The organism is Shouchella tritolerans, assembly GCF_025770735.1.
GTDB lineage: Bacteria > Bacillota > Bacilli > Bacillales > Bacillaceae_D > Shouchella > Shouchella tritolerans.
On the sequence record NZ_JAODPB010000001.1, the window covers coordinates 576,348 to 1,037,720 of the forward strand.

At 43.8% G+C, this 461,373-nt stretch carries 427 protein-coding genes, 1 tRNA gene, 5 pseudogenes, 4 CRISPR repeat arrays and 1 riboswitch (2 of these 438 running past the window's edge); of the genes and pseudogenes, 311 read left to right on the top strand and 122 right to left on the bottom strand.

Annotated features, from left to right (window positions below):
• The 4 genes and pseudogenes from N6H06_RS02735 to N6H06_RS02755 form a co-directional block, all read left to right on the top strand.
• Nucleotides 1–870, top strand: the 3' portion of a protein-coding gene (locus N6H06_RS02735; protein WP_263705569.1) for an ABC transporter substrate-binding protein. 396 nt of this gene lie to the left of the window's left edge; the window shows 870 of its 1,266 coding nt (coding positions 397–1,266); the start codon falls outside the window, past its left edge; it ends in the stop codon at nucleotides 868–870.
• Between the two features lie 19 nt (nucleotides 871–889).
• Complete coding sequence (locus N6H06_RS02740; protein ID WP_263705570.1) at nucleotides 890–1,819, top strand: carbohydrate ABC transporter permease; 930 nt, start codon at nucleotides 890–892, stop codon at nucleotides 1,817–1,819.
• A complete protein-coding gene (locus N6H06_RS02745; RefSeq protein ID WP_062745458.1) occupies nucleotides 1,809–2,642 on the top strand; it encodes a carbohydrate ABC transporter permease in 834 nt (277 codons plus the stop codon). The genes N6H06_RS02740 and N6H06_RS02745 overlap by 11 nt, the downstream gene beginning before the upstream one ends.
• A 26-nt stretch (nucleotides 2,643–2,668) precedes the next feature.
• Nucleotides 2,669–4,031, top strand: a pseudogene (locus N6H06_RS02755) (FAD-dependent oxidoreductase).
• A gap of 414 nt (nucleotides 4,032–4,445) precedes the next feature.
• Nucleotides 4,446–5,137: direct repeats of the CRISPR family, unit length 32 nt; unit sequence GTCGCACTCTATGTGAGTGCGTGGATTGAAAT.
• 282 nt (nucleotides 5,138–5,419) lie between these two features.
• Here the strand turns inward: N6H06_RS02755 and N6H06_RS02760 are convergent.
• Together N6H06_RS02760 and N6H06_RS02765 are read right to left on the bottom strand one after the other, a co-directional pair.
• Nucleotides 5,420–6,745 carry a 6-phospho-alpha-glucosidase gene (locus N6H06_RS02760; protein ID WP_263705573.1) on the bottom strand — a complete coding sequence of 442 codons (1,326 nt, stop codon included), beginning with the start codon at nucleotides 6,743–6,745 and terminating at the stop codon, nucleotides 5,420–5,422.
• A 26-nt stretch (nucleotides 6,746–6,771) separates the two neighbouring features.
• Entirely contained in the window at nucleotides 6,772–8,355 is a 1,584-nt protein-coding gene (locus tag N6H06_RS02765) for an alpha-glucoside-specific PTS transporter subunit IIBC (protein ID WP_062745462.1), read from the bottom strand.
• Between the two features lie 145 nt (nucleotides 8,356–8,500).
• Between N6H06_RS02765 and N6H06_RS02770 the strand changes: the two genes are divergently transcribed.
• From N6H06_RS02770 to N6H06_RS02795, 6 genes are all read left to right on the top strand, one after another.
• Nucleotides 8,501–9,259 (top strand): MurR/RpiR family transcriptional regulator, encoded by a 759-nt coding sequence (locus tag N6H06_RS02770; RefSeq protein WP_062745464.1) that lies wholly within the window; start codon nucleotides 8,501–8,503, stop codon nucleotides 9,257–9,259.
• Nucleotides 9,260–9,515: 256 nt separating this feature from the next.
• Entirely contained in the window at nucleotides 9,516–9,989 is a 474-nt protein-coding gene (locus N6H06_RS02775) for a YfjD family protein (RefSeq protein ID WP_263705574.1), read from the top strand.
• Between the two features lie 68 nt (nucleotides 9,990–10,057).
• Nucleotides 10,058–10,579 (top strand): SMI1/KNR4 family protein, encoded by a 522-nt coding sequence (locus N6H06_RS02780; protein WP_263705575.1) that lies wholly within the window; start codon nucleotides 10,058–10,060, stop codon nucleotides 10,577–10,579.
• 35 nt (nucleotides 10,580–10,614) lie between these two features.
• Nucleotides 10,615–10,788 (top strand): hypothetical protein, encoded by a 174-nt coding sequence (locus tag N6H06_RS02785; RefSeq protein WP_263705576.1) that lies wholly within the window; start codon nucleotides 10,615–10,617, stop codon nucleotides 10,786–10,788.
• 42 nt (nucleotides 10,789–10,830) lie between these two features.
• Complete coding sequence (locus N6H06_RS02790) at nucleotides 10,831–11,364, top strand: HXXEE domain-containing protein (protein WP_263705577.1); 534 nt, start codon at nucleotides 10,831–10,833, stop codon at nucleotides 11,362–11,364.
• Between the two features lie 247 nt (nucleotides 11,365–11,611).
• A CRISPR array of direct repeats spans nucleotides 11,612–11,975; the repeat unit is 32 nt; unit sequence GTCGCACTCTTTGTGAGTGCGTGGATTGAAAT.
• A gap of 311 nt (nucleotides 11,976–12,286) precedes the next feature.
• The gene (locus N6H06_RS02795; protein WP_263705578.1) at nucleotides 12,287–12,760 is read left to right on the top strand and encodes a GNAT family N-acetyltransferase; all 474 of its coding nucleotides are present in this window, start codon (nucleotides 12,287–12,289) and stop codon (nucleotides 12,758–12,760) included.
• Nucleotides 12,761–12,935: 175 nt separating this feature from the next.
• Here N6H06_RS02795 and N6H06_RS02800 read toward each other — a convergent pair whose 3' ends face one another.
• On the bottom strand, nucleotides 12,936–13,877 hold the full coding sequence (locus N6H06_RS02800; protein ID WP_263705579.1) for a 1-phosphofructokinase family hexose kinase: 942 nt from the start codon (nucleotides 13,875–13,877) through the stop codon (nucleotides 12,936–12,938).
• A gap of 182 nt (nucleotides 13,878–14,059) precedes the next feature.
• On the opposite strand from N6H06_RS02800, the gene N6H06_RS02805 reads away from it, so the two are divergent.
• The 7 genes from N6H06_RS02805 (at nucleotide 14,060) to N6H06_RS02835 (ending at nucleotide 20,164) form a co-directional block, all read left to right on the top strand.
• The gene (locus N6H06_RS02805) at nucleotides 14,060–14,848 is read left to right on the top strand and encodes a DeoR/GlpR family DNA-binding transcription regulator (protein ID WP_263705580.1); all 789 of its coding nucleotides are present in this window, start codon (nucleotides 14,060–14,062) and stop codon (nucleotides 14,846–14,848) included.
• On the top strand, nucleotides 14,841–15,320 hold the full coding sequence (locus N6H06_RS02810; protein WP_263705581.1) for a PTS sugar transporter subunit IIA: 480 nt from the start codon (nucleotides 14,841–14,843) through the stop codon (nucleotides 15,318–15,320). Before N6H06_RS02805 ends, N6H06_RS02810 begins: the two co-directional genes overlap by 8 nt.
• 2 nt (nucleotides 15,321–15,322) lie before the next feature.
• Entirely contained in the window at nucleotides 15,323–15,598 is a 276-nt protein-coding gene (gene gatB, locus N6H06_RS02815) for a PTS galactitol transporter subunit IIB (protein ID WP_062745477.1), read from the top strand.
• 25 nt (nucleotides 15,599–15,623) lie between these two features.
• The gene (locus N6H06_RS02820; protein ID WP_062745479.1) at nucleotides 15,624–16,970 is read left to right on the top strand and encodes a PTS galactitol transporter subunit IIC; all 1,347 of its coding nucleotides are present in this window, start codon (nucleotides 15,624–15,626) and stop codon (nucleotides 16,968–16,970) included.
• Nucleotides 16,971–16,990: 20 nt separating this feature from the next.
• Complete coding sequence (locus N6H06_RS02825) at nucleotides 16,991–18,049, top strand: galactitol-1-phosphate 5-dehydrogenase (protein WP_263705582.1); 1,059 nt, start codon at nucleotides 16,991–16,993, stop codon at nucleotides 18,047–18,049.
• A complete protein-coding gene (locus N6H06_RS02830) occupies nucleotides 18,050–18,919 on the top strand; it encodes a class II fructose-bisphosphate aldolase (protein ID WP_062745483.1) in 870 nt (289 codons plus the stop codon).
• An 888-nt stretch (nucleotides 18,920–19,807) separates the two neighbouring features.
• The gene (locus N6H06_RS02835; RefSeq protein ID WP_213028945.1) at nucleotides 19,808–20,164 is read left to right on the top strand and encodes an MmcQ/YjbR family DNA-binding protein; all 357 of its coding nucleotides are present in this window, start codon (nucleotides 19,808–19,810) and stop codon (nucleotides 20,162–20,164) included.
• Nucleotides 20,165–20,273: 109 nt separating this feature from the next.
• On the opposite strand, the gene folE2 is transcribed toward N6H06_RS02835, so the two are convergent.
• Nucleotides 20,274–21,182 carry a GTP cyclohydrolase FolE2 gene (folE2, locus tag N6H06_RS02840; RefSeq protein WP_263705583.1) on the bottom strand — a complete coding sequence of 303 codons (909 nt, stop codon included), beginning with the start codon at nucleotides 21,180–21,182 and terminating at the stop codon, nucleotides 20,274–20,276.
• 319 nt (nucleotides 21,183–21,501) lie between these two features.
• On the opposite strand from folE2, the gene N6H06_RS02845 reads away from it, so the two are divergent.
• From N6H06_RS02845 to N6H06_RS02910, 14 genes are all read left to right on the top strand, one after another.
• Nucleotides 21,502–21,978, top strand: a complete 477-nt coding sequence (locus N6H06_RS02845; protein WP_263705584.1) for a DUF2975 domain-containing protein — start codon at nucleotides 21,502–21,504, stop codon at nucleotides 21,976–21,978.
• A gap of 10 nt (nucleotides 21,979–21,988) precedes the next feature.
• Nucleotides 21,989–22,213, top strand: coding sequence for a helix-turn-helix domain-containing protein (locus N6H06_RS02850; RefSeq protein ID WP_062745492.1), 225 nt, complete (start codon nucleotides 21,989–21,991; stop codon nucleotides 22,211–22,213).
• A 45-nt stretch (nucleotides 22,214–22,258) separates the two neighbouring features.
• The gene (locus tag N6H06_RS02855) at nucleotides 22,259–23,050 is read left to right on the top strand and encodes a DUF817 domain-containing protein (RefSeq protein WP_062745495.1); all 792 of its coding nucleotides are present in this window, start codon (nucleotides 22,259–22,261) and stop codon (nucleotides 23,048–23,050) included.
• A gap of 358 nt (nucleotides 23,051–23,408) precedes the next feature.
• A CRISPR array of direct repeats spans nucleotides 23,409–24,048; the repeat unit is 32 nt; unit sequence GTCGCACTCTTTGTGAGTGCGTGGATTGAAAT.
• A gap of 240 nt (nucleotides 24,049–24,288) precedes the next feature.
• A complete protein-coding gene (locus N6H06_RS02860; protein WP_263705585.1) occupies nucleotides 24,289–24,873 on the top strand; it encodes a TetR/AcrR family transcriptional regulator in 585 nt (194 codons plus the stop codon).
• Between the two features lie 22 nt (nucleotides 24,874–24,895).
• Entirely contained in the window at nucleotides 24,896–25,636 is a 741-nt protein-coding gene (locus N6H06_RS02865) for an SDR family oxidoreductase (RefSeq protein ID WP_263705586.1), read from the top strand.
• Nucleotides 25,637–25,787: 151 nt separating this feature from the next.
• On the top strand, nucleotides 25,788–27,383 hold the full coding sequence (locus tag N6H06_RS02870) for a helix-turn-helix domain-containing protein (protein WP_263705587.1): 1,596 nt from the start codon (nucleotides 25,788–25,790) through the stop codon (nucleotides 27,381–27,383).
• Between the two features lie 110 nt (nucleotides 27,384–27,493).
• Entirely contained in the window at nucleotides 27,494–28,474 is a 981-nt protein-coding gene (locus N6H06_RS02875; protein ID WP_263705588.1) for an ABC transporter substrate-binding protein, read from the top strand.
• A 15-nt stretch (nucleotides 28,475–28,489) separates the two neighbouring features.
• A complete protein-coding gene (locus N6H06_RS02880; protein WP_263705589.1) occupies nucleotides 28,490–29,491 on the top strand; it encodes a FecCD family ABC transporter permease in 1,002 nt (333 codons plus the stop codon).
• Nucleotides 29,488–30,519, top strand: coding sequence for a FecCD family ABC transporter permease (locus N6H06_RS02885; protein WP_263705590.1), 1,032 nt, complete (start codon nucleotides 29,488–29,490; stop codon nucleotides 30,517–30,519). The genes N6H06_RS02880 and N6H06_RS02885 overlap by 4 nt, the downstream gene beginning before the upstream one ends.
• Nucleotides 30,520–30,567: 48 nt before the next feature.
• Complete coding sequence (locus tag N6H06_RS02890) at nucleotides 30,568–31,287, top strand: (2Fe-2S)-binding protein (RefSeq protein WP_263705591.1); 720 nt, start codon at nucleotides 30,568–30,570, stop codon at nucleotides 31,285–31,287.
• 452 nt (nucleotides 31,288–31,739) lie between these two features.
• Nucleotides 31,740–32,693, top strand: a complete 954-nt coding sequence (locus tag N6H06_RS02895) for a trypsin-like serine peptidase (RefSeq protein ID WP_263705592.1) — start codon at nucleotides 31,740–31,742, stop codon at nucleotides 32,691–32,693.
• A 66-nt stretch (nucleotides 32,694–32,759) separates the two neighbouring features.
• On the top strand, nucleotides 32,760–32,909 hold the full coding sequence (locus N6H06_RS02900; protein WP_263705593.1) for a hypothetical protein: 150 nt from the start codon (nucleotides 32,760–32,762) through the stop codon (nucleotides 32,907–32,909).
• A 550-nt stretch (nucleotides 32,910–33,459) separates the two neighbouring features.
• Nucleotides 33,460–35,163, top strand: coding sequence for a sensor histidine kinase (locus tag N6H06_RS02905; RefSeq protein ID WP_263705594.1), 1,704 nt, complete (start codon nucleotides 33,460–33,462; stop codon nucleotides 35,161–35,163).
• Nucleotides 35,151–35,885: a response regulator transcription factor gene (locus tag N6H06_RS02910; RefSeq protein WP_263705595.1), complete on the top strand. Its 735-nt coding sequence runs from the start codon at nucleotides 35,151–35,153 to the stop codon at nucleotides 35,883–35,885. The genes N6H06_RS02905 and N6H06_RS02910 overlap by 13 nt, the downstream gene beginning before the upstream one ends.
• Before the next feature lie 193 nt (nucleotides 35,886–36,078).
• Here the strand turns inward: N6H06_RS02910 and N6H06_RS02915 are convergent, their stop codons facing one another.
• On the bottom strand, nucleotides 36,079–36,312 hold the full coding sequence (locus N6H06_RS02915) for a hypothetical protein (protein WP_263705596.1): 234 nt from the start codon (nucleotides 36,310–36,312) through the stop codon (nucleotides 36,079–36,081).
• Nucleotides 36,313–36,513: 201 nt separating this feature from the next.
• Here N6H06_RS02915 and N6H06_RS02920 point away from each other — a divergent pair, with 201 nt between their 5' ends.
• The 4 genes from N6H06_RS02920 to N6H06_RS02935 are packed head-to-tail and all read left to right on the top strand — an operon-like array spanning nucleotide 36,514 to nucleotide 42,286.
• Nucleotides 36,514–37,794 carry an ABC transporter substrate-binding protein gene (locus tag N6H06_RS02920; protein ID WP_263705597.1) on the top strand — a complete coding sequence of 427 codons (1,281 nt, stop codon included), beginning with the start codon at nucleotides 36,514–36,516 and terminating at the stop codon, nucleotides 37,792–37,794.
• 55 nt (nucleotides 37,795–37,849) lie between these two features.
• On the top strand, nucleotides 37,850–38,734 hold the full coding sequence (locus N6H06_RS02925; RefSeq protein ID WP_212954420.1) for a carbohydrate ABC transporter permease: 885 nt from the start codon (nucleotides 37,850–37,852) through the stop codon (nucleotides 38,732–38,734).
• A 15-nt stretch (nucleotides 38,735–38,749) separates the two neighbouring features.
• Nucleotides 38,750–39,628: a carbohydrate ABC transporter permease gene (locus N6H06_RS02930; protein WP_212954419.1), complete on the top strand. Its 879-nt coding sequence runs from the start codon at nucleotides 38,750–38,752 to the stop codon at nucleotides 39,626–39,628.
• Between the two features lie 15 nt (nucleotides 39,629–39,643).
• Nucleotides 39,644–42,286 (top strand): alpha-L-rhamnosidase, encoded by a 2,643-nt coding sequence (locus N6H06_RS02935; protein ID WP_263705598.1) that lies wholly within the window; start codon nucleotides 39,644–39,646, stop codon nucleotides 42,284–42,286.
• A 331-nt stretch (nucleotides 42,287–42,617) separates the two neighbouring features.
• Nucleotides 42,618–43,112: direct repeats of the CRISPR family, unit length 33 nt; unit sequence TGTCGCACTCTTAGTGAGTGCGTGGATTGAAAT.
• Nucleotides 43,113–43,221: 109 nt separating this feature from the next.
• Here the strand turns inward: N6H06_RS02935 and N6H06_RS02940 are convergent.
• Together N6H06_RS02940 and N6H06_RS02945 are read right to left on the bottom strand one after the other, a co-directional pair.
• Nucleotides 43,222–43,929 carry a GntR family transcriptional regulator gene (locus tag N6H06_RS02940; RefSeq protein WP_263705599.1) on the bottom strand — a complete coding sequence of 236 codons (708 nt, stop codon included), beginning with the start codon at nucleotides 43,927–43,929 and terminating at the stop codon, nucleotides 43,222–43,224.
• Nucleotides 43,930–44,011: 82 nt separating this feature from the next.
• The gene (locus tag N6H06_RS02945) at nucleotides 44,012–45,211 is read right to left on the bottom strand and encodes an enolase C-terminal domain-like protein (protein ID WP_263705600.1); all 1,200 of its coding nucleotides are present in this window, start codon (nucleotides 45,209–45,211) and stop codon (nucleotides 44,012–44,014) included.
• A gap of 295 nt (nucleotides 45,212–45,506) precedes the next feature.
• Here N6H06_RS02945 and N6H06_RS02950 point away from each other — a divergent pair, with 295 nt between their 5' ends.
• Complete coding sequence (locus tag N6H06_RS02950) at nucleotides 45,507–46,865, top strand: PTS transporter subunit EIIC (protein ID WP_212954416.1); 1,359 nt, start codon at nucleotides 45,507–45,509, stop codon at nucleotides 46,863–46,865.
• A gap of 227 nt (nucleotides 46,866–47,092) precedes the next feature.
• Nucleotides 47,093–47,590 carry a hypothetical protein gene (locus N6H06_RS02955; protein WP_062745502.1) on the top strand — a complete coding sequence of 166 codons (498 nt, stop codon included), beginning with the start codon at nucleotides 47,093–47,095 and terminating at the stop codon, nucleotides 47,588–47,590.
• A 148-nt stretch (nucleotides 47,591–47,738) separates the two neighbouring features.
• Here N6H06_RS02955 and N6H06_RS02960 read toward each other — a convergent pair whose 3' ends face one another.
• The gene (locus tag N6H06_RS02960; RefSeq protein ID WP_263705601.1) at nucleotides 47,739–50,702 is read right to left on the bottom strand and encodes a hybrid sensor histidine kinase/response regulator; all 2,964 of its coding nucleotides are present in this window, start codon (nucleotides 50,700–50,702) and stop codon (nucleotides 47,739–47,741) included.
• An 87-nt stretch (nucleotides 50,703–50,789) separates the two neighbouring features.
• Entirely contained in the window at nucleotides 50,790–51,908 is a 1,119-nt protein-coding gene (locus N6H06_RS02965) for a response regulator (protein ID WP_062745503.1), read from the bottom strand.
• Between the two features lie 202 nt (nucleotides 51,909–52,110).
• Between N6H06_RS02965 and N6H06_RS02970 the strand changes: the two genes are divergently transcribed.
• Both N6H06_RS02970 and N6H06_RS02975 read left to right on the top strand, forming a co-directional pair.
• A complete protein-coding gene (locus tag N6H06_RS02970; protein WP_263705602.1) occupies nucleotides 52,111–58,875 on the top strand; it encodes a SpaA isopeptide-forming pilin-related protein in 6,765 nt (2,254 codons plus the stop codon).
• Nucleotides 58,876–58,891: 16 nt separating this feature from the next.
• The gene (locus N6H06_RS02975; protein WP_062745507.1) at nucleotides 58,892–59,506 is read left to right on the top strand and encodes a class D sortase; all 615 of its coding nucleotides are present in this window, start codon (nucleotides 58,892–58,894) and stop codon (nucleotides 59,504–59,506) included.
• Between the two features lie 53 nt (nucleotides 59,507–59,559).
• Here the strand turns inward: N6H06_RS02975 and N6H06_RS02980 are convergent, their stop codons facing one another.
• Nucleotides 59,560–59,691, bottom strand: coding sequence for a hypothetical protein (locus N6H06_RS02980; protein WP_263705603.1), 132 nt, complete (start codon nucleotides 59,689–59,691; stop codon nucleotides 59,560–59,562).
• 125 nt (nucleotides 59,692–59,816) lie between these two features.
• Complete coding sequence (locus tag N6H06_RS02985) at nucleotides 59,817–60,155, bottom strand: helix-turn-helix domain-containing protein (RefSeq protein WP_062745509.1); 339 nt, start codon at nucleotides 60,153–60,155, stop codon at nucleotides 59,817–59,819.
• A 289-nt stretch (nucleotides 60,156–60,444) separates the two neighbouring features.
• Between N6H06_RS02985 and N6H06_RS02990 the strand changes: the two genes are divergently transcribed.
• From N6H06_RS02990 to N6H06_RS03020, 7 genes are all read left to right on the top strand, one after another.
• The gene (locus N6H06_RS02990; RefSeq protein WP_062745510.1) at nucleotides 60,445–60,699 is read left to right on the top strand and encodes a hypothetical protein; all 255 of its coding nucleotides are present in this window, start codon (nucleotides 60,445–60,447) and stop codon (nucleotides 60,697–60,699) included.
• A 185-nt stretch (nucleotides 60,700–60,884) separates the two neighbouring features.
• Nucleotides 60,885–62,444, top strand: coding sequence for an ABC transporter substrate-binding protein (locus N6H06_RS02995; protein WP_062745512.1), 1,560 nt, complete (start codon nucleotides 60,885–60,887; stop codon nucleotides 62,442–62,444).
• A 45-nt stretch (nucleotides 62,445–62,489) separates the two neighbouring features.
• A complete protein-coding gene (locus tag N6H06_RS03000) occupies nucleotides 62,490–63,407 on the top strand; it encodes an ABC transporter permease (RefSeq protein WP_263705604.1) in 918 nt (305 codons plus the stop codon).
• A 16-nt stretch (nucleotides 63,408–63,423) separates the two neighbouring features.
• A complete protein-coding gene (locus N6H06_RS03005) occupies nucleotides 63,424–64,335 on the top strand; it encodes an ABC transporter permease (RefSeq protein WP_062745515.1) in 912 nt (303 codons plus the stop codon).
• Between the two features lie 12 nt (nucleotides 64,336–64,347).
• Nucleotides 64,348–65,337 (top strand): ABC transporter ATP-binding protein, encoded by a 990-nt coding sequence (locus tag N6H06_RS03010; RefSeq protein ID WP_062745517.1) that lies wholly within the window; start codon nucleotides 64,348–64,350, stop codon nucleotides 65,335–65,337.
• Entirely contained in the window at nucleotides 65,334–66,371 is a 1,038-nt protein-coding gene (locus N6H06_RS03015) for an ABC transporter ATP-binding protein (protein WP_062745519.1), read from the top strand. The genes N6H06_RS03010 and N6H06_RS03015 overlap by 4 nt, the downstream gene beginning before the upstream one ends.
• Nucleotides 66,331–67,464 (top strand): M20 family metallopeptidase, encoded by a 1,134-nt coding sequence (locus tag N6H06_RS03020; RefSeq protein WP_062745521.1) that lies wholly within the window; start codon nucleotides 66,331–66,333, stop codon nucleotides 67,462–67,464. The genes N6H06_RS03015 and N6H06_RS03020 overlap by 41 nt, the downstream gene beginning before the upstream one ends.
• A gap of 204 nt (nucleotides 67,465–67,668) precedes the next feature.
• On the opposite strand, the gene N6H06_RS03025 is transcribed toward N6H06_RS03020, so the two are convergent.
• Genes N6H06_RS03025 through N6H06_RS03035 form a run of 3 tightly spaced genes read right to left on the bottom strand, consistent with a single transcriptional unit; the run spans nucleotide 67,669 to nucleotide 70,622 of the window.
• A complete protein-coding gene (locus tag N6H06_RS03025; protein WP_062745523.1) occupies nucleotides 67,669–67,899 on the bottom strand; it encodes a hypothetical protein in 231 nt (76 codons plus the stop codon).
• A gap of 40 nt (nucleotides 67,900–67,939) precedes the next feature.
• The gene (locus tag N6H06_RS03030) at nucleotides 67,940–69,724 is read right to left on the bottom strand and encodes an ABC transporter ATP-binding protein (RefSeq protein WP_062745524.1); all 1,785 of its coding nucleotides are present in this window, start codon (nucleotides 69,722–69,724) and stop codon (nucleotides 67,940–67,942) included.
• Complete coding sequence (locus tag N6H06_RS03035; RefSeq protein WP_062745526.1) at nucleotides 69,708–70,622, bottom strand: helix-turn-helix domain-containing protein; 915 nt, start codon at nucleotides 70,620–70,622, stop codon at nucleotides 69,708–69,710. Before N6H06_RS03035 ends, N6H06_RS03030 begins: the two co-directional genes overlap by 17 nt.
• Before the next feature lie 343 nt (nucleotides 70,623–70,965).
• Between N6H06_RS03035 and N6H06_RS03040 the strand changes: the two genes are divergently transcribed.
• The 9 genes from N6H06_RS03040 to N6H06_RS03080 all read left to right on the top strand — a co-directional run bounded on the left by N6H06_RS03040 (nucleotide 70,966) and on the right by N6H06_RS03080 (nucleotide 80,860).
• Nucleotides 70,966–71,100 (top strand): gallidermin/nisin family lantibiotic, encoded by a 135-nt coding sequence (locus N6H06_RS03040; RefSeq protein ID WP_062746560.1) that lies wholly within the window; start codon nucleotides 70,966–70,968, stop codon nucleotides 71,098–71,100.
• Between the two features lie 129 nt (nucleotides 71,101–71,229).
• Entirely contained in the window at nucleotides 71,230–74,379 is a 3,150-nt protein-coding gene (locus N6H06_RS03045) for a lantibiotic dehydratase (RefSeq protein ID WP_263705605.1), read from the top strand.
• An 11-nt stretch (nucleotides 74,380–74,390) separates the two neighbouring features.
• The gene (locus N6H06_RS03050; RefSeq protein WP_062745530.1) at nucleotides 74,391–75,728 is read left to right on the top strand and encodes a lanthionine synthetase C family protein; all 1,338 of its coding nucleotides are present in this window, start codon (nucleotides 74,391–74,393) and stop codon (nucleotides 75,726–75,728) included.
• Between the two features lie 10 nt (nucleotides 75,729–75,738).
• Nucleotides 75,739–76,311, top strand: coding sequence for a flavoprotein (locus N6H06_RS03055; RefSeq protein WP_062745532.1), 573 nt, complete (start codon nucleotides 75,739–75,741; stop codon nucleotides 76,309–76,311).
• Nucleotides 76,312–76,422: 111 nt separating this feature from the next.
• A complete protein-coding gene (locus N6H06_RS03060) occupies nucleotides 76,423–77,145 on the top strand; it encodes an ABC transporter ATP-binding protein (RefSeq protein ID WP_062745533.1) in 723 nt (240 codons plus the stop codon).
• Nucleotides 77,145–77,969: an ABC transporter permease gene (locus tag N6H06_RS03065; RefSeq protein WP_263705606.1), complete on the top strand. Its 825-nt coding sequence runs from the start codon at nucleotides 77,145–77,147 to the stop codon at nucleotides 77,967–77,969. The genes N6H06_RS03060 and N6H06_RS03065 overlap by 1 nt, the downstream gene beginning before the upstream one ends.
• 12 nt (nucleotides 77,970–77,981) lie before the next feature.
• On the top strand, nucleotides 77,982–78,749 hold the full coding sequence (locus N6H06_RS03070) for an ABC transporter permease (protein ID WP_062745536.1): 768 nt from the start codon (nucleotides 77,982–77,984) through the stop codon (nucleotides 78,747–78,749).
• 19 nt (nucleotides 78,750–78,768) lie between these two features.
• Nucleotides 78,769–79,443, top strand: coding sequence for a response regulator transcription factor (locus N6H06_RS03075; protein WP_263705607.1), 675 nt, complete (start codon nucleotides 78,769–78,771; stop codon nucleotides 79,441–79,443).
• Nucleotides 79,436–80,860: a sensor histidine kinase gene (locus N6H06_RS03080; protein ID WP_263705608.1), complete on the top strand. Its 1,425-nt coding sequence runs from the start codon at nucleotides 79,436–79,438 to the stop codon at nucleotides 80,858–80,860. Before N6H06_RS03075 ends, N6H06_RS03080 begins: the two co-directional genes overlap by 8 nt.
• 33 nt (nucleotides 80,861–80,893) lie before the next feature.
• Here the strand turns inward: N6H06_RS03080 and N6H06_RS03085 are convergent, their stop codons facing one another.
• A complete protein-coding gene (locus N6H06_RS03085) occupies nucleotides 80,894–81,724 on the bottom strand; it encodes a ComEA family DNA-binding protein (protein ID WP_212954405.1) in 831 nt (276 codons plus the stop codon).
• A 675-nt stretch (nucleotides 81,725–82,399) separates the two neighbouring features.
• Here N6H06_RS03085 and N6H06_RS03090 point away from each other — a divergent pair.
• From N6H06_RS03090 to N6H06_RS03100, 3 genes are all read left to right on the top strand, one after another.
• Nucleotides 82,400–83,239 carry a GIY-YIG nuclease family protein gene (locus N6H06_RS03090; protein WP_263705609.1) on the top strand — a complete coding sequence of 280 codons (840 nt, stop codon included), beginning with the start codon at nucleotides 82,400–82,402 and terminating at the stop codon, nucleotides 83,237–83,239.
• A gap of 163 nt (nucleotides 83,240–83,402) precedes the next feature.
• Nucleotides 83,403–84,590: an SIR2 family protein gene (locus tag N6H06_RS03095; RefSeq protein ID WP_263705610.1), complete on the top strand. Its 1,188-nt coding sequence runs from the start codon at nucleotides 83,403–83,405 to the stop codon at nucleotides 84,588–84,590.
• Entirely contained in the window at nucleotides 84,580–86,385 is a 1,806-nt protein-coding gene (locus N6H06_RS03100; protein WP_212954402.1) for an ATP-binding protein, read from the top strand. Before N6H06_RS03095 ends, N6H06_RS03100 begins: the two co-directional genes overlap by 11 nt.
• A gap of 148 nt (nucleotides 86,386–86,533) precedes the next feature.
• Here N6H06_RS03100 and N6H06_RS03105 read toward each other — a convergent pair whose 3' ends face one another.
• Entirely contained in the window at nucleotides 86,534–87,556 is a 1,023-nt protein-coding gene (locus tag N6H06_RS03105) for a ParA family protein (RefSeq protein WP_212954401.1), read from the bottom strand.
• A 191-nt stretch (nucleotides 87,557–87,747) separates the two neighbouring features.
• On the opposite strand from N6H06_RS03105, the gene N6H06_RS03110 reads away from it, so the two are divergent.
• The 10 genes from N6H06_RS03110 (at nucleotide 87,748) to rbsB (ending at nucleotide 97,304) form a co-directional block, all read left to right on the top strand.
• Nucleotides 87,748–88,455: an inositol monophosphatase family protein gene (locus N6H06_RS03110; protein WP_212954400.1), complete on the top strand. Its 708-nt coding sequence runs from the start codon at nucleotides 87,748–87,750 to the stop codon at nucleotides 88,453–88,455.
• Between the two features lie 102 nt (nucleotides 88,456–88,557).
• The gene (locus N6H06_RS03115; protein WP_263705869.1) at nucleotides 88,558–89,280 is read left to right on the top strand and encodes a Fic family protein; all 723 of its coding nucleotides are present in this window, start codon (nucleotides 88,558–88,560) and stop codon (nucleotides 89,278–89,280) included.
• Between the two features lie 152 nt (nucleotides 89,281–89,432).
• The gene (locus N6H06_RS03120) at nucleotides 89,433–89,726 is read left to right on the top strand and encodes a hypothetical protein (protein WP_263705611.1); all 294 of its coding nucleotides are present in this window, start codon (nucleotides 89,433–89,435) and stop codon (nucleotides 89,724–89,726) included.
• Between the two features lie 345 nt (nucleotides 89,727–90,071).
• Complete coding sequence (locus N6H06_RS03125) at nucleotides 90,072–91,025, top strand: nucleoside hydrolase (protein ID WP_263705612.1); 954 nt, start codon at nucleotides 90,072–90,074, stop codon at nucleotides 91,023–91,025.
• 463 nt (nucleotides 91,026–91,488) lie between these two features.
• Nucleotides 91,489–92,472 carry a LacI family DNA-binding transcriptional regulator gene (locus tag N6H06_RS03130; protein ID WP_062745551.1) on the top strand — a complete coding sequence of 328 codons (984 nt, stop codon included), beginning with the start codon at nucleotides 91,489–91,491 and terminating at the stop codon, nucleotides 92,470–92,472.
• Complete coding sequence (rbsK, locus tag N6H06_RS03135) at nucleotides 92,472–93,353, top strand: ribokinase (RefSeq protein ID WP_062745552.1); 882 nt, start codon at nucleotides 92,472–92,474, stop codon at nucleotides 93,351–93,353. Before N6H06_RS03130 ends, rbsK begins: the two co-directional genes overlap by 1 nt.
• 50 nt (nucleotides 93,354–93,403) lie before the next feature.
• Complete coding sequence (rbsD, locus tag N6H06_RS03140; protein WP_094425284.1) at nucleotides 93,404–93,793, top strand: D-ribose pyranase; 390 nt, start codon at nucleotides 93,404–93,406, stop codon at nucleotides 93,791–93,793.
• 15 nt (nucleotides 93,794–93,808) lie between these two features.
• Nucleotides 93,809–95,308 (top strand): sugar ABC transporter ATP-binding protein, encoded by a 1,500-nt coding sequence (locus N6H06_RS03145; RefSeq protein WP_263705613.1) that lies wholly within the window; start codon nucleotides 93,809–93,811, stop codon nucleotides 95,306–95,308.
• Nucleotides 95,274–96,239, top strand: a complete 966-nt coding sequence (locus N6H06_RS03150; RefSeq protein WP_404830324.1) for an ABC transporter permease subunit — start codon at nucleotides 95,274–95,276, stop codon at nucleotides 96,237–96,239. The genes N6H06_RS03145 and N6H06_RS03150 overlap by 35 nt, the downstream gene beginning before the upstream one ends.
• Nucleotides 96,240–96,365: 126 nt before the next feature.
• A complete protein-coding gene (gene rbsB, locus N6H06_RS03155) occupies nucleotides 96,366–97,304 on the top strand; it encodes a ribose ABC transporter substrate-binding protein RbsB (protein ID WP_263705615.1) in 939 nt (312 codons plus the stop codon).
• Between the two features lie 298 nt (nucleotides 97,305–97,602).
• On the opposite strand, the gene N6H06_RS03160 is transcribed toward rbsB, so the two are convergent.
• The 3 genes from N6H06_RS03160 to N6H06_RS03170 all read right to left on the bottom strand — a co-directional run bounded on the left by N6H06_RS03160 (nucleotide 97,603) and on the right by N6H06_RS03170 (nucleotide 99,432).
• The gene (locus N6H06_RS03160; protein WP_263705616.1) at nucleotides 97,603–98,058 is read right to left on the bottom strand and encodes a hypothetical protein; all 456 of its coding nucleotides are present in this window, start codon (nucleotides 98,056–98,058) and stop codon (nucleotides 97,603–97,605) included.
• 15 nt (nucleotides 98,059–98,073) lie between these two features.
• Nucleotides 98,074–98,634, bottom strand: coding sequence for a YolA family protein (locus tag N6H06_RS03165; protein ID WP_263705617.1), 561 nt, complete (start codon nucleotides 98,632–98,634; stop codon nucleotides 98,074–98,076).
• A 399-nt stretch (nucleotides 98,635–99,033) separates the two neighbouring features.
• Complete coding sequence (locus N6H06_RS03170) at nucleotides 99,034–99,432, bottom strand: GyrI-like domain-containing protein (RefSeq protein ID WP_263705618.1); 399 nt, start codon at nucleotides 99,430–99,432, stop codon at nucleotides 99,034–99,036.
• 400 nt (nucleotides 99,433–99,832) lie between these two features.
• Between N6H06_RS03170 and N6H06_RS03175 the strand changes: the two genes are divergently transcribed.
• Together N6H06_RS03175 and N6H06_RS03180 are read left to right on the top strand one after the other, a co-directional pair.
• Complete coding sequence (locus tag N6H06_RS03175; RefSeq protein ID WP_263705619.1) at nucleotides 99,833–100,666, top strand: SDR family NAD(P)-dependent oxidoreductase; 834 nt, start codon at nucleotides 99,833–99,835, stop codon at nucleotides 100,664–100,666.
• A 51-nt stretch (nucleotides 100,667–100,717) separates the two neighbouring features.
• Nucleotides 100,718–101,116, top strand: coding sequence for a MerR family transcriptional regulator (locus tag N6H06_RS03180; protein ID WP_263705620.1), 399 nt, complete (start codon nucleotides 100,718–100,720; stop codon nucleotides 101,114–101,116).
• Nucleotides 101,117–101,421: 305 nt separating this feature from the next.
• Here N6H06_RS03180 and N6H06_RS03185 read toward each other — a convergent pair whose 3' ends face one another.
• Both N6H06_RS03185 and N6H06_RS03190 read right to left on the bottom strand, forming a co-directional pair.
• Complete coding sequence (locus tag N6H06_RS03185) at nucleotides 101,422–102,375, bottom strand: aminoglycoside phosphotransferase family protein (RefSeq protein WP_263705621.1); 954 nt, start codon at nucleotides 102,373–102,375, stop codon at nucleotides 101,422–101,424.
• A gap of 85 nt (nucleotides 102,376–102,460) precedes the next feature.
• Nucleotides 102,461–102,958 (bottom strand): L,D-transpeptidase family protein, encoded by a 498-nt coding sequence (locus N6H06_RS03190; protein WP_263705622.1) that lies wholly within the window; start codon nucleotides 102,956–102,958, stop codon nucleotides 102,461–102,463.
• A 163-nt stretch (nucleotides 102,959–103,121) separates the two neighbouring features.
• Between N6H06_RS03190 and N6H06_RS03195 the strand changes: the two genes are divergently transcribed.
• The 4 genes from N6H06_RS03195 to N6H06_RS03210 all read left to right on the top strand — a co-directional run bounded on the left by N6H06_RS03195 (nucleotide 103,122) and on the right by N6H06_RS03210 (nucleotide 108,558).
• Entirely contained in the window at nucleotides 103,122–104,318 is a 1,197-nt protein-coding gene (locus tag N6H06_RS03195) for an erythromycin esterase family protein (RefSeq protein ID WP_263705623.1), read from the top strand.
• Nucleotides 104,319–104,583: 265 nt separating this feature from the next.
• Nucleotides 104,584–106,338, top strand: coding sequence for a methyl-accepting chemotaxis protein (locus N6H06_RS03200; RefSeq protein ID WP_062745571.1), 1,755 nt, complete (start codon nucleotides 104,584–104,586; stop codon nucleotides 106,336–106,338).
• Nucleotides 106,335–107,081 carry an SDR family NAD(P)-dependent oxidoreductase gene (locus tag N6H06_RS03205; protein WP_062745573.1) on the top strand — a complete coding sequence of 249 codons (747 nt, stop codon included), beginning with the start codon at nucleotides 106,335–106,337 and terminating at the stop codon, nucleotides 107,079–107,081. The genes N6H06_RS03200 and N6H06_RS03205 overlap by 4 nt, the downstream gene beginning before the upstream one ends.
• 16 nt (nucleotides 107,082–107,097) lie before the next feature.
• Nucleotides 107,098–108,558: a sodium:solute symporter family protein gene (locus N6H06_RS03210; protein ID WP_263705624.1), complete on the top strand. Its 1,461-nt coding sequence runs from the start codon at nucleotides 107,098–107,100 to the stop codon at nucleotides 108,556–108,558.
• Nucleotides 108,559–108,650: 92 nt separating this feature from the next.
• On the opposite strand, the gene N6H06_RS03215 is transcribed toward N6H06_RS03210, so the two are convergent.
• Complete coding sequence (locus N6H06_RS03215; RefSeq protein ID WP_062745577.1) at nucleotides 108,651–109,640, bottom strand: dimethylarginine dimethylaminohydrolase family protein; 990 nt, start codon at nucleotides 109,638–109,640, stop codon at nucleotides 108,651–108,653.
• A 167-nt stretch (nucleotides 109,641–109,807) separates the two neighbouring features.
• Here N6H06_RS03215 and N6H06_RS03220 point away from each other — a divergent pair, with 167 nt between their 5' ends.
• The 3 genes from N6H06_RS03220 to N6H06_RS03230 all read left to right on the top strand — a co-directional run bounded on the left by N6H06_RS03220 (nucleotide 109,808) and on the right by N6H06_RS03230 (nucleotide 112,504).
• A complete protein-coding gene (locus tag N6H06_RS03220) occupies nucleotides 109,808–110,698 on the top strand; it encodes a helix-turn-helix transcriptional regulator (protein WP_263705870.1) in 891 nt (296 codons plus the stop codon).
• A 292-nt stretch (nucleotides 110,699–110,990) separates the two neighbouring features.
• Nucleotides 110,991–111,848, top strand: a complete 858-nt coding sequence (locus N6H06_RS03225) for an ABC transporter ATP-binding protein (protein ID WP_263705625.1) — start codon at nucleotides 110,991–110,993, stop codon at nucleotides 111,846–111,848.
• Nucleotides 111,845–112,504 (top strand): ABC-2 transporter permease, encoded by a 660-nt coding sequence (locus N6H06_RS03230; RefSeq protein ID WP_212954388.1) that lies wholly within the window; start codon nucleotides 111,845–111,847, stop codon nucleotides 112,502–112,504. The genes N6H06_RS03225 and N6H06_RS03230 overlap by 4 nt, the downstream gene beginning before the upstream one ends.
• A gap of 46 nt (nucleotides 112,505–112,550) precedes the next feature.
• On the opposite strand, the gene glf is transcribed toward N6H06_RS03230, so the two are convergent.
• A complete protein-coding gene (gene glf / locus N6H06_RS03235) occupies nucleotides 112,551–113,657 on the bottom strand; it encodes a UDP-galactopyranose mutase (protein ID WP_062745582.1) in 1,107 nt (368 codons plus the stop codon).
• A 191-nt stretch (nucleotides 113,658–113,848) separates the two neighbouring features.
• On the opposite strand from glf, the gene N6H06_RS03240 reads away from it, so the two are divergent.
• From N6H06_RS03240 to N6H06_RS03310, 15 genes are all read left to right on the top strand, one after another.
• Nucleotides 113,849–114,730 carry a LysR family transcriptional regulator gene (locus tag N6H06_RS03240; protein ID WP_062745584.1) on the top strand — a complete coding sequence of 294 codons (882 nt, stop codon included), beginning with the start codon at nucleotides 113,849–113,851 and terminating at the stop codon, nucleotides 114,728–114,730.
• Nucleotides 114,731–114,942: 212 nt separating this feature from the next.
• Nucleotides 114,943–117,855, top strand: coding sequence for a beta-glucosidase (locus tag N6H06_RS03245; RefSeq protein ID WP_263705626.1), 2,913 nt, complete (start codon nucleotides 114,943–114,945; stop codon nucleotides 117,853–117,855).
• A gap of 98 nt (nucleotides 117,856–117,953) precedes the next feature.
• On the top strand, nucleotides 117,954–120,386 hold the full coding sequence (locus N6H06_RS03250) for a beta-glucosidase (protein ID WP_263705627.1): 2,433 nt from the start codon (nucleotides 117,954–117,956) through the stop codon (nucleotides 120,384–120,386).
• A gap of 228 nt (nucleotides 120,387–120,614) precedes the next feature.
• Nucleotides 120,615–121,253, top strand: a complete 639-nt coding sequence (locus N6H06_RS03255) for a hypothetical protein (protein ID WP_238583284.1) — start codon at nucleotides 120,615–120,617, stop codon at nucleotides 121,251–121,253.
• Nucleotides 121,254–121,266: 13 nt separating this feature from the next.
• Nucleotides 121,267–122,283, top strand: coding sequence for a glycosyltransferase family 2 protein (locus tag N6H06_RS03260; RefSeq protein ID WP_062745588.1), 1,017 nt, complete (start codon nucleotides 121,267–121,269; stop codon nucleotides 122,281–122,283).
• A gap of 208 nt (nucleotides 122,284–122,491) precedes the next feature.
• Nucleotides 122,492–124,930, top strand: coding sequence for a beta-glucosidase family protein (locus N6H06_RS03265; RefSeq protein WP_263705628.1), 2,439 nt, complete (start codon nucleotides 122,492–122,494; stop codon nucleotides 124,928–124,930).
• 388 nt (nucleotides 124,931–125,318) lie between these two features.
• Nucleotides 125,319–126,128: a TrmB family transcriptional regulator gene (locus tag N6H06_RS03270; protein ID WP_212954384.1), complete on the top strand. Its 810-nt coding sequence runs from the start codon at nucleotides 125,319–125,321 to the stop codon at nucleotides 126,126–126,128.
• A 79-nt stretch (nucleotides 126,129–126,207) separates the two neighbouring features.
• Nucleotides 126,208–127,074 carry a DMT family transporter gene (locus N6H06_RS03275; protein ID WP_263705629.1) on the top strand — a complete coding sequence of 289 codons (867 nt, stop codon included), beginning with the start codon at nucleotides 126,208–126,210 and terminating at the stop codon, nucleotides 127,072–127,074.
• A gap of 232 nt (nucleotides 127,075–127,306) precedes the next feature.
• Entirely contained in the window at nucleotides 127,307–128,299 is a 993-nt protein-coding gene (locus tag N6H06_RS03280) for a LacI family DNA-binding transcriptional regulator (RefSeq protein WP_263705630.1), read from the top strand.
• Nucleotides 128,300–128,517: 218 nt separating this feature from the next.
• Complete coding sequence (locus N6H06_RS03285) at nucleotides 128,518–129,777, top strand: extracellular solute-binding protein (RefSeq protein WP_263705631.1); 1,260 nt, start codon at nucleotides 128,518–128,520, stop codon at nucleotides 129,775–129,777.
• Between the two features lie 97 nt (nucleotides 129,778–129,874).
• Nucleotides 129,875–131,113, top strand: coding sequence for a carbohydrate ABC transporter permease (locus N6H06_RS03290; protein ID WP_263705871.1), 1,239 nt, complete (start codon nucleotides 129,875–129,877; stop codon nucleotides 131,111–131,113).
• On the top strand, nucleotides 131,113–131,955 hold the full coding sequence (locus N6H06_RS03295) for a sugar ABC transporter permease (RefSeq protein ID WP_263705872.1): 843 nt from the start codon (nucleotides 131,113–131,115) through the stop codon (nucleotides 131,953–131,955). The genes N6H06_RS03290 and N6H06_RS03295 overlap by 1 nt, the downstream gene beginning before the upstream one ends.
• Nucleotides 131,956–131,975: 20 nt before the next feature.
• Entirely contained in the window at nucleotides 131,976–133,178 is a 1,203-nt protein-coding gene (locus N6H06_RS03300) for a glycoside hydrolase family 53 protein (protein ID WP_212954382.1), read from the top strand.
• Nucleotides 133,179–133,200: 22 nt separating this feature from the next.
• Nucleotides 133,201–135,249 (top strand): beta-galactosidase, encoded by a 2,049-nt coding sequence (locus N6H06_RS03305; protein ID WP_062745599.1) that lies wholly within the window; start codon nucleotides 133,201–133,203, stop codon nucleotides 135,247–135,249.
• 301 nt (nucleotides 135,250–135,550) lie between these two features.
• The gene (locus tag N6H06_RS03310) at nucleotides 135,551–136,078 is read left to right on the top strand and encodes a DinB family protein (RefSeq protein WP_062745601.1); all 528 of its coding nucleotides are present in this window, start codon (nucleotides 135,551–135,553) and stop codon (nucleotides 136,076–136,078) included.
• A 41-nt stretch (nucleotides 136,079–136,119) separates the two neighbouring features.
• On the opposite strand, the gene N6H06_RS03315 is transcribed toward N6H06_RS03310, so the two are convergent.
• Together N6H06_RS03315 and N6H06_RS03320 are read right to left on the bottom strand one after the other, a co-directional pair.
• Entirely contained in the window at nucleotides 136,120–137,202 is a 1,083-nt protein-coding gene (locus tag N6H06_RS03315) for a M20 family metallopeptidase (RefSeq protein WP_212954380.1), read from the bottom strand.
• 38 nt (nucleotides 137,203–137,240) lie between these two features.
• Nucleotides 137,241–138,290 (bottom strand): ATP-grasp domain-containing protein, encoded by a 1,050-nt coding sequence (locus N6H06_RS03320; RefSeq protein WP_263705632.1) that lies wholly within the window; start codon nucleotides 138,288–138,290, stop codon nucleotides 137,241–137,243.
• Between the two features lie 296 nt (nucleotides 138,291–138,586).
• On the opposite strand from N6H06_RS03320, the gene N6H06_RS03325 reads away from it, so the two are divergent.
• The 3 genes from N6H06_RS03325 (at nucleotide 138,587) to erm (ending at nucleotide 140,685) form a co-directional block, all read left to right on the top strand.
• Nucleotides 138,587–139,015 (top strand): MerR family transcriptional regulator, encoded by a 429-nt coding sequence (locus N6H06_RS03325; protein ID WP_212954379.1) that lies wholly within the window; start codon nucleotides 138,587–138,589, stop codon nucleotides 139,013–139,015.
• Nucleotides 139,012–139,362 (top strand): DUF4260 domain-containing protein, encoded by a 351-nt coding sequence (locus tag N6H06_RS03330; protein WP_212954378.1) that lies wholly within the window; start codon nucleotides 139,012–139,014, stop codon nucleotides 139,360–139,362. Before N6H06_RS03325 ends, N6H06_RS03330 begins: the two co-directional genes overlap by 4 nt.
• A 477-nt stretch (nucleotides 139,363–139,839) precedes the next feature.
• Nucleotides 139,840–140,685, top strand: coding sequence for a 23S ribosomal RNA methyltransferase Erm (gene erm / locus N6H06_RS03335; protein WP_212954377.1), 846 nt, complete (start codon nucleotides 139,840–139,842; stop codon nucleotides 140,683–140,685).
• A gap of 140 nt (nucleotides 140,686–140,825) precedes the next feature.
• On the opposite strand, the gene gsiB is transcribed toward erm, so the two are convergent.
• Nucleotides 140,826–141,227, bottom strand: coding sequence for a glucose starvation-inducible protein GsiB (gsiB, locus tag N6H06_RS03340; RefSeq protein ID WP_062745611.1), 402 nt, complete (start codon nucleotides 141,225–141,227; stop codon nucleotides 140,826–140,828).
• Nucleotides 141,228–141,607: 380 nt separating this feature from the next.
• Between gsiB and N6H06_RS03345 the strand changes: the two genes are divergently transcribed.
• Entirely contained in the window at nucleotides 141,608–142,159 is a 552-nt protein-coding gene (locus N6H06_RS03345; protein ID WP_062745613.1) for a DJ-1/PfpI family protein, read from the top strand.
• A 71-nt stretch (nucleotides 142,160–142,230) separates the two neighbouring features.
• Here N6H06_RS03345 and N6H06_RS03350 read toward each other — a convergent pair whose 3' ends face one another.
• The 6 genes from N6H06_RS03350 to N6H06_RS03375 form a co-directional block, all read right to left on the bottom strand.
• Nucleotides 142,231–143,085 (bottom strand): class II fructose-bisphosphate aldolase, encoded by an 855-nt coding sequence (locus N6H06_RS03350; protein ID WP_263705633.1) that lies wholly within the window; start codon nucleotides 143,083–143,085, stop codon nucleotides 142,231–142,233.
• Nucleotides 143,086–143,103: 18 nt separating this feature from the next.
• Nucleotides 143,104–144,369, bottom strand: a complete 1,266-nt coding sequence (locus N6H06_RS03355) for a PTS sugar transporter subunit IIC (protein WP_062745616.1) — start codon at nucleotides 144,367–144,369, stop codon at nucleotides 143,104–143,106.
• Nucleotides 144,370–144,408: 39 nt separating this feature from the next.
• Nucleotides 144,409–144,708: a PTS sugar transporter subunit IIB gene (locus N6H06_RS03360; protein ID WP_062745618.1), complete on the bottom strand. Its 300-nt coding sequence runs from the start codon at nucleotides 144,706–144,708 to the stop codon at nucleotides 144,409–144,411.
• Nucleotides 144,709–144,710: 2 nt separating this feature from the next.
• Nucleotides 144,711–145,715: a 6-phosphofructokinase gene (locus N6H06_RS03365; RefSeq protein WP_263705634.1), complete on the bottom strand. Its 1,005-nt coding sequence runs from the start codon at nucleotides 145,713–145,715 to the stop codon at nucleotides 144,711–144,713.
• A complete protein-coding gene (locus tag N6H06_RS03370) occupies nucleotides 145,699–147,819 on the bottom strand; it encodes a BglG family transcription antiterminator (RefSeq protein WP_263705635.1) in 2,121 nt (706 codons plus the stop codon). Before N6H06_RS03370 ends, N6H06_RS03365 begins: the two co-directional genes overlap by 17 nt.
• A gap of 307 nt (nucleotides 147,820–148,126) precedes the next feature.
• The gene (locus tag N6H06_RS03375) at nucleotides 148,127–148,480 is read right to left on the bottom strand and encodes a VOC family protein (RefSeq protein WP_212954374.1); all 354 of its coding nucleotides are present in this window, start codon (nucleotides 148,478–148,480) and stop codon (nucleotides 148,127–148,129) included.
• Between the two features lie 200 nt (nucleotides 148,481–148,680).
• On the opposite strand from N6H06_RS03375, the gene N6H06_RS03380 reads away from it, so the two are divergent.
• The 4 genes from N6H06_RS03380 (at nucleotide 148,681) to N6H06_RS03395 (ending at nucleotide 153,165) form a co-directional block, all read left to right on the top strand.
• Entirely contained in the window at nucleotides 148,681–150,117 is a 1,437-nt protein-coding gene (locus tag N6H06_RS03380) for an alpha/beta hydrolase (RefSeq protein ID WP_263705636.1), read from the top strand.
• 90 nt (nucleotides 150,118–150,207) lie between these two features.
• Entirely contained in the window at nucleotides 150,208–150,330 is a 123-nt protein-coding gene (locus N6H06_RS03385) for a hypothetical protein (protein WP_263705637.1), read from the top strand.
• A 166-nt stretch (nucleotides 150,331–150,496) separates the two neighbouring features.
• Nucleotides 150,497–151,252: an ABC transporter ATP-binding protein gene (locus N6H06_RS03390; RefSeq protein ID WP_263705638.1), complete on the top strand. Its 756-nt coding sequence runs from the start codon at nucleotides 150,497–150,499 to the stop codon at nucleotides 151,250–151,252.
• A complete protein-coding gene (locus N6H06_RS03395) occupies nucleotides 151,249–153,165 on the top strand; it encodes an ABC transporter permease (protein ID WP_263705639.1) in 1,917 nt (638 codons plus the stop codon). Before N6H06_RS03390 ends, N6H06_RS03395 begins: the two co-directional genes overlap by 4 nt.
• A 176-nt stretch (nucleotides 153,166–153,341) precedes the next feature.
• On the opposite strand, the gene N6H06_RS03400 is transcribed toward N6H06_RS03395, so the two are convergent.
• From N6H06_RS03400 to N6H06_RS03410, 3 genes are read right to left on the bottom strand one after another with little or no spacing between them, the layout of a single operon-like run.
• Entirely contained in the window at nucleotides 153,342–154,463 is a 1,122-nt protein-coding gene (locus N6H06_RS03400) for a Ger(x)C family spore germination protein (RefSeq protein WP_212954371.1), read from the bottom strand.
• Entirely contained in the window at nucleotides 154,460–155,548 is a 1,089-nt protein-coding gene (locus N6H06_RS03405; RefSeq protein WP_263705640.1) for a GerAB/ArcD/ProY family transporter, read from the bottom strand. Before N6H06_RS03405 ends, N6H06_RS03400 begins: the two co-directional genes overlap by 4 nt.
• 5 nt (nucleotides 155,549–155,553) lie before the next feature.
• A complete protein-coding gene (locus N6H06_RS03410; RefSeq protein WP_062745633.1) occupies nucleotides 155,554–156,987 on the bottom strand; it encodes a spore germination protein in 1,434 nt (477 codons plus the stop codon).
• Between the two features lie 363 nt (nucleotides 156,988–157,350).
• Between N6H06_RS03410 and N6H06_RS03415 the strand changes: the two genes are divergently transcribed.
• The 8 genes from N6H06_RS03415 to N6H06_RS03445 all read left to right on the top strand — a co-directional run bounded on the left by N6H06_RS03415 (nucleotide 157,351) and on the right by N6H06_RS03445 (nucleotide 165,736).
• Nucleotides 157,351–158,478, top strand: coding sequence for a DUF6612 family protein (locus tag N6H06_RS03415; RefSeq protein WP_062745635.1), 1,128 nt, complete (start codon nucleotides 157,351–157,353; stop codon nucleotides 158,476–158,478).
• Nucleotides 158,479–158,653: 175 nt separating this feature from the next.
• Entirely contained in the window at nucleotides 158,654–159,589 is a 936-nt protein-coding gene (gene thpD, locus N6H06_RS03420; protein ID WP_263705641.1) for an ectoine hydroxylase, read from the top strand.
• Between the two features lie 255 nt (nucleotides 159,590–159,844).
• Complete coding sequence (locus N6H06_RS23150) at nucleotides 159,845–160,306, top strand: IclR family transcriptional regulator domain-containing protein (protein ID WP_404830331.1); 462 nt, start codon at nucleotides 159,845–159,847, stop codon at nucleotides 160,304–160,306.
• Nucleotides 160,236–161,768, top strand: a complete 1,533-nt coding sequence (locus N6H06_RS03425) for an ABC transporter substrate-binding protein (protein ID WP_263705642.1) — start codon at nucleotides 160,236–160,238, stop codon at nucleotides 161,766–161,768. Before N6H06_RS23150 ends, N6H06_RS03425 begins: the two co-directional genes overlap by 71 nt.
• A 100-nt stretch (nucleotides 161,769–161,868) precedes the next feature.
• Nucleotides 161,869–162,849 (top strand): ABC transporter substrate-binding protein, encoded by a 981-nt coding sequence (locus tag N6H06_RS03430; RefSeq protein WP_212954366.1) that lies wholly within the window; start codon nucleotides 161,869–161,871, stop codon nucleotides 162,847–162,849.
• A gap of 64 nt (nucleotides 162,850–162,913) precedes the next feature.
• On the top strand, nucleotides 162,914–163,864 hold the full coding sequence (locus tag N6H06_RS03435; protein WP_263705873.1) for a FecCD family ABC transporter permease: 951 nt from the start codon (nucleotides 162,914–162,916) through the stop codon (nucleotides 163,862–163,864).
• Entirely contained in the window at nucleotides 163,854–164,879 is a 1,026-nt protein-coding gene (locus N6H06_RS03440) for a FecCD family ABC transporter permease (RefSeq protein WP_062745645.1), read from the top strand. Before N6H06_RS03435 ends, N6H06_RS03440 begins: the two co-directional genes overlap by 11 nt.
• Before the next feature lie 29 nt (nucleotides 164,880–164,908).
• The gene (locus N6H06_RS03445) at nucleotides 164,909–165,736 is read left to right on the top strand and encodes an alpha/beta hydrolase (RefSeq protein WP_062745646.1); all 828 of its coding nucleotides are present in this window, start codon (nucleotides 164,909–164,911) and stop codon (nucleotides 165,734–165,736) included.
• 298 nt (nucleotides 165,737–166,034) lie between these two features.
• Here the strand turns inward: N6H06_RS03445 and N6H06_RS03450 are convergent, their stop codons facing one another.
• Both N6H06_RS03450 and N6H06_RS03455 read right to left on the bottom strand, forming a co-directional pair.
• Nucleotides 166,035–166,907, bottom strand: a complete 873-nt coding sequence (locus tag N6H06_RS03450; RefSeq protein ID WP_263705643.1) for an alpha/beta fold hydrolase — start codon at nucleotides 166,905–166,907, stop codon at nucleotides 166,035–166,037.
• A gap of 404 nt (nucleotides 166,908–167,311) precedes the next feature.
• Nucleotides 167,312–168,628 carry a Zn-dependent hydrolase gene (locus N6H06_RS03455; RefSeq protein ID WP_238583285.1) on the bottom strand — a complete coding sequence of 439 codons (1,317 nt, stop codon included), beginning with the start codon at nucleotides 168,626–168,628 and terminating at the stop codon, nucleotides 167,312–167,314.
• Nucleotides 168,629–168,738: 110 nt separating this feature from the next.
• Here N6H06_RS03455 and N6H06_RS03460 point away from each other — a divergent pair, with 110 nt between their 5' ends.
• Together N6H06_RS03460 and blaOXA are read left to right on the top strand one after the other, a co-directional pair.
• Complete coding sequence (locus N6H06_RS03460; RefSeq protein WP_263705644.1) at nucleotides 168,739–169,425, top strand: FHA domain-containing protein; 687 nt, start codon at nucleotides 168,739–168,741, stop codon at nucleotides 169,423–169,425.
• 118 nt (nucleotides 169,426–169,543) lie between these two features.
• On the top strand, nucleotides 169,544–170,353 hold the full coding sequence (gene blaOXA, locus N6H06_RS03465; RefSeq protein ID WP_263705645.1) for a class D beta-lactamase: 810 nt from the start codon (nucleotides 169,544–169,546) through the stop codon (nucleotides 170,351–170,353).
• 115 nt (nucleotides 170,354–170,468) lie between these two features.
• On the opposite strand, the gene N6H06_RS03470 is transcribed toward blaOXA, so the two are convergent.
• Nucleotides 170,469–171,299 carry a nucleotidyltransferase domain-containing protein gene (locus tag N6H06_RS03470; RefSeq protein ID WP_062745653.1) on the bottom strand — a complete coding sequence of 277 codons (831 nt, stop codon included), beginning with the start codon at nucleotides 171,297–171,299 and terminating at the stop codon, nucleotides 170,469–170,471.
• A 154-nt stretch (nucleotides 171,300–171,453) separates the two neighbouring features.
• Here N6H06_RS03470 and N6H06_RS03475 point away from each other — a divergent pair, with 154 nt between their 5' ends.
• Nucleotides 171,454–172,788 carry a globin-coupled sensor protein gene (locus N6H06_RS03475; RefSeq protein ID WP_263705646.1) on the top strand — a complete coding sequence of 445 codons (1,335 nt, stop codon included), beginning with the start codon at nucleotides 171,454–171,456 and terminating at the stop codon, nucleotides 172,786–172,788.
• Nucleotides 172,789–172,949: 161 nt separating this feature from the next.
• On the opposite strand, the gene N6H06_RS03480 is transcribed toward N6H06_RS03475, so the two are convergent.
• Together N6H06_RS03480 and N6H06_RS03485 are read right to left on the bottom strand one after the other, a co-directional pair.
• Complete coding sequence (locus tag N6H06_RS03480; RefSeq protein WP_212954361.1) at nucleotides 172,950–173,978, bottom strand: LacI family DNA-binding transcriptional regulator; 1,029 nt, start codon at nucleotides 173,976–173,978, stop codon at nucleotides 172,950–172,952.
• A 233-nt stretch (nucleotides 173,979–174,211) separates the two neighbouring features.
• Entirely contained in the window at nucleotides 174,212–175,045 is an 834-nt protein-coding gene (locus N6H06_RS03485; protein WP_404830325.1) for an aldo/keto reductase, read from the bottom strand.
• 175 nt (nucleotides 175,046–175,220) lie between these two features.
• On the opposite strand from N6H06_RS03485, the gene N6H06_RS03490 reads away from it, so the two are divergent.
• From N6H06_RS03490 to N6H06_RS03535, 10 genes are all read left to right on the top strand, one after another.
• Nucleotides 175,221–176,198 carry an iron-hydroxamate ABC transporter substrate-binding protein gene (locus N6H06_RS03490; RefSeq protein WP_263705647.1) on the top strand — a complete coding sequence of 326 codons (978 nt, stop codon included), beginning with the start codon at nucleotides 175,221–175,223 and terminating at the stop codon, nucleotides 176,196–176,198.
• A 139-nt stretch (nucleotides 176,199–176,337) separates the two neighbouring features.
• Nucleotides 176,338–177,123, top strand: a complete 786-nt coding sequence (locus N6H06_RS03495; protein ID WP_062745662.1) for a helix-turn-helix transcriptional regulator — start codon at nucleotides 176,338–176,340, stop codon at nucleotides 177,121–177,123.
• Nucleotides 177,124–177,183: 60 nt separating this feature from the next.
• Nucleotides 177,184–177,546, top strand: a complete 363-nt coding sequence (locus N6H06_RS03500; protein WP_062745664.1) for a nuclear transport factor 2 family protein — start codon at nucleotides 177,184–177,186, stop codon at nucleotides 177,544–177,546.
• A gap of 328 nt (nucleotides 177,547–177,874) precedes the next feature.
• A complete protein-coding gene (locus tag N6H06_RS03505) occupies nucleotides 177,875–178,891 on the top strand; it encodes a LacI family DNA-binding transcriptional regulator (RefSeq protein ID WP_062745666.1) in 1,017 nt (338 codons plus the stop codon).
• Between the two features lie 93 nt (nucleotides 178,892–178,984).
• Nucleotides 178,985–179,965, top strand: coding sequence for a Gfo/Idh/MocA family protein (locus N6H06_RS03510; protein ID WP_263705648.1), 981 nt, complete (start codon nucleotides 178,985–178,987; stop codon nucleotides 179,963–179,965).
• Between the two features lie 37 nt (nucleotides 179,966–180,002).
• A complete protein-coding gene (locus N6H06_RS03515; RefSeq protein WP_263705649.1) occupies nucleotides 180,003–181,226 on the top strand; it encodes an ABC transporter substrate-binding protein in 1,224 nt (407 codons plus the stop codon).
• A 20-nt stretch (nucleotides 181,227–181,246) separates the two neighbouring features.
• Nucleotides 181,247–182,182, top strand: a complete 936-nt coding sequence (locus tag N6H06_RS03520) for a carbohydrate ABC transporter permease (protein ID WP_263705650.1) — start codon at nucleotides 181,247–181,249, stop codon at nucleotides 182,180–182,182.
• Nucleotides 182,179–183,012 carry a carbohydrate ABC transporter permease gene (locus N6H06_RS03525; protein WP_062745672.1) on the top strand — a complete coding sequence of 278 codons (834 nt, stop codon included), beginning with the start codon at nucleotides 182,179–182,181 and terminating at the stop codon, nucleotides 183,010–183,012. Before N6H06_RS03520 ends, N6H06_RS03525 begins: the two co-directional genes overlap by 4 nt.
• A 19-nt stretch (nucleotides 183,013–183,031) precedes the next feature.
• Nucleotides 183,032–183,994: a sugar phosphate isomerase/epimerase family protein gene (locus N6H06_RS03530; protein ID WP_062745673.1), complete on the top strand. Its 963-nt coding sequence runs from the start codon at nucleotides 183,032–183,034 to the stop codon at nucleotides 183,992–183,994.
• Between the two features lie 147 nt (nucleotides 183,995–184,141).
• Nucleotides 184,142–185,065 carry an AEC family transporter gene (locus tag N6H06_RS03535; RefSeq protein WP_062745675.1) on the top strand — a complete coding sequence of 308 codons (924 nt, stop codon included), beginning with the start codon at nucleotides 184,142–184,144 and terminating at the stop codon, nucleotides 185,063–185,065.
• A gap of 33 nt (nucleotides 185,066–185,098) precedes the next feature.
• On the opposite strand, the gene N6H06_RS03540 is transcribed toward N6H06_RS03535, so the two are convergent.
• Complete coding sequence (locus tag N6H06_RS03540; protein ID WP_263705651.1) at nucleotides 185,099–185,353, bottom strand: hypothetical protein; 255 nt, start codon at nucleotides 185,351–185,353, stop codon at nucleotides 185,099–185,101.
• Nucleotides 185,354–185,441: 88 nt separating this feature from the next.
• Complete coding sequence (locus tag N6H06_RS03545; RefSeq protein WP_212954353.1) at nucleotides 185,442–186,062, bottom strand: helix-turn-helix transcriptional regulator; 621 nt, start codon at nucleotides 186,060–186,062, stop codon at nucleotides 185,442–185,444.
• 205 nt (nucleotides 186,063–186,267) lie between these two features.
• Between N6H06_RS03545 and N6H06_RS03550 the strand changes: the two genes are divergently transcribed.
• From N6H06_RS03550 to N6H06_RS03565, 4 genes are all read left to right on the top strand, one after another.
• Nucleotides 186,268–186,633, top strand: a complete 366-nt coding sequence (locus N6H06_RS03550) for a VOC family protein (protein WP_153020490.1) — start codon at nucleotides 186,268–186,270, stop codon at nucleotides 186,631–186,633.
• A gap of 73 nt (nucleotides 186,634–186,706) precedes the next feature.
• Nucleotides 186,707–186,883 carry a hypothetical protein gene (locus N6H06_RS03555; protein ID WP_193754449.1) on the top strand — a complete coding sequence of 59 codons (177 nt, stop codon included), beginning with the start codon at nucleotides 186,707–186,709 and terminating at the stop codon, nucleotides 186,881–186,883.
• Nucleotides 186,884–187,131: 248 nt separating this feature from the next.
• Entirely contained in the window at nucleotides 187,132–187,641 is a 510-nt protein-coding gene (locus tag N6H06_RS03560) for a DoxX family protein (protein ID WP_094425444.1), read from the top strand.
• A gap of 213 nt (nucleotides 187,642–187,854) precedes the next feature.
• A complete protein-coding gene (locus N6H06_RS03565) occupies nucleotides 187,855–189,321 on the top strand; it encodes a UDP-N-acetylmuramoyl-L-alanyl-D-glutamate--2,6-diaminopimelate ligase (RefSeq protein ID WP_263705652.1) in 1,467 nt (488 codons plus the stop codon).
• Between the two features lie 20 nt (nucleotides 189,322–189,341).
• On the opposite strand, the gene N6H06_RS03570 is transcribed toward N6H06_RS03565, so the two are convergent.
• A complete protein-coding gene (locus N6H06_RS03570) occupies nucleotides 189,342–190,184 on the bottom strand; it encodes an STAS domain-containing protein (RefSeq protein ID WP_062745684.1) in 843 nt (280 codons plus the stop codon).
• Nucleotides 190,185–190,406: 222 nt separating this feature from the next.
• On the opposite strand from N6H06_RS03570, the gene N6H06_RS03575 reads away from it, so the two are divergent.
• The 4 genes from N6H06_RS03575 to N6H06_RS03590 all read left to right on the top strand — a co-directional run bounded on the left by N6H06_RS03575 (nucleotide 190,407) and on the right by N6H06_RS03590 (nucleotide 192,828).
• The gene (locus N6H06_RS03575; protein WP_062745686.1) at nucleotides 190,407–190,997 is read left to right on the top strand and encodes a TetR/AcrR family transcriptional regulator; all 591 of its coding nucleotides are present in this window, start codon (nucleotides 190,407–190,409) and stop codon (nucleotides 190,995–190,997) included.
• Between the two features lie 73 nt (nucleotides 190,998–191,070).
• On the top strand, nucleotides 191,071–191,742 hold the full coding sequence (locus N6H06_RS03580; protein WP_062745687.1) for a YqeB family protein: 672 nt from the start codon (nucleotides 191,071–191,073) through the stop codon (nucleotides 191,740–191,742).
• A 199-nt stretch (nucleotides 191,743–191,941) separates the two neighbouring features.
• Nucleotides 191,942–192,253, top strand: a complete 312-nt coding sequence (locus tag N6H06_RS03585; RefSeq protein WP_274520427.1) for a PadR family transcriptional regulator — start codon at nucleotides 191,942–191,944, stop codon at nucleotides 192,251–192,253.
• Nucleotides 192,250–192,828 (top strand): hypothetical protein, encoded by a 579-nt coding sequence (locus tag N6H06_RS03590; RefSeq protein WP_062745688.1) that lies wholly within the window; start codon nucleotides 192,250–192,252, stop codon nucleotides 192,826–192,828. The genes N6H06_RS03585 and N6H06_RS03590 overlap by 4 nt, the downstream gene beginning before the upstream one ends.
• Nucleotides 192,829–192,957: 129 nt before the next feature.
• On the opposite strand, the gene N6H06_RS03595 is transcribed toward N6H06_RS03590, so the two are convergent.
• Nucleotides 192,958–193,356 (bottom strand): VOC family protein, encoded by a 399-nt coding sequence (locus N6H06_RS03595; protein WP_263705653.1) that lies wholly within the window; start codon nucleotides 193,354–193,356, stop codon nucleotides 192,958–192,960.
• A gap of 639 nt (nucleotides 193,357–193,995) precedes the next feature.
• On the opposite strand from N6H06_RS03595, the gene N6H06_RS03600 reads away from it, so the two are divergent.
• Nucleotides 193,996–194,880 carry a VanW family protein gene (locus N6H06_RS03600; protein WP_062745692.1) on the top strand — a complete coding sequence of 295 codons (885 nt, stop codon included), beginning with the start codon at nucleotides 193,996–193,998 and terminating at the stop codon, nucleotides 194,878–194,880.
• 1,296 nt (nucleotides 194,881–196,176) lie between these two features.
• On the opposite strand, the gene N6H06_RS03605 is transcribed toward N6H06_RS03600, so the two are convergent.
• Nucleotides 196,177–196,815, bottom strand: a complete 639-nt coding sequence (locus tag N6H06_RS03605) for an SOS response-associated peptidase (protein ID WP_263705654.1) — start codon at nucleotides 196,813–196,815, stop codon at nucleotides 196,177–196,179.
• Nucleotides 196,816–197,003: 188 nt separating this feature from the next.
• Here N6H06_RS03605 and N6H06_RS03610 point away from each other — a divergent pair, with 188 nt between their 5' ends.
• From N6H06_RS03610 to N6H06_RS03620, 3 genes are all read left to right on the top strand, one after another.
• Nucleotides 197,004–197,969: a S8 family peptidase gene (locus N6H06_RS03610; protein WP_212954349.1), complete on the top strand. Its 966-nt coding sequence runs from the start codon at nucleotides 197,004–197,006 to the stop codon at nucleotides 197,967–197,969.
• A gap of 151 nt (nucleotides 197,970–198,120) precedes the next feature.
• The gene (locus tag N6H06_RS03615; RefSeq protein ID WP_062746582.1) at nucleotides 198,121–199,089 is read left to right on the top strand and encodes a DMT family transporter; all 969 of its coding nucleotides are present in this window, start codon (nucleotides 198,121–198,123) and stop codon (nucleotides 199,087–199,089) included.
• A 593-nt stretch (nucleotides 199,090–199,682) separates the two neighbouring features.
• Nucleotides 199,683–201,164, top strand: a complete 1,482-nt coding sequence (locus tag N6H06_RS03620; protein WP_263705655.1) for an SA1320 family protein — start codon at nucleotides 199,683–199,685, stop codon at nucleotides 201,162–201,164.
• 210 nt (nucleotides 201,165–201,374) lie between these two features.
• Here the strand turns inward: N6H06_RS03620 and N6H06_RS03625 are convergent, their stop codons facing one another.
• Nucleotides 201,375–202,532: a dicarboxylate/amino acid:cation symporter gene (locus N6H06_RS03625; RefSeq protein ID WP_062745701.1), complete on the bottom strand. Its 1,158-nt coding sequence runs from the start codon at nucleotides 202,530–202,532 to the stop codon at nucleotides 201,375–201,377.
• A 180-nt stretch (nucleotides 202,533–202,712) separates the two neighbouring features.
• On the opposite strand from N6H06_RS03625, the gene N6H06_RS03630 reads away from it, so the two are divergent.
• Both N6H06_RS03630 and N6H06_RS03635 read left to right on the top strand, forming a co-directional pair.
• Nucleotides 202,713–204,404 (top strand): M3 family oligoendopeptidase, encoded by a 1,692-nt coding sequence (locus N6H06_RS03630; protein ID WP_263705656.1) that lies wholly within the window; start codon nucleotides 202,713–202,715, stop codon nucleotides 204,402–204,404.
• 456 nt (nucleotides 204,405–204,860) lie between these two features.
• Nucleotides 204,861–206,960 carry an ATP-dependent Clp protease ATP-binding subunit gene (locus N6H06_RS03635; RefSeq protein ID WP_062745706.1) on the top strand — a complete coding sequence of 700 codons (2,100 nt, stop codon included), beginning with the start codon at nucleotides 204,861–204,863 and terminating at the stop codon, nucleotides 206,958–206,960.
• Nucleotides 206,961–207,152: 192 nt separating this feature from the next.
• Here N6H06_RS03635 and N6H06_RS03640 read toward each other — a convergent pair whose 3' ends face one another.
• Complete coding sequence (locus N6H06_RS03640; protein ID WP_082808203.1) at nucleotides 207,153–207,776, bottom strand: N-acetylmuramoyl-L-alanine amidase family protein; 624 nt, start codon at nucleotides 207,774–207,776, stop codon at nucleotides 207,153–207,155.
• Between the two features lie 429 nt (nucleotides 207,777–208,205).
• Here N6H06_RS03640 and N6H06_RS03645 point away from each other — a divergent pair, with 429 nt between their 5' ends.
• Both N6H06_RS03645 and N6H06_RS03650 read left to right on the top strand, forming a co-directional pair.
• Nucleotides 208,206–208,502, top strand: a complete 297-nt coding sequence (locus N6H06_RS03645; protein WP_062745708.1) for a hypothetical protein — start codon at nucleotides 208,206–208,208, stop codon at nucleotides 208,500–208,502.
• Nucleotides 208,503–209,257: 755 nt separating this feature from the next.
• Entirely contained in the window at nucleotides 209,258–210,796 is a 1,539-nt protein-coding gene (locus N6H06_RS03650; RefSeq protein WP_062745709.1) for a helix-turn-helix domain-containing protein, read from the top strand.
• A 126-nt stretch (nucleotides 210,797–210,922) separates the two neighbouring features.
• Here the strand turns inward: N6H06_RS03650 and sda are convergent, their stop codons facing one another.
• The 3 genes from sda to N6H06_RS03665 form a co-directional block, all read right to left on the bottom strand.
• Entirely contained in the window at nucleotides 210,923–211,066 is a 144-nt protein-coding gene (gene sda / locus N6H06_RS03655; protein WP_082808205.1) for a sporulation histidine kinase inhibitor Sda, read from the bottom strand.
• Nucleotides 211,067–211,169: 103 nt separating this feature from the next.
• A complete protein-coding gene (locus N6H06_RS03660; protein ID WP_153020491.1) occupies nucleotides 211,170–211,595 on the bottom strand; it encodes a hypothetical protein in 426 nt (141 codons plus the stop codon).
• Between the two features lie 2 nt (nucleotides 211,596–211,597).
• A complete protein-coding gene (locus tag N6H06_RS03665; protein ID WP_062745712.1) occupies nucleotides 211,598–211,948 on the bottom strand; it encodes a YolD-like family protein in 351 nt (116 codons plus the stop codon).
• Nucleotides 211,949–212,208: 260 nt separating this feature from the next.
• Here N6H06_RS03665 and N6H06_RS03670 point away from each other — a divergent pair, with 260 nt between their 5' ends.
• The 8 genes from N6H06_RS03670 (at nucleotide 212,209) to N6H06_RS03705 (ending at nucleotide 220,905) form a co-directional block, all read left to right on the top strand.
• Complete coding sequence (locus N6H06_RS03670; protein ID WP_263705657.1) at nucleotides 212,209–213,441, top strand: DUF418 domain-containing protein; 1,233 nt, start codon at nucleotides 212,209–212,211, stop codon at nucleotides 213,439–213,441.
• Nucleotides 213,442–213,720: 279 nt separating this feature from the next.
• A complete protein-coding gene (locus N6H06_RS03675) occupies nucleotides 213,721–214,926 on the top strand; it encodes an ROK family transcriptional regulator (RefSeq protein WP_212954346.1) in 1,206 nt (401 codons plus the stop codon).
• Nucleotides 214,927–214,938: 12 nt separating this feature from the next.
• Nucleotides 214,939–216,195, top strand: coding sequence for an ABC transporter substrate-binding protein (locus tag N6H06_RS03680; protein WP_263705658.1), 1,257 nt, complete (start codon nucleotides 214,939–214,941; stop codon nucleotides 216,193–216,195).
• A gap of 12 nt (nucleotides 216,196–216,207) precedes the next feature.
• Nucleotides 216,208–217,152, top strand: coding sequence for a carbohydrate ABC transporter permease (locus N6H06_RS03685; protein WP_062745718.1), 945 nt, complete (start codon nucleotides 216,208–216,210; stop codon nucleotides 217,150–217,152).
• Between the two features lie 72 nt (nucleotides 217,153–217,224).
• Complete coding sequence (locus N6H06_RS03690) at nucleotides 217,225–217,986, top strand: carbohydrate ABC transporter permease (RefSeq protein WP_238583302.1); 762 nt, start codon at nucleotides 217,225–217,227, stop codon at nucleotides 217,984–217,986.
• A 44-nt stretch (nucleotides 217,987–218,030) separates the two neighbouring features.
• Nucleotides 218,031–219,047 (top strand): Gfo/Idh/MocA family protein, encoded by a 1,017-nt coding sequence (locus N6H06_RS03695; protein WP_263705659.1) that lies wholly within the window; start codon nucleotides 218,031–218,033, stop codon nucleotides 219,045–219,047.
• A gap of 21 nt (nucleotides 219,048–219,068) precedes the next feature.
• The gene (locus N6H06_RS03700; RefSeq protein ID WP_062745722.1) at nucleotides 219,069–220,073 is read left to right on the top strand and encodes a Gfo/Idh/MocA family protein; all 1,005 of its coding nucleotides are present in this window, start codon (nucleotides 219,069–219,071) and stop codon (nucleotides 220,071–220,073) included.
• Nucleotides 220,057–220,905, top strand: coding sequence for a sugar phosphate isomerase/epimerase family protein (locus N6H06_RS03705; RefSeq protein WP_062745723.1), 849 nt, complete (start codon nucleotides 220,057–220,059; stop codon nucleotides 220,903–220,905). The genes N6H06_RS03700 and N6H06_RS03705 overlap by 17 nt, the downstream gene beginning before the upstream one ends.
• A gap of 140 nt (nucleotides 220,906–221,045) precedes the next feature.
• Here the strand turns inward: N6H06_RS03705 and N6H06_RS03710 are convergent, their stop codons facing one another.
• Nucleotides 221,046–221,957, bottom strand: coding sequence for an alpha/beta fold hydrolase (locus N6H06_RS03710; RefSeq protein ID WP_062745724.1), 912 nt, complete (start codon nucleotides 221,955–221,957; stop codon nucleotides 221,046–221,048).
• A gap of 154 nt (nucleotides 221,958–222,111) precedes the next feature.
• On the opposite strand from N6H06_RS03710, the gene N6H06_RS03715 reads away from it, so the two are divergent.
• The gene (locus N6H06_RS03715) at nucleotides 222,112–222,954 is read left to right on the top strand and encodes a LysR family transcriptional regulator (protein ID WP_062745725.1); all 843 of its coding nucleotides are present in this window, start codon (nucleotides 222,112–222,114) and stop codon (nucleotides 222,952–222,954) included.
• 329 nt (nucleotides 222,955–223,283) lie between these two features.
• Here N6H06_RS03715 and N6H06_RS03720 read toward each other — a convergent pair whose 3' ends face one another.
• Nucleotides 223,284–224,060 (bottom strand): 3-hydroxybutyrate dehydrogenase, encoded by a 777-nt coding sequence (locus tag N6H06_RS03720; protein WP_212954341.1) that lies wholly within the window; start codon nucleotides 224,058–224,060, stop codon nucleotides 223,284–223,286.
• Nucleotides 224,061–224,407: 347 nt separating this feature from the next.
• Between N6H06_RS03720 and N6H06_RS03725 the strand changes: the two genes are divergently transcribed.
• Nucleotides 224,408–225,640: an MDR family MFS transporter gene (locus N6H06_RS03725; protein WP_263705661.1), complete on the top strand. Its 1,233-nt coding sequence runs from the start codon at nucleotides 224,408–224,410 to the stop codon at nucleotides 225,638–225,640.
• Between the two features lie 108 nt (nucleotides 225,641–225,748).
• Here N6H06_RS03725 and N6H06_RS03730 read toward each other — a convergent pair whose 3' ends face one another.
• Entirely contained in the window at nucleotides 225,749–227,215 is a 1,467-nt protein-coding gene (locus tag N6H06_RS03730) for an MDR family MFS transporter (RefSeq protein WP_062745729.1), read from the bottom strand.
• 171 nt (nucleotides 227,216–227,386) lie between these two features.
• Here N6H06_RS03730 and N6H06_RS03735 point away from each other — a divergent pair, with 171 nt between their 5' ends.
• Nucleotides 227,387–228,010 carry a TetR/AcrR family transcriptional regulator gene (locus N6H06_RS03735; protein WP_212954339.1) on the top strand — a complete coding sequence of 208 codons (624 nt, stop codon included), beginning with the start codon at nucleotides 227,387–227,389 and terminating at the stop codon, nucleotides 228,008–228,010.
• Nucleotides 228,011–228,048: 38 nt separating this feature from the next.
• Here the strand turns inward: N6H06_RS03735 and N6H06_RS03740 are convergent, their stop codons facing one another.
• Nucleotides 228,049–228,834 (bottom strand): class I SAM-dependent methyltransferase, encoded by a 786-nt coding sequence (locus N6H06_RS03740; RefSeq protein ID WP_062745733.1) that lies wholly within the window; start codon nucleotides 228,832–228,834, stop codon nucleotides 228,049–228,051.
• Between the two features lie 126 nt (nucleotides 228,835–228,960).
• Here N6H06_RS03740 and N6H06_RS03745 point away from each other — a divergent pair, with 126 nt between their 5' ends.
• On the top strand, nucleotides 228,961–230,094 hold the full coding sequence (locus tag N6H06_RS03745) for a zinc-dependent alcohol dehydrogenase (protein ID WP_062745734.1): 1,134 nt from the start codon (nucleotides 228,961–228,963) through the stop codon (nucleotides 230,092–230,094).
• A gap of 108 nt (nucleotides 230,095–230,202) precedes the next feature.
• Here the strand turns inward: N6H06_RS03745 and N6H06_RS03750 are convergent, their stop codons facing one another.
• The 7 genes from N6H06_RS03750 to N6H06_RS03780 form a co-directional block, all read right to left on the bottom strand.
• Nucleotides 230,203–231,429: an MDR family MFS transporter gene (locus N6H06_RS03750; protein WP_062745736.1), complete on the bottom strand. Its 1,227-nt coding sequence runs from the start codon at nucleotides 231,427–231,429 to the stop codon at nucleotides 230,203–230,205.
• Nucleotides 231,430–231,493: 64 nt separating this feature from the next.
• The gene (locus N6H06_RS03755; RefSeq protein WP_212954338.1) at nucleotides 231,494–232,741 is read right to left on the bottom strand and encodes a hypothetical protein; all 1,248 of its coding nucleotides are present in this window, start codon (nucleotides 232,739–232,741) and stop codon (nucleotides 231,494–231,496) included.
• Nucleotides 232,711–233,154 (bottom strand): hypothetical protein, encoded by a 444-nt coding sequence (locus N6H06_RS03760; protein ID WP_212954337.1) that lies wholly within the window; start codon nucleotides 233,152–233,154, stop codon nucleotides 232,711–232,713. The genes N6H06_RS03755 and N6H06_RS03760 overlap by 31 nt, the downstream gene beginning before the upstream one ends.
• Nucleotides 233,141–234,418: an ATP-grasp domain-containing protein gene (locus N6H06_RS03765; protein WP_263705662.1), complete on the bottom strand. Its 1,278-nt coding sequence runs from the start codon at nucleotides 234,416–234,418 to the stop codon at nucleotides 233,141–233,143. The genes N6H06_RS03760 and N6H06_RS03765 overlap by 14 nt, the downstream gene beginning before the upstream one ends.
• Nucleotides 234,419–234,434: 16 nt before the next feature.
• The gene (locus tag N6H06_RS03770) at nucleotides 234,435–235,391 is read right to left on the bottom strand and encodes an LD-carboxypeptidase (RefSeq protein ID WP_212954335.1); all 957 of its coding nucleotides are present in this window, start codon (nucleotides 235,389–235,391) and stop codon (nucleotides 234,435–234,437) included.
• A gap of 15 nt (nucleotides 235,392–235,406) precedes the next feature.
• Nucleotides 235,407–236,363: an asparagine synthetase A gene (locus tag N6H06_RS03775; RefSeq protein ID WP_404830326.1), complete on the bottom strand. Its 957-nt coding sequence runs from the start codon at nucleotides 236,361–236,363 to the stop codon at nucleotides 235,407–235,409.
• Between the two features lie 19 nt (nucleotides 236,364–236,382).
• Nucleotides 236,383–237,267, bottom strand: a complete 885-nt coding sequence (locus N6H06_RS03780) for a class I SAM-dependent methyltransferase (RefSeq protein ID WP_062745744.1) — start codon at nucleotides 237,265–237,267, stop codon at nucleotides 236,383–236,385.
• 654 nt (nucleotides 237,268–237,921) lie between these two features.
• On the opposite strand from N6H06_RS03780, the gene N6H06_RS03785 reads away from it, so the two are divergent.
• The 11 genes from N6H06_RS03785 (at nucleotide 237,922) to N6H06_RS03835 (ending at nucleotide 248,843) form a co-directional block, all read left to right on the top strand.
• Nucleotides 237,922–238,872: an ABC transporter substrate-binding protein gene (locus N6H06_RS03785; RefSeq protein ID WP_263705664.1), complete on the top strand. Its 951-nt coding sequence runs from the start codon at nucleotides 237,922–237,924 to the stop codon at nucleotides 238,870–238,872.
• Nucleotides 238,869–239,876, top strand: coding sequence for a FecCD family ABC transporter permease (locus N6H06_RS03790; protein ID WP_062745747.1), 1,008 nt, complete (start codon nucleotides 238,869–238,871; stop codon nucleotides 239,874–239,876). The genes N6H06_RS03785 and N6H06_RS03790 overlap by 4 nt, the downstream gene beginning before the upstream one ends.
• A gap of 82 nt (nucleotides 239,877–239,958) precedes the next feature.
• Nucleotides 239,959–240,282, top strand: coding sequence for a heme oxygenase (gene isdG / locus N6H06_RS03795; RefSeq protein ID WP_011248264.1), 324 nt, complete (start codon nucleotides 239,959–239,961; stop codon nucleotides 240,280–240,282).
• Between the two features lie 48 nt (nucleotides 240,283–240,330).
• Complete coding sequence (gene isdC, locus N6H06_RS03800) at nucleotides 240,331–241,023, top strand: heme uptake protein IsdC (protein WP_263705665.1); 693 nt, start codon at nucleotides 240,331–240,333, stop codon at nucleotides 241,021–241,023.
• A gap of 16 nt (nucleotides 241,024–241,039) precedes the next feature.
• A complete protein-coding gene (locus N6H06_RS03805; protein WP_263705666.1) occupies nucleotides 241,040–243,556 on the top strand; it encodes an NEAT domain-containing protein in 2,517 nt (838 codons plus the stop codon).
• Between the two features lie 54 nt (nucleotides 243,557–243,610).
• Nucleotides 243,611–244,519, top strand: a complete 909-nt coding sequence (gene isdE / locus N6H06_RS03810; RefSeq protein WP_062745752.1) for a heme ABC transporter substrate-binding protein IsdE — start codon at nucleotides 243,611–243,613, stop codon at nucleotides 244,517–244,519.
• A complete protein-coding gene (locus N6H06_RS03815) occupies nucleotides 244,520–245,503 on the top strand; it encodes a FecCD family ABC transporter permease (RefSeq protein WP_062745754.1) in 984 nt (327 codons plus the stop codon).
• Entirely contained in the window at nucleotides 245,490–246,260 is a 771-nt protein-coding gene (locus tag N6H06_RS03820) for an ABC transporter ATP-binding protein (RefSeq protein WP_212954330.1), read from the top strand. The genes N6H06_RS03815 and N6H06_RS03820 overlap by 14 nt, the downstream gene beginning before the upstream one ends.
• Nucleotides 246,261–246,275: 15 nt before the next feature.
• A complete protein-coding gene (gene srtB / locus N6H06_RS03825; RefSeq protein WP_062745757.1) occupies nucleotides 246,276–247,043 on the top strand; it encodes a class B sortase in 768 nt (255 codons plus the stop codon).
• Nucleotides 247,044–247,266: 223 nt separating this feature from the next.
• Nucleotides 247,267–247,467, top strand: a complete 201-nt coding sequence (locus N6H06_RS03830) for a hypothetical protein (protein WP_263705667.1) — start codon at nucleotides 247,267–247,269, stop codon at nucleotides 247,465–247,467.
• 68 nt (nucleotides 247,468–247,535) lie between these two features.
• Nucleotides 247,536–248,843, top strand: a complete 1,308-nt coding sequence (locus N6H06_RS03835) for a hemolysin family protein (protein WP_062745760.1) — start codon at nucleotides 247,536–247,538, stop codon at nucleotides 248,841–248,843.
• 228 nt (nucleotides 248,844–249,071) lie between these two features.
• Here the strand turns inward: N6H06_RS03835 and N6H06_RS03840 are convergent, their stop codons facing one another.
• From N6H06_RS03840 to N6H06_RS03865, 6 genes and pseudogenes are all read right to left on the bottom strand, one after another.
• A complete protein-coding gene (locus N6H06_RS03840; RefSeq protein WP_263705668.1) occupies nucleotides 249,072–249,929 on the bottom strand; it encodes a glycine betaine ABC transporter substrate-binding protein in 858 nt (285 codons plus the stop codon).
• A gap of 64 nt (nucleotides 249,930–249,993) precedes the next feature.
• Nucleotides 249,994–251,391, bottom strand: coding sequence for a DUF2254 domain-containing protein (locus tag N6H06_RS03845; RefSeq protein WP_263705669.1), 1,398 nt, complete (start codon nucleotides 251,389–251,391; stop codon nucleotides 249,994–249,996).
• A 168-nt stretch (nucleotides 251,392–251,559) separates the two neighbouring features.
• Entirely contained in the window at nucleotides 251,560–252,465 is a 906-nt protein-coding gene (locus N6H06_RS03850) for a manganese catalase family protein (RefSeq protein ID WP_062745763.1), read from the bottom strand.
• A gap of 297 nt (nucleotides 252,466–252,762) precedes the next feature.
• A complete protein-coding gene (locus N6H06_RS03855) occupies nucleotides 252,763–253,620 on the bottom strand; it encodes an MBL fold metallo-hydrolase (RefSeq protein WP_062745765.1) in 858 nt (285 codons plus the stop codon).
• 184 nt (nucleotides 253,621–253,804) lie between these two features.
• Nucleotides 253,805–254,945: pseudogene (locus N6H06_RS03860) on the bottom strand (alcohol dehydrogenase catalytic domain-containing protein).
• 127 nt (nucleotides 254,946–255,072) lie between these two features.
• Nucleotides 255,073–255,222: a lmo0937 family membrane protein gene (locus N6H06_RS03865; protein WP_153020492.1), complete on the bottom strand. Its 150-nt coding sequence runs from the start codon at nucleotides 255,220–255,222 to the stop codon at nucleotides 255,073–255,075.
• Nucleotides 255,223–255,323: 101 nt separating this feature from the next.
• Between N6H06_RS03865 and N6H06_RS03870 the strand changes: the two genes are divergently transcribed.
• The 4 genes from N6H06_RS03870 to N6H06_RS03885 all read left to right on the top strand — a co-directional run bounded on the left by N6H06_RS03870 (nucleotide 255,324) and on the right by N6H06_RS03885 (nucleotide 258,294).
• Entirely contained in the window at nucleotides 255,324–256,163 is an 840-nt protein-coding gene (locus N6H06_RS03870) for a uroporphyrinogen-III synthase (RefSeq protein ID WP_263705670.1), read from the top strand.
• A gap of 175 nt (nucleotides 256,164–256,338) precedes the next feature.
• Nucleotides 256,339–256,707 carry a GntR family transcriptional regulator gene (locus N6H06_RS03875; RefSeq protein ID WP_011248248.1) on the top strand — a complete coding sequence of 123 codons (369 nt, stop codon included), beginning with the start codon at nucleotides 256,339–256,341 and terminating at the stop codon, nucleotides 256,705–256,707.
• Complete coding sequence (locus tag N6H06_RS03880) at nucleotides 256,700–257,578, top strand: ATP-binding cassette domain-containing protein (protein WP_213028939.1); 879 nt, start codon at nucleotides 256,700–256,702, stop codon at nucleotides 257,576–257,578. The genes N6H06_RS03875 and N6H06_RS03880 overlap by 8 nt, the downstream gene beginning before the upstream one ends.
• The gene (locus N6H06_RS03885; protein WP_263705672.1) at nucleotides 257,575–258,294 is read left to right on the top strand and encodes a hypothetical protein; all 720 of its coding nucleotides are present in this window, start codon (nucleotides 257,575–257,577) and stop codon (nucleotides 258,292–258,294) included. Before N6H06_RS03880 ends, N6H06_RS03885 begins: the two co-directional genes overlap by 4 nt.
• A 158-nt stretch (nucleotides 258,295–258,452) precedes the next feature.
• Here N6H06_RS03885 and N6H06_RS03890 read toward each other — a convergent pair whose 3' ends face one another.
• Nucleotides 258,453–259,325, bottom strand: coding sequence for a TetR/AcrR family transcriptional regulator (locus tag N6H06_RS03890; RefSeq protein ID WP_263705673.1), 873 nt, complete (start codon nucleotides 259,323–259,325; stop codon nucleotides 258,453–258,455).
• Nucleotides 259,326–259,552: 227 nt separating this feature from the next.
• On the opposite strand from N6H06_RS03890, the gene N6H06_RS03895 reads away from it, so the two are divergent.
• The 14 genes from N6H06_RS03895 to N6H06_RS03960 all read left to right on the top strand — a co-directional run bounded on the left by N6H06_RS03895 (nucleotide 259,553) and on the right by N6H06_RS03960 (nucleotide 272,470).
• On the top strand, nucleotides 259,553–259,714 hold the full coding sequence (locus N6H06_RS03895) for a hypothetical protein (RefSeq protein ID WP_193754451.1): 162 nt from the start codon (nucleotides 259,553–259,555) through the stop codon (nucleotides 259,712–259,714).
• Nucleotides 259,715–259,755: 41 nt separating this feature from the next.
• Nucleotides 259,756–262,977, top strand: a complete 3,222-nt coding sequence (locus tag N6H06_RS03900) for an efflux RND transporter permease subunit (RefSeq protein ID WP_263705674.1) — start codon at nucleotides 259,756–259,758, stop codon at nucleotides 262,975–262,977.
• Nucleotides 262,978–263,113: 136 nt separating this feature from the next.
• Nucleotides 263,114–263,317 (top strand): alpha/beta-type small acid-soluble spore protein, encoded by a 204-nt coding sequence (locus N6H06_RS03905; RefSeq protein ID WP_062745776.1) that lies wholly within the window; start codon nucleotides 263,114–263,116, stop codon nucleotides 263,315–263,317.
• A gap of 208 nt (nucleotides 263,318–263,525) precedes the next feature.
• Nucleotides 263,526–263,729 (top strand): alpha/beta-type small acid-soluble spore protein, encoded by a 204-nt coding sequence (locus N6H06_RS03910; protein WP_011248242.1) that lies wholly within the window; start codon nucleotides 263,526–263,528, stop codon nucleotides 263,727–263,729.
• A gap of 125 nt (nucleotides 263,730–263,854) precedes the next feature.
• The gene (locus N6H06_RS03915; RefSeq protein WP_062745777.1) at nucleotides 263,855–264,532 is read left to right on the top strand and encodes a DUF421 domain-containing protein; all 678 of its coding nucleotides are present in this window, start codon (nucleotides 263,855–263,857) and stop codon (nucleotides 264,530–264,532) included.
• A gap of 267 nt (nucleotides 264,533–264,799) precedes the next feature.
• Entirely contained in the window at nucleotides 264,800–265,399 is a 600-nt protein-coding gene (locus tag N6H06_RS03920) for an SCO family protein (protein ID WP_062745779.1), read from the top strand.
• 172 nt (nucleotides 265,400–265,571) lie between these two features.
• On the top strand, nucleotides 265,572–266,471 hold the full coding sequence (locus N6H06_RS03925) for a LysR family transcriptional regulator (RefSeq protein WP_062745781.1): 900 nt from the start codon (nucleotides 265,572–265,574) through the stop codon (nucleotides 266,469–266,471).
• Between the two features lie 100 nt (nucleotides 266,472–266,571).
• Entirely contained in the window at nucleotides 266,572–267,117 is a 546-nt protein-coding gene (gene ssuE, locus N6H06_RS03930; protein WP_062745782.1) for an NADPH-dependent FMN reductase, read from the top strand.
• 22 nt (nucleotides 267,118–267,139) lie between these two features.
• Entirely contained in the window at nucleotides 267,140–268,447 is a 1,308-nt protein-coding gene (locus tag N6H06_RS03935; protein WP_062745784.1) for an LLM class flavin-dependent oxidoreductase, read from the top strand.
• 14 nt (nucleotides 268,448–268,461) lie between these two features.
• On the top strand, nucleotides 268,462–268,812 hold the full coding sequence (locus N6H06_RS03940; protein WP_094425551.1) for a hypothetical protein: 351 nt from the start codon (nucleotides 268,462–268,464) through the stop codon (nucleotides 268,810–268,812).
• A gap of 25 nt (nucleotides 268,813–268,837) precedes the next feature.
• Nucleotides 268,838–269,608, top strand: a complete 771-nt coding sequence (locus N6H06_RS03945; RefSeq protein ID WP_263705676.1) for an ABC transporter ATP-binding protein — start codon at nucleotides 268,838–268,840, stop codon at nucleotides 269,606–269,608.
• A gap of 14 nt (nucleotides 269,609–269,622) precedes the next feature.
• Nucleotides 269,623–270,729 (top strand): LLM class flavin-dependent oxidoreductase, encoded by a 1,107-nt coding sequence (locus tag N6H06_RS03950; protein WP_082808207.1) that lies wholly within the window; start codon nucleotides 269,623–269,625, stop codon nucleotides 270,727–270,729.
• A gap of 11 nt (nucleotides 270,730–270,740) precedes the next feature.
• Nucleotides 270,741–271,703 (top strand): aliphatic sulfonate ABC transporter substrate-binding protein, encoded by a 963-nt coding sequence (locus N6H06_RS03955; RefSeq protein WP_249413862.1) that lies wholly within the window; start codon nucleotides 270,741–270,743, stop codon nucleotides 271,701–271,703.
• Complete coding sequence (locus N6H06_RS03960; protein ID WP_263705677.1) at nucleotides 271,700–272,470, top strand: ABC transporter permease subunit; 771 nt, start codon at nucleotides 271,700–271,702, stop codon at nucleotides 272,468–272,470. Before N6H06_RS03955 ends, N6H06_RS03960 begins: the two co-directional genes overlap by 4 nt.
• Nucleotides 272,471–272,591: 121 nt before the next feature.
• Here the strand turns inward: N6H06_RS03960 and gdhA are convergent, their stop codons facing one another.
• Nucleotides 272,592–273,974: an NADP-specific glutamate dehydrogenase gene (gene gdhA / locus N6H06_RS03965; protein ID WP_094425557.1), complete on the bottom strand. Its 1,383-nt coding sequence runs from the start codon at nucleotides 273,972–273,974 to the stop codon at nucleotides 272,592–272,594.
• A gap of 198 nt (nucleotides 273,975–274,172) precedes the next feature.
• Here gdhA and N6H06_RS03970 point away from each other — a divergent pair, with 198 nt between their 5' ends.
• From N6H06_RS03970 to folD, 4 genes are all read left to right on the top strand, one after another.
• Nucleotides 274,173–275,078 (top strand): LysR family transcriptional regulator, encoded by a 906-nt coding sequence (locus N6H06_RS03970; protein ID WP_062745793.1) that lies wholly within the window; start codon nucleotides 274,173–274,175, stop codon nucleotides 275,076–275,078.
• 152 nt (nucleotides 275,079–275,230) lie between these two features.
• Nucleotides 275,231–275,536 carry an ArsR/SmtB family transcription factor gene (locus N6H06_RS03975; protein WP_062745795.1) on the top strand — a complete coding sequence of 102 codons (306 nt, stop codon included), beginning with the start codon at nucleotides 275,231–275,233 and terminating at the stop codon, nucleotides 275,534–275,536.
• 11 nt (nucleotides 275,537–275,547) lie between these two features.
• Nucleotides 275,548–276,471: a cation diffusion facilitator family transporter gene (locus N6H06_RS03980; protein ID WP_062745797.1), complete on the top strand. Its 924-nt coding sequence runs from the start codon at nucleotides 275,548–275,550 to the stop codon at nucleotides 276,469–276,471.
• A 109-nt stretch (nucleotides 276,472–276,580) separates the two neighbouring features.
• A riboswitch (ZMP/ZTP riboswitch) is annotated at nucleotides 276,581–276,658 on the top strand.
• A 49-nt stretch (nucleotides 276,659–276,707) separates the two neighbouring features.
• Entirely contained in the window at nucleotides 276,708–277,547 is an 840-nt protein-coding gene (gene folD, locus N6H06_RS03985; protein WP_062745798.1) for a bifunctional methylenetetrahydrofolate dehydrogenase/methenyltetrahydrofolate cyclohydrolase FolD, read from the top strand.
• 182 nt (nucleotides 277,548–277,729) lie between these two features.
• Here the strand turns inward: folD and N6H06_RS03990 are convergent, their stop codons facing one another.
• Together N6H06_RS03990 and N6H06_RS03995 are read right to left on the bottom strand one after the other, a co-directional pair.
• Complete coding sequence (locus N6H06_RS03990) at nucleotides 277,730–278,350, bottom strand: superoxide dismutase family protein (protein ID WP_062745800.1); 621 nt, start codon at nucleotides 278,348–278,350, stop codon at nucleotides 277,730–277,732.
• 87 nt (nucleotides 278,351–278,437) lie between these two features.
• Complete coding sequence (locus N6H06_RS03995; protein ID WP_212954319.1) at nucleotides 278,438–279,403, bottom strand: helix-turn-helix transcriptional regulator; 966 nt, start codon at nucleotides 279,401–279,403, stop codon at nucleotides 278,438–278,440.
• A 94-nt stretch (nucleotides 279,404–279,497) separates the two neighbouring features.
• Between N6H06_RS03995 and N6H06_RS04000 the strand changes: the two genes are divergently transcribed.
• Nucleotides 279,498–280,409, top strand: a complete 912-nt coding sequence (locus N6H06_RS04000) for an SDR family oxidoreductase (protein WP_062745803.1) — start codon at nucleotides 279,498–279,500, stop codon at nucleotides 280,407–280,409.
• Between the two features lie 197 nt (nucleotides 280,410–280,606).
• Here the strand turns inward: N6H06_RS04000 and glpK are convergent, their stop codons facing one another.
• Both glpK and N6H06_RS04010 read right to left on the bottom strand, forming a co-directional pair.
• Nucleotides 280,607–282,103 (bottom strand): glycerol kinase GlpK, encoded by a 1,497-nt coding sequence (glpK, locus tag N6H06_RS04005; RefSeq protein WP_062745805.1) that lies wholly within the window; start codon nucleotides 282,101–282,103, stop codon nucleotides 280,607–280,609.
• Between the two features lie 18 nt (nucleotides 282,104–282,121).
• Entirely contained in the window at nucleotides 282,122–282,844 is a 723-nt protein-coding gene (locus N6H06_RS04010) for an MIP/aquaporin family protein (protein ID WP_263705678.1), read from the bottom strand.
• Between the two features lie 569 nt (nucleotides 282,845–283,413).
• On the opposite strand from N6H06_RS04010, the gene N6H06_RS04015 reads away from it, so the two are divergent.
• The 5 genes from N6H06_RS04015 to N6H06_RS04035 all read left to right on the top strand — a co-directional run bounded on the left by N6H06_RS04015 (nucleotide 283,414) and on the right by N6H06_RS04035 (nucleotide 290,280).
• A complete protein-coding gene (locus N6H06_RS04015) occupies nucleotides 283,414–284,682 on the top strand; it encodes an ABC transporter substrate-binding protein (RefSeq protein WP_212954318.1) in 1,269 nt (422 codons plus the stop codon).
• Between the two features lie 16 nt (nucleotides 284,683–284,698).
• Complete coding sequence (locus N6H06_RS04020) at nucleotides 284,699–285,640, top strand: carbohydrate ABC transporter permease (protein ID WP_062745810.1); 942 nt, start codon at nucleotides 284,699–284,701, stop codon at nucleotides 285,638–285,640.
• Complete coding sequence (locus N6H06_RS04025) at nucleotides 285,619–286,467, top strand: carbohydrate ABC transporter permease (RefSeq protein WP_263705680.1); 849 nt, start codon at nucleotides 285,619–285,621, stop codon at nucleotides 286,465–286,467. Before N6H06_RS04020 ends, N6H06_RS04025 begins: the two co-directional genes overlap by 22 nt.
• A 6-nt stretch (nucleotides 286,468–286,473) precedes the next feature.
• The gene (locus tag N6H06_RS04030) at nucleotides 286,474–287,505 is read left to right on the top strand and encodes a LacI family DNA-binding transcriptional regulator (protein WP_212954315.1); all 1,032 of its coding nucleotides are present in this window, start codon (nucleotides 286,474–286,476) and stop codon (nucleotides 287,503–287,505) included.
• 114 nt (nucleotides 287,506–287,619) lie between these two features.
• A complete protein-coding gene (locus N6H06_RS04035; RefSeq protein WP_263705681.1) occupies nucleotides 287,620–290,280 on the top strand; it encodes a glycosyl hydrolase in 2,661 nt (886 codons plus the stop codon).
• A 116-nt stretch (nucleotides 290,281–290,396) separates the two neighbouring features.
• On the opposite strand, the gene N6H06_RS04040 is transcribed toward N6H06_RS04035, so the two are convergent.
• Nucleotides 290,397–291,005 (bottom strand): cupin domain-containing protein, encoded by a 609-nt coding sequence (locus tag N6H06_RS04040; RefSeq protein WP_062745816.1) that lies wholly within the window; start codon nucleotides 291,003–291,005, stop codon nucleotides 290,397–290,399.
• A 354-nt stretch (nucleotides 291,006–291,359) separates the two neighbouring features.
• Here N6H06_RS04040 and N6H06_RS04045 point away from each other — a divergent pair, with 354 nt between their 5' ends.
• The 6 genes from N6H06_RS04045 to N6H06_RS04070 all read left to right on the top strand — a co-directional run bounded on the left by N6H06_RS04045 (nucleotide 291,360) and on the right by N6H06_RS04070 (nucleotide 295,427).
• Nucleotides 291,360–291,563 carry a hypothetical protein gene (locus tag N6H06_RS04045; RefSeq protein WP_193754452.1) on the top strand — a complete coding sequence of 68 codons (204 nt, stop codon included), beginning with the start codon at nucleotides 291,360–291,362 and terminating at the stop codon, nucleotides 291,561–291,563.
• 380 nt (nucleotides 291,564–291,943) lie between these two features.
• The gene (locus tag N6H06_RS04050; RefSeq protein ID WP_062745819.1) at nucleotides 291,944–292,240 is read left to right on the top strand and encodes a lmo0954 family membrane protein; all 297 of its coding nucleotides are present in this window, start codon (nucleotides 291,944–291,946) and stop codon (nucleotides 292,238–292,240) included.
• A gap of 27 nt (nucleotides 292,241–292,267) precedes the next feature.
• Entirely contained in the window at nucleotides 292,268–292,867 is a 600-nt protein-coding gene (locus tag N6H06_RS04055) for a hypothetical protein (protein ID WP_263705682.1), read from the top strand.
• Nucleotides 292,868–293,039: 172 nt separating this feature from the next.
• Nucleotides 293,040–293,759, top strand: a complete 720-nt coding sequence (liaF, locus tag N6H06_RS04060; protein WP_212954312.1) for a cell wall-active antibiotics response protein LiaF — start codon at nucleotides 293,040–293,042, stop codon at nucleotides 293,757–293,759.
• Entirely contained in the window at nucleotides 293,756–294,820 is a 1,065-nt protein-coding gene (locus N6H06_RS04065) for a sensor histidine kinase (protein ID WP_212954311.1), read from the top strand. Before liaF ends, N6H06_RS04065 begins: the two co-directional genes overlap by 4 nt.
• A complete protein-coding gene (locus N6H06_RS04070) occupies nucleotides 294,798–295,427 on the top strand; it encodes a response regulator (RefSeq protein ID WP_062745827.1) in 630 nt (209 codons plus the stop codon). Before N6H06_RS04065 ends, N6H06_RS04070 begins: the two co-directional genes overlap by 23 nt.
• A gap of 137 nt (nucleotides 295,428–295,564) precedes the next feature.
• Here N6H06_RS04070 and modB read toward each other — a convergent pair whose 3' ends face one another.
• Together modB and modA are read right to left on the bottom strand one after the other, a co-directional pair.
• On the bottom strand, nucleotides 295,565–296,230 hold the full coding sequence (gene modB, locus N6H06_RS04075) for a molybdate ABC transporter permease subunit (RefSeq protein WP_263705683.1): 666 nt from the start codon (nucleotides 296,228–296,230) through the stop codon (nucleotides 295,565–295,567).
• Nucleotides 296,230–296,994, bottom strand: a complete 765-nt coding sequence (gene modA / locus N6H06_RS04080; protein WP_263705684.1) for a molybdate ABC transporter substrate-binding protein — start codon at nucleotides 296,992–296,994, stop codon at nucleotides 296,230–296,232. The genes modB and modA overlap by 1 nt, the downstream gene beginning before the upstream one ends.
• 307 nt (nucleotides 296,995–297,301) lie before the next feature.
• Here modA and N6H06_RS04085 point away from each other — a divergent pair, with 307 nt between their 5' ends.
• From N6H06_RS04085 to N6H06_RS04120, 8 genes are all read left to right on the top strand, one after another.
• A complete protein-coding gene (locus tag N6H06_RS04085; protein WP_249413861.1) occupies nucleotides 297,302–298,414 on the top strand; it encodes a GntR family transcriptional regulator in 1,113 nt (370 codons plus the stop codon).
• Between the two features lie 212 nt (nucleotides 298,415–298,626).
• Nucleotides 298,627–299,853 (top strand): extracellular solute-binding protein, encoded by a 1,227-nt coding sequence (locus N6H06_RS04090; protein WP_212954308.1) that lies wholly within the window; start codon nucleotides 298,627–298,629, stop codon nucleotides 299,851–299,853.
• A 55-nt stretch (nucleotides 299,854–299,908) separates the two neighbouring features.
• Nucleotides 299,909–300,787 carry a carbohydrate ABC transporter permease gene (locus tag N6H06_RS04095; RefSeq protein ID WP_062745836.1) on the top strand — a complete coding sequence of 293 codons (879 nt, stop codon included), beginning with the start codon at nucleotides 299,909–299,911 and terminating at the stop codon, nucleotides 300,785–300,787.
• Between the two features lie 46 nt (nucleotides 300,788–300,833).
• A complete protein-coding gene (locus N6H06_RS04100) occupies nucleotides 300,834–301,679 on the top strand; it encodes a carbohydrate ABC transporter permease (RefSeq protein ID WP_263705685.1) in 846 nt (281 codons plus the stop codon).
• Nucleotides 301,680–301,750: 71 nt separating this feature from the next.
• On the top strand, nucleotides 301,751–302,176 hold the full coding sequence (locus N6H06_RS04105) for a hypothetical protein (RefSeq protein ID WP_263705686.1): 426 nt from the start codon (nucleotides 301,751–301,753) through the stop codon (nucleotides 302,174–302,176).
• 185 nt (nucleotides 302,177–302,361) lie between these two features.
• Nucleotides 302,362–303,858, top strand: a complete 1,497-nt coding sequence (locus N6H06_RS04110) for an alpha-N-arabinofuranosidase (protein WP_062746591.1) — start codon at nucleotides 302,362–302,364, stop codon at nucleotides 303,856–303,858.
• Nucleotides 303,859–303,942: 84 nt separating this feature from the next.
• A complete protein-coding gene (locus N6H06_RS04115; RefSeq protein ID WP_263705688.1) occupies nucleotides 303,943–304,203 on the top strand; it encodes a zeta toxin family protein in 261 nt (86 codons plus the stop codon).
• A gap of 90 nt (nucleotides 304,204–304,293) precedes the next feature.
• Nucleotides 304,294–305,787 carry a glycoside hydrolase family 43 protein gene (locus tag N6H06_RS04120; protein ID WP_062745843.1) on the top strand — a complete coding sequence of 498 codons (1,494 nt, stop codon included), beginning with the start codon at nucleotides 304,294–304,296 and terminating at the stop codon, nucleotides 305,785–305,787.
• Nucleotides 305,788–305,879: 92 nt separating this feature from the next.
• Here N6H06_RS04120 and N6H06_RS04125 read toward each other — a convergent pair whose 3' ends face one another.
• Nucleotides 305,880–308,540 carry a cation-transporting P-type ATPase gene (locus tag N6H06_RS04125; RefSeq protein WP_263705689.1) on the bottom strand — a complete coding sequence of 887 codons (2,661 nt, stop codon included), beginning with the start codon at nucleotides 308,538–308,540 and terminating at the stop codon, nucleotides 305,880–305,882.
• Nucleotides 308,541–308,714: 174 nt separating this feature from the next.
• On the opposite strand from N6H06_RS04125, the gene N6H06_RS04130 reads away from it, so the two are divergent.
• The 4 genes from N6H06_RS04130 to N6H06_RS04145 all read left to right on the top strand — a co-directional run bounded on the left by N6H06_RS04130 (nucleotide 308,715) and on the right by N6H06_RS04145 (nucleotide 312,139).
• Nucleotides 308,715–309,500: a GNAT family N-acetyltransferase gene (locus N6H06_RS04130; RefSeq protein ID WP_263705690.1), complete on the top strand. Its 786-nt coding sequence runs from the start codon at nucleotides 308,715–308,717 to the stop codon at nucleotides 309,498–309,500.
• A gap of 322 nt (nucleotides 309,501–309,822) precedes the next feature.
• Nucleotides 309,823–310,626 carry an ABC transporter permease gene (locus N6H06_RS04135; RefSeq protein ID WP_263705691.1) on the top strand — a complete coding sequence of 268 codons (804 nt, stop codon included), beginning with the start codon at nucleotides 309,823–309,825 and terminating at the stop codon, nucleotides 310,624–310,626.
• Nucleotides 310,627–310,642: 16 nt separating this feature from the next.
• On the top strand, nucleotides 310,643–311,698 hold the full coding sequence (gene tagH / locus N6H06_RS04140; RefSeq protein WP_263705692.1) for a teichoic acids export ABC transporter ATP-binding subunit TagH: 1,056 nt from the start codon (nucleotides 310,643–310,645) through the stop codon (nucleotides 311,696–311,698).
• Nucleotides 311,699–311,815: 117 nt separating this feature from the next.
• Nucleotides 311,816–312,139 (top strand): MazG-like family protein, encoded by a 324-nt coding sequence (locus N6H06_RS04145; protein WP_263705694.1) that lies wholly within the window; start codon nucleotides 311,816–311,818, stop codon nucleotides 312,137–312,139.
• 50 nt (nucleotides 312,140–312,189) lie between these two features.
• On the opposite strand, the gene N6H06_RS04150 is transcribed toward N6H06_RS04145, so the two are convergent.
• Nucleotides 312,190–312,474: a hypothetical protein gene (locus tag N6H06_RS04150; protein WP_062745853.1), complete on the bottom strand. Its 285-nt coding sequence runs from the start codon at nucleotides 312,472–312,474 to the stop codon at nucleotides 312,190–312,192.
• A 143-nt stretch (nucleotides 312,475–312,617) separates the two neighbouring features.
• Here N6H06_RS04150 and N6H06_RS04155 point away from each other — a divergent pair, with 143 nt between their 5' ends.
• A complete protein-coding gene (locus tag N6H06_RS04155) occupies nucleotides 312,618–313,685 on the top strand; it encodes a M20/M25/M40 family metallo-hydrolase (RefSeq protein WP_062745855.1) in 1,068 nt (355 codons plus the stop codon).
• A gap of 41 nt (nucleotides 313,686–313,726) precedes the next feature.
• Here the strand turns inward: N6H06_RS04155 and N6H06_RS04160 are convergent, their stop codons facing one another.
• The 3 genes from N6H06_RS04160 to N6H06_RS04170 are packed head-to-tail and all read right to left on the bottom strand — an operon-like array spanning nucleotide 313,727 to nucleotide 315,251.
• Nucleotides 313,727–314,500 carry a hypothetical protein gene (locus N6H06_RS04160; protein ID WP_263705695.1) on the bottom strand — a complete coding sequence of 258 codons (774 nt, stop codon included), beginning with the start codon at nucleotides 314,498–314,500 and terminating at the stop codon, nucleotides 313,727–313,729.
• Nucleotides 314,497–314,925 (bottom strand): permease prefix domain 1-containing protein, encoded by a 429-nt coding sequence (locus N6H06_RS04165; RefSeq protein ID WP_062745858.1) that lies wholly within the window; start codon nucleotides 314,923–314,925, stop codon nucleotides 314,497–314,499. Before N6H06_RS04165 ends, N6H06_RS04160 begins: the two co-directional genes overlap by 4 nt.
• Nucleotides 314,926–314,927: 2 nt before the next feature.
• On the bottom strand, nucleotides 314,928–315,251 hold the full coding sequence (locus tag N6H06_RS04170; protein WP_062745859.1) for a PadR family transcriptional regulator: 324 nt from the start codon (nucleotides 315,249–315,251) through the stop codon (nucleotides 314,928–314,930).
• Nucleotides 315,252–315,480: 229 nt separating this feature from the next.
• On the opposite strand from N6H06_RS04170, the gene N6H06_RS04175 reads away from it, so the two are divergent.
• The 8 genes from N6H06_RS04175 to hxlA are packed head-to-tail and all read left to right on the top strand — an operon-like array spanning nucleotide 315,481 to nucleotide 322,163.
• Nucleotides 315,481–316,485 carry a LacI family DNA-binding transcriptional regulator gene (locus N6H06_RS04175; RefSeq protein WP_062745861.1) on the top strand — a complete coding sequence of 335 codons (1,005 nt, stop codon included), beginning with the start codon at nucleotides 315,481–315,483 and terminating at the stop codon, nucleotides 316,483–316,485.
• A 19-nt stretch (nucleotides 316,486–316,504) separates the two neighbouring features.
• On the top strand, nucleotides 316,505–317,509 hold the full coding sequence (locus tag N6H06_RS04180) for a TRAP transporter substrate-binding protein (protein WP_062745863.1): 1,005 nt from the start codon (nucleotides 316,505–316,507) through the stop codon (nucleotides 317,507–317,509).
• Between the two features lie 16 nt (nucleotides 317,510–317,525).
• On the top strand, nucleotides 317,526–318,020 hold the full coding sequence (locus N6H06_RS04185) for a TRAP transporter small permease (RefSeq protein ID WP_062745865.1): 495 nt from the start codon (nucleotides 317,526–317,528) through the stop codon (nucleotides 318,018–318,020).
• Complete coding sequence (locus N6H06_RS04190; RefSeq protein ID WP_062745867.1) at nucleotides 318,017–319,294, top strand: TRAP transporter large permease; 1,278 nt, start codon at nucleotides 318,017–318,019, stop codon at nucleotides 319,292–319,294. Before N6H06_RS04185 ends, N6H06_RS04190 begins: the two co-directional genes overlap by 4 nt.
• Nucleotides 319,295–319,312: 18 nt before the next feature.
• Nucleotides 319,313–319,864: a 6-phospho-3-hexuloisomerase gene (hxlB, locus tag N6H06_RS04195; RefSeq protein WP_062745868.1), complete on the top strand. Its 552-nt coding sequence runs from the start codon at nucleotides 319,313–319,315 to the stop codon at nucleotides 319,862–319,864.
• A 16-nt stretch (nucleotides 319,865–319,880) separates the two neighbouring features.
• A complete protein-coding gene (gene rpiA, locus N6H06_RS04200; protein WP_263705696.1) occupies nucleotides 319,881–320,567 on the top strand; it encodes a ribose-5-phosphate isomerase RpiA in 687 nt (228 codons plus the stop codon).
• Nucleotides 320,560–321,510, top strand: coding sequence for a sugar kinase (locus N6H06_RS04205; RefSeq protein ID WP_062745871.1), 951 nt, complete (start codon nucleotides 320,560–320,562; stop codon nucleotides 321,508–321,510). The genes rpiA and N6H06_RS04205 overlap by 8 nt, the downstream gene beginning before the upstream one ends.
• A gap of 23 nt (nucleotides 321,511–321,533) precedes the next feature.
• Nucleotides 321,534–322,163, top strand: coding sequence for a 3-hexulose-6-phosphate synthase (gene hxlA, locus N6H06_RS04210; RefSeq protein WP_212954297.1), 630 nt, complete (start codon nucleotides 321,534–321,536; stop codon nucleotides 322,161–322,163).
• A 31-nt stretch (nucleotides 322,164–322,194) separates the two neighbouring features.
• Here the strand turns inward: hxlA and N6H06_RS04215 are convergent, their stop codons facing one another.
• On the bottom strand, nucleotides 322,195–323,235 hold the full coding sequence (locus tag N6H06_RS04215) for a hypothetical protein (protein ID WP_263705697.1): 1,041 nt from the start codon (nucleotides 323,233–323,235) through the stop codon (nucleotides 322,195–322,197).
• 392 nt (nucleotides 323,236–323,627) lie between these two features.
• Between N6H06_RS04215 and N6H06_RS04220 the strand changes: the two genes are divergently transcribed.
• The 8 genes from N6H06_RS04220 to N6H06_RS04255 all read left to right on the top strand — a co-directional run bounded on the left by N6H06_RS04220 (nucleotide 323,628) and on the right by N6H06_RS04255 (nucleotide 332,216).
• On the top strand, nucleotides 323,628–325,541 hold the full coding sequence (locus N6H06_RS04220) for a heavy metal translocating P-type ATPase (RefSeq protein ID WP_263705698.1): 1,914 nt from the start codon (nucleotides 323,628–323,630) through the stop codon (nucleotides 325,539–325,541).
• Nucleotides 325,542–325,718: 177 nt separating this feature from the next.
• Entirely contained in the window at nucleotides 325,719–327,812 is a 2,094-nt protein-coding gene (locus N6H06_RS04225) for a BglG family transcription antiterminator (RefSeq protein ID WP_263705699.1), read from the top strand.
• A gap of 12 nt (nucleotides 327,813–327,824) precedes the next feature.
• Nucleotides 327,825–328,316, top strand: a complete 492-nt coding sequence (locus N6H06_RS04230) for a PTS sugar transporter subunit IIA (RefSeq protein WP_263705700.1) — start codon at nucleotides 327,825–327,827, stop codon at nucleotides 328,314–328,316.
• Complete coding sequence (locus N6H06_RS04235) at nucleotides 328,316–328,600, top strand: PTS sugar transporter subunit IIB (RefSeq protein ID WP_062745879.1); 285 nt, start codon at nucleotides 328,316–328,318, stop codon at nucleotides 328,598–328,600. The genes N6H06_RS04230 and N6H06_RS04235 overlap by 1 nt, the downstream gene beginning before the upstream one ends.
• 34 nt (nucleotides 328,601–328,634) lie before the next feature.
• Nucleotides 328,635–329,894 carry a galactitol-specific PTS transporter subunit IIC gene (locus tag N6H06_RS04240; protein WP_062745881.1) on the top strand — a complete coding sequence of 420 codons (1,260 nt, stop codon included), beginning with the start codon at nucleotides 328,635–328,637 and terminating at the stop codon, nucleotides 329,892–329,894.
• Between the two features lie 26 nt (nucleotides 329,895–329,920).
• Nucleotides 329,921–330,949: a zinc-binding dehydrogenase gene (locus N6H06_RS04245; RefSeq protein WP_212954294.1), complete on the top strand. Its 1,029-nt coding sequence runs from the start codon at nucleotides 329,921–329,923 to the stop codon at nucleotides 330,947–330,949.
• A gap of 25 nt (nucleotides 330,950–330,974) precedes the next feature.
• Nucleotides 330,975–331,127: a hypothetical protein gene (locus N6H06_RS04250; RefSeq protein WP_193754453.1), complete on the top strand. Its 153-nt coding sequence runs from the start codon at nucleotides 330,975–330,977 to the stop codon at nucleotides 331,125–331,127.
• Between the two features lie 21 nt (nucleotides 331,128–331,148).
• Nucleotides 331,149–332,216, top strand: coding sequence for a galactitol-1-phosphate 5-dehydrogenase (locus tag N6H06_RS04255; RefSeq protein WP_263705701.1), 1,068 nt, complete (start codon nucleotides 331,149–331,151; stop codon nucleotides 332,214–332,216).
• 574 nt (nucleotides 332,217–332,790) lie between these two features.
• On the opposite strand, the gene N6H06_RS04260 is transcribed toward N6H06_RS04255, so the two are convergent.
• Both N6H06_RS04260 and N6H06_RS04265 read right to left on the bottom strand, forming a co-directional pair.
• Nucleotides 332,791–333,762, bottom strand: a complete 972-nt coding sequence (locus tag N6H06_RS04260; RefSeq protein WP_263705702.1) for a formylglycine-generating enzyme family protein — start codon at nucleotides 333,760–333,762, stop codon at nucleotides 332,791–332,793.
• Nucleotides 333,763–333,821: 59 nt separating this feature from the next.
• Nucleotides 333,822–334,868, bottom strand: coding sequence for a LacI family DNA-binding transcriptional regulator (locus N6H06_RS04265; RefSeq protein ID WP_212954291.1), 1,047 nt, complete (start codon nucleotides 334,866–334,868; stop codon nucleotides 333,822–333,824).
• Nucleotides 334,869–335,225: 357 nt separating this feature from the next.
• Here N6H06_RS04265 and N6H06_RS04270 point away from each other — a divergent pair, with 357 nt between their 5' ends.
• The 6 genes and pseudogenes from N6H06_RS04270 to N6H06_RS04295 all read left to right on the top strand — a co-directional run bounded on the left by N6H06_RS04270 (nucleotide 335,226) and on the right by N6H06_RS04295 (nucleotide 343,565).
• Complete coding sequence (locus tag N6H06_RS04270) at nucleotides 335,226–337,004, top strand: sulfatase (RefSeq protein ID WP_263705703.1); 1,779 nt, start codon at nucleotides 335,226–335,228, stop codon at nucleotides 337,002–337,004.
• A gap of 36 nt (nucleotides 337,005–337,040) precedes the next feature.
• The gene (locus N6H06_RS04275; RefSeq protein WP_212954290.1) at nucleotides 337,041–338,432 is read left to right on the top strand and encodes an MFS transporter; all 1,392 of its coding nucleotides are present in this window, start codon (nucleotides 337,041–337,043) and stop codon (nucleotides 338,430–338,432) included.
• 245 nt (nucleotides 338,433–338,677) lie between these two features.
• Nucleotides 338,678–340,171, top strand: a complete 1,494-nt coding sequence (locus N6H06_RS04280) for a sulfatase-like hydrolase/transferase (RefSeq protein WP_082808212.1) — start codon at nucleotides 338,678–338,680, stop codon at nucleotides 340,169–340,171.
• A 392-nt stretch (nucleotides 340,172–340,563) separates the two neighbouring features.
• Complete coding sequence (gene abc-f, locus N6H06_RS04285; RefSeq protein WP_263705704.1) at nucleotides 340,564–342,186, top strand: ribosomal protection-like ABC-F family protein; 1,623 nt, start codon at nucleotides 340,564–340,566, stop codon at nucleotides 342,184–342,186.
• A gap of 258 nt (nucleotides 342,187–342,444) precedes the next feature.
• Nucleotides 342,445–343,045 (top strand): annotated as a pseudogene (locus N6H06_RS04290) (class I SAM-dependent methyltransferase).
• A gap of 205 nt (nucleotides 343,046–343,250) precedes the next feature.
• Nucleotides 343,251–343,565, top strand: coding sequence for a hypothetical protein (locus tag N6H06_RS04295; protein WP_062745896.1), 315 nt, complete (start codon nucleotides 343,251–343,253; stop codon nucleotides 343,563–343,565).
• Between the two features lie 141 nt (nucleotides 343,566–343,706).
• On the opposite strand, the gene N6H06_RS04300 is transcribed toward N6H06_RS04295, so the two are convergent.
• From N6H06_RS04300 to N6H06_RS04330, 7 genes are all read right to left on the bottom strand, one after another.
• Nucleotides 343,707–344,273: a YdhK family protein gene (locus N6H06_RS04300; RefSeq protein ID WP_263705705.1), complete on the bottom strand. Its 567-nt coding sequence runs from the start codon at nucleotides 344,271–344,273 to the stop codon at nucleotides 343,707–343,709.
• A 188-nt stretch (nucleotides 344,274–344,461) separates the two neighbouring features.
• The gene (locus N6H06_RS04305; RefSeq protein WP_062745899.1) at nucleotides 344,462–345,382 is read right to left on the bottom strand and encodes a S66 peptidase family protein; all 921 of its coding nucleotides are present in this window, start codon (nucleotides 345,380–345,382) and stop codon (nucleotides 344,462–344,464) included.
• Between the two features lie 241 nt (nucleotides 345,383–345,623).
• Nucleotides 345,624–347,084 carry an N-acetylglucosamine-specific PTS transporter subunit IIBC gene (nagE, locus tag N6H06_RS04310; RefSeq protein ID WP_212954287.1) on the bottom strand — a complete coding sequence of 487 codons (1,461 nt, stop codon included), beginning with the start codon at nucleotides 347,082–347,084 and terminating at the stop codon, nucleotides 345,624–345,626.
• Between the two features lie 237 nt (nucleotides 347,085–347,321).
• The gene (locus N6H06_RS04315) at nucleotides 347,322–348,155 is read right to left on the bottom strand and encodes a PRD domain-containing protein (RefSeq protein WP_263705706.1); all 834 of its coding nucleotides are present in this window, start codon (nucleotides 348,153–348,155) and stop codon (nucleotides 347,322–347,324) included.
• Nucleotides 348,156–348,362: 207 nt separating this feature from the next.
• Nucleotides 348,363–349,007 carry a hypothetical protein gene (locus N6H06_RS04320; protein WP_062745904.1) on the bottom strand — a complete coding sequence of 215 codons (645 nt, stop codon included), beginning with the start codon at nucleotides 349,005–349,007 and terminating at the stop codon, nucleotides 348,363–348,365.
• Between the two features lie 4 nt (nucleotides 349,008–349,011).
• Nucleotides 349,012–349,617 (bottom strand): response regulator transcription factor, encoded by a 606-nt coding sequence (locus N6H06_RS04325; protein ID WP_263705707.1) that lies wholly within the window; start codon nucleotides 349,615–349,617, stop codon nucleotides 349,012–349,014.
• Nucleotides 349,614–350,735, bottom strand: coding sequence for a sensor histidine kinase (locus N6H06_RS04330; RefSeq protein ID WP_062745908.1), 1,122 nt, complete (start codon nucleotides 350,733–350,735; stop codon nucleotides 349,614–349,616). The genes N6H06_RS04325 and N6H06_RS04330 overlap by 4 nt, the downstream gene beginning before the upstream one ends.
• A gap of 317 nt (nucleotides 350,736–351,052) precedes the next feature.
• Here N6H06_RS04330 and N6H06_RS04335 point away from each other — a divergent pair, with 317 nt between their 5' ends.
• From N6H06_RS04335 to N6H06_RS04365, 7 genes are all read left to right on the top strand, one after another.
• Nucleotides 351,053–352,315 (top strand): MFS transporter, encoded by a 1,263-nt coding sequence (locus N6H06_RS04335; protein ID WP_263705708.1) that lies wholly within the window; start codon nucleotides 351,053–351,055, stop codon nucleotides 352,313–352,315.
• A 263-nt stretch (nucleotides 352,316–352,578) separates the two neighbouring features.
• Nucleotides 352,579–354,060: a response regulator transcription factor gene (locus N6H06_RS04340; RefSeq protein ID WP_062745912.1), complete on the top strand. Its 1,482-nt coding sequence runs from the start codon at nucleotides 352,579–352,581 to the stop codon at nucleotides 354,058–354,060.
• A 152-nt stretch (nucleotides 354,061–354,212) separates the two neighbouring features.
• Complete coding sequence (gene hutU, locus N6H06_RS04345) at nucleotides 354,213–355,892, top strand: urocanate hydratase (RefSeq protein WP_212954283.1); 1,680 nt, start codon at nucleotides 354,213–354,215, stop codon at nucleotides 355,890–355,892.
• Nucleotides 355,885–357,228, top strand: coding sequence for an imidazolonepropionase (gene hutI, locus N6H06_RS04350; protein ID WP_263705709.1), 1,344 nt, complete (start codon nucleotides 355,885–355,887; stop codon nucleotides 357,226–357,228). Before hutU ends, hutI begins: the two co-directional genes overlap by 8 nt.
• Nucleotides 357,146–358,423, top strand: a complete 1,278-nt coding sequence (locus N6H06_RS04355) for a Zn-dependent hydrolase (RefSeq protein ID WP_263705710.1) — start codon at nucleotides 357,146–357,148, stop codon at nucleotides 358,421–358,423. Before hutI ends, N6H06_RS04355 begins: the two co-directional genes overlap by 83 nt.
• Nucleotides 358,420–359,751, top strand: a complete 1,332-nt coding sequence (locus N6H06_RS04360) for an amidohydrolase family protein (protein WP_263705711.1) — start codon at nucleotides 358,420–358,422, stop codon at nucleotides 359,749–359,751. Before N6H06_RS04355 ends, N6H06_RS04360 begins: the two co-directional genes overlap by 4 nt.
• 9 nt (nucleotides 359,752–359,760) lie before the next feature.
• Nucleotides 359,761–361,101: a YjiH family protein gene (locus N6H06_RS04365; RefSeq protein ID WP_263705712.1), complete on the top strand. Its 1,341-nt coding sequence runs from the start codon at nucleotides 359,761–359,763 to the stop codon at nucleotides 361,099–361,101.
• Between the two features lie 73 nt (nucleotides 361,102–361,174).
• Here N6H06_RS04365 and N6H06_RS04370 read toward each other — a convergent pair whose 3' ends face one another.
• Both N6H06_RS04370 and N6H06_RS04375 read right to left on the bottom strand, forming a co-directional pair.
• Complete coding sequence (locus tag N6H06_RS04370; protein WP_238583288.1) at nucleotides 361,175–362,140, bottom strand: alpha/beta hydrolase; 966 nt, start codon at nucleotides 362,138–362,140, stop codon at nucleotides 361,175–361,177.
• Between the two features lie 412 nt (nucleotides 362,141–362,552).
• Nucleotides 362,553–362,626 (bottom strand) — tRNA-Arg (locus N6H06_RS04375).
• 250 nt (nucleotides 362,627–362,876) lie between these two features.
• Here N6H06_RS04375 and N6H06_RS04380 point away from each other — a divergent pair.
• From N6H06_RS04380 to N6H06_RS04430, 12 genes and pseudogenes are all read left to right on the top strand, one after another.
• Nucleotides 362,877–363,401 carry a nucleotidyltransferase family protein gene (locus tag N6H06_RS04380; RefSeq protein ID WP_212954278.1) on the top strand — a complete coding sequence of 175 codons (525 nt, stop codon included), beginning with the start codon at nucleotides 362,877–362,879 and terminating at the stop codon, nucleotides 363,399–363,401.
• A gap of 168 nt (nucleotides 363,402–363,569) precedes the next feature.
• Complete coding sequence (locus tag N6H06_RS23155; RefSeq protein ID WP_404830332.1) at nucleotides 363,570–363,632, top strand: hypothetical protein; 63 nt, start codon at nucleotides 363,570–363,572, stop codon at nucleotides 363,630–363,632.
• A gap of 5 nt (nucleotides 363,633–363,637) precedes the next feature.
• Nucleotides 363,638–363,917: pseudogene (locus tag N6H06_RS23160) on the top strand (zinc ribbon domain-containing protein); the annotation flags it as partial.
• Nucleotides 363,918–364,169: 252 nt separating this feature from the next.
• On the top strand, nucleotides 364,170–365,147 hold the full coding sequence (locus N6H06_RS04390; RefSeq protein WP_263705874.1) for an HD domain-containing protein: 978 nt from the start codon (nucleotides 364,170–364,172) through the stop codon (nucleotides 365,145–365,147).
• Nucleotides 365,148–365,206: 59 nt separating this feature from the next.
• Nucleotides 365,207–365,539 carry an HIT domain-containing protein gene (locus N6H06_RS04395; RefSeq protein WP_062745923.1) on the top strand — a complete coding sequence of 111 codons (333 nt, stop codon included), beginning with the start codon at nucleotides 365,207–365,209 and terminating at the stop codon, nucleotides 365,537–365,539.
• 42 nt (nucleotides 365,540–365,581) lie between these two features.
• Nucleotides 365,582–366,442: a serine/threonine-protein kinase gene (locus tag N6H06_RS04400; RefSeq protein WP_263705714.1), complete on the top strand. Its 861-nt coding sequence runs from the start codon at nucleotides 365,582–365,584 to the stop codon at nucleotides 366,440–366,442.
• 119 nt (nucleotides 366,443–366,561) lie between these two features.
• Nucleotides 366,562–367,068 (top strand): stage II sporulation protein P, encoded by a 507-nt coding sequence (locus N6H06_RS04405; RefSeq protein WP_263705715.1) that lies wholly within the window; start codon nucleotides 366,562–366,564, stop codon nucleotides 367,066–367,068.
• Between the two features lie 13 nt (nucleotides 367,069–367,081).
• The gene (locus tag N6H06_RS04410; RefSeq protein ID WP_263705716.1) at nucleotides 367,082–367,888 is read left to right on the top strand and encodes a GNAT family N-acetyltransferase; all 807 of its coding nucleotides are present in this window, start codon (nucleotides 367,082–367,084) and stop codon (nucleotides 367,886–367,888) included.
• 146 nt (nucleotides 367,889–368,034) lie between these two features.
• The gene (locus N6H06_RS04415) at nucleotides 368,035–368,628 is read left to right on the top strand and encodes a TetR/AcrR family transcriptional regulator (protein WP_212954272.1); all 594 of its coding nucleotides are present in this window, start codon (nucleotides 368,035–368,037) and stop codon (nucleotides 368,626–368,628) included.
• Between the two features lie 18 nt (nucleotides 368,629–368,646).
• A complete protein-coding gene (locus tag N6H06_RS04420; protein ID WP_263705717.1) occupies nucleotides 368,647–369,936 on the top strand; it encodes a cytosine permease in 1,290 nt (429 codons plus the stop codon).
• 22 nt (nucleotides 369,937–369,958) lie between these two features.
• Nucleotides 369,959–371,050 (top strand): DUF917 domain-containing protein, encoded by a 1,092-nt coding sequence (locus N6H06_RS04425; protein ID WP_062745934.1) that lies wholly within the window; start codon nucleotides 369,959–369,961, stop codon nucleotides 371,048–371,050.
• A complete protein-coding gene (locus tag N6H06_RS04430) occupies nucleotides 371,047–372,600 on the top strand; it encodes a hydantoinase/oxoprolinase family protein (RefSeq protein WP_263705718.1) in 1,554 nt (517 codons plus the stop codon). The genes N6H06_RS04425 and N6H06_RS04430 overlap by 4 nt, the downstream gene beginning before the upstream one ends.
• A gap of 95 nt (nucleotides 372,601–372,695) precedes the next feature.
• Here N6H06_RS04430 and N6H06_RS04435 read toward each other — a convergent pair whose 3' ends face one another.
• Nucleotides 372,696–372,899 carry a hypothetical protein gene (locus N6H06_RS04435; protein WP_062745938.1) on the bottom strand — a complete coding sequence of 68 codons (204 nt, stop codon included), beginning with the start codon at nucleotides 372,897–372,899 and terminating at the stop codon, nucleotides 372,696–372,698.
• Between the two features lie 113 nt (nucleotides 372,900–373,012).
• Between N6H06_RS04435 and N6H06_RS04440 the strand changes: the two genes are divergently transcribed.
• On the top strand, nucleotides 373,013–373,663 hold the full coding sequence (locus N6H06_RS04440) for an HD domain-containing protein (RefSeq protein ID WP_062745940.1): 651 nt from the start codon (nucleotides 373,013–373,015) through the stop codon (nucleotides 373,661–373,663).
• 227 nt (nucleotides 373,664–373,890) lie between these two features.
• Nucleotides 373,891–375,168 (top strand): histidine--tRNA ligase, encoded by a 1,278-nt coding sequence (locus N6H06_RS04445; RefSeq protein WP_263705719.1) that lies wholly within the window; start codon nucleotides 373,891–373,893, stop codon nucleotides 375,166–375,168.
• Between the two features lie 120 nt (nucleotides 375,169–375,288).
• On the opposite strand, the gene N6H06_RS04450 is transcribed toward N6H06_RS04445, so the two are convergent.
• The 3 genes from N6H06_RS04450 to N6H06_RS04460 form a co-directional block, all read right to left on the bottom strand.
• Nucleotides 375,289–375,789 (bottom strand): hypothetical protein, encoded by a 501-nt coding sequence (locus tag N6H06_RS04450; protein WP_263705720.1) that lies wholly within the window; start codon nucleotides 375,787–375,789, stop codon nucleotides 375,289–375,291.
• A gap of 119 nt (nucleotides 375,790–375,908) precedes the next feature.
• On the bottom strand, nucleotides 375,909–376,157 hold the full coding sequence (locus tag N6H06_RS04455) for a GlsB/YeaQ/YmgE family stress response membrane protein (protein ID WP_062745944.1): 249 nt from the start codon (nucleotides 376,155–376,157) through the stop codon (nucleotides 375,909–375,911).
• A 318-nt stretch (nucleotides 376,158–376,475) separates the two neighbouring features.
• Complete coding sequence (locus N6H06_RS04460) at nucleotides 376,476–376,622, bottom strand: hypothetical protein (RefSeq protein ID WP_263705721.1); 147 nt, start codon at nucleotides 376,620–376,622, stop codon at nucleotides 376,476–376,478.
• A gap of 227 nt (nucleotides 376,623–376,849) precedes the next feature.
• Between N6H06_RS04460 and N6H06_RS04465 the strand changes: the two genes are divergently transcribed.
• Nucleotides 376,850–377,359: a GNAT family N-acetyltransferase gene (locus tag N6H06_RS04465; protein ID WP_062745946.1), complete on the top strand. Its 510-nt coding sequence runs from the start codon at nucleotides 376,850–376,852 to the stop codon at nucleotides 377,357–377,359.
• A 69-nt stretch (nucleotides 377,360–377,428) separates the two neighbouring features.
• Here N6H06_RS04465 and N6H06_RS04470 read toward each other — a convergent pair whose 3' ends face one another.
• A complete protein-coding gene (locus N6H06_RS04470) occupies nucleotides 377,429–378,010 on the bottom strand; it encodes a helix-turn-helix domain-containing protein (protein ID WP_082808215.1) in 582 nt (193 codons plus the stop codon).
• A gap of 94 nt (nucleotides 378,011–378,104) precedes the next feature.
• On the opposite strand from N6H06_RS04470, the gene N6H06_RS04475 reads away from it, so the two are divergent.
• Nucleotides 378,105–378,797 carry an AzlC family ABC transporter permease gene (locus N6H06_RS04475; RefSeq protein WP_263705722.1) on the top strand — a complete coding sequence of 231 codons (693 nt, stop codon included), beginning with the start codon at nucleotides 378,105–378,107 and terminating at the stop codon, nucleotides 378,795–378,797.
• A complete protein-coding gene (locus tag N6H06_RS04480) occupies nucleotides 378,787–379,110 on the top strand; it encodes an AzlD domain-containing protein (protein ID WP_062745951.1) in 324 nt (107 codons plus the stop codon). The genes N6H06_RS04475 and N6H06_RS04480 overlap by 11 nt, the downstream gene beginning before the upstream one ends.
• A gap of 9 nt (nucleotides 379,111–379,119) precedes the next feature.
• On the opposite strand, the gene N6H06_RS04485 is transcribed toward N6H06_RS04480, so the two are convergent.
• Nucleotides 379,120–379,245, bottom strand: coding sequence for a hypothetical protein (locus tag N6H06_RS04485; protein WP_263705723.1), 126 nt, complete (start codon nucleotides 379,243–379,245; stop codon nucleotides 379,120–379,122).
• 43 nt (nucleotides 379,246–379,288) lie between these two features.
• On the opposite strand from N6H06_RS04485, the gene N6H06_RS04490 reads away from it, so the two are divergent.
• The 5 genes from N6H06_RS04490 to htpX all read left to right on the top strand — a co-directional run bounded on the left by N6H06_RS04490 (nucleotide 379,289) and on the right by htpX (nucleotide 384,173).
• A complete protein-coding gene (locus tag N6H06_RS04490; protein ID WP_263705724.1) occupies nucleotides 379,289–380,584 on the top strand; it encodes an ABC transporter substrate-binding protein in 1,296 nt (431 codons plus the stop codon).
• Nucleotides 380,577–381,482, top strand: coding sequence for a carbohydrate ABC transporter permease (locus tag N6H06_RS04495; RefSeq protein ID WP_062745955.1), 906 nt, complete (start codon nucleotides 380,577–380,579; stop codon nucleotides 381,480–381,482). Before N6H06_RS04490 ends, N6H06_RS04495 begins: the two co-directional genes overlap by 8 nt.
• Nucleotides 381,479–382,297 carry a carbohydrate ABC transporter permease gene (locus N6H06_RS04500; protein WP_062745957.1) on the top strand — a complete coding sequence of 273 codons (819 nt, stop codon included), beginning with the start codon at nucleotides 381,479–381,481 and terminating at the stop codon, nucleotides 382,295–382,297. Before N6H06_RS04495 ends, N6H06_RS04500 begins: the two co-directional genes overlap by 4 nt.
• A 202-nt stretch (nucleotides 382,298–382,499) precedes the next feature.
• Nucleotides 382,500–383,144: a pentapeptide repeat-containing protein gene (locus tag N6H06_RS04505; protein WP_263705725.1), complete on the top strand. Its 645-nt coding sequence runs from the start codon at nucleotides 382,500–382,502 to the stop codon at nucleotides 383,142–383,144.
• Between the two features lie 120 nt (nucleotides 383,145–383,264).
• Entirely contained in the window at nucleotides 383,265–384,173 is a 909-nt protein-coding gene (gene htpX / locus N6H06_RS04510) for a protease HtpX (protein WP_212954263.1), read from the top strand.
• Between the two features lie 77 nt (nucleotides 384,174–384,250).
• Here htpX and N6H06_RS04515 read toward each other — a convergent pair whose 3' ends face one another.
• A complete protein-coding gene (locus tag N6H06_RS04515) occupies nucleotides 384,251–385,045 on the bottom strand; it encodes a TSUP family transporter (protein WP_263705726.1) in 795 nt (264 codons plus the stop codon).
• Nucleotides 385,046–385,237: 192 nt separating this feature from the next.
• On the opposite strand from N6H06_RS04515, the gene N6H06_RS04520 reads away from it, so the two are divergent.
• The 7 genes from N6H06_RS04520 to N6H06_RS04550 all read left to right on the top strand — a co-directional run bounded on the left by N6H06_RS04520 (nucleotide 385,238) and on the right by N6H06_RS04550 (nucleotide 392,759).
• Entirely contained in the window at nucleotides 385,238–385,960 is a 723-nt protein-coding gene (locus N6H06_RS04520; RefSeq protein ID WP_062745962.1) for a GntR family transcriptional regulator, read from the top strand.
• A gap of 464 nt (nucleotides 385,961–386,424) precedes the next feature.
• Entirely contained in the window at nucleotides 386,425–388,002 is a 1,578-nt protein-coding gene (locus N6H06_RS04525; RefSeq protein ID WP_062745964.1) for a PTS transporter subunit EIIC, read from the top strand.
• A 66-nt stretch (nucleotides 388,003–388,068) separates the two neighbouring features.
• Nucleotides 388,069–389,448 carry a sulfatase family protein gene (locus N6H06_RS04530; RefSeq protein ID WP_263705727.1) on the top strand — a complete coding sequence of 460 codons (1,380 nt, stop codon included), beginning with the start codon at nucleotides 388,069–388,071 and terminating at the stop codon, nucleotides 389,446–389,448.
• Nucleotide 389,449: 1 nt separating this feature from the next.
• Nucleotides 389,450–389,923 carry a PTS sugar transporter subunit IIA gene (locus N6H06_RS04535; protein ID WP_263705728.1) on the top strand — a complete coding sequence of 158 codons (474 nt, stop codon included), beginning with the start codon at nucleotides 389,450–389,452 and terminating at the stop codon, nucleotides 389,921–389,923.
• Nucleotides 389,924–390,031: 108 nt separating this feature from the next.
• Nucleotides 390,032–390,769 carry an N-acetylmannosamine-6-phosphate 2-epimerase gene (locus N6H06_RS04540; RefSeq protein WP_263705729.1) on the top strand — a complete coding sequence of 246 codons (738 nt, stop codon included), beginning with the start codon at nucleotides 390,032–390,034 and terminating at the stop codon, nucleotides 390,767–390,769.
• Between the two features lie 34 nt (nucleotides 390,770–390,803).
• Nucleotides 390,804–391,760, top strand: a complete 957-nt coding sequence (locus N6H06_RS04545; protein WP_318527495.1) for a formylglycine-generating enzyme family protein — start codon at nucleotides 390,804–390,806, stop codon at nucleotides 391,758–391,760.
• Nucleotides 391,761–391,868: 108 nt separating this feature from the next.
• Nucleotides 391,869–392,759: a LysR family transcriptional regulator gene (locus N6H06_RS04550; protein WP_318527496.1), complete on the top strand. Its 891-nt coding sequence runs from the start codon at nucleotides 391,869–391,871 to the stop codon at nucleotides 392,757–392,759.
• 269 nt (nucleotides 392,760–393,028) lie between these two features.
• On the opposite strand, the gene N6H06_RS04555 is transcribed toward N6H06_RS04550, so the two are convergent.
• Nucleotides 393,029–393,883 (bottom strand): N-acetylmuramoyl-L-alanine amidase, encoded by an 855-nt coding sequence (locus tag N6H06_RS04555; RefSeq protein ID WP_062745972.1) that lies wholly within the window; start codon nucleotides 393,881–393,883, stop codon nucleotides 393,029–393,031.
• 174 nt (nucleotides 393,884–394,057) lie between these two features.
• Between N6H06_RS04555 and N6H06_RS04560 the strand changes: the two genes are divergently transcribed.
• A complete protein-coding gene (locus N6H06_RS04560; protein WP_263705730.1) occupies nucleotides 394,058–394,453 on the top strand; it encodes a VOC family protein in 396 nt (131 codons plus the stop codon).
• 77 nt (nucleotides 394,454–394,530) lie between these two features.
• On the opposite strand, the gene N6H06_RS04565 is transcribed toward N6H06_RS04560, so the two are convergent.
• The 3 genes from N6H06_RS04565 to N6H06_RS04575 are packed head-to-tail and all read right to left on the bottom strand — an operon-like array spanning nucleotide 394,531 to nucleotide 398,522.
• Entirely contained in the window at nucleotides 394,531–396,369 is a 1,839-nt protein-coding gene (locus N6H06_RS04565) for an LTA synthase family protein (RefSeq protein WP_263705731.1), read from the bottom strand.
• Complete coding sequence (locus N6H06_RS04570) at nucleotides 396,362–397,975, bottom strand: aminotransferase class V-fold PLP-dependent enzyme (RefSeq protein WP_212954255.1); 1,614 nt, start codon at nucleotides 397,973–397,975, stop codon at nucleotides 396,362–396,364. Before N6H06_RS04570 ends, N6H06_RS04565 begins: the two co-directional genes overlap by 8 nt.
• Nucleotide 397,976: 1 nt before the next feature.
• The gene (locus tag N6H06_RS04575; RefSeq protein WP_062745978.1) at nucleotides 397,977–398,522 is read right to left on the bottom strand and encodes a glycerol-3-phosphate acyltransferase; all 546 of its coding nucleotides are present in this window, start codon (nucleotides 398,520–398,522) and stop codon (nucleotides 397,977–397,979) included.
• 366 nt (nucleotides 398,523–398,888) lie between these two features.
• On the opposite strand from N6H06_RS04575, the gene N6H06_RS04580 reads away from it, so the two are divergent.
• Both N6H06_RS04580 and N6H06_RS04585 read left to right on the top strand, forming a co-directional pair.
• On the top strand, nucleotides 398,889–399,905 hold the full coding sequence (locus N6H06_RS04580) for a serine hydrolase domain-containing protein (RefSeq protein ID WP_212954254.1): 1,017 nt from the start codon (nucleotides 398,889–398,891) through the stop codon (nucleotides 399,903–399,905).
• Nucleotides 399,906–400,085: 180 nt separating this feature from the next.
• Entirely contained in the window at nucleotides 400,086–400,976 is an 891-nt protein-coding gene (locus N6H06_RS04585) for a PhzF family phenazine biosynthesis isomerase (protein ID WP_263705733.1), read from the top strand.
• 147 nt (nucleotides 400,977–401,123) lie between these two features.
• Here the strand turns inward: N6H06_RS04585 and N6H06_RS04590 are convergent, their stop codons facing one another.
• The 3 genes from N6H06_RS04590 to N6H06_RS04600 are packed head-to-tail and all read right to left on the bottom strand — an operon-like array spanning nucleotide 401,124 to nucleotide 403,542.
• On the bottom strand, nucleotides 401,124–401,501 hold the full coding sequence (locus N6H06_RS04590; RefSeq protein ID WP_263705734.1) for a thiol-disulfide oxidoreductase DCC family protein: 378 nt from the start codon (nucleotides 401,499–401,501) through the stop codon (nucleotides 401,124–401,126).
• A 51-nt stretch (nucleotides 401,502–401,552) separates the two neighbouring features.
• Nucleotides 401,553–402,560, bottom strand: coding sequence for a Gfo/Idh/MocA family protein (locus tag N6H06_RS04595; RefSeq protein ID WP_263705735.1), 1,008 nt, complete (start codon nucleotides 402,558–402,560; stop codon nucleotides 401,553–401,555).
• Between the two features lie 55 nt (nucleotides 402,561–402,615).
• Nucleotides 402,616–403,542, bottom strand: a complete 927-nt coding sequence (locus N6H06_RS04600; protein ID WP_263705736.1) for an AraC family transcriptional regulator — start codon at nucleotides 403,540–403,542, stop codon at nucleotides 402,616–402,618.
• Between the two features lie 122 nt (nucleotides 403,543–403,664).
• Here N6H06_RS04600 and N6H06_RS04605 point away from each other — a divergent pair, with 122 nt between their 5' ends.
• The 6 genes from N6H06_RS04605 to N6H06_RS04630 all read left to right on the top strand — a co-directional run bounded on the left by N6H06_RS04605 (nucleotide 403,665) and on the right by N6H06_RS04630 (nucleotide 409,498).
• Entirely contained in the window at nucleotides 403,665–404,411 is a 747-nt protein-coding gene (locus tag N6H06_RS04605; protein WP_263705737.1) for a sugar phosphate isomerase/epimerase family protein, read from the top strand.
• A gap of 14 nt (nucleotides 404,412–404,425) precedes the next feature.
• Nucleotides 404,426–405,538 (top strand): Gfo/Idh/MocA family protein, encoded by a 1,113-nt coding sequence (locus N6H06_RS04610; RefSeq protein ID WP_094425767.1) that lies wholly within the window; start codon nucleotides 404,426–404,428, stop codon nucleotides 405,536–405,538.
• 14 nt (nucleotides 405,539–405,552) lie between these two features.
• Complete coding sequence (locus N6H06_RS04615) at nucleotides 405,553–406,857, top strand: ABC transporter substrate-binding protein (protein WP_263705738.1); 1,305 nt, start codon at nucleotides 405,553–405,555, stop codon at nucleotides 406,855–406,857.
• Between the two features lie 11 nt (nucleotides 406,858–406,868).
• Complete coding sequence (locus N6H06_RS04620) at nucleotides 406,869–407,795, top strand: carbohydrate ABC transporter permease (protein WP_095335843.1); 927 nt, start codon at nucleotides 406,869–406,871, stop codon at nucleotides 407,793–407,795.
• Between the two features lie 10 nt (nucleotides 407,796–407,805).
• Nucleotides 407,806–408,642 carry a carbohydrate ABC transporter permease gene (locus tag N6H06_RS04625; protein ID WP_095239253.1) on the top strand — a complete coding sequence of 279 codons (837 nt, stop codon included), beginning with the start codon at nucleotides 407,806–407,808 and terminating at the stop codon, nucleotides 408,640–408,642.
• Between the two features lie 97 nt (nucleotides 408,643–408,739).
• Entirely contained in the window at nucleotides 408,740–409,498 is a 759-nt protein-coding gene (locus tag N6H06_RS04630) for a sugar phosphate isomerase/epimerase family protein (protein WP_212954250.1), read from the top strand.
• 200 nt (nucleotides 409,499–409,698) lie between these two features.
• Here N6H06_RS04630 and N6H06_RS04635 read toward each other — a convergent pair whose 3' ends face one another.
• From N6H06_RS04635 to N6H06_RS04650, 4 genes are all read right to left on the bottom strand, one after another.
• Nucleotides 409,699–410,550, bottom strand: a complete 852-nt coding sequence (locus N6H06_RS04635; protein ID WP_212954249.1) for an AraC family transcriptional regulator — start codon at nucleotides 410,548–410,550, stop codon at nucleotides 409,699–409,701.
• Entirely contained in the window at nucleotides 410,547–411,638 is a 1,092-nt protein-coding gene (locus tag N6H06_RS04640) for a Gfo/Idh/MocA family protein (RefSeq protein ID WP_062746003.1), read from the bottom strand. Before N6H06_RS04640 ends, N6H06_RS04635 begins: the two co-directional genes overlap by 4 nt.
• Before the next feature lie 11 nt (nucleotides 411,639–411,649).
• Nucleotides 411,650–412,810 (bottom strand): Gfo/Idh/MocA family protein, encoded by a 1,161-nt coding sequence (locus N6H06_RS04645; RefSeq protein ID WP_212954247.1) that lies wholly within the window; start codon nucleotides 412,808–412,810, stop codon nucleotides 411,650–411,652.
• Between the two features lie 90 nt (nucleotides 412,811–412,900).
• Nucleotides 412,901–413,782, bottom strand: coding sequence for an AraC family transcriptional regulator (locus N6H06_RS04650; RefSeq protein ID WP_263705740.1), 882 nt, complete (start codon nucleotides 413,780–413,782; stop codon nucleotides 412,901–412,903).
• Nucleotides 413,783–413,886: 104 nt separating this feature from the next.
• On the opposite strand from N6H06_RS04650, the gene N6H06_RS04655 reads away from it, so the two are divergent.
• The 4 genes from N6H06_RS04655 to N6H06_RS04670 are packed head-to-tail and all read left to right on the top strand — an operon-like array spanning nucleotide 413,887 to nucleotide 418,131.
• Nucleotides 413,887–414,996, top strand: a complete 1,110-nt coding sequence (locus N6H06_RS04655; RefSeq protein ID WP_082808219.1) for a glycoside hydrolase family 88 protein — start codon at nucleotides 413,887–413,889, stop codon at nucleotides 414,994–414,996.
• 26 nt (nucleotides 414,997–415,022) lie between these two features.
• Nucleotides 415,023–415,934, top strand: coding sequence for a carbohydrate ABC transporter permease (locus N6H06_RS04660; RefSeq protein ID WP_062746009.1), 912 nt, complete (start codon nucleotides 415,023–415,025; stop codon nucleotides 415,932–415,934).
• Between the two features lie 6 nt (nucleotides 415,935–415,940).
• Nucleotides 415,941–416,792 (top strand): carbohydrate ABC transporter permease, encoded by an 852-nt coding sequence (locus tag N6H06_RS04665; RefSeq protein WP_062746011.1) that lies wholly within the window; start codon nucleotides 415,941–415,943, stop codon nucleotides 416,790–416,792.
• A 13-nt stretch (nucleotides 416,793–416,805) separates the two neighbouring features.
• On the top strand, nucleotides 416,806–418,131 hold the full coding sequence (locus N6H06_RS04670; RefSeq protein ID WP_263705742.1) for an ABC transporter substrate-binding protein: 1,326 nt from the start codon (nucleotides 416,806–416,808) through the stop codon (nucleotides 418,129–418,131).
• 240 nt (nucleotides 418,132–418,371) lie between these two features.
• On the opposite strand, the gene N6H06_RS04675 is transcribed toward N6H06_RS04670, so the two are convergent.
• Complete coding sequence (locus N6H06_RS04675; RefSeq protein ID WP_263705743.1) at nucleotides 418,372–418,956, bottom strand: VOC family protein; 585 nt, start codon at nucleotides 418,954–418,956, stop codon at nucleotides 418,372–418,374.
• Nucleotides 418,957–419,491: 535 nt separating this feature from the next.
• Nucleotides 419,492–419,581 (bottom strand): annotated as a pseudogene (locus N6H06_RS23165) (hypothetical protein); the annotation flags it as partial.
• Nucleotides 419,582–420,363: 782 nt separating this feature from the next.
• Between N6H06_RS23165 and loaP the strand changes: the two are divergent.
• The 12 genes from loaP to N6H06_RS04735 all read left to right on the top strand — a co-directional run bounded on the left by loaP (nucleotide 420,364) and on the right by N6H06_RS04735 (nucleotide 432,470).
• On the top strand, nucleotides 420,364–420,921 hold the full coding sequence (gene loaP / locus N6H06_RS04680) for an antiterminator LoaP (RefSeq protein ID WP_238583289.1): 558 nt from the start codon (nucleotides 420,364–420,366) through the stop codon (nucleotides 420,919–420,921).
• A 278-nt stretch (nucleotides 420,922–421,199) separates the two neighbouring features.
• On the top strand, nucleotides 421,200–422,333 hold the full coding sequence (locus N6H06_RS04685; protein WP_263705744.1) for a hypothetical protein: 1,134 nt from the start codon (nucleotides 421,200–421,202) through the stop codon (nucleotides 422,331–422,333).
• Nucleotide 422,334: 1 nt separating this feature from the next.
• Entirely contained in the window at nucleotides 422,335–423,276 is a 942-nt protein-coding gene (locus N6H06_RS04690) for a hypothetical protein (RefSeq protein ID WP_062746021.1), read from the top strand.
• Nucleotides 423,277–423,290: 14 nt separating this feature from the next.
• Complete coding sequence (locus tag N6H06_RS04695; protein WP_062746023.1) at nucleotides 423,291–424,502, top strand: MFS transporter; 1,212 nt, start codon at nucleotides 423,291–423,293, stop codon at nucleotides 424,500–424,502.
• Nucleotides 424,489–424,659 (top strand): hypothetical protein, encoded by a 171-nt coding sequence (locus N6H06_RS04700; protein WP_193754457.1) that lies wholly within the window; start codon nucleotides 424,489–424,491, stop codon nucleotides 424,657–424,659. Before N6H06_RS04695 ends, N6H06_RS04700 begins: the two co-directional genes overlap by 14 nt.
• A gap of 57 nt (nucleotides 424,660–424,716) precedes the next feature.
• Complete coding sequence (locus tag N6H06_RS04705; RefSeq protein WP_062746025.1) at nucleotides 424,717–425,865, top strand: radical SAM/SPASM domain-containing protein; 1,149 nt, start codon at nucleotides 424,717–424,719, stop codon at nucleotides 425,863–425,865.
• A complete protein-coding gene (locus N6H06_RS04710) occupies nucleotides 425,858–426,172 on the top strand; it encodes a hypothetical protein (RefSeq protein WP_062746027.1) in 315 nt (104 codons plus the stop codon). Before N6H06_RS04705 ends, N6H06_RS04710 begins: the two co-directional genes overlap by 8 nt.
• A 3-nt stretch (nucleotides 426,173–426,175) precedes the next feature.
• Nucleotides 426,176–427,648, top strand: coding sequence for a B12-binding domain-containing radical SAM protein (locus N6H06_RS04715; RefSeq protein WP_263705746.1), 1,473 nt, complete (start codon nucleotides 426,176–426,178; stop codon nucleotides 427,646–427,648).
• Nucleotides 427,649–427,671: 23 nt separating this feature from the next.
• Nucleotides 427,672–429,789, top strand: a complete 2,118-nt coding sequence (locus N6H06_RS04720) for a carbamoyltransferase C-terminal domain-containing protein (RefSeq protein ID WP_062746029.1) — start codon at nucleotides 427,672–427,674, stop codon at nucleotides 429,787–429,789.
• Nucleotides 429,767–430,735, top strand: coding sequence for a cytochrome P450 (locus N6H06_RS04725; protein WP_062746031.1), 969 nt, complete (start codon nucleotides 429,767–429,769; stop codon nucleotides 430,733–430,735). Before N6H06_RS04720 ends, N6H06_RS04725 begins: the two co-directional genes overlap by 23 nt.
• Nucleotides 430,728–431,780 (top strand): cytochrome P450, encoded by a 1,053-nt coding sequence (locus N6H06_RS04730; protein WP_062746033.1) that lies wholly within the window; start codon nucleotides 430,728–430,730, stop codon nucleotides 431,778–431,780. The genes N6H06_RS04725 and N6H06_RS04730 overlap by 8 nt, the downstream gene beginning before the upstream one ends.
• A 222-nt stretch (nucleotides 431,781–432,002) precedes the next feature.
• Nucleotides 432,003–432,470: an NUDIX hydrolase gene (locus N6H06_RS04735; RefSeq protein ID WP_263705876.1), complete on the top strand. Its 468-nt coding sequence runs from the start codon at nucleotides 432,003–432,005 to the stop codon at nucleotides 432,468–432,470.
• A gap of 172 nt (nucleotides 432,471–432,642) precedes the next feature.
• Here the strand turns inward: N6H06_RS04735 and N6H06_RS04740 are convergent, their stop codons facing one another.
• Both N6H06_RS04740 and N6H06_RS04745 read right to left on the bottom strand, forming a co-directional pair.
• Nucleotides 432,643–433,449, bottom strand: coding sequence for a right-handed parallel beta-helix repeat-containing protein (locus tag N6H06_RS04740; protein ID WP_263705747.1), 807 nt, complete (start codon nucleotides 433,447–433,449; stop codon nucleotides 432,643–432,645).
• On the bottom strand, nucleotides 433,382–434,014 hold the full coding sequence (locus N6H06_RS04745) for a DUF1565 domain-containing protein (RefSeq protein WP_263705748.1): 633 nt from the start codon (nucleotides 434,012–434,014) through the stop codon (nucleotides 433,382–433,384). Before N6H06_RS04745 ends, N6H06_RS04740 begins: the two co-directional genes overlap by 68 nt.
• Before the next feature lie 489 nt (nucleotides 434,015–434,503).
• Here N6H06_RS04745 and N6H06_RS04750 point away from each other — a divergent pair, with 489 nt between their 5' ends.
• The 3 genes from N6H06_RS04750 to N6H06_RS04760 all read left to right on the top strand — a co-directional run bounded on the left by N6H06_RS04750 (nucleotide 434,504) and on the right by N6H06_RS04760 (nucleotide 436,620).
• Nucleotides 434,504–435,418 (top strand): EamA family transporter, encoded by a 915-nt coding sequence (locus N6H06_RS04750; RefSeq protein WP_263705749.1) that lies wholly within the window; start codon nucleotides 434,504–434,506, stop codon nucleotides 435,416–435,418.
• Between the two features lie 198 nt (nucleotides 435,419–435,616).
• Entirely contained in the window at nucleotides 435,617–436,204 is a 588-nt protein-coding gene (locus N6H06_RS04755; protein WP_263705750.1) for a TetR/AcrR family transcriptional regulator, read from the top strand.
• A gap of 41 nt (nucleotides 436,205–436,245) precedes the next feature.
• The gene (locus N6H06_RS04760; protein ID WP_062746041.1) at nucleotides 436,246–436,620 is read left to right on the top strand and encodes a DUF5367 domain-containing protein; all 375 of its coding nucleotides are present in this window, start codon (nucleotides 436,246–436,248) and stop codon (nucleotides 436,618–436,620) included.
• A gap of 173 nt (nucleotides 436,621–436,793) precedes the next feature.
• On the opposite strand, the gene N6H06_RS04765 is transcribed toward N6H06_RS04760, so the two are convergent.
• Nucleotides 436,794–437,702: a LysR family transcriptional regulator gene (locus tag N6H06_RS04765; protein ID WP_263705751.1), complete on the bottom strand. Its 909-nt coding sequence runs from the start codon at nucleotides 437,700–437,702 to the stop codon at nucleotides 436,794–436,796.
• Between the two features lie 137 nt (nucleotides 437,703–437,839).
• Between N6H06_RS04765 and N6H06_RS04770 the strand changes: the two genes are divergently transcribed.
• Genes N6H06_RS04770 through N6H06_RS04790 form a run of 5 tightly spaced genes read left to right on the top strand, consistent with a single transcriptional unit; the run spans nucleotide 437,840 to nucleotide 443,407 of the window.
• On the top strand, nucleotides 437,840–438,814 hold the full coding sequence (locus N6H06_RS04770; RefSeq protein ID WP_263705752.1) for an ABC transporter ATP-binding protein: 975 nt from the start codon (nucleotides 437,840–437,842) through the stop codon (nucleotides 438,812–438,814).
• Nucleotides 438,814–439,842, top strand: coding sequence for an ABC transporter substrate-binding protein (locus N6H06_RS04775; RefSeq protein ID WP_062746609.1), 1,029 nt, complete (start codon nucleotides 438,814–438,816; stop codon nucleotides 439,840–439,842). Before N6H06_RS04770 ends, N6H06_RS04775 begins: the two co-directional genes overlap by 1 nt.
• A gap of 13 nt (nucleotides 439,843–439,855) precedes the next feature.
• Complete coding sequence (locus N6H06_RS04780) at nucleotides 439,856–441,514, top strand: ABC transporter permease (RefSeq protein WP_263705754.1); 1,659 nt, start codon at nucleotides 439,856–439,858, stop codon at nucleotides 441,512–441,514.
• On the top strand, nucleotides 441,507–442,610 hold the full coding sequence (locus N6H06_RS04785; protein ID WP_263705755.1) for an MBL fold metallo-hydrolase: 1,104 nt from the start codon (nucleotides 441,507–441,509) through the stop codon (nucleotides 442,608–442,610). The genes N6H06_RS04780 and N6H06_RS04785 overlap by 8 nt, the downstream gene beginning before the upstream one ends.
• A 2-nt stretch (nucleotides 442,611–442,612) precedes the next feature.
• Nucleotides 442,613–443,407, top strand: coding sequence for a CYTH domain-containing protein (locus N6H06_RS04790; protein ID WP_263705756.1), 795 nt, complete (start codon nucleotides 442,613–442,615; stop codon nucleotides 443,405–443,407).
• Between the two features lie 80 nt (nucleotides 443,408–443,487).
• On the opposite strand, the gene N6H06_RS04795 is transcribed toward N6H06_RS04790, so the two are convergent.
• Nucleotides 443,488–443,988, bottom strand: coding sequence for a DUF7878 domain-containing protein (locus N6H06_RS04795; protein ID WP_263705757.1), 501 nt, complete (start codon nucleotides 443,986–443,988; stop codon nucleotides 443,488–443,490).
• 476 nt (nucleotides 443,989–444,464) lie between these two features.
• On the opposite strand from N6H06_RS04795, the gene N6H06_RS04800 reads away from it, so the two are divergent.
• From N6H06_RS04800 to manA, 4 genes are all read left to right on the top strand, one after another.
• Nucleotides 444,465–446,033: an acyl-CoA synthetase gene (locus N6H06_RS04800; RefSeq protein WP_263705758.1), complete on the top strand. Its 1,569-nt coding sequence runs from the start codon at nucleotides 444,465–444,467 to the stop codon at nucleotides 446,031–446,033.
• Nucleotides 446,034–446,197: 164 nt separating this feature from the next.
• On the top strand, nucleotides 446,198–446,362 hold the full coding sequence (locus N6H06_RS04805; RefSeq protein ID WP_212954231.1) for a hypothetical protein: 165 nt from the start codon (nucleotides 446,198–446,200) through the stop codon (nucleotides 446,360–446,362).
• Between the two features lie 26 nt (nucleotides 446,363–446,388).
• Nucleotides 446,389–446,670 (top strand): hypothetical protein, encoded by a 282-nt coding sequence (locus tag N6H06_RS04810; RefSeq protein WP_263705759.1) that lies wholly within the window; start codon nucleotides 446,389–446,391, stop codon nucleotides 446,668–446,670.
• A 185-nt stretch (nucleotides 446,671–446,855) separates the two neighbouring features.
• Nucleotides 446,856–447,818, top strand: coding sequence for a mannose-6-phosphate isomerase, class I (manA, locus tag N6H06_RS04815; protein ID WP_263705760.1), 963 nt, complete (start codon nucleotides 446,856–446,858; stop codon nucleotides 447,816–447,818).
• A 269-nt stretch (nucleotides 447,819–448,087) separates the two neighbouring features.
• On the opposite strand, the gene N6H06_RS04820 is transcribed toward manA, so the two are convergent.
• Nucleotides 448,088–448,915 (bottom strand): undecaprenyl-diphosphate phosphatase, encoded by an 828-nt coding sequence (locus N6H06_RS04820; RefSeq protein ID WP_095253767.1) that lies wholly within the window; start codon nucleotides 448,913–448,915, stop codon nucleotides 448,088–448,090.
• Between the two features lie 124 nt (nucleotides 448,916–449,039).
• Complete coding sequence (locus N6H06_RS04825) at nucleotides 449,040–450,317, bottom strand: MFS transporter (protein ID WP_062746063.1); 1,278 nt, start codon at nucleotides 450,315–450,317, stop codon at nucleotides 449,040–449,042.
• A gap of 225 nt (nucleotides 450,318–450,542) precedes the next feature.
• Here N6H06_RS04825 and N6H06_RS04830 point away from each other — a divergent pair, with 225 nt between their 5' ends.
• From N6H06_RS04830 to N6H06_RS04855, 6 genes are all read left to right on the top strand, one after another.
• Nucleotides 450,543–451,658 (top strand): CdaR family transcriptional regulator, encoded by a 1,116-nt coding sequence (locus tag N6H06_RS04830; protein ID WP_212954228.1) that lies wholly within the window; start codon nucleotides 450,543–450,545, stop codon nucleotides 451,656–451,658.
• 74 nt (nucleotides 451,659–451,732) lie between these two features.
• Entirely contained in the window at nucleotides 451,733–453,145 is a 1,413-nt protein-coding gene (gene glcD, locus N6H06_RS04835; RefSeq protein ID WP_062746065.1) for a glycolate oxidase subunit GlcD, read from the top strand.
• On the top strand, nucleotides 453,142–454,473 hold the full coding sequence (locus N6H06_RS04840) for a (Fe-S)-binding protein (protein WP_238583292.1): 1,332 nt from the start codon (nucleotides 453,142–453,144) through the stop codon (nucleotides 454,471–454,473). The genes glcD and N6H06_RS04840 overlap by 4 nt, the downstream gene beginning before the upstream one ends.
• Before the next feature lie 159 nt (nucleotides 454,474–454,632).
• Entirely contained in the window at nucleotides 454,633–455,475 is an 843-nt protein-coding gene (locus tag N6H06_RS04845; protein ID WP_062746067.1) for an ABC transporter ATP-binding protein, read from the top strand.
• Complete coding sequence (locus N6H06_RS04850) at nucleotides 455,408–456,193, top strand: ABC transporter permease (RefSeq protein WP_062746068.1); 786 nt, start codon at nucleotides 455,408–455,410, stop codon at nucleotides 456,191–456,193. The genes N6H06_RS04845 and N6H06_RS04850 overlap by 68 nt, the downstream gene beginning before the upstream one ends.
• Before the next feature lie 34 nt (nucleotides 456,194–456,227).
• Nucleotides 456,228–457,193, top strand: coding sequence for an ABC transporter substrate-binding protein (locus N6H06_RS04855; RefSeq protein ID WP_263705764.1), 966 nt, complete (start codon nucleotides 456,228–456,230; stop codon nucleotides 457,191–457,193).
• Between the two features lie 323 nt (nucleotides 457,194–457,516).
• Here N6H06_RS04855 and N6H06_RS04860 read toward each other — a convergent pair whose 3' ends face one another.
• Entirely contained in the window at nucleotides 457,517–458,038 is a 522-nt protein-coding gene (locus tag N6H06_RS04860) for a GNAT family N-acetyltransferase (protein ID WP_062746612.1), read from the bottom strand.
• A 23-nt stretch (nucleotides 458,039–458,061) separates the two neighbouring features.
• Entirely contained in the window at nucleotides 458,062–458,514 is a 453-nt protein-coding gene (locus N6H06_RS04865; RefSeq protein WP_062746072.1) for a MarR family winged helix-turn-helix transcriptional regulator, read from the bottom strand.
• Nucleotides 458,515–458,866: 352 nt separating this feature from the next.
• Here N6H06_RS04865 and N6H06_RS04870 point away from each other — a divergent pair, with 352 nt between their 5' ends.
• The gene (locus N6H06_RS04870; RefSeq protein ID WP_062746074.1) at nucleotides 458,867–459,430 is read left to right on the top strand and encodes a VanZ family protein; all 564 of its coding nucleotides are present in this window, start codon (nucleotides 458,867–458,869) and stop codon (nucleotides 459,428–459,430) included.
• Between the two features lie 150 nt (nucleotides 459,431–459,580).
• Here the strand turns inward: N6H06_RS04870 and N6H06_RS04875 are convergent, their stop codons facing one another.
• The gene (locus N6H06_RS04875; protein ID WP_062746076.1) at nucleotides 459,581–460,285 is read right to left on the bottom strand and encodes a hypothetical protein; all 705 of its coding nucleotides are present in this window, start codon (nucleotides 460,283–460,285) and stop codon (nucleotides 459,581–459,583) included.
• Nucleotides 460,286–460,436: 151 nt separating this feature from the next.
• On the opposite strand from N6H06_RS04875, the gene N6H06_RS04880 reads away from it, so the two are divergent.
• Together N6H06_RS04880 and N6H06_RS04885 are read left to right on the top strand one after the other, a co-directional pair.
• Nucleotides 460,437–460,688 carry an HPr family phosphocarrier protein gene (locus N6H06_RS04880; protein ID WP_062746078.1) on the top strand — a complete coding sequence of 84 codons (252 nt, stop codon included), beginning with the start codon at nucleotides 460,437–460,439 and terminating at the stop codon, nucleotides 460,686–460,688.
• Nucleotides 460,689–460,984: 296 nt separating this feature from the next.
• Nucleotides 460,985–461,373, top strand: the 5' end (the start) of a protein-coding gene (locus N6H06_RS04885; RefSeq protein ID WP_095238391.1) for an NAD(P)H-dependent oxidoreductase. The gene runs 868 nt beyond the window's last position; the window shows 389 of its 1,257 coding nt (coding positions 1–389); the start codon lies at nucleotides 460,985–460,987; its stop codon lies off the right edge, out of view.

Consider the following 461,373-nt stretch of genomic DNA (forward strand, 5'->3'; position numbering starts at 1 on the left):
GAAGTGGGAGAAGCTCTTTACGGTGTGCCGTTCTCAAGCCCACCTCATATTATTTTCTACAATAAAACCTTATTTGAAAAAAATGGACTAGAAACGCCACAAGAATTAGAAAGCCGAGGCGAGTGGACATGGGAAGCTTTTGAAGAAGCCGCAGCTGTAATCGCTGAGGAGGAAGGCGTATATGGGGCGAATTTCTTTAGAGCTTGGGAAACATGGGAGAATCTTTTAGCACATACGCGAGCAGAAGGGGGCGACCTCTTTAACGAAGACACGACTGAGTTTACTTGGAATAGCGATGCTGGGATCTCGACGTTGGAAATGCTTGACCGCATGATGTTCGAGGACCGCTCACATCCTCGTGCAGGGGACCAAGTCGCATTTGAAGCTGGGAACGTCGGTATGTTTTTTGATGTCTACAGTTATGTTTCAACGGCTCGGGGGATCGAAGATTTTGAATGGGATATCGCCCCTGTTCCTCTTGGCTCACAAGGAAGATCGCCTATTCTCGGGCAAGCAGGCTATGTCATGTTTGAAGGGACGGAGCATCCTGAAGAAGCACTCGATCTGATTCGCTACTTTGCGAGCGAAACAGGGATGGAAGCGACCTCGACGTACTTCGCGCCACCACGGGCGTCGGTACTTGAATCAGATGCTTTTATTGAACAACCAGACAATCCGCCGAGAGCGAGCATGGAGTCGACGATTTTAAACTTAAGCGAAGAATCACGTGTGTTACCGATTCATCCAGAATGGCAAAACATCGACAACCACATCCTCCAAGGCTTTGACCATTTATTCGGCCAAACGTCAGAACCAGCTGACATTCTTGAGCAAATGGAAGCAAGCATCAATCCATTGGTGCAAGAATGAGCTACGGGGTGGATAAGAAATGAATGCAGATGTTCAGGCAGAATGGAGACAAAAAAAGAAAAGACCTCGAAAACCGATGTTTAAACGAGATGAGCTAGCTGGTTGGCTCTTTATAAGCCCGACGTTAATCGGATTTACGATCTTTATGTTTGTTCCCATTGGCTTTGCTTTCTATATGAGCTTCACCGACTGGCCCTTACTCGGCCAGTCGGAATTTATCGGAACGGCCAATTATCAAGCGATCGTGCAAGACCCTGAATTTCAACAAGTGATGAAAAATACGATTTTATTTACCGCAGGCTTAGTTCCCTTCAATATCATTCTCGCTCTAGGGCTAGCCTTGCTTTTACGACATCCATTACCAGGAATGGGCCTATTCCGCACGATTGTTTTTGTGCCAGTGGTCACAACGCTTGTCGTCTGGGCGATTGTCTGGCGCTATATGTTTGCGACTGACTTTGGTTTCATTAACTCGATTCTTGCATGGTTTGGCATTGAGCCACAAGCGTGGTTGTATAACAAAAATTTAGCGATGCCTGTTGTTATTTTAACTAGTGTCTTAAAAAACGTCGGGCTAAACATGGTGCTGTTTTTAGCCGCCTTGCAAATGGTCCCGAAAAACTTATACGAAGCTGCGCGAATTGATGGTGCTGGAAGCTGGCGCCAATTCAAAAACATCACGCTCCCAATCATTTCGCCTACCGTCTTTTTAGCGACGATTATTACGATTATTGGAGCGATGAAGATCTTTGCGCAAATCTTTGTTATGACAAAAGGTGGTCCAGAGAGCAGTACAAAAGTCATTGTCTATTATATTTGGGAAAAAGCATTTCGGTTGTTTGATATGGGCTACGCCTCTGCGGCAGCGTTTATTTTATTCTTTGTCATTTGTGTATTTACATTGATTCAGTGGTGGCTTCGAAAAAGGTGGGTCTACAATGAAGATTAACTCGGTTTCTACAGTCGTTCGTTATGGTTTATTAACCATCATTTCAGCGATTATGCTGTTGCCGTTTATTTGGATGGTCACGACGTCTTTAAAAGACCCTAACCAAATTTTCGCGTTGCCACCAACCTTTATCCCAAACCCAATTCAGTGGGATAGCTATCTCAATGTTCTTAGTAGCACCCACTTTCTTAGGCAAATGTTTAACAGTATTTACATTGGGGCCGCGGTGACAATCGGAACGGTATTGCTCGCTTCGCTTGCGGGGTATGCCTTCGCCCGGATTCCATTTAAAGGGCGAAATGTCATCTTCCTTGCTTTTCTAAGTGTGATGATGATCCCCGGCGAAGTAACGATCATCCCGCTCTTTCTTTTTATGAGGGAACTCGGCTGGATTGATACCCATTTGCCCTTAATTATCATCCCCATTTTTGGCGCAGGCGGAGCGTTTGGCATCTTTGTGATGAGGCAGTTTTTTAAACAAGTCCCAGCTGAACTTGAAGATGCCGCCCGAATTGACGGCTGCTCTCGTTTCCGCATCTTTGTTCAAATTATGCTGCCTCTATCAAAGCCGGCACTTGCGACGGTGACGATCTTTACCTTTTTAACGAATTGGAATGAGTTTCTCGAACCTTTAATTTTTATCAATTCAAGAGAATTAATGACCTTGCCGCTGGCTCTGTCTCTCTTTACCGACGAGGCTGGAACCGATTGGAGTTCATTGATGAGCGCGTCTGTCCTAGCAACACTGCCAGTTCTAACAGTCTTCTTCTTTGCCCAGAAGCAGTTTATTGAGAGCCTAGCAATGTCTGGATCAAAGGAATAAAACGTATGAGTCGGAGGAATAAACAGATGAGACAAGTAACGGAAGTAGAAAAACAAGTACGTGTACGCGCGGAAGCCGATGTGGTCGTTTGTGGAGGGGGACCAGCAGGGATTGGCGCTGCCTTAAGCGCGGCCCGAAACGGCGCCAAAACGATTCTCCTCGAAGCGCACGGCTTTCTCGGAGGGATGGGGACAGCTGGAATGGTGACTTCTTTTGCCTACGGTTATCATGATAAGGAGCGCTTTATTACCGGAGGCATCTTTCAAGAGATTCGTCAAAAGCTCTATGCGAGAGGCGGGCTGATCATGACCGATCGCAAAGGCTGGGAGCCGTTTAATGCCGAACAATACAAGATTCTCGCGTTTGAATTATTGGCAGAAGCAGGTGTCGAGCTCCTTTGCCATACAACGGTTCGATACGATCACAAAAGCAGGCACGATTGAAGCGATCATTATTGAAAGCAAAGCAGGCAGAGAAGCTTTGCTTGCGACGCACGTCATTGATGCGACGGGAGATGGAGATGTCGCTGAACGAGCCGGTGCGCTCTGCAAAATCGGCAGAGACAAAGACGGAGGCACGCAGCCTTCCTCGCTCATGTATGTACTTGGCAATGTCGATACAGCAGCACTTGGCGAAAAGCTCGACCAAGAAGGGCGACGTGGCTACTGGAAAACAGAAGACGGGTATAGGTACGTAAACGCAACCGGTTTCGCAGATGAAATCGAACAGGCGAAGCGCGACGGTTTCTTAACAAAAGTGAACCGAGACCATGTCGCTGCCATCTTCACGGTGCCATGGATGGACAATGTCGTAGGCATTAACTTTGGACGCATTCAAGGCAAAAACGCCCTCGACCCACAAGACTTAACGAATGCGGAAATCATCGGGCGAGAACAAGTGCTAGATGGAATCGCTTTTCTGAAAGAATACGTGCCAGGGTTCAAGCGAGCAGAGCTCCTTCAAACAGCCACGCAAGTCGGGATTCGGGAAACAAGACGTGTCATCGGCGACTACGTCATCACACAAGAAGACATTGTCGAATTAAAGCAATTCGACGACTGCATTGCTCAATCCTGTTACATGATTGACATTCACTCGCCAGACTCGTCAACGACGGAAATTTACAAACTGCCAAAAGGCACCCATTATGACATCCCGTACCGCTCCCTCCTGCCACAAGGGCTAAACAACTTGCTCGTCGCTGGCCGCTGTATCTCAGCGACGCACGAAGCATTAGGCTCCTTCCGCGTCCAAGCCATTTGCCTTGCAATCGGAGAAGCCGCCGGAGCTGCCGCTGCCATCGCCACAAAAGAAAAGTGCCTCCCGCGAGAAATTGATGTGAAGCACTTGCAAGACACGTTGGTGAATCAAGGGGCGATATTGAGCTGACATTTTCGAATAAAGAGGACGAGCATTTAGTTAGAGAAGACCTGGAATACCTTTAAAAATAAAACGAACAAGAAACTCCAAACATCGGGTTTTGGAGTTTCTTGCTTATTAGAAGGATATTTGGGAGCAATTGTTTAATATGATCAACCTAAAGAAATTTGTCATTGAACATTAACGGCGTCGAAGTAAAAGTTGCAGGAAAAGATTTATTCAGACAAACGGCTTAAATCAGACGGTGCGAACCCCAAGCGCACATAAAATCACTAGCTCACCCGCACCAAAAAAGAGTGAGAATGTGAGTAAATGTGTATGAAAATGTGAAAATGTTGTTCGTGTTCCATGATATGATGAAGGAAAAGAGCGACTTTCCCTATTGTCTGTGGTTTTATTTCCAACAAATAGGGGAATTTCGCTGTCGCACTCTATGTGAGTGCGTGGATTGAAATTTTATCTTCGTACCGGATTGTAACCTCTTCAGGTTGTCGCACTCTATGTGAGTGCGTGGATTGAAATACTATCTTAAAGAGTGGATAAATAACTCCGCTTCGTCGCACTCTATGTGAGTGCGTGGATTGAAATCCATAAGTAGACACTCCCGAATCCCCAACAGTTAGTGTCGCACTCTATGTGAGTGCGTGGATTGAAATCTGTTAAAAAAGGAGAAAAGGGTATTAAAATATTGTCGCACTCTATGTGAGTGCGTGGATTGAAATAAGTGACGTTTTGCAGCATTTTCAATTGCCTTAGTCGCACTCTATGTGAGTGCGTGGATTGAAATCCTAATACCTGTTAACTGGGATAGTTCTTTTTGGTCGCACTCTATGTGAGTGCGTGGATTGAAATCGTAACTCTAACACAAACTCGTCTATTGTAAATGGTCGCACTCTATGTGAGTGCGTGGATTGAAATTATAATCTTACGCATAAGTGTGTACATGGTGTACAGTCGCACTCTATGTGAGTGCGTGGATTGAAATTGTGCTGGAGCCGCCTGTTGTCCTTGGTTTTGGGTCGCACTCTATGTGAGTGCGTGGATTGAAATGACATACCAATCGGCCCTGTTATAAGCGAAAACGTCGCACTCTATGTGAGTGCGTGGATTGAAATGGCAAAAGTAACTTGCATACTCAAAAGCGCTCAGTAGCACTCTATGTGAGTGCGAAATCGGTATCAGTTTACTTGCGTTTGCGACTAGATAAGGCGTCGTACTCTATGTGAGTGCGTGGATTGAAATTTGCATCCGGCGCACTTCTTATAAGTGCGCCAATTAAAATCCACATGAACTGACTTTCGCTTACGACAGCAACTAATATGTAAAAAAAGTCCGGTAAACCAAATAAGCAATATGAGCGCACCTACGCCCATATTGCTTATTTTCGTCTTTGTTGCCTATTTTAACGCTGGCCAGAATGCTTGATTCGCCTCGATTAAGTCGTCTAGTATATCTTTTGCTACTTTTGCACTTGGCACGGTTTTCGATAATGTGATGGCTTGCCATAGTTTTTGGTAGGACCCTTCTTCAAACGCTTCTACTACTAATTTTTCGACGCCAACCTGTTGCTCCATTAGGCTCTTTTGGAATCTAGGGATTTCTCCGACAACCAGTTTTTCTGGGCCATTGCTGCCGACGATGCAAGGGATTTCTACCATTGCTGTTGGGTCGACGTTCGGGATGGCGCCGTTGTTTTCGACAATCATTAACATCCGTTCTTTTGTGTTAAAGGCAATGGCTTTTGCTAAATCAACGATGTAGGAAGCGTGCTCGTCAATGACTAGCTTTGTTTCTTTTGCCGTGCCTTTGTCGATAATAGCTTGACATTCACCGAAAACAAATTTTTCGCGACCCTCCATGACTTCGTTGGCCCGTGTATATTCTTTATTTGAATGCCCCACTTCGTAGTCTGGGTATAGATAATATTTTAGATACGTATTTGGCACTGTTTTTGGATCGAGTGCTTGTACATCTCTTGCTTTTTTTAGTGTGCTATTCCAGCTTTCTTGCTGTTCGAGTTCGGATGTTCCGTCTGTCGCATAACCATGCTGGCTCACATGTTTTATCACGTCAGGCATTAAGCTGTTTCCTTTTTTATCTCGAATATCTGTCCACCAGCCAAAGTGATTCAAGCCATAATAGTCGACTTCCATTTCTTTGCGTGAGGCTAGTCCTAAGTTTTTGGCGATTAGTTCTTCAATGCCAATTGGCATATCACAAATGTTTAACACTTTAGAATGGGGTCTTAGTTTACGTGTTGCCTCTGCGACTATTGCTGCTGGGTTTGAGTAGTTCAGCATCCAGGCTTCGGGTGAATATTTTTCCATATAATCGATTAGTTCCAATACGCCTGGAATCGAACGCATCCCATAAGCGATACCGCCAGGTCCGCATGTTTCCTGTCCGACAACGCCATGTTTCAATGGAATTTTCTCATCTAGTTCCCGCATGGCGTATTTGCCGACACGGATATGGGCCATGACAAAATCGATATTCGTAAATGCTTCTTCTGGATTTGTGCTTGCTAGTAAACGTACTTCTGGGGCACGTTCTTTTAATAAAATGGCGCACGCATCGGCAATCGTCTTTTGTCTATCTCCATCATTATCATAGAGTTTAATCGTATCAATCGGAAACTCATCTAAATAGTCGAGCAGCATCAAAATAATCCCTGGTGTAAATGTGCTTCCGCCTCCAGCGATGGTAATGTTAAATGTTTTCATAGTAAATCTCTCCCTCTCCTCTATATTTAAAGTTTTGCTTCAAAGGAATCTCTCACTTGCGGTACACTCAAGCCAACAATAATTTGTATGCTTTGGCCGCTTTTAGCCAACCCATGAGCCATTTTATTGTTTGTGAAGTAATCGCTGTCTTTGACCAAACTAGGATCAATCACTGTAACACGCAGACGCGTTGCACAGTTTGTCACATCTTTGATGTTATCTTTGCCGCCAAGGCCTTCTAAGTAATAGACCGCCTTCTCTTCATACTCAGACTCGTAAGTTGCGGCAGCTTGTTTTTCAGAATTGCTCCCTTTTTTAGCCTTCTGATAATCTTGTTTGGTGTATAGCCTAGCCTCCTCTTCCTTTTTTCGCCCTGGTAATGGAATGTCAAATTTAACAATCATCCATCTGAATAGGACAAAGTACAGTGCTGCAAATATAAACCCAATAATGGCTTGGACGATATAAATGCCTCCGTGGTTGGAAGCGAGCGGGATCCAGTTTAACGCGGCTATTTCAATTAACCCGCCGCCCATCATGCCGACGACACCAAACATGTTCATCAGCGTCACCATAGTCGCGCCAAGAAGGGCATGGATCACAAATAAATAGGGCGCGATAAATAGGAATGTAAATTCAAGCGGTTCTGTAATTCCCGCAAATATCGCTGTTAATGTTGCAGGCAATACGAGGGCAAGCACTTTTTTCCGGTTTTCTTTCGGTGTGGAAAAATACATGGCGAGTGCGATCCCTAAACAGCCGAACATTTTAATATTTCCATGCAGTAAAAACCCATATGGATAAAGATCTTTTAACGCTGCAGTTGAAGTAGCAAAGTCATTTAAATGGGCAATCCAATATGGTTTTAACCCTTCATTTACAGCAGTCGGACCAAATTCAAAAGGTGTGTAAATAAAATGATGCAGCCCCGTCGGGATTAAAACCCTTTCCAAGAAATGAAACAGCCAGACGCCAATATAGCCAGCTTGTGAGATGAACCCTTGGAGGGAACCAATTCCTTGCTGAACATACGGCCATACAAAAGCAACGAGAAAAGCGAAAGGAATCATCACAAAAAAGCCAATGATCACAACAAAGACGAGACCCTGGAAAATGCCAAGCATTTCAGGGAGCTTTTGATCATAAAAACGATTATGGATCCAAATCACAATGGCAGATATGACAATCGCGCCAATGATATTTGTATCCAATGTAGGGATACCGGCAATTTCTTTAACACCTGTTATGTTCTCGACCCCTTGTGATAGGTCGACACCGAAAGTGGACGGCCAAAGTGTCAAAATCGCATTGATATAATTATTGAAAACAAGATAAACCATCAATGCCGCAAGTGTGGCCCGTGCTTGCGCTTTCTTTGCCAGTGAAATGGGCAAGCCGATAACAAACGCCAGCTCCATATGATTAAAAATGGTCCAGCCTCCACTTTCAATCAGTGACCAAACCTTGTACCACATCGTCCCTTCTGCAGCGATGTCCCCCATAATCGCCGGATTCTTAAATAAAGTTGCCAGGCCGACAACAATGCCAAAAAATGCGAATAAGAGAACAGGGACAATCATCGCGCTGCCAAACCGCTTGATTGCGTTCATAAGCAAAACTCCTTTGTGTGATCTACAATTTAACTGTAAAGGCAGCGCTTTCAAAACCCAATAGGTTTGACGCATTTAGAAATCAAGTTGTACCATTAGATTATATTTTCACAGAAGGAAAATATTTTCATAGAAGGTGAGCGATATGATTCTGGACAAGTTAGTAAATAAGCATTTTGAATCACTTAGCGAGAATGACTTGCATATCATTAAGACGATTTATGACCATATTGATGAGATGAAGACGATGAAAATTCAGGATCTCGCTGCTTATGCCCACACTTCTATCTCTTCCATCCACCGTCTCACGAAAAAAATTGGTTTAGACGGCTACAGCGACTTAAAATCTTATATTAAATTGAACAATTTTACGGAAGGTACGAGCCAAGATTTAATGGCACTGCTTGATCAGGATATCCACCAGACGAGGAAATACATGGAGCAACTAGACTTTTGTCAATTAAATCAACTGATTGACCGCGCCCCATATATTTATATTTATGGCACGGGAGCTGCGCAGTTGGATTTGGCGAATGATGTTCAGCGGCAGTTATGGGCACTGCACAAGAAATCTCAAGTCATACGAAGTGAACGGGATTTTACAAATGGACTCGGAAAAATGGGCGAAGATGATCTTTTGTTTATTATTTCTTTATCCGGCGAATCGGAAAACCTCGATGAAATTATTCACGCGATTAAAACAAGAAAGATTAAATGTGTCAGCCTGACCACATTAAGAAATAATTTACTCGCCCAAAATGCGATGTTTAATATCTATGTAAACAGTACTCCTTTTTATTTGTATAACAAAGTCGACAACTCTAGCTTTTTGCCGTTTTACATTGTTGTTGATATTATTGTGAGGAAATTCAGTGAGTGGAAAATGGAACAGTGGGAGAAATAATAAGGGTGAGTCGGCTATGTCTTGAAACTTGTCGGCTGCATAAAGCAGTGGCTGAAATGATAGAAACATTATAGACTAGTCTAGCGCTTATTCGCCCTCCTTGTTTTCTTCTTCTTTTTTAGGGCAATCTTCTTCCTCTACACTATACTAAACGTCTCGATCCTTTTTTGTTTGTCTTAAAAGGCAAATAAATCACCTAATCTTGTATAATGTAGTCACCATCAATATGAAACCATATTAGAAAGGCACTTGATAAATGAAAGCAATTTCTTATCGAAAATCCGTGGCATGGGGCAAAGCGCTAGGCAGTTTAGTGTTTGTGCTAGTTTGTCTGTTTCTGCTGTACGGGGCTTTTTTTATGGATACTACATGGATTCGTAAATTTTTTTGTATTACATCCGCTATCATAGGGATTCCGTTTTTTGGTGGATATTTAGTGGTTTGCTTGCCACGGGCATTGACATCAAACACGCCGTTACTCACTTATGACCAACAGGCTATTTCAGACGGCAAACAAACAGTAGCGTGGGCAGACATTGCAAACATCAGCTACAGCGGCCCTTCTATTCAAAAATGGCTGTTTCCGCAGTTTCCTAAACTGATTTTCCACTTGAAGAACAGAGAGACTTGGACTGTAAGCACTTATTATTTGCTAACAGACTCCGACATTCAGTTAGTCCTGAAACTTTTGCGCGGGCTGATTAGCCGCAACGGTAAGGAAGTAACGTAGTTCCAGTAGATTTATATTGTTATAAGGCTAAGGCAGTCTACAATTAACAGAAAGGAAGGCGTACAATCATGAAAGCGAGCATCGAAAACCTCCTTCGTCTATTGGGAGACCAGCACGAGCCGCATCACGGGATTCCAGAGAGTGAGATCGAGGCGAAGGAACGAGAGCTTGGTTTTTCCTTGCCGCTGGTGCTACGGAATTACTACAAAGCGTTGGGACGGTCTCCACACATCACCCAAGGGTGCAACAATCAATACGAGCCGCTACCGCTGGAAAAGCTGTTTATTCCTAATAGCACTTTTTTCACGACAGACAAAGCATTTTTGATTTTCTACCAAGTGGAAGAATCTGTGATCTACTGTGGGATCCGATTGGTCGATTTGGAGAAGGAAGACCCGCCAGTTTATCTATGCGCTTGGAGCTTCGCTGACTGGCAGTTAGAGAATCAGTCACTAAGCCGTTTTCTCGTTGGCAAAGCGCTAGTTCAACTGGGCGTTGAAGATCGGCTGCCGTATTGGGCGATTTTTGATGAGAGCATGTGGGACTTGTCCGACTATCGCGACTGGCGTCTGACCGAGAAGATGAGATAGAAGAAGGTTCCGAGCTCAATACGTGGAAAATCTTTGTGAAAGATGATGTGCTGATCGTGTTTGAACTTTCTGGTGCGGAAGAAGAAGGGGAAGCCCCGTTGGCGGTATACCTTGCTTCTTTTAAGCGAACGAATTTGGAGGGTCTGTTGAACGAGCTGGAAAAGGCAGCGAACTTGCCCCCGTTTCGGACCAATTTGTTTGAACATTAATGGCGTGGGGACACATGTTCTCATAAGAAAGGGGTCGTTCCTGTGATCGAAGCATTGAATCAATCGGTCTCGATTCCATCACTCATTTGGTTATTTTTGGCGTTTTTTATGATTCATGATTTTGAGGAAATTATTTTTGTCGAAGGATGGGCAAAAAAACGCTACGGTTCGGTCTATCAAACGATCCCCTCTTTTTATAGACCAATATTTCGTATATTTAACGGAATGACTAGTTCGCAATTTGCTTTTGCCGTATTTATTGAGTTTATTGTATTTATCCCTGTTACCTATTTAGCGGCAGAACAGCAAATGTTTACCTGGTTCCTCGGTTTTAACGTTATCGTTTTTTTGCATGTATTTACGCATGCAGGGCAAGCACTGCTACTGAGAATGTATACACCAGGCGTCATTACCGCCATTACCGTGACCCTTCCATATTCACTATATTTGTTTTACCGGTTAGAAGCGGAATATAATATTCGGGTTCTTGACCTTATTGCCAGTATCCCATATGGATTGACCATTATCCCAATCGTGGCTTTCGGTCATCTACTAGCTAAAAAAGTGGTTCGTTAAAAAAATGTGGAAGTAACTCATGGATCGTTTTCAGTTTTAACTTCAATAACAAACAACTACTATTTTGGTGCGAACCCCAAGCGCACATAAAATCACTAGATCACCCGCACCAAAAAAGCACTTAAATATGGATGAATGTGTGAAAAAGTGTTGAAATGTTGTTCGTGTCCCGTGGTATTATATAGGAAAAGAGCGGCTTTTCTCTATGATTCATCAATTTATTTCCAATAAATAGGGGAATTTCGCTGTCGCACTCTTTGTGAGTGCGTGGATTGAAATATTACATGCATTAAGAGCTTTCTGCAGCTCTTCTGCGTCGCACTCTTTGTGAGTGCGTGGATTGAAATAAAATACGATGAATGTCATTTCGGAAAGCGTTGAGTCGCACTCTTTGTGAGTGCGTGGATTGAAATCATGTCTGCTAAGTGGCCGCGCGCTAGGGCGAAGGTCGCACTCTTTGTTAGTGCGTGGATTGAAATCTTTTTTCCATCAAATCGTCACACATTGCCGTGAGTCGCACTCTTTGTGAGTGCGTGGATTGAAATTTGCGTAATATAAACACTTGATTCCGCGATAATGGTCGCACTCTTTGTGAGTGCGTGGATTGAAATCATTTAAATTGTACCGTGTCGCCTTCTTTCACGGGTCGCACTCTTCGTGTCAATCATTTGCCGCACTCCTTGCGAGTGCTTTAACTCAAATGGGGCGGAGAGCAGGCCCCTCGCGCTGCTCCCTTGTCACACTCTTTACGAGTGCACCGCTAAAATTCTACCTATCGAATTCCGCTACCGATTCCCGTTTGCAAAAAATCCCCTTTTCTCGTAATCTCCCAATTCCCCGTACCTCGCAAAGTGTAGCTACCGTATTTATTGTTGTCATTCGTGTTAATATAGAAAAAGACTAGCTACAGGAGGAAGCGAAATTGGAAATTCGTACAGTGAAAGGCTCTGACTACTATGTCATTTCCCCACTAATTAATAAGTGGTGGGGTGGAAGAAAGATGTCGGATAAGTTACCGAAATTATTTTTCGACCATTTTTCCAATACAAGTTTTGTTGCTGAAAGGGATGGAACACTTATCGGCTTCCTAATCGGATTCTTTTCTCAATCCCATCAAAAAGTAGCCTATATACATTTCGTTGGCGTCCACCCTGATTATAGAAAGCAAAGCGTTGGCAACCAATTATACAATCGATTTTTTCATGTGGTTCAGCAAAACGGACGAAATATTGTTCGCTGTGTAACTTCTCCTGTCAATCAAACTTCCATTGCCTTTCATACGAAGATGGGATTTTCTATTGAAGAGGGCGATAAAACGATTGACGGTGTGTTTGTCAACACCGACTATGATGGACCACACCAAGACAGAGTTTTGTTTGAGAAACATTTCATATAATGCAATGTCAGTGATTTCCTTCTCCCATTTCCATTAGGCCACACAACAGCTTCCCTCTTGTGTATCGAAGATAGTATCCACATAAAATGAGAGCCAGGGGTTTTCCTCCTGGCTCTGTCTGCTTCAAGAAAGCACAAACTCCCTTGGCTTTGCTAAATCATTATTAAATGCACGACTAAACGGCTGATATCCGTTCGATGTGGATCTTTTGCTCATACTGTTTAGCTTGTGAAAAATCAATTGTTGGCAGCCAGTGGAGGCAGTTTGCCAATGACAGGGAGCTGCCTGTTAATAGAGCCGCTTTTACATCGTTCGTTTTTCTCCACTCGCGCATAAAGGTGCCGAGAAAAATATCGCCGGAGGCGGTGGCATTTGTCACGTGAATCGTTGGGAGCGTGACACGCCATATGTCTCCGTTGATTTTGGCGACTGTTCCTTCGCCGCCTAATGTAACGATGCAGTTCGGGTAAGGGCTGTTTTTTAAACATTCTTCGATTTGCTGCTGTCTGTTTGCGGCTTCCTCTTTTATCCCCATTAAGTCTAAAAATTCCTCCCCGTTGATCTTTATTAGCCATGGTTTTGCCTCTGCTCCGTATGCTAGTGCATCGCCGCTGCTATCGAGAATGGTCTGGACGCCGCGGTTTTCTGCTTGGGCAATGATGTCCCGGTAAAAAGTGATGGGCGTCCCTTTTGGGAGTGATCCTGAAAGCACGAGATGGTCGCCTGCTTTTAGTGAGTGAAATAGCGATTGCAAAAACTGTTGTTGTTCTTTCTCTGTGATGGAAGGTCCTTGTTCATTGATCAGTGCTGCTTCTTGCTTCGATTCGTTTACGAGAATGGTACAGTATCGGTTACCGCCTTCAATGAATGTTGTCTCACCTGCCAGTTGGGCTTTTTTCATCATCTGTGCTAATTGTTCTCCTACGGGCCCACCGAAAAATGTGTGCATGTGAATCGTTTTTTGCTCATTTGTGACAATAAAAGGAAGGGCGACATTGAATCCTTTCCCGCCAAGGCCTTCATGGGAGGCGCTCGAACGGGTTACGCCATTTGGATAAAAAGCTTGAACGTAAATGGTTCGGTCAAGGGCTGGATTGGCACATAAAATATGGATCATTGAGTACACACCTCTATTTGCATTGGTTTGCATTTTGAGTTAATCATATAATAAAAACCAAGTATTGCAAAGATATTATTGGGTTAATGCAAAATAAAGCAAAAATAATATTTGCTTTATTTGGCTTTATCACTTATAATCCAAGGTAAGCGATTTCAGTAATAGGGGAAGGGGATGATTCTTTGCTTCCACAGGAAAGACAAGATTTGATCATGAAGGAATTGTATGAATATCATTCTGTGAAAATTTCCGAGCTTAGCTCAAAACTAGATGTGACGCGAGAAACGATTCGCAAAGATTTATACGAACTAGAAGAAAAAGGGCTCATTCGCAAAGTGCACGGGGGAGCGGTGTTAAACAAGGCAAATCTTGAGACGAACTATAGCTCGAGAAAAATTGTCAATGAGTGGGAAAAGCGGGCGATTGCGAAAAAGGCAGTTGAGTTTGTCTTTGATAACGATACGATTTATATCGATTATGGGACGACCGCCCTTTATTTTGCTCGTGAGCTTATTTTGAAAAAAACGGGGCTGACGATTGTAACCAATTCGCTTTCCTTGGCCAATGAGCTTGTGGAGCACTCGAATTTCTCGATTATTATCATTGGCGGCAACGTTCGAAAAAATGAGCGTTCCTTGTATGGGCCAGTTGCCAACCAAACGATTGCCAATTTGTATGTCGATACCGGCTTTTTCGGCATTGGTGCTTTGCATCCAGAAGTAGGCTATACGAACATCCATATGGGGGAAGCTGAAGTATCGCGCCTTATGGTGCAACATTCGAAAAGGCGCGTGATGATGGCTGACTACTCAAAATTCGGCTCCATCCATATGAACAAAGTTGCTGCAATTGAAGAAGTTGACACACTCATTACGGATTCCAAGGCCGATGCAGAGATGTTGAAGGCGATTCAAGAGAAAGCACGAAATGTCATCGTTGTTGAAGCTGAAGGGGGTGAGGGAGATGAGTAATGCTTTACTTGATCGAGACTTGATTTTGTTAAACCAAACATGCCAAACGGTTGAAGAGGTGTTAGAGACGATAGCTGCGCCGATGCAAGCTAAACAGTTTGCGAAAGAGACGTACGCTGACAGTTTAAAAGAGCGAGAACAGTCGTTTGCGACAGGGATACCAACCGAGCCGTTTGGTGTTGCGATTCCTCATACCGATGCCAGCTATGTTCTGGAAAGCAAAATCGGATTGCTGACGTTAAATGAGCCTGTCTCGTTTGGTGTGATGGGGTCGGAAAACGATCGAGTCGATGTAAACGTTGTATTGTTGCTCGGCCTAGCTGATGGTGCAGCTCATTTGAAAGCGCTGCAAACAATTGTGGAACGCATTCAAGATGCTCATTTTGTAAAGAAGTTGGCTTCTGTGCAAGAAAAAGACGAGGCGTTAGCCCTATTGGACGCTTCCATTACTAAACAACTCGAGGGGGAATAAACATGAAAAAAGTATTAGTCGCATGTGGTGGAGCTGTTGCTACGTCTACTGTAGCTGCAAATAAAGTGAAAGCGATTTTGAAAGAAAACAATATCCAAGCGGACGTCACTCAATGTCGTGTCAGCGAACTTAGTTCAAAATCACAAGGCGCTGATTTGATCATCTCAACGGCAAAAGTCGATCGTGATTATGGGGTTCCTGTGATCCATGGGTTGCCTTTCATTTCAGGCGTTGGCCTTGATAAAACGAAACAAGAAATTTTGGATATTTTAAAATAACCTATTGCTGATAGGGGGAGACATCATGAACGTGCTGCAATATATATTGGATTTAGGGCCTGCTGTCATGCTTCCGGCGGTGATCTTTGTCCTTGGCCTGTTGTTGCGCCAAGGAATTGGGAAATCGTTAAGATCAGGGATCACGATTGGGGTCGGATTTGTGGGCATTACTCTGGTTATTAGCTTACTGACAGATAACTTAGGGCCAGCCGCACAAGAAATGGCAGAACGGTTTAATCTTGGTTTATCGATTGTTGATGTTGGTTGGCCAGGAGCTTCTCCGATGGCGTGGGCTTCTAATATAGGAACGGTCGCCATTCCTGTTGCTATTCTTGTCAATGTCGTCATGTTGTTGTTGAAATGGACCCGTGTTGTAAACGTTGACATTTGGAATATCTGGCACATGGCATTTGCCGGTGCGATTGTCTCAACCGCATCAGGAAGCTTTTGGCTTGGTGTTCTTGGCGTAGTCATCTATGCGGCATTTGCTTATAAGCTAGGAGATTGGTTTGCGCCGATCATTCATAAATACAACGGCTTAGAAGGAATTTCAATTCCACATGGCACAGGGGCGATAATGGCGCCAATCGCTGTTGTCACTGACGCAATTATAGAAAAAATTCCTGGTTTGAAAAAGGTGAATATTAACTCAGATAAGATTGAAAACCGACTCGGACCAATCGGAGAACCTGCCATTATTGGTGCCCTTCTCGGGACGGTCATCGGTGCCTTGGCAGGTTACGAGGTATCAGCCATTTTGCAATTGGGCATTCAAATGGCGGCGGTAATGCTGTTAATGCCTACCGTTGTCAAGTTTATTATGGAAGGATTAATGCCAATTGCCGAAGCCGCAAGGGAAATGCTCGATAAACGATTCTCGGGGCAAGACTATTATATTGGTCTAGATCCTGCACTCTTGCTCGGAAATTCACAAGTGGTAGCGGCAAGCCTCATTTTTGTCCCACTTACACTTGTGATTGCGATTCTTATTCCTGGAAACGAAGTTCTGCCGTTCGGTGACTTAGCCACAATTGGCTTTTTCATCTCGATTGCAGTCGGCATCCACGGCGGAAACTTGTTTAGAACGTTGATCTCTGGAACGCTCATTATGACGATGACGATTTGGATTGCGAACATGATGGTCGGCGTCCATACGTCACTTGCACTCAACACAGGAACGATTTCCGGTGGGCAAGTGGCATCCCTTGACCAAGGCGGCAGCCCACTTCAATTCATCATGACCGAACTAGTAACATGGCAAAATCTACTTCCACTTATTGTCGTGACAGCGATTTATGGATTCTGTGTCGTATTTACGATTGTTCAGCATAAACGGGGCAAATTACTCCCAGCAGAGACAGATAAAAATTAAATGAGTCAGGAGTGGAGATCATGAAAGCGCTCGTTCTCGAAGCGAATCAATCATTTACCATAAAGGACATTGAAACACCTGTCCCTAAAGAGGATGAGGCATTAATCAAGGTTGCCTATTGCGGCATTTGCGGCTCTGATTTGGCACGGTACTTCGATGGCAAAGTCCACAATTACCCCATTGTTCTCGGACATGAATTTTCTGGAACGGTAGAGGCCGTCGGCGCAAGCGTCGAATCTGTAGCGGTTGGTGACCGTGTGGTCGTCGCCCCCCTTTTACCAAATAAAGAGGATGCCTTTATGCAAAAGGGAAGCCCAGCTTTAAGTAGCTCATACAGTTTTCTTGGTTCCCGGGAAAATGGGGCAATGGCCGAATACGTAGTCGTAAAAGCGGAAAATCTCCTCGTTTTGCCGGAAACGGTAACGTTGGAGGAGGCCGCGCTAATCGAACCATTAACGGTCGCGATCCACGGAATTGAGCGAATTGTGCTACCTGCAGGCGAACACGTCTATGTTCTAGGAGCTGGTACGATTGGTATTATGACCATTCTCGCCTTAAAAGCGCGCGGGGCAGGGAAAGTAACAGCGATTGATATCAACGACGAGAAACTAGCATTTGCCAAAAAAATCGGCGCAAACGACACGATTAACTCTTTAAAAGAGGACCCGGTTCAATACGCCAGCAAACATGGCAAGCCCGGCGCTGTTATCGAAACAGCAGGCGTGCCGAGCGCCCAAGAGCAAGCGGTCGCTTTAGTGGAGAAAAAAGGGAAGATTGTGTTTGTTGGAACGGCGTCAGGGGATGTGACGTTTCCAGCAGCGACGTTTGAAAAAATTTTACGTGAAGAACTGGAAATCACAGGTTCCTGGATGAGCTATTCTGGACCATTCCCAGGGTATGAATGGCAGGCTGCAATTGATTACATCGCGTCTGGCAAAATCAATGTCAAGCCTCTGATCCATGACGTGTTTAAACTGGAAGATGGCGACAAGCCATTTCAAGCAATGAAAGACCCAGACAATCATTCGATTAAACTACTATATCAAATCGCAGAAAACGAAGGGCAGGTGGGTAAATAAATGGGATTACAGTCAACGACACCGATGCTAAAGAAAGCAAAAGCCAACAAACACGGAATTGTCGCGTTTAATGTCCATTCATTTGACAGCATTTTTTGGGTGCTCGAAGCAGCAGCAGAATTGAAGTCTCCTGTGATCCTGCAAACGACAGTCGGGACGGTCAAGTCACTCGGTGCAAAAAACATTGTTGAAGTGGCCAAGGCCGCAGCGGAACATTACCAAATGCCAACAGGCTTGCACTTAGATCACTGTACAGACTTTGAGGTAATCAAAGACGCGATCCGCGCTGGCTATACATCCGTGATGATGGATGCTTCCATGCATCCATTCGCAGAAAACGTCGCTCGGACGAAAGAGGTCGTCGCCCTTGCCTCGTCCCTTGGCGTCAACGTGGAAGCAGAGCTCGGCAAAGTCGGCGGCGTGGAAGACGACATCGTCGTAGACGAAGCCGACGCCCAAAAAGCGATTCCAGAAGAGTGCCGCCAATTTGTCGAGGAAACAGGCGTGCCGACACTTGCCCCTGCGATTGGAACTGCCCATGGAATTTACAAAGGCAAGCCAGAGATTGACTTTGAGCGAATCGCCAAAATCGCCGAAATGGTCGACGTACCCCTTGTCCTCCACGGCGGCTCGGCCGTGCCAGAAGACGACGTGCGCCGTTGTGTCGCCCTCGGAATGGCAAAAGTCAATGTGTCAACAGAACTAAAAAATGCCTACTCCGAAGCGATTCGCGACCACTTTGCGAGCGAACCAGACAGCCTCGATCCACGAGCATATTTGCAAACAGCAAAAGAAGCAGCGAAAGAAATGGCGAAATCAAAAATCCGCATGGTTGGCAGTGAAAACACGGTAGTGCCAGCATTTGCGTGAAAAGCGTAAGCCCGGAGTCCTTCACCTCCGCTAGTTAGCCCCATAGCCTAACTAGCGGAGGTGTTTTTTCATTAATTGGGAAGGGGAGAGAAGAACCCAATCGAATAGCTGTATAAGCAAGGAACTTTCCTTACGCCAACAGGAGTTTTCTTATCAAATATAGTAAAATAGACAGTAGTAGAGACAGACACAATTGACGAGGGAGATGAACATTTACAATTATTCATTTTAGTATTTTGAGCCTGTGATTCTTTAGTGCGAACCCCAAGCGCACATAAAATCCCCAGATCACCCGCACCAAAAAAAAGCTTGAATATGTGTTAATGTGTGAAACAGTGGTAAAATGTTGTTGGCGTCACATGGTATTATAGAGGAGAAGAGCAGTTTTCCTCTATTATTCATTAATTGCTTTCCAATAAATAGGGGAATTTCGCTGTCGCACTCCTTGTGAGTGCGTGGATTGAAATATATGGGACCGCATTATGAGGGATCCGGTAAGCCAAACGTCGCACTCCTTGTGAGTGCGTGGATTGAAATAACGAAGCTGTCAAGGAGCTGCTGCCCTCCTTTGTCGCACTCCTTGTGAGTGCGTGGATTGAAATCGTCACTAGACGTCCTGTCCTCGCATAGTTTTCGGTCGCACTCTTCATGACTGCATGGATTGCACCCTCACCACCACTGCTCCTGAAGGAAATGCACAGTTGTAGAGGTACTGGAAAAATAAGGTCTTCGTGGTGATGGTAGAACAACAGCTCATAGCTTTGACAGTTAGTAAAACATGTCTACCTTTACAGCGATTATGAAAGTGACTTCCAAATATTCACCATTGGTTCGTCTGGGACGGCGAATGCCGAAAATCTATTTAAGTTGTTGGAGGGATTAGTCAGCATGTTAACAAGGGAAGATATCTTTAAGCACGTCAAAGAAAAATTCCGTACATCGCCTGATTATCCATTTCAAAAATTTCCAACCTATGCCGCTTTGAGACATGAATCGAATCGAAAATGGTATGGTCTTGTAATGAATGTTCTTCCAGAAAAATTAGGGTTGGATGGAAATGACGAAATAGACATTCTGAATTTAAAATGTCTCCCTGAAATAAGTGGCAGTTTAAGAAATGGAAAGAGTATTTTACCTGGATACCATATGGATAAGGAAAATTGGATATCAATTGTTTTGGAACGTATCGATTCAGAAGAGGACGTTTATCACTTAATTGAGCAAAGCTTTAGTTTAACCAAGTAAATCGCGATATTCACACAAAAAAAGGACGGACCCACGAAATCAACGTCGGGTACCGTTCTTTTTCTAGTTTACTTGGTTATGTCCCAGTCTCCTTTTTTTATACAAATTGTTATTTTTGATAAGTAACTTTGGCGATGGCATCATGAAGATGAATCGATTCCTCATTACGGCATTCCACAGTAAATCCTTTCACAAATTCCATCTCATAAAGATCGGCAGCAATTAACCGAACCATGTCTTCCACGAATCGAGGGTTTTCGTAGGCTTTTTCAGTTACAAATTTCTCATCTGGTCGTTTGAGTACGGGATGAATCATAGCGCTGGCATTTGACTCTGCTGCGTGCAACAGAGTTGCTTTCCAATCCTTTTCACAATGTAAAGGATCGTATAATTCGATTGCCATGGTCACGAAACCACGCTGATTATGAGCGCTGTATTCACTAATCTCTTTAGAACAAGGGCACAAGGTGGTGACGCCAACCGATAATTGAGCTTCATGTGAAAAGCCGTTTTTGTTATCACAACGGACTTTGATCGAACCCATTGCTTTCATTAATCCTGTTTTATCACTTTTAGGAGCGTTCCTCTCAAAAAACCAAGGGAAGCTGACCTCAATTTCGGCTGTAGGCTGGTCCATTCGTTCTGTAAGCTCTTTAGTGAAAGTATAAAGATTTTGAAAATCGACGGTCCACCCTTCCCGATAATAGTGATCCAATTGTTCCGTTAATCGACTCATATTAATGCCTTTAGCATTGCTATTCAAACTGGTAGTCATCTTAAATGTACCGATTGTGTTCTGAGTTTTTGGTGAATGTGAAGATTGAAGTGTAATTGGATGCTGAACATTACAAATTCCTACACTCTGTAAATCAAACAAGAAATCATCTGGAGTATTTTGCAAGTCTATCATTTCATCTTTGTTGCATGGTTTAACGCCTATTATAGGTGGAACAGAACCAAAACGCCGGTGCCTTTCCTTTTTATCTGGTAGGTTTAAATTTCTTAAGTTATTTTTCATATACTCTCCCCCAAAAAATCAAACGATAAATCAAAATGATTCTTATTTACACTTCAATTTACAGCAATGGATCAACGTAATCAAGTTTAAACTAATCAACTTGTAGGCGAATTAATGCGTGACTTCGTTATCGGTAAATGTCTCTCGATTTTCATCACGATCAGCAATCCCCATATTTGCGACTTACTAATGCCTCAATTTCTTAGAGGAAAGTGAATCGCTTGATTGACTAGAAGTATGAAAAACAACAATAATTTATTGATAAACGATAAATGTATGGTAAAATCAGATGGATAATCAATGAATAGAGGTGTTTTTCATGAAACGAGGTTCTACGCTTTTTTTAAAGATAGCGGTGATGCTTATGGGAAGTCCTGTTCTTGCTTTGTGTATCTTTGGGTTGGTATGGTTACCTAGTCATCCGGTAGATCCACATTATGACCATATCCTATATCCTATTTTTATCGGTGTGTTTTTAACAGTGATACCATTTTTTGTTGCATTGTCTCAGGCTTTTAAACTTTTGAGTTACATTGACAGGAATCAATCGTTCTCTGAACTGTCTACGAGAGCGTTGAAAAATATTAAATATTGCGCAGTCATCATCAGTGGTTTGTATGTAGCTATTATGCCATTCTTCTACTTGCTAGCAGATCGAGATGATGCCCCTGGTCTCCTATTTATGGGAGTAGTCCCTCTCTTTGCTTCAACGGTAATCGCAGTATTCGCTGCTGTTCTTCAAAGACTTTTCCAAGAAGCGATTGATATCAAATCTGAAAATGATTTAACGGTTTGAGGTGAAAACCATGGCAATTATAATCAATGTTGACGTGATGCTAGCAAAAAGGAAAATGAGCGTTACCGAACTTTCCGAACGAGTTGGGATAACGATGGCGAATCTCTCTATATTGAAGAATGGAAAGGCAAAAGCGATTCGACTATCCACGTTAGATGCGATTTGCAAAGCCTTAGATTGTCAACCTGGAGATCTTTTAGAGTACCAAAGTGATGAAAACCTCCATGATGAATGAAGGTGGAAGGAAAAGATAGACTTATTCAAATTGGAGGCATTAATTATGAGGCCATTAAAACAACTCGTTCGTTTTGGCTGGGAGCAAGCCCTTTCCTGCTTGTTTCCTGTCGTTATATTTGCTTCTTTGGCAATTACACAGTTCGTGCCACTTCCCTTTTTGCCAAGGTATGATTGGCTGCTCATCATTTGTCTTTTTATGCAGTGGTGGATGGTGCGTTCTGGGCTTGAAACATGGGACGAATTAAAAGTCATTACATTGTTTCACCTTATTGGGCTGGCTCTTGAACTTTTTAAAGTACACATGGGCTCCTGGTCCTACCCAGAGGAAGGGTATTCCAAGGTATTTGGCGTCCCTTTGTATAGCGGATTTATGTATGCAAGCGTAGCAAGTTATCTTTGCCAGGCATGGAGGCGATTAAAGATAGAATTGGTGAAGTGGCCGTCGCTGTTACTGGTTGTCCCTCTTGCCGCTGCGATTTACTTAAATTTTTTTACTCATCACTTTTGGATTGACATCCGTTTTTGGTTAGCGGGGCTTGTCATCATCGTCTTTTGGCAATCATGGGTTACATATGAGGTGAATGGAACTCGTTACCGGATGCCACTTGCACTCTCTTTTGTGCTCATCGGATTTTTTATATGGATAGCCGAAAATATTGCAACGTTCTTTGGGGCTTGGGAATATCCGAACCAAACCGAAGCATGGAGTCTCGTTCACTTGGGGAAGGTGAGTTCATGGCTTTTATTAGTAATTGTTAGTTTCCTGATTGTCGCGACGTTAAAACAGGTGAAAGGGAAAAGATCCACTGGTGTAGATGCTAGTCAGTCTTTATAAAAAAAGCAGTGAGTGCTTTGTTATACTACGGAAGAAACAGCCATTCTTCCTGTTTATTATAAAAGAAACATAGATTGTATGAAGGCCAATAGATCGAAAAGAACGATATTAGAGAACAACATCAACAGGTTGTCCTCCTAATATTTAAAGAAACAGGGAACAAAGAAGCAGCATTTTTGGTGCGAACCCCAAGCGCACATAAAATCACTAGATCACCCGCACCAAAAAAGAGCCTAACTATGAAAAAATATGTGTTAAAATGGCGAAATGTTGTATATGTCCCATGGTATGATAGAGGGAAGAGCAACTTTTTCCTATTATTGATTGTCTTGCTTCCAATAATTAGGAGAATTTCGCTGTCGCACTCTTTGTGAGTGCGTGGATTGAAATCCGACTATCACTTGCATAAAGACGTCTGGATGGACGCGTCGCACTCTTTGTGAGTGCGTGGATTGAAATCTGTGCACCATACATTAAACTTGAAATCGGTACTTGTCGCACTCTTTGTGAGTGCGTGGATTGAAATCTGTCGTGCTATCGAATTGGTCTTTGGTGACTCTGGGTCGCACTCTTTGTGAGTGCGTGGATTGAAATTTCGAGCTTTTTGTTCCATTCGTCTCTTAACTTGGTCGCACTCTTTGTGAGTGCGTGGATTGAAATGTTTTTCGTTAAAACACTGCGTTAGTTCGTTTGAGAGGGTCGCACTCTTTGTGAGTGCGTGGATTGAAATCTGTGCACCATACATTAAACTTGAAATCGGTACTTGTCGCACTCTTTGTGAGTGCGTGGATTGAAATCAAGGTCAATAACGAAGCCAGTTCTTGTGATCTCCGTCGCACTCTTTGTGAGTGCGTGGATTGAAATTTTCGACAATTTAAAAACGTTTCAAACTGTCGGCAGTCGCACTCTTCGTAAGTGCGTGGATTGAAATCATGTATCCATGTAGATTTGGCCTGTCTGCAACGAGTCGCACTCTTCGTAAGTGCGTGAATTGAAATAAGTAGTCATTTTCATTTTGCCACTCGAATTTTGTTTGTGGTCCCACTCTCCGTGAGTCTGTAAATTAAATCAACAAGCGCAGGAAGTAAATACCTAGATTAAAATGCCGCTTCACCGTAACGGACCAGGGTTACACACGCTGGTCTATTTTTATCTCTAACAAATGACAAAATTAATTATTTGTCATTTGTTAGTTCTTTTGTTAGGCTAAGCAATAGCAGGGGGTGACTGAACACATCATGGAGAAAAAATCTTCGGAAGCATTAACAAAAGAGCAAATTCTGTCTGCTACGGAAGACGCGGTTAGGCGGTTTGGTATGGCCAAAACGTCGATAACGGATGTGGCTAAGTTATTGAACGTTAGTCATGGCACGATTTATCGGCATTTTAAAAGCAAGAAGGAGATTTTCGAAGCGGCTACTGCGATGTGGCTAAGCGAGAAGGTTATGGAGCCGCTGTTGAATGTGTCACGTGATTCTTCTTTTAGAGGAGTCGACCATGTAAAAGCGTACGTCGAGAAATTGTTTGAGTTGAAGCGGTATTATGCTCGTAAAGATGAAGAATTATTTGCTATGTATGCCCATGTAACGAGCGAGTGCCCAACGCTTGTCGATGAGAGCATTAATCAAATCGTCAAGCAACTAAGCAAACTTGTCGAGGCATGTTCTGTTCGTTCAAATGATTTTGAAGAAATCGCTAGAGCGATTTTTTACGCTACAGAACGATTTCACCATCCCGCTCATGCAAATGAATGGAAGAGGAATACGATTGAACAAGAGTTCGACAGCGTTTGGCATTTAATCGAAAAAGGATTTTTAAAATAATGGATTAGAGCGAGGGATAAACATGGAGGATATTAAAGGCAAGACAGCGATTGTTACAGGGGCTTCACGGGGAATTGGACGTGCCATTGCGAGTCAGCTAGCTGATTTGGGTGCGAAGGTGGTTGTGAATTATTCACGGAGTGCTCAGGAAGCAAATGCGGTTGTTACGCAAATTAAGGAAAAGGGCGGAGAGGCGGTTGCCATTCAGGCCGACATTGCTACAGTTGCCGAGGTTCAGTCATTGTTCCAAAAAACAATGGAGGCATTTCGTCAAGTAGACATTCTGATTAACAATGCTGGAGTAGGCATTTACAAACCTATTCAAGAAGTGACAGAAGAGGACTTTGACAAACAGTTCCATCTTAATGTCAAAGGAACGTTTTTTGCTTGTCAACAGGCGATGGCCTACATGGAAGAAAGAGGACGGATCATCAATTTTTCCACTTCTGTTGTCGGCCAAATGTTCCCAACGTACAGTGTCTACGCAGGAACAAAAGGAGCGGTTGAACAATTCACTCGTCAGCTTGCTAAGGAATTCGCGGCAAAGCAAATCACAATCAATGCGATTGCTCCTGGACCTGTTAACACCGAACTGTTTACAGAGGGGAAGTCAGAGGAGCAGATCGAAGGGTTGAAAAAATTAATCGGACTTGGCCGGATCGGTGAACCAGAAGATATCGCCAATGTGATTGAATTTTTAGTGAGCGACAAATCGCAATGGATTACAGGACAGACGATTCGCGTAAATGGAGGGTTTATTTAATTAGAGGCTTGTTCTGGATGAGGTACTAAAAAACTTGGCATATTGCCAAGTTTTTCTTTTATGAAAGGGCACAGCAACACGCTATAATAGTAGTAATGATAATCATTATCAATTATAATGGGGAAAATGAGTGATTGAGAAGGGGTAAACAATGGATCGTCAAGTGGATAGGCCGCACTACACTGCTTACTGGTATAAATTGAATGACATTCATTTTATTGAACAACAGACAATGAGATTTGGACAGTCGCCATTTGAATATGGGCTGTTGTTTACTGAGACAGGGGAAGGCACTGTCATGATTAATGGAAAAAAAGAAAAGTTGCAGCAACATCGTGTCAAGCTCATCCCCCCTCATTCTACTGTACAACTCCCTAATCATAGTTGTTATGTTCGCTTCTATGCTTTGCTAGAGACCGATGGCAACCAACTTTCACCAGCGAAGCTTCCAGACATAGAGGACTTTGAGGTTTCGCGAAATTGGCAAGAACTAAATCTTAAATTTAAAAAAATGCGTCAATTAGCTTCGAGTGAGGCAGAGTGGGATCAGTATGAGCTTAGGCAGTGTTTTCATGAATGGCTTAGGCTGCTTTTCCCTCATAAAAACACGAGTGACAGAAAACGACGGGACGATGTTATGGAGGAGATTCGCTGGTATATGGAATCCCACCATTTCTTGCCGCTTACGCGAGACGATTTAGCGAAAATGGCAGGCATGCATGTCGATTATTTTTCCCGCTCATTCAAGCAGCGATTTGGCACTTCGCCACAAACCTATTTAAACGATGTCCGTTTACGTAAGGCAAAAGAGCTTCTCCTTGATTCCTCACATTCGGTTCGTGAAGTGGCTGCCAAAGTTGGATTTCGTGATGAATTTTATTTTAGTCGTAAATTTAAAGCGAAAGAGGGGAGACCGCCTGCTGTTTTTTTAAAAGAGATGAAGCGTTCGGCTCGTGTCGTCTCCTTAAATCATTTAGTGACGGGAAACCTGCTTGCACTTGGAGTGAAACCGTACGGAGCGATCAAAAATCATGCCTTTCCGGTTTCAAATGAATTGAAAACGACCATCACAGTCGGAAAAGAGGGGTTGAATTTAGATAAGTTGATGGACATCCAGCCGGAAATAATTTTGCTTCGTCAATCAGCAAAGGACACCCTTTTTAAAAAAGAACAATTGGTGAGCCAAATTGCGCCGACTGTTCGTTTGTCTTTTTATGATGATTGGCGTACACATCTAAAGACAATTGCCAACGCAATCGGTCAAGAAGAAAAGGCCGCTCGGTGGCTTGAGCGATACGATGAAACAGCGTTCTCCTTGCAGAAAAAGGTAAAACAACGGATGGGCCACGCCTCTTTTTTAGTCATTGGCATCGGGGAGGAGCGCTTGTGCCTTTATGGCAAACGCAATATTGGCAGCGTCTTATATGATGATCTCGGAATGGACATACCGGTCGAGATTTCGAATGTTCGTCATCTTCAAGAGATCGAATGCCAGGATCTTTCTAGCTTTCAGGCTGATTATGTACTGTTGACCGTTTATCGAAAAAACGACAGAACCCCTAGTCCTTCCATGATTGAAAAGCAATTGCGTATCCTTTTTCGTAGCAAGCAATGGCAAACCCTTAATGCCGTTCGCAAAGGGAGGGTGATGCCCATTTACGGGGAGCAACATTTGTACACGAGCTACAATCCATACTCCCACATGCGATTAGTAAACTTATTGCAGATTCAGTGGCAATTATCATAGGAACACCTCGGATTTATCCATGAAAAAAACAGAAATGCCCATGTTCATCGCGAGAGAACGCTATATACTTGATAATGATTATCAATTACTTAGAGGAGTGGAGTTAGCAGATGAGGGTCATTCGGTATACATGGATGATAGCAGCTGCCGTTATGGGATTAGCTGCTTGTAGTTCGGATAAACAAGCAATAGAGGAGCCAGAAAAGGAAGAGCAAGCACCGATTTCCATCGAACATTCTATGGGTACTGCGAAGTTAGATGACTACCCTGAACGGGTCGTTACCTTGTTTCAAGGGGCAACGGATACAGCCGTGGCCCTTGATTTGAAGCCTGTAGGCGTTGTTGAGTCGTGGGTGGAGCAGCCGATTTATGACTACTTAAGGCCAGAGCTTGAAGGGGTTGAAATGGTTGGCAACGAATTGCAGCCCAACCTTGAAGAAATTGCGGCGCTCGAACCAGAATTAATTGTCGCGACCAAATCGAGGCATGAACAAATTTACGGGCAGCTTCAAGAAATTGCGCCGACACTCATGATTGATCCGAGTAATGACTTTAAATATACCCTTTCTCTTATGGGCGAGGCGACTGGTCTAACAGAGCGTGCCGATGAACGTTTACATGATTGGGACGAGCGTATCGCCGATTTTCGTCAACAAGCGGAGTCGCAACTGGATGGCTGGCCTTATACGGCTTCGGTGATTAATGTTCGTTCCGATCAAATACGGTTATTTACAGGGGGATTTCCTGGGGGAATTTTAGAGGAAGCTGGATTTATTCGCACAGATGGGCAACAGGAGGCAGCTGATCAAGGGGATGTGTATTTGGAGTTTACGAATACGGAATCGATTCCAGAGATGAATGCGGATCTCTTTTATGTATTTTTGCAAAGCAACCAAGACATAGAAGAGGTTGAAGCGGGGTATTCGGAGTGGACGAGCCATCCGTTGTGGGCCGAATTGGACGCGGTGCAAAACGATCAAGTTCATGTTGTCGACGAAATTACGTGGAATATGTCAGCTGGGTATGTAGCGGCGAACGAAATGCTTGACGACCTTTATGAAACGCTTGGTCTTGACATTGGTGAAAAGTAAAAGGAAGCATGGTGCATGTTGACTTCAAATGTAGAAAGGACAATTGGTTTAGCCCTAGGTTTTGGATTGCTTCTACTCATGTTTGTGCTAAGTGTGCGCCTTGGTCCGATTCCCCTTTCGTTTCATGACCTCTATGAGGCGTATATCCAATACGATGATACCGTTGCAGAACATGTGGTTGTATACAACCGTCTTTCACGAGCGGTCACAGCTGCGGTTATCGGCAGCGCCCTTGCAGTTGCAGGGTGTTTGCTGCAAGCATTAACGCAAAATCCCCTTGCGTCACCGAGTTTGCTTGGTTTAAATGCTGGCGCCTTATTGTTTGTCGTTGTCGCGATTACGTTTCTGGCGGTTTCGTCATTGCCTGCCTTAATGGCATTTGCTTTTATGGGCGCTGGAGTGGGGGCCGCGTGTGTTTTGTTGTTGAGCGCCTTAGGGAAACATAGCTTGTCGCCGTTGCGGATCGTGTTAGCGGGGACGGCGATGACCGCTCTGTTTTCTTCGTTTGCCCAAGGGGTACTCGTGTTAAATGAAGCAAACCTAGACCAAATGCTGCGTTGGATGGCCGGAACGGTTTCTGGTCGAAGCTTAGAGGTGCTTTTTCCGATCTTGCCCTTTTTCGCAATTGGATTCGTAGCTGCCCTGTTTCTAGCCCATTCGATTAATCTCCTTGTGCTAGGAGAGGAGGTCACAAGGGGCTTAGGCCAGAACATCACCCTTGTCCGAGTATTCATCGTGTTGATCGCTATTTTACTAGCAGGAGGAGCAGTAGCGATTGGGGGAATGATCGGCTTTATTGGCTTGATTGTTCCCCACATGGCTCGTGCCCTTGTCGGAAATGACCATCGATGGTTGCTGCCAAACAGTATGTGGATGGGAGCTTCGTTGTTGATCGGGGCTGATCTATTAGCCCGGTTTGTAATCAGGCCCGAAGAGTTGCCGATCGGCATTATCACTGCTTTTCTGGGAGCGCCATTCTTTTTTTATTTGGCGAGAAAGGGGATGAAGGGCCGATGAAAAGATTGGGGGGCACTCTTTCAAGGCGCCTCACCCCCGCTAAAGCTACTGCGCGTGCGCTGAAGGTAATTGTTTTCCTGCTTTTAGCGGTTTTGATTACTGGCATTATCGGATTATCTGTAGGGAGCCAATGGGTTTCGCCGTTTGAGGTCATCGCCTATTTCTTAGGTGGTGCTGAACAACACGCTTTTGTGATCGGTGCGCTCAGGTTTCCGAGAATGGCTGTCGCGTTTTTAGCTGGTGCTGCATTAGGAATCGCAGGCTTGATTTTACAAGAGGTAGTCCGTAACCCGTTAGCTTCTCCAGATGTCATCGGGATTACGAGTGGCGCTTCCGCTGCTGCAGTTGGTTTTATTACGCTAACCAATGGAACGATTTCGATTCGTTATCTGCCGCTCGCGGCGATCTTTGGAGCTGGGATTGCTGCATGTCTCATTTATGGGCTCGCTTGGAAAAGAGGCGCCTCTACGATGCGTCTAGTGTTGACGGGGATTGGTGTTGCAGCTGTAATGAATGCCACAACTACCTTGTTTTTAATCATCAGTCCGATTCAAGCTGCAAGCCAAGCATATACATGGTTAGTCGGCAGCGTCTATGGGCGCACGCTCTCAGACGCGGCGGTGATGGCCCCTTGGGCTGTGTTGTTAGGAGCAGGGGTACTTTTTTGCTCACGTGCGATTCAAGTCCATCAATTAGGGGATTCGGTTGCGATCGGTTTAGGCGCTAGAGTCCAGCTGCAGCGCCTTGTGTTTGTGATACTGAGCGTCGGACTGGCAGGGACAGCGGTCGCCTTTGCCGGGGCCATCGGGTTTGTAGGCTTGGTTGCCCCTCATTTGGCGCGATTGCTTGTCGACCGCCCCTTTGTGGCACTTGTTGTCGCTTCTGCTTTGATTGGGGGCTGGCTTGTCTTTCTTGCAGATGTCGTTGCCCGTACAGCCTTCCTGCCGCTAGATATCCCAGTCGGCGTATTTATTTCTGGCATTGGGGCGCCTTTTTTCATTTACTTATTATTTCGGGCGCGCCATTGACCAGGAACAAAAAAATACAAATAACCGAACGCCAGGAGGCCTAAAAAAATGGCGAATTTCGAACCATGGTTAGCCTTTGGCATCCAACTGCATGAGAAGAAGCCAAGGGGAGAGTGTATGCTTGCCTTACTAGAGAAAGAAACGTGCGTGCTGTTTTTGCAGCAGTACCAGGAAGCAATTGGTGCCCCGAATGTACGGGTAGCCGCTTCCTTATTTATGAAGCAGTATGCGCGATTTACAGCTGTTCCACTTCTGTATAGCATGGCTCGACATAACTCCGCGCTGGCTGTCCCGCTGAAAGCATGCTATTTTACCAACGAACGAACATTCTCGCTTCACAAATATGCATGTAAATGGACCTTTTGTAAGAATGAGCAGCGAGCGGTATGGCGAGAGCAGGCCATCAGTCAACTATTTGGCGAGCTAATCACGCCGTTCATTTTATCATTACACGAAGCAACAAATGTACGGACAGACATACTATGGGAAAACGTTGCTGTTCGTATCCGTTCCCTGTATCGAAAAGCGATTCATCTAGAAAAACAAACGAACAGCGAATGGCAAAATGACATTCACTTTTTAAACCAAGCCGAAGGTCAAGTTTTCCATTGGCCGCACAATCCATTGAAAGAGCTCTTGTCTCTCGGCGTGGATCACAGCAACCGACATGTACGAAAAACGTGCTGCATGAATTACCGTCTAAAAAAAGCAGCAAAGAGCACGTATTGCGACGTTTGTCCGTTAAACCAAAACAACGTTTCGCCCTAATTTAGCCGGTTAGGGCGTTTTTATTTGAAGATCGACACCGAGGCACTGGTTTTTACAGCTTGGCGCTAACCAGCGCTGACGATTTTCATTCAATAAAAATCATCTTTAGTGAAGCCTTTAATCAAATCGATCAATCTAGATAAATGGATTGTATGCGCGTCAAAGGTAAACGGGCCAGTAAGGAAGCGAAATTGCTAGAAGTGATTCGAGAAGGGGATGGAAGTTACATCGAGAGTTTATTCTTTTTAATATCGAAGAAAATTAATTAATTTTCTGGTAAAACAAAAAATATAATTGACAAAGATAATCATTATCAATTAATCTGTAAACAGATAGATTCAAAAGAAAAACTTGGTACTCATTTGATCAAGATAGTGAAAAAAGAGGTATTCTTACAATTTTGTTCATAGAAAAATGAATTAAGAATCTAAACTTATTTTGGAGGCGGCTTCTTGAAGAACTTTTGCGCTGCTGCTACTTTTCTAATAGCTATGTTGTTGTTGCAGGAGGCAGTACTTGCTTTAAGTAATGATGCTGATAGTCAATTCATTGAAAACCCAGACATACAGCTGTATTCAGATCATAGTGGAGAACTAGATCCTTTAGGTTATTGGACTGAAGAAAAGCTTAAAAATGCAATACCAGTTACTATTCCTGTAAACGATGAAGAAGATCAGTCGTTTTCTACTTCTTTGCTCGCACCTCCTCAAGATGCTTCTCATCCCGTTCTTCCAGAAGACAACATTTACTCTAATCTTGCCAAAGTACCAAGTACATCAGGAAAGTTATTTTATACTTATGGTGGGAAAAACTATGTTTGTTCGGCGTCTGCTATTAATAATGTTTACAAGAATCTAGTGATGACAGCAGGTCATTGCGTACATTCTGGTTCAGAAGGGGATTGGCATAGAAATATTGTCTTTGCTCCAGCTTATTATGAGGGGCCTTCCTCTTATGGACTTTGGAATTATCGTTCGGTCCGAACATTAAATGGCTGGATTAATAGTAGCAATTCTAATTACGATCAAGCTTTTTTAACGGTGTTTCCTAAAGGTGGAAGAAATCTCATTAATGTTGTAGGGGGAAACGGATTATCATGGAACTATAGTCAGGCACAAAGCAATGTTAGAATTTCAGGATATCCTGCTCAAAATCCATATAATGGAGAGTTTCCTTATTCTTGTTATGGAAATACCTATAAAAGAAGTGCTTTTAGTGATGACGCTTATATGAATTGTTCAATGAACGGAGGAGCAAGTGGAGGTCCTTGGTTTCGCAGCATGATTGATGAGGATCTTGGTTATGTTTTTGCAGTAACCTCCAGACGCTCCACTACTGGAACACCACGTTTGTATGCAAAACCAAATGCCCAGTATGTAAAGGATATGTTCGACGAAATGCGTTAGGGAGGTAGATCTGCCATAAAACGAAAAACAGTGGTTTTAGGTGTAAGTGGGATTCTAGTAATTGGTATGGCTGTGAGTGCAGTCATCTTATTGAATGCTGACAAGGATCCTGTGCCAGAGGAAACTCAATTAAAAGAGAATGAAACGGACTCGATAGACTATTGGACCGAAGATAACATGAAGAAAGCCGTTCCAGGGGAGGGAATGGACGAATAATGCCTTGCTTCGGAACAGCCTTTACCTAGCTATTTGGTGTTTGGCTTGCCACTGACCACCTTTTTATTTGCAAATTATTTTAAATCGATGCCAAATGAGTTGATTGAACTATTTTAGCGGTTTTGATCACAGGTATAATCGGGTTGTCTATAGGGAGCCAATGGATTTCCCCGTTTGAGGTAATCTCCTATTTCTTAGAGGGTGCTGAAGGACATGCTTTTGTGATCGGTTCGTTGAGGTTTCCGAGAATGGCAGTCGCTTTTTAGCTGGTGCTGCATTAAGAAAGGAACGAAGGAAACGTATTGTAACGTTTGTCCATTAAACCAAAAACAAGTATCGTCCTAATCTTGCTGATTGGGCGTTTTTTATTTTTTAGAACGAACCTATTTTGTTAACCACTTGACATAGGGAAGCTGTCGCCTTTCATTCATTAAAAACCATGTATCTTATTAAACGGCAGTGGTTTATTGTTAAAGTTATTAAAAACGGTCATGTTGACCCGGGCACACTTCTAAAGCGTATAATAAGAGATCAAAAAGGAGGGGTGGGCTTGTTTCAGCAATTGTATCAGCTTCTTGGCCTTAGTCGGTTTCGGCGCAAACTTTTAATTGTCTTTCTTTTGTTTTCCATTATGCCTATATTGTTTATCGGGTTTGTGTCTAAACAGTTGGCAGACCGAAGCCTCATTGAAACGTATAAAGAACGTAATCAAGCGCAACTAGTCAATGCAAGCAAATTGGTGGACCGTTCGTTGGAAGACATTGTGAACATTCAACGTTTAATATTGGCGGACCCCTCGATTCGCCACGAGCTCGTGAGCAGCAATGAGCAAGTATACGAAGGGGACGAGACGATTGGTGTTGATACGTACCGGAACTTGCAGCGATTATTGTCCAATTATTTGGTTGACCAGCGTTATGTCGATTCGGTTTGTCTATTTGATGCATTTTTTCGCTCTGTATGCCATGGCGGCAGTGCTGAAAGAGAGGCACAGACCTTTCAGACAAAAAAGTGGTACTTGGATGCGTTAAATGAAAATGGCGGTGAGTTGCTGTTCGCAGAGAATGTATTGGCTGAAGAGACAGACACGTTTTCTTACGTGAAATCGTTGCGTAATCCGGAAGAATTTAAATTGGATCGGATTGGGTTACTTGTAGTGACGATTGATAAATCGCTGTTAGAAGATGTTCATACAAGCCAAGAAAGTGATTTGATCGTTCAGGCAGGAGACTATACAGTATTGGATACAAGGACGGATGGGGGCATCATCGCTGGCGTTGATGAAGCCTCATTAGAATCAGAAAACTACATTTTCGATGCGTATACAAACTCGGCTTCTGGTTGGAAACTATATTCCGTTATAAGCGAGGACAAATTGCTGGGACAGCTAAACAATATTGGCGCTGTCACATTAGCACTAGGCGGGGGAATGTCTGTGTTGTTAATGGGGGCGATGATCCCTGTATCGCGACGATTAAGCGGCCCTTTATCGCAAGTTTATGAAAGCGCTATCCAATTATTTGGTTGGCCTCCTAATGAGCAAAAAAGAGGGTTGGATGAGTTAAAAGTGATTGATGGAACATTTAAGCGTGTTGCTTCCCAACATAAACAACTAAATGAACGGTTAATGGAAGCAAAACTACGGGAAAAGGAGGCGGAGCTAAAATTATTGCAGGCGCAAATCAATCCCCATTTTTTATATAATACGTTGTCATCCATTTACTGGCTGGCGAAAATGAGAAAACAGTCCGAGATTGCCCAGATGGCTATCTCTCTATCTGAAAGTTTCAAAATTAGTTTGAACAACGGAAAAGAACATATCCCTCTCCAAAAAGAGTTGGAACATATTCGCCATTACATCACGATTCAAAACATCCGGTTTCGAGGGAAATTCCAATATAAAGAAGAGGTTGACGACCGTTTATTAAATATTGAGATCCTTAAACTATTGCTGCAGCCGTTGATCGAGAATGCGATTATCCACGGCTTAGAAAAGAAGAAAAGCACTGGCCACGTTTTGCTGCGTGCTTTTGTAGAGGGGGATACACTCGTGTTTCAAATTAAAGACGATGGGATTGGAATGGAACATCCATCCCAAGCGATGCACGGATTTGGGTTAAAAAATGTTCATGAACGAATTCAGCTTTATTACGGAGGAAAAAGTGGGTTGACGATTACAAGTGTCGTCGACCAAGGTACGGTCGTGACAATACGCTTACAACTTGGAAAAGGAGAGATTTTATGCTTCGGGTAGTCATTGTCGATGATGAACCATTAATGGTAGATGGCATGGTGCAAATGGTTGATTGGGAAGTCAAGGGGGCGAAAGTAGTTGGCACGGCACACAGTGGCGATGAAGCCCTTGCAGTAGTAGAGAAGGAAAAGCCTGATTTGATTTTCACAGATATTGAGATGCCTGGGATGGACGGGCTTGATTTTTTAGAAGCAATCAAGCCGATATCGCCCGAGTCGCTGTTGTTTCTTTTTAGTGCCCATACTGATTTTCATTATGCCAAACGGGCATTAAAGCTAGGCGTGCTTGATTATTTAGTCAAGCCAGTCACAGTGCCGATGATAGAAGATGCCCTTGACCGGGCGCTTGTCCAAGAACGCAAGCTCGAACAAAAAGGGGGCGGCCGCCCTGAAAAAGCGAACCACCGGGCGATCCGAAAAGCGTTGGCGTTTATCGCGGAACGGTATAATCACGATATAACGATAGAGCATGTAGCGGAACATATTGGCATGAATGCGTCCTATTTCAGCACATTGTTTAAAAAGGAAATGGGCGTATCGTATATCAAATACGTGACGAAATACCGAATGGAAATAGCGAGACAGTTGTTGCTGATGGGTGAAAAAGTAATGGATGTAAGTGAAAAAGTTGGCTATCAATCGTACCGCCATTTTTCCGAAACATTTAAAAAGCAGTACCAGATAACGCCAAGCGAGTTGAAAACGAAAGGGTGGACTGAATAACGGCAGATATGTTGATGAGTTGATCTAAGAATAGTTGAACCAAAGAGATATACGTAAGGGAAGACTAGTGACGATCTCACGCAGCCATGAAAAAATTCAGCCTGTCGATTAACCCAGTTTAACCGAGATAATCGACAGGCTGTTATGTGCCCGAACGAAAAAACATACTGTCGACAAACGCTCGCACTCCATTCTATTCCATAGTGAACCGATCTTGCTCTTCAAATTCAAACACGATTGATTTTACATTGTGTAAATTCTCTTCCGTGAATTTATCTTGGTCATTCTCATCCTCAATATACACCATTGCATTGGTCTCTATTTGATAGATCAAATTATATAAGTATGCCAACACATGAACGGGCGTCCCGTCTCTAGGACTTTCCTGAACATAGACGCCATTTTCAAAGATAAATTTTGCCTTCAATGCAATCACTCCTTTTCTAATTAACTTACACGAGGAAATTAAATTTCTCAATATTTACGAAAGTCTCGCAATAGTTGGTTATTTCAAACGCTACACACGTTTGCGCTTTTTTTGCCTAAAAAAAGCGGACATAAACCAATTTTTGAAGCGCTTACAAAAATCATTTTTCCGTCTTAGACTAATAAAAAAGGAGGGAAACGAATGAAGCAGTTGACTTTTCCACTTATGTTGCTTTCTACAGTTGTTTTTGTCGGAGGGTGTTCATCAAGTTCTAGCGGAGAAATGGAAAGCAGTAGCGACGAAAGGGAAATCCATTATTTATCAAATCGCACGGCCAATCAAGGCCAACCGCGCATTGTGATGCCGATCATGGAACAATTCCAGCAGGACAATCCTGATGTATCTCTTGATCTAGAAACGATTGAGCAATCGGATCTTGTTCAGCGTATCCAACTGTTAACAGCTAGCAATGCGTTGCCAGACATGTTCGTGTATGAATCTGCTCAGCTGGATGATCTTATTTCAGGTGATTATATTGTCAATGTTGAAGAAGCGTTAGCAGAAGCCGATTTGTTAGATGATGTTCGCCCAGCTGCGCTCGATTTAATGCGACAATTAAGCGACACTGGAGAAATGTATGCGGTTCCAATGGAATTGAATATTGAAGGGTTCTGGTACAACAAAGAGATTTTTCAATCTCTCGGGTTAGAAGAACCAAAGACGTGGGACGAGCTGATGGCCATCAGCGATGTGCTTTTAGAAAATGAGATTCAACCATTTGCGTTAGCAGGACAGGACCGTTGGCCGATCACGCGATTTATTAATGCGTATGCAGTTCGGTATTACGGGGTTGATGCGATGCAACGTGTAGCAGATGGAGATTTATCGATTACCGATGAAGGCTTCATTAAAGCCGCAAAAACGGTACAAGAAATGAGTGAACGGGGCTACTTCGGGCAAGGAGTCAACGCGATCGATTATGATGGGGCAACGGCTTCGTTTTTAACAGGCCAGTCGGCGATGTATTACATGGGCAGCTGGGCATTAGGGGAAATGAATGACGAAAATCAAAACCATATAGGCGGGCCTGAGAACATTGGCTTTTTTAATGTGCCTGTTGTTGAGGGCGGTGTCGGAACACTTGAGGACTACATGATGAATGCAGGGATCGTCACCGTCTTTTCCAAAGCAGGCTTTGATGAGCCGACACGGGAATGGTTTACCTATTTGTACACCCATTATGCAGACCGGGCGATGAGTGAGCATGGGATGGTTTCTGGTTTGGCGACAAGGATAGAACCAAGTGACGATGACCCATTAACCAAGCTTGTCCTTGACGAACTAGAACAAGCGGAAAGCAGCGCTTTATGGTTTGAAGCGACATTTAATGCCCGCAAACAGGAGCTTGCCGAAACAAATGCACAGCAGTTGATCGAGGGATCGCTGACTCCAGAACAGTTCATGAGTGCCCTTGATGAGTGAAAACATGAAAGGGTTGGCCTGCCTGGGCTTGGCCCTTTGAAAGGAGGAGCGCTTGATGGATAAAGTATTAGGAAATAAAAAAACAATCCTATTTTTTGTGGGGCCGGCTTTGCTTTTTTATCTTTTATTATTAATTGTGCCAACGATTTGGTCGATCGGCTATTCCTTTTTTTCCGGATCGCCGCTTCGTGGGTTTGACTTTGTTGGGTTTGAAAACTATACGGCTGCTTTAAGAGACAAGCATTTTTTAGATAGCCTCTTTGCAAGCATACGCTATGCGGCATTTGTAACGACCGGCCAAGTTGTCCTTGGGCTTTGCTTGGCGCTGTTATTTGTCTTTTTCCTGAAAAAACACTCCTCACTTATACGAACATTGGTCTTTTTTCCTGTTATTTTGCCGGCAGTGGCAGTTGCCCAGCTTTTTTCAAAGCTCTTTGAATTTTCGCCGCAGCTAGGGTTGGTCAATGACTTGCTTGCCACGCTACATTTAGATTCGTACGTCCAAGCATGGCTGGCGCAAGGAGATACGGCATTTGCCGTATTGGTCATAATGGACATTTGGCGTTCTATCGGGTTTTACGCAGTCATTCTTTACGCCGGTTTAATCGATGTGCCCGATGATGTGATTGAAGCAGCACGGCTCGATGGGGCTAGCGGGTTGCGCCTTGTGACAAGCATTGTCCTTCCAATGATTAGGCCGATTTTGTTGTCAGCCGTAATCTTTAGTTTAAATGGGACATTAAAAGTATTTGAATCGGCCGTTGCCTTAACAGGGGGAGGGCCTGGAAACAGCACAACAATGCTTACGATGTATATGTACAATACGGCCTTTTCTTACGGAGAGTACGGGTATGGGAGCGCAATTGCCGTGTATTTGCTCATTATATGTTTGCTCGTAACGTTGTTGATTTACCGGTTCGCCAGAAAAAACATTGCCTAGAAAGGAGGAATCGCGATGAAAGCAACGCTTGCTGAACGTGGAGCAACGATAGGGGCAGGCAAAAAAAGAGGCGTTTGGCTATCTGTACTCGGAAAAGGGTTGGTCGGTGTCTTTTTGCTTATAACCGTTTATCCCGTGATTTGGTTGTTGTTGTCTTCGTTAAAAGAACCGTCTGAATTCATAACAAACTCAATGAATGCGTTGCCTGAGGGGGTTTACCTAGGAAACTACGTAGAAGCGTGGAAAACAGGAAATATGGGCGTCTATTTTCGCAACAGCATTTTCGTGACTTTTCCTGCGCTTATAGGCATTATCCTCTTTGGTTCAATGGCAGCATTTGCGATTGAAAAGTTGCGCTGGAAGTTAAAGAACGTGGTCATGCTGTTGTTTTTAGCAGGGATTATGATTCCTGTGCAAATTGTTTTGCTGCCGTTATTCCAAATCTATTTCAATATCAATTTGCTGAATAGCTTGTTTGGACTCGGCCTTGTCTATTTGGTGTTTGGTTTGCCGCTGACCATCTTTTTATTTGTAAGCTACTTTAAATCGATGCCTAATGAGTTGATGGAAGCCGCTGTTGTGGATGGAGCGTCCATTTACCAAATCTTTTTTAAGCTTGCGTTTCCGCTGCTTAAAAACGCGATTGTCACTGTCGCTCTTGTGCAATTCTTTTTTGTCTGGAATGACTTAATCTTTGCGATGAGCTTTATTCGTGATACAGATCTTCGAACGATTCAGACAGGGTTAATGGGCTTTGCCGGCGAATATGGTCAAAGAGAATGGGGGCCGACTTTTGCCTCCATTGCCCTAGCGATTGTGCCCATTTTACTGTTGTATACATTTTTGAATAAGCTTGTCATGAAAGGCATGACAAGTGGAGCAGTGAAAGGATAAAGGAGGAGCGGACGAATGATTGCTGTAAAAGAAATGCGGTGTGAGGATAGGCGAAATCCGATCGGCCTTGATTGCCAATCGCCACAGTTTAGTTGGATCACGAAAAGTGATCGACCTGATTATGAGCAGACACGTTATGACATTCAAGTAAGCATGGATGCAGAAGGAAAGGAAGCAATATGGACCAAGTGCGTTTTTTCCAGTCAGTCGCTTGCCATCCGCTATGAGGGGCCGCCGCTGGAATCGTACAAACGCTATTACTGGCGTGTTCGTGTATGGGCAGGAGAGGAAAAATCCGATTGGAGTGGCGCCTCTTTTTTTGAAATGGGCATTTTGGAAGCGACTGAGTGGAAAGCAGACTGGATTACAGGCGCGGCTAATAGCGATGCCAATACATTTGCTTGTGCCCGCCAGTTTCAGGCAAAGAAACCAATCGCAAAGGCGATTTTGTATGCTACAAGCTTAGGGCTTTACGAATTAACGTTAAATGGGCAGCGAGTCGGCCATTATGCATTAACGCCAGGGTGGACCAATTACCATGATCGGATCCAATACCAGGCGTATGATGTCAGCCTCTGTCTAAAGGAAAACAATGAGCTTCGCGCTCTCGTCGGAGAAGGCTGGTATAGCGGTTACTTAGGGTGGAAAGGGGAAAAGAATACGTACGGCAATGCCAATGCGTTGTTGCTGCAACTGAGAATCGTATACGAAGATGGTTCAGTCGATTGGATTTATACAGATGAAAGCTGGCAGGAACTGGCCACACCGATTCAAATGTCCGATTTATATAACGGCGAAACTTACGATGGGCGAATCCAGTGTGAACCAATCGGCCATATGCGTATCTTTTCTTATCCAAAAGCACATCTCGTTGCTCAAGAAAACGAACCAGTCGCAGTGATTGAACAGATAAGGCCAAGGCGGTTATTTAAAACACCGAAGCAAGAGCTCGTTTTAGATATGGGGCAGAACATGGTTGGCGTCATTGAATTTAAGGCGAGGGGAAAAGAAGGGCAAAAGCTCCAACTTATCCATGGGGAAGTCCTTGATCGCGACGGCAACTTTTACCGTGCTAATTTGCGGGCCGCCGAGCAAACGGTTTCCTATATTTGCAGTGGCGAGGGCGAAGCGGTATACAGGCCCCATTTTACGTTCCAAGGCTTCCAGTTTGTTAAACTTGTCGGTTTCTCTGAAGACGTCCGCATCGACGATTTCATTGGTTTGGTGCTGCATTCAGACATGGAGCAAACAGGCCATTTCCACACGTCTGATTCGTCAATCAACCAGCTCCAACATAATATCCTCTGGGGGCAAAAAGGCAATTTTGTTGATGTGCCAACCGATTGCCCGCAACGGAATGAGCGGCTTGGCTGGACAGGGGATGCACAAATATTCATTCGTACAGCCAACTTTAACATGGGGACGAAACGTTTCTTTCAAAAATGGCTTCGCGATTTGGCCTATAACCAAAGCGCAGACGGTTCTGTGCCATTTGTCGTCCCTGACATTTTAAATGGAGAGTTTTCAGGGAACAAAGGCCGTACATGCGCTGCCTGGGGAGATGCAGCTGTTATTTGCCCGTGGACGCTGTACTGGAGCTTTGGAGACGACCAAGTCCTTCACGAACAATACGAAAGCATGAAAGCATGGGTGGACTATATTCGCAGCACAAGTGAGGACGGCCTCCTTTGGCAAAATGAATTTCAATTAGGCGACTGGCTTGCTTTAGATGCCGAGGAAAATAGTTACTACGGCGCAACAGACAATGACTTAGTCGCTTCGGCTTATTATGCTTATTCCACAAAGCTGCTTGCAAAAACGGCCCGTGTCATTGGAAAAGTCGACGATTACCATCAATACAAAGCATTGTTTAAGCAAATCAAACAAGCGTATCAAAAGGCATACATGACCGCACCTGACAGGTTGTACTCTGACACACAAACCGCGTATGTGCTCACGCTCCACTTCGGTTTAGCAGAAGACGGACAACGCCAAGGGCTTGCCGCACGCCTTGTTGAATTAATCCGCCAAAATGGCACCCATTTAACGACAGGCTTTGTTGGCACACCATACTTGTGCCATGCGCTGTCTGACAATGGCTATACCGATGTAGCCTATGAATTGTTGTTTCAACGGACGTATCCGTCTTGGCTTTACCAAGTTGACCGAGGCGCTACAACGATGTGGGAGCATTGGGACAGCATCAAGGAAGATGGTTCATTCTGGAGCACAGACATGAACTCATTTAACCACTATGCCTATGGCTCAATTGGTGATTGGATGTACCAACATATCATAGGGCTAGATGCCGTTCAAGCAGGCTACAAAACAGCGATCATTGCGCCAAAACTTACGGAAAAGCTAACGTATGCAACAGGCTCCCTTAAAACGCCTTACGGAAAGCTGTCGTCGGAATGGCGATTGCAAGGGAAAACATTCACAATAAAAGGAACCGTTCCAGAAAACACAAGCGCGTATATTTGCCTCCCAGCCGTAGCAAACCGGGAAGAATTGAAAGCGCTACAATTAGATCCAGAAAATGTTACGCCGGAAGAGGCAGAAACGGTTTTCAGGCATATACGTGACGATAGCGTCTTAATCAAGCAGGGATCAGGCCGATTTTCATACACATATCAAGCAAGGTTGGCAAAACAATAGCCGACACAACCTCATAGGGGAGAAGGGTGGTTAGAAGGGAACCGACTCCCCTCAATCGTTTCTTTGTGAGCAAGCGAAAAGTTCTGTATGATTGAAGAAGATCAAAAAGAAATGAGTAAAGTGAATCGGTTGATTAGGATAAACACGCTTGGTGCGAACCCCAAGCGCACATAAAATCCCTAGATCACCCGCACCAAAAAAGAGCTTAAATATGAAACAATATGTGTAATAATGGGTAAAATGATGTCCATATGCCATGATAGAATAAAAGAAAAGAGCGGCTTTTTCCTATTATTGATTGTTTTGCTGCCAATAAATAGGGGAATTTCGCTGTCGCACTCTTAGTGAGTGCGTGGATTGAAATGTCCATTGATTCGGCGATAAAATAGCCCCACTGTGTCGCACTCTTAGTGAGTGCGTGGATTGAAATTTCTAAGTCTTGCTGTGATTGTGTGTAATTCTTGTCGCACTCTTAGTGAGTGCGTGGATTGAAATATCGCAACAAGAGCTGGCTTACGAGTCGTACTTTGTCGCACTCTTAGTGAGTGCGTGGATTGAAATTTATACAAAGAGAGGGTGATAAAAAATGGGACAACGTCGCACTCTTAGTGAGTGCGTGGATTGAAATGTCCATGTAATACCATGTTTTTTTATTTCGATTTCGTCGCACTCTTTGTGAGTGCGTGGATTGAAATTCCTTAATTGGAGCAGAAACATTCACCCAACATGGGTCGCACTCTTTGTGAGTACGTGGATTGAATAAAGCGATAACAAGTGGCTTAAAGGACATCCATGTCGCACTCTTTGTGAGTGCGTCGATTGAACTAACCGCCTATTGGATAACATGAAAGAAGCTGTTCCAGGTGAGGGAAGGGACGGATAACGCCTGTTCCTGGAACAGCTTTTGCTAGCTAGTTGGTGTTTGGTTTCGTTCGTTATTTTTTTCTGAACTGGTGTTTAAAGCGGTTAAACGGGGTGAAGTATGAAACTGCGTAGTCTAAGTTAATGAGCTCGCTGTATTCAAAGACGCGTCCGTCGTTAAGAATGCCGCGATTGACAATTTTCATGGCTGCGATGCCTTTTTTGCAATTTAACAAATTGGCTTGTTCTCTTGTCACGTTGACGGCACTGTAAGTGGTAATAAAGTGGGAGATGTCATAGCCGCATTGTTGGACATATTCATGGACGGAACCGGCAGCAATTTCTTCTGTTAGATCAGGGAAATAGGAGCAGGGAAGCTGTGTCGTTTCAATTTGTACCTTTTGGTAATCGACGATCCGTACGCGTGTAAACTCCCATACAAAGTCGTTTTTCATGTCAAATATATTTTCTATTTCGGGTGTCATGTATTTCTTTTGCATTGTAATGATCGTTGATTGAATGTCTTTAAATTTCTTTTCGGTTAATGAGTTATAAATAAGAGGGCTTTCCCTAATTGTTTTTGTGACAAAAATGCCAGAGCCTTGCACAACTTGTACACTGCCGATGTTTATTAATTTTTTGATTGCTTTTCGGATGGTGTAACGAGAGACTTGATAGTGTGTGGCAAGGGCTCTCTCCGTTGGCAGTTTTTCGCCAGGGGCATATTTATTTTGATAAATTTTGCTTAGCAAGTCATCGGCGACAAATTGTCTTTTCTTCATGTTTCTCCCCTCATAAAAATGCAGAAATCGTTTCATTTAGTATAAAAGCCCTGTTTGCACACTGCAAGCAAGGCTTTTATCGTTATGGCGTATGAATGGCGCCGTTTGGCAGGCGGGCCTGTGTCCACTCATGTTTTCGGTACACAACTGGGTAGTCTTGCGCCAACGTTTCGTCAAATGACACACCAATGCCAACTTCATCAATCGGGTAAATGTAGCCTTGCTTGACTTGGACCGAACCAGGAAACATTTCCTCAATGATGGCTTCCGGTTTTTGAATTTCTTGAATGGCAGCCTGGTGGAGGTGAATGTTCAAGTGTGTGTTGACCGCTACGCCGATGGGCGTCATATCCGACGGGCCATGCCAGGCTATTTTCACGCCGAACTGGCTGCATAACGCACCGAGTTTTAATGCGGGTGTAATCCCGCCTATTTGTGAAACGTGGCATCGAATGTAATCGATTTGCCGGTTGGCAATTAAGTGCTTCCACTCCATCGGGTTATTAAACAATTCTCCTGTGGCGATTGGCGTTGTGCACTGAGCACGTAGTTGGGCGAGCCATTCATTTTGGTCAGGGGGCAAAACGTCCTCTAAAAAGTATGGCTTATACGGTTCCAACTCTTTGGCAAGCTGGATCGCTTGGATCGGCGAAAGCCGTTCGTGGACATCGTGAAGAAAATGGAGGCTATAGCCGTATTTTTCACGGAGTGCTTTAAACATCCGCACAACATCCCTCATGTAAATATCAGGATCGTAATATTCCCCTTCTAGTTGCTCTTCTGGTAAGTGCATGTCTTGGTTTTTGCCGCCATATTTGCCAAGTTGGCAACGAATATGTTTAAAGCCACGCTTGATTAGTCCATCCACGTTTTCGAACAATTCTTCCAAAGTAAGCCCGTCTGCATGGGCATATGCAGCAATCGCACTTTTCGATTTTCCGCCAAATAATTGGTAAAGCGGCATGTTTGCAAGCTTTGCCTTCATATCCCACAACGCCATGTCGATGCCGGCAATGGCGTTGTTCATAATTGGGCCATTGCGCCAGTACGCGTTCACCATCATCATTTGCCATAAATCTTCAATATCGTGGGCGTCACGCCCAATCAAAAGCGGAGTTAAGTATTGGTCTACGACCATTTTGACGGGAAGCGGGCGCTGTTGGAACGTGGCGCATCCATAGCCAGTAAGGCCTAGGCTTGTCTCGACTTTTACTACGACAAAATTATGGCGATGGGGGTTGGTCACAAATGCTTCGATCGATGTAATGATGTTTGGTTCCACGGGATGCACTCCTTCTCATTGATTCCTTTTTATAGAACGGCATGAGGCCATAGTTTCTACCTGTTTTCCTGTTGATTAAAGCATATGGAAATCAAGGGGTCAATTTGGTTAGAAATGCATTGGGGAAAACGAGTATTTCCCATACCAATTTTGGGTGAATGTTTGTGTAAGTACTGATAAATAAGGATTTTTCATTTCTATTGGTATTTTTTGAAACGTTTTCAGTTTGGGGCTCTTATGCTACGATATGCCTGTCGATGATCATCAAATTCGAAAGTGAAGGAAGGCTGCTTTTATGAAAGACAACGAACTTATCCCTCTTATCATTGAATACGTAGGCGGTAAAAACAACATTAAACAAGTATGGCATTGTATGACCAGACTTCGGTTTGATTTGCATGATTTCTCAAAAATAGAACGTGATCAAATAAAAGAATTACAGGGCATATTAGGAGATCAGCTGACCAATGACCAATACCAAATCGTCATTGGCACGCATGTGCAAAAAGTCCATGCAGCCTTGACAGAAGAGCTAGGGCTTGATGCAGGGGCCAAAAGCGGTTCAGAGCCTGCGAAGAAAAAGGGCTTTTTTGGGGCGATGTTAGACGTTGTTTCTGGTGTGTTTGGCCCGATCGTGCCTGCGATTGCAGGAGCGGGGATGATCAAAGGAATTTTGGCGGGGCTCATTGCATTGGATGTGCTATCGGATGAGAGTGATGCCGTCATTATTCTTGATCTCGTGGCGAGCTCCGTATTTTATTTCTTGCCTTTCTTCTTGGCAGCTTCGGCAGCAAAGATATTTAAAACGAATCCGTATTTAGCCTTGGCGGTCGCAGGTGGATTTATGTATCCATCGCTATTGGATGCAGCGAAACTAGGTGAAGTGACCCAATTTAGTTTTATTGGACTGCCTGTGCCTGTCATAAATTATAGTGCAACGGTCATTCCGATTATCCTGTCTGTTTGGGCGTTAAGCTATATTAACAAATATGTCGATAAATATATGCCAAATGTGCTTCGGACGGTATTTACACCGACGTTAACGCTGTTTATTGCGATTCCATTTGCGCTAATTGCCACAGGTCCGCTAGGTGCGTATGTTGGCAGTTTGCTTGCTTCGTTTATTGAACTGTTGTTTAATCTTTCGCCTATTTTAGCGGGCGTAGTAGTTGGCGGCATTCGTCCAATTGCGATTGTGTTTGGCATGCACCATGCGATGACACCCATTGCCTTGCAGAATTTCGCTGATAACGGGTTTGATATGATGATGCCGATGTTCTTAATGACAAACATGGCGATTGCAGGGGCAACGTTTGCGGTCTTTTTCAAATCAAAAAGCAAAAAGGAAAAATCGGTGATTTTGTCGGCTGGAGTATCTGCTGTGCTCGGCATCACGGAACCTGCTTTGTTTGGGGTGTTAATTAAATACAAAAAAGCGTTTATTGCTTGTACGATTGCCAGCATGGCTGGGGCGACATTCTTTGCGCTTCTTGGTGTCCGTATTTACGGGTACATTCTTTCAAGTATTGTTAGTCTTGTCGCTTATGTCGGGCCGTACTTCTGGTTTGCGATTCTTGGCATTGTCTTATCAGTTGGAATAGGGTTTGCAGTGACCTATTTCACACTAAAAAGCAAAGAAGTGAACAGCCATTAATGTGAAAAAATGAGCAAATTCGCGAGAGTAGAGGAACGAAGCCATCGCCGTTGTCCAACTAAGATGGGAACACAAGAAGCGATTCAACACGTCTCTTCCCATAGATTTATCGTAGCAAAAGAAGGAGGTTGGCCCCTGGAAAAAGAAGATAGGTGAAACGAATGGAGCATAGCATGTAGCAAATGAATGTTAGACGCTAAAAAAACCATTCAAGGAGCGATAGAGGGATGGCTAAAAAGATGGGAATGGTTTTTCTCTTTGTATGGCTGAGCGCTGCTTTAGCTGGGTGCGGAATGTTTGCAGCGGGAGGACAAGAAATAGAAGAAAAACCGAAACTTGAAGCCGGTGTTAACGAGCCTCCTATTCCAACGATGACAATCGGCAACAAACCATTTCAACCAGCGCTTGGCGCTTATTCTTGGGAATTTGAAAATAGCGATGGCACCATGACGAGGGCTGAAGTTGACATGGCTCCTCCTCATGAGCAGGCAAAGCATATGGATTCGATTGCTGTGGCTGGGGAAGACGATCTTGAAATTGATTTTGGTTCAGTCAATCCGCCAAAGCCGATGGATTATTATATTTGGGAAGACGGAAAACGACGTTTTGTCGACGGTGACATTCTGTTAACTGATTATAAAGGGATGGATTCAGTTATTGTTGAGTTGTATGGCGAATGGCACGAGGGGCATGCTAGCTACGTGTTTGTATTAGAAGTACAGTGATGTCGTATGCTGCATAAAATGAAACGAACCGGCTAGGAAATTAACTCATAGGCTTGTCAGCTTGTCGCCCCGTGCAGCCAGGCGAAGCTACTGGAAAACAGAAGCGGCCATAGCATAAGAACGATTCTTGTGCTACGGCCATTTTTTGTTACCGAAGGGGCGCTGTAAAGGAAACGGTCGTGCCTTTGCCAATTTCGCTAGAGACGGAAAGGCCGTTTCCTAGTTGTTTTTGGAGCCGTAAGTTTGTATTGGCAAGGCCAATGCTTTTTTTCGTTGTTTTGGTTTGTGTGAAGAGTGTATTCAGTGTGTCTTGGTCCATGCCGACTCCGTCGTCTTTAATGGCGATGTGCGCTTTTTCGTCTTTTTTGTACACATGCACTTCTAATGTTCCACCTGCTTCTTGCTTTAAAATGCCATGAAGGATGGCATTTTCGGCAAGGGGCTGGATGGAAAGGGGCGGCACCAGGCAATCAACATGCTCGTCAATCGCCCATTTGACTTGCAGGCGCTCGCCAAATCGTTCTTGTTCGATGTAAAGATAGGAGCGGAGCAAGTCGAGTTCTTCACTTAGCGGGATGACAGGAGACAGGTTTTTTTCGTTAAAGCTGGCGCGCAAATAGCGGCCAAATTCAGCGATTAAATCGAGCATCCTATCTGTGTCAACAGTGCTAAGGGAGGCGATCGTGTTTAGCGTATTAAATAAAAAATGTGGTTCAATTTGCGCTTGCAGCCAAGCTGCTTCGAGGCGCAACTGCTCTTCAATCGCTTGCTTTAAGGCAAGCATGGCCTCAATCCGTGTTTGTAGTTCAAGCAAATCGACTGGTTTGCCAATATAATCGTTTGCCCCTGCACGAAAGCCTGCATAAACGTCTTCTGGTTGTGTCCGGGCTGTAACAAGCAAAATCGGCAACTCGGAAACGGAATAGGTTTGGCGGATGTGCTTGACGAGCTCAAGGCCTGACATTTCCGGCATCATCACATCAGCGATCACTAAATCCCAGTGCTCTTCTGCTACTTTTCGCAGCGTTGCTTTAGGAGACGTTTCTGTCACCAACTGATATGGCTTTGTCGACAAGGCATGGCGCAACACTTTTAAGTTGACGGGATCGTCGTCAACGGCCAGTATCCGAAATGGTGCTTCCCTTTGAGTCTGTTGTGGCGCTTGGGCGGCGGCAGCATCGCTTGGTTGTTCAGTTGCTAGCACGGTGGCGACTGCTGGTTGGTTTGTGCTGTTTGCCAGCGGCAATGTAAAGGAAAAGCTTGTGCCTTGGCCAGGTGACGAGACGACGTTGATTTGACCGCCATGCATTTCGACTAGCTCTTTGCAAATCGCCAGTCCAAGCCCTAACCCTTCGTTGTCAGCGTTTGCCCCTTGTTCGTATGGTTCAAAAATGCGTGCCTTTGTGCTATTGTCCATCCCTTTTCCTGTGTCGGTCACGCGGATCGTTGCTAGCTTCCCTGAGTGTGAAGCGGCAATCGTGATCGTGCCTTCGTTCGTGAACTTGCCGGCATTGTGAAGCAAGTTAAACAAAATTTGGCTTACGCGATTGGCGTCGGCAAACACAAGCGGGAAATCTTTCGGGATAGCGACAACGAAACGGGTTTTTTCATTATCGATTAAAAAGTTCAATGTATCCACAGTCCGGCGAATAATTGGCTCAAGTTGGGTTGCTTCTTGTTGCAATGTCAACTTTCGCTCTTTAAATACAGCTAGGTCGATTAAATCATTGAGCAAGTAAGACATGCGACGGCCAATTGAAACGAGCAACTCTAAACTCTGTTGGCTTTTTTGGTCAAGAACTTGTTTGTTTTCTGCTGCGACGGTTTGGGCGATGTTCATCATCCCATGTAGTGGGTTGCGCATTTCATGGGAAGTGGAGGCAAGAAATTGGTCTTTCTGTTTATGTTCTTGTTGCAGCTTCTCCAACAATTTTACGTTTTCGTCTTCAGACTGGAAAAAGCGCAAAAACCAGAAGCTTGAAAAACATAGAAACGCAACTGTTAAATCAACAGGATAAAACATTAGTGTTGGCGTAGCAATACGATCGGCGTACCCGTATAGGATGGTCCATTGGACATTGGAGGCAACAGCCAGCGCCGCCAAGTAGAGGAGCAATGCCCCTTTTACTCGGGCGAGCATCACTTTCAACATGATCACAGCAATCATGGTAAATGTAACCCCAAGAGCAATCGACAACAAAAAGCTTGTTTTATAAAAATAAGAGAGCGGCGCAAACAAAAGATAAGCAAAATACATGCCAAACAGTGTGGTAGCCACAATGGCTGTCCGTTTGTAAGAAGGAGCAAATGTGCGCAAGACGAACAACAAAAACGAGAACGAGAGTCCGGCGTACAAAAAGTACGTCAACCGCTTATCCCATTCACTGTTTAACGCAATAAAGTAACCGAGCACTTTGTTGTCTGATAACAAGACGGCCGCCGCCGCAAAGAAAGCGGCCGACGCAAAGAAGAGAATCCCCTTTTTTGAAGGTTTGATGATCTTTAAAATACAAGCATATACGCCATGAATGAGCATGATGGCGGCTACCGTCATTTGCAAAAGCGACTCAATTGCATTTTTCCCAACGATGTTTTTACTTGGGCCAAAATAAAGCGACCGTGGAGTCGGAAACTTAGAATAAAGCGCCACCTCCTCCATTTGAAGCGTCAGGCGGATGAGCCCGTTCTCGTCCGGTTGAAGGGAGGAAAGGACCACCGGTGACATATCCCGGTTTTCCGCCGAAGTTTGATACAAGCGTTGCCCATTTGCTGACACTGAAAAAATCCCGTGTGGCAAATGGATGTAGAGCCCATAAAAGCTCTCAGTGTCCTGCACATGCAAATCGAGCTGGTACGTGCCCTCTGTTTCCCGTTTGGATGGTGCTAGAAGTGTTTTAATCGTCTTTTCTTCTTCGTTTAATGGTGTAAACTGCCATTCCCCTTCCAGTGACACATAACCAGGTTGGGAAAAAACAAAGTCGTTTAAGTCGAGAACACCGTTTTTAGCTGTTGGTTGATCTGGCAAACCTGTCATCGCGTTCCAAGCTAAACGAATAATAAGCAGAGTAAGTAAAAACACACATACAATAAGAAGCTGTTTTTTAGTGGACATAGGCGACTCCTTCAAAATCCAAGCAACTTTCACTTTCTGAAGAAAGAAAGTAGGTGCGCCTGTTCATTTGCGATGGTGTAGGGATGATTATTCATTCAATTGTTTTCTGCATTCGTCACGTAGTTTGATAAGTTCAGGGGAGGGGTCAATGGCAAATTCTTCATCAAGCATGTGGACCAGTTTGTTATATTGCCTTTCGAAATAAAAAGGCTCGTTTAACGCTGCGTAAATTTTCATGAGCATACAATAGCTTTCCTCCAGAAATGGGTACATTTCTTGGATTTTTTGGCCTAGCCTAGCAGCCTGCTCGTATTGGCCTCGCTCGAAAAGGTAGTTCGCCACGGCAGTCGCTGTTTCGCGCCACAGGTTTTTTAAATGTTCACGTTTGTTCTCGGCCCAAAGATAATCTTCTTCGCGTAAATAATCACCTCGGTATTCATCCAGTAATGTAAGGTAAGCAGAAAGTGTACTGTCCGAAAGCGCTGGAAGTTGGCTCCATTTCTTTTCCCATTCCAAATAATCGATGTGGATGTCGCCTACTTCTAATGTGTAGCTCTGTTCAAAGTTGTCAATTCGAATGGAAGGAAATACGCTAGTAAGCGTTTTTCGGATCAAATAGACAGAAGAATATAGTTGCGCATAGGCTTTTTTGTAATCGCTGTCTGGCCAAAAAGTCTCGATAATCACGTCTTTGCGGACATGGTGTCCAAGATGGTGTAGTAAAAATAAAAACAACCCTTTCGCTTTGGAGGTTCGCCAATGAATATGAATCGGTTTTTCTCCAGAAAAGAATTGTAACGAAGGGAGGCAACATATCGTTGTTTTTTCAGCAGGGACACTTTCCTGCTGTTTTTTTGTTTGCAGGCGTTCCAGTGTCTTTTTTAATCTATTCTTGCTGATTGGTTTCATGATGTAATCGACAGCATTTAATTCAAATGCTTTGACTGCATATTCTTGATAGGCTGTGACAAACACAATCTGAATATCAGGGTGTTTGCTTAAAATTGTTTCGGCAAGTTCCATGCCGTTTACATTGGCAATTTCAATATCTAAAAACAACAAGTCAGGCGGTGTACTCAGCACCCATTCGAGCGCTGTAGAAGCAGAAGTAAATGATCCAGCGATTTCAACCTCTCCAACCCCAAGCAACTGGTTTTCCAAGAAAGTCAGTGCATGAGGTTCATCATCCACGAGCACAGCTTTCATACGGAGAACCCCCTTTTCAATGTTTTTCTTCATTATAGCAACTTCTTCCCAGATAACCTACTGAAATTTGAAAAAACTAGTAATAAATTCGGTGTAGAGGACTATATAGTTTTTGTGGAGATGGGTTTGATACATTTCGTTAGGCTGATCAATGCCTAAAAAGGTGTTTTTTGGTGAAAATGCAAAAAGGGAGGGGACAAGAATGAAGAACAAAGCTACTGCGATATTGCTTATTTTTGTTTTGCTGGTGCAAACATTTATTGCCCAGTTAGCAGGAGCGGTGCAAGTGTATGCACAAGAGCCGGAGGCCAGCACGTTTGAAGCTTTGGCTAGCCTTGTTGATGAAAACGGGGAGCCATTAACAGAAGAGGCCACACTAGCAGCGGAAGACCAAGTGCATGTGAAGATTGACTGGTCGTTAACCGGACACACACAACAAGAGACATACCACATAAAGTTGCCAGAGCAATGGCAGCCAGACAAGATTGAATGGAAAGAAGAAGGACATGGAGACGAGATGGTTACATACTCGCTAAATGGAACAGAATTAGCCATGTCTTTCCCTGAGCAAGAGGAAGCTGCACAGGCAAGCGGTACGGTTGAACTTTCTGCTTATTTTTCGCAAGACGCAATCGGTGAAACCGCCAAAGCCGATCTTGTGTTTCTAGTTGGAGACACAGCACAAGTCATTCCAGTGTCTTTTCAGGTAAAGGAAGAACTTGAACAAGAGCCAGTTCAAGAAGAGGCGCCAGCGTCCAGCGAAGAGGAACAAGTGAACGAGGAAGGCGACACGCCTGAATCGAAAGAGCAAGCGCCTGAAACTGAAAAAGAAATGGAAACGCCAGAGGCAGACGAGGAAGAAGTCGCTACTGAAGAAGAGCAAGAAGAAGCAAATAAGGAAGAGCAAGAAGAAGCAAGTAAGGAAGAGCAAGAAGAAGCAAGTAAGGAAAATAAAGAAGACGCAGAGGCGACTGATCTAGAGGCGGAAGCTGGAGAAGCAGCGGAAGCGAATGTAGTGAGCCAGGCAGTTGTCGGGGAAATCGAGAAAAATATTATTACGGGCATCGTCCTTAGGGATGGGGACGGCAATTTGATCAACGCTGATGAAAATCCAGGAAACAAGCCAGCGCTCGGTGATGATGTTCAAATCGAAATCACCTGGGAGCTTCCAAATGGCCATGGCTATGGAAGCGGTTCGACATTTACGTTTTCATTGCCAGACATTTTCCACGTTTATAATGACGTGAATGGTGAGCTCACATTTGGAGATACGACAATCGGTTCTTTTACGTTAAAGGAAGACGGCACGGTTGTCATGACATTCAACGAACAAATTGAGGAATTATCGAATGTCCATGGGCTGCTAAACTTTCGGACGATTATTCGTGAGGACCTTGTAGGCGACGTCGATCGTGAAGTCGTGTTTGACGTCAAAGATGAAGTGGTGGCCAACATCCCGATTTCGCTCCAACCGAAAGAAGGATCGGACATCGATAAACGGGGACAAGTGAACCGTGCCTACAATGCAACAGAAATTGAGTGGACTGTCGATTTTAACAAACAGTTAAAGACGATCAATCAAGCTGTGCTGAAAGATCCGATTCAACTGCACCAAGCATTGAAAAAGGATTCAATTGAAGTCTATAAACTTGATGTCCAGCTTGATGGCAGTGTCAAGCAAGGCGAGAGGGTAGATCCGAGCGAGTATACGATCACAGAAGAACCGTTTGAAATTCAGTTTGGCGATATTTCTTCTGCTTATCGGGTCGTGTTTTCCACAGAAATTACCGATGAAGACGGCACGAACTATGCCAATAAAGCGACGTTAACAGGCAAGGATAGCGAGGATCTGTCGGCAGAAGCAAGCGTGACAACAAAGCGCGGCGAAGCGCTAGCAAAGCGCAATGCCCACTATGATCCAGCTACACAAACGATTACGTGGGAAATCCACTACAACTACAACGAAAAATCGATTAAACAAGCAGACGCTGTGTTGGTCGATTCGTTTAGCGAGAGCCACGATTTGATTGCCGATTCAATTAAAGTGGAGCGCATTACCCTTGATGAAAACGGCAACGAAAAAGAAGCAACAAACGCAGATAATTATGAAGTAACGCCAGGGCAACACGGTTTTGAGTTGAAATTTACGGAAGACATCAACGATGCCTACAAGATTACGTACAAGACGAAAGCGAATGAACGGGTCTTGGAAGACGGCAAGATTGATAACATTGTCAAATCAGGTGGAAGAGAAGCAAATGGAAGCCAAGGCACGAGCCAGCAAGTGCTTCATAAAGGCCATTCCAACATCAACTATAAAGACAAAACAGTCCAATGGCACATCGACTTTAACCGCGATGGGTATGAAATGAAAGACGTGTTCTTTACCGATACGTTTACGAACGGCGGACTAGAGCTAGTAAGAGATTCGTTTAAAGTGTTGCGGGGAGGGACAGAAGTCGACCCATCGGAATATACGTTGGAACAGACGGATGAAGGCTTTACGCTCCGCTTTCATGAACCGATCTCCGAACCACATCGGATTGTGTATACAACAAAGTTCCATTATGACGAGCTGAAAGGCGACCAATTCCGAAACCATGTTCATATGAAGTGGACAACGGAAGACGGAAAAACGTGGGAGAAAGAGGCAGCTTCAGGTTTCAAGCCGGACACATATACAACGAACAACGGCTTTAAAAATGGTTCTTACAATGCAGTGACAAAAGAAATCACGTGGACGGTCGGCATTAACTACGACTTAAAGAACTTGATGGTGATGAATGTCACAGATTACATCAAAGGAAAGCAAACGCTTGTCGAAGGGTCGATCGAAGTGTATCGAGCTGAATTGACCGGCGGCAGCAATGGCATTAAAAAAGGCGAGAAACTGGATCCGAGCGAATACGAACTAGAATTGCTTTCCGATGAGAAGCCTGGTTTCCATGTAAGTTTTCCAGGAGAACGGGATGAAGCTTATATCATTGAATACAAAACAAGTGTGGAAGGCGAGTTGATCGTCGACCGCTATGACAACACAGCTACCCTTAGCAGCGAAGGGCGAGAGCCAGTTGATTTGAACGCCCATGTGACCGTTCAACACGGCGGCAGCTACGTTGAAAAAGCAGGCAAACAAAATGGCAAAGTCATTGATTGGAACGTCGCCATTAACGCTGGCCAGTCAAAAGTTTCCGATGCAAAAGTCATTGACCAGCAGCAAGCGAACCAAATCTTGCTTGAAGACTCATTCCGCCTGTATGCGACCACGGTCAGCAATAATGGGCAGTTTGCAAAAGCGGAAGAACTGGAGCGCGACAAAGATTATACGCTTGAAATCAACACGGCTGATGACGGATCGCAAACGTTTGTCCTCTCCTTCTTAGAGGATATCAGCAGGCCGTATATCCTCGAATACCAGTCGTATATCAATGCAAGCGATGGCGAGGAAATCAGCAATACGATTAAATTTGAAGGCAAACAAATCACAACTGAAAGAACAGACTCGAGTGAAACGATCAAAGTCCGTCTCACTGACGGTGGTGGCAGTGGCTCAGGGGAACGCGGCAGTCTAGAAGTCATCAAAGTCGACGCCAACAGCAAAGAAGTGTTGCCAGGTGCACGCTTTACGCTGTATGACAAAGAAGGCAAAATTGCCTTGCGGACAGTTGTGACAGATGAAGACGGCAAAGCGATATTCAGGAACTTGCGCTACGACGATTACTTGTTAAAAGAAGACAGCGCCCCTGACGGCTATGTTGTCGGCATCGATGCTGAAACTGTAAAGGTAGACAGCGAAACGACAACGATCACGGTGGAAAACAAGAAAATCATCCGTGACGTTGCGTTGACCAAAATCGATGAAGACACAAAACAAGCGCTAGCTGGCGCGGAGTTTGCATTAGAGAAAAAAGCAGGCGACAATTGGGAGCAATTGAAAGAAGGGCTCGTTACGAACGAAGACGGGCAACTTGTATTAACCGAACTGGAACCTGGCGACTATCGGTTTGTGGAAACAAAAGCGCCTGCCGGTTATGAACTTGACAATCAGCCAATCGATTTCACGATTGACGACAAACAGACAGAACGAATCCTTTTAACAAAAGAGAATGTCATCATCAAAGGCAGCGCTGTTTTGAAAAAAGTCGATGCAGCCACGGGTGAACCACTTGAAGGAGTGTCCTTTAAGCTCGTTCAAGACGGAAAGACGATTAAAGAGGATCTTGTCAGTGACAAAGATGGCTTCGTAAAAGTAAGCGGCCTTCGCCCAGGAGCCTATGAACTGATCGAAACAACAGCGTTAGAAAATTATAAGCTAGACCCAACGCCGATTCCGTTTGAAATCGAAGCGGGCCAAGAGAAAGAACTGTTTATTGGCGAGCAGGAGAACGCCCTTGTCACAGGCGGCATACGTTTGACAAAAGTCGATGCCGATGACAATCGCATTGCCCTGCAAGGAGCAGTGTTTGCCCTGCTTGATGAAGAAGGCAATGTCTTAAGGGAAGGGCTGGAAACAGATGAATCTGGCCATTTGACGATTGAGCAGCTTGCTCCTGGCAATTACCAGCTTGTCGAAACGAAAGCGCCTGTTGATTATAAACTCGATGACACGCCAATTCCTTTCACAATCGAGAAAAGCCAACAGGAAACCATTCAAGTTGAAAGAAAGGTCGAAAACCACTTACTCACAGGAGCAGTCGAACTGAAAAAACAAGATAGCAAAGACGGCTCAGCTTTAGAAGGAGCAGAGTTCTCCCTCTATACAGAAGACGGTGAACTTGTGGAAGAAGGCCTCGTTACCGGTGAGGACGGGACAGTGTTTGTCGAAGGCTTGAAGCCAGGCAAGTATTACTTTGTCGAGACACAAGCACCTGCCCATTATCAAGCTGACGATACAAAGCGTCCTTTTACAATTGAACGGAGCCAGCTTGAAAAAGTAGAGCTAATCGTCGAAAACGTGCTCACACCAGGTGCGGCCACGTTAATCAAAGTCGATGAAGACAATGAAAATGTCCGTCTAGAGGGTGCCGTTTATACCCTTGAAGATGAAGACGGAACGGTCATTGAAGAAGGGTTAACCACGGATGAAGAAGGGCGAATTGTCGTCACTGACTTGCCTCCTGGCGTTTACTATTTTATTGAGACGAAAGCGCCTGAGCATTATCAGTTAGACAATACGCCAATCAAAGTTGAGATCGAAAAGGGCCAACAAGAGGCGATTCAAGTTAAAGCGGTGAATAAACTCGTCACAGGCAGCGTGGTGCTTGAAAAGCATGACAGCGAAAGCGATGCGCTGTTGTTAGAAGGGGCCGAGTTCTCGCTTGTTGACGAAAATGGCAACACGGTCAAAGAGGGGCTCACAACAGATGCAAGCGGCCGTATTGTCGTTGAAGGATTAAAACCAGGCAAATATGCATTTGTGGAAACAAAAGCGCCTGCCGATTATGAGCTGGACGAAAAGCCAATTCCGTTCGAAATTGTTCGCAGCCAAAAAGAAGCACTGGTTGTGGAAAAGAGCAACACGTTAATACCAGGTGCCGTTGAATTGGTGAAAGTCAATCAACACGATACAGCCGAGACATTAGCGGGTGCTGAATTTACGTTGCTTGATGGAGAAGGGAATGTCTTAGAAGAAGGGCTAACCACAGACGAAGAAGGCAAGCTGCGCGTTGAACAACTTGCCCCAGGCACGTATCAGTTTATCGAAACGAAAGCGCCACAAGGCTTTGAATTGTCAAGTGAACCGTTGCCGTTTGTCATTGAACGGAGCCAGCAAGAAACGCTAAAAGTGACTGCGTTCAACAAGTTGGTGCGCGGTGAAATCGAGTTGAGCAAGGTTGACCGTGACAATGACACAATCGCTTTAAAAGGGGCCGAGTTTGAACTGCGGACCAAAACAGGCGATGTCGTTGCTTCTGGCACAACCAATGATGCAGGCAAACTTGTCCTAAGTGACATTTTGCCAGGGGACTATGTGCTTGTCGAAACGAAAGCACCTTTTGGCTATCAACTTGATGCCACACCGATCGATGTAACCGTTGAACGTGACCAAAAAACAGCCGTTTCTGTCACAAAAGAAAACACGCTTATTCCTGGTTCGGTCATTGTTGAAAAAGTTGACGCAGCTGACCAACAGTTGTTCTTAGAAGGAGCTGTGTTTAGCTTGTTGGATGAAGCGGGGAATGTATTGGAAGAGAACCTTGTTACTGACCAACATGGAAGGCTAGAGATAAACAACCTGCCGCCAGGGGATTATCAACTTGTGGAAACAAAAGCGCCTGAGCATTATCAGTTAGATGCCACGCCGATTGTGTTCACGATTGAGAAAGGCCAGACTGCTGCTCCAGTCATAACAGTTGAAAATACGCTCACGCCAGGAAGCGTTGAAATCGTGAAGATTGACAGTAGCGATAGTACGCGTTTGGAAGGGGCCGTCTTTACAGTATTAACAGAGGATGGCGACATGGTTGAAGAAGGGCTGACAACCGATGAATCAGGCAGCGTACAGCTTGATGGCTTAGCGCCAGGCATGTACCAGCTTGTTGAAACAAAGGCGCCAGCTGACTACCAGCTAAACGACACGCCGATTCCGTTTGAAATTAGCAAGGGCCAAACAGAACGGCTTGTGCTAACAGTTGAAAATACGTTGATTCCGCCAGGTGAGGAGCCAAAAGAACCACAACCGCCTAGCGAGCCAAAGCAGCCACCGACAGAACCAGGCGATGGCCAAACGCCAACTGATCCACAAAACAATAACGGCGGCACAGGAACAGGCAAGACAGGGCAACCAAAAGCAGGTGGCGGTGAACCAAGTCCGCTGCTTTCAAAAGGAGCACAGCCTGCTTCAGGGGGACAATTGCCACAAACAGGCGAAACAGAAATGTTCGTGTTTATGGTTGCCGGATTGTTGCTGATGGCGATTGGCGCTCTTACATTAGTGAACGGACGTTTAGCAAGGAAAAGGGGATAGAAAGAAGGGACATTTCTTGCGAAAAAGGACATTTATAGGAATGTTGCTCATCATTGCGGGACTGGCGCTTGTTGCCGTCCCGCTATCACAAGAGTGGCAGCAGGCAAATGGAGTCGCTCAACTAGAAAAAGCGCTGGCTGCTGTCCAAACGGGAGAGACCATTGAAGAGACGGATGGAGAAGAGACCACTGAAGTGACCGATGATTCACCATCTCCTTGGACAAAAGAACAGTTAGAAGCAGTGATGGAACTAGAAATCCCTGCGATTGACTTAAAGCAGTATATACTTGACGAAACAACGGATGAAAACTTGGCCTTGACGCTCACGCAAATAAAGCAAGAACAAGTGCCAGGAGAAGGAAACTTTGCTGTCGCTGGACATCGTGGCTACCGAGGCGACAGGCATTTCCGGCAATTGCCAAATGTGCAAAAAGGCGATGAAATTCGCCTTCATGCCGATGATGGCAAAACGTATGTTTATGTGGTCAAGAGCACGGAAATCATTGAACCGACTGACGTAGACGTGTTAGAAGATGGAGAGCAACCGGAAATTACATTAATTACGTGTACGTTATCGGGCCAGCAGCGTGTGGCGGTGAAAGGCGACTTGATTGATGTGATCGAAGCGTAGAGAAATAGAGAATCAAACAGACGAGCGACGGTTAGTGCCAACCGTCGCTCGTCTTATTTTTTTAACTCACGTTTAAAATAGCGAACGCCGAGAATAAGAAAATAACCACCAAGCCCAAAGAAGCCGAACAAGAACACGAATGCCAAAATCTGATAAAGGGCCGTTCCGATTGAAAATTGATCCAATGGTAAACTTCCTTTCCTGTTATTTTAAGGAGCAGCTAACAGACAGGCGTTGCTCGGAAACGCGGTAGCCTGCTTATTACTGATAAACGAGCTGTTAAGCGCTTTCTATCCGTACTGAGTGGACATTAATCGCCTTTTTTCTTTTTTAGCCTGCGAAACAATTCAAGCTGTTCACCTAAAAATTCTTTTTCTTCCTCATCTAAATTCGTGAACGTATAAGAAGAGCCGTTTTCTTTTACTTTGTCAGACGGAGCGGTTTTGATATCCGTTTCTCCAGCAATATACGCAATGGAAACATTATATTTTTCGGCGAGCTGCTTTAATTTGGCAATCGAAGGTTCGTTGCGCCCTTGTTCATAAAAGCCGTATGCACTTTCCGTAATGCCAAGGAACGAAGCGACTTCTTGTTGCGTTAGCTGGTGTGCTTTTCGCAGCTCTCGTAAGCGGTCATTCAGTTCAGCCATAAACAAATCCTTCCTATTTGTTATTGTCACAATTATACAACTAAAAGTTGGGTAAAGGAACAAAACGAACATGAACACTCTGTAAAATTGGGAAAAATGCTTGACTCCCTAATTTACGTTGGGTAAACTGACTACAAATGGGAGCGCCTTCCTACATAATCCCATGACTTGCACGGGCTATTGAGGGAAAAGTTCATTCGGTACGGCTACTGCCGTGTATCCTCTTACCCACTGAAAGGGCGCCTCATTTTGAAAAGACTGATTTTATTGACAAGAAGGAGGTGAAGAAGTGGCGGATATTCCCTACAGCGTCTGTTCCTGTTTATACACGGGCATCCGAAAAAGCATTGCTTTTCTGACAATGGAAGCCAATGCCGTGCAAGCATCAAAGGAGTGTGTATGGAAAAGATATGACGACCGGCTGTATCACGAAGTAAAAGAAGCGTTGCAATGGCACCGCCAACATTGTATGGCTGACACGAGCCATTTAGAAGAAGCGTTGCGTGTATTTGAAAACGCCTATAACCAAATACGTGATAAATAACATTAGACGTCTTCCTCTGTAAGCAGTGGAAGATGAATGTTCGTTATGTGTACAACTATTTATCAATAAAAACGTTTACAATCAATCAACAGCTAGCAAAAGTGGCGATTGCCACAAAAGCCCCACTTCAAGCAATCCGAGTGTAGCAAGCAGTGGGTCGTTCACTTGTGAAAGAGGGGTTGACTATGAAATATGCATATCTCATTTTAGCGGTTTTAGGATTGGTGTTGTCCGGCTGCGGCGGCGGGGCGGCGGAAGAGGAGCCGATTGCCTTGGATGAAGGGGCTGCGTCTGTGGATGAAAACAATAAAACGTTAACGATTGCCCTCGGCACCGACATCGTCACATTTGATATCCATGACCACAACAATACGTCAACAGAAGCCGTGCATGACAACATGTTTAACTACTTATTCAAACGTGACGAAAACAATGTCATCCAGCCAGAGCTTGTTGATACATTTACGCAAATCGATGATGTTACCGTCGAAATGACATTAAAAGAAGGGGTAACTTTCCACAATGGCGATACACTTACATCAGAAGACGTGAAATTTACGCTTGAACGTGTCGCCACAGACGAAACGCTGCAAGAATATCCGAATTATCGGCAAATTAAGGAAGTCGACATCATCGATGAACGGACTTTCCGGGTCATCACCCACGAGCCTGAGCCCTCTTTGTTGCACCGTTTGTCAAGACTTGGGTCAGGCATCCTGCCGAAACGGTACATTGAAGAAGAAGGGTGGGACCATTTTCTCGCCCATCCAATTGGGACAGGGCCGTATGAATGTAAAGAATGGGTCCGTGATTCACGGATTGTGTTGACGCCATATGACGATTACTTTGAAGGGGCGGTAGAAGAGTGGGATGAAGTCATCTTCCGCATTATTCCCGAAAATTCAACCCGTGTATCGGAGCTGCTGACAGGCGGAGTCGATATCGCCGTAAACATTCCGCCTGCTGATTGGGACCGGGTCAATGGCAATGCAGGGACAGCGATGAAATCAGAGACGTCCAACCGGACAATGATGCTGATTCTCCGGGCGACAGAGGGGTACCCGACTGCCGATGTTCGCGTCCGCAAAGCGCTTAATTTGGCAATTGACAATGGAGCGATTACGGAAAGCGCATTGCGCGGGGCAGGGACGCCGACTAAAACACGTGTGGCGCCAGGCAATTTTGGTGCAGAAGAATCTCTGTATGATACGTATGACTACGACCTTGAAGAAGCAAAGCGTCTGCTCGAAGAAGCTGGTTATGGCGATGGATTTGAAATGACGCTCCATTCCCCGAGGGGGCGCTATTTGCAAGATGCTGAAATTGCCGAGCTGATTGGCGGCATGCTGCAAGCGATCAATGTCAGTGTCGATATCGAGCTGATGGAATGGAGCAATTTCGTCGAGATGCGCCAAGCAGGCACCAATAAAGATGCTTACTTGATCGGATTAGGAAATTCAATGTTTGACGGCGCTTATAGTGTCGACTGGTACCGCTCGGATCGTTTTGTCGGCCAAACCGACTATAAGAATGAAGAAATAGATGCGCTGCTCGAAGCTTCGGCTGTCAATATGGATCAAACGGAACGGGCTGAGCAACTGAAAGAAATCCAGCGCATTGCCGATGAAGAGCTGCCCCATATTATGCTTCATCAAGAGACCGTCAATTATGGCGTCAATGATCGGATTGATTTTGTTCCGAAAATGGATGAAATGATCTATGCGCCTGAGATTAAGAGAAAATAAAAACGAAGGCCGGGGGTACCTGGCCTTTGCAAAGGAGGCGAGCCAATGGGCCCTTTTTTACTAAAGCGCTTGGCACAAATGATTCCAGTGCTATTCATTATTTCGTTTGTCATCTTCGCGCTCGTTTACATAGCCGGAAACCCCGTAGCGCTCATGTTGCCGGATGACGCTTCCCAAGAGGAGATTGACCAATTGACGGCCTCGCTTGGTTTAGATAGGCCATTTATTGTCCAGTACGGCAACTATCTCCTTCATCTTGTTCAAGGGGACTTTGGTGATTCATTCCGCTACAACACAAGCGCTTTGCCCCTTGTGCTTGAGCGGCTTCCAGCCACATTGGAACTAGCTGTGGTCGCTTTAACGCTAGCTGTATGTGTGGCGATTCCACTGGGAATTTGGTCAGCGACAAAGCAAAACTCACCGTTAGACTTGATAGCAGCCGGTGGGGCAGTGCTTGGCAAAGCGATGCCCAATTTTTGGCTTGGCATCATGTTGATCTTGCTCTTTTCCGTTACACTCGGCTGGTTGCCTGTTTCGGGCAGAGGGACGTTCGCCCATTTGCTGCTGCCTGCCATCACACTGGCAACAGGGATAGCGGCAGAAATGACGAGGCTGCTCCGTTCGAACATGATTGAAATTTTAAGCCAAGATTATATTCGCACCGCCAGAAGCAAAGGAATCCGTGAAACGTTGGTCGTTTATAAGCATGCCCTTCGCAACTCGCTCATTCCACTTGTCACGATCACTGCTTTGCAAACATCGACTGTGGTCGGCGGGACGTTGATTACAGAAACGGTCTTCTCGTGGCCAGGGATCGGGCAGTTGCTCATCCAAGCTGTCAATACGAGAGACATGGCGATTGTACAAGCATGCGTGTTCGTGATCGCCCTTCTCGTGATCGCGATGAATTTGCTTGCAGACGTGCTTTACCGGTTCCTTGATCCACGGATTAAATACGACTAGGAGGGAAATCAAACCGATGGCATTGCAATTGGAACGGCTCCCGAGAAGCGAGAAACGAAATCCCCATCGCGCCTTAAAACGGTGGGCACGGCTCCTGTTCCGCAGCAAAACCGGGACGGTCGGATTGGCGATTGTGGTCGCTATTATTGTTATGGCCGTATTTGCTAGCCTCTTGGCGCCCTTCGATCCCAACGAAATGAACCCGGCCAACATGCTTCAGCCCCCTGTTTGGGTTGATGGAGGAACAGCTGTCCATATTCTTGGGACTGATAATTTAGGACGCGATATTTTAAGCCGCGTCATTTACGGTTCGCAAATTTCGCTTCTTGTCGGGATTGCCGCTGTCGCCGTTGCTGGTTTAATTGGTGTGACGATTGGCATCGTTTCCGGCTATTATGGCGGCTGGGTTGATTCGTTTTTTATGCGTCTTGTCGATTCGTTTTTGTCTATTCCGAACATCTTATTTGCCCTTGTCATTTTAAGCGTGTTCGGTCCCAGTGTGTGGACATTGATTATCGTCCTTGGCGTCACCAATTGGGTGAACTATGCCCGCCTTGTCCGCGGGGAAGTGTTGTCGTTAAAAGAAAGAGAATTTGTGAAAGCCGCCCGTTCGATTGGCGTTAAAAATGGCATGCTCATGTTTCGCCATTTGTTGCCGAATGTGCTGCCCGCCTTCATTGTCATTTCGACGCTCAGTGTAGCGACGACGATTATTCTTGAAGCATCGCTCAGTTTTTTAGGACTTGGCATCCAACCGCCTGACTTGTCTTGGGGCGGAATTTTGAGCGACGGGCGCGATTATTTGGCAACAAGCTGGTGGTTGGCCACTTTTCCAGGCTTAGCGATCACGATTACAGTGCTTGGCATTATTTTCTTAGGTGATTGGTTGCGTGATGTGCTCGATCCACGTAGCCAGAGCCGGCGGTAAGGAGAGGATCAGATGGAAAAAGAAGCGCTCTTGTCAGTGACAGGGCTTAGGACCGAATTTTATACAGAACATGGCGCCATCCCGTCGGTAAATGGCGTTACATTCTCCATCGGACGAGGGGAAACAGTGGCAGTCGTCGGCGAGTCGGGCTGCGGAAAAAGCGTGACATCGCTCTCAATCATGGGGCTCATTAGCGCTCCAGGAAAAGTCGTCGCCGGCGAAATTCAATTTAACGGCAACGACTTGACAGCGATCAGCGACAGTGAGTACCGCAAGTTGCGTGGGAATGAGCTGTCTATGATTTTCCAAGAGCCCCTTACATCATTAAACCCGTTATTTACAATCGGCAACCAACTGTCGGAAGTAATTTTGCTTCACCAAAACGTAACGAAAGCAGAGGCCAAGCAACAAAGCATCGAGATGCTCAAAAAAGTTGGTATTCCTAGAGCGGAACAAGTCTATCGTTCCTATCCCCATGCTTTAAGCGGCGGCATGCGCCAACGTGTGATGATCGCAATCGCCTTAGCTTGCAGCCCAAAACTGCTCATTGCCGATGAACCGACGACTGCCCTCGATGTCACGATTCAAGCACAAATCTTGCAATTGCTGCGGACGCTTGTGAAGGAAAACGGTACAGCGATTTTGTTGATTACCCATGACCTTGGCGTCGTTGCTGAAATGGCCGACACAGTGATCGTCATGTACGCTGGTCAAGTAGTCGAACAAACCGATGTCATCACGCTTTTTGAACAGCCAGCACATCCGTATACGGTCGGGCTGTTAGCAAGCACGCCGAAAATCACTGAACACCAACAAACGTTGCCCTCGATCGAAGGCACAGTGCCGACACCAGACACGATGCCAACAGGCTGTCGCTTCTCACCCCGTTGCCCAAAGGCGATGGCTCGCTGTAAACAGGAAGCCCCTCCGATGTTCGAAACAACAAAGGGCCACTATGTCCGCTGCTGGTTGTTTGAGGAGAAGGGAGGGGCGGCTATATGAGCGATGTATTATTGGAAGCAAAGGGAATTACGAAGCATTTTCCGGTTAGCGAAGGCGTCCTCAAACGCAAAAAAGCGCTGCTCCGTGCGGTGGATGGCGTTGATTTAACCATTTATTCAGGGGAAACACTCGGTATTGTTGGTGAATCTGGCTGTGGCAAGTCCACATTAGGGAATGTCTTGATGCGGTTGCTTGAACCAACAAGCGGCGAACTGACATTTGACGGTAGCCCGTTTTTAACGTTAAGGGGAGAAGCATTGCGGCAAAAGCGCGCCGATATGCAAATGGTATTCCAAGACCCGTTCTCTTCTTTAAACCCACGTATGAAAGTAATGGATATCATTGCTGAACCGTTAAAGACACATAAAAAAGCACATGGCAAACAACTGGTTGAACGTGTTTATGAATTGCTTGACGTTGTCGGTTTGGATCGTTCCTACGCTGGGCGCTATCCTCATGAATTTAGCGGCGGACAGCGCCAGCGAATTGGCATCGCCCGAGCGATCGCCTTGAAGCCGAAACTGGTGATTTGCGATGAGCCCGTGTCGGCACTGGATGTCTCGATCCAAGCGCAAATTTTAAATTTGCTTGCGCGGTTGCAAAAAGAATTTCAATTAACGTTTCTGTTTATTGCCCATGGTCTCCCGGCAATTAAGCATATTAGTGACCGCATCGCTGTTATGTATTTAGGCAAAGTCGTCGAGCTTGCCGACAAAGAGGATTTATTTAACCAGCCGCTCCACCCATATACGGCAGGCTTAATTAGCGCCGTGCCGGTCACTGACCCGCGAAAGCGCCATCAACCACAGCGAATCATTCCTGAAGGCGATATGCCAAGCCCCGTTCGTCCACCGAGCGGCTGCCGCTTTCATACACGCTGCCCGTATGCCCAAGAGCGTTGCGCTGTCGAGGAACCTGCATTGGTTGAAAAAGCAGCCGGCCATCAAGTCGCTTGCCATTTTCCATTATTAAAAGGGCCAGGAGGTGCGCCAGATGAACATCATTGGCAAAACGGACATGCTCCGCTTGCTTGAAACACTTGTAAACATCGATAGCGGCTCGTACCATAAAACAGGGGTGGACGCTCTCGGTAAAGAATTAATCGGCGCTTATGAACCGTTAGGGTTTAAAGCAGCTATATTCAAACAGTCAATCTATGGAAACCACATCCTGGTACAACATACGGAAGCAAAGCAACCAACGATTTTGCTATTGGCCCACATGGATACCGTCTATCCGGTAGGCACCGTCAAAAAAAGGCCGTTTTCCGTGAAAGGAGAACGGGCGTATGGGCCAGGGGTGATTGACATGAAAGGCAGCCACGTCACGGCTTTCGCAGCAATAAAGGCATTGTGTAGCGCCAACCCTCAAGCAGCGAAAAACGTCGCCCTTTTGCTGACGAGTGATGAAGAAATCGGCGCTCCTACAGGCAGGCCGCTGATTGAAGAACACGGAAAAGGGAAAAGAGCCGTGCTCGTCATGGAACCAGCGAGAAAAGATGGCTCCCTTGTTACCGCAAGGCGAGGCGGCGGGCGGTTTACATTAGATGTCAGCGGCAAAGCAGCCCATGCCGGTGTTGAGCCGGAAAAAGGCCGCAGCGCCATTGCTGAGTTAGCCGCTAAAATTATAAAACTACACGCCCTCTCTGACCACGACGCAGGCATCAGTATTAACGCTGGCCTCATTGAAGGCGGCACATCCGTCAACACCGTTGCCAGCCGTGCAAAAGCGCAAATCGATGTCCGCATTTCGAAGCTGAACCAAGCAGAACCGTTGGAGAAGCGCATTCGCGCCATTTGCCAACAACCATGGCTTGACGGCACCACCATTACAGTAACAGGCGGAGTAACACGGCCACCAATGGAACGGAATCGCGACACGATGGAACTCATTTCCCTCATAAAAGCCATTGGCACATCAATGGGCTTACATGTAACAGAAACAGCAACAGGCGGCAGTTCCGACGCTTCCTTCACATCGGCCCTCGGCATTCCGACCATTGACGGCATGGGCCCAGTCGGGGGAAACCAACATAGCGAAGAAGAATATTTGGAAATCGAATCGCTCGAAGAACGTGCCCTGCTGTTGGCTTACACAATCGAAGCGTTGTTAGCTAAAACGAAATAGGAACAGCAAATAACGCAAGCGTCACAGCCATTGCGACGTTTGCGTTTTACTATTTCATGTTCTCGTCAAAAAAGAGAGAAACCAGACAGCATGATGCTGCTCATCCGTAGGACTGCGCGAAAAATGAAAGGGAGCTGACCAATAAGTCAGCTCATTTTATAGTAGGTTATCGTCTATATCTTCAAGCTCAATAGGTTAGCTATTCTAAGCTTGAATGAACAAAGCGATAATCAACAGGATAGAGAAAAGCAGAAAGGCGCCATTTAAAATGAGCCCAATCATTTTGACAGATGGTTTGGCGGCTTTCAACGCGAACAAGATTCCAACAATAGAGAGCAATGTCCACAAGCCAATCGTATATGTCGGCTCAAATTGAAAAAGAGTGCTTACATAATACAAAAGAACGCTTAAACAAAACAAGATAATGGATAACACAAATCTTCACTACTTTCCTTTAAAAGTCTAGCGTGCTCTTTTAGTTGATCAACTCGGGAGATTCTTTCTTATATAATTGGCGATCGACAAGTTCACGATAAAATTGGTGGTGCTCGATTAACTCATCGTGTGTTCCTTCGCCTGTTATTTCCCCGCTCTGGACAACGACCAATTTGTCTGCATGCTGCACGGTCGACAATCGATGGGCGATTACTAGCGTTGTCCTAGAAAGCATGAGTTGATTGAGCGCTTCTTGTACTAAAAATTCCGAATGGCTGTCAAGATGGGCGGTGGCCTCGTCTAACAATAAAATTTGCGGATTTCGTAAAATGGCCCGAGCGATTGCAAGCCTTTGTCTTTGCCCGCCAGATACTAAAATGCCCCTTTCACCCACTTCTGTTTCTAAGCCGTCTGGCAAAGAGGCAATAAACGAAGATAAATTTGCTTTTTCTAAGGCTACGTGAATGTCGGCATCGCTGCTTTTTTCAGCATGGCCATACGTAAGATTGTAGCGAATCGTACCCGCCATTAGCGGAGAATCTTGGGCAACATAGGCAATGTTTTGTCTCCAATCATGGACATCAAAGTCATTGATTGGTTGATTATCGTACTCTATCGTCCCTTCGCTTGGTGGATAAAATCGTTCAATTAATGAAAATAAGGTGGTTTTGCCTGCACCGCTAGGCCCGACAATTGCCGTTACTTCACCGGCATTGGCGGTGAAACTTACATTTTTCAGGATATGGTTGCCATTCGGATAGGAGAAAGACACATTGGCAAATCGAATGCCGTTTACGCGGGCAACTGTTTCTTGATTGTGTGTATAAGATACACCTGACACCGATTGAGATTCCAATTCCTCCTCCATAATATACGTGATCCGTTCTGTTGCGCCTTTTGCTTTTTGCAATTGCGTAAAAAAGTGGCCCATTTGTGAGATTGGAGGGATAATCTGGAACATGTAAAAAACAATCGCAACTAATGTGCCGGCCGATAAGACCCCATTGGCAACTTGTATCCCCCCGTAACCAAAGACGACGACTAATACTAACAAGGTAATGGTTGTCATCAATGGAGAAATGATCGCCATTATTTTCCCAGTATCTAATCCATGTTTTAACAGTTTATCGATTCTGTTGTTGCCCTGAGACGTTTCCGGGTCTTCCGCTATAGACGATTTGACTAACCTGATATCCGACAACACACGCCCTAAATCCCCTTGAAATGAAGCTGTCTCATCTTGCAACGCTTTCGACACTTTGTATGTTTTTCTACCTAGTGGTTTTAATACAGCTAGCGACACAGGGACAATCAATAATAAGAGAAGCGTAATGCTCCAATTTAATGCAAACAGGATAATAATCGAACCAAGTATTTTAATCGTTCCCGATAAAAAAGGAATCAATTGGTCGGTAAAAAAATTTTTAATAACATTTGTGTCATGGGTAATTCTGCTCATTGTTTCTCCAGAGCTATTCTGGTCATAAAATGAGACTGGCAATCGTAACACTTTGTGCCAAAGATCTTTACGTAATTTTGCCACCATTATCTGGCCGATGTAGATCATCATATACATAGAGATGCCTGACAGAATGATTTGCACGATAAAGACGCCTGCGATTAGGGCAGCGGTTGTGCCGCTGAAATTTGATTCAACGGTTATGTCCACAAGGTTCATTGTTAATAGGGGGACAGCAAGAGATAGCGCCGTCTCCATCAGGACTAAGAACAGAGCTAGCCCAAGTAGCCATAGTGAGGGGCGGTAAAGATGCATCAGGGAAACGAACTCTTTTAATTGAACCTGTCGTTCAGTTGTAGAACCCATATGATTCTTCCTTTCTGACCGAGAGTTTGTCTGATAGCAGTTTTTTGAAAGGCAAATTATTTGTAAAGCTAGCAAAAAAATGGGCTTCCTGGTAGTGCTTTAAAATGTTTTTGAAGGGAACGCCTTTTTTTTCTAAACAAAGACCTTTATAATAAAGAAATTGCCCGACATACGCCGTACAAGCATAATTCCTGGATAATTGCAGGCCTTGTCCTATATCTTTTAAAGCAGCATCATAGTGATGGTAGTTCAGTTCAATGATTGCTTTTTGGTACAAAATATAGATTTTTAAGTTTTTTTTGTGCAAATAGGTGTTCTTTCCTTTAATTCCTTCAACGGATGCAAGGCTTTTTTGTAAGTAGTCTAACGTTTCGCTATATGAATATTTTTTCATGTGGGAATGGATAATGCCTAAATATAAATGGAACTTTGTTTGAATAGACTGTTCAAATGGCAAACAGCCAGCCATGCATTTTAATTTCTTTAATGTGGTCTTAGCATCCTTTTTCTTGCATTGGAATTCAGAGAATAGATGATGGATCCTTATATAATCCTTAAACCAATTAGGGAATTCCACCGCCTCGCCACAGTCAATTAATTGTGCAGTTAGCCTGTTCAGTTCCTCGTACTCTTCATTTAACGAGAGTTGCTCAATCATTTCATAAGTGGTTTCGATGTATTCACTATTGTAGCACGTGGTGAGCGTTAAAAAATGGTCGACAGGCACCCCTAGCTTAGAAGCAATGGCTTCAAGCACGTGTAAGTTTGGGACGTACTTTCCATTTTCAATTTTGCTTATTGCCGATTGGCTGACAACGCTAGAGCTAATATTTTCTTGCGACATGCCAAGTTTCTTTCTTAAGTTCCGGATCTCCATGCCAATTCGATTATCCATCATATGCATCTTCCTTATCATAACCTGTATTAGTTGGTTTTTTTAAGTGAGGATGTTATCGAAAGATTATCAGGCATTTATCAGAAATATATCAGATTAACCAAATCTCAACATTTATTTTCCAAAAAAATGGGGTCTATAGTAATGACATTTTCAAAAAACAAACAAAGTTATTCTAATTGTCATAATTTATAAGAGATACTGTCAAAAAACAAGCTCAACCTTGGCATTGTTCATTTTAAGCGAATTAATGACTGAAAACGATGTTTCCATTTTGCTAAAATGTTTTTTACAGTTAATTTGCGCCGGGGTTTCCCTGGCAAAAAAAATAGGGGAGGAATATCAAATGGAAAAAGCATTTGACTTGGATTTGGAAGTAGTACACACGAAAGCGAAGGATGTAGAACCAGATTTCACAAGCGTTAGTTTCTGTACTCCTGGTTGCGGGGAAACAGGTAGCTTTAATAGCTTCTGCTGCTAAGAAAAAAGGCTTTTGATCATTTACATGGGATTGCCCCTCAAAAATCTTGTATTTTTCTAAAATACAGATTTATAAAATTGAGCAAGGGCAATCCTGTTTGTTTTTCATTTGAAAGGGGAGTTCATGGCGATGAGAAAAAGCGAACAATTATTATATGAGCCTGTAGACACAATCATGTTGAGAGCACCGATTTTGTCATTATCGCATGACCATCAAAACGCGTCAAAAGACGATATTATCCCCATTTTGAAAGAATACATAGAACGGCCTGAAATAAAAGAGGCACTAGCAGTCGCCAGCCCTAATTTATTTCAGTCTTTAGAGAAAATTCATGGCGATCCCCGTTCCAAAAAAACGAGGAACGCTGTTTCCAGCTTGTTAAAGTTTTTAATAAGGATGTCTAGCCGTCCAACTCCTTTTGGTTTGTTTTCAGGCATAGCTATAGGCGAACTTGGCGATAAGACAGTGGGATCTTTATCTGACACGAAGCAACACCAAAAGAGAGCGCGTCCAGATATGGAGTGGTTGCTTGGTGTAGTTAGCAAAATAGAAAAAAACCAAACGATCGCTAGAAAGCTTAATGTTTTTTTTAATGATGCTGTGTATGAGACGGACGATCGAGTCTACCTTCATTATTTTTCTAACTGTGGGCAGTTAAGAAGCAGTGTAAATCAAGAGCGCAAAGACAATATTTCCATCAGAAAAACGGTGGTGGTAGAGTTTGTCCAATCAGTAGCGAAAAAACCGATTTCAATTTCTGAATTAATGAACCAGCTTCAATTAACATATACGAGCGCCTCTATAGACGAAATTGAATCGTTTGTTTGGAATTTATTCCAACAAGAATTTCTTATCAGTGAATTAAGGCCGCCAATCGTTAACTGCGCGCCTTTATCCTATATCATACAGATCCTTGAGTCCATCCCCGAAGCGAAGGGAATAGGGGCGATGTTAAAAGGAATTGAAGGCGATATAGAAACGTATAACCAATTGCCTATCGGACAGGGATTGGATTTCTTTCAAGCGCTAACGGCTAAAATGCAAGACATTCATCCTAGCAAACAGCCGTTGCAAGTGGACCTGAGCTTAACATGTACAGAAAAGGTTAAGATAAATCGTTCAATTGGCGAACAAGCGGCCAATGCGGCAGAGTGGCTGTGGAGGCTTTCAAAAAATGAGACTGGAATCGCCCATTTACGGGAATACCATGTTGAATTTCTTGAGAAATATGGGATAAATCGAGAAATTCCTCTGCTAGACTTGTTAAGCGATGAGAAAGGTTTAGGGGCACCGCCAACCTATAAATACCCACCTTCAGCAAAAAGTGTTAAACCGCCTCAAACGAAGAGCACTCATCGTTTGTTAATGGAAAAATACATCCAGTGTTTAAGGGAGAATGCGAAGGAAATATCATTGACCGCCTCTGACCTGCAAAAGCTAATGGATAACGACACAGATGACGTTTTTGCTCCGAATTCAGGGGAATTATTTGTTGAAGTGCTTGCTTCATCAGCAGAGGAAATTGATAAAGGCAACTATCAGTTGGCAATAGGAACCAATGTCGGTTCCCAAGAGCTAGGCCAAACATTCGGCCGTTTCTCGGACATGATCGCTATCGAAGAGAATAGGCACTTGATGGAAGAACAAAAGAAAATAGAAGAAACGTTTACGGATGTTGAAACCGAATACGTAGAGTTGAGTTTTCTGCCCCAAAGTGGCCGTGCAAGCAACGTATCCATTACGCAATCCACACGGGATTTACATACAACCATTGCCACCAATGCAAACGGCCAAAACAAAAAGCTGTTGTTAGAAGATATATTAGTTGGGGCGACACTTGGGAGGTTCTATTTAAAATCGAAGAAATCAAATAAACGTCTCGTATTTACATCAAATAACATGTTTAATTACGAGAATGCACCAAATTGTTTCCGGTTTTTAAGGGAGGTTTCTTTAGAAGATGGAAAGGCGATTCAAGGGTTGAATTTGGGAAGCCTTAGAGAGTTTGCTTTTATTCCTAGAATTACGTCTGGAAAAGTCATTCTTTCGCCGGCAATTTGGAAATTAAACGATCAAATGGAAGAACTGTCTGATTTCTCTGCGCCACTTGATCAATGGATTGAGCGATTTTCAACATGGATGAAAAAAATGCAGGTACCAGAACGGGTCTTTATGGCTTATGGGGATAACCGATTGTACATCCACTTAAAAAACGACAACCATTTGCAAGAATTAAGGTCGGAACTAAGGCGCAGAGGAAGGGTGCAGTTACAAGAAATGATCGGCGATTATGGGGAGAAGCAGTGGGTAAAAAGCCCTTTAGGCAGACATAACGCCGAATTAATTGTTCCATTCAAGAAAAGGCCTCATGTGCCAGCAAAACCGACGGTGATGATTAAGCCAGTTGCAGAAGTGCCAATTGAATGCAGAGAAAAAGAACCTGGGACAGACTGGCTCTATTTTAAGCTTTATGGGCCTGTCCACAAGCAGCAAAAACTGATTTCTACACAAATTCGAACGCTTGTAGCCGAGTTAGAGAACCACAAACTCATAAATAGCTGGTTCTTTATTCGCTATTATGACAATGAGCCCCATTTGCGGCTAAGGTTTCACGGAGATCCGAAAGCTTTGTTGGCTGGCGCACTGCCGATATTTCAAAAATGGTATGCAGCCCAGCGTCTTGCGGGGAACATTAAAAAAGTTGTGATTGAGCCGTATGAACGGGAAATTGAACGATACGGCGGCCTTTCGCTCATGCCTCTAATGGAGCGATACTTTGAAAAAGATAGTTTGTTGACATCCGATTTGCTTGGTTTAAGTAGTAAGCAAGCATTCAAAGAACCGCTAGAATTAGTCGCGTCTATGTATGTTGTTTACTTTTTAACGGAATACGGTTGGCACCATGAAAGGCAATTGGAGTGGATTTCCAAGTGGAGCGAAGATCCAGCTTACTCCAAAGAGTTTAGGCCTTATCGGAACGATGTGCTTAAATGGCTAGACCAAGAAGAAAACTGGAAGGCTCTAAAGGAGCAGAAAGGCTTTCTCTTTAAGCTGTTTTCCAAAAACGAAGCAATCATACACGAGCTTTCCCATAATATGGACAAGACGCCGATGACAAATACAGAGGAAAGAGTTGTCGGGAGCTTGATCCATATGCATTGCAACCGGTTGCTCGGCACAGACCGTGATAGGGAGAAAAAAGCAATGGCGTTTGTGCGTCAAATTATTGAAAGCCAAAAGCATTGGAACAAAACGAAAGGACAACCATTAAACGTATGAGGTGATCCACCGTGATAGAGAAGGTAGTTGATGACCAAGAAACCAAACGTATGATTGCCCATTTGACCGAGAAACTAAGCGACCCACAACAAGTGGAAGAGGTTGTAATGGATAAGCACAATGTCACTACGATTAGCAAAGTAAATCCGTGGGACCCTGTTTCTTTATCCCATGGTTTTGCAGGGACGATTTTATTTTTCTCTGAATTGCATAAATTGTATCCCGAGGAAAAGTGGGATCATGTGGCCCATAACCATATTGTCTACGCTAGCAACTATCTAAAAAATGGGGTCCATTCTATCTCTTTATTTGGAGGAATTACAGGCTTTGCTTTTGCCGTGTTCAATGCCTCCGAAAATGGTACAAGGTACCAGAATTTATTAGTAAAACTGGATGAAGTGATTCGTAGAGAAGCAGAGGCTGAGATCGAAGAAGAAAAACAGAGGAATTGTGTCGGGGCTCTGCCAACTTTTTATGATGTGATCCAGGGGTATGCTGGAATTGGAAGGTATCTGCTTGAAAGGAGGAAAGATACGCCATCTTTTAACGGCTTAATTGAAGCGATTTTGCAACAGTTTGTTGAAATGGCTGCCACCATAACATGGGAAGAGCATGAGATTCCAGGCTGGTATGTTACGCAAGACAATCAATTTTTAGAGAAGGATAAAAAGATTTATCCATTTGGCAACTTCAATTTGGGCCTTGCCCATGGCATCCCAGGGCCGTTAAGTTTTTTATCTTTATGCCTACTAAAAGGAATAGAGATCCCAGGACAAAGGCAAGCAATAACGACGATTGGCAATTGGCTCGTCCGTCATGCTAAAAGCAATTCAACTGGCGCCCCAGTTTGGGCTCACCGCATAGGCGTCAAAGAAGCCATAGCCAACAACTATACCGTCACAGATGAACGGGAAGGCTGGTGTTATGGCAATCCTGGTGTTGCCCGGTCGCTCTATTTAGCAGGAAAAGCGCTGAACCATCAGCCCTATCAAGACATGGCGGTTAAATGTTTCCTTGGCATTAAGGAAAAAACATTAGAAGAACTAGACTTGCAAAGTGCGACGTTTTGCCACGGAAAGAGTGGTTTGTTGCAAATCATGGTGCGGATGAAAAACGACCTTAACATCAATGACTTTGACAAGCTCATCATTCAATTGGAAAACGGGATTAAGGGACAGTATAAGGATCAGCATCCGTTGGGATTTAAAGATTTTGAAATCGGAAGCCGAACAAACGAGTTAGATAAAGCGGGCTTATTGGAAGGGGCAGCTGGCGTTGGATTGGCCTTATTGTCGATGGTCCGTGACGACAGTGATTTCTTCTGGGATAAAGCGTTTTTAATCAGTTAGGGGTGAGGATGTGCCGGAAAAGGAAGAAAAAAACATACTAGTCGGGATTTCTGGATCGATCTCTGTCATAAACATGCCCTCCTATTTAGCCTTTTTTAAACATACGTATGGCCATGTCAAGGTCATCATCACAGAGCAAGCCAATAAGTTGTTCCCGGCTTCTTCCTTGTCGTTGTTTTGTGATGACATTTTCCAGGATCACAATGAAACCATAGATCCAAACAAGTCGAGCCATGTCGGGTTAGCTAGGTGGGCAGATCTATTTATTGTCCTTCCTGCTACGGCAAATAAAATTGGCCAAGTTGCTAATGGCTTAGGCATGGATCTGCTGTCATCAACCATATTAGCTTCTACGAAGCCTGTACTTTTTTGCCCAAACATGAATGAGGCGATGTGGAACAATTTCTTTGTAAAAAGAAACATGGCATTACTTGAAGAGGGAGGACATATGATCATTCCTCCAGTGGAGAAAGAAGCATATGAAGTGGCTTCAGGAAGCATTCGTAAAAACTTCATTATTCCAGATATGTATACCATCGCTCAAGAAATGGATAAAGCTATGGCTGTAAAAGAAAAAAGCTAGGACGCAGTACGGAGCGTCCGGCTTTTTTGTGTTTTGGCGAATGGTTAAATTTTTGATTTTTTTCTGACAGGGAAAAGGAATAATCAGTTTTAGAATAAGGAGTGATAGCCAATGGAAAAGGTCATTGAGACAAAGAATTTAACAAAGAAAGTAAAAGGAAAACCGTTAGTGGAAGAAATCAATCTTTCCATCGCAAAGGGGGAGATATGTGGTCTTATCGGTCCCAATGGCGCTGGGAAAACAACAATTATGAAGCTGTTGACAGGATTGCTCATCCCTACAAGCGGAGAAGTGAAGCTCAATCAATTGGATGTGCATAAACAACGAAAGGAAGCGATGCGCTCCGTTGGTGCCATTATTGAATCGCCTATTTTCTTTGAGTTCATGACGGGCCGCGGAATGCTCTTAAATCTTGCCCGGCTCCATGGCCTGAACAAACAGGAACGGCAAGAGAAAGTCGCAGAAGCATTGGCGATTGTTGGGTTAGGCGGCCGCGGCGATGAAAAAATACGTACGTATTCCTTAGGAATGAAGCAACGCTTAGGGATTGCCCAAGCGCTGTTAGGCAACCCAGAGATTGTCATATTGGATGAGCCTGCCAACGGCTTAGACCCGATGGGGATGAGGGAATTGAGGGAATTGATCTTGCAATTAAATAAGGAAAGAAATATTACGTTCTTACTATCAAGCCACTTGCTCGACGAACTCCAAAAGATATGCAGCACGCTCATTATTATCAAGCAGGGAAATGTCCTTTTTTATGGAAAACAAGAAGAGATTTATAACAAGGCAGAGAATAATTTAGAAGAGATTTTTATTGGGATGATGTCATAATGAGACAGCTAATCATTAGTGAATTCGAACGGTTATGGTCGAGATGGTCCATTCGGCTGCTCGTATTGACCTTGCCGGTATTAGTCATTGCTACTGGTGTTTATTTCCGAAACCATAATCGCAACATTTCAATAGATGCTGTTGATTACGCAACCGCCATAAATTTTCCTATTCTCAGCATATCAGAACATTTGTTTATCACGTTTAACATTCTGCTCATTTTTATTTGTGCTTATGTGCTAACAGAGGAATATCAGCAAAAACAAATCAAATTAATTTTGCTTCGTGCTTATTCCATGAGCCAAATTTTTCTATCTAAATTCATTGTGATGGCCACTTCTTTATTCATCTGTTTCTTTCTTTATTATTTGGCTTCCTTCACCGTTGGGCAGATGATGTTTGAGACGCCAGAAAGGTCGATTCTTTTTGGTTCTGAAGCAGTCGTTACAAATGGTGAGATGGTTCTTTATGCATTCAACTATTATGGAATTGCTTTTCTTACTAGTCTTGCGGCACTCTCTTTATTTTGCTTTATTGCGATTGCAATGCCCTCTGTCAATGCTTTATTAGGTAGCGGCATTTGCATCCTCTTCTTTTCCATTGTCGGTCCACAGCTGTTAGAGCAATCGACCGCTTTTGCCGAAGGAAGCAATGTTTCTTATGTGGTATATGCATCCATAACAAAAATTCAATACACCGGTATCTCGTTATTGCTTTCAGGCGGGGCATTGAGCGGTTGGCTAATAGCAGTTATTTTGTTTTATTTGTTGGTCTTTCTTGTAGGAGCATATTTGATTTTTACTCGCCGAAATTATTATGCATAAAGGAGCCGTATGATGAAACATTTAATTGCAAGTGAATTCGAGCGGCTTTGGAGGATGAGAATGATAAAAATCCTCTTACTGCTGCTCATAGGGATCTCCTTTTTTTCCGCTCACTTTTTGACTTGGTTTGATTTAGGTCTTTATACTGCAGATAGTGAAACGCCGTTAAATGCTGTTAACTTTCCCTGGTTTTTGTTAAGGGAAGTCTCTTTCTTTGTGACACTAGTCATCATGCCATTGTTTTGTGTGATTGTTTTGAACGCACCAATAAAAGCAAAAACGTACAACTTAGTGTTGTACCGGCCATTTCACCGTTTAGAATTTTTACTGTCTAAATGGGGAACGCTGCTCTTGATTGCTGTCTTCATTACCGCGTTTATCTGGCTCATTGGGGTCGTGCTAGGCTTTTTCTTTTACCAAGTTCCAGATTATGTGACTTTTTATGGCGATCTAACACGCTACTCTGTACTGAATGGGTACATCTATTCAGCCAAGCTCTATTTTCTGTTTTGGGCGGTCATGGTCGCTGGAATTGCTATTGCCAGTGTTATGTCGATTTTGGCACCAAACCCGATCATTGCTTACTTCCTATTGATGATTGCCTACGTGGTGCCGATTTATTTTTCAAATGAGTTGTCGTTTTTCTTGATGCCCACTCAATCCATTTTTATTTCGCTTTCGGAAAGCAACATGCCATTGCTTTATATGGTGTTGCCTTTGATTGCTCTGCTTGGCGGAGGGATTTCAAGCTTATTATGGGTAAGGCAAGATTTTAAATAAACGTTTGCGAGGGGATAAAATGGAACACATTCTGATTGTCGATGATGAAGTTCAAATTACTTCAATTGTGGGAGAGCTATTACATGAAGAAGGCTACCATACAACAGTCGCCAACGATGGAATGACCGCGATAAAGTTGATCAAGGAACAGGACTTTGATTTAATCATCCTCGATATCATGATGCCTTATGTGAACGGGTTAGACGTTTGCCGTAGCGTAAGGGAATTTACGGATGTTCCGATTTTATTTGTTACCGCTCGAACAAGTATCAACGACCAAATTAATGGGCTAAACATAGGAGGAGATGACTACATAAACAAACCGTTTACCCATGAACAGCTGCTTGCTAGAATCAAAACCCATTTAAGGCGGGAAAAACGGAAACAACAACCAACAGATGAACTTGTCTATGGAAAAATAACACTTGACCGGCGCACAAATGAGCTCCGCTATGGCGAAACCCCATTGTTGCTCACAAACAAAGAGTTTAAAATTATGGAAATGTTAATGAGCAATCCAAAACAAATCTTTTCGAAAGACCATCTATACGAAACGATTTGGGGAGTAGAAGCGACTGGACAATCACACACTGTGACTGAACATATCCGAAATATCCGGATACGCATTCATAAGGTCGATCCAATGGCAAACCTGATCCATACCGTGTGGGGAGTGGGCTATAAACTTGAATAAAAAAAGAACGACCATTAAACAGCAAATCCGATTAACAATAGCCAAGACCATTTTACTTAGTTTCCTAGCTACCGTCATTGTTGTTTTGGCAAGTTGGGCGATTGTCATGAGCATCGATGACCGCTATTATGCCAATTACTATGAGAGCCAAGTCCCCAAAATAACCGATGAAGTGCAAAGTTTGAATCGAGAGCTCGTCGATTCACAAGCGTTGGGGGCACAACAACTAGAAAAGGCCATTCCCACCCCAGGAATGGAATATCAAGTGCTAGACGAACAAGGAACATTCTTGTACGGTTCATTTTCCGCTAACGTCAACACGGAAGACGTCCATTTGCTAAATAAGGTCAACAAATCATTTTTGGAAGATAACACCGCCACAACGTTTATCCCGATTGTCGACCAAAATGGTTCATTTGCTGGCAGTGTCGTACTTCAATATAAACTGGAATCGGAAGTTGAAGCCTTATTTAATATTTTTTTTGTTTGTCTGTTCCTCACGCCATTTTTCTTTATTATGATCTTTACCTATTATTATGCGAGCAAACTAGGAAAAAACTATTACGCAAGGATTCAAAAATTGATTGTCGCGACAGATTTGGTCCGAAAGCAAGATCTAGATTTTGAAATCGAGGCCGACGGAAATGATGAAATCACAAAACTTTCGACTTCCTTCAATATAATGAAACAAGCGTTGCAAGACTCCCTTTATCAGCAATGGAACTTGGAAAAAAACCGTTCTGAGTTTATTTCCTCTGTCTCCCATGACTTAAAAACGCCATTGACGATCATGAAAGCAAACGCGCAAATGTTGGAGAGAAAGATAAAGGATGATCGGAACAAAACATATATTGCTAATATGATTGGCGAAATTGAGCGGACGGAAAACCTCGTACAAGAGCTTGATACAAAAATGAACGACGAAGAGTCTTTTTTCGCTATTGAAACCGAGGCAGTCGAACCGAAACATTTCTTTGAAACTGAATTTGCAAAGTACAAAGATTTTGTTCAAAACGAAGGACTGACGTTTCACACTTCCGTCCTCGACTACAGAAAAACAGCGAACACGATTCAAATAGACGTGCAAAAAATGACACAAGTGATAGATAACCTTATATCAAACAGCTTGCGTTTCGCCCAACCAAATGATGGCCATATTGATTGCCGCGCAGAATGCCATGACGATTACGTAAAAGTGACTGTAAGCGACAATGGAAAAGGATTCACTGAATCGGACTTGCATTATGTCTTCCAAAAATTTTACCAAAATAACGATAGTGCCGACCCCCATAAAGGGCTCGGGCTCTACATTGTCAAACATATAATCGAAAAACATGGCGGAAACGTTCAAGCATCGAATAACAAAGGTGCAGTGGTCTCCTTTCAGTTACCCGCTGCCCCGAAAAACAGCCACTAGCATTTTGTGCTAGTGGCACTAGATTCAGTCGTTTTAATCAAAGCACACAATTCCTTGGTTTTTAATCGCTTCAGCACGTGCGTCGCCAATTCCGTTAATTCGCTTCATGTCATTGTAAGAAGAAAATGGCCGGAGTTGAATAATCTGTGCGGCACGGTCCGGGCCAATTTCATAAATCGCTTGCAACTCAGACTCGGAAGCACTGTTGATTTTCACCGTTCCAGGGCCACAACTATCGGTACTTGCGCTTTCTGAAGACTGTGCGGTTTCCGTTTCTGTGGTAGCGGTTTCATTTCCGCTATCAGTTGAGGCGCTGGCCACTTCTTCTTCCAACTTCGAAATCGCTGCTTCCTTTTCTTCAATCGTTTGCTCTTTTTCTTTGATTTTATCGTCTAATGCAGCAAGCTTGTCCTCGTAATCTTCGCTGATTTCAGCAGTGATTCGTTCTTCCAGTTCTTCCTCGATCTGTTCCCGAAATTCCTCTTCCCATTCGAGTTTGGCTTCCTCTAATTGCTCTTCAATCAAATCGTCAGTATCGCCTTCTTCAGCTTGTACGAGCTCCAACTGCTCTTCAGACTCTTTTAACGATTCCTCTGCTTCCTCTAACGCAACAGTCAAATCTTCAATCTCTGTTTCTTTGTCTAGCAAGGATGCTTCTAATGTTTCAATTTTGGTAAGTTGGGCGGATTGGGCTTTATTTGGATCTAGCGTACTGTTATATAAGATAGAAGTAATAATGAGAGCTGGAATCACGTATAAACATACTCGACTTCTTGAAGGAAGCCGGATCAAGCGCGGTTTAACCAATCCTAGAATAAAAACAAAAAGGGAAAGCGTAAACAAAATGTAAAAAAACGTATTCAAGCTAGTTCCTCCTTTGTGGTGTAATATGGTAATTGTAACAAACTATCAGACTATCGTCATGGGTTAATTTGTGTAGGGGGAAGAGTTGGTTCATTTATAAGTCTTTATATAAGGGACGCGCAACTATGGGGTATTTGATGCACAGCCATGTTCTATTCAAAATAAAGCATGTGTGTGAAACGATTGTAAGTCTAATTTAGTCGTAGTCGTAACACGCGTACTTTTAAAGGACGGGTCTTGATATGAAAGATTTTATTTCGAGCCTTCTTCTTATTTGTGGTTGGCTTTGTATCGCTATTAGTGCCTATCTACTGTTCTGGACAGTGGTAACTCCCTTATGGGCCATCATCCCTTTTTTTGTTTTCTTAAGTATGGGCTTGTTATGTCTTCGTATTTCTAAAAAACTAAATAATAGAAGACAATGAACGTTCTTCTATCAATAGTGGAAGATCTAAGGTAGCTAGAAAAACACTAGTGTCAAGTCTTTTAAAACTACCTTAATCAATTGGTATAAACTACTAGCAATGCTTACTGATTTAAAGTAAACTAATGGAAAAGACCTGTGTAAGAAGTCGTTGTTTTTGCTTAATATTTTAGCTGATTGTCTGGCAAGGAAATTATGTAAAGCCAAAGCTTAATTCAAGGATATACCGAAAAGAAACAAGGAGAACTGCGATGCAGGGAACTGACCGTACTGTGATGATGCATTTTCCTAATAGTCAACAAGCATCTTCATTAAAAATTATTCAAGAACCAACTAGCCAAATTCGTGCGTTTTACTTTAAAAAAAGTTTGTTGGCACAAGTGGAAGAACTTGAGTATGCAAACAACTACGCTATTTATTTTCTATTTTCTGATTTAGAAAATCCTAGTGTGTACATTGGTCAATCAACCCAAGGAATTAAACGACTGAGAGACCATTTACGAGAAAAAGATTTTTGGCAATATGGCATCTTATTTGTAACTGATAATAACAGCTTTGATAAGCTGGCCATTGATTTTTTAGAACACCAATTTATTCAACTGTTTAAACGCTCATCCTTTATTGTTGAAAACCGTGACCTACGTAATACAAAGCCGACAATTAATTGGTTTGCCCACGCAACCATGAATACATTTACGAATCAAATCACATTTCTTCTTGAAGCGCTTGGCGTTTCTATTCAAGAAGAAGAGAAAGAAAACGATCGAAAAATTTTTCCTGCTGAAGGAGAAAGAGAGGCTTCTTTATACATACATGATGGCCAGTTTTTCTTAACAAAAGGATCAATCCTTCATCGTCCACAGGAACGTCTGAAGAACTGGAATGATGAAGGGAAACTTTATTACAAGCTGAATGCGCGGATTGACCAGCTAATTGATGTAAAGCAAGCAGAAGTGATTGACGAAGGCACAGTTCGTCTTCTTCACGATGTCGTCTGCTCAAGTCCTAGTGCAGCCGCGGATTTGTGCAGTGGGACTTCTAAGAATGGGTGGACGTTTTGGAGGGGATTGGAGAAGGAGAGAAGAATATAGATTTAATTAAGTAAGTTATCTAAATTAAGGAAAGGAAAGTGCTCCTTCCCACCTTTGTTATAACACAAGACCAATGTTTTGTAAGATAACTAATTTAATATGAAGTACAGGATTACTATAAATGTTAGTAAGTATAATTAAATATTTTTGTAGGAGTGTTTATATGAGTGAAAATATAGAAGAAGATATTTTGGATATGAATGTTTGTGATAGCAATTTGTATTATTTAAAAGAAGGTAATGACTTGTTAAATGGAGTACCATTTGATGAGCAAAAACAAAAGATTAGCAAATTATTAATGAATAATTTCAAAAGTAAAAACTTAAACATATTTATTGGATCAGGTTGTTCTAAACCAGCTATAGGATTAATGGGTGAAACTTTTAGTACACTGAAGCAGAATGAAAGTGAACATCTTGTTCTAGGTAGCTATGACGGTAATAATAATGATATAGAAGGTTATCTAAATTGGCTAAACACGGGAATTAAATTTTATGAACAAAACCCTGATGAAACAGATTTACTTAAAAAACTAGAAGAATCTTTCGCTATAACTAAAAAAGCATTAATAAAAAGTATTTGTACGGAGTATGACTCAACTGAGCAAGCCATTGAAAAAACTAAATCGACGTATCAGCAATTTTACAACACTATTTTTTCAATTCGAAGCAAGAAAGACCAAACGCCTGTCAACATATACACCACAAATTATGATTTATTTAATGAAGTTGCTATGGAATCGTTAAATATTCATTATACAAATGGTTTTAGAGGATCAGTAAACCGCGAGTTTGATCCCACTGTATTTAATTTAAGGTTAGTAGATGAGGAAATAAAGTATAAAGATCGTTGGAATTCTATAAGTAAGTATGTAAAGTTATATAAACTGCACGGTTCAATCGACTGGAGCTATAAAATAAAAAATAGTGGTACTGTTAAGGTAGTTAACCATAGTAGTATTTATGAAGGAGATATTACTGATAACTATGAAAATGTGGTTATCTTTCCTACTATTAATAAACATTTAGAAACGCAACAAACTCCTTATTCAGAACTATTTCGTGCCCTATCTGTGAATCTTCAAAAGCAGGACTCTACTTTAATTGTATTGGGTTATGGTTTTCCAGATCAGCACATTAACCATTTGATTTCTCAATCGTTAGCAAGTGATGACTTTAATTTAATTATATTTGGAAATGAGAAGGAAGAAAATGCTCAAGCCTTCATAAAAGAACATATATCAAAACCTAACTTTCACTTTATTGGTGGGAAGATAAATAATGAAATAAGCGGTCATCACTTCTCACATGTTATTAGTTATATTCTTGAGGTTGATGTAAATGAAGAATAAGAGTATCGGTACTATCCAAAGAGTATACTTTAATAAAATAGTTATTGAAGTTCATTCTCCTACAGAGATTCAACATAATTTCAAGGGAGACGTATATATTTGTAATGGTCTTAATGATTATATAACAATATATAAAGATATAAACCAAAAATATATTTATCAAGTGACTGCTCTTTATGAACAGGAGAAAGCGTTTAATGAGCAAGAGGACTCGAAGTTTTATCAAAAAGCTTTGTTTGAGGCGATTCCTATTGGAGAAATAGAAAAAGGTAATTTTGAATATGGGTTGTCTATGTTTCCCATGATTGGTGAAAAAGTTTACTTAGCAACTACTAGAGATATTGAGAGTATTATTGATCCGAGGGGCAAGAGTCTCTCTATTTCTCTTGGAAACTTAACGACTCATCAATATATGCCTAAGTTTAATATTGATACCTTATTCTCGAATCATATGTGTGTGCTTGGAAATACAGGATCCGGGAAGTCAACAACAGTAAGGAAGATGTTAAATGACTTAATTTCTTTAAAAAGTAAAGGGTTAGAGCCAAATGAATTGAATTTTATAATCTTTGATGTACATAACGAATATAAGTCACTAGGTAATCAAGCATGCTACATTGATGTAGAAAAAATATCAATACCTCTGTACACATTGACGGAGGATGATTGGATCAATTTAATACAGCCAGCAGCTGCTGTTCAACTTCCAGTACTGTTGAATGGGTTAAAGATAGCAAACTTTTTAAAGCAATCTGATCGTCACTTAAATTGGATTAGAGCTTATTGCGCTCTACAACTTTACTTTAATCAACAGACAGATGCTGTGGCAAAAAGAACAAAAATAGTAGGATTACTGGCCGATTTAGAATCATCTTCAATAAGTGAAGTTTTAAAAGAATATGATTCTAAATTTGGAAACTTAGACAAGAAAGGAGAAGAGAATTTTATAGGTGCTATCAATAAGTATATAAAAGAACAAACTGATGGCATAACATTTGACCGATGTGAATCTTACTTAAAAAAATCTTTAGAACAAGTGAATCCTCTAATAGAGACACTAGAAGAATTAAAAGTAGGTGTTAATCTAACACTAGTAATAGAGGAATCCAAAGGGAATTCACAAGTAAGAAGTCATTGTCAAACTTTAATGACAAGAATTGATAACTTGATTCTGACTCATTCAAAAACGTTATTTGATGATTGTTCAAAGAAAATAAAAGCATTTAATTCTGCTAGAATTTTTGAAAAAGGTCTTACTATTTTTGATTGTTCTTCCTTTACAGACAACGATTTGCTTTTCTTTACAAGTTATTTAATTCGGGAAACGTTTGAAGATCAGCAACAGGCTAGGAAAAGCGAAGGAGAAATTAAAAAGGTTTATAATTTTTTCTTAGATGAAGCGCATAGATGTCTTGCCGATTCAAGGAATGAAATTCGGTTGAGTACTTCAAAAATCTTCGAAAAAGTAGCCAAAGAAGGAAGAAAGTTTGGGGTTTTTTTAATTATTGCCAGTCAAAGACCAAGTGAATTATCACAAACAGTTGTATCACAATGCAATAATTTTCTAATTCACAGAATACGTAATAATGCTGACTTAGAGCATGTGAGAAAAAGCATACCTTATATTAATGATTCACAAATCTTTAGACTTTCATATTTAAAAACAGGTGTTTGTTTAGCAGTAGGTGAATCATTTGTTGTACCTATGGAAATTGAGGTAGATGGTAAAAAGTTTGGGCAAGATTCTAAAACGGTAAAGCCAAGTGATTTATGGGTTAATAAGGAATTTCTTTAGAGTCTTGATTAGTACGAGTTACTGTTGAAATAGTTCTTAATATAAGGGAACTGATAGTGGTTGGTGGATATAAAATTGGAGGACCAAAAACTAGGACCTCCAATTTTTGCATTTTTATGTCGTTTTAAAGTAAGATTAAATAATTAAACTATAATTTCATTACAAGTTCGTCGATTTGTTCAATGCACTTATTTAAATAGTCTTTCCTCACTTGAACTTCTTTGTCTTCAATAAGATGTTTACCAACTCGAACTTTACTAAGAGGAGCTCCTTCTGCAAAGGCAACTACACCAGTTGTTCCGAAGTCCTTGATGTCAACAATTCCGTTATCAAGTGAATCGAAAGTAAAGATGTTTTTATTTGTAAATAAAATAGAGTTTATATCGTTGTCAATAAAACGTAATACAGAACTGTAGGCAGAGGCAGGGCCCATATACTGTGTTTGTCTATTCTTTACAATTAAATGAACCTTAGGTAACTTTCTACCTGCACTAGTAAGTTTAGATGGAAAAGTAAAAGAATCATAATTAATATTGGACGACACATTTATATTATGAACTAAAGCAAACATATTCATAACTGCTCGTCTGGAAGAATCGTCTGCCATAACTGGTATAATTAAATTATCAGCTGCGCTTAATGCTATCTGTGTGTATATTGAAAAACTGGGATTTGCATCTATAAAACAATAATCGTAATTCTCACTGGATAATTCAATGAAATCTGTTAACCAATCAATAACATTTAAAAATGTATTGGTACCCGGAATTTGTGTGTTAGCCAAGGTAGCAATAGCATTTGATTGTAACTCCACGATTTGATCTCCAGCAAGAAGATCAACATTATTTGGTATAAGTTCGTTGTAATCTTTTGGATGACAGATATATTCTTTTTCTTTTATATTAGGTAATGAAAATGGGGAGGGTAATCTTTGTTCAAAGTACCCTCCTATTGATCTTCTTGGATTAGAGTTGTGCAAAGATTGAAGATTTTTGCCGCCTTTTCCTATTAATCCACCTAAAAAAAGCTCCGATAAGTTTGCTTGTGGACATAGGTCAATCGCTAAGATTCTTTTTGATTGATACTTATCTGCAAAGCTACAAATAGACTGAAAAGCTAGGCTCGTTTTACCGGTACCGCCTTTGTTATTCCAGAAAATATAATTTTTCAAGTATATCACTACCCTTCTTTTAAGTAAGTTCATTATACACAGTAATAGAATAAATAGACAAACTTGGATGGAATGTAAACAAAAGGTTGATTTGTATTTTTAAAAATAAAAACCGTACCTCTACACGTACAACCCTCATCCCTGTTCTCGTTTACAATCAAGTAAACGAGATTTTTTGATGAGGTGATCCCATGCAATCCCGTCAACAGCTCATTCCTGACCTCCTCACAGAAGCCGCCTATCAAATCAGCAACACATTCAAAGCAACAAGGCATAATGTTATCACCATGAATACATACAACACCCAAGAAGCCAACATATACGCCTTGCTCCAGGAACGAATCCATGCTGATTTCCCAACCGACATTCTCTGTTTCCCACACCAAGACATTCCCATCAGCAGCAAGCATCCTGTGTGGCTCATATCTCTTCATCCATGCCAGCATGAGCAACCACACCAGACAGACGTTTATGTTTTATCGATAGCACTCGCCCGAAGCAGGGAACTTTATTGTTCCTATATTTATGATGTTTCACGGAAAAAGCTGTACCACGCGATAAAGGGAGGCGGAGCTTTTCTAAATGAACAGCGGTTGCGACGGGAGGAAGTCATGCCGTTAAATGAAGCTGTTTTGCGGATTAAAGCAGACTATCTCTACGAAAGCAATAAAAGGGTTCCGGCAAATAAGAGGGTAGGTGTGGCTAGTCAGTCAACAGCTTTGGAAATTTGTCGCGTCGCAGAAGGGGAAACCGATCTGTTTATGGCTATGATCGAACCTCCCCATGCGTTTGCGGCGGCAAGCCTCATCGCAGAAGAAGCGGGAGTGAGGTTGATGACGGTGGCAGGCAAGCCCTTGCGTTGGTACAAAGAAAGCAGCCTATGGGTTGGGGTAGTTTAAAGAATGAATTGAAATTAGCAAATACATAAAGTTGTGTCTAGCTATGTAAAAACTTGGTATACAGAATGATATAAAAAGACGTAGGAGGAATGAAGCGTGTCAATGTTTTATAAAGTGGATCAATTAAAAAGAGAACTTGATGCAAGTCACCCTCTTCCAATGGCAACTGTCCAATCACTGAAGAAAGACTTTTTAGTGCAAAATACGTACCACTCCAATGCTATTGAAGGAAATACATTAACCATTTATGAAACAAAAGCCGTTTTAGAAGATGGCATTGTCGTAGGTGGCAAATCGTTAAAGGAGCATTTAGAAGTAATCAACCATAAAGAGGCTAGTCTTTATATAGAAGAACATTTAGAGGAAGCTGTGACAGAGCATTTCATAAAAGAGGTTCATGCCCTTATTCTTAGCGGGATTGACCGGCAGGCAGCCGGTGCCTATCGCAAAGAGGAAGTACGAATAGCTGGTGCGACCCATGATGTGACGCCAAGCCACCTCATTCAAGACGAGATGGAGCAGTTGGTGCAATGGTATAACGAGAGTAGTCATTTGCACCCGGTTGAGAGGGCAAGCCGTTTGCACAGCAAGTTTGTCAATATCCACCCATTTCGAGATGGCAATGGAAGGACAGCACTCCTGTTATTAAACTTTAGTTTATTGTCAGCAGGTTACTTGCCTGTTTTGTTTAAAGTAGAAGAGCGAATATCGTACTATGAAGCGCTTGATTTAGCGGGAGCCAAGGGGGATTGCCAACCTTTTATTAAGATGGTTGTTGAGTTAGAGGAAGCGAGCCTTCAGCAGTATTTGGCGCTGTTGCCATAGGGGCTTAAATCTGCTTATTATCATTTAGATATTAACGATACAGCTAGGGGCGTATGTTATGATGAATCCAACCAGAACTGAACGGACAATCCTTTTGAATGGACGAGCGCTTATCATTGCAAGCTGCATACAAATGAAAAAGGAGCATTAAAATGGATAATGAACTGCGAGATATTTTAATGGGAATCAGCGGCGACATCAAGGGCATGAGAATGGAATTGGCAGGTATAGCCAGCAAAGTAGATCAATCGGAGAAGAAAGTCGATCATTTTGATTTGCGTTTTGACAACGTCGAGCTGGAATTAAAAGAGATTCGAAAAGAACTCGCACAGGTAGAAAAAGTGAAAAACGGTCAGATCCTTATGAATCAAAAAATATTCGATATAGAAACGTGGAAGCTTGAAATTGAAAAGCGGTTGAATAAGTTAGAAACAAGAAAGCTATAAAAAGAATTACATGCGAATAGAAGCAGATGCACAAAGCATCTGCTTCTATTAATCTCATTACGCATCCAATCCAACCACTCTATAATCCTCACCACATTCATGCGCTTGTGGTAGCCAAGGCTTGCCCATCTGCCTGCTTCATTCATCTACCTTCTGAAACACTTCAATTCAATTCCGATGTCCGTTTTCTTGAAAGAATGATTGTGGAATTCCCTGACGTTCTCTAAAATCGGACATTGCTTTATCGTACTTATAGGGACGAATCACTCAAATTTAGTGTGATACGGTTGTTAAACTAAGCCATCTTGTCCTCTCTGTCATAACGTATATGGAGGTGATGATTAGATGGCAAATAAACTATTGGTATTTGCAGATACGGGGATCGATGATGCGATGGCGATTATTTACGCCTTGCAGCATCCAGACGTGGAACTGGCAGGCATTGTAGCGGATTTTGGCAATGTGAGCCGCGATCAGGCATTGCGCAATGCATCGTATTTGCTAAGTTTGGCCGATCAGAAAGGGGTTCCGGTTATTGCTGGAGCGACTCGAGCGCTAAGTGGAGAAGAACCGGAATTCTTCCCGGATATCCATGGAGAAGAAGGACTTGGGCCGATTAGGCCGCCTATTCCAGCAGAGCATTATGCGGATCGAACCAATTTTAGCCGCTTGTTTCAAGTAATTAAAGAGAATTCAGATGAAATAACGATTGTCGTCCTCGGCCGTTGCACGACGCTGGCAATGGCATGGATCATTAATCCTGCTGTTATGAAACGGGTGAAAGCGACGTTTCTGATGGGAGGCGCATTTTTAGTGCCGGGAAATGAGACCGAATTAGCGGAAGCAAATTTCTTAGGAGACGCTACTGCCGCCAATTTTGTTTGTACACATGCGCCAAATGTAACAATTGTCCCTTTGAATGTGACGAGGGATGCGTTGCTTACGCCTGCCGATGTCAATTTGATCGACTCTAAAGCAACGACGCCCTTGCTTCGTACCATTAAGCCGCTGCTTGATTTTTATTATGAGTCTTACCAAGTTCTTGAACCTGGTATTCAGGGAACGCCACAGCATGATCTCACTGCATTGATGGCTGCAATGGACATTCCGAATTTGTTAGACTATAAACGACGCAACGTTCAGGTTGAAGATCAAGGCCGGTACTCATCTGGACTAAGTGTCGCTGATTTTCGCCCTGCCTCGGCCGCATGCAGTGGACCTTACTGCCCACGTATAGCTGTTCGTCTAGATTTTTCTGTTTTTCGAACAAATGTGCTTGATGTTTTAACAAGAAACTAAAGCAGCCAACAACAAATCGTTGCTAGGCATTTTATGTATTCGCCCGTACGCGTTCTTCTATTTCCGAAATCAACGTCTACTGTTCGATTGTGGTGAACATGTTGTTTGATCAATTAAAAGGTTCGGGAATAGGGGCGTTGTAATCGAAGTGGAAAACAGCTAGAGACACGTCGAGGAGATCCGAGCTGACTTGAACCCTTTTTTCAACCTTCCTTGCAGCCGCATCTCCTCTCATGTTTTTATTTCGGTGGACAAGAGCCTTTCGAAAATGAGTCGCATCATTCGAACAAACGATTTGCCTATTCCAGAGTTTGAAACACTTCTACAGGGAAAACGGTTTTTTGTTTTTTAGCCTTCAGTAGTCAATGGTGGATAACCATTAAAAGAAAGAAACAGTCATTGACAAACAAGCGCTTTCATCATATATTATCTGTAACCGGTTACATGTGTTAGGAGAATGAGTATGACGACGATTAAGGATGTAGCGAAATACGCTAAGGTTTCCGTGGCGACCGTCTCGCGCGTGTTAAACCAAAAAGGCTATGTCAGCAAAGAAGCTGAACAGGCTGTGAAGACAGCTATTGAAACGTTAAATTATAAACCAAACGCTGTAGCGCGTACACTTTATCATAAAACATCAGGAATGATTGGGTTGCTTGTCCCTGATATAGCAAACCCTTTTTTCCCCGAACTTGCCCGAGCGATTGAAGATGTGGCGCTCAAGAAAGGGTATACGGTTGTGCTGTGCAATACCGATAACGAGTTAAAAAAAGAGCAACATTATGTCCACGCTCTTCAACAAAAGTATGTAGACGGGCTAATTTTAGCGACCGGCACTGGGACGTATGAACACTATGAGACACTTGACTTGCCTGTAGTTGCGTTGGACCGTTTTGTCAGCGCCAACATTCCGACTGTCGTATCTGAAAACAAAAATGGGGCAAAGGCTGCTACGGAGCACTTAATTGAACAAGGTTGTGCATTTATAGCTCATTTGCGTGGACCGAAAGGACTGAATCCTGCTGATGAGAGATACGAAGGGTTTAAGGAAGTCGTTGAAGCGAATGGAATTGCTCATATCATTGTGGAAACGGGCTTTCAAATAGAACAAGCGGAAGAAGTGGTTCGTGCTTTGCTTGAAAAACACCCGACGATTGATGGTATTTTTACAAGCAGTGATGTGGCAGCGGCTGGAGCGATGAAAGCAGCTCATACATTAAAACGCTCGATTCCAGAAGACTTACAAATTGTAGGCTTTGATGGCATTTTATTTGGCAATATGTTGGTGCCCTCGTTAACTACGGTGCAACAGCCGATATACGAGATGGGCGAGCGGGCGATACAACTATTGGTGCAACTAATAGAAAAAAGGTCCTTGCCGTCGTATTGGCATGAACTGCCGACAACTTTAATAATACGAGGAACAACAAAAGGAGGTGGTGCCTAGTGGTTAAACCAAAGGTGGTTGTCATTGGCAGCATTAACATGGATATGGTGACGAGTACGGACCATGTGCCAGCTCAAGGAGAGACCGTAATGGGAAAGGGCTTTAAAACAGTGCCTGGAGGTAAAGGGGCAAATCAAGCTGTGGCTGCAGCTAGGCTTGGTGCTGACGTCCGCATGATAGGGCGTGTGGGCGATGATGCCTTTGGCGAGCTGCTAAAGCAGGGGCTTCAAGATGAAGGCGTTTGTGTCGACCATGTGGAACCCGTTACACACTGTAGTTCCGGAGTAGCCACGATTCTGCTTTCAGAGGGAGATAACCGAATTATTGTCACGGCTGGAGCAAATGAACATGTGAACGAAGCATTCTTATCCACATGTGAAGAAGCGATTGCAGACAGTGATATTGTGTTGATTCAATTGGAAATTCCATTAGAAGCAGTTGAGTATGCAATTGCCCTTTGCAAGAAACATCAAGTGCCGGTCATTCTTAATCCAGCGCCAGCACAGAAGTTATCGCAACAATCGTATGAGAATAGTACATGGATTACGCCTAATGAGTCAGAGCAGGCACAGTTGTTTGCAAATACGAATGTTCATTTAAAAGAGAAACTAATTGTTACTCAAGGTGCTGCTGGTGTGATATGGACAGAGAATGGGATGGAGCAGCGTATTGCTGGTCATCGTGTTATGCCAGTAGATACAACAGGTGCAGGCGATACCTTTAACGGTGCACTGGCTGTTGCGCTTGCAAGCGGAAAGCCAATGCGAGAGGCGGTGATGTACGCTAATGCAGCGGCAGCGTTATCGGTACAGTCATTTGGCGCTCAGGGCGGGATGCCGAGTAAAGAAGAGGTGGCTGCTTTTCTGTTGGAAAGACAGTAGTGTCTTTTTGCAGGAAGGATCAACCTATCAAGCATTCAGGAGGATCAACCATGAAGAAATTAGGCATCTTAAATCGTGATATTGCCCGGGTGCTTGCGTCGCTAGGGCATACAGACCAAATCGTCATAGCAGATTGCGGATTACCAATCCCGTCTGGCGTTGAATGCATCGACCTTTCTATTAGGTTAGGCGTACCAAATTTTGTTGATGTATTAACAGAAGTATTGGCCGATATGGAAGTGGAGTCAATGATGGCGGCAACAGAAGTTAGAACAGAAAGCCCGTCTATTCATCAGGAACTGGAAAACAGGCAAATTTCCATTCGTTATTTGCCTCATGATGAGTTGAAAGCGGAAACAAGTAAAGCGAAAGCAATCATCCGTACAGGCGAATGTGCACCATACGCCAATGTCATCTTACGCGCAGGGGTTATTTTCTAAAGAAGAGGTGTGGCTATGATTGTTGAAATGAGCCAGATAAGCAAGTCATTTAGTGGAAACCAAGTGTTGAAAAGTGTGTCTTTCACGCTTGAAAAAGGAGAAATTCACGCGTTAATGGGCGAGAATGGTGCTGGTAAGTCTACCCTTATGAAAATTTTAACGGGCATTTATCCAAGGGATGAAGGGGTTGTCCGTGTGAAAGGAAAGGAGGTTGCCTACACGCACCCAAAAGATGCGGAAAAAGACGGAATTGCTGTCATTCATCAAGAACTTAATATTTTGCCGGAGCTGTCCGTTGCAGAGAATTTGTTTCTTGGCAATGAGTACACCGTTGGAAAAACGGGTTGGCTTAAAGCAAAAAAAATGAACGAATATGCTGAACAACAGCTGGCCGAGCTTGGTCTTAAAGTAAAAGCTTCGGACCGGGCAGGTGCTTTATCGGTCGGGAAGCAGCAATTGATTGAAATTGCCAAAGCCCTTATGACAAATGCAGACATTATCATTATGGACGAGCCAACAGCAGCACTAACAGACCGGGAGATTGATACATTGTTTACTGTTATTCGTGGCTTGCAGGAGAAAGGAGTGACTTTCGTTTATATATCGCATCGAATGGAAGAAATCTTCTCCTTGTGCCAACGTATTACAGTCCTTCGTGATGGAAACTATGTAAGCACGAAAGTCATTGCTGAGACGAGTTTTGATGAGATCGTCAGATTAATGGTCGGTCGGGAGCTTGGAGGTCGCTACCCTGATCATGATTTAGAACCAGGTGCGGTAAAACTCGCCGTAAAAAATGGGAGTAGAAAAAATGAATTTGAAAGCGTTACCTTTGAGGTTCGGGAAGGCGAAATCTTTGGTATTGCTGGATTGATGGGGGCGGGGCGCTCAGAAGTGGTGGAAAGCATTTTTGGCTATCGGCATTTGCATAGTGGCACGATTGAAATCGATAAAAAACCAGTTGTATTTAAACGACCGGTTGATGCAATTGAGAATGGCATAGCCTTTGTGCCAGAAGACCGAAAAACAAAAGGACTAATCGTTGATTTTTCAGTTCGAGACAATCTCTCCATAACGAACTTAGCAACCGTTTCTTCGGGGAGCATGATGACTTCTACAAAAGAACAGGCTCTTTATCAAGAACTTGTAAAGAAGTTAGGTGTACGTACCTCTGGACCACATCAAAAAGCGAAATCACTGAGTGGAGGAAACCAGCAAAAACTGGTTATCGCTAAATGGCTAGGTACGAAGCCGAAAGTACTCATTTTGGATGAACCAACTCGAGGCGTTGATGTAGGTGCGAAAAAAGAGATCTATACAATTATGAATGAACTGGCCAAGCAACGTGTGGCAATTATAATGGTTTCTTCAGAACTGCCGGAAATTATTGGCATGAGCACACGGGTTGCCGTGATGTTTGAAGGCAAATTAATGAAAGTACTTGACCGCAAGGAGTTAACAGAAGAAACGATTATGCACTATGCGACTGGAGGAGACAAACATGTTCACCAATAAACGAGTCAAGGCATTAACAGCGACGCTTGGCCCATTTATCGGCCTTTTCCTTATCATATTGATTATTAGCATTCTAAACCCAGGGTTCTTATCAGCGCCGAATCTCCTCAATGTCCTTCGGCAAGTATCCATTAATGCGCTCATTGCATTTGGAATGACGTTTGTCATTTTGACAGGTGGGATTGATTTATCTGTTGGTGCGATTCTTGCTTTTTCTGGAGCGGTTACTGCAACCTTACTTTCGTCAGGGATGGACCCAGTCTTAGCCATCTTAATCGGATTGCTTGTTGGAGCAGCACTTGGCGCGATAAATGGCATAATCATTGCAAAAGGAAAAGTGGCACCATTTATTGCGACACTGGCAACGATGACGATTTACCGCGGCGCGACCTTAATGTTTACAGATGGTAGACCTGTATCCAACTTAGGTGATTCTACATTGTTCCAAATGCTTGGAGGCGGCTATTTTTTTGGAATTCCAATGCCAGCGATTACGATGATGATTAGTTTTGTTGTTTTGTACTTGATTTTAAAGAAAACAACATTTGGCCGTCGCGTATATGCAGTTGGGGGCAATGAGGAAGCATCCATTCTATCAGGCATCAAAGTCGACCGAATTAAGATTTACGTGTACTCTTTGACTGGATTTCTGGCAGCCATTGCTGGCGTGATTTTAACGTCGAGGTTAAATTCAGCTCAACCAACGGCTGGAACGATGTACGAACTTGACGCGATTGCTGCGGTTGTGCTTGGGGGAACGAGTTTAACAGGTGGAAAAGGGTGGATTGTCGGCACGCTGATTGGTGCCTTAATCATAGGAGTGTTGAATAATGGATTGAATTTGCTTGGTGTCAGCTCTTTTTTCCAGCAAGTAGTTAAAGGAAGTGTCATTTTACTTGCGGTCTTGCTTGATCGCAGAAAAACAGCTTAAAGGAGTTTGGCTGTTAGGATGGCTCTCAACCTATCAATATCGGTGAGTCTCCTAGTTGGTGTGTATGAATAACTGAGGATACATGGGTAGAGGAAATATCTTAACTTTATAAAGGGAGGATTTACAATGAAGAAACGACAATTATCGGTTGCAATGATCGGAATCGCTGCACTAATGGCAGCTTGTTCAATGGAATCTCCAGTTACTGATGAATCAGAGCCAGTAGACCGTTCCAATGGTGGTGCAAATGACGGTGAATTCACAGTGGGCTTTTCCATTTCAACAATGAACAACCCGTTTTTTGTCACTTTAGAAGAAGGGGCAAAAGCGAAAGCAACTGAACTTGGGTTGGAAATGATTTCAGTAGATGCGCAAGATGACAATGCCAAACAAATCAATGATGTGGAGGATTTAATCCAGCGGGGAGTAGATTTAATTCTTGTGAATCCAACAGATTCTTCTGCAGTTGCAGCAGCTATTGAGGCAGCGAATGCTGCGGACATCCCTGTGATTACTGTTGACCGTGCAGCTGACAGCGGTGAAGTTGTCACGCATATTGCATCCGATAACATCGCGGGCGGTGAAATGGCTGGTGAATTATTGCTTGATCTGGTTGGCGAAGAGGCGACTGTTGCTGAACTTGAGGGCATCCCAGGCTCATCGGCGGCACGTGAACGGGGAGAAGGATTTAACAACATCGCAGATGGGAATTTACATGTGGCTGCGAAACAAACGGCTAATTTTGATAGAGCGGAAGGTTTGACGGTCATGGAAAACATCTTGCAAAGCAATCCCGATATTACTGGTGTGTTTGCCCACAATGACGAGATGGCACTCGGTGCACTCGAAGCTGTATCGGCTATTGGTCGTGACGATATTGTTATTGTTGGATTTGACGCCACAGATGACGCTGTAAACGCTGTTGAAAGCGGAGGCTTGGCAGGAACCGTTGCTCAACAACCAACGCTAATCGGAGAAGAAGCGTTGGAGGCTGCATTCTCTGTTCTGAACGGTGAAGAGATTGATGACTTTATTCCTGTCGAACTTAAATTAATTCAACAGTAGAAGGAGAAAGGCTCGGTGCGTATGTGCCGAGCTGTTTTGATTGCTTGGAACGGCTTAAGGGCAAGATGAAGGGAAAGCAAACACATCTGTCATGCTAGCTACAACGATTCGACTCAAAAGTTTGGAGCAACCCTTTCGTGTGATCTGTACTTTCTCTGAAAAAAATTTTGAATTTGGATCAGTTAACATTAAAAAATCAATATTACTATATAACTTTAATCGATTATTTCGTTTAGCGATGTTTACCCATATTGGACAAAAAAGATAGAAAAACAATTACGTGCTTCCATTAATCTCGTTACGTATCCAACCCCTTTAGAATGTTCACCACGTTCATGCGGTTGTGGTAGCCAAGGAGGTTGCCTGTTTGCCTGCTTGATTCAGCCCGATCCCGAAACACTTCGATCCAATCGCGGCGTTCGTTTTCTTGATAAGGGAATGGTTGTGAAATGCCTTGGCGTTCTTTAAGATCGGACATGGCTTTATCATAATTAAATGTAAGGGTAGCGAGATCTTGGTGGCTAATCTTTCCTGCCTGATACAACGCAGATGCTAATTCGTTTAACTCGGTAAATGTGGCGTTGCGGATATTATATTTTCCAGTAAGCTCTTTTAAATCGAGACCACTCTTTTGTTGAGATACTGAAGTGGCTTGAGTTTCTGGCGTTGGTCTCGTTGCTTTGTAAGAAACCTCGTTTTTATTTGCTGCTGAAACTTTAGTTTGAACAGGATGGGTGGCGTTTGTAATATGCATCGTCTTCCCTCGCTTTTATCGAATGTAGATTGAATCTGACATTGTATTCCATGGATAGTTCGTAGAAGTATTCCGGTATGAGAAGGTTCCTTCATCATAACCGCTTGCATCCCACCAGATAAACCAGCCATCAACAATGTTATCGCCATTTAAATCAATATGTTCTCTGTCATATTCTGTTAGAGTGTTTCCCTCCATCTGTGCTGATCTCCTGGTGCCGTATCCTAATTCGGCAGTGACGATATACATCCATTCTCCTCCATGGTCGATCACAGATGAAAGTTGATTTTCACTAAAATATTCATATGCCTGATGGTTTTGCGAAATAGCGGCATAAGCTTGCAATAAAGTTAGCGGTGGAGCAGGGGCAAAAGGAGACACCTCTGACTGATGGTCAAATGAATCATTTGCATCGTATTCGCTTATGAATTGTGCATCAGGATAGTCTTGTTTCAAATGTAACAACAATTCTTCCTTTGATGAGTCAATAAGCATTTGACCGTCTGATGGTGTCGAGGCATTTGCTGTTTCAGCGAGAAAGGAAAAAGAGAAAGCAATTCCGACAAACGCAATCATTTTTTCATTCTATTACCTCCAAAAAAATTTTTCGTCCATTCTTTATATCGGTTACAAAAAAAGGGAATTGAACCTTTATATTTAAATTTATATATAGACGACTCGATCAATGTGAAACGCATTTATAATTCTACATATTCACAAACACTTTACGTTTCCTTCAACTTTCCTTTATGTGCAGCGCTTATGCTTAAGATAAGCATTAAGAGAGGGGACGATGTAAATGGGGGTTTTTCTCATTGCTATGGTCGCATATCTGGTCGTAGCCGTGTCGCTGTTAAGGCTTCCTCCCAAAAGCCTTTCCTGAATATAGTGATGGTAAAATGGAACCCGCACAACATTTAACATTTGTATCGTCCTGAAATCAGCGGCTATCACTTGTTGCGTAACAAATCCCCCTTAATGTTCAATGGCTATGTAAATCTCAATGTCTCCATTTGGATAATACTTTTCAAAATCGTATGTGTATGCCCTCTTTAATGTACGTGAATCCTCGCTTTCCCAAATCTTTTTCCACGTGTGAACCACACCTTGTTCATCGGTTGTGTCGACAGGAAAAATTTCATAGTTTCCGTTCTTTGGTATTTTCAATGAAGGATTGCCTTTGCTTTCTTCTATCGCAATGCTTAATGTATAATCCCCCTTATAGTCACTCTCATAATTATGATACACACCATAAATTATCTGATCCTGGTTTAAATGACTTAAAGCTTCCTTCCACAATCCTGCAATCTTTTCCATTATACGATCATCATTAAAATTATTGGTCCGCACACTATTAATGATTGTTAATTCCATTAGCTTTCTCCCTTCTGACGATAAGCGTATTTAACAATTTCATTCTATCAAACACGTCAATTTCCTTTTTTCATCATCTACCTATTCGTAACATGTAAATCGTAATTCATTTAAATTCGTATTGAGTGGCGACTTACTAGAGCAGTTGAGACAATCATTAAGTGAAGCCATCACCCCTATTTCTGCTTTCCGTCTTCCACGGTTTTACACGAGTTTTTCGGCTTGGTGTGGTTAACGGCAAAGTGCGGCATGTACGTATAACTATATACGGGTGAAAAAACCCCAACTTATCTAATGAATGAAAGAAGTTGGGCTTTTTCCGTGATTTTTTCTTGACTTGGTGTTCACTCCAAGTAGTATTCTGTATTTACTATTTTGAAGCACAGAAAGGAAAGGTTAAATGAAGGAACAGAACAAAGTAGTATTGATCACAGGAGCTAACTCTGGGATTGGATTGGAACTAACGAAAAATCTGCTATTACAAGGCTGGGAAGTGGCTGCTTTAATCCGCTCTGATTTTCCAAATGGACAACCAATCATCATTGATGCTCTTAAAAAGAAACATTTAAGAGTATATAAAGCGGATTTAGCTGATTTCTCAAGCCTTAGAAATGCACTTGACCAGATTAAAAAAAGCGAGGCTAAAATTGATTTGCTTTTCAACAATGCTGGAGTCTCTTTTGCTGAATACAAATATTCCAAGCAGGGGCGTGAAATCCATTTCGAGGTTAATACATTAGTGCCTTTCATCATTACGGTGGAACTTAAAGAGCTGTTACTAAAAGGGCAGGATAAAACGATAATCAACACATCTTCCAATTCTTTGTTATTTCTAAAGCAATTTGACTTAAATACAGTCATCAATCCTAAAACTCCTTTTAAAAAGTTGGTAGGTCCTTATGCCAACAGTAAATTGGCCCTATCCCTGTGGACGAATGGAATAGCACCAGAGCTATCGAGTGAGGGAATAAAAATTCGCAGTGTCTGCCCAGGACCAAATAAGACGAGGTTAACTAAAGGAAAGGGAATGCCAAGCTATATCCTTCTCGTAAGGAGTCTTATTTTTACTCCCCCAAGTAAAGGGGCTTCCCGCTTATACGATGCTGCTTTCAACAACGAGATTACCGGGATTTTTATAAACAAGGGCAAAGAAACTGCAATCAAACTCTCGGGGCATGAGGAAGAAGTACTTAATCGACTGTATGATATTTACAAAAATGAGTTTCTCGTTTAGATTTATTTAAATTCTATTTATAAGCTGCATAGTGTATGGAATTTTAATGAAATGAAAATCAAGACAGTGGGTGAAGATTTGGGTACATATTCTATTAAGCAAATTTCCGAGAAAACTGGATTAACCGAAGATGCAATCCGCTATTATGAAAAGATTGGCTTGCTTCCCTATGCAAAAAGAAAACAAAATGGACATCGAATTTACGGTGATGAAGATAAAGAGTTAATGGAATTGATTATTTGTCTAAAAAAAACAGGAATGTCATTAAATGAAATGAAAAAAATTATAAAATTGCCTATTAAGGAAAACATCAATGCTATTCCCGAATTAAAAAGAACTCTTTTAGATTATAAAGAAAAGATTATGACTCAAATACAGGATTTGCAACGTATTGTGGCGTTTATTGATAATAAGCTGGAAAACGATTCAACTTTATTTCGGTCTAAATAGAGACAACAACGATCGTTAGCAATAACATAAAGTGGATGAAGCAGACGTTCCTAAGAATTTACGACTTGCAAAAAATAACAGTTGGCCAGTTGTGGGCTTCTAGTTTGAGTGCTTATTTCTCTTGTAAAGCTAGATTCGTTTCGTTTCAGATGACGGATAAAGGAGAATCGTTTTGCAAATTAGCCGATAAGTTTAACAGTACTGCCGTACGTCTCTTCCTCACATAAGCCCATTCGTCTCAAGCAAGGATCGTCTGCCCAAAGGGAAAACATAGACAAAAAGGCCACCCTACAAGACGTAGTCTATCACGGGCAGGCCTTTGCCGCGGCTTCCAATTCTTTTTCCAACCCCTCCAATGTAGTTGTCCGCTCTGTTGGCCTTTGTTCGTCATATAGCAGTTGTTCAAGAAATTCCCAAATATCCTCGAGCCTCCGTCTGCCTTGATAAAAGGCCAAACATTCTTGGTCAATGACATAGTCGGGATGGCGCTTACGATAGTGGTCCATAAACGCATTGTTGTAACATTCATCGACGACAAACATCATGTCCGCTTCTACTGGCGCGAGCTTCAACCCTTCCCAGTCAATTAAGACGAGTTCTCCTTGTGACGTCATCACATTCCAATGATGCAAGTCGGTATGGCACAACGCATAGCGGAGCGGCCGCTGTTTAAGCATCTTTGACCGTTTATCGGTTGACTCAATCAGTGACAAAAGCGGTTGTGCAAAAGGAGCAATGGTTATGTGGACGTCGTTTGGCAAAGTCGGTAGTTGCTCTGTCAGCAGTTTGTATAAGGAGGCGGCAAAAGGCAATGAAAAGTCTTCCTTTATTTGTGGAGTCGCGATAGGCGCTGTTTCTCCGATGGCGTGGAGCGCTGCGATGATTGTGGCCAATTGCTCAACTTGGTCGTTTGTTAGTTGTTGCGGACCGATTGTTTCGCCCTCGATGTGCTCATAAAGTAGAAAAATGCCTTCGTCGTTTTCACATTTGCATTGGCCATTTTTAGTAAGGACCGGCACTGGCACTTTGCCGTTTAAATCGTTTTGCTCGTTCAGCCAAATGAGGGCGGGCACGTATTCATCAATGAGTGCTGTCCATTTTGGCGTGGATGTTCTGCTCTTTTCGTACATTTTCAAGAAATACGTACGTTCCTTTGTTTCGACTCGATACGCAAGGGCTGCCCAGCCGCCCTTTTGCGGAGAAATCGTTTGTGCCTGTAATTGGTACTGTTCCTGCAATAGTCGTTTTAAACTGTCCATCGGGCACTCCTTTTCACGATTTGGCTTTCTCTGTTCATCATAAAAGGAAGTGGCTCGTTGTGGCAAGGCCAGCGGCGCTGAATGCCTACGGATTAATGTGCACCCTCGTTCCGATTGGGACAGTAGCGGCGAGTTCTTCGACATCTTCATTATGCATGCGAATACAGCCATGGGAGACAGACTGGCCAATTGAAGCCGGATCATTTGTGCCATGGATGCCATAATGTTGTTTGGAAAGCGACATCCACATTGTTCCGAATGGTCCTCCTGGGTTGGGCGCTTTGTTGATGATGACAAAATTTCCGGTTGGTGTTTGTGTCAGCATTTTTCCGACGGCAATGGGATAGGTTTTTACAACAGAGCCATTGTGGAGCAAAGTTAACTGATGCTGGGAAAGGGAGACACGAATTTCATAAGGGATCGTATTGGGATTGGGAAGGCCAGGTATGACAATCGATTGGCCAACGAATAGTTGATTCGGGTTGATCGTTGGATTGGCTTGAATAAGAAGCGCCAAAGAAATTCGATAATCGGCGGCAATGGACGACAACGTTTCGCCTGGCTGGACACTATGAAAGTACATTGATGATCCTCCAATCGGTTTTATGTTGCCTCTCTATGAGTGTACGCTTTCGATCATGTCCTCTTGCATGTTACTGTTTGGTTATGGAAAGGATCACGTTGTTCACTCGTAACGGAAGGCAGAAATCATTAGAACGGCTGCACACTGTTCGAAAGGAGAATGGATGTTTAACAAGTTTGCAGATAAACACGGGGATTGGAAAGAACAAATCAATGAGCAAATCGTCCCTTTGGACGAAGGGGAATGGAAGCAGTTAGATCGGTTTATAAAAGGGAAGCAGATCGTATTACTTGGTGAAAATTCACATTGGGTAAGCGAATATTATACAAATAAAATAAAGCTCGTTCAATATTTACATGAGAAGCATGGCTTTCGTGTGCTTGTACTTGAAAGTGGTCTTGTTGAAGCGAGCACAACTGAATTTTTTGGAAATCGAAACCTTGAATATGCAATGGAAAACGGATTATTGGGGATTTATCATAATGAGGAAATGACTACGCTTTTTACGAATGAGTGTTTAAAGGGCTTGACGATTGCTGGAATGGACGTGCAGCCGGTTAGCAACGACTGTTCGAAGCGTATCCTCTCGTGTGTGGAACAAGAAATGGGCGGACATGTAGCCAATAAACTAAAAGACGTCGAAGCGACGTTCTTTGAATTAGATGCACAAATAAGAAATGAGGTCAAATTGGCGAAAGACACGAAAAAGCAGCTGAAACAATTGGCCGAGGGGTACGAGAAGGTGATCTCGTTGATGGAGAAAGAGATGTCAGCAGAATTGTATTCAAAAAGGCTGCAATTGATTTATAGGGGGATCGTGAACCGAAAGCAGTGGTTGCTCGTTAACTTAAAAGGACGTTTTCGTTCAGGAAGCTTGAGAGATGTGTTTATGTATGAAAACCTTGAGTGGTTGCTTAACTACTATAAAGGCGAGAAAATCATTGTTTGGTCACACAACTATCATATTCGCAAAAACCGATCCCTTTTATTAAAAGGATTAGGAATAAAGACGGTAGGGCATTTGCTTGCGAAACAATATTCTCATGTTCTTCTTTCAATCGGCTTTTATGCGGGCAGCGGTACATGTTTGTCCCCTTACAAGCAACCATACGACATTTCTATCAAAAATCAATACCATCTTGAAAAACTGCTAATGGAATTTAATCGCGACGTGTTGTTTTTGCCAGTGAATGTTGATGCAATCGGCAAAAAACGTCCTTGGTACAAACAAAACTGGTGGCTGCTCGAAATGAAATGGCTCGGGATGGCCCCACTCGTCATTAAGCCATACAAGTTTTATGATGGGATTATTTTTATGAACCATGTAAATCCGCCAAATTATTGGGAGGATCAGGACTAAAGCTTGATTCCATCTGTTGATGAAGCTGTTTTTCTTTCGCCAGCGTTGATAGAACGCTGGTTTTTATTTTGCTGTGGCTACTCGTTTTGCGCATGTTCTTGTTTTATCATCATGTAAAAACGAGCGATGGAAGCAATTTTGACGTAGTACTAAATTCTTAAGCCATTCGATTCATTTCTGCCTTTTCCCGTCCGATAAGAAAAGAGAACTAGTCATTTATTGGCGTGTAGCTAGCCAATTTTAACCACTTAGGAGGGAACAGGAAATGGAAAGGATTTCTCGGCTGTCTTTACGGCACAAATTAGCGATCCCGATTGTCGTATTAGTCATAATTTGCTTTGTGATTCTGACATGGATGAGCCAAAGTACGTTAAGTGATCAGTTGCACCGCGACTTGGAGCGTGAATTGAGAAGCGTTGGCCTGTTAACAGCATCTTCGCTTGATCCGAGTGACGTAGAGGCGGTTATGGGCGTTACCGATGAGGCGGATGAAGCATTTGTCCACTTGCAAAACCAGCTAGAGACGATTATGGAAAAGCAAGGGATTATGTACTGGAGTTACATTTGGCAAATGGAAGGGGACAGCGTTATCCCACTCGGCTTTACGAAAAATCTAGAGGACGTTTATAACGTTGGCGAATCGTTTGATAACTTGGCATCTATTCATATTGAAGGCGGGCAGCAAGCGATCGAATCAGGGGAACCTGTCGTCACCGATGTCTTTGAAGATGACTTCGGTACGTGGAGCACTGTCTTTAGCCCAATTGAAAACGAACATGGCGAAACGGTTGCTGTCATTGGTATCGACTACTCAGCGGAGTACATTGACAGCATTCTCGGCGACCTGCAACTTAGCCAATGGTTGACAGCAATCATTGGAACGCTCATCGTTGCCTGTTTCGTTTATTTTGTCGTGAATGGCCTCTTAAAACCATTAAAACAAGTCGTTCAAGTGACAAATAAAGTTGCTGACGGAGACTTGGCCGTTCCATCTTTAGCGGTACGCAGCAAAGACGAAGTGGGGCAAATGGCTAATGCGTTAAACCAAATGGTGCAAAGTTTGCGTGGGCTGATCCAAAATATGGCCTATGCGTCTGAGCAAGTGGCAGCGTCGTCACAACAAGTGGCGGCGGCTTCGAACCAAACGGAGCAAGCTGCAAATGAAGTGGTGGCCGTAATGGGGGACATGGCGGAAGGCGCACGGGTTTCCCAGCAAGCAGCAGAAGATACGGCTAAGGCGACGGAAGAAAATGCGCAAGGGATTCAGCGTATTGCTCAATCGTCAGCAGTTGTTGCTGAGTCTGCTCAAAAGACAGCGGCGGAAGCGAGCCAAGGCAACGACATTATCCAAAATGTCGTGCAGCAAATGCAATCTGTCAGCCAGTCGGTTAATCAAGCAGGAAAAGAAGTACAAGAACTTGGCGAACGGTCTAGTGAAATCGGAAAAATTGTCGAGCTTATTACGAACATCGCCAACCAAACGAATTTGCTTGCACTGAATGCATCGATTGAAGCAGCGAGAGCAGGCGAGAACGGCCGTGGCTTTGCAGTCGTAGCAGGAGAAGTCGGCAAGTTGGCTGAACAGTCAGCAGCCTCTGCTCAACAAATTACCGACATTATCGCTGAAATCCAAACGGTCACTGAACGCTCTGTTGAATCGATGGCCACGGGCACAAAAGATGCGGAAGAAGGGCTTGCCAGCGTCAATGAAGCGGGAGACGTGTTCCAGCGGATTTTAGGTGCTGCCCAACAAGTGGCGGCCCAAGTAGAGGAAGTGTCTTCTGTATCTGAACAATTATCGGCTAATTCAGAGGAAGTTGCTGCCTCTGTCCAAGAATTAACCGGGTTTGCAGAGGAAACGACCAATCGAACAGACAATGTAACGACCGTTTCCAAGGAGCAACTCGCCGCGATGAAAGAAATTGCTGCAAGTTCCGATTCGCTTACACAGATGGCGGAACAACTGCAGGAATCGATGAACCAATTTAAGCTTGAGCAGCAAAAGGACGTGTTGAGATGAAGGCCATAAAAGGCAAAACAGCAGTCGTTACAGGAGCGAGCAAAGGCATTGGCCGTGCTGTGGCGTTGGAACTAGCTAAAGCTGGTGCGGACGTGCTCGTTAATTTTATTGGCGATCCGAAGGAAGCTGAAGAAGTGTGCGCCATCGCCGCTTCCTATGGCGTTCGCGCGATGAAGTGGCACGCCGACGTGAGTGATCCACAGCAAGTGAGGGAAATGTATGCCCTCGTTGATCGTGAATTCGGCAAAATCGACATCCTTGTCAACAATGCGGGGATTGCGGAAGAGGCGCCTATCATAGACATGACAGATGAAGGCTGGGACCGAATGATCCGCGTCCATCTGTATGGGACCTTTTACAATTGCCGTGAAGCAGCAAAACGGATGACGCAGGCGAAAGCTGGAAAGATCATGAACATTTCCTCTGATCTTGGCCATCTAGGTTGTGAAAACTTCTCTCATTATTCAGCGGCAAAGGGAGCAATTAATGCGTTTACGAAATCGTTAGCACGTGAATTGGCTCCTCATGTTTTGGTCAATGCCGTGGCGCCTGGTGGCACATGGACCGATATTCTTGCTTCGTTTGGCGACGATTATGCAGAAGAGGAAGCACAAAAATACCCATTAAAACGGCTTGCTAAACCAGAGGAAATTGCCAAAAGTGTACTATTTTTAGCTTCTGATGACGCTAATTTTTACACGGGGCAAATACTTGGGCCAAACGGCGGGGCTGTCATGCCATGATAGGAGAGGACATGCAATGGAAGGCATAATCATTTTTCTCATTTACTTAGCTTTTATTTACTATATGGGCTATAAAGGCTACCAACGTGTGCAAACAGCGGAGGATTTAATTGTCGCTGGTTGGAGCATGCCCCTTTATGTTGTAACCGGCAGCTTAGTCGCTGCTTTGCTGGCTGCTCCATTCTTTTTTGCCGCAGTCGGCTCTGGCTACACAAGCGGCGGCTTCGAGGGGACCGCGACGATGGCGGGTCTAGGAACATGCATGATTCTTGGCGCGATTATTTGGACAAGGCCGCTTAGGCGCTTGCGCGGTTGGACGATTGCAGACTATTATGGGTTGCGGTTCGCCAGCAAAAAACTTGGCGCTTACACAGGCTCCGTTATGGCCGTTGCATTTGGCTTTTTTAATGCAGGCGCGCTGACTGTTGGCGGAACATATGTCATTCAAACGATTTTTGCGATCGATTTTATCCCGGCCGCTTGTCTGTTTGTGTTGTTAACTGTTGTTTATTCAGCAATTGGCGGACTGTGGGCCGTTGCTTATACAGAAATTGTGCAAGGGGTTGTCGCCTTAATCGGCATTTTAGGAATTGCAGGCGTGGTCCTGTTTACGCACGGCGATTTAACCTTTCAGCCAGACTGGTGGAATGTAAGCAATTTGTTTGAAAAAGGTGGCGTCGAGTTTTGGGCGCTCTACTTAGTGCTCGCCCTCGGAGACATTCCCGCTGCGGACCTTGGCCAACGTGTCGCTGGCGCCAAAAGCCCACGCGTTGCGTACTTGAGCATGATTATTGCTGGAGTGATTGTCATCAGCATCAGTTGGATACCAGGCATGTTAGGCGAAGCCTTTAAAACGATATTTCCAAACAGCGACAATCCAGAAATGCTTATGATTATGTTTGCTGATGGCTATTTCCCGCCAATCATTTCAGCGATCTTTCTTACATCGTTGGCGGCTATGGGCATGTCAACGCTTGCTGCTTGTTATGTGGCATCGGCTGGTATTTGGACGAAGAACATTTATCTTGATTTAATCAACGACCAGCCTGATCCGAAAAAGTTGTTGCTATTTTCTCGCATTGCCATTTGTGTAAGTGCAGCGCTAGGGCTTCTACTCGCATTAGGATTCCAAAAAGTCATTGATCTCGCCTATTTAGCTTGGGATGTTGTGTTTGTGACATTGTTTTGGCCGATTGTCCTTGCGCCATTTTGGGGACGTGTCAGCACAAAAGCTGTTTGGGCCAGTGTGACGCTTGGGCTTCTTTCTTACGCGGTGACGACGTTTACCGGCGTTCCTGGTCCTGAAGTCGCATCAACAGGATTTCTCGGACTGTTAGTGGAACTGTGGCATTTGCCGGTCTTTTTCGGTGTTGTCATCTCAGGCTTGACGATCGTTATCACAAGTTTGATTTCCCCGGCAACACCTGAAGTACGGAACATGCACGAACTTGAAAAGATACCGACGGCAGATGAGTAGCGGTAGTGGCGTCCTCATGCTGTCATCAATAGAAGGCTTGTTGCTTTTTTGGCAACAAGCTTTTTTCCTATTTATGTTGTCTCACCGCCCTGCTACTGCCCTCTGACTAAAGGCAAGGCAGCACAATGGATGCCGCCGCCAATTTTGCGGATTTCCGTCGTGTCAATTGTCTTCGTGCAAATGCCGGCCTGCTGTAGTTGTTTGATCGTACCTGGATATTCAGAAGCAATCAAGACATGGCCAGGTGCTAAGGTGAGGCAGTTAGCGGCACGGTCTGGATCATTGTCGTCTGTATAAATAAGGCGGTAGCCCCGTGATCTTAACTCTTCCAAAAACCAATAAGGGAGCCGCTTTGGCTCGACTAGGGCTGTCTTTGTATCGACAAGCATAAACAGCTCATCTAAGTGGATGCGGTCAGCAGGCAAGTCGACAACCATCAGCTCGATATTTTGCCATGCTAAAATGGTACGGAGCTGGTCAATGCCTGCTTGGTTAACGCGGACCGAACGGCCGACGACAGCAGAACGTTCATCTAGCATGATAAAACTGCCGCCTTCCATAAATCCGTTGCCTTGGATCATGGCCAAGACTGGCATGCCTAATTTGGCAAAAGTACGGTAAGCCGCTTGTTCTTCGCCTTGGCGGATGTCTAAAGCGAGCCTTGCCAAGATGACGCCGCCAGGAACAACAAGGCCTAAATCATGAATATAGATTGACTTCGGGTGTTTTGCTGAAACAAAATCCAAGTCAATGACTTCTGCACCGCTATCCAGTAATGCTTGGCGCAGCTGATCATGCTGGTGATGCAATAGCGGTACATCTATGGGATCTGTCCCGGTCAAATCGTTGCCAATGACGCCTTGGTTGTCGTGTAAAATTTGGTCGTCAATATACGTTTCATAGCTTTTGTTGTCTAGTTGTTGCAATTCGTTTCCAGGACGGTGAATCAGCACTTTTTGAATGGGACCAACTGGAGAGAAGGCTCCCCAGGCACCGCCCCATACTGCTTGTTGTGCGTCTATGTCAAAAAAGGAATCGACAACCAATCGTTGCCCAGGCAAATGGTTTGAAGGCAATGGCAAATAACATCTCTCCTTAATATAATTAAGCGGCTTCTTCTAGTGTCGACAAACGAAAAGGCAGTAATACGTGAAATAAACAGAAGAGACATGGTCCGAGCTTGCGCAATTTGAATCAAAAAAAAGAAATAGCGGTTTGCTATGATAAAAGGGCGAGAGGGGGGAGGACGATCGATTACAGCGAAAGCATCCAAACGAGCATTGCCTATATTGAAGGCCATTTACAGGATTCTATTTCGGTTGCGGATGTGGCAAAGAAGGCTGGCTATTCGCCGTATCATTTCCACCGAGTGTTTTTACGGGAAGTCGGGCTGAGCTTGTCTGAATATATAAAGCGGCGGCGCCTTTGTTTTGCAGCGAAAACATTATTGCATTCGGACACACCCGTTATTGAAGTGGCATTTGCCTGTGGCTTCGAAAGCCAAGAAGCGTTTACACGCGCGTTTAAACGGCTATATGGCTTGCCGCCTGCCCGTTATCGCACTCGATTTCAACCACATCAATCAATTCAGGAAAATGGAGGGAACACGATGGATTTGCAAACATCTCCGATAAAACACTGGTTTTTAAGCGGCAGCCAGCCTGCCGAATACGAGTACGGATTGGACACCGAAACCGTTCACCAAGGCAGCGTATCGGCTTATTTGAAATCGTACGCCCTTCAAGAAGAAGACGATTTTGCAACGCTCATGCAGCAATTCAATGCGAAGAACTATGTAGGAAAACGTGTCCGCTTTTCCGGTTTCGTCAAAACCAAAAATGTCACCAATTATTGTGGCTTATGGATGCGAATCGATAACAATATGAACGATGCGCTCCAATTCGACAACATGTCAAACCGCAAGATTGTAGGAACGACCAACTGGAACCGCTACGCGATTGTATTAGATGTCCCTGAAAACAGTGCCATTATCTCCTTTGGCATTTTGTTGTCTGGCAAAGGGCAAGCATGGCTCGATAGCTGCTCCTTTGAAGTCGTTGACAAAAATGTGCCATCCACGAACATAGAGATGAATTTTACGATGTATGATGAACCTTTAAATTTGTCTTTTCAAGAATAAGGAATAAGAGAAGAGCCTTTGCGAACACACACCGCAAAGGCTCTGTTTAGTGTATGGAAAAATTGGCATTGACAAAAACGCTGTTTTGTATATATATTATATACACAATATGAACAAAATGTACATTGAGATGTCGTTACTTCAATGTATCAACGTAGAAACGGAAAGGCGATGGCGCAAGCGCTTATCAGCTGTATGTCAACGCAAACGGTTCCTTTTGGTTTCCCTTAAGCCAATCGATTTCGCGCAAAGAGGATAAACCATTATCTTACAATCAAGAAGGAGAATGGATATGTCGTTTATTTTAGAAGTGGACAATTTGAGAAAACAATATTCCGATTCGGCTTTTGCCTTAAAGGATGTGTCTTTTTCGATACCGTACGGCTCGATTGTTGGATTTATCGGAGAGAACGGAGCAGGGAAGTCGACAACGATGGGGTCGATTCTAGGAACACTCCAGAAAGACAGCGGCACCATTCATGTTCTTGGAGAAGAGATGGCACCAGACAAACTACATCTAAAAGAAAATATTGGCGTTGTGTTTGAGGACATCAAACTGCCTGGAGACTTAAACATTGTGAAACTAGGAAATGTCTTTCAGCGAATTTACAAGCAATGGAATCAGGAAACGTTTGACCACTATGTTGATTTCTTTTCTTTGCCACGAAACAAGAAAATTAGAGGGTTTTCACGGGGGATGTCGATGAAGCTTTCCGCTGCCGTTGCCTTGTCCCACGATGCCAAATTGTTAATATTGGATGAAGCGACAGCAGGCCTAGACCCGACGGGAAGGGATGAATTGTTAGATGTATTAAAAGAATTTGTCCAAGACGGAAAGCGGGGCATTTTGTTGTCGTCCCATATTACGAGCGACATTGAAAAAATCGCTGATTCTCTCGTTTTTATTAAAAACGGAGAAATCTTGTTAAACGTTAAAAAAGCCGAATTGCGGGAGAAATACGCGATTTTGCAATGCCGGCAAAATGAGTTGGACCTTATTCAGCAAAATGTGATTCTCACATATAGAAAAAATGGAGACAACATCGATGTGCTCGTGTCTGATCGGGAACAAGTCCCTTTTTCGATTGCAAAAAAAGGCTTTACCATTGATGATATGACGCTTTTGTTAATGAGGGGTGAAACAGCATGAAAGGCTTAGTTTTAAATCAATACTACGCTGTCGGAAAAAGCTTGTGGAATTATATCGCGTTAAGTGTGGGCATTACCGCGGTTCTTCTGTTTACCCAAAATGAGATGCTGATGCAGTTTGCAGCATGGTTGCCGCTCTTTTTTATGGTTACGCCAGCACTAGAAGTCTTAAAGCATGAGTCGATGTCAGGCTGGAGCAAATTTGTGCTTACGCTGCCTTTGAAAAGAAGGGAAGTCGTACAAAGCCACTACCTTTTTTACTCGATGATGGTTGTCATCGGTTTAGTCATCACCGTTGCGCTCTTTATGGTCGCTGAGTCCATCATTGGGCAAGTGATGACGGATTCTGCCGTTTATAAGATGATGAATGGTGTTGGCATCGTCCTTATTTCAGGCATGCTCAACTATCCATTGACATACCAGCTAGGGACTGAAAAATCGGATGGGATTCTTGTCTTTAGCATAATGGCTGCAGTTGGGTTGTTTTTACTAAGTTCTTGGCTATTTGAAATCCTTCTAGGCGCTGTTTCCCTCGGTGCACTACAAGGGATGAATGTAGATATGCTGTTCTCTGTAAGTTTTTTAGCGGTCTCGTTTGTGCTTTTTATTGCCTCTTACGTAATTGCATTGTACGTGTTTAAAAGGAAAGAGTTTTAAGTTACGAGGTCAACAAAAAACGGTGCTTCGACTAAAGGCACCGTTTTTACTGACCAAATTCTTTTTTTACGGTTTGCAATGCTGCTCCGATCACTTGATGCATATCGTAGTATTTGTAAGTAGCTAATCTACCCCCGAAAATCACGTGCTTCTCTTGTTCTGCTAATTGTTTATACATTTGGTAGATTTGATTGTTTCTTTTATCGTTGATTGGATAATACGGTTCGTCACCTGGCTTCCATTCTTTTGGGTACTCTTCGGTAATGACGGTCTTCGTTTGGTTGCCAAATTCAAAGTGTTTATGTTCAATGATTCTAGTAAATGGTGTCTCGCGATCAGTATAATTGACAACCGCAGTTCCTTGATAGTTATCGGTATCTTCTAACTGTTTGGTTTCAAAATGCAAGCTTCGGTATTCCAATGTTCCGTAAATGTAATCAAAGTATTGATCGATCATACCGGTATAGACGATTTTCTTAGCCGTCTTTTCTAGCTCAGCTCGAGAGGCGAAATAATCGGTATTCAAACGAACGTCAACGCCTGCCAGCATTTTTTCAATGATCTGGCTGTATCCTCCGATTGGAATTCCTTGGTACCTGTCGTTAAAATAATTGTTATCGTAAGTAAAGCGAACGGGTAATCTTTTAATAATAAAAGCAGGTAATTCCTTCGCAGGCCGTCCCCACTGTTTTTCTGTATACCCCTTTATGAGCTTTTCATAAATGTCAGTCCCGACTAATGAAATGGCTTGTTCTTCTAAGTTCCTTGGTTCTGTAATATTCGCGGCGTCCCGTTGTTCCTTAATTTTTTGTTTTGCTTCCTCGGGGGTGGTCACACCCCATAGCTGATGGAATGTGTTCATATTAAAAGGGAGGTTATAGATCTCTCCTTTGTAATTGGCAATTGGGGAATTCGTATAACGGTTAAAATCAGCGAATTGATTCACATAGTTCCAGATTTCTTTGTGATTTGTATGAAAAATATGGGCCCCATATTGATGAACTTGGATGCCCGCTATTGTTTTGGTATAAACATTGCCACCGATGTGGTTTCGTTTATCAATCACAAGGCAATGCTTTCCTCTTTTTGTTGCCTCATAAGCAAAAACGGAACCGAATAACCCCGCGCCAACGATTAAATAGTCATATTGCATTGTGAAACCACCTTCTAAAAAATTCCCTAGGATGAAAGGCAAGGAACTGGATCTGCTCTTTATTCTACAAGCAGTAATTATAACTATATTTTCAGCGATTTGTCCAACCGATCAAAAATGGATGGTGGTCACTTAAATATGCTATAGTTACTAGTAATGATCACATGTGTTAGCCATTGAAAGGGACCACAATGAATACGGAAGCATTAGAATATTTTATAAAAGTATACGAGAAGAAGAGTGTTACGGCGGCAGCAAAGGAATTGTATATTACTCCACAAGGGGTTAGTAAAACCATTAAGCAGCTTGAATTGGAGTTAGAGACAGAACTGTTTTACCGGGGGCCACGTGGAGTGGAGGCAACAGAAGCGGGGGAACTGCTGCATGCGCGAGCAAAACATCTTCGTTACTTAATTGAAGATATTAAAAAAGAGATAAGCATTGTCAGCGGTCGAAAAGGCTTGTTAAATGTGCTTGTTACGTATTCTTCCTCACTGGCGATACCGGTAGACTATTTGCTTCGTTTCACAGAGATCTACCCTGATATTCAATTGAAAATAAGGGAATATCCCGATGAATTCCCGCTCGACCCACTCTTTCAGGAAGAAGTGGATATAGGGCTCGTTCTGGAGCCAGATGAAATCGAAAACTGTGAAACAGAGTTAGTCGCTGAGGGTGAGGCCGTTATTATTGTAGCGAAAACCCATCCGCTGGCAGAAAAAGATGTCTTTTCCGTCGTTGATTTAGAAAATGTGCCGTTAATCATAAAAGCGGCCGGCACAGGTAGAGAGCATCGATTTGTGGAAACATGTCTGGAACATGGGTTTACACCAACCATTACCCATGAATTCGGAAACGCAATCACAGCCCATCGTTTATGTGAAGCGAATGGCCAAGTGGCTGTCTCCGTTGATTTTGTTGAAGAAGCGATAGGCAATGAAAACATAAAAGTCATTCGACTAAAAGAAAGCATCCCACAAAACGTGTACCTTGTTTTTAGAAAAAGGGATATGCAATCGAAGGCTGTTTCTCAATTTCAAAATTACATGAAAGAAAAAAGCAAATGGCTTTGATGAGAACCTTTCCTGTCTAAGCGATTTGTTTTTTTGTGTGCAAAAAAGCTGGGGTACAAATGAGATGAACATTGTGTGTATGAACGAATCGTTACTACCTCCTAACTTTTCGTTGATGGTTAACCCTATTTAGATACGGTACCCTAATGGTGTAACCACCTGAAACCGTATACAAACAACGGTTACAAAAATGGGCAGAGCGGGGGAAAGACATGAGTAAGACGAAGGGGAGCAAGAAAACGCTAGGAATTATCGCCATCATTGCGATCGTATTGATCATTGCGACTGCAATCACGGCGTCATTTGTAAGCGTAGGACAAATGGTAAAGATCTTGCTTATTGGTGTTATCATTCTTGGAATCGTTATCTTTGTTTTTGGCTTTATGCAAGCGAGACGAAATCCAACCGAGAAAAAAGGGAAGCGGAGAATATGGCTCTCGCTACTGAGTCTTGGTGTGATTGCCATCGTCATCCTTAATGGTGTTATTTATAATTTTAACGTTGTTATCAATCAATACTTAGCGAAAGCGGAAATTGATGAAGAAGAACGAGCCAAGGTGACAGCAGACGCAAAAACGATTTCCGAAGAAGTTGAAAACGAAGGAATTGTTCTTCTTGAAAATAAAGGCAATGCACTTCCACTGAATGTGGACAATGCTACTGAAAAGAATGTCAATGTGTTTGGCCAAGCGTCAGTGAGAATGTTCTATGGGGGCAGCGGCTCTGGCGCAGGGGAGGAAAAAGAAAACATTGATCTTCAGCAAGGACTGGAAAATGCAGGGTTTGTCGTCAATGATGAACTGACTGACTTTTACCAAGAGCATGCTCCTGAAAAAGAGGAACAGAACAACTTAAATATAACAGGCGGCGATTATACGTTGAGCGAACCGCCAAACAGTGAAATGAGCGAAGACATGTGGGCAAATGCAGAGCAGTTCTCTGACGTGGCTTTCATTGTTCTCGCACGGACAGGCGGAGAAGCGGACGATTTGCCATTTGATACAGCCGAGTATGGCGGCTCCGAAGATCGTCATTTTCTAGAATTGACGGAGCAAGAAGAAGAATTAATCGATACGGTTACCTCTAGAGATTTTGAGAAGGTCATCGTCGTGCTTAACTCAAGCAACGCGATGGAATTAGGATTTTTAGAAGAGAAAGAGATTGATGCTGCGATTTGGATTGGTTTTCCTGGTTCCACAGGAAACAACAGCGTAGGCAATGTTTTAGCTGGCAATGTAAACCCGTCTGGACGATTGGTAGACACGTATGCCTACGATGTAACATCATCGCCAGCTTATTACAATGCAGGTGACTTTAAGTATTCCAATACGGAGCATAAGGCAGTCGATAAAATATTTGGCGAATACGATAATTTCCACACATTTGTTAATTATGAGGAAGGCATTTATGTCGGCTATCGTTACTATGAAACTCGTTTTGTGGACAATGAAACCGGAGAGGTTGACGAAGAGGCCTATCAACAAGTTGTCCAATATCCGTTCGGTTACGGCTTGAGTTATACGAGCTTCGACCAGGAGATCACCGATTACCAAACTACGGATGATAGGATTACGGTTGAAGTGACAGTGACAAATACAGGTGATGCAGCGGGCAAGGAAGTCGTTCAGTTGTATTACACGCCTCCATATTATGAAGGGGGAATGGAGAAGTCACATGTTGTGCTCGGCGCTTTTGATAAAACAGAGTTGCTTGAACCAGGCGCTTCAGAAACAGTCAAACTGGAGATTCCAGTAGAAGAAATGGCATCCTACGATGACCAACATGAAAAAGCCTATGTGCTTGATCACGGAACTTATGAGATCAAACTGATGGAAAATGCCCATGAGGTAATCGATTCTAGAACGTATGAAGTGAACGACACGATTGTATATAACGAAGAGAACAAACGCGCTTCCGACCATATGACTGCAACAAATGTGTTTGATGAGGCAAGAGGCGATTTAACGTATGTATCACGAGCCGATTGGGAAGGCACATTGCCAACAGAGCGGACAGAAGATAAGGAGGCATCCCCAGAGCTGCTTCAAGCTTTGGAAGACCCTGAAGTCGTCAACAATCCAGATGACCCAGATATTGTATTTGCTGACCATGGATTGGAACTTGAAGATGTGGCAGGTCTAGACTATGACGATCCAAAATGGAACGATTTGTTGGAACAGCTTTCTGTAGAAGAGATGGCGCAATTAATCGGCTTCGGCGGATATGCAACACAACCGCTTGAATCGATCAATAAGCCTGCGACAACAGATGTTGACGGACCAGCAGGGATCAACCATCTAGTAAACGGACTGAAAGGAACACAGTATCCGAACGCAGTCGTTCTTTCCTCGACATGGAATGTCGATCTCGTTCAGCAGATGGGAGAAGCACTCGGCAATGAAGCGTTGGCTTACGGCATCAGTGGGTGGTACGCCCCAGGTATGAATATTCACCGGACACCGTTCTCCGGGCGAAATTTTGAATATTATTCCGAGGATGGATTGCTGTCAGGCAAGATGGGCTCGGCTGTCGTTCAAGGAGCGCTGTCTAAAGGAGTCTATCCTTATATCAAACACTTTGCCATGAACGACCAAGACACGAATCGCTACGGGATTGCGACTTGGTCAAATGAACAAGCGATACGTGAGCTTTATCTTAAACCGTTTGAGCTGTCTGTAAAAGAGGGCGGAGCGACGGCTGTGATGTCCGCCTACAACCGGATTGGCACAACATGGGCCGGTGTACATGAAGGATTGTTAACAACGGTTCTTCGTGAAGAGTGGGGCTTTAATGGCATGGTCGTTACCGATTTCGACCGATTTCCGTTTATGATTCCAGACCTGATGATTCGGGCGGGCAATGACTTAATGCTGACAACTGTTGGCGACAAGCCGACCGAATTGAGTACGGAGACGAACACCGGTAAACAAGCGATGCGAAAAGCGAGCCACAATATTCTTTATACTGTTGCCAACAGCAATGCACTTGAAATCAACACGACGCCGTATCCGTATTGGCTACTCGCTCTCGGTGCAGGCGATACGATCCTGCTTGCATTGCTGGCGCTTGGTTTCAACAAAGTGACACGGCGGAGAAACGACGTGACAGGAACAAGCGAAACGTAAAACGATACAGAGAGAACAGCAAGTTTAACACTATAGGATAGAGCTTAGGCGGTAGCTGCTTGTCGGCTGCCGCCCTAAGGCTAAATGGGGATACGGAGATGAAACATAAACACTTAATCGAACAGATGACATTGGAGGAGAAGGCCTCCTTAATGTCTGGGAAAGACTTCTGGCAGACTCAGGATATTGCCCGCCTCGGGATTAACAGCATCTTTCTCGCGGACGGCCCCCATGGCGTTCGCAAGCAGGCGAAAGCAGCGGATCACCTTGGTCTAAACCCAAGCATTCCGGCGACATGTTTTCCTACAGCGGCCACAGTGGCTAACAGCTGGAACGCTGAACTAGGAGAGAAAATCGGAGAGTATCTCGGGAAAGAGGCGGTATCGCAGAAAGTCCATGTTCTGCTTGGACCTGGTGTAAATATGAAGCGAGATCCGTTGTGCGGAAGAAACTTTGAGTATTTCAGCGAGGACCCCTACCATGCTGGCAAAATGGCCGCAAGCTATATACGCGGCATTCAGTCGCAAGGAATTTCAGCGTGTGTTAAACACTTTGCCGCCAATAACCAAGAAGAAAGAAGAATGTCGATCGACACGATAGTCGATGAACGAACGTTGCGAGAAATTTATTTAACCGCATTTGAAATCGCTATTCAAGAAGGCCAGACTAAGACGGTCATGTCATCTTACAATATGCTCAACGGAGCCTATACCAATGAAAACATCCATTTAATGCGTGACATTCTGCGAGACGAGTGGAAATTCGATGGTGTGGTTGTAACCGATTGGGGAGGAAGCCACGATCGTGTTGCTGGCTTAATCGCTGGGAACGAACTAGAAATGCCAACAACGGCAGGAGAAACGAACCAAGAGATTATCGAAGCGGTCCAAAGTGGAAGAATAAAAGAAGGCGTATTAGATGAATGCGTTGATCGCTTGTTAACGCTTATTTTCGCTACAGAAAAAGCGTTTCAACAGCAACAGGAAAATGAGTTTGATCAAAAAGTCCATCATCAAGTGGCACAACAAGCGGCGGAAGAATCGATTGTCCTGTTGAAAAATGAAGAGCACATCTTACCGCTTAAGAAGGGGACAAAGGTCGCCATTATTGGTGACTTCGCCGAAAATCCAAGGTACCAAGGAGCCGGCTCTTCCATTGTGAATCCGACCATTTTAGATCATACGCTTGATTGTGTGAAAAAATCAGTCATTGAGCATGTTGGCTATGAACCGGGATTTGAGCGTTATGGCAAACGCAATAAAAAGAAAGTCGAAAGAGCATGCGCGCTCGCGAACCAAGCAGACGTTGTTCTTCTCTACATGGGATTAGATGAAGCGACAGAGGCTGAAGGGTTAGACCGTGAAAACATGAAAATCCCAGAGAATCAAATTGAATTACTCCACTCTTTAGCAGAAGTGAATGCCAATATTATCGTCATTTTGTCGTGTGGTTCTGCAATTGAAATGCCTTGGATCGATAAAGTAAAAGGGCTCGTCCACGGCTATTTAAGTGGCCAGGCGGGGGCAAAAGCGATCCTTCGCGTATTGACCGGTGAGTTAAATCCATCAGGGAAATTAGCAGAAACGTACCCATTAACTTACGAGGACACACCAAGCTATCACCATTTTCCTGGCAAAGAAGTGACAGTCGAATACCGGGAATCCCTGTATATCGGTTATCGTTATTATGATACAGCGAATGTTCCAGTACTGTTCCCATTCGGCTATGGGCTTAGTTACACAACGTTTGAGTATGCAAACCTTCAAGTAAGCAAGGACCAAGTGACTTTTTCGCTGACGAATACGGGAAATGTAGCTGGGAAAGAAATCGCGCAAGTATATATCGGTTGTCAATCGGATGCGATTTTTCGACCGAAAAAAGAATTAAAGGGATTTAAAAAAGTGTTCTTAGACGCAGGTGAAACGAAGACGGTCACGATTCCGTTAGATGACAAAGCGTTTCGCTATTTCAATGTCAAGACGAATCAATGGGAGATTGAAACGGCCACATATGACGTGATGATCGGTGCTTCTAGTGTCGATATCCGTCTTTCAGAATCAGTCATGATTGAAGGGACAAATGCGCCAATCCCTTATGATAAAGAGAAACTACCAACGTATTATGATGGGAAAGCAAACAATGTGAAGGTGGAAGAATTTGAGCAATTAATTGGCCGTAACGTTCCAGTGGCTACATGGGATCGATCAAAACCGTTAGGTTACAACGACACGATCGCCCAATGCCAGTATGCGAAAGGAATTGTCGCAAGACTTGCCTTTCACTGCATCACGTTTGCTCATCGCTTTTTAAAGAGAATAGGAAAGCGGGAGACTGCCAATCTCATTATGATGTCTGTCTATCATATGCCTTTCCGCGGAATCGCAAGATTAACAGGCGGAATGATCAATATGCCAATGGTGGACGGCCTTTTGTTGATTGCCAATGGCCACTTGTTTAAAGGGCTGCGCCACTTTCTCAGAGAGCGCAAACAGTATAACAAACACTTGAAAAATAGGAGCCAATCTATATAGCAGCAAGGCGGCAAAAAAAGTTTCTTTTTTAAAGCTAGATGAAGAAGCGCAACCAAAGCCTAAAAACATCTTTTGTTTTTAGGCTTTGAGGTTGTCGACAAAGTCGCTGATAGAAAACGATTTTCAGATGAGGCTTGTGGAACGAAGGAATATGCGAATAGACGTGGGATGTGCAAATGATTGTCAAGAATGATTATTGGCTACCACAAAGCGAAAAAGGAGAGTACAATGAGAAATGAGATGGGGAAAGCTGAGCGTAAATCTACGGCAGGGCTTCTAGGCTTCTGGGCAAGGTATAAGGAAAAACATCCAAATGTCGCTCAATTTCTCGTGTTTTTTGTTTTAAGTAATGGCATAACGGTTCTTCAGCTTGTGCTGATGCCCGTTTTTAAAGGCATATTTGCCCAAACCTCTTTAGTTGCAACAAGTTTTCAAGTGTTACAGTTTGGCCAGAATTTCGACGGAAGTCCGTATTATGTGTTTGACTATGCGGCAGGTGCTCTCTCGGCAGGCGGTGGAGGGGGACTGGCTTACTTCCTTGCAGTGCAATTAACGATTGCGATTGCCCAGATCATCAACTTCTTTGCGCAAAGAAGCATTACATTTAAATCAAACAGTAATATTTGGAAGGCTGCCTTTTGGTATGTTGTCGCCTATATTATTATTACGATTGGGGCCGCGGCAGCGCAAGGCTTCTATAAAGCACCGATTTATAACTTGCTTATGAATACGTGGGGAATGGGTTCATTCGGGGAAACAGCGGCGGATGCAATTACTATGATTATTAACAGCGCCATTTCCTTCTGGGTATTTTTCCCGATCTTTAAACTTATTTTTAAACAGGAGCCAGAAAAACAAGCAAAGTGAAGGTCGTGTAAACATGAAATTATTATCAGTAGTGATCCCTTGTTATAACTCACAAGATTACATGAGATATTGCATTGAATCTTTGTTGCCAGGGGGAGATGCAGTAGAATTACTGATAGTGAATGACGGTTCTGTTGATCAGACAGCACAGATTGCAGATGAATATGCGAAGAGGTATCCTACTATCGTAAGAGCGATTCATCAGGAAAATGGCGGGCACGGAGAAGCAGTAAACGCAGGCATTCGCCATGCGTCTGGCCTCTACTTCAAAGTAGTCGATAGCGATGACTGGGTCGACATTCGGGCATACTTAAAAGTGTTGGCGACATTAAAATCAATCGTCTCAAAAAATAGCTGCGTTGATTTGGTGATAAGCAATTACGTATATGAAAAAGAAGGCGCCAAATATAAAAAAATCGTGAAGTATGACAATGCCTTGCCGGAGGGCACGCCGTTTACATGGGATGATATCAACTATTTCCGCAAAGGGCAGTATCTATTGATGCATTCCGCTATTTACCGAACACAGCTGCTTCGGGATTGTGGGCTGCAACTTCCAAAACATACGTTTTATGTAGATAACTTGTACGTCTATACGCCCCTTCCCCATGTAAAGACTCTTTATTATATTAATGTAGATTTTTACCGTTATTTTATTGGCAGGGAAGGGCAATCTGTCCAAGAAGCAATTATGATTAAGCGAATTGACCAGCAAATTAAAGTCAATAAATTAATGATTGAACAAGTAAATTTAGACCATGTCGAGAACGATAAACTACGCCACTATATGTTAAGCCATTTAGAAATTGTTACGGTCGTTTCTGCCATTCTACTCATTCGGTCAGGAACAGCAGAGAATTTACAGAAGAAAAAAGAATTAATGGAATACTTTAAGACCCATAATGTGCAACTGTACCAAAGTTTAAAAAATGGAATTATGGGGCGTTTAATCAACTTGCCTGGACGAGCAGGGCGTCATATTTCTGTTGGTGCGTATAAAATCTCGCAAAAATTAGTAGGCTTTAATTAATTGAACAAACGAACAAAACGAAAGCAGGAGTCGAATTCGATTTCCTGCTTTTTCTGTCCTTCCATTAGAGGATCGTTCGCTATATATGGTACTATAGGGGGTATAAATAGCGCTTGCTTCTATCGTAGAATATAGGTTAAAGAAGGCACGCTTAGTTTATCATTTTTTAACTTAAATGGATGACCAATAAGATGAACGAGGAACTGAAATGAAGTATAAAAAATGGATTGAACAAATGACGTTAGAAGAAAAGGCTTCTTTAATGTCAGGGAAAGATTTTTGGCAAACGCAGAATATTGAACGCCTGGGAGTAAACAGCATTTTCCTTGCAGATGGTCCCCACGGAATTAGAAGGCAAGCAGTCGCGGCAGATAAATTAGGGTTAAATGAAGGCATGCCGGCCACTTGTTACCCTACGGCGGCAACGGTGGCGAATAGTTGGAATGCTGAATTAGGCGAGAAAGTTGGCGAATATCTCGGAGAAGAAGCATTGGCGCAAAGAGTGAATGTCTTGCTTGGCCCTGGCGTCAATATGAAAAGAAACCCGTTATGCGGCCGTAACTTTGAATACTTTAGCGAAGATCCTTATCTTGCTGGTAAGATGGCAGCCGGTTACATTAGGGGCATCCAATCACACGGAATCTCAGCATGCGTGAAACATTTTGCTGCGAACAACCAGGAAGAAAAACGGATGACCATCGACACGATTGTTGATGAAAGAACGTTAAGAGAACTCTATTTGACTGCGTTTGAGATTTGTGTAGAAGAAGGAAAGACCAAATCGATTATGTCTTCCTATAATAAATTAAACGGAACCTATACAAATGAGCATATGCATCTCATGCAAAACATTTTACGGAATGAGTGGGGGTATACCGGCACTGTTATCACCGAGTGGGGCGGCAGCAATGATCGCATCCAAGGATTACTCGCCGGAAATGAATTGGAGATGCCGACAACTGCCGGAGAGACGGACAAAGAAATTGTCGATGCGATCAAGTCGGGACAATTAAACGAGGAAGTTTTGGATGAAGCGGTTGATCGGCTACTAGATCTCATTTTTTCAACAGAGGCTGCTTTCCAAAAGCCAATTGGGCAATTTGATGTAGAGAAGCACCATCGCGTCTCGCAAAAAGTAGCAGAAGAATCAATTGTTTTATTAAAAAATGACGAAAATATTCTTCCGTTAAAATTCGGCAAGAAGGTTGCGGTAGTGGGGGAATTTGCCCAAAACGCAAGGTACCAAGGAGCGGGATCGTCGATTGTCAATCCAACCATCTTGGACCATACGATGGATTGCTTCGAGGAATCTGGCATCGTCAGTATCGGGTATGAACCTGGATTCGAACGATATGGGAAAAAGAATCAACAAAAAATTGACCAAGCCTGTCAGTTAGCAAAGAAAGCAGATGTTGTTCTATTGTATATCGGCCTTGATGAAGCAACAGAAGCAGACGGCCTTGATCGAAAAAATATGAAAATACCGGATAATCAAATTGACTTATTAGAGGCATTGTATGAGGTGAATACCAACATCATTGCCATTATCTCTTGCGGTTCGGCGGTAGAAATGCCTTGGATTGGTAAAGTCAAAGGCTTACTGCACGGTTATTTAGGAGGGCAAGCGGGAGCGAGAGCGATCTTGCGTGTGCTATCAGGAGATGTGAACCCTTCGGGGAAACTAGCGGAGAGCTACCCGTTGCGATACGAAGACACACCATCCTACAAGCATTTTCCTGGTAAAGAAGCAACGGTTGAATACCGAGAATCTTTGTATATTGGTTATCGTTATTATGACACCGCTGAAGTCGATGTATTGTTCCCTTTTGGTTTCGGATTAAGCTATACAAGCTTTGAATATGCTGATTTGAAAGTGGATCGAAAAGGGGTAACTTTTCAGTTAACGAATACAGGAGATCGAGCAGGCATGGAAGTGGCGCAACTATACGTTGGTTGCACGTCAGACAACATTTTCCGGCCCAAAAAAGAATTAAAAGGCTTCAAGAAAGTGTTTATTAATGCAGGCGAGTCAAAAAAAGTACGAATCCCCTTTGACAATAAAACGTTCCGCTATTTCAATGTGAAGACAAACAAGTGGGAAATTGAAGAAGCATATTACACGATTATGATTGGCGCCTCTAGTGCGGATATTAGACTTCAACAACAATGGTTTGTCGAAGGGACGAATGCGCCCTTTCCTTATAAAAAGGAAAAACTGCCTAGCTACTATTCAGGAAAAGTAAATGATGTCAGCATCGAAGAATTTGAACAACTTATCGGCCATAAAATCCCTGAGCCGACATGGGATCGTACTCAACCACTAGGATATAACGACACGATTGCTCAATGCCAATACGCAAAGGGCTGGTTCGGCAGAATCGCGTATTATTCCATCATTCAAACGCAACGCTTCTTACGAAAAATAGGAAAGCGCAGCACAGCAAACATCATGGACATGTCGATTTTAAACTTGCCGTTCCGGGGGATTGCCCGAATGACTGGGGGCATAGTAAACATGCCGATGCTAGACGGCATTTTATTGATGGTAAACGGGCATTTCTTTAAAGGATTTTGGCAAGTAACAAAGGAAAAAGCAAAACTAATAAAGGCAAAACGAAAATCCAAAGCAGACTTAATGAAAAATTAGCCAGTTTGTTTTGGTGTTCTTGCCGATCGTTCGGTGCGAACCCTAAGCGAATAGAGAGTTCGCACCAATATAATATTGAAAAAACGGCTCAATATTGGATGGAAGGGAAAACCGACATTCGTTGCTTTTTGGATGTTACTTTCCATAAAATAGGGCTATCGTACTCTTTGTGGGTGCGTGTGCAGTCATTGACTTATTCGAACGACTTCTCGCTTCGAACTCTTTATCGCTAAGACCAGACTAAAATCAATACCCTCTAATACAGCAGCCAGAAACCCTTGTTTTACAGCGTTTTTGGCTGTTTTTTTATTTGTTTTGTTGAGCTGCTTGACAAGGTATGCCTTTGTTTTGTAAAGTAGTTATCACACTAACTACTTAGAGGTGCGATATGGAAGAGGCAGTCATTCAGGAGCTGCAAAAGCACGGCTTTTCCAAATATGAGTCAAAAGCGTATATCGGTTTATTAAAGGCGCCGGCGATTACAGGTTATGAACTAAGCAAGCGCTCAGGCGTGCCTCGGTCAATGATTTATGAAGTGCTTGGTAAATTGTTGGATAAAGGGGCTGTGCATACCGTTCCCGCTGATCCAATTGTATATAAGCCAGTGGACCCGCGGCAGCTATTGACGAAAATAAGGGAAGATCTTGATGCTTCTTTAACCTCATTAGAGGATTCGTTGACGACTTTAGAAAGCGACCAAAAAATTGATGTGGTGACAAGGATTGTCCAGTATGAACATATCATTAGCGAGATGCGTTCCATGATTCGGGCAGCGAAGAAAGAGTTATGGTTATCAATTTGGTCGCCGACAGTGGCAAGCATTGAGGACATGTTAAAGGAAAAAGAAACGGACATTCCGATTTTTACTGTATTGTTTGGCGATGAAAGCAAGTCATTTGGGCATACGTACCACCATAACTATATGGCGCCTAACATTGTCAGTGAACGAATGGGTGGTTATTTGACCATTGTCATTCGTGATGAAGAAGAAGCGTTGATTGCAAAATTTAGCGATAAGGGTTCAGAATGGGCTGTTAAATCAATGGATCCTGCTTTAGTGCTCATTGCTACAGAATATATTCGCCATGACATTATGGTCGAAGAAGTGACCAACGCATTTGGACCAGAGAAGCTCGATGCTTTATGGAGAAAACGTGAAGATTTAATTCACGTCATGACAGGAAAAAGCAGCTTGTGATAAGCGTGATGCTCAAAGCAAGCTGTTTATTTTCGAGGGATTTTTAGTAGTTAGTAGTATAACTTCTAGGGGATGTACAATGAATGCATATGTGAAATTTAGTTTGGCTATGGCAATTTTCGGTTCAATTGGGCTGTTTTCTGTGAAGGCCGGTTTACCGGCGATAGAGCTTGTTTTTGTTCGCTGTTTGTGTGCGAGTTTGATGCTAGGCGCAGTAATATTGTTAACGAATAGGAAAGGAAGAAAGGAGCGGCCGCCGAGAAGCGAGTACGGAAAGGTTTTATTATGTGGCTTGTTTCTTGTACTCAATTGGCTTTTCTTTTTCCGGTCGTTTGAAGTCATGCCGATTACGGTAGCAGTGTCGATCTACCATTTAGCGCCACTGCTTATCTTACTTTTAGGTTCATTGTGGTTTAAAGAAAAGCTGACTTGGGCAGGCATCGCCTCGATTGTGATTTGTTTTGCCGGTGCATTGCTCGTCGGCAAAGCGTATAGCCACGGCCATGTTTCTGACTTTTTGCAGACAGGTATTGGCTGGGCTTTTGCTGCTGCGTTCTTCTATGCATTAACGTCTCTTGCAGGAAAAAGCATCACTGTTTTATCGCCAACTAAAACAACACTCATACAAACAATGCTTGGTGTTCTATTATTGGCGCCATTAGTCGATTGGCCCTTATTTTCGGGACTTTCAGCCGAGAACTGGCTGTTTATTCTTATAACAGGATTTATCCATACAGGTGTTGTCTTTTATTTTTTCTTTTCAAGTTTAAGAGAATTGCCTGCTTCTACAATTGCCATATTGGTTTTCATCGACCCGATCGTTGCAATTTTGCTAGATGTGGCGATCCTTCACTATCACCCCGATATCCCCCAACTTGTAGGGATATTGCTAATTTTTTTAGCTATGGGGTACCGCCCGAAAAAATACGAACAGAAAAAGGCATGAGCGTAGATGTTATGCTGTGAATTTTTATGTTAGTAACTTAGATTTTTGAGGTAATTGTATTAAATCCTAAGTACGTAACCAGATGATGAGAGCAAATCCATATACATTCGTATTTGTTGCGCATGATGGATATGTGTAAAGGGGCATACTCCATCCAAGCAGAAATTGCTTCTCCATGATAGACTCTCTATACTAGACGGTAGAAATCGATGAATAGAGAGAGGGAAGCCCATTGGCTACGATAAAGGAGATTGCTGAAAAAGCAGGTGTCTCTATTACGACAGTTTCGCGAGTGCTCAAGCAAGACCCCACTTTATCTGTGACGCAAGAGACAAGGGAAAAGGTGTATGAAACCGCGCAACGGTTAGGCTATACAAAGAAACGATTTAAACATTCATTAAAAAAAATTGCCTTCTTGTATTGGATTACGGAAAAAGAAGATTTGCAGGACGTTTATTTTCAAACAGTAAAGAAAGGCGTTGAGGAGGAGGCAAACGAACGGCAGCTTAACTTAACAACGTATTCGATCGGTGACGGAATTAAAGCAATTGACCCGCAAACAAAAGGCGTCATTTGCCTTGGGCGTTTTAGCAAGCGTGAACTAGACTACATTCGTACGTTAACAAATGACGTGGTGTTTATTGATACCTCGCCTGATGAAGATCATTTCGATTCTGTCCGGCCCCATCTCCGCAGAATGATTGAACGGATGATCGATTATTACATGGAAAATGGCCATACAGCAATTGGTTATATTGGCGGCAATGATTTTGACACCGATTGTGGCGGTTATATTCCCGATCGCAGAGAGCGTGCCTTTAAAGAATATATGAGGCAAAAAGGACTTTTCGATGAACGGTTTTTGTTTGTTGGCGACCAATATGCTGTAAATGAAGGCTATGCTTTGATGAAACGAGCGATCCACTCGCTTGGGGACCAGTTGCCGACAGCATTTTGTGTAGCAAGCGACTCCCTTGCTGTAGGTTGTTTGCAAGCATTAAACGAGGAACGAATTGCGTTGCCGGAGCGGGTAAATGTATTTAGTATTAATGACGCCAGCATCGCCCAATATGTTTCCCCGCCGTTGACAACCTTTCGGATTGATGTGAGGCTTTTGTGCCAAACGGCGATTGACTTGTTATTGGAACGGTTCGTCGATAAGAGAACTTCTCCAAAAACAGTCCTTATGTCATGTCATCCAATCTTTCGAAAAAGTACGGGCTAGAGTCCTAAAGGGCTATTAGACTGTAGATAAACAAGCGTTTCTCTATCAGCCTGAGTGCGGTAATCGACTTTGGACAACCTCTAGAGCCCTTAAGGGCTCTTTTTTTGTTACTTAGTAAAATATTTTACTAAATATAGATATATAAATAAGTTTACTTTTTTCGTGAATGTTGTTATTTTATAAGAAAGCGGTTACTTTTTTGATTGAGGGGATGACAAATGAAAAAGAAATGGCGAATGGTGTTGCTTAGTGGAGCAGTTCTGACCGTTGCAGCTTGCGGACCACAAGAGGATGGCGATGTTGGGGAAAGCGCTAGTGGGACATCTGCTGATAAATTAGTGATCTGGGAAGACGCTGAAAAAGCAATTGGCATTGAAAAGGCTGTCGCTGCTTTTGAAGACATGCATGGAATTGAGATTGAAGTGATTGAAAAAGAGTATGGCGGGCAGTTAGAAGATTTGCGTTTAGATGGTCCTGCTGGTTCTGGGCCGGATGTATTGACGATTCCCCATGACCAAATTGGCACTGCCGTTGTTGAAGGGCTACTCGCTCCCTTAGAGGTCGATGATGAAGTGACAGGCCGTTTTACGGAAGAGTCGCTGCTTTCGCAAATGGTTGACGGAGAAGTATACGGGTTGCCAAAAGCAGTTGAGACAACAATCCTTTTCTATAACAAAGAACTGGTAGATGAGCCGCCGCAGACGCTTGATGAATGGTATGAGCTATCGAAAGAGAGAGTCGCTGAAGGCGAATATGGATTTGTGGCAAAGTGGGATGAAATTTATTATGCCATGAGCGTAATCGGCGGAGGTGGCGGCTATATTTTTCCACAAAATGAAGATGGGCAGTATGATGTGAACGATATCGGGCTGGCCAATGAAGGGGCGATTGAAGGCGGCACGTACATTCAAACCTTTTTTGAAGAAGGGCTGTTTCCTGCTGGCATTGTTGGTGAGCAAGGGACTAACGTGCTTGATTCCTTATTCACTGAAGGAAAGGCGGTTGCGGTCATATCTGGACCTTGGTCGTTTGAGCCGTATGCGCGAGCTGGCATCGATTACGGTGTATTGCCGTTGCCTGCTTTGGCGGAAGGCGAGCCGATGAGTTCCTTTTTAGGAGTAAAGAGCTATAATGTCTCTTCCTATTCCCAAAATGCAGAACTAGCCCAAGAGTTTGTTGAATTTTTGACAAATGAAGAGAATTCACTGGACCGTTTTGAACAAACGAGGGAAATACCGCCTCTAACATCGCTAACGGATCACCCAGCCATTGCCGAAGACGAGGATGCCGCTGCTGTTTCAGAACAAAGCCTTTATGCGACCATGACACCGAACAATCCAGAAATGGCCGAAGTGTGGACGCCAATTGACAATGCGCTAGGATTGATTGCGACAGGACGGACAGACGTACGGGAAGCATTAAAAGAAGCAGTTCAAACAATCGAGTCGCAAATCGAAGCGAACCATAGCCAAAACTAAGGAGCGAACGCCTCTATTAAAAGAGAAGGTGAAGCACGTGAAACTTGACGAGCAACCAAACATCAAACCTGCCACGAACCATGCACTCGTGGCGGGGATGCTCGCCATTATTCCCGGAATGGGGCAAATGTACAATAAGCAATTTGCAAAAGGAACGGTTTTTTTCCTTTTTGGCGCAGCTTTTCTGTTTGTATTTAAAGACATATTCAATATGGGGTTTTGGGGATTAGCAACGCTAGGCGTGCAAACGCCAAGAGATAACTCCGTCTTTTTGTTGGCAGAAGGAATTATTGCGGTCATTGTGGCAGCGTTTGGGCTTGCATTTTACTATTTCATGATAAAAGATGCGGTGAAGAACGGAAAACGTCGCGACGTAGGGCTTGAGCTTCATTCGATCCGCCGCCAGTACCATCATCTGCTCGATGCGAGCTTTCCATATTTGATGAGTTCACCTGCCTTTTTTCTGCTTATCTTTACAGTTATTTTTCCGATTTTGTTCAGTTTGGCGATTGCCTTTACCAATTATGATTTATACCATTCTCCACCCGCCAACTTGTTCGATTGGGTGGGGTTGAAAAATTTTCGTGATATCTTTTCTGTCCCGATTTGGCGTTCGACTTTTTTTGACGTGCTTGGCTGGACGATTGTATGGACGCTTGTTGCGACAACGCTCCAATGCGCGTTGGGCATTTTTTTGGCGATTTTATTAAATCAACGCGATGTACTGGGGAAAGCGTTTTTCCGAACGTTTTTTATTCTTCCTTGGGCGGTGCCAGGGTTTGTAACGATTCTTGTGTTTGCTGGCTTGTTTAATGATTCGTTTGGCGCGATTAACAACCATATTCTCGCGTTTTTTGGCATTGATGGCCTGCCTTGGCTAAATGACCCGTTTTGGAGTCGTGTGGCGTTAATCGTTATGCAAATGTGGCTAGGGTTTCCGTTTGTGTTCATTATGACGACAGGCGTCTTGCAAGCGATTCCTAGTGATCTCTATGAAGCAGCGACGATTGATGGAGCCGGCTTTATGCAGAAATTCCGCTTGATTACATTGCCGCTTGTGCTCTATTCGATTGCACCAATTTTGATTACACAGTACACGTTTAATTTCAACAATTTCAACATCATTTATTTGTTTAATGGCGGAGGCCCACCAATGCCAGGCTCAACGGCAGGGGGAACCGACATTCTCGTGTCGTGGATATATAAGCTAACGATGCATTCATCCCAATATGCATTGGCCGCGGCAATCACGATGTTGCTGTCGATTTTCGTTATTGCTATTGCCCTTTGGCAATTTAAGCGTACAAACTCCTTTAAAGAGGAGGATATGATGTGATGACGGTTCATACGAAAAGGCGAATCCGCTTGTTTGTGACTTATTCCATTTTGATTAGCGTGGTCATTGTGATTGCTTATCCGCTTGTGTGGACAATCGGCGCCTCCTTTAATCCTGGCAATAGTTTGATGAGCACGTCCATAATCCCAGAAAACCCAACGCTGGCCCATTATATTAATTTGCTTGGGGAGGCGTCGCACCCTTACGTACAGTGGTACCTCAATTCAATTAAAATTGGACTCCTCACTATGGGGCTAACGCTTGTGCTTGTTAGCTTTTCTGGTTATGCGTTTTCTCGGTTTCGCTTCAAGGGGAGAAAAAATGGCTTGATGCTGTTTTTGCTTTTGCAGATGATCCCGCAATTCTCTGCCTTGATCGCAATCTTTGTGCTGGCGCAAATGCTCGGGCTAATCAATAGCCACTGGGCATTGGTGTTGATTTATGCAGGTGGGCAAATTCCGATGAATACGTTTTTGTTAAAAGGCTATCTTGATTCGATTCCCCGGGACTTGGACGAATCGGCGCGGATGGACGGCGCAAGCCATTTTCGCATTTATGGGCAAATCATTATGCCCCTTGCGAAGCCGATACTTGCTGTGGTCGCGATCAATTCATTCACAGGCCCACTAGGCGACTTTATCTTAGCAAGCGTCATTGTCCGTGCGCCGGAAATGTATACACTCCCAATTGGCCTTTATAATTTGGTGTCCAATCCAATGGGAGCCAGCTATACGATGTTTGCTGCAGGTGCGTTGTTGATTTCCATTCCAGTTGCGCTCATGTTCTTGTTGTTGCAAAAGCAATTTGTCTCTGGATTGACACAAGGAGGCGTCAAAGGATAAACGAAGGAGATGGTCAGAAGTTGAGCTTGCGTGGCAAATGGTCGTTTGTCGTAATGCTAGTTAGTATCGTCTTATTTGGAGGTGCAGATGTGAAAGCAGCGGTTACAGTTGAACCAATTGCTGGATTGGATGATCACTTTATTAAAGGAGCCGATATCTCGATGTTGCCAGAAATCGAGGAAAACGGCGGGCGCTATTATGCCGATGGAGAACAAATTGATCCACTCGTGTTGTTAAAGGAAAAGGGCGTAAATGCTGTCCGTATCCGCATTTGGGTAGATCCTTACGATGAAAACGGCAACCCGTATGGCGGCGGGACTGTTGATGAACAGCGCGCCGTTGATCTTGCAAAGCGTGCCCATAGCCATGGTTTTCAACTGCTGCTCGATTTTCACTACAGTGATTTTTGGACAGACCCAGGGAAGCAGTTTAAGCCAAAAAGCTGGGAACAATACAGTTTTGAGGAATTAAAGGACGCTATCTATAACCATACATCAAATGTGCTTGGCCAGTTAAAAGGCGCAGGGGTCATTCCGGAAATGGTCCAAGTTGGCAATGAAATCAATGCCGGAATGTTATGGCCTGACGGCAAAAGCTGGGGAGAAGGCGGCGGTGAATTTGAAAGGCTCGCCGCATTGTTAGAAGCAGGGCTCACTGCCGTGAAAGACTGCGACCTGGGCATCCGTACGATGCTTCATTTAGCAGAAGGCGGAGATATCGATATGGCTCGATGGTGGCTCGATGAGATGGTGAATCGGGACGTTGATTTTGATGTAGTTGGTTTGTCTTACTATCCTTACTGGGATGGGGATTTCAGTAAGCTCAAACAAGTAATGGAGCTTGTTACGAACCATTACGGCAAAGGCGTCAATGTCGTGGAAACAGCCTATGGCTTTACGACAGACAATGGCGACAACTTAGACAATCTCTTTTCAAATGAACACGCACAGCTAGTCGGTTATCCAGCATCACCGCAAGGACAAGCGTCTTACTTGCGAGATTTGATGGAGACGATCCATACGGTAGGCGGAGAAGGGTTCTATTATTGGGAACCACTTTGGATTCCAGTATCTGGTGCCTCTTGGGCGAATGAGGCAGGAATGGGCTACATCCAAACAGAAGGAGAAGTTGGCAATGCTTGGGACAATCAAGCGATGTTTGATTTTAATGGAGAAGCACTGCCTTCATTAGATGTGTTTCACTTAGTAAACCAATTGAAATGACAAGAAGAGAAGGAGTAGGAGAATGAAGTATCCACCAGTACACCCATCAGTGGAAGGGATGATGCATGGCGGCGATTATAATCCTGATCAATGGCTGCACATGCCAGAAATCATTGATGAAGATTTCCGTTTAATGCCCCTCGCTCATTGCAACACGTTTTCGATTAATATTTTTGGCTGGAGTGCGATTGAGCCAGAGGAAGGAGTCTATACGTTTGCATGGCTAGATGACATTATGGACCGTCTTGCCGAAAATGGTTACCATGCGATCCTGGCTACGCCAAGTGGAGCAAGGCCTGCATGGCTTTCTAAAGCCTATCCGGAAGTGCTCCGTGTCGAAGCGGACAGACGGCGGAATTTACATGGACAGCGCCACAACCACTGTTTCACTTCCCCTGTGTACCGCCAGAAAGTTAAGCAAATAAACCGCAAATTAGCGGAGCGCTACAAAGGCCATCCGGCTTTGAAAATGTGGCATATTTCGAATGAGTATGGCGGCGCTTGCCATTGTGACTATTGCCAAGATGCTTTTCGCTCCTGGCTAAAGCGCCGTTACGACAATAGCTTGGCTAAATTAAACGAAGCTTGGTGGACTGGTTTTTGGAGCCATACGTATACAGACTGGGAACAAATCGAGTCGCCTGCTCCCCATGGGGAATCGATGATCCACGGCCATAATTTAGACTGGAAGCGATTTGTTACTGACCAGACGATTGACTTTTATCGAAATGAAATTGAGCCGATCCGCGAGTTGACGCCTGAAATCAACATCACAACGAATTTTATGGGCAATTACCCCCATATGCGGCCGTTTCTTGGGCTAAATTACCAAAAATTTGCTGATGAATTAGATGTGATTAGCTGGGACAGTTATCCGGCCTGGCATGGAGAAAAGCAATCGACGGAAGCACTGGCAGCAGACGTCGCCTTTGTCCATGATCTCTACCGCTCTTTAAAAGGCGGGCAGCCATTTTTGTTAATGGAAAGCACACCAAGCCTTGTTAACTGGCATGATGTGAACCGCGCCAAGAAGCCAGGCATGCATGAGTTATCATCATTGCAAGCCGTTGCCCACGGAGCAGATGCGATTCTCTACTTCCAATGGCGAAAAAGCAGAGGCTCTTCTGAAAAATTTCATGGCGCCGTCGTAGACCATGTCGGCCATGAACATACACGCGTTTTTCAAGAAGTCGCTCATCTGGGACGAACGCTCGAACAGTTGGCTCCTGTTGCTGGTTCGACCGTAGAAGCGGATGTCGCAATCATTTATGACTGGGAAAACCAATGGGCGATTGATGATGCCCAAGCAACGAACAATATCGATAAAGGGTATGCGACCCAAGTTCAGAGCCATTATCGAAGCTTTTGGAAACAAGGTGTCCCAGTCGATGTCGTCTCAATGAACGATGACATTTCCACTTACAAAATGGTCGTTGCCCCGATGCTCTATATGCTCAAACCGGGAGTGGCTGAGCGAATCGAAGCATATGTCAAAAATGGCGGTACGTTTATTGCCACGTACTGGAGCGGCATTGTAGATGAAACCGATCTATGTTTCCTTGGTGGTTTCCCTGGCCCATTAAAGCCAGTGCTTGGCGTTTGGGCTGAAGAAATTGACAGTTTGTACAAACATGAAACCGTACCGTTCACGTGGAATGGCGATACGTACGAGGCCCATTCATTTATTGAACGAATTCATTTAAAAGGCGCTGAAACGATCGCTGCCTTTCAAGGCGACAGCTCGCCAACACCAGCAGTCACGAAAAACCGACTAGGCAAGGGAACTGCTTATTATATGGCGTCGGCTAACGAACAACGCTTCTACGATGCTTTTTACGAGCTGCTCATTAACGAACACGGGCTTGCGTCTTCTGTCGCAGCTTCTATTCCGACAGGGGTAAGTGTGCAAACAAGGACGAACGGCGAATATGCGTATACGTTTTTCATGAACTTTAGCGAAGGCGAAAAGCGTCTCACACTAAATGGAGAAAAGAAGACGATCCAAGGGGAAACGATCGATCAAGTCACGCTTCGCCCATATGGGTGGGAAGTCGTGGTGGAAGCCATCTAATTGTAAAAGAGAGGAGACTCATTCGCGAATTTGGTTTGTTGCAAATAATTTCCCGCATGAATATAGGCTGTTTTTCAGTCAAGGCTGGAGGTTAAGTCGGCTACTTGCAAGCGATTGACCTCTGCTTTAGGCGGATCAACAGTTTTTTTATGCCATCCCATTCACGTGCTCACGTTGGATAGTTTGTAAAAGAAAAGGAGGGGTATTAACGAAACTTAGAAATGGCCTCTCTCGTAAATGTAAACCACTGTTTTGCCAGTCACAAATTCTGGTCCACAATGGACTAAATGGGGGGATCAGTTTGAATGTTAAAGTCGAAGAGGCGATCGAGATACTTGAACGCACGCCGGACACACTTGCTCATTATCTGTCGGGTTTGTCAGATGGTTGGCTGCACTTCGATGAGGGGGAAGGTACATGGAATGCGATAGAAGTAGTAGAGCATCTTATTGAGGCGGAAAAGCATAATTGGCTGCCAAGACTGGCTTTTATCATTCGTGAAGGGGAGAGCAAGCCGTTCCCTGAATTTGATCGTTTTTCTCACTTGCGTAGTGGGGATAATCGTTCAGTAGCGCAAGCGTTAGCCGATTTTAAAAACGTGCGGCTGAACAATGTGCACACATTGAAAACGTGGATTGGCGACGGTTTCGATTATGAAAAGACAGGTTTTCATCCTGCATTTGGGCGCGTTAAAGCAAGAGAGTTGCTGTCGACGTGGGTCGTTCATGATTTTACGCATATTGCCCAAATAGCGCGCGTTATGGCGGAACGATACAGGGATGATGTAGGGCCTTGGCATGCGTATTTAGGTATCTTAAACAGAAAGTAGCAAGCAGCGTTGCGCTGCTTGCTTAACCTTTAGACATACGCTTACGTGAAGTAAGATTGACCGTTTTTCAAGAAATCAATCAAGACTGCTTGGTATTGCCTGACTGAGTCTGTATACACCATTTCATTGTCGCCATGCCAGTCATAACCAACAGGGCCAAACTCAACGGCATTTCCGCCGTACTTCGTAAAAAATTGCCCGTCGTTGGAGCCATGTTGCCCGTAAAGTGTCGCCTTTTCCAATTGTGTTTGCGCCACTAACGAGTCCGCGAGCGCTTTGACAAATGGATTGTCTGCTTTTGTTTTAACAGGGCTATTGCAAATATGTGTGCGTACGACGCCGTCCGTGATTCCTTTAATCTGCCTCAAAATCTCGCTAGGCGATTGGTCCGGCAAATAGCGGATGTCCAGTGACATGTCGCATACGTCAGGCACTTTGTTGTAGACAGTGCCTCCCTGTAACTTAGCAAGGTTAATGGACGGTTCTTTGAACATGGGAGGCGCTACCTCTTGGGCGAACGGCAATTCAAGAATGGCTTCATAGAGTGCATGTGCTTTTAATATGGCGTTATTGCCTTCCCAAGGACGGCTGCCGTGTGCAGGCTCTCCCTTGATATGAATATCAACCTGCAAGACGCCCTTTGACTGAATGGCGATTCCCATGTTTGTTGGTTCGCCGCAGATGATGAAATCGCCTCTGTGCCCTTGTTCTACTAAATAGTTGGTGCCGTAAAGGCCTCCTGTTTCTTCATCAGGGACGATTTGAAGTTGAACGCGCCAAGGGAGAGGCACGCCGTTTAACTCTGCCATTGTTTCCATCATCGCGGCTAAACCGGCTTTCATGTCCGCCGAACCGCGCCCATATATTTTTCCTTCCTTTGTGTATGGAGAAAACTGGGATCGGCGGCCTTCAATCACGTCAATATGGCCATTAAGCACAATGGTGTTGCTCCCGCTTCCAATGCTAGAGACAAGCATAGAATAACCGTTGTTAACAAGCCGTTCGACTGGCAGTCCTTTGTCACTCAGCCACTTTTCGCAAAAAGCAATCGCTTTGTTGACTCCGGCTTTGGTTGAACTATCTATGCCAATTAAATCTTTTAGCAACGGGATTGGGTCCCCCATGTTTTTCCTCCTAACTTCGCAAATGGTATGATACTCGATCACCGACTTGGATGCAGTTCAGAAAATGTCTTCTCAATTGGGACAACGATGTCATGGCGAGCAAGTTCATGATTGGGCCGTGTCGTTAGCCACTCCTCTTTGACAGTCTTCCCTGCCGTAAGAGCAATAATGGCGGATGGAACATCTGCACCAGCATGGTGAGAAAACGCATAACCGCCGCCAAATCGAGGGTTGATGTCAATGACGTAGTAATCGTCGCCATTGAAAAACACATCGGCATTCATATATCCAGCATGACCTAAATGCTCGCCCATTTTGCGGGCAATCTCAACCAACTCAGGTTGATGGACGGTTATGCACCGATCTACATCACCGCCTCTCATTTGCAGTTGTTTGCGGATAAACGACGCGCAGAAGCGGCCGTCTAAATCATTGAATATGTCCAGGCTGTATTTATCACCTTCGATAATTTCCTCGATTAAAATGTTGTTTTCTGCTTCTTTTGCGGTCGCATCATCTAGCGGCGACTCTTTTACCGTGTTGACGGCGTGTTGGTATGCATGTTCAATGTCTTCGATTTTATGTGCCGTTTCCACGCCAATTGAAGCAGAGCCGTTGCGGGGCTTGATCATTAGTGGAAACGCTATCTGATTGTTAGCGAGGGCAGCTTTTACTGTTGCGATCGAGCAGTATGATTTTGGTGCTTTCACACCAATAGGGCTTAGCAATTGCCGGTAGTTGCCTTTATCGCGGACGCTGTCCACAACGGATTGGTCAGGGGCAAAAACAGCGACTCCCTGTTCTTGAAGTTCCTTTTTGTGTGCAGCTATTTTGGGCACTTCCCAATCATTTAATGGCACAAGGCAATCAACGTTGTGTTTTTGGCAAATGGTAAGAATCGCTTCCATATAATGCTCGTCTGTTTGATGAGGAATGACATAGTTTTCGTCTCCTGCTTGTAAAGAAGGGGCGTTGTATTCTGGATCGGCGACAATTACTTTCCCTTCTATGTTTGCTTTCTTTAAAGCCTCTTGAAAGAAGCCAACAAAATCAATTCGTCTAGCACCTGATGTCAGTAATATATTCATGGCGATTGCCTCCTTCTTGAACGTTTGAAAGTTTTATACCCCGGATTTCATATTTAAATCATATTGTGATCAACTCATTCTTTGATCATAGTATTTTCGATGCCTTTAAGACTATATTTTTGTAAATAAATGGGTTTATCAAGGTTGTTGATTCATTCATTTTCGATGTAACTCAGCGAAAGGAGACGTATCTATGAAGGATGCTCGTCAAGGTTTAAATAGTGACAGTTTGTTTTAATCTTGACCTTGGACGTTACTCCAATGTTATCGTTGTACTGGAGGGGGAGGTGGTTCGTATGCAAATCAAAGATTTTGCGGACAAATATCAAATGCAAGCTGATACGATTCGTTATTATGAGAAACAGAACTTATTAAAACCAAATAGACGAGAAAATGGGTATCGGGAATATGATGAAGAATGTGAAAAACAACTACAGCTTATCATTGTGTTGAAGCAGCTAGGTTTTACCATAAAAGAGATTCAACAACTGCTGATATTAAAAGGAAAAGCCATATCAACAGAATGTAACCTTTCAACCACATCGTTATTCGAGCAAAAAGTTAGCGACCTTGAGGAAAAAATTCAGTTTTACCAACACGCATTAAAAGTATTGCAGACACTGAAAGAGCTAATAGAGAAAGAGAAATATGCAGAAAATAAAGCCATCATTGAAGAATTGCTCGTCGTGTTTTTTGAAAGCATGCAAAAAAGGGGGATATCATGACTGTTAATCAAATCGTCCGTGTTGAAAATGGAATGGCCTTTGCTATTTCTCTCTATATTTATATACAGCTAGGCTTTCCAATTTGGTTGTTTTTTGTCCTTCTTCTCGTTCCTGATATGACAATGATTGGTTATGCACTGAATGAAAAAATAGGGGCAACCGTTTATAATGTCGGCCACAGTTTTACTCTCCCGCTACTGTTAACATTCTTTTCGTTCTATTTCTCAAACGATTATCTACTACTTATCTCTATCATTTGGATCGCTCATATATTTATGGATAGACTATTTGGATTTGGATTGAAGTATCCAAAGTCGTTTAAAAGCACTCACATACAAAGACTTTAAATGGAGACAAGTTGTGAAAGGAGTGCTTCGGGAATGGCCAAAAGCTTGCTTCCCCTGACAAAAATTCCGTTGACTTTTTCAGTTTTTTCATGTATGGTAAACGAGTAATGAAGTCAAAATACCTGGAGGATTGTTAAAAATATGTATTCAATAAGATTGCGTTTTCTCGTTTTGAACAAGTAATTTTATATGTTCAAAGCTCTGCTTGCTTGCAGAGTAAACGGGAGCAGTCTGCCCATTTTTAATAATTCTTCATAGAACAAATATGCAATAGTGAAATGTGAAGAAAGGGGACTCGTTCTGCCTTTCTTTTTTGTGTGCCTAAACGTTCGTTGTAGGCGTATTTTGGCAAACGTTTGTTTGTGAAATGCGCTTCGGGCGTATTCTTGTTCTCGTTTACTTTAAGCCGCAGACGCTTTCGTCTGCGGCTTTTTTTGTGCAGGTAGGGTTAAAAAAATGAAAAAGGAGCGAGTAGCCATGACGAAAAAAATGAATAAGTATAATGGGAAAAAACTTAGCCGTGGAGAACCTCCCAATTTTAGCGGTCAGCATTTTATGCACAATAAACGGTTGTTAAAGGAAATTGTTGATAAAGCAGAAGTCTCTGTCCGTGATACGGTTTTAGAGCTGGGGGCAGGGAAAGGCGCGTTGACGACGATTTTAAGCGAACGCGCAAACCAGGTTCTAGCCATCGAGTATGACCAAAAATGTATTGAAGCGCTGCAATGGAAACTAGTTGGATCAAAAAACGTGTCCATTCTCCATCAAGATATCATGAAGGTGACGTTGCCAACGGAACCGTTTGTTGTTGTTTCCAACATCCCTTATGCGATCACAACAGCGATCATGAAAATGCTGTTAAACAATCCAAAAAACAAATTACAACGAGGGGCAATTGTAATGGAGAAAGGAGCGGCAAAGCGGTTTACAAGCGTTTCACCGAAAGACGCTTATGTGATGGCTTGGCATATGTGGTTTGACATCCACTACGAAAGGGGAATTTCCAGAAGTGCATTTTCGCCGCCGCCGAAAGTCGATTCTGCCCTTGTCCGCATTGTCCGCAAACCGCATCCCCTTTTTCCTTATAAAGAGGCGAAAGCGATGCATGACTTTTTATCGTACGCACTAAACAACCCTAGAGCACCCCTTGATCAGGTATTACGAGGAATTTTTACCGCCCCTCAAGCAAAAAAAGTGCGGCAGGCAATCGGCGTCAAACCTGAGACGCCAGTGGCCATGCTTCATGCCAGGCAGTGGGCGATTGTTTGTGACGCGATGGTTCGGCATGTTCCAAAAGTGTATTGGCCAAGGCGAAAGAGATAAGAGAGAATGTTAAAGAAAAAAATGGTGAGGAAATATAGACGCTGACTACGGGGATTTGCTACAATAAGTAGGAAAGAACCAACGGGCACGGAACAGGTTAAGCACGAAAAGAGAGGCGGCCACCTCTCTTTTCCATTCGCTTATGAGTTGTTGCTGTTTCGTTGTCCGCCTTTTTGACCAATTTCTTGGTAGAATTCTTTGTCGTGGTTTTGACTAGTGGTTTGTCCACCTTTTTTGCCGATTTCTTGGTAGAATTCTTTGTCATGATTTTGGCTAGTCGTTTTACCGCCTTTTTCACCGATTTCTTGGTAGAATTCTTTGTCGTGGTTACGGCTAGTGGCTTCTCCGCCTTTTTCGCCAATTTCTTGGTAGAATTCTTTGTCATGGTTGCGGCTAGTGGCTTCTCCACCTTTTTCGCCAATTTCTTGATAGAATTCTTTGTCGTGGTTACGGCTTGTTGTTTCTCCGCCTTTTCTTCCTGCTTCCTCAACACTCATTTTTCCGTTGTTTCCATTATTGTTGCGGTTATTATTTTGTGCCATTTTTAATTCCTCCTTTAAGTAGTGTGGTATTTGTATACCTCATAGAAATCAATTAAAACCCCTTGGTTTCATTTTGCTCTAATTATCCTAGTAAAATATCTTTCATTTCTAATTCTGTATATTTTTGGGTTTTGTGTAAGTCTGTAGGTTTAAATATCGGGCAGAAGAATGGTAGGATCCTACATAGCTGGCTGTTTTGACCGTCATAACAAACGATTCATTCTGCGGTAAACCTGTCTCATTAGGAAGGAAATCGCTTCTTGTTTCGCGAAAGGGTAATCGCTAAGACACTTTTAAAGAGGATGGCCGTGTTTTGGCGTGTTTTGCATGTGGAAGACAAAAAACGGATGAAAAAATAACGAAAGTGAGTGTGTGAACAAATGGCTAAAATGCTCATTTTGACAGGGGACGCTGTAGAGGCGCTGGAAGTGTTTTATCCGTATTACCGTTTTCTTGAAGAAGGATTTGAAGTCGATATCGCCTCTCCTGCGGTGAAAAAGCTCTATACGGTAAACCATGATTTCGTTGAAGGGTACGAGACATTTGTAGAGAAGCCGTCCTATCAATTAGACAGCCACATTGCCTTTGAAGATGTACGGCCTGATGAATACGCGGGTTTAATCATTCCTGGGGGACGGGCGCCAGAGTATATTCGTATCCACGAGCACACAGCAGCAATTGTCAATCATTTTCTTGATAACAAGAAGCCAGTAGGAGCTATTTGTCACGCTGTACAAGTGCTAGCAGCAGTTGCAGGCGACCGCCTTAAAGGCAGAGCCCTAACAGCGTATACCGCTTGCGAGCCAGACGTGAAAGCACTAGGCGCCGAGTTTCGCAAAGAGAGCGTTTATGTCGATGGCAACCTCGTCTCCGGTCACGCCTGGGATGATCTGCCACAGTTTATGCGCGAATTTCTTAAGCTGACGCGGTAAGGTCACCGCGCCAATAGTGAGGCCATCTGTCAAAGATGGCCTCTTCTTTTACTTATTTTTGCAGTCCCGTTTTAAACCGAAGCTTTCTCCAGTGCGAATACCGCCATTTTTGCTTTGATGACTTGTTTGATTTGTTCATTGCAAGGAATTAAATGGTTACGCAATGAGTCTGTCAAAGCGGCTTCTGCAAATTGGTGTTTGGCTGTGCGTGTCCAAGCGATTAACAATTCTGTGCCGACGTTGATCTTGACAATGCCTCTCGTTACACATTTTTGGATATCTTCATCCTTGACGCCTGTGCCGCCATGGAGGACCAATGGGAGTGCATGGTTGTTGGCGATCGTCTCAAGCAAATCAAACTGCAGATTGGCTTTTGATTTGTATTGGCCGTGTGTCGTCCCAATAGACAAAGCGAGTGCGTCAACAGTCGCGTGTTGTAAAAACTCGTTGACTTCTTCTGGTTGAGTGAAGCTTACTTGCGCAGAATCGATCATGACCCCGTCTTCGGCGCCGCCGATTATGCCGAGTTCTGCTTCGACGGAGACGTTGTGCGGATGGGCGTACGTGCTAACTTCTACAGTTTTTTCAATATTTTCTGCTATCGGAAGTGCTGAACCGTCAAACATCACAGAGGAATAGCCTGCATCGACTGCCTGTTTGATTTTCGCAAAATCTGTGGCATGGTCAAGATGCAGTGTAACCGGTACAGGAAGTTGCTCGGCAAGAGATTTGACGACAGCGACAAATACGTCATAGCCTACATAATCGGCTGTGCCTGCTGTTGTTTGGATAATAATCGGCAAGTTCGTTTCTCTCGCTGCATGGAGCATAGCTGGAACCATTTCTAGACAATGGGCGTTAAAGGCGCCGACGGCAATGCCTCGTTCTTTCGCGTAAGCAAGCGTTTCTTTTAAATTTGCATACATGCTATTTTCACTCCTTTTTTAATTGAACCATTCTAAAACGTACCCAAGCAAAATCCCAATTGTAATGACGTCGGAGTCGCTAAACGTGACATTTTCAAGGCCAAACGACCCGAGAACAGGGATTAAAAGAGCTGGCAGCAATGTAATAAATAGACCGTGGACAATTCCGCCAATCGCTGCCCCGCGGAATCCGCCTATTGCATTGCCAAATATGCCAGCCGTGCCGCCAGCGAAAAAGTTGGTCAGCATTCCCGGCAAAATCATGGCTAAACCGATGACCGGGAAAAACAGCATGCCGATGACGGTGCCAATGGTGGTGAAAATAAAGCCAACAATTACGGCATTCGGCGCATATGGGAACAACACAGGGCAGTCTAGCGCTGGGACAGAATTAGGGACAACTCGCTTTGCAATTCCTTTAAATGCTGGGACAATTTCGCCAAGGAAGAGGCGGACGCCAGCGAGAAGCACGTAAACACCAACGACAAATTGAATCGCTTGCATAAACGCAAAGACTAAATAGTGCATCCCGTCGCTGTATGCTTCGATAAAGGCTGGTCCTGCAAAAATAGTAGGGATGAGGTAAATAGGAATCATGACAACCATCATCGATAAATACGTATCTTGCAGAAATTCCAAGCTTTTTGGCAAGTTGATGTCTTCCGTGGACTTTTCTTTGTTGCCGACAAGTTTTGCCGTGCCTGCCTGGACAAGATAGCCAAGTGTACAATAGTGGCCTAATGCAATGTCATTTGAGCCTGTAATTTTGCGAACAAACGGTTGGGCGATCGCTGGCATAAGCACAGCCATTGATCCAGCAATGACGCCGCCGAGTAGAATGAGCGCCAGGCCGCGGAGGCCGCCCATATAGCCGACGACGGAGCAAACAGTCGCCATCCACAATGAGCCTTGCCCGGTTAAGAAGATGTATTTTATTGGTGTGAAGCGGGCGATTAAAAGGTTGACTGCAAACGCTAAGACCATAATCAAAGCCGTTTCTCGGCCAAGTGTTTGCTGGGCGATGCCAGCAATAGCGCCTACATCGGTGACGATGCCTCGCATCGCAAACGCTTCTTGGAAGACGTCGCCTAGAAACTGCAAAGTGCCTACAATAATTTGTGTACCTGCTAAAAGGACAAGAAAACCGAGCATTGTTTTCATTGTGCCTGACACGATTTGGCCAATTGATTTTTTTAAGGCGATGAGGCCAATACAAGCAATGAGTGAGACGAGAATTGGCGCTTGTGATAAGATGTCGTTTACTAAAAAGTGCAAAATCTCCATTGGGGCTCCTCCCTTTTCATGATTGTCTCGTTTGTTTCGTTATAGGGCTTGTTTTGCTTTTAGGACGGGAACAAGCTTTTCTTCAATTTCTTTTTGGTCGACAAGCCGTTTTAAATAAAGAATGTCCGCTTCAATTTGGTAGTGTTTTAATTGCGATTCAAAGTTTTGGCCAGTAATTAAAATGTCTGCCTGTTGGCTGCTCGCAGAGGATATATCACAATGGTTCAATGTTGCCTCTACTCCAAGTTTTTCGAGCACGGATTCCACCGCCATCTCACAGGCAAAGCTGCTTCCAAGTCCTGCCCCGCATACCATTAAAATCGATAGTTTTTTTGCCATGATTATCCCTCCAATTGGATCAGTTGGTTTTCATTAAAAGCTAGTTGCATAAACTCTTTTGCTAAAGTCGGCGATTGGTCGATTGCTGTTAGGGGAACAGCTTTGACATGCCCTTCCTTTAACGCTGCAAGAGTTGCCTTTTCGCCGTTAAGCAACGCATCGACTGCACATTTGCCCATCTGCTTGGCCATCAGGCAGTCATAGCTTGTTGGGTCACCTGCTCGTTGTGTATAGCCAAGTATGGAGAGCCGCACCCGCTTTCCTGTTGATGACTCAAGCGCTCGGGCAAGGGCAAACGACACGCCCTGGTCGCCTGCAGAAAAATGCTTGTTCAAATAGATGCCTTCCGATACGACAACGATGACGCTTTTGCCTCGTTCTGAGCGAGTCTGTACTTCTGTAATGAACTCGTCTATATTGAGCTCATATTCAGGAAGGAGTACGATGTCTGCGCTAGCAGCAACAGCAGCTGCAAGGGGAAGTTGGCCGCAGCGCCCGCCGAAGGTTTCGACCATAAAAATCCGTCCAGGCAAGTTAGCTGCTGTTTGGCGGAGCCGATGGAGCGAATCGGCAATTGCATTGACGGCTGTGTCGTGGCCAATCGTGTATTCACTTCCACCAATATCGTTGTCAATCGTCATTGGTACAACCGCAACTGGCAAACTAGCGCTTAACGCTTTTGCCCCTTGTGCCGAACCGTTGCCGCCGCATACTATGAGGGCATCCATGCAGTCTTGCTTTAGTTTTTCGAGGACACGCTTTTGCCCCGCCTCATGGAGCATGGATGTGCTGCGGCCAGAGTGACATAGCAACTCTCCCTGAAGCACAGCCCCCCTCGCTGTCGTTGGTAATATGGCGACAGGGTCCTGCTCAATAATCCCGTCAAATCCGCCATGATAGAAATAAAGGTTAACACCCGGCGTTTGGGCAATCGCCGCAATGGCACCATTTATCCCTGGTGCATCGCCGCCGCTTGTTATTAAAGCAATGTTACGGGCCGTCGACATAGGCTTTCTCCCCTTCTTCGTTAAGAACGATTTTGGTTAACGTTTGCTTAGAGGTAGCAGCTTTTATTGCGTCTAACCGTTGTTCGTCATTGATTAGTTTCACAATGGAACGAAACGCTTTTAAGTGTGAAAAACTGTCAGAAGCGGCCAAGCAAATTACAAGAAACACCGGGTCATTGTCTGGATTGCCGAATGGAATGGGCTCTGCTAGCTGGATAAAACTAACACTTAGCTCATTTACGCCATCTTCTGGCCGGGCGTGAGCAATCGCAACCCCTGGAGCAAGGACAATATAAGGCCCGTATTCTTGCACAGAGGCGATCATTGCTTCTGCGTAATTTTTTGTAATGGCGCCGCTTCTTTCTAAAGGTTTAGCGGCCGCATAAATGGCTTCTTGCCAATTGGTGGCGCGAACGTTTAGTTCAATATGGTCTTCGCTCATTAGCTCGGCTAACAATGGCTGGATCACTCCTTCGTAAATTGGCAACTGATGTTTTTTAAACAGAGACGTTAATTCTTCCATAAACGGTTTAAGCATGAACGATTTGCTGTTTGCTTTCGCAATTTCCACGATCGACCGGAAAAAGTCTTCGTTCGATGCTGTATGTTTCTGCCGTTGCCTTTGTTTCGATTTCGCGATTTGTGCAATCGTTGTTTGGATTAAGGCTGTGTCCTCATCCTTAAAAAACGGGGACACTTGCAAGCAAGGCACGCCTTTGATGGAAAGGGGCAATGTCGTTAAGACAAAGTCAACTTGCAATTTTTGGATGACATCGACTTCATAACGGGATAATGTACCTAATACTTCAATGGAAGAAAAGCGCGTGTACAAGCTTTCCTCGATTAAACGGGCATTGGTAATGCCATGTCCGCAAATAATCACTGTCCGGTACACAAGTGTTTGCCGCTTCAGTCTCTCAGAGGCGACGCAAGTATGCATGGTCAAGTAGGCAATTTCATCGATTGGAATCGTTAATTGCAGCGTTCGTTCTAATTCGTTTCCTGCCAAGCGGCATGCTGCAAATAAATCAGGGTATTGTTTGACAATGACATCGGCAATCGGGTTTTCAATTGGCAGCTCGTTTTTCAGCCGTCTTGCCATTGTCTGAATATGGGCGTAAATGTTTGAAAAATATTCTTGGTCATTTATAAATGGTAGTCCTGTTTGTTTTGTGATAGAGTGCACAAAGTCCATGACAGCGACTTGGATTTGACCCCAATTCCCTTCCATTTTGAATAAGAATTGCTCTTCTTTAGCAGTCGAAAGAAATAGCGATAATACGTAAATTTCGGTGTTCAGATCGGATAATGGTTTGTGAAAATCAAATGTTTGGGCAAGAGCAAATGCTTGTTTGTCCAGTTGTTCTGGGATCATTGCCTTGTCCGTCAATAAGTAGCCCATTTTGATGCGCTTAAGCGCTAGCAATGCATACAAGCCAATTTCTAAATGAGTTTCGTACGTAAAACGGCCATTCTTTTTCAGTTCTATTGAACGAATCCATGCCAAAGTCTGTTCCAACGCAGTGGCTTCCACCAATTTACAGCAATAATCTTCAAAAAATGTGGCTGCTTCGCTTTGTTTGAACATGTCCAAGCCTCTATTACGGCAGGCTCGTTTTAAAAACCGGAAAAGCCAACGCCGCTTCGCGAACTCGGATCCGACAACGGCGAATCCTTCTTTCGGCAAACTGTCTAATCGCAAATTGTCGGCCAGCAGCTCTGTCCGCAGCCGCTGAATGTCTTTGTCGACTGTGCTTTTACTCACTTGCAAGTGTTCGCAAATCGAAGGGACCGTCACCTTCTCCTCGGCGTAAAAGAAAGCAAATACGAGAAAAGCTTCGCGGTCTGCGGCATCGGGAAAGTGGAGTGTGTCAGAGCCAAGAAGCTTGTGTAGCACCTCTTGATCGCAGTCATAATAAACGCCTTTTTTCCGATTCCGCTTAAGCAGAGGCTGGTGATGATCCCTTAAATAATCATCGATTTCCTCAAGGGCATAACGGATCGTCCGCGCAGAGACTTGGAATGTTTCGGAAAGCGATTTAACGGGCACATAGCTCTTATGCCTAACAATTTCTTGGAAGATTTCTGCATGTTTGCGTCTCATTCGCCACCCTCCTTTGGCTTAATCATATGTGACCGCTTTCATAATTTGAAGCTTAAAGTTCTTCCATTTTTAGCGGCAAAGAAGTAGGCGGCTAAGGAGGTCGAAAAGGTATATAAATTTGAGAGTGATGATTGGTTCGTGAAAAGGAAGGCGAAGGGAAGCGAAGGGTTTAAGCTTATGAGAAAACGGCTTTCCCGAATAGGGATAAAGCCGTTTTAACTAGCAAAATGCACATGAGGGGGTGATTTTGGATACTTCTATTGTCCGGATTGAGTAAATAAGTAGTTGTTACTAGTGATCGCCCACATTAATACTCACACACTTCCAAGCAATTGCCATCCAAATCATAGAAGGCAAAATAACGGGCTCCATATTCTTTAAGTTCTTCTACTTGAACGCCATTGTTTTTTAAATGCTCATACGCGCTTTCGGCATCGGCCACATAGAAATTGAAGGCGCTGCGCCTTGGCTGAAAATAAACGTCCTCGTCGGTAAGAAATAACGTAATCGATGTATCGCCAAACTTAACCGATTGGTACTCTCCTTCATCTCCTTTCCAACCTGGAACTCCGCCTAGAATGTCGGTATACCATTTAAACGCCTTATCGATATCGCGAGTAGGTACAAAAACGGTGTCAATCCGTTGGAAAATTTGTGTCATTGCTAAGCCACCTTTCCTTTAATAGACATGCCTATTTGTTCTACGGACGGTAGGAAAACCCCTCTTTTGATTAGAATAACCGCTTTCTTGATAGTAAGAGACGTCTCGGTCTTCCAAAAAGCGCTGTTTACTAGCGATTTCACTCATATGATAAGATAGAAGCGTGCTTTATTTAAAAGAAATAGGAAAGGGTTAGCATTTTGAGGTTATTGGAATCGATTCTTGTGGTGTTGGCCATTGCCGTATTTTTATGGTTCATTGTCAGCAAAACGAAGAAGCAGAAAATGATTGTTGTTGGATTAGCAGCCCTCTATATAGTGGCAGTGCTACATGTGATGGTTGAAGGGCCAAGGTGGCAAATGACGTTCGCCTACTTGGTGCCGTTTTTGTTGACGATAGGAGTGTTGTTTAGGAAACAAGGCAGAGGGCAAAACCGTCTTTTGCGCTGGGGCGGGTATGGGCTTGCGGCTGCCTATGGGCTGGTGATGGTGGCAACCCCTTTGCTGTTGCCTGTCTTTTCATTTGAGAAGCCAACTGGCATGTACCCCGTTGGAACAGAAACATTTTATCTGAAAGAGGAAAACAGAGAAGACGCGCCTACTGTGGCAGGCGGGCGAGAACTGATGGTACAAGTTTGGTATCCGAGCGAGAGCCAACAGGGAAAACGGGCTTCCTATACGAAAGACGTTGGCCCGATTACAAAAGGATTGGAACAAGCACTGTCAATCCCTGCCTGGGTGTTAAGCCATCTTCGTTATGTGGATACTTACGCTATAGAAGGCAGCCAAGTTTCCGAAAATGCTGATCCGTATCCCGTGATTGTTTTCTCCCATGGCATGACAGGTTTTCGTAACCAAAATACGTTTCAGGTTGAAGAGTTGGCAAGCCATGGCTATATTGTCGTAGGCATTGACCACGCCTTTGATGCTGCTGCCACAGTCTATCCAGACGGACGAAGTGTGTTGCTCAATGAAAACCACTTGTCTGGATTCGAACAGTTGGATGCCCATATGGACATTTGGGTAAAGGACGTATCCTTTGTTTTAGACGAACTTGAAAAATGGAATGGGTCAGGCCCTGACGGCTATTTTGAAGGCAGGCTCGATTTAGAAAAAATCGGGATGTTTGGCCACTCTTATGGCGGGGCAGCAGCTGCGCAAATGCTTGCCCGCGACTCCAGAGTAAAAGTAGCTGTAAATATGGATGGGACGCTATACGGAAAAGAGCCTCCGGCAGATGGATTTGACAAGCCTTACTTGCAAATGAATGGCGAGAAAAGCATTGATAGAGCTATTTTTGATGCAACATTGGACCAAGCTGTGGCCCAAACCGGCAAATCCCGTGCGTCCTATGAAGCCTTTTGGGATGAAAGTCAAATACGGCGGGAAACGGCGCTCCATGGCGGCGGGTATACGATGACGATTCCACATACATCCCATATGAGTTTTACAGACTTTCACTTGTTTTCACCGTTGCTTGAAAACAAAGGGGAACATATTGAAGAAGTGCATCATCTCATCAATGACGTGAGCATTGCCTTTTTTGACGAGTTTTTAGCAGGAAAAGCAACAGGGTTGTTGCAGGAACAAGCGAAAAAACATCCGGAAATCGCCCTTGAGGCCCCGTTTGCTCCTTGATAGAGGGGAGAGAACAGACTTTAAAACATTTTTGAGATAGGATTCGTGAAGGCATTTTGCGAGGTGCTAATTGCCTTTGGAGCTGGAGGAATGTTCTTTAGTTCCATGTGGCATAAAATTAACATTGTCTCCCTCGTGCTTACAAAGCCAGTTGAGTTTCTTTCAACTGGCTATTTGCCGTTGCTCCTCATTCAGTGCTGGGCGATTAAGTAGACGGTTACGAGCGGCAGCATCACCAGCAAGCAAGAAGCGAAAAGGCGGGAGTTTTTTAACTCTTACAATTTTGTCATGTACGCCATTTCCTTTGTCATCTAAATCAAAGGCAAATGTACTGCTTCCTCATTAAAATGAAGGTAACATAAGAAGGAGGAAACAATCCATGGTTGTACTTGAAGCCACAAATATTCGCAAACAATACGGAAACAAATGGAATAAGCAGGAAGTGTTAAGAGGACTTGACCTAACGATTGAAAAGGGCGAGTTTGTTAGCATTATGGGGGCATCGGGCTCAGGAAAGACAACGTTTTTGAATGTACTGTCGTCGATTGACCAAGTGACAAGCGGAACGATCATTATAGATGGGAAAGACATAACCAATATGAAAGAGCGTGAGCTTGCTTGGTTTCGCCAACGGCACTTAGGGTTTGTTTTCCAAGAATACCATTTGCTTGAGACGCTTACCGTCAAAGAGAATATCCTGTTGCCATTGTCGGTTATGGGAGTGGGCAAAAAAGAAGCAGACGAAGCGTTTCGGTCTGTTGCGACAGAATTAGGCATTTACGAATTAAAAGACAAGTACCCGAATGAGCTGTCTGGCGGTCAGAAACAACGGACTTCAGCAGCCCGGGCATTTATTCACCAACCAAGTATGATTTTTGCCGATGAACCGACGGGGGCGCTCGATTCTAAATCGGCAACGGACTTGCTTAATAAACTTACTGAATTTAATCAAAAACACCAAGCAACGATTCTAATGGTGACGCATGATGCGGCAGCAGCCAGTTTTAGCAGCCGTGTCGTCTTTATTAAGGATGGGCAAATGCATACAGAAGTCATGCAGCAAGGCCGAACGAGAGAAGCCCATTACGAAGAAATCATGAAAACCCAAGCCATTCTTGGGGGGATCAAGGCATGAATACAGGCCAACTGATCATGCGCAATTTGCGGAAAAACAGCAAAACGTACGGATTGTACATTTTCTCATTAACCTTTAGTGCGGCACTCTATTTTGCCTTTGTCACGTTGCAATATGATCCGGCTCTTGACGAGGCGGCTGCATCAGTAAAAGGCGCTGCTGCCATTCGGACCGCATCGGTCTTGCTTATCGCGATCATAGCGATCTTTTTGCTCTACGCCAATCGTTTGTTTTTAAAAAGGAGAAGCAAGGAAATCGGTTTATTTCAGTTGGTTGGCATGCGGAAAGGCCGGGTTTTTTTGGTGCTATCAGGGGAAAACGTGCTCGTTTACTTTGGCGCGTTAGCTGTCGGCATTGTCATTGGCTTTTATTTGTCAAAGCTGGCAATGGTAAGCCTGTACAGCATTATCGGCGTCGAAACAGCTGCGAAACTGCATTTCTCAGGTCCTGCCCTCATCCAGACGCTGCTCGTCTTTGCGGCTATTTACGTTCTAATGATGGCATTCACGTATGTCTATATCCGCAAGCAAACGATTTTGTCCTTGTTTCAAATCAAAGCAAAAACAGAAACGATCACAAAAGGTTTTAGTGCGGCCGAGATCGCGGTTGGCGTACTCGGCATTGTATTGATTGGATTTGGCTACTGGCTATCTTCTAAATTGTTTGCAGGGCAATTCGTGACACAGAATGAATTGTTTCTTGCGATGACGACGATTTTGGCCGCCTGCATTATCGGCACATTGTTGTTCTATAAAGGAACGGTCAGCTTTGTTGCGAAAGTGATTCGCCGCAAAAAGGATGGCTATTTGAACATTCGCGAAGTGATGTCCTTGTCGTCGCTCATGTTTCGAATGAAATCAAACGCCGTGTTGCTGACTGTGATTACGACTGTGTCGGCGCTAGCGATTGGGCTGCTGTCATTAAGTTATATTACCTATTATTCAGCAGAAAAATCTGCACAACAATGGGTGCCGACTGACTTTGCTTTTGTGAGCGGCGATGATGCAGAAGCGTTTAAAATGAAACTCGATCAAATGAGGGTTGACTATAAAGAAAGTACAACTGAATTTATACAAGGGAATGTCAAAATAGACGAAATTATCACTTCGTCAACGGAAATGATGACCGGGACAGTGGAAGAAATGGCGATCACAAGCGCTGCCTATATGACAGATGTCCATGTCGCCACTGACGAAGCAGTATTAACTGGCTACAACGACTTGCTACAGCGGTTTGTCACGTTTAAAGATGAGGGCGACATTGTGATCGAACTTGGGGAAGAGACAATAAGCCAACAATATCGAGGCTTAAAGAAAGAATTTGTTATCCCTTATTTCTACCCAAGCAGCGGAATGCCGACTGTTGTTGTCAATGAAGAAACGTTTGCTTCACTGAAAAAGCAACAAGAAGCAGAGAAATCTTATGGCATTGAGATTGTAGAAGAATCAGCAGTAGTTGAGGCGAATACAGCTTATCAAGAAATGGATTTTCATGAACAAAGCGAGTCACAATGGGCGATGGCGACAAACCAAAAAGCCCATATGGGTTTATACATGTTCATTGTCGCTTTCTTAGGGCTGACGTTTTTAATTACGTCAGGCTGTATTCTCTATTTTAAGCAAGTGGATGAAACAGAAGAAGAAAAGCACAATTATACAATTTTACGCAAGCTCGGCTTTAACCGTCGCCAGTTGGAAAAAGGCAGCTATGTTAAGCAATTATTTGCGTTCGGTATTCCACTTCTTTTAGGCTTGTCCCATAGCTATTTTGCCGTACAATCAGGCTGGTTCTTTTTTGGCGGTGAATTGTGGACGCCGATGCTGCTAGTCATGGCTGTCTATACAGCACTCTATTCGATCTTTGCTTTGCTGTCTGTGTGGCATACGAAAAAAGTGATAAAGGAGGCGCTGTAGCGATCACGAAATGGAAAAGCGGGCTTTTTTGTAGAATGCTCGCTTTTTCCTCTATTTTCAGTGTCGAAAAGAGCTTTGTCACTCCAATCGACACAACCGTTTTGAAGAGCTAGTTTAAATACATTGCCGGAAACGGGCACACCTCTCTTATAAAGGACACACCGTGTGCTGGCTCATTAGTTGACAATGCCATGGTAAAGGATTTTCGTGTTAAGGTTAACTGAAATCGGTATTTTCGGATATAATTCTTTCCAATTGGTTTTTTGCCAATCAGAATAATAAAAAGCGCGCATATGCTTGCCAATCCCATAATAATCACAGTTTCTTGCTTGAATAATGTTGATGACTTCCTCGCACTCCTTTGATAATTGTGCAGTAATGCGGTTGTTCAATTCATCAACGTTCTCTTGGATATAAAGTGTGTCTTTCGGGTATTCAATCACATTCAGAGTCAATTCCACGTCGAAATCAACTTGAAATTGGCCGGCGTTGTTCTTTGTTAACTTCATGTTTGATTTACGGTCTTCTACGTCAACAGTCGCATAATTATTTGCTTTAATTGCATACTGGTCGCTAACTTTTATATTTAAGCGTGGCTCCTTGTCTTGTTTATGATCTAATAGCAGCAAGCGCAATGTTTGGTCTGCGCTTAGTTCACCTGACATTTTGTTTTGGTTAAACAAGGCCACCCCATGCAACTCAACATTATGGTGGTCGATTACTTGAAGAAGAGGCAAAACGAAATCGGTTCCTTTATCAAACAATAAGGAAAGAATGTCTTCTAATGAAGTTGTTGGAATATTTCCGGTATTTTCTAAGCCTTGGAGCAAGTCGCCTAAGTAATTGCTAATAAGCGGTGTTTCCGGTGTTTTAACATGAAGGGCGTCTTTAGCTGGCCCATTGACAACGCCTATGCGTGCATTGGTTGTGCTCACAGGCGAGCGGTAATGCACATCAAGCATCGAGTAAATATTTTGTTCGGCCAATCCTCTGCTTAACAATGTGACTCGGTTTTTGGAGGCATACAGTTCGCCTGAGACTTTTCTGTCCAACTGGATGCGGCTGTCCCGGGGAGTAGTGCCGATTGCTGAGAGAATAGCCGGCGTCGTCGTCACATCGGCTCCTGCTTGAGCCTGGTTTTGTGTGCCGCCTCCAATTGTGACGATCGTCGTTTCAATTTTTCCGTCATGAGTTTGGTCGAGTGCTTGACTATAGATTAAATTAATGTCTTTGACAAGGCGCTGGTCCCAACAGCCGGTTAACAGCAATAGCATAAAAATTGCTTGGATCGCTTTCACACTGTAGACCTCCTTTTAAAAACAGCAGCAGTTATCAGGATAAACAATGGGACGATAAAGGCCATAATGGAGCCAAATTGATCTGTGCCCGTGATCATTTGTCTTACTTGGAAAATGCTGTCACGAGGGAGATTTATTAGAAAGGTGACGAGCAAAGCTAAAATGACAAATAAATGGTAACGCGATGAGCGGAAGAATGACATCGTGCCGATCACGCCGCAATAAACAAAAATCGCATAAGTCGTTATGACAATAACAGACCAAAGGCATAGAAAAATTAAATCGATCCGCTCCACAATCGGAAAAGAAAACGACTTGATCAAATAGAGAAAGGGTTCAGGCAATAGCTTCATTTCCCCAGCGCTAAATGTCATGTAACAGGCAAGGACAACGACTAAATAAATAAAGAAAACGAACCAATGGGCCAGTGAAACAACCTTTATTTTTTCAGCGGCAGTCGCTTTTACGTATGGAAAAATCAAGCTCATTACAATATAACCATTGATCGCAAAAGAAGCGGCCAATGTTCCTTTCATAAGCTCGCTCGGCTGTGCTAAGCCGAGGGGCAACAAATTTAATAGATCGCCATGATAAAAAAAGCCACCAATCATGACGATTGGGATAAGGAGGATGAGCGGAGCAGCCAAGACAAACATCCGCGCCTTTTGATCAAGTGTACTTAGTATAAGCGGTAAGCATGCGGCGATCATCAAGATCATAAAAATAGGCTCAGGCGTTCTTGTCAAAATCCAAATAACGATCAGTTGAGTGAAGCCTTGCAAAACAAGCGCTGCTGTATAAACAAAATAAACAATGTATACAAGGGTTAGGACTTTTCCGGCAAATACGCCCAATGTTTTTTCGCAGATCGAAAATAAGTGGTCATTAGGAAAGCGCTTATGGAGCAGCCATAAGACAAAAATCGCTATTTGCACCAAAATAGCCGACATAAATAAAGAAATCCAGCCGTCTGTTTGCGCTTCCTTGTAAAGAGTATATGGCAATGAGAGAATGCCGATTCCAATTTGTGATTGCACATAAAACCAAAACAACTGTGTTTTCCCTAATCGCTTGTTTGTTTCCATTTGCATCATCCTCTCTTTCGCGACGCCCGTTTTGAATAAGGCGATGCATAACGGGTATGCCGTTGGATCAACCAATAAGGGAACCGCAGCAAACCATCTTTTACGCCTTTGAGACTAAAAGGCGCAAGCGGCAAAAAGTAAGGCGTCCCAAATGAATCAAGTTTGACGAGATGCATCAGAATAGCAAAGAAAGACAATATGACGCCAATCAAACCGAATGCAGCGCTAGCGAGCATGAGCGGGAAGCGAATGAGACGAACGACTGAACTCATCTCTGTGTTCGGAATGACATAGGAAGCTATTGCGGTAATAGCGACAACAATAATCATCATGTTTGACACAAGTCCAGCATTGACAACGGCTTCGCCTATGACAAGTCCACCAACAATGCCGATCGTTTGACCGATCGGCGCTGGTAGCCTCACGCCCGCTTCACGGATGAGCTCGATCGTGACTTCCATAATTAGCGCTTCAACGAGCGGCGGATATGGAATGTTTTGCAATGAGCTTTTGACGGAAATGATCAGCGGTTGAGGAATGATTTCAAAATGAAACGCAACTAAAGAAATATACAAGGATGGCACAAAAATGGCAATGAAAAGCGCCAGCAAGCGAACAGAGCGCAAAAAGCTACCTAGAAAAAAATGGAAATTATAGTCATCGACTGCCTGCAGAAAGCTAAAAAAAGAAACAGGCAAAATCAAAGCAGTCGGATTGCCTTCAATCAAAAGCGCAATTCGTCCTTCGGCGATATTTCCAACGACAACGTCTGGTCGTTCAGAATAAAGGATTTGGGGAAAAATCGACCGTTTTGAGTCTTGAAGCAGTTCATTTATAACGCCAGGAGAAATGGTTAAATCCTGGTCGATCGCTTCTAGCTTTTTCATAATTTCTGCTAATACAGTATCAGAAGCTCTGTCGTGCATATAGACAATAGCCACGTCTTTTTTTATCGTTTTGCCTACCTTTTTCTGACGGACAATCAGTGCTTCTGTGGCTGCTTGCCTGCGGACAAGATGAAGGTTGACTAGAAGGCTTTCGACAAAGCCCTCATGCGTTCCCTGTAGGGCGCGCTCATTCGTAGGTTCCTCGATACCCCGATTTATTGATAAGGCCGCGTCTACCATAAAGAAAGACGGGCCACGTTCATAGAAAACAATCGCTGCTTGCCCTTTATAAAGAAGGGGCACACATTCTGCAATGGTCGCTTTTTTTTCATAGGAAGCAGAAGCGAGCGCTTCTTGAAGAGACCGCTTTGAGGCAGGGGCCTGATTCAATTGTTTGAAAAATATGTCCTCTAGCCATTTTTCGTCAACTAATGAATCCAAATACAAGACAAACCCATGCAAGCCTTGGTAGGTGAACTCACGAAAAACAAGATCGTCAGTACCGTGCACAGCTGCCGTAAATTTGTTTTTAATCTCTTTAAGTTCGCTCATTTCGATCACCCTCTACTTGCTAATAGGCTTACTATTTCCTAAGAGTGGTTCTTTATACGGCAGCCGGGTTGATTGGATACATGAAGTTGCCACTGTTTACGTGGCTGTGCGTTGAGGAGAAAGCCATCGGCCGATGGCCTTGAGGTTCGTCTGGCTCCCCCCTTTTTATAAATGATAATAAAAGGATAAATGATGCGATTGTATGCAAATAACTGGGTGTTCTACTCTCTTTTATACTAGGTATGTGCAAACTTTGGGATAAAATGTAATTTTATTAGGCGTTTAATCATGAATCTTTTTTCTTTGTTAGCAGTTTATGCTCATTTTCTTTGCCTATTTTAATCAAACGAAGGAAGGGCGATTTTGAAAAAAGGGTTGATTGGGGACGCTTTGTTGGCTTATAGTGGTTACTGGATTGATTGGCCTCATTTACAATCGGGGAAATGTGGGCGCTTTTTAGTGCCTGGCCTTGTATGGATGGTGCCAAATGATGGAGGAGGAGTATTTGTGAATAAAATGAAATGGTTTTTGCTTGTGCCTTTCAGCACGCTTGCGTTAGCGGCTTGTGGAAGCGACAACACAAGCGGTAACGGTGGGCAAGAGGCAGAGGCGGAAACTGAACCTGCAGCGGAAACGGAAGAGCTAACGGCTGAAGACGTATTAGTAAAAACAAGTGAAGCGATGGAAGCTCTCGATAGTTTTCGTATGGAAATGTCAATGGATTATGGGATGGAGTACGAGGGCCAGGCGTTCGAAATGTCCATTGGCATGACGGCTGATATGATTCAAGAGCCCCTATCGGCTTATTTGAGCACGACTATTTCCGATTCAGAAACAGGTATGGATTTTACAACAGACCAATACATGGTTGACGATATTTTTTACATGCAAAATCCACTTGGACCAGAGTGGATGAAGTATGATATGAGCGAAGATCCAGCATTTGCAACAGAAATGGAAATCGATACGCAAGAACAGCTTGACGTATTGAAAAGCGTCGCGGAACATATTGCCCTTGAGGAAGAGGAAGGGGCGTATGTCTTAAAAGTAGACGGATCAGATGAAGAAATGAACGCATTGGTTGAATCTTTTATGGAAATGGGCCAAGATGACGTGCTTCCAACTGAAGAAGACATGGCATTGGAAGGCTTTGGATTAAAAAACGTTACATACACGATTTATGTCAATAAAGAGACGTACCTTCAAGAAAAAATGGTAATGGATTTTGAGATGGCTTTTGACGATGAAAGCGAAAGTGACAGCTTTAGTATGTCTGGTACTGCCGAAGCAACTTACTCGAAATTCAATGAGTTTGACGAGATTGATATTCCGCAAGAAGTGGTAGACAATGCTGTTGATGGTGCAGAAATGGAAGCAGAATGGGAAGCTGAGCTTGAAGCCCTTGAAGACATTGAAGGCATTGAAGGCCTCGAAGATGTTGAAGGCTTCGAAGAAATTCTTGAAGACATCGAAGACGTGGATGGCGAATAATAACTTGCAAAATCACGCGCCCTTTTGATCAAGGGCGTGTTTTTTTACGCCCATTTTTTCAAAATAGCATACTCATAAAAGGCGATATGTTTAATAATCGCAATATTAGGGTTATGGAATAGGAGGCAACGAAGCAAACGTTGCTCGGACCAACACTATTTAGGAGGTTTTCATTATGCAAGAAAAGGTAGATCTCTATCCTTCACGCGTTAAGGAGACCGCAACCATTATGGAAAGAAAAGATCCAATCGTTTATTCAAGGGAAAAAGGACCGCTGGCTCGTGAGGAAGTGGCTTTTTATGAGGCAAATGGGTATGTGATGTTAGAGCGGCTTTTTCAAGAAGACGAAGTGCAAATCATGGCTAATCAATTGGAAGAAATGATGAAACAGAACCGAGAGCGGGACAGTGATGAAGTCATCAAAGAGCCTGGTAGCAATGAAATTCGCTCTGTTTTTGAAGTCCACAAAGACAACGGCTTTTTTGAAATGTTGTCTAAACATGAGCGCATTGTTGCCATTGCAGAACAACTCCTAGGCAGCCAAGTGTACATCAACCAATCGCGCGTTAATTTTAAACCTGGCTTTAAGGGCAAAGAGTTTTTCTGGCATTCTGATTTTGAAACTTGGCATGTGGAAGATGGGATGCCAAATATGAGGGCTGTCAGCTGCTCGATTATACTTACGGATAACTATGAATTTAACGGGCCTTTAATGCTCATCCCAGGCTCACATAAATGGTATGTTTCTTGTGCGGGAACAACGCCGGACAACCATTACAAATCATCATTAAAGCAGCAAGTTGCAGGAACGCCTGATCATACAAGCTTGGAATGGCTGACAGAACAAGCGGGCGGACGGATTGACCGTGCTACTGGCCCAGCCGGATCGGTGCTATTTTTTGAGTGCAATACGATGCATGGCTCCAATGCCAATCTTTCTCCTTACCCACGGAGCAACGTCTTTTTCGTATTTAACTCCATTGAAAACCAGTTGCAGGCGCCATACTCTGGACAAAAACCACGGCCTGAATTTTTAGCGAACCGCAATGGTATTGTCCCGATTCAGCCTGTACAAGGAAACATCGCCCAACATGTCCACGCAACTAAATGAAGTACTGACCAAGCTTCCTATTGAGGCTTGGTCAGTCTGTTGTAAATGGCGAGCCTTGTTTCATTCTGAGCGTATGAAAACCACCGGCAAGGGTGGTAAGTGGTCGGTAGTTCACAAGTGGAGCAGTCGATTTGCAAAACTGCGCTGTTGTACACTACGATAGAATCACAGCGAAAAACCGATAAAGGTGAAACGATGAATGTCTAATGTGCAATTCGTTGTACGGGCTTTGTCGATCTTAAATTTGCTTTCCCAATAGCCGGAAGGGATAAAGCGAACCGATTTAGCCAATCGGTTAATAATCAAGAAATTACAGAGGGCATCCGTTGCATTGCTTGCCCGATTATGGACTATACCGATAAAACCATAGCAAGTTTTAGCATGTCAGGACCGCTGAACCGCCTAACGAACAGCTACTTTGAACATACGTTGATTGCAAAAATGCTTGAGACAAAACGAAGCGATCTCAAGAGAATGCGGGTGGCCAGGGGAAAAACAGAGTCAAAAGGTCATAATGGAATCAAACCACGAACAGTCCATGTTGCTGTTCGTGGTTTTTTTATGAGTGAGAAGGGGGGACTCGCTTTTGTCAGGAAATATGCTATATTTATTGATAATGATTATCAATTAACGGAGGTGTGTTCGAGTGAGAGATTGGAAAGAAGCAATGATCCGCTTGGAAAAAGCGACAACAAGCACTGCCTCCCCGATTCATAGCATGGCGTATGCAGACACGTATATGCTCTGCTTTGTCCAGTCCGGTTCTTTGGCGGTCCACATAAACGAAACAAAGGCATCGCTGCCACCCTATCATTTTTGTCTTTTAAAACCTGGGGATGCCTACCATTTTCTATGTGAAGGCGCGGAAATCGCCCTTTTTTGTTTCCGTATGTATGGACAGGGAGAAAACGCTGAGTTGCAACAAGCGATAAATTGGCATTTTCCAAGGCTAAAAGGATGTGCTGATGAAAAAACGGCAGCTCTAGCAGCCGCTCTTTTGAGAAAAAAGAAGCATGCGTTTTTTTGGAATCAAATCCAGTTTCCAGAATTGTTATACGGCTGTTTGGAGGAAGGCAGCAATCTTTCGATTAACGGAATTGAATTGGCAAGACAATATATTGAAGAAAATCCCCACGCCCGCATTAGCTTGAAAACGTTGGCGGGATTATCAGGCCTCCATCCTTCGTATTTAAGCGAAAAGTTTGCACAACAAACGGGCAAAAGTGTGTCACAATATGCAGCGGACGTCAAATTGACGGAAGCAAAACGGCTTATTCAAACAACGACGCTGCCCCTTAAAGACATTGCTCATCGGATCGGCTATGACGATGAATTTTATTTTAGCCGAAAGTTTAAAAAGGAGGTTGGTCTCTCGCCTAGCCAGTATAGGGAGAAGAAAATGCTGAGACTGGCCGCCTACGATCTGGATTCGTTGGGTGATTTGCTTGCTTTGCGGCAAATTCCATTTGCTGCACCGATGCACCCAAAATGGACAAAGCACTATTATGAGCTGTACCAGCACGAGGTTCCTGTCCACTTGAGCGCTTACCGGGCGAATCATGATTGGCAAGCCAATATGGAAAGGCTGATCGACTGGAAACCGGATGTGTTATTTGCGAAAAGGAAACTCCATGAAGAAGAAAGGGATGCCTTTACTGTCTCCATTCCTACCTTTATAAACCTTAGCAACGCTGGAAGTTGGAAAGACCAGTTTATGGTTGTTGCGGAAGCCTTACATGAACAGAATGAAGCAAAGCGGTTTCTCAGCAACTATGAAGAGACAGCAGCCGCTTGCAAACAATTGATCGAGAAAGGAAATACGGCCAGGCCTGTCATTTTGCGGATTGCAGGCGAGGCCATTTATTTGTATACAAACCTAGGCATTTCAAGTTTATTTCATGATGTTGGTTTTCGCGACTGGCAGCAATCGGTAGCACGGTTGTCTTTGCTTGAACTAAAAGAATTGGCACCGCGGTGGTTGTGGGTGCTTTGCCTCCATGACAGCCAAACAAAGGCGTTTTATGAACATGTTCGGCAAAGCGAAGAATGGAACGGGCTGCCTGCTGTAAGAACGGGCCAAGTCAAACATTTGCCTTCTGATTTATGGTTCGAATACTCTGCCTTTGCCCAGCGGCGCAAGCTTCTTTTTCTCCGCGCCCAACTACAGTCCATGGAATAACTGAAAAAATTCCATGTGCATACACACGTTGTCCCCCTATACTAATCAATAGTGATAATCGTTCTCATTTAATTAGCGATAAAGAAAGGGGCTATAAACAATGGAAAAAGGGTGGTTAGGGGCACTTGCCTTGGGAAGTATAGTTGTATTAACAGCTTGTGGTTCTGGAGCAGAGGGCAATGGTTCAGCTAATGAAGGAACGAAAGAGAGCAGCGGTGAACAGCAACAGGGAAATGACGAGCGAACACTCTCGTATCTTGGCCAGGACTATGTGCTGCCGGAAAACGTTGAGCGTATTGTTGTGACGGGAGCGATGGAAGCAATGGAAGATGCTCTTGTCCTTGATGTCGAGCCGATTGGCGCCATGACCATTGGCGGTGCGTTTCCTGATATGTTTGCGCCGATTACTGGGCAAACAGAACCCATCGGTGAAAAGACGGAACCAGATGTAGAAAAAATTTTGGGACTCGACCCAGACGTCATCTTAGCTTCAACGAAGTTTCCTCCTGAAGTCATCGAAGAGCTTGAAAAAATAGCGCCAACTGTGCAAATTTCACACATTGCGACAGACTGGGAAGACAATCTTCGCTTTTTAGCCGAGCTAACAGGCAAACAAGAGGTGGCAGAGGAATCGATTGCCGCTTACTACGAGGAATTAGAAGAGGCGAAGGCTGTAATTGGCGATTCGTTAGAGGATCAAACGGTTTTAGCGGTCCGTGTACGAAATAACGATCTCTATATTTATCCAGAAACCGTATTTGTCAATCCGATACTTTATGAAGACTTAGGTATTGATGCGCCGGAAGTCACACAAGCTGCCGAAGTCCAAGAATTGATTTCAACGGAACAACTTGCAGAAATCAATCCCGATTATTTATTTATCCAAGATGCAGCGCAAGAAAATTCAGCAGATCAAGGCGATTTGCTCGAACAACTGCAGAATGACCCAATCTTGCAAAATGTCCCTGCCCTTGCTGAAGGACGGACGTTTGTCAATGTTGTTGACCCATTGTCTGAAGGGGGTCCGTCTTGGAGCAGGATCGAGTTTTTAAACGAGGCTGTTGATCTCCTTGTTGATTAACGGCGGCGCTTCCCGATCGGCAAGGCGAAACGTTCTATGTCTCGTCATTGGGTTTGTCGGTCTAATGGCAGCGATCGGATGGTGTTCACTTGCCATTGGCGCGAAATCAATGGAGTGGAGCACGGTCATACAAGCGCTGTTTCAGTTTGATCCAGGTAATACTGACCATCAAGTGGTATGGCGTACGCGCCTGCCACGCTTTGCCGGAGCAGCACTCATTGGTGCAAGCCTTGCGGTCTCAGGCGCGTTGATGCAAGGGATTACGCGGAACTATTTAGCTTCCCCATCCATTATGGGGGTAACCGATGGTTCACTGTTTATGATTACAATCTTAATTGCATGGAGTCCAGGGGCGACGGGGCTCGAAATGTTTTCCCTAGTTGGCTCTGCTGTGGGAGCAGGTACAGTTTTTGGGGTTGCCTCGCTTTTACCAAATGGGTTTTCGCCTGTCCGGCTTGCGATTTTAGGAACGATTATGGGGATGTTTTTAGGAGGAGTCGCCCAAGCGATTGCCGTCTATTTCCAAGTCTCGCAAAACGTGAGCTTTTGGTATAGCGCCAGGCTTCACCAAATGGAACCTTCCTTATTGGCGTTGGCGCTCCCATTCTGTGTAGTAGGCACCCTATTAGCGCTGTCTTTGTCGCGGCAAATTACTGCGCTTGCTTTAGGCGATGAAGTATCGGCAGGAATCGGGCAGCGCACTCGCTTGATTAAACGTTTAGCGTTTTTAGCAGTTGTCATTTTAACGGGCATCTCGGTTGCCTTGGCAGGGAAAATTGCCTTTGTAGGCCTGGCTATTCCCCATATTGCCCGGTTTCTGTTTGGGTATGATTACAGGAAGCTCATTCCTGCATCTGCCATATTAGGAGCGATGTTTTTGCCTCTTTGTGATGTAGCCAGCCGCCTCGTCAATTTTCCATTTGAAACGCCTGTTGGCATCATTACATCTTTAGTTGGTGTGCCTTTTCTCTTGTATTTAATTAAAACCAAAGGAGGGAAAAGGCATGCCCTCTGATCGAAAGCGCTTTGGATGGTTTATAGTTGGGATAGCTACACTGCTCATCGTCGCAGTCTATCTTCATTTAACGAGTGGTTCATATGAGTTAACGCTTATGGAAACGTTCAAGACATTATTTCGGCTCGAAGAAAACACCCGCTTCGACCTTGTTGTCTTTGAATTTCGCTTGCCTCGTATTGTTATGGGGGCGATCGTCGGATTTGGGCTTGGCCTTGCAGGAGCGATATTGCAAGGCATAACGCGAAACCCATTGGCTGATCCGGGCATTATAGGCATTAATGCCGGGGCAGGAGCGGCTGTTGTTTGCTTTATGTTTTTCTTTCAAGGGCAGCTGTCTACTGTCAATTGGCTTAACATACTGGCAATGCCACTATTTGCCTGGTGTGGCGGTTTGCTTGCCATGGCATTTATTCTCGCATTTGCAATGGAAAAGGGTCGGCTCGATCCGCAAACATTTATATTGACCGGCATCGCCGTTTCAGCTGGGTTTGGAGCGCTCACGCTGTTTTTTTCACTGAAAATGAATCCAAGAGATTACGAAATGGCCGCTGTTTGGTTAGCAGGTAGCATCTATAGCGCCAATTGGAAACATGTCGTCACAGCGCTGCCGTGGATTTTTTTATTGACGCCTGCCGCTTTATATAAGGCTAGAGTTCTCGACGTGCTTGGCTTAGCTGATACAAGTATAAAAGGGCTTGGCGTTGACTTGGCAAAAGAGCGCCGCCTCCTAATTTTGCTTAGTGTTGGGCTTGTGAGCGCATGTGTATCTGTGGCCGGAAGCATGACCTTTGTTGGTTTGCTTGCCCCTCATATAGCAAGGAGGCTTGTAGGGGTCCACCATCGGTTTCTTTTGCCTTCTAGTGGTCTTATAGGAATGACGATCGTCGTCGCTGCTGATTGGCTAGCCAAAACGATGTTTGCCCCTGCACAGCTCCCGGCCGGAATTGTCATTTCGATAATCGGCGTCCCTTATTTTGTATTTCTGTTGTTCCAAACACAAAAAGCTAGATAAACCGATGTACTGAAAAGGAGGTTAGTGACATGCTAAGCAATGCTGGGGCATACGTATTGCCCCATAGCGATAAGTGGGTTTTAAAAGCAAATGGCAACGAACACGTCATATTTGTATCGGTACCATCAGAACCAGCACCCGAGCGAGGATTTCCCGTGTTGTATTTGCTCGATGGCAATGCAGTGTTTGCCTCGATGACAGAGGCGCTTCGCCTCATGACACGGCCGCCACATGGTTTTTCTCCCGCGGCTGTTGTCGCCATTGGTTATGAAACCGATGGCCCGTTTTGTAGGGAAAGGCGCTTTTTTGATTATACCGTTTCTGCTACACCAGCGGAGGTTGGCACAGGCAAACATGGCGATCCTTGGCCGCCATCAGGCGGGGTAGACGTTTTCCTCTCTATGTTGGAAAAACAGCTAATGCCTGAGCTAGAGCAAAAATATACCCTTGATCCAACAAAACGAGCATTTTTCGGCCATTCCCTCGGCGGGCTTTGCGTTCTTCATACGTTATTTACGAGAAACCACTTGTTCGACACGTATATAGCAGGAAGTCCGTCGATTTGGTGGAAAAACCGCTATATTAAAGACACGGCAGCCGCGTATTTAGCGGAGGCAGGAAAACACGATACTGCGGCGCCGATGAAAAAGCTACTGCTTGGTGTAGGCGAAAAGGAAAAATCCCATATGGTCGAGGATGCGATCGCTCTTCATGCTCATTTAGCAAGGAATGAATCCAACATTCAACCAACCTTTTTCTCCGTGCCGGAAGCTGGACATATGAGTGTATTGCCTACGCTGATAGGAGAAGCAATTCGTTTCTTTTTGGCTAATGGAACGGAGTCTGAACATTTATAGGAAACCGCCAGTAAGCTCAACAAAAGGGGGGCTCGTTCCAAAAATCGACAAGGGACAGGTCGTATTTTTTGAGAAAATCGCTTAAAAAATTTCCACCTTTAAACCCTTGCTAATTTTTCTTTTGTCCGTTTTGTCTAGCTTACCGAAAGCCAAACTCAGTAAAAATAAAATTTTTATTGTCTTTCGGTTTTCTAGTGTAACGGACAAAAGCACTAAATAAAAAAAGACACGAGATTATTTTCTCGTATCTTTTATGACACAATCGCGCCCTTTAATTGAATAACATGTCTTTGACTTATTATGATGCTTTTGAATAACTTGTGAGAAAGTCTATAAGTTTCCTGTCGACAGTTTTAGCCCCTTGACCAAGCCATATTAAATGACCCCATGATTCAAGTATACATAACTCTGAATGTGGAATTTGTTGATGGGCATAATGGGGGTGTTCTAAGGAAACTGCGCCATCAAACTTACTATGCATGATAAGGGTTGGGCATGTTATATTCTTTAAATCCTTCGATGTGATTTCCTTTGTTTGTAACAAATCAATTAAAAATCCATATCCTGAGCGCTGTCTGTTATTCATCTTTCTGATTTCTTCAATATCCCCACTCACAACCTTCTTATTAATTTGTTTATTAGGAAGTTTACTGAAGGAGGGAGCCATTTTCCTAAACATAAACTTTGGAAAACAGTTAGTCATAGTTGAAGTAAGCCTCCATGTAATTTTTTCTAACCGAGGATGGAATAAAACCTGTGCCACTTTATAAATCTTGTCTGTGGGAGTATGCCACTCTTTTGTAACAGCACTTTGTAGTGTCAATGTTTTTACTCTCTCCGGGTAATGGGAAGCAAAATATAGCCCACTTGGTCCGCCGGCGGAAACTCCAATTAGATGAACCTTTTCAATTCCTAAATGATTTAACAGCTTCACATAGTATTTGCAGGCTAGGGATAAACTTTCCCCAATTTCTTTTGAAGTTTTTCCATACCCAGCCCTTGAGGGTGTAATGATCATGAAATCATTCTTAATGAGTGAACCATACCCAAATTCTTCATAAGAATTTGAATGACCACCGTGTAACACTAATATTGGTTCACCCTGTTTCCCTGTGATTGAATATTCGATAGTTTGTCCATCCACAGTATATGTACCTAAAATCCTATCCACTATTCCACATCTCCTTCACATATACTGAGGTAAGTTAATTATTATACAATCTGGCCCGATTGCTGAACAACTTTACTTGACTGTAGCACGGTTTATAGTTGTTACTTGTTCCTTTAAAAATCGTTCAATTGCTTGCTTTACTTCACTTCACGCTCATAAACGTCCTCTGTCGTATCTTATAGGTACGCAAAAAAAATTTTCAAGTTCTTTATAATCAATAACAGCTTTTTTATCAATCCTTTATAAAATAATTTTTCCGTTCTCAATTCCACATTGCAATAATAGAAAAACCATCTTCATCTGCTTTTTCTCATCAAACTTACTGGCGATTCAAGGTGTAGCCAACGCTACGTTGCTTGGCCCTCAATTTATCTCATATACGTTTCTCAGTCGTTTGTACAGCTTTAGTTGGTAGAGGTCAATAATTGGGCAAGTACGTCCTTTAATACTGCCGTGCCTTTTACACAGTCGTCAAGTGAGGTAAACTCCTCTGGACAATGGCTTCTTCCGTCAACACTCGGCACAAAAATCATGCCTGTATGGGGGACATGGCGGCCGACAATCATCGCATCATGCCCAGCGCCGCTAGGGAGAGTCATCGTAGGCAAGCCTAGCTTTACTCCACTTGCTTTGATCGTCTCTTGAATAAATAGAGAGATGGGAACAGGGGCGATATCGGTTAATACTTCATAGGAAAAGTCCAGTCCTCGTTTGGCGGCAATCTCCAAACCGGCCGTTTGAATGGCTTTTACTAAGCGGTTGCGTTGTGCAAGCTCAATGTCGCGAATGTCAACAGTAAGTGTCACTTCACCGCTAATCACATTCGGCGTATTTGGATATACCGTTTGTTGGCCAACGGTAGCGACAGCGGTTTTGCTGAACTGGGCAGGGAGGCTTTCAATCGCGACCAGCCATTCTGCTCCAGCAACAGCTGCGTCTTTGCGCATGCCCATCGGCGTATTTCCGGCATGGTCGCTTTCGCCTTTAAATGTGCCCTGGAGCCATAGCGGGCCAGCAATACCGCTAACGACACCAATTGGAATATTTGCTTTTTCCAGCTGTTTGCCTTGCTCAATATGCAATTCGATGAAGGCATAAAAGTCTTCGTGCTGCCGATGGGCTTTTGCTAGTTTGTGTGGGTCAAACCCTTGATTTTTTAAGGCATCCACTAACGTCACACCATCTTTGTCAGAGTAGCGTTCAAGGTCAGCCTCAGAAAATTCGCCCATCATCACTTGCGAGCCATAAATGCCAGTTGGAAATCGAGATCCTTCCTCGTTTACAAAAATAATCCATTCCAACGGGCGGGGAAATGGCTTGCCTTCTTCTAGAAGCGATTCAATTGCGCATAGGGAAGCAATCGCGCCGAGAGCGCCATCGAACGCCCCACCGTTGACAACGGTATCAATATGAGAACCAGTTGCTACGGCGCCTAGATCAGGCCGTGTTCCTTCTAACCGGCCAATAAGGTTCCCAACCTCGTCCTCTCGCATTGTAAGCCCAATACGTTTCCCCCATTGCGTGAGCAGTCGTTTTGCGTGTGCTTCCTCGTTGGTATAAGCAAGCCTCGTCACCCCTCCTGCTTTCGTACGGCCAATTTGCGATAGGGCGGTGAGGCGGGCTGCGAGTTTGTTCGGCTGGATGCCATTGAGCGCTTTTATATGCGTGGCATCATCGTTGAATTGTTGGCGGATAAAACTCATATTATGCTCCTTTTTCATATAAATGGTCGTCTCCCCTTATTATACACAGCCAAAGCGAGTTGTCTTTCTAAATAAGTCGAAGTCGATTATGATAAGGAAAGAGATATCGTAAAAAAGGAGGAAAAGGGATGCAGAAAACCGCCATCCAAGTCATTAAAGGGCAGGGTTTTCCAAGCGGCGAGCAGCTTTCTGTTCGTGGAGGTCGCATGCTCATTGGCCGGGCAGGCCCTTCTGTCGATGTTGGCTTTGTCGATCCTTATATTTCACGCAAGCATGCTTTAATAGAAGAAAAAGACGGCCATTATACAATAACAGACTTGAATAGCAAGCATGGTGTGGAAGTGAATCGGCTGCAAATACCACCAGGCAAGCCTTTTCCTCTGCACCACAGTGATTCGATCACATTGGCGAAAGGGGCAGCGGAGCTGACATTTTTGCATGGAAGCGAACAACGCCAAGAACAAACGCGAGAATTAGATGCCGTCACTGACCATCGTTTGATTGTGCACAAGACGAAGCGGCAGGTCATTGTCGGTGGCAAGCGCCTTGCATTGAGCGGCAAACATATTGAATTGCTATTTTGCCTATATGATAATCGCAATCGTGCCGTCAGTTATGAAGAATTGAAAGTTAATGTTTGGCCAGAGCGTATGGTGGCACAAGGCGGATCGGTGCCTGATGTCGAAAAAGAAGAAGTGAATGCACTTGTTTATCGGCTTAGGAAGAAGCTAGGCGTTTACAGCAGCATGATTGTGACAGTCCCGAGGTACGGCTATATGCTTGATATAGGAGAAGGTCGCTCAAAGAAAGCTTGAATCGGACATCGTAAGATTCTGAACATTATTAGGGAAACGTCAGGAAAGCATCATCTTCATGCCATGTTAATAGAGGTAGCGTCTTGCTATGCTCAAGGGAGAAGATGAGGTGAAAACAATGAAGAAGGCAATAATGGCTGCGAGTGTTTTAGGTCTAGCTGGTATAGTAGCATTTATAGGCGAAGGCCAACCAGCAGATGAACCAACATTCGCAAAAGAGATTCCGAAACTAGAGGAAATTGAAGCGGAGGAATATTTTTCTGGCCATGATGGTACTTTTGTTCTTCACGATTTACAGCAGGACCGTACATTTGTGTACAACCATGAGCGTGCAGAAAAAGCATTTCCACCGCAGTCGACTTTTAAAGTCGCAAATGCCCTAATTGGCTTGCAAACGGGGGCGGTGAAAGATGAATACGATATAAAGTACTGGGACGGCATTGAAAGAGAGCTTGACGTCTGGAATAAAGATCATACACTTGGATCTGGGCTGAGGCATTCTGTCGTTTGGTATTACCAAGCGCTTGCTAGGGATATTGGCGAAGAACAAATGCAAAAATGGCTTGATGCCATTTCTTATGGCAATCGCGATATCACGGGTGGCATTGACCAATTTTGGCTAAGCAGTTCGCTTGAGATTACCCCTCTTGAGCAAGCTGACTTTATCAGCGATTTATATCACGAAGTACTTCCGTTTTCAAAAGATGCGATAAAAACGGTGAAACGTATGATGATCGAGGAGGAAGGCGACCATTATACCCTTTATGGAAAAACGGGGCAAGGGCCGAATGTTGGCTGGTATGTCGGCTATATAGAATCTGGCAATGGCACGTATGCGTTTGTGACAAACTTAGATGGCACCAGTGCACACGCCAAAGAAATTACGTTGAGTTTGTTAGAAGAATTTCACTTAATCGGCGGGCCATGATAAACAGAGCAGACAGGGCGATATCCGAGGTTGTCGACTTTGTTGACAACCTCTTTGTGGTCATCACGATAAATAGGCATAGTCAGACTTACACGATGCGCCTCTAATCCACGTCTTAAAGGCTTTTCACTTCTTCCAGCAATGCTTTTAGTTGAGCAATGGCTTGCTGGCAGCAGGAAACATCACTAGAAAGAAGGGTGATTGCTTCATCAATCCGTTCTTTGTAGTGTAGCGGCTGAAGTGGAAAGGAAGAAATCATCATGACCGCTTTCTTTTCATTAATACAATATACTTCATTTTTAGCGAAGAGGACTTGATTTAGACAGGCAATTGCTCGGTAGCCATGCCCCATTAAGTACGATAAATCGTTTTTATCAACATTAGCTTCCATAAACATGAGGGAAAATGAAGCTTCAAACGCGAAAAACTGGATAAGCGTCTGTTTCATTTTTGTTGGATATGGGTCAGTCAATGCTTTCAATTGTGCGAGTCTTCCAAAAGGATCGGTTTGAATACGAGAGATGGCTAGTTCACCCATATACATAGCATTGGCATAACCGTGTGGATGTCCTGTTTGGTAATGCATAGTGATGGCTCCGTTACGGCAATCGGCAATGACTTGTTCGACCCGTCTGATGTCACGCAATATGAGATCAACGTGATAGCCATTAATAACAAGCCAAGCACCGGCATTGACCCACTCACCCCACTCCCCAAGGGCAGTAACAACACGCTCCTCTCCGTTACAATCTTGTAAAGCACGAACAGACCGATCAAGCTGTTCGGTCGTAAATCCTTGGCTGAGGTCATAATAGATGCCAATATCAATGTCAGAATCGGCGCTGTAGGTGCCTCGAGCGCGAGAACCGCCAAGGACGGTACCAACAATTCCAGGCACAGTTTTTAGTTGTTCGCCTACTTTGGCAACTAGTTCGTTTGGATCCATGGCTTTTGTGCTCCTTCCGCTAAAAGGTTTCGCAAACAAAACAAGCATACACAATAAGCAGTCATTGATCAAAGCGAAGCGGAAAAAACTGGACAAAACCATACAATACTGCCGATAAAAAAGAGAAGTGTGCAAATAAGGAGGGGGCAGACCGATGTTTCTAAGAAAAGCGAACAAACAGGAAAACATGCAATTGAAAAGGGCACCAGACCCTATAAAAATCGAACTGGATGAAAGTGAAATCCAAAAACAAATTGGGTTTATCGGCTTAAATGCAAGTGACCTCGAATATATACACCTCTTGTATCCACTTGTAAACGAACATATTGCAACGATTACTGAAGCCTTTTACGAGAAGTTGCTTGAACAGCCCCATTTACGGCAGTTGGTAACGACTTATAGCAGCATTGACGCATTAAAACAAACATTAAAACAACATATTTTAGAAATGTTTGAAGGAAAGGTGGATGCCGCTTTTTTTGCTAAGCGTAAACGGATTGCTCAAACCCATGTTCGAATTGGTCTTAAAACCAAGTGGTACATTGGCGCTTTTCACAACTTGCAGCTAGAATTACAGCAGATGATCGTCAAACACCTCAAACCTGGCAATGAACAATTTCTTGCTTTCTGCGCAGTTGGGAAGCTTATCAACTTTGAACAACAGCTTGTTTTAGAAGCATACGAAGAGGAAGAAAGGCGGATCCGTTTAAAATTTGAGACTCATAAAGATACGTATATCAGGCAAGTGCGCCATGCTCTCCAAAACATTGAACATTTAATCGGCAAAATGGAGCAATCTGTCCATAAAGCAGCCGTCCAATCCCAATCAATTGAAACATTAACCCACAAAGGAAAATCGAATTCCGAGCGCTCATTAGATGCTTCAAAAAATGGCCAGCAGCAAGTGGACAGGCAGAGCGGCCATATGGGTCACATCCAAGCATGTATAGAACAAATTGAAGCTAGCATGAATGAATTGACGGCGTTATCTGTACAATTTGAGGACGTAAGTGCGAACGTTAAGCAAATGGCAGACCAAACGACACTATTGTCTCTGAATGCGAGCATTGAGGCGGCACAAGCGGGGGACTACGGAAGAGGGTTTGCCGTGGTAGCGGACCAAGTCCGCAAATTAGCAATGAAAACCAAAGACTCAAGTGGCCACGTAGCCAGTTTAGTGTCAGACGTCCATGCCCAAAGAAAGCTCGTTGAACATTCGATTGCGGAAGTGGTCCAGGCCGTTGAACAAGGAATCTCTAGTATGGAAACGACGGAGAAATGCTTTGAACAGATTCTCCATTTTGGGCAAACAAATGAAGTCCACTTTGGCGAAATTCAAAGCAGTGTTAGCCTATTGCATGTATCAATAGCGGAACAAATGAAAGCGGTTGTCTCATCATCAGCTGCTGCGATCGAACAATTGGCCGCTCAGACTGCAAATTATGAACAAACGATCGAGAAAAAGACAGAAGATGAGGAAACGACTTAATCGGGATGTCCGCGAATGCTTCTCAAACGAGAACGACAAGTGGAATAGCCGTCCTCTACTGCCATAAAACAGCTGATAACGATCAAGAAAATAAAATTCAGTAAAAACGGCGGCGATGGCTGCAACCTGAAACCTGAAAACCCTTTGGGCTAGAGCGTGTTTTAGTCGATCGATTTACGGGATGAGCGCATCTGGACGGAGTGCCTTTTGATGAGTTCATGTCGGATGATACGTCCTGAACTTGCTTGCCCCGTTGCAATTGAATCAAACAGCAAGTTTGCAGCCGTTTTGCCCATGCTAAAAAAATGTTGTGAAACGGTTGTTAAAGGGGGAACGGCCATTTTTGCGAGCTTGGTGCCATCAAAGCCGATAACGGAAAGGTCTTCTGGAATGCGAAGTCCTCTTGCAGCAGCGGCGGACATGGCACCGATGGCGAGTTCATCGCTTGCTGAAAAGACAGCTGTCAAATTCGGATGATTGGTGTATAGTTGTTGAAAGGCTTTCTGCCCATCTTCAAAATAGAACCCTTTGTCCCAAGCAACTTTCGTAGGCACATAAGCGATTCCCGCTTCCTTTAGCGCCCGTTTGTAACCGGCCATTCGTGGCGCCCCAGCCAACAAATCAGACGGGTTCCCGCTGATCATGCCGATCTCTGTATGGCCTTGCTGAATGAAATAATGGACCGCATCATAAGCAGCCGTCTCATTGTCGACTTGGACGGCTGGTATAGTCGGGTCTTCCGAATAAGCAGAAATGGTGACAACAGGCACACCGATTTTACGGACGATCGCTACATATTCCAATGTTAGCAGTTGGCTTGCAAACAAAATGCCGTCCACTTGCTTTTCTTGCAATAATTTTAAGTACTCTTTTGTTTTATGGCCGCTAGAGGCTGTATTGCAAATGACGATGCTTTGCCCTCTGGCATGTGCAGCTTCCTCTATGCCTTGGAGGATTTCAGCGCTGACGAGCCCCGATATTTCTGGAAACAAGACGCCAATCGTATTGCTTTGCTTATTAATGAGGCCGCGGGCAATGGCATTAGGGGAATAACCCATTTCTTCGATTGTTTTTAGCACATGTTGTTTGGTTTTTAGGGAATAGCCAATCCCGTTGTTTAGCACGCGGGAAACGGTTGCAATCGAAACGCCTGCTTCTTTGGCTACATCTTTAATGGTTGGTTTATTCAATCACGTCATTCCCCCTAAAACACACTTTCCTGAGTTTAGTATGGAAGCGTTATGATAAATAGTCAAGCGCTTCGAAGCAACACGAGTACATCCACTGTACTCGTGTTAGACTTTGGACAAGTGCTCGAATACTCGGCATTTGCCTCGGTCATATGCTTGCTTATGAAACTACGTGTTATTCGTATCTTCCTAGCCCTCCACTTTTTGTCTACAAGCGTTCTCAGTATGAATCGTTAAAACTCTTCATATTCGGCAGGGTCCTGGTTTTGGATGCGGCCGTTGACTTTTGTTAGTCTATTTATTTGCTCCATTTCTTCTGTGCTTAGGGAAAAATCGAAAATCGATATGTTTTCAAGTTGGCGTTCAGGTGAAGCCGATTTTGGCAACGGAATCGCCCCAAGTTGTACATGCCAGCGTAATATAATTTGCGAGACGCTTTTTCTGTGTGTAGCCGCAATTTGTTTGATCGCTTCGTCTTGTAGAACGGTGCTAGCGCGGCCGAGAGGGCTCCATGATTCAGTAACAATGTGATGATTGTTATCCCAAGCACGTTGGCTTTCCTGAGAAAAATAAGGGTGAAGTTCAATTTGGTTAATGCTTGGCATGACGCCCGTTTCCCGTTCTAATCGCTCTAAATGTTCAGGCAAAAAGTTACATACGCCAATTGAGCGAATAAGCCCCCATTTTTGAGCATCGATTAACGCTTGCCATGCTTCTACATATAAGTCGGTTTTTGGGTTCGGCCAATGGATTAAGTATAGGTCATAATAGTCCAATCTCGCGCGCAGCAAAGATTCTTGAATGGTCACGATCGCTTGCTCATATGCTTGTCGCCGCCCTGGCAGCTTTGAAGTGATGCGCAACTGTTCCCTTGGGACAGAACTACGCCGAATCGCTTCTCCGACAGCTCCCTCATTCTCGTAGTTGAAGGCCGAATCTAGCAGACGATAGCCAATATCAATCGCACTTACCATTGCATTGACGCCCGCTGCTCCATTCAACGCATATGTGCCAAAGCCAATAGCTGGCAACTGCAACCCATCTTTTAGTGTGACAGTTGGGATCATCTTAATCACTCCTTGTCTTTTGCCAATAGTCTAACATTGAACATTTATAAACGTCTAACCAAAGCGTTTGTTCTTTGCCGACTTTGATTGCTGTTGACGCTTTGCTTTGCTGCTGCTATAGTATTGATGATAATGATTTTCATTCGCAAACAAATATAACGGAGGTACTCGGTTCATGAAGGTTCCTGTTATTTTCAGCTCTTTCCTTGCGACCGTACTTTTGCTTGGAGGCTGTGGCAATACGAGTTCAAACGAAGGGGAGGAGCCTAGTGGCAATCAAAACGGCGCAGCTGAGAGCGGAGAGATGCGCACATATACGGCTCCCAATGGAGAAGAAATAAGCATACCTGAACATCCAGAAAGAATTGTCACTGATTTTTATGCTGGCGAGTTTTTGGCGGTTGGTGCAAATGTAGTCGGGGCAGGTTCTTGGAGTTTTTCGAACCCGTTTATTGAAGAGGAGCTTAAAGACATAAAGGATGTGGGTGATCCGGTTAATACAGAAGAGGTTCTTGAGCTTGAGCCTGACTTAATTGTTGTGATGGACGAAGAACAATACGAGACGCTTTCTCAAATTGCACCAACCGTTGTCATTCCATACAATACAGCTAAAAATGTTGAAGAATCGTTGCAACTGTTCGGCGAACTAGCAAATGCTGAAGCAGAAGCGGATCAATTTCTAGACGGTTTTAATGAAGAGGCGGAAGCCGCTAGAGCCCGTGTAGAGGAAGTAGTAGAAGACGATGCGACATTTGGCATTTATGAATTGACGGACAAAGGCGATTTCTGGGTATTCAATGATAACGCCGGCCGTGGTGGGCAAGTGATCTACAATGCACTAGGTTTAAAGGCGCCGGAATCGATTGACGAAGAAGTAATTAAAACAGGGGAAATGAAACAATTGTCTACGGAAGTTATTCCTGATTACGCGGCTGATTATATGTTTATTACCGACTACCATCCTGAAGGGGACAGCAAGCTTCCTGAGATGGAGTCTTCTCCCATTTGGCAAGGGCTTGAGGCAGTCAAAAACAATCGTGTGTTTATCAATGATTTTGATACATTTTATCCGTATGACCCGATTTCTGTCCGTGGACAAATCGATTTAATTGCTGACATGATTGTAGAACGTGCTGAAAATAACGGCCAGTAGGCATTGGACAAGTTTATACGATTAAGCGATCTCGCTGTTCCATTTCGGTGGAACAGCTTTTTCCGTTTTCATTTACCGGGGCTTGATTTGCCAGCAACTCTTTGCCAGTATACAATGAAAGAAAAAGAGGTGTGAACGGTTGTCAGCTCCTACGCCGGAAATCATCGAGGCTGTTTCGTTTATCCAGCGAAACCTCCATGAATCGCTTAGCTTAAACGTGATCGCCAAACATGTCGGATATAGTCCATATCATTTTGTTCGAAAATTCAAAAATGAAGTGGGGATCTCGCCGCTTTATTATGTCTCTGCCCTTCGTTTAGATAAAGCGAAAAGCCTGCTCGTCCATACAAATTTAGGGGTACGGGACATCGGTTTGGAAATCGGCCAGCAAAGCCTTGGTACGTTTACGACTCGCTTTACTGAACGAGTAGGGTTGAGCCCTGGCCGTTTTCGTGAATCACTGGCTAGTGCAGAAGGACATTTACAAGCTCTGCAAAGGCTGCAAAAATGGCCTTCGACTCGCGCGGCTGCCTCTCCTTTAAATAGCGTAAGCGGAACCATTACAGCAGGTTCGCCGTTTTCAGGTGTTGTGTTCGTCGGCTTATTTTCAAAGCCAATTCCTGAAGGGTTGCCATGTTACGGTACATTGCTCTCTGGCAGCGACGATTTTTGTTTTTTGAATGTTGCCCCTGGGACGTATTATTTGCTGGCAACAGCCGTTTCATGGGGGATGGAAGGCAAAGACTTTCTACTTCCGCAACAAACATTACGCGGCCGCTTAAAGACAGCGATTGTTATGCGTCCATTTGCGGCTGTAGATGGGATTCGTCTACAACTTCACCCTCCTAAACAGGATGATCCGCCGATCTTGATTTCCTTGCCATTATTAATGAACCAATTTCTGATCGAACAGCGCAATTGGTGAGAAATGGCCGTTTATTCTGTTTGGTAAGATGAGGGTAACTTGATTCAAGGAGGCGAAGACATGAAAACAGAGCAAGCACAGTTTGAACAATTGTATGCAGACTTAAATGAGGCATTTGCCAAAGGGGACGTTGATTTTATTCTTAGCCATGCGGCGGAAGACATCCGTTGGGAAATGATAGGGGACTCTGTAGTTGAGGGGAAAGAGGAAGTTGCCAAAAGGCTAGAGTCAGTAAAAGGAATTGTGAGCGAAGAATTTACGACAAAACGCATCATTGCTTCTGGGCGTAGCGCCGCTATCGAAGGGACAATGCTGTGCCCAGATGAAACAGGAACGAAAAGGAAAGCGGCCTTTTGTGACCTATATACACTCAATGAAAAAGGAAAGATTACGGATTTAACCGCCTATTTCTTTTTTTTATAAAAGAAGATCGTTTCCGAGAACAACGCCTGGTTACGCCAGGTGTTGAGGTTGTCGACAAAGTCGATAACCGCCCTCAGACTGATAGAAAACGCTTGTCAGACGAGGAGTGCAGCCGAGGGAAGATGCGAATAGAACGGGGGTTCATGAGTAGATGAGTGAGGCAAACGACGAAGTATGCGAGCGTTTGTCTACAGTCTGAACGCCTGGTTACGCCAGGCGTTGATTGTGTCATAAAATTTCGTGCTTGTTTTTTTAAGCGTTTGCATGTATGATTTTAATAATCTTGCAATTGATTTACGATAATCAAACGAAGGCGAAGAGGGAAGAAATGAAAGTCACAGCAAAAGAAATATCGAAACAACTAGGCGTTTCGATTGCTACAGTGGATAGAGTTCTGAACAATCGCGCCAATGTCAGTGAAAAAATGCGCAAGCGCGTATTGGAAAAGGCGGAGGAAATGGGCTATGTTCCTAACCGGATGGCCAGCATTCTCTCACGAAAAGTAACCTTTCATGTCGCTGTCGTTTATAAAGAATATCCAGCATACTTTTGGGAGCAAATTGAGGCAGGCATTGCCCAAGCTGAATTAGAACTGCGGGACTACGGGGTCACAGTCCACCGTTTTCGCCTCCCAGTGGAGGCATTTACCGAATCACCGGAACGGATTCAAGAAATATTGGCAGATGAAACCATTGACGCCGTTGCAATCGCTGCCCTTGGCGATGCAGTTTCCCCGTATTTAAAGGCGAGTAAAAAACCTATTTGTACGTTTAATGTAGACGCACAAAACAGTGGGCGCTTATTTTATGTTGGCTGCGATTATCACTCGTCAGGAAGGTTAGCTGCTGAATTAGTGGCAAAGCTGGTCCCAGAGCAAGGAAAGGTTGGCGTGCTGTTAGGCGGAAATAATGATTACCAAGCACGGGAGAAACTAGAAGGCTTTCGTGAAGGTCTACGGGAATTTAGGCTGGAGCTTTGTAAGGCGATTCGCCTTGAAGAACATGACTTGCCCTTCCAGCCAGGACAGCAATGGCAGAAAGAAGTTACTGGTTTGGATGGGTTATATGTAGCTACAGCAGAGTTAGGGAATGTGGCCGACTTTTTTTCAAAATACCCTGAACATCAAGTGGCGGCATTGGTTGGCCATGATATGAATGATTTGATCTACAAGCATCTTCATACGCAAATGATTGCCGCAACGATCACTCAAGACCCAGTCAGCCAAGGCTACTTAGCAATCAAAAAATTGTTTTCTTTGATGGTGCTCGAGGAAGAAGACGCTAATCAATCAACGATTACGAAACTGGAAATTGTCATGAAAAACAATGCCTCGTACTATACTTAATCATTGGGTTATATATTCCAATGATTAAGTTGTTTCTATACTTTGTTTTGATTATCGATAATCAATTAACTGAAAAATGGAGGTAAAGGGAATATGTTAAAAGCGATTCAAGTGGGAGTAGGGGGGTTTGGACTTTCTTGGTTTGAACTGCTCCAAACTTACCAGCATGCAGAGGTGGTAGCCATTGTCGATCCCCTCGAGGTGAATGTGCAAGCGGCATTAAAACGGGCAAATTGCAGTGTTTTATCTTTTGACAGTCTAGAAGAAGCCATCGCAAAAGTGGAAGCGGACTTTGTGTTAATTGTGACGCCGCCAACTACTCATGCCGATTTGGCGAAGACAGCCATCAAGGCTAAACTTCATGTCATGATGGAAAAACCATTGACAGACACGCTTGAGGAAGGAAAAGCATTACTGGCATTTACGAAAGCACACGCACAAAAAGTGATGGTTAGCCAAAATTATCGCTATCACCCGCAAATCCAGACGATCAAAGCGCTACTCGATCAGCAGTTGATTGGAAAGGTGGAATATGGCGATTATTATTTTAACCGTGCCACTCGTTTTGGCGGTTGGAGGGACGAATATGCCGACATTCTTTTGCAAGACATGGCGATCCACCATTTTGACATCCTCCGTTTTTTGCTAGAAAAAGAGGCGGTTGAAGTGACAGCAGCAAGCTTCCGCCCAACATGGAGCTGGTTTAAAGGCATGCCCAATGCCCATGTAGACATCTTGTTTGAAGATGAAGTGCGAATAAGCTATACCGGTAGATGGGCTGGAAAAGGGCGTAAAACCCCTTGGAATGGAGAATTGCGTCTCGTAGGAAAAAAGGGGGCAATTGAACTAGTCGACGACCGCGTTTACATGTACAAAGGTGAGGAAGATGAACCAACTGAGATTCAGCTTCAAACGAGTTTGTTGCCAGACCGTCTGCTGTCGCTTGATGCATTTGTTGCCGCTATTCGCCATGATACGGTGCCACCAACATCGATTGAAGACAATGTAAAAAGCCTTGAATTGACGTGGGCGGCGATTGAAGCGGCAAAGTCAGGGAAGAAATGGACTTGTTGAGAACGGATTATACTCGTTAAACAGGGAGTGTTTCTTTATGAAAATAGCATGTGTAGTCACGTTGGCATGTTTGCTGTCACTTAGCGTTGCCGCTTGCAATGAAACGGCCTCGAAAGAACAAACTACTTTGACATGGTGGGATACGTATGGCAGGGACGGCACAGAACAATCAGTCATCAATGCGATTGCCAAATATGAGAAAGCCCATCCTGATGTCAAGATCGAGCGCGTTTCTGTTCCTTTTTCAGAAATGCAGCGTAAGCTCCTCTTAGCGATGGTTGGCGGGGAGCTTCCAGATATTATGATCGTTGATAATCCGAACCATCAAGCACTCTCAGCGGCGGGGGCAACAGCTGATATTACAGAATTGGTTGAGCAATGGGGAGAAGCAGACGAGTATTTCGAAGGTCCGTGGAAATCAACGATGTACCAAGGCCGGAATTTTGGCATTCCATTTGGAAGCAACAATTTAGCGCTCTTTTACAACAACGACTTGCTAGAAGCAGCGGGAGTGAAGCCGCCTTCGACATGGGATGAGCTGAAAGAGGCTGTTCCTCATCTTGCAGGCAAGACGGACGGTTACCCATTTTCTGTAGCTGCTGTCCGCAGTGAGGAAGGCGCCTTTCAATTTCTCCCTTTTTTATGGCAGGCAGGCGGAGATTTGGACCAGTTGGATAGCGAGGCAACGAGAGAGGCACTTGAGCTTTGGAAAGGGTTTATTGATAGCGGTTACATGTCCCGTGAAGTTCTGTCGCTCAATCAGCAGGATATTGCCTTGCAATTTGTAAATGGGAATACAGCTATGATGGTAAATGGGACTTGGCAAGTTGAGCAATTTCGCGACTCGCTCGAATTTGAGTGGGGCGTAGTCCCTCTCCCAGCGGCTGAGGCACAGGCAACCGTCATCGGCGGCGAAAATTTTGCGATTGGCAGTTCTTCAGAGCATATTCAAGAAGCGTGGAATGTGATCACATTTATGCAGGAAGAAGAGGTGCTGATGCAAATGGTAAAAGACAAACATTACTTGCCAGCGAGAAAAGACTTAATCCAAGACCCCTATTGGCAAGAAGATAAGATGTATGAACCGTTTGCTGACAGCATGGAGTTTGCCAGGGCAAGGGCATATGGCGAACAGTATCCAGCCATTTCCAACGAAATACAGAACATGATTCAAGGAGCGCTGTCTGGATCAATTCCTATTAATGAAGCGATTCAGGAAACAGCCAGTGAAGTGAACGCCCTGTTTGAGAAAAACCAATAATAAGCTTAGGGGGAAAGCGAATGGAGTCGCCACTTTCAGCCGTAAAACGGCCACGTTCGTTCAAACCGAAGAAAAGGCTGCAAAAAGATATAGTAGGAAAGTATATGTTTGTGTTGCCTGGGCTGCTTTTTTTAGCTGTTTTTATGTTGTTCCCAATCGGCTACAATGTATATTTGACGTTTCATAATGTAACTGTATTCAACATTATGTCTGGCTACGAATTTACTTGGTTTGACAATTACAAGGCTGTTTTAACGGACACGGTGTTCTTGCAATCGGTGAAAAACTCAATTGTGTTTACGACATTATGTTTGCTATTCCAGTTTGTCGTCGGACTGGCCTTGGCGTTATTTTTTAATAAAACATTTCCAGGCCGCGGCCTATTTCGAGCGCTCCTTTTAATGGCCTGGATGATTCCCCTTGTGATTACCGGTACGCTGTTCCAATGGATGTTCGCTGGCGAACACGGGATCATCAACCATTTTCTGTTGTGGGCAAACATCATCGAAGAGCCAATTTATTGGGTGTCGAACGAGCAGACGGCCCTTTACAGCACGATTATTGCAAACATTTGGATTGGCATTCCATTTAACATGGTCATTTTGCTGGCAGGACTCCAATCGCTGCCAACAGACATTTACGAAGCAGCCCGTGTAGATGGGGCTTCGAAATGGCGGCAGTTTTTTGCGATTACATTGCCTCTGCTAAAACCGACGTTGTTCATTTTGGTCATGCTCGGCATCATTTACACATTCAAAGTATTTGACATCATTTTGATTATGACAAAAGGCGGGCCGCTGTACGCTTCAACTGTCATGCCGTTTTATGCCTATGAACAAGCGTTTATTAACTACAACTTCAGTATCGGCGCTACGATTACAACCGTGATGCTTGCTTTGTTGATTGTTGTTTCGCTTATCTATTTACGGATTGCCAGTAAGGAGGATGCAGCATGAAAAAACGGTTTGTAGAAAGCCAGTATGTAGCCAGTGTCATCGGGCTTATTTCAACCATGCTGTTTTTGTTTCCTGTTTATTGGATGGTTGTCACGTCCATTAAACCAATGTCAGCGATTTTTGCGATTCCTCCACAAATCATTCCACGGGAGGTGACTACGGAGGCCTATATTGACAATATTTTAAATAACCCAGAGATTGTCCGTTTTTTTCTCAATAGTGTCGTGATTGCACTAGGCACATTGGTTCTAACATTAGTGCTTGCTGCTCCTGTTGCTTACGCGTTAGCAAGGCTTGACATTAAGGGGAAGGGAGCCATAATTGGGGTCATGCTTGTAGCACAGATGCTGCCGAGCATCATGCTGGCACTGCCATTTTTCTTGTTGTTTTCTCATTTAGGGTTGTTAAATCATTTTATCGCTCTGATTTTGGCCAATACAACAACGGCGCTGCCGTTTGCCGTCCTTGTATTACGTCCATTCTTTATGTCCATTCCGCAAGGGTTAGAAGAAGCAGCAGCTATTGATGGAAGCAATCGTTTTTTAACGTTTGTGCGGATTATTTTGCCGTTGGCAAAACCAGGGCTGTTAACAGTCGGTGCATTTGCATTTTTGTTTGCCTGGGGTGACTTGCTGTACGCCCTTATTTTGACAACCGATGAAAGCATTCGACCGCTTACAGTCTACTTATATACGTTTGTTGGCCAGCACGGAACGAATTGGAACAGTTTAATGGCAGTTTCTTTCGTGGCCATTATTCCGATTATCTTGATTTTTATTGCTTTTCAAAAGCATATTGTCGAGGGCATTGCGTCTGGTTCAATGAAGTAAATAATGGGAGGAATGAATGATGAGACTTGGTGTATTTGCTGTTTTATACGGAGAAAAGTCGTTGGTAGAGATGTTAGATCACATAAAAGAAAAGGGCCTTGATACAGTGGAAATCGCAACAGGTGGTTATGTTGGCGATGCCCATTGCCAACCAGAGGCGCTTTTAGCAGATGAAGATAAGCTTGCCACGTTTAAAGCTGCTTTTGATGAGCGGGGCATAACGATTAGCGCCCTTAGTTGCCATGGCAATGGGCTTCATCCTAACCCGCAGGTGAGCAACGCACATGACCGTGTGTTTGAGCAAACCGTACAATTGGCTGCAAGGCTAGGTGTAGAGACTGTTGTTACTTTCTCTGGTTGTCCGGGCGAGTCGGAACATTCTCGCTATCCTGTTTGGAATACATGCCCGTGGCCCCATGATTTTTCGGAAATGCTTGAATGGCAATGGGAAGAAAAAGTCCTTCCTTATTGGCACCAAAAGCACAGCTACGTAAAAGAACATGGTGTGCAGGTTGCAATTGAGCCACATCCTGGTTTTGTCGTGTATAACAATGAGACATTGCTGCGGCTACGTAGGGAATGCGGGAAGCAAATCGGCGCCAATTTTGACCCGAGCCATTATTTTTGGCAAGGCATGGACCCTGCCCTTTGCATTCGTGAACTTGGAGAGGCCGTCTATCATTTTCATGCGAAAGACACGAAAATCGAGGCAGTAAACGCAAGTCGCAACGGCGTTCTTGATATGAAACCGTATCGCGATATCGCGGACCGGTCCTGGATTTTTCGTACTGTCGGTTATGGTCATAATGAAGAAGTTTGGCGAGAGATCATTAGTGCCCTTCAGCTGATTGGCTACAAGGGAGCAATGAGCATTGAGCATGAGGACGGACTGATGACAAACGAAGAAGGCTTGACGAAAGCGATCGCGTTTTTACAAACGGCCATTATTCGAAATGATGCGGGGGAGATGTGGTGGGCTTAAAGTAAAAACGAATATTGGGCAAGGCGAGCGCGAAGTGGTGATAAATAAATTGAATCAATAAGCTTCCAATAAACCATACACAAGCAACAGGCTGATAGCGCTATAATGAGGAAGGAATGTTTCGTATTTAAAAAGGAGTTATCATCAATGGGTTACATGAGTCTTGTTTTTGTGAACGTTGTCCTTCCAATTCTTATTTTAATGGCGATCGGCGCTTTGTTTCAGCGGCGTTTTCATTTTCAATTAACGCCGATTTCGAAACTTTTGACGTCTTGTTTTATGCCAGCTGCTGTGTTTTTGAACATTTATGAAGCGCAGTTTGACATGCAGTTACTAACGCAGCTGGTTTTTTATTTGCTTTTGTTCACAGGGGGCACGATGGCGCTTGGACAGCTTTTAGCGAAAGGCCTAAAATTGAAGCGTGGAGAAGGGGCAGCATTAAAAAACAGCATATCGTTGATGAATTCCGGCAATTACGGGCTGCCTGTTAGTCAACTTATTTTTAGTACAAATCCGTTGGGCGTCTCGGTACAAATTATTGTTCTTGTCTTTCAAAACTTGCTCACGTATACATACGGGCTTTACAACTTGTTGTCAGCGACTAAGTCGATCGTTGACATTGGCAAGTCGCTTGTAAAGCTTCCAATTGTTCATGCGCTGTTAGCGGGATTCGTTTTTCAAGCTTTTGCCTGGCCCATTCCAGGATTTGTACTCGTCCCACTTGAACAATTGGCCAATGGTTTTGTAGCGTTAGCGCTGTTTTTATTAGGTGCCCAACTTGCAGGGATTCGTTTACGTTCTTTCCATCGTGCGATCGCCTGGAGTTTGCTCGGAAGGCTCGTCGCTGGACCTGTCTTTGCCTTGCTGTTCATCTTTGCTCTCGGCATTGAGGGCGTTGTAGCCCAATCGTTGTTTATTGCTAGCTCGTTTCCTACCTCAAGAAATACGGCGACACTTGCGCTTGAGCACGAGGTAGAGCCTGAGCTCCATGCCCAAATCGTTCTTTATTCAACACTGCTCAGTTGTGTAACCGCTACAGCAGTCATTCATTTGGCGAGCGTCTTATTTTAATGGTGTAGGCAGGAGGCTACTGTCTGTTGGCATTTATCCAACGATCTCTGTTTCGGTCACCTTGATGTCGAGGAGATAGTAGCCTTCCGTATCTTGAAGCAACGTGCATAAAGCTTCCAGTTTTGCAACGACTTCATTAGAAGTCAGGGCTTTGTTATCGTTTAGGCGAATGCTTGTAGGATGGCAATTTGTCGTGTATCCCCGCTGATGATCTGCATTTGCTTGTTTGTTTGACTCGTCTTCCCGCAACTTTTCTCTAGCCGACTCATGTGATGGTTCGTTTGACATAAACATCCTCACCCTTCGATTTGTTTGTTCGCTACTTTCAATCCGTAGCGGAAAGACTAGCCATTACTATCGGAATAAGCGAAAACTTTCACCCCTTTGTTCTACTTTCTTCTGTATCATTTTCCATCCACTTCTTTAAAAGTTGTTTTGCCTCTTTACGGCGATGAAGACCAATTTTGCTATAAATGTTGCTGATATAGTTTCTTACAGTCCCTTCATGAATCCCCATTACTTGTGCGATTTTTTTGTTAGGGTAGTCATCCACTATGTAATCGATTACTTTTCTCTCCATGCGGGAGAAGTGGACATGGGCCAAATGGCTCGATTCCTCTTCCAATAAATATGTATCATAAATGGACTCGCCCTGCAAGATTCTGGCTACTTTCGCCATTAATTGTTGAAAGCTGGTTTTGGTTGATAGAAGTCCATTGACATCATAATCCCTACAAACCTTGATGTACTCGTATGTTGCCCTATCCGCCAGCACAAGCAACGGCAAATGAGGATCGCTAGCGCGCAGTTGTTTAATAAATGCGACACTGTCTGGCTGTTCTCCATAGACGATGGCGATATCTACAGAAAAATCGGCAAGACACGTTTTTATCTCTTGAGTTGAGTGGACAATGCACAGCTGACTGCCGGTTTCTGTTATACGGTAACGGAACATATCGGCCAGCAAGCTTTTTTTTGAAATGAATAATAGGTTCATCGCACCATCATGACTCTAAATCAACCCTTTCCCTTAGTGGTCACACCTCTACCGTAATGTGACGACCTGTACAATTTCTAAACATTCCGCAAAGCCTAATGGAGGTTGTATAGAAATTGTATAGATCCAAACAGTATTGTTAACCCAAAGGGCATTAAACGAAACGAGTGTGTCGGTTTTAGGAGAAGCGAGGGCGGATTAGGCAATGAGGATGCAGATCATACCAGTATTTAAAGTCGCGAATTTGGCTAAGAGCAAAGAATTTTATACAAAAAGGCTCGGGTTTGCAGCAAACGATATTGCAGCCGATTGTGTGGCGATCCAAAAAAAAGAAGCGATCTTCCATCTAATGGAGAGACCAGGAAGTCAAAATGCCCACTGCCGTCTATATGTAGAAGACATTGGCGAGTTTTTTGCAGAAAGAGAGACTTCATTAGAGGAATGGAAGACACTTGGGAAATTGTGGTTAAGTGCGAATGGCCAACTCATTTTAGCGATCAAAGATACGGACGGAAATACAATTGAACTGATTGAAGGCAACCAACAACAGTTGGATTGGGCTGGCTCCTAATCTAAATGCGTGTGCATAAATTGTCCCTTTTCTCATAAGCTAAATTCAGCTTAGAAAGGAAAGAGGGCAAAACATGAGCAATAAGGACAAAAAGCACAATAACCAATTTAAAGAAAACAGCAATCATGGCGAACACCGCAATGGCCGGTTAAGCCAAATCAAAAACCATAATGCTGCTGGCGGCGAACCAAATGAATATTTGAACAGAAAAACGGATGAGGAAGAGCATGGCCCCAACACAATCAATTAATAAAAGACGCTCAATGCCAGTGCGTCTTTTTTATTTTTCGCTAAAAGCAAGAAATAGACATGGACAAAACGAGCCTTCCTAGCTGGATCGTATTTTCAGCAATAGTGGGCAAAAAAAGTTGCTAGCCCTCAGCGAATTATGACGATTTCTTGAATTAGTTTGTGAAATGTTGAACAAATAAAGGGGGTTGTGTATAGTGGAGGTAGAAAGACATGTGAAAACATTCACAATCAGAAGGAGGAAATCATATGTTACATTTTTTACAAAAGACAAAAGCCGCGGCTGTGTGTTTGCTTGCTGTGAGATTATATTTAGGATGGATGTGGGTTACTTCTGGATTCGGTAAAGTAACAGGCGGATTTGATGCTTCCGGATTCCTGGAAGCGGCAGTTGCCAATCCCGTTATGAAAGGGGAGGGACTTGCTTTTCCTCTCTACCATGCTTTTTTGGAAAACGTTGCATTGCCGAACGCAGGGTTGTTTAGCTTTTTCGTTATGTGGGGGGAAATCTTTGTTGGGATTGGCCTGATCGTTGGTTTGCTTACGCGAAGTGCTGCTTTCTTTGGAAGCACGATGAATATGTCATTTTTGCTGGCGGGCACCGTTTCCAATAACCCGGTCATGTTGATTCTATCCATTTTCATTCTTATTAGCAAAAACAATGCAGGAGCGATCGGTCTAGACCGTTATGCAGCTCCATTAATGGGGCAGTGGCCGTTGTTACAAGGAAAACAGAAACGAAAAGCAAAGAGCGCATGACCCTAAATAGGGCGACGCATGCTTAAGGTCAAGCAGCTATTGTAGCTGCTTGATTTTTTATACATAATGGCTCCAGCAAGAAAACGCTCCTCCTAGCTTTGGTAATGAAAAAGTACAGCGTTCAAGCTTACAGATATTGCATGTGCTCATTTGGTGGCGCTTGTCCATACTAAGGGCAATGAAAGATAGCAAAGCCAAGGAGAAGAAGCCAGTATGTTATTAAAACATTTGTTGGATATATTGGAGTACAAGGAACTTAACGGCAGCGATGCTGTTCATATAACCGGCATATCGAACAACTCAAAAACGGTGCAGCCAGGTGACTTGTTTATCGCTATTGCTGGCTATTCGATCGACGGCCACACGTTTATCGATCAGGCAATTGCAGCTGGAGCTAAAGCAGTTATTGGCGAAAAAGAAATTGGAAAACTGACTGTGCCCTATATAAAAGTGGCAGATAGCAGAAAGGCGCTTGCGTTAGCAGCAAAGCGTTTCTACAAAAATGAACAGAAGAAAGCCATCATGATTGGCATAACGGGAACAAATGGAAAAACGACAACTTCCTATATGTTAAAACACGTATTAGAAACATGTGGTCATACGTGCTCTCTGTTTGGTTCTGTCCAAAACATCGTAAACGGACAGATTTTACCTGCGACTACGAACACCACCATGGATGCTTTGGAGCTACAAAAGCAATTGGCAGCGAGCAACGACCAAGTGATTATAATGGAAGTAACTTCCCATGCTTTGATGCAGCACAGAGTTTTTGGAATCGAATTTGATTATGGGTTGTTCACTAATTTAAGCCAAGACCATTTGGATTATCATGGAACGATGGAAGCTTACTTTGGGGCAAAGCTGCGGTTATTTGAACAGCTTGCGCCTGCTGGAAAAGCGGTCATTCAAGTCCAAGATGAGTGGGGGGAAGCATGTTTAGCATCTTTGAAAAAGATGGATGTGCCTTACATTTATACATTGGGCGGGGCAGAAGAGACGCTACAATTAAGCAATGTCCGGATAGGAAAGCCGATGCAAGCCACGATTGCTGAAGACCATAAAGCGTATGATTTGCAGCTGCCACTTCTAGGCGAACATAATTTGTACAATGCTGCAATGGCTTTTTTGACAGCACGCCTGCTTGGGCTGAATGCAAGAAAGATTTTGGCTGCACTTGAAAAATTCCCAGGTGTTCCTGGACGTTTTGAACTTATACACCATCCAAAAGGCGCCAATGTCGTTATTGATTATGCTCATACGGAAGAGGCCTTTTATCATTGTTTGAAAACAGCAAAAGAGTTAAGTGCCCGTCGAATCATTCATGTGTTTGGCTTTCGTGGCAACCGCGATAAGTCAAAACGGCAGGCAATGATTAACGTTTCGAAAAGGTTCTCTGACTTCATTATTTTGACAATGGATGACTTAAATGGCGAAAGCCCTGAAAGGATGGGGCAGATGCTTGAGGAGTTCCAACTTGGCAAAAATGGGGTTGTCATTCCCGACCGCACAAGCGCCATTGCCTATGCGTGGGAACGAGCGGAAAACGGGGATTGGGTTTTTATTACGGGCAAAGGGCATGAAATCTATAAGCAATCGTACCACTTGCCAACCCAATCCGATAAAGGTACGGTACAACATTTATTGCAAAGAACAATAGCCAGCAAGATGTTGGTTGACTAAAATAGGAAAGTATTGTTCATTTAGCTTAACTTTGCTTCAAAACTCAGTTTTTCCAGTGCTGCAGAGATCGATGAATAAATGCGGATGTGGGTAAAGTCAATACCAAGTTGGATCGCCGTCTGGGCAATTTCTGGACGGATGCCTGACAGCGAAGCCTTAGTTCCGACTAGTTTTAATCCATCTATTAAGGAAAAAATCTGATTGGCAACCATCGTGTCGATTACCGGTACGCCAGACAAATCAATGAGCAGTGAATCCACACGGCTGTTGACGCATTGTTCAAGAGTTTGATCAAAAATAACCTTCGCTCGATGCGTATCAATTTCACCGATAAGCGGCAATAGCGCAATTTGCTCATTTAAATGAATAACAGGAGAACTAAGCTCTGTAATCATATCTTTCTGTGCTTGCAGCAGTTCCTCGGATAACTCCTGGTTACGGACACTAAACGCAATCATAATTTTTTTGAATGAGCGGATAATCAACTGGATCGTCTCATTGTACTGTTTCATACTCATATCAGGATGGTGCGTTTCGACAAATTGATGAAAAACGTGTAAGTATAATGATTGTGTATTTAAAAATTCTTCCATGATTTCGGGGAGTGGCGTCTCCAAATGAGCATGGTCAGAGGCGATTTCAGTAACCCACTTATCTATGTAGATGTCGACTTCCTCATTTTCAGGATTGAAAATTTCACTAAACAGTTCGTGAAACTGGCGGTTTTGCGCTTTTAATTGCTTGATTTTTATTGGGTCAGTTGATCCATAAATACCTTCTTTCGACTTGTCCAAATTTGCATACCATGTTTCCGTCAACTCTGCAGAACGGTCTTTAAAATATTGATATAAAGACAAAGGCATAGGCGTTCGCTACTCCTTTTTGAATGCTGTATTTATCGTCATTATTACAGCTTTTTAAGAGCTTGTCCAGAATGGGGTCCCCAAGTAGCAGGCATGTCGCTGTTTTTAGGCTGTTCCTATACGTAGAAAAAGACAAGGTGTCTCTTGACTTGTCTTTCTATCTCATGCTAATTTGATTATGTAGTCAAATTTTTGATCATATATCCAATAGGGGGAAGTCCCGTGGCCGAATCTTTTATCGCCGAAGCACGCAGAGAACAGATTATCCAAGCATGCATAAGAACGCTTTCTGAAATAGGCTATAATAAAATCAGCTTAACAAAGATTGCCCAAAACGCGAAAATTAGCACCGGTTTGATCTCCTATCATTTTGCTGATAAAGCTGACTTAATTCATCATACGCTCATGTATTTAGTTGCTGATCAGCTTCATTATATTAGTGAATGCGTAGCGGCAAGAAAGGGGGCAACTGAGCAATTAAAGGCTTTTATTGAGGCGAGCCTTGCTTATCAGGCAACCCATTACGAAAACAATATTGCCATGATTGAAATTGTTTTCAATGCCCAAACGGAAGACGGCACTCCCTTTTATCTTTTAGCAGACCAGGAGTCCGATGGGCTCGAGATGTTATTGACCGATATTTTAATGGCTGGTAAGAATAAAAAAGAATTCACAACCGATTTCGATCCAGCCCTTGTTGCGACGATCATTCAAGGAGCGATAGGGGAGATCATGCTAAAAAATTGTGACCACGAGCAATATGAAACATATAAAAATGAATTGACGCGGATGGCTTTAAAGATGCTGGCTTAGACAGCCATCCATGAAATAAAACTGATTGAACAGTCAAATAAAAAATTGATTAACTAAAAAATGGAGGGTGAACATGCAGAACGTTACCAAACTAGGTCCGAACCGTTTTGAGCAGGGGCTTGTGTGGATAATGCCGGCTTTAGTAGGAGCGGCAATCGGCTGGTTTCTTCCAGCTATTGTTGATTTTTTGCTTAGAATGCCTTTCTTGTCTTCGCAAGGCATTTTGTTGCTCATTGATTCGTTTTCTCCCTTATTTGTTTCCATTGCTGGAGTGGCGGTTGGCATACTGTTAGGGCTACTATTGTCAACCGCAGCTTTTCATGAATCGTTAGTGGTCGATGTTTCGGACACAGATGTAATAGTAATGAAGAACAACAAACAAAGAAAGTTTTTAAAAAAGGACATTTATGCAGTGTTTGTTGAAGAGAAGAGTCTCGTCATTCTCGGCCCAAATGGGAAAGAGCTTTATCGCGAAACGATTGATGTCAAGCAAGACAAAGTCGAGCAAGCGTTTTGGCACCATCGTTATCCATGGGTGGAGAGCGATCCATTTGCCAATGCGTACCGGCTCTGGACGCTTAGCGATGAAGCTTGTGGTGAAGCAGCCAACAAGGTTCTCTATTCGCGTCGCATTGCATTGAGAGAAGAAGAACGCGAACAAGCAGAGCGGTTGCGGGAAGATTTGCGGGAATTAGGTATTGCTGTAAAAGACAAGGGAGAAGAGCAGTATATCCGCTTTATGTAAACAGATAATAGCCATTTTTCGAGCCTATAATTTGAAACCACTTGAGCACAGAATCGCTTTCTGTGTTTTTTTATGCCAGTTACTTGACATTTTATCTACTAAGTAATACTATATACCTGTACTTAGTAATACTAAATAGCAGTGCTCTTTCATATTTATTAGCATAAAAGAGGTGCTTGTTATCGATAATTTAAGTTTAATGCTCAAAGGGGTCTTGCAAGGAATGATTTTGCAGCTGATTGAGCACAAAGAAATGTATGGATACGAAATTACACGCAAGCTAAACCAACTTGGTTTTACTGGCATCGTCGAAGGAACCGTTTACACTGTGCTTGTCCGTTTGGAAAAGAATAAGTTGGTCCATGTGGTGAAAAAACCTTCTGATATGGGACCGCCGAGAAAATTTTATACGTTGAACGAGAAAGGCAAGGAAGAGCTTATGCGCTTTTGGGAAAAATGGGCGTTTTTAAGTGCACGAATTGAACAAATCAGAAATGAGGGAGAAAAATGACTTTAAGCAAACAGGCACAAGAAAGCATTAAATCGTTCGCGAAAGAACAAGCCAGCAAGCATTTGGACAATGCGGAAATGAGCTATTTTGAAAGTTTAAGCCAAAAAAGCGGCGAAGTGAAGAAAAAACTCACCAAACAAATGGAAAAGTTTAAGCGGACATCCAAGCAAACCCTTGAAGCACGTGAGGACTTAGAAACGTATATGGGCGATTATGTCAATGATCTTATGAGCCAAGGCTATCAAGAGGAAGAAGCGCTGGAGCTAGCCAAACAAGCATTAGCTGCTGACAGCGACAGCGACTTAGCGGCAAATCTCCAAGATAAGTATAAAACGTATTACTTAACTCAAAGCCCTGAGATGGAGGAGACAATCGGGCTGTTTTACGCAGGGTTTATGTTTGTTGGCATGGCTATTGGCGCCATGATCGGCATACTAATAGGGGCATTTGTGTTTACTACGCACTTTTTTGCCTCAGTGGCGGTAGGTACGGGGCTCGGGTTTATTTTTGGGCTCGGTTGTGGCATGCTTAAGCACGGATCTGTCGTGAACAAATCATCAATTAATGACCGTTAAGATAAAAGCGGCTCTAGTAAAAACTAGTTAGGCGGAAAAGCCTAACTAGTTTTCGATATTCGGATTATTTATAATTTTTGGAAATATATCAAAAAATCATGATTTGCGATACAGTTTTTGTTTTTCCTATCATTCTTTTGTATCTGGTTGATATAGGTCAAGGGCATTGCCATACAAATCTTCGAAACCTACGCCCTTTCCACCAGGAACTGGTTGTGGTTCCCCATGAAAGATCACACCCCGTGCTTTCATTTCACGATAATCCTTTTCTATATCATCACTTAAAAACATAATCAAGACTTGGTTTGCGGCTTGTTTACCAACCATCTCTACTTGCTCTGGTGTGTTGGCTTTAACTAATTCTAGCCTCGTTTCATTTGAAGTATCTGGTGAAACGGTTAGGTACTTCCATCCCGGCGAGAACACTATTTCGTCTCGAACGATGAACCCTAATTTTTTTGTATAAAATTGTTTAGCTTCTTCAAGGTCCTTAACTAAAATAGAAACTTGGGCTGCTTGGGTAATCATGATGTCCTCCTTTCTTTCTGAATCACGATACACTAAATGTTACCACGAAAAAGACAGTTTAATTTCTTTCAGATTGCTACTATCTCTTAAGCTTCTCCTTTGTCCGTGTTGAAGAAATGCCACTGAGTAAAAACAGTACTGGGAGGTCTATTTCGTTTAAAAAAGTTTTTTCAAGGTTTCCTCACGATAATTCGAATACCCTTCGTTTTTTGATTTAGTATGGCTCGTGGAACCTTGATTGTGCTGTGCAACTATTCGTCCAACTCTGATCTGTTATATACAATCAAATTTCTAGTGCTTTCGCCATTTGTTTACTCATTATGTCTCTTTATCGGACAAAGATGGACAAATTAAATTACAATCATATTACAAATCGATTACATTTTTCTTGCTTATTCGTAGCGTTTGTTATAAAATCAAAATGGATGGAAATATATTCTATCCATTTAGCGAAAAGCAAATCCTGTTGTCTGCTTTTCGGGCAATCATAATCGAATAATCCGTTACATACGCTATCTAGGAGACTTTGAAAAAACGCGAAAAAAGAAACTTTCTGAGATTGTTTCAGTTTTTAAGTCGGATGCTGTGTTTTCTTCCTCCTAAATGAAGCAAAACGGAGTGATTGAGAGGTGTTGACGAATGAAACACTTTCTGGCACTGATGGCGTTTGCCTCTATTTGTGTGCTTGCCGCTTGTGGCAGTGGTGAAGAACGTGTTGCTGCTTCAGTTTCCACGCATGAGAACGTCGTCCTGGAAAAAACAATTCCTGACCTTGCCGTGACGGTTTTTTTAGGCGAGGAAGAATTTGATAAACTTCCAGTGGAGTTGGTCAACGAGGATGACCTCCGAAAATGGGCAGGAGACTTGGCCAGAGGCAAAGACGGCTTTGACCAACGGATGATACCGGCTAAATGGAATGGCCAAGAACTAGTTGGCGGCCAAGACCAAGTGACGCTCGACGAACAGAAGCTCGTTGAAGACATCCTTAGTTTAAGCGTTTGGGAGCGAGAAGTGACGCTGCCTATCGACAGGCAAGCAGTTTCTGCCACAGCGGAAGATGTAAAAAACATTGAGAATAAAACAATTGGCCACGGGCGAACAAGCTACAATAAAGGCGTTAGTGGACGCGTTGAAAACATTCGCTTGTCGACAGAAAGCGTAGACTATGTCGTTTTAGGGAGCGGTGATACCTTTACGTTTAACGGCATTGTAGGCGAACGCACGAAAGAACGGGGCTACCAAGTGGCAAGTGTCATTATGGATGGCGATTTTACAGATGGGCTTGGCGGCGGCATCTGCCAAACATCGACGACTCTTTACAACGCCGTTCTTGATGCAGGCTTGACGGTATTGGAACGCCACCCTCATTCTCTCCCAGTTGGTTATGTAGAAGAGGGCATGGATGCGATGGTAAGCTGGGGCAGTGCGGATTTGCGCTTCCGTAATGACTTTGATTACCCAGTTGTGATCCGTGGAGGCGTCGATAAAGAGAAAGGCGAAGTCTGGTTCGACATTCGCAAATAAGATTTAGGTGAGGAGAGCGAAATGATCGTTCTCTTTTTTTGTTGTCGAGGTTGATTTCATAATAAGAAGCAGATTTGTGATCTCAGGGGCGAAGGCAAATGTCGCTTGCAAAAAGAGGGCAAGAATGGGTGCGGGAGTGAGCATCGTGAAAGGCTACAAATTATAAATATAAACCATACATTTAAGGTTTTCTAGTAATTTTTGGGTAAGAAATGGATCTACCTTTCGAAACCCTGACCAAATTTCAGCAGAAGTTTCAGGAAGGCCGGCTGGACCATGGGGAGTTAGAATCTACAATTCCAGGAATGAATACCAAGGTAGGATGGAAGTAAGAGATAGGGGCAACTGGCTTATTTTTCCTGCAAGACAACTTGCTCCACGTGGATATAGTTATAAATTTCAATTTTATAACAACGGCCCTGGAACAATAATTATTGAGGAAGGTATTCTCACATACAATCGTTAAAAGCAGTAACTAGTAACTTATTCTTTATGAACAGGTTACTTTTTTAAAACTTCATAACTAACGCGAAACTAGTAATGAAAAGGGCTATCAACGAAACAATCATTAGAAACGGGTAGGGAAAAAATTTGTTTTCAAAAGCATAAATATAATGATCCAAAGATGTTACTCCTTGAATAGGAACGTTTCTCCCGTCAACCTTTTCTTCAGGTTACGAACCTCACTTCCTACGTACCAAGTAAGAGCGAGTGAAAACAACAACATCATTAAAGACGAAAGACGCGCCTAACGGCAAAGAGTATTTGTAAAAATTCATTTATTCCCCTTCTTCCCTTAAACGTTTTCATTGATTATAACACGAAAGGTTTTAAATTAACTCTTCTTTCAGAATATGAATATATTTGGAAGGGTTGCTTTAGGTGAGCGTGATCATAAATCATTTATAGTTAGCCAATATCTTTAACTTTCTTACGACAGAAGTCTGCCCTAAGATAACGGGCATAGTTGCAACCATTGCCCCCAGTTAATTGGAGTTAGGTGGTAATAATGACGCAAGGAAGCAATCGCTTTGCCGCTAAAAAAGGCCCCAAACAATAGACGTTTGGGACATGAATGGTGCCCTTTAGAAGGGCAAGAGAATGGAATTCGGGAGCGAGTACGGTGTAGGGGAGAATACTCGCTTCTTAAATACTACCATATTTATCGGAAAAGTAAAGATTAAATGTTGGTTTTTTTGATATCTGCTTTTTCATCGATTTAATTGCTGTGTTTGAGCGAGCTCTGTCTGTCTCTTTTTTGATCAGCAAAGAAAGAGCGCATCTGTGGGATTTGTTTTATAGCGGTCCCTTGTATGTTGGGCTATTTATGGCTTTACTTATTCGGCAAGCATGCATTTTAGCACTATCGTAAGGCTCAAGCACTCTTTGAAGGAGGGAGGCGTCGGTAATATCAACATCGAGCCATGCTTCGCGGTTGCCTTCCTCTAAAATGACAGGCATACGGTTGTGGTATTTTGCCACTAGCTCATTGGGGCGTGTTGTAATGATCGTGCAGGAAAAGATCGCCTCACCGCTTGCGCTGTCTTGCCAAGTGTCCCATAATCCAGCGAACGTCATGAGCCGCCCATTTTCGTTTTGGAAGTGGAATGGGGTTTTATCGCTCGTCCACTCATAAAAGCCATCGGCGACAATGAGGCAGCGTTTATGGGAAAGCAAGTGTTTAAAGGGCATAGTATCGGCAATGGTTTCCGCTCTAGCATTGATCGGTTTAGGGCCTTTGTTCTTCTGTTTTGACCAATGAGGGATAAGGCCCCAATGAAAAAAGCATGCTTTTGGCGCCGTATGAATGGCAGCGATCGCAAGAATCTCTTCGGTAGGCGCAATGTTACGGCTAGGTGGAAACGACGGAATGTCAATGCCTAACTCCTCTTCGACGTCAGTAGGTGAAGCAGTTAGCGTAAAACGTCCACACATACAGCAAACCTCCTTTTTAACAAGTATATCCCTTTTTGCTTATTCCATAGACAAGCCTACATACCAAGTGGACAAACTTGGCATATTTCGTTCAGTTCGTCCATATATCTGTAAAAAGCGTTTAGCAGCTTAGAGAACGAACATCCACATCGAACAAAATCGCAATCTTTGAAAAGGAGTGTCTGCACATGCGTAAATGTCGCTTGATCCCGTATAAGCAGGTTGACAAGGTAAGTGCTTTATCCGAAGTGCCTATGGGGGTCGAAATCGTTGAAGCACCTGCTGTGTGGAGTGCTTCAGCTAAAGGCGCCGGCCAGATTATTGGCGTCATCGACACTGGTTGCCAAGTCGATCATCCTGATTTGGCCGAAAGAATTATTGGCGGCGTTAATCTGACAACTGACTATGGCGGAGATGAAACGAATTTTTCAGACAACAATGGGCATGGGACACATGTGGCAGGCACCGTTGCTGCCGCAGAAACAGGGAGCGGCGTCGTTGGCGTTGCTCCGAAAGCGGACTTATTCATTATAAAGGCGCTGAGTGGCGATGGCAGTGGGGAAATGAGCTGGATTGCTAAGGCGATACGCTATGCAGTTGATTGGCGCGGCCCTAAGGGGGAACAGATGCGTATCATTACGATGTCTCTTGGTGGCCCCACTGACAGTGAAGAGCTTCACGATGCAGTCAAGTATGCTGTGGACAACAATGTGTCGGTTGTATGTGCTGCTGGAAATGAAGGGGATGGCCGTGAAGACACAAACGAATTTGCTTATCCTGCTGCTTACAATGAAGTGATTGCTGTAGGTGCTGTTGACTTCGACTTGCGGCTAAGCGATTTTACGAATACGAACGAGGAAATTGACATTGTTGCCCCTGGTGTAGGCATTAAATCAACGTACCTTGACAGTGGTTATGCCGAGTTGTCAGGCACATCAATGGCAGCGCCCCACGTCGCCGGAGCTTTGGCGTTAATTATTAATCTAGCAGAAGATGCCTTCAAGCGCAGTTTATCGGAAACAGAAATTTATGCGCAACTTGTAAGACGGGCGACGCCAATTGGTTTTACTGCACAAGCGGAAGGCAACGGTTTTTTAACATTAGGTTTAGTTGAGCGTATTACTGGCCAGTTTACTGAGAAAGGCAAAAAATAGGCGTGGGATAACCACACAGCAAACACTCTCCCTTCTAATAGGCAGGGGGAGTGTTTGCTCGTGCATCGCTTAGCCGTTTTGCTAAAAAATAGCGCATCTCGAAAGGGAAATTTAGTATACTGAAAGAAGTTTAATGTATCGAGGTGCTGTCATGAAGGCAATGTTACTTGGCATTTTAGCCGCTTTTTTCTTTTCATTTACATTTTTATTGAACCGAATGATGGAAGTGGAAGGTGGCAGTTGGTTGTTTAGCGCGTCGTTGCGCTTTTTGTTTATGTTGCCATTTTTGTTGGTTATCGTTTATATCCGATCGGGATTCAAGGCGCTGTGGTTGTCGGTGCGCAAAAATCCGTTTCCTTGGTTTGGTTGGAGCTTTGTCGGGTTCGTCCTGTTTTATGCGCCGCTTACGTTTGCTTCAGGCTATGCGCCTGGCTGGCTTGTTGCTGGCACTTTTCAGTTGACAATTGTCGCCGGCCTGCTGATGTCGCCGCTATTTTATCATGTTTCAGCAGATGGCAGCAGAATCAGGCAAACGCTTCCCTTACGGTCGCTTTTTTCTTCGGCTGTTATTTTCGTAGGTGTTGTCTTTATTCAAGCACAGCATGCGACCAGCATTTCTGGAAACTTGTTGTTTTCAGTCGCGCCTGTTATGATTGCTGCATTTGCTTACCCGCTCGGGAATAGAAAGATGATGGAACTTACCGATGGGCGTATCGACACCTTTTCCCGTGTTCTCGGGATGACAGTGATGACGACGCCTGTATGGGTGGCATTGTTTGCGATAGGGACGTTTCAACACGGATTGCCGACCGCTTCACAAACGGGCCAGGCATTGATTGTCGCTATTTCTTCCGGAATCATTGCCACATTGCTTTTCTTTTATGCGACGGACCGTACACGGAAAAAACCGAATCAACTTGCCGCCGTTGAGGCAACCCAATCAGGGGAAGTCGTTTTCGCACTTATATTGGAGCTTATCTTTTTGCAAGCATTGTTTCCTTCTCCACTTGCGCTTCTAGGCATTGGACTCATTGTCATTGGCATGGCGCTTCACAGCTTCCTCTCACGGAAAACGGCACAGCCTGCTTTAGCAAAAGCGAAGCAAAGCAATAGCGGCTAACTCGATACTAGAGAGATTTTAGGACAAACAGATTAAGGCGAAAAACCCACGTCTCGTAGTTTTCAAGCTGTACCCAAACGCTCGCATACGTTTCCTATCAGTCTGCGTGATTTTTTGTCGACCACCTCAAACCGCATCTTGCGGTTTTTTTGTTGAAAAGAAAAGTTGGGACAAGTAAGCGGATACATGTTGTCTAGACAAATCTATAGAACTATTACTTCTCTACTGTTTTACTAAAAAAGCGGATTTTTTGCGTGAACATCATAACAAAGGAAAACATTTCCGTTAAAATACATACGTAGAGAATAGCAGTCTTAGTTGCCGCATTTCTAAAATAGCATATAGTAAGTGAGTGTTCTTTCTATCTCCCTATTCCGACCAACCCGCAATAAAGTAAAATCGATGACATCTTTTAGCTGGCAATAGGGATCCATAAAGAACATATTTCCTGCCATATAAAAAAGGAGGGAACTCTAGAAAATGCGATTCTTGTTACGAAGCCACACGTTCTTCCCTGTAAAAAGAAAAACGTTTCTTGGCTAATTAAGATCATTTTGAAGCGGGATGTAGCTTCTTTGTAGGAGGATGCACCGATGAATGGAGAAAACGAAAGGGGCAAGCTTGCTGAGCTAGGCCAAGAATATATCGGAAGCGAAAAAGGGCAAGTTTTAATCGTCGGAGACCGGGAAGAGGGGGACGGCGAAACAAATTTACAAGAGACAAGCCTAATAACGGAGAAACCGCTATACATTGGGGGGGCCAAACAGATTGAGCTTGACTATGAAGCGGTAGCCCAATTAGGCAATTTATTGGAACGCACTGTACAGGAAAGGTTGCTTCTTGTCCGTACGCATATTAACAAGGCTAAGGACATTACTGAGCAGGAGAGCGCACGCTTCCTAGAACGAGTCAATCAGCTCCGTGAAATGTATGTAACACTTGTTGAACAGGCAGGGGAAGGTGGGCTTTTTCAAGGGATTGGCCAAGCAAGCGGTCGCCTTACCCAAGCCATTTCTGGGGTGCAGCAGCTCATTAGCGATGCGGAAAGGTGCTGCCGTGCCCTCCGGGAGGCGCAAACGAGTGCTCCGGTGGAATTAGCTGGTTCTATCTCACCACAGGCTGTTCAGATGGAAGACCTCTTTGCGGAAATTAGACATCTTAGTTGCCGCTTAGAAGAAGGGGCTGACCAGCTATTTCTGTTTGTTAACCATGTGTCAATGAATTATATTGAAGAAGTGTTTAGGGGCGGACAGGACTTATTTGCCGACTCGGTAGTCGAAGAGCTTCGCGCCCATTTGGATTATATTGTCCGCAACGAACAACAAGTTCACCAGCAAATTGCCGATTATAAAGAACAAGTAATATTTCTTGCGCAAGCTTTTGCAGACCAAGATCAAACACTTGCACTTGACGATAAATCAAGCACGACCGAGGCGGTTAATCTAGCTGCTCAAGGAACGTCTTATCCATTGGAAGACTCGCCTTATATGTTGTCAGCGATGGGTATCCGTGAATTCCACGCAACTAATGGAATTGAACGATTATCAACGGCGACTGTACCGTTGCTGTTTAACATCTTAGAAGAGTCGGTTGTTGCTGTTAAAAAACTAGAACTTCTCGGAGAGGAAGCGGTGGCCGCTGTCCAGGAGGCTTCGCATGTGCCCCTATACGGAACACTTTCCGTAAATGCGGAAAGCCTGTATGCTTCTTATCGTGCCTCCATCGAGGAAAAAGCGCTAGAGGCTGCGAGCTTGCTCAGAGAAGCGAACAATCAAGTGGCTGGGATTAGGCACGGCCTATATTCCCTCCAATGGAACTATCCGTCTTTATTGGAAGAACTGCGTCCACAGATCGAAGAGGTCCTGTTTAATGGCGCGGCTTTCCAAAGTGTCCATGCTTGCCACTCTGCTGCCAGTGACATTTTAAATGAAATGCAAATTGCTTTTAAAGATGTGGTCTTCCGGCTCGCACAAAATCAAGCCCAGTCCATTGAGGAGCTGCACAACAGTTCTCACATGATTGTCGAAAATATGGAATTGCTAAAATCGCAAATGAAGCGCGGGACAATAGAGTAAAGAGCGCCTTCCGTTAGGAAGGCGCTCTTTACTGTAGACAAACGCTCGCATCCGTCGTCGTTTGCCTCGGTCATATGCTCATGAACCCCCCGTTCTATTCGCATCTTCCCTCGGCTGCACTCCTCGTCTGACAAGCGTTTTCTATCAGTCTGAGTGCGGTTATCGACTTTGTCGACAACCTCAAGCGCCTTCCGTTAGGAAGGCGCTTTTTTATGAAGACCGGCCTAATCGTCGTTCTTTTAAACCATTCATCAAAACGGCAATCGCTCCGTCACCTGTTACATTTGCAGCTGTCCCGAAACTGTCTTGGGCAAGGTAAAGGGCAATCATAAGGGCGATTGCTCCCTCATCAAAACCTAGCATAGAAGTTAGGATGCCAGTCGCAGCCATGACTGCACCCCCTGGAACGCCAGGCGCGGCAATCATAATGATGCCGAGCATAAAGATCACAGGAATCATTCCTGAAAATCCGGGAAACGCCAATCCTGGGTAAATGTACATAACTGCTGTAGCAGCTGTTAAAATCGTAATGGTGCTCCCTGAGAGATGGATATTTGCGCACAACGGCACGACAAAGTTCGTGATCGAGTCACGGATGCCGTTTTTTCGAACGGCTTCCAATGTAACAGGAATGGTTGCAGCACTGCTCATCGTTCCAAGGGCAGTCACATACGCAGGCAACATTGCTTTTAGTAACGACAAGGGATTGTTACCATTAACAGCTGCCGCTACGGTATATTGGATAAAAAGCCAAATAATGTGCATAGCTACGGCTAAAAGCAGTACAACGCCAAAAACGCCTAATGTTTTAAAGACAGTGCCTTCATAGCTCATTTCAGCAAAAACGCCAGCGATATAAAAAGGGAGCAACGGGATGATTGCCTTACGTATGACTAATTCAACGATGTTTTTCCCTTCCTCGACAAGGCTGTGCAGTGCATTTGAACGTGTTGCGGCAATCCCGATGCCGAAGACAAAGGCAAGAAGCAACGCTGTCAAAACGTCAAAAAGTGGCTCAACCGACAGTTGCAAAAACCCTTCCATTTCTGAAGGGGTGCTGGCGTCTGTTCCGCTAATTCCAAGTGACGGGATGACGGTCATCGCTACTAAAACAGCAAAGAAGCCAGCTAGAGTGGTTGACAGATAAGAAATGAAAATGGTCGAGCCGACCATCTTTCCCCCGCCTTTGCCTAGAGCGGCAATGCCAGCAGCAATAAAGAACACAATAATAAGCGGAACCATAAAGAAAATAAAACTGCCGATAATGTCTTTTATCGTTACCATCAATTTAGCAATAAACTCATTGGCGATAAAACCAATGGCAATACCGGCAATAATACCAAAAACAAGCCGGGCAATTAATTTCACAAACAACACTCCAATCTAAATAAAGATGGCTACTTGAAAAGTACGTTGCTAGTATACCATTATTTAGTAGGTTGTGCATTGAAAACGCTATCATTTTCAATCTGTTTAGTGAAATGGCAGAAGTGTTTCGTTTTCAAAAACGCCTAAGTTTGGTACGATTAAGTACATGGAGGGGAAAATATGGGAAAATTCTATCAAGAACAATTGGATTTTTCAGATACGAAGAGCATTGAGCAAGCATTTGCGCAATTGTTAGCTGTTTCTCTTGATACGAGAGAAGCACTTGAACGCTTTATGGAAGAGGAATCCGTCCTCCTTGATCAGTTGGAGGAAGCGATCACTGGGCATTATATTGATTTTAACTGCCATAACAGTTCTGAAGAAGCAAAGCGTGCCTTTGAGTATGACCAACAAGTGATCGAACCTCTAATGAAGCGTTACGAGGCAAAGCTCGATGAGGCGTTCTTGGCGGCGCCGGCTTTAGCCCATTTGCCAGAAGAGAAGTACGGTCTGTTTGTAAAAAGAAAACAAAATGCTCAGCAACTTTATCGGGAAGAAAACGTCAAGCTTGAAATCGAAGAAGCAAGCCTCGCTACCGCCTATTTTGAACATACTGGGTCATTGACAGTAGACTGGGACGGACAAGAGCTGACCATTCCCCAGCTGTCTCCTTATTTCCAGGATGAAAACAGGGACACCCGCAAAAAGGCAATGTCATTGGCGAGGGAGGCACTGCTCAAAATCGAAGAGCCGTTGCAGAAAATTTTTTCAAAGTTGATGGTGATTAGGCAGCAAAAAGCCACGAATGCGGGGCTTGCTAACTATCGTGATTATATGTTCAAAAAGTACGCCCGCTTTGATTATACGCCTGAAGACTGCAAACAGCTCGCCCTTAGCATTGCCAAGCATGTGAAACCATTAAAGGAAAAGTTGCAGTGTCAACATGCCGACCAACTTGGTGTCGACACATACAGGCCGTGGGACATAGAAGCAGTTATTCCCGGGCAACAGCCTTTAAAGCCATTTGATGGAGCAGGGGAACTAATCGAAAAAGCTGGAACAGCACTCGATGTACTTGATGCTCGTTTTGGTGCCCTGCTTAGAAGAATGGATGCAGAGGGCATGCTTGACTTAGAGAGCCGCAAAGGCAAATCGCCTGGAGGATTTTGTGCGCCACTGCCGATATCGAAGCTTTCGTTTATTTTTATGAACCACGCAAATACACATGACGACATGATTACGCTATTCCATGAGATGGGCCATTGCATTCATAATGACTTAAAAAAGGAACTGCCATTGTCGCTTTACCGTGATACGCCGATGGAATCGAGTGAACTGGCGAGCATGTCGATGGAGCTTATGACAATGGACCAATGGTCGTTGTTCTATTCATCAGAAGAGGACTTGAAACGAGCCAAATACAAGCAATTAAAAGGCATTGTCGACTTTTTGCCGGTTGGAATTGTCATTGACCAATTCCAACATTGGCTCTATGAAAACCCATCACATAGCGAGGAAGAACGAAATCAAAAATACCGTGAGCTGTTAGAAACGATAGATGCCAATGTTCCTGATTGGAGCGGGTATGAAAAATGGCGGGAGAGCAGTTGGATCAGGGTGCTCCATATTTTTGAAGTGCCGTTCTACTATGTAGAATATGTGATTGCCCAGCTTGGAGCGCTGCAGTTGTATAAAAACTATAAACAACAGCCTGAACAAACGCTTGCCCGCTATAGGGAAGCCCTTGCACTCGGCAGTTCAAAATCTCTTCAGGAAGTGTACAGCGCAGCTGGAGTGCACTTTGATTTTTCGGCAGAAATGATTGGCGATTTAATGGCTTTTGTTGAACAAGAGTTAAACGAGCTTGCCTAAAAAGATGTACAATCAGCATCGTTCCTTTAATGATGATCTTAAAGGCGAAGTATACTCGTTTAGCGATCCTAACAGAAACCTCTAGCTGCTGAGAAGGAGAGTGAGCTGTTGAAGCGAGTCTTGGAGCTGCACATCGGACGGCGCTTAGCACGAAGATGAGGCGACGAATTTCTCCCATTACAGAAAAAAGTATCGCAGGCGTTACCGTCATGCCGTACTTATTGAGGTTTTTTTATTGCTCCAAGAGATAAAAAGGAATCGGCGCAGAAGTGTATTGATCTGACCTTTTTTGACTTTTTTTGCTCAAAGGGGTTGAAAGGTCAATAAAGGTCAGTTATAATAAAGCCATAGTCAGCAGCCTCTTTATTTTATAGGCTGTTTGATTTTTACTTAAAAGGTCAAAAATAGTCAAAGTCAAGGTTTAACAATAAATAAAGAACAAGGAGGAAAACGTCCATGAAATGTCAACATTGTCAAACTCGTGAGGCTGTGATTTCCTTGAATGTTGTTGTAAACAATCGTCAAAACCACTATGCGCTTTGCCAAGAGTGCTATGCACAATGGAGCGATTCAAACATGAATGGTCAATTTGATTCGCTGTTTCAGCAATTTATGAATCAAGGTCAGCCACAACAAAACGTTCGTACAAAAGAGCAAAAACGTACCGATGACGGTTTCCTAGGTCAATTTGGCCACAATTTAACAAACGATGCGAGAGAGGGAAAAATTGACCCAGTGATCGGCCGCGACCAAGAAGTAGAGCGCGTTATTCAAGTGTTAAGCCGTCGAACAAAAAATAACCCTGTGTTGATTGGGGAAGCTGGTGTCGGAAAAACAGCGATTGCCGAAGGGCTTGCTCGGCGAATTGCCAACGGCGACGTGCCAGCAAAACTGCAAAATAAACAAATCTATGCGATTGACTTTTCTTCTCTTGTGGCCGGTACAAGCTACCGCGGCCAGTTTGAAGAACGGATGCAGCAGTTAATTGACGAAGTTAGCCGCCGTGATGATGTGATTGTGTTTGTCGACGAACTTCACATGATCGTGGGCGCTGGTGCTTCAGGAGAAGGCAACATGGATGCGGGCAATTTGCTCAAGCCAGCGCTCGCGCGAGGAAGCATGCAACTGGTTGGGGCGACAACGCTAGCAGAATACCGCAAAATTGAAAAGGACCCGGCGCTTGAACGCCGCTTCCAACCGGTAACGGTCAAAGAGCCTACAACAAGCCAAGCGTTGGCGATTTTGAAAGGACTGAAGGACGTTTATGAAACGTACCACGGCGTTCGTTACTCAGATGAAGTGCTAGAAGCGTGCGTCAAACTATCAGATCGTTATATTCAAGACCGCTATCTTCCAGACAAAGCGATCGACCTACTTGATGAAGCTGGTTCCCACTTGTCCTTGTCTTCTAACCACGAAGATAAAGCGACATTGGAGAAACGTCTCGCTACGATCCGCGCGAAAAAACAAGAAGCAACCAAACAAGAGCGGTATGAAGAAGCGGCTGCGCTTCGGGATGAGGAACTGAAAGTAAATGCAAAATTGCAGGAAGCTGTGTCAGAATTAGAACCAGTAGACGTCACTGTTGAAGATATAGAAATGCTGATTGAACGGCAAACAGGCGTACCAGTCCGCAAGTTGCAAAAAGCTGAACAACAAAAAATGAAAGACTTGGCCAATAGGCTTGCAGCCAAGGTCATTGGGCAAGAGGAAGCAGTCGACAAAGTTGCCAAAGCTGTCAAGCGGAGCCGTGCAGGTTTAAAAGCAGGCAATCGACCAATTAGTTTTCTGTTTGTCGGACCGACTGGCGTCGGAAAAACGGAATTGACAAAACAACTTGCCCAAGAGGTGTACGGCAAGAAAGAAAGCATGATACGCCTTGATATGAGCGAGTTTATGGAAAAACACTCTGTATCTAAACTGATTGGTTCCCCTCCTGGCTATGTTGGCCATGAAGAAGGCGGCCAACTGACGGAACGAGTACGTCGCAATCCGTACAGCATCATTTTGCTCGATGAAATTGAAAAAGCGCATCCTGATGTGCAGCATATGTTTTTGCAAATTATGGAGGATGGCCGCTTGACGGATAGCCAAGGACGTGTCGTTTCCTTCAAGGATACAATGATCATTATGACGTCAAATGCTGGTGTTGGCGTGACAAAACCATCGCTTGGTTTCACTGCTGAACAAAGCAAAACACTAGGGATTTTAGAAAACCTTAACGATTATTTCAAACCTGAATTCCTTAACCGCTTTGACGCTTTGATCGAATTTAACCAGCTTTCAGAAGAAAACTTGATTGACATTGTCGATGTGATGCTTGCCGATTTGCATGAACGGTTGGCAGCACAAAACATTGAAATGGAAGTGAGCGAGGAAGCGAAGCGTAAGCTGGCTAAACTTGGCTACCATCCGGCGTTTGGTGCCCGTCCACTTCGCCGAGTGATTCAAGACACTATTGAAGATGACATCACCGATCTTTTGATCGATGATAGCGACATGAATCGCGTAAGCGTTCATGTCGTCGACGATCAACTTGTTGTCCGTAAAGGATAATAGCAAGGCTTGTCTGTAGTCTGAAGGCTGCTGGGATACCCAGCAGCCTTTTTTTGTTGTGCAGCTACATATTAACGCACTAAGCCGTACAAAGATTTGGGTAAAATCAGACGGATTTCTGCTTTGTTTTTGTGTAAAGTTGGCTGGAAACAGAATGATTTAGCAGGTGAAAGAGCGGGACTATGTGTACTTTTAATGGTATTGTTCAAGCCCCCGCACAATGGCCATTGCCGCTTCGCTTGGAAAACTGGCAGCTTTCATCCGTTCCGCTTCTTCAGCATTGGTAATAAATCCAAGTTCGACAAGGGCGGCAGGCATGGCAGTGTTGCGCAGCACATTAAAATTTGCCGATTTGACGCCGCGGTTTCTTGTATTTAGCGTGTTGACGAGTTCAGTTTGCAAAGCTGAAGCCAACGCTTGGCCTTGGTTGCTTGATGGAAAGTGGAATGTCTCTGTCCCATTGGCACTTGGGGTTGCTGCATTGGCATGAATGCTAACAAACGTATCGGCATTACTGGCATTGGCAAGCTCGGCCCGGGCTTCGAGCCCAACATATACGTCCCCCGTTCTCGTCATAATGACTGTTGCCCCTGCCTCTTCAAGCATATCCTTCGTATGCGTAGCTACCTTTAAAACAAGATCTTTCTCGTAAATCCCATTTGCGACTGCCCCAGGATCGCTTCCACCGTGGCCCGCATCAATGGCAATGACTTTACCAGATACACTAGCCGCCGCTTCTGACGCTAGAAAATAGCTAGTGCAGACTACTGCAAGGATGGCGGCCATCAAAAATGAAAAAGCATGCTTTTTTCTCATGAGCGCCTCCTTGGTTTTTATCGATCAGCTTATTTAGTAGTCTAAGAGATTGCTACTGTGGCAACAAGGGATTTTGTCGAAAACAGCCCTTCCTGATTAAAATGAAGGGAAAATATGGATCCGAAGAGAAAAACATGAAGAACCGCAGTGGTTAAGTTTTAAGAAAACAAGGAAGAGTGGTCTAAGAAGAGGTGACTAGTGACGTTTCAAGATCGCTCAGTTAGGAAGCTATTTAGCTAATTTCAATCTTTTGTCCCAGGCATAGATGGTAGCTAAGTAACAAAAAGGCTTGATTTCTCGTTTTTTAGTGATCACGTATGTTTCAAATTTTGCAACCAAGGCGCAAAATATGAAATTAGCAAAATGGAAAACTATAGTAAAATAAGTACTAAAACCTAGACCTTTAGGCTTGTAATCGGAGGAGAAACGATGAAATCAAATTTAGAAGCATACCGCATTATGAATGACATTTATCGTCTATTGCGCCAAGAGGTAGGCTCTCCGACGTCTACGTTTCGCGAAGTGGTAGATCTTGCGATTGTAAAGCTACGGGGACGAATGGAAGACAAAGAATTAAGTCGGCTCTGGCATATCGTCTACTTGCGCCAAGATATGATGAATTTCGAGACGATCTCCCGCAGCCAAGTAGAGTATTTAAAAGCTGTTCGCAAAGCTTTAATGAAAGCGCTAAAAAAGAAGGATGACGATAATGAGATCTGCGTATAAAAAACGCAGAAGCGGTTCTACATGAGGGAGGGAGAGGAGGAACGGCTTGACTACATCATATTGGCAGATAATTCAGAACAGTAATTGCGAATAATTATTTTATTTTATTCTAAGATAACGTTTGCCCATTCAAGCTAATTAGCATGTTTTTAAGCGGAGGCTGTGCAATCAGCTCCTATACAAAATACTTGGGTATAATGGTCTGGTTATGGTTATTCATGGCTATAAACGGTCATTTATTAGAATGTTTTGCTGTTTTTAGCAGATAGCTACAAAAACAAAGGAATATTAACCGCTTTTGCGAAATAACTGGGAGAAACCCCAATTCTTGTGGAATGTAGGCAAACCATTATTCTAAACTCAATGTTCAGCAATCAATCATTTATGGCCAAGTGAGAGGAGGTGAGCAAAAAGCGGAGTTCTGTATCATTCCAAACACAAGAAAACTGAGTAAACATAGAAGTTATATGAAATTATTTGACTAGGCCAGACTACATCAAAGCAAGGAAACGGTAATGGGAGTTTGGAGGCAACCTTAGCTTATAGTTAAAGCGTTGATTGTAAGATAGGACTTGAGGTTTAGTCATAGGCGAGATGGTTTCTCGCTTTCCATTAAATCTAACCTTATTCTTTATATAAAGCCCCTTTTATTGACTCACTTATAATAGCAATTAAAGGTTATGCGGGAGATGGCGCAACAGGTTGATACGGCGATATGCGGGATGCCGCTAGATCATTCACTAAGAGGGTTTTTTATGGATATGCTGACAGATAAACGCATTGAGCGCTTAGTGAAATTGATTCATTTCATTGGCGCCAAAGAGAACTGCACGAAGGCGGAAATCCGTAAAACATTGGCTTGTTCGGACCGCACGGTTGATTATACGATAAAAGAATTGGAAAAAGAATTACAGCAAACGGGCACAGACATGGCGATTGTGCGCAATGCTCATAATCAATATGGTTTTTCAAACAAAGATGACCGGCAGCTTAATGACGTTTTGCGCCGTCTCTATTTTCAGGATGATATGGTCCGTTTTATTGGCTGCTCTTTATCTGGCCGCTTAAGTGTGGATTCGTTTATTCAAAAACATTTCTTAAGCCGTTCTACATTCTTCCGTAAGCTCCATAAAATCAAACCTTTGCTCCATGCTTTCCATCTACGATTTGAGCCGAGGACGTTTAAACTCATTGGCAAAGAACATCATATCCGCATTTTTTATTTTTGCTTTTTTTGGGAAGTTACCGGAAGTGGCATTGCGTGGCCTTTTTCGATTGAAAAACAGTTTGCTAATCAATTGTTTGCGCCGATTGCAAAGGCTATGAAGTTAAATTTGTCCTCATTGCAAACAGAACGTTTCCTATACTGGATTGCTATCCAATGGTTGCGAGTAAAGCAAGGGCACTTCACTGACTCTTATGATGAGGCATTCCCTTCCGACTTGCAAACAAAGGTGCTTGCAAATGCTGGAGAATTGCTTAAGACAGTGCCGGAAAACATAAGGTCATCAGAAGTGCAGTTTTTATTGATCATTCTTTTAAATTCGCCGTTTCTTTACCATGACGAAGAGCTTGTCGCTTCTAATCTAGCTGCAAACCAGTTACACCGTACTGAAGAATGGAGGGCAACGCGGCGGTTCGCCCGCGCTTTAAAAAAATGGTTTTCTCATGCGTTGGAAGAAAAAGCGGCACAGCGGATGGAAGGGCATTTGCTGCAAATCCATCGTAATAAACGGTACTTTTCCGTGAACTATTCTAGCTATAAAGAGCGAATTCAACTAGAAGTATTGCAAAAACGTCATCCGCTTATTACAGAAGGCGTTTTTGCTGCTTTTGAAAAAGTATTGGCTGAGCAAATGGTGCCTTTTTTACAAATCGATCAGGCTGCCTTGCTCATTCGTTATATTGTACTGGTCTATACATTTGCCGACATTGAGAAATTAAATGAACCATTGAATATCCAAATCTTTTCAAGTGAAGGGCCTGTCTATGAGCAAAAGCTTTCAGAACGAATGAATGCTGCACTACCGTATCAGTTAAACGTCCAAACTTCCATAACTTACACCCGTGACAAAGCAGAAATGCCTTCGTTCATTATTACAGACACGCTTTTTCCCCATCATGAAAAAGTGGACGTCCTTTACATCCAGTCTCCACCAACGAACCAAGACTGGCGCCGGATCCTAGAACAGTGTGAAAAGCACCACAAAAGGGCGATTGAATCGATCCTTTTTACACGAAAAGAGCAGCAGGAGATAGGACAACTTTTAAAAAGGGAGATGAATGGGAGATAAAAAACCTGCAAGGCTAAGCAAGAACCTTGCAGGTTTTACAGACTGTGACGAACGCCCGGATAAGCATACATCGTTGAAAGCCAAAAGCATAGTTGGCCACTATAAAGGGGGCATGCCAAAAGACATTTATGTGTTTTGGCCAGTTGTGTGCAGCATGCCTCTGCGAAATAATTCATTTTTTAAAATCACAATAAAATCAACGGATAATTGATGTTCAATCGCTTGGTAGTACGAATGGAGCAGAAGGTCGTCTGATAAATCTTTCAGCATACGATATCCCCCTCTGTTATGTGGTGAGAAATGTTGGCTATGTGTGCCTTAATGTTACTACATATAGTGTTTTATATCAATAAAAACCCTATATATATGATTGTTAACCGTTTGATTCGGCCATGTAATAGCTGAGCGTTTTTTCAACATGCCTAGAAAGGACGAACGGCGCACCGCCAACTGAATGTTTTACTCCTTTAACCCAATAAAGATGTTCGATATAATGGGGAGACAAGCACGCTTTTTCAGAAACATGGATAGCGTGTTTTTGCATAAAGTCTTTTAGCTTTCTCATGTCGATGGAGAGGCGGGCGAGTGCTTGTTGAATGATGTTTATATAGACAGAGGGGTATTTAATGCCTGCCACTTGTTTTCCTTGGAAACGCACCAGTTCGCGTGTCAAAATGATGCGCGCATAATGCAAGCGGATATAGGCTTGCGCCGCCCTTTCCGCTTTTTCGCTAATGGTTTCCCGGGCGGTGGGGGCAAGCCCAAACAGGGCTCGCACTTGGTTGTTGGACAGTTCCATGTTTAAACGGGGCTAACGTGTTTGATGATACGCAAAGGAAGCCACTCGCACCTATCTGGAAAAGCGATTTTGATCCGCTTGTTCCATTCGTCTAATTTATCAATAGTGCCAATTCTTTGGCGGTAGCGGCCGTGATCCCAATAAGTGACAGTGACCTCATACGTGTGATTTAACGCGTCCATGATGGTAGCCCCTAGCTCGCGCCATTCGTCATCGTCCAATTCGCCATGCAATGGAACGTCTTCTTCCTGCCGTTGCAGTTCAATCCATGCCTGTTTATGCTCAGGCAGCATCATCCGACTTCCTTCCCATAACAAGTTTCCCCGATGGATGTACCACTCTTCTTTTCCCATCAGTAAACTCCTTTCTTATTGGAACGTTTGTTTGTATTGTATGCGAATGTCCGTTCGATAACAAGTGGAAAATAGTGGTTCTTTTCAGGATAGGAGCAGCGTAAATGTAAGAAGGAAACGTCGTGCCCGTTAGCGCCATGAAAACAGCTAGCGCATTTCATGAATAAGTGCAATGAGATGGGCAAATTGTGTTATGATGTTGCTTAAGGCTTATGGTAAGATGTGAGTTTTGCGAAAAACAAGGATAGAGGAGACGTTGTATGAAACTAACTGCGACAATGCCTTCGGAGCGGATTCACGAGTTGGACATGATCCGGGGAATTGCCTTGTTCGGCATTTTAATGGCAAACATGATTGCTTTTAAAACGTTAGCTTTTACCGATGCAAGCTTTATGCTAGAAGGGAAAGCTTTGTCTGAAAACCGCTTGGACGCGAATGTACAGCTGTTTATTAGTTTTTTTGTAGACGGCAAGTTTTACCCAATGTTTTCTTTGCTGTTCGGACTTGGGTTTTATATTTTTTATACGCGCGTTTTGGCGAAAAACATGGCAGCAACACGGGTTTTTTATAGGCGGATCGTCTTTTTGCTTGTGGTCGGTCTTGTGCATTTGCTGCTCTTATGGTCAGGAGACATCTTGTATACATATGCATTAACAGCTTTGCTTTTGCCATTGTTCTTCAACCGCCAGCAAAAGACGCTAATTACTTGGACGATCGCTCTAATGCTTGTTTCTGCAGCAGTGATGACATCCTACATGTTGTTTTTAGGCGTTAGCATGGAATTTAGCCTGAGAGAAGGGCTCATGACAATGGATGACATTGCTGGCGATACAGCTAGTGCTATAGCAACAATGGCGAATGGCACCTATTTACAAATAGTAGAGTATCGCTTTTTTAATGAGTCATTCTTTCAACTTTTTACCGTCATCTTTGTCATACCAGGAATTTTGCCGCTGTTTTTAATTGGCTTATCGATGGGGAAAGCAGGAATGTTCCATGACGTGAAAGCCAACTTAACACGCTGGAAAAGGCTGTGCTGGATTGGCTTTTTGGCGGGTTTCCCTCTTACGTTGCTCGAAGTGTCGATCAAATACAATTTAATCGACATGAATCCTGTGTTTACACAAGGGTTGGCTGAGGGCATCAGAATACTTGCTGGCCCGTTGCAAATGTTGTTTTATGTATCAGCATTTGTGCTCCTTTTACAGAAAGAAGCAGTGGCGCGTTTGTTCATGCCAATTGCTTCTGCAGGACGCATGGCATTGACGAGTTATTTGCTGCAAACGATTGTGGCAACGACCATCTTTTATGGGTATGGCTTTGGGTTGTTTGGCAGCGTCTCTAGCAGCCAAGGGTTACTCATTGCCGTTGCTATTTATGCTACACAAGTCGTACTTAGCCATTTGTATTTAAAAAAATGGAAACAAGGGCCCCTTGAAGCTTTATGGCGGAAATGGACATATGGCGGCGGGGCGGCAAAACGCACAGCATAAAGAGCCATTTGGGCGACTGCCCAGATGGCTCTTAGCCTGAAAAGACATCCCTTTTACAACGATTTAGCTCCTCCTATATTCTGTACAACCCCATCGAGCCATACTGGACTAACCTAAAAATCCGATAACATTTGAAAGCTACTGGAAGAACTTCTGACAAATTAAAGTCGATATTAAAGAAGGATTTGCCTTTCTAACATCGAAATTGTCTTAAAAAGCGAAACTTTTTAAAGTTGAAACGAAAAGTGAGGTGGTGAGAAGATTAAGCCTCCAGTACAATTGCATGAAGTCAATCGAATCAATGCGTTAAACCTTATCCGCCTACACGGGCCCCTTTCCAAGAACATGATTGCCAAACAAATACAAGTCAGCCCAACGACGGCCGCAACGATTTTGAACAAGCTTATTGACGAAGGGTATGTGCAAGAAGAAGGAGTCGGCCATTCGACTGGAGGAAGAAGGCCGGTGCTTTACCGCTTTAATCCAGACAAATCGTTTATAATCGCCCTGTCGCTGGCAAACTCATCGGTTCGCATCGCCGCTTTGAATTTAGAGGGACATGTCCGCTCAGAACACCATGTACAAGTCCATTCGCTCCGTGGTGAAGCATATATCGATTTTATTATGAAAGCGTTATCCGAATTTATTGGCCGGCTTGAAAAGCTGGACGAATGTGTGGGCATTTCCATTGTTGTACCAGGAATTGTCCAAGCCGAACGAGGCATTGTATCTTATAATGCAAAACTTGACTTGTATGACGTCCATTTAAAACAAAAAGTGGAAGCGGCATTTGGTTTGCGAACGTATGTAGACAATGACATGAATGCGATGATAATGGCAGAAAAGCAGTTCGGCACAGCGAGATATAAAGAAATGTTGTTTATTTCGGTAGGCGAGGGGGTTGGTTCAGGGTTGATCGTGAACGGCAGCATTTACCGCGGCTTCAGTGGCAGTGCAGGCGAAATTGGCCACATGTCCGTATTGCCTGGTGGCCCTGCTTGCCCTTGTGGCAACCAAGGCTGCCTTGAAAACTATGTTAACTGGCCGGCTATTTATTCACGCATCCTCTCTGCCTGGCTCACGCAAGGCGTGAAAACGGCGATCATTGAGAGCGCCGCTGGGCGGCCAGAAGCAATCCAACCAACGGACTTCGTTGAAGCCGCTTGCGCAGGCGACCCGTTTGCGCTAACGGTTGTCGAGGAAATGGCAGAGTCTCTGTCGGTAGCAATTACCAATAGTTTGCACTTATTGAATCCGCAAGCGGTTGTGTTGACTGGGCCTCATGTGCAAAACAATTTGCCCTTGTTTGAACGCCTTAATAAAAAAATCAACAGCCGGGCATTGAATCCGATTGCACGGCACATTGAAGTGAAACCGGCCTCTCTGGAAACAAATAAAGACATTCTTGGCGCGTTAGCAGTCTTGTTGCAATACGAAATGCAAGTCGGTAAGTATGAGTTGTTTTTACCTGAGACAAATGAGTAAGGGAGGCAAAGCATGAAAAAAGCGATCGCTTTGGTAGTGCTAGTCGCAGCATTTTCGGTAGCAGGGTGTCAGAGCGAACGAGCAAGCCCTCGGCAGCAGACGCTTGATATTGCATTATGGGATGAACAGGCAAAGCCGGCTGTTGACGAAGCAATTGCCGCTTTTGAAAACAAGCACCCAGATGTCCGTGTCAATGTGACTTATAGCCCTTACTCTCAATATTGGACGACTTTAAGGACAAGCATAGGAGGAGGGGCAGGGCCCGACCTATTTTGGATGAATGCAGTCAATTTCCACCAGTATGCAGAGCCTGGCCTACTTCAAAGCCTCGAGCCATTTATTGCCGAGGACGAAACCTTTCAAAAACAGTACTACTATGAGAGCATGGTCGAACTTTACAGTTACGAAGGCGACCTATTTGGGGCGCCATACTTTGTCGATGCTGTGGGCTTGTTTTACAACAAAGCGCTTTTTGATGAAGCTGGCATCCCCTATCCAGATGAGACTTGGGACTGGAAGGACATCGAGCGGGTTGGCGCGCAGCTGACAGACGCTGATAAAGGGATTTATGGATACGCAGCGCCGATTGTCAGCAACCAGCGAGGCTATTACAATTACATCCACCAAGCGGGCGGGGAAATTGTTAGTGAAGACCAGGCGCATTCCGGTTTTGGTACTGCCGCCGCGAAAGAAGCATTTGCCTTCATAGAACGGCTGGTCGACCAAGGCATTTCGCCAGATATTAAGTCGCAAATTGAAAATGACCTCGATCAAATGTTTATGTCTGATAAAGTGGCTATGTACCCAACGCTCTCCGTTAGCGCTGCCTTGTTTCATGATGAAATGGGCAACAAAGTCGATGTCGCTCCATTGCCGAAAGGGAAAAAAGATGCTGTCATTCTTCACGGAATTAGTTGGACAATGAATAAAAAAACGGAGCACCCTGAACTTGCCTGGGAACTAATCAAGGAGTTAACAGGCGAAGCAGGCAATGAAACGATTGCCAAAAGTGGCTTTTCCACACCTGCTGCGCGCTCCGCAGGCGATCTTTGGCTTGAATCGATCCCGGACATGAATTTGCACGTTTTTATCGCTGCGCAAGAAACAGGAGTGGCATACCCGGTTTCGAAAAACACAATGGAGTGGCAGCGGATGGAGCAAACGGAAATCCAAGGCGCTTTCCTTTCAGGAGAGCCCATTGACGATGTACTTGACCGAGTTGCAACAGAAATGGAGCGAATTTTGCGGCAAGGAGAAGAATCTGAATAGGAGGGAGATGTCATGATAAGCGAAGCGGGAAAACCTCCGGGTATGGGAGCAACACCTAAAGCAGGGAAACGAAAAAGCAAAGCGGCAAAAGAGACGCTATGGGCCCTTTTGTTTATCAGCCCAACATTCATCGGCTTGTTTGCCTTTTATCTCGGTCCGGCGATTGCTTCATTTGCCCTTTCCTTTACACATTGGGATGGGCTGACGTCTCCTACTTTCGCTGGGTGGGAGAACTTCAGCGCGCTGCTCTCAAGCCCGGTGTTTATGCGGTCGCTCGTTAATACACTTCTTTTTATGCTTGTCGCTGTACCTGTTTCGGTGGCGCTTGCCACATGTATAGCCGTGCTGCTGAACCAAAAAATCAAAGGGATGGTTGTGTATCGCGCCCTTTATTTTTTGCCTGTCGTAACAATGCCGATCGCCGTCGGAATGGTTTGGAAGTGGCTTTATAATACGGAGTACGGTTTGGTGAACTATGTTCTCGGCTTTCTCGGTTTGCCTCAACCTGAATGGCTATTCGACCCGAATATCGCTTTGCTTAGTGTGATCGCCGTATATGTTTGGATGACTGTCGGCAATAACATCATTTTAATTGTGGCGGGGCTCCAGCATGTGGACCCTACTTACTATGAGGCAGCAGCGATAGACGGAGCATCCAAACGCAGCCAATTTTTCCGCATCACATTGCCATTGCTGACGCCGACGCTGTTTTTTGTCGTCATTACAGCCATGATTAGTTCGCTGCAAGTATTTGATTTGATCTTTGTAATGATCGGCGATACGACGGCGCTAGTCGGCCCGCTTCGCACGATGGTGTATGGCGTTTATGAATCAGGGTTTATGTTTTCACAAATGGGCTACGCGTCAGCGCAAGCGTTCCTGTTGTTCCTTCTAATTTTGGCAATGACAGTAATGCAGTTTGCCGGGCAAAAAAAGTGGGTTCATTACGACGGATAATCAAGGAGAGGAGTGGTGGTCATCGTGAGAAAAGGAGTGATTCATCTTTTACTAATTGCTGGTGCCGTCATTATGGTCACCCCATTTTTGTGGATGGTGACTACCTCATTGAAGACGTATTTAGAATCGATGCAAATCCCGCCAACAATTTGGCCGGAAACATGGCGTTTCGACAACTTTGCCCGTGTGTTTGAGAGTGCCGATTTCTTGCGTTATTATGCCAACACGATTTTTGTAACAGTGTTGCGGACAGGCGCACAGCTGTTCCTTTGTTCAATGGCAGCCTATGCGTTTGCCCGATTGAATTTTCCGTTTAAAAACACGCTTTTTCTCTTGATTTTGTCGGTTTTGATGGTACCGATGCAAGTGATTTTGATTCCAAACTATGCACTATTGGCGCAATTAGGCTGGATCGATACATTTTATGCCCTCATTGTGCCTGGCATGTTTAGCGCGTTCGGTGTTTTCCTGCTGCGGCAATTTTTTATGGGCATCCCGAAGGAGCTTGATGAAGCAGCGATCATAGATGGCTGTACGCACTGGGGCATCTATTGGCGGATTATTCTGCCCAATGCTAAACCAGCACTGGTGGCACTGGCGATTTTTACAGTGCTTGCAGCTTGGAATGATTTTCTGTGGCCACTTGTGATGACCAATTCAGCTGATATGCGAGTCTTGTCGGTAGGGATCGCCAATTTTGAAGGGCAGTATTCAACCGAGTATCCGCTATTGATGGCAGCCGCGCTCATGTCGACTGTACCAATGCTGCTGATGTTTTTATTTTTACAAAAACATTTAATAGCAGGAATTGCACTAGGGGGAGTACGAAGATAGTATAGCAAGCCCATAAAAATCGATTGGACAAAGGGGATGGGAAGATGGTTCGTGTAGTAGTTGTCGGACTTGGAACGATGGGGGCGGTCCACGCTCGCAGTTTTGCAAAAATGGAACATGCAGATCTTATCGGCGTTGTCGATATTAACGAAGACCGAGCAGATACATTTGCGAAAGAACTGGGTACATTGGGGTTTTATTCCTTTGCTGATGCGAAACAAGCGCTCGGGGAACGCATCGATGTAGTATCAATTTGCTTGCCGACAGACTTGCATCCTTCCTATGTGAAAGAGGCGGCCAATATCGGCGCAGATGTCATCTGTGAGAAACCCCTCGCGCGTACGGCAAAAGCGGCAGAGGAGATCGTCCGATATTGCAAGAAAAAGGGAGCCAGATTGTTCGTCGGCCATGTAGTCCGCTTTTTCCCAGAATACCGAAAGGCAAAAGAAGTGGTTGAGGCTGGGCGAATTGGCGATGTTGGTGTCGTCCGGACGACAAGGGGCGGCGCTTTCCCGCAAGCAAGCGAAAATTGGTATGCGGACTATGATCGCAGCGGTGGTGTTGTCCTCGATTTGTTGATCCATGATTTTGATTTTTTGCGTTGGACATTCGGCGAGGTAGAGCGAATATATGCGAAAAATATCGGCGGTGTGGCTGGCATCAATGAGCAGGCGAAAGAGTATGCGCTCGTATCGATTCGTTTTAAAAGCGGTGTGATTGCCCATTTGGAAGGGTCATGGGCCCATAAGCAATTTAGAACGTCGTTTGAGTTTGCCGGCCGCGATGGAATTTTAGCTTATGACAGCCAAAGCGCGCAACCGCTGATCGCCGAAAAAAGCGACGCAGGGAAAACGGGTGGTGTGGCTGTACCAGAAAGCCCACTCAAACAGTCGCCTTATGAACAAGAACTGTGTCATTTTATTGCGTGCATTGAAAAAAACGAACAACCCCTTGTTACCGCAGAAGATGCGTACCGAGCAGTTGAAATCGCGGAAGCCGCTTTAGAATCGATTAAAGAGGATAAGCCAATCACGTTGCATTTGCAAACGGTGCTGTCATAACGAGAAAGAGGAGGAGATGAAGTGAGAGTAGGAATAATCAGTTTTGCACACGGTCATGCCTATTCATATGCGTCGAGTTTACGGAACATAGAAAATGTCGAGTTGGTAGGGGTCGCTGATGACGACCAAGAAAGAGGCAAACAAGCAGCGAAAACATATGAAACGGCCTATTACCCTACCTACCAAGCGTTGCTTGCCGAAAAACTTGATGCAGTCGTTGTGACAAGCGAGAATAGTCGTCATAAAGAACATGCAGTGGCGGCGGCAAGAGCGAAAGCCGCTGTATTATGCGAAAAGCCTCTTGCCTCTACAGCAGAAGATGCTCAAGAAATCATTGACGTCTGCAACGAAGAAGGTGTGCTCTTGCAAACCGCTTTTCCAGTAAGGTTCAATGAAGCCGTTGCCCGTGCCAAACAGCGCATTGATGCGGGTGAATTTGGTGATATAGTTGCGATAAAAGGGACAAACCGTGGCAAAAATCCAGGAGGATGGTTCAATGATCAGGAGCTAGCAGGCGGCGGCGCGGTTATCGACCATACTGTCCATGTCGTCGATATTATGAGGTGGGTGCTGGATGATGAGGTGGCACAAGTATATGCAGAAGTAGACCAATTGTTTTCCGGAAACGGCATTGACGATGCTGGATTGCTGACATTCACCTTTGACAATGGCGTATTTGCCACGCTTGACTGCAGTTGGTCGAGAAATGACCAGTTTCCCATTTGGGGCGACGTTACCATTGAGTTTATTGGCACGAAAGGGACATTAAAAGTGGATGCCCAAGGGCAAAAGTTTGATGTATTCCATGGCAACGGGCTCAGCTACACGTATTGGGGGGACGACATGGACGATGGGCTTATACGCGACTTTATTGCTAGCGTCAAAACGAACCGGGCCCCATCCATTAGTGGAACTGACGGTTTGCGGGCGCTTGAAGTAGCGTTAGGCGCCTATGAGGCGGCTGCTACAAAAGAAGTCGTTGTCCTCCAGGGAAAGGAGAACGAAGGCAGTGAAAAAAGGGATTAACCAATGGTGTTATCCACCGGAGACAGCGCTCAATGATGTCTTAAAATGGACAAAAGCAGCGGGGTTTGAGGCCATTGAGCTCAATGTCAGCCAACCAGGGGGAATCGGCTTGACGATGGATACGAGCCATGCAGAAGCAACGCAAATCAAACAAGCAATTGCGGCTCATGGACTAGAAACGGACAGCCTTTCCACTGCCTTGCTCTGGGAATTCCCTTTGTCGTCAGCGGATAGTGCTGTCCAAGAGGAGGGCAAGCGCATTGTCCGCAAAATGTTGGAGTTGGCCTCTGCAATCGGGGCCAGTACGATCCTTGTCGTTCCAGGTGTTGTAACAAAGGAAACGCCTTATGATCTTTGCTATCAGAACAGCATTTCTGCTTTAAGAACATTATTGCCGTATGCGGAGGAACTAGGCGTCGCCATTGGAATTGAAAATGTCTGGAACCGCTTTTTGTTATCGCCACTTGAGATGAAGGCGTTTATTGATTCACTGCAATCAGAGTATGCTGGCGCTTATTTTGACGTTGGCAATGTACTGCCATTTGGTTATCCTGAACAATGGATCCGCATTTTAGGCAAGCGGATTTTAAAAGTTCATGTCAAAGATTTTAAAGAAACGATTGGGAACATCAACGGGTTTACAAATTTGTTTGCTGGTGACGTCGATTTTAAGAGCGTGATTGCTGAACTCCAGGCAATTGGTTATAAAGGGGAAGTAACTGCTGAACTGACCCCCTACAAAGAGCATCCCTTTGCGCTTGCGTACGATACGGCGCGGCAACTCGATGTGTTGCTCGGACGCCATTCTGATTATTCTCTCGACAGACAATAGACAAACGCTCGCATTGAAGGTGTTCGACAACCTCAAACATGGAGCGCGACCATCGCGCTCCATGTTGCAGCCTGTAGACAAGTTTTTCTATCCGTCTAGATGAGGTGATCGCTTTTATTTTTTCTCATGGAGTATGCCTGCTATGTTTTGTGAATGTTTTCCAAAAACGGCACAAGCTCTTGCATCATAGCGGCTGGCTGCTCTTCAGGAACATAATGACCACAACCAGCAAGCTCTTTTCCTGTAGCCATTGTCGCTACTTCTTTCCATATATCAAGCACAGGCTGACCAGCCAGATTTCCATTTTCTCCCCAAAGCAGCAAACAAGGGTGATTGATTTTTTTATTCATTTCTTTTTCTACTCGATAGTTCGGTAAATCAAGCTTGTGTGCCGCACGATAATCGTTCAGAGCTGCTTGAAAACCACCTGGTTGCTTCCAAATTCGTACGTATTCATCCCAAACTCCGTCAGATTTTAATTGCTCCAGTAAATGTGGCGTTCGTCTAAACAAAGCCCCTAAATAAACCTCTTCCCGACCTGCAATGAGCGCTTCAGGCAACTCTGCGACTACCTGAAAAACCCAATGCCAATATTTTTTGGCCGCTTCCGAGGCAGAAAGGTTGTCATAGACATATTCCAAGGGAAGAATATCGATGAGGCAAAGGCCTGCCGCATAGTCAGGATAATCTAAGGCGAATCTTCTTGCTACTCTAGCCCCGCGGTCATGCCCAATCAAGGTCACTTTTTCTAATCGTAAATGCGTCACAAGGTCATAGATATCTTTGGCCATGTTTGCTTTCCTATAGCTTTCTATCCCCTCTGGTTTATCCGAATCCCCATATCCTCTCAAATCCACAGCGAGCACATGATAACGCTTTATTAAATCGGGAATAACGAACCGCCACAAGGCCCAACTTTGTGGGAAGCCATGCAATAAGATAACCGTATTAGAATGCTGCTCCCCTCCTTCTACATAGTGTAGTTGAATCCCATTCACAGGAGCATAGCGATGCTTCAGTTGGCACAACTGAAAATCGTTCCAAGCATCCATTTGTCTAGCGCCTCCTTTTGCCATCTTTATAGCCATACAATTGCATTGTAAGCCCTTTCCTTTATAATTTAAAATGAATACATTTAAATGTATCGATCATTTTCAGTGATACTGAATAGGCGAATAAGATGGTTAAAACAAAGGAGCGGTAAAGGTGGATATCAAGGACCTGCTTATATTTAAAACATTAGCCCAACAAAAAAATATTACGAAGACTGCGGAGCAGCTTAACTATGTTCAATCAAATGTAACAGCAAGAATAAAAAAGCTTGAGGATACATTAGGGACAAAGCTGTTTTATCGTCATCCACGAGGAGTAAGTTTAACTGGTAAAGGGCGGATTTTGTTGAAAAAAGCAGAACAAATCTTATTGCTCATCAACGAAACCGAGAAAATGGTTCAGGATTCTGACGAACCGAATGGTTCACTATCGTTAGGAACAAACGAAACAACAGCAGCGACACGACTGCCACAGTTATTAGTGACATACAATAAGCAATACCCTAAAGTCGAACTATCGTTACGCGTTGCCTTAACACATGAACTCATCACCGATGTACTTGAGTACAAACTCGATGGGGCATTTGTGCTGGGCCCCATTCATGATCACCAGCTTCGGACGATTCCAGTCTTTCAAGAGGAACTTGTCATTGTATCGAAATCAACAGAGTTGTCTGAATGGAGTACACGAAACGTCCTAACGCGGCCACGTTGTCCTTATAAGAGTAAACTTGATCAATGGCTGGAAACACAAGGGTATCGTCCTGATCATATCATCGAATTTGGCACGCTTGAGTCGATCATTCATTGTGTTCAAGCAGGCCTAGGAATTGCCATTATCCCAAAGTCATTAGTATTGAAACAGCTTGCGGGAAAGGATATAACGATACATTCTTTACCTGAACCCAATCAAATGATTGATCTTTTCTTTATTCATCGAAAGGATACGTATCTTGACAAAGCTTATCTCGCATTTCTGCAATTCTTGGAAACCTAAAAGGATGAACCTTTTCTAGTCCTTCATCCCACTTTTGGTCTGCCACCATTTCTAGTTTCCCTGAGAATATCGATCTTTCTTTAATAAATCATACATGGAGCATAACAATGGCTCCATGTCGGAAAACAAGTGCACAAACGGTTTGTGGATAAAGCATCGACGTTTGTTCATAAATATAGATGAATAGTGGATAAAAATGTTGTATATGTGTATATGTTGATGGTTCATGTGGATAATTCATATGCTCTGTGGACAATGTTGTGGAAAAGAACATGGCGCCAAAAAGGGTTGCCATAATCGTACTATGTGATTTATCAACACACAGTTTTTTATTGTACGGTATAGCCACCGTCTACAACGAGTGTTTGCCCTGTAATGCCTTTTGCTTCAGGAGAAGAGAGGTATATCGCCAAACTAGCGACTTCTTCCACAGTAATCAAGCGTTTTTGTGGAACAAGTGGATAAATAACATCATCTAGCACTTTTTCTACCGGTACTTGTCGGGACTTCGCCAAATCTTCCATTTGATTGCGGACTAGGGGGGTGTCAATATATCCTGGGGCAATACAGTTAACGGTTATCCCGTCTTCAGCAGTTTCGAGGGCAGCGACTTTCGACAGGCCGATAATGCCGTGTTTCGCGCTGTTATAAGCCGCTTTACCAGAAAAGCCAATTAAGCCATTAATGGAAGACATGTTGATAATCCGGCCAAACTGTTGCTTCCTCATAATGGGCATGACGTGTTTAATCGCCATAAATGGGCCAACAAGCATAATGTCAACGAGGAGCTTGTATGTCTCTGTTGGAAAGTCTTCAATTGGTGATACATGTTGCATGCCTGCGTTGTTAATGAGCACATCAATTCGCCCAAAACAAGCAACTGTTTTTTGAACCATCGCTTTTACTTCGTTCTCATTCGTAACATCTGTTTGTATGCCTTCTGCAACGTAGCCTTTTTCCGTCAGCGCCAATGTCGCTTTGTGCAAGCTGTCAGCATGCACATCGGCAACCATAACGCTCGCTCCCTCAGCGGCAAAACGTTCAGCCAAATGGTAGCCGATCCCGCTTGCTGCTCCAGTAATCAGTACAACCGTTCCTTTCATCATAAAACCTCCAATATGTGGTGATTCACTATTCTACTTTAAAAAACAGTCGAAAGATTGAAAACACAAAAGGGGCCTAAAAAGTCAAACGTGTTTGTCGAATGCTTTAGCAATGGCCAATAGACTGAAAGAAGGGAGTCTTCGTTTATAGGCATAAAAAAAACACTTTATTTTTATCAAAGTGCCGAAACGTACGTTCGTTTAATGCAGCATCTAAAAAGAAAAATAGCTCCCTTTATTTTCTTATTATTAGTATAAAATATTTCTGAATATAAGTCTATATTTTTATTCTCCTACTTCATAAAATAAAAGGCACCTGGCCAGGAATACAGTGAAAAGAGGATCGTTGCGTGTATTGGAAACGCCTTGATCGGAATCTAAAAGTTCGTTTAGTGGGTGAAGGGCTGTTTAACATCTGTTATTGGATGTATTTTCCGTTTATTGCTCTTTATTTTAGCATGACATTGGGCAGTGAAGTTGCCGGAGTATTCATGATGCTTCCGCCTTTTGTCAGCATGATCGAAAATTTGGCAAGTGGAAATTTGGCCGACCATTACGGGCGTCGTCCTATCCTAATAGTAGGGGGCGCCACACAAGCAGTGATGTTTGTCTTCTTTGCTTGTTCATTTTCCCCTTGGGTTGATTATGCTGCCTTTATTGGTATTGCACTTGGAAGCGCTCTATACCGGGCACCAAGTCTGGCGATGGTGGCTGATGTTGTTCCTGAAGAGGAGAGGCGCGACGTATTTGCGCTATTTGCCACAACGAACAATATTGGTGCTGTCCTCGGTCCAGTAATGGGTGCTTTTCTTTTTTTTCAATTTCGCCCGATACTGCTATGGACAACCGCAAGTGTATTACTGCTTTATCTATTATGCATGATTTTGTTTGTTAACGAAACAAAACCAACAAGCACAAAAGAAAAACAAGTTTCGATTATAGCCGGGGTGAAGCATGCTTGCGCTGGATACAGGCATATGTTTGGCGATCGAGTGTTTGCCCGTTTTGTTATTGCTGGTGTTTTCTCGGTGATGACAATCATGCAACTAGACTTGTATTTGGCCTATTACATTGTGACGGAAATACCAGACCAGGGCTTCGAATTTTTCGGGTTAAGCAGTATGCTGCTGACAGGCGAGACCATTCTAGGTTGGATGCTAGCCTTAAATGGCCTGCTGTTTGTCATGCTCGTTTTTCCTCTTGCCAATTGGACAAAAAAGCGGAAGGAACGAGATATGTTTGTCTTCTCCTGCTTGCTTTCAGGTATCGGCATGTTTGCACTCGGTTTCGTATCGACGATTTGGCCATTGTTATTATTGACCGTTGTCTTTACAGTTGGTGAACTATTGCGGGCGCCGATTTCTGATAGTTTCGTAAGTCGTTATGCACCTATTGAATCAAGGGCGATGTACATTGGCGCTTCCAATTTACAATATACAGTTGGACGAATGCTAGCCCCACTTACGATCCTATTTGCTACATGGGTGGCTCCGCTATGGATATTTGCTTTCATGCTCGTTTGTTCACTCGCAAGCGCAGCATTGTATATCAACTTGTTTCGGATTATTCCCCAAAAATCATGAACGCAGCGGTTGAGTGATTTCGTTTTTATATATGCTTCGCGAAGGTCTGATAATACGGGAGTGAACCGAAAAAAACGTGCACCCTTTTCGCAAAGGGATGCACGTTTTTTAGTCGGTTTGTGTTTGTTTGCTGCGCTTGATAAAAAATGAAAGGACAACGGCTGCACAAGCAAAAAAGAAACCAGTGGAAAAGCTTTGCTGGGAACCGTATATGAGCGCCTCGACTGTTTGTTCCGCAGTTGGCTCGCTAATGCCTAAATTAGCCAAATAACGCTGTTGACCGTTTTCCATGACAGAAATAAACAAAGCTGCGCCGATCGCACCAGCGACTTGCATAAGCGTGTTCATAATCGCTGTGCCATGAGGATAAAGCCTTGCCGGTAGTTGGTTAAGCCCGTTCGTATTGGTAGGCATCATTATCATAGCGACAGCAACCATCAGAATCGCCAGTTGGACAATGACGAGCCAAATTGGCACACCAGGTGTTGTATAGCGGTAGCTGAACACAATCGCAGCAAGGATAATGGTGCCTGGAATTAACAGCGGCCGCGGACCAAATTTGTCAAAAAGCCGTCCCATTACTGGAGATAGGGCACCATTGAGAAGCCCGCCTGGGAGCATAATAAGCCCGGCTGTAACAGCGGTAAATAACAATGCCCCTTGCATATAAATAGGCATAATGAGCATCATTGCAAACATTGTCATCATGACGAGCATAACGAGAATAAGGCCAATTAGAAACATCGGGTAGCGGAAAACACGAATGTCTAACAGCGGCGTTTCCAGTTTCAGTTGGCGCCAGCCAAAAATGCAGAGGCTCGCAAAACCAATTAGGAGAGTGGAATAGACGAGGGGGTCTGTAAAAGAGGCGTCCCCTTTGCCTGCCGCACTAAAGCCAAAAACAATCCCACCAAAACCGAGTGTCGAAAGGATAAACGAAACAACATCAAGTTTTGGCCGCGATGTCTCTGCGATGTTTCGCAAAACTTTTACGCCAAATAACAAGGACAATAATGAAATGGGCGTAATAATATAAAAAAGCCAACGCCATGAAAGGCTATCGACAATGATCCCAGACACAGTCGGCCCAATTGCTGGGGCAAACATAAGGACAAGTCCGACCATTCCCATTGCAGCGCCCCGGCGCTCAATTGGAATAACCGCTAAAATGACGTTCGTGAGCAGCGGGATCATGAGCGCTGTTCCGACAGCCTGTGTCAACCGGCCTACAAGCAACATCGCAAACATTGGGCTAAATCCAGATATTAATGTACCGAGTGTAAACAGCGACATCGCTGTAATAAACAACTGCCGCGTCGTAAAACGTTGCATGAAATACGCAGAGATAGGGATTAATGTGCCTATTACTAACATATAGCCAGTAACAAGCCATTGGGCTGTACTGGAAGCTACACCAAAATCGCTCATAATAGCGTTTAAGGCAACATTTAAAATGGTTTCGCTTAAGATAGCGACAAACGCCCCAGATAATAATACAGCAAGTAAAGGCAGCACTTTGACTTGTACGGCTTCCGTCGTCGCTGCTGCCGATTGTTCTTGTGAAACGTGAGCCATTTTGGAGATTCTCCTTCCTTATAAAAAATACGAAACGCGTGCGTTCAGCTAAGTTATCTTACCACCTCTAATTACGAAACGCAATAGAATCGTATTTGCTCGCAAAATTAGGAAATGGTATGATGAAATGTAAGGGATTGTTAGGAGACTTGAGGAAAGGCGGAAGCGTTCATGCAGCAAAACGGGGAGCAACAACAAAAAGAGGAAGGGAAGCGCGGTCGCCCCCTTGACCTTTCGTTGAATAAAGCAATCTTAGAAGCTACACTCGACTTGCTGGCGCAGCATGGGTTTGACGCCCTCACCATTGAAGCAATCGCCCAACGGGCCAAAGTAGGAAAAGCGACAATTTACCGGCGTTGGTGCTCAAAAGTTGAGCTTGTCATTGACGCTGCTTCGTTCATGAGCCCGTATGAGACATTATTAGAACAATTGGACAAAAGCAAAGGGCTACGGGAGCAGTTAATTGATTTGCTGTCGATCACGTTCCAAAATGAGCATGAAACCCATCAACAGGCTATGGCGCAAATTGGCTCAGCCCTTGCCAATCACAGTGACTTAGAACAAGGGCTGCATAACCATTTTAATAGTCTTCATCGCTCCGCAATGGAAGCGGTTATTTCTCCATTTCTAAAGGAAGGCCACCAGCTTGCAACAAAAGATTTGGACTTGCTTTCCGATGTCGGCCCTGCCTTAATGATGTACCGGGCTTGGATTATCCGCAAACCGTTTGACCGTTCCTATATAGAGCGGATTGTGGACCGGCTAATGATGCCCTTGCTTGAGGAATGGATTTAAGGAAACAATCCGCCGAATCGCCAGCGGATTGTTTTTTGCTATTTTATAGGTATTTTGTAGCCAATCACCACAAGCCGTTTGTAATCGGCGATCCACTGCCCTTCTTCCATCAGAACTGGTTGAAGGGCGATTTCTGTTTTGGCAATAATTCCTTGCTTGTCCTGTTCATCGATTTCGTTAAAGAACGGCCTTGCAAACATGTCAAGCCAATTGCGGAAGCCGTCTTCTCCTTCTAGTGGGGTTGGCCGTTCATAAAGCTGAGCCAATGAAACGGAAAATCCTGTTTTCTCCATTAACGAAGCATATTCCCCAATGGAAGGGAAATACCAAGGGAATTGCTTGATAGAGTACGGATAGCCTGCTTGCTTGATTTGAGCAATCAATTCCGTTGTGATCGTTTCGACGTTCCCTTTACCGCCGAATTCGGCGACAAAACGCCCCCCTGGTTTTAGTACCCTCCATATGCTTTTTAATGCAGCTTCCGCATCTAATACCCAGTGCAAGACTGCATTGGAAAAGACGGCATCGAACGTTTCAGTGAACGGCAGGTTCGTGGCATCGGCCACGTCAAATGAAAGGTGCGGATATTTTGAACGGGCCTTAGCAACCATACTGGATGATTGGTCAACGCCTGTGACGTCCACTCCAAGTTTGGCCAACTCGTTAGCCAAATCGCCGGTTCCTGCACCGAGGTCAAGTATAGATTCCGTTTTCCTTGGCTTCAATAATTCAAGAAGGTGGTTTCCGAATTTTGAGACAAATGCATGGCGATCATCGTACAAAGTGGAGTTCCAGTGGTCTTCGAAATAGGATCGTTTGTTCATATGAGCATTCTCCTTTCCTTGATTATAACGAAAAAGCAAGACAGGAAAAAGCATTGTCTTGAGAATGGCGAGGGATGAATAGCATCAATAAGCTTTGACAAACTATCCTTTAAAGGAGGCTTATTAATGAAAGCTGTCACGTACCAGGGAATGAATCACGTGGAAGTATCGAATATAAAAGCACCGGAAATCCAAGATCCAGAAGACGTCATTGTCCGCATTACGTCAACAGCGATTTGCGGTTCGGATTTGCACTTGTATCAGGGCAATATGTATACGCCAAAAGGGTTTGTTATCGGACACGAACCAATGGGCATTGTTGAAGAAATAGGGCCAGAGGTAACAAAAGTCAAAAAGGGAGACCGAGTTGTGATCCCGTTTACAGTGGCATGTGGCCATTGTCCCTATTGCCAAGCACACCAAGAAAGCCAGTGCGACCGCTCAAATCCTCATTACGATTCTGGAGGTTTTTTTGGCTACTCGGAAAAATTCGGCGATTATCCAGGCGGACAAGCAGAATACTTGCGTGTCCCTTTTGGCAATTACACGCCATTTCGCTTGCCAGACGATTGCGAATTAGAGGACGAGCAGTTGCTGTTTTTATCTGATGTTCTTCCAACTGCTTATTGGAGCGTCGTCCATGCAGGCGTAAAGAAGGGCGATACAGTCATTGTGCTTGGCTGCGGGCCAGTCGGCTTGATGGCACAAGCATTTGCCTGGCAACAAGGGGCGGAACGGGTCATTGCTGTCGATTACTTTGATTATCGGCTCGAAAAGGCAAGGCAAATGAATCACACGGAAACATTTGATTTTACAAAAGACAAAGACACAGGCGAAACATTAAAAGAACTGACAAAAGGTGGGGCAGATGTCGTCATTGATTGTGTTGGTATGGACGGAAAGAAGTCCCCATTAGAAATGGTGGAACAAAAACTAAAATTACAAGGCGGGACATTAGGGCCGATCCAAATCGCCACTAAGGCCGTCAAGAAATGCGGCATCGTCCAATTGACTGGCGTGTACGGTGGCAATTATAACCTCTTTCCTTTAGGCGCTTTCTTTAGCCGCAATGTCACTTTAAAAATGGGACAGGCACCTGCACGCGCCTATATGGAGACGCTGTATGAACAAATCCGCGAAGGCACGATTAATCCAACAAGCATTATTACCCATAAACTTGCTCTAAGTGATGCGCCAAAAGGGTACGATCTATTTAACAATAAGAAAGATGACTGTATCAAAGTGATTTTGAAACCTTAACAAATAGGGAGGGTAAAATAATACAGAGATTCATGAACAATGGTTTTTATGCGCAAGGAACTGTACTTGCGGCCGCAGTACAGTTCCTTGGTGGCTGTTAGCGCATTTTTAATCTTCAACTGAACTAGATATGACCATATTATATAATAACACCGCAGTTAACCCGGTCAGAAAAATGATAATAGCTATTACGATAGGAGGGAGTATGGAACCTATAATAACTGTTAATGAGGCAATTAATAATGCTAAATCACCTTTTAATGCGTTAAAAGCCATATAAGAACTTCTATGTTCATCTGGGGCCATTGAAGCAAAGTATGTTTGCTCTAAAGGGCCAAACAGAACTTCACCAATGGTAGCTACAAACATTAATAGCATTAAGACATAGAGGCTATCAGTGATTGGCATTAAGCTATAGCTGGTCGCAAATACAAGCGCACTTAACAGCAATACTTTTTTATTATTAAATTTAAATACTAATTTATTTACAAATAACATTAAAATCAATACCAGTAGTGTATTTTCACTTTTTAATATACCAATTGCTTGAACTCCATTAATGTCCCAGCCTAACACTTCATGTATAGGCATTGATTCGGCTAACCTTATAGAAATATAATTAACAAGATGGAATTCCGCAGAAAAAATGAGCACACTAGCTATCATAAATAAAATAAACGTTTTGTCCTTCACTACAAAATTATAATTTTTTAATAATCCTACTATGTGTTTTCGTGCTGCAATTCTTTCATTATTTGGAGTGTAACTTTCTTTAATAAAAAGACCAACCAAAAGCGTTATTAGAAAAGATAGGATAGAAAGCACAACAAATAACTGAAATAAATAATTAGAAAATAAAAAAGCTCCTAGAACTCCTCCTATTGCAACTGAAAGATTTCCACTCCAATAGATTATTGTATACATAAACTTACGTTGCTTTTTTGTACTAACGTCAATTAACATTGCATCATTTGCTGGAATGGATAAACCGGTACATAGCGTATTTACTAACATCATAATAAACGTTATTAATGGCGCTGTAATTAAGGGTGAATTACAAATAGCCATAACGACAAAGGATAAAAAGCGAATGCCTTCAGATGCAACGATAATCTTTCGGCGTCCATAATAGTCAGAAAAGTAACCGCTAATTAAGCTGACAAGAAAACCAACTACTACACTGAATAGTAATAAAACTCCGGCAAGCGTGGCTCCGAAATGAACAGATAAGTAAATAGCCATAAATGGAAGTATCATACTTCCAACAAATCGGCTAATGAAATTGTGTATTATCCTGACTTTTATGTTGACATGGAGCTCTCGAAAACTACTCATCTTTATCCCCTTAAGCAATCATTGATCTATTCGAATAGTTTAGCATAATATTTATTTTTACCGGCTAGTAAAACCTTTTATTTGGGTCTAAATTTAATATTCTTTTCGTTATTTTATCCCCGCATACATTACAGCTGTACTCCTTATCTTCAATATAATATCCATAAAACTCTTTTTTATAGCAGGCATTACAGACGCTTTCGGTATAATTCTCTTTTATTGTTTCTAAAAGACTTTCGCTTTTATTATAAATTTCTAAACATGTTTTAGATTTTTCTTCTATAACTTTATTGATTAGATCATTTGTATTCCGGAAAAATTCCTCTTTTATTTCTTCGTTTGTATTTTTTGTAAATAAAGTAAAGTGATCATGTATTAAAATATAATGTAGAACACCACTTTTTCTCCATATTTTGTATGATTTTTTTGTATCAGACAATTCCCGGACATTAAAACCCTCTTCTGTAAGTCGAGCAATAATTCCCTTGTCAGTCTTCAACTTTGGTGATTTTGCGATTAAAAGGTCTACATTGGCAATGTTGGGATGTATTAAAAACTCTCCACTACAACTTGATGATAGTTCCAAAGATTTATATAATGCTTTCCCAGAAAAACCGGAATCAAAGAAGTTGAACCTTTCATCAATTTTTAGATTCCTCTTAAATTGTTTCGATAAAGCATAGACCATACCTAACTTTGTCAATTTACCATTATGATGGGTAATGAAATACAACTCATAATCTGCATATTTTGGAACTTCTTTAGCTTCCAAAAAAGCCACTTTTATTCCGATTTTCCGAAAAAAATTTTTGAATATTCGTTTCAGTTCGTCGACATTATCATAGAAGTCTTCTTCTTGGATAATTTGATCAATTTGTACAACCGGAAAAATATTTTTATCCTTAAAGAGGGGGATAAGCTTATCATTTTTATCTCTAAACACACTCGATACTGAAAGAACAGAACCACCTTTACTCCCATGTGTATTATTTAATTTGGCAACTGACTCAATCAATATATCTGATAGTATTAAATGTCCATTATATTCAACTACTTCATCCGTATAATCATTGATTCCTTTATATGCATTTATAAATGCATTTTTCTCAATCAACGTTTTATGCTTTAATTCTAATACATCTTTTATATTGCTTCGTTTTAATTCATTCCTAAAAGTATCTATAAATTGATTGATTACACCTAAACCAACACTTGAATACACAGGGAGTCCTTTCCCGTAACCACCAGGGAATAAAAAACCTGACTCTTCAAGGTAATGAATCATTTTACTACTATTGAGATATTCAACCATCTATTGTCCCACCTATCTACAACATTGATCTCGTAATTCTTCACAAACGATGGGCTTTTAAGCTCTTTAACAATTTGTTTAACGTCAAAGACATTTGAAGAGGCTTTAGTAAAAGACTCAATTAGAATTACAGTCTCTTCTTTCTCTCCATAAAGACCTGGACCGATTGAATAGACGGACGCCTGGTCAACCGTTTTAAATAAAGAAATAGGGGTTTGGCAGAAATTTCCGCCAAAACTTCTTAAGTAATACTTTTTACCCCTATTAATTGTACTTTTGCTGTAAAAGTTGTGATATTTTTGGGAGGATTTATTATCTGGAATAACAAAAACATCAGATAATAAATATACGGGTTTAGGAATATTTATCGCTCCTATAAGCTCATCCGCTTTCCATTTATTAAGCTGGTTCATATTTAACAATCAACTTCTTATCAATAAGATACATATCCTTAATAAGACGATCATTATCGTTATTAGAGAGATAGTACAACCCCAGTAAATCTTCTATGCCACGGTATGAGGAGACAATTTGACCTTCCGTAGCTATTGGGATTTTTAAATCCAAGGACTCAATATTTTCTAGTTCGGAGAAATCAATTTCTTTAATACACCATTCTCCTTCAGGACACAAACTTACTTTTGAAGCAGCAAATTTTTGAAAGTCCACATTAGTTTGCACATTTTCCCCCAAAGATAGCTTTGCTAATTGATAAAACAGATCGTATTCTCCATTAGAAGCATTATTTATTCTAAATGGAGTTGTTCCTCCTGGCCTGGCATTTACTTCAATTATTTTCGGGCCTTCTTTGGTAAACTTTATTTCTGTATGTGTCATAATATTATTAAGCTCTAATGCAGTAAGAGCATCTTCAGTAATCTTGTAGAGTTCTTTTATATATTTTTCATTTAAAGAGGTTGGAGTAATGTAACCAGATTCTCTGAAAGGTTTATTTAAATGAGTTCTGTCAGTAACGGCCAGGTTAAATACTTCATTATTGATCACAATGCTTTCTACACTGGCATAATCAGCAAGACCTTCTTTTTCGTGCCAATTCTCTCCAATCATCTTTTCTTCTAGGTTAAATGTGCTCTGTTTGCCTTCTACAATTATATTTTCGTATTTCGCAAGGTGTTCTTTATATTTCGATACTAATTCATCATAGTTTTGAACTTCAAAAATGCCATATCCCCCTCCTCCAAAATTTGGTTTGAGCAAACTGGGGAATCCAATTTTCTCTGATGCCATTTCTAAGTCTTTGTCACTTTCCACTTCATAGAAACGTGGGATTGGAATACCTTTTTCCTCTAATCTTTTTCTCTGTAGAGCTTTGTTTTGTACACGGTCTATTGTTTTGTCATCCATATAATCAATACCAATAGAGCTACATATTTCACTAACTACTTTTAATAGCATTTCCGCAAAAGTCAAAACTCCATCGATTTTTTTATTTTTATTAAAGTCCACTACTTTCTTGATCATATCTTCATCATTTTTACATTCAATTCCAATTCCTATTGTGCCTATCACTTGATCGTATACATGATTAAGACTTTCGTTATTAGGAGATTTAATATAAAACGTTACTATATCAACATTATCTAACTTTTGTAAGCTTGGATATATTAAATCTGGTGCAGTACCTCCATGATGTAATAATAATGCCAATCTCTTCATCTGCGATCAACTCCCATTATTTATATGATACTTTCATTTTTTGAAACTTAATATCGATTGTCAAATGGCCCCCTATATAGAAAGGGAAGGACGGTTCAGTGTGCGAAAAATCGATATTACATAATATCGGGATATTTGTAATATTAAATTCATTTACTAACAAATTTTTCAAAATATGTTTTTTATTAAGTATAGAATCTTGGCCGAATTTTCCTATTAATAAAGCCTTAGCAGCTAATAAATTGCTTCCCATAATCAAATGTTTAAAATTCATTAAAAATCTTTTTGGCGAGACATTTGGAACACTTTCGATAACTACTAGTTTATCAGTGAAATCCATTGCAAATTCTGTACCTATTGTTGTACATAGACTCTCTAGATTTCCACCTACAACATAACCTGAAATTTGGCCTTTTTCCCTTTTTATATCATTTAAATAACTCCAAGTGGCATGTTTATGATTATCTCTTTTTCCAATATACCAATAACCATCATTGTATACCTCTGGGCAATTGAACTCGAACTCTTCTTTATTAAGAGCTTTTTTAATGATATCGAGGTCCGTTTCACATAAATTGGGATTACTTATGTGGGATAAGTCTATTCCGTAAATAGAAATTAACGCGTACTTAGAATAAATACTGTTAAGTAGGCTCGTCAAATCACTTTTCCCACAAACTATTTTTCCTTCTTTATTATTTACTTCATTCGATATCATTTCTAAATGTAAATTACTTGTTAGCCCTCCGTAAAAAGGGATCAAAATTGCGGGCTCATAGCTCTTGATAAAAGATGAAAAAAATTTTACAATATTGGAGGGCTTATTGATACCCAATTGTAAATAGTCTTCATCAATGTTAGGGTCAATAATTATGTCATATCCCATTTTCTCAAGTCGTTTAATCCCTCGTTTTTTACTTTCGTCGCTCAAATCTCTTCCATTGTTAGAAGGTGCCCAGAGGTAAGCTTTCATTCCTGCTCCTCCTTTTTACGGATCAATTTGGACATCTTTATCTCTATAGACAACAGGGATATCACGAATATCATGATGCCCTGTTATCCATGCTATATACCGCTCAATCCCCATACCAAAACCACTAGTCTGGAGAGGAAAATCTCGCTTCATTGCAATATACCATTTATAATCTTGTTCACTGACTTCATGTTCCCTTAAAGACTTTTGGACTGAATAATAATCTGCACGCTCCCCACACCCCAGTGTTTCTCCCATACCTAGCAACAGATCGGCAGCTAAAGCATATTTAGAGTCATCCGTATCATACTGCTGATAAAATGGAACGCTTTTATGCTCCAAATGGGTTAGCCAAACAGCACCATTGTAACGGGCGATCAGGTGCTTTTCTCCCTTGGAGTTGATTGTAGTAATGCCATTTTTTCTCTCGACACCCTCAGGCAATTCCGAGTTTAAAATATCTACTGCACTGCTAAAATGCACCCTAGGAAACTGCTTCATTTCTATTATATTTTTTATACTTTCCAACTTCTCCTTTTCTATATTTAATTTAATAAAGTAATCGCTTTCCAAAATTGGCTTTGTTATAAATTTTATATACTCTTCTCCTAGGTTTATAATGTCATTAAAATCACCAACTATTTCCACTTCAGAATGGTAAAATTGATTCAAATGTCTTTCATCTGACTCTTCTCCTCGGAATGACGGCATTACATAATAAACCCCATTATTATTAAACCTTAATGTATACTCCAAAAGAAATTGCATTGAATCAGCTAAATATGTTTCTTGACCTAACAAATCAATCTTTACTGGTAAGGAATCAGATCCTAAACCCATTGGACTGGAAATGCTATTGGTTGTTATAGGTAATGCCGCTAACGAGAAATTCTTTTTATTATAGAATTCATTCGTATATTTCATAATATCTGAATAAAGATTGAACATACTATGGTACCAATCAGATCCCAAAACTGCTGACCACCTATTCTTAGTATCTAGAGCCATAATTATTCATTCCTTTCATGAACTTCGTCGATGTAAATAATTCTCTATCAAAGGAAAAATTACTCTTCCTTGCATAGATCTCTTTATAAGCCATTTTAAAGAGATTGTCTCGGTACAAATATATATAGCTTTTATAAATCTTCTTAAAATAATCTTTAGTTTCTTGGTCAGAGATCCTTGCGTCAATTAATTCCCTATTTGTTTTAAGGATGTCATTTACATAGTCGCTAATTTGTTTGTCAGTTTTATAATCAAATTTATAGCTTTCAGTCAAAAATATATCTAGACCTTCAATATTATAGAAGGAGTCCCAATAGTCCTCAAAATCAATACGAATATCCATTTTGAGTGAATCTCGAATTTGACTTATTAATCTATCCGATGGGGTTTCTATATAATACATAGGGGTAACAAATAATACACCATTATTTGTTAAGACTCTTTTATATTCAAACAATGCTTTCTCTCTTTGTGGAATATAAGAGATAATATTCCCTGCAAAAATAAAGTCGAATTCTTCATCTTCAAAAGGCAGATCTGTCGCATCGGCCTTCAAAAATGTAATATTATTTTCCACGCCATAAGCTACTGCATTTTTCTTTGCAATAGCTAAACTATCCTCATTGATGTCAATTGCTGTAATCTTGCAATTGGTTAGTTTGGCTAATTCTATAGCAGTAAAGCCGGTAGAAGTCCCTATCTCTAATATCCTGTTATTTTTTCTTATATTAAGATTTTTAATGAAATTTATTACTGTCCGTATTCCGCCTGGTGGTCGATTGGTTTCTCCTATCACTGAAATTAACTGATTGTAATTCATTTTTTTTAGCTCTGTAATTCCCAAAGAATTAACTTTTAATTCACTCATACACGCACACAACCCCTTTACAATAACTTCAATATTTATGCTATTAATGGTAAATCATACGATCTGAAAAATCAATAATAAAAAACAATTTTTTCTTAACAATTTATTGAAAGGGCTTTCCTAGTCGTTTAATCCATAAGACTAAATGTAATAATTGCGGCATTCATAATTTACAAATTCTTACTTTGGTGTAATCCGATTTATACGGGATGAAAGCCTTCTTTTTAGGTATGGCGGCCGGTTTTATCGTATTAACAGCGATAATTTCGGACGACACACGTCTTTCATTGGCCAAACAGTTTGTCCTGACTGCCATAGACATTCGTCGATTCACACTAATTCCCAGAGCAAATTTATTTGACGCTACGCCGTTGGTGCTGTTAAGAATATGCTTGTTTTTGATGTAATAGCGTCTCTTGGCTGAAACTTTGTCAACAGGCTGAAGGATGGGTAAGGGCTTCTCTATTGTTCAATTTCTAGTCGACGATCAAGTAAATATGGAATTGGCACTGAGAGAGAAATAATTTTTAACAAAAAGAACAAGAAACTTGAAAAACAATGAAACTATCAATTGACATTGATATTGATTCTCATTATCATAATAATTGAATGCTAAATGATACTGATTCTCATTATCTTTAAGGTGTGAATGAAATGAACAAAAGAGCATGTGCTTTGACGGTTTTTCTTTTGCTTGCAGGTTGCCAAGGGGCCAGTTCAGAAACAGAGAACAAAGAGCCTAGTAAGGAAGGGGCTTATTCCGTCACCGATTTCGCGAAGCGAACGGTTTCCTTTGAACACCCCCCTGAGCGAATCGCTGTATTAGGAAATGGTGAGCTGGATATTGTTTATGCCTTAGGGAAGGAGGTTGTTGGGAGGCCGACGAGCGCAGAGCCTGCTGTTGTAGCGGAAGCAGAAGAGGCCGCACAAGTAGGGTCGTCACATGAAATTGACATGGAACGTTTAACATTTGCCAATCCTGATTTAGTACTTGGTAGTTTCCCAATGAATGAGAAGGATGTCCCGGCTATTGAAGGAATGGGCGCCAATGTTCTCCTTACTAGCGCCAATTCTGTCAGCGAAATTGAACAACAAATCGAGTTGATCGGACAAGCATTGCAAGAGCAGGAAGAAGCAGAGAAATGGATTGCGACAATTAAAGAAAAAAAGCAAGAGCTCTCTGCCAACCCTTTACATAAAAAGGAAAAAGTGCTGCTTGTTTATGGAGCGCCTGGATCAAATTTAGCAGCGCTTCCAAATTCGCTAGCTGGAGACATTCTTGACATCGCAGGCGGGGAAAACGTAGCTGCGTCTTTTGCACAGTTGGATGATTTTCCACAATATGCGGCGCTTTCGCCAGAACGAATTATGGAAGCAAATCCAGATCGAATTTTATTTATGGCCCATGGTGATCCTGCCAACGTCCAGGATAGTTTTATTAAGGAAATGGAGCAACATGCTGGCTGGTCACAGTTGCCAGCTGTTAAGGAAGGGAAGCTTGAAATTTTGCCTGCTGATTTGTTTGGCACCAATCCTGGCACAAACATAACGGAAGCGCTTGATTATATGCGTGCTTTGTTAGAAGAAGACGGTGCAGAACAGTGAGCGAGCTAGTGCTTGCTAAACGGGCTAGAAGAAGAAAAGGACTTTTGATCTCTTTGCCATTGGTTTTGCTCGTTTCGATGGCCGGTGGGCTTATGCTTGGAGCAGTGCCCTTTTCGTTAGGAGACATTGGCGCCGTTTTAACAGGAGAAGGCACGGAAACAAGCAGAGCGGTGATTGCGAATATTAGGTTGCCGCGCATCATAGTCGCCGCGCTTGCAGGGGCATGCTTAGCTGCCTCTGGCGCGATTTTGCAAGGTTTAATGAAAAATCCACTAGCAGATCCAAGCATCATTGGCGTGACAGCGGGAGGAGGGCTTGCTGCAAGCATCGCCATGGTCGCGTTGCCGCAGTTAGGTTATTTGCTTCCTGGATTTGCTTTTGTCGGTGCGCTTTTAGCAACGGGGACGATTTATATACTTGCCTGGGAAAAAGGCACTTCTCCTTTGAAGCTTATTTTAGCTGGAATTGCGGTGAATGCCTTTTTTGGAGCGATTCAAAGCGGAATTTTTATTTTATTTAGTGATAGGGTCCAGTCGATTCTTCCTTGGCTAGCAGGAGGATTTCAAGGGAGAAGCTGGTTTCATGTTGAATTTGTCCTGCCTTATGCATTAACAGGATTATTGTTATCGATTTTTGCAATTAGGCCGATCAATTTGTTGTTGTTAGGTGATGATACAGCACGTTTGCTTGGGGCACCAGTCGAACGGTTTCGCTTATGGCTTATTTTGCTTGCCGCTTTTTTAGCAGGAGCGGCAGTGAGTGTCGCTGGTTTGCTCAGCTTTGTCGGCCTTGTCGTTCCCCATATGGTCCGTCTTTTTATCGGCAGTGATTATCGCTATTTGCTGCCATTTTCGATTATTGGCGGAGCAGCCCTTGTTGTTTTAACAGACACAGTGGCCAGAACGGTGTTTGATCCAATCGAGCTTCCTGTCGGCATTTTGCTCGCTTGTCTTGGAGCGCCGTTTTTCCTGATTTTGCTTAAGTACAACAAAATAACGCATTAGCGCATGTTGTTTTTAGTAAAGGAGGTGAGAAAACGTGTAAGCAGAACGGCAGCGACAGTATTAAAAAAGAGGAGGAAATAAAATGGTGATTGTGGCAAACAAAACGTTGATTCGTAAAGGTGAAGGGCATAAGCTCGTTAAGCGTTTTGACAAGATTGGCAAAATTGAAATGCAAAAAGGGTTTCTTGGCCTTGAAGTCCTTGTAAATGCAAAGGAAAAAGAGGTCGATGAAGTAACAATTAGCACACGTTGGGAAACGAAAGCCGATTTTCATGCGTGGACGAAAAGCGAAGCCTTCCGTGAAGCGCATTCAGGTCGAAACGCTCGCCCAGACTATATCTTAGGCAATGAAATCGAATTTTACGATGTTGAAGTAGTTCGCATGCCGATTGCACAAGCACAATAATAAAGGGGTCTTTCACCAAGCAGTACAAACGACTAAGGGAGGAGAACAATGGGTATTCGACTAAGAAAAATAGTGTTTCTGCTGAGTACGGTAGCGGTGTTCGTGCTCGGAGCTAATTTTGGCTACGCCAATGCCGAGCTAGCAGATGGGACCTATACGATTGATTATACAGTCATGCATGCAACTGATCCTTCGGCTTCCATTGCCAATGATTACTGGGAGAAGCCAGCAACATTGCATGTAAAAAACGGTGAGATAACAGCAGAAATGAAACTAAACCATAGTTCATGGATTGTTGAATTTCAAACGCCAACAAATGGCGGTTTTGCAGATGTAGCTGTCGTTTCAGAAGATGAAGGGGCCGATACAAGAGTTGTGCAATTTCCACTTGAGGGAATTGACGATATGACGGAAGCAAAAATCCATGTGATCGTCCCTGATATTGACTATGACCATCATTACACGATTCGCTTTGATTTTAATGAGAATAGTTTAACTGCTTTAGAAACGGCTGCATCAAGCGAAGAAGATAAAAACGAAGAAGACAAAAAAGACGATGAGCCGCTGGGAACGGCCCAATCGTCTGAAGACGAAGGCAAACGCGCACACACAGACACAAGTAAACCAACGGAGGAGGACAATCCGCAAACAAACGATGCCGCACCAATTGCTTTGCTTAGCTGCCTTGCCATCGTCAGTGCTATTGTACTTCTTCGCAAACGTATAAGACAAGTTTCGTGAAGGAGGAGATGTAAAGATGAATGTGCGAAACCGTTTGATTAATGGGTTCTTTTCTCTTTTGCTTGTATTCGCTACCGTGCTGCCGACATTTGCAAACACAGCTTCGGCAGCCAGCGAGCCACTGCAAAACGGCACTTATGAAATCCCTTTTAAAGTGCTAAAAAATGGAACTGACGAAACGTCGGTCATGGATGGTTATACAAAAAAACCAGCCACGCTTTATGTAAAAGACGGCAGCTATGAAATTGATATGACGCTTACGAACAGCAACTGGTACCAAGACTTTAAGGTCGAAGGCGCACAGCCAGAAACGATTTCCGAGGATACGAGCAAAAATGAACGGGTTGTCCGTTTTCCTGTTTCTCAATTAGATGAAAAACTTGATGCCTATGTCCACATTATTGTCACCGGCATCCCTGGTTTCGAATACGACAATAAATATGATGTACAAATTGCCCTTGACGTAAATGGAATCTCCATAATTGAATTAGACGAGCCTCCAACTGTCGAAGAACCAGGCACCGAAGAACCAGGCGCTGAAGAGCCAGGCACTGAAGAACCAGGCACCGAAGAACCAGGCACTGAAGAACCAGGCACCGAAGAACCAGGCACTGAAGAGCCAGGCACTGAAGAGCCAGGCACCGAAGAACCAGGCACCGAAGAACCAGGCACTGAAGAACCGGGGACCGGGGAACCAGTCGTACTGGAAGATGGCGAGTATACGATTCCATTCGCAGCTAAGCATGCAACAGAAGATCGCGATTCGACGATGAGCCGTTATTTAGTAAATCCAGCTCAGTTGAGCGTGAAAGACGGTGTTCAAACTGTTGCCTTAACAGTAAAAGACAGCCATCAAATTACGGCGCTCCAACTTGAAGAGAATGGCACGTTTTATGATGGCAAGGTTGTTGACGAAGACGGAGAAGCCAATACCCGTACGTATGCATATACGGTAACAGATTTAGACAAGCCAGCAAAAGCAAACGTTTCGATGCGCGTTTCAATGCCGAATGGAGACGTATATGAAAATACACAAAGTTTCCGTCTGTTGTTTGATGTTGAAGGAATCGAAGCCCTGCCTGCACCTGAAGAACCAGGCGCTGAAGAACCGGGAACTGAGGAACCAGGAGCAGAGGAGCCAGGCACGGAAGAACCAGGCACCGAGGAACCAGGAGCAGAGGAGCCAGGCACGGAAGAACCAGGCACCGAGGAACCAGGAGCAGAGGAGCCAGGCACGGAAGAACCAAGTACCGAGGAACCAGGCACTGAAGAACCGGGAACTGAGGAGCCTGGAACAGGCAACCCTGGAACAGCGCCTAGCGATGAAATAGACGATCTCGCCAATGGACGTTATGAAATTGACTTTACCTTTTTGAAAGATGGCACAGAGGACGTCTCGGTTATGGATGGCTACACGGAAAAACCGGCGACTTTGTACGTGAAGGATGGCGAGTTTACTGTTGATTTAACATTGCTTCACAGCAGTTGGTATGAGGATCTTAAGATTGCAGGGGAACGGCCTGAGGTTGTTTTAACTGATGAAGAGGCTGATAAACGTGTTGTCCGCTTTCCTGTTAATAACCTTGACGAAAAAACGAATGCATGGGTGCACATTGTCGTCAAAGGGATTCCAGGATTTGAGTATGACAATGAGTACAACACACAACTGGCCTTTGACGTCGATTCGATTAAGTTGATTGAAAAGGATCCCGATCCTGAGTTACCGGGAAATCCAGATCCTGGAGAGGGGCAAAGTGGAAATAACGGTGGAAATACTGGCAATCATGGAGGAAACAATCACAACGGCGGAAACGGCAGAAATCCTGGCGGCAATGGCGGAAATGGAGGAAACAATGGAAACGAACCGCCTGTCGACGTTAACGAGTTAGAAGATGGTCGTTACGAAGTGGATTTCGCTGTTTACAAAGACGGCACTGAAGACATTTCAGTGATGGATGGCTATACGGAGAAGCCAGCGACCGTTTATGTAAAAGACGGCGAGTATACCGTTGATCTCACATTAACACATAGCGACTGGTATAACGACTTAAAGATTGAAGGCGAACGCCCTGAAGTCGTTTCTGAAGATGTAGCAGCTAGGAAACGGGTTGTCCGTTTTGAAACGGATTCATTAGAAACAAGCGTCAATGCATGGGTGCATGTCATTGTTCCTGATATTGGTTATGACAACAAATACGATGTGCAAATTGCGTTTGACACAGCCAGCCTTAAACTGATTGAAAAAGGGGAAACACCACCTCCGGCCACGGAACCAACAAAAAAAAGCAATAACGTCAATGACAACAATACTGGCAATGTTGGTCAAAACAGCAAGGGACCGAATGGAGAAAACCTTGATTATAAACGGGGCCAACTAAAAGATGAGAATGAGCTAAAGCAATCAAGCGGTGAACATGTTGCTAATGCCAAAACGGGCGATATGGCGATGATTGGTTTGTATGCGGGATTGCTCGTCGCATCAAGTATCTATTTTATTTGGAAACGCCGCAACAAGCGGCTTTCAGCCAATTAATGAAGAGCCCTGGCCGCTTGTTTGCCAGGGCTTTTAAAAAGGAGCTTGTTTGCAATGAAACTGAGAACATCCGTTGGTATAGCGGCAGCAACCGTAATGCTTGCATCTTGTCAGCCAGCGAGTGAGGGGGCTACTGGGAAAAAAGCAGAGGGGGGAATCGAACCGTTAGATGAGCAGCCAGCGCGGATCGTGGCGACGACTGTCTCTGCAACAGAATTAGCCGATGCTCTTAATTTGGAGCTTGTCGGCATTCCGACTAGCTATAAGGAGCTGCCGAACCGTTATAAGAACGTCTCGGAAATTGGCAATCCAATGAGCCCAGATATGGAACAAATTCGCAGTTTGGCCCCTGATGTCGTTTGGAGTGTAACAACGCTAGAGGCTGACTTGGAAGAGCCGTTTGCTCAAGCTGGTATTGACGCTGAGTTTTTAAACTTTCAAAGCGTGGAAGCGATGAGTGAAGAAATTTTGGAAATGGGTGAGACCTATCAACGGGAAGAACAAGCCAATCGTCTCGTCGCTCGTTTTAATGAACGGATTAGTGAGCTGCAAAAACAGACAAAGGACGCCGATTCGCCGTCCGTATTAATTTTAATGGGAGTGCCAGGCAGTTATTTGGTCGCGACTGAGCATTCTTATATTGGCGACCTTGTCCGTCTTGCTGGTGGGGAAAATATTGTTCAAGGAGAAGATGAGGCTGAGTATTTAGCATCCAATACGGAATATTTGCAACAGGCTAATCCAGATGTGATTTTGCGTGCTGCCCATGGGATGCCAGAGGAAGTCGTTGAAATGTTTGATGAGGAATTTAAAACCAATGATATTTGGAAACATTTTAACGCTGTCAAAAATGGGCGCGTTTATGATTTGGAAGAGCTGTTGTTTGGTACGACTGGCAATATCGCTGTGGTCGAAGCGTTAGATGAACTGGAAGCAATGCTTTATCCAGAGGCGGGCGATTAGATGAAAAAGACGGTTGTGTTTATTGTCCTTGCTGGATTGCTACTAGGGTTGTTGTACTGGTCGGTAATGAGCGGTAGCATTCGTGTGCCATTTTCACAGCTTGTGCAAGGGGTTATCAGCAAAGCAGATGAAGAAGTCAATGTCATTTATGATCTCCGCTTTCCGCGTATCATTATCGCCAGTTTTGCCGGTGCTGCTTTAGCAGTTGCTGGTGCGTTGTTGCAAGCTGTCATGCGCAACCCGATCGCCGACCCTAGCATTATCGGCATTTCTTCAGGAGCCAATTTTACGGCGTTATTAGCTGTTACGATCTTTCCGCAACTGTTTTACTATATGCCGCTGTTTGCATTTCTTGGCGGCATGATGGCCTGTGGCCTCGTTTACTCATTATCTTGGAGAGACGGTTTACATCCTTTAAAGCTGGTGTTAATTGGTGTGGCCATTCATGCAACGTTTAGCGGCCTCGCCGAAGCATTTAATTACAGAGGCAGCTATTCGGTGACAAGCATATCAGCAGCCACGACGTCGACATTGTCGATGAAAACATGGGCAGACGCCAATGTCATGCTGTTTTATGGCGGGGTGGCGATTGTGCTCTCCCTTTGCCTGTATTCGATATGCAATTTATTAGTATTAAATGATCGCACAGCAAGCAGCCTCGGCATGCGTGTCATTCCTGCAAGGCTTCTTGTTTCGTTTGCAGCGGTTGTGCTTGCATCAACAGCGACAGCGATTGCTGGCGTGATTGCCTTTTTAGGGCTGCTTGTGCCTCATATCGGGCGGCAGTTGGTTGGATCCGATTATAAAACGCTGTTGCCATTTTGCGTATTGGCTGGCGCAAGCCTTTTGCTGGCAGCTGATACGATTGGGCGCCTTCTCCTTGCACCGAATGAGATTCCTGCATCCATTCTCATGTCGATCATCGGCGGCCCATTCCTGATTTTCTTGTTGAGAAAGAGGGATCAAATGAATGGACATTCGTAATTTATCGTTTTCTTATCGTCATCATGAAAAGACAATCAATCACATTAATGCCACGATCCGCCCAGGCGCCATTACCACCATTATTGGCCCGAATGGATCTGGAAAGTCGACATTGCTCTCTTTATTAGCAAATCGCCTTACTCCCATAAAAGGAGAAGTGGTAGTGGATGGCAAGACGCTCTCTTCTTACCGGGCTAAAGAATTGGCCCGACATTTGGCGGTTGTCTACCAACAAAATGAAGCGCCGGCCGACATTACAGTCAAAAAATTAGTCACATATGGGCGCTTCCCTTATCGGAAACGGTTTTCCAACTGGAAAGAAGAGGACGAGCAAGCGGTAAGCGAAGCGCTTGAAGCGACTAAATTAAAAAACAAGGCCCATTTGCCGTTGTTGTCTCTTTCTGGAGGCGAGCAACAGCGCGCTTGGATTGCATTAGCACTCGCACAAAAAACAAACATCCTGCTTTTAGACGAACCGACTACGTACCTTGATTTGTACCATCAGTTAGAAGTATTGGAACTTGTGCGCTCACTAAACCGGGTAAAAAAGACAACGATTGTGATGGTGCTCCATGATTTAAATCAAGCCATCCAATACAGCGATGAGCTCATCGTTATGCAGGCAGGAAGCATTGTTAAAGCTGGCTTGCCAAGAGAAGTGGTGACGGAAGAAATGGTGGAAAACATATATGGTGTTCGGGCTGTTGTGCGCGATGACGCAGAAGCGGGCCTCGTATTGTTGCCAGTTGGCATTTAGAAAGGGGAGAAAGCATTGAAACAAGTAATTAGCAAAGGCATATCTCTCCTGTTTGCATGCGTGTTTGTTTATGCTTGCGCCAACCTGATCCAAATCGGTTATGATTATTGGAACAACCGAACGGTATTGGCGGAAGCACAACAGCTGTACGAAAGGAGCAATAGCCAAACCGCTAAACAAGGCAAAGAGGGTACTGTTTTACAGGACCTGCAGCAATCGGCTTTTTCAGGTTTGCACGCGATTAATGATGACATAGTCGGCTGGATTTTTATTGGTGAAACCAATATTGATTATCCAGTCTTGCAAGGGCACGATAATGAATATTACTTAAACCGCAACTATAAAGGCGAGGAGACGAGAGCAGGTAGTATTTTTATCGATTATCGCAATCACGCAGGAGGAAAGGAGCGAAACCGTATCTTATACGGGCATCGCATGAAAGATTCGTCGATGTTCAGCGACCTTACTGCCTTTACTGATCAGTCTTTTTTTTATAACCAGCCAGACATGTATTATGACACAACAGACGCGCAGTATGATATCGAAGTGTTTTCTGTTTACCAAACGAAAACAGATTTTTACTATATAGAAACCGATTTTCAATCAGATGACGCGTATGGGGCTTTTTTAACGGATATTCAAGAACGCTCTCTTTTTCAAGCTGAAACAGAGGTAACTGTAAAGGATCAAATTATTACTCTGTCTACATGCGATTATCGTCTTCACCCAACAGAGGGAAGGCTCGTTGTCCATGGCAAATTGATTGAGCGCGGCGACGGTTGATGGGGGACAAAAACTCAGAATGAACCTGAATAAAGATACGGGCGCTGGCAAAAATTGCTGGCGTTTTTTAAGGACAGTTACTTCGCGATAAGACATGCTGTCTTATGTAGATAAACGCTTTAAGACAATGATGAGCAATTGCGACATTTTTACATGGTTTATTAATCGTATCTTAACATATATTTGTTATAATAATGAATTAAGTATAAAATGGAGCGGTCTCATGACCCTGTTTGTCACTAAGCAGAAACTTTTCTTAAAATGCAGACAAAACAGCTATATTTCATTAGCCTTTGGTCAATTACTCATGTTTTCTAATGAAATTGAGCCAATTGTAAATACTACCGAGAAAGGTGGCTTGAAAGAAGGCGATGTGAGGATGGAAGGGCTAACAGAAGCTGTAAGTATAAATGTCACAGAATGAACGTCAATCCACGAGTTAATTGCGGAGGTGAATCCCTTATATAAGGGAATTGATTGGACATAGGCATAATGATTAATCTAATCGGCGTAGCGGTTTTAATTGCGTTAACTGCGTTTTTCGTTGCGTCGGAGTTTGCGATTGTCAAAATACGAAGCACACAACTTGAACCCCATATTGAGGGCGGCAGCAAACGGGCGTTAGCGGCGAAAAAAGTCGTTACCCACTTGGACGAGTATTTATCTGCCTGCCAACTTGGAATCACGATTACGGCCCTCGGGATTGGGCGTTTGGCAGAGCCGACATTTGAGCGGATGCTCCATCCGGTCATTGGCTCCTTTGCGATTAGCGATGCGCTAGTAACAACGATTTCGTTTCTTATCTCTTTTTTATTTGCAACGTTTTTGCATGTTGTAATTGGTGAACTTGCTCCGAAGACGATCGCGATTCAACGAGCCGAACAGGTGACGCTTTGGATTGCGCGGCCACTCATCTGGTTTTATCTCTTGCTCTACCCATTTATATGGCTTTTGAACGGTTCCGCCCGTCTGATCGTGAAAGCTTTTGGGTTCCAACCAATGAGTGAACATGAAGTGACGCATAGTGAAGAAGAGTTGCGCTTGATTTTGTCGGAAAGTTACAAAGGCGGGGAGATTAACCAAGCGGAATACAATTATGTGAACAAGATCTTTGAATTTGATGAGCGGATTGCCAAAGAAATTATGGTTCCGCGGACGGAAATGGCCACACTTACGATTGACGACGATATGGATGAAATCCTTGCGAAAATCCGTGACCAAAAATATACGCGCTATCCTGTCACAGACGGAGATAAGGACCATGTCCTTGGAATTGTCAATGTGCGAGAGCTTTTAGGAAAGTTGGCGTATGAGCCAGACCATCCCTTAGACTTAAAGGAAATTATGCGTCCTGCGATTACAATCATTGAGTCCGTTCCAATTCGCGACATTCTTGTGGAAATGCAGAAAAACCAGAGCCATATGGCGATCCTTTTTGATGAATACGGCGGAACGGCCGGCTTGGTCACAATGGAGGACATCATTGAAGAAATCGTCGGCGACATCAATGATGAATTTGACATTGAAGAAGAACCGCATATTCAAAAAATTGCCGAGCACCACTACCGTATTAGCGGGCAGACGCTCATAAGCGAATTGAATGAGTTGCTCCACATTGATATGGACGACGAAGACGCAGACACAATTGGCGGCTGGATGCTCACACAAAAATACGATCTTCAAGAAGAAGAAACGCTCACCTATGGCAAGTATACGTTTAAAGTCAATTCGTTTGAAGGCTACCAAATCAACACCGTTGATGTGTTTTTAACGCCTAAGGAAGCGATGGAAATCGAATAGGATGAACCCCTTCTCCCTTAAAAAGAGAAGGGGTCAGACTGTAGACAAACGCTCGCATACTTCGTCGTTTGTCTCAGTCATATGCTCATGAACCCACGTTCTATTCGCATCTTCCCTCGCCTGCACTCCTCGTCTGACAAGCGTTTTCTATCAGTCTGAGTGGGCGGTTATCGACTTTGTCGACAACCTCACCCCTTCTCCCTTAAAAAGAGAAGGGGTTTTTCACGTTTAGCCTTCCAGCCATCCGTGTACCAGACCTTCGTGTTTTTCGATCCATTCTGCTACAGCACTGTCCATATCATCCTCATACTGTTGTTGCAGCGTAAGAAGTTCAGACAGCGTTTCCTCTGTAAAATAGCAATTATTCAGCGATTGAATTAGATCTGGTTCATCTTCTGCTAAACCATTGCGAGCCATATAGTAAATATCATCTGCTTCGCCATAAACACGATCTGGGTCATCCAGGAACTTTAAATCATAAGATCCAAATGTCCAATGAGGGCTCCAAAGAGTGACGACAATCGGTTCCTCGTTTTTGTAACGGGTATCAAGCTCGGCAATCATGGCTTGTTCAGAAGAGGATTGTAAAGTAAACTCGTCCAAATCGTAATGGTCCATGACTTCGTCTTGCGTCAATTGCATTAACGCCGAGCCTGGATCAATCCCTGTAATCGTTCCCTCGAGCTCGTCGAAATAGCTAGATAAGTCTTCAATTGTTTCCACATCATCCATATACGAAGGGACAGCCAGCCCTAAGGTTGTCCCTTCGTACAGGACGCCATCAAGTTGTACGTCTATTTCTTCAGAATCGAGTGAAACGTATGCTTGGTCAGTGAAAGGGAGCCACGTATTAAAGCCAATATCGATGTCGCCGTTTTCGACTCCATTAAAAAGCATTGCTTTTTCCACAAGGGAAAGTTCCACTTGGTAGCCTTGTTCCTCTAAAAGCGTTTTCCACAAATGAGCAAAAGCGATTGACTCTGCATAATTGTTGTGGCCTATTGTAATCGTTTTTTCATTGCTGGCACAGCCGCCAAGTGTCAAAGCGGCCAAAAAAACTCCAGTTATACTTGTTATTTTGTTCACAACATTCCTCCTGAAATGAAATAAGGTACAGATTTATTATACAAAAAGGCCCATAAAAAATTGCCTACGAACCTGAGTCCGCCTCCGCTTGTTGTTTAACTTCTTCCAAAAATGATCGGTACCCCTCTTGGTTTCCTGTAGTCTTCGCTATTTTTTCTAAGCTGTCAAGAAAATGACTTCTCGTATAATTGAACGTGAAAGGAGCGCGATAGCCTTTTGCGACCATTAGTGCAAATTCCCAAGAAATTTGATAATAAGAAGAATCGATCGATTCAACGAGAAGACAGACGGCCTCAAGCACATCATTGGTGATGACAGGGTCGTCTTGGGCGTAAATGGTGATGTGGGAGAAGGTGGAGTACAAATAAAATTCAAATGTTTCTTTTTTAATAATGACGCGCAGGTCGTTTTTTTGATCAGTCAAGTAAGGCGTAAAACGAGTTACTTTTGAAATCGACAAGAGCAAATCTGTCAACTGGAAAATCGCGTTTGAAGCCGTATCCGGATCGTCATTGCCAATCGACTTAATCGCAATTTCTTTTAGCTTGTTAATGCCAAATTCAAGGTCTTGAACTTCTGTTTTTTTTGCGCCAATGTACACCCATTGCCGCAATCTCTCCACATTTGCGTGATTGCTTCCCTTTTCCCAATAAGTCATCAGAGGCGTTCCTTCCAATACAAACTCGCCTATCCGTTTCTCAAAACGAATGATTAGATTCTTTTTTTGTGCATACCGTACGAGGCTTTTGTAATTGACAATTTGAATATAGCCCGACTTGGCTGCACAAACAGTAATGGCCTCCTGGTTGCAAAGATCATTCGTAGACCCATTCGGTTCCCGTGTCCTGTAAGGCTCTAAATCTTTTCCAAGCGTCTCCAGTATTTGGTTTTTGGACTCGTTTTTCATATTGAACATAATATTCGGGACTTGCATCCAATTAACAGAATGGTTAATAAAGTAGATAAAGGCAGCAACGGCACTCAACATAAACAGAACCGTCATCGTCGGAATGGCAAAGTAATAATTGGCCACTTGTTGATCAAGCAGAAAAAACGAAAAAAGAATAAACACAAACACCAAATTAAAAATCCCCATCACATGTTGGGTGCGCTTATCAGAAATAAACGTCGTCAACATCCGCGGCGTAAATTGCCCGGAAAAATTCGTCAGAACCACTAAAATCGAGTTTAAGGTAAATGCATTTAACGTAATGATCCCAGCTACGAGTGAGCTGACGATTTGCCGTGTCAATTCATAGTCTGCCTGAAAAAAGTGAGGCACTGCTCTACCTAAAGATAGCTCCATGTCAACCCAATAAGCAATCGCAACCAAGCAAACACCTACGATCGCATACAACAAGCAAATGACCCAGACATTTGCTTTCATCTCGTAGCGAAATTGGCGTATGGACAAATTTTTGAATTTTTTTAGCATGCGCGGAAAAAGGTGCAAAAAATGCATTTGTTTTTTCCTTTCATCTGGATGATTATAGCAAGACAATGTCCTTTACCCCTGTTCGCTCCATATCAAACCAGCCGAAAGGTGCTTCAGGGAGTCAAGATGCAGAAATGGACAACAAACAAAACGCCTTGAGAGGCAAAGGCGTTTTATTTGTCAAATGTGTTTTTGTTATAACCCGGCTTCATATTGCAAACGCTTGGAGAGTTCTCTAAACTGTTCTTCATCAAAACCAGGTGCATATTCTTCTGGCACAGGATCAAGATCAGGTATCTTTCCGCCTTCTGGTGTCCCATCGACGACTTCTAATTCCCCTGGAGGGCCAATCGGCGTCGGGCCAGACCAAATGCGGTTAAGCAATTGATAATCATCATCGCTGAAACGATAAAGCTTACGGTGCACGCCCATTGCTTCATACTTATGCGCGTGGTCGAATTTGCTGTTATCCAAGTCTGGGATAGGCAGCAATTTCGTCATATTGACGCCTGTGATTTCTTCAAGCGCCCGTGCATAAGCAACAGCGTGGACACTTCCTCGAACGAGCAAATAACCGATTAACTCCCGTGCAGTTTCATTCTCTGTCATTTGGTAAACACGCATTTTATGGGTGCGGGCGCCGCATTCTAAATAAAAATTGTGAAGAAGATCATGGACTAAATTGCCACTCGAAAATACATTGTCGCCTGTCCATGGTTTGCCACTGGAGTCTGTCGGCAGCGCATTTTGACCGCCAAGCAAAAAGTTAAATTTGTTGCCGATGCCTTGAACTTCTTTAAGCGGGGCATGGTCTGGGTTGGTGCTGCCATTGCCAACAGACCCGTCCAAACATAGATTGATTGTATTGGCGACAAGCTCTACATGGCCTAGTTCCTCTGCTGTAATGCTCGCAATCAACTCATAAAAAGGGCGAAGCTTTTTTTTGCTACGGAAATTAAACGATTGGAACATATAGTTGTTCAGTGTCGACATTTCGCCAAAGCGGCCGCCTAACAATTCTTGCACCACGCCAGCTGATTCTGGATCAGGTTCATTTAGTTCAGGCAAATCAATTTGCAGTTTATCAATACGCTTAAACAATGATATCCCTCCCGGCGAATATGGTAGTGTTCTTGGACTACCTACCCGGTACAGAAAGCTTTAAAACGGAAAGTAGCTCCAATGGTACGATTGCTGTTCCTCCTGAGCCTTAACATGCCAGCGTATTTTAGCAAAAGAACTGTTTTGCTTAGATTCAACTGTACGCGTTGTAAAAAAGATGCTTAAGAAATATTCATTACATGTCTATCTGTGCTGCGATACTCTAGCAAATGATAAAAACATATGGGCAAAAAAAGCGTCCGGCAATACGTATTGCCGGACGCGTGAGTCCCAAAGTTACTGCACATACTTCCCATAATCAGGAACAGCGATGCGTTCAAATTGCTGGTCAAGGACAGCAAGGCTGTCGCGAAGCTCTTGACCAAAAAGAGGCAATCCATGGCCAGGAACGAGGACGGCTGGATCCAATGACCGGAGTTTTTGGACGGAGCGGTGTGCCGCTGTCCAATCGGTGGTCCAGTAGCGGGGCGGACCTTGAATTTCTTGATTTTGTGTGATGACGTCAAATAACTCGTCTTGCTTCACAGTTATAATGGCATCTGCTGATAGCAAAGCTTTGTCCCGCTCACGGAAAAAGGCAACTTGTCCAGGGGAATGCCCAGGTACGTGCAGCCATGTCCATTCATTCTCAAGCCCGGCGAAATCAAGTTTGTCAGGCAGTGGCTTGACATAGTCGTCAAGCTGGATCGGTTCATTTGGAAAGAAGCGAGATAGCTTGGCTACTACCCCTCCTTCGACAGTGGCATCCGGTTTCGGATAAGCTTTTTCGCCTGTTACATAAGGCAGCTCATCGGGATGAATGTAGATAGGGACATCCCATTTTTGTGCTAGATCAAAAGCGCCACCTACGTGGTCAAAATGACCATGTGTTAATAGAATCGCTGATGGAGGGTTGCTTTCGCCAAATTGCTTGATGAGCGCCTCTACAATCATGTCGCTTTTTCCAGGCATGCCTGTATCAATTAACACCCAACCGTGTGCGTTTGTAGGGTCGCCAATAAAACAAACATTGACAATTTGTGTTGTGAAACAAAAGAGCTTTTCCGTCACTTTTTGCATGAGCCCGCTCGTTGCTGAAGTCATCGGCAGTTTGACTGTATTCGGAGTTGTGTGATTCCAATCAACGATATCCATTGCTATCCCTCCACAATTGTGATGCCTCTAGTGTGTACAAGAAAACAAAAACCATGTATTAGACGGTGGGCAACCCCGTTCATCACCGCGTGCGGGATATCTAGTCATTGTCTGCCATGAAAATCATTGCTCACTTGGATTTGCTCCATCACTCCCCGTCTGTTGATTGATGAGGGGACAATACTTACAGTTTAAAAATCGTTTTAATGTTGCCGTCTTCTTTTTGGTCAAATATCTGATAAGCGTCTTGGGCGTCTTCAATGCCCATTCGATGCGTAATGATATCAGTTGGGTCAATCGTCCCTCTTTCAATCATGGTGTAAAGGGTCGGCATTAAATGAACAACAGGGGCTTGCCCCATTTTTAAAGAAACATTGCGTGTGAAAAAATCGTTAATTGGGAATTGATTGGCTTCTGAACCGTATACGCCGGTAATTTGCACCGTGCCGAATTTCCGCACAGCTTCGCTGGCGGTTACAATTGGCTGGATCGTACCGAATTGGTTGTCTCCACTTGAGCCAAATGTTTCTCCTGGGGGAACGGTGCCATCCATGCCTACGCAATCAATGACCACGTCGGCGCCGCCCTCTGTGTCTTCGTAGAGCTGTTTGCCTATGTCAGGCGTATCGCTGAAGTTATAGGTTTCCACTAAGTTGGTCCGTTTTCCATGTTCAAGGCGGTGTGCGACTTGGTCAACAGCAATAACACGTTTGGCGCCATGAAGCCAAGCAAATTTTTGTGCCATTAAGCCAATCGGCCCACAACCTAAAATAATAACCGTATCGCCTGTCGAAACGCCGGCATGTTTGACGCTCCAGTAAGCAGTAGGGATCACATCCGATAGTAAAACAACTTGCTCGTCATCCAATTCACTCGCGTCCGGTAGCTTAAACGGCGTAAAATCGCCATAAGGCACGCGCAAATACTCGGCTTGCCCGCCTGGATAATTTCCAAACTGCTCAGCAAAACCAAATAATCCACCTGCGTCCGAATGAGGATTTCCGTTAGAGTTGTCGCACTGGCTTTCCATTTGGTGTTGGCAAAAAAAAACATTCTCCGCAGCTTACGTTAAAAGGAATGACGACGCGGTCGCCCTTTTTTAACGACTTGACCATTGGACCGACTTCCTCGACGATTCCCATCGGTTCATGGCCTACTACATAATCGGTTTCAGGCACGATGCCGCCGTGATACAAATGCAAATCCGATCCGCAAATACCACTTGCGGTAATTTTTACTATAATGTCTGTGTCTTGTTGAATGGAAGGTGCAGGTACTTCCTTTGGTTCCATTTGTTTTTTGCCTTGAAAGGTAACTGCTTTCATCTGTGAATGCCCCTCCTTTTTAGTATGTAAGGGGCTATTCCTTATCTAACGGAGATTAAAACTTCCGTGGACAATCTTCCATAAAAGCGCCGCTGCATCACGATGCAGCGGCGCTTTTATGAGAGAGTTACGATTTTCCTTTTCGCATGTTGAGCATTTGAAAAATAAAAACGACTAAAGCAACAATTAGCAACAGGTTAATGAGCCCTCCGCCAATGTCAGCAATCAAGCCTAGCAGCCACAATACTAAAATAATGACAATAATGGTCCACAGCATCTTTTTCACTCCCGTTTTTAACATGTTTGTTTTTTTATCTTTCCCTAATCGGTCATTGTTAAACATACAAGGGGGGTGTAGAAAGTGGAGGCTATGGTATAGTGAAAATAGTGATGAGTAAAGGGGTGGCACAAATGGGAGGACTAGCAGGAAAACATGTGGCCTTAACTGCTTCGCGGAAAACGGAAGAAATGGAGGCGCTTTTACATAAGCAGGGGGCAACGAGCGCGGTTCGTTCGTTGCAAGGCACCGTCATTCAAGATCAAGAAACCGTGACAGAAGCGATAAAATCAGGGCTTGCTACACAGCCTGATTGGTTTATCTTTACGACTGGTATCGGTGTCCAGACGCTTCTGGCCTTTGCAGAGGAAGCAGGGGTAAAAGAGGCATTTTTAAAGCAAGTTCGTTCTGCTCACATTGCTGTGCGTGGCTATAAAGCCAAAAACGCGTTGTTGAAAGAAAATATAGCAATGGATGTCGTGTCAGAAGATGGGACGACCGCACAATTAGTTGAGCAGTTAAAGGAAATGGACTGGAACGGAAAAAAAGTCATTGTTCAGCAGTACGGTCTGCCTTCACCGACGTTAGAACAGTTTTTGACAGAGGGGGAGGCGATGGTGTCCACATGGCTCCCCTATATCCACTATGCTCCTAAAGGAGAAACGATTGACTTGTTTTTAGAGGAGTTGCTCGAGAAAAAAGAGTACGATGCCGTTTGCTTTACAACGGCATTACAAGTAAAGGCGCTATTTGCTAGGGCAAGTGAAACAGGTAGGCACGAGCAGCTTTTGCATGTGTTTGCTGGCCCGACAGTTGCATGCGCCGTTGGCAAAGTGACAGCTGAAGCCCTTTCAGAAGAAGGGGTCAGGCGTGTTGTCTATCCTAAAAAAGAACGGATGGGCGCGATGGTAGTCGAACTAGGCAAGTTTTTAGAAGCGTGATGGTTGTGCTTCGTAAAATAACAGTGTGTAGCAGTAATATGAGTAAAATTAATTTTGACCAGCTGTTTATGGCTGGTCTTTTTTGCGTTAAAAAACAGGTTTACAAAAACAAAAGTTTACTGTATAGTTGATTACACGACTAATCAACCAATCAACAATAAGGAGGAACGAGAATGTGAAGTCCGTTTTTGATGATTCGAAGCCAATTTTTCAACAAATATCAGAAATGATAGCGGATGATATTGTGGACGGCCAACTGCAAGAGGGAGATCAGCTTCCTTCAACTACGGCACTTTCTCAATTTTATCGCATCAACCGGGCGACTGCGCAAAAAGGATTGGCGGCGTTAGTGGACGGTGGGTATGTATATAAACAACGGGGAGTTGGCATGTTCGTCGCAGAAGGAGCACGAGACAAACTTCTAGCTGAGCGCAAACTTGATTTTCACCAACAATACGTGCGGCCGATGCTGGAGGAAGCAAGGCGAATCCATTTACCAAAAAAAGAGATCATTCGTTTGATTGAGGAGGATTATGATGATTGAAATGAACGATGTGCACTTTTCCTATGGGGAGACCAAGGCGCTACAGAATGTAACAATCGACGAGAAAGAGCCTATTATTATTGGACTTTGGGGCCGCAATGGCGCCGGAAAAACAACATTAATGAAGCTCTTGGCGGGATTAGAAAAGCCAGAGAGCGGCACGGTGCTTGTCAACGGAATTGCGCCCTACAATTATAGTGGGTCAATGAGGCATGTGGCTTATATGCATGAAAACCATCCGTTTTCAGAGTTATGGAATGTTACGGATGCTTTACGATTCGCTTCGTATTTTTATCAAAACTGGGACACGGAATTAGCGAATAAACTAGTTGATTTATTTGAACTGCCGTGCCACAAAAAAATTCGCAAGTTTTCAAAAGGGATGCAGACGTTGACGAAAATCGTCATCGGCTTGGCCTCCAAAACCCCTGTGACGATTATGGATGAACCAACAAATGGGCTAGATGCTGACATGCGAAAGCTATTCTATGAAGTTCTGTTAGAAACGTATGAAGAGCATCCACGTCTGTTTCTGTTGTCTACCCACCATATCGATGAATTAAAGCCTTTGTGCGAAAAAATCGCGATTGTCGATCAGAAAACGATCATTCGTTATGAAGAAACCGAAATGTTAACGGTGCAAGGCATTTTGTTGACTGGGGAGAGAGCGGCCATTGAGGAACTAACGGCAGGGTATAACATTTTAGAGGAACGTACTCTTGGAAATGTCGTGAATGTCATGCTTGATGATTCCTTTTCTGAAACATGGGCAGAGCGGGCTAAAGCAGCTCATGTGAATATTGAAAAGGCCTCTCTTCAAGATTACCTTGTTTCTTTAACAAAAAAACAAAAGAAGGAAGTGCAGCAATGAACGCATTGAAAGGTCCTTTTCGTTTAATGTTTGAAGACATGCGAATGCAGTTTTATATTTTGACGGGTATAACTGTTGCATTATGGTTGTTCTTTCTAGTGTTAGGAATGAGTGTAGACACATTTATGGGCACGTTGTTTGGCCCTTATTATGGCTTGTTTGCGATTTATCCGTTTTTAGTTTACAACAAAGGGTACGTTTACACGCTTGCACTTGGGGGGACAAGAAAGCAGTTTTTGTTTAGTATGCTAGCGGCCTCTGGCTTGTTTATAGTCATTTGCATGGCTGTGTTAAATGGTCTTTACCAACTAAATGCGTTTTTGCTTAACCAAGGAGTAATCAATATGCCCCTCTTTCATATGGGCGAATTAGTTGGTTCTGCCAATCCGTTGCTTTATTTCTGGGTTGACCTCCTTTGGTGTGTGTTTCTGTTTGGCGTTAGCTTTGGTATAAACTCTGTCTGGTTTTATTTTGGAACGGTGCGTTTCTTGTTAGGCTTAACCGGAGTTGCACTAGTTGTCATTGCCTATTTGGCGTTTGCTGACCTTCGCACCTTGTTTACTTGGATTGTTGAAAGCCATCTTGTCTTTTTACATGCTATTGGCGCAATCGGCTTCGCAGCTGCCGCCCTTTCATATGTAATTATGAAAAATGGCCCACTTGAACGAGGCGGTGAGAAAGGCTTCCTCTTTAAAAACAAAACAGTTCAAGACTAACGAGCTGGTATATGCAAAACATAAAATCCAAAGCGACTTGGCGATTGCCTGCTTTGGATTTTATGTTCTCAAAATGACAGCGATCAGGCTTTAACGACATCGAATCGGTTTTCATGTTGGTTAAAAAATGAAACCCATTCTCTAGTGGGCACGTAAAGTTAATGGATGTCAAGCAGTTTAGCGGCAGAGTTGCACAACTCACGGAGCTCCTTAACGGTGGCCATCGTTGCCAACATCCCTTGAAAAATGATTTTCTTAGGCTCCTTTTTATCCAATTCAGCCTGTAATACAGATAGGGCGTCGAGGACTTCTTGCTTTTTTTCATCTGGGATGTGCAAAGTTGGCAATCGTTTTTGAATCGCTGAAAGTGTTTGCCTAACTTGCTCCTCTGTGCTGCTTGAACATGGCCAGTCTAACTGTTGAAGACGCTGTTCGGTGACGAACGGCTCTTCGCCCCCAGCAACTAGTCCTTCGGCCAAGTTGTCGAGCCGCCTTAGCAAATAAGTGGCTGTCTTTCTAGGGTCAAGGGGATGATTTGTTAAAAGCAGAAGCTTGAAAAGCGAATGACTTAACCCTTCAAATAGCAGGATTAAGTCAGGAATATAGCGCTCCGCTTCCTGTCCGTAGATCGACAACAGTGACCGTTTCTGCCAGTTGTAGTGCTCGAGCTTTTTCTCATACACAAACTGTCGCACCTCGTGGCTAATGGGTAGCACTTGTTCTTGAAAATGCATGATAATAAACTCTTTATGCTTCGAAACCTCGGCAAACAAAAACTCAATTTGTGTTTGAAATGCCTGCCTTGGCGTTAGCTTTTTTTGCTCAATCCGGTCCAATAAAGCGGACATCTTTTCGTAATAGTAGCGGTAAATGTCGATAAGCAACTGGTCTTTTGACTCAAAATGCAAATAAAAAGCACCTTTTGAGATTCCAGCCTCAGATGCGATTTCTTGAATAGACGTTGAAAAGTAGCCCTTTTCGGCAAATAAGTGAATCGCCGTTTCGATAATCGTTGTTTTTTTCTCGTTCATCCTATTCCCATCCTCTCGGAGTTGCCATTATCGTAACAGATTAGATGGCAACAAAGCAATCAAAAATGACTACTCAGTCATAAAAGGGGAATCCCAGCTGTGTTTCTGTAAATTTTTTTGTGTAAAATTGTTGGCACAGTTGTATTTTAACGTTTAATCAACTAAGATTAAGTGTATAAAATTGACCGGTCAGTCATGACGCGACTGCAACAATTAGGAGGGGGAACATGAAACGAAAATATACATTGCTTATCGGCGGCCTCTGGACGAATCAAGCCACTACATATGTACGAGAAATAACGACAACACCACCCTATTCATTAGAAGAAATCGTCTCACGCCTAAAATCAATCGGTGTTGACGCATCCGTTTGTGAAAGGCCGTTATAGGATAGGGGAGTGTAATTAGAGAGAAGGGGAGAATACGCTACATGAAATCGATTATTCAGTTTTCGATGAATAATAAGTTTGCCGTCTGGCTGTTGACGGTTATGATCATTGTCTTCGGTTTGTATGCTGGGATGACAATGAACAGAGAAGTGATACCGGACATTGATGCACCAGTTGTTACGGTATCAGGCGCTTATCCTGGCGCTACGCCAGAGGAAGTCGCCAACGAGGTATCGATCCCGATTGAACAAGCCGTAGAAAATTTGGACGGCGTATCGGCCGTGAACTCGTCTTCTTTTGAAAACTTCGCTTCCATTCAAATCGAATATGAATTTAGCAAGGAAATGGATGAGGCTGAAGCAGAGGCAAAAGAAGCGATTGACCAACTTGAATTTGCAGATGGGGTTGAAGAACCAACCGTATCCCGTATTAACTTTGGTGCTTTTCCTATTTTAACATTGAGCGTTTCTGAGGAAGGCGCATCGTTGACGGAGCTAACTGAGCGTGTTGAGCAGGACATTATTCCGGAGCTAGAAGGCTTGCCAGGAATTGAATCAGTTACCGCTGCAGGTCAAGAAACAAAAGAAGTGCAGATCACTTTTGATGAAGAGGCGCTTGCCGAACATGGCCTAGACGAAGAAACAGTTACACAATTGTTGGAAGCATCATCCATGCGATTCCCGTTAGGGCTTTATACATTTTCAGGTGAAGAACAGTCCGTTGTCATCGACGGCAAAGTGACTACACTTGATGATTTGCGGAATTTGCAGCTTCCGTCCATCCCTGCTGACGGTGGTACGCCAGAAATGGGGCAATTGCCTGAAGGCGGCATGCCTGAAGGTGAAATGCCTGAAGGTGAAATGCCACAAATGCCGGAGGGGGAAATACCTGAAGGAAACGGGCCAATTGAAGGGCAACAAGGCATGGAAGGTGGAGAACTGACTGGAGAAATGCCTGAGCTTGCGCTTGAAACGGTTGCGCTTGAAGATGTAGCTGACATTGAAGTTGTCAATGAGTCGAATTCGATTTCAAGAACGAACGGCCAAACGGCAATCGGGGTCGAAATCGTTAAAGCAGGGGATGCCAACACAGTCGCAGTAGCTGACGAAGTAAAAGAAGCGATTGCTTCTTTTGAAGAAGACGGGCTATCGCTTTCCATTACAACGGATCAGGCAAAACCAATTGAAGAATCTGTTGCGACAATGGTAAACAAAGCGTTGTTTGGCGCGCTGTTTGCAGTGGTTATCATCCTGTTGTTTTTGCGGAATATCCGTACGACAGTAATTTCCGTTATCTCCATTCCAGTTTCGCTATTTATCGCTTTAATCGTGCTTCAGCAGTTGGATATTACTTTAAATATCATGACTCTTGGCGCGATGACCGTTGCCATTGGCCGGGTTATTGATGACTCCATTGTTGTCGTTGAAAATATTTTTAGGCGAATGGGGTCAAAAGAAGAAAAACTGTCTGGCCGTGCATTGATCCAAGATGCAACGAAAGAAGTGTTTAAGCCAATTCTGTCTTCCACGATTGTGACAGCGGTTGTGTTCCTGCCGCTCGGGCTTGTCGAGGGAATGGTTGGGGAGTTGTTCCTTCCATTTGGCTTAACGGTTATTTTCGCTTTATTTGCCTCTTTGCTTGTTGCCATTACGGTTGTGCCGATGATGGCAAATTCGCTCTTTAAAAAGGGCGCACCTGAAAAACATAAAAAGCAAGAAGAAAAGCCAGGGAAGTTGGCATCTGGCTACCGACGCCTATTGGAAGCGGCTCTTAACCATAAAATCATCACTTCGCTTATCGCCATTGCCCTGTTAGTAGGCAGCTTGTTCCTTACGCCTTTTGTCGGTGTAAGCTTTTTGCCAGAAGAAGAAGAGAAGCTTGTTTTTGCAACCTATTCGCCTAATGCAGGGACAACGTTTGAAGATGCAGAAAACGACGTCAATGCAGCGGAAGAAGTGCTCCTTGACAGAGAAGGAGTTGACGTATTCCAACTTTCCCTTGGGGCACAAAGCTCATCGATGGCCATGATGCAGGCGGGAGATAATTCGGCGATCTTCTATATTCAATATGAAGATGAGTTTGAAGGCTTTACACAAGAAAAAGAAGCTGTTGTCGAGGCGTTAGAAGAAGTAACGGAAAACGGCACATGGACTGGGCAAGACATTGCGACTGGTGGCGTAGGTTCAAGCGAATTTTCGGTAACGGTGTTTGGCGATTCGGAAGAAGAGATCGAGCCGGCAGTTGAAGACATCAAAGCGCTTCTAGAGGAGCACGATGATTTGGCTGATCCCGAAACGTCTATTGCTGACCGCTATCAAGAGTACACGCTGAAAGTCGATCAAGAACGATTGAGTGAACTAGGCTTGACAACAGCACAGCTTGGCATGGCTCTGTACCATATTGATGACCATAACGCCGTTACGACGGTGGAAGCAGACGGGGAAGAGCTTGATGTGGTCATTGCGACAAATGAGGAAGAGTATGGCTCCCTTGAAGAACTAACTGACGTTGAAGTGGAAACGCAACTTGGTACACAAGTAGCGATCGCTGATCTTGTCTCAGTTGAAGAAGGTACGTCTTCTTCAACGATTACAAGAAGGGATGGGCAGATTTATGCTGAAGCATCGGCAAAAATTTTGTCTGATGATGTAGCTGGCGTCTCCACAACCGTTTTAAATGAAATTGAGGAATTAGCGCTTCCTGAAGGGGTTGACGTCCAAGTCGGAGGCGTAACCGCTGATATCGAAGAATCATTTACACAGTTAGGAATTGCCATGCTTGTTGCGATTGCGATCGTTTACTTTGTTTTAGTTGTAACTTTTGGCGGTGGACTTGCGCCATTTGCGATTCTATTCTCACTGCCGTTTATTGTAATTGGCGCCCTTGTTGGCTTGTTTGTGACAGGGGAAACCATTAGCATTTCTGTGTTAATTGGGATATTGATGTTAATCGGCATTGTTGTTACCAACGCAATTGTTCTGATTGACCGTGTGATCCATAAGGAAAAAGAAGGTCTTTCCACAAGAGAAGCACTTTTGGAAGCTGGAACAGTGCGGCTGCGCCCAATTTTGATGACCGCTCTTGTTACGATTGGCGCGTTGATTCCCCTTGCAATTGGTGCTGAAGGAGGCGGGCTCATTTCGAAAGGGCTAGGCATTACCGTCATTGGCGGTTTGACAAGCTCGACTTTGCTCACTTTGGTCATCGTTCCAATTGTTTACGAACTGTTAATGAAAATGCGCGGGAAACTTTTGCGCAAATAGCACGATTGCCCTCTGGCTTTATGAGCCAGAGGGCTTTTTCATCAAAATGAAAGTGATGTCCTTCCATATCATTCCTCGGATAGACGTTTTTGCTGTTTGGCATTCTAGAAGTACAAACCCAAGGAGGTGAAACGATATGGCAGACAACAGAAGCTCAAACAACTTGGTTGTACCTGGTGTGGAACAAGCACTTGACCAAATGAAGTATGAAATCGCGAGCGAGTTTGGCGTAAACCTCGGTGCTGATACAACTTCTCGTGCAAATGGTTCAGTAGGCGGAGAAATCACAAAACGCCTTGTGCAAATGGCTGAACAGCAAATGGGTGGCAAACAGTTTTAATTAAATAAACATGGCGAAGGCGGCTTACTAGCCGCCTTCAGACTTTCTATCAGTCTGAGTGCGGTTATCGACTTTGCCGACAACCTCAAGGTGGTTTACTAGCCGCCTTTTTATATAAGCATTACAAATGGATAAATAAGGATAAAAATACTCATACATAGTTCTTTAGCAAATGGTCATTCTAGTGGTATAGGGAGGTGAAACAACAATGGCAAACAATAGAAGTTCAAACAACTTGGTTGTACCTGGTGCTGAGCAAGCCCTTGAACAAATGAAAAACGAAATCGCAAGCGAATTTGGTGTAAACCTTGGCGCTGATACGACTTCCCGTGCAAACGGTTCTGTGGGCGGAGAAATCACAAAACGCCTCGTTCAAATGGCAGAGCAGCAAATGGGCGGACAACAACGTTAAACCCTATATGATGGCTTGAAAGGCGGCATCGTGCCGCCTTTCCTTTTTTCTCGGAGTAAAAAAGAAGGATAACTGTTCCCTGTTTGACGCACACTGTTAAAAGAACCGATCTATGGAGGGATAGTGTGGGAGAACTACTTCAAACTAGTGTAGAACTTACAATTGGCCTAGTTGCATTATTGGTTTTAACCAAAGTGATGGGGAAAACATCGTTTGCGCAAATTACCCCATTTGACTTTATTTCAGCACTGATTCTGGGGGAACTTGTAGGGAATGCCATCTATGATGAGAAAGTCAAAATTGGCGCGATTCTGTTCTCCATTTTTATATGGGGGCTTCTGCTTTATATTATAGAGTGGCTCACACAGCAATTTCGGAAGTCGCGAAAAATTCTCGAAGGAAACCCATCCATTATTATTCAAAACGGCCACTTAAATCGCGCTGAGATGAAAAAGAATAAACTTGATATGAACCAACTTCAACATTTGTTGCGTAAACAACAAGCTTTTTCCGTCAGAGAGGTCGAACACGCTATTTTAGAAACAGATGGAACCGTCAGCGTATTAAAGAAACCACAGTACGACCAACCAACTTACGAAGACTTAAATGTTCCTGAAAAACCGGTTTATTTACCGGTAACGTTTATTAATGATGGCACCGTTGACTGGGAAAACCTCCATAAAGCTGGCTTTAACGAAAACTGGCTCAAAAAACAGCTTGATCAGCATCAAATCGACAAATTTGAGGACGTTTTTTATTTGGAATGGAAGCAAGACGAAGGCATTTATATTGAAAAAATGTAAGCTATGAGAAAATCGGTAGTCCATTTTACAAAACAGCCTTAAAGACACGAAAGTCCAGCACCAACCGATGTAGGAAACACGATGCAACGGATAAATAAACGACAACACCCAAGTACCTATAGGACATGTGGTTGCTTGCTGCAGCCTAGACGTTCATTTGACAGAAATGTGAAGATGCTTGATGTCCCTTGCGTAACCAGCAAGACTGTACTATGATGAAAGCGATTTACAACATGTGCAGGATGAAAGGTTATCCGAGGTGAACTTATGACGAATAAACTATACTTGTCTGTATTGTCTTTTGCAGCGCTTTTGCTTTTGTCATCCTGTGGGTGGATCTACCAGATTGGCGGGGCGCAAAGCGAATTTGACGCCACGGAAGCAGAATTGGAAGTTGCCGATTTTGCTTATACCAATCAAAACGGGGAGGAAGTATCGTTAAGCGATTTTGAAGGGGAATATTGGTTGGCTGACATGATTTTTACGTCTTGTCCCACGGTTTGTCCGATTATGACCCCTAATATGCGGGAATTGCAAGATATGGCGATTGCCGAGAACTTGGATTTGTCGTTTGTGTCGTTTTCGATTGACCCAGAAAACGATACGGTTGAGCACTTGAAAGGCTATACGGAAAATATTGGCGTAAACGATGTGTACTGGGATTTTTTAACGGGTTATGAGTTAGAGGAGATCCAGGCATTTGCTTTGGATTCGTTTAAAGCACCTGTTGAAAAAACAGAAGACGATTTTCTTCATAGCACCCGATTTTTTCTAATCGATGGGGAAGGGAAAGTTGTTCGGATCTATGACGGGTTGGCTTCTGACTTAAGTGATATTAAAGCAGACATTCAACGGACAGTGAAGTAAGAGTATAAGAGGAAGGAAAGGCGAGCAGGCAAGTCGATTTCGCCTTTTTTTATTTTGGCTGGGGTCGTTTTACAACCGCGGCGCTTATGTATATTTATAGTTTAGTAAATTGATAAGAAATACTTGAATAGTGTGTTTTGGAAAGCTACTATATGACGTAAGGAGGGTGGTTATGGATTTAAGAAGCATTAAGACCTTTCAAACGATTATCAAGCATGGCAGCTTTCAAAAAGCTGCAGAAGAGCTGTCCTACGCACAATCGACGATTACGATGCAAATGAAAAAACTGGAAAGTGAGCTAGGAGTGGTTCTTATTGAACGTGGGAAGCCATTTCAATTAACAGAGGCTGGACGTCTCCTCGCATTACAAGGTGATTTGCTCCTTCAAGAATTTGAACGATTACAAGAACGGATGAATGCATTAGTAAAAGGAGAAACTGGGCATATCCGGGTTGGTGCAATGGAACCAGCAGCTAGCTATCGCTTGCCTTACGCACTCGCACCGTTTTACGAAAAGTTTCCGAGGGTAAATGTCAGCGTCCAAATAGAAAGCAGCAGAAAGCTAATCGAGATGGTTGAGGCCGATGAGCTTGACTTGGCTATTTGTACAGCTGCAAATGTGCCGACGACAGTTCGCTTTTTGCCGCTGTTTCTTGAAGAGGTCGCCATATTAATGCCAGATGGCCATCCCCTTGCTAATGAGAAGGACATTTCATTGCCCCAGTTGGAAAACGAGCCCATGTTAATTACAACTGCTGCGTGTCCATTCAGGAGAAACATTGAAAAGCAAATGCAGGATCGTGGACTGCGGCCAACTTATCGAATGGAGATAAGCAATATGTTGGCGCTAAAGCATTATGTTCAAGCAGGGTATGGGATAGCAGCGGTTCCCATCCGTTGTGTGATGCCTCCTCCTAAAGGAACAGTCCTGAAGGCGATCCGCCTGTTTGAAGAAGATTTGCTAGTCGGTCTTGCGGAAAATAAAACAAAACCGTTTGGCAGAGTAGCGACATCGCTTAAAGACATTCTTCAAAAAAACCTCCGATATGAAAAGGAACCAATTCAAAAATAATGAATAGAAACTTCATTTTTTTCAATTATACAAAAGCGTTATGTTTCGTTATAGTAGTATTAATCCGATGGGTTAACTTTAATTTAAGAGGGGTGATTGTGTGAGCAAGACTGTATTAATATATGGAGGAATTAGCAAGCAGTCCAGGTTGATCGGTTTATGGCAAAAGGCGTCTTCTGTTTTTGCTGAGTACAGCGAAAAAGTAGAAACGATCTTTGTTCATGAGTTGCCTGGAAATGACTTATTGGCCGCCAACTCTAAAAGCGAAGCGGTACAACAGGCGAAGCAGAAGGTGGAACAAGCGAGCACCATTGTTGTGTTTACTCCGATTTATAAAGCGTCATTTAGTGGGATTTTAAAAACGTTCCTTGATTTGTTGCCTCAAAAAGTATTTTCCGAAAAAATCGTTTTGCCGATAGCAATTGGCGGTACTTTTGGCCATCTTCTTGCAATTGACTACGCACTTAAGCCTGTTTTAGCGGCCTTAGGGGCGACCACCATTCTTAGCGGTGTTTTTGTGCTCGATCAAGACGTAAAACAAGGAGATTCAGGCACATATGTGTTAACGGGACCAGCGGATGAACGTCTCGAACAACAAGTGCGCCTCGCTCAAAGAACGGCGCAGTTGTCCTTTATAACCAACTAAATTTATGAGAAAAGAAGGAAACATGATGAGCAAAAAGATGAGGCTTGGAGTGTTTTTAATGGGTGCTGGCCACCATATTGGTGCTTGGCGCCACCCCAAAGCAGCAGCTGATGCCTACGAAAGCATCGACTTTTATAGACAAGTGGCTCTGTTAGCTGAAAAAGGGAAGCTTGATATGTTGTTTATTAGTGATGCCCTGTCATTGACAGAAAAAAGCCATCCGTCTGAGTTGGTCCGATTCGAACCGCTTACGCTCGTGTCTGCTCTAGCAATGACGACAGCTAAAATTGGATTGGCGGCTACCGCAAGCACGACTTATAATGAACCGTTTCATATCGCCCGCAAGTTTGCATCAATCGACCATTTAAGTAATGGCCGCTCTGCTTGGAACATTGTTACCTCTTATTACGAAGAGGAAGCGTACAACTTCGGCGATTTGCCTCACCCGCCACATGCAAAGCGTTACGAACGAGCAGCAGAATTCGTCGAGGTCGCCAAAAAACTGTGGCGTAGCTGGGAAAGAGGGGCAGTCATCCGAAATCAACAAACAGGGATTTACTTTGACGCAAACAAAGTCCATGCCGTCAACCATAAAGGCAAATATTTTTCGGTCAAAGGCCCATTAAATGCATCGGCGCTGCCGCAAGGGGAGCCTGTCCTGATTCAAGCCGGTTCCTCCACTTATGGCACTAAGTTTGCAGCTCGATACGCAGATGTTGTCTTTACAGCACAACAGCATTTAAGAGGGGCAAAGCGATTTTACCGTAACTTAAAAGAGCAAGTCGCCGCCGCCGGGCGGCTGCCGGAAGAGGTTCTCGTGATGCCAGGCATTTCGCCGATAACAGCCAACTCAAAAGAAGAAGCAGAGGCGATTTACGAAGAGTTGCAGTCGCTGTTAGATGAGGAAACGAGTTTGGCTTTTTTATCAGACTATTTAGGGAAAGTATCTTTTTCGAGAAAACAGCTTCACCAACCGTTATCTATTGCTGACTTGCCGCCTACAAATGGCAACCAAAGCAGGCGCGACCTAATCGTCGAGCTTGCTAGCCGCGAGCAATTGACCGTTTTGCAATTGGCACGGCGTGTTGCCGGGGCGAGAGGGCACCATATTGTTTGCGGTTCCCCTACACAAATTGCAGATGTCATGGAGACATGGTTTCGGGAAAAAGGAGCAGACGGCTTTAATTTAATGTTTCCTTATTACCCAGGCTTAATGGAAACATTTATCGAACAGGTCATTCCCATTTTGCAACAACGAGGGCTGTTCCGCCTTGATTATGAAGGGGAAACATTACGTTCTCATCTTGGTTTACATGAACATCAAGTTTAAAAGGAGGAGTAGCTATGAAAATCGCCTTTGTTTTAAATGAATCAGAAGACATTGTCCCGATTACAGAAGGGATCGTTCTGCGTGTTTATGATAGCTCGTCGAAGAGCTACAACGATTATCCGAATCCAGCTTTAGAACAAAAAGAGGGGAGACGGTCCGCTGCACTCCAATTTGCCATTAAACAGGGCGTCCATGCGCTGGCAGCTCCACCAGAAACATTATGCGAACAGTCATACAAGTTTGCGCGCAAAGAGCAGCTATCGTTTATTTCTTTGCCTGGCCCCGTCCCTTTCAACCAAATCATTAGCCAACCACTTGCCTTGACGGACCAGCTGCCAAAAAAAGAAATTAGCCCAAGTGTTTAACGGAGGAAGGAGGCTTATAACGGATATGGCAACCGAATTGCAACACGGTGCAGCAATTGAGATCGATCAGCTCTACAAGCAATTTGGCAATAAAAACGTTCTTCAAGGCATAGATGCAACCATACATGGAGGCGAATTTGTTGCTGTAGTAGGGAAAAGCGGCTGCGGCAAGAGCACATTGTTGCGGCACGTGGCAGGGCTTGAGACGGCGACTTCAGGAGAAGTGAGGCAGAATGGAGAACGGATCGACGGCATCAATCAGCAAGCACGCCTCATGTTCCAAGAGTCGCGCCTTTTGCCGTGGCAAAATGTGCTAACCAATGTTGGCGTTGGGCTTCGTCTCGAAGGAGAGTGGCAACAGCAAGCAGCGGCGCTTCTTAAAGATGTCGGCTTGGATGGTCGCGGCAATGAGTGGCCGGTTGTACTATCTGGTGGGCAAAAACAACGCGTTGCCTTAGCCCGTGCCCTTGCAGGCGGACCGAAACTGCTGTTACTCGACGAACCTCTTGGAGCCTTAGACGCACTTACCCGAATGGAGATGCAGCAGTTGGTTGAAAGGCTGTGGCTCATACACCGATTTACAGCGTTGCTCGTCACCCACGATGTCAGCGAAGCAGTCATGCTTGCTGATCGGATTATCGTGATTGAGGAAGGGAGAATTGTGATGACGAAAGACGTTCCATTGCCCCGTCCCCGTGTACCAACGGCGCCAGATTTTGCTGACATTCAAGAAACGATTTTAAATGAATTATTAGGCATTCAGGCGGAGAAACCACTCCTGCAGCAAACGAATTAAAGGGGATGAGGAAATTGGTTGAGTTTATTACAATGGCACCTACTTCAGGAGATGGCACGAGCATTTCCACCGGAAACGCTGGCTGGACAACGGCAAAAGGAACAACGCAGCGTGAGCCTTCTTTTTCCTATATAAAGGCAATTGCCGAAGCGGCTGAAGCCGGCGGCTTTACGTCGCTATTGCTTCCAACAGGCGCTGGCTGCTTAGATTCAGTAGCGGTAGCTGCCAATTTGATTAACTGCACCAAATCATTGAAATTTTTATTTGCCGTTCGCCCTGGCGTCATGTCGCCAACGACGTTTGCTAAGCAATTTGCCACGATCGACAATTGGTCGGAAGGAAGGGCGCAAGTGAATATTGTCACAGGCGGTTCGCCGAAAGAACTGGCTGGCTATGGCGATTTTTTGCCTCATGATGACCGTTATCGTCGTACAGAAGAATATATCCATGTTTTGAAGCGTCTATTTTCAGAAAAGGAAGTTAGTCACACAGGAGAATTTTATGAGCTAAAAAAGGCAACGCTGTTTCCAACATTAAAGCAAACAAGCAGTCCCAAAATTTTCTTTGGTGGGGCCTCGGAAACGGGAAAACAGGTAGCGGCAAATGTCGCCGATGTATACATGATGTGGGGCGAGCCGCTTGAAATAGCACGAGAGCGGATTAACGACATGAAAGCGCGCTACGCAAGAGCGGGCAGACAAGCAAGCTACAGCATTTCTTTTCAAGTTGTGCTCGGAAAAACGGAAGCAGAAGCATGGACAAACGCGAATGCGCTCGTTCAACATTTAGCGCCAGAAGCCCTTGAACAAAAACAGCAGGACAGGGCAAAAGGCGATTCTGTCGGCGTTAATCGCCTTCATGATTTGATGGAAGCGAGCCGTAAAGACAATTTTGTCATTGGCCCTAATTTGTGGGCAGGATTGACACAAGTACTGTCCGGCAATTCCATTGCCCTTGTCGGTACGGCAGACCAAATTGCTGACCGTGTTGTTGAATTTGTCAGTCTCGGCTTCGATAAAGTCCTTTTGCGCGGTTTTCCCCATTTGGAAGTGATTACGGAAATTGGTGCAGAAGTGATCCCGCGTGTAAATGAGCGCTTATCCCACGCCGTAACACATTAAAGGGAGTGACGATGTTGAGAAAGATGGCAATCTTTGGCCTTTCGTTTGGGATTGCGGTAGTGTTGGCGGGTTGCAATGACCCTGGCGCGGCAGCAGAGAAAGGCGAAACGGTGACAATTGGCTACCAGAAAGGAGCGTTAACGCTGTCTCTTAAAGAAGATGAGGCGTTCGCGAGGACAATGGCTGACTTGGGTTACTCCCTTGAATGGGCAGAATTTAATACAGGCAGCTCCACGCTTGAAGCATTAGGGAGCGGGAGTACAGACCTTGCCAATGCCGGGGATACGCCTTCGATTTATGCCATTGCCAACAGGCAGCCGATCCATTACATCGCCGCTACAGATAATGCCCCTTACAGTGAAGGCATTTTAGTCCACCCCAATTCAGGCATCGATCGCGTGGAAGATTTGGAAGGGAAGCGGATCGCCTTTAACCGAGCATCAATCGCCCAATATTTGTTGTATAAAGCATTAGACTCGGTTGGGCTAACTTTTGCAGATATAGAGCCTGTGTATCTAGGGCCAGCAGATGCACATTTGGCCTTTGAACAAGGGAATGTCGATGCATGGGTCACGTGGGATCCGTATTTAGCCGTATCTGAAGAAAAAGGCAATCATGTCATTGCGACGGCGGACGGCCTTGCTTCCTATCGATCATTTTACTTTGCCAACAGTGATTTTGCCGATCAACATCCAGAAGCGGTACAGGCGTATGTCGAAGCTTTGCAACGGGTAGGCACTACAATTGAAAGCGATGCAAGCGAGGCTGCAGCGATTATGGAAAAAGCGACAGGATTGCCGCAAAATACGTGGGTTGGCATTTTAAACCGTCTTGATCATGTTCCGGATTTTATTGATGAAGAGGCAGTATCTGACCTCCAAGAACAGGCAGATGATTTAATGGCCATCGGTTTGCTAGAAGGCGAAGTGTCAATTGTTGATTATGTCTGGAATCGAGAGGAGGAAAGTGAATGAACAGTTGGAGACAACGGTACCAAGATGGAGTAGCGCCATGGATCGTGCCCCTCTTGTTACTCATTTCTTGGCAATTTATGAGCGTTTACGGTTTGTTCTCCAATTTACTTGCAAGCCCATTGGAGGTCGTCCAAGCAGCGTGGCGGCTGATTGCGAATGGGGAACTGGTTAGCCACATGGCAACCAGTTTTTATCGAGCGTTAGCAGGCTTTATCATAGGCGGCGGGCTTGGCCTTTTGCTAGGCATTGCCAATGGCTTATCCCCATTTTCAAGAAAGTATTTAGATAGTACAATTCAAATGTTGCGGAATGTGCCAAACCTTGCACTAATTCCACTTGTCGTCATTTACATGGGGGTAGGCGAAAGTGCCAAAATTTTTCTTGTGGCAGTCGGTGTGTTGTTCCCTGTATACATTAACACGTTCCATGGCATTCGCTCGATTGATCAAAATATGCTAGAAATGAGCAAAATGTATGGGTTATCAAAATGGAAGTTATTCACTAAAGTGATTTTTCCTGGTGCGATGCCATCCATTTTAGTTGGCATCCGTTACGCTTTAGGAGTGATGTGGGTAACCCTTATTGTTGCCGAAACAATTGCCGCTACTTCAGGAATCGGCTATATGTCAATGAACGCAAGGGAATTTATGCAAGTTGATGTCATCATTTTAGCCATTCTTCTTTATGCGTTTTTAGGGAAGCTGGCAGATACGTTGGCAACGTTTGCCGAAAAGCGGCTGCTGCGTTGGAACCCAACTTACCGTTGACCTGTTTTGATTAAAAATTTGTCCATAACAAAAAGAGAAAAACGTACAAAGTTTGAAACCAACAAGCAGCTCGTTTGGATTAAAAACGAGCTGCTTGTTTCGATGTGCGTTTGCTTATTTGTCATATTACTCCCTGTGCGATCATCGCATCGGCTACTTTAACGAAGCCAGCAATATTAGCGCCCACTACTAGATTGCCAGGAGCATCGTTCTCTTTTGCCGCATCTATACAATCTCTGTAAATGGTCTTCATAATTTCTTGGAGCTTGGCGTCTACTTCTTCGAACGTCCAAGAAAGCCGGGCGCTGTTTTGCGCCATTTCTAAAGCAGAGACAGAAACGCCGCCTGCGTTCGCCGCTTTTGCTGGAGCAAACAGAACACCATGTTCGTGAAACACGTTTACCGCTTCTAGCGTTGAGGGCATATTGGCTCCTTCGCCAATTGCTTTTACGCCGTTGGAGACTAAAACGTTCGCCGCGTCTTCGTCGATTTCATTTTGCGTGGCACAAGGAAGAGCAATATCACAAGGCACAGACCAAATGTCTGAGCAACCTTGGAAATAGTGAGCTTGTGGATGTTCGTTTACATATTCGCTAATCCGTTTTTTCTCGCTTTCCTTCAAACGTTTGACCGTTTCCAAGTTAATGCCGCTTTTGTCGTAAATATAGCCTTCTGAGTCGCTACAGGCGACCACTTTCGCACCAAGATGCATGGCTTTTTCCATCGCATAGATCGATACATTCCCTGATCCAGACACGACAACGGTATTCCCTTCGAAGCTATGGCCTTTTTCTTTGAGCATCTCCTCGACGAAATAAACCGTTCCATAACCTGTCGCTTCTTTTCTGGCAAGACTTCCGCCGTAAGCGATGTCTTTTCCCGTCAGGACGCCTGCTTCAAAACGGCCGCGCATTTTTTTATACTGACCAAACATATAACCAATTTCCTTGGCACCTACCCCGATATCTCCTGCCGGAACATCGGTATCTGGTCCAATGTATTTGCTCAGTTCAGACATGAAGCTTTGCGTAAAGCGCATAATTTCGCCATCGCTTTTTCCTTTTGGATCGAAATCTGAGCCGCCTTTTCCGCCACCGATCGGTTGGCCTGTCAGTGCATTTTTGAAGATTTGTTCAAACCCGAGGAATTTAATAATGCTTGTATTGACGGAAGGGTGAAACCGCAACCCGCCTTTATACGGCCCTAAAGCACTGTTGAACTGTACCCGAAAACCGCGATTTACTTGGACATTCCCTTGGTCATCGACCCACGGAACGCGAAAAGAGATCATTCTTTCTGGCTCCACGATTCGCTCAAGAATAGCTTGTCTAATATACTGTGGGCGCTTAGCAAGGACAGGCAATAACGAGTCCAATACTTCCTTGACCGCTTGATGAAACTCATTTTCATATGGGTTCCGCTGTTTTACTGTTTCGTAGACGTGTTGAACATATTCTTGCACGTCACTAGCATACGTTCCTTTCTCTTTCTCCAATACGTTCATTGGTATGGCCTCCCCATTAAGTCTGAATACAATCTATGGAAATGAAATCGTTTTCAAGGTCCTGGCATATAAGACTGCCCTTTGAAACAGGATTCGCTATCTGCTATCAAGTATTTTATAATTAAGTGAATCATCTAATCAATATTAATAACTGATGGATTTAATGCCTTTTTTAGATGAATGAAAGGGAGAGCTGCGATGGAAATCAGACAGTTGCTGTATTTTATGGAAGTAGCGAAACGGGAGCATGTTACCGAAGCTGCAGCGGCCTTGCATGTCGCACAGTCTGCCGTCAGCAGACAGATCTTTAATTTAGAAAGCGAATTAGGCGTCGATTTGTTTATTCGAGAAGGCCGGAGAGTGAAATTGACACCAATCGGAAAAATTTTTTTAGAACGAATCAAACATGCTATGAATGTGATTGAAGATGCTAAACGGGAAGTTCAGGAGTATCTTGATCCGAAAAAGGGAACGATTCGCGTTGCTTTCCCTATCAGTTTGGCTGCTTATACGTTGCCAACAGCGATTTATGCGTTTCGAAAGCGCTACCCGGAAGCGAAATTCCAGCTAAAACAGGGCCTTTATCGTGAATTGATAGACGGGGTTATTAAAGGGGATTACAATATGGCGCTGATTGGCCCAGTGCCGATGGAAGAAAAGAAAATCACCCCTCGAATTCTGTTTGCAGAAAAAATTGTCGCTCTTTTGCCGATACACCATCCATTAGCGAAAAGCACCGAAATCAATTTGCTCGATTTAAAAAATGATCCGTTTGTTTTGTTGCCAGAAGGGTTTGTTTTTCGGGATCTTGTCATTGAAGCCTGTTCCGAAACAGGCTTTATCCCACAAATTGCTTTCGAAGGAGACGACATTGATGCTTTAAAAGGCTTAGTAGCGGCTGGTCTTGGCGTCACATTAATGCCGGAAGTCACACTCGTTGACAATACGCCGCGCTCAACTGTAAAAATCCCATTAAGTGAACCGGATGTCACGCGAACGGTTGGTGTCATTACACCGACAGAACGTGGACTGTTGCCAACGGAAGAATTGTTTTATGAATTTCTGCAGGAGTTTTTTACGAAGCTGAATCATTTTAAAGATTAAACGGTTGTTGATGCTTGTTTTTTTCTCCAGACGTCCAAGCTTATGGGAATATTGGTGTCCACAGCTGAAAAATGGCTTGGTATAAAAAAAGGTTGAAAAAAAGACAATAAAATCATAATATGAACATATAATCATATATAGGGGGTATGGGAATGGAAAACAACTATGTTGATTTAGATGAAGAAACGTTGTTTATTGTCTCGCAAACATTCAAAGCTCTTGGGGACCCAACACGGATACGAATCTTGCATTTGCTTGCTGAAAAAGAATGCGCTGTTGGCGAAATTGTAGAAGCGTTGGCGCTCGGCCAATCAAATGTGTCCCATCAGCTTCGTTTTCTTAAAAACTTGCGGTTGGTAAAGTCGCGGCGAGTAGGCACAGCCATGTATTATTCGCCGGAAGACGAGCATGTAATGGAAATACTAGAAAAGACGATCCAACATGCCAAACATGATTAGGAGGGGTTAGGATGGGACATTCTCATGATCACAGCCATTCTCATGGAGTGGGCCATAGCCACATTCACACGAACAATAAAAAAGTGCTATTGATTGCTTTTGTGCTTATTACCATGTTTATGGTTGTTGAAGTTATTGGCGGCTTCCTCACGAATAGCTTGGCACTTCTTGCTGATGCTGGTCATATGTTAAGCGATGCGGTTGCCTTAGGGCTTGCACTAGCAGCGTTCAAATATGGCGAACGGGCAGCGAGTAACTCGAAAACATACGGCTACAAGCGCTTTGAAATCTTGGCAGCATTTATGAACGGCCTAACATTAATTGGCATTTCCGGCTATATCATCTATGAAGCAATAACACGCTTTGCCGAGCCACCAGAAGTGGCAAGTGTTGGTATGCTTGTTGTCGCTGTTTGCGGTTTGCTTATCAACATGATTGTCGCTTGGATTCTTATGCGTGGTTCCGATGTGAAAGGAAACCTGAATATGCGTGGCGCATTTCTCCACGTTCTTGGTGATTTGCTCGGTTCTGTTGGTGCAATTGCCGCCGGCCTCCTCATGCTTTTTTTTGGCTGGACGATAGCGGACCCAATTGCTAGCCTGCTAGTGGCGGCGCTGATTTTAGTTAGCGGCTTCAGAGTGACGAGGGATTCAGTCCATGTGCTCATGGAAGGCAAACCGGCATCTGTTGATGTCGACGAGGTAAAAAACGAATTGCAATCATTGCCTGGCGTTTTAAGCATCCACGACTTGCATACATGGTCGATCACGTCTGATTTTCCAGCATTGACGGCACATGTAGTCGTTGGGCATGGTATTGACCGCGACGACTTGTTGAAAACAGCCAAGCGCCTGCTCCATGATCGTTTCGGGATCCACCATACAACGCTTCAACTGGAAGGCGAAGAAAAGCAATGCAACCACTCGTGTAATTAATACGAGGAAGGGAAGAATTCACGTACGAAATCTGCCAAAATGTAAAATTTGTTCGGATATTTATCTAAGCGCCCGCTATTTGTGTTACAATAGGAACGAATTAGAGGATGAATCTGTATGTGACTGGCGCGAAGTGGATAACCACAAGGGAGCATACGGATCAAAGCCGTGCGCCTGGGCAAAGGAAGAGAGGAAGTCTTCCTTATATGTTCCGAATAAAGAAAGGATGGTTTTAGGTGGCAGAGCCTATGATTTTGGATGGAAATGAAGTTTCAAAACGAATAAAAGACAAACTGGCGTTACAAGTCGCAGCCTTAGAACAAAAAGGGGTACGCCCATGCCTTGCGACCATTCTTGTTGGCGATGATCCCGCTTCTGCAACGTATGTACGGATGAAAGGCAATGCCTGCAAACGCCTAGGAATTGAATCGAAAAAAATCGAGCTTCCTAAAGAGACAACGACGAAGGAATTGCTCGCCGTCATTCGCGAGTTAAACAATGACAGCAGTGTCCATGGGATTTTGCTGCAACATCCAGTCCCAAGCCAAATTGATGAACGTGCTGCATTTGATGAGATTGCGATCGAAAAAGATGTCGACGGCGTCACAACGCTAGGCTTTGCCCAAAACGCGTTTGGCTTTGCCCATTATCCCTCTTGCACACCGGCTGCGATTCTCGCTATTATTGACCACTACCAGTTGCCAATCGAAGGCAAACATGCCGTGGTCGTTGGCCGCAGCCCGATTCTTGGAAAACCTGTGTCCCAAATGTTATTGAACCGCAATGCAACGGTGACGATTTGCCATTCGCGCACGGAAAACGTAAGTGACTTTGTCAAAAAGGCTGACATTGTCGTAGCAGCAGTCGGCAAGCCAGAATTTATTCAAGGAGAGTGGATAAAATCAGGGGCTGTTGTCCTCGATGCCGGTTACAATAAAGGCAATATTGGTGACTGTGATTATGACGGATGCGCCCAACGGGCTTCAGCGATCACGCCTGTACCTGGCGGCGTAGGACCTGTAACGATTTCTATGTTGCTAAAACACACGGTTGAAGCAGCTGAGCGATCTGTCTAACTTAGTATAAATGGCAAACAGGCTAGTACTTGTATGCCAGCTGATTTATCGGTCATTTACGCAAAAAGAACGCCAGTTGCGGGAAACGCAACTGGCGTTCAGACGATAGATAAATGCTCGCAAAATCATGTTTGATGGCATACCTTGTTCCAAAGAAACGGTTCGAATCGTATCGCCTTTTCCTACGGTGCCTCACTGACAACGATGCCACATGCAATCCGATCACCGGCATCGCCGGTGGCTTCCGTATCTGCATCAGGGCCGCCTTCCTCTTCACCTTCGGCTATATAGCGTTCAGGAATGTGGCCAAAGTTGTCAGGATCGGCATGGACGATGACAGCCCGTTCATCTGCCAAATTAGCAGGAGTAAAGCGGTCGGTCGTAAACGATAAATAGGCGCTGCCATCTTCGCTTACATAGAGAGGTGGCATGTCGCCACTATGATCGCTATGCTGCCCGTCTTCGTCATGGTAATGCCCACCTGCTGATTGAAAAGGCCCTTCGTTGTCATCCGCGTCACAGGCTGCTTCTTCATGGACGTGAAAGCCGTGGTACCCTGGGGCAAGCCCATCGACAGTCACATCGACCCTAGTTTTGTTATCACCTAGTTCAAAAAAAGAAACATCGCCAACACGGCTTCCTTGCTCGTCGTTTAATTCAGCAAAGGCATCGGCTTGTTCTTGCTCGCCATTGTCAGGAGCGATGCCACTGTCCCCTTCTTCCGGCAAGTCAATCTGGTCATTTCCGCATGCCACCAGCATTCCTGCTGCTGCGCATACCCCTACTGCTTTGCGGAACTGCATGTTCTAGTCCCCCTCCTTGGAATGTTCATGTGCTACAGGACTATATCACCAATCCCTCTCTTTAAAACGTCGAAATCAAAAATGAAATTAGCCATTAGCGGTATGGGCTTTTAAGGCTTGTTTGGCAATCATCCAAACGTGTTCTTTTAAATCGGTCGGGGCGATAATTTTCACCTTGTTTCCGAAGCCAACAATATAGGCAGCTGCCTCCTCTTTTGTATCGAAAGACAGTCTAACAGTTAGCCAGCCGTCTTCGCCTGACTCATAGAAGTCGAGCACACGCACATAACGGCCTGAGCTGTGCAACATATCTTTTTGTTCATAGGCAACGAGAAGGTTCACTTCATAGGAAGGCAGTGTGCGAATAAACGCATTTTTGGAGTCATGCCAGTAACGGGCCAAATTGAAGCTTTCTGGCCGTTCAAATCGCTTTGGCAAAAGCTGCGCTGAACGAATCCGCGACGCCCTAAATGTTTTCAGTTCTTGTTGTTCGGCTGCAATTAAGTACCAAGTACTGCCTTTGGCGACGAGCCCTAGAGGCTCTACTTCACGCTCTGTCGCAGCAGAACCGTATTTTTCATAAGAGATGGACAGGGCGCGCTGTTCCCACAGCCCTTGGTTAAGCAAGCTGAAGGCCTCGACGGTTTCTTTTTTGCCACGCCAAGTACTAGCGTCAATGTAAATGCGGTTTTGTGCGTCGGCAAAGTCAACAGAGGCGGCAGAAGATAGAGAAGCCAGCAGTTTTTCGCGCGCTTCCTGCCAGTTTTTTGTGTAGCCTAAGTCGCCAAGCAAGTCGATTGGCGGGGAAAGAAACAGCGTTCTAACTTCCTCTTTTGTTAGGCCAGTCAACTGTGTTCTGTAACCATCTAGAAGCTTCCAGCCTCCCATTTTTCCACGCTCGGCATATACAGGAATGCCTGCACTGCTTAACGCATCCATATCGCGGTGGATCGTCCGCTCTGAAACGCCAAGTTCCTCAGCTAATGCCTTTGTCGACATGATTTTTCGGTTTTGCAATAACAATACGATTGACAAGAGTCTTTCAGCTCTCATTTCAACCACGCCTTTTTCTATTTTTTTATATATGACATTAGGTGTCAACTTTAAGGGATATAGTAAACATACGTGAGGAAGGAGGAATATGCAAATGAATGCTTTAGCAAACAAAGTGGCACTCGTAGCTGGCGGTACGCGGGGAGCAGGACGCGGGATTGCCGTTGAGCTTGGCGCAGCCGGTGCAATCGTTTACGTGACTGGCCGGACAACACGAACAGAAACATCGGAATACAACCGGCCTGAGACGATTGAAGAAACAGCTGAACTAGTAACAAAAGCTGGTGGCATAGGGATTGCTGTCCAAACCGATCACTTGGTACCAGAGCAAGTGGAAGCGTTAGCGAACAAAATCAAGTCAGACCACGGCAAATTAGATATTCTTGTGAATGATATTTGGGGTGGGGAGTTACTGACGGAATGGCATGTTCCCATTTGGGAGCTGTCGCTTGAAAAAGGCTTTCGCCTGTTGCGGCTGGCCATTGATACTCATTTAATCACAAACCATTATTTGCTGCCGTTGTTAATTGAGCAAAAGGGCGGGCTTGTGGTCGAAGTAACAGACGGAACGAAAGCCTACAACGATACTCATTACCGCCTTTCGATGTTTTATGACTTGGCCAAAAGTTCCATTATCCGCATAGCTGAGGGTCTTGCACACGAGCTTGCTCCGCACCATTGTACGGCTGTATCGCTCACTCCAGGATGGCTCCGTTCAGAAATGATGCTTGAGCTGTTTGGCGTGACGGAAGAAACGTGGCGCGACGGCATGAAAACAGATCCTCATTTCGCCATTTCAGAAACACCCCGTTTTATCGGCAGGGCGATCACGGCCCTCGCTGCTGATGGAGACAGGCACCGTTGGAATGGCCAATCGCTTTCAAGTGGGGAATTAGCAAAAGTCTATCACTTTACCGACGTCGATGGCTCACAGCCAGATTGTTTTCGCTATTTGCTCGAAGTCCAAGAAGCTGGAAAGCCAGCAGATGTGAGCGGTTATCGTTAACTAGAAGCCATCTGAACAAACGATATTAGAAAAGTTCAAAGGTTTGCTCCATAAAAGCATTGTGTTGCGACATGTTTATTTTGAGAGCAAGGAAGGGATGAAACGGTTAGAAGTGGAAGGCCGCCCGATTGGATTATTTATTGGAAGCTAAAAACCAGCACATGCACGGATTGCATGTGCTGGTGTCTCTTTTCAAATCATGGCTTGAATGCCATCGTTGCGTTAACGGCGTGTTTCCAGCCTTTGTACAACGCATCTCGCTCCTCGGCGTTCATTTTTGGTTCAAATGAACGGTCCATATTCCATTTGCGGGCGATGTCTTCTTTGCTTTTCCAGACGCCAACAGCGAGGCCAGCTAGATAGGCAGCGCCAAGCGCCGTCGTCTCTGTAACGGAAGGAATTTCAACTGGCGCATCAAGGAGATCGCTTTGGAATTGCATTAAAAAGTTATTAGCAACAGCGCCTCCGTCGGCACGAAGTTTTTTCGGTTCCATACCAGCGTCTTGTTCCATTGCTGCCATCACGTCTTTTGTCTGATAAGCAAGTGATTCTAGCGTGGCACGGACAATATGAGAACGCTCTGTGCCACGTGTTAACCCGAACATGGCGCCTCTTGCTTCGCTGTCCCAATACGGGGTGCCGAGCCCAACAAATGCAGGGACTAAGTAGACACCGTCAGCGGATGTTACCCGTGTCGCTAACGTTTCACTTTGCGGCGCGTCTTCAATAATTTTAAGGCCATCCCGTAACCATTGGATCGCCGAACCGGCAACAAATACACTGCCTTCAAGGGCGTACTCAACTTTTCCATCAATTCCCCATGCCAGCGTTGTCAAAAGCCCGTTTTTCGACTCAACGGCTTGTTCGCCTGTATTCATCAAAATAAAACAGCCAGTGCCGTAAGTGTTTTTTACCATCCCTTTTTCAAAACACGCTTGCCCGAACAAAGCTGCATGCTGGTCACCGGCGACGCCGGCAATTGGCACATTTTGCCCAAAGAAATGGTAGTCAACGGTTGTGGCGTATACTTCCGAAGAGGAGCGGACTTCAGGCAGCATTTGCTTTGGAACATCGAGCAGTTCGAGCAGTTCGTCGTCCCATTTCAACTCATGGATGTTGTACATGAGCGTCCGGGCCGCATTTGTATAATCAGTCACATGTGCTTTGCCGCCGCTTAGTTTCCAAATGAGCCATGAATCAATGGTGCCAAACAAAAGGTCGCCTTTTTCAGCTTTTTCTCTTGCCCCCTCTACATGGTCAAGAATCCATTTTACTTTTGTACCAGAGAAATAAGGGTCAAGCAGCAAGCCCGTTTTTTTACGGAATGTCTCGTTTAAGCCTTTTTCTCGTAAATCAGCACAAATCTTTTCTGTTTGCCGTGATTGCCAAACCAAAGCGTTGTATATTGGTTTTCCTGTGTGTTTATCCCATACGACTGTTGTTTCCCGTTGGTTTGTAATGCCGATCCCAGCCACATCTTTTGGCTCAATATCCGACTCGGAAAAGACTTCGGCGATGACGGCAAGAACCGATGTCCAAATTTCATTGGCATTATGCTCTACCCAGCCTGGGTTCGGGAAGTACTGCGTGAATTCCCGTTGCGCCGTTTTTTTGATTTCTCCTTGGCTGTCAAATAAAATCGCACGTGAACTAGTTGTTCCTTGATCGATGGATAAAATGTATGGGTTTGTCATCAATATCGTCTCCTTTGTTTAGAAAATAAGGGTATAAAGAACAGCGCCAACAATACCGCCAACAATTGGCCCGAGAATGGGCACCCATGCGTAAGCCCAATCGGAGGGCCCTTTTTTGTGAATTGGCAATAAAGCGTGGGCAAGGCGTGGGCCAAGGTCACGCGCTGGGTTAATGGCATAGCCAGTCGTGCCTCCGAGGGAAAGGCCAATCGCAATGATAAGCAAGCCAACGACAATCGGATTCAATCCTTCACTGAATGTATTGGCGCCAATAGCCAATAACCCGAATACCAATACAGCAGTGCCAATTAATTCGCTTAAGAAATTGGCTGGAAGGTGGCGGATCGCCGGGCCAGTTGCAAATACGCCTAGTTTGACTCCTGCATCTTCCGTTGCCTTCCAGTGTGGATAATAATGTAGAAAGACAATGACAGCACCAAGAAAAGCTCCGGCCAACTGTCCGATTATATAGCCGGGAACTTGCGCCCAAGGAAACTGCCCGACGGCAGCAAATCCAAGCGTGACAGCAGGGTTCAAATGGGCGTCACTCACAGTGCCGGCCACATAAACGCCAAGCGCTACTGCAAAGCCCCAGCCTACCGAAATCGCAATCCAGCCTGCCCCTTCTCCTTTTGATTGTTTTAGCGTCACACCGGCGACAACGCCAGCGCCAAAAATGATAAGAACCATAGTGCCGATAAGCTCCGCCATGATTTCTGCCATTTTTCGTACCTCCTTCATGATGTCAAGCCGAAAGCCTAATTGGAAGAAAGGAAAGTGCATAAAAAAGAGCAGCCTTAATCACAGGGTCGCACAGGACGCTGTTATAAGGCTGCCTCTCATTTGCTCATCAGCTCTCACTTTAACTTGTCCCCGCATTATATCCTGTTTTAACAAATTTGTAAACGGATACATCAAAATTTGGGAAAATCTACACAATGACTCTTTAAAATCGTATTCGCTCTTGTAATGGGTAGAACCATTTTTCGCTTTCGGAGCGCCTTTTTATTAACCTATGTATGAGCAATGAAGGAGGGAAAGTTGTGTGGGAAAGTACGGCAAGAGCGAATAAGAAGGTAGGAAGATGTCCTTGTCTGTACGTCCCATTGGACAAGCGGTTTCTGTCAGCCTGTGTAATGTTTTGACAACGTCGCCAATCTTAATGGTCAGGTGTAATGCCTAACACATTAAAAAAACGGCTAGGCGGATAATGAATGGGAATTTTACATTGACAAATGGAAACGGAAGCGTTTACACTATTACCGAAACCGGTTTCGTAAAATGTATATCCTATACAAGGGGGAAACGAAATGGCGAAGAAAGCATTTGGGCTGGCACTTGCGTCTACGCTGCTGTTAGCAGCTTGTGGAGGCGGAAGTACTGAAGATGCGTCGGGGGACGACCATGTTGAATTAACATTTTGGTTGTTTGGCACAACGAAATATGAAGAACTAGCAGAAGTGTATATGGAGGAAAATCCAGGTGTCACCATTCATATCCAAGAAGGAGACAATACCGATCACCACAATAATTTATTTACGGCCTTGTCTACTGGAAGCGGGGCACCGGATTTAGCGCTTGTGGAAATTAATGAAATTGAACGGTACCGTGATGCTCAAGACCGGTTTATTAATTTATACGACTACGGCGCTGAGGAACTAAAAGACCATTATTTAGATTGGGTGTGGGCGACTGCTGAAAACCGAGACGGTGATTTCTTATTCGGCCTGCCAACAGATATTGGCCCAACGGCGATGTTTTATCGGACGGACGTCTTTGAAGAAGCGGGTTTGCCAACCGATCCCGAAGAGGTGTCTGCCACAATTCAAACATGGGATGACTATACGGAAATGGCCAACACCATTTATGAAAAGACAGGAACCATTGTCACTGACAGCCCTGAATTAGTTTACAATGCGTTACGGGACCAAGCCAAGGACCATTATTTTAATGAAAATGAAGAGTTGATCGTTGAAAACAATGCGGCTATCCGCGAGGCTTATGACCGCACGGTTGAATTGATCGAAAATGGCGTCGTTGGTTCGTTGGAGCTTTGGACGCCTGAATGGGGCGGTGCCATGGATACTGGCGATTATGCAACATTGCTTGGCCCGGCTTGGATGATTGCCGTCATCCAAGGAAACGCGCCAAATGCAGCAGGCAACTGGTCGATTGCTGATATGCCTGAAGGAGCAGGGAACTGGGGCGGTTCATTTGTGACGATTCCAGCAGAGACGGACCATCCGGAAGAAGCATACGATTTTGTAAAATGGCTATTGTCGCCTGAGAATCAATTACAGTCGTTTGTCGATGCCGGTTTATTCCCGTCAGCGCCTGCTGTGTATGAAGAAGAAGCATTTATTAACCATACGGATGAGTACTTTAATGGTTTAAACACGGCCGCTGTATTTGGCAAGGCAGCGCAGCAAGTGGAAAGCGTCTATAAAGGCCGCAATTACATGCTTGTCCAAGAGGAGATTTTAACAGCGCTCGATAATGTGAACAGCAACGGTGCTGATCCTGATGCAGAGTGGGATGCGGCAATGAAGCGGATCAATGATCGTTTGCAGCGCGGATAAAGAAGGAGAGACATAGATGGAAACAGCAAAATCAAGCCCTCATCCTTTCGTGCGCAAACCAAAGCGAATATATAAAGATAAATGGCCTGGCCTTTTATTTATCTCGCCCTTTTTTCTGTTGTTTGCTGTTTTTGGCTTGATCCCCATGCTATTTAGTTTTTATCTAGCTTTTTTTAGCTGGAATGGGCTCGGGCCGATGACGTTTACAGGAATCGAAAACTTTCGCCTAGTCTTAGAAGATGCGTTGTTTTGGAAGTCGTTATCAAACACATTTATCATTGGCGTGATGGGAACATTGCCACAGCTGATTATTGGGATTTTTTTGGCGTATGCGCTGAATTCCACCCTAATACGGTTTCGTAACGTGTTTAGGGTAGCGGTTTTTATTCCATATGTGACATCGATTGTGGCAGTAGCCGTTATTTTCGGTGTTTTGTTCAGCAACCAAACGCATGGCCTTGTGAACTCGATTTTAATTGGGCTAGGCTATGATGCCGTATCGTTTACGACAAGCGAATGGGGCGCGAAAATCGCTATTTCACTAATGATTTTTTGGCGCTGGATTGGCTATAACACATTGATTTATTTGGCTGGGATGCAAAGCATTCCAAAAGAATTATACGAAGCCGCCAAAATGGACGGCGCTTCAATTTGGTCTGAATTGCGTTATGTCGTCATTCCTATGCTTAAGCCTTTTATTATTTTTACAGTGTTTACGGCAACGATTGGCGCCTTGCAAGTGTTTACCGAACCGCTTGTGTTCCTTGGAAGGAGCTTGCGTGAGGAAGGAATTACGATCGTCGCTTATTTGTACCGGGATGCATTTATGAATAATTTCTTTGGAACCGCTTCCGCTACAGCAGTGATGCTCTTTATTCTAATAATGATCATTACATGTGTGAATTTGCTCCTCACCAACCAAATCGGAAGAAGCACATGGAAGGGAGGACCAAAGTGAAGAAAACGCAATCATTTGGAAAGATCATGTTGTATGTCACGTTAATCATCGCTTCGCTGCTGGCAGTTTTTCCGTTCTATTGGATGTTTGTCATGGCGACTAATCCAAGCCATTTAATTAACCAAACACCGCCAGTAGTCATTCCAGGAACGGAGCTAGTCCGTAATTTTCAAAATGTCATGGCCAACGTTGATTTTTTTGGCGCATTTAAAAATTCGTTTATTGTCTCGATTTCCGTTACGATTGGAACGCTTTTCCTATGCTCTCTCGCTGGGTTTGCATTTGCTAAGCTCGATTTTCCATGGAAAACGTTTTGGTTTGCCGCGATCCTCGTGACGATGATGGTTCCACCGCAACTTGGGTTAATTCCCCAGTATTTTATTATTACAGAGCTAGGCTGGCTAAGCGATTTGCGAGCAGTTATCGTGCCTGGGCTTATAAACGCGTTCGGGATTTTTTGGATGAGGCAATACATTAAGGATTCGATTCCTGATGCATTAATAGAGGCAGGGAAGATCGATGGCTGCTCTACATTCAGGATGTATTGGAATGTCGTTGTGCCTGCGATCGCACCAGCCTTTGCGACACTAGGTATTATTGTTTTCATGAATGTATGGAATGATTTCCTATGGCCGCTCGTAGTCTTACAAGATTCGGCAAGCCATACCCTTCAGGTTGCTTTGCGTTCCCTTAATGATTCGTACGTGAATGATTATGGTATGATAATGTCAGGCACGCTTTGGGCAACAGCTCCGCTCATTGCGATCTTTTTGCTATTCAACCGTTTCTTTATTAATAGCCTGACACAAGGCGCTGTGAAAGGATAGAGTCGTTTGAAAGAGAACAATGCAATCACCATTAAAGACATTGCTAAAAAAGCCGGTGTTTCCCAAGCGACCATTTCGAAAATCCTAAATGATTACCCTGATGTGAGCCAGAAAACAAAAGAACGGGTTTTTCGAATTATGGAAGAAGCAGGATACCGGCCTTCCCACTCTGCCCGCACATTGGCGCAAAAAACGTCAAAGCTCATTGGCGTTATTTACGCAGGGCGGATAAATGCAGATTTTGACCACCCATTTTTTATTGAAGTGCTAAACGCGTTTAAACGGACGATCGGCATGCACGGGTACGACTTGTTGTTTTTTTCTGATGAAACTTTCCAAAAGGAAGAAAATTTCTATGCCAGATGCCTTTATTATAAAGTGGATGGCTGCATTATTATTGCTGGTGAAGATGTCCAGCAATCGATTGAGGACTTAACAAAAAGTGAAATTCCCTGTATCGGTGTGGACATTCAATTAGATGGGCCCAAATCAGGCTACGTGATGACCGATAACAAAAAAATTTCCCAATCCGTTGTCGACTATTTCTATTTGCAAGGCCACCGTGATATCGCTTACATTGGAGGGGCAAACGAATCGGCTGTTTCCAATATTCGGCTAAAAGGGTTTCGCGAAAGCATCCATGAATATGGGCTGACGCTCCGCTCAGAATGGGTAATTGAAGGGGATTTCTTTGAACAAAGCGGCTATGAGGCAGGTTTGTCCTTGTTTAAAGGAAACGCTGAGAAACCGACAGCTGTTTTTTCTTCCTCTGATTTGATGGCATTTGGCTTTATGAGGGCGATGCAAGAACTGGGAGTATCAATACCAGGCGATGTCTCGCTTATTGGCTGTGACGACCAGCTGGCGGCAAGATACGTGCAGCCACCACTTACAACGGTGCGCCAAAACAAAGAGAAAATAGGGAGACTCGCTGCGTTAATGTTGCTTGATTTTATTGCCGGCAGGGCAAGTACAGCCCGGATTTTAGTCGAACCTGAGCTAATTAGTCGTGAAACGACCGCTTCTCTTTTGCTGTAACGTAAAACCCCCGTTCCATTTGTCGCTAGAATCGCGATCAAAAAAGAGGAGTGGCTTGTTTTTTTGGTCGATAACGAAACCGATTTCGTTTGTAATAATTCTAGGAGGCGTCCTATGAAGAAACGATGGTCCGCTGTGGTATTGGGCATGTTGCTCATGGCCCCGATCGAGCAACTATCTGCTCATTCTGTCGTCGAGGAAGTGGGGAAAGGAAGCTATTCACTCGAATATCCACCGATTGATTTTGATTCAATTGCTGATCCAGGCTATGCTGATCAACAACAAGAACCTCCTGCGCACATTTACCATACGGAAAACGTTACCGGGCCAATGCCAACGAACCGCTGGTGGAGTTCTCTTGCAGTTGATCGGTTTTCAAACAACCACTACCCGCATCCGTTTAGCGTCAAGCATCAAGAAAAGGGCTTGAATGTGTTTTATGATGCGCCTCATAATGTCGTCGTCCATGAAAATGCCGAGGCTGGCACGTGGCACATTACAGGCGCGATTTCAACGGACTTTACCATTGGCCATTCTGCTACCGAATCGTTTGATGATGCCAAAGTCGATGACTTTAGCGATTGGTACGTGAGTGGGTTGTTGCAAGACGGCGATGCCATGCTTCGCCTCACTTATGGCGTCGGTTCCCCATATATATTTGCCGAGTATGAAGGGGGGAATGCGGAGATCGATTTCCCAATTGAGCCGCAGATTTGGGCCAATCAAGGCAATGTCATTGGTTTTTCTACCCATGACAATAAGCATTATGCTGTCTATGCGCCAGATGGATTTGACTGGCAACTGCATGGAAGTGAATGGGAAAATGCCGCATCGTTTATCTCTGTGGCGAAACTGCCAGAAGCAACCGATGAGCTTCTCTACACATTTGAAGAATATGCCTTCTCCGTTGTACGTGACTCAAGGGCAGAATATAGCGTTGACCATGATACTGGCGAAGTCCGCACGGTTTATTCAGTAGAAACCGAAGCGAAGGCCGCAGGAGCGAAAGAAGGCACCATTTTTGCTTTATACCCCCATCAATCCCGCCATTTAACAGCTGCGTCAGAAGCGCAGTTGTTGGAGGAAACGATTTTTACGATTCGCGGGGATATGAAACTGCTTCCAAGCAACGAATTTGAAACAACCCTTCAATATACAGGCGTATTGCCGAGCCTGCCAAATGTCGGGACGGATACGGATCGCTTGCACGGATATTTGCAAGAAGCGCAAGCCGATTACCCAACAGGCCAAGATACGTATGAACTTGGCAAGTATTTAGGGAAGCTAGCCAACCTTGCGCCAATTGCCGACCAGGTAGGTGACAAAGCCCTTGCCGATTCTTTTCGAGATGAACTGCGAGCGCAACTGGAAGATTGGCTTGTGGCCACAGACGAGGATGGACGGTTAAAGAGCGAAAATCTTTTCTACTACAACGAAAATTGGGGAACGCTGCTTGGTTATCATGCGGCCCATGGATCAGCGGTGCGGATCAATGACCACCATTTCCATTATGGATATTTTGTGAAAGCAGCTGCTGAAATAGCCCGCGTCCATCCAGAATGGGCAAACGATGAAGAGTGGGGCGCCATGATCGATTTGTTGATCCGTGACTTTGCTGCTGGGCGCGATGATGACATGTTTCCATACTTGCGCATGTTTGACCCTTATTCCGGGCACTCATGGGCAGACGGCCTTGCCACATTTGATTCAGGCAATAACCAAGAATCATCTTCTGAAGCCATGCATGCTTGGACCAATTTAATTTTATGGGCTGAGGCCACAAACGATTCGGAATTGCTTGACCGCGCTATTTACTTGTATACAACTGAAATGAGCGCCATTAACGAATACTTCTTTGATGTCTATGACGAAATCCATCCTGAAGCATACAAACCTGAAAGTGTGACGATCAACTGGGGTGGCAAGATGGACCATGCGACGTGGTGGCATTCTGGCATGGTCGAAAAATACGCGATCAATTGGCTCCCCCTTCATGGCGGCGCGTTGTATTTAGGCCATCATCCTGATTATGTCGAGCGTGCCTATCACGAATTGTATACACGCAATGGCTCAACGGATTGGAACTTGTGGGCGAATATGGTGTGGGCGTATCGCGCCTTGACCAATCCAAGCGATGCCGTCTCGCAAATGAATGCCAAAATCGATGATTATGGCGAGTTTAATCCAGGGGATGAACGAATTATGGAACGGGGCAGCACGAAAGCACAGACGTATCAATGGGTTACTAGCTTGTACGCCCTTGGCCAGGTGGACCCTACCGTACAAGCCGATACGCCAACATATGCTGTCTTTACCAAAAATGGCGAGCGTGTATATGTTGCCTACAACTATCGTGATGCGCCAACAACAGTGACGTTTACAGACGGCCACACCGCCCTAGTCGAGGCAAATAGCTTTTACACGAACGCCGCCGATGTGGGGCCTCCGATTGAACAGCCAAATCCGAGCCCTGATCCAGAACCTAACCAGCCTGGGAACGGAGACCAACATGAGCATGACCATTATTCTGTTACGGTTGCACAAGATCATAACCAAGCGATCATTACTTTTTCACCAACAGCACCAGCTCGTTACGTTGACTTTCATTATCGTTTAAATGGCGGCGACCAGCAAAATGTCCGCATGAATGAAGGAAACGGACAATGGCACTATTCCATTCAAGGTGTAAGCGGAGAAGATGAACTGACGTACCGCTTTACGTATGAACGAGAAGGACCTCAATACGAGACAGAGTGGTACACATTTAGGCCATAGCGTATAAACGTAAAGCTAGCCTGTTAACCGATGCGATCAAACGGCGGTTAACAGGCTTTTTTGACAAAAAGAATGAGTTGTTTGACGCATGTAATTATTTTATCTTTAAAAAGGTATTAGTAACGATATGTTTGCGGGTGAGGGTGTTCTGTATAATAATGCTTGTATGAGGCGGTCCCTTTCGGAGGCTGCCCTTTCTCTTTGCACCATGTTGGCGGCCCTAGAATGACCGATTCCTGAATCGGCGCCACTACGTTTTCATAGGCGTTGCCATTGACACAATAAGCAAGCTCCATAATGCTGCCCGGCGTAAAGCGAAGGAAGTCAGAACCGTAGACGATATCGGGTGTCGGTTTATCAAAAATCGTTAGCAAATGGGTTCCATCCGTTAAAGCAACAATCCAATGAAACCAACCTTTTGGCAAGACGACCGCTTGCCCAGGAACAAGCTCGTATGTAAGCAAGTTTTGGGAGAATGGATTAAAAACAGATGCCTGTACTTTGCCGCCAATGACAAATACAAGCTCCGAGGCGTTCGTATGCCAATGTGGCGTTATGACAATGCCAGCGCTCATATGGACATTAAAAAATCCCGTGGGGATAGCGGGAAGCTGGGCAGCAAACAACTGGGTAATATAGTTTTGCGGATCTCGTTGGTAATTAAGTGTTCTTGTGGAGTCGCCTGCTAAATTCAATGAAGGTGACTGCAACACGGGCGTATTCATGTACACTCCTCCCTTTTTTGTCATTGTATGCATAGAGAGAAAAGGTTAGCACACTTAGAGTTTGTTACCAGAGTGGTCCTTAAAAACGGTGGCCAGCTAAGACAAACCGCTTCTTTCATTCAATCAAGAAAAGGCTTCTTGGCATTTGCCAAGAAGCCTAAAGGAGTTTGCTTACGTTTCGACAGCAGTGATGTCATCGCAACAAATCGTTACAATTCTTGATTTTTTATGGCAGTCACAATTTGCTAGGAAAACCATGTTTTTGCGGACATCAACAAACTCGCCACGGACGCAGCCGCCGCCTTTTAGAAAAACAGTAACAAATTGGCCACGGGCAATGTGTTTAAAGAAAGAATGGCAATCGCATTTGTCCCTGTCATGTCGATCGTGTCGATCATGTCGATCATGTCGATCATGTCGATCATGTCGATCGTGCTTGTCGCACTTATCGCACTTATCGTGTCTGTCGTGCCTGTCACACTTATCGCACTTGTCGTGTCGATCGTGCCTGTCGTGCTTTTTGTGTTTACGGGAAGAAAAATCGGAAAAGTTGCTTGAATAGCTGTAATAGCTCATGTTTTATTCCCCCTTTCTGTTCTATGCTAGTACTATATGTACGATTCCGTTGTTTGCATAGGCAAGGCAAGCAGTACATTCGCACGTTTTGCCATAAACAAACAAATGCTGATAGATAGAAGTCTAATGGGGTTTTGCCGAATGGCTCGATCCTTGTCTGGTATGTGTTCATTTGCCTTTACACTGTGTGATTCCATACAGTGTTTTTTCATGTCTGGTGAATTGGTTTCCTGAAAAGCTGATTCGTGTCTCAGCCTCTAGTCGCAGAGGAAGTTCAATCTGCCGCTCGTTTTGCCAAACGGCGCTACTGTCTACAATAAATGTATAGACGGCAGAACTTACACCAAAGGAGGTGAACGACATTGACAAAACGCGGATGGATGGTTGTTGCAGCCATTGTGCTTGCAATCATTGTGCTATCGTCGCTAGGGGCGATCATTGGCCTAGGCGCAGGCGCAGTGTTGGCATACTTTGGTTGGCGCCAAGCTACATTGAACGATCAAACGATTATGAAAGTGCTCTGGTGGGTGATTTTGCTTATCGGTGTATGCCTGACGGTTGGCAGCTTGCCAGGAATCATTGGCGTCGGTGCTCTTTATTTGCTAGTGAAGCTTTATGAGAAATGGAAAGAAATGAAGGAATATGATTTCGAGGTTTAAATAGACAACAAAGGAGAGTAAAACGACATGTCTTTTCTAAAACAGCTAAAAGAACAAGTGCAAGCTGACATTGAACATGTGTTTGATCGTAACGACAAGCCTTTTCAAACAGATGATGGCAAGTATGAAGCCGAATCAAAAAAACTCGACAAGCAATTAAAATTATGGAAACAGTCGATTGAAAAACAGCGTAGACTAGAACGTTATTTTTACCAAGAGTGGCAAGACGCCAAAAAGATGGCCAGTAAACGGGCGGAACAATTAGAAATCGCGGAAAGTGCCGGGGTGGAAGAATTAGTTGCTCAAGCACAAAGTGAATTAGCAGCTTATCAAGAACTTGCAAGTGAATACAGTGATTCCTACGAAGAGCAAAAAGAAAGAGTAAAAAAATTAGAAGCACGAGGCCGGGAACTGGAATTTCTCCGCAAAAAAATTCGCCGCATGCAGCTTGATTACATTGCACGCACAGAAGAAGCCAAGCTTGAAAAAAATGCGGCAAAATGGACGTATTATGCAGAGGAGAACGGCGATCTTGACGGGTATGAAGAAGACGAGAACGAGCAAACTGAAGAAAGTGAAGCTGCAGCACTAAAGAAACAACCTAGTTTTGATGTGCAAATTAATTAAAGCAGCAATTAGATAAAAAAAGCGATGTTGCACCGTAAAGCCTTATAGTATAATAGAGGTTGTCGACAAAAATGACCACGAAAGACGCGAGCGAATGTCTAGTCTTATAGCGTCATAAAACGAGCCCGCCTATTTAGCAGGCGGGCAATTTTTTAGAAGGGAGAGCAAAGGAATGAAAAAGAATCGAACGGACATTATTGCTTATATTTTCTTTGCCTTGCTTGTAGCTGCCCTTCTAGAATTGGTATTAAGTGTTGGACCACTCATTATGCTAATTATTGCAGCAGGCTTTATTTATTATGGGCAAAAGCGAATGAGCCGTAGAAAAGGGCGTTTCGCTTTTTATATCGGGATCATCATGTTTGTATTCACGTTGTTCTCCTCTACGTTTTTTATCATTACACTATACGGTTTGCTCTTTTATTCACTATATTTGTTTTGGGAAAAAATGCGTAAACCGCGGCGCGTGAATGTTAACATTGGCGATCAACCAACGGGTGAAGCTGTGCCGCAAAAAAAAGCGCTGTTCTTTAAAAACTTGCTCTTTGGCGATCAGCGTGCTGAAGATCAAGTTTTTAGCAGTGATAATATCAATATTCTTTCGGGCATCGGTACAACGAATGTCCATTTTGAAAATACCGTGTTGCCAGTAGGGGACACGATTGTGATCGTTCGCGGGTTTATCGGCCGTATTCAGCTATATGTCCCTTATGATGCAGGCGTTTCTGTCCAGCATTCCGCCATCTTTGGGCAAACGGTTGTATTTGACCACGAAGAAACGGGCTTTAACCAAAATGTCGCTATTAAAAATAGCCAATATGATGAGGCGCCGCGGAAGCTGCGGATCTACACATCCCTTGTCGCAGGAGATATTGAGGTGATTTACCGATGAAATCAATGCAAAAGGTAGGCGTCCTTACATTCTGCCTCTTAGTTGTTTGTGCTGGATTCGTAAGCTCGTATTTTGTCTCTGTCGGGCTACTTCATTGGGAAGCATTTATAAAAATCGACCCTACTTTTTATAATGTTCCCCCTGTATTATGGCTTGTTGCGATTTTTACGTTGATTGCGATCGTCGTTTACGTTGTTGCTATGCTCATTTGGAAGCGGGGAATGAATGATATTCGCGGGGCATTGCAACAATTAAGTGATGGCCATATGGAAAAAGGGCGAAAACAAGCTGGTCAAATGTCTGCCGATTTTAAAGAGGCGAGCAGTTTAATCATTGACATGGAACGACGGATGAGCAAGCAGGCAGATCGTTCACAAAAATTGATGGAACAATGGGCTGAAAAAGAAAGCCAGTTAAAAAGCGACATCGTATCACAAGAACGAAACCGGATCGCACGTGAACTCCATGATTCGGTCTCACAGCAATTGTATGCGGCATCGATGCTCTTATCGGCGGCTGTAAATGGAAAGAATCCAGATATAGAAGCACTGCAAAAACGGTGCGAGCAAATTGAAAAAGTGGTGAATGACGCCCAAAATGACATGCGCGCTTTGCTATTGCAACTACGGCCAATCCAATTGGAAGACCAATCCTTTAAAGAAGGGGTCGAACAGCTCGTAGACAGCCTTGCCGAAAAGCATCCCCTATCATTTTCTGTACGGATTGCCGATGCTCCCCTTTCACCAGGCATTGAGGATCAGCTCTTTCGGATTGCCCAAGAAGCGATTGCCAACGCATTGCGGCATGCTGAGGCAAAAGAAATTAGCTTGTACTACGACAAGTTGGACCAATTTGCGCTTTTAAAGATTACAGACGATGGGGTAGGCTTTGACCGCAAAGAACACACAGGTGGCTATGGCCTCAACAGCATTGAAGAACGAGCGGAAGAAATTGGCGCCACAACGCGGATTGTCAGCGTTCCAGGCCAAGGCACAAGCGTCGAGATCAAGGTGCCGATTGTAAAAGGAGGAGAAGAGGATGATCCAAGTGCTAATCGTTGATGACCACGAAACGGTGAGGATGGGGGTTTCGGCGTTCTTGTCGACCCAGGAAGACCTCCATGTCGCTGGAGAGGCGGCCAATGGCGAGGAAGGCGTCAAGTTGGCGCTTCAGTTAAAGCCAGATGTCATTTTAATGGACCTCGTTATGGACGGAATGGACGGGATTGAAGCCACCAAACAGATCAAAGCAAACTGGCCCCAGGCAAAAATCGTCGTAGTGACAAGTTTTGTGGACAGTGACAAGCTCCGTCCTGTACTGGAGGCAGGTGCGACGAGCTATGTGTTAAAAACGTCTAGTGCGATGCAAATTGCCGAAGCGATCCGAAAAACACACAATGGCGAGTCGGTGCTTGATGCCAAAGTACAAGGGCAAATGATCTCAGCTTTTACCGCCAATGTCCCATTACACCAAGCCCTGACAAAACGGGAAATGGAAATTTTAAAGCTCATGTCGGAAGGAAAGACCAACCAACAAATCAGTGAAGAGCTTTACATAACCATTAAAACGGTAAAAACCCATGTTAGCCATATATTGGCCAAGTTAGAAGTGGAAGATAGGACGCAAGCTGTGATCTATGCGCTAAAAGAAAAATTGTTCGGCTCGTAAAGCCTTGTCTACTGTTGTCCAAGGCTTAGCGAACCGTTCTTGTTTGCTGAAGTTCGGAGTATGTCCCGCTGAGACAGCGTCGTTGAAGAAGCACAAGAGGACAATGACAAATTGGGATGAGGCTAACCGGTCAATGGTTAGCTTTTTGCTTTTAACCGCTGCACTGCCGCCAACAGGCAAAACGCGAACACGATAATAGACGCAACCCAATAAAAAGCGAAAACCATATTTCCTGATTCTGTTGCTATGTAGATGCTCGTAGGAATCGTTCGTGTGACGCCTTCGATACTGCCGGCAAACATCATCGTAGCGCCAAACTCGCCAAGTGCCCTTGCTAGGCCAAGCATTCCTCCTGACACGACTGTTTTGGAAGATAAGGGAAACGTTACATTCCAGAAAACTTGCCATTCGCTTGCCCCCATTTGCCGGGCTGCCTCTTCTAAGTCGCTATCGACTGCTTCAAAGCCGTTGACGAACGTTTGATAAATTAACGGGAACGCCACAACGGCAGCGGCTATGACAGCTGCCAAATAGGTAAAGACGATTGGCTGGCCAAACAGTGATTCAAACCATGCGCCGATAAAGCTGCGACGTCCGAGCAAAACTAGCAGCGAAAAGCCGATCACTGTAGGCGGCAAGACGAGGGGCAGCATCAATGCTGTCTCTAAGGCAAGCTTGCCTGGGAAACGCCTTTTTTTAAGGAACGCAGCTGCCACGAGCGCGGCCACAAAAGCAAGTGCTCCCGCTACTAAAACGACACGAACGGAAACGAAAATCGGTGTCCAAAATGCGTCTGTAGCCATTAAGAAACTCCTAAAAAGCCGAAGTCCTCGAAGATGGCGAGTGCTTCATCTGTTTGCAGCCATTCATAAAAATGGCGAGCTTTTTCATCGTCATTGATGAGCCCGACTGGATAGTAGATCGGTTCGTGTGAGTGTTCAGGAGCTTCCGCCACAATTGTAACTTGCTCGGATGTTTCTGCATCTGTTTGATAGACGAGGCCAGCATCGGCATTTCCCGTTTCAACATAGGTAAGCACTTGGCGGACATCGCTGCCATAAATCAATGATTCTTCGAGTTGATCCCACATTCCTAACGTTTCTAACGATTGTTTCGCATATTGGCCTGCAGGGACCGTTTCCGTTTGGCCGATGGCAAGGCTGCGCAATTGAGTGCTTGTTAGGTCATCCCATTCACTAAGGCTGTCGGCGACTTCGGGGGCGGCCACAAGGACCAGCTTGTTTTCGAGTAAATCCACTGAGTCAACAAGGTGGCCGGCATTGGCGACGTGTTCCATATCTGCAACAGAAGCCGACAGAAACACGTCAGCTGGCGCGCCTTCATTGATTTGCTGACGCAGCTTTCCAGATGAACCATAGTTAATCACAAGTGTTTCCCCTGTTTGTTCTTCATACATAGACTCTAATTTTGTTAATGCATCCGTCAAACTCGCTGCCGCCATAACATGAATTCCATCATCTGTTTCCGGACTTGGTCCAGAGGGGGTACAGCCTGCTAAAAACATGAATAACAGCCCACAGGCACAAGAAGGAAGTTGTCGTTTCATCATCGTTTCTCCTATCCGCTCATTCGAGTATCCTTTTTGATAAAAAGGCTAAGGCAATGCTTCGCGAAAGTCAATCCAAATGGTCTTGGAACAGAAGGTCAAGCAAATAGCAAAAGCTTTTGTTTAACAGCCGATGTTACGAGGCAAAAGGGAGGAAGGGGATAAGACAAACTTGTACGTACGTTTATGCTAATACCGATACAAAACACATGAGACTTGCTTTGAACGAGTAACATTAGGAAAGCAACATATGGTATTCTACTTGTACTGATAGGTTACTTAAATGACCGGTACTGGAGGAAAAATTGTGGGTGAAACAAAGTATAGCAAAGTAAAAAGCTGGATTAAATCAAATATTTTGGACGGCACTTTTGAACCAAAGCAAAAAATCAGTTCAGAAAGCAAGTTGATGGACCAATTTAACGTGAGCAGGCATACGGTTAGGCTGGCAATTGGCGAATTAGTGAGCGAAGGTTGGCTTTACCGAGAACAGGGGTCTGGAACCTACGTTTCAAATCGGGCCTCAATGGAAGTTGGCAAAAGCGAAAACGCACAAAAAAAAGTCGCGATTATTACGACTTATATATCTGATTATATTTTTCCCTCTATCATAAGGGGAGCGGAAAAGGTGTTAAGCAAAGAAGGGTATCAAGTCAGTTTGTTTAGCACAAACAATGACCATGAAAAAGAAAAACAAATATTAGAAACGATCATTCCACAAAGATTTGATGGACTTATCATTGAGCCGACAAAAAGCGCAACATCTAACCCGAACATTAAATATTACCTTCATTTAGAATTATTGGGAATACCGTATATTATGATCAATGCCTATTATGACGAATTAGAGCCCCTGCATGTGACAGTGGATGATGAGGCTGGCGGATATTTGCAAACCAACCATTTGTTAGAGTTGGGGCACACTAACATTCTTGCTTTTTTTAAAACGGATGATATGCAAGGAACGAAACGAATGAAAGGATATTTAAAAGCATACCGGGCAACAGGCGTACCCATTAATCCAAAAAACATCGTAACATATGACACTGCCGGGAAGTTCGACGTTCCCGTACAAGTGTTAACAAACGTATTGAAACGTTCAACCGATAAGCCGACAGCAATTATTTGCTATAACGATGAATTGGCTATGAAATTGCTGGATGTGATTAGACAATTCCATGTTTCTGTCCCAGGCGATCTATCGTTAGTAGGGTTTGATGATACGTTTTTTGCAGAAGTATCGGAAGTAAAACTGACTAGTGTATCCCATCCAAAAAGCGAGCTAGGCGAAGTCGCTGCCAATACGATTATTTCGTTAATTAGGAAGACAGCTGGCGGGAGTTTAGGACAAATCGAATCGCCTGTTTTTACGCCAAGTTTAGTTATCCGCAACTCGACAAAAGCGATTGACAGTCAGTAGTTAGGGTTTTTGATCGGTCACTGCTCGACAACCTCGGCCTGCTTGCAGCAGGCTTTTTTTATTACTGATGATAAACGAACTAAAATGAATCTTATACGTACAAATTTGTAACAATCTTTTGTTGAGTTATTGACAACGCTTTCACGCTCACTTAAACTAAAGATAAAATTTAATAATTTCCATAAAAAGTAAATTGGAGGAGGGTAAATTTGATGAAACGCACGTTTATAAAAGCAGCGCCTATTGCTTGCATGTCTGTGCTGTTGTTAGCTGGCTGCGGCGATAAAAACACGATTAGTTTTTGGACTCCGTTAACGGGGGATGATGGCGCTTTTATGGATGAGATGATCGATGAGTACAACGCCACTGACCCGGAATTTAAAGTAGAACATGTCATTACCTCTGATATGTATACAAAAATGTACACGGTCATGAATTCGGGCTCAGGTATACCCGATTTAGCGATTATTCATGCTGACCGTGTTCCTAGCTTTGTCAAGCAGGGGATGCTTGAACCAATGACTGACATCATTCGCTTACAAGAAGGACTGCAAGCAGAAAACTATTTAGAACAAGCGTATCATTCAGGGAATGTCGACGGCGTCCAATATACGATTCCCTTAGATATTCACGCCAATGCGATGTATTACAATCAAGATTTGCTTAGCAAATACGGAGTCGAACATTTTTTAGACGATGATGTGGTCACTTTTGATGAGCTATTATCGTTGCAAGGCAAGCTGGAAGATGGGGACTATGCTGTCAATGATTCATTAATCAGTTGGGTCATATTGGCGCAAATTCAAAACTTAGGCGGTGACATTGAAGATGAAAATGGGGATCCAGCTGTCAATACACCAGAGATGAAACAGGCAATCGAAGCGGTAAAAGACATTGCCGATGCAGGCTTAATGACTCCTTTTGGAGAAGATGGCTACTTAATGTTCCAGTCGGGAAATGTATTGTTTTCAACAGACGGAACGTGGACGTCTACAGCACATGAGATGGTCGATGGCTTGAACTTTGGCGTAACCAATATTTATTCTTTTGATTCAGATGCCTTTCATAACCGTGCTTCCTCTCATTTGTTTGCGATGTTGATGAACGACGATAGGTCTGATGAGAAGGAAGCTGGGATTGCTGACTTTTTAGAGTGGCTCCGGGCCAATTCCATGAAGTGGGCAGAAGCAGGGCAAATCGTTGCTAGCAATCAAGTATTTGAAGATTCTTCTTATAGCCAATATACACAATCTTTCTTTACACAAAATCAAAAACAAGTTGATTCGCTCTATATTTATACGTACGAGTATTACCCATACGTGGCCGAAGCGTTGGATACGTATGCGGCCGACATGGTTCACGGAAACTTAGACATCGAAGAAGGCCTGGAGACAATGCAAAAGTTTGTTGAAGATAAAATTGCTGAAGGAGTCAATTAAACGAGCTAAGTATGAAAATGTTTGTATATTGCCTCATAGAAGGGGAGGGGAAACGATGAAGCTGAACGGCCGTTTGACGCCAACTTTTTTTATTGGCCCGCATTTAATCTTCTTTCTCGTTTTCTTTCTTTTGCCGTCGATAACAGGTATCTATGCTTCTTTTACACAATGGAATTTAATGAACGATCCTGTGTGGGTAGGAGGAAGCAACTATAGGACGATTCTATTTGATACAAATTCAACCTTTCATCACCAATTTTTCAATGGATTAAAGAACACGCTGCTGTTTGTTGCCTTAAGTGTCCCATTGCTGATCGTAATCCCTTTGTTAATCGCTGTTTCTTTAGAACATAAAAAAGTGAAAATGAAAAATCTCATCCAGGCGATCATCTATGTCCCAGGGCTGATCTCGATTTCGGCAGCGGCGCTAATTTGGGGGCTTATTTTCAATAACCAGCTAGGCATAGCAAACAACCTATTTGGCGTTGATGTCGCATGGGCAGCAACACAACCTTATGCTTGGATCATCATTATTATCATTACGTTATGGGGAGGAGTTGGCGGCAATTTAATTATTTACCGTGCCTCGATTCATGGCGTGTCCAGAGACTTGTTTGAAGCGGCAGAAATGGACGGTGCAGGGCCAATCCGAAAATTCTTTAGTGTGACCATTCCTTCCATTCGTTTTCCTTTAATCTATACATTTGTGATGACGACCGCTGGCTGTTTTAATGTCTTTGGCCAGCCACTCATGATGACTAGCGGCGGGCCAAACCAAAGCACGACGGTGTTAATGATGTATATCCGTGATTTGGCGTTCAGCCATGGGGAGTCCATTGCCGGAATGGCGTCAGCAATGGCTGTTTTACTAGGTTTGGTGATTTTAATCATTTCTGCTTTTCAGTACTACTTATTGAATAGAAACGCATCATAGGGAGCTTTAAAGGAGGGAATGCAATGGAAGCGAAAGGAAGGGGATTATGGCAAATCGGATTGATCTATCAAAATATGTAGCGTATCTATTTCTACTCATTGCTTGCTTTTTATGGGTGATCCCGTTAATTTTTGGCGTATCAACATCATTTCGGTCGCAAACGGAAGTCGTAAATGTTGGGTTTCGGCTGTTGCCTGTCAATTGGGTCGTCGAGAACTATATGGGTGTCTTAAACAATACGTCGACTGCGCCGATTTTAAAATGGTTATGGAATTCCATTTTTATTGCGACTTCCCATGCAGTGCTCGTTGTGGGAATGGTCGCGATTACGGCCTATGGCTATACACGCTTAACATTTAAAGGAAGAGACACGCTGTTTTTTGTCTTGTTAGCGATTTCCCTTTTTCCTGGCGTTGTCAACTTGATCCCTTCTTACAAAATTATTGATACATTAGGTTGGGTCAACACACCTTGGGCTATGATTTTCCCTGGGTTAGCAGGGATGGGCAACTTATTTTTAGTAAGACAGTTCATGCTAGGCATTCCGAAAGAATTGGATGAGTGTGCGAAGATCGATGGGGCGAATGATTTTCGAATTTTCTATTCGATTATATTGCCGCTAGTCCGTCCTGTTTTAATTGTTGTTTTTTTATTCTCCTTCACAGGTTCTTGGAATGACTTTCTCTGGCCAGTGATTGTTTATACGGATGTCAATAAAATACCAATAACGGCTGGCCTGTTATTGCTTCAGGACATTTACGGAAATTACCGGATGATTGGGCAACTAATGGCATCGGCATTGATCGCCATTATTCCGACTGTGTTATTGTTTTTGTTCGCCCAAAAACACTTCGTCAAATCGATTAATTTGAATGCTGGGTTAAAAGGTTAGCACGGTGAGTGAGGTCACGGGTCTAGTAAGAAAGGAGAATCACGAACAAAACACGAAGGGAGCGTGTAGCAGTGCGCCGGTCTTTCGAGCGAAGATGTTTATTAGTCGGCGGAGTTTGGAATATAACGACAGCGCTTTTAACCATTTTTGGCTATTCGGCTTGGTTTAAACAGTCAGGAGTAAAAAGGTTAGAGAATGAAACTGTGGACACGATGCTTGCAACATCACAACTAATTAGCGATGTGATCAATGTTGTTTTGCTATTTGGCTTGTTCATGTTAGTTGGAGGTGTCGTCAGCTTGGTCATTGCCAGAAAGCTCAAAGATAATGACATCCAAAATGGCATTTTAATATGGACCGGACTTTGGGGCGCACTTCTCTTTTTGGCAATGGACATTATCGGGTTTGCCCTCTATTTCATGGCCTTCATGATGTATGTATCAAAAAACAAAGCGATTAAAATCGCTGCTAAAGCAAGAGGGAACAGCGGCCTTTAATAGCATATACAAAGAATTGTACGTACTAGTACTCCTGTAACGCACTGCGGAAGTGGAGGTGTTAAAAGGTTTAAACACAACGAAGCAGAAAGCGGATGTAGTGGTTGTTGAAAACGGTACCATTATTGGCGCCATTTCTACTGGCAGCGATTTCATTTAATATGGATAAAGTGAGGCTGATAAACATGGAACGAGAAGTAAAAGTATATACAGATTTACAACGAGGGAAAATCAGCAAGCATATTTATGGCCATTTTTCAGAGCATTTAGGCCGTTGTATTTACGAAGGCCTCTGGGTTGGTGAAGACTCCCCTATCCCAAATACAGACGGAATTCGCAATGATGTGCTCGAAGCCTTACAAGAGCTGAATATTCCTGTTTTGCGGTGGCCTGGGGGATGCTTTGCCGATGAATACCATTGGAAAGACGGCATCGGCCCAAGAGAAAGCCGCAAACGGATGGTCAACACCCATTGGGGCGGTGTCATTGAGAACAATCACTTTGGCACCCATGAATTTTTGAGGTTGTGTGAATTGCTCGGAGCTGAACCTTATATTTGTGGAAATGTTGGCAGCGGCACAGTCCAAGAAATGCAAGAATGGGTTGAATACATGACATTTAATGGCGAGTCGCCAATGGCAAATTGGCGCGCAGAGAATGGCAAAAAGGAACCGTGGCGTTTAACGTACTTTGGCGTCGGAAACGAAAACTGGGGCTGCGGCGGTCATATGAGAGCCGAGTATTACGCAGACCTTTATCGGCGTTATCAAACGTATGTCAGGAATTACGGCGACAACAAGCTTTATAAAATTGCCGGAGGAGCCAATGTTGACGATTACCACTGGACGGAAGTGTTAATGCGGGAAGCGAGCCAGTTAATGGACGGGTTAAGCTTGCATTACTATACGATGCCAGGTGATTTCTGGAATGAAAAAGGGGCAGCCTTAGATAAACGCGAATCACAATGGTTCAAAACACTGAAAAAAGCATTTCGTATGGATGAATTGTTAACGAGGCACTCAGCAATCATGGATCAATACGACCCTGCGAAGCGCGTAGGCTTAATTGTAGATGAATGGGGAACTTGGTTTGACGTGGAACCAGGGACGAATCCAGGCTTTTTATACCAGCAAAATACGATTCGTGACGCGTTGGTGGCGGGCGTCCATTTCCATATCTTCCACGAACATAATGACCGCGTCCACATGGCAAATATCGCACAAATGGTCAATGTGCTCCAAGCGATGATTTTAACGGAAGGAGAGCGAATGCTGCGCACGCCAACTTACCATGTGTTTAATATGTATAAAGTCCATCAAGATGCGACGAGGCTTGAAGTCAAAGTAGATGCCGGCTTGTATCGCTTCGATGATCAAGAGCTGCCAGCAATGACGGTTACCGCCTCAAAAGATAGCAACGGAGCCATTCATATTAGTATTTGCCATCTTGATCCAAACGATGCTGCATCACTAGCGCTCAAACTGGAAGGAATAGAGAAGCCATTGTCTGCTGCTAATGTTTCTGGAGAACTGCTAACAGCAAATGAGTTAAATGCGCATAACACATTTGAGCAACCGAATAAAGTCGAGCCTGTGGCGTACGTGCCGACATCTGTCAGTGGACAGGAACTGAAGCTAGATGTTCCCCCTTCTGCCGTATTGCGCGTAACGGTCAGGCCGTAAATGCCCGCGAATCAGGGGTTCCATTAAAAGGAAGCCCCTTCTTTGAAAAAAGGCTATGAACATTCATGAAAGGGGTCGCCAATTATGAATGAACCGCCTTGTAAAGGCTGCATGGCAAGTGTGCGATTAACGGCAAGTGAACTGGAGCGGCTTATTGCAGAATATAGCGAGGAGGAAAATGAACCTCTGGCCACAACAGCGGAGTATTTCCGGCGCCTCACCCAATGCGGCCAATGTTCAGCACTATTGTACGAAACAACGTGCCGACATAGCGGGATGTTGATCCAGTACGTTGCCAGGTTTCAAAACAAAGGTTGTCCCCACCCAGACGGCGGGAAATGGTGATTTTTTACGTTCAATTTGGAACTTAGTGATGCGAGATGCGAAGTTAGAAACGAAACGGGGCCCGACCAATTTATTTGAGGAGGACTGCAAATGAGAATGAGAAATCAGTGGTTGTTCAGTAGCTTGTTCGCGTTTATGTTCATCTTGGCGATCACCACTCCTGCACAAGCAGGTGACATCCAGCAAAACCACCCGTTTCACAAACGAGGACTTGAAAGCAGTGAACCGACATTTACGGAAGCGTCTGTCCATGACCCTTCCGTCATTAAAGCAGACGGGATGTATTATGTGTTTGGTTCTCATTTGGCTTCAGCGAAAACAAGTGATTTACTGAACTGGCAGCAAGTCTCCACTCATGTTCACAATGGCAATCCATTAATACCAAATGTCTATGAGGAACTAGCAGAAGCTTTTGAATGGGCAAATAGCGATACGCTTTGGGCTGCCGATGTGATCCAGCTTGAAGATGGCCGTTATTACATGTATTACAATGCGTGTCAAGGGGACGCTCCAAGGTCTGCACTTGGTGTTGCCGTGGCCGATGAAATTGAAGGCCCTTATAAAAATTTGGGTGTGTTTCTGAAGTCAGGAATGTGGGGAGAAGAAAGCCCTGACGGAACGATTTATGATGCCAATGTCCACCCAAATGCGATTGACCCTCACACATTCTTTGATCATGAAGGGAAGCTTTGGATGGTATACGGCTCCTACTCAGGGGGAATTTTTATTTTGGAAATGGACCCGGACACGGGATTTCCCCTGCCTGGGCAAGGGTACGGCATTCACCTAACAGGTGGGAACCATAGCCGGATTGAGGCCCCTTACATCCATTATGATCATACAACTGGCTATTATTATTTGTATTTGACGTTTGGCGGGCTTGATGCGACGGGTGGCTATAATATGCGCGTAGCACGAGCAAAACAGCCAACGGGGCCTTATGTCGATGCAGAAGGGCGTTTCATGAGCGAGGCGAAAGGGGCGCCAGGCACATTTTTTGATGACGCTTCGATTGAACCATTTGGCGTCAAACAAATGGGCAATTTCCTGTTTAAACGTGAGCCAGGTGAAACAGGTTCAAGTTTGAGCACAGGCTACGTTTCCCCAGGACACAATTCCGTTTACTACGATGAAGACAAAGGAAAGATCTTTCTCTTTTTCCATACACGTTTCCCTGGGCGGGGAGAAATACACGAAATTCGTGTACACCAAATGGTTATGAATGAGAAAGGTTGGCCGGTCATAGCTCCTTACCGTTATACAGGGGAATCATTGGCTAAAGTAGAAGACGAAGACGTAGTCGGTGACTACAAGTTCATTAACCATGGCAAGGAGATCACGGCTGACATTAAGGAGTCCACAACGATCCGTTTAGAGACAAACAAGCAACTTTCAGGCGCTGTGACAGGAACGTGGGAAAAAACAGGCGATTACAATGTGGAGTTGCAAATCAATGGCGCCATCTATAACGGCGTTTTCATCCGCCAATGGGACCCAGTGTCAAATAGGGAAACGCTGACCTTTACGGCCTTATCTGATGAAGGTATCGCGATTTGGGGCAGTCAAATGGAAAGAGATCGTTGATTCTGCTCCTATGACTTAATACTGGAACGCATCGAGCTGTACGACATCTAAGTGCTTCGAAAAACGCTGTTGCTGTCGCTAACATCTGGAACTCACCTAGATGTAAGCGACAGCGTTTTTGTAATCCGCTTTTCGATTTCCACGACAGCGAACACAAACAAACCCATTACAATCGGAATCACCCACTGCCCGACGGTTAGTGGCGTTGTTTGGAATACCGTATTCATAAACGGAATGTACGTTAAGGCAAGCTGTAATAGAAGCAAGAGAAAGGCGACACCGAATGCAACTTTGTTTTGAAAGAAGCCGCGCTTAAAGGCAAAGTCCAATTCGCTACGGCAGTTAAACATGTAAAAAAGTTGGGCCATGACAAACATTTGCAAAATAATCGTTTGTAGCGTGCTGCCATCGTAGCCTCTCGTTTGCATAAAATGATTCATCCAAAGCGTGCCAATGCCAATCATAACAGAAACGGCTGTAATCCGGAAAAGATAATAGGGGGAAAGCAACTTTGCTTTTGGATCTCGAGGCGGGCGTTGCATAGCGCCTGGTTCCAGTTGTTCAAAAGCAAGGCCTAGGGAAACGGTAATAGCGACAACCATATTGACCCAAAGGATTTGCACAGGAGTAAGCGGCATAGACATGCCGAGAAAAATACTTGCGACAATTAAAATTCCCCCTGCTCCATTCGTAGGCAAAATGAAGAGAATCGTTTTTTTGACATTGTCGTAGACGCGGCGCCCTTCTTCAACAGCATGGACAATCGTTTGGAAATTGTCGTCGGCGAGGACCATTTTTGCTGCGTCCTTTGTCACTTCTGTGCCTTTGATGCCCATCGCTACCCCAATATCAGCCCGCTTTAAGGCAGCCGCATCGTTGACGCCGTCTCCTGTCATTGCGCAAATATGCCCTTGCTTTTGCAGCGACTTGACAAGCCGTAATTTATTCTCTGGGCTTGTCCGTGCGAATATATGGGTGTTCGTTGCCGCTTCATCAAGCTCTTCATCGCTCATTTGATCCAACTCTTTGCCTGTAAGGGCTTTTGCCCCGTCGCCGATGCCAAGCTGTTTGCCGATTGCTTTGGCCGTGTCTCCATGGTCACCTGTGATCATTTTGACTTGAATGCCTGCTTTTTTACATGCTTGGACGGCGGCTATTGCTTCTTCTCTTGGCGGATCGACAATACCGGCCAGACCAAGAAACGTCACTCCTTTATTTAAATCATGATGGCCGATGGAGTCTGCCTGAGCAGGCATTTCTTTGTACCCAGCAGCAAGTACGCGCTCGCCAGAATTGGCACGGGCAGACATTTGTTTTTCCCAATAGGCCCGGTCGAACGGAACGTCGCTGTTTTGTTCGGCCATGGCGAAAATTTGATCCGGAGCGCCTTTTACAAAGAGGACGCGCTTGCCGTTTGTTTCTGCTAATACGGCCATATATTTGTACTCAGAATCAAAGGGGATTTTCGAAATTACCGTATAACGAGGCAAGTCCAATGTCGTTTTTCGTACAAGTGTTAAAAAACACCCGTCTGTTGGGTCGCCGTCAATCGTCCAATGACCGTCGTCGTCTTGACGCAAACTGGCGTCGTTGCATGTTTGTACGCAAGCAAGAAAGCGCTCTAGCACAGTGTTCGCTTTATTGCCTGTTTCAGCGTTAGGGACAATCGCGCCTTCAGGGGCATAGCCCGTTCCTGTAACTGTGTAACTGGCTGCAGTCGTTTCTACGGTTGTTACCGTCATTTCATTTTTTGTTAATGTTCCCGTCTTATCAGAACAGATTACAGACACAGAGCCGAGCGTTTCAACTGAAGGAAGGCTGCGTATAATCGCGTTTCGTCTAGCCATCCGTTTGACGCCGACAGCAAGTATGATCGATAAAATGGCAGGCAACCCTTCTGGAATCGCGGCGACTGCCAAGGCAATGACCGATAAAAGCAATTCCCCGGCAGGAAAGCCTCGAAATAGGTAGCCAAATAAAAACATTACGATGGCGATGCCAACGACAAAAAAAGCAATCGTTTTTCCGAACGTGGCAATTTGGCGCAAGAGCGGGGTCTGTGTGTATTCAACAGCGGCAATCGCTTCATTGATTTTACCGAGCTCTGTTGCCGACCCAGTTGCCGTAACAATGCCGACGGCGCTTCCCGCAGCGACAGACGTGCCTGAGAATACCATATTGGTGCGGTCGTTTAATACAGTATCCGTATCAAGAACCTCTGTTTGTTTATCAACAGCTGTCGATTCGCCTGTTAGTGCCGACTCCTCGACGCGAAGGTTGTGTGCTTCTATTAAACGGATATCGGCTGGCACTTTATCGCCAGCACTTAAGACAACGACATCACCGACAACCACTTCCGCCGCTTCAATTTCAAGACGCTCGCCATTGCGGCGGACATTCGCACTTAAGCTAAGCATCGCTTTAATACTAGATAGCGCTTTTTCCGCTTGGCTCTCTTGAATATAGCCAATAAAAGCATTAATGATCGTAACAAGGAGGATGACGCTTGTATCGATGTAATGGCCGAGCAAACCAGTAATAAGGGCGGCGGCAAGAAGAACATAAATTAACACATCGTTAAAATGGCGAATAAACTTTTTCAGTTCTGAGTCTTTTTTCCTCTCTGGCAATTCATTGCGCCCATTTTCACGCAAGCGCCGATTTGCTTCTTTTGTATCTAAACCAGTCGTTTGATTTGTATGTAACGCACTTTCTACATTGTCAATTGTCGTCGCATGCCATTGATTCTCCATTCGCTTCACCTCCATTGTATTATGTGACGACTGTCTTTTTTCATGCATGAACAGGGCAAGACAAGAACGCGTTTGGAAATGATGTTGAACCAACTTATAGACTATCGGACTTTTTCTTATCGAATAAACGATTTTTCCTTATAATAGACAAAACCGTATGGGGGAGGAAAAGCGATGATTCGATTGTTAACGCAAGACGATAAAGCACAGTGTTTAGCATTTTTAAGACAGCAAGCGGCCGAAAATTTATTTATTATTGGCGATATAGAGGCGTTTGGCTTTGAAACTGATTTTCAGCGTCTATGGGGGGAATTTGATGAAACTGGCAAGCTAAACGCGGTTTTGCTAAAATACTATGAATCGTACATTCCTTATGGGAAAGAGCCGTTTGCGGCAGAAGCATTCGCAAACATTATGATCAATGACCACTCGTTCACACGGATGTCTGGGTTGAAATCTGTTTGTGAAAAAGTAGCAACCTATTTGCCTGCGTATAAACAAAAACGGCAAATGTATTATGCTAAATGCACACGTGTCGACTACGAAGTGGATGTTCCAGTCAAACTCGCACAGGCGACGCCTGACGATGCAGAAGCATTGCTAACATTTATAAAACAAATTCCTGAGTTTGCTGACTCGGTGCCTACCTCTGTAGAAACAAAGCGCCAACATTTACAAACTGGTTTTGCAAGAGCGATTTATGTGAAAGACGAAGGGAAGATTGTCTCTAGCGCATCAACGACTGCGGAAAATTCCGCTTCAGCCATGGTTGTTGGCGTGGCAACATTAAAGACGCACAAACAAAAAGGCTTTGCGAGTGCTTGCGTTGCCAGGCTTTGCAGCGACTTGATCGCTGAAGGCAAGGTGCCGTGCTTGTTCTATGACAATCCAACTGCAGGTGCTATCTATAAGCGAATTGGCTTTTCTGACATTGGCTTGTGGATGGTATATGCTTATTAAATACGACGCGATGCTTAAAGTAGTTAGACTGATAGAAAGACTTGTCAACGAGACGATCAACGGAAAATACAGCGTTTCGCAGCAATCTGAAACAGTGCTATGCCAAAAGCACTGTTTTTTATGATTGCCCTAATAAGGCGCTTGTTTTCCGCAATTTTGTCGGATTTCAATAATGGCGCTCGAGATTTGTAGATGGTATCATATAGGGATGTGAAGACTATAAATATAGCGCACTGACAAACAGGCCAGAACATTGTTTTTAAGCTGGGCTGAAGCGTTTTTGCTAAAAGTGCAGCTAATTTACCATCAAGGAGTACAAGCTATGAAGGCTGTTTTTCAATTGCTGAAAGAGCAATACGACAACAAACATCTTATTTTCCGCCTCGCTGCATTTGAGCAGAGGAGCAAGTTCCAGCTTCATTATTTAGGGGCGCTCTGGCAACTGTTTAGCCCGCTCATGCAAGTCGTTGTCTTTTTCGTAATCTTTGGTTTAGGGATTCGCCAAGGAAAAGATGTGGGCGACACGCCGTTTTTTGTTTGGCTTTTGTGTGGTTTAATCCCATGGTTTTTTATTAGTCCTACCGTACTGCAAGCATCAAATAGCATACACAAAAAAATCAACATGGTATCAAAAATGAAGTTTCCTGTCAGCGTGCTGCCGTCAATTGTTATTGTCGGTAATTCGATCAGCTTTTTTGTCATGCTGGGCGTTCTTGGTATTGTGTTGGCGATTTACTCGGTTTTTTCGGGTGCTTATTTGTTGCAACTGCCTTATTACTTGTTGTGCTTATACGCATTTCTATACGTATTTACATTGTTTAGTGCTACGATAGCGACGGTCATCCGTGATTACTATAATTTTTTACAGGCAGGCATGCGGATGCTGTTTTTCTTGTCGCCAATTGTCTGGGTGCCGGCGACGATGCCAGATAAGTTGTTGGCGATTTTGCAGATGAATCCATTTTATTACATTATGACTGGGTTCCGGGATACTTTCATCGGCGGACGCTGGTTTTATGAAGATTTGACGTATATGGTTTTTTTCTGGTCTGGGATTTTGTTAATTGGCTTCATCGGTTCCCATGTTTTCCATAAATTTAAAAACAGCTTTGTCGACTATTTATAAAGGGGGGCAGGCAAACATGAACCCGAAAATGACATTAACGGGCGTATCGAAGAAATATACGCTCTATCGGAACAACACAGAGAAGTTAAAGGCGATGTTCTTTCCGAACACCCGTGACCAGCACCGTGACTTCTATGCCCTCAAAGATATAAACCTTGAAGTCTATGAAGGTGAGACAATCGGCGTCATCGGCATAAATGGGTCAGGAAAATCGACGATATCGAATATATTAGCTAGCGTCATTCCACCGACGGAAGGCGAAATGAAGGTGAATGGCGAAACATCATTGATTGCCATTAATGTCGGCTTAAACAAAAATTTGAACGGCTACGAAAACATCGAACAAAAATGTTTAATGCATGGTTTCAGCAAAAAAGAAATTGAAGAGCTGATGCCAGCAATCGAAGAGTTTGCCGACATTGGCGATTTTATTGACCAGCCTGTTAAAAATTATTCATCAGGGATGAAATCCCGTTTAGGGTTTGCGATTTCTGCCCATACAAACCCCGATATATTAATTGTTGATGAAGCTTTGTCAGTTGGCGACAAAACGTTTTATCAAAAATGCAAAGACAAAATCGATGAGTTTAAAGCGCAAAACAAAACGATCGTGTTTATTAGCCATAATATAAAAGAGATCAAAAATCTTTCTGACCGGGTGTTATGGCTTCATAATGGCGAAGTCCGGGAATTCGGCGACAAAAACGAAATCATTAAACAATACGAAGACTACATTAACTGGTTTAATAAGCTCTCCAAAGAAGAAAAAGAAGCACACAAGCAAGAATTGAAAGAAATGCGCTCCCTTGCCCCAGGGAAAATAGACGCTAGCGACGGAACACCACCAATCGTACAGCCAAAGAGGGACAAACAAGCAGTGAAGCGCGCTGTTTGGTTTTTTGGCCAGCTTGTCGTGTACGCAGTCATTTTTTTAACGGCCGCTTATTTTCTTGTTGTGCCACAACTGAAGGATGCTTTAGGCAGTAATGAGGAGTTAGAAAATGGACACGCTGCAGAAGTACACGCAGGTAGCAGCGTTGGTGAAATAGACGGTTCCGATATAAGTCTATGATCCTGTGATCAAACACTCCATCCTTTTTGAAGTTGTCAATAATTGCACGACTACAGTCTGAACTCTATATTTAGTGTTATAATGTGAGTTGTAATCTAAATATGGGGTGGTAGTGACGTGAATAGCAACGATTTTCAAAACTGGGTGGCAAACTATTATGAGAAACGGGGCTGGGCCGATTTAGGAATCTTTATTCGCATGGGGTTTTTGTCGGAAGAGACAGGAGAACTGGCTCGTGCGATCCGGGCGCTGGAAATTGGCCGCGACAGGCCAGATGAAACGGTTGGGACCATAGAAGAGAATCGCCGCCAGCTCGCAGAGGAATTAGGGGATGTACTTGGCAATATTAGTATGATTGCCAGCCATTACGATCTTACCTTGGAAGATGTATTTACGACTCATCAAGAAAAGCTAAGTAAACGCTACGCGCAAAGTCTGTAACAAAAAAAGGAGGAGCTCCTCCTTTTTTTTTCGTACAGAAAAAATGCTTGTTAGCGGTCCACTGCAGCTTCAATGAGCAAAATAATGGCGGTAATAACATGGAAGAGCCAGCCTAAAAACGGGATCCAGCCAATCACCGACGTCGCTATGCCAAAGATATGCCCTGCTTTGCCACGGTTCGAGGCAACGGCCAAAAGAAGGCCGACAATATGAAAAACAAGCATGAACCATAACGGCGAGTAACCTGACAAAAGGATAAACAGCCCACCAAAAAAGGGGATGGCCAGAAGGCCTTCAAGTACCCCGCCGAGACCTTTCATTACACGGCTTACCATACATTCACCTCATCACGTAATTGTTCCATTGGTAGTATAGCACGTTATTCAAAAAACGACCCACGATTCGCCTATTCGCTTTTGACGTTCACATTTAGTAAAATGAAAAAAGATCGTTATTTATTAGGAAGGGAGAGGCTTTCATGGAATCTTCAGCACAACAATTTTTACACGAGTTGCTGTCAACACCCTCCCCGTCAGGGCTAGAAGCAGAAATTCAAAAGAAATGGCTTGCCTACGTTGCGCCATTTGCCGATGAGTGTTATACGGACGAAGCTGGAAATGCAATTGCCGCACTGAACACTGGGGCGCCATTTAATGTCCTGCTGGCAGGCCATTGCGATGAAATTGGCTTTTTAGTCAAAGCGATTGATGAAAATGGGTTTGTATACGTCGAAAAACTAGGGGGAATTAGCCATAAACCAGCACTTGGCATGGAAGTGACGATACTTGGCAGCAATGGCAACGTCACTGGCGTGTTTGGCACCAATGCAGAACACCATGGCGGCGCGGGCGACAACTTTTCGTTCGACGACCTTTTCATTGATTGCGGGGCTACTTCGGCTGAAGAAATAAAAGCCTATGTACAAATTGGCGATTATGCCGTTTATAGCCATGGAGCAATCAATTTGCTTGGCGACCGATTAAGCGCAAGGGGGTTGGATAACCGTAGCGGTGCCTTTATGGTTGCCGAAATATTGCGGCGCCTCCAACAAAAACGCCCCCAAGTCGGCGTGTATGCTGTCAGCACAGTTAACGAGGAAACCAATTTGGGAGGTGCTTACTTTGCCGCAGCAGGGATCAAGCCTACTATCGCCATTGCCCTTGACGTCACCTTTGCTACCGACTACCCAACGGTGAATGCAAAAAAATACGGCGATGTGAAAGTCGGCGGCGGGCCAGTGTTGGCAAAAGGAGCGCCAATTAACCGCAACATCAATGCGCTGCTAGAACGCACAGCCAAAAAGGCAGGCATTGCTGTCCAATATGAGCTGACTCCTAGAAACACAGGTACCGACGCTGACCGTATGCGCTTGACAGGCAAGGGCGTGCCGATTGCACTCGTATCATTGCCACTCCGCTATATGCACGCTCCCCGTGAAGTGGTTTCGAAACAAGATATGGAACAAGAAATTGAGTTGTTGGTTCAGTTTATTGCAAACTTAACGGGCAAAGAAGAACTGCGCCCAGTCGTTTGGCCGGCAACCTAGCAAAAACAAAAAAAGAGGCGTTCGCCTCTTTTTTGTTTTTGCTAAAACGAATGGCGCTTTTTCTGTTTATGCCAGTAAACATACATAGCAAGTGGCCACCATAAAACGGCAAAAATCACAAACACAGCCCAAGGGATAAGTGGTGTTGTCAACGCATTGACGGCTACGAAAAACACAATGAGCAAGGTAGAGCCAGCTAATGAGAAGGCCAATGGTTTTTTGTAAAGAGCGATGGACATGGGCCACCAAATAAGAGCAAAAATCGGGTAAATCGCCCAAATGGCTTCAGGTGTCGTAATCCAGTTCACCACAACGAAAAATATAGACGAAAGGATCGTTCCCAGGACCGCATAAGCAAGAGGGCGGCGGGCAACGCCTATAGACAAAGGCCACCATAGGAGGACGAATGCCGGGAAAATAGCCCAAGGAAAGCCAGTTTCCCAAAACATATTAAGGAGAATGTAATATAGGATCATTGAACTTGACGCAATGCCGGCAAAAAAGAGCGAGCGGCTCGCTTGGCCACAAAAGGCAGAAAGGGGCCACCACAACAACGGGAAGCAAATATACAAGATCCAAGGATAATCGGGCGTTTGTACCCAATTGACAAAACCTAAGTAAACGGTGAATGCAGTCGCCATCGTTGTGGCATAAAGCTTATAGCCAAGTTTTCTATCTAACAGAATGCTGAGCGAGCTTAATAACAGTAGTCCGGCTGGATACAGAGCCCACCAATCTCCAGGTGTGATCAAGAAATTAATAAGGAACAGAACGCCAATAAACACATGAGCCGCCAGATTAAATAGAACGATCATTGGTGCCCGCCTTTCTGTTTGCGCCAGTGGAAAAAGAGTGAGAGCGGCCACCACAACACGGCAAACGTAGGGTAAACGAACCAGATGACAGTAGGGGTATAGTAAAAATTAATGAAAGCGAACAGTGCAATCAGCAGGGCGCTTCCCCACAAAGAGAATTCAAGATTTAAGCGCGCTCGCGACTTTTTTAGCCAATGTGGAGCCGCTTTGCTTTCTTCTTCCTGAAAGGCTTGCTCGATTTCGGAAATGTCGCCAAACTCCACAATCGCTTTATTGATAGCGTCTTCTTGTGATTTTCCTTCCCGAATGAGATCGTCGACTTTTTCTTCTAGATTCTCGATAATTTCTTCTTTCATTAACAAAGTTTCTTCGTTTTCCGGCACATCGCGGAATAAATGGTCAACATGGTTGCGGATTGTTTTCATGACTAAACTCCCTTCAAAAATATGTCAATGACTGACTTTAGTTCATTCCATTCCACCGTTATTTCGCGCAAATACGCTTTGCCTAACGTTGTTATGGAATAATATTTGCGCTTGCCTCCGTGGGAGCGAGCACCATAATAAGATGCGATTAATTCCTTTTTCTCAAGCCGTTGGAAGACAGCATAAAGCGTAGCTTCCTTTACTTCAAAGCGGCCATCGGTTTTACGGGCGATCTCTTTTGAGATTTCGTAGCCGTAACTATCCTTGGCTGCTAATAGGCTAAGCACGATTGAGTCGATGTGGCCCCTCAATAAATCACTGCGCATTTAATCGGATCACCTCTTTTAGCAAATCAATATAAAGGACAATTACTCTTCTTCATAGAGTACTATCTGATGGAGTAATCGTACTATTAATTGCTCTGTCTGTCAAAGTAATTTTTAATAAAAAAGAACTTTTTTATAGATGCTCATACATTTTCACTTGAAAAAGCGCTTACAAAACGTTAAAATGCAATTAGTTTACTACTAAATCGGTTTAGTAAGGAGGAATTGAATGGCTAGCGTCACAATGGCAGACGTAGCAAAGCTTGCAGGTGTTTCAAAAAGCACCGTATCGCAATTTCTCAACAAACGCTATCACTATATGAGCGAAGAAACAAAGAGCCGAATCGAACAGGCGATTAATGAGTTAGGCTATAGCCCAAATGCGGTGGCGAGAAGTCTACGGCAGAAAAAAACGCAAACGATTGGCGTCATTGTTGCCAACATACTCCATAGTTTTTCTACTGAAGTGATTCGCGCGATTGAAGATACATGTCATGCCTATGATGTCCATGTCATTGTCTGCAATGCAGATAACGACCCCCAGAAAGAAAAAAGGTATGTGGAGATGTTGCGAGCAAAGCAAGTTGACGGGTTGATCGTTTTTCCTACAAGCGACAATAAGGAGCTATTTAATGGACTCGTCGCTGCTCGTTTTCCTCTTGTTTTTATCGATAGGCTCATTCATGGTGTCCCTGTAAATGCTGTGCTTGCCGATAATGAAGAAGCGATGCGTTTGGCAGTCAATGCATTAGCAGCAAATGGTCGGCGTCGAGTTGGCTTAGTGCTTCCACCGCTTTTAGAGGAAATTACCCCGCGAATGGAACGGCGGGACGGCTTTATGAAGGCGATTAGTGAAGCAGGACTCGAGTATGAGGAAGCGTATGTAGCGGCGGGGCAAGTAGAGGAAGCCCCACGTTTTCTTGCCAAAATGCTGGCGCTGCCAACTCCGCCTGATGCCGTTATTGCCGGAAATGATCTAGTTCTGTATGAATTGCTGCGCTCAATCAAACAGCAAAAAATCGACGTTCCTGAACAAATTGCATTAATTGGGATTGACGATGTGACCTTTGCTGATTTTTTTAATCCGTCCATTACGACTGTAGCTCAGCCGACATTTACAATGGGCCATAAAGCTGCTGAGCTACTGCTGGAAGAAATCAATGGAGGCAAGAAACGTTCAGAAAATCGCATTCACCGCTTTCAGCCAACCTTAAAGTGCAGGCAATCTTGCTAATGAAGGAGAGTGGGCATTTGTGAGAAAACAGCTGTTTTTGTTGGCTACAGCCGTCTTATTGCTTAGCGGCTGTGCTGCCGTAAAAGAGACGGTGGACAACGATCCAGGGGATCCGAAAAAGCTAATTTTGGCGACACAACTAGATGCCAATAGCCCATACGCAGTCGGTTTTCAAGCGTTTAAAGAAGCGGTTGAGGAAAAGACGGGAGGCGCTGTGACTGCAGAACTTCATACGAATGGCTCGCTAGGCGGCAATGAGGATATGCTGTTGCAAAGCATTGCCACAGGCGGGGTTGATATGGCTGTCATTTCGCCTGGGTTTATGACACAAGTCTTGCGTGAAGTTGACTTATTTTCGCTGCCGTATTTATTCACTAGCTATGAACATTGGGAGCGCGTTGTTGACGGCGAAATTGGCATGGAAATGAGCGAGATGATTGAAAGGGACACAAACTTGCAAGTGCTCGGCTACTGGACAGCGGGGGTACGACAGTACTATGGGCCAGAGCCTCTTGCTCATATAGACGATTTGCGCAATGTCAGCATTCGAACACAAGACTCGCCTGCCATCCAGGATAGTTGGACAGCGCTAGGAGCGCTGCCGACAAGTGTGGCCTGGGATGAGATGTATCAAGCGTTGCAAAATCGGGTTGTCGATGCATCGGAAAATGATTTTACAAATATTTATCAGTCGAGCCATCATGAAGTGACGCCTTACTTGACGTTAACAAACCATGATTATACGACACGTTTCTTTTTAACATCGGACATTGTAATGGAGCGCTTCTCTAAAGCAGAACAACAGGCGATCTATGAAGCGGCGGATGAGGCGACTGTTGCCGCCCGCCAAGCGGATAAGGAATTGGCAAAACAGTCCCTTGAACGGCTAGAGGAGGAGGGGGCAATTGTCCACGAAATCGACACCGGCCCATTTATTGAACGGACAGAAGAAGTAAGAGAGAAAGCAGCAGCGCAATTAGGCGCGACCGAACTTTATGAAAGAATCCGCTCCTTGGCGGATTAGAAGGAGGGCGCAAATCATGAAGGCGTTTTTAAATAGTCTGGAGTGGGTACTCATGCGCGCTGCGGCGGTGTTCTTTGTTGGTTTTGTCGTATGCATATTTTTACAGCTGCTATCGCGTTACGTGCCGGGAATCACGATTTTATGGGCAGCGGAAATTGCCACATATGCGTTTATTTGGACAGTGTTTTTAGGCGCTGCTGTTATGGTCCGCCACCAAGAACATTTTAGAATTGATTATTTATATGAAAAACTTGCAGGCATGCCGTTGCTTTTAACCAAACTGGTCAGTCACGTGTTGATTGGTGCTTTCGGTGCTGCCATGGTCGTTTATGGCTCTAAGCTAACGCATTTGTTTTGGGAATGGACAGTGAACACGCTGCCAGGGCTACAGCAAGGATACTTGTGGCTTGTCCTTCCTGTATCTGGATTTGCGATGTTGGCCTTTGCCATTGGCAATGCTGTGGAAGATATTGGCGCACATTCTTTAAAAAAGGAAAGTGATGCGGCATGATCGGGTTCTTTTTAGTGCTATTGTTTATTGTGCTCTTGTTTTTAGGGGTGCCCATTGCATTTACGCTTGGAATTGTCGCTTTTGTAGGCATCTGGCTTCTCGATGCCATGCCGTTGCAAATTGTTGTGCAGACGATGTTGAGTGGTGTGGAATCCTTTATTCTACTGGCAGTGCCTCTCTTTATTTTAGCGGCAAACATTATGAACCAAGGGCAAATTTCAGAGCGTTTAATCCAATTGGCAGTATCGATGGTCGGTCACATTCGCGGCGGTCTCGCTCAAGCCAATATAGTTGTGTCGATGTTTTTCGGCGGCATTTCTGGTTCTGCACAGGCAGATACAGCTGGCGTCGGAAAAATCTTGATTCCAAGCATGATGAAGGAAGGCTATGGCAAATCAACCGCCGTCGGTACAACAGCGGCATCTTCTACAATGGGCTTGCTTATTCCGCCAAGCATTCCGATGGTTGTGTATGGCAGTGTGACAAGTGTTTCTGTTGGGCAAATGTTTGTTGGCGGCATTATACCAGGCCTTTTAATGGGCGTAGCGATGATGGCTCTTGTCGCCTTCGTTTCTCATAGGCAAAATTATCCCCGCCATGAGCGTGTTAAACTCGCTGAAATTGGCCGACAATTTCTAAAGTGCGTGCCGCCATTATTGACGCCTTTGATTATTTTAGGGGGAATCATCGGTGGGTTTGTCACACCGACAGAAGCGGCGATTATTGCCTGCTTATATGCTCTCATTTTAGCGATGTTCGTCTACAAAACCATTAAATGGAGGGATATTCCAGAGATCTTATTTGATACGATCCGTCTAAGTTCCCTCACACTTTTTGCGTTAGCAACAGCAAGTGCCCTTGGTCGGCTATTTAGCTACTACCGCGTACCCGACACGATTGCCGAATTTTTTGATTCGACATTCTCAAGCGCCAGCCTGTTTTTGCTTGCGGTCATTTTATTGTTTCTGTTTGTCGGGATGTTTTTAGATGCCATTCCAGCAATGATTTTGTTTGTGCCAATCGTCCTGCCAGCGTCACAAACACTTGGCATCGATCCGATTCATTTTGGTATTGTCATCGTGATGTGCTTGGCTGTCGGCATGATTACGCCGCCTTATGGCCTATGTATGCTGTTGGCAAGTTCAATAGCGAAATTGTCTGTTAGTCGTTCGATTGTTGCTTTATTGCCCTATGTAGCTGTCATCCTTGTGGCGATTTTAATTGTTGCGTTTGTGCCGGCTGTGGCGTTATGGCTGCCAAGCTTTTTAAATTGATACAAGGAGGAAGAACAAATGGACTCATTTAAGGGGACAGCCCAAGCATGTGTAGAGGAAATAAGTACGGTTATTGCCCACACAAAGGAAGAAGAGCTGGTGGCGATTGCCCAAGGACTTAAACAAGCCCGGCGTATTTTTATTAGCGGCGATGGCCGTTCTGGCCTAATGGGCAAAGCGATTGCCATGCGTTTAATGCATGGAGGCTACGAGGTGTACGTCGTCGGCGAAACGATTACACCAAGCATTGGTGAAGGCGATGTCCTGCTTCTCGTTTCTGGCTCAGCGACAGGAGTCGCAGCTAGGCAGTTTATTAAAAAAGCAAGGCAAGCTGGTGCCAAGGTGATGCTTGTGACCGCAAACCGGGAAACAGAATTCGGCGACCTTTGCGAAACATGTTTGTTAGTACCAGCAGCGACAAAACAGCGAAAGCCGGATGAACCAAAAACGATTCAGCCCTTAGGTAACCAATTTGACCAAAGTATCCATCTTATATTGGATGCCATTGTTGTCAAGCTAACAAAAGAAAAACAGGCAGAAATGAAAGGGCGCCACGCCAATTTGGAATAGGAGGGGAACGTCTTATTTGGATAAGCTGAAGAGAATGGCGGCGGAAGCTGCAGCAGAGTATGTGAAAGATGGCATGAAGATCGGGCTAGGGTCAGGTTCAACTGTGTTTGAATATGTCCGTGTGTTAGGAGAGAAAGCAAAACAAGGGCTGAACATACAAGCTGTGGCGGCCTCACGTAAAACGGAAGCGCTCGCTAAGGCGTGTGGCATACACCTCATCGACTTCCCAGCAAGGGGAAAGCTGGAGGTTACTTTTGACGGAGCCGATGAAATTGCCCCTGGCCTCATGCTGTTAAAAGGGGGCGGCGGGTCGCTTTTACGGGAAAAGCTGGTAGCGGCAGCGGCGAAGCGTCTCATCGTGATCGCTGATGAAAGCAAGCTTGTAAAGGAGCTAGGCGCTTTCAAACTGCCAGTCGAGATCATTCCATTTGGCTGGGAAACAACGGCGATGCGGATTGAAGCGCTAGGCGGTGTGGCGAGTTTACGGCAAACGGGAAAAAGTCCATTTGTTTCAGATAACCATAATTGGATACTTGACTGTGATTTTGGCACCATTCGCGATCCCTATAGCTTGCACGACGAGTTGAAAAAACTTGTTGGTGTCGTAGAAACAGGCCTATTTTTGAACATGGCTTGCGAAGCGATTGTAGCAAGGCAAAACGGTATCCATCATTTAACAAAAGGAGACGAATTCAATGTTTGATGTCATTACACTAGGAGATGCAATGATCTCTTTTAGCCCAAATGCGACGGGACCATTAAAATTTGTCCACTCGTTCGAGCGCCGTGTCGGCGGAGCTGAATTAAATGTGGCGATCGGCTGTTCACGACTCGGTTTAAAAGCAGGCTGGATTACCCGGCTTGGGAAAGATGAATTTGGCCAGCATATTCAAACATTTGCCCGAGGCGAAGGCGTAGACGTCAGCGAAACGAAACTAGTCGATGGCTATGCAACATCGCTTAACTTTAAAGAAATCATGGCAAACGGGGCGGGGCGCACTCTTTATTATCGCAATCCGTCGCCTACAGAAACATTAAAGCCAGAGGATTTACAGCCAGGTTATTTCCAACAAGCAAAGATTCTCCATTTAACAGGGATTTACCCAGCTGTCGCCCCTGGCAATATGGCAGTGACCAAGCAAGCAATCAAGCTTGCCAAAGAAAATGGCGTAAAAGTTGCTTTTGACCCGAATATCCGTCTGCGCCTTTGGAGCAAAGAGGAAGCGCGACTTGCTCTGTACCCGCTTTTGCAAGAAGTCGATATTCTCCTCACAGGCGATGAAGAGATGGAAATTATTCTTGGGACAAGCGATCCAGCTGAGATTATCGCCGAAGCGACCAAGCTTGGGATTGAACTAGTAGCAATCAAACGAGGGGAGAATGGCTCAATCGGCAGTTATCAGGGCAAAGTCGTCGAGGCAGCACCGGTGCCGGCAGCAAAAGTCGTCGACACAGTTGGCGCTGGTGACGGCTTTGATGCTGGACTGTTGTATGGCTATCTACAAGGCTGGCCTCTTGAACGGATGCTGGCATTTGCCAACACAATAGGATCGATGGTCGTCAGCATTGTCGGGGACAACGAAGGCTTGCCTTATTTAGAAGAAGTGCAAGCGCAGCTCGGTGAGCTTGAACGAATTGAACGATAGTTGTTGAGGAAAGGGGAATCGACATGAAGTTGCAGCTTGCCCTCGACCGCCTTGATTGGGAAACCTGTTTTGCGTTAGTGGAAGATACAAGTGACGCTATTGATATAATTGAAATAGGCACTGGCGTTATCAAAGAATATGGCATGGAAATCGTAAGGCAAATGCGCAAAGCATTTCCCCGGCACACGTTGCTTGCAGACATGAAAATTTGCGATGCCGGAAAGCATGAGGCACGACAAGCGTTTGCAGCAGGCGCCGATATCGCAACCGTAATGGCATTCGCTCCAACTGCCACTATTGGGGAGACAGTTTCAGTAGCCTGCCAAGAAGGCAAAGAAATGATGGTTGACCTCCTTGGCGTCGACAAAACTGAGCAAGTGAAGGCATTGAAAGAGCTAGGCGTTTCATTTGTCGGACTTCATCTCGGCAAGGACGAACAGCAGCATAAACAGCTGGGGCAAGGACTGTTTCAGTTAGTTGAGAGGACTGGACTAAAAACTGCTATTGCCGGCGGTGTTACCATTGAATCGTTGCCAACGATTCTTCCATACCAGCCAGACATTATCATTGTCGGCAGCGGGATCACCAAGGCCGAAAAGCCAAAAGAAGCGGCGATGCGCATAAAAAGACAAATGAAAGCGTCATTAGGATAACGTTCCTTTTTCCTTATTCACTCGTTTGGCGTTACGTGTAAACAATAGCTGGATTTCTTTCTAGGATGTTAAGCGCCGCTTCACACATCGTTCCCATCTCTGAACGAGTGTAGGCGGCTTTTTTTAGCAAATCAGCATGATTAGCAATGCCGATATCGGCTAACGCTTCTTGAAAATAGCCGAACTCTGCTTGATGGCTAGTTGGGCAATCTGCAGCTAATATCATGTGGCAGCGGGCAAACGTGGCGATGATCCAAAAAACGGCCTCGCGGTGGTGGCCTTCATCAATCAGTTTTTCTGTGCCATCTACCGCCAGCGGACGTGCTTCTAGTGAAATATCAGAGCTAAAAAAGAAAGGTGTTTTTTTCAGCTTTACCGTAACGTCAAACGTATGGGCCAGTGCCGTCAAATGACGCTTGGCCTGTTTGGCATCCATGTGTTGGCAACCTAGTTGGCTAAGCAAATGCTCATATACGTCCTCTAGTTGGTAAGAGGTGAGCACTTCTTTTGCCGCTAAATAACGAAGCCGTACAGTAGGGTTGCGTAAGGCGGCGACAAGAAAAAGATGGGCGACGACACCAGTCGGGAAAAGCCAGTTCATGACAAGCTCGTGAAACGGTTTTTTAACGTGAAGCTGTTCCAGCCCTCTCTCTGATTTTGAACGGACATCGTCAAGGCGGCGCTTGACCCATTGTTCTTGGCAAAATTGGCGTGATACTTCCTTTTGCAAAGGCTTGAGAAACCCTTCTAGGTCAACGATAATCGTATCGGTTTGAAAGGCATGGGCGATATGGTAGTGGGACAGAACGGCCTCAGACGATGAAAGCGCCCTTTCGGGAATATATGAAACTTCTAGTAAAACACCTTTATGGCGAAATTTTCCGATTTTTAAAGGAGGCTCCTCTAAAGACGTGACGACCATGATGTCTAAGTCTGAGTGAGGCGCCAAGTACGAAGTATCTGCCTGTTCAGCGGCGGAACCACTAAAATAAGCTCCTTTGAACCACTTTTTTCCCTCGGCATATGCCCATACCCATTCATGAGCAATTTCCTTGGCTTTCCATACCTTCATCAAGCATTCCTCCCTTTATGACTGCTAGGCTTCGCGAGAAAGTCATTTTTTCCTCTATGAAAATTTTAAAATTAGCGATAAACACATACTCTCCCCCCGTGGTGTATAAGAGTGTAGGCTAACGTTCGCATACGTTGTTGTTTGTGGCAGTCACACGTTCTATATGCCTCTTCATTAGCCTCACTCCTAGCGTTCTACCAGTCTGAATGAGCTTTTATTTTTAAAATAGAATAACATTTTAATGATAGTTATTATCATAAGAAAATCTTTATAATTATATGGTATACTTAATTTTGAACGAATATAAGGCTGTTTTTAAGGACTTAAATGAAATAGAGAAAACGATATTCATTCTCAATTAGTGAAAATAATTGAAAAGAGAGGGGATTACAATGGCTGCTACTACAGAGAGACTTGTGATCAATAACCGAAGGAACTGGTTTGGAAAATGGAGGGACCATGCTGAACTACTTGCAGCACTTGTATCGGGTGTGCTGATCGTTGTTGGCTGGCTCCTTGACAGCTACGGTCTGGCCGCTGCTGCTATTCCTGTATATTGCGGCGCTTTTATAATCGGCGGTTATGCAAAGGCAAGGGAAGGCATTGAAGAGACGTTTAAAAACAAACAATTGAACGTGGAAATGTTGATGGTGTTCGCAGCGATTGGCGCAGCTATAATCGGTTACTGGGCAGAAGGAGCCATCTTAATTTTTATTTTCGCTTTAAGCGGCGCTTTAGAGACTTATACAATGGACAAAAGCCATAAAGAAATTTCGGCGTTGATGAAGTTACAGCCAGAGGAAGCTGTCCTGCTTGAAAGCGGCCAAGAAACGATTGTGCCAGCCGCGAAGTTGCGAATTGGCGATTCGATTTTAATTCGGCCAGGGGAACGTGTGCCAGCGGACGGAAACATCATAGAAGGAATGACTGCTTTAAATGAAGCGGCTATTACAGGGGAAGCAATCCCTGTTACGAAAGCAGTCGGGCAAGAGGTATTTGCTGGAACATTAAATGTGCAAGGCTCGGTGGTCGTAACGATAACTAAGCCGATGGAAGAAACAATGTTTCAAAAAATTATCCGCATGGTACAAACGGCAAAAGAAGAGAAATCGCCTTCGCAACTATTTATTGAGCGCTTTGAAGGACTCTATGTGAAAGTGGTGTTAATCGCAGTGGCGCTTGTGGCGCTGTTGCCTCCCTTCCTGTTTGACTGGACTTGGCTGAATGCATGGTATCGAGCAATGATCTTGCTTGTGGTTGCTTCGCCTTGTGCACTCGTCGCTTCCATTATGCCAGCAGTTTTATCGGCGATTTCGGCTAATGCGAAACGAGGCATTTTATTTAAAGGCGGTGTTCATGTGGAACATGCCGGCAAAATCAAAGCGATTGCGTTTGATAAGACAGGAACGTTGACAAAAGGGAAACCAGAAGTATGTGATTTCATTTTACGAGAAGGCGCTAATAAAGATGATGTTCTTCTTCATGCGGCTTCAATTGAGCACCATTCTACCCACCCATTGGCAGAAGCAATTGTTGCTTATGCGAAGGAAAATGGCCGTACTAGGCTGTTAAACCCCATTCAAGTGCAAGATACGCCTGGAGCTGGCGTGAAGGGCCGATTTGATGATGGAGAATGGCGGGTAGGCCAGGCTGCATTTGTAGGTGAGCAGGAAGCGGAACATTTTCAAAATGGCGTAGCGAAGAAGCTAGCGGCTGAAGGAAAAACGGTTGTGTTCATTCAAGACCCTAACGGCATTGCCGGTGTGCTGGCGCTTAGGGATGAAATCCGTCCAGAAACGCTTGCTGCAATGAAAGCATTACAAAAACTGGGGATTAAACTTGTGATGTTGACAGGTGATGGAGAGGAAACGGCGCAAGCAATTGCAGGACAAAGCGGGGTGGACCGTTATGTGTCCCGCTGTATGCCAGACAAGAAAGCGGAGGAAATTAAGCGTATACGCCAAGAAATAGGGACTGTCGCTATGGTAGGTGACGGCATTAACGATGCCCCCGCATTAGCAGCGGCTGATTTAGGAGTCGCGATGGGCGGTGGCAGCGATGTAGCGTTAGAAACAGCTGATATGGTCTTAATGAAGAATGAATTGCCCGACATCGCTGACGCAATCAAACGGTCAAAAAAAATGAACCGCATTGTGAAGCAAAACATTGTTTTTTCGATTGCCGTTGTCCTTTTGCTCGTGTTTTCCAACTTTATGCAAGTGTTGGATTTGCCACTCGGTGTCATCGGCCATGAAGGAAGTACGATTTTAGTTATTTTAAATGGGCTTCGTTTGCTAAATGGGTAAAGGCGACTGAGTTTTAAGCTGTATCAGTCTAAGGGCGGTTATCGACTTTGTCGACAACCTCAAGCCGGTTCGCACAGGGAACCGGCTTTTTTTGTGATGACGATGTACGCATCCAAACGTTGTACAATTTGTGCCCGCAAAGTTGTGATGAAAGCGCATACTTTTCAGGCGGCAACGATGATAGAATGGACGTTGAAAGGAGGGGCTGCATTGACGCTTAATGGTCGAAGCCAGCAAATACTCAATGAAATCGCAAGCAATCGCCGGGTCACAAGCGCAACGATCGCCAAGAAATACGGCCTTACCCGCAGGCAGATCAGCTACGCGATTGAAAAAATCAATGAGTGGCTGCAAAGGGAGCATATCCCTGAAATCGAGCGGACAAGGCAAGGCCATTTTATTGTTGATCAATCCGTTTTTTCAAAAATTACGGGGAAACAAGATTGCCTGCTCCGAGATGGACAAGGGTTTTTAACCGAGGAGCAGCGCGTCCACTTTATTTTATTAATGCTGTTGGCAAAAAAGGAAGAGCTGTCACTGCTCCATTTTCATTCCCAGTTAGGTTACAGCAAAAACACCATTTTAAATGACTTGAAAAAAGTGCAGGAGTTTGTAACGCCATTCCAATTGGCGGTTCGCTATTCGCGGAAATACGGTTACTTGTTGGAAGGCAAAGAACTGCAAATCCGCAAATTGCTGATTCACTTAACGGAAGTGGTCGTGCAAACGCAGACAGGCAGGCGGCAACTTGAAATCGGTACAGACATTGGAAAACACGAAATCAGCGAAGTCCATGCCTGCATTGAGAAAGTCGAACAGAAGCTAGGCATCCAATTTACAGATGAAAAACTGATGGCAATGCCTTATATTTTAACGCTCGTTTTAAAGCGAATTGGCATCGGACATGTGTTGCCACCGTTTCCGATCGAATACGAGGAACTCTCAGATACGAAAGAGTACCACGCAACAGAGGAAATTTTCCGCCATTTAAAAGACGTGCCAAAGCAGGAGCGGCTATTCGTAACGCTTTACTTGCTGACGACAAGCCGTTATTGGACTGAATGGGTAAATGCGGAAGAGGCGCTGCCTGATTTAATGCCAGCATTGGCCGATGTTTTAAGGCTATTTGAAAAAAGCGCCTGTATTTATTTGCAGGAACGGGATTTGCTGTTGAAAAAGTTGATTCAGCATATTAAGCCGGCGTACTACCGCATGAAATATGAGTTGACAGCAGTCGAAGCCGCCAAACCAACCCTTCCTGACGAGTATAAGGAATTGCACCATCTAGTCAAGCGTAGCCTTGGGCCGCTGGAACGGCAATTAGGGAAGCCGATGCCAGAGGCGGAGAAAATGTATGTGACGATGTTAATCGGCTCCTGGATGATGAGGCAAGGGGAGAGCATTCATAAGAAAATAAAAGCGATCGTTGTCTGTCCGCAAGGTGTCTCGGTGTCTGGCTTTATGTTAAAGGAGTTAAGCGAGCTTTTTCCTGAGTTTGTATTTTTGGATTCTTTATCGGTTCGTGAATTCCAAACGTGTGATTTGGCGTTTGATTTGGTGTTCTCGCAAACGCCTCTTGAAACAAACAAAAGGCTGTATATGACTAGCTCATTGTTAAGGAAAGAAGATAGGGCAAGACTACGGCGCCAGGTAATGGAGGACGTTTACGGATATGCACCTGTTGAGTTCAATGTCAACGCAGTGATTGAGATTATCCGAAACCATGCCTTGATCACAGACGAAAGCGGGTTGCAAAAACAATTGCAGCAATATTTCTTTCCTAATCGTGAAGAACGAATACCTGATGGCCAGGCAGAGGAGAAGCAGAATCTCCAATCCTTCATCAAACCAGAATCGATTACGTTTGCCCCTGAAGCCCCTTCATGGGAAGAGGCGTTGTCTTTGGCTGCCCAACCTTTGCTCGATCAAGGGAAAATTGAACAGAGATATGTGGAGGCGCTGATTTCAAATAAAGAACGGGACCCATATATCATTATTGGCCCACACATCGCCATTCCCCATGCTGCGCCTGAGGAAGGCGCAATTGAGGCAGGAATGAGCTTACTGCATTTGCAAAAACCAGTTGCCTTCTCAGACGATGAATGGGTCCACGTTATGGTTGTGATTGCAGCTGTTGATAAGCATCAACATATCCGAGCATTAAGGCAGTTGATTAAGCTAGCTGGTTCAAAAGAAGATCGAAACCGGTTGATCGCAGCAAAAACAGAGACAGAAATAATGGAGCTCGTATCATTTTATTCAATGGATTAGGAGAATAAGCAAATGGAGGTTACCATGCTAGTCGATGAGAGCACAATTTTGATCAATGTACATGCGACACATAAAGAAGATGTTCTACAGCTCATGTCGGACAACCTCGTCGCTCACGGGTTTGTAAACAAAAGTTTCACGGCCGCGGTTATAGCGAGGGAGCGTGAGTTTCCCACAGGTTTGCCGATGGATGGGATGGCAGTAGCCATTCCCCATACGGATATTGAACATGTGCGCAAAAAGACGATTAGCATTGCCCAGTTAAACAAGCCAGTAGAATTTGGCGTAATGGGCGGAGCTGATTCAGAAAGAGTAACCGTCAAACTTGTCTTTATGTTGGCGATGGAAGAGGCCCATTCCCAGTTAACGATTTTGCAGCAACTGATGAAGTTATTTCAAAACAAAGAAGCAATGACACAATTAGCCTATGCAACATCGAAACGAGAAATCAAAACGGTCGTTCTAGATCATTTAGGAACAGAAGCTAAAGGAGGAAGATGTTGATGAAAACAAAAAAAGTTCTGGTCGCTTGTGGTGCAGGAATTGCGACATCAACAGTAGTAAACAGCGCAATTGAGGAAATGGCGAAAGAGAACGGCTTAAATGTCAACTTAGTGCAAATCAAGATATCGGAAGTAGGCAGCCATAAGGATACAGCTGACTTGCTAGTGACAACAGCGATGACGCAAGCAGACTTTCCTTTCCCTGTGATCAATGCCCGCTCTTTTTTAACGGGCATCGGCACGGATCAAACAAAAAAAGAAATTCTAGAAGCACTTAAAGCTTAAGCGAAACTGAGTTTTTCAATAGAGGAGGAACGTCATGGATGGGTTTGTCAACTTTATTCAAGGGTTCTTAGATTTAGGCGCGACCGTTATTTTGCCCGTTGCTATCTTTTTATTAGGTTTGTTGTTCGGGCAAAAACCAGGTAAAGCGTTTCGGTCTGGTTTAACGATTGGCATCGCCTTCGTCGGCATTTTTCTAGTCGTCGACTTGCTCGTCAACAATCTAGGGCCGGCTGCGCAAGGGATGGTTGATCGGCTAGGTGTGGAACTGAATGTCATTGATGTAGGCTGGCCGGCATCTTCATCGATTGCTTGGGCTTCCATGGTGGCTGCTTTTATTATTCCGTTAGGTCTTCTGGTCAATGTGCTTATGCTTGTGACAAAAACGACAAAGACAATGAACGTCGATATATGGAATTTCTGGCACTATACGTTTACAGCAGCCATGGTATATGTGGCGACGTCCAATTTGTTTTTGTCTTTGCTGGCAGCCGTCATTTTTCAAGTTGTTTGTTTAAAGATTGCCGATTGGACGGCGCCGATGGTGAGCGAATTTTATGACTTGCCCGGGGTCTCCATTGCTACAGGTAGCACGATTTCCTATGCACCAGGCATCTTTTTAGTAAAAGGACTGCAAAAGCTACCAGGCGTCAATAAATGGAACGCTGACCCAGCAACGATTGAAAAACGGTTTGGCATTTTAGGAGAATCGATGTTCATTGGCTTAGTTCTCGGCGCTGCCATTGGCTTGCTTGCTGGCTATGGCATTGGGGATGTGATCGATATTGGCATTGCTATGGCTGCAGTAATGGTGCTGATGCCGCGAATGGTTAAAATTTTAATGGAAGGGCTCTTGCCGATATCGGAATCGGCCCGCGAATGGCTGAACAAACGCTTTGGCGACCGAGAAATTTATATCGGCCTTGACGCCGCTGTCGCACTCGGGCATCCGTCTGTTATTTCAACCGCTCTTATTTTAGTGCCCATTACAGTCGCTTTAGCGATCATTCTTCCTGGCAATGCCCTTTTGCCTTTTGGCGATTTGGCAACAATCCCATTTATTGTTGCGTTTATCGTCGGTGCTGCACGAGGCAATATCGTCCACTCAGTCATTGTGGGAACGATTATGATTGCGATTTCGCTTTATCTGGCCACAGATGTTGCCCCATTATTTACGCAAATGGCGATGGAAGGGAACTTCACAATGCCGGAAGACTCGGCACAAATATCGAGCATTGACCAAGGAGGCAATCTGATTAACTGGATAATCGTTCGTTTATTCGGTATATTCAATTAATTATATAAAAAGTAGGAGGGCTCGAATTGAAAGCATTAGTAAAAACAGCACCTGGATTTGGACATGTTGAACTCCAAAACAAGCCCGAACCTGCTCCAGGGGAAAAGCAAGTCAAAATTAAAGTCAAATATGCCGGCATTTGTGGGTCCGATATCCATACGTATGAAGGCCATTATAAAGTGGCCTTTCCGGTAACACTTGGCCATGAATTTGCAGGAGAAATTGTTGAAGTGGGACCTGGCGTTCAATCCTTTAAAGTAGGGGATCGAGTCACCTCTGAAACGACTTTCTCCGTTTGTGGGCAATGTCCGTATTGCCAAACGGAAGACTACAACCTTTGCAGCGAGCGCAGAGGGCTTGGTACCCAGCAAGATGGCGGGTTCGCCGAGTATGTACTTGCCCGGGAAGAGAGTTTGCACCTTTTGCCAGACAATGTTGATTTCCGTTCAGCAGCGATGACAGAACCATTAGCCTGCACGCACCATGCGCTAGCGAAAACAACAATAAGCGAAGGCGATTTGTGTGTTGTCATTGGTCCTGGCCCGATTGGTTTGCTCGCCGCCCAAGTCGCGAAAAGCAGAGGCGCGAACGTCATGATAACTGGGCTCAACCATGACAAAATTCGCCTTGAGAAGGCGCGTACCCTTGGGATTGATTACATCGTCAATGGCGAAGAAACCGATGTCGACGAAGTCGTGAAAGAACTGACAAACGGCAAAGGGGCCGATGTGGTGCTTGAATGTTCAGGCGCCGTAAAAGCAGCCAATCAAGGGTTAAAGTTATTGCGGAAAAAGGGGCAGTATAGCCAAGTCGGCATCTTTGCTGCCTCAGAAATTCCCTTTGATCTCGAAAAAATCATTCAGAAAGAAATTTGCGTCATTGGCAGCAGAAGCCAGAAGCCGGCCGATTGGGAACCTTCTCTGATGCTTTTAAAAACAGGCAATGTCAACGCTCGTGACCTGGTCACCCATGAATACGAGCTTCATCAATGGGAGGAAGCTTATCAGGCGATAAAAAGCGGAGAAGCGATAAAAGTGCTTTTAAAACCAGAGTAAAGCAGAAGAGCGATGGAGGGACAGAATGGTTGAACATTTGCTAGATTTTATGCTTGGGCCGCTTAGAGGACTGGGGCGCTTTTACTTTGAACACCAACTTATCTTTAATACGCTCATTGTGGCTGCGGCGTTCGCCAACATCATTCGCTATAAAAAAAAGCCACAGCATAACGAGTAAAGCGATTTAGGAGGAAAGCGAGTGGAGGCTTTAAATTTATATGGCACAGGCGATATCCGCTTTGAGCAATCGCCAAAGCCAACGATCATGAATGGCAATGAAGTCATCGTCCGCGTAGAAACGGCAGGCATTTGCGGATCAGACTTATCCCGTTATAAAAAACTAGGGCCTTATATTTCCGGGACGACGTTTGGCCATGAATGTTCAGGTACGATTGATGAAGTAGGCAGCAATGTCAACCATCTAAAGGAAGGAATGCGAGTCGCTGTGTGCCCCGCTCTTCCATGCGGTGACTGTAACCAATGTCGGCAAGGGGCTTTTTCCCGATGCCATTCGCTAACGGTTATCGGAGCTGTCCAGCCAGGGGCGTTTGCGGAGTTTGTGAAGGTGCCTGCCGCAAACGTCCTCCCGTTGCCGAATGACATTGATGCTGATACGGCAGCGTTCATTGAGCCGGCAGCTGTCGTTGCCCACGGTTTTTACAAGACAGCGATCGAACCAGGAGCAGATGTTGCCGTTATCGGCTGTGGAAGCATCGGCTTGCTCGCTGTTCAATGGGCAAAAATGTTTGGTGCCAGGTTTGTGTATGCGATTGATATCGATGAACAAAAATTAACAGTAGCCGAAAGACTTGGCGCTGACCAACGGGTAAACCCACTTGATGGCCCAGTACATGAACAAATTCAGGATCTCACTGCTGGAGAAGGAGTAGATGTCGCTATTGAAGCAGCAGGGACAGCAATTACTTCTGCCCAAGCATTAGCATTGCCGAAAAAAGGGGGGGAAGTTGTATTTCTTGGCATTCCATACGGGGACGTGACGATCGAGCGTTTTTACTTTGAAAAAATTGTACGAAACGAATTGCGTGTCCATGGTTCTTGGAATGGACTGTCCGCCCCATTTCCAGGAAAAGAATGGAGAACGGCGATTCATTCTATGCAAACAGGAGCATTGCAAGTAAAGCCTCTCATTACACACCGGTTGCCTTTATCCGATGGGCCATTTGTTTTTAAGGAAATGGCCAGCGGTTCCCCTGGGTATATAAAAACGTTGCTTTATCCAGGGAAAACGAAGCAAGCGTCATTTTAAATTAGCGCTTGTTCGTCAAAGTATGTCAGGACGGTTCGATTTCCCAGGAAATAAAGGCGAATTTTTAGAGATAAACGGGTTTGATGATGAACGAATGTAATGGCGTTGTGGTAAAGCACTGGTACTGCAATGACAAATGATTTGCTTATTTTCGTGTATTCTCCAAAAATGAGGGCATCTTTTCTATCTTCTTATGGTATCGTTCTGCTGCCCAGATGATCAGCTGTTCAAAGCTATGAATGTGGTTTGCAAAAATTAGACGTTTACCTATCAAAACTATAAAACAATAAAAGTGGAACTTTTGAAGCGTTTAGAGACATGGATGAAAGATACTAATGATCTGCTCTTGTTAGGGGAAGTACCGTTGGCAGAAGATGGGAAAGTACTAGGTGGACCGTCCTTTAGTTAGTAACTGATCTTCTACGAAGAATCAATTATACAGTAAAGGAAATGGCTTTTCTCAAAACTTGAGGAGGGTTATTTCCTGTTACAAATGAATTAAATACTGGTCTTTTATAAAAAAGAACCTACAATAATTCTTGAGGAGAAGGGATTGTAGATTCTAATCATATAATTATTCAACATCGGCTACACAACGAAAGCCTAAATGCCCTGATGAACTATCAGGAGTATTTGAAGTTCGAGCTGCAACTCGGTAACGATTACAATAAGAAACATGACATAAATAAGAGCCACCACGCATAATCTTTGTTTTGCCCTTTAGCGGTCCTTGAGGATTTTCACGTCCCCCTCGACTGTGGATACTTCTGCTAAACCAATCGGAACACCATTCCCATACATTTCCTGACAAATTATATAGACCGAATCCATTTTCTGGGAAGGACTTTGCTGGAGCTGTTCCCTTAAAACCATCCTCATTGGTATTTTTATCAGGGAATTTTCCTTGCCAAATATTGCAGTAGTGCTCACCATTAGGAGTCAATTCATCACCCCATGGGTATCTTTTTTGCTCATGGCCTCCGCGTGCAGCATATTCCCATTCAGCTTCAGTTGGCAATCTCTTGCCTACCCATTTACAAAAGGCTAGGGCATCATTCCACGTTACGTGAACAACTGGATGATCCATACGGTCATCAATTGTCGAACCTGGACCTTCCGGTTGGTACCAAAAAGCACCGTCGACTGCACACCACCATGGGGTCGAAACAACTCGATTTACCCGAGCTAACACCTGTGGAGGTAAGAAGTTGTGAAACACATAAGACCAGCCAAATTTCTCTGATTCTGTTACATATCCAGTAGCTTGGACAAATTCCCTATATTCAGCATTTGTGACAGTATACTGGTCAATTAAGAAAGGATCTACTTTTATTTTTCGAACTGGCCCTTCACCATCAGCTGGAAAACCTTCTTTTTCATTTGTCCCCATTAAAAATTCCCCACCTGGAAGATATACCATTTTGTCTTTGAATAGAATTTCGTTTGATGATGTAATTTCTGGATTTTGTTGTGTTACAATTCCTTTATCTTTAAGAGTTTCTCCTCTTTTTATTGAACAACACGACATTTTTTGTTCGGTGTTCATTTCCTCACATCCTTATTAAATTTCTTGTTACAGGACTGAGTCATTATAGTTATTAATCATTAACTATTACTCAATTCAGTCATTTTTTTAACAGACTTCCGTTCTATGATCTTAGAATCAACAATAATTTCTCTTGAATAGTCTCGTGACTCTTGTAAATACGCAAATAGAATCTTAGCGGCTTCAGCGCCCATTTGATAAGCAGGTACATACACACTTGTCACAGAGGGAAAACATTTTTCAGCATCGCGATATTTATGTTCGATCGTCATGATTGAAACATCTTCTGGAACAGACAAATGAATATTGTTTAAAAAATTAATGGTCTGTTGGACCTTAGATAAATCATGCACTAATAATGCTGATGGTTTATCCTCACTAGTAAAGATTTTCTTTAATAAGTTAAGGTATGATTCTAGGTTATCGGGGTCAAAGTAATGCTTAACTTTTAGCCCTTCACTTTGTACATCTTCCTTGAACTCACGGATAACAGTATCTAATTTTTCTTCTTCCCAACTAATAACAGCTATATGCCGATGGTCTCTACTATAAAAATAATTCAAAATATCTTTATTATATTGCTTAAATTGAGCGTAAACATTAAGACCATTATTAGGAAACAATTTTTCACCAATATACGCCAATGGCAATTTGAGATTGAGCAGCTCTAATAAGGAAGAGCATGCTATCGGTGCACTTCCCAATATAAGCCCATCAATACGGTTTTGCTTAATAAAAGAATAATACTGAGGCCTACATTTATCAGATATAATTTGTTCCCTATCATTCAGTTCATTAATTAAAAGAAGATGATAGCCCTTTTGTATCAAAATATCATTAACTCCCTTTATGAACTCAAGGATGTACGTACTTGATAGAACTTCTGTTGAGTCAAGTGAAGGGGGAAAATACAATCCGATCAATTTTGTTTCACTTTTCGCTAAGTTTTGCGCAACAACGTTAGGTATATAATTTAATTTATTAACTGCCTCATATACTTTCTTTTCCGTTTTGTTGCTTACATAGCCACTTTTATTTAAAACTCTTGAAACAGTGGAGATGGAAACCCCAGCTAAATTTGCTACATCATAGATAGATGCTTTCATAGTTGTTCACCACAATATTATGAATTTTATTTTTGCAAACATCCGATTGTCCCTTTCGTCGAAAAAAGATATGGAAGCACTTTCATATTTAAAATTTACCAAATATATTAAGTATGGTCAATTGATTAGCATAATTTCTAGAAGAATAGATATAACGTTTTGTTATACCCTATAAATTAATTGTTGTTGCGTGGTTTTTAAAAATCTGATAAATTTGAGCATATAACTGAAAGCGCTTCCATATTTGCTGTGAATGATTGGTTTTTTATTTTTTACATTTATAAAAGCGCTTTTATATAACTGCAAATATACTTAACCATTTTTAGGATTGGAAATCAATAAAGGAGATGAGCAGATATGCGAGCAATTATGGTTATGTTTGACTCACTAAACAGACATATGCTGCCAAACTATGGTTGTGACTGGACACATGCACCGAATTTCAAACGATTAGGAGAGAAAACAGTTGCGTTTGACCAGTGTTACGCAGGGAGCTTACCATGTATGCCAGCAAGAAGAGAACTCCATACTGGTCGCTATAACTTCTTACACCGTAGCTGGGGTCCGATCGAACCATTCGACAATTCGATGCCGGAAATGCTGAAACAAAATGGTGTATACACACATTTAGTAACGGATCACCAGCACTATTGGGAAGACGGGGGTGCCACCTATCACCCAAGATATAATTCCTTTGAAATAGTTCGTGGACAAGAAGGTGATCCTTGGAAAGGTCATGTGAAAGATCCGGACATTCCAGAAACTGAAACACCAGAACCATTTTCTAGTTCTACTATGTTTAAACAAGATATTGTTAATCGAAGTTATTTTGAAACAGAAGAAAAGCATCCACAAGCTGTTACTTTCTCTTTAGGAATGGATTTTATCCAGAAAAATAAAGACGAGGACAATTGGTTTCTACAACTAGAAACATTTGATCCTCATGAGCCATTTTTTGCTTATCAACAATATAAAGATCTTTATCCTCATGAGTACAATGGTAAACATTTTGATTGGCCACCTTATTATTTTGTTCAAGAGTCTCATGAGGTTGTCGAACATGGTAAGTATGAATATGCAGCACTATTGAGTATGTGTGACAATTATTTAGGAAAAGTAATGGATATGATGGACAAGTACGATATGTGGAAGGATACGATGTTAATTGTTAATACTGATCATGGATTTTTATTAGGTGAGCATGGATGGTGGTCCAAGAGCGTTATGCCAGTTTATGATGAAATTGCTCACACACCACTATTCGTTTGGGATCCTAGAGAAGGTAACAAAGGAGAAAGAAGACAGTCAATTGTACAAACAGTTGATTTAGCTCCTACTCTACTTGAATTCTTTGGTGTTACACTACCAGAAAATATGGATGGAAAACCTTTAAGACAAGTTATTAAAGCTGATCAGCCAATTCGGGAAAGCGCTTTATTTGGCTTCCATGGAGGGCATGTCAATATAACAGATGGTCGTTATGTCTATATGAGAGGTCCCGTATCTCCAGAAAATAAACCGTTATTCGAATATACATTAATGCCAACCCATATGAGACAGCTTTTTGATCGTGGAGAATTACAAAACATAGTCATTCATGAGCCATTTTCATTTACTAAAGGGTGTCAGTTAATGAAAATTGAAGCTGGAAGTGGATTTGTAAACCCATTTCAATATGGATCTAAATTATTTGATCTAGTTAATGATCCTGATCAGGAAGAGGAACTGGATAATTTGGAAATAGAATTACAACTAATTAAAAAAATGGCGGAATTAATGAGAGCTAATGAAGCCCCTGATGAACAATATGAAAGATTAGGAATCCCCAAAGATGGAAGGATGACTGTCGAAGAATTAACTAAACAGAAAGCGGAAATAAAAAAGGCAGAGCAGTTAGGTATTTTAAAGGATTATTCTTGGGATAGAGGGGCAAAAAATCAAATGAGGGCATTGCTTAACATCTTTCCAGAGAATGAGCGACAACATCTATTAAATATGTTTGAAGACTTTGTCGTAGGGTCTAAGACCTCGAAAATCGATACAAGTTTGGTAGATAATTTTATTGATATGTCAATCTCAAAGGATAAGAAAGCACAAGCATCTTATTTCTTAAAGTTAGCGAGTCGTACTAGTTAGAAGCCTTTTTATAAATTTAATTATGGGGTGAGTTATTTGGGAGCAAATATTAGAAAATCGACTAAAAGTGAGATATTTAGATATGCCTTTGGGGGGTTAGGTTCCAATATACCTTTTCTGTTGACGTTGACTTACTTAATGTTTTATTTAACTGATGTCGTTGGGATATCCCCTATAGCTATAGGGGGGTTGTTTCTCGTATCTCGTATTATTGATGCAGTAACCGATCCTATAATGGGGATGATTGCTGACCATACTAAAACAAAGTTTGGTAAGTTTAGACCATATGTTATGTTTGGGGCACCTTTACTAGGTTTAATAACAATAGCTTTGTTTAACGTACCTGCTGTTTCTGATAGTCTACAAGTTGTATATATCTATATTATATATATTGTTTATTCTTTAATCTCAACAGTGGTAAATATACCTTATCATTCCTTAACACCGATATTGAGTGAAGACAGTGACCAAAGAACTACTATTGCAACTGCCAAAACAGCTATGTCGGTCCCAGCTAATATCATTGTCAATGTTTTAGTATTGCCAATGGTTGCAATGTTTGGCGGCGGACAACAAGGTTGGACAGTAACATCTATTATTCTAGGGACTGTACTTACAATTAGCTTCTGGATTTGTGCTAGTAGTGCTAAGAGACATGATGTGATTGTTAAAAACGATGACAGAATTAATAAACGTAAGTTTAGCTTAAAAGAACAGCTATTCTTAATTGGGAAAAATAGACCACTGTTAATGATTATGATAGCGATGTGTACGAATTTAATCGCCAGTTCTTCTGTAGGAGCAATTGCCCTTTACTATTTCACCTATAATTTAGGGAGAGCTGATTTATTCCCATTACAGAGCTTAGTAGCTATTCCATTTACAATTCTAGCGTTTATTTTATTACCCGTCCTGTCTAAGAAAATAGGGAAAAGAAATGTTTTCCTATACGGAAGTATGATTGCCATTATTCCTGCACTAACAATATTATTTACCCCATTTGAATTCGTGTGGGTAATCTTTGCAGCAGCAGTAACCACAGCAGCACTCACACCTTTTACAGGCAACATTGCTTGGGCGATGCTTCCTGATTGTGTGGATTACGCCGAGTGGAAAACAGGTGTTCGTGGTGATGGTGTAGTAACCTCAAGTCTTACTTTCATTAACAAACTTGGATCCGCCTTAGGCGGATTACTAGGAGGGGTATTATTAGGGATATCAGGATATGTTGCCAATCAAGCGCAAACTCCAGAGACTATGCAAATGATTGTTTATATTTACGCAATAATGCCAATTGCGGGACATATCTTCTCTATTATCGCATTAAAGTTTTATAATATTGATAACAAATTGCATAAGCAAATTATTAAGGAACTTAAAGAAAGAAAAAATTCAAAAATTGACACGGCAGGACAAACTATCATTTGACGGTCCATATAGAGTAGTAGAAAGGTACAATAAAATCAACACAGAATGAAGTGTGAAGTATTGTGCCCATTATTTCGCAAGACGAACTAGCTAGAGCAATTAGTTGCAATTAGCCTGTGCTTTTTGGGAATTTTTATAAAATTAATGGATCGAGCGAGGAGCTACTAGTCTAAAGATTATTTTAAAGGACGAGGAAATTACGTTAAACACAACTTAAAAAATATATACGAGGAGGAATTTTTAAAGTGAAGAAAAAAAGACCTCATATTATATTATTTAATCCTGACCAATGGAGAGGCGATGTAATGGGTCATATGGGAAACAAAGCTGCCATTACACCAAATTTAGATAAGTTTGTTTCAGATGATGGCGTTTCTTTTAGAAATGCATTTTGTCAGAACCCTGTATGTACACCAAGTCGATGTTCATTTATGTCAGGATGGTACCCACATGTAAGAGGTCACCGAACGATGTATCATATGATGAGTCCTGATGAGCCGGTATTGTTGAAGCAATTAAAGGATGATGGATATTTTGTTTGGTGGGGCGGAAAAAATGATCTCATCCCATCAGAAAATGGATTTGAAGATTATTGTGATGTTAAATATGTACCAAAACAAACGCCAAAGCCGATGTTTGGTGGGGCTTTTAATGGTGAAGGAGATAATTGGAGAGGTCAGCCAGGCAGTGACACTTATTATTCATTTTTTGTAGGTGAGCTTAAAAAGAGAAGTGATGAAGATTACTATTATGATTCAGATTGGGCAAACATTTTAGGAGCTATCGAATTAATTAAAAATAGACCAACAGATAAGCCGTTATGCATTTACTTGCCAATTCTCTATCCTCATCCACCATATGCTGTGGAGAAGGAATGGTACAATCTTATTGATAAGTCTCGTTTACCAGAGCGAATTTCTGTTAATAAACTCTCTAAAAACAAACCATCTATGCTTTCTGGCTTACGTGAGCGGTATAATATGCAGGAATGGACGGAAGAACGTTGGACAGAGCTTCGTGCAACGTATTATGGTATGTGTTCACGTGTAGACTTCCAGTTTGGATTGTTGATGGAAGCGCTAAAAGAAGCTGGAATCTATAATGATACAGCTGTGTTCTTCTTCTCAGATCATGGAGATTTCGCAGGCGATTATGGACTTGTAGAAAAAGCACAAAATACGTTTGAGGATTGTTTAACCAAGGTCCCATTTATAGTGAAACCACCGGCCAATAACGCTGTGAAACCTAGAATAAGTGATGCACTTGTAGAACTAGTTGATTTAACTGCGACAGTTCAACACTATGCTGGAATTACCCCAGATTATACTCACTTTGGAAAACCATTGGATTCTATTATTTCTGGAGAGACGGATGATCATCGTGATGCTGTATTTTGCGAAGGAGGACGTCTGCAAGGTGAATTTCATTGCAATGAGTCTGCACCAGCCAATGAGGATCCTTCCATGTTGTATTGGCCAAGAGGTGAGATGCAGCGAAGCGAAGGACCAGAGCACACAAAGGCTACAATGATTCGAACGAAAAAATATAAATATGTCCGTAGGTTCTATGAAACGGATGAACTATACGACCTTGAACAAGATCCAGGAGAAACAACAAATAAAATAGACGATCCATCTCTATCAAATGTTCTAGTTGAATTAAAGGAGAGAATGTTGACATTTTATCAAGAAACATGTGATGTGGTACCCCATGTGAGATCAAGCAGAGAAATAAAGTAAGGAATAAAGAAAAAGAATCTTCATATAGTCTAGTCGTAACGATCTTGCTAACGGCTGCAATGCCAAATGATTTGCTAATTTTCGTGTAAGCAGTTGACATCCTGGCTTTCTTATGCCATGATAACGTCAAATACGAAGAAAGGAAAAGGTACCTCAGCCAATGAAGCAGTAATTCTATCTACAAACAGTAATTAAACATCCATTGAAAGAGCGTTTTTGTCCGCTCCATGAATATGGCGATTAATTATGTTTAGAGATGGGATTCGTCTGCTTTTTTGATAGAGGTGCACGTATACTGCGATTTTTTCTGCCCGTATATGGGCAAAAGTGGGTCGTCGTATGCGCACATTCCTGCGGACGGACTCTCTCTAACATATAGAGGGGGTTTTTTTATGTTGTTAATGAAAGCAAAAGAGATTAAGAAAAGCTTTGGTGCACGGGAACTGTTGAATATTAAGGCGCTCTATCTTTATAAAGGCGACCGGGTCGGGCTTGTCGGAAACAATGGCGCAGGCAAGTCGACGCTTTTGCGCATACTGGCCGGCGAGGAAAAAGCCGATTTGGCGACTGTTGAAACATACGGCTCAGTCGCTTATGTGCCCCAGCTAGAAGACGAAAATCAGACAGTGGCAGGGGAGTTGGCCAGCAAATGGCATGTCCCAGATGGAAGCGTACAAACAATGAGCGGCGGGGAACAAACACGCAAAAAAATTGCGGCTGCTTTAGCATCCAATCCGCATATTTTTATTGCTGATGAGCCAACGAGCCATTTGGACATCGATGGAATGGAGCAACTAGAAAAAGAGCTAACTGCTTTTAAAGGAGCCGTGCTGTTAACTTCCCATGATAAAGTATTGGTTAATAAAGTGTGCACGGCCATTTGGGAACTGGAAGATGGCTGCCTCACCATATATGAGGGAAATTACGATCATTATCTCAAGCAAAAGCAGGCCAATAACCAAAAAGCCCATAAAGAGTACGAAGCGTTTGTCCAAGAAAAGAACAGGCTAGAACAGGCGGCCAAACAGATCCAAGCAAAGTCGGCGAAAATTAAGAAAGCACCAAGCAGAATGGGCAATTCAGAAGCACGGCTGCACAAACGGAGTTCAGGTGTTCAGAAAGCAAAGCTAAACCGCGCTGCTGAAGCAATGCGGACGAGAATGGAGCAGCTCGAAGTGAAAGAAAAGCCGAAGGAGGTTGAGCCGATTCGTTTTGATATGGCGCAATTTCCTATTCTTCATAGCAAACGAGCGGTCCAATTTCAAGGCTGCGCTGTACAAATCGGTGCCAACATTCTAAAAACGAAGGTTCATGGGGAAGTGCCGACAGGGGCTAGGTTGGCGATTATTGGCCCAAACGGTTCGGGAAAAACAACGCTTGCTCGGCAAATTGTTGACCGCAGCGGCGGCTTGCATGTAGCAGCACCAGCTAAGATCGGATTTTTTCAACAGCAGCAAGAAAACTTGCTCGAAGGAAAAACCGTTTTAGAAAATATGATCGAAGACAGCCCGTATACACAAACATTTATTCGCACAGTCTTGTCAAGGTTGGCATTTTCCCGGAACGAAGTCGATAAGAAAGCGGCTGTGTTGAGCGGCGGTGAGCGAGTAAGGGCTTCCCTTGCCAAAGTCTTCCTTTCAAATTGCAATGTCCTTGTCCTTGATGAACCAACGAACTACTTGGATATCGCGACGAAGGACTCACTGTTAGAAGTGCTGAAGGCCTACCCTGGGACGATTTGCTTTGTTACGCACGAACGAGCATTGATTGATGACCTTGCAACCCATATCCTTTCCTTCGCTGACGAGGAACCGACCGTAACAATGGTTGCGCCTGATAAAAAAGAGCAAAAACGAGACGGTGCTGAAGAAGTAAAAGCGGCCTTATTGGCAGTTGAACTGAAACTGTCGGAAACGCTCGGCCGCCTTTCCACAGCAGTCGATGAACACGAAAAGCAAGAATTGGACCAAACCTTTCAGCAGTTGCTTGCTGAAAAAAAGCGGCTTTTGCAGTGAGGGATCGCAAGTTGACTCAAAACCGGTAAATAAAAGGATAAAACAGTTAAACAAAAATACGGGAAAGCATCGAAACTGGGTGAACCAATGAACGGTTTACCCGGTTTTATGTATAGTCTAAAATCCCCTTCCGTTAAATCGTTGATAGGATGCTAGGGAAGATCAATGATTGAATAAGTGAACGTGCGGATTTATAATGAAATTGATTAGTTGATAACCTATTAGGGGAAAAATCATATAGAACGGAGAGTTCGTTTAATGATGGCACAAGAGCATATTAAACTGGTGATTGGTGCAGGGGATTACAACAACAACCCAACATGGTTGCAAACTCAAGAAGTAGAATTGAGTTTATTAAGACGAGTTGATTGGGAAAAAAAGTTTGAACGCCGTTGATAAGCGCGATTTTTGCTGAACATGTATGGGAACATTAACGTATGAAGAAGGAGTTCAAGCTGCAAGGACTTGCTTTGAATTTTTAATGCCTGGAGGGTATGTTCGTTGTGCTGTCCCCGATCGTTCTTTTCCTAATGAAAATTACCAGTTAAATGTACGAGTGGGAGGGCCAGGACCTATAGACCATCCTGCAGCAAGCCATAAAATTATCCATACATATAAAACGATTACCGCCATGTTTGAAGAGGAGGGCTTCGTTGTTTCTCTTTTAGAGTATTGCGATGAAAACGGTCAATTTCATTACAATGATTGGAATGAACAGCAAGGGTTTATTGATCGCTCAAAACGCTTTGATCATCGAAACCAACAGGGAGCTCTTCGTTTTGTTTCTCTTATCGTTGACGCGAAGAAACCAATAGACGTTAAGGCCGGGAATCTACGGCCTTTCATTATAGATGGATGATGTGGAAAGTGCTCTTCAACCGAAATATAGTGGTTTTTCATCGCCGTTTCAGCAACGTTCGCTCGTTAGCGAACTTCAGCCAAGAGGAGCCTAGCCGATGTATAAAGATGGCGGGCGGCAAAAACTATGCTACAATACGTGATAAGTGCCCACGATCCTAACTACTCGTGGTGTGCTTATTTTATCTGTAAGGCGGGACAAACTGATGTATTCTTTTGTGCTTCTGCTCGTATTGATCGCCGTTTTGTGGTATGCCTATCAGAAAAACAAAGAAACGTTCAAACAGCTTTCAATTGGGCAAACTGCCGGTGTTTTCGTTTCGTATGGCGCTGCGATCGCCATCATTGTGGCGGCGCTCTATTATGTGGTGCAGCCATTAACGGAGCCGATTGCCAATGAGCTGCTAAAGCTAGCTGCTCGTTTTGGGTTTCTCATTATTGTATTGTTTGTTTGCATGTTTTTCCTAGAAAAAGTACTTAAAAAGATCACGAATGGCGTCTTTCCACCAAAGAGGGGATAAGCGCCTTTCTACACAATTTATTCGTACGTAGGAACCAAGAGTCGATTCCCCTCATTTAGTTAGGGGGAGGGCATCCAGGTCTTGAGCCACCACAGCCCTTGCCAAGCAGCAATTGGGCTATGGTTGTGGGTTGATAGGCGATTACGGTGACCGCAATTCTTCTTCTGTTACCCATTTATGGTTTTGGACTGTTTCGCCATCTATCTCAAAATCAACCATATACACAGTTGTCTGCTCACTTGAATCAATGACTGCTTCGGCTCCGTCCATCCCTTCCATATGATCGGCGTTTATTACAACCGTGTCGCCAGGAGCATAAGCCTGATCTTCATGACCTTGCAACTCTTCATGTATAACCCATTTGTGGTTTTCAACAGGCGCTTCCCCCGTCGTCGGCGTATACGATACAGCGTAAGCCGTTGTTTTATAGGCACCGACAATGGTCGCTTCCGTGCCTTTCATTCCTGGCATATGGTTGGCTTCCATCATTGCTTTGCTCCCGACTGGATAGGAAGGGTTGTCTGCCACCTTTAAATTGTCAGGCACTTCACCAGAACTTGAATGGTTTCCATGGTGGTGCTCGCTGTTGTGATCGCCTGTCTCTTCATGAGCTGGTTGTTCGGCCGGTTCTAAGTTGTCCGAGTCGGTTCCGCAACCTGCTAAACTAAAGGCCAATACAGTACTTGTTACCAATAACCGTTGCTTCATTAAAACGCCTCCTGTTCATTTTTCTTTTACATCGTACCCTTATAGGGTATTTTTAAAACCACTAGAGACAGGCTGTTCTTGCTAGAGAAAGCAGTTGAACGTATAACGAACGAAGAAAATGAAAAAAGAAGCTCGCCCTATTTTGAGGCAAAAGCTTCCTACAGACAATTCGTTGACTTGGGGACAGCTTAACTCACTGTATTTTCCAAAATCGTAATCCGCCCGTTTGTTCCGTCTACTTCCACTTCCGCTCCGATTGGCACACTGGCTTTGTAGTAACCGTGTCCTGATTGGAGATTCGTGACGAGTGGTTTGCCTAAAGGCACAAGAAAACCGGAAATCAAATCGTCATAGCTTGTGTTGTAGGCGATCGGACAGCTTGTGCATGTGCCCATAATAATCGCTTCGCAATCAGCAAATTTGCCAGCCGCCTCAAGGTGTGCCAAATAGCGGTAGACAGTATTGACTGGTTCATGCGTATCTTCTAAAAAAATGACTTTTCCGGCTGTATCAATTTCATAAGGTGTGCCAAGGCTGTCAACAAAAGAGGTGAGGTTGCCACCAACAAGCGGGCCTCTTCCTCTGCCATTAACGAGGCCGTTAAGCGGGAAGCCAGGTGGGTTTTCTAGAAGGCGCGGGCTTGATGGCATCATCGTTGATGAGAAGAACTGGTTGAAATTGTAGTCAGGCGTGCCGTTGTGAAAATCAAGCAAAAGCAAACTATGAAAGCCAATCAAGTCTGCTTCCTGGTAAAGCACATTTAATAAAATCGTAATGTCGCTATAGCCAGAAATGATTTTTGGGTTGGCACGGATGGTTTCAAAATCAAGGTATGGAAAAATGCCAGCAACTCCTACGCCGCCTCGTGTCGGCAAAATCCATTTAATCGAAGGGTCTTCGATCATCGCCATAAAATCACTGGCGCGGTCTTGTGGCGGGCCAGCTAAAAATCCGGTACGGGCATAGACATGTTCGCCGAGCACAGGCTCGAAGCCGAGCCCCCTTAAATAAGCAACATTCGCATTTATCGCATCAGCAGAGCGGGGGCTACCAAGGGTGACGATACCAACGGCATCCCCTTGCTGTAAACGCGGTGGTTTTTGGGCCATTGTATACCTCCTTTGCGGCGTCTTTGCTTTTGCATGTATATGTGGAAGAGGCCTGCACAAAGAACAGCAAATCATGATAGTTGAATCCAGGCATAGCAAAAGCCCTGCACACTTGTTGGTGCAGGGCTTAGACTGTAAACACACGCTCGCATACGTCATCGTTTGTCTCGTTCGTGCTTTGCAACTGTTGCTCAAGAACTTCCTTTGACCAAAACAGGTTCTCTTTAGTCTGAGTCCGTTTTTAACGGTTGCGGATTTTCTCGATTTCGTCAGCGACAAATTGAACTTGTGGGCCAATAACGACTTGAATATTATGGTTGGATACGACATTAATGCCAGGAATGCCGGTACGTTTAATTTTTGCTTGGTCAACTACATCCATGTTTTTGACTTCGACACGCAAGCGCGTGACACAGTTCTCCATTGAGACGACATTACGATCACCGCCTAGTCCATCATAGATCATGGCCGCCATCGCTGTATACTTGCTCCCGTCTTGAGCGTGTTCGCCGGCCTCTGGCACTTTTTCTTCATCGTCCTCCTCTTCGCGCCCAGGGGTCATCAAGTTAAATTTAACAATCGTAAAGCGGAATAGCGCGTAATAAACGACGGCAAAGCCAAGCCCTTGCACAAGCAGCATCCATGGCTGGTTCGCTAGCGGCAGCCTTGAGCTTAAAATAAAGTCAATCAGTCCGGCGCTAAAGCCGAATCCAGCTGTCCACTGAAAATAGGCGGCAATGGCCAACGACAAGCCGGTAAGCACCGCATGGATTACATAAAGAACAGGCGCTACAAACATAAACGCAAATTCAAATGGCTCGGTCACGCCTGTGAAAAACGAAGCAAATCCAGCAGCGAGTAGCAACGACGCTGTTTGTTTTTTGCGTTTCGTTTTCGCCGTATGGTACATCGCTAGCGCCGCGGCTGGAAGGCCAAACATCATGACTGGAAAAAAGCCAGCTTGGTACATGCCCGTAATGCCTTTTTCACCGCTTCCAGACCAGAAATTCGCAATGTCATTGATGCCAGCAACGTCAAACCAAAAGACCGAATTTAGCGCGTGGTGAAGACCAGTTGGAATGAGAAGGCGATTAAAAAATCCATATAAACCAGCGCCTACATAGTGCAAGTTGCTAATCCACGTGCCAAATGTGACAAGGCCTGAGTAAACAAATGGCCAAACGATAAAAAGAAGGGCGGAAATGAGCAACATCGAAGCTGCCGTCATAATAGGCACGAGCCGTTTTCCGCTGAAAAAAGCAAATGCGGCCGGAAGTTGGACATGGCTGAAACGGTTATACATCATAGCAGCAACAATACCGGATAAAATTCCAATAAATTGCGTCTGAATCGACCCAAACGCAGCATTGACATTTTCTGCGGCCGTGCCTGTCAGCAAGGCAACTGAATCGGTAGACAACAAATGGGTCACAACGAGAAAAGCAACGAGCCCGCTTAGTGCAGCTGATCCGTCACGCTCCTTAGCCATGCCTAAGGCAACACCGATCGCAAACAAAAGGCCCATGCTCGGCCCGCTAACAAGAGATTCGCCTGCTGCGATTAAAAAGGCAGCGACGGGATTGCCTTCTCCCCAACCGCTCGGGTCCATCCAATAGCCGATTCCCATTAATATTGCAGCTGCAGGCAACACGGCAACTGGCAACATCAATGAGCGCCCGATGCGCTGTAAGTAATTCATCATCAACCATCCATCCTTTTTTAAAGTAGTGTTTGATATAAAAGACTTTTCAACATACTGATGGCAATAAGGAAAACATAAATGGCGGAGGTATCTCATGGAATCGTAATGACTTAACGCCCCCTGCCAGCATGAATGGAATGATCTCCATAAAAAAATCCAAACAGCAGCATAAATATGCTGCCATTTGGATTATGCCTGGTTTTTCCCAGTAACACGCCAATTGTCTATTACGTTCGTTTAATAAAGCAAACGCCAAATATGCAACGTTAAATAGAGCTCTTCATTAGAGGAGAGTTCCCAGCCATACTGCTTATGAAGGATACGGCCAATTTTTGTTGCACATTGATAGGCTTTTTTGTACGTTCCTTGGATAAGTTCAATTAATTCAGGGTCAAACTGCTTGTATTCGACCTTCTCTTGGTGAAGCTGGCGTAAAACAAAGTACCGTAAATGCGTGAGCAGCCGCAAGTAATCAAATGAATCTTCATTTAGCTGGAGCTCGTAATCGAACTCAATGATTTTGACAATCCGGTTAATTACTTCTGTCATTTTTACCGTTTCTTTCATGTGCCGTTGTTGCCCTTGGGCATTCACAAAATGGTACGTTAAAAACGCCTCTTCGCTTTTCGGCAATAGCACATCTAATTCGTCAAAGACAATCCGAACCGCTTCTTTTGCAGCCTTATGCTCTTTTGGGTAAAGGCGATCAAGCTCCCATGGATGTGAATGGGGGTAATCGATGCCATCTAACGTTCGCTGAATCGCGTAATTGAGATGGTCGGCCAGCGCTAAAAACAAATGGTCGCTTAACTGGACGTCAATAATCGTTTCTGCTTTGCGGATCATGGCCGCTGCCACTTTGAAAACGGCAACGGGGATGTTGTCAATTAACTCTGAAAAGGGGTGAGTGCTAGAGCCTTCAGCCGAATATTTTTTAGTGACCAATGTTTCATCAATCGCATCGCCTTTTTTGCGGTTAAAGCCGATGCCTGTTCCAATGACAACCCATTCTAAGCCAGCAGCATCCTCCACCAAAGCAATATTGTTATTAAACGATTTGATGAGGTTCATGCGATGCCTCCTAGCCATCAGAGCGGCCATAGCTGATGCCTGATCGGATCAGTAACACGTACGACCTTGTTTGTACGTATTATAGTACATGAAAGCATTTCCGTAAATAGCGAGAAGTGGAAATGAATGCTTGACGTAGCACAAATGGACGGCATTTCTTAAAGTCGCCGCCACTATTGTGGTACAGGCCGCGAAAATAATGGCTAGCTAGGAACGTTTCGGCCAAAATGTATAGGACCATGAATAAATCGTGTCGATGAAGAAAATCAGACCCCAAAGCATTGAAATCGAGTGGATCGTTTCATTTGGATAAGGGCTGTTAGCTGGATTGTACGATTCGCTGCCTAGCCATGACAAGTCCCGTAAATAAGAAAGCGCGTCATTCCAATTGTTCGTGCCGAGTGCGAAAAACACCGTTTGTGCGATGAGAAACACCAACAAATGGGCAAAGGAGGATCGGCGGTACATACGAGCTTGATAACTTGGGTCCTTTTGTTTTGCGATTTGCTCTCGATCTTTGTCCGTAAGCAAATCAATGCCCCGTAAACGGCCTATTTTTTCTTTCATCCAACGGTCAAGCTTTTTAAAGTCTTGGATGCCAAATGTGACAGCGTACAGGACAAAGACCGTAATGATGATTTGCAATGTTGATAATTCGCCAGTTTCCTTGTACAATAGCCAGCCAAGCCCGGCTTCCAATGCATTGATGCCGACAAACAAAAAAATAAAGACAATACTGGTACCCCGTTTATCAAGACCGTAACGAGCCACGCCAAACAAAAGCAAGCAAACGAGCGATGCAAGTTCCATCGCAATAAAAAGCGGTGCGGCAAATTCGACAATTCCATTCATGCTCTTACATCCATCCTTTCTCTTCTGCGATCCGCAATGCGTCGTGGCGGTTAGTCGTTTCGAGTTTTTGCATCGCAGATGATAAATAGTTGCGGACGGTTCCAATGGAAAGGTGCATGGCAGAGGCGATCGTTTCTGTGCTTTCGCCATTGCGCACTCGCCGGAGCATTTCTTGTTCACGGTCATTTAGTGGGTTGGGCTGCAAACGAAACAACATGTTGCTAAGTGCCGGAGAGATGACATTTTCGCCAGCTACAATGCGGCGGATCGCTACAATCAATTGGTCAATCGGGTCATCTTTAAGCAAATAGCCGTCCACGCCAAGTTTCATCGCTTGTTCAATATAGCCTGGTCGCGAAAAGGTCGTTAACAGTGCAATTTTCCCTTTGAAACCATGGTGTTTCACGTATTTAGCTGTCTCGAGCCCTGTTTCATCAGGCATTTCAATATCCATAAGGAGCAAATCTAGTTCCTCAAGGTCGGGAAACGAGCGGACTGAGGCGCCGCTGGAAACCGCTCCGGCAACATGGATGTCTTCTTCTAAGTTAAGCAGTGACTCAAGCGCATTGCGCAAAATTGTTTGATCTTCAGCAATTAAAATTTGAATCATTTTCCTTCTCCTTTTACGAGTACAGTTGGGACGGCTAACGTAACCGTCGTCCCTGAATCGATGCCGCTTTTCCATGTACATGTGCCGCCAACAAGGCGCATACGTTCTTTCATTGAAGCAATGCCGTCGCCCTGTTTTATGTCGGGTGATTCGATCCCCACGCCATCATCGCGAATATGGCAAATAAGCTCGTTGTCTGTATGGAAAAACGCCAATTCCACTAAATCAGCGCGGCTATGTTTGTAACAGTTTACAAGCGCTTCGCGAATCGACAACGCCACCATTGTTTCAACGACTTCCGTAAGGATGGGGATTTCTGCTTCCCCGCGGACAGAAAAGGCGGTGAACGTTCCTTTAAACAACGTCTTCGCATGGTCGATTTCAGGCTTGATTTCGATATGCTTTAAACCAGCCACCACCTCGCGAACTTGCTTGGCAGCGGAACGCGCCGTTTCAAGGACATCGCCCATTTCTTGTTTGGCTGCTACAGGGTTGCTGTCTGCTAATCGAATCGCCAGTTCGCTTTTAAATTTGATGACGGCAAGTGTATGGCCTAGCGTATCGTGCAAATCCCTAGCAATCCGGTTTCGTTCTTCTTCTTTCGCAAAAGCAGCAAGTTCCGATTCGGCACTAGCGAGGTCCCGTTCGAGACTGTGTGCTCGTTTCATATAGCGAATCGTAACTGGCAAAATGAGTTGTAAGAATAAAAACGGCGCGTAAACAGTCGTCAAAAACGAAAGCGGCTCGCCTGTCGTAACCGTAAAGACTAGCACATAACTGGATACTAAAAACAACATCGACAAGCACAAGTAAGGCCAAAAGCGGACTCTACCGCTTACATCGCTAAAAAGAAAAAGATAAATCAATAAGCTATGATCGATATGCACGGCGACGAATGCGAAAAGGCAAATGCCGATGGCACAAGCAGCGACAAAGCGCCAATCTTTCCACCAAAGTGCGACGTAGTAAGCTGCTAAAATAGCCGTAAAACAAAACAAGCGTAGCGACAACGGCAGTTCGCTTTCTATTGTTAACAAATTAAAGAATAAAAAAGTAAATACGAAAATATCAAAGAAAAGATAGCGTTTCATTTGTTCCCGTGGATAAAGTTGAATCATAGGGAGGCGCTCCTTTATAGGCGATCCCTTTTATTATAGCGCCTTTATAGATTAAGCGATAACCCGATAGAGTGCTATTCATAGATGTCATTGTTTTTTTGTGACAGGTGTCATATGCAAATCGATTTAAAAAAATATTGCGATTTAAATTTTTAAATTGTATGATAGAACGTAAAGAAAGAGCGGTTGCGCGATTAGAAGAAGGGCAGGCTCACTTGATCTACGCCTTGACCGTAACCTGTACCTCCACACTCCAGTGAGGCATGCAATAGGCAAAGGATGAGAGGAACAAAAAACATGATGAAGAGGGGACGGAAATGAAAACACGATCGTTTTTACTTGAAAGAAATTTTATGATTTTGCTTTCTGGCGTGTTTATTAATGGAATTGGTGCAGGCGTTTATGCGGTTTCGGGTATGTTGCTTGTCCTCTATTTGAGCGGAAATGTCTTTTATTCAGGTCTCGCGTATTTCGCAGTGACAGTGGCAAATGCATTGGCTTTCTTAATCGCACCATTTGCTCGATACGTAACGTACAAAAAAGGCTTAATTGTATGCGAAGTGTTGAAGTCAGCATTGCTTTTTACACTACCACTCTTTTACGCAACGATTGGCCTGAACGTTTATTATGTGATCACACTGCTATTTGCGGTTTCTTTGCTAGCCCAGTTTACATACCCGATCGAATCGACGATTATGCCGATTATTGTCGGTAAAGAAAACATTATTAAAGCAAATGCGTACTTGCAAACGGTGAGGGAAGGAATGGATATCGCCTTTGTTGCTGGCGCCGGTGTTCTTGTTGCTTTCATTGGCCCTGTTCAAGCAATTTTGATTACAGCGGTTTGCCATTTGTTATCATCATTAACGTACACACTATTCCGCTTTAGACAAAACACTGTCCCTCAAGAAAGACAAGGCGTGAAACAAAGCGCGGTCGCCTACAAAACAGATTTAAAGGCAGGGATGACGTATATTTCTCAATCGCTTATTCCAAAAATGATTGGATCGATTATCTTTATTAATTTGGCGATGGGCGTGATGGTTCCGAATTTGCCTGCATTTACATTAATGAAAGGCAATAGTGAAGCCATTTATGGGTTTTATTTGGCTGGATTGTCACTTGGCGTCATGATTGGCACACTGATTACTCCGAAAGTCAAAGAATGCCGTTTCGGGCTTTTGACGATCGTTGGTTTCTCTAGCACTGGTATCGCCTGGCTTGGTACTGCTTTTCTGCCCATTTACTTTTCTTTGCCTTTCTTTTGTATCGGCAGTATCGCGATTGGCATTTTTAATATCCTCCTTTTTTCTTCCATTCAACAACAGGTGGAAGAAGCAATGATTGGCCGTGTCGTGACAGTCATATCCAGTGCAGCAGCAGTCGGTACGCCGTTTGGTTCCCTTATAGGTGGAGCGCTTGGCTCTATCTTTACCCCTGTCTTGCCTGTTGCGCTTTGTGGAATAGCGATGTTGTTATTTAGTACCAGCTGGTTGATTCACCCAGTACTCCGAAAACTTCCTGCCATTGAAAAGGCCTCTTTGTTTGTTCGCAAGCCAACCCATAGTCAATCGGTGTAGAAAAAACATGGTTGTGATTCAGGAGAAAGGAAAAAGGAAACGAATTGCTTTGCTGCCCAAGGAGAGTCCCTTCTCTTTGGGTTTTGGCGTTTGGTTTAGGCGAATACGGCAAATGTAGTAGATTGATAACAATGGGGACAAGTTACTATGTTTTTTTCATTTTTTATAAGCGATATTATGTTGGGAAAATGTAATTCCATTCCATTTAGAGGAGAAATCTTTTAAACTGTAAGTATAAACGATTAGCAAAGGGTGGTGTTGAGATGAAGCGTATTATTGTGTGTGACCGTGACTTAAGCGAGTGCTATGGAATGGAGTGGCTAATTCGTTCTTCTCATTTGCAAGTAGAGCGTGCCGGAATTGCGTGTTCGCCTGAAGAACTGTTTGAACAAATGGAAACAGAACGTCCTGATGTCATTTGCCTTGAATTGGATATGTTTCAAGGGCGTGAATGGGAACAACTAAAACATTATGCAGCTATCTTTACGCCTGCTCTTGTGGCGGTTTCTGCAGAAGCAACGTATGCAAAAGCAATGCAGGCGCTAGAACTTGGCTGTGTCGACTTGCTTATAAAACCACTTGATTCTGAGAAACTACTACGGCATTTGCACAAGCTACTGCGTGAAAAGCGTCCTGTTGTTGTCCAGGGCGAAAAAGAAGAGCCTAAGTGGCCCTGTCCATCGTACCGTGACCTTTTTTTGCCTGGCCGTGCCGATTCGTACCCAGGAGATGTGGTGCTCATCCAACATGAAGAGAAAGGCAAAACCATAAAATTGCTTGAATTTGCCGAAGCTTTCCCATTTACAGATAAACCGGCTATTCTCCCGCTTAGTGACGTTGTTATGCTTGTGTTTCCTGATCGTGACCCTTGGCGGGAGAAACTGTGCCATAAGCTGCTTAATAGTTGGGATGACCAAGACAATGGCTTAGCCGTCTTTGTTTTGGACCAAAAGGAAAACCGTTCCTTGCAGGAGGCCTATCAGCGAGCGCTACTCCATTTGCAGCGGGCATTTTTTATCGGTTTTGACCAAGTGATCGTGACTGGGGAAGCGTTCTCATGGAAACGAATCGATCCACTTTTGACGCCAGAGGAACAACGGATTTGGATCGAAATGTTGAGAGACAATAAACTCACTTCCCTCAAGCAATGGCTATATGGGGAATTTTATTATGCTGGCGGCGCTTTGCCCGATCCTGGGCTGCTGCGGATTAAATTGACAAGCATTCTTGCCCAAGTGCGCCGCTATATGCGTAATTGGAAAATGGCCGGAGAAGACGTGGAACGCGCCTATTACAACCTGTTTAATAGCGTATTAAATATGCCAGTTCTAGCAAGGATTGTCCAGGAGCTCATTTTGTTTATTCAATTTCTGTTTGAGCAAACGCGCCGCGTGGAAACGGTCCAAAAAACAGACGTTGTCCATGAAGCGCTCCGCTATATGAACAAGCATTACCAAAACCCTAAGCTTAATTTAACACGTGTAGCAGAGCATGTCGGCAGAAATCCTTCGTATTTAAGCCAGTTGTTTTCAATACGGCTCAAACAATCATTTCGCCATGCGCTCCAAGACATTCGGATTGCCGCTGCCAAGGAGCTGCTTGCTGACCCTATGCTCGCCATCGGTGAGATAGCCGAACGGGTAGGCTATGCAAACCCAGCCTATTTTTCAAAAGCATTCAAAAAACAAACTGCATACAGTCCGAACCAGTACCGCATTCGAGAATTAACTAAAGAAAAGGAATAAACATAAAGAAAGTATAAATGAAAGGAAAATTTTCGGACAGAAATAAATGAAAAGTCAAATATATTAAACAAAAATCCAATCGAAATCAGCTAGGCGCAAATGGTGTGGCTCCCTATACTGCTAAGTAAGACATATAAAGGGGGAATGCCACAATGAATCTGAACAATGAACCAATTCGTGCGAAAAGAGGCACCGCCTTAACGGCCAAAGGTTGGGTGCAGGAAGCAGCGCTCCGTATGCTTATGAATAATTTAGATGAAGAAGTAGCAGAACATCCAGATCATTTAGTTGTCTACGGCGGAATTGGCAAGGCTGCGCGCAATTGGCCGTCTTATCACAGCATTGTTGAATCGTTAACAGAGCTTGATAACGATGAAACGTTACTCATTCAATCTGGGAAACCGGTTGCTGTCTTTAAAACACATGAAGATGCACCACGGGTTTTGCTTGCCAATTCCAACCTTGTCCCTGCTTGGGCGAATTGGGAAACATTTCATGAGCTTGATAAGAAAGGCTTAATCATGTACGGGCAAATGACAGCCGGAAGTTGGATTTATATTGGTAGTCAAGGCATTGTTCAAGGAACTTACGAGACGTTTGCTGAATGTGCCAGACAACATTTTGGCGGCTCATTAAAAGGAACCATTACCGTAACAGCTGGATTAGGCGGCATGGGTGGCGCCCAACCGTTAGCTGTCACGATGGCAAATGGCGTGGCCATCTGCGTTGACGTAGATCGTTCTCGGATCGATAAGCGTATGGAGACCAACTATTTGGACATTGTCGCCCATACGCTAACAGAGGCAATTGAAGAAGCAGAACTCGCGAAAAAGGAAGGCATTCCCCTTTCGATAGGCCTTGTCGGCAATGCGGCTGAAGTGTTGCCAGAAATGCTTAATCGCGGATTTGTTCCAGATATTGTCACTGATCAAACGTCTGCCCATGATCCTTTGAATGGCTATTTGCCAAAAGGGTTCACTCTTGAACAAGGGCAAGTGCTTCGAAAGGAAGATCCCAAAGCTTACATTGGTCTCGCTAAAAAGAGCATGGCCGAGCATGTTGAAGCCATGCTTGAGCTAAAAAAGCGGGGCGCGATCGTGTTTGACTATGGCAATAATATTCGCCAAGTTGCTTTTGATGAAGGAATTCGCGACGCCTTTTCGTTTCCTGGTTTTGTTCCTGCTTTTATCCGGCCACAATTTTGCGAAGGCAAAGGGCCTTTCCGCTGGGTGGCGCTTTCTGGCGATCCAGCAGACATTGATAAAACCGATGAAGTGATCTTGCAAGAGTTTGCCAACAACGAACCGTTATGCCAATGGATTCGCATGGCACGTCGCCATATTTCCTTCCAAGGCCTTCCGGCAAGGATTTGCTGGCTCGGCTATGGAGAACGTGCCCGTTTTGGCAAACGGATTAATGAAATGGTCGCTTCTGGAGAATTGTCCGCCCCAATTGTAATCGGGCGTGACCACCTTGATGCAGGTTCGGTCGCCTCGCCGAATCGGGAAACAGAAGCAATGAAAGACGGCAGTGACGCGGTTGCCGACTGGCCGATTTTAAATGCACTTGTTAATACGGCAGCAGGGGCAAGCTGGGTATCTGTCCATCATGGTGGCGGCGTCGGTATGGGCTACTCCCTTCACGCTGGCATGGTTGTAGTGGCAGATGGGACAGCGGAAGCGGCACGGCGTTTGGAGCGTGTGCTGACAACGGATCCAGGGCTGGGCGTCGTTCGCCATGCCGATGCTGGCTATCAAAAAGCTGTGGAAACGGCAAAAGCAAAAGGCATTGTCATTCCGACCCTTACAAGGGAGGGAAAAGAAAATGGCTGAACTCTTATATATCAAGGAGGCTGAACAAGTTGTCACTGTTGCTGGCGCAAGCGACAAACCAAAAGTAGGAGAGGATTTGTCTGAAATTGGCGTCATCGAATGTGGGAGTGTCATCGTTGAGGGAGAGAAGATTGCCTTTGTAGGTACAGACGGAGATGCTTGTCAATACTTGCAAAAACGTTCAGGAAAGGTGAAAACCATTGAGGCAAGGGGGAAGATCCTCACGCCAGGACTCGTCGATCCCCATACACATCTCGTCTTTGCCGGCAGCCGTGAACACGAATTGGCGATGCGTTTGAAAGGCAAGTCGTATATGAACATTTTACAGGCAGGCGGCGGCATATTAAGCACAACAAAAAGCACAAGAGCAGCCACTGCTGAACAGTTGGCCTATGAATCGCGGGTACGGCTTAACCGTTTTTTGCAGCACGGGGTGACGACTGTTGAGGCGAAAAGCGGCTACGGGTTAGCGACAGACGCTGAACTAAAACAGCTCCGTGTCGCTAAACAATTAAACAATGAACACCCAGTAGACGTCGTCTCGACTTTTATGGGGGCGCATGCGATCCCGCCTGAGTGGAAACAGGATCCTGATGCGTTTGTAAAATTAGTTGCAGAAGAAATGATTCCCCAAGTCGCAGCTGAGAATTTAGCTGAGTTTTGTGATGTCTTTTGTGAAGAGGGCGTCTTTACGGTCGCCCAATCGCAATACATTTTGGAGGAAGGGGAAAAGCATGGGCTTAAGCCAAAAATCCACGCCGATGAATTGGTTTCCTTTGGAGGGGCCGAGCTGGCCGCAAAAGTCGGCGCAGTCAGTGCAGACCATCTGTTAAAAGCCTCACCAACAGGCATTAAACAAATGGCCGAGGCAGGCGTTATTGCCGTGCTCCTGCCAGGAACAGCCTTTTTTCTAATGACCGAGCCGGCCAATGCTCGGGCCATGATTGAAGCAGGAGTCCCAGTTGCCTTATCGACAGACCGTAACCCAGGTTCATCGCCAACTGAATCATTGCCATTCATTATGAATTTGGCTTGTCTGACAATGAAAATGACGCCAGAAGAGGTGCTTGCTGCTGCCACGATCAATGCCGCCCACGCCATTGATAGAGCGAAGGACATCGGCAGCATTGAAGCAGGCAAAAACGCTGATCTCGTGCTATTTGACGCACCGAATTATCAAACATTGCAATATAACTATGCTGTCAATCGAGTCGATACAGTCATGAAAGCAGGGAAAATCGTCGTGGAAGGCGGTGTTTTACTTGAAGAAACCGACAATCAACGGCGCTCGCTTGCAACGGAAAATCGAGGAACTCGGCCAATTTGGCAAAAATGAGAAAGGGGGATTAGACCGGACAACGTTCACGGCAGCGGAACTCGCTGCTCGGGAATGGTTGCAAACACAATGTGTCAGCCTTGAGCTTGATGTCAAGTGCGATCCCGCCGCCAATATTTGGGCTTTTCGCAATGGACAGGAGCGTCTTCCTGCTATTGCGTTTGGCTCCCATATTGATACGGTGCCAAACGGTGGCATGTATGATGGCGCGCTCGGCGTTCTCATTGCTTTAGAAGTAATGGAACGACTGAACGAAGAAAAGATCGGAACGCGCCATCCATTCGCACTCGTTTCCTTTACGGCAGAAGAACCGAACCCGTTTGGCTTATCGACATTTGGCAGCCGGGCAGTAGCTGGAAAACTAACAAAGCAAGACTTGGAGGGCGTGACAGGTGACGCCGGGTTGTTATTGACGGAAGCGCTCAGGCAAGCAGGAGGCGATCCGGATCGTTTTGAAGACACGCACGAGTTAGCGCCACTTTTATCTGCTTACCTTGAAGTCCATATTGAACAAGGGAAACGCTTAGTCACAAGCAGCATCCCCGTTGGCATTGTTTCTGGAATTACGGGCATTTACAGGGAGCGTGTAACCGTAATAGGGGACGCCAATCACGCGGGAACGACTGTCATGGCTGAACGTAAGGATGCACTCGTAGCTGCGGCGGAAGTGGTGGTAGCTGTCGAACAGGCGGCGGAAACGCATGCAGAAGAAGTAGTCGCAACAGTTGGCGCACTTGACGTGCGCCCGAACGCCGCCAATATTATCCCTGGTCAAGTGGAAATGGTTGTGGAGATTCGCGGCAAAACAATCGCAGAAATCGAAGCTGTACGCCATGCTTTAAACAGCCAAATCGCTGAACTCAAAAGTAGACGTGGCGTTTCGATTAAGCAAGAAACGTTTTTATCGCAACCACCTGTGCCAATGGACCAATCACTTATCGATACATTTGCGGAGCAAGCCCATTCACTTGGTTACAAGACGCTGACACTCGGGAGCATGGCTGGGCATGATGCAGCCCACATGGCGGCGATGACAAGAAGCGGCATGTTGTTTGTCCCTAGCATTGGCGGCAAAAGCCATTGTCCTGAAGAAGCAAGTGCACTCTGTGACATTGAGGCAGCTGCGAATGTGTTGTTCCATGCGCTGCTGAAACTTGACCAAAACCTTGACCAGAAAGGGACGGATAACAGATGAGAACACTTTATTCAGCTGATTTAATGTATACAGATGGCGCGTTTCAACAAGGCTATGCGATGTGTGTAAACAACGGGGAAATTGAAGCCATTGGCCCGCAAGAAAACATGTCACGTTTATATAGCCATGTGCCTCTTGTTCACATGGATGGCAAAGCGATTGTACCTGGCACAGTGAATGCCCACAACCATTCTTTTCAAAGCTTGCTAAGAGGCATTGCCGCCGATCAGCCGTTTTTAGAGTGGCGCGACAAGGCACTGTACCGGTATACGCCGTTCTTGGATGAGGATGCAATTTATACAGGGGCCCTATTTGCTTTTGGCGAAATGTTGAAGTACGGCGCAACGACAGTCAGTGACTTTTTCTACGTCCATCGTGGCGGCGTGGAAACCGATGAAGCGGTGATTCAAGCAGCAAAAGATGTCGGGATACGCCTCGTTTTTGCACGGACGATGTATGATTGGGCAGGAGCGCCGGAAGCGTACCAGGAAACAGTGGATGAAGCTGTTGCACGGACACGGAAATTGGCGGCCAAATACGAGAGTGATCCGATGGTATCGATCCAGCCAGCCCCTCATAGCCCACATGCTGCCTCGCCAGAAATGATCAAAGCTGGCCATCGCCTCGCCCAAGAGCTAGGCACACCATTTCATATTCATGTAGCAGAAGAACCGTTTGAAGTCGACGAAACATTGAAGGCATATGGCTTGCGACCTGTCCATTATTTGGACTCATTAGGCGTCGTTGATGAAAGCATGATTGCGATCCACCTTGTCTGGCTTGACGATTCGGAAGTATCTCTTCTTGGCAGCAGAGGGACGGGGTTGGCCTATTGCCCGTCAAGCAACATGTTCCTTTCAGACGGCGTGACGCGCATCCCAGATCTCCAGCAAGCGGGCGTGCGCATGGGTCTCGGTTCAGATGGAGCTTGCAGCAATAACCGCATTAGCGTGTTTGAAGAAATGCGGATGTGCTCGTTGCTGCAAAAAGTTACGCGTCTTGATGGCACATGCATCACTGGAAAGCAAGTTTTTGAAATGGGCACAAAGACAGGAGCTGCTTTGCTAAAGCTGCAAACTGGCGAGTTGAAAAAAGGCTTTCGTGCTGATTTTATTGCACTCGATTTGAATGACTTATCTTTATCGCCACGAACGGAACTGTTGGCAAATCTCGTGTATGCAATGCAGCCAACAGCGATTGCCGACGTATTTGTGGACGGCAAGCATGTAGTGGCGAACAAACAGCTAGTAACGCAATCTGAAAAAGTGATTGTCGAGAAAGTGGGACGTCTCCATCAAACATGGGCCCATGCCCTAGCTGCCCAGTAAGGGGGCGCCATGGAGCCATTTAAGCAACAGCCGCGATCAGAGGCTAAGCAAGGACACGGTTCTTCCCCTCGAGCGCTGATCCGTTTCTTGCTTTATAGCAGCATTGGCGCGTTTATGTTTTTCGTGCCCGTGCCAATCAACGGTACGTCTTCCATTATGCTTGACCATATCGTGACCGCCATTAGGCAGGCTTTCCCTGCAATTGTGCCGTATTATGCGTTGCTTGTGATTTTTCTTGGCGCGCTTTATCCGTTTTACAAGGGGACATGGCGGCAGAGAAATACAGATTTGCTTTTGTCTGTTTTTCAACTTGCTGGTTTAGCGATTACTGTCATGGTGCTATTCGGCATAGGCCCACAATGGATGTTGGCAGAGGACATGGGCCCATTTCTATTTGATCGCCTTGTTGTCGCTGTAGGTCTTCTTGTCCCAATTGGTGCTGTATTTTTGGCTATGTTAACAGGATATGGTTTGCTTGAGCTTGCCGGTGTATGGATGGAGCCAATCATGCGGAAAGGGTGGAACCTGCCAGGGCGCTCTGCGATTGATGTTGTCGCTTCGTTTGTTGGCAGTTATTCACTTGGATTGTTGATTACAAACAGGCTTTTTCGCGAGGGGCGCTATTCGGTAAAAGAAGCAACGATCATTGCCACTGGCTTTTCCACTGTTTCCGTTACCTTTATGGTTGTCGTTGCCAATACACTCGATTTAATGGCAATCTGGAACGTGTATTTTTGGTCTTGTTTAGGCGTTACATATACAGTGACGGCGGTAACGGCTCGAATATGGCCATTAAAACAAACAACGGAAAGCTATTATAACGGGATGATAGGCAACCCTGAAGCAGAGCAGCAAGGGCGCCGTCTCCAACGTGGCTGGGCTCAGGCGATGGCACAAGCGCAAGGGAGCCTAAGCCTATCTGCCAATATTTGCGCAAACGTCCGTGATGGGTTCCGCATGACGATGAACATTTTGCCTTCGATTATGTCCATTGGCCTTTTCGGGTTAGCGCTGGCTAAGTATACGCCCCTGTTTGCGTGGCTTGGAGTTTTATTTTACCCAGTAACAGCACTCGTCCAATTGCCTGATCCTGCTTTTGCTGCGAGTGCAGCTGCGACTTCGATTGCTGAAATGTTTTTGCCAGCAGCTATTGCTGCCAACGCTGATCTCATCACCCGTTTTACGATTGGAGTTGTTTGTGTGTCTTCCGTGTTGTTTTTTTCCGCGGTCATTCCGACCATCTTAGCGACAGACATTCCTATTAGCGTGCCAAAACTGCTTGTCATCTGGTATGAACGGGTTGTGTTAAGCATCTTCTTGGCTGCACCTATTGCTCACTTGTTTTTATAAGGCAGTAAAAAATGGCGCACATGCGAAAACCCCTCTTTCCGGTGCAATTAGTTGGAGAGAGGGGTTCTACCTGTTATGCGAAATAGCGAGCTTCAACAATTTGCGGCTCATATTTTTTAAATGTCCGGTCAAGAAAGTTTAACACGCGTTCTTCGTACTCAGCTTTGTAATGAAAATAGCTTCTTATATGGCCGCCTTTTTCAGGTAGCCAAAGTTCACTGCCAGCGGCGTGGTTGTGTATCACTTCTGATTCTGTATAAGGAATCGCTCCATCTTTACGGCTATGGATTAGAAATAAACCTTTTTCTTGATTGTACTGCGTTGCTGCATAAATGGGCCGTACGTCTTCTAAGTTAAACGTTGGGACAATCGCTTCAACTGCACGAGCTGTTCCTGACGCAAGGGATTTTGGCAGCCCGGTCCAATAGTGGAAGCTGTTTTTAGCGTATTCGTTTAGATCGGAAAACGGACTGTCAGCAACAACTGCTTTTACCTCATCGGCTTCCGCTCCTGCCATAATAGAAGTGGCCGCACCCATCGACCAACCTACCAAGGCAATGTTTTCAACCCCTTTTTGGTCATGTACATAGCGGATCGCGCTAAGCAAGTCGTTTTTTTCATTTCCGCCAAATGTCGTAGGTGCTTTTTCAGACATGCCAGAATTGCGGAAGTCAAACATGAAAACATGATAGCCGGCTTCATGCATGGCTGCTGCCAATTCAAGACTGGAAAACGGCATTTCAGTGCGATTGTAGCCATAGCCGTGTGAAAATATAACCGCTTTTTCATTTTGAAAAAGCGATTGCTGGTCGGAAGGAATCCACCAGCCGCTTAATGAAATATTGTCGACAATGTTCGAGAATAAGACATCTTCATAGTCAAGACCTACGTTAGTAGGATTTGTATGAAGCAAACGGATTGTTGGGTTGGTTACCTTATAGCCAATAAATACAGTTAATGCAGCGAGGAGAACCACAATAGCCATAAGCGTTGTCAAAGCAAGCAGAAGCCATTTCTTAAAGCTGAATGTGTTTCCCATAACATCAACTCCTTCATACAAGGTTCGGATCATAAGTTTGAAAATTTAGATACTTTAATTTAGTATATGAAAAAAATGAATCATTGTGTGTGCAGGAAAGCAGTTGCAGCCACTAAAGAATGAGGAACGAGCTTATCCCATGCTAACAAACGGGCATTTGCTAGAATCGTTGTTCTTATCTTTTATTATATGGATAAATTGTTGCAAACGCAAGAGATTTGTCTGGTTTTCTCTCACAATAACACACATTTATACATAATGTCGAAACAGCTCGTCTCTTTTACTGCCACTGGATGCAGATAGGCTACAGATTGAATCGTACTTCTTTTTCTAAATCGATGTTTAGGAAACTTTGCTTTTAAGTAAGAAGGAACACGGGGAGCGAAGCCAAACAGAAGGAAAACATAAAGGACGCGCCTAGCAGGAATTGAACCTGCAACCCTCAGCTTAGGAGGCTGATGCTCTATCCGATTGAGCTATAGGCGCATAAAAAGTTCCGACTTGATTAGATTATCGCAACAAAGCGTGAGAAGCAAGCCCTTGACGGGAAAATTTTTGCGAAAAACGTTGTGAATGCTAAAATAATCGAAAGAACCCTATTTCACTAGAAAACAACATAAATGGGCTCCCTGTTTCCCCAAAGGTTAGCTAAAAGGAAACTTACGAAAATGCGAGTAAATAGCAATTGCGCGAATTTGACCTGTTCTGATGTTAAGTCAAAAAAGAGGAGGAACCCATGGACCAACAAAAAACCGATGCCCTTTTTACGGTAGCAAGCAAGTTAAAAGCGAATCAGATTGCTTTTTCATTAGGTGGGAGCGGCCTGCTGTATGCATTAGGATTGACGGAAACGGTAAACGACTGGGACATTATGACAAACGCTAACAAGAACGCTGTGACGCAAGCCCTTTTCCCAATAAAAGCGTTAGAAACAGGACAAACGGGTGACAACTTATTTGTGAGTGGATATAAGCTATTTGTCGAAAAAAACGGTCAAGAAGTTGAAATCATCGGCGATTTTGCGCTTCGCTCAGAAGTAGGCATTTGCCGCATTCCTGCGGATGCTGCTTTTCATTGGCAAGGCATACCAGTAGGAAGCCCTGAAGCTTGGCTTGTTGCCTACGTCTTAATGGGGCGAGATAAAAAGGCAGCGATGCTCGAGTCCTACTTGCAAATGCATGGGGCAAACCTAGCTATGCTTGAACGGTTAAAGCAACAACCGCTTGGCGATAAGCTTAAAGAAATAAAGTGGTTTGCTTGATGCTGCTAGACTTGTTCCGAAAAAGGAATCACTCTATGCAAACATTGGGCGTAGGGGTTTCAGTAATGATTTCCGTTTTTGCTAAACGATCGGATACAATAATAAATAGGAGGAGGGGAGAGCGTAAAGGCAGTACGCAATAGCGAAATCGGCAAGCAAGCCGCCCAGTTGTATCGTTGTATTGTCAAACGCCAAGTGGAACGAGCAGCAATCTTAAAAGAAGAGCTTTAACATATTCTTGTACTATATCTATGACTTCATCCGGAAAATACGCTATTTCAATTCTTACAAAGTACGAAAAAGAAATTCAATCCGTTTTAGGATTAGATTTTGCATGGATGGGCTCCATCCACAAAGACTTGTTCGCACTGTGGTTCCATAAAAGAAATGGCCTTATCCGAACGTACGTATCAATGTGTTTGTGGACGAAGCGTTGATCGAGATGGCAATTCAGCAGTCACTATCAAAAAAGAAGGGATTCGCTTATTAGCCACTGCCTGCCTAATAAATCGATAAACTCTTGGAACAAGAGGGTTCGCTTGGTCTATTTTGTCAGCTACCAAAAGGGGCGATGATCCAAAAAGCCCCCACTTCAAGCGACCGCCAAGGGTGATAAGTGGTAGGTAGTTCACAGAACTGCTCCGCGACGACAAAGAGGAAAAGGCGATGCCTTAAGGGCAAATGGAGGCGCTTTGTCGACAAACTTACTGACACTGGCACAGTCTGCTGCAGGCAAGTTGGCCTGTATTTTTTGGGAGTGATAAAATGATGGTGTTGGAAGACATGCTTTATGGTTCAATGGAAGTTGAACCGATACTAGGCGATTTAGTGAACAGCAGGCTGCTTCAGCGATTAAAAGGCGTCCATCAGGCTGGAGCAGCTTATCTTGTTTGTCCAAAGTGGAATGTAACTCGCTACGAGCACTCGATTGGAGTCATGCTGTTAATACGCCGATTAGGGGGTTCGTTAAAAGAACAAGCGGCTGGCTTGCTGCATGATGTTTCTCACACAGCTTTTTCCCATGTATCTGACTATGTGTTTAAGAATGAAAAGGAAGATTATCATGAACAACTCTTTCATAAACAAATTGCCGAATCGGACATTCCTGCTATTTTGAAGAAGCACCAAATTGATGTAAACGAGATTGTCGGCAATATCGAGAAATGGCCGTTGCTTGAACAGCCTGCGCCACATTTATGTGCTGACCGAATCGACTATACATTGCGCGATTTATATACTTATCGATTCATTTCCCTTCAGGAAGCCCATCATTTCTTAGAGCAGCTTATTGTGAAAGACGGGAAAATTGTTGTTCAATCGTTGGCTGCGGCAGAATGGTTTATTGAAGCCTACAATAAAGAAACAATCGAATTTTTCATGGAACCGCGAAATGTGTATGCCAACTGGAAAATCTCAGAGGCGCTGCGTTTAGCCCTTGAGTGCAACGTAATAAACGAATGGGATCTATTGGCTGAGGATGACCAACTTTTAAAAAAACTGAACAAAAGTGGGGATGAACAGATCCGGCGCCTCCTGGCCGAGACTTCTCCTGGCGTTTGCGTAAAGGAAGCAACAGGCGAGTATGATCATTACCGTAAAAACAAAGTCCGTATCGTTGACCCGTTGGTAGATGTAGGTGGCGCCTTTGTGCCTGTGTCAAAACGTTCTAAAAAAGCGGCTGACCTAATCAGCAAAGCGAGAGAGAAGGCAGAAAAAGGCATCTATTTGAAAGTCATGCGTGATTAATCGTGGCACACCTGTATACTTGAAGGGTGAATAAACGAACTAGAAAGTAGGAATATACGATGAAGACAGAAGACTTCTATTGTGAAGAAGTGTTAAGCGGCAAAACAGCAGTGAAAAAAGTAATGGAAACAGAAAATGTCCTAGCTTATCACCATACAAATCCTTATTACCCTGTGCATATTGTCGCGATCCCGAAAAAGCATATTCCCTCATTATTGTCGTTAGAGGAAGAAGACGATGCCCTTTTGCTTGAACTGTTTTCTGTTATCAAAACAGTCGCTGCACAAGTCAAGGCCGAGCATGGCGCCTGCCGTGTGTTGACGAACCTCGGCAACTACCAAGATTCTAAGCATTTGCATTGGCATATTGCGTTTGGCCAGCCACTTAAATGAGTAATAGTCAAGTCAGAAAACGCTAGAGAAGGAGATCTGTCTATGGTCATACAAAAACTAGGAAGTAAGAGCGTTTCATTAAAAGAAGCACATGACTTTGATTGGCTTTTGCAGCTAGGGGATGTCTTTGCTGTTTTTGACCAACAGGACTCTGGAAATGTAAGTTTTGGTGTAGCGGATGGCGTCAAGAAGTGGTTTGTCAAATATGCAGGTGCTAAGACGCTTTATTATGAGGGGGATATTCCACAGGCAGTTGAGCGTATAAAAGAAGCGGTTGCTGTTTATGAACATCTTGCTCATCCAAACTTGGTTACATTGCACGCCCATTTCGCCACTAATGGGGGCTATGCCCTTGTGTTTCCTTGGGCAGAGGGCGAATGTTTGCATGCCCATTGGTTATTTCCACCGCCTGCCAAGTATACCGATCCAAACTCACCGACCTATAAGCATAAACGGCTGCCTGTAGCAAAGCGCTTGGTTACGCTTGATGCCATTTATTCCTTTCACGAACACGTCGAACGTAACGGCTACGTCGCGATCGACTTTTATGATGGCAGCATTTTGTATGACTTTTCAACAGGGGTAACGACGATATGTGACATTGATTTGTATCGGAAAAAACCTTATGTCAATACAATGGGAAGAATGTGGGGGTCAAAGCGATTTATGGCCCCAGAAGAGTTCGAACTTGGCGCAGCGATTGATGGGCAGACGAATGTCTATACAATGGGGGCCGTCGCTTTCGCCTTGTTAGGGAATGAAAACAAGCGGACGTTGGACAACTGGGGCGCTAGCACCGCTCTGTTTGAAGTGGCAAAACAGGCAACAGCAGCTGAGCGAGAAGCGCGATTTCCGACTGTTGCTGGTTTCGTTGCGGCGTGGCAAGATGCGAAAAAACGTTAAGAGATAAAGGCGCGAACCACATAGACAATCGCTAAAATGAAAAATCTAGTATGTTTCGAGGCATCAATTGTCCAAACTAGGAATACACGTAAAACAAAAAGTTTTTAGGAGGTTCCTAGATGGACAAGCGTGTGGTGCTTTGTATGGCTGCTGTTATGCTGCTCATTGGACAACCAACGGGCGATCATCAGAAAGCTGATCCAAAAAGCGGGCAACCATCGATAAACGAAGTAGTGGATGGAAAAGAAGAACCCCATTTACACTATAAAATCCAGGAAGAGGGCATTTCTTATTCGGAAAGCACGCTCATCTACGATAAACAACCGATTGCCCGCGTGTGGATGAAAGTAAATGGTGAAGCGGGCAATTACGAGCAACAAGTTGCAGTCGCACAAGCGCTTCATAAAGAATTGGAAAAAGCTTATCCAGGCTTGAGCAGAGGGGTTTTGGCTGATTCTGCTCAGGCAACAACAGAGGATCCAAACTCAGTGTCGGTCTATGTTGGTGGGCAGGAAAATGGCAAGGAAGAAATAGACATGGCGATTGTCCTCGTTCAGGAAATGGCGGACAAGCTTAAGATCAAACAAGACCAGGAACGGAGCGGAAGAATCGTCGATTTCGATTAACGGGGAAGGGGTTATGATGATTGCGACAACGGCGTTTGTGGATCGTTTGGAAGAGGCTGAGACGAACATGCTCTGTTCACGCTTGAGAGCAATTGAAACGATAGACGGCAATTCGCTCGGAGTAGCGATTGAAACATTTGGACAGGCATACGCGTTTTCTGCAAAGCGTATGCCAGGACCTGCTTTTAATACAGTCCGTGGTTTGCGTGAGGAAGAGGAAGGGCAAATTGGCGAAATCATTCCGTTTTATGAAAAAAAAGAATTAGAACCACAAATTCAATTGGTGCCTGGCGTGGCTGGGATCAAGGTGATGCAAGCCCTGTACCACCAAGGCTTTTGCCAAACCGGTTTTCATTCCGTCCTTGCAGGAAGTTGCAGTAGACAAGCAGAGGAGAGGCACGAAGGAATAGCGATTCGGACGTTAAAACTGGAAGACTATCGTCTTTATGGCCATATTTATACTGAAAGTTTTGGCATGCCTGTTTTTTTAACGGAAAGTGTAGCGACAAACAACGCCGTATTGCATGAAGAACCAAATTGGACATTTTATTTGGCTGAAGTCGAGGAAGAACCAGCCGGGGTTGCCGCTTTATTCACTAGTGGCAGCATCGCCGTACTTGCTGCTTGTGCCGTACTTGCTCCGTTTCGGAAGCAAGGTGTACAGCAAGCGCTTATTACTAGGCGCCAGGCAGATGCAGCAGCTGCTGGATGTACATACATTTGCGGGCAAGCCGGATTTGCGACAACAAGCCAGCGCAATATGGAGCGGTCAGGCTTGCAAACCATTTATACGAAAGCGCTTTGGCAGCGTGTTTCATGAGAGCTGTGCCTTGATGGGCAGCTCTTTTTTGTGCTGCTATGATGCATAAATATTCTTTTTCGTTAATTTACATAAAATTTGTGCTTGCTTTTTAGGAGGAAGGGGACTAAACTATTGCTAACTAATATTCGTTAGGTGGACGGACGATGACAAAAGAAAAAATCAAACAAGCGGCATTGGTTGCGTTTGCTAAAGGTGGCTACGAAGGGATGAGCCTGGCGGAAGTTGCCAGTGCAGTTGGGATAAAAACGCCTTCGATTTACGCGTTTTTTAAGAGCAAAAAAGACTTGTTTATGACTATTTATCGTGAGCTTCTTGATGAGCATGCCGCCCAATTAGTTCAGCAAACAAATGTGATGGAGATTGAAGGAAGTGAACAGCGGCTCCGAAAAGTGGTGGAGGCTATGCTTGATTATCATCTCCGCGAACAAACAAAAACGGAATTTTTAACACGTGTGAATTTGTTTCCTCCTGATTTTCTTGAGGAGGAGATGCGCAGTCGGTTTGCTCATAATGAACACCAAATCCGTTCCTCGCTAATCGCTATTTTTTCAGAAGGGATTCAACAAGGGGACATCCGCAGCGAACCGTTGCATGAGCTGGTCGATTCTTTTCTTTGCTTAATGGATGGGCTGTTTTTACAAACGTTTTACTATGACAAAGAGAAGTTGGAAACCTCCTTTTCCCATGCGTGGAAACTTTATTGGCAAGGAATTTCTACTAGTATCACCAAACGTTAACAAGGAAGTGAGCGGGAGATGGAAGAAGCATATAAAACAATTAAAGACTATGAAAGGGAGCCTGTGCCAAAGGAAGTACGAAAAGGATGGCTGCCGATGGCGACTGTTTGGTTTGCCATCGGCATTGATTTATCAGGCATGTTGTTAGGCGCGCAACTTGGAGCGGGGATCCCATTTGTTGAAGCGTTGCTGGCAGTTGCAGTCGGCTCTCTTTTTCTTGGTTTGCTAGGCGCAATTTGTGCCAATATTGGCGCTGCAACCGGCCTGTCCACGACGATGATTTCCAATTTTGTTTTTGGCGCGGCTGGAGCAAAAGTGATTTCAGTCGTTATATCGATTTCGATGATCGGATGGTTCGGCGTCCAAGCTGGATTTTTTGCCGAAAATACCGTTTCTGTTGTTGAACATTTAACAGGCTGGACACTGCCCCTTCCGGCGGTTGCCTTTGTTGGCGGACTACTGATGATGACGACCGCGTTTGCGTTTAGATGGTTCGAAAAGCTGACGAATTGGACAAGTCCGCTGCTTGTTGTCTTAATTTTGGCAGCGCTGGTTTTAGCATTTGCGCAAAGAGATGCCAGTGCTGTGTTGGCGCCAGTAGAAGCGAAGTTTTCATTCGGAGTTGCCGTTTCCTTAGTGATAGGCATTTATGTACTTGGCACAATCCTATCTCCTGACATTTCTAGATGGGCAAAATCAAAGAAAGATGCGATGATTGCTGCTTTCTTAGGCTTTTTCTTTGGAAATAGCTTTATGGTCGTCATTGCCGTGCTGTTGTCGAAATTGTTAAACACGGATGATTTGGCGCAAGTATTTATCCTGCTTGGTTTAAGCTTACCGGCGTTAATTGTCCTTACTTTTTCTCAGTGGACGACAAATACGAATAATCTCTATTCGGCTTCTCTAAGCATGTCGGTGCTGATCCCGAAAGCAAAGCGTCCAGTATTGACACTTGTTATGGGAGTTGCCGCTTCGACATTAGCGTTTATAGGCATATTTGATCACTTTATTACATTTTTATCATTGATGACGATGCTGATTGCTCCAGTTGGGGGAGTGTATGCTGCTGAATATTATGTCATTGACAAACAAAAATTTTCATTTCAAGCTCTTCACAGCCGTAAGCTGATTGGCCGTTCTCTGGCCGTATGGCTCGTTACTTCGTTGTTTTGTTGGTTGACGACGCCGGCACCCGATGGGTTAGGCTTGCTCGTTTTCACAACCATTCCAGCACTTGATGGCTTTATCGTCGCGTTTGTCTTACAAGCGCTAATTGGAAAAACAGTGTTCGCACGCAAGAACAGATAAACAGGAAAAGGAGAGCATAAGCATGAGATGGCTAACGGAAGAATCGATTGAACATATTGCCCTAGGAGCGGCCGTTCTAGGTACTGGGGGAGGGGGCGATCCATACCTAGGTAAATTAATGGCGCTTGAAGCGATCAAAACATATGGGCCCATTAAGTTGCTATCGATTGATGAATTGGCAGACGATGCCTTAATTGTACCTTTATCGATGATGGGTTCACCGACGATAGGCGTTGAAAAAATCCCTTCGATCGAAGAGTTGGTGGCTCCACTTGAAAAAATCGAGGAGACGCTTGGCCAAAAAGCAGCTGCCTTGATGCCAATTGAGGTCGGGGGCGTCAATTCACTTGTACCCGTGCTAGCTGCTGCGGCAAAAGGCTTGCCTCTTGTAGACGCTGATGCAATGGGACGCGCTTTTCCAGAGAGTCAAATGGTCACTTTTTACTTGGATGGCCATTCGGCCGATCCGACCGTGTTAGCCGATGAAAAAGGCAATACGGTTGTGATTACGCCAAAGGACGGCCACTGGGGCGAAAAGCTTGCTCGGGCCATCACTGTGCAAATGGGTGGGTCTAGTACGGTGTGCGACTATGCACTTCCTGGTTCTGTTGTAAAGCAGAGCGCCATTCCAGGCACGTTGACAAAATCAGAAGAAATAGGGCGGCTGCTGCTTGATAAAAGCGGAGATGGCACTCACCCGATTAAACGGATGCTTGCCGTCCTTAACGGCTATAAGCTGTTAACTGGCAAACTTACTGAAATCAAGCGTACGCTAACGGGGGGATTTACCCGGGGGATTTGCGAAGTCGAAGGCATCCATGACGATGCAGGCCGCGTGGTAACACTCCATTTTCAAAATGAACAATTGTTAGCAACAGAAGGGGAGAAACCACTGGCCATTACGCCTGATTTGATTGCGATCCTTGATGTTGAAACGGGGCAGCCGATTACGACTGAAGGATTGCGCTACGGCACACGGGTGACGGTCATTGCATTTCCGTGCGACCCAAAATGGCGTACAAAAAAAGGTATTGAAACGGCAGGGCCTCGTTATTTTGGCTATCCTGTCGAGTATGAGCCTGTAGAAAAGTTGCAGGAAGGTGGAGGCAAATGAGCTATCGGATTGGAATTGATGTAGGCGGCACAAACACAGATGCGGTTCTACTTGATCACACATTGCACGTAATAGCGAAAGCAAAAGAGCCAACTACTGAGGATGTCATGACTGGTATTTGGAAAGTGTTAACTGCCATTCTAGAGGAATCAGCTATATCGCCTGACGAAATTGGCTATGCGATGCTTGGCACTACCCATTGCACGAATGCCATTGTTGAGCGGAAACAGCTAAATAAAGTTGGCATCGTTCGCCTTTGCAAACCGGCAGCAACGGCTGTCCCTCCTTTAGCGGCTTGGCCTGATGACTTAAAAGCGGCAGTAGGCGAGCACCATTATTTAGTAGCAGGCGGGTATGAGTACGATGGTACGTTGATTTCAGAACTAGACGAAAATGAAATCCGTTCCGCACTGGAGGATATGAAAGGAAACGTTAAATCAATTGCTGTTACAGGCATATTTTCGCCAGCCCGATCCGAGCAAGAACTGAAAGTAGCGCGCCTCGCCGACGACATCATGCCTGGCGTGCCGATTTCGCTGTCTCATCAAATTGGCAGCATTGGTTTGTTGGAACGGGAGAATGCGACGATTTTAAATGCAGCACTGCAAACGACGATACGTACCGTCGTTTCCGGGTTCCGTGAAGCACTAAACAAACTTGGCATTTCTGCGCAAATATTTATCGGCCAGAATGACGGCACATTAATGGAAGCCGATTATGCGATCCGTTACCCGATTTTGACGATTGGCTGCGGGCCAACGAACTCGATTCGCGGGGCCTCGTTTTTGTCTGGTTTAAAAGACGCCCTTGTTTTAGACATCGGTGGAACGACTTCTGATATCGGCGTTCTATCAAATGGATTTCCACGCCAGTCAGCCATTGCCGTTGATGTCGGCGGCATTCGCACCAACTTCCGCATGCCAGACATTCTCTCAGTTGGCTTAGGAGGCGGAACGATCATCCGTACAGACGAACAGGGAGCAATCACGGTTGGCCCTGATTCAGTCGGCTATCGTTTATTGCAGGAAGCGCGCTCTTTTGGAGGCGAAACATTGACAGCAACGGATGTGGTGTTAGCTGTGACAGACACAACGATTTCTGGTGCTAATACAAGCGATTTAGACGGCAATATCTGTCAACAGGCGTACAAACGAATGATCGAAAAGCTTGAGGTTGCGATTGACCAAATGAAAACGTCTAAAGAGCCTGTTCCTGTCATTTTAACAGGCGGGGGGAGCATTCTAGTTAACAGTCGATTGGCAGGGGCTTCAGAAGTGATAAAGCCACACCATCATGATGTCGCAAATGCGATTGGGGCTGCACTGGGAACTATTTCCGGGGAAGCGGAGAACATCTATGCGTTGGAAGGGCGAACGTATGAAGATGCAGTCGAAGAAGCGAAACAACATGCAATTGGGAATGCGGTCGAGGCAGGGGCAGTTCCAGACACAGTCGAAATTGTTTCTGTTGAGGACGTCCCACTCGCATACATGCCGGGTAACTCTGTTTTTATTAAAGTAAAGGCAGTCGGAGAGCTGGATGCAAGATAAAGCTTATTTGGTCACTAACGAACGAAGCGAAATTCAAATTTAACCGGTGTATGAGCCAGTGCCATCGTGCACTGGCTCATGCCGCCTACATGTTGTTATCGGTTCTCATCACCTTGTTTTTCCAATCGATCTAGTTTGGCCAATACTTGATCAAGTTTTTTGTCGATATCTTCAATTTCTGGGCCAAAGCCTTGGCGCATTTCCAGTTCTCGTAAACGAGAGCGGCTTTCAAGATGTTTGGTAATGACCGGTACCAAAATTGCGGCAAGGGGGATGAGCACCCACCATGGAATCGTCATCGTTTCGCCTCCTAATAAAAACACCGTTGATTTAGTTACGGTTGTTAGCTAGTAAAAGATTCGGTTACTTGATAAAATAGGAAAAATCGTGCTACATCCGTGAGGAGGCCATTATGGGGGAACAGGAAAAAAATGAAACGGTTAAATTGACGGCTGACTGGGTGAGGGGCCAATTATTAACGGAATCAACGGGCCATGATTGGTACCATATTGAGCGCGTCACAGAAATGGCTAAAGGGATTGCCGCTGAAGAGGGCGCGGACATGTTTGTTGTGGAAATGGCCGCACTGCTTCATGATTTAGCAGATGACAAACTTGTGGCGAGTGAAGAGGAAGGCATACAGGAAATCAATAAATGGCTTGTAGAAAGGTCAGTGGGAAAAGCCGATTCAGCCCATATCATTGAAATCATTGAGACGATTTCTTTTAGCAAAGGGAAATCGTTGCATACGTTAGAAGCAAAAGTCGTCCAAGATGCAGACCGCCTCGATGCGATTGGTGCAATTGGCATTGCCCGTACGTTCCAATATGCAGGCGCAAAAGGACATGCCTTATATGACCCAAAGGCAAAAGTGCGGACAGAGATGACAAAAGCCGAATATCGGAGTGGACAAGGATCAGCTATTCACCATTTTTATGAGAAACTGCTATTGTTGAAAGACCGAATGAATACACATACAGGTAAGAAATTGGCTGAATCTCGCCACGCGTTTATGGAACAGTTTTTAAAACGTTTCTATATAGAATGGGATGGAAATGGCTAAAGAAAGGCCTTTTCAGCAAAGTGTGTGTATGTTAATGTGTTTATACTAGGAGAGATGCCGAATGTTTTCCGCTATCGCCAAACAAAACAAACTACATCATATGTATTAGCCTTGCTATTTGATTTTAAAAATCATACATAGGAAGGCTATTTTGCATAACCGCATGGATTCGTTTTAAAAGCTGGATCCCATGCGGTTTTTTGTTTTAAAAAAAGGAGGCAGATGGAATGAAGAAATGGGATTATCAAAATGTACGTGGCACACAGGATTATTTGCCTGAGGATGAAAGTGTTCGTGTTTGGCTGCGCAGAGTGTTGGAAGAAGTGTTTCAGCAGTATGGTTGCAAGCCAATGGAAACGCCAATGATTAATTACGCCGACTTGCTTGCCTCAAAATACGGCGGAGGGGCAGAAATCAAAAAAGAAATGTATACGTTGACAGATCGCGGCAAACGAGCCTTGGCGCTCCGCTATGATTTAACGATTCCGTTTGCAAAAGTTATGGCGATGAATCCGGAAATTCGCAAGCCGTTTAAACGCTATGAGATCGGCAAAGTGTTTCGCGATGGTCCGATTAAAGCAGGACGTTTCCGTGAGTTTACCCAATGCGATGTTGACGTAGCTGGTGTCGATTCTCCATTGGCAGAAGCAGAACTTTTAGAGATGGCAACTGAAGTGTTCCGGCGGATCGGGCTGAACATCCACATCCAGTACAATAATCGCAAGCTGCTGACGGGGGTGTTGGATCTTTGCGGAGTCAGAAACGATCAGCACAGTGCTGTTATATTGGTACTCGACAAACGAGAAAAAATCGGTGATAAACAAGCATTGACCGAACTAAAGGAAATCGGCGTTGACGGAAAAGCGATTAGCAAAATCGAACAATGGCTCAAGCAAACGAGCCAAAGTGGAAGTGTCGATTTTGCCAACAACCGTCCTACTACTCCGATAATGGCGGAAGGGATAGTGGAGCTACAAGAGTTAGAAGAAGCGCTTCGCTACTTAAACATTGATAACCAATGTACGTTTAATCCCTTTCTAGCTAGAGGCCTTGAAATTTATACAGGCACTGTATATGAATTGTTTCTGACAGAGGGACCAATCCAATCAAGTGTTGGCAGCGGTGGCCGTTATGACCAAGCGATTAGCGGTTTAATTGGCGAGGAACAGCCTATGCCGACAGTTGGGATCTCGTTTGGCATCGATGTCATTTTTACAGCTTTAAAGATGGAGGGGCGAATCAACCAAAAGCGACTACTCGATTACTACGTTATTCCATTGCAAAAACAAAAAGAAGCGCTTGCGGTCGCTTCTTCGTTGCGGAAACAAGGCTTTCGTGTAGACGTAGAGTTCAAAAACAAAAAACTTACTAAAGCGCTGGAAAGAGCAAACAAAGAAAGGGTTCCATTTGTGATTATTATTGGAGAAGAGGAGGTGGCTTCGGGCCGTTATAAGCTCAAAAACATGGAGACTGGCGCCGAACAAGATGTTCCCTTCTCTTTTTAAAAACGAATGGTTGCCGCTGCCTTTGTTCGGTTTCGCTATAAAAATCTTCGCTGGGGGATTAGGTGCTCAGCTTTACCCTGTCCCTTTCCCTTCTTTTGATTCTTTCCTGTTGCTTTGCTGTCAGTTTGTCTGATCACGTTCTTTTAAATAATCAGAGCGTTCGCCATAATAGAGTAAATCGAAAATGGCACGCCCATTGGTCGGCTGCCCATCAGGCAAATAAACTGGGATCACATCGAAAAAGACAAAATAGAAGATGTAGAATAAAAATGTTTGGAAAAACATATTGTTTGGCAAAACCTCAGCAGCAATGAAGGCATTGATTGAAAAGCCAACTGTGATACATGTTAGAATCGGCGAAGCATACATAAAGCCATGCCAAAAACGGCTGTTTGTTTTTAGTTCTTCGTACTCCATCCAACTGTACATGAAAAAATAGCGGCGGACTTCAATCGTAGACACGGAAAAAAGTTTAGGGCCGCTACCAATCACTAGTTTTTTCTTGGTAGCGCCAAGGAGAATGGCTGCGAGGTAATAGCCTGATTCACGAATAATCGTCGTTAGCGGCAAAATGATCAGCACCGACATTAAAAGCCGCAGGAAGTCGGACAAGCCAAACATAGACAGCCCTCCTTTCATATAGATCCATACCCGTTTGCATCTAGATTGAACGTCCCGATTTCGCTAATTAGAAAAAACACGGTGAACACACTTGGCGTTCACCGCGTTTGATCTTGTCTTTATTTTCTGAAGAGGCGAAGTATAAGACTGACAATCGCCACTAAAATAATAGCGCCTAATAACGCTGGCAAAATCGCAAAGTCGCCAAGCGTAGGGCCCCAACTACCAAAAATGGCAGCTCCGATATTGGCACCAATAAAGCCGGCAATAATGTTGCCGATAATGCCGAATGGTATGTCTCTTCCTGTAATGGCTCCGGCTGCCCAGCCAATTAAACCACCGACAATTAAGTTCCAAATAATACTCATGCGATTCACTCCAATCATTAGCAGTACGGTTTTAGTATTCCCGGCTTTTTAAAAATAAAACCTATGCTATCATGGAAAGAAGAGAGGCTGGGCGGCATCGATAAACAAAAATGGACGACAACAAGTAAACATATACGGCGATTGGAAGCGCTTTCTTATAAAGGTGAATCACGTCATGGGTAATCGTTTAGTCGCGTTGTGAAAGGTCAACTGTGCAGAGGAAATCGATGCAAAAGCGGTCAATAAGCTGTTTTGCCTGCTATCATTAGCGAAAACGCGTATACGACAACATGTTCAAGTGATGAATTCATGGCAAAACTAAGAGGAATAGGGTACCTCTTTCTTTTCCTCTTTCGCAATCATTTCTTGGAGCAACATGCTTTCCTGTGCGGTCAATTCGCGACATAAGCGTTTTTCAAAATCCTGTTTTAAGGTGAGAAAACGTGCTGCTAAATCTTCAGACATAATGGAACCCCTTCTCTCATAGCCGTGTTCCCCTCCTATTTTACCATTAACAAAGTGTTAAGACAATCAGTGAACGAAAGCTTTTAAGAAAGAGAAGGGCCCAATTAAAGAAAAAAAGATTAAGCAGCAATACGAGAAAACTCGATGTAAAACTTGTTTCAATGTCCATCATGCCCGTTGTCCATGAGGCAAGCTTCGTTTGTAGCAAAACATAAAAAGGAGGAACTATGCAAATTCGCGCTGCTTGTAAAAACGATATAGAAGGAATCGCCAAAGTCCATGTAGACAGCTGGCAAGAAACGTATAAAGGCATCATTCCAGACCAGTTCTTAGAAAGCCTTACGTACGAATCAAGGGAAAAAGGATGGGAAGAGCTTGTTGCTGACCCAAGGCAAGAAATTTTAGTGGTGGAAAATAACGAAGGTAAGATCGTTGGTTTTGTTAGTGGGTCGATACAGGAAGACAAACGCCCCCTGGTTGGGGAGTTGAAGGCAATTTATTTGTTGAAAAAAGAGTGCGGGAAAGGGATTGGCCGGCAGTTAGTTAGGATGCTTTTCAGCCGATTGAAAGCAAAAGGCTGTGAAACAATTTTTGTGGAAGTCCTTGCACAAAATGATGCCTGCCGTTTTTATGAAAAACTTAATGCGAAATGGCATGCAACGACTTCGATTGCCATTGCCGGTAAACTTCTGCGCTTATGTGTGTATAAATGGGAGGGCGCTGATTTAGAGATTTAGTGCTTTTTTTTATGAGTGTTCGTTCATATGCAAAAAGCTGGCCAGATTATTCATGGCCAGCTTTTTGCATTAAAGAAGGGAGTAAGAAATGAGAAAATGAAGCACGGCTGTCTCGTTCCCTAGATTGATGTAAGCATGGGGGCGGTCGCCTTTGAAACGGATCGAGTCATAGGTTGACAAATGGTGGCTTTCCCCATCGACTTCAATCGTCAGTTGTCCAGCCATAACCGTTACCGTTTCGATCACGCCAAGGCGGTGTGCTTCTGATTCATAGCGGCATTGAGGCCGCAAATAACCACGATAGCATTCCATTAGGCCTTGTGAGCGAAACAACGGCTCAGCGATGAACTCGTCATCTGAGCTTGAGAGTTTCATCGCCTTGTTGGCTCGGGCGATGGCCACATCAGCTTCAAATGATAGCAAGGCGGTAATCGGGATATGAAGTCCGTTGGCGATTTTCCAAATGACAGATAGTGTCGGGTTGCCTTCCCCTTGTTCAATTTTTAGCAATGTCAGTTTGCTGACACCAATTTGTTTGGCGAGTGCTTCGATGCTCATACCTTTGCCTGTCCGCAATTGCCGTAGGTTTTTACCAATCTGTTTGCCAGCTTCTTGATTTTCGGCAAGCTCTTCTTTCGCCAATTGGATCACTCCTTTCTCAACCATGTAATAGATAAACGAATGAACAATATGGTATATTATAATGTACCATAATATAATTTATAATATACTTGGAGGTGGGACAATGGTTGGACGAAAACAAATAGCGAAAGCTGCGATCACCGAAGCTTTTCCTCTTGCGCTTGCAATCGCTGCGTACGGCATCTCTTATGGAGTGCTTGCTACGCAAGGAGGGTTTACATTCGGGCAAACAGTGGCGATGTCGATTTTTGTTTTTTCAGGATCGGCGCAACTTGTAGCGGCTGGTATGATGGCAGGCGGCGCAAGTGCGATCAGCATACTAGCGGCGGTGTTGCTGTTAAATTTGCGCAATTTGTTATACGGCGCTGCCTTAGCAAACACGGTATCATTAGCCGGAAAATGGCGCTTTGCCCTTGCTTTTGGTGTGTCAGACGAACCATTTGTGCTTACAAGCGCCAGGGAACAAAAACATGGGCCGGACCCTTTTTATTTTGCGATCGTGTTCGTTAGCTTTTACTTGTCTTGGGTGTTTGCTTCTTTGGCTGGCGCACTTCTCGGCGCCCAAGTTGACCCACTCACCTGGGGGCTCGATTTCGTTTTTCCTGTCACGTTTACGGCATTGCTTGTCCCTTCATTAAAGGGCCGTCCAGCGATTGCCACAGCCTTTGCGGCGGTTGGCATTTGCCTGTTGTTCTACTATTATGGCTTCCGTGAAGAACTAATTGTGATTGCGGCGGGCATGCTCGCTCCCCTCGCAGGGCTACTCGTTGGAGGTGGGGAGAGCGATGGACCATAACTGGCCGTTAATTGCAGGAATCGCTGTCATTACTTATCTGTCTCGCATTGCTGGCATCGAAATGATGGCCAAACGTCCTTTGCCGCCAAAATTAAAAACGTTTTTTCGTTATGTCCCGATTGCGATGATGGCAGCGTTAATTGCCAACCAAGTCGTGTTCTCAGAAGGCGAAGGGATGAGCGTGTCTTATCCAATGCTATTTGGTTGTATTGCTTGTGCCATTGTTCTTCAAACGAGCAAGCGCTTTTTGCTTGCAGTCGTGGCTGGCGTCCTAGTTGGACTGGCTGCCCGTTATCTGCTACATCATTTATAGCATCCAATTTTAATTTTGCAAAGCATCAGGTAAGATGAGCGCCATTGCTTCAGGCAATGGCGGCTTCATGACTGATGCTTTATTCCGTTTTAGCAAAGGACAACATTTGACGGCTATAATTGAAAGCGTTATCATCGTGGTGCAACTTCTTACTATTTACCAAAAGGGAGTGGAAGTCATGCAGAGAATAGTCATGCCGCTAGGAATCGCTTTACTGATTGCTCTAGGAGGGTGCAGTCAGAAGACAGACCAGGCGGTCGATAAGCCTTCGGAAGAAATCACTGTCTGGGCTTGGAATTTAGAAGCGGAATATTTAAAAGATATCGTCCCAGCTTTTGAAGAAAAGTATCCCGATATTAAGGTAAATGTGTTGAAGTTGAGCGCTGACCAAGTTTACCAACGGCTGACGACAGGGTTGGCTGCCGGAATAGAAAGCCAATTGCCTGACTTGGTCCAGGTCGAAAACCAGCGCATCGATTTGTATATGGACCGGTTTCGTGAAAGTTTTGTCGATTTGTCAGAAATGGGCTTTGATGAACATCGCGACAAATTTGTTGAAGGAAAAATCGCGCCATTAATGAACGAGGATGGCGGCGTCATGGCGTTCCCACGGGATATAGGACCGATGGCTGTCTTTTATCGCGCTGATTTGTTTGAAGAAGCAGGCGTTGATCCAGCCGACATAAAAACATGGGATGATTATGTAGAAGCAGGCGTGAATATGCGTGAACAAACTGGGACGCTGATGACAGGCATCCAGCTTAATCACGACACGTCGTTTTACCGCGCGATGCTCCAGCAGCATGAGTTGTTCTATTTTGACTTAGAAGGCAATGTTGCTGCCAATACCGAGGCGGCGCGCCGCTCAATGGAAATGCTCAAAAAAATGGAGGACGCAGGCATTTTGCTTCATGCCGCTACAGCAGAAGAAATTAACGCCGCTATTAAAAACGACGCGGTCGCTTCGGTCATAAGCGGTTCTTGGCAAAAGGGAATCATTGAGGATCAAATGCCTGAACAAGAAGGGTTATGGCGAGTCATGAAAATGCCTGCTTTTGAAGAAGACGGTTTGACCGCGGCTAATGACGGTGGTTCTAATTTGGCAATTACATCAGTGTCAAGCAACAAAGAGGCGGCCTATTTATTTGGTGAATTTGCTTCTGTCGATGTCGAAAATCAGCTTTATGGTGCCATGGAATACGGGGCTTACCCTGCCTTAATAGATGCGATTGAGCGGCCAGAACTGGATGAGGGCATTCCGTTTTACGGTGGACAAAAAATCTTTTCGATTTTTGCGGAAGAGGCGGTTGATTTGCCTGTTGTCAATTTTACAAGCGACTTTTTACGTGCCCGGGAAACGTATAATGATGCGATCGGACGTGTCGTCCTCCAAGATGTGCCTGTTGAGGAAGCGCTTGAGACAGCAGCCAACAGGCTTGAAGCCAGCACAGGACGGGGGGCTAGCAATGAGTAATCCAGCATTGTCAAAGGGAACAAAGCACATAAAACGGAAAAAGACATCAACAGGACTAGCGCCTTATGTTTTCATTGCGCCTGTTGCGATTTTGTTTATCATCTTTACAGGCTACCCGGTTATCTACTCGTTTGTGCTTAGTTTTACGGTAAACGAGAACGGCGTTAACACATTTGCTGGTCTCAGCAATTACATTCGTTTGTTCCAAGATAGTTTGTTTTATGAAGCGCTCTTTAATACGTTTATCATTTTGCTCGTACAAGTGCCTGTAATGATATGTATGGCCGTTATACTGGCGAACGTGCTCCACAGCGGTATCCGCCGTTTTAAAGGGCCCCTACGTGTAGCGTTTTTCACGCCGACAGTCACGTCGTTAGTAGCGACAGCGGTTATTTTTCTGCTGATTCTAAACCAAGACTTCGGCATCATCAACTATGTGCTAACAAGCGTTGGCATAGAGCGGATCCCTTGGCTAAACGATCCGTTTTGGGCCAAAGTGTCTGTCATTCTCGCCATTATTTGGCGGTGGACCGGTTATAACATGGTGATTATTCTTGCTGGGCTGCAAGTCATTCCGAAAGACCTGTATGAAGCCGCCGAAATAGATGGGGCAGGCACCGTAAAAAAGTTCTTCTCGATTACCGTTCCCCAATTAAAACCTGTGCTTTTGTTTGCTTTTGTTATGTCGACGATTGGAACATTCCAACTGTTTGATGAAGTGTTTATTTTGACTGGAGGCGGTCCGATAAACGCAACGATGACGGTGACGATGTATTTATACGAAAATGGCTTTGAGTATTTTGATTTTGGCTATGCATCGGCAATTGCCTATGTGATTGTCATTATCATTGCCTTCTTGTCCTTCATCCAGTTTAAAGTGGCAGGTGATCGTGAATGAATTGGATTGGAAAACTAGGCAAATATGCAGTGCTGGCAGCTGGCTTGTTTATTACGCTTGGGCCATTCTACTGGATGGTAGTAGGAGCGACCAATTCATCTGGAGCATTGCTGTCCGTGCCTCCGAACGTGATACCTGGAACGCACATGCTAGAAAACGCCCGCAATCTTTTAAACAACATCGATATTTTCCGGGCCTTGTGGAACTCGATTTTCATAACGGTCACATTTACCGTTATCGCCGGGCTGTTTAGTGCCGCGGCAGGGTATGCATTTGCCAAATATGAGTTTAAAGGCAAGAATGCTATATTCTCAATGTTTCTTGTATCGATGATGATCCCATATCAAGCACTGATCATCCCACAATTCGAGCTGTTTGCGCGAATGGGTATCCTTAATTCGTATAGCGCGATCATCCTGCCCCAGCTTGCCTATCCATTTGCGATCTTTTTAATGCGGCAAAGCATGAAGTCGATCCCTGATTCGGTGCTTGAATCAGCACGAATCGATGGTTGCGGCGAGTACCGGATGTTTTTCCAAATCGCGTTGCCGACGATGTTGCCTGCCATTGGCGCTGTAGGAATTTTCTTGTTCACACACCAATGGAACAACTTTCTGTGGCCTTTAGTCGTAATAGTCACTGAAGATATGTATACGCTTCCAATTGTTTTGTCGATTTTAGGTGGACAAGACAACTTGGATTATGGCCAACTTATGCTCGCTGCTACCATTTCAGTTTTGCCGATTTTTATGATGTTCTTGTTTTTGCAACGGTACTTCATTGCAGGAATATCAAGTGGGGCTGTAAAAGAATAAATCATAGGAGCAAGCGGGTATTCGGGGAACGGATGCCCGCTTTTTAAAGCCGGTCTGGCGAAAAGGTCGATGGTGCATTTATGCTTGTGGTATGCTGAACGAAACATGATGACAATGGTAGCCAAATGTCGAATTTAGCACAAGGCTGGGCCCGTAGCAGCTTTTTTTGTTGTTCCCAGCTACGCAAAAAGGAGTGGGCAACATGCCAATGAAGTTAAAAGCGCCGACTTTGCCGGTGCAATTTGAGGAAAGTGAACTGGCAACACAACTTGAAGAAGAGGAACCGTTTTTAATGAATATGGCCTTTAATGGGGAAGAACAGGTCGGTTTGCATGTAGAAAAGCTAACGGTTTCGAAAGCAATATTTAAACAAAGCAAATTCTTGCATAGTGCTTTCCCAAAAGCCGACTTTACAGATGTTGTGTTCGAACGGTGTGATTTTTCCAATTGTACGTTTCCTGGAGCGATTCTTCACCGTGTCCAATTTATAGGCTGTAAATTGACTGGGGCAGCCTTTTCTGAAGCGAATCTTGGCCATGTAGCGTTTCAAGATTGCTTAGTAAACTTAACGGATTTTGTCGAAGCCCGTTTAAAACATGTCGCTTTTCGCCAATGTTCCCTTGACACGGCCAACTTTTCCGATTGTCTGTTAAAGCCAGTCGAACTGAATGAATGTAGTATCGATGACATCCATTTTGGGCAAACACTGTTAGCCGGGTTGGACATAAGTACATGTACATATAACCGCATTCAAGCTTCTCTTGCTCAACTTGACGGCCTTACCATTTCCAAAGCGCAAGCAGTTGGATTTGCGAAATTGCTTGGATTAAAAATCAAAGACGAGTAAATCTGGAAAAATGCTCAGAAAAAGGGCAAAGCGCAAAAAACGCCTAAATGGCTCTTTAGTTTGCTTAAAATCACTGGTACACTAAGAAGGTCAAATGAATTTTATTTTTGGAGGGGTAGAATGGGGAAACGTATCCTTTTGTTTATCGGGACAAATATCCTGGTCATGACGACGATTTTGGTCGTTTGGACATTGGTTACATCGTTTACAGGCATAGACGGTTCGTTTGTAAGCAGCAGTGGCGCGATCCAATTTGTTCCGATCCTAATCTTTAGTCTCATTGTTGGGTTCTCAGGCTCGTTTATTTCGCTAGCGATGTCGCGCTGGATTGCGAAGAAGATGATGAAAGTCCATGTGCTTGATCCAGACGGGTCATTGAGTGCTGAACAAAAAGCGATTGTTGAAAAAGTGCACCGTTTGTCGAGAGCGGCAGGGCTAACACATATGCCGGAAGTCGGGATTTACCAATCGGCGGAAGTCAATGCTTTTGCTACAGGCCCATCTAAAAAACGTTCTCTTGTCGCCGTATCCACTGGCTTGTTAGACGTAATGGATGACGATGCAGTCGAAGGGGTTATCGCTCATGAAGTCGCCCATGTCGCAAATGGCGATATGGTGACGATGACGTTGCTGCAAGGAATTGTGAACACATTTGTTGTCTTTTTGTCCCGTGTTTTAGCGATTGTTGTCTCACGGTTTGTGAAGCCTGAACTTCAGTTCATTGTGCAATTCCTGGCCATAATTATATTGCAAATTTTGTTCTCCATCCTTGGCAGCCTTGTTGTCAACGCGTACTCACGTTATCGTGAATATCACGCAGACAGGGGCGGCGCGGATTTGGCTGGTAAAGATAAAATGGTTCATGCCTTGCATGCGCTAAAAAATTATGTGGACCGAGCGAAAGCCAATGACCAAACAGATGATACAGCGGTACAAACGATGAAAATTAGTGGCGGCAACTCCGTACTAAAGTTATTTTCAACACACCCGGATTTAAATGACCGTATTGCCCGCCTACAAGAACGGTAGGCGAAAAAAGCCCAATCGGGCTTTTTTATTTATTTGCTGTTTACCCGCAAAGGGCGTGATAGATTTTTTTCGCATACCTAGAGAGTTAAACCGATCGTAATGATATTGTAGATATTTATTCCAATTATAAGAATTACTGAAAAAGTGAATATTTTCTCGATGTGTAAATTAGATAATTTTAATAGGAGACTATTTCCAATAATCCCTCCAATGATACCCCCGGGAATCATAACAAGCAGCATGTATAGATTGTAGTCACCAAAGCCGGTAGTAAATGCAACGACTAAAAGAGCGGAGATTTGCGAGAAAAATATAATAAAAATGGAATGGTATCCTGCATATTTTGTCGTCATCGAAAAAAGCAAACATAGTACGGCTACATTTAATGGCCCTCCGCCAATCCCTATAAATGAAGACAGAAACCCTAAGGCAAGCCCAACTAACAAAATGATCCATTTATTTGTGAGCCTATAGGATTTTGACTTACCCTTATTTTTAAAATAAATAATGATTAATAACAGCAATAGCACTAATAAACTAGATTGAATAATAGCCGTTATATTGGGTATGTTTAGGGAAATAGCGATTAAATTGAAAATCGTTTTTCCTAATATCCCTCCCATAATCGATCCAAAAGCAATAATGGAACTCGATACTTTATCAAGCTTAATTTTTTGCTGTTTCATTTTCATAAGAGAAACGGTAGCCATTGATAAAACGGTTGTTGCAGATAAAATACTAATTGTTGGTAGATCAAAATGCCCAAACAAGTCCAAAACAGGTTTTATAATGACGCCTCCGCCCAGACCTGCGGCTGCCCCAATTGTTGTAGCGAGAAGGCCTAACAAAAAATATAGCACAAAAATAACCATTAACTCCTCCTAAACTTGCGCTCTATTGATCATTTGTATTTTATCAAATTAAAAGTGGTTTACATAATACCGATAAGTTATAGGATATAAGCAAAGGTTATGATCGATAATGATTATTTAGAGGGATAATGGTTAACTCGCTTTAAATTTGCTATATTGAAGGTATAACATGTGAACGTGGAGGTTAATCTGTTGTCTCAAAAGCCTAAAAGAATTGCGAAGTATAAAATGATTGAAGAATATATACTTGAAAAAATAAAGAGCGGAGAATATACCAAGGGACAATTAATCGAGACGGAGCAAGAATTAGTGGATAAATTTGGCGTTAGTCGAGTAACCGTGCGGCAGGCTACGAATAATCTTGTTGCAAAGGGATATTTATCAAGAAGTCAAGGCAGTGGCACTTATGTATCGAGCTCTCAAATTGTTGGGAGAACAACGAACGTGAAGAGTTTTACAGAAGAAATGAAGGAAATGGGGAAAGTTGCCAGTACAGAAATAAAAGAATTCAAAATAACGTCTGCTAGCCAAGAGATCGCTCATAAATTACGAATTGAGAACGGCAGTCCTGTTTATTTTATTAAAAGGCTTCGAAAAGCGGATGACATTCCTATGATGCTGGAGTCTACTTATATGAGTGTAAAGGAATATCCTGACCTCTCCTATGAGGATATGACGAAGTCCAAATATAAGTATATTGAAGAAGTGAAAAATCAGATCATTGATCATTCCCACCACGTTGTTGTACCAATCATGCCTACAGAAGAGATTATTAAGTATTTTAACTATAACCCAGATCAACCGCTCATCAAATTGCTAAATACCACGTTCTTATCTACAGGAAAAGTATTGGATTATACCGAAGTCATTCTGAATTCCGAGAAGTACCAATATCAATCAATAAGAGCTAAATAATTTGTATTAACAAATTTACAAGGTGATTTGCTGCTGAAATCGTCTCATTCTTAAATAGTTAATTGCTGAGGCATTCGTCAACGGTGATGAATGCCTTTATTTACCGCCTGTTTTTTCATACGTCGGGGGCTTTATAATTGCCGTAAACCTTGAGAAGAAGGCAAGATTTCAGGAAAGGTTGGAAAACTCCTCTCTAGAAGGATATTTTAGTTTGAAGACCATATAGTTGTCATTTCCACATGATGAATGATAACCACTATTTGATAGTTATTCCGGTTAAACACAAAACATTAACACATAAAAAATAAATTGTATTGACATATTTAATGGATTTGATACTATGTTTATAGCTAATGAATGGATAGCTTCCTTCAAACTTTTAAGAAGAGTTCGTTTTTTTAGTTGAATGAAAGCGATTGCTTCATAAGCTACATGTCACTTCTAAGGGAGAAAGGGGAAAAAAAATGAAAGATTTACTGATGGGTTTTGGGCAAAAACTGGGTAAAGCGATTTTGCTCCCAGTAGCAATCCTTCCAGTAGCAGGTTTATTACTTGGAGTATCGTCAGCATTATCTGGACAAGCAGTGATTGATACTTATCCAATCCTAGGAAACACGGTTTTGCAAGCGATTTTACAAATTATGAATGCAGCGGGTTCAGGTGTATTTAATGCACTTCCTCTTATATTCGCAGTAGGTATAGCGATAGGTTTAGCTAAAAAAGAAAAAGGCCCTGCTGCTTTAGCGGCTGTTGTTGGTTATTTCGTGTTAATTATTACAATTAACTCTCTGTTAACTATCACTGGCGATATAGCCCCGCCAGATGTGGACCCTAGGGCTTTCGGGCAAGGCTCACAGTTTGGCGTTTTGACGCTTCAAATGGGAGTGTTTGGAGGAATTTTAACAGGCATTGTCACTGGTTTCATTCATAATCGTTTTTACAATATAAAGTTGCCTGAAATGCTTGCTTTCTTTGGAGGATCTAGATTTGTTCCAATTATAAATACTTTTGTATTTCTGATTGTTGGGGCAATGATGTACATTATCTGGCCATTTATTGGGAGTGGCATCGCTTCATTTGGAGAATTTGCAACAGGGCTAGGCACACTTGGATCATTTTTATATGGCCTAATGTTACGTACCTTGTATTTGTTTGGTCTTCATCATGTCTTTTATTTACCGTTTTGGACGACTGCCGCGGGAGGAACGTTAGAAGTTGGGGGACAAGTATACGAAGGATTCCAAACCATCTTTTTGGCCCAATTGTCTGACCCTGAGACGACTAAATTCTTCGGTAACTTAGCGTTGTTCAATAGTGGCCGGTATTTGCATATGATGTTCGGAATGCTTGGGATCGTATTTGCAATGTACAAGGCCATTCCTGCTGGCCCGAAGAGAAAAGCAACTGCAGGCTTTTTGTTATCTGTTGGCCTAACTGCGTTTGTTACTGGGGTGACGGAACCAATTTCATTCGCATTATTATTTGCTTCACCTATTTTGTTTGCTGCAGAGGCTATTTTATTTGCGCTAAGCTTTGTTTTAGCGAGTCTAGCAAACATTACAATCGGCTCAACCTTCTCAGCGGGGCTAGTTGAATTCCTTTTATTTGGAGTATTCCAAGGAAACGACAAAACGAATTTTCTGTGGGCCATTCTTTTAGGGATTCCTGTTGCAATCGTTTACTATTTTGTATTTAAGTTTTTAATTGTAAAGCTAAATGCGAAAACACCTGGCCGTGATGACGAAGAGGTTACAGATCAGGAAAGCGCTCATCAAGCCTCTTATGCAGATGGCCAAGCAAAAACAATCATTGAAGGTCTAGGTGGATTTGGAAATATTACGGAAATTGACAACTGTGCGACTAGATTAAGAGTAAGTGTGGTCAAACCAGATAAAATTAACGCCAGCCTTTTAAAACAAACTGGTGCCATGAATACGGTAGTAAGAGGCAAAGCTATTCAGGTTATCTATGGACCAAAGGTGAATATTATTCGCGGAGAAATAGACGATTATATCCAAGAGAATAATATTAGACATTTGTAGTTGGAGAAATCGAGGATCGCTTTAGCAATAAATGAATATTGGGGATCTTCAAAAAGGAGTTTTATGATGAAGAAGAATGTTATTTATATACACACACATGATAGCGGAAAGGTTTTAAGTCCGTATGGATATGACGTACCTACACCATCGCTGCAGAAATTTGCTGAAGACGCGACCATTTTTAGGCAGGCTTATTGTGTAGGGCCTACATGTTCACCGAGTAGAGCTGGATTATTGACAGGCATGTACCCTCATAGTAATGGGATGTTTGGATTATCCCAGAGAGGATTTAAGCTTCATGATTACAATCAGCACTTAGTGAATTTTTTAAAAAAAGAAGATTATTTTACTGTGTTATGTGGCATCCAGCATGAGGCTGGAAGTTATATCGATCATGATAAAGGTGCGAAAATAATTGGTTATGATCAAGATATCACTTCTGATAATACAGGATTATCCGAACAAGAGCTTGTGAAATGGGATTATGAAAATGCTCGTCAAGTTTGCCAATGGCTGCAGCAATCTAATAAGAAAAAACCATTCTTTTTATCCTATGGAATGTTTGCTACTCATCGGAAATTTCCTGAAGAGGCACATGAAGATGACCGTTCGTTTGATTCGAAATACGTGATGCCGCCATATCCAGTGCCAGACAATAAGGAAATAAGAGAGGACTATACAGGCTACCTTAACTCTGCGACTTGGGTGAATGCTTCTTTTGATTTAGTCATTGAGACATTAAAAGAAGAAGGCTTGTATGATGATTCAATCATCATATTTACGACAGATCATGGCCTTGCTTTCCCATTTAGTAAATGTACTTTATATGATTCAGGCATTGGCGTTTCATTGATTATGCGTGTTCCTGATAGTTCGATGATTGGGGAGGAAGTAGAAGGGTTGGTTTCACAAGTAGACGTTTTCCCTACTTTATGCGACTTATTAGAGATCGAACAGCCTTCTTACTTACAAGGCGTTTCTTTTGCAGAGATGTTCAATGTGAAAAATCATGAAGTGAGAGAAGAAGTATTTGCTGAAATCAACTATCACACAGCTTATGAGCCTGCCAGAAGCATCCGTACAAAAAGGTATAAGTATATAAAATTTTATGATGATGACTATTTGAAAATAAACCGTACAAACATTGATAATTCCCCGACTAAAACGCTCATGCATGAAAATGGGCTTGAAGAGGTTGTGAAACCAAAAGAAGGACTTTATGATTTGCTCTTTGATCCTGGTGAAAGAAATAACCTGGCTGGTGATAAACGTTATGAAAATGTGCTGATTGACATGCGCAAAAAGCTCCATGATTATCAAACAAAAACAGATGACCCGATTTTAACTGGTCATTTCAAATTGAAAGAGGGCTGGAAGGTTAACAAATCAGAAACCTATAATCCTAGTTCAAAAGATCCTAATGATTATTTAAAGGTAGGTGAGTAATGTGTTTGGCCTATTTAATAAGAAAAGGAATACATTTGTCAGTCCAGCTTCAGGCACGATTAAATTAATTGATCAAGTGAAGGATGAGACATTTTCCCAAAAAATGATGGGGGATGGGTTTGCAATTGAACCAACTTCTCCGCAAATCTATGCTCCCATTGATGCGAAAGTGGATTTTGTTTTTCAAACAAACCATGCTGTCGGTTTAAGGGCAGATGACGGGAAAGAGATTTTAATACACGTTGGTGTAGACACAGTTCGTCTAGAGGGCAAAGGGTTTACATCTCATATTAAAGAAGGGCATAGGGTAAAAAAAGGGGACCTGTTATTAACCGTTGATTTTGATTCGATTCAAGAACTGGTCCCATCAACAGACATCATTTTGATTTTTACAAGTGGTGAAGCTTGTACCGTGAACAATCCTGACAGTAAAGTTGACGCTCGGCAGGATAATATTATCCAACTTTCAAAATAAAGATCGTTCTCGCTTTCTCCTATTTGTGAGTGAGCGAGATTTTTCCATTATTCATTTAGATATTCAATGGTTTCACATTCGGGAAATATGAAAAAGAGGAGATAGAGAATGGAATCATTAAGCGAAAAACAGCAGACTGTAATTGAACAATTAAAAAATGGTCTCATCGTGTCTTGCCAAGCAAAAAAAGAGGATCCGATTTATTTACCAGGTATCATTACGAAAATGGCTGAATCGGCAATATGGGGAGGGGCGGCCGGACTGCGAATAAATACGCCTGAACATATTAAAGAAGTGCGTAAAATAACGGATCTGCCGATTATTGGGTTATGGAAGCAGCATACAAAGGATCATCCTGTCTTCATTACACCTACTATCGAAGCAGTAGAAGAGGTCATAGAGGCAGGGGCAGATATTGTGGCAATAGACGCCACTGATCGGGTCAATGCACAAGGAGAAAAAGCATATCTTCTTATTGATAAAATTAAACAGAAGTACCCCGATACGATCATTTTAGCTGATATTCGCAATGAAAAAGAAGCCGTTTTGGCATTAGAACAAGGCGCCCATATGGTAGCCCCAACTTTATATCGGTTTAACAATCATCCAAAATCAATTGACAGTCCGGATTTTGAGATGTTGGCTAAAATCGTTCGTGTCACGAAAGGGAATGGCTTCGTATTAATGGAAGGCAAAATTAATACCCCTGAAGAGGCAATCGAAAGTCTTTATTTAGGTGCGTATGCGGTGGTAGTTGGAAGTGCCATTACTCGTCCCCATTTAACGACATTAAGATTTACCAACAAAATCAACAAATATGAACATAAGATGCCGCTCTATTATTAATAGGTGAATATTATTCAATGAAGAGGTGAGGGAAATGGACCATAATAAAAGCTGTTGCTCCGTGTCTAGGTCAACGATTAGGAACAATGCTCATACTGAAAAGGATATGCCCAATAGAACGTTAAATACGAAGCAAAAACATTGTGATGACATGGTTTACCTTAAAGGAGGCAACTTTTTAATGGGAACAGAGGATCCAGATGCTAATCCATTTGATCAGGAAGGACCTGTTCGGGAAGTTGCGGTACGGCCGTTTTACGTTGATAAATATGCTGTCACAAATCGGCGATTTCAAGAATTTATTAGCGATACGAACTATCAAACAGATGCCGATACATTCGGCTGGTCTTTTGTCTTCCATCTCTTACTGTCTGAAAAAACTGCTCAGAAAGTGACACAGGTACCTGTTCAAACCCCATGGTGGCGTGTAGTGGAAGGAGCAACTTGGAATCACCCTGAAGGTCCTGATTCTTCTATTGAAGATCGAATGGATCATCCAGTTGTACATGTTTCTTGGAATGATGCGAAAGCTTATTGTGAATGGGCTGGGAAAAGGCTCCTTACGGAAGAGGAATGGGAATACGCTGCGAGAGGGGGGCTTGTTCAGCAAAGGTATCCGTGGGGAAATACGCTCTATCCTAATGGAAAACACCGGTGTAATATTTGGCAAGGGGAGTTTCCGACTAAAAATACAATCGAAGATGGCTATCTAGGGACAGCCCCTGTACATTCTTTTCCCGCAAACGGTTATGGCTTATATAATACGTCAGGGAATGTGTGGGAATGGTGTGAAAACTGGTTTGACAAAAACAAGGTAAGTGGACAACCTACAAATAGGCCAATGCCAGAATCTCCAAAAGCGATGCGGGGCGGATCCTATTTATGTCATGATTCATACTGTAACAGGTATAGGGTCGCTGCTCGAAGTTGTAATACGCCAGACAGTTCATCAGGCAATGTCGGGTTTCGTTGCGCAGTAAGTGCAGAATAATAGAGCCTAGCCAAAATTAATTTTAAATACGTCTGTCCGTTCATTTAGTTCTCTCGTTATTAGAAACATCGTTGGATTTAGTATGGTTCATTTCAGGTAAGGGTGTGAATGATCGTCTTGAATATAGAGAGTTTACGAATGTTTTGTAAAGTTGCAGACGGAGGGAGCATCAGTCAGGCTGCGCGCTTAAGTTTTGTAACCCAGCCAGCGGTAACAAAACAAATTCGCCAACTAGAGAACAGTTATGGGACGGCTTTATTTGATCGAACTGAAGGAAAAATGCTGCTATCAGAAGCAGGAGAACAATTATACCCCTATGCAAAGGAAATAGTGGAAAGTTATGATAACTCGGTGCAAGCTCTTCAAGAAGTGATAGGCATTCGAGATCCTAAACTAAACGTTGGAGCAAGCTTAACAATCGGTGAATATTTACTTCCTGGCCTATTGGGGAACTTTCAACAAAAACATGCCGATATTAAATTCAGTTTATTAATTGGAAATACACCATATATATTATCGAAACTTGAAGCGAATGAAATTGATATTGCGCTCATAGAGGGACGCGTCCATCAGTCTGAATATAGCCTGAAAAAATTTGCAGTTGATGAGCTGATTCTCGTTACATCTTACAACCATCGTTGGAAGGAAAGAGAATCGATTGACATTCACGAACTTACAGAAGAAAAAATGATTTGGAGAGAAAAGGATTCAGGAACAAGATTGATTGTCGAGAACGCATTAACTGACTACGGTATTTTGGAACAAATAGAAAATGTGATGGAGCTTGGCAGTATGCAGTCGATAAAAAGTGCCGTGGAAGCAGGGCTTGGAATAAGCATTCTACCTAGAATAACTGTTAGTAAGGAACTGCAATTTAAGATTTTAAGAGAAGTGCCGATTAAAGGATTTACTCTGATGAGGGACTTATGGTTAGTCCAAAAGAAACAGCGTTTTAAAAAGAGCGCACACATTCACTTCTATGATTTCTTACTTCCATAACAACGAATGAAAACAGCGGTACACTAAATGGGACTGTTGTCATTAGGGGAGAGGGCAACTCTAGGGAGCCACCTGGTCACCTAATGGAATTCTGCCAAAAAGCGAGGGACATGTTGTCCCTCTTTTTTGCTGATCGTTTGTTGATAGAACGCTGTTGCCCGATGATGTCGACGACAACGATGTCAAACGGCACTGGAAGCTAAGCAATCAACGTCAGTAGATTGCTTAAGAATACCAGCGGTTGTCGCCGACGCAGCAGTGGATGGCCACTATCCATCGATAACGCTGTTCGCAATCGCTTCTGCCACCACTTGTCGATAATTGGCGTCCGCAAGTTGGGTCGCGTCGTCGGCATTCGACACAAATCCTGTCTCCACAAGAATCGCCGGCATAGCTGTATGGCAAATGACATAAAAGGTTTCCTCAAAAATGCCTCGGTCGGTTCGATCTGTGTTTTCGACTAATTGGTTTTGGATATTAGCTGCCATATGCTTGCCTGCTGCACTTCCCGGGAAATAATAAGTTTCGACACCATTTGCAGCTGGGTTAGAGAAACCGTTTGCATGTATGCTAATAAACTGGTCAGCTCCCCAAGCGTTTGCCATTGCTGTTCTCTCTTCTAAGCTGACAAATACATCTTCGTCTCGTGTCATCAATACGGTAAAACCAGCATTTTCTAAAATGTCACGTGTCCGTTTGCCGATATCTAATACAATCTCTTTTTCCATTAAGCCGTTCGCTACAGCTCCGCTATCTTTCCCACCGTGCCCAGGGTCCAACACAATCCGTTCATTGTTTGGTGGTACACTGTCATGTTTAGCGCTGCTTCGGTCGACCGGTTCTCCATCATGATTTGTAATATAATGAAGGCTGATATAGCCACTGCCGTCGACTAGTTCGCCCCAGCCATCGCCGTTGTCCGTATACTCTACTTGTTCGCCTGGGGTCAACCATCCAACAACTTCGTGACTCGTGCTCGGTCCGCTACGGACATTTAATGACGTTTGTGTATCGACTTCCCCTGTTTTTGCTGCTATTGCAAGCGCGTCTTCAGAAATCACAACTGAAGAAAGCGCGAATACGATAAAAAAGAAAAGACAAAGTGTCATTTGATTGCATTTCATAAAAAATACCTCCTGTCTAAGTCACCTGCCTTAGCAGTCTAGCCATCTAGTAGAAAAAATAAACAGTTTCATAGAAAGAAAGTTCAGGAAGCGGGCTAAAAAGGATACGTTTTTATGGGTAAAACACCATCGTATCGGGCAAAATGATAAAATAAAGGAAAGGGAAGAGTGGCCATGGAACCATCATTGCAAATGATTACATTGCCTGTCTGCAACTTAAAACGGGCGCTGAGTTTTTATGAAAAGGCATTGCCATTTCAACCAATAAAAAAGACAATCCAACCAGATGCTACCCACGCTGCGCTCAAAGTAAAAGATGGCCTAGGCCTTATCCTCATGCTTAGATCGGAAGTTTCCCGAATTTATGGCATTACCGAAAAAGCGAACAATGGCACGATTTTAACGTTGGCCTGCGAGTCAGATGAAGAAGTTGACGCTGCCTTTGCGAAAGTCGCAGCAACATCTGCACACTTCATTCACCCGCGCCAGCGCGATGAATGGTCTTACTCATTTGTTTTTTCAGATCCAGACGGAAACTTATGGGAAGTGATTCATATAGAGCACCTTTAGCCCGCTGAGCAAGCGGGCTTTTATGTGGAGCGAGGTTAGGAAAACACGGCCCTTGTCACAAGGGCCGTGTATAATGATTAGTCAAGAAAACGGAGTAGGTCGCCAAGCAAGATCTCATCAGAGAGAGCCAACTGCTCTCGGACAATTTCTAGATCATTGGCGCAGTATGTTTCCTCTACAGGTTGTTCAGTTTTTCGGTCATAACAAGTGTGGTCTGCATACAAATACTTCTCAGATACGAATCGACCATCGCGAAAGATAATCGGCACATCGCTAGGACGGGTGAACAAGTCGTAGCTAAACGTTATGTTCTCATTGGCAGAAAGTCCTAAGAGCTGAAGAAGGGTAGCATGAATATCGATTTGCCCGCCTTCCGTTTCAATCGTTTGTCCTGTTTGCCCAGGGATATGGATAATGAGCGGTACTTTTTGCAAATCCATATGGGTTAGTGTATTTTCTTCTTGGCCAAGCAATGTATGAACACCGCTTTCGTATTGGCGGGAAATCCCGTAATGGTCGCCGTATAACAGGAAGATGGTATCTTCATAATGTCCTTCTTTTTTGAGATCGGCAAAAAACTGCTCAATGGCTTCATCTTGATAGCGAATGGTCGTCACATAGCGATTGACTACATCGACTCCTGTGTCGGCTGGATCAATTGATTGGTCCTCTTGTTCAAGCAAGAACGGAAAATGGTTCGTCAAAGGAATAAATTTAGCCATATAGGGTGGTTCCAACGTGTTGAGATGGTCAATTGACTGGGCAAAAAAGGGTTTGTCTTTCAGCCCGTAGTTGACACTCAACTCATCTGTTATCTCATAATCGTCTTTTGAGAAAAACTCGTCATATCCTAGCGTTTCATACATCGCTTCACGGTTCCAAAAAGTCGCATCATTGGCATGGAAAGCGGCCGATGTATACCCTTGTTCTTTCAAGATTTGAGGAAGGGAGCGAAATGTATTTTCATAACGCCGTACAAATGCCGAGCCGCTGGATAGCGGGTAAAAGCCGGTATCCAGCATAAACTCCATATCCGATGATTTGCCTTGTGCGGTTTGGTCATAAATGTTTGGAAAATAAAAACTCTCTTCAATCAATTGGTTTAAGAATGGCGTTAGTTCCTTGCCATTTACCGTCTGCCCAATCACGAAATTTTGCGTGGACTCAAGGCTAATCATCACGATGTTTTTTCCCTGTGCGACGCCAAACACATCCACGTCAGGAGACGGTTTTTCTTGCATTTCCGCTTGTATGCCAGAAGCGGTTGCTTCATTGGCCCACGTTTCTTTCAGCGGCGCACTAATGCCTTGGGCAAGATTGACCAATTGATAATTGTAGAGGCCAAGAGAAGCGACAAGTTCATCTCTGGCGTAATCAGTCTTAAGCAAATACGGATTTTGAATATGGCTGATGCCTAGTGCCACTACTAGCGCCACCAAACCGGACCAGGCAAAACCTTTTCCGTGCGGGCGCTCAATCGGTCGTCGTTCTATTTTTGCGCTAATGGTGAACCAAGCAACGACAAATAAGTCGATGAGCAACAACAAATCATAAGGTGAAACGAGCTCGGCTGTGCTTGATCCGAGCCCACCAACATTGCTAAATTGCAGGAAAACGGACACAGTCAGAAAATCAATATAGAACCGGTAGTATAAAAGCGTACCGAACAACAACGCTGTGCATAAGAGATAAACAAGCAAAAACACGAGCGGGCGAACATGCTTGCTAAAGTAAAAACTAAAGCCAAGCAAGAGCATAAGAGAACCGAGAGGACCGATGAGCAATAAAAAGACGTCAACGCCATTTTGTATAGGCAACGAAAATGCCGTTGCCGACACAATCACGGTTTTCAGCCATAGTGCGACAACACCTAAGCGAATAAGATGTTTTGTTAAAAATTGTTTGAGTTCATTCATAACTGTGAACCGCCTGTTCTTGTTTCATTTTTGCATAGATGGTAGCAATGGTATGAACTGCTTTTTTGGCAAAGCGATCGTCGATGTGGCCCATTAACGCTAGCTGGAACCAATTGCGTTCGAGCAGATAGGCGCTTTCATAACTGACATGAATGCCGTGTTGTTTGAGACGGTCGCCAAATTCTCTTGCAGACAAGTGGCCAGAAAGGTCAACTGTAATAATAGCAGGAGAAAAAGACTCGCCGCGTACTACTGTAAAGCCATTCGCTTCTAGTTTAGCCAATATGGACTGGCATAAAGAATCATATGGCGGAGCTGGATGGTTTAGTGCTTCATTTAATGCATACAAGCCATTCGAGCAATGGGTAAACGGTACACTCTCCGCTTGTTCATATGTGCCAATGTCAAGGTAGGCAGGCAACGAATCATTTACAAAAGCTGGCTCGTCATGAAAGACAAGGGCAAGCCCGGGATAGGCCGCCAATCCCTTGCCGCTGACGGAACTGGCAAGCCAGACGCCAGATAAGTCAACAGGAACAGAGCCGAGGCTGCTGCATGCGTCAAGGCATAAACGAACGTCATGTTTGCCGCAAATCTCTTTGAGACGGTCAAGAGCATACAGGCGTCCCGTCGACGTTTCACAATGGACGGTCCAAAGCCAGCCAATCTCAGAATCGGCCTCTAGCCATTTTTCAATGTTTTCATAAGAAACTGGGCCAGTTTGGGAATGGGCCAATTGGTCAAATGATAACCCCCACCGCTCTGCTTGCTTGACTAACCGTTCGCCAAATTCACCGCTTGTGAGAATGACTCCTTTTTGATTTAGCGTTGACAGTTGAGCTGCTACCATCTCATTGGCGAGTGTCCCTGTCCCGACCGCGAGTTCCACATAATGACCATTTGTTAGCCGAAGTAGCTTTTCTTTCGTTTGTGCCATCACTTGGTGGAATTCTTCGGCCCGATGAGACACAGGAGCCTTGGCCCAAGCCTCTTGCACAGCTTTCAGTTGTGTGACAGGCCCAGGCAAAAACAACTGCTGGGCAGGCGCTTGCTGCCGTTCCATTAACTTTTGAAACGCTTTGGTGGAAGCTTTAAAATGTTCTTCTGTTAAATACATCGGTTGGTAACGGGCTTCCTCAGACCCGACAAGCGGCCCAAACGGCACAAAGCCAATCCGCTTATAAAGCTTTAATTGCCGCGTTGTCCCCGATATAAGGGCCATCGTATACCCTTGTTTTAGACAATAGGAAACGAGTTGCTCGCATAGGCGGTAAAAGACAATCCCTTTGCGGTATTCTTTTTTGATCGAAAGCAGCCGGATTTCACATAGCTTTTCATCGCTATTTATGTAAGAGTCAAGGTTTTCTAATTTACTGTCTAATGAAAATGGGCGCGTATCGCGAATAGAAATCATGCCAATGATTTCTTGGCCACGCTTGGCAATAATGTACAGGTTTTCGTCATTAAAACGGTCAACGAGCCTTTTTTCTGTATTTGGGCGATGCTGCGGGATCTCTTCGACAAAGGTGTCGTAATTTAACTTATGAATTTGATCGAATTCTTCATCTGTATCAGCAATCTTGTATGTAATCGCAGATGTGTCCATATCAATGCCCCTTTCTGTGAGCAAATAGCACAATCATGAGCAAAAGCGCAAACAAGCCAGCAAGGCTGTATGCAGTTTGGCAAAGCAGTGTAAGCGGGATCGTACAAATGGCGATCAGGCCTGCCTTCGTAAACGATCGTTTGCAAGCACGCAAGACGGCAAGTGCTAGGCCGCACACGACTAAAGCAAGGGGGGCTAGCACAAGCGCAGCCGCCAAATAAACGACGACTCCTTTTCCACCTGAGCGCTGCAATTGCAGCGGCCAAATATGGCCAATGAGAATGGCCAAAGCCATTGCACCAATAACGATATCAGAAACGTCAAGCCACATTCTCCCTATGGCTAATGGAATAATTGTTTTTAACGCATCGATCGCGACTGTGCCGATAAAGGCCTTTTTGCCAAAAATGCGTCCGGCATTTCGTGCCCCAGCATTCGCGCTTCCCAAAGTGCGGATGTCTTGTTTGTATTTCATATGTCCGATATAGTAAGCCCCGTTTATACAGCCACATGCATAGGATACAGCAACGAGTAGGAAAAATGCCATGGAATCGCCCTTTTATAGAGAAGATAGTAATTTTTACCGTTTTATCATATCACACTCTATGAAAAGGATTAAGAACCTTTCTAAAAGATAGGTTGTTTTTGAAAGATGAAATGACACATTGCCTTCTTGTACGAACTGGAAAAATAGAGGAGATTCAATAGAAGCATCTGTAGCCATGCTCGATGAATCGTTTGTCCATCGCTAGTTTGAAAGAAGAAAAGCCTAACAACTATAGCCCCATACGATGTGTTAAACTAGAAAAAAGGAGGGGCTTTAGATGCCATACGTAAAGCTGACATGAGTCTAACCTAAATGATCACATTTTTTTGATAGCACTACTAAGAAAGATCATTAGGAGGACAAAATATGATGGAAACGATCAAACAAGTAGTGAAAGAAACAGCAAAAGCAGAAACTTTTGCTGGTACTTATTACTTAGCTACTCCAGAAGGCACCGTAACAGACAGTTTTGGCTTTGCCAACCGAGCCGAACAAATCCCTAACCAAACGAATACCCGCTACGGCATGGCATCAGGCACAAAGTTACTAACCGCGATTGCGGTTTGCCAACTAGCTGACTCAGGAAAGTTGCCCTTAGATAGCAAATTGGCCGATTGTTTAGAAATCGATAACTTAGGGTTCGACCCTGAAATAACGGTGCATCAACTGTTGACCCATACTTCCGGGATTGCCGATTATTTTGACGAAGAAGTCATGGACGACTACGAGGAGCTTTGGCAGCAAACGCCTGTTTACCAGATGAGAAAGGGAAAAGATTTTTTGCCACTTTTCCAACAACAAGAAATGAAAGAGAAGCCAGGAACCACATTCCGTTACAACAATTCTGGCTACATTGTTCTCGGCCTTGTCGTTGAGCAGGCAAGCGGGCTTCCGTTTAGCGACTATGTTGAAAAGGCGATTTTTCAACAAGCAGGCATGACTAGGTCCGGTTTTTTCGAAATGGATGCTCTGCCAGAAGGCGCTGCTCTTGGCTACATTGACGAAGAAAATGGCAAATGGCGCACAAATGTATTTTCTGTTCCAGCTAAAGGAGGGGCTGACGGGGGCGCTTATGTGACAGCACCAGAAATGGCGAAGCTATGGCAAGAGTTAGGCGCAGGCAAGCTCATGTCTAAGGAAATGGTTGCTACGCTGTTGGCACCTCATGTACAAGTCGAAGGCGATCTTTTTTACGGCTATGGCGGGTACATGAAGGGCGAGGCTGGCCGCGTAAACAAACATATTTTTATGGGCTATGATCCAGGAGTCAATTTCCGAATGGCTTGTTACCCTGAAACAGGGCATGTGCTCGTTGTATGTTCGAACAACTCTGACGGTGCATTCGCACTGCAGACGGCGATCGAAACCGCGCTTTTCACATAAGGACTTATGAGGTTCTCTCCGTGTTTAGGCATTGTTTGAAAGCGATAAAAAGCAAATAAGCGGGCGGGGCAAACACAACGGCTTTAAGCTCGCTTGTAACATGTAACAAACATAGAATTCCGAAATAGCCCCTCCCCCCTACATAGGGGGAGGTTTTCTTAGGTGGTGGGAGGAAGAAAGATGAAACATATACAAGTATGGCATTACGAAGCGTTCAGCAGACAGAAAGGAAAAGGAAACCCTGCTGGCGTTGTCTTTGAAGGAGATGCGTTAGAAGAAAGGAACATGCAAGAAATCGCTAAAAAGGTTGGCTTTAACGAAACGGCTTTTGTTCTTCACTCCGATGTGGCAGATTTACGCTTGCGCTATTTCACGCCAGGACATGAAATGGATTTGTGTGGCCACGGTACGGTTGCCGCATTGCAAGCGCTTGTCGAGGCTGGAACGATTGACAAGCAAACAAAACTTACCCTCGAAACAAAAGCGGGCATTTTAAACATGGAGTTGGAAACAAAGGCAGGGCAGTTAATGATTGCGATGGAACAGGCAGCTCCTCAATTTGAACGCTTCAATGGATCAGCTGCTAAACTGGCGGAAGCACTTGGCTTGTCTCCATCCGATTTAGACAGCCGACTGCCGATTATGTACGGCAGCACAGGCACTTGGACGCTTCTCGTGCCGATAAAAAGCATTCACGCTTTTTCGCAAATGAAGCCGCAAAACCGTGAATTTCCAGCGATTTTAACAGAGAAGCCCCGTTGTTCAGTCCATCCCTTTTGTGTGGAAACGATCGACCCAGACGCCGATCTTCATGGCCGCCACTTTTCATCTCCATATTCAGGCACGATCGAAGACCCAGTCACGGGGACGGCGTCTGGTGTAATGGGTGCTTACGGGACAACGTATATTGACAACAGCAAACAGGAGTGGCTCGTCGAACAAGGGCAAGAAATCGGCAAAGATGGGCGCGTTCTTGTCGTTGTTAAGACGGACAAGAACGGCAAGCCTCATGTCTCGATTAAAGGGGAAGGCGTTTACGTTGACAGCTTCATGGTCGAAATAGGTGACTAGCTAAGCAATGGCTGAAAAGGCACTTCTTGTTTCTGGTGGATGATTCTTCTACCCTCTACTGATCCCCTTTGCAGGAAAACGAGCTATAGTATGACTGAAGGTATGACAGCACCTTCAGTCATTTTATTCACGTTTCCGCTTATCCCTTCATTTCGGCACTGCTTTTTCGATCGAAAGTCGTCCAAACCATTGGTGGCGGTGGCTGGAAATGAAGCGATACGCTGCCGTTCCAACGATCTCTACCAAGGAAAAGGAAAGCAATGGAGTGAGCCAGGCTAGTGCTGGCAGGCGGGAGAGGACTTTACTTATAGCTTGGAAACCAATCGATACTTGGCCTTCTTTTGACAGGACATAGATTTCGTCATACATGTCTACATAGCGGGCTGCTTTTTTTCGTGTTGTCTCGCTTACGGACTGGACAGGGAACCAACGAAGTTCCCTGTTCCAGTCTAGTTTCATAACGACTTTTTTCACGGCTCGGCACAACGGGCATTGGGCGTCATAAAAGACAATATCGGTTTTCATGTCCACTCACCTCAACAACCGTATTGCCGAAAACCGTCCAAGTTAAACACATTACACGGGTTGCGCGCTTTTTAAGAAAATACGGCGCCCTTCTGTGGCCGATTGCAGCGCAGCTTCATTGATTTGCGTTAAGCGGAGCATATCCTCTCGTGTAATATGCGGCTTTTTGCCATCTTTGATTTCCGCAACCCATTGGGCGATTGCGCTTGGTCCAGGCTCTGGTAGTGTCGGCGTTTGCCAAGATCCGTCGCCAAGTTGGCTGGAACGGATGCGGACTGAGCGGTCTTCAACGAGCAAACTGCCTTCTGTACCATGCAACTCAAGCAAAAATGGGCTGGAACTACCAATAAAGCCGGCTTCGATAATACCGCTTGCGCCAGAATCATAGCGGACGATGACTGAGGTATGGTCTTCGACTTCACGCTCGGTGAACGAAACCATTTCGCACATGACAGACGCTGCTTCGCCAGCAAGGCGGTTTGTTAAATAAATCGGATGGGCACCTAAGTCAATTAAGGCGCCGCCTCCGCATTGGTTTTTGTCATAGAAGTGAGGAGGCAGCCACCCGTCTGGATGCGTGTCTGTTGGCAAGGCGCCGCCATGTTCAAGCCGGCAACGGATGGACGTCAATTGGCCAAGCCAGCCGTTATCAAGTGCTTGTTGGGCATAGATGTAAGACGGGTCATTTAAACGAGGCAATGACAGCATTAACGAGACATTGTTTTTATCTACAGCTTCAAAGATAGCGATACAGTCTTCCTCTGTAAGCGCTAACACTTTTTCGGAAAAAATATGCTTTTTTGCAGCGGCACAAGCAAGAATTACATCTTTGTGCATGGAAGTAGGCGTGTCGACAATCACCCCGTCGATTTGATCTTGGGCAAGCAATTCATTTAAATCTTCGAAAAAATCAACCTCTAACTCCTTCGCCCACTGTCTTCCCCGTTCTCGTTCTTCATCCCAGACAGCAACGACAGATAAATCAGGGTTCTCCAGTGCTTGGCGGGCATAATCATTGGCATGGACATGCCAGCGGCTTAACAATGCAACTTGAATCATTGTACTCCTCCTCAGCAGTTAATACAGTCCATACTAGAGAGTCAGTTAATTGCTGTCAAGACAAAAAAGTTTCATTTTTATCAAACACGCTTTGTTGAAGACGCTTTTTAAAGCGTAAAGGTGAGAGATGTTTAGCTTGTTTAAAATGCTGGATAAAATAGCTTGTGCTCGAATAGCCGACGCTCACCGCTACCTCTGTAATGCTTAAATCGGTCGTCGTTAATAGTTTCTCCGCTTCTGTGATTCGAATGTAGTTCAGCAGTTCAGTGAACGAACGCCCGGTAATGCTTTTGATTTTTCGAGAAAAATAGCTATAGCTTAAATTGCATGTAGCTGCTGCTTGTTTTGCCGTCAGCGCTGTAGCGTAGTGGCTTTCTAATAATTGGAACACTTGCCGCATAAGCTGGAAATCGCTGTCATTGATCGATTCCGTCCCAACAGAAATGCCTGATTGGCGCCAATGGCGTAAAACCGCTAAAAAAATCGTGCAAATATGAATCCGGATCGCAAAGTCATAGCCGTAATCCTTGTGTGAAAATTCGTCATTGATTTTTGTAATCGTTGCTGGAATGACGGTGCTTGCCATTTCCCTGCTTTTTAGCAGTGTTTGCGGGCTTGACTTTGACATCGTAAAAGGAAATACGTACTTAGACTCAAAAATCGAGCGTGATGTAGAATACAAGACCTCAGGATCAAGTTTAATCACAAGGTATTCGACATTTTCACCGCTCTCTGCCCATATTGCATGGACTTCGTTGGAGTTGATAATCACTAAGTCGCCTTTCTCCATAAGGAACGGTTGCCCGCTCACAAAAACGCGGGCGCGCCCAGAAAACGAATAGAGCAGTTCAATGGCGTCATGAAAATGGGGGCTGGCAATTCGTCGGTTTGGTTCGCTTGTTTGCATATGGCAGTGGATCGGCTCCCGAATGTCATTTCCACTTGGCAATTGTTCTTTGTAAGCATCTAATTGCGTGAACATCCTATCTCTCCTTATGACAAACATTTAATATAATTGAATAGTTCTAGTATATAATCAATTGAGCCGAACATGGTACGATTTTTTCGAAAGAATTCAGAAAACGGTAAAGGTGGTGTGCGAACATGGCTCGAATTGGCTTGCAATTGTATTCCGTTAAAGAACGGTGTGCCGCTGATTTTTTTGGCACATTAGACGAGGTCGCGAGGTCAGGGTATGAAGGTGTTGAATTTGCCGGATATTTTGGCAAAAGCAGCAAGGAGTTAAAAAAGAGGTTAGCAGATAACCAACTCGTTGCGGCGGGGAGCCATATATCGATCGAACAACTGACAGATCAGTTGGATGAAGTGATTGCTTATGCAAACGAAATTGAAAGCCCTTACATTATTTGCCCTGGCTTGCCTGAGCCTTATCGGGACAGCGCCGATGCTTATAAACGTACAGGAGAGCTGTTGACGAAAATCGGTGAAAAGGCAGCAGCGGCCAATATTGCGTTCGGCTATCACAACCATGACATCGAACTTACCCAATTTGAAGGCGAATACGGACTTGATCTGTTATTTGCCGCTGCGGACCCACGTTATCTGTTTATGGAGCTTGATACGTTCTGGCTGGAAGCAACGGGGCAGAAGTCCATTGACTGGATTCACCGTTATAAAGACCGGATTAAAATTTTGCATATGAAAGATATGAACAACCTACAGGAATTGCGCAATGTTGAAGTTGGCAGCGGCATAATGGATTTTCACGGGATTCATGCAGCCGCAAAGCAGCACGGTGTCGACTGGTACACGGTTGAACAAGAGCAGTTTGACAAAGATGAGTTTGAATCAATTAAAGAAAGCGCCCAATTTTTGCATTCATTACGATAAAAGGAGCGATTGAAATGGAAGAGCGGACAGTAAGAATTGGCATTATTGGTTGCGGAGGCATTGCCAATGGCAAACAAATGCCGAGTTTGGCTAAAGTGAAAGGCGTCGAAATGGTGGCGTTTTGTGACATTATTAAAGAAAGGGCAGAGAAAGCGGCGGAAACGTACGGCAGCGAAGGCGCGAATGTGTATACCGATTACACCGAGCTATTGAAGGATTCGTCGATTGAAGTCATCCATGTGTGTACGCCTAATAAGTCCCATGCGCCAATCAGCATTGCAGCGATGGAAGCAGGCAAGCATGTGCTGTGCGAAAAGCCAATGGCGAAAACGGCCGCTGAAGCACGGCAAATGGTGGAGACAGCAAAGCGCACAGGCAAAAAGCTAACAATCGGCTATGACAACCGTTACCGCAATGACTCCCTTTATTTGAAGGAGCTTGTGGAACAAGGCGAGCTAGGCGACATTTACTTTGCGAAAGCACATGCCGTGCGGCGTCGTGCGGTACCGACGTGGGGCGTCTTTTTAAACGAGGAAGAACAAGGGGGCGGCCCGTTAATTGACATCGGTACCCATGCCCTAGATTTAACGTTATGGACGATGAATAACTACAACGTTAAAAGCGTTGTCGGCAATGTTTACTACAAGCTGTCGAATACAGAAAATGCGGCCAATGCTTTTGGCCCGTGGGATCCAAAAGAGTTTACTGTCGAAGATTCGGCATTTGCGTTTATTACGATGGAAAATGGCGCAACGATTACATTGGAGGCAAGCTGGGCCCTTAATACGCTTGATGTGGATGAAGCAAAAACGACATTGTGTGGCACGAAAGCAGGCGCAGATATGCGTGACGGTTTGCGGATCAACGGCGAAAAATTAAGCCGCCTATACGTAACGAAGCCAGATTTAAACGCTGGCGGAGTCGCCTATTATGAAGGCGGCGCAGAAAGCCAAGCAGACAAGGAAGCGCGCCTTTGGATTGAGGCGATTCGCAACGGCACGGAGCCACTCGTAAAAGCGGAACAAGCGCTTGTTGTCAGTGAAATTTTGGAAGCGATTTATCAATCAGCGAAAACAGGCAAAACCATTTATTTTGATGAGGCCAATGTACCTGCGACGACCAATTAATGGAGGTGCCAATCATGTCTATTCGTTTTCGTTCCTTGAAATGGGTCGGTCTTTTGGCGGCAGTCACGACTGTTCAAACGGCATGCAGCAGCGCAGACACGGGTACAGAGGAGCTTGAGGAAGAAGTGATTACCGTCGAAGGACGGACGACGGTCACTTATTGGCATAACTATACTGGAAAAGGACTGGAAGCCATCGAACAGGTGGCTTCTGACTTTAATGAAAGTCAGGACGACATTTTTGTGCAACCGATTTATAGCGCCTCTTCTGAAGGAGACGACCAGCGGCTTTTGACAGCAATTGCTGGCGGCAATCCTCCAGATCTTGCCCATTTCGACCGTTTCAAAGTCGCCCAATATGCGGCAGAGAATTCCCTTGAACCGCTGACGCCTTTTATTGAAGCCGATCACTACGATATGGGAATTTATTATGACTATGCGGTTGAAGAATCGACTTACGAGGGCGACATTTATGCCATGCCGCTGACAACCGATTCAAGGCTGCTTTTTTACAATAAAGACCGCTTTGTCGAAGCGGGGCTAGACCCTGATCATCCGCCATCAACGATTCAGGAATTAGAAGAGGCGATTGAAAAGCTCTCAACGATTGAAGATGGGCGCGTGCAGGAGCTTGGTATGGTGCCATGGACGGCGCAAGGTTGGTTTTACACGTGGGCATGGGCATTTGGCGGTGATTTTTATGACCCAGAGACAGGCGCGCTGACGATCAATCATCCGAAAAATGTCGAAGCGTTGGAATGGCTTGTTTCAGTTGCCGACAAGTATGACGCAGCGACGGTCACAAGTTTTGACACAGCCCAAGGAAGCAATGAGATGGACCCTTTTATTCAAGAAATTTATAGCATGAAAGTTGATGGCCCGTTCTCGATCTCTACCATTAATCAATACAATCCTGACTTAAATTATGGGGTGACCCCTGTCCCTACGCCAACAGGCGACAATTTTGCGACATGGTCAGGAGGGATGTCACTGATCATTCCGAAAGGAGCCAAACATGCTGAAGAGGCGTGGGAATTTATGAAATATTTCGGCAGCGAACAAGGACAGCGTACGTTCAATGAAATGGACCACCAAATGTCGGTGATTGATACGGTCAATGAAGAACTATATGGCGATGATCCGATTATGAAGGAATTTATTGACATTTTGCCGGATTCGAATTCGCGGCCTCCGATTGCAAGCGGGCAATTGTTATGGAACGAGCTCGACCGGGCAGTGGAGTATGCGATCCACGGCAGAGACGAGCCCCAGGCGTTGCTTGATAAAGTCGCTAAAAAAGTGGCCGAAGAGGAAAATTAGGAGGGTGGAAGATGGCAAAATTGGAAACGGGAAAGGCGCCGAGAATACGGGTAAGTCGCAAGCGCTCGAATGAAAGTTTAGCCGGTTGGCTGTTTGCGTTGCCTTGGATCATTGGGCTTTTGCTTTTTTTCGCATACCCTTTGATTTCTTCAATATATTACAGTTTTACGGATTACAGCATTTTGCAAAGCGGCAAATTTATTGGCTTGGCTAATTACCGCGAGTTGTTTCAAGACGAGTTGTTTTGGATTTCGATTTACAATACCATTTATTTTGCTGTTTTATTCGTGCCCTTAAGCATTATTTTTGGCGTTGCTTTGGCGATGGTGCTGAATATGCGGGTGCGCGGCATGGCCGTGTACCGGACGATTTTCTTTTTGCCGACTCTTGTTCCCCATGTCGCATTGGCGATCTTATGGATTTGGTTGTTAAATCCCCAATTCGGGTTGGTCAACGCCGTTCTAGACTGGTTTGGCATACAGGGGCCTCCTTGGCTTGGCAGCACATTTTGGTCAAAACCGGCATTGATCTTGATGTCGCTCTGGGGGATTGGACAGGCGGTTATCATTTATTTGGCTGGTCTAAGCGATATTTCGCAAGAGTACTATGAAGCAGCGGAAGTTGATGGCGCAAGCTTTCTGCAAAAGACGTTTTATATTACGCTGCCGTTGTTGACGCCTGTGATTTTCTTCAATTTGGTGATGGGCTTTATTGGGGCGTTCCAGCAATTCACACTGCCTTATACGATGACCCAAGGTTCTGGAAGCCCTGCTGATTCATTGACATTTTACGTCATGTATCTTTATGACAACGCGTTTAGTTATTTCCGGATGGGCTATGCATCGGCAATGGCATGGATTTTGTTTGTCATCATTATGGCATTGACGGCCATCGTTTTTTGGAGTTCAAAACGATGGGTCCATTACCAAGGCGATTAGGAGGTGCCTCATGAACACATTGGCAAAAAAACGATTAAAAAGCATCTATGCTCATACCATTTTAATTCTTGCATCGATTTTGTTTTTAGTTCCTTTTGTGTGGATGGTGTCTACTTCTTTTAAGCCGATTACGCAAGTCTTTACGTTTCCGCCAGAATTTTTGCCGCGGCCTTTCCAATGGGAGAATTATATTGAAGCAACAAAGTATATTCCGTTTTGGACATACACATGGAACACCGCCGTTATTACAGGATTAAGCACACTCGGAGTTGTTCTTTCCTGTCCCCTAGTAGCCTATAGTTTTGCAAAACTCCGGTGGCGCGGCCGCAATGCGTTGTTTGCGATTACGATTGGCGTCATGATGATCCCGACACAGGTGACGATGATCCCGCTCTTCTTGCTTTTTAACCAGTTAGGGTGGGTAGGAACGAACTTGCCATTGATTGTGCCCGCTTTTTTCGGTGTCCCTTTTTCGATTTTTCTGCTGAGGCAATTTTTTAAAGGCCTTCCTGACACATTACGGGAAGCTGCAAAAATTGATGGGGCCAGTGAATGGCGCATCTATTGGCAAATCATGTTTCCATTAGCGAAGCCCGCTGTGTTAGCAGTCGCGCTGTTCCAATTTATGGCGGCGTGGACCGATTTTCTTGGACCGCTTATTTACTTGACTGAGGAAGCAACCTATACATTGTCGCTTGGGCTCCAGCAATTCCAAAACCAACAAGGTTCTCAGTGGCATATGATGATGGCCGTTTCGACGCTGATGACGTTGCCGATTATCGTGTTGTTCTTCTTCATGCAAAAAACGTTTATTCGCGGAATCACGTTTACAGGCATCAAAGGCTAAATCACAATGAGGGAAAAACAAAACGCCGTTTTACACAACGAAGAACAAGCGCGTGTGGCTAGAATCGCCTATAGTAGAAGCATAGGGGGCGATACAGGTGAACGAAAAACTCGCAGTAACGGTATTTACTGTTCGTGAACAGTTAAAAACGATCGGCATTGGCCCAGTCTTTAAAGAGCTCGCGCAAATGGGCTATAAAGGGCTGCAATTGTCAGGGTTGCCAGCAGGCTATGACCAAGATGAAGTCGCTTACCATTTAAAGGCGAACAATGTGGTCGCTGCCGGAATGCATGTGCCGTTTGCTCGCTTGACGAATGAGCTTGACCTTGTGCTGAAAGAGGCAAAGAAATACGGGACAAATGCTTTGTTCTGCCCATATTTGCCTGAAGAGCTGCGGACGGTGGAAGGCTACCGGGCCGTTAAGGAAGGGCTAAATAAAGTGGCGCAACAGGCACCTGATTTTCAAATCGGTTTCCATAACCATGCTTTCGAGTTTGAGACAACCATCGATGGTCAAGATGCGCTTAGCTATTTGCTTGAACCGAGCCAAGACAACCGCATTCTAGCTGAAATTGACGTCTACTGGGTTAAAAAAGGCGGGCGCGATCCATACACATTTATTCAGACGTACAGCGGGCGAATGCCAATGATTCACTTGAAAGACATGACGAAAGATGAGGAAGAGACATTTGCCGAAGTCGGAGAAGGGTCGATCCCCTTTTTGCCGATTTTGCAATGGGGCGAACAAAATGGAGTAGAGTGGTATGTTGTCGAACAAGATGTATGCAAAAGGGACCCGATGGACAGCTTGCGCATAAGCCTCGCCAACTTACAGCAATTGGCGACACAGCTTTAACGACTAGTGGATAACCTCCCTCAGACTGATAGAAAACGCTTGTCAGACGAGAAGTGCAGCCGAGGGAAGATGCGAATAGAACATGGGTTCATGAGCAGCGGTTTTCTTGCGCATGAAACGACAGTTTCAAAGCATATGACTGAGGCAAACGACGACGTATGCGAGCATTTGTCTACAGTCTGTGGCTAAGCGCCCACCGCTTAGCCAGACATGCTTTGACGCTTGTATTGTGCAGGTGTGATGCCTGTGAACTGTTTAAATACTTTTGTGAAATGGGACGGATAATGAAAGCCAACTTGGTAGCAAATATCAGTAATGCTGGCGTCGCTTACGAGAAGTTCAATTTTCGCTTGATTGACTCGCCGCTGATACAAATATTTAAAAATGGTTACGCCTGTCATTTCTTTGAACACTTTCGACAGATGGTATTTGCTAACGTGAAGTGCCTCTTCCAGCGTTTCAAGACCGAGATGTTCATGATAATGGCTTTCAATAAAGGAGACGACCGCTTGGACGGTCTTTTCTTTTTGGCTCATTTCTCCCTTAGGGAGCTCGTTTTGTGACGTGCCCCAATAGGAGCAAAGATAAAGAAGCAGATCCATAAAAGCTAACTGGAAGCGGGGGGCAGCCATAGGGCCACCCCGCTTTTGGCTATCATGTAACTGGGCTAGATGCTGTTCCAATTGCTGGCGGCTCCCCCCAGTAAAAGAGAGGCGTACTGGCTTCACTTGTGCGAATGGCAAAAGGGCGTGGTCGTCGCCTAATGCTTGAAACACCTCTTGAAAAAAACGGTGGTCAAAGTGAATCGTTGAGCGGACATAAGGATGGCCGTGATACAGCTTTGGGCAATGAAGTGTCAAGCCATTCATTAAAATGATATCGCCAGGGGCAAGGGAAAAAATTTGATCGCCAATTAAGTACGTGCATTTGCCTTCATGAAAATAAAAGATTTCTGCCTGTTCGTGAGAGTGGAAGGAAAGCGTCCGTTCATTTTTATGGTTTTCTTTGTAGTTAAAATTCAATGCTGGCGTTTGTAAAAGCGCGCCGCTCATGTTGTTTGCTCCCATGGCATCATACGCTCAGCTTGTGCTTGGGCGCGCAAGCACAGCTCCGCTGCTTTAAAAGCATGGGCTTGGGTCATTGCGTGTTCCGTCCGGTTTAGGCAATCAAGAATCAATTCGCCAAAAAACGGAAAGCCCACTTTCCCAGATAAAGCAAAATGCTGCTCGCCATCTTTATTTACCAAATAGAGATGGTCGCCATTTTGGTCACGGGCAACATCGACATACTTACGCAGTTCGATGGTCCCCTCTGTCCCTGTAATGAACGTCCGTCCGTCTCCCCATGTGCTTAACCCGTCTGGCGTGTGCCAATCCACTTTAAAAAAGTGTGTCGCACCGTTGTCGCCGACAAGTGTCGCGTCGCCGTAATCTTCGAGTTCAGGGTAATCAGGATGGGCATAATTGGCGACTTTGCTGTGAAGCACCGTTGCGTCGCGGGCCCCGGAGAAAAACAGGAATTGCTCGATTTGATGGCTGCCGATGTCGCAAAGAATGCCGCCATACTTTTCTTTTTGGAAGAACCACTTTGGACGGTTTGGGGCGTTAAGCCGGTGCGGTCCAAACCCCGTTACTTGCAAAACGCGGCCAATCGCCCCTTGCTGGATTAAATCGCCTGCAAATACAGCCGCTTCAACATGCAAGCGTTCGCTGTAATAAACCATGTATTTTTGTTTAGTCCGCTCAACGGCTGCTTTCGCCTGTTCAAGCTGCTCAAGCGATGTAAACGGCGCTTTGTCCGTAAAATAGTCTTTTCCACTTTCCATTACTTGAATGCCAAGGGCGGCCCGCTCAGATGGGATCGCCGCCGCGGCTATTAAATCGATCGTTTCATCGCTAAGGATGTCGGCTGCGCTAGCAGCTATTTGCACATTTGGATAAGTGTCAACAAAAGCAGCGACTTTTTTAGGATCAGGATCGTACACAGACACAAGCGTTGCCCCCGCCTCGAGCAAGCCATTGCACATACCGTATATATGTCCATGGTCAAGCCCAATCGCGGAAAAGCGAAATTCGTCTTTAGTGACGACTTTGTTTGGTTTTCCTTTTGGTGCATAATTCATCCCATTTTGCTTGCTCATCGTTTTCCTCCTCAGTAACTTTCTCGTACATCCAACGTTTGATTGGTTGTGACCGTTTTTCCTGGAGAGTTTCGGATTCGTTCGTTTAAGTTTTGCTCGTAAAGGCCTTCATCTAAAGGGAGTTCGACCCAATTGTCGATCCACGTTGACAAATGCATGGCATTGGATAATGTCAGGCCTTGCATGCCTTCCTCGCCTGGGGCGATTAGTGGAACGCCATGTAAAATCCCATCGACAAAATTTTGGGTAATGCCTTGGTGCCCCGTTTCGGTGCCTGCGACAGGGATATCGATTTTCCAATGTTCTGGAGCGCCAAAACCACCTTTATAGGATGCGTTAAACGCGGGCTCTGGCGTCCGCAACTGCCAAAAAGACAGCGTTTCGCCTTCAATGACCGCTTTTCCTCTTGTGCCAGTCACTTCAAGGCGGTTGGTCCCTGGAGCTTCTGCTGTTGTGGTAATAAACACGCCAGTCGCACCGCTTTCGTACTCCATATAAGCGGTCACTTCATCCTCCACTTCAATATCGCGGTATTTTCCAAATGAGCAAAAAGCACGGATTCGTTTCGGTTCCATGCCAATCAGCCAGCCCCATAAATCTAATTGGTGGGGGCACTGGTTGATGAGGACGCCGCCGCCCTCGCCTGGCCAGGTGGCGCGCCAACTGCTTGAGTCATAATAGCTTTGCGAGCGGTACCAATCGGTAATGATCCAGTTCATTCGCCGAATCGTCCCTAGTTCGCCCGATTGGATCAAATCTCTAAGCTTCTGATAAATCGGCTTTGTCCGTTGATTGTACATTAAAGAATACACACGCCCGCTTTTTTGAGCTGCTTCATTCATTTCCCGCACTTGGCGCGTGTACACGCCTGCAGGCTTCTCGCAAAGGACGTGCAGGCCTGCGGCAAAGGCTTGCTCAGCAAGGCGTGAGTGGCTATAGTGTGGCGTGGCAATGAGCACGGCATCAACGACATTGGCGTGAAAGAAATCGATTTCATTCGTAAATACAGGCACTTCGTCGCCAAAATGTTGTTGCAAGGCACTGGCTCGCTCTCCGTCTTCTTCCAATAATGCGCCAAGACATGCGCCTTTTATGCTTCCATCTGCTAAGTAAGCGGCATGGGCGCCGCCCATATTGCCAACACCAATCACACCGATCCGCACTTGATCCATCAAACCCTCTCCTTTTGTTTGCGCTTACAAACAGTGTAGTCTTCATGAGTAGGTTTAGCTGTTCTATTGTTGGGGATTTTCGATTCTTACTTATACGTGGTTGTTGTCTGTATTCATGGACAAGCGGTATTGGTGCGGCGTTGCATTGGTTTTGCGCTTGAACATTTGAATGAAATACGAGACATTCGTTAAGCCGATACGTTGGCTAATCTCGTCGATAGGCAAGCTCGTCGTTTGCAAAAGGTGGCACGCTTCCTTCATCCGCCGTGCTGTTAAATAGTCGGTAATGCTGCTACCTGTCTCACGGCGGAACACTTTGGAAACATACGACTTGGACAAATACAAGTCCTGTGCCAGTTGCGACAGGTTAAAAGGTTCCATTAAATGGTCTTCAATCCAACCCATAATCCGTTCGGCGTAATGGATTTTGCGGAGCTCCTTTGTAGGAGGCCGTCCCTTTAGCTGATGCTGCATATAGCTGAGCAATTGAATCAAAAGCAACTCTTCCCGTTCAGCCCGTTCGTTGATCGAAGCTGCTTCAGCCATTTTGTCATGCATGTCGCATAAGGAGCGAATGTAAAAGTAGTCTTCAGAAAAATCAATAAATGGATCTTGGTTGTAGTCATTTTTTAAGTGGCGGAAAAATTGGACCATCGCCGGATAGGCCGTTAGGCGCTTTTCGGCATGCAATGGGTCGAAATGAAGTGTGGCCCGTTCATATGGAGCGGCAGAAGCAGGCGCAACATGGTGCAATTGAAAGGGCTGGAAGAAAAAAAGCATGCCTTTTTTGATTGGCGACATTTGCTGGTTCACAACGACACTGCCGGCCCCGTCAAACACAATAAGCAATTCACAACCTTGGTGCCAATGGTAATAGCCATTATAATCAGTCGGATAAAACAGTTTCTTATGATGCCAATCAAGCGCTTCGGAGCTTTGGGGACTTTGCTGGAACAATGGCTTTTTTGTCATGCTGCCGCACTCCTTTTGTGCAACAAAACAATATTTCTTTCCATTGTATCATGATTTTTTTATTGGTGGAAGCGCTATCATGTGTATCAAAAGGAGGGAGTCAGATGGAAACAGTACAACACATCATCGGCATCGATGAATTGGAACAACGCATCATAAAGATGGCCAAGCAAATGGAGCCCCGTTCACCCCATGCGTCAAATAGCAGCGGGCGGTACGACGATATGCCTGTTAGTTGGTGGACTTCTGGCTTTTACCCTGGTTTGCTTTGGCTGATGCATGATGTTACAGGCAATGTTTTCTTTAAAAATCAAGCAGAAGGTTGGTCACAGAAAATAGAGGAAGCATTCCAAGAACATCCGATCATCTTGCATCATGATGTTGGCTTTCAATTTTTGTTGACGGCGGTGATGGAGTATGAACAAACGGGAAACGAAGACGGGCTGCGAATCGGCTTGAAGGCAGCGAATTATTTGGCAGGACGGTTCAATCCAGTTGGCGGTTTTATTAAAGCGTGGAATGGCGACGAGAGAAAAGGCTGGGCCATTATTGACTGCATGATGAACATTTCTTTGCTTTATTGGGCCAGCCGCGTCACCAATGACCCAAGCTACGGACAAATCGCCTCGGCACACGCTGATACAACGTTGCAATGGGGCGTCCGCGACGATGGCAGCACAAGCCATATCCTTTCTTTTAACCCCCATACAGGGGAATTTATCGAGTCCATTGGCGGCCAAGGATACGGACCTGACTCGGCATGGAGCCGGGGAAACGCCTGGGCGTTGTATGGCTTTGCCAACGCCTGTCGCCATACAGGGAAGCGCGCCTATTTGCATGTAGCTAAACGAATTGCCCACTTTTTTCTGGCCGCGCTGCCAGAAGACAATGTGCCGTATTGGGATTTTCGCTGCGGTGGGGACGACGAGGAGCCACGGGACAGTTCCGCCGCGGCCATCGCTGCTTCTGGCTTACTGGAAATCGAAGCACAAGTGCCACAGCCAGAAAAACGTATGTACCGGCGGGCGGCAGAAAAGATATTGCAATCGCTAAGCACCCATTATTTGGCGAGTGGTGAAAGCGAGGCAATCTTGACAAAGGCAACAGGCAATGCCCCAGAAGGCCGCGACATTCACGTCTCACTTATTTATGGCGATTATTTCTTTGCTGAAGCGATTGCGAAACGAAACGGTTGGCAACGGCGGATTTTCTAATTGAAAGAAAAGGAGGCCAGAAATGGATGAAAGCGAAAATAGGGGAGAGTGTCCAACTGCAGACACGTCGAAATAAAGCCGCAAAATCAACGATCACATGGTATTTGTTTTTGTTGCCAACGTTATTGGGGATTGCTTGTTTTATTATTTATCCGGTGTTTGAATCGTTCCGTTTGAGTTTTTACCGCTCAAACGGGACGATCGAAACGTGGATTGGTTTAGGCAATTATCAACGTGTTTTAGGTTCAAGTGCATTTTGGAATGCGGTTTACAATACGTTTTATATTGCTTTTTTTCAGCTGCTGCTAGCGATTCCAGCCGGGTTTGTCCTCGCCAGCATGATCAATCGCATAAAACGATTTCAAAGCATGTTTAAAGTGTTGTTTTTCTTGCCTAATGTTACTTCAATCGTTGCTGCTGCGATGATTTTTATGTTTGTGCTCCAGCCGGAAGTCGGCCTCATTAACCATTTCTTAGACTTGCTTGGCTTGCCGACGTCCCCATGGCTATCTGATCCGTCGACCTCAAAAGCAGGCGTCATTTTGCTGGCTGTTTGGCATTGGCTCGGCTTTGTCATTATTATTTGTTTGGCCAATTTGCAAGCGATTTCACCAGAATTGTATGAAGCCGCTGAAATCGACGGCGCCTCCAGTTTGCAACAATGGCTGTTTATCACGATTCCGAACATGGCAGGGACATTCGCTTTTCTGTTTATCATGGGCTGGATTTCTGGTTTACAGCGGTTCCAAGAAGTGTTTGTGCTCGGCGGTCCAGGGGGCAGTCCTAGCCGTTCCATGCAGACAGTGGTCGCCCTCATTTATGAGCGGGGCTTTGGCGGGTTTGAATTTGGCATTGCCTCTGCCATTACGGTATTGCTGTTTCTCATCATTCTTGCATTTACAGTACTGAACCTCAAGCTGACACGCTTGAAACTATAGGAGGGGATGAATTTGGCCCAAAGCCAACAAGCAAACCGGCGTGTTGCTCACATTGTGATTTATGTGTTTCTTTTTGTTTGCGCACTGCTCGTCATCGCTCCTTTTGTATGGATGGTGAGCATAAGCTTTGACCGAATGGCCAATATTCAAGTACCGTTTCCGCCAAGTTTTATTCCTGATTTGTTTTCGATCTTTAACTATGAATTGGTATTTGAAAATGGCCGCATTTTCCGTGCGTATCTTAATTCAGGATTGGTAACGTTTGGTTCAGTCGTTTTACAAGTGTCAGCCGCGCTATTAGGAGGCTATGCCTTTTCAAAAGGGCGCTTTAAAGGGAAAAAGCTGCTGTTTCTTGTCGTGCTTGCGACGATGATGGTGCCCATTGAAGCGCGGCTTATCCCATTGTATTCGATGTTTAATCGCGTTGGCTTGCTCGATACATTTTGGCCAGTGATTTTGCCCTCGATTTTGTATGGCCTAGGCGTGTTCCTCACTAAACAATTTTTTGACCAAATTCCTGACAGTTTGCGGGAAGCAGCCTCCATCGACGGCGCTAGTGAATTCAGAACATTTTTTCAAGTTTACGCGCCATTGGCCGGCCCGATTACAGCGACACTCATCATCTTGTCGTTTATGGGCAACTGGAATGAGTTTGTATGGCCGCTCGTTGTCTTAAACTCGGAACAGCTCCAGACGATTCCACTCTTTCTCGCCAGCTTTTCGTTAGAAAACGGAACGGCATTAGCCGGAATGACGATGGCGCTGGCAACGATAAGCGTCGTGCCCATTATTATCGTATTTGTTTGTTTGCAGCGCTATATTATCCAAAGCATTGCCCTTAGCGGCTTAAAAGAATAGGGGGACTGCAAAAATGAAGCGATTGAGTACACTTGTGGCAGCCTGTTCGTTGGTGATGCTCACCAGTTGTGCGCCGCAAACGGAAACAGAAAACGCCCCGAGTGAAAACGCAGACTTGACCGTCGCGATGATTGGCGATTTTAAGATGCAAGATACAACAGACCCGATTACAGGCCAAAAAGCGACCGGTTTCCATGCTGCAAAAGCAGAATTTGAACGGCTCCATCCAGGCGTTACAATTGAATTCATCATTATGCCGTGGAGCAACTATGTCGCCAATACACAAGCGATGCTGGCTGGGAGCCAGGCTGACGTCTACCAAATGCCAGGCGTCAACGACTTTGCTGCCCAAGGCTTGGTCGAACCACTCGAATCTTACATTGAAGAAGACGACGATTTTGATTTAGGCGTCTATAACGACAACTTAGTTGAAGGCTGGAAAGTATTCGGTCCAGACGATGACACGCCACAAATTTACTCCCTCCCAGTGCTTGGGGACGGGCGTTTCATCCAATACGACAACCTGTTGTTTGAACAATGGGGCGTCGAGCCACTCTCCGAATACCCGACAGTAGAAGAAGTGATCGACAAAGCGAAGCAAATGACAGGCGAAAATCCAGTCACAGGTGAACAAAACTATGGCATTTACTTCCCTGGCACAAACGACACCGCCTTAACGCTCACCAATTTTATGGAAGGCTTTGGCGGCGAATGGGGCACAGGCCAACGCTGGGAAGATATTGAGCTGCACTTCGATTCGCCTGAAATGAAACAGGCGCTCGAAGCGATGGTTGAGCTCGCCGACTACATGCCAAAAAGCTTTATTAACGGTCAAGGCAATGAACGCTGGCTGACGCCAAGCAACAACATCGCTATTGGCGTCAATCAAGGAAACGGCAACTTAAAAACAATTTACGCCCAAAGTCTACAAGACCGCTTCCCGATTGTGCAAAACTTTAAAAACGAAAACGGCGTCGGCGGGATGTTCTCCGGCAGCCCGCTCGCAATCGGAAAAACGAGCAAAAACAAAGACCTAGCTTGGGAATTTATTAAATTCAGCGCAAGCGAATACTTCCAGCGCTTTCTATGGGAAGAATGGGGGGCTACACCTGTCATTAAACAGGCAGCCAAATGGGAAAGCATCCAGGAGATGGAGCTAATGGAACCCGTCCTCGAAGCGATGAGCAATGCCGTCACGCCCCGCTACCCATGGGCCTCCTCCCAGCCACGCTACATTTTGCAAGCAAAAACCGAAGGCGCCTTAACTGGCACGATGTCAGTAGAACAAGCCTTGGAGGAGGCACAACAGGAGAGCATGGAGTGGATTGAGGGGCGGTAGAAAGAGTAGAGATGTAAGAGCAAATACTAAGAGCGTCGGGTGGCGCTCTTTTGTTTGGAGGGGTTTTGTTCAACAAAAAAGAACCCCAGAAAGGAATTAGGTGATCGATTTCGTTCAAATTGAATAGTGGGTTAAGGTTGACGAAACAGCCGGGGGCAAATATATGTAAATTATCTGTAAATGACTTCCTCTTAGTCTTGCTTAGTTCCGAATGTATGCCTGATTGTTTGCGACGCCTGTTTAAGAACCTCGAATTTCTGAGATGATGGAACTGAGAAACTTTTGCTGTTCGACACTAGCTGTTTCACATAGCCCCCATAGCAATTGATTCTCATGCTCAGTCAAATCCCGTTTGAGTGTTGAACTTATTCTTTGTTTCAAGTCGAAATAAACACCCTTTTCTTCGACCGCGCGAATATAATGCCCGTCCGGATCATAAAAGGTGAAATAACCGAAATCATTAGTAAATACAGGTTCTTTATCAATAGGGGTTCTAGCTTGTTTAATCCGTTCATACAACGCAAGCAAGTCATTCGTTAAAATCTCAACCATCGTCACATGCCCTGTGCTGCTTGTGATAAAGAATGAATGGGGAAAGACAAACTTCAATTGTGTCACATCTTCAGGTTTAGTTTCCATCAAAAAAATACCTGGACCATTTCTGTTTTTCAATGCAATATGTGCTTCTCCAAATGAATAATCTGTTGAAACCAATTCATAGCCTAAGACATTACAATAAAAGTCGACTGATTTTTTCAAATTTGTGACTGGAAACCGCATGCTGCAATACCCAATCACATCCGCATCATTTTTTTCTTTGTTCAATATCTTCTACTCCTTTTTAGTTACTTTAACTAATCGCCTTTGCCGGTTTTAAAATCAAATTTGAGTACTTTCCTTATTCGTTAGAAGATTTCACAATCCTGCCTGTTAGCTGGCTGATTATTAAAATTATGTTTTGAGAGAGATTGAAACAAAAAGCATCCCTTGGTAGGATGTGGAGGGCCAACGATATTGACCTCTAATTTAGTACCAAGGAGACTAAAATGATTATAAAGAAACAAATAAACAATAAAATCATACATTTTCTAATTGAGTATAAAATATCCAGTAGGTATGTAAGGAGAGCGTCGGGTGGGTACCGTGACGCTCTTTTTTTGGGGAGAAGGTGTTGATTAAAAAAAGTTGCCACTTGTTGCGGGGCTCCATGAAACTTGTACTGTGTAATCCTTGGCGATAGAGGTCAGAATAGATAACTGAGGTAGCGTTAACCCCTTTTTCAATTGTGCGCACTGTTCTAAAATAAGTCTTTTACCATGGGATGGAGAAGTACTCTGGCATAAACACAGAACTAGAAGTTTCATAGGATGTATTCCTCAGCGGTTAAGTAGTTAAGAGACCAATGAATTATTACATGATTGAACCAATACACAAAATCAAATAAAGCAAGGTCGAGTTTTTGTTGATCAAAAGAACTGCTATTCTTGTATTGACTGACCTAACGATAGAACGTTGATCGGTGTTTGTCCCTAATCTAGAATGACTTTTCTATGCGCTTACCGAGCGTATCTAATAAAGTATGTTTGACGCCTACGTATCCCTTGAAGTGCTGATAGATAGGGCAAACAAGGTCTTTTCGATGTTTCGATCGGTTCTTCACTAACATTGAAGGCAAATATGTAATTTGGCGGCAAATGGGGCACAGGCTGATGCTGGGAAAATATTGAGCTGTATTTAACAACCTGGAAAGGAGCAAATGATAGGATGCTCAATATTAGTCAGTTCAAATAAAAAAAAGGATTGACTATTATCTTATTAGTGTGATAAATTTAACTAAACAGTGTTGTAAATATTAAAAAGTCAAAGTATAAGCTAATCGATGTTCCGGCTCGTTGGCCTAGCTTTGATGGCATAAAGTGATTGAGTAGTGTATATGAGAGTATAGATGAATGGGCGAAGCTATGCCCTGACATAACTTGTCCCTGGTTGGAATGTTTTTTCTGACTGGGCTTCTTCATTAGCTATGAAAAAGCCGTTTTGTAAATTTAATAAAAGGAGAAAGGGATGACCTAAACCTTGTGTAATGTTATGTAGTCGTTGTATAGTCATGACGCTAGTAGAGAGGACTCTGTTATAAAAGACTGTTCAATAAAAAGAAAATTATAAACTAGGTTATACCTCTTATAAATCTACATCAGAATAATTATCTAATAATAATTGGTGTAAAGGGAGATGGATATGAAGTGGTATGCCTTATTTGTTGAGTCAAGAAAAGAAGACTTCGTTAAGAAAATGATAAAGAAATATATAGACTGTTCAAACATAACAGTCATTGTTCCGAAACGAAAATTAATTGAACGTAAACAAGGAATAAATCAACTGGTTTATAAGAATCTTTTTCCTGGTTATGTGTTTGTCTATACTGTAATGGATGTGGACTTATATTATCAATTAAAACAGGTACCGCGCTTTTACAAACTGCTTAATTACAAACATGACTATCAATCAAAAGAAACAAAACACCATCCTTTTACAGAGATAGATACAGATGAAATGCGTCCTGTTCTAAGCCTAATTAATAATGAAGAAATAATCGACTTTTCGACTATATATACGGAAGGTTCAGAGATAAGAGTTATTGATGGTCCTTTAAAAGGTAAAGAAGCAATTATAAAGAGAATAAATAAGCGAAAAGGTAGGGCGAAAATTTGTATAGAACTGTTTGCAGAGAATAAATTTTTGGATGTAGGGATTGAAGTGCTTTCAAAAGGGAAAATGAAGAGTGTATAATTTTATAGTCCTTGGAGGATATCGTGAGCTATCTTTGTTTACTTGTACTCATTTTGGTTTAGATACTGCAAGATTTTTGTAGGTGAAAATGGTTATTCCAATGAATATAGTTAGTCAATTCCCGCTTTATCTGCTTGGGCAGACTAGTAAGGTGGAGCAGGAACTCTCACAAAATAGCTAATTCTCCAATAGTGAAAAAACAAAGCAGAGGCTAGCTATTCTATTGTTGGCATTTATCATTTTTTATTATAAGTTTGAAAAAAGGTGTATGTATGAATGTGACAGAATTGCTAACAGTTTCGATAATTGTTGAAAGGAATATACAGTATAAAATCACTAAAAATAATTACGAAAACAAATATTTAGTAGATGATGAAAACATTCAAAGAATTGACTATTCAATGAGAAAATCGCCATACAAAGACTTTAATGAGGAATTTTTGGAAAGGAAAGGTGTTACAAATAAAAGGAATTTTAGAAGTAAAATAGAGATGATAAATGTAAAAAATCTTTTAGACGAATGGTCCATAATCAATAGTGGTATTTTAAAAGAGTCCAACGATATAAATATAACATTAAGTACAAATTACATAAAAAAATATAGTATCTTCCCTATCTATAAGGATTTTAATCTTTCTATAAACACAGAAAACTTTATTATTGGTAGTATGACTATTTCTGGGAGTACTATCAATTTTTCAGTTTCAAGTATAAATACACTTTATCACGAATTAAATCGAGTTTTAAAGAAGTTAATAAATAACAAAGAAAATTATATTGGAAATACAGTGGGAATAAAAGGAAAATACAATTTATTTTTCGATCCTTTTGTTTCCTCGATTTTTTTTCATGAATTAGTAGGCCACGGTTTAGAAGAAGGATTCTTGAAAAAAGGGGATAAGGTGGGCCCTTTAAATCTGAGTGTTTATCAAGCATGTCTTGATGATTTAAGTGTACCAAGAACGCCCAAATATCAAAAACAATTACTTATTAAGAATGGATTTGTAATAGTTGATAAAATTGAAATACAAGGACATAGAAAGTCTATAAGACATTCACCTTCAATTAGATTGAATAATTTAATCATCGATGGTGGGTTTAACAGTAAGCCAAACTTTGTGGAGAAAGAGATTTCATATATTAAATGTTGTAATGTAGGATTAGCTGAATTTTATGAAGGATACATTATATTGGAAATAAAGAATGGTTTGTTAATTAGTGATAGTAAAGATTATAAAAGGATAGAAAGATTAATATTAAAGATACATGTCAACGAAGTGTATAAACACTTCAAACATCTTTATGACGATTATGAGACTGTAAGGGGTATATGTACAAAGAATAATGATACCCTTCCGACAGTTAACCACTCACCATCTATATTATTCTTAGATACCTATGTGGAGAGCTAATATGAAATGGCAAAATATTTTATTAGAATCTAAAATGATTGACTTTGGATTAAAAATTAAAACCACTGTAAAAGAAAGAATAAAAGCTTTCAGAATTATATACGAGCATAATTATGGAACTGCGGTAGATTATAGTGGAAATGATGAATTGCTTGTTGAAAAAGCTATTAGGAATTCTGTTAGTTTTCCTAAAAATAAGCTCGACTTTTATCCCTTAACTAAAAGCGAGCAATTGGACAATGATCGACCTAAGCAGCTAGGGGTAGGAAAATATTTAATATTTAACTTATTTCTGAAAAATGAACAGAATATTTCGATAGAAGAAAAAACTTTTTTCCAAATAAATGCTTGTATTATAAATGAAAAAAAACTTATAAATGCAAAATGCAGTAAAGAGAAAATTTTTGAGCACCCATGGGTTATTTCACCATTGGCATTATCTAAAATCATATTAAATGAGTGGTCTTCAATTCTTAGAATGGAGAAAAAATCATTTGAATTTCCATGTGATATTAAAATAATAGATCGGGCAACAAAAATGAAGTATGATTTCGAAGGAACTTTAAAACAAGAAACTTTATTTGTATCAGAGGGGGAAGTTATTAATTATGCTTACAATCTAGAAAAAGCGAATGGGAACTTAGATTTGCTTAATGGTCAAGGTGGTATTAATGGAATATTTTTAACAGACTTATACTTGATTAGTAATGATGTTTCTCCATGGCCAGACTTTGAATTTTATTATGTTGAAGATGTTCACAGTATTAAAAATAATATGTTTTTAGTTACTTTCAGAAACGTATTTAATAAAAACATAGAGCTCGTAAAAATAAATAAACACAAATTGTTTACAAACTATGAGTGGCTAGAAGAAAGAGGAAGAGGAATTTTTCCCTGGAATGTGCCTTACTTACTAATTAAAAACCCATATAGTATTAAGTAAGAGGATGTGAAGTATTGAAAAATAAAAATTTATGGATCTTAATGTTAGGCATTACAGGAGCCGAATTTGGAATGTGGTTTGGTTTAGTTGGTAACTTGAATTATTTACAAAATAGTTTAGATTCAAGCCTGTTGCAATCACTAATATTATTATCAGGCGTAATTGTCGGTACTTTGTTTGGTCCTTATGCAGGGAGCTTAATTGACAAGACCAGTAAAAAGAATATCCTGCTTTATGCATCAATTGCGAGGATAATTGCGGTTTTGGTTATGTTTTTGGCTATATTATATAATTCTGTGCTATTGGTTATTGGATATAGTGTATTAATGGGGATTTCTGCCTCGTTCTACTTTCCAGCTATAAATGCATTGATACCGATGATTGTCACTCAGAAGCAATTAACATTTGCAAATGTCTTACAAAATAATCTGATGACCATTATTCGTATAATTGGAGCAGCTTCAGCAGGTGTCTTATTAGTTTCTGTTTCGCTATATCATTTGTACATAATTTCATTGATATTTTACTTGGTACTTCTTTTTTCTATTTTTTTCCTTAACATAAACGAAAGCGATTTAACTCTTAATACTAAGAAGAATGAAATCAAGTTTAGAGAGATCCTGCCAATTCTTAAGAATGAGAAGATAATTTTCATACTATTATTGCTCTCTTTTGTACCGTACGTATTTATATCTGGATTTAATTTAATGGTAATAGAAATTAGCAATATACAAAATTCAGTCGCAATTACAGGTTTATTATACGCAACTGAAGGTATATGTATACTTTTGGCTGGGTTTTTAATCATCAAAGTTAATAGAAGTAACTTTATATTATATATAATCTGCTTTTCTTGTTTTTCAATGGCATTGTCACAATTCATTTTATCGTCTTCTAATCAAATGTATATTCCATTCATTGCTTTTGCAATATTTGGTCTTTCTGCAGGAATCTTTATACCCGTGTCAAATACCTATTTCCAAAAAAATATTGAGCCTAATTATCATGGAAGGTTTTTCGCCTTTAAGAGAATATTAGAAAACTTGATTGCTCAATTTTCATTAGTGCTTATTGGATTTTTATTAGACTTTATCGGTTTCAATTCAATGATGTTCTTTTTTGGCATAATATCATTAATTATAGTATCTATATGTAGTTACTATTTATTAATTGATAGAAAATTAACTATACCAATGAAGGGAGGTGAAAAAAATGAAAAATTTTAAACCAGCTTTTGAAGCTACTCAAGTAACATCAATGCAGTGGAATAGAACTGCCCCAATGGCAGTTGCTGAAGCTGCGAACTTGTCTAAACCCGCTAATATTTCAAAAGAAACTCTTAATGAACTCAAACAAGCAATTCAAGAAGAAATGAAACTTTAAGTACCGAAAAAACTAGGAGGTTTCCTCCTAGTTTTACTCAATATTAGGAGGGGTGTTATGTTTTTACGTGGACCTGCCCATGTGGATTTTAATCTTACAAATGGTTGCAATTTAGCTTGTTCTCATTGTCACAGCTCATCTGGCCCTAGGTTAGATAATGAATTAAAAACCGACGAGATTCTGGAAGTAATAAATGATTTGCATAAGATGGGTACGCTTAAAATTGCCTTTGCAGGTGGCGAACCTTTTATCAGAAGAGATATTATAGAGATTTTGTCATTTGCATGTAACCTACCAGGCTGGACAGTCTCAGTAATTACAAACGGATTATTTTTACATGAAAGAAATGTGAATTTGTTGAAAGAAAAGTGTCCCAATCTAATGATTAATGTAAGTATAGATGGATCGACCCCAGAAAACTATACCGTTTTAAGAAAACAAGTTAACAATCCAAATTTTGATCCTGTGCCAGTATTTGAGAGGGTCAAAGATGGAGTCAAAAAAGTCGTTGATGCAGGATTTAATACATCTATTAACTTTACTGTTACTAAAGCAACTGAACAAGACCTTTTTGATACTTATAAATTAGCGATGAATCTAGGAGCAAATGCTCTTGTTGGAATAAAGTTCTTCCCTGGTGGTTATGGAAGAAAGCATTTAGATAAATTTGAGTTACCTTTTAATACATGGGCAAAGATATTTTCAAAGCTAACTAAAGAAAAATTAAGTGGAAATTATGAACATTTACAAATATCTATTCCGGCCCCATGGGAGTTTTATTTACCGTTAATCGAACAGGATATTGATATTGAGCAAGCAGAGAAAGTTTGGAATTATAGAAGCCCATTAAGGGAAAGTGGTTACAAATCACACAATGATATAGGTGATATTTTAGGTAATGCAGAATTATCAGTTTCTTCTAATGGAGAGGTCTATCCTTCCGTTTTGGTTATTGGTGAGGAAGAACTTGAATGTGGAAATCTACGTAAGGAAAGCATATTTGAAATATGGAAAAGATCAAGTATCCTTACAGAGATTAGAGGGCTAACGATTGAAAAGTTAGAAGGGAATTGTAGAATGTGTAGTTTGAAAGATATTTGTGGTGGAGGTTCAAGGTCTAGAGCTTATGCAAAAGAGAAGAAATTGTATGCAAAAGATTATATGTGTCCTATAGTCAATTCACTAAGGGAGTTAGAATATGTCTGATATGATTATTATTGGAGATAAGTGTGATGCAATTAGGTACTATAGAGATAGTAAAGGTTGTGAATTTCGTGCTTCTGGCGTGATTATTTCTGGAAACGAAGATTTGGCTAAATTATTCGATATAATAAATGAGAAAAAACCTACTGATGGACTACCCGAAATTTCGAAATTAAGTGGGTTGGATTCGAAACAGGTAATAAAGATTTTGAGCTCTTTGTTTAACGATTTATATCAATCTGGATTAAACGTTCCATATCTTTACAAGGATTGGAATGAATACGTTAAAAATGAAGAAAGGGGTGTTTAATACTTGAAAGATGTTGTAGTAATTGCTCCGTTTAGAAGGCCTACTTTTCGTACAGCAATATCAAAAAAGTATCCTGTTGACGAACCCTGGGATTCTCCACCGCTAATAATAACAGGTGAATTATTAAATAATGGATTATCGGCTACTTATTTCCCCTTAATAAATATTTTCAATGCTTACAATGAGGACACAGATAAGGAGATTTTAGAACAATTTATACTGGATAACCCTGCAAAAATTTACTTGTTTTCTTCTGATCATTTTATACCTAGTAGAAGTACAGCATCATTATATGGTATGAGAATTTTATCAAGAATTATAAAATCTAAAAATAAGAATTCAATTATTGGATCAATTGGTAGAATTAGTACTGTTTTGGAAAACGATATTTTTACTGAAGTAGAAGAGTTAGATTTTTCTATCGTAGGTGAGCCAGAAGAATTAATAGGTAATATGATTAATGAAATTCTCGGAGAAGGATTGGATTCCGTAAATAATAAATATAGCTGTTTTTGTCTGCGGGGCTCTATAAAAAAACCAGAACCAGCAGTAATTAAGGACTTAGAGAACATCTCTATACCAGCTTATGAAGTGCTAGGACCAGCTTTTGAAATGTTTGAAAAATACAGTAGTAAAAAAACTCGTACCATTCCTTTCAGTATGAGGACAAGCTTAGGGTGCAAGTTTAAATGTAAGTTTTGTAGTGGTGTGCCTAATTGGTTGAACTACAGGAAAAAAAGTAAAGAAAAAGTAAGTGCTGAAATTCAGCATTTTAAAAAACATGTTGGAAATAAAGGTTATATTTGCTTTTTAGAAGACGAAATATTTACAAGAGATGTTGAGCATGTCAGAGATATCACAAAAGTCTTTAAAGATAATGAAATTTTTTTAGAGGGGTTGTACACTCATTCAACTCTACTAACCGAGGAAATAGCTGAATACTTGGTGCCAATCACCAATAGAGTTTATATCGGCCTTGACAATGCAAATGATAAAATTTTACGCAAAATGGCTAAAGGTCAAAACATGGACATAGTGTTATCGACAATTGAAAAAGCAAGAACTGTTGGATTGAAGGTTCATTTGGAGTGGATAATTGGTACACCAGAGGAAGATGTAGATTCGTTGATAATATCATTGAGTACGATTTTCAATTTATTAAACACTGGTGTAGTTGATAATATTAATACTTACGTTTATTGCCCGCATCCAGGAACTGAATATGCGGTTAATTGTAAAAAGTATAATATCAATATAGTTGCAGATTTAGAAGATATTCAAGAATCAGGGGGGATTCCTGCCTCATATACAGGCAAATTAAGTAGAAATGAAATTTTCTCTGCTTATTTGATTAGTCAATTATTAATTGCTGAGGTTAAAAATAACATAAAAATTAATGGGTATACAAATGAAGTCACTTATCCTAACAGTAATGAACTGAAGAGAATTTTTGGATTTTTAAAACAGAATAAATAGAAAACAACTGAAGGGAGATTAAAATGAGTCAAAAAAATATCTATATATTAGGTGTAAGCATGTCGAATCATGATAGAGCAGCAGCCTTATTGAAAAATGGAGCTATTTGCTCTGCTATTGCTGAGGAAAGGCTGGATAGAAGAAAAAAATCGGACGGCTTTTATGCTAGTAGACCTAATAATATAGTAATACCCCCTTTGGCAGCAATAACGTATGTGTTAAGGGAAGAGGGAATTCAACTGAATGATGTAGACCTACTTGTATGTGGGAGATCAATTCAATCGTGCAAAGAAACGATTTTACAATATATCCCTATTTCTGAAGATAAAGTTGTGGAAGCTATTTTACCTTCTCATCATTTGATGCATGCGTATAGTGCTTTTGGAACTAGCCCATTTAAAGAAAGTGCAGTTCTCGTCTTGGACGAACAAGGCCATAGGTTAAATAATGGGAAGTATGAGAAAATCTCAATGTATAAGGGATCGGACGGTGCCCTTAAGAAAGTTAGTAATACTTTTGGAGATTCACAAAGTATTAGTTTAGGGATGTTTTTTGATATATTTTCATCATTAACAGGACTAAGTGAAGCGGGAGTTCCTTCTGCAGGAAAATTAATGGGCCTTGCTCCTTTTGGAAAACCGCAAGATGATTGGAAGCAACTAATTGAGATCAAAGATGGAGATGTAATAATAGATATTAAGAAAATAGATGAATTTTTTGAAGGTGTTTTACCTCAATATGAAACTAATAACGTGATTGTTGAAAAGATAGACGATTTCTTAGAAAAATATATACCTGTTCATTGGAATACTCCACTTGCATATAATCTCGCTTATAAAGCACAATCGGAATTATCGAAAGCTATAGAATCATTATCCTTATTTCTATTGAAGAAAACAAATTGTCAATATCTTTGTTATGCTGGTGGTGTTGCTTTAAACTGTTCAGCTAATAGTAAATTAAAAAAACAGGGTTGGAAAGATATTTATGTGCACCCAGCAGCTACAGATGATGGGGTTGCTGTAGGACTGTGCCAATATGGATGGATTGAATTACTTGAACAACCTAGAAAGTTGATCAAATTTAATCCTTTTTTGGGAAAAACATATACAAATGAAACAGTTATTCAAGAACTTAAGAGCACAAATCTACTAAAACACAGTGAAAAAATAGATGTAGTCCACACTGTATCGGAATATATTGCAAAAGGCGAAATTGTTTGTTGGTTTCAAGGTTCAAGTGAGTGGGGGCCAAGAGCATTGGGTTCTAGAAGCATTCTAGCAAACCCCTTAGAAAAGTCAATTACTGAGAAGATTAATAAAAAGGTTAAATTTCGGGAGCGTTTTAGACCTTTTGGTATTAGTATCACAGAGGGTGATTATGAACAGATTTCTAATTTCAAAGATATACCCAAGTCTCTATCGCCGTATATGCTAAATGTGGTACCAGCTAAAGATATTTTAAAAGAAGTCCGTCATGTTGATGGGACTATCAGGTTTCAGGAAGTATGTAAATCATTTCAGCCTCTATATTACAAGTTGATAAAACAGGTAGGTAGAAAGACGGGATTAAATGCCGTTCTTAATACCTCTTTTAATGTGATGGGTGAACCGTTGGTAGAAAAACCGGATGAAGCAATAAGACAATTCTTTTTATCTGGAGCAAATGTTTTGGTAATGGGAGACATATGTATTGATAAGAGCAACATCCCAATTAATGAATTAGAAAGAATAGAAAATATGTTTAAGAAAAAATCAAATATAAATACATTGAACTTTGTATTAAGTCTTGAATCAGCTAATTTTGAAAATGAAGCGGACCAATTGATGAAACGTTATAGTCCAGAGAAGCAAAGCCCACTAACAAAAAGGAAGTATCATGCATTTTGTTTACGCCAGGCAATAAGAAAAAATGACCATGAGGGTATACATTTACATATAAAAGAGTTAATGACATATATTAGCTATCCTCAAGAGGCAAATATCGTCATTAGTGCTTTAAGGGATTATCTTCCAAATAGTTATAACCTTGCAGGTTTACTAACCCAGGTATCAAATCAATATAATGCCTATGAATTTTTTGAAAGGTTGCTGTTAGTTAGCGATAAGGAGAATAAAGATGGAAGCTATTTATTACGATAAAAAAAACAATAAATGGATAGTCGTTAGCAACCAATATAGTCGAATTATTCTTGAATCCAAAAAATTCAGAACTCCGAAAGTCGAAGAAATGAGTGAGGATACACCTAGTTTTTTCCTTGCTTTAACAATAGCCGATGAAAAAGATTATAAAAGATTAAAGCATAATTTTTCCAGTTATTTTACTAAGAAAAAAGTGGCAGAATTAAAGGAGAATATATTCAAAAGACACGCTGCTAGAATTCTAAAAGAGCAAAATTACGGCAACAATGCAGAATGTATTCATAGTAGGATAATAGAACCTTATTGTACTTATGCCATCATTGATATGCTGGGGCTTGAGGAAAATTTAGGTAAAGAACTTGTAACCGCATATAGAATTGGTAACAAATACGCAAAAGAGAATAATTCTAAGGGACAGGTTTACTTTAGTTATGTTAACCACATGTTAAAAGACATGATAAATGATCAAACGGTCATAAGTACTCAGGGTTATATAAATGAATTAAAAAATAATGAGAAACTCACAGAAATAGAAAAGGTGAGTATGATAATTCCGTTTATAGATATGTTAGCGTCAAGTAAAACAATGGAATTACCGATGTTATCCTATAAAAATTACAAAAACAACAAAATGGACAATGTAAGCTTATCTTATATTGTTGAGGAAAGCGCTCGTCTTTTAGATGGCTTGTTTCTTAGTAGGTTTGCGCTGGAAGATTTTAGTTTAGACGGAAAAGTGATTAAATCTGGTGAAAAGGTTAATGTGCGTGTTTCTCAAGCTTCTAAGGACAATTCTGTATTTAAATGTCCTAATATGTTTCAAGCAAACCGCCATAACCTAAGTGAGAGTTTAAGTTTTGGAGTTGGAGATCATAGATGTCTTGGAAAAAATTTTACAGTGGCGTTAATTACTACGTTGTTAGAGGAGTTAAATAAAATTGAGTAAATGTCCGATGAGATTTAATGAAGATGATCATGCATGGATAATTGAGGGTTTAGAGGAATCAAAATATATACTCGAGTCTCAATATTTTCGGAAGCCTAAACAAAATGAGTTTGAGCATGGCACTCTTATGTCACCAAGCTTTTTCCTGGCATTAGAATTAACGCCAGAAGAGGAACACGAGAGAATTAGAAAAGAATTTGCTAAATCATTTTCCAACAACAGGATGAAGAGAATTGAAAAAGAAATTCTTGAACCGAACGCAACTCTTTTTTTGGATAGTATGACTGATATAAATATTACTTCTATTGAAAAGAATTTTTTAGAGTTGTATTGTGATAAGGCATTTAAAGAAATTGTCGGTTTAAATAAAGAGTTTAGCAAAGAAATCCTTGCAATATATAAAGTTTGTGACAACTTCTTTAAAAAAGATGGTCCAAAATCCCTTCATGGAAGAGCAGGGTACAGGTTAATGTATAGTAAACTTATAGACTATTGCAAGAAATACAAAAAAAATGAGGAGCAACTTAGTTTTATAGGGTATATGGTAAATAATGATGAGGTTCGTATAGAAGAAATAGTTTATTATGTTATCCCTTTTTTGGAAATGATTTCTTTGAAGATCCATATAGAATTACCTCTTGAATTAATAAAACATTTGTCAAAACTTCCTACTGATATTAGAGAAGATTTCATTAAAAATAGAAAGAATTTAAATCTGGCAATTGAAGAAGCGGCTAGATTAATGAAACCAAATAGGGCAGAAGGTCCATATATTACTAGGGTACCTATTCAGGATATTAAAGTTAACAATCAGCTAGTTTTAGAGGGAGAAAGAGTTGTATTAAAAATAGTAGAAAGTGGTTTGGACGAGCGCACGTTCAAAGATGCAAATGACTACAATCCATGGAGAGAGAACCTCAATCTTCATTTAGCTTTCGGGGCTGGATTACATCGGTGTTTAGGTAAAAACTTAGCAAAATCAGTTGCCGCTTGTGCTGCCACTCAACTTTTTATTAAATATCCGAATATAAATATTTCAAGCTAATTTTATGTGTATCAATGCTTCTTGTTCACTCATTAATTACACTAAGAGAGTGCAATTAAGAAGCGATTATTATTTTTTGAAGAGCGGTTAGTAATAACGAGGTTAGAGAGTAAAGGGGAAGATTCCAGGGGGACATATTATAGAGGAGAGACGATAGCCAAAAAAATGATTATACAGGAACAACTAAACAATAAAAGTTTACCTTGTCCAAATATTATTCAAATGGTGTTATCAAATGTTCCACCAGCAACTCATTTAGTCACCGCAGTCCATTGTCTATTATTTTTTGAAGAACGGTTAGTACTAACGAGGTTAGAGAATAGAGGCTGGGAAATTCCAGGAGGACATATGGAAGAAGGTGAAACGATAGTCGAAGCTTTAAGAAGAGAGGTACTAGAAGAGGCGGGAGCTTATATAAGTTCGGAAACCTTAATAGGGTATGAAAAGATTACGTTATTAGATAGTAGACAAGATGGTTACCCTTATCCTTACCCATCAAGTTATCAGTTATTTTTCGCAGCAATAGCGGAGAAGTTTGTTAAGATAAATGACCCAACAGGACAAGCGAAAGAAAGGTACTTCTTAGACTTGAACAATAAGCGTGACCAAAAGAGTCAATGGGTAGTTGACCATTATCACCTATGTCTAGCCGCTTATAATCGTTTATGTCACATAAAGAAGGATGATTAAATGAACTTACTCTTATTTCGCTTCAAGGCCAGCGCCAACGCCTGCTCGCTTCGTTGGTGCTGGCCATTACGAATTCGTGGCACACGTGATTTTAGTTGGTGTACAAAGGAGCAATTGCAGGATTCTAGGCGCCTATCAGTCCGTTTTATAACGATCCGCATATTTTCTAAATTCAGTTCAAATCAGAATGCAAATCATTCCCGGTCTCTGTTTGATAGACTGCGAAATCATCAAACTCTTCATCCTTCCATATCCAATACGCTTGATTTTTGCTGCTATAGTGATTATAGTCGACGCTATTTCCTTCATTTTCGGTGAACTCGTTTGTGATCATTCGTCCGTCTTCATTCGCTATGATGTAGTTGTTATGCAATTCATTGTTTCTAGTGTCGAAAGCTAGATTGATTTCACCATAACCAAGATGTTTCCCGTTATTTTCTGTTAACTCGTTTTCTTTAATGATGCAATTTTCCGTCCTTCCACGGTCTTCGTCATAGCCGCCAAGGGTAATGCCTGCTCCATGATTGTTATAAATGCGGTTCGTTGATACTTCCACATTTGAAGTGGCACCGCCGGCATGCTCACTTGCCAGTTCAATTCCAAAATCATTGTGGTGAACGTCATTGTCAATAATTTTTACAGATTTGCCGCCATCGACGTATATGCCGGCGGCTGAGTAATCTTCCCCATAGGCGGAATTGCCAAAAGAGGAACTATTGTATACATGATTTTCTTCAATTACACCATTTCTAGCCTGATCTTGCGAAGGATTCGGCGCGGTCCCTTCAAAGCCGATGATGTCGATGCCAATATTGTTGTTATCGTGCACAATATTCTGCGCAATTCGAAAGCCATCTACATTTCCATTCACCGCCATCGCTTCGCTTGCCCCTAGTTTCAGGTTATATAACTCATTTTGGATAATAGCAAGCTGTTCCAATAGTTGCCGAGTTACCGTAAACGGCAATGCCGTGTGCATTACCGCCTCCTATTCGCTGATCTGCGTTTGTTCCCATATCGTGGATGCGATTCCCTATCATTTCAATATTCCTGCCGCTACCGCTCACATGAATGCCAACGGGCGTGACATCGGGTGATGATGTATAAAAATGGCGTATTTCAATGCCTTCGACACGTACATAACTGGCATTGTCAATACGAATGATGCCATCTTCGACTTGCTTTACACCCTTGCCGTCTATTATTGCCGTTTGTCCCTCCACATTGCGCAAAGATATGTAACCTTGGTCAAGCGATCCAGATTTATTGATGCTCACCGTTTGGTGATACACTCCCTCCATTAGGAATACAGTGCCACCTGGTTTGACTAATTCGATTGCTTTCTGGATACTGGCAAACGGCGCATTCATTGTTCCAGGATTCGTATCTTTCCCTGGCGGTGAGACGTAGTAATCTCTTATTTCCGTTTCGGCTGTTGCTGGCAGCCTCGCCCCTGAAGTTGGATATAGTTTGGTGCTGAAGTAAGCGGCACTTCCTACTAACAATACGAGGAAACAAGTCCAGAAAATCTTTTTTTTGTTCATGATAACCACATCCGTGATTTGAATTTTTCCATCTATTTCACATCTTTATCTTTACTCAGTTTTTTTGTTGAGCTGCTGTATATGTAGTAGTTCATAAGTGTTCAAGTTTGGGGGCGAGTCATAATTTCCCGCACCGGTTTTCATCAATGATCACCTAAAAGTACAAGATGATTTCTCTTTTGTATTAGAATAGCCTAGTTCTCCGTCATTGTATAGAATAGTGTTTATTCTATTGAAGGTGAAATTGCTGATGCTACTCAAAGGGTGTTGACTCGTCATAAGAATGAAGGATACCGTCTTAAAAATCGTATATAACAATTGACAATGTTCAAAGGATGCTCCTATACTATGAACGGAACAGAATAACTTACCTAAAACCTATTTGGGAAGTTGTGGACTTTTCTAGAGAGCAATTTCTATTTTCGCCACACAAAGGCCGTACGGTCATTGTGTGTTTTTTTGTGTTCAATAAAGGAGGAAACTGGCGCGATGAAATTATGGCACTATGCATTAATCGTTTTTTTAGGAGGGTGTAGTTACGGGGTGTTGTCTACTTTTGTTAAATTGGCGTATGCGGCCGGTTTCACTGTGTCAGCAGTAACCGGGGGGCAATATCTCTTCGGCGCTGTGCTTACTTGGCTTGCAGTGTTCTTTACGAAAAAGAAAAAACTGACGCGGATACAATTTTTAAAGCTTATCCTATCTGGCGTTCCATTCGGGTTAACAGGAATATTTTATTATCAAGCTTTGCAAACTTTAAACGCCTCTCTAGCGATCGTGTTTTTGTTCCAATTTGTTTGGATCGGAGCCTTGTTAGAGTGGGGGTTCCATAAGAAAAAGCCGACTAAGAGGAAACTTATTTCCATCGCGTTGCTTCTGGTTGGTTCCATGTTGGCAGCCAATATCCTATTTCAGGAACACTTGGCGTTGTCATGGCAAGGAAGCCTTTGGGGAATGCTTGCAGCATCATCCTTTTCCACATTCATTTTTTTGAGTGGTTCGGTTGAAAAGGAAACGCCTCCCGTTTTAAAAAGTGCTCTTCTTTCCACAGGAGGCGTATTGGCCGTATTTATCGTCTTTCCACCAATGTTTTTATTTGACTTGGATGTATTAATGGGGATCATTCCTTATGGATTCGCACTGGGCATTTTCGGCGTCGTCCTTCCGCCCCTGCTCTTTTCGATTGGAATGCCCCGTGTCGGCCCGGGATTGGGAACCATTCTAACGTCATCCGAATTGCCGGTTGTGATTATCATGTCCTCTTTAGTGCTGGGAGAAGCGATAAGCTGGGCTCAGTGGGTTGGAGTGCTCATTATTCTCGGTGGGATCGTTTACAGCAACGCTCAATTTGATAGTCGGAAAAAATGGTCTTTAAATAAGGCTGACAGCCATAACGTGAGCTAAAAATGTGGGATAAAAGAGCCTGCTAAACCCAGAGGTTAGTAGGCTTTTCTATGGCTTTCCGGCTGTTGTGTTTAACCCTATCGAATCAATGTCAGTCAGGGCATCATTTTTTAATTGTAAATATCGTTGACACGGTCGCTGCCTACATATATGATTCAGTTAGTTATATAACTAACTGAATAGTGGTGGTGAACGAAAATGGCTGAACCTAATGTGATTACAAAGCAAGATTTAATTGAATCGGCTAAAACGTGCATTGTCGAGAATGGGGTCAATCAGTTAACGCTTAAGGCTGTTGCAGAGGGAGCGGGAGTGACGCAAGGAACGGTTTACTACCATTTTAAAACGAAAGAGCAACTTATGATTGAAGTGGTAGAGGATATGTGCAAAACCTCTTGGGAGAGGTTGGAACAGATGAAAGAGGATACGGGCCAGCAAGGGATTGAGTCGATGAAAGCAGGTCTTGAAGCTGCTTATGAAAGAAATTCAAGCGATGCTTCTTATCACTCGTTATTTTTCTCATTGGTTGCGGCAGGATTGCACAACCATAACATTCGTGAGCGAATTGGCGGATTACTGGCCTATGAGAATGACGTTCTCCAAAAACAAATTCACGCATTAGCAGGAGACGAATGTTGCGGGATGCCGGCAGACGTCTGCAGTGTGTTCGTGAATGCGCTCATTGATGGTTTGGCGGTACAGTCTTTAATGAGATCGGATTTCGATGGCAAAAAAGTATTTGATTATCTGGAAAGGTTGCTGGCTAAACAATTGGAAAGCCGTTAGTCTTTTTCACATTCATTCGCTGCCAAAGGATGTGATATATTTTGTTTTTTCTTGTATGGGGTTTTTTAGTATGGCTAGGAGCGACAGCGGTTTTTCGTTTTTTCGGACAGTTTTTCTTCTCACTGGAACAGCCGCTGTTGTTGGTTGCTGCGTATGTAGTTGTAATTCCGTTGATTTTGAGTCTGACTTTTCCTGTTTATCGCTATAAAAAATTGGGACGGGGAGAACGCCAAAAAGCCGCTGTTTTCATTGCTTTGCCGGGGATGTTGTTCGATGTTGTCGTTTTGTTGTTTTTTGCTAATATCTTTGAAAACTTAGATCCAGAAATGGATCGCATGTTTGCATCATGGCTGTTGTGGGCCTACTCAGCGATTCTCCTTACAGGGTTGGTCCCAAGGAAAAGGAACGTTACTTAATAGGCAAAAAAGGTTATTTTAGCGTAAAGGAAAGAGGCGGAGAAGCGTCTGCCCCAATCACTCTAATTTTATAATGAAAAAGCTGTTTATAAAGCACATAGCTGTTGAACAAACGATAAAACATGAAAGACCTAGAGCAAAGATCATTCGATCTTCGCCTCGGGTCTCTTTTTTTATGTTATTTGTGAAGCCGACTCTATTGTAATCACTTTTTTCAAAGCAGCGACCGACTCTTTAAAAAACAGAATCGCATCGTTTTCCCACAGGTGCTGGTGATAAACGAAATAAATTTGCCGCTTTAATCGGTTGTCATTTAGTTCCGTGAAAGCGAGGTGGTCTTCGTTTTCAATTAGGCGTTTAGAGATGAGGGCGACGGCTTGGCCGAATGAAAGCATTTTGATGATCGTTGAAACGGAGTCAAGCTCAATTAAATCCATGTCTTTATCACGGCCTTTTAACCATGTTTTGGAGAAGTGTTTAGTTGAGCTTGACAGTGTGTGTACGAGCAGGCGTTGTTTGCTTAAGTCGACTTCTGCGACCGTCTCCACTTTGGAAAAAGGATGGTCTTTGCTGTAGGCAAGCACCAGTTCATCGCAAGCAAATGCCTCGTAAACAAGCTCTTTTGCTTGGCTGCTTGTTTCCATTATTAAGCCAAAATCAAGTTCTTGCCGTACTAGTTTTTGTTCAATTTCAGGTGCGGTTTTTACGTCTAGTGATACATTGATGCGCGGGTAGCGCTCGGCCATTTTGTGGATCAGCTCTGGCATGAATAGTTGTGCAGGGACGCCGCTAGCCCCTAATTGAAGCGAACCAGCTTCGCCTTTTTTGAATTGAAACAAGGCATGTTCTAATTTTTGGTTGGTTTGGCTCAATTGCTTGGCGTAGTGGTAGAGGATCTCCCCTCCTGGCGTTAGCCGATATCCACCGGCATTCGTACGGAACAACTTTATGCCGTATTCTTTTTCAAGTGAACGGATATGAAACGATACGGTGGGGGCGGACAGTTTTAACTGCTGAGCAGTCTCGGTCATTTTTTTCGTTTCGACAAGCGTTAAAAAGACGTCTAGCTTTTGAATGTTCACTTTATCACCTTAACGTATTTTAGATTTTTTCTAACTACACGATGATTTTCGCAGATTTATTTTAATTTAACGTTAACGGAAGATTAATCATGTCTATACATTCGGCTCCTATACTCAGTAGTTGAGGGGAGGATTCCATGAAAATTACCTTAAAAGGGATTGAGAAAGCATATGGATCATTCCAAGCTGTAAAACCGCTTGATTTAACAATCGAGGACAGGTTTGTGACGATTCTTGGGCAATCAGGGTGCGGAAAAACAACTTTGCTTAAAATGCTTGCTGGCCTGACCGAGCCAACGGCGGGAGAGTTGTTTTTCGATGACCACCTTATTTTCTCGAAAGCAAGGAAGACGAATGTCAAACCGAATAAACGAGGCATTGCCATGGTATTTCAAGACTTTGGCTTGTGGCCCCATATGACTGTGTACGACAACATCGCCTTCGGTTTACGCAACATACGTTCAAAGAAAGATAGGCGCGATGCAGTGAACGAAGCGTTAACAAAAGTAAGGCTCGAAGACAAAGCGACTAAAAAGCCAGGCGAACTATCTGGAGGGCAACAGCAACGTGTTGCATTGGCGAGGGCGATTGCGGTGAATCCAAAGCTGATTTTATTCGATGAAGCGCTCAGTGCCCTTGATGCGATCTTGCGTGAGCAGATGCGGGAAGAGATTTTGGCGATTGTCCAAAAAATTGGCGCGCAAGCGATTTTTGTGACACATGACCAAACAGAGGCAATGGCCATGTCAGACATGATGATCGTGATGGAAGCAGGAAATGTTGTTCAAACAGGACGACCTGAACACATTTATCGATCGCCCGCACACGCTTATGTCGCTGATTTTATCGGCAAAGCGAATTGGATGAAAAGCCAAGAGGGGATGATTAGACCTGAGCGCATTTCTTTGCAGCCAAAAGGGCATGCACGCGCTCAAACAGGCCACGTCCGCAAAAGCTTATTTACAGGAGACCGCTATTTGATTGTGGCTGAAGTTAATGGCCAGCATTGGCAGTTCTATGATCAAAATCCTCATGAAATGGGTTCCTCTATTACGTTGTACGTACAAGAAAGCGACATTCATTATTTCCAAAAACAGGAGGCTTCTTCATGATGAAAAAAACAACAATCGCTCCAGTAGCCGGCATCGGAGCTGCGCTGTTTCTCCTTAGTGCATGCGGAGCAGAGGTAGGCGGGGAAGGGAACACAGCAACTGAAAGCACGTCCTCTAATGAAAACCAAAGCATTACGGTGTATTCGGCTGGGCCTGAAGGGTTGGCTGAAGACATTAAAACCGCTTTTGAAGAGGAGACCGGTATTCAAGTCGACATGTTTCAAGGGACAACGGGAAAAATTCTTTCCAGGCTTGAAGCGGAGTCTAACAATCCAGTTGCCGATGTGGTCGTCCTTGCCTCAGTACCGTCAATGGAAGGGTTAAAATCAGAAGGGATGCTCCAGCCTTATGAAGCCCAAAACGGCGAACTTATGAACCCAGAATGGAGCGATAGCGACCATTATTATTATGGATACAGCGCTTCGGCTCTTGGAGTAGCTTACAACACGAATCAAGTCGACAATCCTCCTGGTCAGTGGACAGACTTTAGTGATCCTGAGTGGGCCAATCGGGTGACGATGCCTGATCCGACTTCCTCTGGTTCAGCAGTTGACTTCTTGTACGGGTTAACGAGCACAGAAGCGGACGGATGGGAATGGATTGAAGGTTGGATCGACAATGGCTTGCTTGTCGCTGGGGCGAATAAAGAATCCCTAGATGCGGTCATTACTGGAGACAGAGACGTCGTTGTGTCCGCGGTCGATTACATGGCGTACAAAGCGAAAGCGAGCGGTGAGCCGATTGAGATTTACTACCCTGAAAGCGGAACAGTGATCAGTCCCCGTGCAGCTGGAGTATTGGCCGATGCCACCAATGTCAGCGGCGCACAAGCATACATCGATTTTCTCCTTTCCGATAAAGCGCAGCAGCTCGTCGCCGATGCCTATCTTCTGCCAGGCAATGAAGAGATTGCGTTAAGCGACCGCGCTTCGCTAAGTGAAATTCCTGTACTCCCAGTTACGTGGGAAGGAGCGGAAGAAAAGCAAATTGATACATTAAATGAGTTTACGTCGAAGTTGCAGCAATGATGGAGGATTCATAATGGTTGTCAGGAAACATATTTCGTTTGGCGCATTGCTCATATTGCTTGCAGCATTGGCGGCAGCGCCGTTGTTTGCGGTATTCGTACAGACATTTTTCCGAGATGGCTCGTTTTCTCTCGATACGTTTTTGGCTACGCTACAACATGGCCGAGTTCTGTCAACGATGCGCCATTCGTTTTTGCTAGGTTTGTATGTAATCGCCGCAACGACGTGCATTGCCCTTCCTCTTGCGTTGATCCGAACCAAAACAAGGCTGGCCAAGCACGATTGGCTAGATCTCGTCTTTACGATTCCATTTATGACGCCTCCTTATATTGGTTCAATGGGCTGGATTCTGTTTATGCAAAACAATGGCTATTACGAGCAGCTGTTTTCAACAGCAGCCCCGTCATCGTTTTTTAGCATAGCAGGCATGGTTTTCATTATGAGCATGCACTTATACCCGTTTTTGTACTTGATGCTAAAAAATGCGCTTGTTCGAATGAATGGTTCTTTTCAAGACGCAGCGCTCGTTTATGGGGCGAACCCAATCAGCAACTGGATCCGCGTTGTTCTGCCATTGCTCTTATCCAGCTACGTAATGGCGGCATTGCTTATTTTTATTAAAACATTAGCGGAGTTCGGCACGCCGGCGACATTTGGAAAACGGATTGGCTATCCTGTTTTCACAACGGAAATCCATCAATACTTGTCCCGTTGGCCTGTCGATATTCCAGCAGCAACGTCGTTGTCATTTGTGCTATTAGATGTGTGCATGGCTGTTTGGTATATGCAAAGTCTTGTTAGCCAGAAATTTGCATACGGCATTCATTCTGGCAAGTCGTCTATGCAAACAAGACAAGTCGAATCGTGGCCTATCACTGTTAGTGCTTATGTGTTTACGGGCGTGATTCTGCTGTTATCGATCGGCATTCCGTATTTCTCGATTGTCGCCACTTCACTGCTCGATGTCCGCGGCGATGGGTTAAGTTGGTCAAACCTTACGTTTGGTCATTACGTAGAGCTGTTTTCGTTCCAGTCATCTGGCTATCACGCTTTTATGAACAGCGTTGGGTTTGCGTTTGCTGCTGCATCAATTGCCTCGCTGCTTGGTTTCTTCACGGCGTTGTATGTTAAAAATGCTTCTTCTAAGCGGCAGAAACTAATTGATTTGACAAGTTTGTTGCCAAATATTGTGCCAGGCATTGTCTTTGTTGTTGGCTTGATTTTATTTTGGAATGCAAGTTGGCTGCCAGCCACTGTCTACAATACGAAATGGATGCCGATTCTCACGTACATTGTTTTGTTTTTGCCTTACTCGGTCCAGTACACAAAGGCAGCATTATCACAGCTCGACCAATCGATTGACCATGCCAATTCCATTTATGGGCCGACGGCAGCGAGTATTCTTGTGCGAGTATGGCTCCCCCTTCTCGCACAAGGTGTTTTGGCCGGATGGATCATGACGTTTATTATTTCGATGCGCGAGTTAGTTGGTTCGCTTTTAATTCTTCCACCATCTGTTCAAACAGGCGCTACGTTTATTTACGGCCAATTTGAACAAGGAAACGTTTCCCTCGGGATGGCGATGGCTGTGGTGACCGTATTAATGACAGTCGTGTTTTTATATGTGGTCGAATGGCTGCAGCGAAAGGCGCTCGTAAAGCAACATGGTTAAAGTAACGGCGTTAGGGGGAGTCGGCGAATACGGCCGCAACTGTTTTTTGCTTAAAGAGGAAGCGACCAATCAAACGATTTTGCTTGACTGCGGCGTCAAAAATGGAAAACCAGAACAATTTCCTGCAATTACTGAGCAACTAGCTTCTGCCATTGATGTTGTGTTTATTTCCCATGTTCATAACGACCATGTCGGCGCTTTGCCATTGCTCGCAGCAAAAGGATTTACGAAAGAGATATGGCTGAGCGAGGCGAGCCTTGCCCAGATTGAACCGATTAAAAGCGTCTGGCGCAAGAAAGCGGATGTTTCGCCGTATTCAAGCAGTGATGTTGACAAGCTCCGCTTCCAATCGTTCCCTAGCGATTCAAGAGGGAAGTGGACGAAACTATCCGATCACTTGTCTTTTACATGGGGGTATAGCGGCCATATGCTTGGTAGCGTTTGGTATGTATTACAAGTCGGAAAACACATGATTTTCTTTTCCGGCGATATGTCACTTGAATCGCCGCTGCTTGTAACGGATTACCCTAGAAAAATGGGTTACGACGTCGCTTTGCTTGATACGGGCCATAGTGGCATCACGATGCCACTGGAAAAGAGTATGGAAGCGATTCTTGCTTTTGTGCACGACCCAGCTAGACGCTATACGATTCCCGTTTCGATTTCAGGCAAAGCGTTTGACTTAATGTACTTGCTGTACACGAACCTTCCAGACAGAATCTTTTTTATTGAAGCTTCTTTTCGAAAAAGCGCACATCTTTATTTGCAGTTTAGCGATAACATCAACAGTGCTAAGCAAGCTGCTTTGACAGAGATGTTACAAAGCGAACGGGTTCAGTTTGGTTTTGAGCCAGCAGACCAACGGCCAGGCATTTATATTTCTGAACAGCCTGTTGTTGGATGTGTCCCGATTTCAACTAGCGATTTGGCGGCTCAGTCTTTTTATAAATCCCATCCTGATCTAGCTGACACGAATCATTTGCTTAAGTTTGTCAAAGCGAAGCAATACCTTTTCTTTCACAGCAGGCAGAAAGACTTGCGCCATTTGCTTTCGCAGATTCCTCATTATCAATCAAAACATATTGGAGGCGTATGACAATGAAAAAAACGATGGCTGTTGCCGCTCTTGCATTGGTTGCCGTGCTTGCTGCTGAAAGCAGCGCACAAGCCAATAGTCCGATTGTTCCAGGCTATGAAGTAAAGTTTAACCTCGACGTTGATCAATTTGACAATGAAGACGAGATCGTATCGGCTTTCCGTGCTGTCCACGATGAAGACGTGAACGTTTATTATTTTGATACGCCCGAGCAACAGTTTCGCGAAAACGGCTACATTCACCGGTTGCGTGTGTATGGGAGCGATAAGAAAACCGATCTAACTTATAAAAAAGTGTTTCCGAATAGGACGGTTGACGAGGCGATAAACGAAGCAACGTTGCGAGGGTTTCACGGCGATATGTCAAATTACAAATTTGAAAACGACCGTAAACAAGGCAAAGACACGTTCTCCATTAGCAGAAAAGAGAAATTTAAAAAGACAGACGATATTCATTTTGAAGGGATTGACGAACAAAGCGTGATTGCCCTTTTCAGAAAAGAAGCACCGAAAAAATATGCCGGTTGGGATGACACGAGTTGGTATGACGCTACATTAAGCCGTTCCATTTCGTACGGGCCAGCATTGGCGAAGACCTATGAAGGCGAATATCTCGGAATCGATGCCGATCTGGAAATCTGGTCGTATCAAGGCGAGTTGCTGGCAGAACTATCAACTAAGACGCCAGATCAAGCAGAAGCGGACGCGATTGAAGCTGCCTGGCTCCATGGCTTAACAGAATCTGGCTGGCTAAGCGCTGACCAAACGTCGAAAACGAGTTTTGTGATGGATCGGTAAAAGGGATCAGCGTGAATAAGAGAAGTACTTTAAACAGGCTCTTTTTATCTATCAATGGATAAGAAGAGCCTGTTTATCGATCAACTGTCCCATTCGAATACAGCGGCGGGAATATGTTTTATGAATTTATCTAGTTTGATAGAGAAATACGCTTCAATATCTCGCCTTAAGCCTTTCTCTAATGTTAAAAACGCTCGAAATAAGTAGTCTAGGTCAAATACATTATAGAGCTCTTGTTCTGCCCAAATCGATTTCAGTCTAGCGCTATCGCCAAAAGGAATGATAGAGAGAATCGCTCCGTCCTCGTATTCATCAAACTCCAACGTATAGTAATGAAATTCCAGCGCTCTTTTAGACTGGTCAATTGCCTGCTTCCAATTATACAAGTATGTATAAAACTCGAGGATGGGGAACTCTTCTTGATCAAAGTAAAGGTCGTCATTGATAAAAATTTTAAAGCGTGCACTGACATCTAAAATCGCAGAAACGTCTTTTCTTTGTTTATCAGTAATCCTGTTTCTGTCACTAGTGAACTGATACTCCATTTTTATTTGAGTGGATTGGCTGTCCATGGCATTCATAAATTTCCACCACTCCTTTAATAGATAAAATGATGACGCAAAAAGGAAGACGACGAATCAGAACCATTATAATTGAATAGTGCTTGATTTTACATCCCTTTTTCATGTAGGGCACCGCTCTTGCAGAAACTACTAGAGGAATCTCAACAACAAAGGCACCTCAACACTTAGCAGCCTGCTTGGGAACAGCTAGCTGCTATGCGTAGCAAGTCAATTTGCTCTACTTTGTTTACAAATTGCCTGTTAAACGCTTGTGCTTCCCCTTTGCCATCCGTTTTTCAACCGGTATAAACAAAGCGATGATGCCAATCGCGGCGAAAAGGATAACGGCAAACGGATAGGAAGTGATTCAAATGATTTTAAGACATTTTTTATGAAATGAAAAAATGGGCAACGAGACCCGATCTTTCCTGTTTAACTACCCAAAATAAGAAATATTCTGTATGATATAGCTAAATGAAAGGGGGAGTCATCAGATGGGACAGGTGTTGCAAGCGCCGCAAAGTTATAACGTAGCAGCTATGCTTGAACGGGAAGCGATCAGGACGCAAAAAGCGATTATTTGGCAAAACGAGGCCAATGACAAAGTTGAATGGACGTACGGCGACTTAATTCAAAAGATGAACCAGCTCGCGAATGCCTTAAGTCGAAGCGGGCTTAAAAAAGGAGATCCGGTGTTGTTGCTTTTTCCACGCGTACCAGAGGCGTATGCGGCTTACCTTGCTTGTTTGAAAGGCGGCTTTGTCATCATTCCGTGTTCAGGGATGTTGCGAGCGAAAGATTTGGCTTACCGGCTTAGCCATTCGCAGGCGAAAGGCGTCCTTGCTTACAAAGGATTTACAGCCGAAATAGACAAAATTTCTGATGGCAGCACCGATGGCCTAATCGCGAAGTGGGTGTTTGGCGAAGCGCCGAGCGGCTGGGAAAATGCGGATGATCGAATGAAAAATGAAAGCGTTTCCTTTGAGCGGGAAATGGATAAAGAGGAAATCGCGTTTTTGCCCTATACGTCTGGCACGACTGGAAATCCAAAGGCTGTTGTCCATACGCAAGCTTGGGCCTTTGCCCATTTGCAAACCGCTGCAACCGAATGGCTCGGTGTGGAAACAGGAGACCTTGTTTGGGCGACTGCGGCCCCAGGCTGGCAAAAGTGGGTATGGAGCCCGTTTTTATCGATAGTCGGCAAGCAGGCGACTGCCTTTGTTTACGATGGCCCTTTTCAGGCAAAAACGTATCTGCAATTAATCGATGAATATGGCATTGATGTTTTTTGCGCGACGCCGACTGAATACCGGATGTTGGCGAAAGAGGAGGCGCTTTCTTCTTTTAAACTTAGCAGCATCAAGCATGCTGTTTCAGCAGGCGAACCCCTTAATCGAGCAGTGATTGCCACATTTCAAGAACAATTTGGCATAACAGTGCGCGATGGCTACGGACAAACCGAAAACACGTTGTTAATTGGCACAATGATTGGCATGGAAGCACGGCCTGGTTCAATGGGCAAACCAACGTCTGGAAACGGTGTTGTCATATTAAACGAATCTGGAGAGGAGGCAGGCATTGGCGAGGTTGGCGATATTGCCGTCCATAAAGACGCGCCTGCATTGTTCCGTGAATATTACAAAGATCCCGAAAGGACGAAAGCCGCTTATCGCGGTTCGTATTATCTAACAGGCGACCGTGCTTATCGGGACGAAGAAGGCTATTTTTGGTTTGAAGGACGAAGTGACGATATTATTATTTCATCAGGGTATACGATTGGGCCGTTCGAAGTCGAGGATGCATTAACGAAACATCCAGCCGTCAAAGAATGTGCCGTTGTCGCTAGCCCTGATGAAATCCGCGGCCATATTGTCAAAGCGTTTGTCGTGCTCAATCGGCCAACGGACGATCAAAACAAGCTAACAAAAGAACTGCAAGAGTTTGTCAAACGTGAAACGGCTCCATACAAATACCCACGGGCAATTGAATATGTAGCCGGACTGCCAAAAACGATTTCTGGAAAGATAAGAAGGATCGAGCTCCGGCAGTTAAGCGAATCTTGAATGGTTTAGGTGTGTTGATTAATAGGAACAGGCTTCCGGCTAACATTGTTGGCTGGAAGTTTGTTCGTTGGTAAATGCTTCGTAGTAAGCTAAATGAGAAATATAAAAATGAAAAAAGCTTTTGTACAACTCCAAAGGAGCACTAAAGCATAGGAGTGGGAACGATGAAACCAAAGTCGATCGCTGTGTTTGCTTTTTTACTGCTTGTCGGCTGTGAGCAAAGACATTTCAATAGCTTTGCTGAAGCGAGATCGTACCTTAACGAGTTAGATGAGTTTCAAGAAGGCAACTGCTTAAAAGTGAACAAATATCAGATAAGCAGGAGATGAGCGCTTATCGAAGAGGTTCAGGGATTTTGTTTGTTTCAATTAAAAAAGAAGAGGATGAGTATGTTTGGGAGAGCAGTGACAGCGATTGGGATTTTGCTGGTGATGGCGACTTCTCGTATGAGATGCTTGCAATCGATGGCGTTCATGTGCTGTTTGGAAAAGTGCTAAGCGAACACGAGATTGAGTCGATTTCGTTAGATGGGCAGCCGCTTCATTATGATCCAGATTCCAATTTCTTTTTTGCCTTTCGTGAAGAACCGTTTGTGATTGAAGAAGAAAATGTGGACATAACCGTTTCAATGGAATAAGTCTTTTCCACCGTTCAACGCTGGCAACCATTTCTTCATGGCTGCTGGCTTTTTGTGTAGCTATCGTCTGGTGATCATTTCTATTCACTCCTTTAGCGCCAATCCACAAGGGCTTATCTTCCCTACAAAGATGTTTTATACTAGAGGGGCGATACATAACATCAAGGCGGAAAAGGGGAAAATGTATGGACCATGCCAAAACGGAACCGATTTTTTTAGAGCCTGTTTTGCTAGAACGGATTTGGGGCGGACAGAAGCTAGCGGCGTACGGGTATGATTTGCCCTATGAGCGGACTGGGGAATGTTGGGGAATTTCGGCCCACCCTCATGGGCAAAGCAAAGTGGCAAGAGGGCCGCTAAAAGGCAAGGCGTTGGCAGAGCTATGGGATCAGCATGGTGACTTATTTGGCGGCAAAACGAGCGAAACGTTCCCGCTGCTCGTGAAACTATTGGATGCAAGAGAAGATTTATCTGTGCAAGTCCATCCAAATGACGAGCAAGCAAAGCGATTGGAGGATCATGAAGCATACGGAAAGACTGAGTGCTGGTATGTGGTCGAAGCGGAACAAGGGGCGGAATTGATTTTAGGCCATACCGCAAAATCAAAAGCGGAGTTTGCGGAAATGGTGGAAGCGGGAAGATGGGACGAGCTCCTTCGCCGCATCCCTATTCAAACAGGCGACTTTTTCCACGTGCCGAGTGGAACGATCCATGCCCTCGGCGCTGGAAGTGTGATTTTGGAAACACAGCAAAGTTCAGATACGACTTACCGCGTATATGACTTTGACCGGATAGGGGCAGATGGGAAAAAGCGGGAGCTGCATTTAGACAAGGCGCAGGAAGTCGCGATGATTCCACACGCGCCATACCAAGCAAACACTGAAACGCTTGAAAAAAGCATTAGCCACACACTCACTCGCCTCGTGGCAACAGAATTCTTTACAGTGTATAAAGCAGTTGTGCAGGAAAAATGGGAGGCGGCGTTTCAAGCCCCTTATGTACTCGTAAGCGTCATCAGTGGCGAGGGAGAGCTAGTCGTTAACGGAAAAAAATATGCACTTGGAAAAGGCGACCATTTCATTTTGCCTGTACAAGCGACATCATTTGAAATCAACGGCCACATTGAAGCGATTTTAAGCCACACATAAAAAACGAGGGCCTTTTATGAGTTTGTTAAAAGTGTATAAAGCCTGATAACTGAATGATCTCGACTGGCCATTGCTTGGCCAGTTTTTTTTGAAAATCGTTAAAAAGCTTCCTTTCATTTTTTTATGGGACCTTTCACACCACAAGACTAAGCACAGACGGGATCAAAAAAAGCCTGCCAAAAGTCAGTAGATTGCTCTGTTCCTAGTGAATTGACTTTCGGCAAAGCAAAGCAAGCGAATGCCTAAACGCATTCGCTTGCTTACGACTTCTACGAAAACAAAAACAACAGCAGCAATCCAAGGGCAATCCGGTACAGCGCGAACGGGACAAGCTTGATTTTGTTAATCAGCTTTAAAAAGAACCGGACTACAACAAGGGAAACGAGAAAGGCGCTAATAAAGCCGGTGGCGTAAAAGGGCAGCAAGCTTATCTCAAGGGCGTCCCAATTCTTGACCAGTGACAGCGTACTAGCGCCAACCATAATCGGGATAGCCATAATAAAGGTGAAGTTTGCGGCTGCTCGGTGTGTTAAGCCAAGCATGACGCCGCCTGATATCGTTGAGCCAGAACGGGAAAAGCCTGGCCAAAGGGCAAGGCATTGGAATAGCCCAATCGCCAGTGCTTGTTTGTAAGAAATGTCGTCTACTTGCTGTTTCTTTTTATCGTTACGCTTGTTTATAAAATCGGCGGCAATCATTAGAAAAGCACCAGCAATTAAAGCAAATGCGACCGTGCGGACATGGAAAATCGACTCCATTTTGTCCTCAAATAATAAACCAAGCACTGCAGCTGGCAACAAGCCAACAGCGACTTTTCCTAACGTCAAGCCCCGTCCTTCGCTCTGTGTTGCTGCTTGTTTTTTAAAGCCTGCCAGTTGCAAGAGGCGGTCCTTGAACAGAAGCGCGACTGCTAAGATCGATCCTAGCTGGATCACAATTTTAAACACATAGGCATTTTGTGACCCGACCAACTCGCTTGATTTGAGCCATAAATCATCAACAATGATCATATGCCCTGTTGATGACACTGGCGCATATTCCGTCAATCCTTCGACTAGGCCAAGGATAGCGGCAACCATCCATTCCCAAACGTCCATCGCAAGTCTCCATTCTATCGATTCTTTTCAAGCTAAATCATACACGTTTTAAGAGAGGAAGACGTGTTTATTCTTGTCGGTTTCTAATGGAAGATTGTCAAAATGCTTCATCTTTTAAACGTTGTTAACTGGCGTATGAATGGCGCTGTTCGTCTTTCGGTTCAGGTACTTTTGCTAGTAAAGCAAAACCAATCAAAAACAGCACGATCAGGCTAAAGACACCTGCATTGGTGTTGCCTGTCAATTGCGTCGTGAGCCCGAGCAAGAATGGGCCCATCACGGCGGCGAATTTGCCAAACACGTTATAAAAGCCAAAAAACTCATTTGCTTTCTGTTTAGGAACGAGTTTTGCAAAATAGGAACGGCTTAATGCTTGAATGCCTCCTTGTGAAGTGGCAACTAGCATCGCCAAAATCCAAAAATCAAGCGTGGTCCGTAAGAAAAACGCATACACGCAAACAACGATATAGACGCAAATGCCGGCATAAAGCATTTTCTTGCCTGTAAAACGCTGTGACAGCCTGCCGTAAAGGATTGAACAGGGCGCGGCTACGATTTGCGTGGCAAATAAGACAATTAATAAATCGGTTGCGCTAATTCCGACATCACTGCCGTAAGCAGTAGACATGCGAATAATCGTGCCTACGCCGTCAATGTAAAAGAAATAGGCTAACAAAAATAAAAACAACGGTTTGTATTGGCGCACTTCGGCGAATGTTTGGCCAAGCTGTTTAAAACTATTGGCAATCGGTTTTGCTTCCCGTTTTTTATAATAACGTTGCGTCACATGCTTAAGCATCGGAATCGTGAAAGCAGCCCACCACAAGGCGGTAATTAAGAAAGCGATTTTGCTTGCGGCATAAAAAGAGAGTGGAATGATTTCCAACTGTGCCAATACAATCAAAGCAATGCTGACGAGAAAGGGGATGCAGCTGCCGATATAGCCGAGCCCATAGCCCCGCGCAGAGATATCATGCATTCGTTTTTCTTCGGTTACATCGACTAAAAAAGCGTCGTAGAATACATTGGCGCCAGCAAAGCCAACTGCCGTCACTGTATAAAGGATAAGGAGAATAAGCCAGTTATCGCCAGGCACAAACGCAAGCAAAGCGGTAGAACCAGCGCCTAGTGAAAAAAAGAATACAAAAAAGCGTTTTTTCAAGCCTTGGTAGTCAGCAATCGTCCCTAAAATCGGGCTTAGCATGGCCAAAATGAATGTGGCTATCGCAACCGTGTAGCCGAGATACGCCGTTGACGTAGCGTCACTAAGGCCTGAGTCTGTTGCAACCGCTTTAAAAAAGAGTGGAAACACAGCTGTCGTAACGATAATCGAATAGGCCGAGTTGGCCCAATCGTAAAGCATCCAGCTTTTTTCTTGTTTACTAAATCGTCTTGTTTTCATTGATTATCCTCCTGGCATAGTCGTTATAATAGAACTGTGGCTGCAAAGAAAAGACTATGTTTTTGCGTACATGCTATAAGTATATACAGTGATTGTTAAGACATGTTTGACGGCTATTAAAATGTTTGCCTAAGCAGAATAGGCCGTAGCGTTTGCAAAATATGCCAAAAACAGTTGGGCGTGATAAACTGTAAGGACAACTATGACAAAAGGGGGCGGCGATTTTTGCTGACGGATGTGCTTGCACAAAAAATTATAGCCGAAGCGTCGCAATTGATAAAAGAAGATCTCATCATTGTCAATAGAGACGGCTACATTATTGCCAGCACCGACCCGAACCGAGTCGGCACTTTTCATGAAGGCGCCAGCCTATGTATGGCCGAGCGGCGTAGACGTCTCATTACAGCCAAAGACGCAAACCATTTAAAAGGAGTCAAGCCAGGGCTTAATTTGCCAATTGTTGTGTTTCAGCAAGTAGCAGGCGTGATTGGCATAACGGGACAACCTGAGCAAATGGAGCCGTACGGCGAATTGTTGCGGCGGATGACAGAATTGCTCATTCAGGAAGCCCATATGATGGAGCAAATGCAATGGCAAACTCGTGCTCTGCAAGGGTTTGTGCAAGAGTGGCTTGAAGCAGGGGCGTTGACCGAACCTTTAAAACGGCAAGCTGCAGCCCATTCCCTTGACGTGCAAACCGAAAAACAAATTGTCCTGATTGAGACAGGATTGGATGAATCGATCCACTGGCGTGGTTTGGCGCAGTGGCGTGAACAAAGAAAAGGGATGATTGCCATTCCGTGGGAAAGAAATAAGGTTTTGCTTGTATGCTCGCCGCAGCCAGAAACTGCGCTTAAAGCGACTGTCCATACATTGGCGGAAACGCTGGACATTGGCGGGAGCTGGTGGGGAGGCGCCGGCAGGGCGTTGCCGCCTGATGAGATTAAGAAGAGTTACACGGAAGCGCAAGCGGCCTTAGCGGCAGCAAGAAAAACAAACCGTTTCGTATTTGAGCATGAGTTGAAGTTGGAACTGTGTGTAGAGGCAATTCCCGCTGATACAAAAGCACGCTTTGTTGAACGGGTTTTAAAAAAAGTGGGCGATGAACAAGAGCTTTTAGGGACATTGGCTGCTTTTTTAGAGAACGACCAATCGTTGAAACGCACAGCAGAAGCGCTTCATGTTCATATCAACACACTCCATTACCGTTTTCACAAGCTTAAACAGCATACAGGTTTAGATGTACGGAAGAGTGAGGATTTTGTTCTTTTTTATTTGGCCCATTTGTTTTTGGAGGATTCTACAAAGAAAGCAGATTTGAACGGGGATAATTTTGCATGAGCTCCTATAGAAAAGCGATTTCCGATTTTGTAAGCTTAAGAGATTAAGAACAAAAGAGGAAGAGGGATGAGAGCATGCTGTCTCAAGCAATAACAGAAGAATTGGAGAAGATTGTCGGCAATGGCAATGTGCAAACGTCTCAGGCGAGTCGCCTTGTCTATTCCTATGATGCCACCCCAAACTTTCAATCGCTTCCTGACGCCGTGGTCGCGCCGCGATCGACCGAGGAAGTGGCTGAGGTGGTCAAAGTATGCAACCGGGAAAGGATTCCGATTGTGCCAAGAGGTTCAGGCACGAATTTATGCGCAGGGACCGTGCCGACAGAAGGCGGTATTGTTCTGCTGTTCAAACATATGAACAAAATCATTGAAATCGATGAGGATAATTTGACGGTAACCGTACAACCAGGTGTCATCACATTGGATATGATTGAGGCTGTTGAAAAAAAGCAGCTTTTCTACCCACCTGACCCAAGTTCGATGAAAATTTCTACAATTGGCGGCAATATTAATGAAAACTCAGGTGGTTTGCGTGGGTTAAAATATGGCGTGACCCGGGATTATGTGTTGGCGCTTGAAGCGGTGTTGCCAAATGGTGATATTATCCGGACTGGCGGGAAATTGGCGAAAGACGTTGCCGGCTACGACTTAACGCGCTTGCTTGTTGGAGCGGAAGGAACGCTTGGCGTTATCACGGAAGCGACACTAAAACTTGTGCCGATGCCAGAGACGAAACAGACGATGCTTGCTTTGTTTTCTGATATGGAAGCAGCAGCACGGTCCGTTTCTTCCATTATTGCGAACCGCATTATTCCAGTTACGCTTGAATTTCTGGACCAGCCAACATTAAAAGCGGTGGAAGATTTTGCGAAAATCGGGCTCCCGACTGATGCCGAAGCGGTATTGCTCATTGAACAAGACGGAACAAAAGAAGTGGTCGAACGGGACATTCAGCATATAGCTGAGATTTGTTTGAATCAAGGAGCGCTTTCGGCTGAAGTCGCATCGTCAAAAGAAGAAGCGCTCGAATTGACGGCAGCTCGCCGTGCAGCATTGTCTGCGCTGGCAAGGCTCCGTCCGACAACGATTTTAGAGGACGCAACCGTGCCCCGCTCAGAAGTGGCGAATATGGTCCGGGCAATTAACGAGATTGCGAAGGAATACAATGTGACGATTTGTACGTTTGGGCATGCTGGAGATGGCAACTTGCACCCGACATGCTTAACGGATGTCCGTGATGAAGAGGAAATGCACCGAGTCGAGGAAGCATTTGCCGCTATTTTTGCGAAGGCGATCGAACTTGGCGGCACGATTACGGGTGAGCATGGCGTCGGCATGATGAAAGCGCCTTATTTGGAATGGAAGCTAGGGGAGGAAGGGATTGCGTTGATGCGCGCGATCAAACAAGCGATTGATCCACACCATATTATGAACCCGGCAAAGCTGTTTGCGAAGGAAACAAGAAAACGGGTGGTGGTGAGCCAATGAGCCAAGTGGAGATGACGGTACGGGAGCAGGCAATTCAAGCTGATTTTGCAAAACGGATGGACGAAACTGAGCTCCTTAACTGCATGCAATGCGGGTTTTGTTTGCCACACTGCCCAACTTACTTGGAGACAGGTTATCAAGAAGCACACTCGCCCCGGGGCCGCATTGCCCTGATGAAAGCAGTCCATGACGGTTTGATCGCCCCAGATGAGGAAGTCAAACGCTCCTTGGACTTATGCCTTGGCTGTCGCGCTTGCGAACCGGTTTGTCCTGCGGGCGTGAACTATGGCCATATGCTTGAAGAGGCCCGTGATATTTTTGAAGACCATTCCACCCACTCTGCCGGTGTCAAAACGATGCGCAAAACCGTGTTTGAAGGGTTGTTTCCCCACCAAAACCGGATGGAAAAAGCGATGAGCCTTGTTGGCTTTTACCAGCGTAGCGGACTGCAACATATTACCCGAAAAATAGGGTTTATGAAGTTGTTTCCAGAGAGCATGCAGGCGATGGAGAGGGCGATGCCAAGCGTCCTTCCCCGTAAAGAGCGGAAGGCACACAAACGTGTATATGAAGCAGAGCAAGCGCCGGTTGCTACAGTTGCTTTTTTCAAAGGCTGTTTAATGGATACGATGTTTTACGAAACCAACAAAAACACCATTTTGTTATTGCAAAAGGCTGGTTGCCGTATTGTCGTCCCAGATAGCCAAGGATGCTGCGGCGCCCTCCACGGCCATAGCGGCGAGAAGGCAAAGGCGCAAGAAATGGCGCGCAAAAACATTGATGCCTTTGAGGATAGCGGTGCCGATTTCATTATTTCAAATGCTGGCGGTTGTGGCGCTTTTCTCCAAGACTATAGCCATTTGCTTAGCAAAGACCGTGATTACGCTGAGCGTGCCGCTGATTTTACAGCCAAGATGAAAGACATCTCGCAAATTTTAGTAGAAGTCGGCTTTCATGAGCGCGTGCCACTGAAATTGGCCTCTCAGCGGATCACATACCAAGACTCGTGCCATTTACGCAATGTCATGAAAACAGCTTCTGCTCCCCGGCAGTTGCTCCAGGCAATTGAAGGGGTTGAATTGATCGAAATGGAAAAAGCCGATAGTTGTTGCGGGTCAGCCGGTATTTACAACATCATTGAGTCAGAAATGTCGATGCAAATTCTTGACCGAAAAATGGAACATACAAAAGCGACGAAAGCAACGACAGTTGTCACAGCGAACCCTGGCTGCCTTCTGCAAATGAAGCTCGGCATTGAACGCGAAGGCTTACAACAAAAAATGGAGGCTGTACATATCGTCGATTTACTTGCAGAAGCAGTTCAATAAAAAAGCCTTGCTAGGTTTTCCTAGCAAGGCTTTTTTGCGTTCACGCCCGATGTTTAGGGGGATGAAACCGTTGACGGTGAAAGCTCCCTCCATTAAAATGAATAAATGTTACTATTCTTATTAATAATCTTGGTTTTATAGGTTAAAGGGGGGATCGCGATGCAAGTAAAAATGAGCCATGTGGAAAAGACATTTGCCAAAGGCAAAAACGATACGCTCCACGTTTTAAATGATATTGACATGACGATTAACGAAGGCGACTTCGTTTCGCTTCTCGGCCCTTCAGGCTGCGGAAAATCGACGATTCTCAACTTAATTGCTGGGCTTGACTCGCCGACGAGCGGCGACGTGTTCGTCAATGGGAAGCAAGTAAACAAACCTGGCAACGACCGTGTTGTTGTTTTCCAAGAAGCAGGTTTGTTTCCATGGATGAATGTGCTTGAAAATGTCGCGTATGGACTAAAATTAAAAGGCTTTTCCAATCAAGAAAGTGCAGAAAAGGCACGTGAAGGTTTGAAAATGGTTCATCTGGGCAACTTTTCCACTGCTTATCCCCATGAGCTATCTGGAGGAATGAAGCAACGTGTCGCGATTGCACGGGCGCTTGTGATGGATCCTGATATTTTGCTCATGGATGAACCTTTTGCCGCTCTTGATGAGCAAACGAGAATGGTCCTCCATAAAGAACTGTTGGAAATATGGGCAGAGACAGGCAAAACGATTTTATTCATTACTCATAATATCCGCGAAGCTGTCATGCTTTCCAATCGAATTGTGTTAATGGGAACAAGACCTGGGCGTATCAAAAAAGAGTTTATCGTTCAAGCGGCGTTGCCTCGTGACCCAGCAGATAGTTACCTAGTGGATTTGGAAAGAAGAATCATGAAAGAACTTGAAGACGAGATGGAAAAAGTGTTAAAGGAGGAGTTTGGAGATGGTTACAGCTATAAGACGGACCGTATTCGTCGCGGCGATCATAGCTATATGGGAGATCATATCTAAAAGCGGCTTATTTCCAACCTTCCTTTTCCCTCCTTTGATTCTGCCAAATGATTCAGGCGGCGTTACCGTAGTAGGAACACTTATAAATGGTATTGTGGACGGGCGCCTGTTAACAGCAACGGGCCTCACGCTCGGACGGCTGTTGATCGGTTTTGCAATTGCGATTTCTCTTGGCCTTTTGTTCGGTTATTTGATTGCCCGTTACAAATGGGTAGACGACACACTCGGCTTTTTGGTGACGGCGTTGCAGTCGATTCCAAGCATTGTTTGGTTTCCACTTGCGATTGTTTGGTTTGGTTTGGGCAATGCATCGATCTTGTTTATTGTCACGATCGGGGCAACTTGGACAATGACAGTTAGTGCCAGCACGGGCTTTAAAAACGTGCCTAGCCTGTATTTAAATGTAGCACGGACGCTTGGCTCATCAGGGGCTCATCTCGTGCGGACTGTTGTGTTGCCCGCTTCTGTCCCACACTTGATTTCTGGTTTGCGGATGGCCTGGGCTTTCGCTTGGCGGGCAATTATGGCTGGTGAACTGCTAGGTGGTTCAGGCGGTTTAGGGTATTTGCTTAATATGGGGCGCTCGCTCCAGCAAATGGATCTTGTCTTGTCAGTGATGATCATCATCGGCATCATTGGCACGTTAATGGATAATCTCGTGTTTTTACGCGCTGAACGATCTGTTCAAAAAAAGTGGGGCTTGAAGCCAAGTCTATAAACAAAGTACATACGATAAAGAAGGGGAGAGTGGAATGAAAGGAATTATAAAAGCAGGCGCGTTTGCCTGCGTGGCAGCGCTTGCCTTAGCAGGATGCGGCCAAGGCGCAACAGAAGGGGAAGTTCGGATTGGTTATTTTCCGAATCTCACCCATATTGCCACCATTATTGCGTTGGAAAATGGCTATTTTGATGAAGAATTTGGCGAGGAGACGACGATTCAAACAAGGACTGTTCCAGACGGCAGCGCTTTTATGGAGGCAATGTCGACAAATGAGATTGATATCGGCACAGTCGGGCCAGGACCAGCAATGAATACGTATACGTCCAATCCTGCCCATTCGATTATTGCTGGTGCAGTCAATGGCGGTGCTGTATTAATGGTTCGTGAGGATACGGAAGTGGAGACAGTTGCTGATTTAGCTGGGGAACGGGTAGCAGTGCCGACATTAGGTTCGACGCAGGATGTCATGCTCCGTAAAGCATTAGCTGATGCAGGCGTTAATGCCGAGGAGGTAGAACTCATTCCACAAGCGCCGGCGGATACGTCGACGTTGTTTAACCAAGGGGACGTGGCAGCGGCAGCGACCCAGGAACCGTGGGGCAGCTATTTGGAGGAACAAACAGGGGCTCGCTTTTTGTTGGACGCTAATGCGTTTGCGTGGGGAGAGGAATCTACCAACACGGTTGTTGTAGCGACGCATGACTTTCTCGATGTCAATGAGGAGTTAGCACGGGCCTATTTGCGCGCACACAAAAAAGCGGTTCAGTTTGTCCAAGAGCAACCTCAAGAAGCAGCCGGCATTTTTGTCAGCCATATCAAGGAAGAAACGGGGAACGAGCTGAACATAGCAGAAATAGAGCAATCAATGGAGCGGTTATTCCCAACCGTTGACGTCAATGAACAAGTATTGCAAGAGATGGCCGATATCGCCCATGAGGCAGGCAATATGAGTTCAACTGATATGGATGGATTGGTTGATTTAAGCTATCTAGAATAATAAAAACAATAGCTTGAAAGGAGAGTTTTCTTATTTGAGGTAGCCAAGCGAAACGGACTGAATCCTCACGATTCAGTCCGTTTTGAAGCCGCAAGCATACTAGAGCGAGAGAACTTGACGCCTGCTTTTAGCCCTGATATTTGCCGTACTTGGTTTGTCAAACTGCAAGCATTTGCTGGTTTCATCCATCGTTGATTCAAACGTGTAAATGACAATATTTATTTTATGTTACTAGAAGATCAGTGATGTACTGTTCTCATTAAGAAAGCTATCTTTCTCGATACAATCGTCTCATGCTTAGGGGGGATCGATCACAAGGCTATTTAGTCCGTCAGTGTCTTGCTCATGATGAAATCGACTTGTTCGTCATCTCCCATGTAAAATGAGTGTGCTCCTGTTTGCACAAACCCCATTTTCTTATAAAAAGAAAGAGCATTGTGATTCTTTTCCCATACGCCTAGCCAGATGTTCTTCTTCTTCCGTTCGATTGCCATTTCGATCGCTTGATTTAACAAATATTTACCAAGTCCAAGCTTTTGGTAGTTGGTCTTTATATAGATCCTTTGGATTTCAAGTGATTCAGCTCCCATGTCTTCAGACTGGGCATCATTCATATTAACCTTTAAATATCCAGCAACGTCCTTGTTAAAGTAAACAAAAAAGAAATGCGAGGAACGGTTGGCTAACTCTTTTTCTAACTGTTTTTCGTTAAATGCTTTTCTCAAATAGGCATTCATATTTTCGGGTGTATTATAATCCTTAAATGTCTCATTGTATGTTTCATAACTAATGTCTTGAAGTAATTGCAAATCAGCTAATGTGCACTTTTTAATCGTGATAGTCAATTTATTTGTCCACCCTTTATAAATCAATAATGTCTCTTGTTGCCCTTTTTTACAAACTCCCAATCCTTTTCTACATTTTTTCTGACTCTTTGCAGCAGATGAAAAATGGTATCTGCTTCACTTTCAGAAAATCCTGCTAAGGCAACGGTATTGGAATAATCATTTTCTTTTCTTATAAAAGGATAAACACGCTCCCCTTTCTGTGTTGGAAAGAGTTTTTTAATTTTTTTGTTATGTGCATCTTCCTTCTTTTCAATAAAACCGTTCTTTTCCAGTTTCTTTATCGCCCGAGCTGCAGTTGTACGATCTACTTTTATCATCTCGGCTAGTTTTTCTTGAATGATGCCTGGTTGTTCACAGATCCTCACAAGGTATAAGTACTGTCCTTTTGTAAGGTCATATTCTTTAAACTCGATGTTGCTGATCGAATCTAATGCCCTTGCTATCATTCCAATCTCACGGAGAATTTCCTTCATCATTAAAACTCCTTAACGTTATTTTGTTGTAAATGCAACAAAATTAATATGTTCATTTTACTCGAATTTTATTGTATTTGCAATAAAAAAAGATCATAAAGTAGTCATGAATACGAGCAAAGCATCCGAGATGCAAACAGGCTTTAGGTTAGGCGAATCTTTATTTTAAGAGACTGAAAATGTTGCCAACAGGTGATGAATCACCAAAAACAAAATGAACATCATTAGACAGTTTCCCGATATTTTTGACGCCACTGCCTAGTGATTTTAGGCTATAATGGAGCAACGACATAAGATCGGTTGTTTGCAAAAAGAGAGAGAGGCACGTACAGCAAACGTGAAAGGAGAGGCCATGTCGCGTTTTGTTAAAATTGCCGTTGTTGTTATGCTGCTAGCCGCAGCTATTGGCATTATTGCTTATTCGAGCTCCACACCATACGCCAACCAAGACATGAGGGGCATCCTGAGCAGGCTGCCGCTATCGTGGCTCGAACAGACATTTATCGGCCAGATTTCTTTTGTCTATGGTGGAAGGCCGGTTGGCATTGCTTATACAGGCGTAGAAGCGTTTGTTGAATTTTTCTTGCGCAAAGGGGCCCATTTTGTTTCTTTCTTCGTGATTGGTGCTTTGGCTTGCCGGTTGTTTGCGTACGTCTTCCGCCTACGCTTTGCAAGTTTTTTCGCCCTCCTATTCGTCATTGGTTATGCTTCCTTCGATGAGTACAGGCAATCGCTTGTACCTGATCGAACGCCATTATTGGAAGACGTTTTATTGGATACAGCAGGTGGAATAACAGGCATTCTCCTTGTGGTGATTTGGTTGTCTGTTCGAAAAATGAGGCAAAACCGAACGCTTCCTCCAGCAAGCCAAGAGCCGCGGACGAGAATGGAACGCAGGCAACGGCAACGCGCTTAGCAAAGAGATAGAAAGAAGCGGCAGCCCAGCGATATCGCTGGGCTGCCGCATGGTTGTTTTTGTGTCGGTTAGACTTTGCTAATTCGTTAGCGTATGTTGCTGTGTAAAGTCGTTCATGTGACAGCGTGATTGCCGGCTTTATCTTTTCATCTATTGTGGTTTTTCCAGGTCTTGCACAAGTGCAGCCGTTTTTTTGTGCTTTTCAAAGTGGAGCGCTTTTTCAAAAGCACGGTATGCCTTTTTCTCGCCATGAAATCGGAACATCGCGTACTGATGGAGTTCAAATGTCTTTTCTGTTTCAAATAGGTTGATTGCTTCTTTAAGGTTGTCTGCCCGCTGGTGAAGGAAATACGTTTTAAATTTTTGGATGGCATAGGGTTTTAAATAGTAAGGTGGAATATCCGTTTCGGATAGAAGCTGTTGAAGTGATTCTCTGGCAGTCGTTCTTGCCGAATCTAACCGTTGCTTTGCGTGCTCTAGTTTCCGTTTATACGAGCGGCTGTTTTTAATGAGTCGGTTGATGCCATACATTCCAACAACGTAAAAGAATAGAGGCGCTAAAATGAACAGGGCCAGAAACAGCAACGCCTTGTATAGAAAGAAAGGCAAAGAAAGGAGTTGGAATGAAGCGATCAGCATATTGCCAAATAACGTGTGAAAGGAAAAAAGGAATAGAATGATTGCACAAGCAAACCATGTGTTCAGATAGCGTGGGAGAAAAAAGTGACGCAGCGGCCCGCTTGTCAGTTGCTGAAACTGTTCCAGGCATTGCCTCTCTTCTCCTTGTGCTTGTTCGTTTTGTTCAACGAGCACTTCCAGAGACTGAATATGGGCAAGCCATTGCTTTTGGTTCATACTATCCCGCCTTTCCTTGTTCTTGTCCAGTTGTTTTATTTTTATGATGTCCGTTTGGCAACAATGACTGTTTTCGCAAGAAGTTCTTGTTCCTCGGTATTTTCGAGTGAAGGCTGCATATAGATGATTCGAGACGAAAGGAGAGGAAAAGATGGAAAAAACGGTTACGGTCGGACTCGAACATGGGCTCCATGCGAACGCTGCTTCGGCATTTGTCCATGAAGCAGGGCAGTACAAAGCGGATGTCTACCTTAAGAAAGGATCTTCAACGATTAACGCAAAAAGCATTCTTGGCTTAATGAGCATCGTTGTTCAAAAAGGAGATGACGTGTTGTTGACAGCAGAAGGTGCAGATGAGGAAGCCGCGATTGAACGATTAAGCACATTTTTGGAAGGAAAATAACGAAAAAACCGGTGCCACGTGCATCGGTTTTTTTATTTAACAAACGATTACCTTCCTTGTAGTAAGCAAAGGTCTAACCGACTTTGTGGTAGCCACTTTGCCATAGCTGGAGAAAAGGGCATCATTGTCCTTTTTGTGAAAAAAGATTTGACAACGCTTTCTCAAGAGACTACAATAACCAATAAGTTCATATCATATGATATAACTTGTAACATATGTTACCGTATTTAAACTAATAACATGAAGTGTAACATATGTAAAATGATGATTCGTTCTAAAAACGAGGAGGAAGATGTATGTCCATTTATCGGGAATTACAAGAGCGTGATAAACAACAACAGCCAATTAAAGTGGGAGTGATCGGTGCCGGTCAAATGGGATTCGGTTTAATTTCTCAAATCTCTCGAATTCCAGGAATGGTCGTTGGTGGGATTTGCGATGTCCATATTGAAAATGCAGAAAAAGCCCGTGATTTTTATCATTCTCAAGAAAATAGAAAAGTGGAGACTGTTGTTTCTTCTGATTACCGGGCAGTAATCCAATCAAATACAGTAGAGGTGGTCGTCGATGCAACAGGCGTCCCAGAAGTTGGTGCCAATATTGCCTTGGAGGCACTCCGTTCAAGAAAGCATCTTGTGCTACTGAATGTTGAAGTAGACATTACAATCGGATCGTATATGCATAG

Excerpts from the sequence above, each read along its gene's own strand:
- N6H06_RS02740 (WP_263705570.1), top strand. The coding sequence starts at position 890 with ATGAATGCAGATGTTCAGGCAGAATGGAGACAAAAAAAGAAAAGACCT.
- N6H06_RS02745 (WP_062745458.1), top strand. The coding sequence starts at position 1,809 with ATGAAGATTAACTCGGTTTCTACAGTCGTTCGTTATGGTTTATTAACC.
- N6H06_RS02760 (WP_263705573.1), bottom strand. The coding sequence starts at position 6,745 with ATGAAAACATTTAACATTACCATCGCTGGAGGCGGAAGCACATTTACA.
- N6H06_RS02765 (WP_062745462.1), bottom strand. The coding sequence starts at position 8,355 with ATGAACGCAATCAAGCGGTTTGGCAGCGCGATGATTGTCCCTGTTCTC.
- N6H06_RS02770 (WP_062745464.1), top strand. The coding sequence starts at position 8,501 with ATGATTCTGGACAAGTTAGTAAATAAGCATTTTGAATCACTTAGCGAG.
- N6H06_RS02775 (WP_263705574.1), top strand. The coding sequence starts at position 9,516 with ATGAAAGCAATTTCTTATCGAAAATCCGTGGCATGGGGCAAAGCGCTA.
- N6H06_RS02780 (WP_263705575.1), top strand. The coding sequence starts at position 10,058 with ATGAAAGCGAGCATCGAAAACCTCCTTCGTCTATTGGGAGACCAGCAC.
- N6H06_RS02800 (WP_263705579.1), bottom strand. The coding sequence starts at position 13,877 with ATGATCCATATTTTATGTGCCAATCCAGCCCTTGACCGAACCATTTAC.
- N6H06_RS02810 (WP_263705581.1), top strand. The coding sequence starts at position 14,841 with ATGAGTAATGCTTTACTTGATCGAGACTTGATTTTGTTAAACCAAACA.
- gatB (WP_062745477.1), top strand. The coding sequence starts at position 15,323 with ATGAAAAAAGTATTAGTCGCATGTGGTGGAGCTGTTGCTACGTCTACT.
- N6H06_RS02820 (WP_062745479.1), top strand. The coding sequence starts at position 15,624 with ATGAACGTGCTGCAATATATATTGGATTTAGGGCCTGCTGTCATGCTT.
- N6H06_RS02825 (WP_263705582.1), top strand. The coding sequence starts at position 16,991 with ATGAAAGCGCTCGTTCTCGAAGCGAATCAATCATTTACCATAAAGGAC.
- N6H06_RS02830 (WP_062745483.1), top strand. The coding sequence starts at position 18,050 with ATGGGATTACAGTCAACGACACCGATGCTAAAGAAAGCAAAAGCCAAC.
- N6H06_RS02835 (WP_213028945.1), top strand. The coding sequence starts at position 19,808 with ATGTTAACAAGGGAAGATATCTTTAAGCACGTCAAAGAAAAATTCCGT.
- folE2 (WP_263705583.1), bottom strand. The coding sequence starts at position 21,182 with ATGAAAAATAACTTAAGAAATTTAAACCTACCAGATAAAAAGGAAAGG.
- N6H06_RS02845 (WP_263705584.1), top strand. The coding sequence starts at position 21,502 with ATGAAACGAGGTTCTACGCTTTTTTTAAAGATAGCGGTGATGCTTATG.
- N6H06_RS02850 (WP_062745492.1), top strand. The coding sequence starts at position 21,989 with ATGGCAATTATAATCAATGTTGACGTGATGCTAGCAAAAAGGAAAATG.
- N6H06_RS02855 (WP_062745495.1), top strand. The coding sequence starts at position 22,259 with ATGAGGCCATTAAAACAACTCGTTCGTTTTGGCTGGGAGCAAGCCCTT.
- N6H06_RS02860 (WP_263705585.1), top strand. The coding sequence starts at position 24,289 with ATGGAGAAAAAATCTTCGGAAGCATTAACAAAAGAGCAAATTCTGTCT.
- N6H06_RS02865 (WP_263705586.1), top strand. The coding sequence starts at position 24,896 with ATGGAGGATATTAAAGGCAAGACAGCGATTGTTACAGGGGCTTCACGG.
- N6H06_RS02870 (WP_263705587.1), top strand. The coding sequence starts at position 25,788 with ATGGATCGTCAAGTGGATAGGCCGCACTACACTGCTTACTGGTATAAA.
- N6H06_RS02875 (WP_263705588.1), top strand. The coding sequence starts at position 27,494 with ATGAGGGTCATTCGGTATACATGGATGATAGCAGCTGCCGTTATGGGA.
- N6H06_RS02880 (WP_263705589.1), top strand. The coding sequence starts at position 28,490 with ATGTTGACTTCAAATGTAGAAAGGACAATTGGTTTAGCCCTAGGTTTT.
- N6H06_RS02885 (WP_263705590.1), top strand. The coding sequence starts at position 29,488 with ATGAAAAGATTGGGGGGCACTCTTTCAAGGCGCCTCACCCCCGCTAAA.
- N6H06_RS02890 (WP_263705591.1), top strand. The coding sequence starts at position 30,568 with ATGGCGAATTTCGAACCATGGTTAGCCTTTGGCATCCAACTGCATGAG.
- N6H06_RS02900 (WP_263705593.1), top strand. The coding sequence starts at position 32,760 with ATGGCTGTGAGTGCAGTCATCTTATTGAATGCTGACAAGGATCCTGTG.
- N6H06_RS02910 (WP_263705595.1), top strand. The coding sequence starts at position 35,151 with ATGCTTCGGGTAGTCATTGTCGATGATGAACCATTAATGGTAGATGGC.
- N6H06_RS02920 (WP_263705597.1), top strand. The coding sequence starts at position 36,514 with ATGAAGCAGTTGACTTTTCCACTTATGTTGCTTTCTACAGTTGTTTTT.
- N6H06_RS02925 (WP_212954420.1), top strand. The coding sequence starts at position 37,850 with ATGGATAAAGTATTAGGAAATAAAAAAACAATCCTATTTTTTGTGGGG.
- N6H06_RS02930 (WP_212954419.1), top strand. The coding sequence starts at position 38,750 with ATGAAAGCAACGCTTGCTGAACGTGGAGCAACGATAGGGGCAGGCAAA.
- N6H06_RS02935 (WP_263705598.1), top strand. The coding sequence starts at position 39,644 with ATGATTGCTGTAAAAGAAATGCGGTGTGAGGATAGGCGAAATCCGATC.
- N6H06_RS02940 (WP_263705599.1), bottom strand. The coding sequence starts at position 43,929 with ATGAAGAAAAGACAATTTGTCGCCGATGACTTGCTAAGCAAAATTTAT.
- N6H06_RS02950 (WP_212954416.1), top strand. The coding sequence starts at position 45,507 with ATGAAAGACAACGAACTTATCCCTCTTATCATTGAATACGTAGGCGGT.
- N6H06_RS02955 (WP_062745502.1), top strand. The coding sequence starts at position 47,093 with ATGGCTAAAAAGATGGGAATGGTTTTTCTCTTTGTATGGCTGAGCGCT.
- N6H06_RS02960 (WP_263705601.1), bottom strand. The coding sequence starts at position 50,702 with ATGTCCACTAAAAAACAGCTTCTTATTGTATGTGTGTTTTTACTTACT.
- N6H06_RS02965 (WP_062745503.1), bottom strand. The coding sequence starts at position 51,908 with ATGAAAGCTGTGCTCGTGGATGATGAACCTCATGCACTGACTTTCTTG.
- N6H06_RS02970 (WP_263705602.1), top strand. The coding sequence starts at position 52,111 with ATGAAGAACAAAGCTACTGCGATATTGCTTATTTTTGTTTTGCTGGTG.
- N6H06_RS02985 (WP_062745509.1), bottom strand. The coding sequence starts at position 60,155 with ATGGCTGAACTGAATGACCGCTTACGAGAGCTGCGAAAAGCACACCAG.
- N6H06_RS02995 (WP_062745512.1), top strand. The coding sequence starts at position 60,885 with ATGAAATATGCATATCTCATTTTAGCGGTTTTAGGATTGGTGTTGTCC.
- N6H06_RS03000 (WP_263705604.1), top strand. The coding sequence starts at position 62,490 with ATGGGCCCTTTTTTACTAAAGCGCTTGGCACAAATGATTCCAGTGCTA.
- N6H06_RS03005 (WP_062745515.1), top strand. The coding sequence starts at position 63,424 with ATGGCATTGCAATTGGAACGGCTCCCGAGAAGCGAGAAACGAAATCCC.
- N6H06_RS03010 (WP_062745517.1), top strand. The coding sequence starts at position 64,348 with ATGGAAAAAGAAGCGCTCTTGTCAGTGACAGGGCTTAGGACCGAATTT.
- N6H06_RS03015 (WP_062745519.1), top strand. The coding sequence starts at position 65,334 with ATGAGCGATGTATTATTGGAAGCAAAGGGAATTACGAAGCATTTTCCG.
- N6H06_RS03020 (WP_062745521.1), top strand. The coding sequence starts at position 66,331 with ATGAACATCATTGGCAAAACGGACATGCTCCGCTTGCTTGAAACACTT.
- N6H06_RS03030 (WP_062745524.1), bottom strand. The coding sequence starts at position 69,724 with ATGGGTTCTACAACTGAACGACAGGTTCAATTAAAAGAGTTCGTTTCC.
- N6H06_RS03035 (WP_062745526.1), bottom strand. The coding sequence starts at position 70,622 with ATGATGGATAATCGAATTGGCATGGAGATCCGGAACTTAAGAAAGAAA.
- N6H06_RS03040 (WP_062746560.1), top strand. The coding sequence starts at position 70,966 with ATGGAAAAAGCATTTGACTTGGATTTGGAAGTAGTACACACGAAAGCG.
- N6H06_RS03045 (WP_263705605.1), top strand. The coding sequence starts at position 71,230 with ATGAGAAAAAGCGAACAATTATTATATGAGCCTGTAGACACAATCATG.
- N6H06_RS03060 (WP_062745533.1), top strand. The coding sequence starts at position 76,423 with ATGGAAAAGGTCATTGAGACAAAGAATTTAACAAAGAAAGTAAAAGGA.
- N6H06_RS03065 (WP_263705606.1), top strand. The coding sequence starts at position 77,145 with ATGAGACAGCTAATCATTAGTGAATTCGAACGGTTATGGTCGAGATGG.
- N6H06_RS03070 (WP_062745536.1), top strand. The coding sequence starts at position 77,982 with ATGAAACATTTAATTGCAAGTGAATTCGAGCGGCTTTGGAGGATGAGA.
- N6H06_RS03075 (WP_263705607.1), top strand. The coding sequence starts at position 78,769 with ATGGAACACATTCTGATTGTCGATGATGAAGTTCAAATTACTTCAATT.
- N6H06_RS03090 (WP_263705609.1), top strand. The coding sequence starts at position 82,400 with ATGCAGGGAACTGACCGTACTGTGATGATGCATTTTCCTAATAGTCAA.
- N6H06_RS03095 (WP_263705610.1), top strand. The coding sequence starts at position 83,403 with ATGAGTGAAAATATAGAAGAAGATATTTTGGATATGAATGTTTGTGAT.
- N6H06_RS03100 (WP_212954402.1), top strand. The coding sequence starts at position 84,580 with ATGAAGAATAAGAGTATCGGTACTATCCAAAGAGTATACTTTAATAAA.
- N6H06_RS03110 (WP_212954400.1), top strand. The coding sequence starts at position 87,748 with ATGCAATCCCGTCAACAGCTCATTCCTGACCTCCTCACAGAAGCCGCC.
- N6H06_RS03115 (WP_263705869.1), top strand. The coding sequence starts at position 88,558 with ATGTTTTATAAAGTGGATCAATTAAAAAGAGAACTTGATGCAAGTCAC.
- N6H06_RS03120 (WP_263705611.1), top strand. The coding sequence starts at position 89,433 with ATGGATAATGAACTGCGAGATATTTTAATGGGAATCAGCGGCGACATC.
- N6H06_RS03125 (WP_263705612.1), top strand. The coding sequence starts at position 90,072 with ATGGCAAATAAACTATTGGTATTTGCAGATACGGGGATCGATGATGCG.
- N6H06_RS03130 (WP_062745551.1), top strand. The coding sequence starts at position 91,489 with ATGACGACGATTAAGGATGTAGCGAAATACGCTAAGGTTTCCGTGGCG.
- rbsD (WP_094425284.1), top strand. The coding sequence starts at position 93,404 with ATGAAGAAATTAGGCATCTTAAATCGTGATATTGCCCGGGTGCTTGCG.
- N6H06_RS03145 (WP_263705613.1), top strand. The coding sequence starts at position 93,809 with ATGATTGTTGAAATGAGCCAGATAAGCAAGTCATTTAGTGGAAACCAA.
- N6H06_RS03150 (WP_404830324.1), top strand. The coding sequence starts at position 95,274 with ATGCGACTGGAGGAGACAAACATGTTCACCAATAAACGAGTCAAGGCA.
- rbsB (WP_263705615.1), top strand. The coding sequence starts at position 96,366 with ATGAAGAAACGACAATTATCGGTTGCAATGATCGGAATCGCTGCACTA.
- N6H06_RS03160 (WP_263705616.1), bottom strand. The coding sequence starts at position 98,058 with ATGCATATTACAAACGCCACCCATCCTGTTCAAACTAAAGTTTCAGCA.
- N6H06_RS03165 (WP_263705617.1), bottom strand. The coding sequence starts at position 98,634 with ATGATTGCGTTTGTCGGAATTGCTTTCTCTTTTTCCTTTCTCGCTGAA.
- N6H06_RS03170 (WP_263705618.1), bottom strand. The coding sequence starts at position 99,432 with ATGGAATTAACAATCATTAATAGTGTGCGGACCAATAATTTTAATGAT.
- N6H06_RS03175 (WP_263705619.1), top strand. The coding sequence starts at position 99,833 with ATGAAGGAACAGAACAAAGTAGTATTGATCACAGGAGCTAACTCTGGG.
- N6H06_RS03180 (WP_263705620.1), top strand. The coding sequence starts at position 100,718 with ATGAAAATCAAGACAGTGGGTGAAGATTTGGGTACATATTCTATTAAG.
- N6H06_RS03185 (WP_263705621.1), bottom strand. The coding sequence starts at position 102,375 with ATGGACAGTTTAAAACGACTATTGCAGGAACAGTACCAATTACAGGCA.
- N6H06_RS03190 (WP_263705622.1), bottom strand. The coding sequence starts at position 102,958 with ATGTACTTTCATAGTGTCCAGCCAGGCGAAACGTTGTCGTCCATTGCC.
- N6H06_RS03195 (WP_263705623.1), top strand. The coding sequence starts at position 103,122 with ATGTTTAACAAGTTTGCAGATAAACACGGGGATTGGAAAGAACAAATC.
- N6H06_RS03200 (WP_062745571.1), top strand. The coding sequence starts at position 104,584 with ATGGAAAGGATTTCTCGGCTGTCTTTACGGCACAAATTAGCGATCCCG.
- N6H06_RS03205 (WP_062745573.1), top strand. The coding sequence starts at position 106,335 with ATGAAGGCCATAAAAGGCAAAACAGCAGTCGTTACAGGAGCGAGCAAA.
- N6H06_RS03210 (WP_263705624.1), top strand. The coding sequence starts at position 107,098 with ATGGAAGGCATAATCATTTTTCTCATTTACTTAGCTTTTATTTACTAT.
- N6H06_RS03225 (WP_263705625.1), top strand. The coding sequence starts at position 110,991 with ATGTCGTTTATTTTAGAAGTGGACAATTTGAGAAAACAATATTCCGAT.
- N6H06_RS03230 (WP_212954388.1), top strand. The coding sequence starts at position 111,845 with ATGAAAGGCTTAGTTTTAAATCAATACTACGCTGTCGGAAAAAGCTTG.
- glf (WP_062745582.1), bottom strand. The coding sequence starts at position 113,657 with ATGCAATATGACTATTTAATCGTTGGCGCGGGGTTATTCGGTTCCGTT.
- N6H06_RS03240 (WP_062745584.1), top strand. The coding sequence starts at position 113,849 with ATGAATACGGAAGCATTAGAATATTTTATAAAAGTATACGAGAAGAAG.
- N6H06_RS03245 (WP_263705626.1), top strand. The coding sequence starts at position 114,943 with ATGAGTAAGACGAAGGGGAGCAAGAAAACGCTAGGAATTATCGCCATC.
- N6H06_RS03250 (WP_263705627.1), top strand. The coding sequence starts at position 117,954 with ATGAAACATAAACACTTAATCGAACAGATGACATTGGAGGAGAAGGCC.
- N6H06_RS03255 (WP_238583284.1), top strand. The coding sequence starts at position 120,615 with ATGAGAAATGAGATGGGGAAAGCTGAGCGTAAATCTACGGCAGGGCTT.
- N6H06_RS03260 (WP_062745588.1), top strand. The coding sequence starts at position 121,267 with ATGAAATTATTATCAGTAGTGATCCCTTGTTATAACTCACAAGATTAC.
- N6H06_RS03265 (WP_263705628.1), top strand. The coding sequence starts at position 122,492 with ATGAAGTATAAAAAATGGATTGAACAAATGACGTTAGAAGAAAAGGCT.
- N6H06_RS03270 (WP_212954384.1), top strand. The coding sequence starts at position 125,319 with ATGGAAGAGGCAGTCATTCAGGAGCTGCAAAAGCACGGCTTTTCCAAA.
- N6H06_RS03275 (WP_263705629.1), top strand. The coding sequence starts at position 126,208 with ATGAATGCATATGTGAAATTTAGTTTGGCTATGGCAATTTTCGGTTCA.
- N6H06_RS03285 (WP_263705631.1), top strand. The coding sequence starts at position 128,518 with ATGAAAAAGAAATGGCGAATGGTGTTGCTTAGTGGAGCAGTTCTGACC.
- N6H06_RS03290 (WP_263705871.1), top strand. The coding sequence starts at position 129,875 with ATGCTCGCCATTATTCCCGGAATGGGGCAAATGTACAATAAGCAATTT.
- N6H06_RS03295 (WP_263705872.1), top strand. The coding sequence starts at position 131,113 with ATGACGGTTCATACGAAAAGGCGAATCCGCTTGTTTGTGACTTATTCC.
- N6H06_RS03305 (WP_062745599.1), top strand. The coding sequence starts at position 133,201 with ATGAAGTATCCACCAGTACACCCATCAGTGGAAGGGATGATGCATGGC.
- N6H06_RS03315 (WP_212954380.1), bottom strand. The coding sequence starts at position 137,202 with ATGGGGGACCCAATCCCGTTGCTAAAAGATTTAATTGGCATAGATAGT.
- N6H06_RS03320 (WP_263705632.1), bottom strand. The coding sequence starts at position 138,290 with ATGAATATATTACTGACATCAGGTGCTAGACGAATTGATTTTGTTGGC.
- N6H06_RS03325 (WP_212954379.1), top strand. The coding sequence starts at position 138,587 with ATGCAAATCAAAGATTTTGCGGACAAATATCAAATGCAAGCTGATACG.
- N6H06_RS03330 (WP_212954378.1), top strand. The coding sequence starts at position 139,012 with ATGACTGTTAATCAAATCGTCCGTGTTGAAAATGGAATGGCCTTTGCT.
- erm (WP_212954377.1), top strand. The coding sequence starts at position 139,840 with ATGACGAAAAAAATGAATAAGTATAATGGGAAAAAACTTAGCCGTGGA.
- gsiB (WP_062745611.1), bottom strand. The coding sequence starts at position 141,227 with ATGGCACAAAATAATAACCGCAACAATAATGGAAACAACGGAAAAATG.
- N6H06_RS03345 (WP_062745613.1), top strand. The coding sequence starts at position 141,608 with ATGGCTAAAATGCTCATTTTGACAGGGGACGCTGTAGAGGCGCTGGAA.
- N6H06_RS03350 (WP_263705633.1), bottom strand. The coding sequence starts at position 143,085 with ATGTATGCAAATTTAAAAGAAACGCTTGCTTACGCGAAAGAACGAGGC.
- N6H06_RS03355 (WP_062745616.1), bottom strand. The coding sequence starts at position 144,369 with ATGGAGATTTTGCACTTTTTAGTAAACGACATCTTATCACAAGCGCCA.
- N6H06_RS03360 (WP_062745618.1), bottom strand. The coding sequence starts at position 144,708 with ATGGCAAAAAAACTATCGATTTTAATGGTATGCGGGGCAGGACTTGGA.
- N6H06_RS03365 (WP_263705634.1), bottom strand. The coding sequence starts at position 145,715 with ATGTCGACGGCCCGTAACATTGCTTTAATAACAAGCGGCGGCGATGCA.
- N6H06_RS03370 (WP_263705635.1), bottom strand. The coding sequence starts at position 147,819 with ATGAGACGCAAACATGCAGAAATCTTCCAAGAAATTGTTAGGCATAAG.
- N6H06_RS03375 (WP_212954374.1), bottom strand. The coding sequence starts at position 148,480 with ATGACACAAATTTTCCAACGGATTGACACCGTTTTTGTACCTACTCGC.
- N6H06_RS03385 (WP_263705637.1), top strand. The coding sequence starts at position 150,208 with ATGTTCTTTAGTTCCATGTGGCATAAAATTAACATTGTCTCCCTCGTG.
- N6H06_RS03390 (WP_263705638.1), top strand. The coding sequence starts at position 150,497 with ATGGTTGTACTTGAAGCCACAAATATTCGCAAACAATACGGAAACAAA.
- N6H06_RS03395 (WP_263705639.1), top strand. The coding sequence starts at position 151,249 with ATGAATACAGGCCAACTGATCATGCGCAATTTGCGGAAAAACAGCAAA.
- N6H06_RS03405 (WP_263705640.1), bottom strand. The coding sequence starts at position 155,548 with ATGGAAACAAACAAGCGATTAGGGAAAACACAGTTGTTTTGGTTTTAT.
- N6H06_RS03410 (WP_062745633.1), bottom strand. The coding sequence starts at position 156,987 with ATGAGCGAACTTAAAGAGATTAAAAACAAATTTACGGCAGCTGTGCAC.
- thpD (WP_263705641.1), top strand. The coding sequence starts at position 158,654 with ATGCAAGAAAAGGTAGATCTCTATCCTTCACGCGTTAAGGAGACCGCA.
- N6H06_RS03430 (WP_212954366.1), top strand. The coding sequence starts at position 161,869 with ATGGAAAAAGGGTGGTTAGGGGCACTTGCCTTGGGAAGTATAGTTGTA.
- N6H06_RS03435 (WP_263705873.1), top strand. The coding sequence starts at position 162,914 with ATGGCAGCGATCGGATGGTGTTCACTTGCCATTGGCGCGAAATCAATG.
- N6H06_RS03440 (WP_062745645.1), top strand. The coding sequence starts at position 163,854 with ATGCCCTCTGATCGAAAGCGCTTTGGATGGTTTATAGTTGGGATAGCT.
- N6H06_RS03445 (WP_062745646.1), top strand. The coding sequence starts at position 164,909 with ATGCTAAGCAATGCTGGGGCATACGTATTGCCCCATAGCGATAAGTGG.
- N6H06_RS03455 (WP_238583285.1), bottom strand. The coding sequence starts at position 168,628 with ATGAAAAAGGAGCATAATATGAGTTTTATCCGCCAACAATTCAACGAT.
- N6H06_RS03460 (WP_263705644.1), top strand. The coding sequence starts at position 168,739 with ATGCAGAAAACCGCCATCCAAGTCATTAAAGGGCAGGGTTTTCCAAGC.
- blaOXA (WP_263705645.1), top strand. The coding sequence starts at position 169,544 with ATGAAGAAGGCAATAATGGCTGCGAGTGTTTTAGGTCTAGCTGGTATA.
- N6H06_RS03470 (WP_062745653.1), bottom strand. The coding sequence starts at position 171,299 with ATGGATCCAAACGAACTAGTTGCCAAAGTAGGCGAACAACTAAAAACT.
- N6H06_RS03475 (WP_263705646.1), top strand. The coding sequence starts at position 171,454 with ATGTTTCTAAGAAAAGCGAACAAACAGGAAAACATGCAATTGAAAAGG.
- N6H06_RS03485 (WP_404830325.1), bottom strand. The coding sequence starts at position 175,045 with ATGATCCCAACTGTCACACTAAAAGATGGGTTGCAGTTGCCAGCTATT.
- N6H06_RS03490 (WP_263705647.1), top strand. The coding sequence starts at position 175,221 with ATGAAGGTTCCTGTTATTTTCAGCTCTTTCCTTGCGACCGTACTTTTG.
- N6H06_RS03500 (WP_062745664.1), top strand. The coding sequence starts at position 177,184 with ATGAAAACAGAGCAAGCACAGTTTGAACAATTGTATGCAGACTTAAAT.
- N6H06_RS03505 (WP_062745666.1), top strand. The coding sequence starts at position 177,875 with ATGAAAGTCACAGCAAAAGAAATATCGAAACAACTAGGCGTTTCGATT.
- N6H06_RS03510 (WP_263705648.1), top strand. The coding sequence starts at position 178,985 with ATGTTAAAAGCGATTCAAGTGGGAGTAGGGGGGTTTGGACTTTCTTGG.
- N6H06_RS03515 (WP_263705649.1), top strand. The coding sequence starts at position 180,003 with ATGAAAATAGCATGTGTAGTCACGTTGGCATGTTTGCTGTCACTTAGC.
- N6H06_RS03520 (WP_263705650.1), top strand. The coding sequence starts at position 181,247 with ATGGAGTCGCCACTTTCAGCCGTAAAACGGCCACGTTCGTTCAAACCG.
- N6H06_RS03525 (WP_062745672.1), top strand. The coding sequence starts at position 182,179 with ATGAAAAAACGGTTTGTAGAAAGCCAGTATGTAGCCAGTGTCATCGGG.
- N6H06_RS03530 (WP_062745673.1), top strand. The coding sequence starts at position 183,032 with ATGAGACTTGGTGTATTTGCTGTTTTATACGGAGAAAAGTCGTTGGTA.
- N6H06_RS03535 (WP_062745675.1), top strand. The coding sequence starts at position 184,142 with ATGGGTTACATGAGTCTTGTTTTTGTGAACGTTGTCCTTCCAATTCTT.
- N6H06_RS03540 (WP_263705651.1), bottom strand. The coding sequence starts at position 185,353 with ATGTCAAACGAACCATCACATGAGTCGGCTAGAGAAAAGTTGCGGGAA.
- N6H06_RS03545 (WP_212954353.1), bottom strand. The coding sequence starts at position 186,062 with ATGAACCTATTATTCATTTCAAAAAAAAGCTTGCTGGCCGATATGTTC.
- N6H06_RS03550 (WP_153020490.1), top strand. The coding sequence starts at position 186,268 with ATGAGGATGCAGATCATACCAGTATTTAAAGTCGCGAATTTGGCTAAG.
- N6H06_RS03555 (WP_193754449.1), top strand. The coding sequence starts at position 186,707 with ATGAGCAATAAGGACAAAAAGCACAATAACCAATTTAAAGAAAACAGC.
- N6H06_RS03560 (WP_094425444.1), top strand. The coding sequence starts at position 187,132 with ATGTTACATTTTTTACAAAAGACAAAAGCCGCGGCTGTGTGTTTGCTT.
- N6H06_RS03565 (WP_263705652.1), top strand. The coding sequence starts at position 187,855 with ATGTTATTAAAACATTTGTTGGATATATTGGAGTACAAGGAACTTAAC.
- N6H06_RS03570 (WP_062745684.1), bottom strand. The coding sequence starts at position 190,184 with ATGCCTTTGTCTTTATATCAATATTTTAAAGACCGTTCTGCAGAGTTG.
- N6H06_RS03580 (WP_062745687.1), top strand. The coding sequence starts at position 191,071 with ATGCAGAACGTTACCAAACTAGGTCCGAACCGTTTTGAGCAGGGGCTT.
- N6H06_RS03585 (WP_274520427.1), top strand. The coding sequence starts at position 191,942 with ATGCTCAAAGGGGTCTTGCAAGGAATGATTTTGCAGCTGATTGAGCAC.
- N6H06_RS03590 (WP_062745688.1), top strand. The coding sequence starts at position 192,250 with ATGACTTTAAGCAAACAGGCACAAGAAAGCATTAAATCGTTCGCGAAA.
- N6H06_RS03595 (WP_263705653.1), bottom strand. The coding sequence starts at position 193,356 with ATGATTACCCAAGCAGCCCAAGTTTCTATTTTAGTTAAGGACCTTGAA.
- N6H06_RS03600 (WP_062745692.1), top strand. The coding sequence starts at position 193,996 with ATGAAACACTTTCTGGCACTGATGGCGTTTGCCTCTATTTGTGTGCTT.
- N6H06_RS03605 (WP_263705654.1), bottom strand. The coding sequence starts at position 196,815 with ATGTGTGGACGTTTTACGCTAACTGCTTCACCTACTGACGTCGAAGAG.
- N6H06_RS03610 (WP_212954349.1), top strand. The coding sequence starts at position 197,004 with ATGCGTAAATGTCGCTTGATCCCGTATAAGCAGGTTGACAAGGTAAGT.
- N6H06_RS03615 (WP_062746582.1), top strand. The coding sequence starts at position 198,121 with ATGAAGGCAATGTTACTTGGCATTTTAGCCGCTTTTTTCTTTTCATTT.
- N6H06_RS03620 (WP_263705655.1), top strand. The coding sequence starts at position 199,683 with ATGAATGGAGAAAACGAAAGGGGCAAGCTTGCTGAGCTAGGCCAAGAA.
- N6H06_RS03630 (WP_263705656.1), top strand. The coding sequence starts at position 202,713 with ATGGGAAAATTCTATCAAGAACAATTGGATTTTTCAGATACGAAGAGC.
- N6H06_RS03635 (WP_062745706.1), top strand. The coding sequence starts at position 204,861 with ATGAAATGTCAACATTGTCAAACTCGTGAGGCTGTGATTTCCTTGAAT.
- N6H06_RS03640 (WP_082808203.1), bottom strand. The coding sequence starts at position 207,776 with ATGAGAAAAAAGCATGCTTTTTCATTTTTGATGGCCGCCATCCTTGCA.
- N6H06_RS03645 (WP_062745708.1), top strand. The coding sequence starts at position 208,206 with ATGAAATCAAATTTAGAAGCATACCGCATTATGAATGACATTTATCGT.
- N6H06_RS03650 (WP_062745709.1), top strand. The coding sequence starts at position 209,258 with ATGGATATGCTGACAGATAAACGCATTGAGCGCTTAGTGAAATTGATT.
- sda (WP_082808205.1), bottom strand. The coding sequence starts at position 211,066 with ATGCTGAAAGATTTATCAGACGACCTTCTGCTCCATTCGTACTACCAA.
- N6H06_RS03660 (WP_153020491.1), bottom strand. The coding sequence starts at position 211,595 with ATGGAACTGTCCAACAACCAAGTGCGAGCCCTGTTTGGGCTTGCCCCC.
- N6H06_RS03665 (WP_062745712.1), bottom strand. The coding sequence starts at position 211,948 with ATGGGAAAAGAAGAGTGGTACATCCATCGGGGAAACTTGTTATGGGAA.
- N6H06_RS03670 (WP_263705657.1), top strand. The coding sequence starts at position 212,209 with ATGAAACTAACTGCGACAATGCCTTCGGAGCGGATTCACGAGTTGGAC.
- N6H06_RS03680 (WP_263705658.1), top strand. The coding sequence starts at position 214,939 with ATGAAAAAAGCGATCGCTTTGGTAGTGCTAGTCGCAGCATTTTCGGTA.
- N6H06_RS03685 (WP_062745718.1), top strand. The coding sequence starts at position 216,208 with ATGATAAGCGAAGCGGGAAAACCTCCGGGTATGGGAGCAACACCTAAA.
- N6H06_RS03690 (WP_238583302.1), top strand. The coding sequence starts at position 217,225 with ATGGTCACCCCATTTTTGTGGATGGTGACTACCTCATTGAAGACGTAT.
- N6H06_RS03695 (WP_263705659.1), top strand. The coding sequence starts at position 218,031 with ATGGTTCGTGTAGTAGTTGTCGGACTTGGAACGATGGGGGCGGTCCAC.
- N6H06_RS03710 (WP_062745724.1), bottom strand. The coding sequence starts at position 221,957 with ATGGATGCTTGGAACGATTTTCAGTTGTGCCAACTGAAGCATCGCTAT.
- N6H06_RS03720 (WP_212954341.1), bottom strand. The coding sequence starts at position 224,060 with ATGATGAAAGGAACGGTTGTACTGATTACTGGAGCAGCAAGCGGGATC.
- N6H06_RS03730 (WP_062745729.1), bottom strand. The coding sequence starts at position 227,215 with ATGGCTCACGTTTCACAAGAACAATCGGCAGCAGCGACGACGGAAGCC.
- N6H06_RS03735 (WP_212954339.1), top strand. The coding sequence starts at position 227,387 with ATGCAGCAAAACGGGGAGCAACAACAAAAAGAGGAAGGGAAGCGCGGT.
- N6H06_RS03740 (WP_062745733.1), bottom strand. The coding sequence starts at position 228,834 with ATGAACAAACGATCCTATTTCGAAGACCACTGGAACTCCACTTTGTAC.
- N6H06_RS03745 (WP_062745734.1), top strand. The coding sequence starts at position 228,961 with ATGAAAGCTGTCACGTACCAGGGAATGAATCACGTGGAAGTATCGAAT.
- N6H06_RS03750 (WP_062745736.1), bottom strand. The coding sequence starts at position 231,429 with ATGAGTAGTTTTCGAGAGCTCCATGTCAACATAAAAGTCAGGATAATA.
- N6H06_RS03755 (WP_212954338.1), bottom strand. The coding sequence starts at position 232,741 with ATGGTTGAATATCTCAATAGTAGTAAAATGATTCATTACCTTGAAGAG.
- N6H06_RS03760 (WP_212954337.1), bottom strand. The coding sequence starts at position 233,154 with ATGAACCAGCTTAATAAATGGAAAGCGGATGAGCTTATAGGAGCGATA.
- N6H06_RS03765 (WP_263705662.1), bottom strand. The coding sequence starts at position 234,418 with ATGAAGAGATTGGCATTATTATTACATCATGGAGGTACTGCACCAGAT.
- N6H06_RS03770 (WP_212954335.1), bottom strand. The coding sequence starts at position 235,391 with ATGAAAGCTTACCTCTGGGCACCTTCTAACAATGGAAGAGATTTGAGC.
- N6H06_RS03780 (WP_062745744.1), bottom strand. The coding sequence starts at position 237,267 with ATGAGTGAATTAAAAGTTAATTCTTTGGGAATTACAGAGCTAAAAAAA.
- N6H06_RS03785 (WP_263705664.1), top strand. The coding sequence starts at position 237,922 with ATGAACAAAAGAGCATGTGCTTTGACGGTTTTTCTTTTGCTTGCAGGT.
- isdG (WP_011248264.1), top strand. The coding sequence starts at position 239,959 with ATGGTGATTGTGGCAAACAAAACGTTGATTCGTAAAGGTGAAGGGCAT.
- isdC (WP_263705665.1), top strand. The coding sequence starts at position 240,331 with ATGGGTATTCGACTAAGAAAAATAGTGTTTCTGCTGAGTACGGTAGCG.
- N6H06_RS03805 (WP_263705666.1), top strand. The coding sequence starts at position 241,040 with ATGAATGTGCGAAACCGTTTGATTAATGGGTTCTTTTCTCTTTTGCTT.
- isdE (WP_062745752.1), top strand. The coding sequence starts at position 243,611 with ATGAAACTGAGAACATCCGTTGGTATAGCGGCAGCAACCGTAATGCTT.
- N6H06_RS03815 (WP_062745754.1), top strand. The coding sequence starts at position 244,520 with ATGAAAAAGACGGTTGTGTTTATTGTCCTTGCTGGATTGCTACTAGGG.
- N6H06_RS03820 (WP_212954330.1), top strand. The coding sequence starts at position 245,490 with ATGGACATTCGTAATTTATCGTTTTCTTATCGTCATCATGAAAAGACA.
- N6H06_RS03830 (WP_263705667.1), top strand. The coding sequence starts at position 247,267 with ATGACCCTGTTTGTCACTAAGCAGAAACTTTTCTTAAAATGCAGACAA.
- N6H06_RS03835 (WP_062745760.1), top strand. The coding sequence starts at position 247,536 with ATGATTAATCTAATCGGCGTAGCGGTTTTAATTGCGTTAACTGCGTTT.
- N6H06_RS03845 (WP_263705669.1), bottom strand. The coding sequence starts at position 251,391 with ATGCATTTTTTGCACCTTTTTCCGCGCATGCTAAAAAAATTCAAAAAT.
- N6H06_RS03855 (WP_062745765.1), bottom strand. The coding sequence starts at position 253,620 with ATGGATATCGTTGATTGGAATCACACAACTCCGAATACAGTCAAACTG.
- N6H06_RS03865 (WP_153020492.1), bottom strand. The coding sequence starts at position 255,222 with ATGCTGTGGACCATTATTGTCATTATTTTAGTATTGTGGCTGCTAGGC.
- N6H06_RS03880 (WP_213028939.1), top strand. The coding sequence starts at position 256,700 with ATGATTGAAATGAACGATGTGCACTTTTCCTATGGGGAGACCAAGGCG.
- N6H06_RS03885 (WP_263705672.1), top strand. The coding sequence starts at position 257,575 with ATGAACGCATTGAAAGGTCCTTTTCGTTTAATGTTTGAAGACATGCGA.
- N6H06_RS03890 (WP_263705673.1), bottom strand. The coding sequence starts at position 259,325 with ATGAACGAGAAAAAAACAACGATTATCGAAACGGCGATTCACTTATTT.
- N6H06_RS03895 (WP_193754451.1), top strand. The coding sequence starts at position 259,553 with ATGAAACGAAAATATACATTGCTTATCGGCGGCCTCTGGACGAATCAA.
- N6H06_RS03900 (WP_263705674.1), top strand. The coding sequence starts at position 259,756 with ATGAAATCGATTATTCAGTTTTCGATGAATAATAAGTTTGCCGTCTGG.
- N6H06_RS03905 (WP_062745776.1), top strand. The coding sequence starts at position 263,114 with ATGGCAGACAACAGAAGCTCAAACAACTTGGTTGTACCTGGTGTGGAA.
- N6H06_RS03910 (WP_011248242.1), top strand. The coding sequence starts at position 263,526 with ATGGCAAACAATAGAAGTTCAAACAACTTGGTTGTACCTGGTGCTGAG.
- N6H06_RS03920 (WP_062745779.1), top strand. The coding sequence starts at position 264,800 with ATGACGAATAAACTATACTTGTCTGTATTGTCTTTTGCAGCGCTTTTG.
- N6H06_RS03925 (WP_062745781.1), top strand. The coding sequence starts at position 265,572 with ATGGATTTAAGAAGCATTAAGACCTTTCAAACGATTATCAAGCATGGC.
- N6H06_RS03935 (WP_062745784.1), top strand. The coding sequence starts at position 267,140 with ATGATGAGCAAAAAGATGAGGCTTGGAGTGTTTTTAATGGGTGCTGGC.
- N6H06_RS03940 (WP_094425551.1), top strand. The coding sequence starts at position 268,462 with ATGAAAATCGCCTTTGTTTTAAATGAATCAGAAGACATTGTCCCGATT.
- N6H06_RS03945 (WP_263705676.1), top strand. The coding sequence starts at position 268,838 with ATGGCAACCGAATTGCAACACGGTGCAGCAATTGAGATCGATCAGCTC.
- N6H06_RS03955 (WP_249413862.1), top strand. The coding sequence starts at position 270,741 with ATGTTGAGAAAGATGGCAATCTTTGGCCTTTCGTTTGGGATTGCGGTA.
- N6H06_RS03960 (WP_263705677.1), top strand. The coding sequence starts at position 271,700 with ATGAACAGTTGGAGACAACGGTACCAAGATGGAGTAGCGCCATGGATC.
- gdhA (WP_094425557.1), bottom strand. The coding sequence starts at position 273,974 with ATGAACGTATTGGAGAAAGAGAAAGGAACGTATGCTAGTGACGTGCAA.
- N6H06_RS03970 (WP_062745793.1), top strand. The coding sequence starts at position 274,173 with ATGGAAATCAGACAGTTGCTGTATTTTATGGAAGTAGCGAAACGGGAG.
- N6H06_RS03975 (WP_062745795.1), top strand. The coding sequence starts at position 275,231 with ATGGAAAACAACTATGTTGATTTAGATGAAGAAACGTTGTTTATTGTC.
- N6H06_RS03980 (WP_062745797.1), top strand. The coding sequence starts at position 275,548 with ATGGGACATTCTCATGATCACAGCCATTCTCATGGAGTGGGCCATAGC.
- N6H06_RS03990 (WP_062745800.1), bottom strand. The coding sequence starts at position 278,350 with ATGCAGTTCCGCAAAGCAGTAGGGGTATGCGCAGCAGCAGGAATGCTG.
- N6H06_RS03995 (WP_212954319.1), bottom strand. The coding sequence starts at position 279,403 with ATGAGAGCTGAAAGACTCTTGTCAATCGTATTGTTATTGCAAAACCGA.
- N6H06_RS04000 (WP_062745803.1), top strand. The coding sequence starts at position 279,498 with ATGAATGCTTTAGCAAACAAAGTGGCACTCGTAGCTGGCGGTACGCGG.
- glpK (WP_062745805.1), bottom strand. The coding sequence starts at position 282,103 with ATGACAAACCCATACATTTTATCCATCGATCAAGGAACAACTAGTTCA.
- N6H06_RS04010 (WP_263705678.1), bottom strand. The coding sequence starts at position 282,844 with ATGAAGGAGGTACGAAAAATGGCAGAAATCATGGCGGAGCTTATCGGC.
- N6H06_RS04015 (WP_212954318.1), top strand. The coding sequence starts at position 283,414 with ATGGCGAAGAAAGCATTTGGGCTGGCACTTGCGTCTACGCTGCTGTTA.
- N6H06_RS04020 (WP_062745810.1), top strand. The coding sequence starts at position 284,699 with ATGGAAACAGCAAAATCAAGCCCTCATCCTTTCGTGCGCAAACCAAAG.
- N6H06_RS04025 (WP_263705680.1), top strand. The coding sequence starts at position 285,619 with ATGGAAGGGAGGACCAAAGTGAAGAAAACGCAATCATTTGGAAAGATC.
- N6H06_RS04035 (WP_263705681.1), top strand. The coding sequence starts at position 287,620 with ATGAAGAAACGATGGTCCGCTGTGGTATTGGGCATGTTGCTCATGGCC.
- N6H06_RS04040 (WP_062745816.1), bottom strand. The coding sequence starts at position 291,005 with ATGAATACGCCCGTGTTGCAGTCACCTTCATTGAATTTAGCAGGCGAC.
- N6H06_RS04045 (WP_193754452.1), top strand. The coding sequence starts at position 291,360 with ATGGCAATCGCATTTGTCCCTGTCATGTCGATCGTGTCGATCATGTCG.
- N6H06_RS04055 (WP_263705682.1), top strand. The coding sequence starts at position 292,268 with ATGTCTTTTCTAAAACAGCTAAAAGAACAAGTGCAAGCTGACATTGAA.
- liaF (WP_212954312.1), top strand. The coding sequence starts at position 293,040 with ATGAAAAAGAATCGAACGGACATTATTGCTTATATTTTCTTTGCCTTG.
- N6H06_RS04065 (WP_212954311.1), top strand. The coding sequence starts at position 293,756 with ATGAAATCAATGCAAAAGGTAGGCGTCCTTACATTCTGCCTCTTAGTT.
- N6H06_RS04070 (WP_062745827.1), top strand. The coding sequence starts at position 294,798 with ATGATCCAAGTGCTAATCGTTGATGACCACGAAACGGTGAGGATGGGG.
- modB (WP_263705683.1), bottom strand. The coding sequence starts at position 296,230 with ATGGCTACAGACGCATTTTGGACACCGATTTTCGTTTCCGTTCGTGTC.
- modA (WP_263705684.1), bottom strand. The coding sequence starts at position 296,994 with ATGAAACGACAACTTCCTTCTTGTGCCTGTGGGCTGTTATTCATGTTT.
- N6H06_RS04090 (WP_212954308.1), top strand. The coding sequence starts at position 298,627 with ATGAAACGCACGTTTATAAAAGCAGCGCCTATTGCTTGCATGTCTGTG.
- N6H06_RS04095 (WP_062745836.1), top strand. The coding sequence starts at position 299,909 with ATGAAGCTGAACGGCCGTTTGACGCCAACTTTTTTTATTGGCCCGCAT.
- N6H06_RS04100 (WP_263705685.1), top strand. The coding sequence starts at position 300,834 with ATGGCAAATCGGATTGATCTATCAAAATATGTAGCGTATCTATTTCTA.
- N6H06_RS04110 (WP_062746591.1), top strand. The coding sequence starts at position 302,362 with ATGGAACGAGAAGTAAAAGTATATACAGATTTACAACGAGGGAAAATC.
- N6H06_RS04115 (WP_263705688.1), top strand. The coding sequence starts at position 303,943 with ATGAATGAACCGCCTTGTAAAGGCTGCATGGCAAGTGTGCGATTAACG.
- N6H06_RS04120 (WP_062745843.1), top strand. The coding sequence starts at position 304,294 with ATGAGAATGAGAAATCAGTGGTTGTTCAGTAGCTTGTTCGCGTTTATG.
- N6H06_RS04125 (WP_263705689.1), bottom strand. The coding sequence starts at position 308,540 with ATGGAGAATCAATGGCATGCGACGACAATTGACAATGTAGAAAGTGCG.
- N6H06_RS04130 (WP_263705690.1), top strand. The coding sequence starts at position 308,715 with ATGATTCGATTGTTAACGCAAGACGATAAAGCACAGTGTTTAGCATTT.
- N6H06_RS04135 (WP_263705691.1), top strand. The coding sequence starts at position 309,823 with ATGAAGGCTGTTTTTCAATTGCTGAAAGAGCAATACGACAACAAACAT.
- tagH (WP_263705692.1), top strand. The coding sequence starts at position 310,643 with ATGAACCCGAAAATGACATTAACGGGCGTATCGAAGAAATATACGCTC.
- N6H06_RS04150 (WP_062745853.1), bottom strand. The coding sequence starts at position 312,474 with ATGGTAAGCCGTGTAATGAAAGGTCTCGGCGGGGTACTTGAAGGCCTT.
- N6H06_RS04155 (WP_062745855.1), top strand. The coding sequence starts at position 312,618 with ATGGAATCTTCAGCACAACAATTTTTACACGAGTTGCTGTCAACACCC.
- N6H06_RS04160 (WP_263705695.1), bottom strand. The coding sequence starts at position 314,500 with ATGATCGTTCTATTTAATCTGGCGGCTCATGTGTTTATTGGCGTTCTG.
- N6H06_RS04165 (WP_062745858.1), bottom strand. The coding sequence starts at position 314,925 with ATGAAAACAATCCGCAACCATGTTGACCATTTATTCCGCGATGTGCCG.
- N6H06_RS04170 (WP_062745859.1), bottom strand. The coding sequence starts at position 315,251 with ATGCGCAGTGATTTATTGAGGGGCCACATCGACTCAATCGTGCTTAGC.
- N6H06_RS04175 (WP_062745861.1), top strand. The coding sequence starts at position 315,481 with ATGGCTAGCGTCACAATGGCAGACGTAGCAAAGCTTGCAGGTGTTTCA.
- N6H06_RS04185 (WP_062745865.1), top strand. The coding sequence starts at position 317,526 with ATGAAGGCGTTTTTAAATAGTCTGGAGTGGGTACTCATGCGCGCTGCG.
- N6H06_RS04190 (WP_062745867.1), top strand. The coding sequence starts at position 318,017 with ATGATCGGGTTCTTTTTAGTGCTATTGTTTATTGTGCTCTTGTTTTTA.
- hxlB (WP_062745868.1), top strand. The coding sequence starts at position 319,313 with ATGGACTCATTTAAGGGGACAGCCCAAGCATGTGTAGAGGAAATAAGT.
- N6H06_RS04205 (WP_062745871.1), top strand. The coding sequence starts at position 320,560 with ATGTTTGATGTCATTACACTAGGAGATGCAATGATCTCTTTTAGCCCA.
- hxlA (WP_212954297.1), top strand. The coding sequence starts at position 321,534 with ATGAAGTTGCAGCTTGCCCTCGACCGCCTTGATTGGGAAACCTGTTTT.
- N6H06_RS04215 (WP_263705697.1), bottom strand. The coding sequence starts at position 323,235 with ATGAAGGTATGGAAAGCCAAGGAAATTGCTCATGAATGGGTATGGGCA.
- N6H06_RS04220 (WP_263705698.1), top strand. The coding sequence starts at position 323,628 with ATGGCTGCTACTACAGAGAGACTTGTGATCAATAACCGAAGGAACTGG.
- N6H06_RS04225 (WP_263705699.1), top strand. The coding sequence starts at position 325,719 with ATGATAGAATGGACGTTGAAAGGAGGGGCTGCATTGACGCTTAATGGT.
- N6H06_RS04230 (WP_263705700.1), top strand. The coding sequence starts at position 327,825 with ATGGAGGTTACCATGCTAGTCGATGAGAGCACAATTTTGATCAATGTA.
- N6H06_RS04235 (WP_062745879.1), top strand. The coding sequence starts at position 328,316 with ATGAAAACAAAAAAAGTTCTGGTCGCTTGTGGTGCAGGAATTGCGACA.
- N6H06_RS04240 (WP_062745881.1), top strand. The coding sequence starts at position 328,635 with ATGGATGGGTTTGTCAACTTTATTCAAGGGTTCTTAGATTTAGGCGCG.
- N6H06_RS04250 (WP_193754453.1), top strand. The coding sequence starts at position 330,975 with ATGGTTGAACATTTGCTAGATTTTATGCTTGGGCCGCTTAGAGGACTG.
- N6H06_RS04260 (WP_263705702.1), bottom strand. The coding sequence starts at position 333,762 with ATGAACACCGAACAAAAAATGTCGTGTTGTTCAATAAAAAGAGGAGAA.
- N6H06_RS04265 (WP_212954291.1), bottom strand. The coding sequence starts at position 334,868 with ATGAAAGCATCTATCTATGATGTAGCAAATTTAGCTGGGGTTTCCATC.
- N6H06_RS04270 (WP_263705703.1), top strand. The coding sequence starts at position 335,226 with ATGCGAGCAATTATGGTTATGTTTGACTCACTAAACAGACATATGCTG.
- abc-f (WP_263705704.1), top strand. The coding sequence starts at position 340,564 with ATGTTGTTAATGAAAGCAAAAGAGATTAAGAAAAGCTTTGGTGCACGG.
- N6H06_RS04295 (WP_062745896.1), top strand. The coding sequence starts at position 343,251 with ATGTATTCTTTTGTGCTTCTGCTCGTATTGATCGCCGTTTTGTGGTAT.
- N6H06_RS04300 (WP_263705705.1), bottom strand. The coding sequence starts at position 344,273 with ATGAAGCAACGGTTATTGGTAACAAGTACTGTATTGGCCTTTAGTTTA.
- N6H06_RS04305 (WP_062745899.1), bottom strand. The coding sequence starts at position 345,382 with ATGGCCCAAAAACCACCGCGTTTACAGCAAGGGGATGCCGTTGGTATC.
- nagE (WP_212954287.1), bottom strand. The coding sequence starts at position 347,084 with ATGATGAATTACTTACAGCGCATCGGGCGCTCATTGATGTTGCCAGTT.
- N6H06_RS04315 (WP_263705706.1), bottom strand. The coding sequence starts at position 348,155 with ATGAACCTCATCAAATCGTTTAATAACAATATTGCTTTGGTGGAGGAT.
- N6H06_RS04320 (WP_062745904.1), bottom strand. The coding sequence starts at position 349,007 with ATGAATGGAATTGTCGAATTTGCCGCACCGCTTTTTATTGCGATGGAA.
- N6H06_RS04325 (WP_263705707.1), bottom strand. The coding sequence starts at position 349,617 with ATGATTCAAATTTTAATTGCTGAAGATCAAACAATTTTGCGCAATGCG.
- N6H06_RS04330 (WP_062745908.1), bottom strand. The coding sequence starts at position 350,735 with ATGATTCAACTTTATCCACGGGAACAAATGAAACGCTATCTTTTCTTT.
- N6H06_RS04335 (WP_263705708.1), top strand. The coding sequence starts at position 351,053 with ATGAAAACACGATCGTTTTTACTTGAAAGAAATTTTATGATTTTGCTT.
- N6H06_RS04340 (WP_062745912.1), top strand. The coding sequence starts at position 352,579 with ATGAAGCGTATTATTGTGTGTGACCGTGACTTAAGCGAGTGCTATGGA.
- hutU (WP_212954283.1), top strand. The coding sequence starts at position 354,213 with ATGAATCTGAACAATGAACCAATTCGTGCGAAAAGAGGCACCGCCTTA.
- hutI (WP_263705709.1), top strand. The coding sequence starts at position 355,885 with ATGGCTGAACTCTTATATATCAAGGAGGCTGAACAAGTTGTCACTGTT.
- N6H06_RS04360 (WP_263705711.1), top strand. The coding sequence starts at position 358,420 with ATGAGAACACTTTATTCAGCTGATTTAATGTATACAGATGGCGCGTTT.
- N6H06_RS04365 (WP_263705712.1), top strand. The coding sequence starts at position 359,761 with ATGGAGCCATTTAAGCAACAGCCGCGATCAGAGGCTAAGCAAGGACAC.
- N6H06_RS04370 (WP_238583288.1), bottom strand. The coding sequence starts at position 362,140 with ATGGGAAACACATTCAGCTTTAAGAAATGGCTTCTGCTTGCTTTGACA.
- N6H06_RS04380 (WP_212954278.1), top strand. The coding sequence starts at position 362,877 with ATGGACCAACAAAAAACCGATGCCCTTTTTACGGTAGCAAGCAAGTTA.
- N6H06_RS04390 (WP_263705874.1), top strand. The coding sequence starts at position 364,170 with ATGGTGTTGGAAGACATGCTTTATGGTTCAATGGAAGTTGAACCGATA.
- N6H06_RS04395 (WP_062745923.1), top strand. The coding sequence starts at position 365,207 with ATGAAGACAGAAGACTTCTATTGTGAAGAAGTGTTAAGCGGCAAAACA.
- N6H06_RS04400 (WP_263705714.1), top strand. The coding sequence starts at position 365,582 with ATGGTCATACAAAAACTAGGAAGTAAGAGCGTTTCATTAAAAGAAGCA.
- N6H06_RS04405 (WP_263705715.1), top strand. The coding sequence starts at position 366,562 with ATGGACAAGCGTGTGGTGCTTTGTATGGCTGCTGTTATGCTGCTCATT.
- N6H06_RS04410 (WP_263705716.1), top strand. The coding sequence starts at position 367,082 with ATGATGATTGCGACAACGGCGTTTGTGGATCGTTTGGAAGAGGCTGAG.
- N6H06_RS04415 (WP_212954272.1), top strand. The coding sequence starts at position 368,035 with ATGACAAAAGAAAAAATCAAACAAGCGGCATTGGTTGCGTTTGCTAAA.
- N6H06_RS04420 (WP_263705717.1), top strand. The coding sequence starts at position 368,647 with ATGGAAGAAGCATATAAAACAATTAAAGACTATGAAAGGGAGCCTGTG.
- N6H06_RS04425 (WP_062745934.1), top strand. The coding sequence starts at position 369,959 with ATGAGATGGCTAACGGAAGAATCGATTGAACATATTGCCCTAGGAGCG.
- N6H06_RS04430 (WP_263705718.1), top strand. The coding sequence starts at position 371,047 with ATGAGCTATCGGATTGGAATTGATGTAGGCGGCACAAACACAGATGCG.
- N6H06_RS04435 (WP_062745938.1), bottom strand. The coding sequence starts at position 372,899 with ATGACGATTCCATGGTGGGTGCTCATCCCCCTTGCCGCAATTTTGGTA.
- N6H06_RS04440 (WP_062745940.1), top strand. The coding sequence starts at position 373,013 with ATGGGGGAACAGGAAAAAAATGAAACGGTTAAATTGACGGCTGACTGG.
- N6H06_RS04445 (WP_263705719.1), top strand. The coding sequence starts at position 373,891 with ATGAAGAAATGGGATTATCAAAATGTACGTGGCACACAGGATTATTTG.
- N6H06_RS04450 (WP_263705720.1), bottom strand. The coding sequence starts at position 375,789 with ATGTTTGGCTTGTCCGACTTCCTGCGGCTTTTAATGTCGGTGCTGATC.
- N6H06_RS04455 (WP_062745944.1), bottom strand. The coding sequence starts at position 376,157 with ATGAGTATTATTTGGAACTTAATTGTCGGTGGTTTAATTGGCTGGGCA.
- N6H06_RS04460 (WP_263705721.1), bottom strand. The coding sequence starts at position 376,622 with ATGTCTGAAGATTTAGCAGCACGTTTTCTCACCTTAAAACAGGATTTT.
- N6H06_RS04465 (WP_062745946.1), top strand. The coding sequence starts at position 376,850 with ATGCAAATTCGCGCTGCTTGTAAAAACGATATAGAAGGAATCGCCAAA.
- N6H06_RS04475 (WP_263705722.1), top strand. The coding sequence starts at position 378,105 with ATGGTTGGACGAAAACAAATAGCGAAAGCTGCGATCACCGAAGCTTTT.
- N6H06_RS04480 (WP_062745951.1), top strand. The coding sequence starts at position 378,787 with ATGGACCATAACTGGCCGTTAATTGCAGGAATCGCTGTCATTACTTAT.
- N6H06_RS04485 (WP_263705723.1), bottom strand. The coding sequence starts at position 379,245 with ATGATAACGCTTTCAATTATAGCCGTCAAATGTTGTCCTTTGCTAAAA.
- N6H06_RS04490 (WP_263705724.1), top strand. The coding sequence starts at position 379,289 with ATGCAGAGAATAGTCATGCCGCTAGGAATCGCTTTACTGATTGCTCTA.
- N6H06_RS04495 (WP_062745955.1), top strand. The coding sequence starts at position 380,577 with ATGAGTAATCCAGCATTGTCAAAGGGAACAAAGCACATAAAACGGAAA.
- N6H06_RS04500 (WP_062745957.1), top strand. The coding sequence starts at position 381,479 with ATGAATTGGATTGGAAAACTAGGCAAATATGCAGTGCTGGCAGCTGGC.
- N6H06_RS04505 (WP_263705725.1), top strand. The coding sequence starts at position 382,500 with ATGCCAATGAAGTTAAAAGCGCCGACTTTGCCGGTGCAATTTGAGGAA.
- htpX (WP_212954263.1), top strand. The coding sequence starts at position 383,265 with ATGGGGAAACGTATCCTTTTGTTTATCGGGACAAATATCCTGGTCATG.
- N6H06_RS04515 (WP_263705726.1), bottom strand. The coding sequence starts at position 385,045 with ATGGTTATTTTTGTGCTATATTTTTTGTTAGGCCTTCTCGCTACAACA.
- N6H06_RS04525 (WP_062745964.1), top strand. The coding sequence starts at position 386,425 with ATGAAAGATTTACTGATGGGTTTTGGGCAAAAACTGGGTAAAGCGATT.
- N6H06_RS04530 (WP_263705727.1), top strand. The coding sequence starts at position 388,069 with ATGAAGAAGAATGTTATTTATATACACACACATGATAGCGGAAAGGTT.
- N6H06_RS04540 (WP_263705729.1), top strand. The coding sequence starts at position 390,032 with ATGGAATCATTAAGCGAAAAACAGCAGACTGTAATTGAACAATTAAAA.
- N6H06_RS04545 (WP_318527495.1), top strand. The coding sequence starts at position 390,804 with ATGGACCATAATAAAAGCTGTTGCTCCGTGTCTAGGTCAACGATTAGG.
- N6H06_RS04550 (WP_318527496.1), top strand. The coding sequence starts at position 391,869 with ATGATCGTCTTGAATATAGAGAGTTTACGAATGTTTTGTAAAGTTGCA.
- N6H06_RS04555 (WP_062745972.1), bottom strand. The coding sequence starts at position 393,883 with ATGAAATGCAATCAAATGACACTTTGTCTTTTCTTTTTTATCGTATTC.
- N6H06_RS04560 (WP_263705730.1), top strand. The coding sequence starts at position 394,058 with ATGGAACCATCATTGCAAATGATTACATTGCCTGTCTGCAACTTAAAA.
- N6H06_RS04565 (WP_263705731.1), bottom strand. The coding sequence starts at position 396,369 with ATGAATGAACTCAAACAATTTTTAACAAAACATCTTATTCGCTTAGGT.
- N6H06_RS04570 (WP_212954255.1), bottom strand. The coding sequence starts at position 397,975 with ATGGACACATCTGCGATTACATACAAGATTGCTGATACAGATGAAGAA.
- N6H06_RS04575 (WP_062745978.1), bottom strand. The coding sequence starts at position 398,522 with ATGGCATTTTTCCTACTCGTTGCTGTATCCTATGCATGTGGCTGTATA.
- N6H06_RS04580 (WP_212954254.1), top strand. The coding sequence starts at position 398,889 with ATGATGGAAACGATCAAACAAGTAGTGAAAGAAACAGCAAAAGCAGAA.
- N6H06_RS04585 (WP_263705733.1), top strand. The coding sequence starts at position 400,086 with ATGAAACATATACAAGTATGGCATTACGAAGCGTTCAGCAGACAGAAA.
- N6H06_RS04590 (WP_263705734.1), bottom strand. The coding sequence starts at position 401,501 with ATGAAAACCGATATTGTCTTTTATGACGCCCAATGCCCGTTGTGCCGA.
- N6H06_RS04595 (WP_263705735.1), bottom strand. The coding sequence starts at position 402,560 with ATGATTCAAGTTGCATTGTTAAGCCGCTGGCATGTCCATGCCAATGAT.
- N6H06_RS04600 (WP_263705736.1), bottom strand. The coding sequence starts at position 403,542 with ATGTTCACGCAATTAGATGCTTACAAAGAACAATTGCCAAGTGGAAAT.
- N6H06_RS04605 (WP_263705737.1), top strand. The coding sequence starts at position 403,665 with ATGGCTCGAATTGGCTTGCAATTGTATTCCGTTAAAGAACGGTGTGCC.
- N6H06_RS04610 (WP_094425767.1), top strand. The coding sequence starts at position 404,426 with ATGGAAGAGCGGACAGTAAGAATTGGCATTATTGGTTGCGGAGGCATT.
- N6H06_RS04615 (WP_263705738.1), top strand. The coding sequence starts at position 405,553 with ATGTCTATTCGTTTTCGTTCCTTGAAATGGGTCGGTCTTTTGGCGGCA.
- N6H06_RS04620 (WP_095335843.1), top strand. The coding sequence starts at position 406,869 with ATGGCAAAATTGGAAACGGGAAAGGCGCCGAGAATACGGGTAAGTCGC.
- N6H06_RS04625 (WP_095239253.1), top strand. The coding sequence starts at position 407,806 with ATGAACACATTGGCAAAAAAACGATTAAAAAGCATCTATGCTCATACC.
- N6H06_RS04635 (WP_212954249.1), bottom strand. The coding sequence starts at position 410,550 with ATGAGCGGCGCGCTTTTACAAACGCCAGCATTGAATTTTAACTACAAA.
- N6H06_RS04640 (WP_062746003.1), bottom strand. The coding sequence starts at position 411,638 with ATGAGCAAGCAAAATGGGATGAATTATGCACCAAAAGGAAAACCAAAC.
- N6H06_RS04645 (WP_212954247.1), bottom strand. The coding sequence starts at position 412,810 with ATGGATCAAGTGCGGATCGGTGTGATTGGTGTTGGCAATATGGGCGGC.
- N6H06_RS04650 (WP_263705740.1), bottom strand. The coding sequence starts at position 413,782 with ATGACAAAAAAGCCATTGTTCCAGCAAAGTCCCCAAAGCTCCGAAGCG.
- N6H06_RS04655 (WP_082808219.1), top strand. The coding sequence starts at position 413,887 with ATGGAAACAGTACAACACATCATCGGCATCGATGAATTGGAACAACGC.
- N6H06_RS04660 (WP_062746009.1), top strand. The coding sequence starts at position 415,023 with ATGAAAGCGAAAATAGGGGAGAGTGTCCAACTGCAGACACGTCGAAAT.
- N6H06_RS04665 (WP_062746011.1), top strand. The coding sequence starts at position 415,941 with ATGAATTTGGCCCAAAGCCAACAAGCAAACCGGCGTGTTGCTCACATT.
- N6H06_RS04670 (WP_263705742.1), top strand. The coding sequence starts at position 416,806 with ATGAAGCGATTGAGTACACTTGTGGCAGCCTGTTCGTTGGTGATGCTC.
- loaP (WP_238583289.1), top strand. The coding sequence starts at position 420,364 with ATGGATATGAAGTGGTATGCCTTATTTGTTGAGTCAAGAAAAGAAGAC.
- N6H06_RS04690 (WP_062746021.1), top strand. The coding sequence starts at position 422,335 with ATGAAATGGCAAAATATTTTATTAGAATCTAAAATGATTGACTTTGGA.
- N6H06_RS04700 (WP_193754457.1), top strand. The coding sequence starts at position 424,489 with ATGAAAAATTTTAAACCAGCTTTTGAAGCTACTCAAGTAACATCAATG.
- N6H06_RS04705 (WP_062746025.1), top strand. The coding sequence starts at position 424,717 with ATGTTTTTACGTGGACCTGCCCATGTGGATTTTAATCTTACAAATGGT.
- N6H06_RS04710 (WP_062746027.1), top strand. The coding sequence starts at position 425,858 with ATGTCTGATATGATTATTATTGGAGATAAGTGTGATGCAATTAGGTAC.
- N6H06_RS04720 (WP_062746029.1), top strand. The coding sequence starts at position 427,672 with ATGAGTCAAAAAAATATCTATATATTAGGTGTAAGCATGTCGAATCAT.
- N6H06_RS04725 (WP_062746031.1), top strand. The coding sequence starts at position 429,767 with ATGGAAGCTATTTATTACGATAAAAAAAACAATAAATGGATAGTCGTT.
- N6H06_RS04735 (WP_263705876.1), top strand. The coding sequence starts at position 432,003 with ATGGTGTTATCAAATGTTCCACCAGCAACTCATTTAGTCACCGCAGTC.
- N6H06_RS04740 (WP_263705747.1), bottom strand. The coding sequence starts at position 433,449 with ATGCACACGGCATTGCCGTTTACGGTAACTCGGCAACTATTGGAACAG.
- N6H06_RS04745 (WP_263705748.1), bottom strand. The coding sequence starts at position 434,014 with ATGAACAAAAAAAAGATTTTCTGGACTTGTTTCCTCGTATTGTTAGTA.
- N6H06_RS04750 (WP_263705749.1), top strand. The coding sequence starts at position 434,504 with ATGAAATTATGGCACTATGCATTAATCGTTTTTTTAGGAGGGTGTAGT.
- N6H06_RS04755 (WP_263705750.1), top strand. The coding sequence starts at position 435,617 with ATGGCTGAACCTAATGTGATTACAAAGCAAGATTTAATTGAATCGGCT.
- N6H06_RS04770 (WP_263705752.1), top strand. The coding sequence starts at position 437,840 with ATGAAAATTACCTTAAAAGGGATTGAGAAAGCATATGGATCATTCCAA.
- N6H06_RS04775 (WP_062746609.1), top strand. The coding sequence starts at position 438,814 with ATGAAAAAAACAACAATCGCTCCAGTAGCCGGCATCGGAGCTGCGCTG.
- N6H06_RS04780 (WP_263705754.1), top strand. The coding sequence starts at position 439,856 with ATGGTTGTCAGGAAACATATTTCGTTTGGCGCATTGCTCATATTGCTT.
- N6H06_RS04785 (WP_263705755.1), top strand. The coding sequence starts at position 441,507 with ATGGTTAAAGTAACGGCGTTAGGGGGAGTCGGCGAATACGGCCGCAAC.
- N6H06_RS04790 (WP_263705756.1), top strand. The coding sequence starts at position 442,613 with ATGAAAAAAACGATGGCTGTTGCCGCTCTTGCATTGGTTGCCGTGCTT.
- N6H06_RS04795 (WP_263705757.1), bottom strand. The coding sequence starts at position 443,988 with ATGAATGCCATGGACAGCCAATCCACTCAAATAAAAATGGAGTATCAG.
- N6H06_RS04800 (WP_263705758.1), top strand. The coding sequence starts at position 444,465 with ATGGGACAGGTGTTGCAAGCGCCGCAAAGTTATAACGTAGCAGCTATG.
- N6H06_RS04805 (WP_212954231.1), top strand. The coding sequence starts at position 446,198 with ATGAAACCAAAGTCGATCGCTGTGTTTGCTTTTTTACTGCTTGTCGGC.
- manA (WP_263705760.1), top strand. The coding sequence starts at position 446,856 with ATGGACCATGCCAAAACGGAACCGATTTTTTTAGAGCCTGTTTTGCTA.
- N6H06_RS04820 (WP_095253767.1), bottom strand. The coding sequence starts at position 448,915 with ATGGACGTTTGGGAATGGATGGTTGCCGCTATCCTTGGCCTAGTCGAA.
- N6H06_RS04825 (WP_062746063.1), bottom strand. The coding sequence starts at position 450,317 with ATGAAAACAAGACGATTTAGTAAACAAGAAAAAAGCTGGATGCTTTAC.
- glcD (WP_062746065.1), top strand. The coding sequence starts at position 451,733 with ATGCTGTCTCAAGCAATAACAGAAGAATTGGAGAAGATTGTCGGCAAT.
- N6H06_RS04840 (WP_238583292.1), top strand. The coding sequence starts at position 453,142 with ATGAGCCAAGTGGAGATGACGGTACGGGAGCAGGCAATTCAAGCTGAT.
- N6H06_RS04845 (WP_062746067.1), top strand. The coding sequence starts at position 454,633 with ATGCAAGTAAAAATGAGCCATGTGGAAAAGACATTTGCCAAAGGCAAA.
- N6H06_RS04850 (WP_062746068.1), top strand. The coding sequence starts at position 455,408 with ATGGTTACAGCTATAAGACGGACCGTATTCGTCGCGGCGATCATAGCT.
- N6H06_RS04855 (WP_263705764.1), top strand. The coding sequence starts at position 456,228 with ATGAAAGGAATTATAAAAGCAGGCGCGTTTGCCTGCGTGGCAGCGCTT.
- N6H06_RS04865 (WP_062746072.1), bottom strand. The coding sequence starts at position 458,514 with ATGAAGGAAATTCTCCGTGAGATTGGAATGATAGCAAGGGCATTAGAT.
- N6H06_RS04870 (WP_062746074.1), top strand. The coding sequence starts at position 458,867 with ATGTCGCGTTTTGTTAAAATTGCCGTTGTTGTTATGCTGCTAGCCGCA.
- N6H06_RS04875 (WP_062746076.1), bottom strand. The coding sequence starts at position 460,285 with ATGAACCAAAAGCAATGGCTTGCCCATATTCAGTCTCTGGAAGTGCTC.
- N6H06_RS04880 (WP_062746078.1), top strand. The coding sequence starts at position 460,437 with ATGGAAAAAACGGTTACGGTCGGACTCGAACATGGGCTCCATGCGAAC.